General features: G+C 42.6%; 374 protein-coding genes, 3 tRNA genes, 3 rRNA genes, 7 pseudogenes and 1 other annotated feature (2 of these 388 cut by a window edge). Of the genes and pseudogenes, 262 read left to right on the top strand and 125 right to left on the bottom strand.

The window, feature by feature from the left end; genetic code table 11:
• Positions 1-404 carry the 5' end (the start) of a lysine-sensitive aspartokinase 3 gene (gene lysC, locus M0M83_RS02015; RefSeq protein ID WP_125894935.1) on the bottom strand. The gene continues 973 nt to the left of window position 1, outside the view, so 404 of the gene's 1377 nt are visible here — the first part of the coding sequence; it begins with the start codon at positions 402-404; its stop codon lies beyond the left edge, outside the window.
• A 384-nt stretch (positions 405-788) separates the two neighbouring features.
• Here lysC and pgi point away from each other — a divergent pair, with 384 nt between their 5' ends.
• The 3 genes from pgi to ubiA all read left to right on the top strand — a co-directional run bounded on the left by pgi (position 789) and on the right by ubiA (position 4272).
• Positions 789-2435: a glucose-6-phosphate isomerase gene (gene pgi / locus M0M83_RS02020; protein WP_125894937.1), complete on the top strand. Its 1647-nt coding sequence runs from the start codon at positions 789-791 to the stop codon at positions 2433-2435.
• A 318-nt stretch (positions 2436-2753) separates the two neighbouring features.
• Positions 2754-3266, top strand: coding sequence for a chorismate lyase (ubiC, locus tag M0M83_RS02025; RefSeq protein ID WP_213914509.1), 513 nt, complete (start codon positions 2754-2756; stop codon positions 3264-3266).
• Positions 3267-3417: 151 nt separating this feature from the next.
• Positions 3418-4272 carry a 4-hydroxybenzoate octaprenyltransferase gene (gene ubiA, locus M0M83_RS02030; protein ID WP_213914508.1) on the top strand — a complete coding sequence of 285 codons (855 nt, stop codon included), beginning with the start codon at positions 3418-3420 and terminating at the stop codon, positions 4270-4272.
• A gap of 81 nt (positions 4273-4353) precedes the next feature.
• Here the strand turns inward: ubiA and plsB are convergent, their stop codons facing one another.
• Positions 4354-6843 (bottom strand): glycerol-3-phosphate 1-O-acyltransferase PlsB, encoded by a 2490-nt coding sequence (gene plsB, locus M0M83_RS02035; RefSeq protein WP_248467486.1) that lies wholly within the window; start codon positions 6841-6843, stop codon positions 4354-4356.
• 126 nt (positions 6844-6969) lie between these two features.
• On the opposite strand from plsB, the gene M0M83_RS02040 reads away from it, so the two are divergent.
• Both M0M83_RS02040 and lexA read left to right on the top strand, forming a co-directional pair.
• Positions 6970-7344, top strand: a complete 375-nt coding sequence (locus tag M0M83_RS02040) for a diacylglycerol kinase (protein WP_125894943.1) — start codon at positions 6970-6972, stop codon at positions 7342-7344.
• A 135-nt stretch (positions 7345-7479) separates the two neighbouring features.
• Positions 7480-8097 (top strand): transcriptional repressor LexA, encoded by a 618-nt coding sequence (lexA, locus tag M0M83_RS02045; protein ID WP_004915217.1) that lies wholly within the window; start codon positions 7480-7482, stop codon positions 8095-8097.
• A gap of 157 nt (positions 8098-8254) precedes the next feature.
• On the opposite strand, the gene zur is transcribed toward lexA, so the two are convergent.
• Positions 8255-8770, bottom strand: coding sequence for a zinc uptake transcriptional repressor Zur (gene zur / locus M0M83_RS02050; protein WP_125894945.1), 516 nt, complete (start codon positions 8768-8770; stop codon positions 8255-8257).
• A 950-nt stretch (positions 8771-9720) separates the two neighbouring features.
• Here zur and M0M83_RS02055 point away from each other — a divergent pair.
• The 7 genes from M0M83_RS02055 (at position 9721) to M0M83_RS02085 (ending at position 16165) form a co-directional block, all read left to right on the top strand.
• Entirely contained in the window at positions 9721-10314 is a 594-nt protein-coding gene (locus M0M83_RS02055; protein ID WP_125894947.1) for a fimbrial protein, read from the top strand.
• A gap of 97 nt (positions 10315-10411) precedes the next feature.
• Positions 10412-12901, top strand: coding sequence for a fimbria/pilus outer membrane usher protein (locus M0M83_RS02060; protein ID WP_213914507.1), 2490 nt, complete (start codon positions 10412-10414; stop codon positions 12899-12901).
• 33 nt (positions 12902-12934) lie between these two features.
• Complete coding sequence (locus M0M83_RS02065; RefSeq protein WP_213914506.1) at positions 12935-13672, top strand: fimbria/pilus periplasmic chaperone; 738 nt, start codon at positions 12935-12937, stop codon at positions 13670-13672.
• Between the two features lie 11 nt (positions 13673-13683).
• Positions 13684-14175: a fimbrial protein gene (locus tag M0M83_RS02070; protein WP_213914505.1), complete on the top strand. Its 492-nt coding sequence runs from the start codon at positions 13684-13686 to the stop codon at positions 14173-14175.
• Positions 14176-14186: 11 nt separating this feature from the next.
• On the top strand, positions 14187-14681 hold the full coding sequence (locus M0M83_RS02075) for a fimbrial protein (protein WP_125894954.1): 495 nt from the start codon (positions 14187-14189) through the stop codon (positions 14679-14681).
• Positions 14681-15235 carry a fimbrial protein gene (locus tag M0M83_RS02080; RefSeq protein WP_213914504.1) on the top strand — a complete coding sequence of 185 codons (555 nt, stop codon included), beginning with the start codon at positions 14681-14683 and terminating at the stop codon, positions 15233-15235. The genes M0M83_RS02075 and M0M83_RS02080 overlap by 1 nt, the downstream gene beginning before the upstream one ends.
• A 66-nt stretch (positions 15236-15301) precedes the next feature.
• Complete coding sequence (locus tag M0M83_RS02085; protein ID WP_125894956.1) at positions 15302-16165, top strand: hypothetical protein; 864 nt, start codon at positions 15302-15304, stop codon at positions 16163-16165.
• An 80-nt stretch (positions 16166-16245) separates the two neighbouring features.
• Here the strand turns inward: M0M83_RS02085 and M0M83_RS02090 are convergent, their stop codons facing one another.
• From M0M83_RS02090 to M0M83_RS02125, 8 genes are all read right to left on the bottom strand, one after another.
• The gene (locus tag M0M83_RS02090; RefSeq protein WP_213914503.1) at positions 16246-16722 is read right to left on the bottom strand and encodes a FidL-like protein; all 477 of its coding nucleotides are present in this window, start codon (positions 16720-16722) and stop codon (positions 16246-16248) included.
• The gene (locus tag M0M83_RS02095; protein WP_213914502.1) at positions 16723-17691 is read right to left on the bottom strand and encodes a winged helix-turn-helix domain-containing protein; all 969 of its coding nucleotides are present in this window, start codon (positions 17689-17691) and stop codon (positions 16723-16725) included.
• 423 nt (positions 17692-18114) lie between these two features.
• Positions 18115-20109, bottom strand: coding sequence for a TonB-dependent receptor plug domain-containing protein (locus M0M83_RS02100; protein ID WP_213914501.1), 1995 nt, complete (start codon positions 20107-20109; stop codon positions 18115-18117).
• A 132-nt stretch (positions 20110-20241) separates the two neighbouring features.
• Positions 20242-21087: a ModD protein gene (gene modD / locus M0M83_RS02105; protein WP_248467487.1), complete on the bottom strand. Its 846-nt coding sequence runs from the start codon at positions 21085-21087 to the stop codon at positions 20242-20244.
• On the bottom strand, positions 21084-21902 hold the full coding sequence (locus M0M83_RS02110; protein ID WP_248467488.1) for a class I SAM-dependent methyltransferase: 819 nt from the start codon (positions 21900-21902) through the stop codon (positions 21084-21086). The genes modD and M0M83_RS02110 overlap by 4 nt, the downstream gene beginning before the upstream one ends.
• Positions 21903-21913: 11 nt before the next feature.
• On the bottom strand, positions 21914-22681 hold the full coding sequence (locus M0M83_RS02115) for an ABC transporter ATP-binding protein (protein ID WP_125894968.1): 768 nt from the start codon (positions 22679-22681) through the stop codon (positions 21914-21916).
• Positions 22678-23646 (bottom strand): FecCD family ABC transporter permease, encoded by a 969-nt coding sequence (locus M0M83_RS02120; RefSeq protein ID WP_420793961.1) that lies wholly within the window; start codon positions 23644-23646, stop codon positions 22678-22680. The genes M0M83_RS02115 and M0M83_RS02120 overlap by 4 nt, the downstream gene beginning before the upstream one ends.
• 44 nt (positions 23647-23690) lie before the next feature.
• Positions 23691-24728 (bottom strand): ABC transporter substrate-binding protein, encoded by a 1038-nt coding sequence (locus tag M0M83_RS02125; protein ID WP_213914424.1) that lies wholly within the window; start codon positions 24726-24728, stop codon positions 23691-23693.
• 200 nt (positions 24729-24928) lie between these two features.
• Between M0M83_RS02125 and gntR the strand changes: the two genes are divergently transcribed.
• From gntR to gntU, 3 genes are all read left to right on the top strand, one after another.
• Positions 24929-25924, top strand: coding sequence for a gluconate operon transcriptional repressor GntR (gntR, locus tag M0M83_RS02130; RefSeq protein ID WP_125894972.1), 996 nt, complete (start codon positions 24929-24931; stop codon positions 25922-25924).
• 423 nt (positions 25925-26347) lie between these two features.
• Positions 26348-26887, top strand: a complete 540-nt coding sequence (gene gntK / locus M0M83_RS02135) for a gluconokinase (RefSeq protein ID WP_125894974.1) — start codon at positions 26348-26350, stop codon at positions 26885-26887.
• The gene (gene gntU / locus M0M83_RS02140; protein ID WP_125894976.1) at positions 26887-28242 is read left to right on the top strand and encodes a gluconate transporter; all 1356 of its coding nucleotides are present in this window, start codon (positions 26887-26889) and stop codon (positions 28240-28242) included. Before gntK ends, gntU begins: the two co-directional genes overlap by 1 nt.
• Before the next feature lie 56 nt (positions 28243-28298).
• Here the strand turns inward: gntU and M0M83_RS02145 are convergent, their stop codons facing one another.
• Genes M0M83_RS02145 through M0M83_RS02170 form a run of 6 tightly spaced genes read right to left on the bottom strand, consistent with a single transcriptional unit; the run spans position 28299 to position 34509 of the window.
• On the bottom strand, positions 28299-30284 hold the full coding sequence (locus tag M0M83_RS02145; protein ID WP_213914422.1) for an ATP-binding cassette domain-containing protein: 1986 nt from the start codon (positions 30282-30284) through the stop codon (positions 28299-28301).
• Complete coding sequence (locus M0M83_RS21635; RefSeq protein WP_248467492.1) at positions 30271-30717, bottom strand: hypothetical protein; 447 nt, start codon at positions 30715-30717, stop codon at positions 30271-30273. Before M0M83_RS21635 ends, M0M83_RS02145 begins: the two co-directional genes overlap by 14 nt.
• A 3-nt stretch (positions 30718-30720) precedes the next feature.
• Positions 30721-31971: an HlyD family efflux transporter periplasmic adaptor subunit gene (locus M0M83_RS21640; RefSeq protein WP_213914420.1), complete on the bottom strand. Its 1251-nt coding sequence runs from the start codon at positions 31969-31971 to the stop codon at positions 30721-30723.
• A complete protein-coding gene (locus tag M0M83_RS02160) occupies positions 31952-33178 on the bottom strand; it encodes a TolC family protein (RefSeq protein WP_248467494.1) in 1227 nt (408 codons plus the stop codon). The genes M0M83_RS21640 and M0M83_RS02160 overlap by 20 nt, the downstream gene beginning before the upstream one ends.
• A gap of 4 nt (positions 33179-33182) precedes the next feature.
• Positions 33183-34103, bottom strand: coding sequence for a hypothetical protein (locus M0M83_RS02165; RefSeq protein ID WP_248467496.1), 921 nt, complete (start codon positions 34101-34103; stop codon positions 33183-33185).
• Positions 34054-34509 (bottom strand): hypothetical protein, encoded by a 456-nt coding sequence (locus M0M83_RS02170; RefSeq protein ID WP_125894988.1) that lies wholly within the window; start codon positions 34507-34509, stop codon positions 34054-34056. The genes M0M83_RS02165 and M0M83_RS02170 overlap by 50 nt, the downstream gene beginning before the upstream one ends.
• A 223-nt stretch (positions 34510-34732) precedes the next feature.
• On the opposite strand from M0M83_RS02170, the gene M0M83_RS02175 reads away from it, so the two are divergent.
• A complete protein-coding gene (locus M0M83_RS02175; protein ID WP_248467497.1) occupies positions 34733-42235 on the top strand; it encodes an Ig-like domain-containing protein in 7503 nt (2500 codons plus the stop codon).
• 72 nt (positions 42236-42307) lie between these two features.
• Here M0M83_RS02175 and M0M83_RS02180 read toward each other — a convergent pair whose 3' ends face one another.
• The 9 genes from M0M83_RS02180 to M0M83_RS02220 all read right to left on the bottom strand — a co-directional run bounded on the left by M0M83_RS02180 (position 42308) and on the right by M0M83_RS02220 (position 52750).
• Positions 42308-43126 (bottom strand): helix-turn-helix domain-containing protein, encoded by an 819-nt coding sequence (locus tag M0M83_RS02180; RefSeq protein WP_248467498.1) that lies wholly within the window; start codon positions 43124-43126, stop codon positions 42308-42310.
• Between the two features lie 497 nt (positions 43127-43623).
• A complete protein-coding gene (locus M0M83_RS02185) occupies positions 43624-44850 on the bottom strand; it encodes an SGNH/GDSL hydrolase family protein (RefSeq protein WP_125895237.1) in 1227 nt (408 codons plus the stop codon).
• The gene (locus M0M83_RS02190) at positions 44822-45991 is read right to left on the bottom strand and encodes a DUF459 domain-containing protein (protein WP_213914415.1); all 1170 of its coding nucleotides are present in this window, start codon (positions 45989-45991) and stop codon (positions 44822-44824) included. The genes M0M83_RS02185 and M0M83_RS02190 overlap by 29 nt, the downstream gene beginning before the upstream one ends.
• A complete protein-coding gene (locus M0M83_RS02195) occupies positions 45978-47396 on the bottom strand; it encodes an MBOAT family O-acyltransferase (RefSeq protein ID WP_213914414.1) in 1419 nt (472 codons plus the stop codon). The genes M0M83_RS02190 and M0M83_RS02195 overlap by 14 nt, the downstream gene beginning before the upstream one ends.
• Before the next feature lie 341 nt (positions 47397-47737).
• A complete protein-coding gene (locus M0M83_RS02200; RefSeq protein ID WP_248467499.1) occupies positions 47738-48547 on the bottom strand; it encodes a protein bax in 810 nt (269 codons plus the stop codon).
• Positions 48548-49039: 492 nt separating this feature from the next.
• The gene (locus tag M0M83_RS02205) at positions 49040-50185 is read right to left on the bottom strand and encodes a DUF4056 domain-containing protein (RefSeq protein ID WP_213914413.1); all 1146 of its coding nucleotides are present in this window, start codon (positions 50183-50185) and stop codon (positions 49040-49042) included.
• Positions 50185-51330, bottom strand: a complete 1146-nt coding sequence (locus M0M83_RS02210) for a BamA/TamA family outer membrane protein (RefSeq protein ID WP_248467500.1) — start codon at positions 51328-51330, stop codon at positions 50185-50187. Before M0M83_RS02210 ends, M0M83_RS02205 begins: the two co-directional genes overlap by 1 nt.
• Positions 51330-52331 (bottom strand): hypothetical protein, encoded by a 1002-nt coding sequence (locus tag M0M83_RS02215; protein WP_248467501.1) that lies wholly within the window; start codon positions 52329-52331, stop codon positions 51330-51332. The genes M0M83_RS02210 and M0M83_RS02215 overlap by 1 nt, the downstream gene beginning before the upstream one ends.
• Positions 52332-52567: 236 nt before the next feature.
• On the bottom strand, positions 52568-52750 hold the full coding sequence (locus M0M83_RS02220) for a hypothetical protein (protein ID WP_102139173.1): 183 nt from the start codon (positions 52748-52750) through the stop codon (positions 52568-52570).
• A 253-nt stretch (positions 52751-53003) separates the two neighbouring features.
• Here M0M83_RS02220 and M0M83_RS02225 point away from each other — a divergent pair, with 253 nt between their 5' ends.
• From M0M83_RS02225 to arnT, 6 genes are all read left to right on the top strand, one after another.
• On the top strand, positions 53004-54461 hold the full coding sequence (locus M0M83_RS02225; protein WP_248467502.1) for a DUF4026 domain-containing protein: 1458 nt from the start codon (positions 53004-53006) through the stop codon (positions 54459-54461).
• Between the two features lie 395 nt (positions 54462-54856).
• Positions 54857-55312, top strand: a complete 456-nt coding sequence (locus M0M83_RS02230) for a regulatory protein RecX (protein WP_125895254.1) — start codon at positions 54857-54859, stop codon at positions 55310-55312.
• Positions 55313-55563: 251 nt separating this feature from the next.
• A complete protein-coding gene (gene dcuC / locus M0M83_RS02235; protein WP_102139170.1) occupies positions 55564-56922 on the top strand; it encodes an anaerobic C4-dicarboxylate transporter DcuC in 1359 nt (452 codons plus the stop codon).
• Positions 56923-57198: 276 nt separating this feature from the next.
• On the top strand, positions 57199-58458 hold the full coding sequence (locus M0M83_RS02240) for an aromatic amino acid transport family protein (RefSeq protein ID WP_125892970.1): 1260 nt from the start codon (positions 57199-57201) through the stop codon (positions 58456-58458).
• Between the two features lie 286 nt (positions 58459-58744).
• Positions 58745-60019: a bifunctional O-acetylhomoserine aminocarboxypropyltransferase/cysteine synthase gene (locus M0M83_RS02245; protein WP_140172597.1), complete on the top strand. Its 1275-nt coding sequence runs from the start codon at positions 58745-58747 to the stop codon at positions 60017-60019.
• A gap of 362 nt (positions 60020-60381) precedes the next feature.
• Complete coding sequence (gene arnT / locus M0M83_RS02250) at positions 60382-62028, top strand: lipid IV(A) 4-amino-4-deoxy-L-arabinosyltransferase (protein WP_213914407.1); 1647 nt, start codon at positions 60382-60384, stop codon at positions 62026-62028.
• A gap of 66 nt (positions 62029-62094) precedes the next feature.
• Here arnT and M0M83_RS02255 read toward each other — a convergent pair whose 3' ends face one another.
• The 4 genes from M0M83_RS02255 to M0M83_RS02270 are packed head-to-tail and all read right to left on the bottom strand — an operon-like array spanning position 62095 to position 66933.
• Positions 62095-62271, bottom strand: a complete 177-nt coding sequence (locus M0M83_RS02255) for a hypothetical protein (RefSeq protein ID WP_213914406.1) — start codon at positions 62269-62271, stop codon at positions 62095-62097.
• Positions 62268-65372: a MexW/MexI family multidrug efflux RND transporter permease subunit gene (locus M0M83_RS02260; RefSeq protein ID WP_248467506.1), complete on the bottom strand. Its 3105-nt coding sequence runs from the start codon at positions 65370-65372 to the stop codon at positions 62268-62270. Before M0M83_RS02260 ends, M0M83_RS02255 begins: the two co-directional genes overlap by 4 nt.
• Before the next feature lie 10 nt (positions 65373-65382).
• Positions 65383-66492 (bottom strand): efflux RND transporter periplasmic adaptor subunit, encoded by a 1110-nt coding sequence (locus M0M83_RS02265; protein WP_125892964.1) that lies wholly within the window; start codon positions 66490-66492, stop codon positions 65383-65385.
• A 12-nt stretch (positions 66493-66504) separates the two neighbouring features.
• A complete protein-coding gene (locus tag M0M83_RS02270; protein ID WP_213914404.1) occupies positions 66505-66933 on the bottom strand; it encodes a DoxX family protein in 429 nt (142 codons plus the stop codon).
• A 99-nt stretch (positions 66934-67032) separates the two neighbouring features.
• Between M0M83_RS02270 and soxR the strand changes: the two genes are divergently transcribed.
• The 11 genes from soxR to M0M83_RS02325 all read left to right on the top strand — a co-directional run bounded on the left by soxR (position 67033) and on the right by M0M83_RS02325 (position 79174).
• The gene (soxR, locus tag M0M83_RS02275) at positions 67033-67530 is read left to right on the top strand and encodes a redox-sensitive transcriptional activator SoxR (protein WP_125892960.1); all 498 of its coding nucleotides are present in this window, start codon (positions 67033-67035) and stop codon (positions 67528-67530) included.
• 232 nt (positions 67531-67762) lie between these two features.
• Complete coding sequence (locus M0M83_RS02280) at positions 67763-68548, top strand: SDR family oxidoreductase (RefSeq protein WP_125892958.1); 786 nt, start codon at positions 67763-67765, stop codon at positions 68546-68548.
• 35 nt (positions 68549-68583) lie between these two features.
• Entirely contained in the window at positions 68584-69828 is a 1245-nt protein-coding gene (locus M0M83_RS02285; RefSeq protein ID WP_248467508.1) for a styrene monooxygenase/indole monooxygenase family protein, read from the top strand.
• A gap of 14 nt (positions 69829-69842) precedes the next feature.
• Complete coding sequence (locus M0M83_RS02290; protein WP_227528888.1) at positions 69843-70379, top strand: flavin reductase family protein; 537 nt, start codon at positions 69843-69845, stop codon at positions 70377-70379.
• A gap of 14 nt (positions 70380-70393) precedes the next feature.
• A complete protein-coding gene (locus M0M83_RS02295) occupies positions 70394-71176 on the top strand; it encodes a cyclase family protein (protein ID WP_248467510.1) in 783 nt (260 codons plus the stop codon).
• Between the two features lie 3 nt (positions 71177-71179).
• Complete coding sequence (locus M0M83_RS02300; RefSeq protein ID WP_248467512.1) at positions 71180-72793, top strand: phytoene desaturase family protein; 1614 nt, start codon at positions 71180-71182, stop codon at positions 72791-72793.
• A 74-nt stretch (positions 72794-72867) separates the two neighbouring features.
• Entirely contained in the window at positions 72868-73761 is an 894-nt protein-coding gene (locus M0M83_RS02305; RefSeq protein WP_248467514.1) for a SphA family protein, read from the top strand.
• 534 nt (positions 73762-74295) lie between these two features.
• Positions 74296-74922: a fimbrial protein gene (locus tag M0M83_RS02310; protein ID WP_248467515.1), complete on the top strand. Its 627-nt coding sequence runs from the start codon at positions 74296-74298 to the stop codon at positions 74920-74922.
• A gap of 59 nt (positions 74923-74981) precedes the next feature.
• On the top strand, positions 74982-75686 hold the full coding sequence (locus M0M83_RS02315; RefSeq protein ID WP_125892945.1) for a fimbrial biogenesis chaperone: 705 nt from the start codon (positions 74982-74984) through the stop codon (positions 75684-75686).
• 18 nt (positions 75687-75704) lie between these two features.
• Positions 75705-78188 (top strand): fimbria/pilus outer membrane usher protein, encoded by a 2484-nt coding sequence (locus tag M0M83_RS02320; RefSeq protein ID WP_248467516.1) that lies wholly within the window; start codon positions 75705-75707, stop codon positions 78186-78188.
• On the top strand, positions 78179-79174 hold the full coding sequence (locus M0M83_RS02325) for a fimbrial protein (RefSeq protein WP_282561411.1): 996 nt from the start codon (positions 78179-78181) through the stop codon (positions 79172-79174). Before M0M83_RS02320 ends, M0M83_RS02325 begins: the two co-directional genes overlap by 10 nt.
• A gap of 903 nt (positions 79175-80077) precedes the next feature.
• Here the strand turns inward: M0M83_RS02325 and M0M83_RS02330 are convergent.
• Positions 80078-81085 carry an AraC family transcriptional regulator gene (locus tag M0M83_RS02330; RefSeq protein WP_125892939.1) on the bottom strand — a complete coding sequence of 336 codons (1008 nt, stop codon included), beginning with the start codon at positions 81083-81085 and terminating at the stop codon, positions 80078-80080.
• Positions 81086-81833: 748 nt separating this feature from the next.
• Here M0M83_RS02330 and M0M83_RS02335 point away from each other — a divergent pair.
• The 11 genes from M0M83_RS02335 to M0M83_RS02385 all read left to right on the top strand — a co-directional run bounded on the left by M0M83_RS02335 (position 81834) and on the right by M0M83_RS02385 (position 95586).
• Complete coding sequence (locus tag M0M83_RS02335; RefSeq protein WP_248467518.1) at positions 81834-84032, top strand: indolepyruvate ferredoxin oxidoreductase subunit alpha; 2199 nt, start codon at positions 81834-81836, stop codon at positions 84030-84032.
• Between the two features lie 9 nt (positions 84033-84041).
• Entirely contained in the window at positions 84042-85571 is a 1530-nt protein-coding gene (locus M0M83_RS02340) for an indolepyruvate oxidoreductase subunit beta family protein (RefSeq protein WP_248467519.1), read from the top strand.
• A 10-nt stretch (positions 85572-85581) separates the two neighbouring features.
• Positions 85582-86004 carry an acyl-CoA thioesterase gene (locus M0M83_RS02345; RefSeq protein WP_102139150.1) on the top strand — a complete coding sequence of 141 codons (423 nt, stop codon included), beginning with the start codon at positions 85582-85584 and terminating at the stop codon, positions 86002-86004.
• A 16-nt stretch (positions 86005-86020) separates the two neighbouring features.
• Positions 86021-88318, top strand: coding sequence for a bifunctional salicylyl-CoA 5-hydroxylase/oxidoreductase (locus M0M83_RS02350; RefSeq protein ID WP_248467521.1), 2298 nt, complete (start codon positions 86021-86023; stop codon positions 88316-88318).
• A 29-nt stretch (positions 88319-88347) separates the two neighbouring features.
• A complete protein-coding gene (locus M0M83_RS02355; protein ID WP_248467523.1) occupies positions 88348-89475 on the top strand; it encodes a cupin domain-containing protein in 1128 nt (375 codons plus the stop codon).
• 99 nt (positions 89476-89574) lie between these two features.
• Entirely contained in the window at positions 89575-90486 is a 912-nt protein-coding gene (locus M0M83_RS02360) for a fumarylacetoacetate hydrolase family protein (RefSeq protein WP_125892927.1), read from the top strand.
• A 9-nt stretch (positions 90487-90495) separates the two neighbouring features.
• Positions 90496-91527, top strand: a complete 1032-nt coding sequence (locus M0M83_RS02365) for a carbon-nitrogen hydrolase family protein (protein WP_248467525.1) — start codon at positions 90496-90498, stop codon at positions 91525-91527.
• Positions 91524-92279: a maleate cis-trans isomerase family protein gene (locus tag M0M83_RS02370; RefSeq protein WP_282561412.1), complete on the top strand. Its 756-nt coding sequence runs from the start codon at positions 91524-91526 to the stop codon at positions 92277-92279. Before M0M83_RS02365 ends, M0M83_RS02370 begins: the two co-directional genes overlap by 4 nt.
• Before the next feature lie 79 nt (positions 92280-92358).
• Positions 92359-92907, top strand: coding sequence for a MarR family winged helix-turn-helix transcriptional regulator (locus tag M0M83_RS02375; protein ID WP_248467527.1), 549 nt, complete (start codon positions 92359-92361; stop codon positions 92905-92907).
• A gap of 267 nt (positions 92908-93174) precedes the next feature.
• Positions 93175-94821: a Na+/H+ antiporter gene (locus M0M83_RS02380; protein ID WP_248467528.1), complete on the top strand. Its 1647-nt coding sequence runs from the start codon at positions 93175-93177 to the stop codon at positions 94819-94821.
• A 252-nt stretch (positions 94822-95073) separates the two neighbouring features.
• The gene (locus M0M83_RS02385; protein WP_125892917.1) at positions 95074-95586 is read left to right on the top strand and encodes an AAA family ATPase; all 513 of its coding nucleotides are present in this window, start codon (positions 95074-95076) and stop codon (positions 95584-95586) included.
• Positions 95587-95642: 56 nt separating this feature from the next.
• Here the strand turns inward: M0M83_RS02385 and M0M83_RS02390 are convergent, their stop codons facing one another.
• Positions 95643-96263: a flavin reductase family protein gene (locus M0M83_RS02390; protein WP_125892915.1), complete on the bottom strand. Its 621-nt coding sequence runs from the start codon at positions 96261-96263 to the stop codon at positions 95643-95645.
• A 625-nt stretch (positions 96264-96888) separates the two neighbouring features.
• Between M0M83_RS02390 and M0M83_RS02395 the strand changes: the two genes are divergently transcribed.
• The 9 genes from M0M83_RS02395 to M0M83_RS02435 all read left to right on the top strand — a co-directional run bounded on the left by M0M83_RS02395 (position 96889) and on the right by M0M83_RS02435 (position 104667).
• Entirely contained in the window at positions 96889-97218 is a 330-nt protein-coding gene (locus tag M0M83_RS02395; protein WP_248467529.1) for a helix-turn-helix domain-containing protein, read from the top strand.
• 230 nt (positions 97219-97448) lie between these two features.
• Positions 97449-97964 (top strand): fimbrial protein, encoded by a 516-nt coding sequence (locus tag M0M83_RS02400; RefSeq protein WP_125892978.1) that lies wholly within the window; start codon positions 97449-97451, stop codon positions 97962-97964.
• Between the two features lie 37 nt (positions 97965-98001).
• Positions 98002-98604: a fimbrial protein gene (locus M0M83_RS02405; RefSeq protein ID WP_248467530.1), complete on the top strand. Its 603-nt coding sequence runs from the start codon at positions 98002-98004 to the stop codon at positions 98602-98604.
• Between the two features lie 88 nt (positions 98605-98692).
• Positions 98693-101245: a fimbria/pilus outer membrane usher protein gene (locus M0M83_RS02410; protein WP_248467531.1), complete on the top strand. Its 2553-nt coding sequence runs from the start codon at positions 98693-98695 to the stop codon at positions 101243-101245.
• Between the two features lie 47 nt (positions 101246-101292).
• Positions 101293-101997: a fimbrial biogenesis chaperone gene (locus tag M0M83_RS02415; RefSeq protein WP_248468410.1), complete on the top strand. Its 705-nt coding sequence runs from the start codon at positions 101293-101295 to the stop codon at positions 101995-101997.
• 47 nt (positions 101998-102044) lie between these two features.
• Positions 102045-102455, top strand: a complete 411-nt coding sequence (locus tag M0M83_RS02420; protein WP_248467532.1) for a hypothetical protein — start codon at positions 102045-102047, stop codon at positions 102453-102455.
• The gene (locus tag M0M83_RS02425; protein ID WP_125892906.1) at positions 102448-102963 is read left to right on the top strand and encodes a fimbrial protein; all 516 of its coding nucleotides are present in this window, start codon (positions 102448-102450) and stop codon (positions 102961-102963) included. The genes M0M83_RS02420 and M0M83_RS02425 overlap by 8 nt, the downstream gene beginning before the upstream one ends.
• Complete coding sequence (locus M0M83_RS02430; RefSeq protein WP_213914053.1) at positions 102963-103496, top strand: fimbrial protein; 534 nt, start codon at positions 102963-102965, stop codon at positions 103494-103496. The genes M0M83_RS02425 and M0M83_RS02430 overlap by 1 nt, the downstream gene beginning before the upstream one ends.
• A gap of 160 nt (positions 103497-103656) precedes the next feature.
• On the top strand, positions 103657-104667 hold the full coding sequence (locus M0M83_RS02435; RefSeq protein WP_248467533.1) for an adhesin: 1011 nt from the start codon (positions 103657-103659) through the stop codon (positions 104665-104667).
• Between the two features lie 24 nt (positions 104668-104691).
• Here M0M83_RS02435 and M0M83_RS02440 read toward each other — a convergent pair whose 3' ends face one another.
• On the bottom strand, positions 104692-105465 hold the full coding sequence (locus tag M0M83_RS02440) for an AraC family transcriptional regulator (RefSeq protein ID WP_213914050.1): 774 nt from the start codon (positions 105463-105465) through the stop codon (positions 104692-104694).
• Positions 105466-105656: 191 nt separating this feature from the next.
• On the opposite strand from M0M83_RS02440, the gene M0M83_RS02445 reads away from it, so the two are divergent.
• From M0M83_RS02445 to M0M83_RS02475, 7 genes are all read left to right on the top strand, one after another.
• The gene (locus M0M83_RS02445; protein ID WP_248467534.1) at positions 105657-108074 is read left to right on the top strand and encodes a DMSO/selenate family reductase complex A subunit; all 2418 of its coding nucleotides are present in this window, start codon (positions 105657-105659) and stop codon (positions 108072-108074) included.
• Positions 108071-108709: a DMSO/selenate family reductase complex B subunit gene (locus tag M0M83_RS02450; RefSeq protein WP_248467536.1), complete on the top strand. Its 639-nt coding sequence runs from the start codon at positions 108071-108073 to the stop codon at positions 108707-108709. Before M0M83_RS02445 ends, M0M83_RS02450 begins: the two co-directional genes overlap by 4 nt.
• On the top strand, positions 108706-109602 hold the full coding sequence (locus M0M83_RS02455; RefSeq protein WP_213914045.1) for a dimethyl sulfoxide reductase anchor subunit family protein: 897 nt from the start codon (positions 108706-108708) through the stop codon (positions 109600-109602). The genes M0M83_RS02450 and M0M83_RS02455 overlap by 4 nt, the downstream gene beginning before the upstream one ends.
• Before the next feature lie 37 nt (positions 109603-109639).
• On the top strand, positions 109640-110212 hold the full coding sequence (locus tag M0M83_RS02460; RefSeq protein ID WP_248467538.1) for a molecular chaperone TorD family protein: 573 nt from the start codon (positions 109640-109642) through the stop codon (positions 110210-110212).
• A 203-nt stretch (positions 110213-110415) separates the two neighbouring features.
• Complete coding sequence (locus M0M83_RS02465) at positions 110416-110838, top strand: DoxX family protein (RefSeq protein WP_248467540.1); 423 nt, start codon at positions 110416-110418, stop codon at positions 110836-110838.
• Between the two features lie 180 nt (positions 110839-111018).
• Positions 111019-111288, top strand: coding sequence for a type II toxin-antitoxin system Phd/YefM family antitoxin (locus M0M83_RS02470; protein ID WP_125892888.1), 270 nt, complete (start codon positions 111019-111021; stop codon positions 111286-111288).
• Positions 111289-111290: 2 nt separating this feature from the next.
• A complete protein-coding gene (locus tag M0M83_RS02475) occupies positions 111291-111584 on the top strand; it encodes a type II toxin-antitoxin system RelE/ParE family toxin (RefSeq protein WP_213914038.1) in 294 nt (97 codons plus the stop codon).
• A 101-nt stretch (positions 111585-111685) separates the two neighbouring features.
• On the opposite strand, the gene M0M83_RS02480 is transcribed toward M0M83_RS02475, so the two are convergent.
• The 3 genes from M0M83_RS02480 to M0M83_RS02490 are packed head-to-tail and all read right to left on the bottom strand — an operon-like array spanning position 111686 to position 114853.
• Positions 111686-112480, bottom strand: a complete 795-nt coding sequence (locus M0M83_RS02480) for a nucleotidyltransferase domain-containing protein (RefSeq protein ID WP_248467542.1) — start codon at positions 112478-112480, stop codon at positions 111686-111688.
• A gap of 24 nt (positions 112481-112504) precedes the next feature.
• Positions 112505-113731, bottom strand: a complete 1227-nt coding sequence (locus M0M83_RS02485; protein WP_213914037.1) for an RtcB family protein — start codon at positions 113729-113731, stop codon at positions 112505-112507.
• A 3-nt stretch (positions 113732-113734) separates the two neighbouring features.
• Positions 113735-114853, bottom strand: coding sequence for a slipin family protein (locus M0M83_RS02490; protein WP_248467544.1), 1119 nt, complete (start codon positions 114851-114853; stop codon positions 113735-113737).
• A gap of 496 nt (positions 114854-115349) precedes the next feature.
• On the opposite strand from M0M83_RS02490, the gene rtcR reads away from it, so the two are divergent.
• Positions 115350-116939, top strand: a complete 1590-nt coding sequence (gene rtcR, locus M0M83_RS02495) for an RNA repair transcriptional activator RtcR (protein WP_248467545.1) — start codon at positions 115350-115352, stop codon at positions 116937-116939.
• 66 nt (positions 116940-117005) lie between these two features.
• Here rtcR and M0M83_RS02500 read toward each other — a convergent pair whose 3' ends face one another.
• Entirely contained in the window at positions 117006-130961 is a 13956-nt protein-coding gene (locus M0M83_RS02500; RefSeq protein WP_248467546.1) for an invasin domain 3-containing protein, read from the bottom strand.
• 281 nt (positions 130962-131242) lie between these two features.
• Positions 131243-133423: an inverse autotransporter beta domain-containing protein gene (locus M0M83_RS02505; RefSeq protein ID WP_248467547.1), complete on the bottom strand. Its 2181-nt coding sequence runs from the start codon at positions 133421-133423 to the stop codon at positions 131243-131245.
• Positions 133424-133657: 234 nt separating this feature from the next.
• Here M0M83_RS02505 and rnz point away from each other — a divergent pair, with 234 nt between their 5' ends.
• Complete coding sequence (gene rnz / locus M0M83_RS02510) at positions 133658-134572, top strand: ribonuclease Z (RefSeq protein ID WP_248467548.1); 915 nt, start codon at positions 133658-133660, stop codon at positions 134570-134572.
• A 42-nt stretch (positions 134573-134614) separates the two neighbouring features.
• Here the strand turns inward: rnz and deoR are convergent, their stop codons facing one another.
• Together deoR and deoC (M0M83_RS02520) are read right to left on the bottom strand one after the other, a co-directional pair.
• On the bottom strand, positions 134615-135394 hold the full coding sequence (deoR, locus tag M0M83_RS02515) for a DNA-binding transcriptional repressor DeoR (protein ID WP_248467549.1): 780 nt from the start codon (positions 135392-135394) through the stop codon (positions 134615-134617).
• A gap of 55 nt (positions 135395-135449) precedes the next feature.
• On the bottom strand, positions 135450-136118 hold the full coding sequence (gene deoC, locus M0M83_RS02520; RefSeq protein WP_140172627.1) for a deoxyribose-phosphate aldolase: 669 nt from the start codon (positions 136116-136118) through the stop codon (positions 135450-135452).
• A gap of 168 nt (positions 136119-136286) precedes the next feature.
• On the opposite strand from deoC (M0M83_RS02520), the gene rbsK reads away from it, so the two are divergent.
• The 3 genes from rbsK (at position 136287) to M0M83_RS02535 (ending at position 139712) form a co-directional block, all read left to right on the top strand.
• Positions 136287-137216: a ribokinase gene (rbsK, locus tag M0M83_RS02525; RefSeq protein ID WP_102139120.1), complete on the top strand. Its 930-nt coding sequence runs from the start codon at positions 136287-136289 to the stop codon at positions 137214-137216.
• A gap of 108 nt (positions 137217-137324) precedes the next feature.
• Positions 137325-138632 (top strand): L-fucose:H+ symporter permease, encoded by a 1308-nt coding sequence (gene fucP, locus M0M83_RS02530; protein WP_213914026.1) that lies wholly within the window; start codon positions 137325-137327, stop codon positions 138630-138632.
• 63 nt (positions 138633-138695) lie between these two features.
• Positions 138696-139712: an aldose 1-epimerase family protein gene (locus tag M0M83_RS02535; protein WP_248467550.1), complete on the top strand. Its 1017-nt coding sequence runs from the start codon at positions 138696-138698 to the stop codon at positions 139710-139712.
• A gap of 32 nt (positions 139713-139744) precedes the next feature.
• Here the strand turns inward: M0M83_RS02535 and M0M83_RS02540 are convergent, their stop codons facing one another.
• The gene (locus M0M83_RS02540) at positions 139745-140152 is read right to left on the bottom strand and encodes a DUF2750 domain-containing protein (protein ID WP_125892861.1); all 408 of its coding nucleotides are present in this window, start codon (positions 140150-140152) and stop codon (positions 139745-139747) included.
• A 143-nt stretch (positions 140153-140295) separates the two neighbouring features.
• Here M0M83_RS02540 and M0M83_RS02545 point away from each other — a divergent pair, with 143 nt between their 5' ends.
• From M0M83_RS02545 to M0M83_RS02565, 5 genes are all read left to right on the top strand, one after another.
• Entirely contained in the window at positions 140296-141315 is a 1020-nt protein-coding gene (locus tag M0M83_RS02545; protein ID WP_248467551.1) for a mechanosensitive ion channel family protein, read from the top strand.
• A 272-nt stretch (positions 141316-141587) separates the two neighbouring features.
• Entirely contained in the window at positions 141588-143747 is a 2160-nt protein-coding gene (locus M0M83_RS02550) for an ornithine decarboxylase (RefSeq protein ID WP_213914022.1), read from the top strand.
• A gap of 97 nt (positions 143748-143844) precedes the next feature.
• Positions 143845-144780 (top strand): nucleoside hydrolase, encoded by a 936-nt coding sequence (locus tag M0M83_RS02555; protein ID WP_213914021.1) that lies wholly within the window; start codon positions 143845-143847, stop codon positions 144778-144780.
• A 3-nt stretch (positions 144781-144783) separates the two neighbouring features.
• On the top strand, positions 144784-145257 hold the full coding sequence (locus tag M0M83_RS02560; RefSeq protein WP_213914019.1) for a DUF6882 domain-containing protein: 474 nt from the start codon (positions 144784-144786) through the stop codon (positions 145255-145257).
• 97 nt (positions 145258-145354) lie between these two features.
• Positions 145355-146149 carry an inositol monophosphatase family protein gene (locus M0M83_RS02565; RefSeq protein WP_125892851.1) on the top strand — a complete coding sequence of 265 codons (795 nt, stop codon included), beginning with the start codon at positions 145355-145357 and terminating at the stop codon, positions 146147-146149.
• A 49-nt stretch (positions 146150-146198) separates the two neighbouring features.
• Here M0M83_RS02565 and cbrC read toward each other — a convergent pair whose 3' ends face one another.
• Entirely contained in the window at positions 146199-146786 is a 588-nt protein-coding gene (cbrC, locus tag M0M83_RS02570) for a PF03691 family colicin E2 tolerance protein CbrC (protein ID WP_248467553.1), read from the bottom strand.
• Between the two features lie 243 nt (positions 146787-147029).
• Between cbrC and M0M83_RS02575 the strand changes: the two genes are divergently transcribed.
• From M0M83_RS02575 to M0M83_RS02595, 5 genes are all read left to right on the top strand, one after another.
• Entirely contained in the window at positions 147030-147239 is a 210-nt protein-coding gene (locus M0M83_RS02575; RefSeq protein ID WP_125892847.1) for a YdgH/BhsA/McbA-like domain containing protein, read from the top strand.
• Positions 147240-147503: 264 nt separating this feature from the next.
• Positions 147504-148505, top strand: coding sequence for a tRNA dihydrouridine(20/20a) synthase DusA (gene dusA / locus M0M83_RS02580; RefSeq protein ID WP_248467555.1), 1002 nt, complete (start codon positions 147504-147506; stop codon positions 148503-148505).
• 629 nt (positions 148506-149134) lie between these two features.
• Positions 149135-149398 carry a hypothetical protein gene (locus tag M0M83_RS02585; RefSeq protein ID WP_004260915.1) on the top strand — a complete coding sequence of 88 codons (264 nt, stop codon included), beginning with the start codon at positions 149135-149137 and terminating at the stop codon, positions 149396-149398.
• 50 nt (positions 149399-149448) lie between these two features.
• Positions 149449-150741, top strand: a complete 1293-nt coding sequence (locus tag M0M83_RS02590) for a dTDP-4-dehydrorhamnose 3,5-epimerase family protein (protein WP_248467557.1) — start codon at positions 149449-149451, stop codon at positions 150739-150741.
• A gap of 11 nt (positions 150742-150752) precedes the next feature.
• Positions 150753-151934 carry an MFS transporter gene (locus M0M83_RS02595; protein ID WP_213914009.1) on the top strand — a complete coding sequence of 394 codons (1182 nt, stop codon included), beginning with the start codon at positions 150753-150755 and terminating at the stop codon, positions 151932-151934.
• Positions 151935-152011: 77 nt separating this feature from the next.
• Here M0M83_RS02595 and M0M83_RS02600 read toward each other — a convergent pair whose 3' ends face one another.
• Positions 152012-152995, bottom strand: coding sequence for a quinone oxidoreductase (locus M0M83_RS02600; protein ID WP_213914007.1), 984 nt, complete (start codon positions 152993-152995; stop codon positions 152012-152014).
• A gap of 212 nt (positions 152996-153207) precedes the next feature.
• Between M0M83_RS02600 and dnaB the strand changes: the two genes are divergently transcribed.
• From dnaB to M0M83_RS02650, 10 genes are all read left to right on the top strand, one after another.
• A complete protein-coding gene (dnaB, locus tag M0M83_RS02605; protein ID WP_004260904.1) occupies positions 153208-154620 on the top strand; it encodes a replicative DNA helicase in 1413 nt (470 codons plus the stop codon).
• Positions 154621-155031: 411 nt separating this feature from the next.
• Entirely contained in the window at positions 155032-156114 is a 1083-nt protein-coding gene (gene alr, locus M0M83_RS02610) for an alanine racemase (protein ID WP_125892835.1), read from the top strand.
• Between the two features lie 102 nt (positions 156115-156216).
• Complete coding sequence (locus M0M83_RS02615) at positions 156217-157413, top strand: aromatic amino acid transaminase (protein WP_248467559.1); 1197 nt, start codon at positions 156217-156219, stop codon at positions 157411-157413.
• Between the two features lie 426 nt (positions 157414-157839).
• Positions 157840-158400, top strand: a complete 561-nt coding sequence (locus M0M83_RS02620; RefSeq protein ID WP_213914002.1) for a fimbrial protein — start codon at positions 157840-157842, stop codon at positions 158398-158400.
• A 94-nt stretch (positions 158401-158494) separates the two neighbouring features.
• Positions 158495-159205: a fimbrial biogenesis chaperone gene (locus M0M83_RS02625; RefSeq protein ID WP_213914000.1), complete on the top strand. Its 711-nt coding sequence runs from the start codon at positions 158495-158497 to the stop codon at positions 159203-159205.
• Positions 159180-159758 (top strand): fimbrial protein, encoded by a 579-nt coding sequence (locus M0M83_RS02630; RefSeq protein WP_213913999.1) that lies wholly within the window; start codon positions 159180-159182, stop codon positions 159756-159758. The genes M0M83_RS02625 and M0M83_RS02630 overlap by 26 nt, the downstream gene beginning before the upstream one ends.
• A gap of 5 nt (positions 159759-159763) precedes the next feature.
• Positions 159764-160300 (top strand): fimbrial protein, encoded by a 537-nt coding sequence (locus M0M83_RS02635; protein ID WP_248467561.1) that lies wholly within the window; start codon positions 159764-159766, stop codon positions 160298-160300.
• 10 nt (positions 160301-160310) lie between these two features.
• The gene (locus M0M83_RS02640) at positions 160311-161021 is read left to right on the top strand and encodes a fimbrial biogenesis chaperone (RefSeq protein ID WP_248467562.1); all 711 of its coding nucleotides are present in this window, start codon (positions 160311-160313) and stop codon (positions 161019-161021) included.
• A gap of 1 nt (position 161022) precedes the next feature.
• Entirely contained in the window at positions 161023-161787 is a 765-nt protein-coding gene (locus M0M83_RS02645; protein ID WP_282561414.1) for a fimbrial biogenesis chaperone, read from the top strand.
• A 57-nt stretch (positions 161788-161844) separates the two neighbouring features.
• The gene (locus tag M0M83_RS02650; protein ID WP_248467563.1) at positions 161845-164406 is read left to right on the top strand and encodes a fimbria/pilus outer membrane usher protein; all 2562 of its coding nucleotides are present in this window, start codon (positions 161845-161847) and stop codon (positions 164404-164406) included.
• Between the two features lie 88 nt (positions 164407-164494).
• Here the strand turns inward: M0M83_RS02650 and M0M83_RS02655 are convergent, their stop codons facing one another.
• Together M0M83_RS02655 and uvrA are read right to left on the bottom strand one after the other, a co-directional pair.
• A complete protein-coding gene (locus tag M0M83_RS02655; RefSeq protein ID WP_213913990.1) occupies positions 164495-165676 on the bottom strand; it encodes a hypothetical protein in 1182 nt (393 codons plus the stop codon).
• 333 nt (positions 165677-166009) lie between these two features.
• A complete protein-coding gene (gene uvrA / locus M0M83_RS02660; protein ID WP_213913988.1) occupies positions 166010-168844 on the bottom strand; it encodes an excinuclease ABC subunit UvrA in 2835 nt (944 codons plus the stop codon).
• A gap of 448 nt (positions 168845-169292) precedes the next feature.
• Between uvrA and M0M83_RS02665 the strand changes: the two genes are divergently transcribed.
• Positions 169293-169814 (top strand): single-stranded DNA-binding protein, encoded by a 522-nt coding sequence (locus M0M83_RS02665; protein WP_125892829.1) that lies wholly within the window; start codon positions 169293-169295, stop codon positions 169812-169814.
• 285 nt (positions 169815-170099) lie between these two features.
• On the opposite strand, the gene M0M83_RS02670 is transcribed toward M0M83_RS02665, so the two are convergent.
• A complete protein-coding gene (locus M0M83_RS02670; RefSeq protein WP_102139104.1) occupies positions 170100-170507 on the bottom strand; it encodes a helix-turn-helix domain-containing protein in 408 nt (135 codons plus the stop codon).
• 851 nt (positions 170508-171358) lie between these two features.
• Between M0M83_RS02670 and ivbL the strand changes: the two genes are divergently transcribed.
• The 4 genes from ivbL (at position 171359) to M0M83_RS02690 (ending at position 174393) form a co-directional block, all read left to right on the top strand.
• The gene (ivbL, locus tag M0M83_RS02675) at positions 171359-171448 is read left to right on the top strand and encodes an ilvB operon leader peptide IvbL (RefSeq protein WP_413776238.1); all 90 of its coding nucleotides are present in this window, start codon (positions 171359-171361) and stop codon (positions 171446-171448) included.
• A 103-nt stretch (positions 171449-171551) separates the two neighbouring features.
• Complete coding sequence (ilvB, locus tag M0M83_RS02680; protein ID WP_248468411.1) at positions 171552-173249, top strand: acetolactate synthase large subunit; 1698 nt, start codon at positions 171552-171554, stop codon at positions 173247-173249.
• Between the two features lie 2 nt (positions 173250-173251).
• On the top strand, positions 173252-173536 hold the full coding sequence (gene ilvN, locus M0M83_RS02685; RefSeq protein WP_125892816.1) for an acetolactate synthase small subunit: 285 nt from the start codon (positions 173252-173254) through the stop codon (positions 173534-173536).
• A 194-nt stretch (positions 173537-173730) separates the two neighbouring features.
• Positions 173731-174393 carry a hypothetical protein gene (locus tag M0M83_RS02690; RefSeq protein ID WP_213913986.1) on the top strand — a complete coding sequence of 221 codons (663 nt, stop codon included), beginning with the start codon at positions 173731-173733 and terminating at the stop codon, positions 174391-174393.
• Here the strand turns inward: M0M83_RS02690 and M0M83_RS02695 are convergent.
• On the bottom strand, positions 174390-174947 hold the full coding sequence (locus tag M0M83_RS02695; RefSeq protein WP_213913984.1) for a helix-turn-helix domain-containing protein: 558 nt from the start codon (positions 174945-174947) through the stop codon (positions 174390-174392). The genes M0M83_RS02690 and M0M83_RS02695 overlap by 4 nt on opposite strands.
• Positions 174948-175158: 211 nt before the next feature.
• On the opposite strand from M0M83_RS02695, the gene M0M83_RS02700 reads away from it, so the two are divergent.
• Together M0M83_RS02700 and M0M83_RS02705 are read left to right on the top strand one after the other, a co-directional pair.
• Entirely contained in the window at positions 175159-175911 is a 753-nt protein-coding gene (locus M0M83_RS02700; protein WP_102139097.1) for a sulfite exporter TauE/SafE family protein, read from the top strand.
• A gap of 94 nt (positions 175912-176005) precedes the next feature.
• The gene (locus M0M83_RS02705; protein ID WP_336432054.1) at positions 176006-177289 is read left to right on the top strand and encodes an MFS transporter; all 1284 of its coding nucleotides are present in this window, start codon (positions 176006-176008) and stop codon (positions 177287-177289) included.
• Between the two features lie 45 nt (positions 177290-177334).
• Here M0M83_RS02705 and M0M83_RS02710 read toward each other — a convergent pair whose 3' ends face one another.
• On the bottom strand, positions 177335-179023 hold the full coding sequence (locus M0M83_RS02710) for a hypothetical protein (protein ID WP_248467564.1): 1689 nt from the start codon (positions 179021-179023) through the stop codon (positions 177335-177337).
• Between the two features lie 606 nt (positions 179024-179629).
• On the opposite strand from M0M83_RS02710, the gene M0M83_RS02715 reads away from it, so the two are divergent.
• From M0M83_RS02715 to M0M83_RS02725, 3 genes are all read left to right on the top strand, one after another.
• Positions 179630-180976, top strand: a complete 1347-nt coding sequence (locus M0M83_RS02715) for an NCS2 family permease (protein ID WP_004260863.1) — start codon at positions 179630-179632, stop codon at positions 180974-180976.
• A 263-nt stretch (positions 180977-181239) separates the two neighbouring features.
• On the top strand, positions 181240-182889 hold the full coding sequence (locus M0M83_RS02720) for a Na+/H+ antiporter (protein ID WP_125892807.1): 1650 nt from the start codon (positions 181240-181242) through the stop codon (positions 182887-182889).
• Positions 182890-182945: 56 nt separating this feature from the next.
• Positions 182946-183845, top strand: coding sequence for a carboxylate/amino acid/amine transporter (locus tag M0M83_RS02725; RefSeq protein WP_213913980.1), 900 nt, complete (start codon positions 182946-182948; stop codon positions 183843-183845).
• Here M0M83_RS02725 and metR read toward each other — a convergent pair.
• The gene (gene metR / locus M0M83_RS02730; protein ID WP_248467565.1) at positions 183730-184686 is read right to left on the bottom strand and encodes an HTH-type transcriptional regulator MetR; all 957 of its coding nucleotides are present in this window, start codon (positions 184684-184686) and stop codon (positions 183730-183732) included. The genes M0M83_RS02725 and metR overlap by 116 nt on opposite strands.
• Before the next feature lie 108 nt (positions 184687-184794).
• Between metR and metE the strand changes: the two genes are divergently transcribed.
• Together metE and M0M83_RS02740 are read left to right on the top strand one after the other, a co-directional pair.
• Positions 184795-187068 (top strand): 5-methyltetrahydropteroyltriglutamate--homocysteine S-methyltransferase, encoded by a 2274-nt coding sequence (gene metE, locus M0M83_RS02735; RefSeq protein ID WP_248467566.1) that lies wholly within the window; start codon positions 184795-184797, stop codon positions 187066-187068.
• 320 nt (positions 187069-187388) lie between these two features.
• Positions 187389-188927, top strand: coding sequence for a carboxylesterase family protein (locus M0M83_RS02740; protein WP_248467567.1), 1539 nt, complete (start codon positions 187389-187391; stop codon positions 188925-188927).
• Positions 188928-188987: 60 nt separating this feature from the next.
• Here M0M83_RS02740 and M0M83_RS02745 read toward each other — a convergent pair whose 3' ends face one another.
• Positions 188988-189377, bottom strand: a complete 390-nt coding sequence (locus M0M83_RS02745) for a YidB family protein (RefSeq protein WP_004260854.1) — start codon at positions 189375-189377, stop codon at positions 188988-188990.
• A 381-nt stretch (positions 189378-189758) separates the two neighbouring features.
• Between M0M83_RS02745 and ltnD the strand changes: the two genes are divergently transcribed.
• From ltnD to tatC, 17 genes are all read left to right on the top strand, one after another.
• On the top strand, positions 189759-190667 hold the full coding sequence (ltnD, locus tag M0M83_RS02750) for an L-threonate dehydrogenase (RefSeq protein WP_248467569.1): 909 nt from the start codon (positions 189759-189761) through the stop codon (positions 190665-190667).
• Positions 190664-191941: a 3-oxo-tetronate kinase gene (gene otnK, locus M0M83_RS02755; protein WP_125892795.1), complete on the top strand. Its 1278-nt coding sequence runs from the start codon at positions 190664-190666 to the stop codon at positions 191939-191941. Before ltnD ends, otnK begins: the two co-directional genes overlap by 4 nt.
• Positions 191934-192575, top strand: coding sequence for an aldolase (locus M0M83_RS02760; protein ID WP_004260842.1), 642 nt, complete (start codon positions 191934-191936; stop codon positions 192573-192575). The genes otnK and M0M83_RS02760 overlap by 8 nt, the downstream gene beginning before the upstream one ends.
• Before the next feature lie 10 nt (positions 192576-192585).
• The gene (gene otnI, locus M0M83_RS02765) at positions 192586-193365 is read left to right on the top strand and encodes a 2-oxo-tetronate isomerase (RefSeq protein WP_125892791.1); all 780 of its coding nucleotides are present in this window, start codon (positions 192586-192588) and stop codon (positions 193363-193365) included.
• A 12-nt stretch (positions 193366-193377) separates the two neighbouring features.
• Positions 193378-194145 (top strand): DeoR/GlpR family DNA-binding transcription regulator, encoded by a 768-nt coding sequence (locus M0M83_RS02770; protein ID WP_004914906.1) that lies wholly within the window; start codon positions 193378-193380, stop codon positions 194143-194145.
• Positions 194146-194208: 63 nt separating this feature from the next.
• Positions 194209-195168: a D-erythronate dehydrogenase gene (gene denD, locus M0M83_RS02775; protein ID WP_248467570.1), complete on the top strand. Its 960-nt coding sequence runs from the start codon at positions 194209-194211 to the stop codon at positions 195166-195168.
• 10 nt (positions 195169-195178) lie between these two features.
• The gene (locus M0M83_RS02780; protein ID WP_125892787.1) at positions 195179-196555 is read left to right on the top strand and encodes a GntP family permease; all 1377 of its coding nucleotides are present in this window, start codon (positions 195179-195181) and stop codon (positions 196553-196555) included.
• Positions 196556-196843: 288 nt separating this feature from the next.
• On the top strand, positions 196844-197602 hold the full coding sequence (gene udp / locus M0M83_RS02785; RefSeq protein WP_042848832.1) for a uridine phosphorylase: 759 nt from the start codon (positions 196844-196846) through the stop codon (positions 197600-197602).
• A gap of 275 nt (positions 197603-197877) precedes the next feature.
• A complete protein-coding gene (locus M0M83_RS02790) occupies positions 197878-198660 on the top strand; it encodes a tyrosine-protein phosphatase (RefSeq protein WP_125892786.1) in 783 nt (260 codons plus the stop codon).
• A gap of 149 nt (positions 198661-198809) precedes the next feature.
• Entirely contained in the window at positions 198810-199340 is a 531-nt protein-coding gene (locus M0M83_RS02795; RefSeq protein ID WP_140172653.1) for a DedA family protein, read from the top strand.
• Between the two features lie 107 nt (positions 199341-199447).
• Complete coding sequence (rmuC, locus tag M0M83_RS02800; protein WP_140172654.1) at positions 199448-200803, top strand: DNA recombination protein RmuC; 1356 nt, start codon at positions 199448-199450, stop codon at positions 200801-200803.
• A 75-nt stretch (positions 200804-200878) separates the two neighbouring features.
• Positions 200879-201634, top strand: coding sequence for a bifunctional demethylmenaquinone methyltransferase/2-methoxy-6-polyprenyl-1,4-benzoquinol methylase UbiE (gene ubiE / locus M0M83_RS02805; protein WP_102139083.1), 756 nt, complete (start codon positions 200879-200881; stop codon positions 201632-201634).
• Position 201635: 1 nt separating this feature from the next.
• On the top strand, positions 201636-202289 hold the full coding sequence (locus M0M83_RS02810; RefSeq protein ID WP_213913968.1) for a ubiquinone biosynthesis accessory factor UbiJ: 654 nt from the start codon (positions 201636-201638) through the stop codon (positions 202287-202289).
• The gene (gene ubiB, locus M0M83_RS02815; protein ID WP_213913966.1) at positions 202276-203910 is read left to right on the top strand and encodes a ubiquinone biosynthesis regulatory protein kinase UbiB; all 1635 of its coding nucleotides are present in this window, start codon (positions 202276-202278) and stop codon (positions 203908-203910) included. Before M0M83_RS02810 ends, ubiB begins: the two co-directional genes overlap by 14 nt.
• 114 nt (positions 203911-204024) lie before the next feature.
• The gene (gene tatA, locus M0M83_RS02820) at positions 204025-204306 is read left to right on the top strand and encodes a twin-arginine translocase TatA/TatE family subunit (RefSeq protein ID WP_125892776.1); all 282 of its coding nucleotides are present in this window, start codon (positions 204025-204027) and stop codon (positions 204304-204306) included.
• A 3-nt stretch (positions 204307-204309) separates the two neighbouring features.
• Positions 204310-204852 carry a Sec-independent protein translocase protein TatB gene (tatB, locus tag M0M83_RS02825; RefSeq protein ID WP_125892774.1) on the top strand — a complete coding sequence of 181 codons (543 nt, stop codon included), beginning with the start codon at positions 204310-204312 and terminating at the stop codon, positions 204850-204852.
• A 3-nt stretch (positions 204853-204855) separates the two neighbouring features.
• Positions 204856-205623 (top strand): Sec-independent protein translocase subunit TatC, encoded by a 768-nt coding sequence (gene tatC, locus M0M83_RS02830; RefSeq protein ID WP_213913964.1) that lies wholly within the window; start codon positions 204856-204858, stop codon positions 205621-205623.
• Positions 205624-205710: 87 nt separating this feature from the next.
• Here tatC and rfaH read toward each other — a convergent pair whose 3' ends face one another.
• Positions 205711-206205, bottom strand: a complete 495-nt coding sequence (gene rfaH / locus M0M83_RS02835; RefSeq protein WP_125892772.1) for a transcription/translation regulatory transformer protein RfaH — start codon at positions 206203-206205, stop codon at positions 205711-205713.
• Positions 206206-206369: 164 nt separating this feature from the next.
• Between rfaH and pepE the strand changes: the two genes are divergently transcribed.
• The 3 genes from pepE to fre all read left to right on the top strand — a co-directional run bounded on the left by pepE (position 206370) and on the right by fre (position 209395).
• Complete coding sequence (pepE, locus tag M0M83_RS02840) at positions 206370-207095, top strand: dipeptidase PepE (RefSeq protein WP_248467571.1); 726 nt, start codon at positions 206370-206372, stop codon at positions 207093-207095.
• A gap of 112 nt (positions 207096-207207) precedes the next feature.
• On the top strand, positions 207208-208683 hold the full coding sequence (gene ubiD / locus M0M83_RS02845) for a 4-hydroxy-3-polyprenylbenzoate decarboxylase (protein WP_248467572.1): 1476 nt from the start codon (positions 207208-207210) through the stop codon (positions 208681-208683).
• A gap of 10 nt (positions 208684-208693) precedes the next feature.
• A complete protein-coding gene (fre, locus tag M0M83_RS02850; RefSeq protein WP_140172658.1) occupies positions 208694-209395 on the top strand; it encodes an NAD(P)H-flavin reductase in 702 nt (233 codons plus the stop codon).
• Positions 209396-210193: 798 nt separating this feature from the next.
• Here fre and fadA read toward each other — a convergent pair.
• Both fadA and fadB read right to left on the bottom strand, forming a co-directional pair.
• Entirely contained in the window at positions 210194-211360 is a 1167-nt protein-coding gene (gene fadA / locus M0M83_RS02855; RefSeq protein WP_213913960.1) for an acetyl-CoA C-acyltransferase FadA, read from the bottom strand.
• Positions 211361-211364: 4 nt separating this feature from the next.
• Positions 211365-213557, bottom strand: coding sequence for a fatty acid oxidation complex subunit alpha FadB (gene fadB / locus M0M83_RS02860; RefSeq protein WP_248467573.1), 2193 nt, complete (start codon positions 213555-213557; stop codon positions 211365-211367).
• A gap of 257 nt (positions 213558-213814) precedes the next feature.
• Here fadB and pepQ point away from each other — a divergent pair, with 257 nt between their 5' ends.
• The 8 genes from pepQ (at position 213815) to rrf (ending at position 223540) form a co-directional block, all read left to right on the top strand.
• Positions 213815-215149: a Xaa-Pro dipeptidase gene (gene pepQ, locus M0M83_RS02865; protein ID WP_125892761.1), complete on the top strand. Its 1335-nt coding sequence runs from the start codon at positions 213815-213817 to the stop codon at positions 215147-215149.
• The gene (locus M0M83_RS02870; protein ID WP_125892759.1) at positions 215149-215763 is read left to right on the top strand and encodes an IMPACT family protein; all 615 of its coding nucleotides are present in this window, start codon (positions 215149-215151) and stop codon (positions 215761-215763) included. Before pepQ ends, M0M83_RS02870 begins: the two co-directional genes overlap by 1 nt.
• Before the next feature lie 28 nt (positions 215764-215791).
• Positions 215792-217243 carry a Trk system potassium transporter TrkH gene (gene trkH / locus M0M83_RS02875; protein WP_125892757.1) on the top strand — a complete coding sequence of 484 codons (1452 nt, stop codon included), beginning with the start codon at positions 215792-215794 and terminating at the stop codon, positions 217241-217243.
• A gap of 60 nt (positions 217244-217303) precedes the next feature.
• Entirely contained in the window at positions 217304-217828 is a 525-nt protein-coding gene (hemG, locus tag M0M83_RS02880; RefSeq protein ID WP_213913953.1) for a menaquinone-dependent protoporphyrinogen IX dehydrogenase, read from the top strand.
• Between the two features lie 462 nt (positions 217829-218290).
• Positions 218291-219830 (top strand): 16S ribosomal RNA (locus tag M0M83_RS02885).
• A 132-nt stretch (positions 219831-219962) separates the two neighbouring features.
• Positions 219963-220038: transfer RNA gene (locus tag M0M83_RS02890), tRNA-Glu, on the top strand.
• A gap of 337 nt (positions 220039-220375) precedes the next feature.
• Positions 220376-223284, top strand: a 23S ribosomal RNA gene (locus tag M0M83_RS02895).
• A 140-nt stretch (positions 223285-223424) separates the two neighbouring features.
• A 5S ribosomal RNA gene (gene rrf / locus M0M83_RS02900) occupies positions 223425-223540 on the top strand.
• The 16S, 23S and 5S rRNA genes sit together here with 1 tRNA gene alongside, the layout of an rRNA operon.
• A gap of 1298 nt (positions 223541-224838) precedes the next feature.
• On the opposite strand, the gene idi is transcribed toward rrf, so the two are convergent.
• The 4 genes from idi to M0M83_RS02920 form a co-directional block, all read right to left on the bottom strand.
• A complete protein-coding gene (gene idi, locus M0M83_RS02905; RefSeq protein ID WP_248467574.1) occupies positions 224839-225354 on the bottom strand; it encodes an isopentenyl-diphosphate Delta-isomerase in 516 nt (171 codons plus the stop codon).
• Positions 225355-225497: 143 nt separating this feature from the next.
• A complete protein-coding gene (gene narL, locus M0M83_RS02910; protein ID WP_125891849.1) occupies positions 225498-226154 on the bottom strand; it encodes a two-component system response regulator NarL in 657 nt (218 codons plus the stop codon).
• An 18-nt stretch (positions 226155-226172) separates the two neighbouring features.
• Positions 226173-227930 (bottom strand): nitrate/nitrite two-component system sensor histidine kinase NarX, encoded by a 1758-nt coding sequence (gene narX / locus M0M83_RS02915; RefSeq protein ID WP_125891850.1) that lies wholly within the window; start codon positions 227928-227930, stop codon positions 226173-226175.
• A gap of 372 nt (positions 227931-228302) precedes the next feature.
• On the bottom strand, positions 228303-229217 hold the full coding sequence (locus tag M0M83_RS02920; RefSeq protein ID WP_125891851.1) for a DUF808 domain-containing protein: 915 nt from the start codon (positions 229215-229217) through the stop codon (positions 228303-228305).
• A gap of 318 nt (positions 229218-229535) precedes the next feature.
• On the opposite strand from M0M83_RS02920, the gene M0M83_RS02925 reads away from it, so the two are divergent.
• The gene (locus tag M0M83_RS02925; RefSeq protein WP_248467576.1) at positions 229536-230522 is read left to right on the top strand and encodes a glycosyltransferase; all 987 of its coding nucleotides are present in this window, start codon (positions 229536-229538) and stop codon (positions 230520-230522) included.
• A 44-nt stretch (positions 230523-230566) separates the two neighbouring features.
• Here M0M83_RS02925 and M0M83_RS02930 read toward each other — a convergent pair whose 3' ends face one another.
• Positions 230567-231511, bottom strand: coding sequence for a nucleoside hydrolase (locus M0M83_RS02930; RefSeq protein WP_213913007.1), 945 nt, complete (start codon positions 231509-231511; stop codon positions 230567-230569).
• Positions 231512-231776: 265 nt separating this feature from the next.
• Here M0M83_RS02930 and M0M83_RS02935 point away from each other — a divergent pair, with 265 nt between their 5' ends.
• From M0M83_RS02935 to M0M83_RS02950, 4 genes are all read left to right on the top strand, one after another.
• Complete coding sequence (locus M0M83_RS02935; protein WP_125891854.1) at positions 231777-232520, top strand: helix-turn-helix transcriptional regulator; 744 nt, start codon at positions 231777-231779, stop codon at positions 232518-232520.
• Between the two features lie 323 nt (positions 232521-232843).
• Positions 232844-234148 (top strand): NAD(P)/FAD-dependent oxidoreductase, encoded by a 1305-nt coding sequence (locus tag M0M83_RS02940; protein ID WP_213913006.1) that lies wholly within the window; start codon positions 232844-232846, stop codon positions 234146-234148.
• 49 nt (positions 234149-234197) lie between these two features.
• Positions 234198-234566 carry a cupin domain-containing protein gene (locus M0M83_RS02945; RefSeq protein WP_094962713.1) on the top strand — a complete coding sequence of 123 codons (369 nt, stop codon included), beginning with the start codon at positions 234198-234200 and terminating at the stop codon, positions 234564-234566.
• Positions 234567-234594: 28 nt separating this feature from the next.
• A complete protein-coding gene (locus tag M0M83_RS02950) occupies positions 234595-236088 on the top strand; it encodes an aldehyde dehydrogenase family protein (RefSeq protein WP_213913005.1) in 1494 nt (497 codons plus the stop codon).
• Between the two features lie 76 nt (positions 236089-236164).
• Here M0M83_RS02950 and M0M83_RS02955 read toward each other — a convergent pair whose 3' ends face one another.
• A complete protein-coding gene (locus tag M0M83_RS02955) occupies positions 236165-236824 on the bottom strand; it encodes a helix-turn-helix transcriptional regulator (RefSeq protein ID WP_213913004.1) in 660 nt (219 codons plus the stop codon).
• Between the two features lie 398 nt (positions 236825-237222).
• Here M0M83_RS02955 and M0M83_RS02960 point away from each other — a divergent pair, with 398 nt between their 5' ends.
• The 6 genes from M0M83_RS02960 to M0M83_RS02985 all read left to right on the top strand — a co-directional run bounded on the left by M0M83_RS02960 (position 237223) and on the right by M0M83_RS02985 (position 243656).
• Positions 237223-238713, top strand: coding sequence for an APC family permease (locus M0M83_RS02960; RefSeq protein ID WP_125891857.1), 1491 nt, complete (start codon positions 237223-237225; stop codon positions 238711-238713).
• Positions 238688-239302, top strand: coding sequence for a DUF3156 family protein (locus M0M83_RS02965; protein ID WP_248467578.1), 615 nt, complete (start codon positions 238688-238690; stop codon positions 239300-239302). Before M0M83_RS02960 ends, M0M83_RS02965 begins: the two co-directional genes overlap by 26 nt.
• 58 nt (positions 239303-239360) lie before the next feature.
• Positions 239361-240929, top strand: a complete 1569-nt coding sequence (locus M0M83_RS02970; RefSeq protein ID WP_248467580.1) for an alpha/beta hydrolase-fold protein — start codon at positions 239361-239363, stop codon at positions 240927-240929.
• 181 nt (positions 240930-241110) lie between these two features.
• On the top strand, positions 241111-242550 hold the full coding sequence (gene phoA, locus M0M83_RS02975; protein WP_213913003.1) for an alkaline phosphatase: 1440 nt from the start codon (positions 241111-241113) through the stop codon (positions 242548-242550).
• Positions 242551-242755: 205 nt separating this feature from the next.
• On the top strand, positions 242756-243283 hold the full coding sequence (locus tag M0M83_RS02980) for a GNAT family N-acetyltransferase (RefSeq protein ID WP_213913002.1): 528 nt from the start codon (positions 242756-242758) through the stop codon (positions 243281-243283).
• A 118-nt stretch (positions 243284-243401) separates the two neighbouring features.
• Positions 243402-243656, top strand: a complete 255-nt coding sequence (locus tag M0M83_RS02985) for a DUF1435 family protein (protein ID WP_125891861.1) — start codon at positions 243402-243404, stop codon at positions 243654-243656.
• 186 nt (positions 243657-243842) lie between these two features.
• On the opposite strand, the gene M0M83_RS02990 is transcribed toward M0M83_RS02985, so the two are convergent.
• The 3 genes from M0M83_RS02990 to rsmC form a co-directional block, all read right to left on the bottom strand.
• A tRNA-Leu gene (locus M0M83_RS02990) sits at positions 243843-243928 on the bottom strand.
• 49 nt (positions 243929-243977) lie between these two features.
• Positions 243978-244063: transfer RNA gene (locus M0M83_RS02995), tRNA-Leu, on the bottom strand.
• A 193-nt stretch (positions 244064-244256) separates the two neighbouring features.
• The gene (rsmC, locus tag M0M83_RS03000) at positions 244257-245270 is read right to left on the bottom strand and encodes a 16S rRNA (guanine(1207)-N(2))-methyltransferase RsmC (protein WP_248467581.1); all 1014 of its coding nucleotides are present in this window, start codon (positions 245268-245270) and stop codon (positions 244257-244259) included.
• A 134-nt stretch (positions 245271-245404) separates the two neighbouring features.
• Here rsmC and M0M83_RS03005 point away from each other — a divergent pair, with 134 nt between their 5' ends.
• Positions 245405-245815, top strand: coding sequence for a DNA polymerase III subunit psi (locus M0M83_RS03005; protein ID WP_125891863.1), 411 nt, complete (start codon positions 245405-245407; stop codon positions 245813-245815).
• Entirely contained in the window at positions 245784-246236 is a 453-nt protein-coding gene (gene rimI / locus M0M83_RS03010; RefSeq protein ID WP_125891864.1) for a ribosomal protein S18-alanine N-acetyltransferase, read from the top strand. Before M0M83_RS03005 ends, rimI begins: the two co-directional genes overlap by 32 nt.
• 87 nt (positions 246237-246323) lie before the next feature.
• Here rimI and M0M83_RS03015 read toward each other — a convergent pair whose 3' ends face one another.
• Positions 246324-247883, bottom strand: a complete 1560-nt coding sequence (locus M0M83_RS03015; protein ID WP_248467583.1) for a BCCT family transporter — start codon at positions 247881-247883, stop codon at positions 246324-246326.
• 321 nt (positions 247884-248204) lie between these two features.
• Here M0M83_RS03015 and M0M83_RS03020 point away from each other — a divergent pair, with 321 nt between their 5' ends.
• Genes M0M83_RS03020 through M0M83_RS03030 form a run of 3 tightly spaced genes read left to right on the top strand, consistent with a single transcriptional unit; the run spans position 248205 to position 251787 of the window.
• The gene (locus M0M83_RS03020) at positions 248205-249332 is read left to right on the top strand and encodes an aromatic ring-hydroxylating oxygenase subunit alpha (RefSeq protein ID WP_248467584.1); all 1128 of its coding nucleotides are present in this window, start codon (positions 248205-248207) and stop codon (positions 249330-249332) included.
• Between the two features lie 36 nt (positions 249333-249368).
• Complete coding sequence (locus tag M0M83_RS03025) at positions 249369-250817, top strand: NAD-dependent succinate-semialdehyde dehydrogenase (RefSeq protein ID WP_248467585.1); 1449 nt, start codon at positions 249369-249371, stop codon at positions 250815-250817.
• Positions 250818-250833: 16 nt separating this feature from the next.
• Positions 250834-251787 carry a PDR/VanB family oxidoreductase gene (locus M0M83_RS03030; protein WP_213912997.1) on the top strand — a complete coding sequence of 318 codons (954 nt, stop codon included), beginning with the start codon at positions 250834-250836 and terminating at the stop codon, positions 251785-251787.
• Positions 251788-251832: 45 nt separating this feature from the next.
• Here the strand turns inward: M0M83_RS03030 and M0M83_RS03035 are convergent, their stop codons facing one another.
• Positions 251833-252744 carry a helix-turn-helix domain-containing protein gene (locus M0M83_RS03035; protein ID WP_125891868.1) on the bottom strand — a complete coding sequence of 304 codons (912 nt, stop codon included), beginning with the start codon at positions 252742-252744 and terminating at the stop codon, positions 251833-251835.
• Between the two features lie 34 nt (positions 252745-252778).
• A complete protein-coding gene (locus tag M0M83_RS03040) occupies positions 252779-253693 on the bottom strand; it encodes a LysR substrate-binding domain-containing protein (protein WP_125891869.1) in 915 nt (304 codons plus the stop codon).
• A gap of 102 nt (positions 253694-253795) precedes the next feature.
• On the opposite strand from M0M83_RS03040, the gene M0M83_RS03045 reads away from it, so the two are divergent.
• The 6 genes and pseudogenes from M0M83_RS03045 (at position 253796) to M0M83_RS03065 (ending at position 260444) form a co-directional block, all read left to right on the top strand.
• A complete protein-coding gene (locus tag M0M83_RS03045) occupies positions 253796-254860 on the top strand; it encodes a tartrate dehydrogenase (RefSeq protein ID WP_248467586.1) in 1065 nt (354 codons plus the stop codon).
• Between the two features lie 502 nt (positions 254861-255362).
• Positions 255363-256199, top strand: coding sequence for a type IV toxin-antitoxin system AbiEi family antitoxin (locus tag M0M83_RS03050; protein WP_125891871.1), 837 nt, complete (start codon positions 255363-255365; stop codon positions 256197-256199).
• An 8-nt stretch (positions 256200-256207) separates the two neighbouring features.
• Positions 256208-257122, top strand: a complete 915-nt coding sequence (locus M0M83_RS03055; protein WP_213912995.1) for a nucleotidyl transferase AbiEii/AbiGii toxin family protein — start codon at positions 256208-256210, stop codon at positions 257120-257122.
• Positions 257123-257237: 115 nt separating this feature from the next.
• Positions 257238-257306: pseudogene (locus M0M83_RS03060) on the top strand (LexA family transcriptional regulator); the annotation flags it as partial.
• 785 nt (positions 257307-258091) lie between these two features.
• Positions 258092-258280, top strand: a complete 189-nt coding sequence (locus M0M83_RS21440; RefSeq protein ID WP_000127615.1) for a helix-turn-helix transcriptional regulator — start codon at positions 258092-258094, stop codon at positions 258278-258280.
• 145 nt (positions 258281-258425) lie between these two features.
• Entirely contained in the window at positions 258426-260444 is a 2019-nt protein-coding gene (locus tag M0M83_RS03065; RefSeq protein WP_000211147.1) for an ATP-binding protein, read from the top strand.
• 129 nt (positions 260445-260573) lie between these two features.
• Here M0M83_RS03065 and M0M83_RS03070 read toward each other — a convergent pair whose 3' ends face one another.
• From M0M83_RS03070 to M0M83_RS03080, 3 genes are read right to left on the bottom strand one after another with little or no spacing between them, the layout of a single operon-like run.
• Positions 260574-261815 carry a tyrosine-type recombinase/integrase gene (locus tag M0M83_RS03070; protein WP_001218618.1) on the bottom strand — a complete coding sequence of 414 codons (1242 nt, stop codon included), beginning with the start codon at positions 261813-261815 and terminating at the stop codon, positions 260574-260576.
• A gap of 1 nt (position 261816) precedes the next feature.
• Positions 261817-262086, bottom strand: a complete 270-nt coding sequence (locus M0M83_RS21645; protein ID WP_001995600.1) for a hypothetical protein — start codon at positions 262084-262086, stop codon at positions 261817-261819.
• Between the two features lie 2 nt (positions 262087-262088).
• Positions 262089-263063: a ParM/StbA family protein gene (locus M0M83_RS03080; RefSeq protein ID WP_000497807.1), complete on the bottom strand. Its 975-nt coding sequence runs from the start codon at positions 263061-263063 to the stop codon at positions 262089-262091.
• Positions 263064-263527: 464 nt separating this feature from the next.
• Between M0M83_RS03080 and mobI the strand changes: the two genes are divergently transcribed.
• Positions 263528-263971 (top strand): conjugative transfer protein MobI(A/C), encoded by a 444-nt coding sequence (gene mobI / locus M0M83_RS03085; RefSeq protein ID WP_000348524.1) that lies wholly within the window; start codon positions 263528-263530, stop codon positions 263969-263971.
• Between the two features lie 10 nt (positions 263972-263981).
• Here mobI and umuC read toward each other — a convergent pair.
• The 4 genes and pseudogenes from umuC to tmexC all read right to left on the bottom strand — a co-directional run.
• Positions 263982-264947: pseudogene (gene umuC, locus M0M83_RS03090) on the bottom strand (translesion error-prone DNA polymerase V subunit UmuC); the annotation flags it as partial.
• Between the two features lie 429 nt (positions 264948-265376).
• Positions 265377-266810 carry a multidrug efflux transporter outer membrane subunit TOprJ1 gene (locus M0M83_RS03095; protein WP_003152694.1) on the bottom strand — a complete coding sequence of 478 codons (1434 nt, stop codon included), beginning with the start codon at positions 266808-266810 and terminating at the stop codon, positions 265377-265379.
• 4 nt (positions 266811-266814) lie between these two features.
• The gene (locus M0M83_RS03100) at positions 266815-269949 is read right to left on the bottom strand and encodes a multidrug efflux RND transporter permease subunit TMexD3 (protein WP_034065037.1); all 3135 of its coding nucleotides are present in this window, start codon (positions 269947-269949) and stop codon (positions 266815-266817) included.
• Between the two features lie 15 nt (positions 269950-269964).
• On the bottom strand, positions 269965-271128 hold the full coding sequence (gene tmexC, locus M0M83_RS03105) for a multidrug efflux RND transporter periplasmic adaptor subunit TMexC (RefSeq protein ID WP_065285147.1): 1164 nt from the start codon (positions 271126-271128) through the stop codon (positions 269965-269967).
• 179 nt (positions 271129-271307) lie between these two features.
• Here tmexC and M0M83_RS03110 point away from each other — a divergent pair, with 179 nt between their 5' ends.
• The 3 genes from M0M83_RS03110 (at position 271308) to M0M83_RS03115 (ending at position 274995) form a co-directional block, all read left to right on the top strand.
• Positions 271308-271865, top strand: coding sequence for a TetR/AcrR family transcriptional regulator (locus M0M83_RS03110; RefSeq protein WP_003152690.1), 558 nt, complete (start codon positions 271308-271310; stop codon positions 271863-271865).
• Positions 271866-271903: 38 nt separating this feature from the next.
• Positions 271904-272029 (top strand): hypothetical protein, encoded by a 126-nt coding sequence (locus M0M83_RS21650; RefSeq protein WP_261229367.1) that lies wholly within the window; start codon positions 271904-271906, stop codon positions 272027-272029.
• A gap of 275 nt (positions 272030-272304) precedes the next feature.
• Positions 272305-274995: an AAA family ATPase gene (locus tag M0M83_RS03115; RefSeq protein ID WP_058131653.1), complete on the top strand. Its 2691-nt coding sequence runs from the start codon at positions 272305-272307 to the stop codon at positions 274993-274995.
• A 355-nt stretch (positions 274996-275350) separates the two neighbouring features.
• Here M0M83_RS03115 and M0M83_RS03120 read toward each other — a convergent pair whose 3' ends face one another.
• From M0M83_RS03120 to M0M83_RS21950, 5 genes and pseudogenes are all read right to left on the bottom strand, one after another.
• Positions 275351-275527: a hypothetical protein gene (locus M0M83_RS03120; RefSeq protein WP_248467587.1), complete on the bottom strand. Its 177-nt coding sequence runs from the start codon at positions 275525-275527 to the stop codon at positions 275351-275353.
• Complete coding sequence (locus M0M83_RS03125) at positions 275508-277547, bottom strand: hypothetical protein (protein ID WP_034039551.1); 2040 nt, start codon at positions 277545-277547, stop codon at positions 275508-275510. The genes M0M83_RS03120 and M0M83_RS03125 overlap by 20 nt, the downstream gene beginning before the upstream one ends.
• A complete protein-coding gene (locus tag M0M83_RS03130) occupies positions 277544-279274 on the bottom strand; it encodes a site-specific integrase (RefSeq protein ID WP_034039553.1) in 1731 nt (576 codons plus the stop codon). Before M0M83_RS03130 ends, M0M83_RS03125 begins: the two co-directional genes overlap by 4 nt.
• Positions 279267-280556 carry a site-specific integrase gene (locus tag M0M83_RS03135; RefSeq protein ID WP_034039555.1) on the bottom strand — a complete coding sequence of 430 codons (1290 nt, stop codon included), beginning with the start codon at positions 280554-280556 and terminating at the stop codon, positions 279267-279269. Before M0M83_RS03135 ends, M0M83_RS03130 begins: the two co-directional genes overlap by 8 nt.
• A gap of 67 nt (positions 280557-280623) precedes the next feature.
• Positions 280624-280734 (bottom strand): annotated as a pseudogene (locus tag M0M83_RS21950) (ImpB/MucB/SamB family protein); the annotation flags it as partial.
• Positions 280735-281122: 388 nt separating this feature from the next.
• Here M0M83_RS21950 and M0M83_RS03145 point away from each other — a divergent pair.
• From M0M83_RS03145 to M0M83_RS03160, 4 genes and pseudogenes are all read left to right on the top strand, one after another.
• Positions 281123-281701, top strand: a pseudogene (locus M0M83_RS03145) (Tn3 family transposase); the annotation flags it as partial.
• A 137-nt stretch (positions 281702-281838) separates the two neighbouring features.
• Positions 281839-284817, top strand: a complete 2979-nt coding sequence (locus tag M0M83_RS03150) for a Tn3 family transposase (protein ID WP_248467588.1) — start codon at positions 281839-281841, stop codon at positions 284815-284817.
• Between the two features lie 218 nt (positions 284818-285035).
• Positions 285036-285896 (top strand): aminoglycoside N-acetyltransferase AAC(3)-IId, encoded by an 861-nt coding sequence (aac(3)-IId, locus tag M0M83_RS03155; protein WP_000557454.1) that lies wholly within the window; start codon positions 285036-285038, stop codon positions 285894-285896.
• Positions 285897-285908: 12 nt separating this feature from the next.
• Entirely contained in the window at positions 285909-286451 is a 543-nt protein-coding gene (locus tag M0M83_RS03160; protein WP_000587837.1) for an AAA family ATPase, read from the top strand.
• A gap of 521 nt (positions 286452-286972) precedes the next feature.
• Here M0M83_RS03160 and M0M83_RS03165 read toward each other — a convergent pair.
• Positions 286973-288328 (bottom strand): annotated as a pseudogene (locus M0M83_RS03165) (Tn3-like element ISKox2 family transposase); the annotation flags it as partial.
• 64 nt (positions 288329-288392) lie between these two features.
• Here M0M83_RS03165 and M0M83_RS03170 point away from each other — a divergent pair.
• Positions 288393-289546 (top strand): IS3 family transposase gene (locus tag M0M83_RS03170; protein WP_102140835.1). Its coding sequence is split into 2 segments (ribosomal slippage): positions 288393-288639 and positions 288639-289546, totalling 1155 coding nucleotides; the frame shifts between segments, so codons are not numbered across the junction.
• A gap of 538 nt (positions 289547-290084) precedes the next feature.
• Here M0M83_RS03170 and M0M83_RS21655 read toward each other — a convergent pair.
• From M0M83_RS21655 to M0M83_RS03195, 5 genes and pseudogenes are all read right to left on the bottom strand, one after another.
• Positions 290085-290663, bottom strand: a complete 579-nt coding sequence (locus M0M83_RS21655) for a hypothetical protein (protein ID WP_025441396.1) — start codon at positions 290661-290663, stop codon at positions 290085-290087.
• On the bottom strand, positions 290660-292783 hold the full coding sequence (locus M0M83_RS03180; protein WP_025441397.1) for a site-specific integrase: 2124 nt from the start codon (positions 292781-292783) through the stop codon (positions 290660-290662). The genes M0M83_RS21655 and M0M83_RS03180 overlap by 4 nt, the downstream gene beginning before the upstream one ends.
• Entirely contained in the window at positions 292776-295136 is a 2361-nt protein-coding gene (locus M0M83_RS03185) for a hypothetical protein (RefSeq protein ID WP_025441398.1), read from the bottom strand. The genes M0M83_RS03180 and M0M83_RS03185 overlap by 8 nt, the downstream gene beginning before the upstream one ends.
• Before the next feature lie 385 nt (positions 295137-295521).
• Entirely contained in the window at positions 295522-296385 is an 864-nt protein-coding gene (gene bla, locus M0M83_RS03190) for a class A beta-lactamase (RefSeq protein WP_102139633.1), read from the bottom strand.
• Positions 296386-296851: 466 nt separating this feature from the next.
• Positions 296852-296962, bottom strand: a pseudogene (locus M0M83_RS03195) (UV protection and mutation protein); the annotation flags it as partial.
• A gap of 641 nt (positions 296963-297603) precedes the next feature.
• Here M0M83_RS03195 and M0M83_RS03200 point away from each other — a divergent pair.
• The 16 genes from M0M83_RS03200 (at position 297604) to M0M83_RS03275 (ending at position 317309) form a co-directional block, all read left to right on the top strand.
• A complete protein-coding gene (locus M0M83_RS03200; protein ID WP_048609065.1) occupies positions 297604-298509 on the top strand; it encodes a 3'-5' exonuclease in 906 nt (301 codons plus the stop codon).
• An 87-nt stretch (positions 298510-298596) separates the two neighbouring features.
• A complete protein-coding gene (locus tag M0M83_RS03205) occupies positions 298597-298896 on the top strand; it encodes a hypothetical protein (protein WP_048609064.1) in 300 nt (99 codons plus the stop codon).
• Between the two features lie 317 nt (positions 298897-299213).
• Positions 299214-300194 carry a WYL domain-containing protein gene (locus tag M0M83_RS03210; RefSeq protein ID WP_048609063.1) on the top strand — a complete coding sequence of 327 codons (981 nt, stop codon included), beginning with the start codon at positions 299214-299216 and terminating at the stop codon, positions 300192-300194.
• A gap of 8 nt (positions 300195-300202) precedes the next feature.
• Positions 300203-301918, top strand: a complete 1716-nt coding sequence (locus tag M0M83_RS03215) for a type I restriction-modification system subunit M (protein WP_001065598.1) — start codon at positions 300203-300205, stop codon at positions 301916-301918.
• On the top strand, positions 301911-302615 hold the full coding sequence (locus tag M0M83_RS03220) for a restriction endonuclease subunit S (protein ID WP_000829999.1): 705 nt from the start codon (positions 301911-301913) through the stop codon (positions 302613-302615). The genes M0M83_RS03215 and M0M83_RS03220 overlap by 8 nt, the downstream gene beginning before the upstream one ends.
• On the top strand, positions 302612-303766 hold the full coding sequence (locus M0M83_RS03225; RefSeq protein WP_002040530.1) for a BstXI family restriction endonuclease: 1155 nt from the start codon (positions 302612-302614) through the stop codon (positions 303764-303766). Before M0M83_RS03220 ends, M0M83_RS03225 begins: the two co-directional genes overlap by 4 nt.
• Positions 303767-303770: 4 nt before the next feature.
• Complete coding sequence (locus tag M0M83_RS03230) at positions 303771-306935, top strand: type I restriction endonuclease subunit R (protein WP_048609060.1); 3165 nt, start codon at positions 303771-303773, stop codon at positions 306933-306935.
• A 15-nt stretch (positions 306936-306950) separates the two neighbouring features.
• Positions 306951-309149 (top strand): McrB family protein, encoded by a 2199-nt coding sequence (locus M0M83_RS03235; protein WP_048609058.1) that lies wholly within the window; start codon positions 306951-306953, stop codon positions 309147-309149.
• Positions 309149-310276, top strand: a complete 1128-nt coding sequence (gene mcrC / locus M0M83_RS03240) for a 5-methylcytosine-specific restriction endonuclease system specificity protein McrC (RefSeq protein ID WP_001277095.1) — start codon at positions 309149-309151, stop codon at positions 310274-310276. Before M0M83_RS03235 ends, mcrC begins: the two co-directional genes overlap by 1 nt.
• Before the next feature lie 20 nt (positions 310277-310296).
• Positions 310297-311130, top strand: coding sequence for a restriction endonuclease (locus M0M83_RS03245; protein WP_248467591.1), 834 nt, complete (start codon positions 310297-310299; stop codon positions 311128-311130).
• 93 nt (positions 311131-311223) lie between these two features.
• Positions 311224-311505, top strand: a complete 282-nt coding sequence (locus M0M83_RS03250) for an ECs_2282 family putative zinc-binding protein (protein WP_001067695.1) — start codon at positions 311224-311226, stop codon at positions 311503-311505.
• Positions 311505-311978, top strand: a complete 474-nt coding sequence (locus M0M83_RS03255; protein WP_001145412.1) for a hypothetical protein — start codon at positions 311505-311507, stop codon at positions 311976-311978. The genes M0M83_RS03250 and M0M83_RS03255 overlap by 1 nt, the downstream gene beginning before the upstream one ends.
• A gap of 119 nt (positions 311979-312097) precedes the next feature.
• Positions 312098-314248 (top strand): MobH family relaxase, encoded by a 2151-nt coding sequence (gene mobH / locus M0M83_RS03260; RefSeq protein WP_248467593.1) that lies wholly within the window; start codon positions 312098-312100, stop codon positions 314246-314248.
• 48 nt (positions 314249-314296) lie between these two features.
• Complete coding sequence (gene traD, locus M0M83_RS03265) at positions 314297-316117, top strand: conjugative transfer system coupling protein TraD (protein ID WP_248467595.1); 1821 nt, start codon at positions 314297-314299, stop codon at positions 316115-316117.
• 9 nt (positions 316118-316126) lie between these two features.
• Entirely contained in the window at positions 316127-316687 is a 561-nt protein-coding gene (locus M0M83_RS03270) for a conjugative transfer protein (RefSeq protein ID WP_248467596.1), read from the top strand.
• Positions 316674-317309, top strand: coding sequence for a DUF4400 domain-containing protein (locus M0M83_RS03275; protein ID WP_210234518.1), 636 nt, complete (start codon positions 316674-316676; stop codon positions 317307-317309). Before M0M83_RS03270 ends, M0M83_RS03275 begins: the two co-directional genes overlap by 14 nt.
• A gap of 25 nt (positions 317310-317334) precedes the next feature.
• On the opposite strand, the gene M0M83_RS21660 is transcribed toward M0M83_RS03275, so the two are convergent.
• The gene (locus M0M83_RS21660) at positions 317335-317613 is read right to left on the bottom strand and encodes a helix-turn-helix domain-containing protein (protein ID WP_000058216.1); all 279 of its coding nucleotides are present in this window, start codon (positions 317611-317613) and stop codon (positions 317335-317337) included.
• On the bottom strand, positions 317610-317933 hold the full coding sequence (locus M0M83_RS03285; RefSeq protein ID WP_210234517.1) for a type II toxin-antitoxin system RelE/ParE family toxin: 324 nt from the start codon (positions 317931-317933) through the stop codon (positions 317610-317612). Before M0M83_RS03285 ends, M0M83_RS21660 begins: the two co-directional genes overlap by 4 nt.
• A gap of 180 nt (positions 317934-318113) precedes the next feature.
• Between M0M83_RS03285 and traL the strand changes: the two genes are divergently transcribed.
• From traL to M0M83_RS21955, 9 genes and pseudogenes are all read left to right on the top strand, one after another.
• Entirely contained in the window at positions 318114-318395 is a 282-nt protein-coding gene (gene traL, locus M0M83_RS03290) for a type IV conjugative transfer system protein TraL (protein ID WP_000433891.1), read from the top strand.
• Complete coding sequence (locus M0M83_RS03295; RefSeq protein ID WP_028870242.1) at positions 318392-319018, top strand: TraE/TraK family type IV conjugative transfer system protein; 627 nt, start codon at positions 318392-318394, stop codon at positions 319016-319018. Before traL ends, M0M83_RS03295 begins: the two co-directional genes overlap by 4 nt.
• Positions 318999-319898, top strand: coding sequence for a hypothetical protein (locus tag M0M83_RS03300; RefSeq protein ID WP_423811128.1), 900 nt, complete (start codon positions 318999-319001; stop codon positions 319896-319898). The genes M0M83_RS03295 and M0M83_RS03300 overlap by 20 nt, the downstream gene beginning before the upstream one ends.
• 2 nt (positions 319899-319900) lie before the next feature.
• A complete protein-coding gene (locus M0M83_RS03305) occupies positions 319901-321190 on the top strand; it encodes a TraB/VirB10 family protein (RefSeq protein ID WP_008844783.1) in 1290 nt (429 codons plus the stop codon).
• Positions 321191-321264: 74 nt separating this feature from the next.
• Complete coding sequence (locus M0M83_RS03310; protein ID WP_248467599.1) at positions 321265-321837, top strand: TraV family lipoprotein; 573 nt, start codon at positions 321265-321267, stop codon at positions 321835-321837.
• Positions 321834-322220 carry a TraA family conjugative transfer protein gene (gene traA / locus M0M83_RS03315; protein WP_248467601.1) on the top strand — a complete coding sequence of 129 codons (387 nt, stop codon included), beginning with the start codon at positions 321834-321836 and terminating at the stop codon, positions 322218-322220. Before M0M83_RS03310 ends, traA begins: the two co-directional genes overlap by 4 nt.
• Before the next feature lie 220 nt (positions 322221-322440).
• Positions 322441-323232 (top strand): type IV toxin-antitoxin system AbiEi family antitoxin, encoded by a 792-nt coding sequence (locus M0M83_RS03320; RefSeq protein WP_001896349.1) that lies wholly within the window; start codon positions 322441-322443, stop codon positions 323230-323232.
• A complete protein-coding gene (locus M0M83_RS03325) occupies positions 323225-324163 on the top strand; it encodes a nucleotidyl transferase AbiEii/AbiGii toxin family protein (RefSeq protein ID WP_248467602.1) in 939 nt (312 codons plus the stop codon). The genes M0M83_RS03320 and M0M83_RS03325 overlap by 8 nt, the downstream gene beginning before the upstream one ends.
• Positions 324164-324316: 153 nt before the next feature.
• Positions 324317-324415, top strand: a pseudogene (locus M0M83_RS21955) (TraA family conjugative transfer protein); the annotation flags it as partial.
• Positions 324416-324686: 271 nt separating this feature from the next.
• Here M0M83_RS21955 and M0M83_RS03330 read toward each other — a convergent pair.
• Positions 324687-325343, bottom strand: coding sequence for a hypothetical protein (locus M0M83_RS03330; protein ID WP_025611037.1), 657 nt, complete (start codon positions 325341-325343; stop codon positions 324687-324689).
• Positions 325344-325386: 43 nt separating this feature from the next.
• Entirely contained in the window at positions 325387-325533 is a 147-nt protein-coding gene (locus M0M83_RS03335; protein WP_248467604.1) for a hypothetical protein, read from the bottom strand.
• 241 nt (positions 325534-325774) lie between these two features.
• Here M0M83_RS03335 and M0M83_RS03340 point away from each other — a divergent pair, with 241 nt between their 5' ends.
• From M0M83_RS03340 to traN, 7 genes are read left to right on the top strand one after another with little or no spacing between them, the layout of a single operon-like run.
• A complete protein-coding gene (locus M0M83_RS03340) occupies positions 325775-326467 on the top strand; it encodes a DsbC family protein (RefSeq protein WP_248467606.1) in 693 nt (230 codons plus the stop codon).
• Entirely contained in the window at positions 326467-328866 is a 2400-nt protein-coding gene (gene traC, locus M0M83_RS03345) for a type IV secretion system protein TraC (RefSeq protein ID WP_248467608.1), read from the top strand. Before M0M83_RS03340 ends, traC begins: the two co-directional genes overlap by 1 nt.
• Positions 328859-329206, top strand: a complete 348-nt coding sequence (locus M0M83_RS03350) for a plasmid-related protein (protein WP_197386150.1) — start codon at positions 328859-328861, stop codon at positions 329204-329206. The genes traC and M0M83_RS03350 overlap by 8 nt, the downstream gene beginning before the upstream one ends.
• Entirely contained in the window at positions 329190-329702 is a 513-nt protein-coding gene (locus M0M83_RS03355) for a S26 family signal peptidase (protein WP_197386151.1), read from the top strand. The genes M0M83_RS03350 and M0M83_RS03355 overlap by 17 nt, the downstream gene beginning before the upstream one ends.
• 7 nt (positions 329703-329709) lie before the next feature.
• Entirely contained in the window at positions 329710-330837 is a 1128-nt protein-coding gene (locus M0M83_RS03360; protein WP_237902857.1) for a TrbC family F-type conjugative pilus assembly protein, read from the top strand.
• Entirely contained in the window at positions 330821-331849 is a 1029-nt protein-coding gene (locus tag M0M83_RS03365; protein WP_004249369.1) for a TraU family protein, read from the top strand. The genes M0M83_RS03360 and M0M83_RS03365 overlap by 17 nt, the downstream gene beginning before the upstream one ends.
• 2 nt (positions 331850-331851) lie before the next feature.
• The gene (gene traN / locus M0M83_RS03370; protein WP_248467610.1) at positions 331852-335550 is read left to right on the top strand and encodes a conjugal transfer protein TraN; all 3699 of its coding nucleotides are present in this window, start codon (positions 331852-331854) and stop codon (positions 335548-335550) included.
• Positions 335551-335642: 92 nt separating this feature from the next.
• Here the strand turns inward: traN and M0M83_RS03375 are convergent, their stop codons facing one another.
• The 5 genes from M0M83_RS03375 to M0M83_RS03395 form a co-directional block, all read right to left on the bottom strand.
• Positions 335643-336323, bottom strand: coding sequence for a hypothetical protein (locus M0M83_RS03375; RefSeq protein WP_110076287.1), 681 nt, complete (start codon positions 336321-336323; stop codon positions 335643-335645).
• A gap of 5 nt (positions 336324-336328) precedes the next feature.
• A complete protein-coding gene (locus M0M83_RS03380; protein WP_197386153.1) occupies positions 336329-337408 on the bottom strand; it encodes a hypothetical protein in 1080 nt (359 codons plus the stop codon).
• Positions 337408-338472: a hypothetical protein gene (locus M0M83_RS03385; RefSeq protein ID WP_000852158.1), complete on the bottom strand. Its 1065-nt coding sequence runs from the start codon at positions 338470-338472 to the stop codon at positions 337408-337410. The genes M0M83_RS03380 and M0M83_RS03385 overlap by 1 nt, the downstream gene beginning before the upstream one ends.
• 112 nt (positions 338473-338584) lie before the next feature.
• Entirely contained in the window at positions 338585-339268 is a 684-nt protein-coding gene (locus tag M0M83_RS03390) for an endonuclease (RefSeq protein ID WP_110076551.1), read from the bottom strand.
• 108 nt (positions 339269-339376) lie between these two features.
• Positions 339377-339979, bottom strand: a complete 603-nt coding sequence (locus M0M83_RS03395) for a hypothetical protein (protein WP_110076552.1) — start codon at positions 339977-339979, stop codon at positions 339377-339379.
• A 365-nt stretch (positions 339980-340344) separates the two neighbouring features.
• On the opposite strand from M0M83_RS03395, the gene M0M83_RS03400 reads away from it, so the two are divergent.
• The 14 genes from M0M83_RS03400 (at position 340345) to M0M83_RS03465 (ending at position 351399) form a co-directional block, all read left to right on the top strand.
• Positions 340345-340671, top strand: coding sequence for a plasmid-related protein (locus tag M0M83_RS03400; RefSeq protein WP_110076553.1), 327 nt, complete (start codon positions 340345-340347; stop codon positions 340669-340671).
• Positions 340672-340686: 15 nt separating this feature from the next.
• Positions 340687-341106, top strand: a complete 420-nt coding sequence (locus M0M83_RS03405) for a single-stranded DNA-binding protein (RefSeq protein ID WP_012368368.1) — start codon at positions 340687-340689, stop codon at positions 341104-341106.
• A 79-nt stretch (positions 341107-341185) separates the two neighbouring features.
• A complete protein-coding gene (bet, locus tag M0M83_RS03410) occupies positions 341186-342004 on the top strand; it encodes a phage recombination protein Bet (RefSeq protein WP_014703121.1) in 819 nt (272 codons plus the stop codon).
• 82 nt (positions 342005-342086) lie between these two features.
• On the top strand, positions 342087-342230 hold the full coding sequence (locus M0M83_RS03415; protein WP_000167275.1) for a hypothetical protein: 144 nt from the start codon (positions 342087-342089) through the stop codon (positions 342228-342230).
• Positions 342231-342290: 60 nt separating this feature from the next.
• Complete coding sequence (locus tag M0M83_RS03420; RefSeq protein ID WP_067206279.1) at positions 342291-343307, top strand: YqaJ viral recombinase family protein; 1017 nt, start codon at positions 342291-342293, stop codon at positions 343305-343307.
• A 209-nt stretch (positions 343308-343516) separates the two neighbouring features.
• Entirely contained in the window at positions 343517-344476 is a 960-nt protein-coding gene (locus M0M83_RS03425; RefSeq protein ID WP_007104990.1) for an AAA family ATPase, read from the top strand.
• The gene (locus tag M0M83_RS03430) at positions 344476-345243 is read left to right on the top strand and encodes a hypothetical protein (RefSeq protein ID WP_110076555.1); all 768 of its coding nucleotides are present in this window, start codon (positions 344476-344478) and stop codon (positions 345241-345243) included. Before M0M83_RS03425 ends, M0M83_RS03430 begins: the two co-directional genes overlap by 1 nt.
• 98 nt (positions 345244-345341) lie before the next feature.
• Positions 345342-346295: a DUF3150 domain-containing protein gene (locus M0M83_RS03435; protein WP_110076556.1), complete on the top strand. Its 954-nt coding sequence runs from the start codon at positions 345342-345344 to the stop codon at positions 346293-346295.
• Between the two features lie 61 nt (positions 346296-346356).
• Positions 346357-346797 (top strand): hypothetical protein, encoded by a 441-nt coding sequence (locus M0M83_RS03440; protein WP_022614431.1) that lies wholly within the window; start codon positions 346357-346359, stop codon positions 346795-346797.
• A gap of 69 nt (positions 346798-346866) precedes the next feature.
• Positions 346867-348522 (top strand): VWA domain-containing protein, encoded by a 1656-nt coding sequence (locus M0M83_RS03445; protein WP_248467612.1) that lies wholly within the window; start codon positions 346867-346869, stop codon positions 348520-348522.
• 82 nt (positions 348523-348604) lie between these two features.
• On the top strand, positions 348605-349102 hold the full coding sequence (radC, locus tag M0M83_RS03450) for a RadC family protein (protein WP_000791199.1): 498 nt from the start codon (positions 348605-348607) through the stop codon (positions 349100-349102).
• Positions 349102-349443: a hypothetical protein gene (locus tag M0M83_RS03455; protein WP_001959197.1), complete on the top strand. Its 342-nt coding sequence runs from the start codon at positions 349102-349104 to the stop codon at positions 349441-349443. The genes radC and M0M83_RS03455 overlap by 1 nt, the downstream gene beginning before the upstream one ends.
• A gap of 91 nt (positions 349444-349534) precedes the next feature.
• A complete protein-coding gene (locus tag M0M83_RS03460) occupies positions 349535-350602 on the top strand; it encodes a DUF7146 domain-containing protein (protein WP_077671787.1) in 1068 nt (355 codons plus the stop codon).
• Positions 350603-350691: 89 nt separating this feature from the next.
• Positions 350692-351399 (top strand): hypothetical protein, encoded by a 708-nt coding sequence (locus M0M83_RS03465; protein ID WP_248467614.1) that lies wholly within the window; start codon positions 350692-350694, stop codon positions 351397-351399.
• 152 nt (positions 351400-351551) lie between these two features.
• Here M0M83_RS03465 and M0M83_RS03470 read toward each other — a convergent pair whose 3' ends face one another.
• The 3 genes from M0M83_RS03470 to M0M83_RS03480 form a co-directional block, all read right to left on the bottom strand.
• A complete protein-coding gene (locus M0M83_RS03470; protein ID WP_248467616.1) occupies positions 351552-353210 on the bottom strand; it encodes a phosphoethanolamine transferase in 1659 nt (552 codons plus the stop codon).
• Positions 353203-353928, bottom strand: coding sequence for a phosphatase PAP2 family protein (locus M0M83_RS03475; RefSeq protein WP_248467618.1), 726 nt, complete (start codon positions 353926-353928; stop codon positions 353203-353205). The genes M0M83_RS03470 and M0M83_RS03475 overlap by 8 nt, the downstream gene beginning before the upstream one ends.
• A gap of 123 nt (positions 353929-354051) precedes the next feature.
• A complete protein-coding gene (locus tag M0M83_RS03480; protein ID WP_248467620.1) occupies positions 354052-355947 on the bottom strand; it encodes an LTA synthase family protein in 1896 nt (631 codons plus the stop codon).
• A 193-nt stretch (positions 355948-356140) separates the two neighbouring features.
• On the opposite strand from M0M83_RS03480, the gene M0M83_RS21665 reads away from it, so the two are divergent.
• The 11 genes from M0M83_RS21665 (at position 356141) to merA (ending at position 368236) form a co-directional block, all read left to right on the top strand.
• Positions 356141-356497 (top strand): diacylglycerol kinase, encoded by a 357-nt coding sequence (locus M0M83_RS21665; RefSeq protein ID WP_248467621.1) that lies wholly within the window; start codon positions 356141-356143, stop codon positions 356495-356497.
• Between the two features lie 18 nt (positions 356498-356515).
• Positions 356516-357184, top strand: coding sequence for a response regulator (locus M0M83_RS03490; protein WP_248467623.1), 669 nt, complete (start codon positions 356516-356518; stop codon positions 357182-357184).
• Positions 357174-358568, top strand: coding sequence for an ATP-binding protein (locus M0M83_RS21670; RefSeq protein WP_248467625.1), 1395 nt, complete (start codon positions 357174-357176; stop codon positions 358566-358568). The genes M0M83_RS03490 and M0M83_RS21670 overlap by 11 nt, the downstream gene beginning before the upstream one ends.
• Positions 358569-358939: 371 nt before the next feature.
• Positions 358940-359884 (top strand): thioredoxin family protein, encoded by a 945-nt coding sequence (locus M0M83_RS03500; RefSeq protein ID WP_242887807.1) that lies wholly within the window; start codon positions 358940-358942, stop codon positions 359882-359884.
• Positions 359885-359886: 2 nt separating this feature from the next.
• Complete coding sequence (locus tag M0M83_RS03505; protein ID WP_029628494.1) at positions 359887-361275, top strand: conjugal transfer protein TraH; 1389 nt, start codon at positions 359887-359889, stop codon at positions 361273-361275.
• 3 nt (positions 361276-361278) lie between these two features.
• Complete coding sequence (locus M0M83_RS03510) at positions 361279-364848, top strand: conjugal transfer protein TraG N-terminal domain-containing protein (protein ID WP_148518200.1); 3570 nt, start codon at positions 361279-361281, stop codon at positions 364846-364848.
• A gap of 97 nt (positions 364849-364945) precedes the next feature.
• Positions 364946-365335, top strand: a complete 390-nt coding sequence (gene merR / locus M0M83_RS03515; protein WP_032482372.1) for an Hg(II)-responsive transcriptional regulator — start codon at positions 364946-364948, stop codon at positions 365333-365335.
• 84 nt (positions 365336-365419) lie between these two features.
• Complete coding sequence (locus tag M0M83_RS03520) at positions 365420-365767, top strand: mercuric transporter MerT family protein (RefSeq protein WP_028867974.1); 348 nt, start codon at positions 365420-365422, stop codon at positions 365765-365767.
• 59 nt (positions 365768-365826) lie between these two features.
• Entirely contained in the window at positions 365827-366102 is a 276-nt protein-coding gene (merP, locus tag M0M83_RS03525; RefSeq protein ID WP_111804984.1) for a mercury resistance system periplasmic binding protein MerP, read from the top strand.
• A 15-nt stretch (positions 366103-366117) separates the two neighbouring features.
• Entirely contained in the window at positions 366118-366525 is a 408-nt protein-coding gene (gene merC / locus M0M83_RS03530; protein ID WP_200873575.1) for an organomercurial transporter MerC, read from the top strand.
• Positions 366526-366562: 37 nt separating this feature from the next.
• The gene (merA, locus tag M0M83_RS03535) at positions 366563-368236 is read left to right on the top strand and encodes a mercury(II) reductase (RefSeq protein ID WP_028867977.1); all 1674 of its coding nucleotides are present in this window, start codon (positions 366563-366565) and stop codon (positions 368234-368236) included.
• 105 nt (positions 368237-368341) lie between these two features.
• Here the strand turns inward: merA and eexR are convergent, their stop codons facing one another.
• From eexR to M0M83_RS03570, 7 genes are read right to left on the bottom strand one after another with little or no spacing between them, the layout of a single operon-like run.
• Positions 368342-368773, bottom strand: coding sequence for an entry exclusion protein EexR (eexR, locus tag M0M83_RS03540; RefSeq protein WP_028867978.1), 432 nt, complete (start codon positions 368771-368773; stop codon positions 368342-368344).
• 54 nt (positions 368774-368827) lie between these two features.
• Positions 368828-369361, bottom strand: coding sequence for a FlhC family transcriptional regulator (locus tag M0M83_RS03545; protein ID WP_000566755.1), 534 nt, complete (start codon positions 369359-369361; stop codon positions 368828-368830).
• Positions 369358-369657, bottom strand: a complete 300-nt coding sequence (locus tag M0M83_RS03550; RefSeq protein WP_000210563.1) for a flagellar transcriptional regulator FlhD — start codon at positions 369655-369657, stop codon at positions 369358-369360. Before M0M83_RS03550 ends, M0M83_RS03545 begins: the two co-directional genes overlap by 4 nt.
• Positions 369654-370202, bottom strand: coding sequence for a lytic transglycosylase domain-containing protein (locus M0M83_RS03555; RefSeq protein WP_025610846.1), 549 nt, complete (start codon positions 370200-370202; stop codon positions 369654-369656). The genes M0M83_RS03550 and M0M83_RS03555 overlap by 4 nt, the downstream gene beginning before the upstream one ends.
• Positions 370189-370851, bottom strand: a complete 663-nt coding sequence (locus tag M0M83_RS03560) for a DUF6475 domain-containing protein (protein ID WP_007105460.1) — start codon at positions 370849-370851, stop codon at positions 370189-370191. The genes M0M83_RS03555 and M0M83_RS03560 overlap by 14 nt, the downstream gene beginning before the upstream one ends.
• Positions 370838-371707: a hypothetical protein gene (locus tag M0M83_RS03565; RefSeq protein WP_248467627.1), complete on the bottom strand. Its 870-nt coding sequence runs from the start codon at positions 371705-371707 to the stop codon at positions 370838-370840. The genes M0M83_RS03560 and M0M83_RS03565 overlap by 14 nt, the downstream gene beginning before the upstream one ends.
• A 55-nt stretch (positions 371708-371762) precedes the next feature.
• Positions 371763-372014 (bottom strand): helix-turn-helix domain-containing protein, encoded by a 252-nt coding sequence (locus M0M83_RS03570; protein WP_000451746.1) that lies wholly within the window; start codon positions 372012-372014, stop codon positions 371763-371765.
• Between the two features lie 117 nt (positions 372015-372131).
• Here M0M83_RS03570 and M0M83_RS03575 point away from each other — a divergent pair, with 117 nt between their 5' ends.
• The 10 genes from M0M83_RS03575 to deoD all read left to right on the top strand — a co-directional run bounded on the left by M0M83_RS03575 (position 372132) and on the right by deoD (position 383718).
• The gene (locus M0M83_RS03575) at positions 372132-372779 is read left to right on the top strand and encodes a LexA family protein (RefSeq protein WP_000854920.1); all 648 of its coding nucleotides are present in this window, start codon (positions 372132-372134) and stop codon (positions 372777-372779) included.
• A gap of 256 nt (positions 372780-373035) precedes the next feature.
• Complete coding sequence (gene prfC / locus M0M83_RS03580; protein WP_248467629.1) at positions 373036-374625, top strand: peptide chain release factor 3; 1590 nt, start codon at positions 373036-373038, stop codon at positions 374623-374625.
• A 194-nt stretch (positions 374626-374819) separates the two neighbouring features.
• A complete protein-coding gene (locus tag M0M83_RS03585) occupies positions 374820-375230 on the top strand; it encodes a BON domain-containing protein (RefSeq protein WP_125891874.1) in 411 nt (136 codons plus the stop codon).
• 141 nt (positions 375231-375371) lie between these two features.
• Entirely contained in the window at positions 375372-376469 is a 1098-nt protein-coding gene (locus M0M83_RS03590; RefSeq protein WP_248467630.1) for a patatin-like phospholipase family protein, read from the top strand.
• On the top strand, positions 376462-377247 hold the full coding sequence (locus M0M83_RS03595) for a TatD family hydrolase (protein WP_248467632.1): 786 nt from the start codon (positions 376462-376464) through the stop codon (positions 377245-377247). The genes M0M83_RS03590 and M0M83_RS03595 overlap by 8 nt, the downstream gene beginning before the upstream one ends.
• A gap of 305 nt (positions 377248-377552) precedes the next feature.
• Entirely contained in the window at positions 377553-378836 is a 1284-nt protein-coding gene (locus M0M83_RS03600) for a NupC/NupG family nucleoside CNT transporter (protein WP_185746900.1), read from the top strand.
• 493 nt (positions 378837-379329) lie between these two features.
• Entirely contained in the window at positions 379330-380109 is a 780-nt protein-coding gene (gene deoC / locus M0M83_RS03605) for a deoxyribose-phosphate aldolase (protein ID WP_213912991.1), read from the top strand.
• A 48-nt stretch (positions 380110-380157) separates the two neighbouring features.
• Positions 380158-381480, top strand: a complete 1323-nt coding sequence (gene deoA / locus M0M83_RS03610; RefSeq protein ID WP_125891879.1) for a thymidine phosphorylase — start codon at positions 380158-380160, stop codon at positions 381478-381480.
• Between the two features lie 53 nt (positions 381481-381533).
• Positions 381534-382757 carry a phosphopentomutase gene (gene deoB / locus M0M83_RS03615; RefSeq protein ID WP_004905728.1) on the top strand — a complete coding sequence of 408 codons (1224 nt, stop codon included), beginning with the start codon at positions 381534-381536 and terminating at the stop codon, positions 382755-382757.
• A gap of 244 nt (positions 382758-383001) precedes the next feature.
• Entirely contained in the window at positions 383002-383718 is a 717-nt protein-coding gene (gene deoD, locus M0M83_RS03620; protein ID WP_004914779.1) for a purine-nucleoside phosphorylase, read from the top strand.
• Between the two features lie 58 nt (positions 383719-383776).
• On the opposite strand, the gene M0M83_RS03625 is transcribed toward deoD, so the two are convergent.
• A complete protein-coding gene (locus M0M83_RS03625; protein WP_185746901.1) occupies positions 383777-384271 on the bottom strand; it encodes a GNAT family N-acetyltransferase in 495 nt (164 codons plus the stop codon).
• Positions 384272-384637: 366 nt separating this feature from the next.
• On the opposite strand from M0M83_RS03625, the gene M0M83_RS03630 reads away from it, so the two are divergent.
• The gene (locus M0M83_RS03630) at positions 384638-386317 is read left to right on the top strand and encodes a hypothetical protein (RefSeq protein ID WP_248467634.1); all 1680 of its coding nucleotides are present in this window, start codon (positions 384638-384640) and stop codon (positions 386315-386317) included.
• A 69-nt stretch (positions 386318-386386) separates the two neighbouring features.
• Here M0M83_RS03630 and M0M83_RS03635 read toward each other — a convergent pair whose 3' ends face one another.
• The 5 genes from M0M83_RS03635 to M0M83_RS03655 form a co-directional block, all read right to left on the bottom strand.
• Positions 386387-389176 (bottom strand): M16 family metallopeptidase, encoded by a 2790-nt coding sequence (locus tag M0M83_RS03635; RefSeq protein ID WP_248467635.1) that lies wholly within the window; start codon positions 389174-389176, stop codon positions 386387-386389.
• A complete protein-coding gene (locus tag M0M83_RS03640; RefSeq protein WP_248467636.1) occupies positions 389166-390872 on the bottom strand; it encodes an ABC transporter ATP-binding protein/permease in 1707 nt (568 codons plus the stop codon). Before M0M83_RS03640 ends, M0M83_RS03635 begins: the two co-directional genes overlap by 11 nt.
• Before the next feature lie 64 nt (positions 390873-390936).
• Complete coding sequence (locus M0M83_RS03645; protein WP_248467637.1) at positions 390937-393702, bottom strand: secretin and TonB N-terminal domain-containing protein; 2766 nt, start codon at positions 393700-393702, stop codon at positions 390937-390939.
• Positions 393703-393819: 117 nt separating this feature from the next.
• Complete coding sequence (locus M0M83_RS03650) at positions 393820-394806, bottom strand: FecR family protein (RefSeq protein ID WP_248467638.1); 987 nt, start codon at positions 394804-394806, stop codon at positions 393820-393822.
• Positions 394806-395342: an RNA polymerase sigma factor gene (locus tag M0M83_RS03655; RefSeq protein WP_102139067.1), complete on the bottom strand. Its 537-nt coding sequence runs from the start codon at positions 395340-395342 to the stop codon at positions 394806-394808. Before M0M83_RS03655 ends, M0M83_RS03650 begins: the two co-directional genes overlap by 1 nt.
• A 179-nt stretch (positions 395343-395521) precedes the next feature.
• On the opposite strand from M0M83_RS03655, the gene M0M83_RS03660 reads away from it, so the two are divergent.
• Positions 395522-396304, top strand: coding sequence for an energy transducer TonB family protein (locus M0M83_RS03660; RefSeq protein WP_248467639.1), 783 nt, complete (start codon positions 395522-395524; stop codon positions 396302-396304).
• Positions 396305-396330: 26 nt separating this feature from the next.
• On the opposite strand, the gene M0M83_RS03665 is transcribed toward M0M83_RS03660, so the two are convergent.
• Positions 396331-397101, bottom strand: a complete 771-nt coding sequence (locus M0M83_RS03665) for an AhpA/YtjB family protein (RefSeq protein WP_248467640.1) — start codon at positions 397099-397101, stop codon at positions 396331-396333.
• A 192-nt stretch (positions 397102-397293) separates the two neighbouring features.
• On the opposite strand from M0M83_RS03665, the gene serB reads away from it, so the two are divergent.
• The 3 genes from serB (at position 397294) to nadR (ending at position 401268) form a co-directional block, all read left to right on the top strand.
• Positions 397294-398271, top strand: coding sequence for a phosphoserine phosphatase (gene serB / locus M0M83_RS03670; protein ID WP_213912983.1), 978 nt, complete (start codon positions 397294-397296; stop codon positions 398269-398271).
• A gap of 347 nt (positions 398272-398618) precedes the next feature.
• The gene (radA, locus tag M0M83_RS03675; RefSeq protein WP_102138951.1) at positions 398619-400004 is read left to right on the top strand and encodes a DNA repair protein RadA; all 1386 of its coding nucleotides are present in this window, start codon (positions 398619-398621) and stop codon (positions 400002-400004) included.
• Between the two features lie 28 nt (positions 400005-400032).
• Positions 400033-401268: a multifunctional transcriptional regulator/nicotinamide-nucleotide adenylyltransferase/ribosylnicotinamide kinase NadR gene (gene nadR, locus M0M83_RS03680; protein WP_125891891.1), complete on the top strand. Its 1236-nt coding sequence runs from the start codon at positions 400033-400035 to the stop codon at positions 401266-401268.
• Positions 401269-401370: 102 nt separating this feature from the next.
• Here the strand turns inward: nadR and ettA are convergent, their stop codons facing one another.
• Positions 401371-403038 carry an energy-dependent translational throttle protein EttA gene (ettA, locus tag M0M83_RS03685; protein WP_004914750.1) on the bottom strand — a complete coding sequence of 556 codons (1668 nt, stop codon included), beginning with the start codon at positions 403036-403038 and terminating at the stop codon, positions 401371-401373.
• Between the two features lie 457 nt (positions 403039-403495).
• Here ettA and sltY point away from each other — a divergent pair, with 457 nt between their 5' ends.
• Positions 403496-405409 (top strand): murein transglycosylase, encoded by a 1914-nt coding sequence (sltY, locus tag M0M83_RS03690; protein ID WP_185746895.1) that lies wholly within the window; start codon positions 403496-403498, stop codon positions 405407-405409.
• A gap of 480 nt (positions 405410-405889) precedes the next feature.
• A complete protein-coding gene (gene trpR, locus M0M83_RS03695) occupies positions 405890-406207 on the top strand; it encodes a trp operon repressor (protein WP_125891892.1) in 318 nt (105 codons plus the stop codon).
• A gap of 329 nt (positions 406208-406536) precedes the next feature.
• Here trpR and yjjX read toward each other — a convergent pair whose 3' ends face one another.
• Entirely contained in the window at positions 406537-407073 is a 537-nt protein-coding gene (yjjX, locus tag M0M83_RS03700) for an inosine/xanthosine triphosphatase (protein ID WP_248467641.1), read from the bottom strand.
• A gap of 52 nt (positions 407074-407125) precedes the next feature.
• Between yjjX and gpmB the strand changes: the two genes are divergently transcribed.
• Complete coding sequence (gpmB, locus tag M0M83_RS03705) at positions 407126-407773, top strand: 2,3-diphosphoglycerate-dependent phosphoglycerate mutase GpmB (protein WP_125891893.1); 648 nt, start codon at positions 407126-407128, stop codon at positions 407771-407773.
• Between the two features lie 43 nt (positions 407774-407816).
• Here the strand turns inward: gpmB and robA are convergent, their stop codons facing one another.
• Positions 407817-408731, bottom strand: coding sequence for an MDR efflux pump AcrAB transcriptional activator RobA (robA, locus tag M0M83_RS03710; RefSeq protein WP_248467643.1), 915 nt, complete (start codon positions 408729-408731; stop codon positions 407817-407819).
• Positions 408732-408916: 185 nt separating this feature from the next.
• On the opposite strand from robA, the gene creA reads away from it, so the two are divergent.
• Positions 408917-409393, top strand: coding sequence for a protein CreA (gene creA, locus M0M83_RS03715; protein WP_213912980.1), 477 nt, complete (start codon positions 408917-408919; stop codon positions 409391-409393).
• A 62-nt stretch (positions 409394-409455) separates the two neighbouring features.
• Here the strand turns inward: creA and arcA are convergent, their stop codons facing one another.
• Entirely contained in the window at positions 409456-410172 is a 717-nt protein-coding gene (arcA, locus tag M0M83_RS03720) for a two-component system response regulator ArcA (protein ID WP_004905684.1), read from the bottom strand.
• Between the two features lie 1079 nt (positions 410173-411251).
• On the opposite strand from arcA, the gene thrL reads away from it, so the two are divergent.
• The 4 genes from thrL to thrC all read left to right on the top strand — a co-directional run bounded on the left by thrL (position 411252) and on the right by thrC (position 416096).
• Positions 411252-411320, top strand: a complete 69-nt coding sequence (gene thrL, locus M0M83_RS21960) for a thr operon leader peptide (RefSeq protein ID WP_071548816.1) — start codon at positions 411252-411254, stop codon at positions 411318-411320.
• Positions 411259-411380 (top strand) — a sequence feature (Thr leader region). Its footprint overlaps the gene before it by 62 nt.
• A gap of 24 nt (positions 411381-411404) precedes the next feature.
• Entirely contained in the window at positions 411405-413864 is a 2460-nt protein-coding gene (gene thrA / locus M0M83_RS03725; protein ID WP_213912979.1) for a bifunctional aspartate kinase/homoserine dehydrogenase I, read from the top strand.
• 3 nt (positions 413865-413867) lie between these two features.
• On the top strand, positions 413868-414797 hold the full coding sequence (gene thrB, locus M0M83_RS03730; RefSeq protein WP_213912978.1) for a homoserine kinase: 930 nt from the start codon (positions 413868-413870) through the stop codon (positions 414795-414797).
• Between the two features lie 3 nt (positions 414798-414800).
• Complete coding sequence (thrC, locus tag M0M83_RS03735) at positions 414801-416096, top strand: threonine synthase (RefSeq protein ID WP_248467644.1); 1296 nt, start codon at positions 414801-414803, stop codon at positions 416094-416096.
• 126 nt (positions 416097-416222) lie between these two features.
• Here thrC and M0M83_RS03740 read toward each other — a convergent pair whose 3' ends face one another.
• The 6 genes from M0M83_RS03740 to M0M83_RS03765 form a co-directional block, all read right to left on the bottom strand.
• Positions 416223-416876: a hypothetical protein gene (locus M0M83_RS03740; RefSeq protein ID WP_248467646.1), complete on the bottom strand. Its 654-nt coding sequence runs from the start codon at positions 416874-416876 to the stop codon at positions 416223-416225.
• 61 nt (positions 416877-416937) lie between these two features.
• The gene (locus tag M0M83_RS03745; RefSeq protein ID WP_125891900.1) at positions 416938-417168 is read right to left on the bottom strand and encodes a hypothetical protein; all 231 of its coding nucleotides are present in this window, start codon (positions 417166-417168) and stop codon (positions 416938-416940) included.
• 444 nt (positions 417169-417612) lie between these two features.
• Complete coding sequence (locus M0M83_RS21675; protein ID WP_248467648.1) at positions 417613-417807, bottom strand: hypothetical protein; 195 nt, start codon at positions 417805-417807, stop codon at positions 417613-417615.
• 199 nt (positions 417808-418006) lie between these two features.
• A complete protein-coding gene (locus tag M0M83_RS03755; RefSeq protein ID WP_248467650.1) occupies positions 418007-418471 on the bottom strand; it encodes a hypothetical protein in 465 nt (154 codons plus the stop codon).
• 107 nt (positions 418472-418578) lie between these two features.
• Positions 418579-419970, bottom strand: a complete 1392-nt coding sequence (locus M0M83_RS03760) for a Cu(+)/Ag(+) sensor histidine kinase (protein WP_213912975.1) — start codon at positions 419968-419970, stop codon at positions 418579-418581.
• Entirely contained in the window at positions 419963-420646 is a 684-nt protein-coding gene (locus M0M83_RS03765; protein WP_213912974.1) for a heavy metal response regulator transcription factor, read from the bottom strand. The genes M0M83_RS03760 and M0M83_RS03765 overlap by 8 nt, the downstream gene beginning before the upstream one ends.
• A 154-nt stretch (positions 420647-420800) precedes the next feature.
• Between M0M83_RS03765 and M0M83_RS03770 the strand changes: the two genes are divergently transcribed.
• Genes M0M83_RS03770 through M0M83_RS03790 form a run of 5 tightly spaced genes read left to right on the top strand, consistent with a single transcriptional unit; the run spans position 420801 to position 427440 of the window.
• Positions 420801-422195: an efflux transporter outer membrane subunit gene (locus M0M83_RS03770; protein ID WP_248467652.1), complete on the top strand. Its 1395-nt coding sequence runs from the start codon at positions 420801-420803 to the stop codon at positions 422193-422195.
• A gap of 8 nt (positions 422196-422203) precedes the next feature.
• Positions 422204-422545, top strand: coding sequence for a copper-binding protein (locus tag M0M83_RS03775; RefSeq protein WP_248467654.1), 342 nt, complete (start codon positions 422204-422206; stop codon positions 422543-422545).
• A 17-nt stretch (positions 422546-422562) separates the two neighbouring features.
• Positions 422563-423831, top strand: a complete 1269-nt coding sequence (locus M0M83_RS03780) for an efflux RND transporter periplasmic adaptor subunit (protein WP_248467656.1) — start codon at positions 422563-422565, stop codon at positions 423829-423831.
• Positions 423832-423834: 3 nt separating this feature from the next.
• Positions 423835-426972, top strand: a complete 3138-nt coding sequence (locus tag M0M83_RS03785; RefSeq protein WP_248467658.1) for an efflux RND transporter permease subunit — start codon at positions 423835-423837, stop codon at positions 426970-426972.
• A 45-nt stretch (positions 426973-427017) separates the two neighbouring features.
• Positions 427018-427440: a DUF411 domain-containing protein gene (locus tag M0M83_RS03790; protein ID WP_125891909.1), complete on the top strand. Its 423-nt coding sequence runs from the start codon at positions 427018-427020 to the stop codon at positions 427438-427440.
• 48 nt (positions 427441-427488) lie between these two features.
• On the opposite strand, the gene M0M83_RS03795 is transcribed toward M0M83_RS03790, so the two are convergent.
• Positions 427489-428481, bottom strand: coding sequence for an aldo/keto reductase (locus tag M0M83_RS03795; protein WP_125891910.1), 993 nt, complete (start codon positions 428479-428481; stop codon positions 427489-427491).
• Between the two features lie 233 nt (positions 428482-428714).
• Positions 428715-429491, bottom strand: a complete 777-nt coding sequence (yaaA, locus tag M0M83_RS03800) for a peroxide stress protein YaaA (RefSeq protein WP_248467660.1) — start codon at positions 429489-429491, stop codon at positions 428715-428717.
• 349 nt (positions 429492-429840) lie between these two features.
• Between yaaA and tal the strand changes: the two genes are divergently transcribed.
• Together tal and mog are read left to right on the top strand one after the other, a co-directional pair.
• The gene (gene tal / locus M0M83_RS03805) at positions 429841-430794 is read left to right on the top strand and encodes a transaldolase (protein ID WP_125891912.1); all 954 of its coding nucleotides are present in this window, start codon (positions 429841-429843) and stop codon (positions 430792-430794) included.
• Positions 430795-430984: 190 nt separating this feature from the next.
• Positions 430985-431566, top strand: a complete 582-nt coding sequence (gene mog, locus M0M83_RS03810) for a molybdopterin adenylyltransferase (RefSeq protein ID WP_125891913.1) — start codon at positions 430985-430987, stop codon at positions 431564-431566.
• A gap of 79 nt (positions 431567-431645) precedes the next feature.
• On the opposite strand, the gene satP is transcribed toward mog, so the two are convergent.
• Positions 431646-432212, bottom strand: a complete 567-nt coding sequence (satP, locus tag M0M83_RS03815) for an acetate uptake transporter (protein ID WP_125891914.1) — start codon at positions 432210-432212, stop codon at positions 431646-431648.
• Positions 432213-432547: 335 nt separating this feature from the next.
• On the opposite strand from satP, the gene dnaK reads away from it, so the two are divergent.
• A complete protein-coding gene (gene dnaK / locus M0M83_RS03820; protein WP_125891915.1) occupies positions 432548-434464 on the top strand; it encodes a molecular chaperone DnaK in 1917 nt (638 codons plus the stop codon).
• A 111-nt stretch (positions 434465-434575) separates the two neighbouring features.
• Positions 434576-435712 carry a molecular chaperone DnaJ gene (gene dnaJ, locus M0M83_RS03825; protein ID WP_112307826.1) on the top strand — a complete coding sequence of 379 codons (1137 nt, stop codon included), beginning with the start codon at positions 434576-434578 and terminating at the stop codon, positions 435710-435712.
• Positions 435713-435779: 67 nt separating this feature from the next.
• Here dnaJ and M0M83_RS03830 read toward each other — a convergent pair whose 3' ends face one another.
• Both M0M83_RS03830 and M0M83_RS03835 read right to left on the bottom strand, forming a co-directional pair.
• Entirely contained in the window at positions 435780-437180 is a 1401-nt protein-coding gene (locus M0M83_RS03830; protein ID WP_213912967.1) for an amidohydrolase, read from the bottom strand.
• A gap of 115 nt (positions 437181-437295) precedes the next feature.
• Entirely contained in the window at positions 437296-438144 is an 849-nt protein-coding gene (locus M0M83_RS03835) for an EamA family transporter (RefSeq protein ID WP_213912966.1), read from the bottom strand.
• A gap of 388 nt (positions 438145-438532) precedes the next feature.
• Here M0M83_RS03835 and nhaA point away from each other — a divergent pair, with 388 nt between their 5' ends.
• Together nhaA and nhaR are read left to right on the top strand one after the other, a co-directional pair.
• A complete protein-coding gene (gene nhaA / locus M0M83_RS03840) occupies positions 438533-439708 on the top strand; it encodes a Na+/H+ antiporter NhaA (protein ID WP_213912965.1) in 1176 nt (391 codons plus the stop codon).
• 189 nt (positions 439709-439897) lie between these two features.
• A complete protein-coding gene (nhaR, locus tag M0M83_RS03845; protein ID WP_125891919.1) occupies positions 439898-440818 on the top strand; it encodes a transcriptional activator NhaR in 921 nt (306 codons plus the stop codon).
• 55 nt (positions 440819-440873) lie between these two features.
• Here nhaR and rpsT read toward each other — a convergent pair whose 3' ends face one another.
• On the bottom strand, positions 440874-441134 hold the full coding sequence (gene rpsT / locus M0M83_RS03850) for a 30S ribosomal protein S20 (RefSeq protein ID WP_004914688.1): 261 nt from the start codon (positions 441132-441134) through the stop codon (positions 440874-440876).
• Positions 441135-441722: 588 nt separating this feature from the next.
• Between rpsT and ribF the strand changes: the two genes are divergently transcribed.
• From ribF to carB, 15 genes are all read left to right on the top strand, one after another.
• Entirely contained in the window at positions 441723-442661 is a 939-nt protein-coding gene (gene ribF, locus M0M83_RS03855; protein ID WP_102138982.1) for a bifunctional riboflavin kinase/FAD synthetase, read from the top strand.
• Positions 442662-442689: 28 nt separating this feature from the next.
• Positions 442690-445500, top strand: a complete 2811-nt coding sequence (gene ileS / locus M0M83_RS03860) for an isoleucine--tRNA ligase (protein ID WP_248467662.1) — start codon at positions 442690-442692, stop codon at positions 445498-445500.
• A complete protein-coding gene (gene lspA / locus M0M83_RS03865; protein ID WP_125891921.1) occupies positions 445500-446003 on the top strand; it encodes a signal peptidase II in 504 nt (167 codons plus the stop codon). Before ileS ends, lspA begins: the two co-directional genes overlap by 1 nt.
• A gap of 82 nt (positions 446004-446085) precedes the next feature.
• A complete protein-coding gene (fkpB, locus tag M0M83_RS03870; protein WP_004905629.1) occupies positions 446086-446556 on the top strand; it encodes an FKBP-type peptidyl-prolyl cis-trans isomerase in 471 nt (156 codons plus the stop codon).
• Positions 446537-447490, top strand: a complete 954-nt coding sequence (gene ispH, locus M0M83_RS03875) for a 4-hydroxy-3-methylbut-2-enyl diphosphate reductase (RefSeq protein WP_213912963.1) — start codon at positions 446537-446539, stop codon at positions 447488-447490. Before fkpB ends, ispH begins: the two co-directional genes overlap by 20 nt.
• A 1311-nt stretch (positions 447491-448801) precedes the next feature.
• Positions 448802-449347, top strand: a complete 546-nt coding sequence (fimA, locus tag M0M83_RS03880; RefSeq protein ID WP_125891923.1) for a type 1 fimbrial major subunit FimA — start codon at positions 448802-448804, stop codon at positions 449345-449347.
• Between the two features lie 77 nt (positions 449348-449424).
• Positions 449425-449961, top strand: coding sequence for a fimbrial protein (locus M0M83_RS03885; RefSeq protein ID WP_213912962.1), 537 nt, complete (start codon positions 449425-449427; stop codon positions 449959-449961).
• A gap of 64 nt (positions 449962-450025) precedes the next feature.
• Entirely contained in the window at positions 450026-450724 is a 699-nt protein-coding gene (locus M0M83_RS03890) for a fimbria/pilus periplasmic chaperone (protein ID WP_248467663.1), read from the top strand.
• Between the two features lie 92 nt (positions 450725-450816).
• Positions 450817-453459, top strand: a complete 2643-nt coding sequence (locus M0M83_RS03895) for a fimbrial biogenesis usher protein (RefSeq protein WP_423811136.1) — start codon at positions 450817-450819, stop codon at positions 453457-453459.
• Between the two features lie 12 nt (positions 453460-453471).
• Complete coding sequence (locus tag M0M83_RS03900; protein WP_413776241.1) at positions 453472-454011, top strand: fimbrial protein; 540 nt, start codon at positions 453472-453474, stop codon at positions 454009-454011.
• 12 nt (positions 454012-454023) lie between these two features.
• Positions 454024-454536: a fimbrial protein gene (locus tag M0M83_RS03905; RefSeq protein ID WP_125891927.1), complete on the top strand. Its 513-nt coding sequence runs from the start codon at positions 454024-454026 to the stop codon at positions 454534-454536.
• Between the two features lie 8 nt (positions 454537-454544).
• Positions 454545-455474 carry a fimbrial protein gene (locus M0M83_RS03910; RefSeq protein WP_125891928.1) on the top strand — a complete coding sequence of 310 codons (930 nt, stop codon included), beginning with the start codon at positions 454545-454547 and terminating at the stop codon, positions 455472-455474.
• 355 nt (positions 455475-455829) lie between these two features.
• Positions 455830-456651, top strand: a complete 822-nt coding sequence (gene dapB / locus M0M83_RS03915) for a 4-hydroxy-tetrahydrodipicolinate reductase (RefSeq protein WP_213912958.1) — start codon at positions 455830-455832, stop codon at positions 456649-456651.
• Between the two features lie 445 nt (positions 456652-457096).
• Complete coding sequence (gene carA / locus M0M83_RS03920) at positions 457097-458260, top strand: glutamine-hydrolyzing carbamoyl-phosphate synthase small subunit (protein ID WP_185746896.1); 1164 nt, start codon at positions 457097-457099, stop codon at positions 458258-458260.
• A 15-nt stretch (positions 458261-458275) separates the two neighbouring features.
• On the top strand, positions 458276-461373 hold the 5' portion of the coding sequence (gene carB / locus M0M83_RS03925; protein ID WP_213912957.1) for a carbamoyl-phosphate synthase large subunit. 124 nt of this gene lie beyond the right edge of the window; 3098 of the gene's 3222 nt are visible here — the first part of the coding sequence; its start codon is at positions 458276-458278; its stop codon lies beyond the right edge, outside the window.

Genomic DNA, 461373 nt, shown 5'->3' on the forward strand with positions numbered 1-461373 from the left:
AATAGTAAGGTTGACATTAATTCGCCATGGCTCACCATTTCATCTGTTAATGCATCAGAGGTAGCTAAAGCTGCCGAATCAGCTAAATGTGCAATATTATCGAGTAAGCGATTGATTTCTTCACGAATAACATCAGCAGTTTGTAGGTTATCAATAATTGCGTATTGAATATCCTTCACTTTTTTCAGCAGTTCATTGCGTTTATCTGCATCGCATCCTTCGGCCAGCTCGATTAATAAATTGGTAATGCCAGCAGAAGCTGAAAGTACCACAACGCGTACATTTGGGTTGGAAAGTACAATATTGGCGCTGTTGTTCATCGCGTCAAAGTTAGCGACGCTGGTGCCGCCAAATTTGGCGATAACATACTGGTGGTTGTCTGCTGAAGATGCTGTGATATTCATGGTGTCAATCCCTGTGGTTAAATCTTATCTTTATATAGATTTATCGGGTAAATAGGATTGCGTCAATCAAGAATCGAAGGAAATCAGTAATTCTAATGATGGGGTATTTATTATCGGTTTTCTCAATATACCCGCCATACTCGTCATACTTCAAGCTGCATGGGTGTTGACTGCGTTCAGCTAGCCGAATCACATACTTTTGTATGCTCATCGTTTTCAAGCTGCATGACATTGAAAGTGCGTATTTCAATAAAAGGGGCAATTAAGTCTGGAAAAGTTGGGTAGAATTGGGGAATATCAATATAACGCAGAAAACCGATAAGTCTCGTTTTTGTGACGGGGTACAATCTATTTCTATTTAAAATTATTTGGAGAGTGTTATCCATGAGAAGTATTAATCCAAGCCAAACGGCGGCATGGCGGGCGCTAGAGCAACATTTTGCGCAAATGAAAAATGTTCATATGCGCGATTTGTTTGCACAGGATCAAGACCGCTTTACTCATTTTTCGGCGACGTTCGATGGTCAAATCTTAGTGGATTTCTCCAAAAATAGAATTACCCAAGAAACATTGGAACATTTATTGGCCCTAGCAAAAGAAACAGAGTTAGAAAATGCCATTAATAGCATGTTCCAAGGTGAGAAAATTAACCGTACTGAAGACCGTGCAGTGCTACATACTGCTTTGCGTAACCGCGATAATACTCCGGTTTATGTTGATGGCAAAGATGTCATGCCTGAAGTAAATGCGGTATTGGATAAAATGCAGCAATTTAGTCAGCGTATTATCAGCGGTGATTGGAAGGGTTACACCGGTAAAGCGATTACTGATGTGGTGAATATCGGTATTGGTGGTTCAGACCTTGGCCCATTTATGGTCACAGAAGCATTGCGTCCATATAAAAACCACCTAAACATGCATTTTGTATCGAATGTGGATGGTACGCAAATTGCAGAAACGTTGAAAAAATTAAATCCAGAAACGACACTGTTTTTAATTGCATCAAAAACGTTTACAACGCAAGAAACCATGACGAATGCGCATTCTGCTCGTGATTGGTTCTTGGCAGCAGCAAAAGATGAAAGCCAAGTGGCTAAGCATTTTGTGGCACTTTCAACGAATGGCGAAGAAGTCGCGAAGTTTGGTATTGATACCAACAATATGTTTGAATTTTGGGATTGGGTTGGTGGCCGATATTCATTATGGTCAGCGATTGGTTTATCGATTATTTTATCAGTTGGCTTTGATAATTTCGTTCAATTATTGGACGGTGCTCATGCCATGGATAAACATTTCACTCAAACACCATTCGAAAAGAACATCCCTGTATTGTTAGGTTTGATTGGCATTTGGTATAACAATTTTTTTGAAGCAGAAACTGAAGCGATTCTGCCATACGACCAATACATGCATCGTTTTGCCGCTTACTTCCAACAAGGCAATATGGAATCGAACGGTAAATATATTGACCGTGATGGAAAACCTGTTACTTATCAAACAGGCCCGATTATTTGGGGTGAGCCGGGTACCAATGGCCAACATGCGTTTTATCAGTTGATCCACCAAGGAACGAAGATGATCCCGTGTGATTTTATCGCGCCAGCGGTAACACATAATCCATTAGGGGATCACCATGAAAAATTATTATCGAATTTCTTTGCACAAACCGAAGCATTAGCGTTTGGTAAAACGCGTGAGGTGGTCGATGCCGAGTTTGCTGCACAAGGTAAAAATGTCGCGGATATGGAATATGTTGCGCCTTATAAGGTGTTTGAAGGTAACCGTCCAACTAACTCCATCTTATTGAAATCAATTACACCTTATTCGTTAGGTGCATTGATTGCGATGTATGAGCACAAAATTTTCACTCAAGGGGCGATTTTAAACATTTTCACTTTCGACCAATGGGGTGTGGAATTAGGTAAACAGCTCGCAAGCCGTATCCTGCCTGAATTAGAAAATAGTGATACGGTGAGTAGCCATGATAGCTCGACCAATGGTCTGATTAACAGCTATAAAGCTTGGCGATAAGTTAACAACGTATTATTTAAATACGTCAATATAAGGCAGGGAGTTCCTGCCTTATATTGTTCAACTGACCATTGTTAAATAGGTCGTTTTTCAATCAATAAAATGTAATTTGTTATGATATTAATAAATTTTATTATTATCGGTAACTTGCGAGTAGTTAAAATATTTTTCACTATATTTTTACATTTTGTGTTGAAAATGTGACTTTTTATATAAATTGTTAGCTAACTTTAACCTTGTCGTAAAACAACGTGATATCCTATTGCGTAAGAAATACAGTAAATCATAACCATGTTATTCATGGTGGAATTTTAAGTAATGGATGAAACGCTTTTTACTTCTCAGCCGATTCATTGGCTGGCGGAGAACGATAAAAACGATAAAATAGTGCCTGCTAATATATTAGATTGGCTATTAGAACATGGCTCAATGACAAAGCGTTTTGAGCTGCATAGCCAGCAAGTGGCTGTGATACCTTATTTAGAGTGCTATGTATCGCAAGATAAGCTAAGTGAGAATGAAGTACAGTCTTTACCTAAAAGCCAGCGCTATTGGGTCAGAGAAGTTGTCATGTATGGGGATGGCATCCCTTGGTTACTGGGCCGAACTATCATCCCTGAAGAAACCCTGACCGATGATGACCAGCAATTGGTGGATATTGGAAGGGTGCCATTAGGGCGCTATTTATTTAGCAGCGATCGTTTAACTCGAGATTATATCCATATTGGTTCTTGCGCGAATCGTTGGGTGCGTTGTTCTCGGTTAAGGCTATCGGATAAACCTTTATTATTAACAGAAATATTTTTACCTGAATCACCTGCATATCGTTAACTATCCTAAGTATTTTGAATTTTCAGGTCTCTGCAATGACACTATGCCAACAAATATAAATCAGTAAGTTGCAGAGGTTAGTGGTATTAAAATATACCCAATTTGAAGTATGATGGAATTCGAAAAGGAGCACGACAAAGTGGAGGGAAGTATGACGCTAAGTAAATGGCATGCATACAGCCGTTTAATGCGTATTGATAGACCCATTGGTTCACTGTTGCTATTGTGGCCGACGTATTGGGCATTATGGATTGCGGCTCAAGGTACGCCAAGTTTACATCTTTTAATCGTCTTTACTGCTGGTGTATTTTTTATGCGTGCCGCTGGCTGCGTCATTAATGACTTTGCTGATCGCCATTTTGATGGCCACGTAGAGCGGACTAAACATCGCCCTCTCCCGAGTGGTGATGTGACTGAAAAAGAAGCAAAAATATTGTTTGCAAGCCTTGTTGGTCTTTCTTTCCTGCTGGTTTTAACACTCAATTCAATGACTATTTGGTTGTCAGTTGCCGGTTTGGCCCTGGCATGGGTTTATCCTTTCGTTAAGAGAGTCAGTAACTTACCTCAAGTGGTATTAGGGGCGGCTTTTGGTTGGTCAATCCCAATGTCTTTCTCTGCTGTTGGTGAAACGTTGCCTGCTGTTTGTTGGTTACTGTTTTTAGTGAATATTATCTGGTCTGTGATCTACGATACTCAGTACGCGATGGTAGACCGTGATGATGATTTAAAAATTGGTGTGAAATCAACCGCGATTTTATTCGGGCAATATGACAAACTAATTATTGGCGCACTACAATTCCTGATGGTTGCCTTATTATTGGTAATAGGCTCACTGGCAGGCTTAGGAACCCTTTATTATATTTCATTAGTGTTAGTTGCGGGGTTATTTATCTATCAGCAGCAATTAATGGCTAATCGTGAACGTGCGCCTTGCTTTAAAGCTTTTATGAATAATAACTTTGTTGGTTTAATTTTGTTTATTGGTATTTTTATCAGTTATTTTTGAATTACATCCATTGAGCCAAAACAAAAAGGTCATGTTATTTCTAACATGACCTTTTTGTTTTATTAACCTGAGAAAACGTGATTAGCTTTTCTTTTGCTCCAGAGATTGCGTGCTTTCACTTGGCTTTTTTTCCGCAAACTCATCGTCCTGGCTAACACTTTCAATTGTCAAGCGGATCTCCGGTGACATTAAACGGGCCAGAACGGCATACAGTTTCTGTGCATTGGTAACAAAAATATCATTTTCATTATTGTCAATGTAGCCTTCTTCTCTGAGGGTATCGACTAACGTCGAGAATACCGCTTTATCAAAGAACTCAGGTGCATTAATACCATGCAAAACAGAAAGACGCTGCGCAAGGATACGACTTTGTTTTTCCAGTGTACTACGGCTGATTTCTGGGCTCGCATTGAGTAATGACAATGTGATTGCATAACGTTGCAAAGTTTCACGTACACCAGCAGCTAAAAGCTGTAATGGACGAATACGGCGAGGGTTTAACACCACAATATCGTCTTCTTTTAAGCAAATTAACTTTTGGTTATTCAGTTCATCGATCAGCGTATCTACCGCTTCATGTAGCTCATCACTGTTATAACGCATAAACAGTTCTGCTTTTAAGAATGGGTAAATTTGACCGACTTGATAGTGAATATCTTGGCGACTAATGCGCTCATGGTGTAGCACAATGCTAGTTATGAGTGATGGTAATACCAATAAATGATGGATATTGTTACGATAATAGGTCATTAAGACGGCATTTTCGCGAGGAAGAATAATAATATCCCCCATACTGTCTTTTTCGACTTCGAATTTATCCATTTGCAAAGCATGTTCTAACAATTGCTCGGCTGTTTTATTTGGGGTTGTTGCATCTGCGGTGTATGGCACGTTGCGTAATAATTGCAGGTAACATTCGACTTGTTCAACCAGTTGCTCACGAGTGAGCGAGCGTTGACGAGATGCCAGCAATGCGGTTGCACAGAGGTTAATCGCATTGGCTGCGGCTGCATTATTAATATTAACCATAATGTTATCGGCTAACGAACTGACCGTTGGGTTTAACCAGGTTGGCCTTTGTGGTTCGATAGGGTCGATAGAGTCGCGCCAATCAGGTACGCGCTGATTGAGGTAATGAGGTAAAGAAATAGGTTGACCGAAGTTAACATATCCTTGACCTAAGTTGCGTAATTTACGTAACCCGCGAACCATGGAGAAAAATCCTTCTTTCTCTTTTTCTGCACCACGAAGTTCTTTGGCGTAAGTTCCCACTTCCATGACATGTTCATACCCAATATAGATAGGAACAATGGTAATAGGGCGTGAGTCACCGCGCAACATCGCTTGTAACGTCATTGAAAGGGTGCCCGTCTTCGGTTGTAATAAACGTCCGGTACGTGAGCGCCCACCTTCCACAAAGTATTCGATGGAGTAACCACGTGCAAACAGTTCACTTAAATATTCGCGGAAAACAGTCGAATACAGTTTGTTTCCTTTAAACGTTCTGCGAATAAAAAAGGCCCCTAAGCGACGGAAAATTGGCCCTGCTGGCCAGAAATTAAGATTGATCCCCGCTGCGATATGAGGCGGTACTAGCCCTTGATGGTATAGCACATATGAGAGCAGTAAGTAGTCCATATGGCTGCGGTGAGAGGGAACATAAACGATTTCATGGCCGTCTTGTGCGAGTTGGCGAACCCGTTCAGCGTGCTGAACATTGATACCTTGATAAAGGCGGTTCCAAGTCCAACTAAGAACTCTATCGGTTAAACGAACTGCCTCATAAGAGAAATTGGCCGCAATTTCTTCCATCATCCCAACGGCATTTTGCTGAGCTTTTTTAAGTGGGATTTTTTTACTGCGCGCTTCGTCTTCAACGGCTTTTTCAATCGCTTTTGACGTTAATAGCTTATTAAACAGCTCATAACGGGCGGGTAGTTTTGGCCCAACTGCAGCTAAGCGTTGGCGCGAATAGTGAATACGCGCGACACGAGCGAGTTTGTTGGCAATGATGGTATCTGTACCGTGGTCTTGCGCCATTTTCCCAATTGAGACAATCGGAGATAAACGCACGAAGCTGTCACGCCCTAACCATAAAACGGCAAAGAATTTTTGGATACCGTTTAACAGCTTCAGTGGCGGTGCTGGAGTATGGCCTTCACGCCCAGGTGAACGCCCAAACATCACGGATGCAGGTAGCATTTGAATATCTAGATTTGGATTGTTTTTGTGCAAATCTAAATAAGCATGGAATGTTTTTACTGAATCTTTACGTGGATTCGGTGAATAATAGCGAAAAACACGTGGACCATCATCGATAAAAACGTAAGCCGGAAGCTTCGTTCCATTGATATCATTGTCGACTAGCGGGTCTGGCAGACCGATAGCTAAGCATTGATGCCGTAGCGTGAGGAGGTCAGACTTCGAATGATAAGGTAATACGTACAGAGTTGGCCTGTTGACATCAAGCTGCAACTCAGTGACGGGATCCGAAGGAATTAGTTTACTTTTTACCAATAATTTAAGTGGCAAATTCAACGTGTTGTAATATATTTTACGCCATAGTGACATAAATGATTATAGCCTCTTGTTAACAATGCTGCGCAATCATACCAGAAATACCTGGTTAGATCTGTTACTGACAATTCACTTTGACCGTAAAAATCGATTATTGTTTGTATTTTTTAAGGAATAAATATGGCGAGTCAAGTTAAGGGCTTCACGCGAGTGATTAAAGCTGCGGGGTATTCCCTTAAAGGTTTGAAGGCAGCTTGGGTTAATGAGGCCGCATTTAGGCAGGAATCCGTTGCGGCAATTATCGCAATTTTTATCGCATTTTATTTAGATATCAGTTACATAGATAGAATCCTGTTAGTAAGCTCAGTTGTGCTGGTGGCAATAGTCGAATTATTGAATAGCGCGGTAGAGGCTGTGGTTGATCGTATTGGTAGTGAATATCATGAGCTTTCAGGGAGAGCTAAAGATATTGGTTCTGCTGCGGTATTTGTGAGTATCGGTTTAGCTTTGTTCATTTGGGCGCTGGTATTATGGCAACGCTATTTCACTGGTTAAGGTGTTTGGTTACTCCATCGGGAAAAAGAGAGTAAATCGATAACAAATGCTTAAATTGAGCTATTTAACTGTTCCAAATCTTCATTTACCTGTATATACTCACAGCTTGACTGTATAAACAAACAGGGGAACGGAATGAAAGCACTGACGGCTCGACAACAGCAGGTTTACGATCTGGTGCGAGATCACATTTCGCAGACAGGTATGCCACCTACACGTGCTGAGATAGCAGCAAGCCTTGGTTTTCGTTCGCCTAATGCGGCAGAAGAACATTTAAAGGCCTTAGCACGCAAAGGGGTTATTGAAATTGTTTCAGGCGCATCCCGAGGTATTCGTCTGCTTCTTGAAGAAGAAACCGAAGATCAGGGGTTACCTCTGATTGGGCGTGTTGCCGCTGGCGAACCATTATTAGCGCAGGAACATATTGAGAGCCACTATCAAGTTGACCCTGAGCTGTTTAAACCACATGCAGATTTTTTATTGCGTGTGAACGGGATGTCCATGAAAGATATTGGTATTATGGATGGCGATTTATTAGCTGTGCATAAAACGCAAAATGTACACAACGGGCAAGTGGTTGTCGCTCGTATCGAAGATGAAGTTACGGTTAAACGTTTTAAGCAACAGGGTAACCGCGTTGAGTTAATAGCAGAAAACCCAGAATTCGAACCTATTGTTGTTGATTTACGCCAGCAAAACTTCACTATTGAAGGTTTAGCTGTTGGGGTTATCCGTAACAGTGATTGGTATTAATTTCCGTGAGTAGCCAGGCGTCATGGTAGGTTACACTCAGGAATGACTACGGCAGGCAGATTTCATTACTTTATTTTGAGGTCTGCCTGTTTTATTTCCTGTCTTATATTTTTTCTCTTCTCTCTGTATTCATCAAACTCTTTAGCAATACAGCAATTTATTTCTTTTTTGCTGTTATAGGTTGTTCGTGGTTATGATGACAATGTTCGTGATCTTGGCAGCTATTCACTTCGTCACAACTCTTACACAAGCCATGGTTTTCCACCACGGTATGTCTTAAGCGGAATTGGTGTTCGTCGGCTAAATTAATAATGGCAGCTTCTATTGTTGTACAGTCACTTTCCGTTACGCTTCCACAATGGTCGCAAATCAACATAACAGAAATATGGCTTGGGTTATCAAAATGATGGCAGACGACATAGCTGTTTGTTGATTCAATTTTATGGATAAAACCTTGCTCCATTAAAAACTCAAGGCCACGATAAACCGTAGGGGGTTTAGCTTGAGGTTCAATTTCACGTAGCAGGTCGAGTAAATCATAAGCGCTGATTGCACCATGTTGCTGTGCTATCAGGCGCAATACCGTTTCTCTTTGTGGTGTCAATCTGACGCCTCTTGACTGGCAAATATGTTCAGCCATCGCAAGAACTTTTTTTTCACTCATCTTTTCCATTTTACTGACCCACCCGTTGAAAAATGCAAATGTTTACTGTTCACAAGTTTATCACAGTTTCTTGAACTATAGAGAATCAAGAAATGAAAGCATTGCCATCAAAAAATTTTAACCTTGCTAAGTATTTTTTTGATTAATAAAGAAAGCAAATGAGGGTAATGAAAAATATAAAAAAGGATATTTAAAATTAAATAGGGAAATAGAAACAAATATTAAACAAATACATGATAAAAGCGTAACGCATTGCGAACAATTAATTGAAATATTATGTTTCAATTTGATGTAATTTCAATTAAGACTTATCTTAACCTTAATTTTTAATATTCTTTTTGTTGCTGTTTTTCCTGTCTTTTTAGATGTTTGCTGTGATTTTTCGTAACATTTAGTTTTAAATTCCGTTTTTGTATTTATTTATAGATTTAAGTTTCGATATAAAACTATCTGTAATTTGACGTATTTTGAGATATTTGTAAGTGAGGAATGAGGTTTTTATATAAGTTTTTCTAAGTAATATATTTGAAATGTATATTTTGATGCTATTTTAATTTTATATTTTTCGCCTTATAGCTTTGATGTTATTTTATTCTGCATTAACTCTAATTATGTGTTCGTTTTGACAATAAATATCGAATATGTAGAATTGATATCAGAAAGTATCGGAAGGCATGTGTAAAAAGTCATTTTCTATTTCTATATCAATTTTGGCAAATTACCCCTTATGGGAATAATTAATATTGAATAGAAAATAAAGAATTAAAAATTTTAGGTATTTTAAAAATTATAGATGAAAAGGATCTTATTTATATATTCACCTCTAATCTGAATGAAATTAATGATGTTGGATGACGGAAAAATTTCACTGTTAAGTAATCAAAAAAATAAAATTGATTCCTTATCAATAAAAATCAGAAAAGAGGTAGCTACTTCCTACTCATTTAAAGGAAATGTTTATGAAACTGAATAAATTAGCGTTAACTCTGGCTTTAGGTTTAGGTGTTGGTATTTCTGGTGTTGCAGTGGCTGAAGATCCAGTAACTCCACCAACAGTTGAAAGTTCACAAGGTGAAGTTCGCTTCACTGGTTTTATTAATGATGTTCCATGTTCAATTGATGCAAACAACTTAAAACAATTAGTTGAGTTTGGTGAAATTGCATTACATGAACTGACATCTAACCAATACCGTTCAGATAACAGAGATTTCGATATCGTATTGAAGAACTGTTCAACTGAAACGTATAAAAACGCCAAAATCACCTTTACTGGCCCAACTATTTCCGGTTTCCAAGGTTTTACCGGTGATCTACTTGGCTTAGGTGGAAAAGTTAAAAATGCCGGTATTGTAATCACTAATGGTGCTGACAAAGTTGTTGAATTTGGTAAAGCATTCCCAGGTACTGGTGATGGATATGCATTAAATGCGGGTGATGGTAAAGAAACGACACTGCACTTCTCTGCGTATGTTAAAGGTAATGAAGCAGCGGACGCGAAAGCAACAACAGGTAGTTTTAACACTGTTGCTAACTTCAAAATTATTTACCAATAAGTTCAAGCTTAGTTAAGTAAAAACATGTGGCGTATTAATGACGCCATATGTTTCTACCTTCTTTTTTCATTTTTAGTCTGATAGGCGGCATAGTTGAATGAAAAGCATGAAACTCAATTTAATTACAAAATTAATGCTTTTAATATTAACGCCGATGGTTGCATTTTCTGAAGAGGCAGTTGATTTTAATACTGATTTTTTAGAAGCAGACAGCACTGAAAATGTCGATTTTAGTAAGTTTTCTCATGCCAATTATATTCCACCTGGAAATTATTCTTTAGCTATTTCGGTAAATAAAGTCAAAATCTCCATGGAGCAATCCATTATATTCTTTACACCTAATTATGATGAGAAAATATCATTAGCTTGTATTACACCTGAATTATATGAGCAACTCGGATTAAAACCTGAATGGAGTAATAAAGTAACTTGGTTACTTGATGGAAAATGTTTAGATATTCGGTCTGTACCAGAAATGCGGACTCAAGGTGATCTTGCAAAAAATATTGTCGAAATTAGCATCCCTCAAGCTTATATGGAATATGAAGACCCGAATTGGGATCCTCCGTCACGTTGGGATGATGGCATTCTAGGTGCATTTATCGACTACAATGCGACAGGTCGGGTGGTTAAAAAAGAAACGGGTGACAAAGGAACAGATTCAGGTATCACAGCGACAGGAACAATGGGAACAAATATTGGCGCTTGGCGTTTTAGAGGTGATTGGCAAACGCAAAAAGGCCAATTAAATAAAGGCGGCCAATCATGGTCATGGAACCAATTATATGCGTATCGAGCCATACGTTCCTTAAATTCAAGGTTAACATTTGGTGAACAATACCTGTCTTCAACGCTGTTTGACAGTATTCGTTATATTGGTGCTAGTTTAGAAACCAATGAATCTATGTTACCACCGCGTTTGCAAGGCTATGCACCTGAAATTGCGGGGGTTGCCAAAACTAATGCGACCGTCATTGTGAAGCAGGATGATCGTATTATTTATCAAAAAGATGTAAGTCCTGGGCCATTTCGTATTCAGGATGTGAACTCTTTTGGTGGTGGTACGTTAGATGTTTCTATTCAAGAACAAGATGGTAGTGTGACTCACTATAAGGTAGAAACATCTCGTTTAGGGACTTTGACTCGGCCCGGTCAGCTTATTTACCAGTTTGTCGTTGGTAAACCGACTAAAAATGAACATGATACTCAAGGTCCTGCATTTAGTTTGGGGTCCTTATCATGGGGTGTAACTAACAATACAACTATTTACGGTGGTGTTCTTGGTTCATCAGAATATCAAAATATTGCGATTGGTTTAGGGCGTGATTTAGCACCATTTGGCGTATTGTCAGGGAACTTAAGTATCTCTCGTGCTGAAATGGGTAGAACCGAAAATAACCAAACCTTGACGGGTAATTCATATAACGTCACTTATTCTAAACAATTTGATGATATTAACAGCCAAATTACATTCGCAGGCTATCGTTTTTCTGAAAAAAATTATATGAGCATGAGCCAATTTATTGACCGTCGCTATAATGAAAGTACGGTTGATAGTGGTAAAGAGCTTTATACTATTATATTTGGTACTGCATTCCCTGAATATAATACTAATATGTATTTAAATTACTCACATCAAACTTATTGGAATAGGTCATCATCGGATCAATATAATCTAACAGTTTCTAATTATTTTGATTTGGGGAAAATAAAAAATTTAAGTCTTAGCTTAACAGCTTACAAAACAAAATCAGATCAAAATGATGATGACGGAGTTTATCTGAATTTAAATGTACCGTTGGATAATAATCAAGCGAGTATTAGTTACTCGGGGTCTTATTCAAGAAATACAAGCAGCCATAACGTTAACTATTATGACCGTATAAATGAACGTAGTACTTATTCTATTTCAGCGGGTACATGGGATAAAGACAAGGTCACAACATCTGGTATGTATAACTACGATGGTGATACCGCACAACTTAATTTGAGTGGAACTTATATTCAAGATAATCAATCTACTCTTTCGATGCAGTTGAAAGGGGGACTGACCATGACCCAAGAAGGTGGTGCTTTACACCGTAATACTTCAATCAATGGTGGGTCAAGGATACTGTTGGATACGAATGGCGTAGCTGATATTCCTGTGCAAACAGGGGTAACACCAATACGCACGAATCGATACGGTAAAGCCGTTATTACCAGTGTTATGGATTATAACCGCAATAATATTCGAATAGATTTAAATAGTGTGCCAGATAATGCAGAAGCAGTTCAATCGACACAGCACGCGACATTAACGGAAGGGGCTATTGGATACCGGAAGTTTAATGTCATTCAAGGTGAAAAAATATTGGGAACAATTCATCTTGCAAATAATAGTTATCCACCATTTGGTGCATCCGTTAAAAATGAAAAGAGTGTTGAAGTTGGTATCGTTTCAGATAATGGATTTATTTACTTAGCGGGTATTAACCCATCAGATGTTCTTGAAGTGACTTGGGGAAATAATTCATCTTGTCAAATTCAATTACCTGAAAAAATAGAAAGTGGCATGGAAAATACAATGTTATTACCATGCAAATAATTATAAATATGTTTTAACGTCAACGGTGAAAATATGAAACTTATAAATAAAGTTCAAATTGTAACAGCGATAAGTCTTTCTTTATTAGCACAATCGGCTTATTCAGCGATTGCACTAGATAGAACGCGAATTATTTATAATGAACAAGACAAAACAGTCGGTATGGGACTGACTAACGAACATTTAACTAGCCCGTATTTAGCTCAGGCATGGATAGAAAATGACAAAGATGAAAAAGTAAATTCACCTTTTATTGTGACACCTCCTGTGCATCGTATTGAAGCTAATTCTAAAAGCCAAATTAAAATACAGGCAATCCCTGCAGTAGCGCAGTTACCTAAAGATAGGGAAAGTGTTTACTACTTAAATGTGAGAGAGATCCCACCACGTAGTGAGAAAGTGAATGTATTGCAAATTGCGTTACAGACAAAAATTAAGCTTTTTTACCGCCCAGCAGCAATTGCAATTAAAGATAGAATGGAAGTGATCCCTCAAGAAAATGAGATAAAAATTCTTAAGCAGGGCGCGAGTTATATTGTGAAAAATCCATCACCTTACTTTTTATCTATTACGAAACTGAAAAAAGGTAATACTGAAGTTCAAAATTTTGAACCTGTAATGGTTGCGCCTTTTAGTGAGGCGGGTTTAGGCAAAGTTGCTGGGGATTTAGGTTCATCTCCAACTTTGGTTTATCTCAATGACTTCGGCGGAACAATGGATTTGAAATTTAGCTGTCAGTCAGCTGAATGCTCAGTGCTGCCAAGAAAATAAGGTTTGACGCCATGATGTCTATTAAAACATTAACAAAGGTATTTGTGTTCTTGCTCACTTTACAGATATCGAGTGTATTTGGTTTTTCTGGATTCCTATACATTGATATTAAAGGAGAAGTACTATCAAAGCCTTGTTCAATTAATAATGGGCAAACAATAGAAATTGATTTTGGCGATGTATTAACAACACGTGTTCAAGATGAGGTTTATAAAGCACCTATTGATTACACTGTGATGTGTAAAGATGGTGTTCAACCTAAATTGAACATTTTTATTGAGGGAATATCAGCAAGTTTTGATCAGCGCCTATTAAAAACGGATATTGATAACCTTGCGGTATTATTTAAAGCAGACACCAGCGATTTCCCACTGAAAAAGAAAAGGGCTTTTAACTTTGCAAATCCATTGAAATTGTATGCTGTATTAGTGAAAAAAAACGGTACAGATTTACCCGCAAAAAGTTTTACGGCAAATGCAACGTTGAAAGTCGAGTATCAATAAGGGGCTGAGATATGAAGATTGCTAATAATATAATTGGGTTAGTGTTACTCAGTGCCATCTTATCTTTTACATCAGCCGCGAAGGACTATGAAACAAAAATTAGTATTAAAGGTAATTTGATTACACCGCCACCTTGTCATATTGATGATGGTAAAGATATTGAAGTTGATTTTGGTAATGTATCAATAAAATCAATCCAAGGTAATGACCAAAAAAGGCAAGTTAATTACCAGATCCAATGTGGTGAAAATAAAAATAACTGGTCTATGTATCTGATGTTAGATGGAATAAAAAGTGATTTTGATATAAATGGGTTAAATACTGGCATTAATAATCTTGCAGTAAAATTCCAGCTTTCGGATACCGAATTGGAATTAGGTAAGAAATACCTCATTAATCCTAGTTCTCCTGGTGTACTTTGGGCCGTATTAGTCAGAAATGGTAATAACGAACTAAAGACTGGTGATTTTATTGCTAATGGCACTATGGTTGTGGAGTATCAATAATGAAAAAAACGACCTCACTATTAATCGGGATATTGTTTGCTTCGATAAGTACGGCATTTTTAAGTAGCAATGTTGTCTTTGCAGCTAAAAATAATGTCAAAGTGAAAGGGACACTGGTGAATTCACCTTGTGTTGTTTTGCCGGAAAATAAAATGATGGAAGTCGATTTTGGCGATATTCGGTTATTAGATATTTACGACCCGACTTATCAATTGCCTCGCAGAGAGTTAACGTTGGTATTATCTAATTGCGACTTAACTATTGCGAAAAAAATGAAAGTGAAGTTTACCGGAGCGGAACATAGGCAAATGTCAGGATATTTGGCATTAACAGATACGGAACACAACCCTGGATTAGGGATTGGCATTGAGCTAGCTAGCGGTGAAGAAATTAAAGTGAATAAGTTTTCTTCGCTAGTACCAATTATTCAGGCTGGGAAAAATGAACTGAAATTTAATACTTTTCTCAAGGCAACCCCTGAAGCAATCAATAATAAACAAATTAAAACAGGGCGGATTGCCGCAATAGCCACTTTCTTATTTGAGTACGAGTAATTTCATTCTCAGAACCTTATCTGGTGCTGATATCAAAACGTTAAAATGAATATAAAGAGATCTGAAATGGGAAAACGAATTCAACAATTATTATTAGCCATACCATTTTTGTTCTTTGGTTTGGGAAGTTACGGTTCGACATATTTTTCTTATGTGGAAGAAGTTGAATCATTATCTAAGTATGAAAATATTTACCATTTTGTAATGGAATACTGGAAGGAAAGTTCCCCTTATGAAGGTAACCCATGTCAATCGGTACTTGGTTCTACTGGTGCTAAAAGGTGTTATTTTACGATTAACCACTTACATTCAGGGAAAGAGGCCGGTGGTATCGCTTCTCGTGCAGATTGGTCGTGTGATGTGAATTTTGCAACTTATACGACAATGGCGGCAATTATCAGAGATGCTAATGCGATTTGTGGTCTTTCTTTTCCGAGAACAGGGAAGAGCCAACATAGTGGGGCAATTACGACGGATGAATGTGTAGGGATATTTTTAGCTACATCAAAAGGGAGTCAAGGTAAAATATTACCAGGAGGGATTTGCGGAATAGCACCTCCTCCAGCAGGAAAATGCTATTTTACTTCTCCGACGGGTAATGCGAATACTCTTGAATTAGATCACGGCCCTTTAAATGCGGATGAGTTAAACGGCGATGTTGAAACTGGGCTATTTTATATCCAATGTAACCAGGATATGAGTGTGAAAGTTTCATCCAATTTGCAGCAAGATAATGTTTATTTACGTTCGAATGGTGAGTTGCAATCTCATGTTACCTTAAATAACCAGTCAGCAGCAAAAGGGTTGGTTCAGTCAGTCAGAGCGAATCAAGTTTGGCCAGTACGTGTAGAGTCAACATTAAAAACAAATGGTACTGTTGCGCCAGGAAAATTTAGTGGTCGTATTACTCTTGTTTTAACTATTCCATGATTTAGACAGATATTTAGATTCGTCATTTCCCATGTTGACGGTTTTGCCTACTTAAACGTAATTGTTGGTAGGCTTTTTTTTTATTGAACTTGGCAAGTAAAAGCGGAATAGGATTCATCTTTGATGATATAAATATTGTCTTCCATTTTAGTAATGTTGACATAATATTTTATTTTATCTTTTTCTAATTGAATGAAGTTAGAAAATAATTTCTCTGGGATATTATCTGAGTTGGTTACTGATGATGACGTAAACGTGACAGCATAGTTACCTTTATGGTCAACATTTTGATAATCAAAGTAAAGAGCTCTATCTAAACGGTAAATTTGGCTATTATCTTTTAAATAACCATACATATTCATTCGTCCTTGCTGACCAGGGGAAAGTTGGACATTAACTTTTGATTTTAAACTTAAGCCATCTTGGGTATTATTATCTTTAATCCATAATATTTCGGAGTGGCAAATTTGGATATCATGACTGCTTTTCTTGATCATGAGTGATGCAGTTGATGCTGTTGCAATTAAAAATAACGAAGCAAAAATATATTTTTTCATTTAAATCCTCTGATCATTGATTGAGATACAATCAAATTTTTTATTGATTTCTTTGCAAATACTAATAGATATGTTTTTGTCGATAGAGTAGGACTTATTTAAGTCTGATAAAAGAATAATTCTCTTTGGTTCATTACATGGTATGTTGTATTTATTCAGTTTTTTATTTACGATAGCAATATTATCGCTGGAAATATTACCGACCATATCAATCGGCATTTGTATGACACAGTTTTCATTTGTGCTTACAGTAAGATAATTATTGGCTGGATCTGTTTTATCCATTGGGTGTTGAGTAAATAAATAGATTAAATAACATATTGCAAGCGTTGAAATAACTAGGAGTAATATTTTTAAAGGTTTTTTAGCACTTTTTTTTATTATTTCATCCTTACCGTATTGAAGAGGTAAGGTTTCATTAATATCCATTGTTTGTGTATGGTTATTTTCTATGTTATCAATAGCGGTTAATGGTTTATCAATAGTAGTGATGAGCGAAGTTTGAGTCGCTAATGGGTTATCAATTGGTTGAGGGGAATATTCTGGGTTTTCAATATAATCATATTTATCATTGAGATAAATAGTATTTTCCGTGACATTTTTATTATCAGTCTCTACATTTTCATGTATGAATATATGATTATCGAGACGAAAGCCTTTTTTAGGTACAGTAACGATCGACTTAGGGTCGATACCAACTTGTTCAAGTTTTTTTCTTATCTCACTAATATAAGTATTTAAATTATTATTAGAGCCAACCAGCCCATATTCTTCCCATACACTTGTTAAGAGCTCATCACGCGTTGCAATTCCTTTTTTTAAATTTAATAGAATGATTTGATTTAATAATCTTGCCGCAGGCTTAGATAATTCAATATTTTGATTTCGATCATCTTTTAGGTATATTAAACTTGTTTTCTGTTCGAAAATATATTTTTCATCAATAGTATAATCATGTGTTTCGATCATAAATACTGTTTGCTCTCTCTAATTAAAATGATTAATAGAAAATTTAAATTAAGGGAGTTAATTTTAGATAAAGTATATGGTTTTAACTTTTATTATTATACTTATAGTCTAAATACGGAATCAATTAACCGCAAGTATTGTGAGGTGAGCTTTTTTGTAATGAATTAGCAAATTTATTGAATTGACAGTCTATTTGTTACTTAAAACTGTATAATGTTATATTTTAAGATATAAAATTTAGGTGTTAATCATATTTGTAGTTAAAAAGATAGAATAATCCATATAAATCAACCGATATAGGAATGTATTTTTTATGGGAAATATCCTAGGTATTTTTACTTAATCATTTCAATGTTAACTAATTTAAGACTCTATAATAAATATTAGGCAAAGAACTTAATTCTCTGCCTAATATATTAATGATTAATATTTGTATTCAATACCTAACCAATAGTTACGGCCTTCTTCAATATAGCCATTAGTATATTCATATGATTTATCGAATAAGTTGTTCACTGAGGTGTTAACAGAAATACCTTGGCCAAAATCATAATCTAAGCGCAGGTCAGTTTTAGCATAGCCGCGAACTTTGCTTTCGGCATCAACATAGTTAAACGCCCAGCTTCTGGCTTCTTCGGTAATGGTGATGCTAAATGGGGCGTATGGCGTGAATTTCACCCAAGCAAAGGCTTTGTGGGTAGGTAACTCGGCAACGTGTTTTACACTGTAGTGTTTAGGATCAGCGTGAATATAGCCGTAGCTTAAACCGGCTTCCATCCAATCCGTAATTTGACCTGTAGTACCGAAATCAATACCAAAGTAATCGACTTTCCCGCTATTACGATTTTCGAGTATATAGCCACCATTCTGATTCGTACCAACACGATGCGCCATTATGGCATCAGAGACATGGTTATAATAGAGACTTGAAGTATATGACCAAGTGGGTGAGATATGTCCCTTGTAAGTCAAATCATAGGTAAGTGCACGTTCTGTATCGATATGTGGATTAATGACGAAAGTATCGTCACTTTTCATTTTTTCTTTGGTATAACGCTCTTTTTGTGTTGGGAAACGACTTCTCTCTGATATCGAGAATTGTACTGTATCTTCATTTTCTAAGTGGTAGCGAGCCATTACTTCCCAGTTGAAGGCATGCTGGCTGTTACCATCGTATTTCTCAAAATCTCCTGATTTATAGTCATAGCGTTTGCCGTCCGCACTCTTGCGCCAGTCATAGCCAATGCCTCCGATAATATCGAGATTGTTCATAGCAACCCACTGGTACTCGGTAGCGATTGAATAGGTATTGTCTTTATAGCGGTCGAATGGAATATCTCTTTTTGACCGAGCTCTGTGTACATCTTCTTTCCAGTGGGCAGCAAATGACAGCATATCTAATTCACGCACGGTGAAGTCAACACGCATATCAGCCCCGTTGCTGTAGTCGTCATAACGGCTGTAGTTATAGATACCGTCTTTATAGTCTTTAACAGACCTATATTGATGGAGTGTATTCTTAAATGTGTCGTGGTACAGGCGGCTCTGTAAGGCGATATCATTGGTTATTTGGGTTGTGCCATTGAAGTAAAAACTTTCTTTGTCATAAGCAGGCCATTGCCATATTTGAGGCTTGGTATTTGTCACACTCGGGGGGCTATTTTTATCTCCATCTTGTTTGAGATAGGTAATGACATATTCGTCGGCTTCACGAGGTGTCCATCCCACTTTCACCATCATGCGCTTGTCGTCAGTAGCTGAATTTGGGCGACGGCCATTATTTCCTGCTAATGGATTGTTATTTTCAGACCCCGGTATTCCCATAAAACGTTGTTTATATTGGCTGCCACTCACTTGGATAAAGCCTAGATCATTGCGTCCACCTAGGCGGGCACTGATATTGTGCGCATTATCAGCACCTCGGGTAAAGCCTTGGTTCAAGTTGATATTAGCTTCAAAGGGTTTTTTAGGGGTCGCGGTGGTTAGGTTTATTGCTCCGCCCATTAGGTTCGGGCCTTGTAATAGAGAGGTATAGCCGGTGGATAGCTCAACACTGGCCAGCTCGCTAGTCATAAAGCGACCTAGGTCAAGGGTGCCATCATAAGGGACATAAGTAGGTATACCATCAAAGAAAATAGGCACTTGGCGGCTGTCAAAGCCACGTACATTGACTTGGGTTTCATTGCGGTTACCTGACTTTTGAATGGAAACACCTGGCATTGTGCTCAGCGCCTGTGCGACGTTAGTTTTATTCAACTGTTTCATTTGATTTTCTGTGATGATGTTTGCATCAGCCGCAAGCGGGGTACTCCAAACGGACATCACATCGGTATTTTTTTCGGTGTTAGGTGAGGCGGCGTATCCTTGTGCTGTGAATAAAGCCATCCCGACTAAATAGGTAATTTGTTTTATTTTCATTATCTCTTTCCAGTTTCATAAATAGCGATATATTATTTTTTATATAACGATTTGCGTCATTAACCATAAGTGGATGCAGCCTACGGGGTAGGCTGTTTTTGCAAACGGTCTCTTTGACGCTAACTTCTTTGGTTACTGCTTAAAAATCTTCACTTTGATATCTCGTGGTGCAGCGTAGTAAGGGGCTGATGTAACTAATAATGGCACCCCGGTTTGTGCGAATGTTTCTATTGTTTTTAAATTAATTCCACCTGCAATGGATAGTCGACAAGGGCGACTTTGTTGCTTGGCGAGTTCTTGTAGTCGCTGAATTTGTTCGATGGGCAATTTATCCAGCTGGATAATATCGGCTTGCGCATTGATTGCGAGAATGGCTTGCTCGTAGTCATCAGCCTCAACAATAATCATTTTTTCAGGGGCGGCTTGGCGTAGTGTTTTAATATGACCTGCCCAATCATCTGGTCTTTCAAGACATTGGCGATGATTGGTGAACAGTAAGACACTTTCAGCACTACCTGCACGATGAATAATAGCGCCCCCAGCCAAAATCGCAGTTAAGGCAAGGGGCTTTGTCTGTGGAATGGTTTTTCGGGTGCAAGCAAGCTGCCCATCTGGTTGATATTGACGCAAAATACTGACCATTTGCTGGGTGTAGTGACTTACACCTCCACACCATTCAAGCACGTTTTGCACTGCTTTCCAGCCTTGATGTAAGGCTTCAATAGGCCCAGTCGCACGAATTAAAACACTTTGCGGTTCAACCTGTTGGCCATCTTGAAAGTGACAGTCACAAATGAGACCGAGTTTTTCTAACATACGCTTGGCGATAATCATCCCACTGATGCAGCCGCCAAATTTGGAGGTAAAGGTCATCACACCCAGTTGGGATTGAAGGCCGAGTGCCCGTGTGGTGAGGTCACCATATTGGATGTCATCTAGCAACAGTTGGTCGATCAATGCATCGGGTACGTAAATCATAATGTCAGTTCCGATTCATCGACTACATCCCAAGATACCATCGCCCAATCTCTAGATGGATAAGGGATTGTTTTGCCTAGAGCGGTTTGTTCATCATAATATTGACGTAGGATCGCGGTTTCTTCTGGCGTGATATTTTTAAGGGACCAATTGACACTTTCAGCGAAAGCTTCAAAGTTATCAAATCCACCTTTATTGGGGGTTTTAATGAAATCTACGCGCGCATTAATCCCCAGTTGATGCAAGATATTCACTGCATAAATGTAGGTGGGTAAACGAATAACTTCACGACCAATGGTACGAATAATATTCTCATCGATAAACGTTGGATTAATGGTATGGGTGGTATAAACCCGCAGCTTGGTTTGGCGATTGAGCTTGAGCAATGCGGCTTTTAAATCATCAACCAGCGTTGAACGCGATGCCACTGAAATATCCACTAAAGGCAGGGCATCCCAACTATCTTCCCATGCGAGTTGTGCAAAGCGTGCATGTGGGATAGCGAGCTCTTTAGCTCGTAGTTCAGCCATTTCGAGCATGCCACGGCTATAATCAATTCCAATCACATCTTTAAATTCATTTGCGAGGCAAAGGCTTATGGAACCGGGGCCGCAACCGACATCAAGTAAGGTTTCAGCACCAGTTAAATCCATGAGTTCACGAAACCGTACTAAGTATGGGTCATGGGGATTAGCACAGTTTTGTGCCATTTGTTGTGCTTTTTTATCCCAATGCTCTGGCTCTTTGCGGCTACGTTGTGTCTGTTGCATGTGTTGTTGGTACATTTTTGAAAAATCGATTTGATTAATTAACATGATCCCTGACCTTAATAAGAAAACGTTGATGGAAGCTGGAAGTGAGCTTGAATGCTGCGCTCATCCACATTGTAAAGTGCTGCCAAGTTAGTAAGTGTTAACATACTATTTGATAACCCTTGCCTCGCTTTGTTGCGCTTATCAAGCAAAATGACGTTGTCAGCGATAGCTGCGGCATGCTGTGGATGATGGGTTGACATCAATATTGTCATGCCATGGGATTTAAGCTTTTCGATTTGTTCAAGTAAGCGAATTTGGTTACCAAAATCAAGGCTAGCGGCAGGCTCATCCATAATTAGAAGTAATGGTTTTTGTATTAAGGCTCTTGCTATCAATACTAATTGTTTTTCTCCGCCACTGAGTGTGCTGTATAGACGGGTTGCTAAGTGTGCAATGCCCAGATGCTTTAGTTGTTGATATGCTAAGTTTTTTTCGGCCTCTTTAGGAACTGAAAATATTGAAATATGGGGTGTTAAACCCATCATCACCATATCAAGTACAGTGAAAGTAAAGGGGGTATCATGGGCTTGGGGAACATAAGCGACAGTTTTGGCTATTTCGCGGGGTCTAAGGGCTTGAATGCTTTGCCCATTGAGTCGGATTTCACCTTTAATGGCGGGTAATAGCCCCAGTAACGTTTTCATTAAGGTGGTTTTACCGCAGCCATTTGCGCCTAACAAGCAGCTAATCTCCCCCTTCGGTAATGAAAGGTTAATACCATCAATGATAGCAGTGCCATGATAACCAATTGCGACCTTTTTCAAAGACAGAATGTTCATTTCACCCGCCTTGCCTGTAATAAAATAGCCAAAAAGAAGGGGGCGCCAATTGCGGAGGTTAAAATGCCTATGGGTAATTCAATCGCAGCAATAGTCCGTGCTAAGGTGTCAGTAATTAGCAATAAGATGGCACCAATGGCCAGTGATGCCGGGAGTTGATAGCGAAAGTTAGCACCCACTATCATTCTAGTGATGTGTGGAACAATTAATCCAATCCAACCAATAATTCCTGCGATCGACACCGCGCTTGCTGTCAGTAATGTGGCACAAATAATGAAAATAGCGCGGGTTAAACTGACATTGATCCCAAGGCTTTTGGCTTCTTCATCCGATAAACTGAGTAAATTCATACGCCAGCGCAATAATAATAGTGGAATGATACCGATAATCATCAGCGGTAATACTGACACTAAATCTGCTTGGGTAATCGATGACAAGCCACCTAATAACCAAAAAGTGATGGAAGGCAACTGGGTGTAGGGGTCTGCGAGGATTTTCATTAAGGAGATGGCGGAACCACACAACGCACTGATAGCAACACCGACCAGAACCAAAGATAAAATAGGGTCATGTTGCCGCGCTAGGCGGGCAATAAAGCACACTAAAGTCACAGTGATTAGCCCACCAATAAATGCACTTAATTGAATGTAAAACAAAGATTGGCCGAAGAAAATACCAATGACGGCTCCCACGCCAGCACCCGCGGAAACACCTAGAATATCAGGAGAAACCAGTGGGTTACGAAACATTCCTTGGTAAGCCGCCCCTGCAATCGCTAGCCCTCCACCAATAATAATAGCGGCTAATGTGCGTGGAAAACGTATTTGCCAAAAAACGGTTTCATGGCGTGGGTTACTCAATTCACTGTGAGATGATAATTGGCTGGCAAATAGGCGATAAAGCTCACTGAGTGTAAGTGAGTACTTACCACTTGTTAACGCGATAACAAAGCTAATTAGTAACATGATGACCAATAAAAGGAATTTCCCCTTTTTGTTCAAAACATTATTCATGATTTTTCCATGAGCAAATCAACTTGCTGTGCCGTTAATGATGAATGGTAGAAGCGAGTAAAAAACTCAGCAATATCCTGTTTAATATTCTTGGCAATGTTTTTATCAAAATGGCTTTGTAGCCGCCTCATCCCCAATAAGCGGTTAACGCCTGGAGGCCCATCTAACCAACCAAATGGCATACCACTAAATACAAGTAATTTGCGATTGGCAATAGCATCAAGCCCTTGCCATAATGCAGAACTTGTCATCAGTTCAATGGCTTCGTCATATTGCGTTATAATGATGTCAGGGTTCCATTGGTAGAGCTGCTCCATAGAAACCGTAGTAAGGCCATGAAAATTAGGGATATCCACCACATTGCGTAAGCCTAGCATTTCAATCGCTTCAGTATGAATTGAGCCTTTAGCGCCGGTTTCTAAACCTTTTGACCCTCTCGCAAGGTAAAAACTCAGTGATTTCTGTTGGTTTTGATGAGCAAATAAGGCAGCATCATCAATATAGCGTTGAGCAAGTTGGCTCAATGGTTGTGCTTGTGGTAAAACGCCTAAAATTTCACCCAATTGCATTAGTTGCTGTGGTGAGTCTTTTAGGCCACCTGCGATTAACAAATAAGGCACATGGGTTTGTTTGGCGACCTTTTCCGCTTGAGAGCGATAAGTTTCGTCAATGTTTCCAGTGTCAATAATTAAGTCGGGGTTATAGGACAGCAGCTGTTCAAGGGAAAGGGTACTTCCACGTCCCGCTAAACGGCCATAAACTGGTAATTCAAGCCATTGTGGTGCAAAAAGGCCCGTTTGCCCTTTTTTCAATGAAATAGAGGCGAAACCCACCATTTTTTCTGGCGCTAAGGCAAACATCAGTAAATCAGAAGGGGGCCCCGAGCTGATGACGCGATGAATATCCTTGGGGGTTGGGAGTTTACCGAATATCGCTGCTTCAACTTCTGGGCGAGTTTGTGTGAAGCTTGGTAAGCAGTAAAAAGCCGTGAGGATAGCACTGGATTTAAGAAAATGTCTACGATTGATCGCCATAGTCTAATTTCATCTACTCGTTATAATAATAATTATATAGCGCGAAAATTAGCGGAGTCATGATAGAGAGTCAACTATAAAAATCGCATTGTTCGGAAAATTCGACATTTATGTGATGTAAATCAGTAACAAAGATTGCTATCGATTAATAGATAGCAGAACATGTTTATCGTTAACGAATTGGATATCGCTTTGAACTTATGAAGAAAAAAAGACCTTCTCTACAGGATGTTGCCGACCAAGTTGGCGTCACGAAAATGACGGTGAGCCGTTTTTTACGAAACCCAGAGCAGGTTTCAGAGGCTTTGCGTGATAAAATTGCTCAGGCGGTGGAGGCTTCCGGGTATATCCCGAATAAAGCCCCTGATATTTTATCGAACGCAACCAGCCACGCCATCGGGGTGTTGCTTCCTTCATTAACCAACCAAGTCTTTGCCGAAGTGATCCGTGGAATTGAAGCGGTAACAGACCGTCATGGCTACCAGACAATGTTGGCTCACTATGGCTATCTACCCGAAAAAGAAGAAGAGCGGCTGACTTCGTTACTTTCTTATAATATTGATGGCGTGATTTTAGCTGAACGAACCCATACAGAACGCACACTACGCATGCTTAAAACTGCGGGGATCCCCGTGGTTGAGATTATGGATAGCATTTCTCCTTGCCTAGATATTGCGGTGGGTATCGATAACTTTGAAGCGTCTCGCCAAATGACTCAGGCGATGATTGAGCGCGGCTGCCGTAAGGTTGTGTATTTAGGCGCAAGGCATGATGAACGTACTTTTATCCGCTTGAAAGGTTATGAGCAGGCCATGCTCGATGCCAATCTTGAACCACGAAATGTGATGACACAGGCTAGCTCATCGTATTCGTTAGGCGCTCAATTACTACACGATTGCCGTGCTAAGTACCCAGATACCGATGGTTTATTTTGTACCAATGATGACTTGGCAATAGGGGCTATTTTTGAATGTCAGCGTTTGGGGATTCAGATCCCACAAGATCTCGCGATTTCGGGCTTCCACGGCCATGATGTTGGCCAAGTAATGACGCCAAAACTGGCGAGTATTTTGACGCCAAGGGACCAAATGGGACGTAAGGCGGCAGAAGTCTTGTTGGCGAGAATGTCTGGCAAGAAGCTAACGGGGACGCATTTTGATGTGGGGTTTTCTGTCCTTACTGGCGAAAGTATCTAATTATTCCTCGTCATCCTTCGCGCTGTCGCGTTGTTGCCTGTACTCGCCAACCCTAGTCACATACTTATGTATGCTCCTAGGGCTTGACTCGCTTGGCGCCTAGCGACAACACGAATTATTTAGAGGAATGTTTTAAGACGAGCAATAAAGTTTAAATATACTTTTTTGTTTTTTGTTTTTTGTTTTTTGTTTTTTGTTTTTTGCTATTGCTGTTTGTTTTTTATTTGCGAGTTTTGCTTTGTTCTTCACCTGCCTCTTCTGAAGTCAGATTGAGAGTATCATCACAGATCTGTTCTCTTCTTCACCAATTTGATTGCCAAATAAATCCGCACTGATGATAATGTTACCCGTAACTTGTTACCGGTAACAAATGCCGGTTTTTAACTAAAGCCAGGACAATAGTGAATATCTGAGGAGTTTCCTATGAATGATACCCAAAAACAAAACTATACATTTGTACTAATGGGGGTATCGGGTAGTGGTAAATCTGCTGTTGCTGCCGGTGTTGCACAGCAATTACAGGCTGCCTTCCTTGATGGTGACTTCCTTCACCCTAAATCAAATATTTTAAAAATGGCATCGGGTCACGCATTAAATGATGAGGACCGTAAACCTTGGTTAGTCGCATTAAATAATGCCATTTTTGCAATGCAAAGAACCAATAAGGTATCGCTGGTGGTTAGCTCCGCACTGAAAAAAAGCTATCGCGATATCTTAAGAGAGGGGAATCATAACCTCTATTTTATTTACCTAAAAGGTGATGCGGTTGTTATTGAAGAGAGATTGAAAGCACGTAAAGGGCATTTTTTTAAGCCTGAAATGCTGAAATCGCAATTTGATGCTTTACAAGAACCTGGTGCGGATGAACCTGATGTGCAGGCTGTTGATATTCGCCCATCCTTAGAGAACGTGATTGAAAATACGTGTTCTACTATTCGTAAGATTGTCGCTGGAGATAACTAATGAATACCCCAGAAACATTAAGCACACTAACGCTCGTGCTAACGGCTGTTGGCTCTGTCGTTTTACTGCTCTTTTTAGTGATGTATGCTCGTTTACACGCTTTTGTCGCGCTCATGATCGTTTCTATTGGGGCGGGTTTATTCTCCGGCATGCCAGTACAGCAGATCACTGAAACCATGCAAAAAGGCATGGCGGGGACCTTAGGTTTCCTTGCTATCGTAGTCGCTCTCGGGGCAATGTTCGGTAAAATTTTACATGAAACAGGGGCATTAGATCAGATTGCGAATAAGCTACTTAACCTGTTCGGTGAAAAGAATGCGCATTATGCCGTGGGTGTCGCAGGGCTGGTTTGTGCGCTACCGCTCTTCTTTGATGTAGCTATTGTGTTGTTAATCGGTGTGGTGTTTGCAGTAGCGAACCGTACAGGTCATAACGTTGTTCGCCTGGCTATCCCTCTATTTGCGGGTGTTGCAGCCGCCGCAGCGTTTTTATTACCGGGGCCTACACCCATGTTAGTTGCATCACAAATGGGGGCAGATTATGGCTGGATGATCTTAATTGGTCTGTGTGCCGCTATCCCTGGCATGATTTTAGCAGGGCCGTTATATGGTAAATTTATCAGTAATTATGTTCATATTGATATCCCTGCTGATTATCAAGCACCAAATACAGAACATGGCAAAATGCCAAGCTTTGGTTTCAGTCTGTGCTTAGTGCTTTTCCCATTGGTATTAGTGGGCTTAAAAACCATCGGTACGCATGTCGTTGAAAAAGGTTCTACATTAGAGCACTGGTTAGAATTTATTGGTCACCCTTTCACTGCCTTACTGTTAGCGTGTTTACTGGCAATTTATGGCCTAGGTTTCCGCTATGGTATGGATAAAGAAAAAGTCATGGCGATTTGTTCTGCCGCTATCCAACCTGCTGGGATCATTCTACTTGTGACTGGTGCGGGTGGCGTATTCAAACAAATTTTAGTGGACTCCGGTGTGGGACCTGCATTAGGTGACTCTTTAATTGGTGCTGGCTTGCCGATAGCGGTTGCTTGTTTCGTATTAGCAGGTGCTGTACGTGTTATTCAAGGTTCTGCAACCGTTGCATGTTTAACTGCGGTAGGTTTAGTGTTACCTGTTATCAGTGAGTTAGGCTACTCAGGTGCACAATTGGCAGCGTTAGCCGTTTGTATCTCAGGGGGGTCTTTGATCCTAAGCCATGTTAATGACTCTGGTTTCTGGCTGTATGGGAAATTTACTGGCGCGACAGAAGCTCAAACCCTCAAAACTTGGACTGTCATGGAAACTATCCTTGGTACGACAGGGGCAATTGTCGGTATGGTGTTCTTTATGTTCTTGTAATATGTGACATAAAAATATAATCAAGGCGCCCACTATCAAGTGGGCGTTTTTGTTTATTAGCTTAAACTAATTTTAGGAATGATAATTTCATTGTGGGGTTGTGGGGCATTAATATGTTTAACATGGCTCGGTGATAACGCAATGTGCTTCGTAAAAAATGAGGTCAGCCCTAAGTCATGAGTAGAAAAGAAAATAATTGATTTATCTAATTCAAACTCTTGTTTCACTAATTGTAGAAATGCGAGGGCATCAGAGGTCGCCATAAAGGATGTCGATTCGTCTAGAAATATCATTTCAGGTTGTTTTATCAATGCAAGAACGAGCTGTAACTTTTGTTTTTCCCCTGTAGAGGCAGCAATGTCAGTGACGAGTGTATCATCTAACGTTTCTTTGCTAATCAGTAAAGTTGGGCAACATAATTTGGTAAGGCGGACAATGATGTTGTTATCGAATACACCGTAGAAGTTAAAATTGTCACGAATACTGCCATGAATGAATGTTGAAATACCATTATGGTAGGCAATTTTTTCTGTTAAAAAGGATTGGGAAATCTCATCGATACCAATGCCATTGATTGCTATATCCCCTGATGAGTATTCTGAAGTCCCACATAATGCTTTCATTAGTGATGTCTTTCCTACTCCTGAAATACCTGTAATACCGATAACATCCCCAGATTTGGCTTCAATATTGAGCTGGTTAATGATGGTTTTACCGTGAATATTAACGCTAAGATTTTTTGCACTAAAATGCGTTATCGAATTCATTGTTATGCCATCAGTTTTGAAATGGATGAGTGGATTGTTTTTTAGCTGCTCAATACTGGATTTGATATGAAATAGATGTGTTTTCACCATGAATAAGCGATTAATTGCACTTGTAATTGCACCTGAAAGTCGACCATTAATGATCATGACCGCGATAACGGAAGCCAAACTTAAACTCCCTTCACCAATAGCTAAATAGCTAGCCACGTACATTACAATCATGGATAAAAACGTATTTACTTTGATGATTTCCATCCAATGGTGGTTGGCCTCATTCAGTTTTAATTTTATTTTTTCATCTTCATTGGTTTTTATACTGATGTACTGCTTAAAGTGGTTATCTCTGGCGAAATACAGCTCATGTTTTTTCTGTTCTAAGGAGTAGTACATGGCTGATTTTTCATAGTTTAAGGTATTTGCTCGAAGCATATTTTTGTAGGAAAGAAAGCGGACATGTAGGCATAGAAAGATAAGTCCAGCGTAATAGCTTAATAGCAATAATGAATAAAAACCTAGCATGCCAAAAATGCAGAATGAAAATAAAATGGCTAATCCGATATCATAAATGATTTGTGGTTTGATTTCCCATACCTGCAAGATCGACGCTTCGGCGGTCCTCACCTTAATGGAGGCACTTTTACAACTCGATTGTTTTAATAAATTAACGAAATAACGGTTAAAAGTGCTGATGTTAAGCTTTATTTTTTTTGTGTTCTGTTCATGAATAATATGTTTAATAAAAAACTCTAAGCCAATAACAACAATGAAAATAAAACTAATATACAAAAGTGAGCTTATTGACTCACTGTAAACTAATCGTGAGTTAAAAAGATTTGAGTATAAAGGTAATAACAGCGCAAATACGATTAAAGGTAATGAAAATAAATTTGATTTTGGCGTTAATTTAATCAGTGATGTGTATATGCTCTCTTCATTTAATGTGTTTTCACTCGCTTGGAATGAAAATAAGTGTTTACTTTCAATTAGTTGTTTTGTTATTGCGGTGTCGGTTGTTAGATTGGTTAGCTGGCCCCTATGATTCTTAATAATAATGTATTTTCCATTTTCTATCTCCATAATAAAAAGGGCTGGTAGGTTCTTGTCACTAAAATCAGAAAGAGAAACATATTGATAAGTGAAAAAATCATTATTAATAAACTCATTAATATTATTTAATATATATTTATTATCATACGATAGAGCTGGAGAAGTAAATGGCTCTCCTAATATCTTAAAGTATTGGTTAATGGCATCATGGAAACTACTTTCTTTCATTTTCTTCACTCTTCAGGAAGCAAGCGTTAACACCTTGATTATCTTCAATAGGTTTCAAGGCTTTAATGTGTACATTAGGCGTGCTTTTTTTAATTAATACTGTGTTATAAATGGTGTAGGTCATTGCTATATCAAAAGAGATGTTATTTCCATAACTGCAATAAATATCGATAGATTTAACTTTTTTACTATCAACGAATTTGATGGTGTCATGGCTAAATATTAACGACTTCATGATGTCATTACCTTTGTGACTTCCATTATTTATAGACGAAGACGTCTCTGTATTATTATCATCAATTCCGACAAATGCCGCTTTGCCTTTGTTTTTTTCAGCAGCCATCGTACTTGACAACACATTTGCTAAAAGTACGGCCATCAATAATGTCATAGTTGCTACGGCAGCGGATAATGCAGAAATAAAACCTAACATAAGTCACCAAACGTTAAATGTAATATTATCGCTAATTAATGCGGTTAAATAATGAAGCACTGAAATCTCTTTACTCGAGATATAGAGCATCACTGGTAGGCCATCATGTTCTGGAAGGAGCACAGTATTTTGTTCCGGTGTAATTTGTACGGAATAATAGCGTTCTTGGTTAGCTCGTTCCCTGTCACTAAAGGAGTCAGCACTGATTTTTGTGACTTTACCGTTAATGATTTTTTTAAATCCAGGGGAGTTCACCACAATTTTTGCAGGCAACTGTTGTGTTATAAAAGGACGATATTTCGCTAATACTTTTCCTTCAATGACCCGTGTATCTTGTTGTTTTTTTATTACCATGACTAAATTTGAGGCTTCAACGTAAGAGCCTTTTTCTAAATCTTTTTCGATACTTAATACAACGCCATCCGCTGGCGATAACACACTGTTCGCTCTTATTTTATTGCGAAGTAGTTCCATCTGTCCGCTGTTTTCCAATCTCTCTTTTTTTAGCCGATTAAGTAGCGTTTCATTTTCTTGTATTTCACCGATAAGCCGCGCGGTATATTTCTTTTCTAACAGTGAAATTTCTCGTAATAGCCCTTGAGCATTTAATTCACCAGATGTTATCAGCGCAGTGGTGCGGCTGATTTCAGCATTATTATTGAGTTTTTCAATTTCAGGTGCTCTTGCATTTTTCAACAGTGAGGCCTTCTTTTTTAAAATATTAATCTGATTATCTAATTCACTGGATTCTTTTATTTGTGAGATATATTTGTCCTTTAAATTGCTTATCTCCATGTGTAAGAGAATGTGGCCATAGAGCTCTCTATAAGCACTTAACGTTTTGCTTTGCAGGCCCTTTGCAAAGAAAAAATATTCGGATTCTGTATTTATACTTCCATCGAGGATCTTATTTAATAGTTTTTTATTTTCTTCTAGTTCATTAATGCGTTCATTAGCAAAAGTAACAAGATTGGTTAAGGTTTTTTCTTGATGAAATGCATCTAAATTCGTATAGGAAAATAAAATTTGGTCTTTTTCTACCTTATCACCGGTTTTAATAGCAAATTGATTAATAAACCCAGATGCAGGACTCACTATTTCTAGCCGGTTGGAGACTCCTGAAATAATCCCCTCACCTGGAGAGGATATTTCTATCTTGGCTAATATAATGTACCCGACAAATAGGGATGTGATACCTAGGAATATTTTTAGTTTTTTAGGGATTTTGTTCAGTTTATTTAGATAACGTTTCAATTTCAGTGAGTTTCCCTGTTAATTGGATGTATTCCATCTTGTTTTTCATATCAGCAATCATTAATTCAGCTATGCGTCTTTCCATTGTTAACATATCAAATAGCGTGTTCACCATTTCATAGAAAGAGGACTGTGATATTTCATATTCCCTTTGTTGGCTCTTAATTATCGAACGCATTGTCTTACGTTGTTCATGTAGCCCTATAAGTTCAGTCATATTTGAGTTGGCAATTAATTTTAAATTTTTAATTTTTGCTGTTGATTCTTTGTATTTATAATCAGCCTTTCCTTTTGTTGCTTCATACAGTTTTAATTGCGATTTTTCATTCAGTATTTTATCGAGGTCAAAGACATTTAGTTTTACCTCCATTCCCATGTAAGATTCGTTACGACTTCTCACGTGGTCAACAAATCTTTCTTCAGCGATAACATTGACATTCAAGAAAGGATTTTGTTGATAAGCATTTTCCTTCATTGCGTCAGCTTGCATGCGTAGCAAGTTATATTCGCTATTTTGTTGCGCATCCTCACTATCAATAATGGTTGTTTGTAATCTTTTCAGTAAATTTTCTGGTACCTGTACGCCTTTAGACGGAAAGGTAATCCCTGATAAAAGCTCAATATTTGACTTGTATTGTTCAATCTCTTTTTCTATATTTTGCAGTTCTGTTTCAATTCGTTGCATCAATAAAGAGGCTTGTTCAACATCACTGTATTTCGCTATGCCACTTTTATATCGGTGAGTAATGAGTTTAAAGATGTTTTTCGCATTATTATTTAAATCAGTGGTTGTTTTTGTTAGCTCATTGAGATAATAAATACCAATTAAGTTATTAGTTGTTGAAGTGTAGAGTTCTTCTTTTTCTTTATTCAGTGAAAGTGCTGATATTTTTAACTTTAAATTTTTTTCATTAAATCTATGGGTTAACGTTGTATCATAGATTAATGAGCTGGCGGTAATATTACTGCTGGTACTGCCATCATGGCTTTTTATTTTTCCTGAGGCTGAGACCTTAGGAAGGTAATAGTAATTGGTTTGCTTTGCTCTGAGGTTTTCAGCATCTAACTCTAATGACTTTATTTGAATTGGATTAGAGTTTTTTAATACTCGGCTAATAAAACTTTGAAAATTTTCTACATCTTGATTTGCTAAACCATAAGATGGTGATAATAAAGTTAATAAAAAACCTAAGGTGATAAGGCGCATTTTTTTACTCCATTGATAATACGGTTAATAGTTTTTTTCTGCTCTCAATGGTATTTTCTTTTAGCCATTGTGTTGTTTGATCTATCTTTAATATTTCTTCTGATATTTTTTCATTGTCATTTCTTTTGTTTATTTTTTCTTCTAGTAAGTAGATGGCTAATTTTCTTTTCCAATCGTCGTCAGCTTCTTTTATTGACTGTAGAACGGCTAAGTGATCTTGTGTTGTGATGGATAAAGCCGAGAGGTGTGAAGAAATATCTGCCGCAAGTTCATTATTATCGGTCACAGAAATCATTTTTTGCGCCATACCGATGTTCACACTCTGTAATGTGTTCAGTGTTTCTTGAATGCGATTAAGCTCTTCAGAGTAGTTTGCAGAGGCGTGCTGCTTCGTTTTTTTAGTTTCTTTTTGGTAAAAGAAATGAAAAAAATTCAAACTAACTAACAGTAGAACAGAAATAGAAACCCCAAGAATGGACGTTAAGAATGCAAAAGACATTGAATTAAGTGCCAATGAGATAGATGAAATCATGGCATTCATTTTTTCTGAGATATCCCCATCTCCTCCAAGGGAGGCCGAAATCGCAGTGATCATCCCTGTTAACCCAATGAATGTTCCAATTAATCCTAATGATACAGTGACGGATGCGGATAATTTAGTTTGGTTCGAAAGTAATATATAGTGACTTTGTTTATTCCTATTGAATAACCGATGAAATAAAAAAATAATTAAAGGATAAATATAAATCCCAATCATGGTGTAACTGATTTCAGGAGCAAGCAATAGGCATTGCTGAACCATTTCACGTACCGATTGCAGTAAAAAGCAAGCGACAAATGTTGCTGCATAAAAAAATAATCCAAGATAATACATGTTATTTGTAATCCCAATAAATGCATGAGTTCCAACCGGGGCAATATTCACTTGTTCCTTTTTTTAGAACAATTTCTTTATCAATACCCAGATTTTTAATTATTGATGCCATATAAAGAAGGTTATAGGTGTTTTTTTCTTTGCTGTGACTGACTTTATCGTTGATGTAGCCACTGATAATTATTTTATTGCTTTTGTTTTTGGATATTTCGTTTTTTATTAAAGAAATATCATTGTTTGATAAATGAATTCCACCTTTAAAATAAAGGCGTTTATTCGGTATGTCTATTTGTATTTTTTCAAAGTTTAACTCTCCATAATTAATATAGGTTTCTGCAGTTTTCATTCCGCTAAAAATAAAAACCATAGAAACTAAAATGATTATGCACAATGTCCCACTTAACCCGTCAACCATCGGGGCTAGTTCTTCATCAGAGTTCTCATTATCATCTTCCATTGTTTGACTCTTTCAATTTAAAAACGACTTTGCTAATTCATGCTTTTATTATAATCGCAATTTAAATGAACTCACTGGAATTTGAGCTCAAAAAAAAAGAATGTCAGACCACTTTATATTAAATGACATTTTATTTTTAATTAAATGGATATAATTGGTTTCATTAACGGCAGCGTGTGATTGTTAGCTGATAACTCCATTTATGAATATAATGATATAGAACATGACAGATAAAACTATTACCGATAAATTAAAAAACATAGAAATCCAAAAGTTTAAAGTCCAAGGGCTTGATTTAATTGTAACTAAGCCTGATGGTTCTATTGAGAACATTAAAAATGGGTTGTCTGAAGTTATTTTAGGAAATATGACACTATTGACTGAGCAAGGAGCGATTCTTTCACAAGATGAGATTCTATCATCAATAACCTTAAACGTGGGGGCCGATGCTGTTTATATCAAAGAGCAATTAACGAGTGATGTTGTCGAATATACGGACAATCAAGACTCAAAAAATATGAGTGAACAAGTAGACAGTGAGGAGCAGCCAGATAATGACCGACAAGACGAGGAGCAAAGATTTAGTCAAAAACTGGCAGAGTTAAATCAAAAAAATCAACAATTAGAAAAGACACTTCAGGCCCTGTCTTCGGAGAATGACGAAAAAGAGATATTACTTAGTTCATCTTTAACAAAGCTGACAGAAGCGAAAAAACAGCTAAATAAAAAAAACAAAGCAGAAAAAGCACAGGGAGAAGACAACGACTTAAGCTTTTCTCCGCCACCCGCCCCCGTGGCTACGCCAATAAGTACTTCGTCATCATCCTCTCAGTCTGCAAATAAGCCTGCAACAGCCCCTTTAATATCTAAACCGATTACACCGGTTTTTATTCAGGGGAAACTCAGTGAAGAGTCTGACTCAGGGAGAAAGGGCGATAATATTACCCATATTAATACTCCGACATTGACAGGGGTTGTCTCTCCCGATAGTCAGGCTTATCTCACAATTAATAATAAGAAACATCCGGTCACTGCAGATAAAGACGGGAAGTGGTCATTAAAAATTACAGAACCGTTAGAAGATAAGATATATGAATATTCATTAGTGGCTTCCTCCGGTGGCGGTAAGCCTGTGACGGTGAACGGCCAATTTGAAGTGGACACGCAGCTTGATAACCTCTCTGTTAGTCTTGATGGGCATCCGAATATCGAAATGTTAGGGGGGAGACAAACGAATAATCAGGTTCCTACTTTTGCCGGGAAAACCGAAGCTGGCAGTTCAGTAACACTAGCGATTGCAGGACAAACATTATCGACAGTCGCTGATGATAAGGGCGGGTGGCGAATTACGGTCGAGAAACCATTGGCTGATGGGGTATCAACCTATCAGGTTACCGCAGTGGATGTAGCGGGTAACCAAAAAACTATCACCGAGACTGTGACCATCAAAACCTCCCTGCCCGATGCAAGTGCACTACTTGATAACTCAGCGGTTTTCTTGACCAATAAAGTGACTCCAATGTTGTCGGGAAAAACAGATCCTAACGCCAATATCATCGTTCAGGTCGCTGGAAAAGAGTATTTCGCCAAAGCCAATGAGCAAGGTGATTGGTCACTCACCATCAATAATAATCTAGCGGATGGTTCACATGTATTGAAGGTTAAGGTAACAGACAGCGTAGGAAATCAGGGCATATCTATTCAGAGCCTATTAGTCGACACCACTCCCCCCGCTGCACAAGCTAAACTGAGTGAGAGCAGCGATTCGGGTAGCAAAGGTGATTATATCACCCAACAAAAAGCCGTCATATTGGAAGGGGAAACCAAACCGCAATCGACGGTCATGATCCACTTTGCGGGGCAGGAGTACAGCGCCACTTCGGATAAAGACGGGCACTGGGAAGTGCCATTACCGGCAGTGAAGCAAGACGGTGTGTATGATTATCAGGTTAAAGTGACAGACACCCTTGGAAATACCGGAGCCTCTAAGGGGCAATTTACCGTAGATTCTCAGGTTGATAGCTTATCTGCTGACCTTGATGTGCAGTCTGATAGTGGCGATATTGGCGATAAAGTCACCAAAGAGACGCGCCCGCACTTTACGGGAAAAGCCGAAGCGGGTAGCCGTATTGAGTTGACGATTGATGGGCAACAGCTAAAAACATTTGCTGACAGCCATGGAGATTGGGCGGTGGCGGCTCAAGAAGTGTTAACAGACGGTACATATGATTATGTGGTGAAAGCCACGGATGTGGCAGGTAATGAGGTTGTGATCACGGAGTCTATACAGATAAAAACCACATTGCAGCCCACAATTTTACAACTCAATAATCAGTCTGATTTTATCACTAATCAATTGACCCCCATGCTGTCAGGGCAATCCGAGCCTTACGCCAAAATACAGGTTTCATTGAGTGGAAAAAGTTACTCAATGGTGGCAGATGCGCAGGGCACTTGGTCGTTTATAGCGACGTCGTTAGTTACGTCGGGAGGTCACCCACTCAAAGTGCAAATCACCGATATTGCTGGAAATAGCGAAAAAATCAGCGAGACGGTATGGGTAGACACCACTCCCCCCGCTGCACAAGCTAAACTGAGTGAGAGCAGTGATTCGGGTAGCAAAGGTGACAATATCACCCAACAAAAAGCCGTCATATTGGAAGGGGAAACCAAACCGCAATCGACGGTCATGATCCACTTTGCGGGGCAGGAGTACAGCGCCACTTCGGATAAAGACGGGCACTGGGAAGTGCCATTACCGGCAGTGAAGCAAGACGGTGTGTATGATTATCAGGTTAAAGTGACAGACACCCTTGGAAATACCGGAGCCTCTAAGGGGCAATTCACCGTAGATTCTCAGGTTGATAGCTTATCTGCTGACCTTGATGTGCAGTCTGATAGTGGCGATATTGGCGATAAAGTCACCAAAGAGACGCGCCCGCACTTTACGGGAAAAGCCGAAGCGGGTAGCCGTATTGAGTTGACGATTGATGGGCAACAGCTAAAAACATTTGCTGACAGCCATGGAGATTGGGCGGTGGCGGCTCAAGAAGTGTTAACAGACGGTACATATGATTATGTGGTGAAAGCCACGGATGTCGCAGGTAATGAGGTTGTGATCACGGAGTCTGTACAGATAAAAACCACATTGCAGCCCACAATTTTACAACTCAATAATCAGTCTGATTTTATCACTAATCAATTGACCCCTATGCTGTCAGGGCAATCCGAGCCTTACGCCAAAATACAGGTTTCATTGAGTGGAAAAAGTTACTCAATGGTGGCAGATGCGCAGGGTGCTTGGTCGTTTATAGCGACGTCGTTAGTTACGTCGGGAGGTCACCCACTCAAAGTGCAAATCACCGATATTGCTGGAAATAGCGAAAAAATCAGCGAGACGGTATGGGTAGACACCACTCCCCCCGCTGCACAAGCTAAACTGAGTGAGAGCAGTGATTCGGGTAGCAAAGGTGATTATATCACCCAACAAAAAGCCGTCATATTGGAAGGGGAAACCAAACCGCAATCGACGGTCATGATCCACTTTGCGGGGCAGGAGTACAGCGCCACTTCGGATAAAGACGGGCACTGGGAAGTGCCATTACCAGCAGTGAAGCAAGACGGTGTGTATGATTATCAGGTTAAAGTGACAGACACCCTTGGAAATACCGGAGCCTCTAAGGGGCAATTTACCGTAGATAGCCACGTCGCCCTGAACGCAGGCTTAGATCTGGCAAGCCAAGAGAATTCGAATGCTTTGATAACTAACCTAAAACGTCCTCAAATTAGTGGTACCTCCGACCCTGAAAGTAAAATTACTGCTGAGTTTAAAGGGAAAATTAAAACGGTTTATGCAGATAACCAAGGAAAATGGTCTCTGACTTTTGATGTCGATGCGGATGTCGGTAAGGATAACCACTACAAGGTTGTCGCAGAAGATGCCGCAGGTAACCAAAATACAATTAATCAGAGCTTTACGTACCTACCTCCCTCATTAGAGGGGGGGAATGCGGAGCTTCCGACGCTTATCGCTACATTAGGTGCGGCGTATGATAGTGGAAAGAAAGGTGACTATATCACCAATATCAAAGCGCCTAAGTTTACCGGAGTTGCTACTGCAGGGGCTAATATTACACTGGTGATCGGGAATGAAAGTTTTCCGGCTGTGGCTGATAAAGTGACTGGTAACTGGGAAATTCAAGTCAAAGAGCTAGCGGAAGGAAATAGCCAGTACCTTGTAACGGCTGAACACCCAGTAAATGGACAAACAACAGATATCTCTGGAAATATATTTATTGATACCACTGCTCCGGTGTCCACGATTGAATTAAGTGCAGAAACGGATACTGGAACGAAAGGAAACTTTATTACTGCACATCGCAACCCTGTATTTACGGGAAAAGGAGAGCCGGGGTGTAAAGTCATATTGGAATTAAATAATGAGTCGATTCCAACGACTATCGATAATAATGGCAAATGGAGCTTAAAGCTTTCCAATGAATTACCAAAAAACTTTACGGGTGATTATAAAATTACCGTTACGGATGCGGCAGATAACCAATTTGAAAGAATAGGTACACTGATAATTAATGCAAATCCACCAGAGATAACGGATGCAGCTCTGGCTTCACCTTGGACGAAAGGTAAATTTCATGGTGATAAATCGACGAATGACTTAGAAGCAACATTCACAGGAAAGGTAACCCCGGGTGCAAGTTTAAAATTTAAATTTAGATTAAGTAAGAAAGATGAGCATATTTTTTCCATCACTGATATTGATAAAGATGGAAATTGGTCTTTTAGTTTGCCGCCTGGTTTTCTTGTCGCGGATCGTCGTTATGATCTTGACCAAATGGTATTGGTTGCAACTTCGTCATCAGGAGTTGTTACAGAAAAATCGATTGAAGAAAAAGGTATTCAAATCAAAGACAGTGTTTTGAGTGTAACATTTCAAGTGGCCGCAGAGTCGAGTAGTACTGGAGAAGTAAATAGCTCATTAAGTTCAAGCCGCTTGCCAAAGCTACAGGGAAAGATTTCTGGGGCATCGGATCGTGATGAGCTCAGAGGCTCGATACTCATAGGCGGTAAAACGTATTCAATTAATTTGACCAATGGCCGAAAAAATTGGGATTTTAAAGTCCCCGATGATGTTCAACTTCCACTAGGAGAAGTTCCCTATACGCTTAAATTTAAAGATGTTTATGGTTCGGTAAGGGAGTTTTCTTCTTCTGTATTTATCAGTGACTTTAAATTTTACCTTGACCCAGATACGGATTCTGGCCAAATCGGTAACCACTACACCAATCATAAGAAACCTGTTTATAAGGGTAAAATAACAGCCGGTGGCACGATCTCAGCGAAAGTAAATGGTCATAATTATCCTATTCAAGCAAATGAGAAAGGAGAGTGGCGTTTCGAAGTGCCTATTAAAGGGGATGGCGCATACCATATTACTTTTGTTCAAGATGATGGCACTGTTTCAGTAGGACAAACAACTCTCAATATACTCACGACAGAACCCGTATTTAATGGCTTCGAGATTGTTGATAAGCAGCTTCATGCAGGCACAAAAGTTGCGAATGTCGCGGATCCTAAATTGGTTTTCACTTATCATGGAAACATGGATTATTACCTGATCAGCGTGAATGGAAAAACAACGCGGCATAATAAGCTACAAAATAAATACAATGGTTCTAAAACGGTGTTTGCTAATGAATTAGCCTTACCTGACGGTGAGCATGTGGCAAAAATAACGGCTTTTGATATCGCCGGTAATAAAACTGAACATGAGGTGATAATTAAAGTGCTCAGTGATGAGTCTGGTAATGTCTCTCCAAGTATTGAATTTGGCGTGAATGGTAAGCAACTCGTTTCTGAAAAAGACGGCAAACTACTTTTCAACCAAAATGACTTAACACTGATGGGGACAACAAGTGTTGCCAGTCTGGTTACCATCAAAGATACAAATGGAAAAATACTGGGTACGGCAAAAGCCAATAATCAGGGGATTTGGCAAATACAATTACCCAATGATATTGTCCCTGTCGGTATTCAGGATGGTGAAAATATTAAACTATCAGTTACGGCAAAGGATTTAGTTAATCGTGAAACGCAGTTTGAGTTTGATTTGGTGTATGACATTACGCCTCCAGAATTAACTGGGGAAGTGAATGAGATGCTGAATGGGACTAATGTCTTGAATAGTAGCCAACCCACGTTTAGCGGAGAAACTAAAGCCAATGCAGACGTCAGTTTGACGATCAATGGAAATATTTACCATACGACTGCTGATCATGAAGGGAACTGGCAGTTTACATTACCTGCAGAAAAGTCACTTGCTGATGGCACATACTTTTATGAAATAGAAGCTAAAGATGTGCTTGGACAAATAAACCAGCACAAAGTATCCGATAACTTTGTTGTAAAAACAGTTGCCTCAGTGACAGGGGAGCTCGATCCTGATTTAGACTCCGGTGCTAAGGGCGATAACTGTACCAATATCAATAAGCCCATATTTAGTGGAATTACTGAACCAAATGCAGAAATTCGATTGGTTTTCGATAACAAAGTTTCTTTAACGTTTGTCGCTACTGCCAATGAGAAAGGCGAATGGACGCTCCCTGTTGATATTGAATTGAGTGATGGTCTTCATGAGTATGTTATTTTTGCAAATGATAAGATTCAGGGGATTAAAGGCCAAGTTTCAGGGCAATTGGTGATTGATACATTAGCACCAGACTACCTGATGGGTGGTGTTGTAGACCCTGTAAGCTTGACGACTCAACAGGATATTTTAACCGATGTTTCTAAGCTAATTTTTGCAGGAGTTGCAGAGCCTGAAACTCATGTACGGTTAACGATTGGTCAACGGGTTTATACCGATATTAAGATGAACGAACGCGGTGAGTGGGCGTTTACTTTACCTGATGCACTAAAAGATGATGATTATCATTATCTAATTGAGGTAACGGATATTGCGGGTAACATTGGTACACAACGTTTAACCGGAACAGTGACCGTTGACACGACGCCCCCTGAGATAACGGAATACGGCCTAGATCCAATGACTGACTCAGGTTTATTAAATGATGGCGTAACTAACCATAATCACCCAAAATTCAGTGGAATAACAGAACCTAATGCATTGGTTGAGATCACTATCAACCAAAAAACATACCAAGAGAGCGCCAATGAAAAAGGGGTATGGACAATTCCTGTAACAGAGGCTCTGAGTGATGGCGCTTATGATTACCTTATTAAGGTGAAGGATAAAGTCGGTCATAGCGCGGTAAAAACAGGGCAAGTCATCATAGATACTAAATCACCTGAATTGAGTGGGAATTTAGATGACTCAACGAATACAGCGGATAAACAGGATGAAATTACCAGTATCAATACGCCAAAGTTCAGTGGTGTAACAGAGGCAGATACCATGGTATTTCTGACGATTGATAATCAAACCTATCAGCAAAAATCAAATGAAGTGGGCCGATGGGAAATCTCGATGGATAGCCCATTAAAGGATGGCATTTATGACTATGAAGTCAATGTATATGATCAGGCTGGAAATCAGGCACAGGTTAAAGGGAGTATTACGATTTATTCTGATTTACCAGATGCAACCGTAACTCCAGGGCCAACCGATAATAGTGATGTTACTCATGTTGATATTCCTCCGATAGATACCACATTGGTACCACTAGATATTGATAATCACTATTTTTAGTCAAACGGAGCCTTACCCTGAAATGGTGAGGCTCAAGTTTCGATAGGAGATGATGTGAAGAGATATCGGGTATTAAAGCAGAGGGTAATTAAGGTTTGGTTGGGAATGAAAACTTTTAAATGCCAGTAAGAAATAAGGGACATCATCATAGCCGACTTCTCGGGCGATACGTGTCATCGGCATATTTTCCGTTCTCGATAATATCATCGCTTTATTCATTCGGGACATTAAGCTAATCTTGGAAAAATTCGTATATTCACTGGCGAGCCTTCGTTTAAGGGTTGAAGAGCTCATATGGAGTTTTTTCGCGATAGTATCTAGGGTATGACACTGTTTTCCAGCGCTATGAAAAATTAAGTCATACACTTTGTCTTTTATCGAAATATTTATTGATGCATACAATGTAGAGGTAAATTCATTCACTAATAAAAAAAATGACAGAATAAAATTTAAATGAATATGAATCACATTATGGTTGCTAGGGGCGCTAATTTCTTTAATCGCAGAGTGAAATACATCTTCAATAATCGGGTTTTCATGCAAGCCAGTGCAACAAATTTGGTTTGTTGAGACGTTTTTTTTCTTATTAATAAACAATTCGGCATGCTGTTGATAAAAGGATTTCAACATATCTGTGGTCATTGGAAGGACATCGATAGCCAGTCGATTGTGATTATCACGATTGATTATTTCAATTGAAGATCCTTTGGGGAGAAAACAGATATCTGAGACTGTCAGCGTTTGCCATGGGCCTTCTTCTATCCGCATTTCAATTTCACCTGAACTCACTTTAAATAGTAGTGAGTGCGTTAGATAAAAGCTATTTTTTATTTTATTGGATAGGGTTTCAATATAAGAATGAAACGATTTCACACAGAAATTAGTCGACATTTTTGAACCTAAATAAATATTGTCTACGATTGCTACCGTAAAGTTATTCTGGTTGTGTCAAAGAATTGTTCACGGCTTCCATATTGTTAATAACAAACCATTAGCTTGTATAAGCTAAAATACGATTTGCTATTACCTCCTGATTTAATAAGCATCAACGTTAGCGGTGGTTTATTAAAAGGAACGTAGGGATACTAATTTTATGTGGGGGATATTGATTTAATTAATGGTCACGATTTTTTATGTTTTTTAGAGGGAACAATGAATTCGCAATTAGTCAGTAGTATTCCGAGAACTGTGTTTTTAACATATTGTTTTTATTTAAAATAGTCATTCCAAATTTAATGTCGGAATTGAATTTTTAGGATAATAAGAAGATAAGTAAGAAAAAAGCCAAAGGGAAATGACAACGATCAGGCGATAAATATAAAAAAAGTGCAAATAAAAAGGCAGGGGCATTGAAGATACCGCTGCCTTATTGTGTGTTAAACCAATAATTAATTTAATAGTTGGCTTAACTGGCTATATAGCCCTTGCGCACTCTTCTTATAACCTTCGGCAGAGAGATGCACATTGTCTGGTCGGGCTAAATCTTGTGCTGCCCATGTGCGAATTGAGCAAGGGCCACCCATAAAGGCTTGCCAGTCCCAAAATAACGTATTTTCTTGAGCGGCCACCGCCTTTTGAATTTGAATCACACTCGTTAAATTCACTGGCATTTGAGCTTGGCAACTCGCTGCATCATTAAATTTAAGTGAATCATTCGGGCCGACAAGTAAAATAACGCTATTTGGCATTTGTTGGCGAATTAAGCGAATTTTAGCGCGCAAATTTTGCTCGTAAGCGGCTAAATCTAACGTATCGTTAAAAGCCTCATTGGTTCCATAGGCTAAAATCACCATGTCAGGGGACATTTGTGCTAAGGTTTCGCTCCACTGTGGCTGCCATTTATCTGCCATACTCAATGTTGCACCATTGAGCCCCAGCGCGGAAAGCATAACTCCTGGCTTTTGTGAACGCACTAACCATCCACCGATTTTTAGCCCATTTCCTTTATTAACGGTAACTTGAGCTGGAAGCTGGGTATTGACAGGCGACGAAAATACCCATTGATTTCCTGTAGCGGGCAATGCCACGTTAGGGGAAACCGCAGGAGCAACACGCATTTGTGAATCACCTGTGCTTTGGTATAGAGTTTGTAGCTGATAAGCCCCTAACGCAGGCTGTAAAGGCTTGAGCACCACTTTGCTATTAGCGGCTTGTGGCTCGGCGATTAGCCCACCGAGTGGGTAATCAAAGCGTTCATCTTTACGGCTTGAAGCCAGTGACCACTCTTTCTTTTCGCTCATACGGTTAATGGTTGCTGTTCGTTGTCCTGGTACTGAAATTGGCGGAATAAAACCTGGGCCTGCATCACCATAACGTTGCTGAAGCAATGTTCTTAAATTGCCACTGAAAAAGTCAGCAGCAGTGTGTGAATCACCAATTTGGACGATGTGTACTTGCTGGTTACCTTGGCGCAACTTATTCGCCAACTGTGGCAAATTAGGCTCTGCGTTATTGACCAACTGTCCTTGTGTAACCGCTGGCTGACTTTTAGGCAAGCTAGTTTTACGAGTTTTGTCTGATGTGTTCTGGCAAGACAATAAGCCCAGCGACAAAAGCGCAATCACGCCACCCGCCAATATTTTGGACTTAGCTTGACACAGTTTGTTCAGTTTCATGAGGTTCCTTTTCTTCCTCTTCTTCGAAATGAATGAGTGAGAATACTTTTTCAGCGATCAATTTTTGACCTTTTCCGCTGAAATGGATCCCGTCACCACTTCGCAATTTAATTGTACTGCTTGCATCACCGATATAGTCAGAATAGGTGTCGCCTTGGTATTTAAAAACATCATTGACTGAAAAGTAAATTTCACCGTTATTCTCAACTTCAGATTGGTAGAGGCTACTTAAGAATTTCATACCATCGGAGAGCGCATTTTTACGCATATTAGGTGGACCAACCCAAATAACATCAACATTGTGCTGGCGAGCGGTTGATACTATATCATTAATCCGCTCACGGTACACTTTTTCCCAATTTTCACTTTTAAATTTGACGTATTTAGAACCCGTTTGTGGGGGCATATCCCAAGGGTCGTTAGGCCCTAAAAAAACCACTAAAACCTTAATGTTGGGGTTATCATTCAATGCCTTGGCAATGGTTTGAGGCCAATTAAAAAAGCGTGGATATGCCAGCCCTGTACTTTGTTTGCTTAGATTAATGCTATCGATATTATATTTTTTCAAGAGCATGTTTTTAACATGTGGAGCGACGCCTTGCATCATGGAGTCCCCCGTAAACAGAACTTGTTGGCCTTTTTCGATATTGGCAATATGTTTTGCCACTATTGGCTGTTCTTTCTTGATTGTAAAACCACCAAAGCTAATTTTCTGGTTTTTCTCCCAAGCTTGTGGTCGTTTCAGCCGTTCAGGGAAGGTAACCGATAAGCTTTCAGCCGGATAAATATAGCCATTTACGAAGTGAAGACCAATTTGAAACTCTTTGGGGAAATTGAGTTTTTTATCTTTATTGGCGAGTGCGAGCGCCGCGGCTTGTTTGTCTTCCTGCGCTTTTTGTCCTGATGCGTAGTAAGTGAATAGGCTTCCTGCCTCAAGCGCGCCATCATGTAAGTAAGCGCCATAATCCCAGATAGGATTACCTGCCATTTTCGCCCATGGGGTATCTTGGTGATATTTTTGTTGCCAAAATCGCTCTAGCGAGCTTTGATTCAACCAAACTAATAATAGGCCAGCAATTAGGACAATAAATAAAATCTGGCCAACCTTGATTAGGGTATTTTTAAACTCAGAAGTTAGCATAAATAAACCCCGGCATACCTGAAGGAGAAAGCATAAACATAATGGTTAGAATGATCGCGAGTGGAATAGGGTAATAATACCAAGGAACGGTTTGGTATTTTTTTGCCACATAATGGTAGCCTTGTACAAAATAAGGGTAGGCAATCAGCAGTAGCCAAAATGCGACTAATAACCCTAAGCTTGCATTAATAGAAGCGATAAAACCAGGGGCAATGATTTGATTGACCATTAACAGTGCATCATCAAATGAGGCGCTACGGAAAAAAATCCACGCAAAACAAACGAAATGGAAAGTTATAATTCGTGATACCCAAACTGATAATGTCTTATTCGGGATCACTTGGGTCCATCCTAGTTTTTCCATGCATAAATTCTTAAGATTAAGTAACACAATCCCTAATCCATGAATGGCTCCCCAAACTACAAATGTCATTGCTGCGCCGTGCCATAATCCTGAAATGACCATCGCAAGGAATACATTGGTGTTCATACGGCTAAAACCTTTACGGTTACCGCCAAGAGGAATATAAACATAGTCGCGAATAAAGGTCGATAAGCTGATATGCCAACGGGCCCAAAACTCTTTTAAATTTGCAGCTAAATAAGGGGCGTTAAAGTTAACAGGGACCCTGAACCCTAATAATAACGCGATACCTGTCACCAGATTGGTATAACCGGAAAAGTTAAAGTAAATATTCCAAGCATACGCATAGGTTGCTACTAGGATCTCCCCCGCACTGTAACCCACGGGAGCGTCAAAGACTGGGTTGACAAAGTTTTCAGACAAGTACGAGCTAAATAAAAACAATTTCACTAGCGCTAATGAGATAAGCAATATGGCTTTTCGAGGATCTAAAACCTCACGGCTTTCCGCTTGTATTTGGGGAAGAAAGTTCTTCGCGCGGTTGATTGGCCCAGCGACAATACTCGGAAAAAATGCAAGATACAATGTCACGTCAAAGAAATCGGCTTTAGGAATTTCTTTTCGACAAACCGATACGGTATAGCTGACTGAGTGGAATACATAAAAGGACAGCCCAAGTGGTGCAAGTATTTCCAATATAGGAAGACCAACACTAAAACCAAATTTGTCGAGAGTCTGCTGAATAGTCTCTTGGAAGAATGAGTAATATTTAAAGGTGGTAAAGAAGCCAACAATGACCGCGGTAAGAATACCGTATATCCATCTACTCGAAAGCCAATTAGTTGCCACATTGGTAAGCAAATAAATAATCAGTGTGTAGCTAAATAAAATATAAGCAAAGTCAGGGCTAAATGAATAAACAAAAAAATAGCTAGCAGTGATTAATAAGCCATTCTGTAGTTTTGCACTGGGCTGACAACCCCAATAAATAAGAAAAAAAATCAAGAAAGAGCCAAGAAACTCAAAAGAGAAGAAATTCATATTAGACTCAAAGATGTTAATTATTTTGTTAGAAGGTTAGGGTATATGATATTTGATCTCTTTTTCTATGCAATCAGAATATTGCTTGTCATATTGCTCGTCATATTTCGAGCAGTGACTTTGTTGGCTACGTTCAGCTACCCTAGTCACATACTTATGTATGCTCCTAGGGATATCCTCTCTTGCCACCTCGCCATCACTCGAACTATTTAGAGCAATAGAGTAAATCTAAAAATTAAATTGGTTGAATGAGTAAAGTAAGTTCAATGCGGTTTGTGAGGGATAAAAAAAATCCACTTAACGAAGTGGATTTTTTATGTCTTGTACCTGGTGATACAACATTAAATGCGAGTGGCTGCTCTTTGTTGAGCTTGTGTAATCAATTCTTCATTACTCGCGTACATCTCTTGTAAATAGCGGTTATAGGTTGAACCTAACTCTGAGTACCCTTTCATATCATTAATTAGCTTTTTCGTATCCAGCTCATCTTTTGATAAACGCTGTTTTGCTCGTGAAGTTCGTAGAGATTCATAAGCGTTATGGGTATTCATGTTTTTCATATAAGCAGTCACGGTATCTTCTACAGAAGAATATGTAGAATAGCCTTTAATCTTTCCTTTTTTGGTCTGGCAGCCACTACCGCAGCGCATACCAAATAAGTTACCGTTTTGCAGAGCGAGTTGTGATGTCCCCCAACCAGACTCTGTTGCTGCTTGTGTTGCAACTAAGTGTGTTGGCATGATGTCGACACGACTCAATAGTTTGTTCCAATTTAAACGTTTTGGATTACTACATTTCATACCATAGCTATTACAGATTTGTTCAAGACGGCGCAACTTTTGGGCGCTCCACTTCTTGTTAGCTCGTACTGATAATAACCAAGTACGTTCAGCCATAATCTGTTTATTCACTTTTTCAATAACAGGGACAACCGTTTTCAAAAATGCTTTCTTTCGAGGCGTACCAGAAGGGTATTTGCGTAAATCAGGGAGTGAGGTTTTAGCCTGACTTACATTCTGTTGCACAGTTTTATTAGTATACTCTTTATTGAGCATTGTGCTGGTACTGGTGGAGCCCATACTCAGGCTCGAAAATAAAAGTAAAAATAAGAAAGCGAAGACGGCGTTTGTCCTCATCGTTCGAGAGGGCATTTGCTTCTCCTAAGTATCTCTGAACAAAATTCGAGCGAATATTAGCAGATTAATTTTTCACGAGCTACATTTATCCGGGTGACATTAGGGAAACTTCTGTATTATTTTGTAGACTTTTTTGTATTATTATGAATCAATTGATTTTAAATGGTGTAAAGTTTCTATTGGTATATTTTCATATGAAGAATAATAAATTAAATTGTTTATTCCCGTAGCGCTGGAGCTTTACTTAAGCTAAATTTGATTAAAAAGAGTACAATTCATGTAGTTGTTGTAGGGTTATTTCGTCTGAAAAATAAGCAATCAGAAGGCTGTTTTTTAATCAAAATGAGGTCTTCATCGTTTTATTAAAGTCTATCGAGGCGGTAAAAGTGAAATAACATTATTATCTGCAAATGAGTAAAAAGTGACATTTAACTTAAAATTCTAAGTGCAGTAATGTTAGGACAAAGTCCGATAAAGCGATTTACATAGATATCACAAATCTGCTGATTAAGGTTTTAAAACTTGTTGCAGTAAATCTTGTTGCTTCGCATCTTCCGCCAACTGTGGAAAATCTGCCACCGTCCAATAAGAGATAGGCTTGGGAAGTTGCTTCATATTGTCAGTAGGGAGCAAGCGCAGTTGCGCGAGTAATGACAAATCATATTTGAGGTAGCGATCGGGCAAGGTTAAACGTAAACCTTCAGATGGCATAATTTGTGGGGGCATCAAAGGATAACGTTGGTCACTTGTATGGTAATCTCTTGTTAAAACAAGAAATTTCTCCGGTACCCTACGGTAACTGTTCCACCACAAACCATCAACGCTATCAAATGTTTTCCGCGTGGTTTTTCTATCTTTGCTACCGAGCTGGTGAAGTGCTAGCGGAAGAATATTTTCCATAGACTGAGAGTAAGTGGCTAAAGAGCTTGCTCGGCCTTGTAGGATCAAGGTTAAGGCCAGACGAGAACCGAGTAAATTTGAGTACAGGTCTTCAGGAGAAAATGCGGAGATCCCTTCAGAAAAGCCGGGTACAGATTGATAACCATACCACTGCGCAATTTCATGCCATACAGCAAGCTGGAAAGCTAGTTTTGCAGCTAAATAGGCACTTAGGGTATAACGCTGCTCAGCAGATTGTGGTGGTTCAAATGCACTGAAATGTATTTGCCTATCCGCTAGCTCTTCATTAAGAGACAGCGACCATTGTTGACCAAGGCGTGGATAAATTTGGCTAAATAAGTAAAAAGTATAATCTGCAGTATCTCTGACATGGGAAATATCAATAAACCCGCTTTTATCTGTATAGAGTAAGCCTATTTTTTCATTACTGAGCCCCATTAATGCAGCAGAGGCACCTAAAAAACTGTCATTATAATGGTGTTCACCAAGGCTATCCGCTTCAACGATATTATCGATAGTGTAAAACGGCACTGGGAGTCCCCATAGTTCAGCTTGCAAGTTGTAGCCAAAAGCGCAGCAAGCCCGCAAACCTTGTGGAGGGGCTAAGGAAGTAATAACAGGCCATGCTTGTGAGGCCTCCTCAACGGTATAAGGGGTAACGACTGGCTCAATAGTGGGCAATTCTAGTTTGTCGTGGCTTTGGCAGGCGGCTAATAAAAGTGCAATCCCTATTGGGGTAACCCATTTGAACATTAGAATGCCTCCCCAACCTGAAAGTAGATCCCAGTACTGTTACGACCGATACCTAAGTCTAAACGGACATTCATTCTTGGTTTAAATTCAAAACGATAGCCTACACCAACGGTGGGTAACCAATGCCCTTGGCCTAATTCGGACGCCGTATCACTCATGGTTCCAGTTCCTAACCAACCCACAACACCATGGCGCCAATCGAGTTTATGGCGAAGTTCAATTTGGCTGGTGAATATATTGTTATCACGATAGCGGCCTTCGTAATACCCGCGCATACGGTTACCATTACCGAGTAATGATAGCTGGTTCCACGGTACATTTCCGCTTGAAAACCTTGCATAATTGTCGAACGCAATAACAGTCTCTTCGGCTAACTGATGATAGTACGCATATTGCAATTGGGTGGTTTGAAAACGAGTGTCACTCCCTAGATTTGGGGCAAAATAGGTATAAACCACTTCGAAAGCTTGTCCTTGGTAGGCATTAGGCAAAAAATCACGAGTATCATAACTGTAATATGCACTGATGCCTGAATTTAATACCGAGCGACCCCCAATTGAATTGGAGAAATAGTGTTTGGCGCCATCATCAGGATCGCTGGCGTTGATTGACGAAAAGTTCCAACCGAGCCCAACATAAGTAGAATCAGCCAGTTGGTATAAGGCTCTTGGGGTTATTTGGAACTCTTGGGAATGGTACTTTTCTTTATTGTGATCGTTTTTCCCTGCAGAATATCCCTTACCCCAATAATAAGTGGGAATATTGTTAATGGTACCGGAAACAAATAACCGCCACTGGTCGTTATCAATAAAATTGTAATTGGTAAAATTTAAGCCAAATGCACCTGTAGACGATGCAAAACCGCTTAATCCAATAGAAGATGGCTGGGTTTGTTTATCTTCTTTATCTATTCGATATAAACCAACCAGAGCGGTGCCAATACCAATGCCCATTTCGGGGGTATAAAATGGCCCCGGTAATATGCCCCAATCAAAAGTTTTACTTTCATCAAAACTATTTTCCCCACCGAGATCGTTTAGCCAGCCGTCGATTTGCTGGCGGTCAGGAAGAAAATCAGCTTTAGCAGGAAAAATAATAAAAAGGCTGAGCAAGGCCAGCCTTTGAATAATTGCCGAATGCCACATTAAAAACGGAATTCTCCAGACACAAAGAAGGTATTACGATTATTAAAACCGAATTCAGTGAGCACATTAAAATTACGCGTAAATTCGACACGAGCACCGACAGTATTATTCCATTTATGAGCAAGATGTTGTTTTACATCGAATTTCATGCCTGGCTCATCAATTGAATTAACTATGTCTTGGAATTTTCCAGGTAAATTGAGCTTATTGATATCACCTTTAAAACGTTGAGTAATATCTTGGTACATTGCCCCAGTCCAAACTTGAACTTTGGTATTACCTTGCCCATCAATTAGTGGATCAAAAGTGAATTGATAACCAATACGAGGTGAAATGATTAAGGCTTTAATATCACCATCAAGAATATCAAGGTCGGTTTTAGTATAGTTCAGGTCTAAGGTTGTAAAAAAGTCGTTATAGCCGCCAGCTAAAGTAAATCCAGCGCCATAAGTTTTGCCTTTGAAGTCTAAGTCAAAAGGCTGACCTTTCAAAAAAGGGTCTAACGGAATGACGAATCCCGGAGCTAAGGCGAAGCTTCCACCTTTTAATGTAGTATGGGATTTACCTTTGGTATGTCCATACAGGCCATAAACATTTAAGAATGGAAATACCCATGAATCCAATTTCAGTGTATGGGTTTCACTTTTTTGTCTTGTATGCCCTGCTTCGATATGTATCGCGTTTGAAAAATCAGGGTTTTCTGGAGCGATAAACCCGATTCTATCCACCACAATATCTTGGCGCATATTCATATAACCATAACTTGCCCCAAATGGTTCCGGTAAATCATACCCTCGGGCACGGGCTTCATCGCCCCAAATCGGCAGTACTCGTGACTCTGAGGTAGAAGAACGAGTAATGCCGCCTTCGCTGTTATTTTGGGGGACTCCAGATTCACTTACAGAGACTGAAAATAATGGGCGATCGCCATCAGCAAAACTCACAGACATGCTCATGATAGAAGAAAGGATCAGTGCAGTACTGAATTGAATGCGTTTCATAAAATTGGCTCAATATTTGGACAAAAGAGAAGTGTAATAGATAAATTGTTATTAGTCGTACAGTGATGAATAGAATTCTATCATTAGAGGTCCATTTTTAGATGGCGCTTAATGCTTTTTTGTTGATATTTAAACCTAAATAAATGTGTGTTTATTGTTTATTTAAGAATTACCGCCCGAAAGGGGCAAAACAGGTGCCGATATCATAAACAGCATCGGCACTGAGCTGGTAAAGGCTATTTTTTAGTTTGCTGATGAAATTTAACTCGCTCATGAAAATAGGCTTTCAAATGGTCTTCCATTTGGTGAATTTTTTGTTCTAAGGCGTTGACCAACACTTCATCGCTGTTCATATCGAAAACGCGTTGCATTGCGAGGTCATCGACATATTCTTTTTGTGCTTTGGTTAAATCAGCCATATTTGAATTACCTTTATTGAAATAGAACTTTTTGCTTTATCAATTTAAAGCAAACTAAAGAAAGAGCATTATTGTGCCTCAGTCAATACAGTATGAAAAGTAGAATAACTGATTGTCGAATAATGATTATTTATTAACTTAGTTACAATATGGAGGATCAAATCACAATCTCTATTTGTTAAGAATAATCACAATATTCTTAATGAATATAAGCTGATATCCTCGCCAGAGTCACTTATTAATAGGTCTGAAAATGAATAACAAACAATATTACCTTGATACAGCAGTGGGTGAGGGCGAGAAAGAAGCATCTATGATGGTTGCTATCCCAGGTTCTGAGTTGACGTCTTTATTGCTTGAGCAACGCTTAGAAGAGCAAACGTATTTTACTGATGGTGAAATAGATTATATTCCAGAGGACGGCGGCTTTTTCTTTAGCTGTAAAAAAGATGAGGAAGAATTACGTTTTTATATCGCTTTAGTGGATAGCGATCCTGAATATACTATCAACCCTTATTTTGCCACTGACCCAATCAGCCCTGAACTGTACGCAGAGGCAAGCGCAGCCCCTCAAGCGGTGATTGTTGAGTGCTTATTTCAAGGACAACCATTAGTCAATTATCTGCAGCAGTTAAAGGTCATTCAAATCTTGGTACCCGATTTATTACTGGGCCTGGATATTTCTGCCGCAGGGAAAGTGTTTACTCGTGAGTGGCTTAATTTCCAACTCATTGATGATTTAATGCCAAGTATTGATTCTTTGTATGTTGTTCATGCCATTTATGACCAAGAAGACAACGAAGACAAGCCAGAAGAAGAGCGCGCGCCGACCATGTATTGGTTCCACACGCATGGTTTGGCTCGCTGTGGTTTATCTGAAGCGGAAATTATTATACCTCACCCGATCGCTTCTTATTATGGTATTCCCGAACTGTTTTGGAGCTTCGTAAATAACAGTATTACTCACGGAAAAATCGTGTTTAATGAACCCATTTTTATTGGGCAAACCCAAGCAGGCTATGAGTATTTAGTTGCCGTTCCGTTTGAAGAAGGTTTGTTGCACGTGGGTAAATCAACGCCAATTGATGACTTGAAGCCACTTGAAGAGATGAATTTCGAGTTTGGAGATGCGTCATCAGAGCGCTTTATGGGAGATTGGCATGATAGAGATGAATCTCATCAGCACCCATCCGCGATGTTGTTCCGTGTGACACAAGAAAACCCTGTATTAGAAAGTTTCTTTGAAGGCTTTGAAGACCAAAACGCGATGATGTTTATGCGTACCGATGAAGAAACTGCTGATATGTCCCGTAAAGCCAAATTACGGTGGGAATATTTCACGCATATGTTAGATAACTACGGGCCAAAACCAGTGGCTCAGAAGAAAGGTTTCTTTGCCAAATTCCTCGGTAAAAACGAGGAAGCTGAAGATTCAGAATGGCGCTTTTTAGTGAAATGCGGTATTGGCTATCATGACGCAGAAGAAGACTTCGATGGTCATGAACATATGTGGTTTGAACCTGTTTCTTGGAATGGTGACCTGTTTGAAGGGCGTTTAATTAATCATCCTTTTTATGTGAAAAATATGCAAGAAGGGGAAGTTTACCCATTAACGCGCGACGATATTACGGACTGGACAATTTATTTCCAAGACGGCAGTTATACCCCGGATACGATATATAAATTGTTGAGTGGTGCTCAAGTTCACTAACTTGTCATACTCGTCATACTTCAAGCTGCATGGGTGTTGACTGCACTCAGCCAGCCGAATCACATACTTATGTATGCTCATCGGCCTGTCTTCGTTTGTCGCCTACATGCAACTTGAATTATTTAGAGTACATACGCGTCACGATTCAAGCTGCATGGGTGTTGACTGCACTCAGCCAGCCGAATCACATACTTATGTATGCTCATCGGTCTGTCTTCGTTTGTCGCCTACATGCAACTTGAATTATTTAGAGTACATACGCGTCACGATTCAAGCTGCATAGGGTTTGACTGCGTTCAGCCAGTCGAGTCACATGCTTATTCAAGCTAGAGTACAAAGGTTTATGTTAGACTGGGCGCGCAATGCGCCCAATTTAATGATGAAAGTTTAACGCCATGAATGAAACCGAGCTTTACCAATACGCCTTGTTTATGCTTTCCCGCCGTGATTATGGGAAAGCTGAGCTATTTGCACGTATGAAACGGCGTATGTATGAGAAAAATGACGGCATTATCGATGAGTCTTTAATTGAATTGGTGCTTGAAAGGCTAAGTGAGCAACATTTTCTTGATGATGACCGTGTTGCTGGGCTATTAATGCAAGGTTATCTGCGCAAGGGATATGGGCCATTGCGGATAAAACAAGAAATGCGACAGAAAGGTTTCACTGAAACGGTTGTGGAAAAACATTTTGCCACTATAGATGTAGATTGGTTTGAAAAGGCCGCACTGGTACGTAGTAAGAAATTTGGGGATAATATTCCTAAAGATTTTAAAGAAAAAAGTAAGCAAATTCGTTATTTACAATATCGCGGTTTTTTTGGTGATATGATTTATGAGTTATTTAGTTAATCAATTTCCCTCCTTAATGTGAAAAACATGGCATAGCTAAACTAAGCTGATCTTCCTATTCTTTATTAATATATGGAGATATCGGCTGTAAACTGCTGCCTAAAAGAGATTTTTTATTTATTCCTCTTGTGTTTTAACGTATTTCTATATTAAAAATCATCTGTTGATATGATCATAGTCAGTGAATTTTGCTTAATGATTAGGCAGAGTGATTTTTTATAATTACAAAATAAGACAGGCAGGAGAAATACATGATTGAGCTCTTAATCGGCGTTATTGTCGCCATTGGAGTTGGGCGTTATATCATAAAAGGGTATTCCGCAACGGGTGTGCTAATGACAGGGGGTATTTTACTTCTGATCATTACTGCGATTATGGGTAAAAGTATTTTACCAGGTTCTGTTCCGACGACGGGGTGGCGCGTAACAGATATTCTGGAATACATAAAATTCCTATTAATGAGCCGAGGTGGCGACCTTGGCATGATGATCATGGTGTTATGTGGGTTTGCATCTTATATGACTCACATTGGGGCAAATGATGTTGTGGTGAAAATCGCTTCTAAGCCATTAAAAATGATCAACTCCCCTTATTTGTTGATGGTTGCCGCTTATATTGTGGCATGCTTGATGTCGTTAGCGGTTTCCTCTGCGACAGGCCTTGGTGTATTACTGATGGCGACGTTATTCCCTGTCATGGTGAATGTTGGGATCAGTCGTGGTGCAGCAGCGGCAATTTGTGCATCGCCAGCGGCAATTATTTTAGCGCCAACATCCGGTGACGTTATTTTGGCGGCAAAAGCGGCTGAAATGCCATTAATTGATTTTGCGTTTAAAACGACCTTACCGATTTCTATCGCGGCAATTGTGGCAATGTCAATCGCACACTTCTTCTGGCAACGTTATTTAGACAGAAAAGAGAACGTCAAAACAGAAATGTTAGACGTCAATGAAATCAAAACACACGCACCTGCTTTCTACGCTATCTTACCTTTTACGCCAATTATCGGTGTTTTAGTGTTTGATGGTAAATGGGCGCCTGAATTGCATATCGTTACGATTATTGTTGGCTGCATTATTTTAGCTGCAGTCATTGAGTTTTTACGCAGTTTTAGCGCGAAACACGTCTATGGTGGCTTAGAAGTTTGTTATAGAGGAATGGCTGATGCATTTGCAACGGTTGTGATGTTGTTAGTCGCCGCTGGGGTCTTTGCGCAGGGTTTAAGCACCATTGGTTTCATCAAAGGGCTAATTGACCTCGCACAATCATTTGGTTCAGGTGCAATTGTGATGATGATTGCGCTGGTCGTGATTACGATGTTAGCCGCGATGACAACGGGCTCGGGAAATGCACCGTTCTATGCGTTTGTTGAGCTAATCCCTCATTTAGCAAAACAAATGGGCGTCAATCCTGCTTATTTAGTGATCCCAATGTTGCAAGCCTCTAATTTAGGGCGGACTTTATCGCCTGTATCAGGGGTTGTCGTAGCTGTATCTGGTATGGCAAAAATCTCTCCTTTTGAAGTGGTGAAAAGAACGTCAATTCCAGTATTAGTTGGATTGGTTGTGGTGGTGATTGCGACAGAAATATTAGTTCCAGTCTACCTATAAAACTTCAGTTTTTCAGGTAAAAAAATGGCTGAGCAAATGGCTCAGCCATTTTTCAAATTAAAAATTAAATACTTTATATCTAAAATTTACTTTTTTAATTAATTGCAAAATTATTTATTCACAGAATAATTACGTGGTATTTATTTTTTTTACGTTATTAACGAGATCTACACCAAAAAGTTGAAAAAAATAGCGTGATTAAATTAGGCACTGTTGATTATTTAATGCAAAATCTGCACATCTTATTTTAATAACGTTAATGATGAAGAACACAAGATGAGCACAATTGAAAAAACAGTAGATACAGCAGATAAACCTGTTAGTAAGTGGACCTATAAGGATTTTACTTGGGTACTTTCTTTATTCGGTACCGCCGTAGGGGCAGGAGTTCTATTCCTGCCAATTAAAGCGGGTGCAGGGGGGTTTTGGCCATTAGTAATATTAGCAATAATTGCAACACCAATGATTTGGTTAGCCCATAAAGGGTTAGCACGCTTTGTTTTATCTTCAAAAAATCCAAATGCGGATATTACAGATACGGTAGAAGAGCACTTTGGTAAAGTAGGCGCAAATATTATAACGTTTGCTTATTTCTTTGCTATTTACCCTATCGTATTGATTTATGGTGTAGGTATCACAAATACCGTTGATTCATTCTTGGTAAATCAACTCGAAATAGAGCCGCTGCCACGATGGTTACTGTCTGGGGTGCTGATTGCAGCAATGACTGCAGGGGTGGTATTTGGTCGTGAGCTTATGCTAAGGCTTACCTCTCTAATGGTTTACCCTCTGGTATTCATTTTATTAGCTTTATCATTGTATTTAATTCCTGAATGGAATACGTCAATGCTAGAGGTGGCTCCTGATTGGAGTGCAATGCCTGTGATTGTTTGGATGGCGATCCCACTAATCGTATTCTCATTTAACCATAGCCCAATTATCAGCCAATTTACTAAAGACCAACGTCAGCAGTTTGGTAATAATGCGATTGTGAAAACAGATATGATTACGGGTGGTGCAGCATTAATGCTGACAGGCTTTGTGATGTTTTTCGTTTTCTCTGTGGTCTTATCACTAAGCCCTGCAGAGCTTGCCGTTGCGAAAGAACAGAATATTAGTGTGCTATCACATATCGCGAATATTAACCCATCGCCAATCTTGTCTTATTTAGGGCCGATAGTTGCTTTTGCTGCGATTGTATCGAGTTATTTTGGTCACTTCTTAGGGGCTCACGAAGGCTTAGTTGGGTTAATTAAGTCCCGTTCTTCTTTCTCTGTGAAGAAAATTCAAACGGCTTCCATGTTATTTATTGTGATTACAACGTGGATTGTGACTATTCGTAACCCGAGTATTTTAGGCATGATTGAAACGATGGGGGCACCAATGATTGCCGCTATTCTGTTTATTCTACCTGTCGTGTCGATGAATATTGTTCCTGCGATGAAGAAGTTCAGCACGTCAAAGCCTGCTCAAATCTTCACCTTTATTTGTGGGCTGGCCTCTATTACTTCAGTTATTTATGGTGCATTTTCATAAAAACAAATAAAACTTTATAAGCAGAAAAGCCATGGCCTGTAAGGGTTGTGGCTTTTTTTATATCAATATGAAATAGGTTATAAGGATAGATATTAATGTAACTAATTTTTAATCTGAATAGCGTGATAATCACCCTCACCACATCTATCAATGTGAAATAATTTCAAGTGCAAGTAGTTGCTCGATGTAGCGGCTTAGGTAATATCTAAGGTTATCACAGCATCATAATAACGTAATCACTACCTCTGGCTGTATTTATTCCAGTGTGTCGTAACAAGGATAACGAATGAAATTAGAAACATTATCGATTCACGCCGGTTACTCTCCTGACCCTACCACTAAGTCCGTTGCCGTGCCAATCTACCAAACCACCTCTTATGCTTTTGATGACACTCAGCACGGTGCCGACCTCTTCGATTTAAAAGTTGCGGGTAATATTTACACGCGAATTATGAACCCAACGAATGATGTTCTAGAGCAACGAGTAGCTGCGCTTGAAGGTGGTGTCGCTGGCTTGGCCGTTGCTTCTGGTATGGCAGCAATTACTTATGCGATCCAAACCATCGCACAAGCAGGGGACAACATTGTTTCTGTTGCTAAATTGTATGGTGGAACTTATAACTTATTAGCTCATGCTCTACCGCGCTTAGGCATTGAAACGCGTTTTGCGGAGCATGATGACTTAGCTGCACTTGAAGCGCTGATTGATAACAAGACTCGAGCCATATTCTGCGAGTCAATTTCAAACCCGGCTGGCTTTATTGTTGATATTGCTGCACTGGCTGAAGTTGCGCACCGCCATGGCGTGCCTTTGATTGTCGATAATACCGTGGCAACCCCTTATTTATGCCGTCCATTTGAACATGGGGCGGATATTGTGGTTCATTCATTGACCAAATATATCGGTGGGCATGGAACATCACTTGGCGGAATGGTTATTGATTCAGGTAAGTTCCCATGGACAGATTACCCAGATCGTTTTTCATTATTGATAGAACCAGATGTGGCTTATCATGGCGTAAGTTATACCGAACATTTTGGCGCAGCGGCCTTTATTGCGCGTTGCCGAGTTGCACCATTGCGCGGAACGGGGGCTGCATTATCACCGTTTAACGCATTCTTGATTTTACAAGGTTTAGAAACCCTCGCGCTAAGAATGGATAGACATACCGAAAATGCGCTAAAAGTGGCGAACTACCTCGAAAATCATCCACAAGTAGAGTGGGTGAAATATGCAGGTCTACCGAGTAACCCTGAACATGGTCTGGCGCAAAAGTATATGAATGGCAAGCCAGCAAGTATTATGTCGTTTGGTATTAAAGGTGGCCAAGAAGCTGGGGCGCGCTTTATTGATGCTTTGAAACTGATTGTGCGGTTGGTGAATATTGGTGATGCTAAATCTCTTGCCTGCCACCCTGCGTCAACGACACATCGTCAGCTTAATGATGCAGAGTTAGCGCAGGCAGGAGTTTCTCGGGATATGATCCGCTTATCAATTGGCATAGAACATATTGATGATATTCTAGCAGACCTTGAACAGGCGTTAGCTGCTGCCAAATAGTTTTACGTTGTATGAATAATAACCGGTTATGGTGAATGCCCTGACCGGTTTTTGTTTATAAACTGCCGTACACTTTTTTGTATTAATGATTAATATTAAGAACGAATTAAATTTTCACCTTATTTTTAAAGACTGAACTATTCTTTAAACACTCAGTCTTATCATTTGATTCTTATCTCTTTTTGTATATGAATTGTAGTATTCATTTATTGATTGTTTATAAACAGCGACCTTTCTATCAATTAACGTTCGATTTGTTTAAATGAGGTTTAATTGCCATAACGATAATAGCTAAATAAAAGAGTGTGTTTGTTCAAACGAAAAAATTATTAAATATCAATAACAAGAATGGTTGAGATGAAATGATTATGGCAAACAATAAAGTTGCCTACCTAAAATGGTGTCTGTTATTTGGTTTTGTTCTAGTAACCTATTTTTTACCGTTAAACGGTAGGTTATTGTGGCAACCGGATGAACTACGGTATGCAGAAATTAGTCGGGAATTGATTATTAGTTATAATTGGAGCGTTCCTGAGCTTTTAGATATCCGTTATTTTGAGAAACCTATTTTTGGTTATTGGGTCGGGGCTATTTTCCAAATGTTATTTGGTGAAAATAACATTTCGGTTCGCCTTGGCGTAGTATTTAGCACATTAATCAGTGGGCTATTTGTTTATCTCAGTGCCAAAATGGCTTGGAAAAACTCACGGCTCGCTTTCAATGCCGTGTTTATTTACCTTTCCATGTTGATGGTTTTTACTATCGGCACCTACAATATTCTTGACCCCATCGTGACAGCCTTTATCACTATGGTGATTTTCTTTTTCCAGTGGGGGTTAACGACAAAATACTTCTCTCATAAATTACTCGCTTTCATCATGATGGGAGTCGCCTGTGGGCTAGGGGTATTAACAAAAGGTTTTCTCGTTTTAGTGCTGCCAGTACTTGTTTGTTCCGTTGCCGCTATTTACTTTAAGCAATTCAAAGAAGTATTTGTTTTCTCGTTTGTTTCACTGTTCACTGCTTTTGTTGTGTGCTTACCTTGGGCTTTCGTTATTGCCAGTCGTGAACCTGATTTCTGGAATTATTTCTTCTGGGTTGAGCATATTCAACGTTTTATGGCAAATAATGCGCAAAATAAATCCCCATTTTGGTTTTATATTCCTATTTTGCTCGCCGCGGTATTACCTTGGCTAGGTTACCTTTTTGGTGCGCTGCGCCATGCATGGCAACAAAAAGGGTTACATATTTATTTTCTATTGTGGTTTATTGTGCCATTTGTTTTCTTCAGTATTACCAAAGGTAAATTACTGACCTATATTTTGCCTTGTATTGCACCTATTGCAGTTCTTATGGCCGCCTACATTGAAAAAATACTTGCTGAGAAAAAAACACGGCCTATCCGTTTGAATGCATTGATTAACACACTGATAGGTGGCGTTATTGCTGGGGGAATTATTGCTTCTGCTTATTACCCTAAACTGAGCGTGTTTCAGGCCGATGAAAGTGGAAAGTTATGGTTAGCCGCAGGCGCGTTTATTTTTTGGTTATTGGTTGCTTTAGTCTCTTTAAAACAACGGTTTTGGTATTTAGCTGCAATGTGTACGGTGGGTATTAGCTTAACTGTAGGTCATATTATCCCATCGCGTATTGCCAGTAATAATACGCCACAAGAGGTGATTGCGAAATATCATCACCAATTAGCGGATAAAACCGTATTGTTAACCAATAATGTCGGGTTAGGCACTACATTGGCATGGGTACTTAAACGCAGTGATATCACGATGCTTCACCAAACTGGGGAGCTAGGTTACGGGCTAAAATACCCAGATGCCGCTAATCGGTTTTATAGCTTAAAGCAGCTACCTGATTTATTAAAAAATTATCATTATAAAGATGTGGCGGTGGTCGTAGAAAATTCTCAGCGTGAATTGTTGGATGCATTACCGGGCAACCCAATTATTATTCGGGAAGGTAATCTTGTTTTAGCCTTTTATGAAGGCCAATAGGGACAGTACGTTAGGATATTCTTGATAATAGCCGCCAAACCTAAAATGGTTTGGCGGCTATTCACATTAGCGCGTAGGCTTATTTAAAGTGCTCGAGTTCGGCGCTGAATAGGATTTTCCCAGAGTTGCGGGGAGACCATGATAAATTAATAGCATGGCCATGCTATTGCTCATCGTATTCACTTCCACTTCGTTGACTGTACGGTTGTTACGTTGATGACGGCTAGTTAACGTACTTCTCATTGGGACGTCTCCTCAGTTTCTTTGATTAGGCGATTCGCTTCGGCAAGCTCATAGCGCCTTGGTGTTAGTGCGGTTGCACTATGATTACGGGCGAGTAAGGTATAAATGGTCGGCAAAACAAACAGAGTAAATAATGTGCCAACTAACATACCGGTAACTATCACTAAGCCTAAGCCAAAGCGGCTATTTGCTCCTGCTCCAGTGGCGAATAGCAGTGGAACTAAGCCAATCACCATTGCTGCGGTTGTCATTAATATTGGGCGTAAACGAATTTGTGCTGCTTTGAGAATAGCATGCCGCCTATCTAACCCTTCATTGGCTTGTAATTCATTGGCAAACTCAACCATCAATATTCCATGTTTACTGATTAAGCCAATCAATGTGACTAAGCCGATTTGGGTGTAAATATTCAATGTCGCATAGCCAAGCGCCAATGGAATTAATGCACCACAAATTGAAAGTGGAACAGTAATCAAGATAATCAATGGGTCGACTAAACTTTCATATTGCGCCGCTAAGACTAAGTAAATAATGATGAGCGCCGCCATAAAGGCAAAGGCGAGGGTGTTTCCTTCTTGTTTATATTGGCGCGAATCGGATTGCCAGTCATGGCTAAAGCCCGCGGGTAGCTCATTGGCTATTTCGTCTAAGTAGGCAACAGCTTGGCCTAACGTGACACCAGGAGCGGGTATTGCTTGGAAAATTGCCGCATTTTGTTGATTAAATTGCGTGAGTTTATTTGGCTCCACTTGGGTGTTGATATCTACCACGGTTGAGAGGGGGATCATTGTTCCCGCTTCCGATTTTACATAATGTCGTGAAAGGGCTTCTGGTGTCAGGCGTTGGCTACGAATACTTTGTGGGATCACGTCGTAAGAACGGCCATCCATCCCAAAGCGGTTAATATAGTTTTCACCCACTAATAAGGTCAGCGATTCACCGATATCTTGCATACGAATGCCTAAGCTATTTGCTTTTGAACGGTTAATGCGGATTTCTACCACTGGGTTGTTGTAGTCGAGGTCACTATCGACCACCATAAACAGACCGCTTTCACGTGCTTGTTGCTTGATCTCCTCCATGGTTTTGTAGAGTACCGAATAATCCTGCGGGCTTCTGAGCACCATTTGGATTGGTAAGCCGCCAGTTGAACCGGGTAATGCAGGCAATTGGAAAACGAAAATGCTGTTCCCTTCGACATCACCAACGCGCCCTTGTAAGTCGCCTTGGATCTCAGACGCGACACGGTCGCGTTGCTCCCATGATGTCAAGTTGGTTCCCCCAAAGCTAGCGGAGGGGCCATCGGTTCCGTTAATAATCCAAGTACTCTCCGTTTCCGGTAATTCCATGAAAACATCATGTAATTTACGTGAAAAACGTTCTACGTACTCGAGGTTAGCGTGCTGCGGTGATTTGATAGCGGTTAATACGCTAGATTGGTCTTCTACCGGAGCTAATTCACGAGGAGCAGATTGATAAAGCAGCGGTAAACTAATGAATACGCCAACGGCAATAACCCCTGTTAACCAACGGTTTTTCAAGGAGAAATTCAATACAATGGTATAGTAGTGGGCTAAGGTAGAAAAGAAAGTTTCTGCCATACGCGCCATACGCCCTTCATTCTGTTTTGAGTTCAACATGAAGGAACTCATAACAGGAGAGAGGGTTAAGGCTACGACACCGGAAACAATCACCGCACCGGCCAACGTGAGCGCAAATTCTTTAAATAAAGCCCCTGTTAACCCCGACATTAGTCCTATAGGGGCATATACTGCTGCCAAGGTGATTGTCATTGCGATAACTGGGCCCGCCACTTCACGAGCACCGATTAAAGCCGCTAAAACCGGTGATTTCCCTTCTTCAATATGGCGATGGACGTTTTCGACGACCACGATAGCATCATCGACGACGAGACCAATCGCTAATACCATTGCCAGTAACGTGAGTAAGTTAATACTAAATCCAAATGCCATCATCAATGCAGCTGCACCTAACATTGATAGTGGAATAGCTAAAATTGGGATGATCACGCTACGAATCGACCCTAAACATAGGTAAATAACAGCGATAACAATCAGTAACGCTTCAACTAAGGTGTTAATAACTTGGTCAATAGACGCTTTAATAAAGCGCGAAGTTTCAAATGCCATTTCGACTTTAACACCGGGAGGTAATGTTTTGGTGATGTCTGGCATTAATTGATTCATACCATCAACGATTACCAATGGGTTACCGGTTGGTGTAGCAAATAAACCAAGGTAAATCGCAGGCTCACCATTCATTAAACCACTGGTTTCTGTGGAAGCGGCCCCTAATTCAATGGTTCCTACATCTTTTAAACGTACTAACCCATTGCCATCGTTGCGGATCACTAAATCACGAAACTCATCGACATTAGTGAGGTCGGTATTGACATAGACATTAGAAATTACGAACTCGCCTTTGACTTTACCGGGTGCCGCTTGGTAGTTATTTTGACGAACTGCTTGCGCAACATCCGCAGCGGTTAGCCCTCGGCCAGCTAATTTATCGGCATCCAGCCATAAACGCATTGCCAACTGTTGCCCACCAAAGACTTGAACTTTAGCAACACCATCAATTGAGGAATACATTGGCTCAATAACGCGAGAAATGTAGTCTGTCAGGGCGGGAATGGATAAATTGGTACTGGAAAAACCGATATAAGCAACCGCAGTGGATTCCCCAGAGGAAAGCTCAATCACTGGGTCATAAGCTTCTTTCGGTAATTTATAACGAACTTGGTTCACCTTCGCCATGACTTGTGCAAGGGCTTGAGTCGAGTCTCGGTTAAGTTCCATTCGAACGGTGACAAGGCTGCTTCCTTGCACAGATGAAGAGGACAGATAGTCGACACCTTCCACTGAGGAAACCGCTTGTGCGATAGGTTGCGTCACAAACCCTTGCATTAATTTAGCCGACGCGCCAGGGTATTGTGTCGTAATGGTGATCGTCGAGCTTTCAAGTTGTGGATATTGGCGAATAGGCAACTTACTCAACGCAAATAAACCTATTAACACAATTAGCGCACTGACCACGAGAGCCAGAACAGGTCGGCGAACAAAAACATCAGTAAATTTCATTGCGCCTTCCTTATGAACCTTGAGCCGTGTTAGCGATTGGTTCAGACAATGTATCTTGAGCGACAGGGGTGACAGCAGAGCCGTCGTTTAAGCGTAATTGCCCAGAGGTGACGACTTTATCGTTAGCACTTAAGCCGTGTTCTATTTCTATTTTGCCATCCCAACGTTGCCCTGTTTTCACGGACACGCGCTTGACGGTCATCGCATCCCCTTCACCTTGTGTAATAAACACGGTATCGCCATAGGCGGTATATGTAACGGCGGTTTCTGGGATCGTAATGACTTCATTACTGGCTTGGCGAACCACATTCACATTGGCGTACATCCCGGCTTTTAATGTGCCATCACTATTTTCTAGTGTAGCTTGCAGGGCGATAGTGCGTGATTTGCCGATGAGTGGGTCAATGGCCGTAATACGGGCTGGAAATGTTTTATTGGGATAAGCATCCACCGTAATATCAACAATTTGTCCTTGATGCAGTTCCGGTGAGGCCTGTTCATCTAAAGAGAAATTGAGCTTTAAGGTTTGGGTATCCACCAAACTGGCAATGGCTTCACCAGGGTTTAAATATTGCCCTTCATGGACTTGGCGAATACCGATTGTCCCGTCGAATGGCGCTCGGATTGTTTTTTGCGCAATTAATGCTTGGGTTTGGCGGATCAGGCCTTGAGCAATATCACGTTCAGCACGGGTGCTATCTACTTGAGCCTCCGCCACTAAATGTTGCGCAGATAATGAACGGGTTCTTTCGTATAAGCGAGCCGCATTACGCAACTGTGCTTGGTAGCGTGATAAGTCCGCTTGTTCAACAGCATCGTTGAGTTGTACTAATAATTGACCTTTTTTGACTTGCTGGCCAGATTCAAATGCAATTTTCGTAATACGGCCATTGGTTTCTGCCGCGACTAGGACTTGGCTGCCAGCTTCTAATTCACCCACACCGTAAAAAGTGCGAGGCGCGGTATCTAAGCTAACAGGAGCCAATGCCACTTTTACGGGGGGATATTGGTAGGCTGCTTGTTCGTCTTCTTCATTTTGGGCGTAGGTTGAATAAATCGCGCTACCCGCCCCAACAGCAATTAAAACGGAACAAAGTGTCATTATTGTTTTTTTATTCATTAAATTTTCCTTCTATTTCTGCGTTTTTAACGCGAAATAAAGACCTCTAAAATGCCCTGCAATGGCGATAGCGATTAAGCCCCCAATAACAGCAATATGTTCAATTGCCCAAAACATCGCGATTTGAGCTTGTTCTCCCGTGTAGTTCCAAAAGGTGTGGACAACCACAATCGTGAGGAACAAAAACACGGCTAATGCTCCAGTACCAAGCCATAAAAGACGGTTAAATAGCACAAGCGCGGAGCCAACTAACATGACAGCAGCAGAAGCAATATTGAAAAACCAATCTGGGTGAAGACCTGCAGCACGCATTTCAGCCAGACTATTTTCATAATCAAAAACTTTGGCTAAACCAGATGAAATAAATAAAACCAAGACTAGTAAGCGAGCAATAATCCATAAGCTATTGCTTTCTAACATTTTGGTAATCACCGATGGCATAAACCTATCCCCTTTAAAAAAATAACCTCAATTGACAAACTAGCAGGGTGGCACTATAAAACCTTAAGTTAAGTTGAGGTCAAGCACAGGTGAGCTAAAATGGTAGACAAAGACACAAAAACGATAAAACCGCAGAGAAATGAGGGGAAAAAAATTGATTTTACGCGGGCATTAACGGTTGGCGAAGTGGCAAAACGCTCGGGAGTGCCTGTTTCTACAGTCCATTTTTATGAATCAAAGGGGCTAATTCAAAGTACGCGCACTCAAGGGAATCAGCGGCGATTTCATTCCGTTGTCCTTCGCTATATTGCCATTATTAAAGTTGCACAAAGTACGGGGATCCCATTACATGAAATTCAAGAGGCATTAGGGCGTTTTCCTGCAAATAGTGCACTCACTTCTGAGCAATGGAAGGAGATGTCGACACAATGGCGTAAATCTTTAGATAAGCGCATTCGGCAACTGACTCGTTTACGTAATGAGTTGGATAACTGCATTGGTTGCGGTTGTTTATCATTAAGTGATTGCCCGCTGCGTAACCCTGATGATGTACTGGGCAAGAGAGGCCCTGGCGCCCGTATTTTAGAACGTCCATAATCTATTTTATTTATTTTTGCGATTAATCATACTTTTCATTATTTGGATAGCCACTGCCGAGAGTGGCTATTTGTCTAGTTATATCATCATCTTATTATTTAAATTGCGGCACAAAATGGATATTTTTTGCGTCCATCGGCTACCCCTTTCCCGCATATTTGCGTAACTATCCGTTATGTTAATTTTTTGTGAATTCATTGTAACCAGATGAAGGTGAAAGAGGGTGACAACGATGAAAGGTTTGAATAATAAGATTGCCATTGTGACTGGCGGAGCGACCAAAATTGGTGCAACCGTCGCGAAAGTATTGAGTGATTACGGTGTAAAAGTCACGATTTTTGATATTGATGCCGTGAATGGTGAAAAAGTCGCTCAAAGTGAGCCCAATATTGACTTTATTCCTGTTGATATCACAGATGACCAACAGCTTAAACAAGGTATTGACCGTGTTGCGCAGAAATATGGCCAACTCGATTTTTTAGTTAATCTGGCAGCCACTTATCTTGATGAAGGCCAGTTATCGACAAGGCAGGATTGGCTCACTGCGTTGAATATTAATGTAGTGAGTGCGGTGATGGCAGCGCAGTTTGCCAAAGCGCATTTCGTCAAGTCGGGCAAAGGTGCCATCGTCAACTTCACCAGTATTTCTTCTTCTGTCGCCCAAACAGGTCGTTGGCTCTACCCTGCATCTAAAGCCACTATGTTAGAGGTAACTCGCAGCCAAGCAATGGATTATGCGGCTGAAGGAATTCGTGTAAATTCCGTTTCCCCAGGATGGACCTGGTCCCGAGTTATGGATGAAATCACGGGGGGGGACCGTCAAAAAACAGACCGTGTTGCCGCTGATTACCACTTATTAAAACGCGTTGGTGACCCAGAAGAAGTCGCTCAAGTTGTCGCGTTCTTACTGTCTGATTTGGCCAGTTTTGTTACTGGTGCAGATTACGCTGTCGATGGCGGTTACTCCGCTATGGGGCCTGAACAGGCTAAACCCGCAATTCCCCGTCTTGCTGAATAAGACACCACTTTAACTATTTTGTAGAGGAAAATACTATGCGTCGAATTGCTATTGTAGGTGGTGGTCAAGCGGGTATGCCATTAGCTTTGGGTCTACTCAATAAAGGTTATGAAGTCACGGTTGCAACAAACCGGACTCCAGAAGATGTTAAAAATGGCCGAGTGATGTCGAGCCAGTGCATGTTCGATATTTCACTGCAATTTGAACGTGATTTAGGGATTAATTTTTGGGAAGAGCAATGTCCGCCAGTTGAAGGCATTGGTTTTACCGTGCCTAATCCCGAAAAAGCAGGCGAAAAAGTGATTTCTTGGCGTTCGCGCCTCGATAATTATGCCCAAGCCGTCGACCAACGTATCAAAATGCCTTACTGGATGGAATTATTTGCTGCTCGTGGCGGTAATTTACGGATTGAAGATGTTGGCGTCGCAGAGCTGGAGCACTTAGCGCAAACGCACGATTTAGTTGTGTTAGCGGGTGGGAAAGGGGAAATTGTTAAATTGCTTGAGCGCGATGCCACCCGTTCACCTTATGACAAACCACAGCGCGCCTTGGCACTGACTTATGTGCATGGCATGTTACCAACACCGGAATTCTCTCAAGTTTCTTTCAATTTGATCCCCGGTGTTGGCGAGTATTTTGTATTCCCATCACTGACGAATAGCGGTGATTGCCACATCATGGTGTTTGAAGGGATCCCCGGTGGGCCGATGGATCAGTGGAATGAAGCGCGTACTCCACAGGAACATTTGGCTTACAGTAAAAAAATTCTTAATACCTATTTACCTTGGGAAGCAGAGCGTTGCCATCACGTTGAGTTAACTGATGATAATGGCATTCTAGCCGGAAGATTTGCACCAACAGTGAGAAAACCGGTGTTAACTCTACCATCAGGCAACATTGTATTTGGTCTTGGCGATGCGTTAGTCACCAATGACCCACTAACGGGGCAAGGTTCAAATAATGCCACCAAGGCTTGTAAAGTCTATTATGACGCTATTTTAGCCCATGGTGACAAGCCTTACACTGCCGAGTGGATGAATGACACATTTGAGCAGTTCTGGAAGTATGGCCGCCATGTTGTGGAATGGACCAATTCCTTACTCGCCCCTCCTGAGCCCCATATTTTACACTTATTGGATGCAGCCCAGCAGTTGCCATCCTTAGCACATACCATCGCAAATGCCTTTAATTACCCGCCTGTATTATTCCCTTGGTGGAAAGATGGGGCTGCCTGTGAGGCCTATATTCAATCGCAAATGATGGAAGAAGCGCGAGCTTAATGGGGGATATCAGTATGTCTATGATTGCAGAGGATACACTCATGTGTGATAGGGAATGGGGCGATACCGAGTTTGAATCAAAAATATTGCGTAATCTGCTGGGCTGCTATCCAACAGGGGTTGCGATTGTTACCACTCGAACTGCAGATGGCCGTGATGTTGGGTTGACTATCAACTCGTTTGCATCGCTATCACTTGACCCACCACTTGTGCTATGGAGCTTAGTGAACCATTCACCAAACTTATCCGTATTTCGTGATTGTGCTCATTTCACTATCAATATATTAGGTCACGGGCACCAAGAACTTGCAATGCGTTTTGCGAACCCGCGTATCGAAAATAAATTTGAAGATGTAGCAATTCACCTTACACCAGAAGGGATCCCTGCATTGCATGGAGCGATAGCGACATTGGTATGTGAAAACCATAAACAAGACACGATTGGCGACCACTTATTGATGGTGGGGCATGTTCGCCGTATCGGCAGTGAAGCGGGGAAACCGTTAGTGTTTCATGGCGGTAGTTTTACTGCATTACATGAAGCACCTTAAGTGAGGAAGAGACGATGAACCAGCAAACATTAATAGCATTTGCAGCACAGTTGCAGCAAGGAAATATTCAAGTTATCGACCTGACACAAACTTTATCGCCTTCATTTCCAGCCCTGCAATTGCCTGAGCAATTCGGGCAAGTCTGGTCATTTAGCATGGAACAGATTTCTCGTTATGATGATAACGGCCCTGCATGGTATTGGAATAATTTTAGTTGCGGAGAACATACCGGAACGCATTTTGATGCACCAATTCATTGGATTAGCGGTAAAGACCAAATCAATAATACGGTGGATACCATTCCAGTGGAAAACTTTGTAGCGCCAGCCGTTGTAGTAGATGCCAGTGCGGAAGTGGCTCAAAACCCTGACTGGGTGTTAACTGTCGAGTTTCTACAAAAGTGGGAAGAAAAGCACGGCACAATTCCTAAAGCTGCTTGGGTGCTTTTTAGAACTGATTGGTCGAAAAAGGCGAATGACCCGGTTGCCTATGTCAGTATGCGTGAAGATGGTGCACACACACCGGGGCCATCCCAAGAAGCGGTAGAGTGGCTCATTCACCAACGTGATGTTAAAGGGTTTGGTGTTGAAACTATCAATACGGATGCAGGGCAGTCATATAGTTGGCCGGTACCTTACCCTTGCCATACTTTAATGCATGGTCACAATAAATATGGCCTGCAATGTTTGACGAACCTCGACAAACTGCCTGCGACAGGTGTCGTGATTGTTGCTGCGCCACTTAAAATTGAAGGTGGTTCAGGCAGCCCATTACGTGTACTTGCACTTGTGGGGTGAGGTATGACAACAAACTCAACCCCTCAGGTAATTGTGGTGGGCAGTGGGATGAACTCCTTAATGTGTGCCGCCTTGTTGGCGGTACGTGGGAAATCAGTCCTTGTTCTTGAGCGAAATGACCGCTTAGGGGGCTGCATTCGCACTGAAAATTTATTTGAGGGCTATACCCACGATCTCCTTTCTTGTTGGTACTCCTTATTTGTTGGTAGCCCTGGCTACCAAGAGCTCGAACCCTATTTAAAGCCGTATGGATTAGAGTTTGCTCAATGTGATTATTCAACGGGGTTAGTGCAACCGGATGGTCAATCGATTGCATTAAAACGGGATATTTCTGAAGCGGCTAAGCAGCTCGACCAGTTGGCTCCGGGTGATGGTCTTGCATTTCGTAAGATGGCAGACCAGCTATTTACACAAGATGCAGCGCTCACCTTTGGCCTATTAGGGCAAAACCCATACAGCGCTAATATGTTGAAATTATTGTTCTCTGAATGGCGCAAACGCGGGGTCGATGGCTTGCTTGATTTTGCAAAAGCCGGAATAGAAAGCTTTCGCCGTTGGTCAGAACGTGAATTACAACATGATTTTAGTCGAGCTTTGATGGCGCCGTGGGTATTACATACCGGACTTGGGCCGGATGAAGCCAGTTCTGCATTAATTGGCAAATTGACTTTTGCAGCGGTGGTGGCTGGTGGTATGCCTGTGGTGAAAGGTGGCAGTTCTCGTATCGTGGAAGCGTTTGCAAAGGTTATTGAAGCGCACGGCGGCAAACTAAAAACGGGTATGCATGTTGAAAAAATCATCACCCAAGGTGAGGGGAAAAATCAACGGGCAACCGGTGTGAAGGTGAATGGGCAAATCATTGCAGCCGCTGAAAGCGTGGTTTGTAACGTTACCCCAACACAGTTGTATGGTTCATTACTCGAAAATATTTCGCCACAAGTGAGGGAAAAAGCGAGAGGTTACCGCTATGGGCGTGCAGGTATGCAAATTCATTTTGCTTTAAGCGCCCCTCCTCCTTGGTGCAATCCTGAGTTGTTAAATGTACCACTGGTGCATTTCACTGAAAGCATGGAGCAGGTGTGTTTGTCGGTGACACAGGCAAATAATGGTTATTTACCCGATAAACCGACATTTGGTATTGGCCAACCGACTGCACTTGATCCCAGTCGAGCCCCCGATGGTGGGTGGATCTTATGGATCCAGATGCAAGAGTTACCTCGAGTTTTAAAAGGGGATTCTGCTGGTGAAATTTTAATACCCGATGATGGACGTTGGAATGAACAAGTCAGAGAAGCAGTTGCCGACCGAATTCAGCAGCGTTTAGAGCTCGTAATGCCTGGCTTCTCTCATTTGATCGTGGGACGCAAGGCAATCTCTCCTGCAGACCTAGAAAGCTACAACTGTAACCTTGTTGGTGGCGATCCTTATTCAGGGACCTGCTCCCCCGATCAGTTCTTCTGGTTGCGCCCTTTCGCAGCGAATGGCCAGACAAAAACGCATCAAACCGCAGTCAAAAACCTCTTTCATATCGGCGCTTCAACACACCCAGGTCCCGGTTTGGGGGGCGGTTCAGGTTATCTTGTCGCTCAAAAATTAGCAGTCAAACGCAGGACATAATAAATCCGCAAAGGATTTGCGACATAACAGGTAAAGCACACACAGTAAGACAACCCACTATGGCAGGAAACATGATGAAAAAAATAACAATCAGTAAGCTTGTAGCAGGTTCGTGTCTCAGCGTACTTTCGTTTGGTGCGATTGCCACTGAAGGTGGCGGTTTAGGGGTATATCCCGATGGGTTAGAAAACTTTATGTCAGGGGCGCTGCCACCGCAAGGGGTACATGTACTGATGTATGGGGGAAATGCCCATTATGACAGCGTTCGTGATAATAAAGGGGATAAAATACCGGTTCCAGGCTTTAGTGTGAATGTTAACGTATTGGCACCGCGTTTTATTTGGGTGACTGATCAAAAAGTTTTTGGTGGTGATCTGGCTTTCCATACCATTTTGCCGTTGCTAGATGTGACCGCAAAAGCGGCAGGCCAAAAAGAGACCAGTCGGGGTCTCGGTGATGTGACTTTTGGTCCTGCTTTAGGTTTTCATCCTTCAGCTGATTTGCATTATGTTGTGGGATTAGATGCCTATGCACCGACAGGTAAATACAGCAAAACGGATCCATCTAGCCTTGGAAGAAATTATTGGGCATTACAACCAGTTTGGGCAATTAGTTATATACCGCCTGTTGGTGTAAATGCAGATTTGAAAATGATGTATGACTTTAACTTTCGTAATAACGACACAAAAACCCGGTCAGGGCAAGCATTTCACGCTGATTATGCACTAGGGTGGGGATTTGGTAATGGTTGGGTGGCAGGGGTAGGCGGCTATGCATTTTTGCAAATGACTGATGATAGCGGCCCAAATTCAGCAGAAGGCAAAGCTCGCGCATACTCAGTAGGGCCTTCGATTCGTTATGCAAACCCTCAGGGGTGGTTATTTACTGCAAAATGGGAAAAAGACTTTGAAGTTAGAAACCGGCCTGAAGGTTCACAAATTTATTTGAAAGCATCAATTCCATTTTAACTCATTATAGACACGTCTTTTCTCTATAACGCCATATAGTTTTAATACTATATGGCGTTACGCTTATTAATACTTAAATTTATAGTAATTGTACGCATTTTGAATTTTCTTTATTATTTTTAATTTAAAGTATATACACGTATTTTCTATGTATAAAAACTTAAGTAATATATTAAAGCTATATCCATTTTAGTGTATTTTCTTATCCCGAATGTTCTCCTGCATTTAATTCTTTTAAATAATCAAGTTTCTATCTTTATGTTTAATTTGATTATTTCCATAACACCCTTAAATAAACATTAAATGTCAAATAAAACATTTAATTTAGTTTAATTTTATGTATTATGATTAATGTCATCCAGAGTACGGTTGTTTTAAATCTGGTTTTTTATCATGAAGTAATATCTAGTATTAGTTTTCAAAATATTAATAAAGAAACATCTGCTAACATTCATTAATAATTAAGCGCTCTACTTTGGGTTTGTTTAATTAAAATCTAATGTAAATACTGCTCTTTAATTAGAGGGACATATCATGAAAAAACTATTATTAACTGTGATGATTACAACAAGCTGTTTTTCATTAAATTCATTTGCCGCAACCGATACTGTTGGTGGTGGTCAGGTGAATTTTTTTGGTAAAGTTACTGATATTTCTTGTACTATTTCAGTTGATGGTCAAGGAAGTAACGCTAGCGTATATTTAGCGCCAGTTTCAATTAAAGAAGTGAAAGCCGCCGCTGCTTTTACATATTTAAAACCGAAATCATTTGTTATTGATGTAACAAACTGTACTCAAACAGCAACATCAACACGTGCAGACGTTGATGTTAAATTAGATATGAAACGAATTGGTGTATATTGGAATGGCGGTAATATACTACAGAATCCACCTACAGGAGCAGAGGGATATTTAGCAAATACAGAGTCAACAGGAGCTAAAAATATCCAGCTTGTGTTAGCAACAAAAGGTGATTCTTCTTTATCCGGCACTAAAATTATCCCTGGTGATCCAAATCAAGCAAAAGTTGTTACAGACTTAACATCGATTAAAGATGGTGCTCGATTTACTTATTTTATTGGCTATTCAGCACCAAGCCCTTCTATTGTGACAACGGGTTTAGTTAATAGCTATGCAACCTATGAAATAACGTATAAGTAATTTTTGCATTATTGTTATAACAGGCGGTAGTTTTACTACCGCCTATAAAAGAGGTGAAAATGAAAATACTGAGTTTATTAAATATTTCTTTGTTGTTTATTTGTCATTTTTCTTTTGCCAATAATATCATTGTTAATGGTACTCGGTTTATTTACTCTGAAAATGACAAAGAAATTACGGTCCAACTAAATAATACAGCAAATAGACCTGCGGTTGCTCAAGTTTGGCTTGACGAAGGTGACCCGAAGGCCCTTCCAGAAACAATTAAAACGCCTTTTCAAATAACACCACCAATATCCAAAATTTCTGCGAATGGCGGGCAAACAATTCGAATAAAATTGGTTGATAGAACATTATTGTCCACAGATAAAGAAACGTTATATTGGTTAAATTTATTGGATATTCCACCAATTACAAAATCAGAAAGAAACGCTGAGCAAAATATGCTACAACTCGCAATTCGCTCTCGCTTTAAATTTATGTATCGTCCGAAAAAATTGGGTAGTAGAGAGTTAGCCCCTGAACAGTTACAGATTTTTGCTGGTAAACAAAATATCCAAGTTAAGAACCCCACTCCCTTTTTTATTACAATCACTGCGATTAATGACGAGAAGAAAACACTTAATACCGAAGCATTTATGTTAGCGCCGGGGGAATCTCAAACGATCAAAATTAATGGAGTCGTAAATTCAGGAGATAATATAACAATCAATAATATTAATGATTATGGTGCAGAGGTTCCAGCAAAAATAAAAGTAAAATGATCGGATGCAAGGATGAATATGCGATTTAAAAAAAATAAAGCTATTTTTTTCACATTATCGATTGTTCCCATATTGGTTGTAACCAGTGAAGTTCACGCTGAAGAACAAAGCTCAGATGAAATATATGAGTTTAATAGTGGTTTTATTGTCGGCAGCCAGGAAAGTATCGATCTTACCCATTTTAATGAAAATGAATTAAGGGAAGGGCTTTACTCAATTGATTTTTATGTTAATGGCTATTGGAAAGGTCGACATGAAATTCAATTAAGCAAAAGAGATAAGCAAAATATAGCAGCCTGTTATTCAAATACTCTATTAATGAGTTTATCAATTAACACTACCGCATTGAATCCAACTCTCAGTCGTAGTGAACAACCGTGTGGTTTTCTGAAGGAATGGAACAACGATAGTAATATTAAGGAAACTTTCGACCCGACTAGCCTCAGGTTAGATTTAACGCTACCTCAACTCTATATCATACAGTCACAAGCTGGCTATGTGCCACCTGAATTCTGGGACAAAGGAATTCCTGCATTAAATACAGCGTATCAAGCTAACTTTTATAGTAATAACCTTTCAGACTCATCCATTGAACGCTATTCCACGATGTATCTTGGCATTAATTCGGGTTTTTCATATAACGGTTGGCAATTAAAACACATCGGTAATGCAGCATGGCAGGAAGGTGACAGTTTTCGATGGGATAGCAATCAAACTTATCTTCAAGCGCCATTAGTGTCTATGAAATCAACCATGACGATGGGGCAATTTTATACCGAAGGTAACTTATTTGATAGTGTGAGTTTACGGGGTGTGAAAATAGCAACGGATGACAGTATGTACCTTGATGGTGTTACAAATTATACACCGGAAATCCGTGGGATAGCCCAAAGTAATGCATTAGTTACTGTTCGACAAAATAACACCGTTATCTATCAAACGACTGTTCCTCCGGGGCCATTTAATTTACAAGATGGAACGCCGTCAGGTTATGGTAATGACCTTGAAGTGATTATCAAAGAAGCGGATGGAAGTGAAAGCTCTTTTTTTGTTCCGTATTCTTCATTACCCCAGCTCTTAAGACCTAAGTTTACCCGCTACCAAATAGCAACAGGTAAGTTAGATCAAAATAGTTATCATCACCGCCCTTATATTATTCAAGGGACATTACAGCATGGCTACAATAATTATTTCACATTCTATACGGGTATTAATGCGTATGATGATTATCAAGCGTACATGCTGGGTACTGCTATTAATACGCAAGTCGGGGCGTTGGCTTACGACATTACGAGTGCAAGAATGAAAACACAAAACCATCGAGAAAATGGTTTTAAGCATCAGTTAACACTAAATAAATTATTTTCAGATACAAAAACGAACTTTATTGTTAGCGGTAATGTTCGTTCAAATGAGTCTTACTATAATTTGAATGAATCACTTTATCTTATTGATAATGAAAAGCGCCAAACAACTAGCCAACTACGGCATGAAAAGAAAAGTCTCAATTACACCATTAACCAAGAACTCCCCGAAAGCTATGGTGGTTTTTATTTTACTGGGCGGATAGTTGATTATTGGGATGATAGGGACACTGAAAAACAATACCAATTTAACTATTATAATCATTTTGATAAGTTATCTTACTCCATTTCTTTTATACGGCTTTATTCCGACAATTATAATAATAGTAAAGACGACAGGATAAGTATTAACCTTAGCTATCCATTATATTTTGGTGACAACCAACATATCTCATTGACATCAAATACTATTTTCAATAACTCATCATTTGATGCAACCCAACTAGGGATTAATGGTTCTCTCGATGAAGATAACAATTGGGTTTATGGCATAAACTCTTCTTTCTCAAATAATAGTAATAATAACATCGCATTAAATACTGCTTATCGAACGCCTTATTCTGCTTTAAATGCAAGTTATAGCCATGGAAAACGTTATCGTCAGTATGCTCTAGGCGCTAATGGTTCAATGGTGTTTCATGCCGATGGCGTCACTTTTTCGCCAAATATATCCCAAACGATGGCTTTGATAGAAGCGAAAGATGCTCAGGGAGCTTCAATTGTAGGATCTCCGGGGACTCATATTGATAGTCAAGGCTATGCACTTGCATCTTATATGCGCCCATATCGCGTCAATACTATTGAACTCGACCCTAAAGGAAGCTCAGAAGATATTGTTTTTCAAAATACACTTAAAAACGTAGTCCCTTATGAAGGGAGTATCGTTAAAGTCAGCTTTGGTACGAAAGTTGAAAAGAGTAAAGTATTTGAAGTTAAACGCATTAACAATCAACCACTTCCATTTGGCGCTGAAATTAAAGGGGACTCAGGAGCATCGATAGGCAGTGTCGGGCAGGGGAGTAATATATTTGTTAATGATGAATATGAAGGTAAGGCAACGGTTGTTTGGCATGAGGGGGAGTGCTCATTCTTGCTTAACAAACAAATTGAATTGAATAGGAACATAATATGCGAATAGTTTATTTATATTATTTTTCTGCTATTTTTTACGTTAGCACTCCTGTGATGGCTGACTGTGTTCGCTCCTCAGTGCCCCCCGTCGACATTAACATGGAATTAGGTCGCGTGGTCGTGAGCCCTGAATTACCCGTTGGTACTATAATTCGGGAACGAACATGGAATATGGATATGGCAACATCTGTATGGGCTGAATGTAGCGGCGGTACGGTATTAGATGCAAAAGTTGTCGCTAGTAAGCCTATGTCTGGGGATAATATTATCGAAACGAATGTGCCTGGAATTGGCTTGCGGTTTATTCGTGATGCTGATGGCGGGAAGATAAAAATCACTTATCCCGGCCATTATACCGTGCCTGGGGAAGGTACAAAAAATGTTGTACTCGCGGGATCTACGTTTACCATTCAAGTGATTAAAATTGCAGATGTCACTGGTTCGGGGTCAATCCACCAAGGAGAGTACACCCGTTATGGTTATTTACCTGACTCGATATCTCCTGCATTGATTACACGTTTGAATGCTGATGCTATTACGATTGTTTCTCCTTCCTGCAAAATAACCTCTGGCGTAAACCAAAATGTAATAATGAAATCAGTGAAAAAAAGTGAGTTTACAGGTTTAGGATCAACTGCAGGTTTAACACCCTTTGCGATTACTATGTTATGTAGCGGCGGTGTTAATGCGTCCAATACATCTAATATTTATATGTCGTTTAATGGTGAACTTGCACCAGATACAAATAAAACTCAAGGTGTACTTGAAAATAGTTTAACAGAGCTTCAAGCGGCGGATGGGGTAGGGGTACAGGTTCTGACCAAAGAAGATAAACCATTGGAATGGGATAAAAATTATTTGGTAGGAAGTGTGGGAATACTTCAAGAAAAATCAATAAATCTTAATTACATAGCTAAATATTATCAATATAAAAAAGAAATAACACCAGGAAAAATACAAGCTAAGATGATTTTTAATATTTCTTACGATTAGTAAAAACATCTATAGTAAATATATCTATATTAATTAAATTGAAATGGTTCCCTAGTATTTTATTAGGGGATCATTTTTTTTGTTATTTTTATAGCGGGTTTTTTTATCTAGTAATTTGAATGTAAATGTATTTTTTACTTCTAAGATATAAATCAAATCGACAAAGTGTAATTATTTATTAGAAAGTGTGTTGACATAAAAATTTAACTTAGTATCATTCCGCTCGACTTAACTAAGGTCAAATATAATCTATTTTAAAACGTATTATTACTTATTTTTTAAATACGTTTATGGTTGTTAATTAATTTAATTTCACAGCAATGTTTTTTTCAACTCATTGAATTTTATTTTTAATTTGATATGTGATTGTATTCGGCCTCTACAAACCAATCTTTAAAATTAATTCAATGAATAGAGTGAGTTACAATGAAATTTATCGTTATATTATTCTCTTTTTTGTTTTCTTTTTTTACATACAGCATGGAAAATAGTGGAGGGAAGGTTTATTTTGGTGGGTATGTCTTTGAAGAACCTTGTAATTATAAAACAACAGTTAACCATATAGTATTAACTTGTGATGAGAGGGATAATAATAAAAACCATTATTATCAAATTTCCTCATTAAATGAAAGTGAAACTAAGATTGATTCGATTAAAATTTCGGATATTAATTTGTCTAAGATATCAATCAATTCTGCGATTACGACTATTTCATATAGGTAGTAATACCAGTAAATAAAGAATATACGTTGTCCTTTTCTACTTTCAGTTCTCATTTAGATCACCCCCCTCAATCTATAATTTAGAAAGGGGGGCTATTTTTAAAAGTAATACTATAAATAGAAAATAATATATAACATTATTGATATTAATTTTATATTGTTAAATGACTGTTATAGATAATTAGGCTTTTTTCATACTCTGACTTGGCGTTTCACCATAACGTTTTTTATACTCTGCGCTAAAGCGGCCCATATGGGCAAATCCCCAACGTAAAGCTACCCCAGTGACATTAGTTGCTTCTCCTGAAAGAAGTTCAGCTCGAACACGTTCCATCCGTAAGTCACGTAAATATTGCATCGGGCTGATATCTAAGAACTCTTTAAAACCCGCATATAAACTGCGTAAGCTGACGCCTGCAATATGAGCAAGCTGCTCAACAGTGATAGGTTCATGTGCGTGAGCTTCTAAATACTCTTGCACTCTGCGTACGTGACGAGGACGGATTGTTGACCTGCGCATTCCTGAGTCTTCGATATAATTATGGCCTTGAGTAGAAAGTAAAGTGACAGAAACCAATTGTTCAACCTGAGTCGTGATCAATTTATGTTGTAAGAGATCGGGGGTGCGTGTCGCACATTCAATCAGGTAATTCATCAGAGTGCGCCATGCAAAACAGGATTGCCAAGCAAAGCCTAACTCAAAAACTAAGGGTTTATCTAAAGTATGACCAAGTTGGCCCACTAACGATCTTTCAAGTAAAGAACGGGAAATACGCAACATAAACTGATCGTTATCGCTATTCCAGCGCATTATTGTTGATTCTTCAGGACTAAGAAGTGAGGCCATTTGAGGGGTTGATTCAAGACACTTTCCACCACTTTCGATGACCGCTGTACCTGATAGAGGCATTTGAACTAAAAAAAAGTCCTGTAGTTGCCCTGGAATAATGGATACATCGGCACCGTAGCGTAAGCGGCTTAAAGAAATATCCCCCATTGGAATATAGTGCATACGAGCATCAAGGCGCTGATGCGGGTTAAGCAAGTTAAATTGATGGGGTTTCATGACTCGACCAACCATCGATTTAATCTCTTCAGGATCTGCTGAGGTAAATAATAAACGCTCTGAAGAACAGAGCTGATTTTCAATCTGAGGTGCAGATGAATGGGACCACGAGTTGCTCAACATCGAAGGTACCTCCAAAATAGTTTATCAACCCTGCTCGATAGAATAATCAAAAGTGGGTCTGACTAATATTACTTATTATGTATTTTTCTCAATGAATTCAATTAATTATTATATTTTATGGTGATTTTTTATATTTGGAAGGAGTGACTTTAACTTAAGCTAAATAGAATCTTCCTTCCTTAAATTATTAACATTTTATTAATTATTTTTTAACCAAGTGTAGGTTGAACATAGCATAAACATATTTCCTTACCTAGATAAAAGAATGCAGATGCTATCCGAAAACTGCAAAAAAATAGGAACTATGTGGTTATTGTGATAATGATAACAATATAAAAAATAAAGTTATTTCTATTTTAAAATAGCAAGTTATGCATGATTTTTCATATTATATTTTATGTTTGACTGGTTATTTTTTGTTTGGTTGAATTAATGCTCTAATTAATCGTTTTGTATTGATTTATTTCTCTGCTTGATGTGTTTTTGTGTGTGGTTTCTCTATTAAGCCAAGTTTTTCAATCTTTTTTGTTTATTTTATTGGTTTGTTTTTTCTACGTTATTTTATTGGAAAACTAATTTCCTAGCTGTTTTAACTCACTATTTGTCCCTTATCTGCAAGCCTTATCCACTCTCTGCATAAATCTAATTTACATGATTAATCATGGATTGACCTGTTGTTAACAAAAGATATACAAGTAAGAAACACAATAAAGATAAAAACGTTCTGATGTTGATTGGTGAGGTTAAAATGGCTGAGCGATCGTTTGTACAAGAAGTTCAAAAATTACGGCAAGGGCAAGGTGAAACTTTCAGCGGTGAAGGGATCCTTGCTGTCACAAAAGCGCTGTTAGAGTCGGGTGTATCTTACGTTGCGGGATATCAAGGTGCTCCTATCTCCCATTTGATGGATGTCCTTGCTGATGCACAAGATATTTTATCCGAATATGGTATTCGTTTTGAAAATAGCGCAAGTGAAGCAACTGCAGCGGCAACTTTGGCAGCCTCAGTTAATTATCCACTACGTGGCGCTGTGACGTTTAAAGCAACCGTGGGAACGAATGTCGCGTCTGATGCCTTAGCTAACTTAGCTTCTGGTGGCGTATTAGGGGGGGCTTTAATTATTGTTGGTGAAGATTATGGCGAAGGTTCTTCTATTATGCAGGAGCGCAGCCATGCTTTCGCAATGAAATCGCAGATGTGGTTACTCGACCCTAGACCCAACTTGCCGTCCATTGTTCAAGCTGTGAAAGACGGCTTTGAGCTCTCTGAAGCCAGCAATACACCTGTTATGTTACAAATGCGGATTCGTTCTTGTCATGTTCACGGGCAATTTGTTTGCGCAGATAATCAACCCCCTAAATTTACAGTGAAAGATGCACTCGAGAACCCAACTCGAGATGTTAGTCGCATAGTATTACCCCCCGCTAGTTTCTTACATGAAAAAGAAAAAATTGAAGCTCGCTGGCCCGCTGCAATTAAATTTATTCAACAGCATAAGTTAAATGAATTTTTTGCAGAAGACTCGGATGATGTTGGAATTGCGCTACAAGGGGGTTGTTATAACACGTTGATCCGCGCATTAAATCAGCTAGGGCTAGCGGATGTTTTTGGTAATAGCCAAATTCCTTTATATGTGATGAATGTGGCTTATCCATTGATTGATGATGAATTTGAACGTTTTTGTCGTGATAAAAAAGCCATTCTAGTCTTGGAAGAAGGCCAGCCAAATTTTGTTGAGCAAAATGTGGCGAATATTTTACGTCAACGCAAGATTGATATCGCCCTACATGGCAAGGATATGCTGCCAATGGCGGGGGAATATAATACGGCAACAGTACTTGCGGGGCTACGTTCGTTTTTTGAATGCTATGGAAAGATAGCTCCACAAGTCAAAGCGGCTGCAAAACAGATCCGTATCCCAACGATCAATATTGCCACTCAAAAATCTGAAGACTCTTTACCTGAATATGTTAATGCGGCGGAGCCAACATTAGATGAGTCTGTCCATGCGCGCCCACCAGGGTTTTGCACAGGTTGCCCCGAAAGGCCTATTTTCACTGCGATGAAATTGGTGGAACGTGAACTAGGCGAACACCATGTCAGTGCAGATATCGGCTGTCATTTATTTTCTATTCTACCGCCCTTTAATTTGGGGAATACCACCATGGGTTATGGGCTAGGAGGCGCAGGGGCTGCAGCTTTGAATGCAAAGGCTGGGAAACGTGCGATTTCAGTGATGGGAGATGGTGGTTTCTGGCATAACGGTTTAACCAGTGGCATTGCCAATAGTGTTTTTAATCGCAGTGATAACTTAACTATTGTGGTTGATAACAGCTATACCTCTGCGACAGGTGGGCAAGATATTCTCTCGTCGACAGCGTTGAATCCAACCCGTAGTACTGGTCATGAAATTGAAAAAGCGGTGAAAGGCGTGGGTGTTAATTGGGTGAAAACCATTAAACACACTTATGACTTAAAAACCATGACAAATACGTTACGTGAAGCTTTAACAACCGATGAGCAAGGGCCCAAGGTTCTGATTGCACAAAGCGAATGCATGTTGAACAAACAACGCCGCGAAAAGAAAAAGGTGCGTAGTGATGTTGCCGCAGGCAAACGAGTGGTACGTGAGCGTTTTGGTGTTGACCCTGACACCTGTACGGGCGATCACTCTTGTATTCGCTTATCTGGTTGCCCGTCTTTATCAATTAAACCTAGCCAAGACCCACTAAGAACAGACCCGGTTGCAACAGTGATGGATAGCTGCGTGGGGTGTGGGCTATGCGGTGAAGTTTCTCATGCTGCTGTTTTGTGCCCTTCTTTTTTTAAGGCCCAAATTATTACGAACCCTAATGGTTGGGACAAATTGCGCCATCGTGTACGCGGTTGGTTTATTGGCTATTTACAGCGTCGTGACGCACGTCGTCGTGAACAATTTAGTTTCTAAGGGGGATGCATGAATTCTTTATCAACTGCATTACCATCAACAAAAGTCGCATTACAGCCGATTAAAATTGCCATTTTAGCCATGGGCGGCGAAGGTGGTGGAGTACTTGCCGACTGGGTTGTCAACCTAGGTGAAGAAAACGGTTATTTTGCTCAAACAACTTCAGTGCCTGGCGTGGCACAGCGCACAGGGGCCACAATTTATTATGTGGAATTATTCCCAGGTGCTGATAACCCACAAACGCCTTCTCCTGTATTAGCGCTGATGCCGATGCCTGGTGATGTTGATGTCGTTTTGGCTTCTGAGTTAATGGAAGCGGGTAGAGCCGTGCAGCGCGGCTTTGTTACCCCAGAGCGCACAACATTAATTAGTTCAACACACCGCGTTTACTCTATCGCGGAAAAATCCGCCATGGGCGATGGGCGAGTCGATAGCCAAGCATTAATTCGCCATACTGCGGCATCTGCGCGTCAGTTTATTCACTTTGATATGGCACAAGCAGCACAAGAAAGTGGCAGTGTGATTAGTGCTGTTTTATTTGGTGCGTTGTTTGGTTCCGGTGTTTTACCCTTTAGCCGAGCACAGTTTGAAGAAACGATTGTACGTGGAGGCGTTGGCGTAAAACCAAGTTTGCGGGCTTTCACATTAGGCGCAGAAAAAGCGGCTAAACCCGAAGACGCATATCAGCCGGAATCCACAAAGAACACCGTATATTCACCAAAAAATAAACAGGTATCGCAACTATTAGCTCGTATCCAACATGAATTCTCTCCTCATGTGCAGTATCTCGTGACGGAAGGGGCTCGCAGACTTATCGATTACCAAGACCTTGCTTATGCCACTTTGTATTTGGAGCGCCTCAATAACCTCTTTGCCCAAAAAGGTGGACAAGATGAGCGTTTGCAACGTGCGCTCGCGCGCCACTTAGCTCTTTGGATGTCCTATGAAGACACCATCCGAGTGGCTGACCTTAAAATTCGTGATAGCCGCTTTTCTCGCGTTCGTAATGAAGTACAGGCAAAAGATAACCAATTATTGGAGATCAATGAATTCATGCATCCAAGAATTGAAGAAATTTGCGAAACGCTTCCCAAAAATTTAGGTCGTTGGTTAATGCGTCCACATTGGTTACACAAAGCGCTTCGCAAAATGACTGAAAAAGGACGGACGATCACTACCAGTTCTTTATTTGGTTTTTTACAGTTGTATCTATTAGCCACATGGCGAAAAGGTCGGCGTTCGACATTACGTTATCAACTAGAAACGCAGCGTATCGAAAAGTGGCTAGCGGTTGTAATTGAAGCAGCGAAAGCTAATCCTGCACTTGCAACCGAAATTACCGAATGCCAACGCGTGGTTAAAGGGTATAGCGATACTCATGCGAGAGGGTTGCGTAATTTTAAAATCCTAATGGACATCGTTGCGCAGCAAGGGAACAAATTAACCCCCATCAATTTGCGCGAACTGCGTGAAGCTGCATTGGCCGATGAGCATGGGAAAGAATTGGAAAAATGCCGTCAACGTTTAGCGATGAATTAAGGATAACATCATGAGTTTACTGACATTTACTAAGCCACACAAAATTCACTTCTCGGAGTGTGACCCTGCAGGGATTGTGTTTTACCCCCAGTATTTCGTGATGTTTAACAATTTACTTGAACGCTGGGTTGATGAATTAGTCCCTCAAGGTTTTGCAGGTTACATCATGGAACAACGCTTTGGTTTGCCGACGGTACACCTAGAGGCGGAGTTCAAGGCTATTAGCAAAATGGGGGATAACGTGATGCTAGAGCTGCATGTACAGCGTATTGGTCGCAAGTCTCTGACGTTACATCAACGCTGTGTCGGTGTTGATGGAGTACTGCGCATGCAAGTGACGCAAACTTATGTCACGACGTCATTAGAAACGCATCAAGCCATCCCCATTCCAGACGCCTTGTATCAGGCATTAACCGCTCAGCAACCCGTGTAAGTAAAGGAGAAATTCCATGAATATTGTGTGTATTGGCGGTGGTCCCGCAGGGCTTTATTTTGGGTTGCTGATGAAACTACAGAACCCAAAGAACCGTGTAGTGGTGGTGGAACGTAATCGTCCTTATGACACTTTCGGCTGGGGGGTGGTATTTTCTGATGCCACGCTCAGTAATTTGCGCCGAGCGGACCCGGTTTCTGCCAAAACGATTTCCGCGGAATTTAGCCACTGGGATGATATCGATGTGCACTTTAAAGGTGTATGTAACCGCAGTGGTGGCCATGGGTTTATCGGCATTGGGCGTAAAAAATTACTCAATATATTACAAGACCGTTGTGTGGAGTTGGGGGTGGAGCTGGTATTCGAAACTCAAGTAACGGATGACCAAGCGATTGCTCAAGAGTACCAAGCGGATTTGCTTATTGCCTCTGATGGCATAAATAGTGCGGTACGTACACGTTATGAAAATGTATTTAAACCGGATATTGACCCCCGTCGTTGCCGTTTTGTTTGGCTAGGTACAAAGAAGATTTTTGACGCCTTTACCTTCTTATTCGCTGAAAATGAGCATGGCTGGTTTCAAGTTCATGCCTATCAATTTCAAGAAGGGTTATCGACCTTTATTGTTGAGACGACGGAAGAAACTTGGCTTAAAGCCGGTATTGACCAAATGTCTCAAGAGGATGGTATCGCTTATTGTGAAAAATTGTTTGCGCCGTGGCTTGATGGCGAAAAGCTGATTGCTAACGCAGCGCATCTACGTGGTGCCGCAATTTGGATCCGCTTCCCTCGAGTCATCTGTGAAAATTGGGTGCATTGGACGCAGCCCGCACAAGGCAAAGACGTTCCTGTGGTTCTAATGGGAGATGCCGCTCATACCGCCCATTTTTCTATTGGTTCGGGAACCAAGCTTGCATTAGAAGATGCGATTGAGTTGTGTGAAAGTTTAAAAACAGCAGAAGGTGATTTACGTAAAGGGTTGGCGCATTACCAGAAGGTACGCAGTGTCGAAGTACTGAAAATTCAGAATGCGGCACGCAATTCGACAGAATGGTTCGAAAATGTTTGTCGTTATGAAAACTTGGCACCAGAGCAATTCGCTTATTCCCTCTTAACACGCTCACAGCGTATATCCCATGAAAACTTGCGAGTGCGGGATGCAGCTTGGTTAGATAACTACGAGCAGTGGTTTGCGGCACAAACTGGTGTCACTTCAACGGCAAAAATGCCGCCTATGCTGACGCCTTATCACGTTCGAGGTATCACTCTTCACAATCGTGTGGTTGCATCACCGACACTATTGTATTGCGCTAATCAGGGCGTACCCGATGATTTTCATTTGGTACATTTGGGTAGCCGTGCATTAGGCGGTGTGGGCCTAGTGATGACTGAAATGACGGCTATAGCCCCTGATGCTCGTGTGACAAAAGGCTGTGTCGGTATTTGGAATGATGAGCAAGTCATTGCTTGGCAACGTGTGACTGATTTTGTTCATCAAAAAACGGATGCCAAAATTGGTATCCAACTAGGCCATGCGGGGCGTCGTGGTTCAACTCAGCGAGGGTGGGAAAACGAAAATCACCCAATGGATGCAGATAACTGGCCGTTAGTTTCTGCTTCAGCGTTGCCTTATTTACCGAATATTTCACAAACTCCAGTAGCGCTATCCGAAGCGCAAATGACGACAGTGATTGGCCAATTTGTTGCTGCAGCAAAACGAGCGGAAATGGCGGGTTTTGACTGGCTTGAACTGCAAGCAGGGCATGGTTATTTATTGTCGAGCTTTATTTCACCATTAACTAATCAGCGTACAGATAACTACGGTGGAACGTTGGAAAACCGCTTACGTTTTCCGTTAGCCGTCATTAGTGCAGTGCGTCAAGTGTGGTCAAAACCTTTGACTGTTCGTATTTCATCGACGGACTGGGTGGATGGTGGGACGACAGTTGATGAAGCGGTGGAAATTGGCCGAGCAATGAAGCAAGCGGGAGCCGATATGATTGATTGCTCTTCAGGTGAAGTGTCACCGCAACAGCAACCAGTCTACGGTCGGATGTACCAAACCCCCATGGCAGACCGTATTCGTAATGAAGCAGGAATACCCGTTATTGCGGTAGGGGCTATTACTGATGCAGACCAAGTCAACAGCATTATTGCCGCTGGACGGGCAGATTTATGCGCTTTATCTCGACCATTACTTTCAGACCCTGCATGGGTCTTACATGAATGTACGCGTTATGGGTGGGAAACTCGTTGGCCGGCATCGTATGAATATGGGCGTCAGCAACTCGTTCAAACCTTGAAATCGCGTTAAAGGCTTTGGCAAACAAAGAGGAAAACAGCATGAGTACACACTCCCATGACCAATATCGAGAAAATGTGGCAGGGCGTGCCGATGTGGCAGACACCCCTGAGCTAGTGGCCTATTACCAAGAACTAGATGCGTTGAAGACAGGTGCATTATGGACGGTTGCAAACAAGATTGAACCGTGGCAACCGAAATCAAGCTCAGTGCCTGTGTTATGGCGCTACCGTGACTTACGCGAACATGTGTTGCGCTCAGTTGAACTAGTGACACCCGAAAAAGCGGGGCGTCGCGTGATTTATCTAAATAACCCAGGCCGCCAAGATGTCGCTGCTGCAGTCGGTTGGTTATATTCAGGTCTACAAGTCATGCACCCGGGAGAGGCCGCTTCGGCTCATGCCCATTCGTCCTCTGCATTGCGGTTTATTATGGAAGGGCGTGGGGCATACACTATTGTCGAAGGGCAAAAAATGATGCTAGAAGCCAACGACTTTGTACTGACGCCGAATGGGACATGGCATGAACACGGTGTTGCGGAGGATGGCTTACCTTGTATCTGGCAAGACGGGTTAGATATCCCCTTAGTCAACGCCATGGAAGCTGGGTTTTACAAAGTGCATCCTGACTTACATCAAGTGCAAACACGACCTATCGATTACCCCGTGGGTATGTGGGGGGGAACTGCATTACGCCCTCACGATATTGGGTGGAATAAACCTTACTCACCATTATTTAAATACCAATGGGGGCCAACCTACGAGGCATTATGCCGTGCGGCGAAAGTAGCGGATGGCTCAGTATTTGATGATATTTTGATGCACTACACTAACCCTCTTACGGGTGGTCCGGTAATGCCAACTATTGGGGCAAGCATGCAATTGCTACGTCCAGGATTTGTGGGTAAAGCTCATCGCCATACGGGGAGTTTTATTTATCAAGTGGCGAAAGGACAAGGGTACTCCGTGATTAATGGACAACGTTTTGATTGGCAAGAGCGTGACATTTTCTGCGTGCCATCGTGGATGTTCCATGAACATGTGAATACTTCACAAACCGAAGATGCATGTCTGTTTTGCTTTAATGACTTACCCGTAATGCACTCTTTGGGACTCTATTATGAAGAGGCTCTAATAGAAAATGATGGTCACCAGAAAGTCATTATCTAGGTGAATACTATGTTTCTTATTGATTAGTTTAATTATTTTACTATTCCAATTTACGTGAAGAAGTGAGTGAGGCAGCCACCTCATTCAAGGAGAAAGAAAATGCGCTTAATAACTTATCGTTCTGATGTGACCGCGGCAGCTCGTTTAGGAGCAGTTGTTAATCAACAAGTAGTGGATTTAGCCCTTTTGGCACAAGAGCAAGGGTTGTACTTGCCTGACAACATGTTGGATTTTATCGATTTAGGTCCACAAGGTGTGCGTGTTGGTACAGAACTCCTGAATACATATCAAGGGCAATTCCCCGCAGGGACTGCGTGGCCGGTACAAAATGTGAAAATTTTGGCGCCGATCCCTCGCCCGCGTAAAAATATTTTTGGTATTGGCTTGAACTATGTTGAACATGTGGCGGAATCCAGCCGCACATTAGACACTTCAAAAGAGCTACCAAAACAACCTGTTATTTTTTCTAAGCCGCCAACCACAGTGATTGGACCGGGAGATGCCATTGAACATAACGCTAAAATTACCCAACAATTAGACTGGGAAGTTGAGTTGGCAGTGATTATCGGTACGCGTGCGAAAAGTGTTGCGGCAAAAGATGCACTTAACTATGTGTTTGGTTACAGCTTGATGATTGATATGAGTGCGCGTGATTGTCGTCGTGCAGGGCAATGGATTTACTCAAAAGGGCAAGATACCTATGCGCCATTTGGACCTTGCATTGTGACGGCTGATGAGATCCCAGATCCTCATACTTTAGATTTAAGCTTGAAGGTGAATGGTGTAACCAAACAATCCTCAAATACACGTCATATGCTATTTAATGTGAATACATTGATTGAAGATATTAGCCAAGGGATCACATTAGAACCCGGTGACATTATTGCCACAGGTACTCCTGAAGGGGTAGGAGCGGGGAGAACACCACAAGAATGGGTATGGCCGGGAGATGTGATTGAAGCATATGTTGAGAATATTGGTGAACTGCGCCATCCAGTTGTCGCCGTTTAAGGGGGAAACATGCTTAATTTGCAGACATTTAAAGCCGCTGCGGTACAAGCCGCTCCGGTGTTTCTCGATACCAATGCGACGGTAGATAAAGTTTGTCATTTAATTGAGGAAGCGGCTGATAACGGGGCGAAATTGGTCGCATTTCCAGAGGTTTTTATTTCTGGTTACCCTTATTGGAGTTGGGTGATGAACCCGATAGATGGCAGCCCATGGTTTGAAAAACTGTGCAAATCTGCCATTGAAATTCCAGGACCTGAAATACAAAAAATTGCTCAAGCTGCCGCACGCCATCACATCAATGTTGTGATTGGTGTGAATGAGCGAAATCCTAATGGCGTTGCTACGTTATATAATACGTTAGTGACAATTTCTGATGAAGGAAGGATTCTGGGGCGTCATCGTAAATTAGTCCCAACATGGGCAGAAAAATTAACGTGGGCAAATGGAGATGCCTCTTCATTAAAAGTGCACCAGACCAGTATTGGGCCACTTGGGGCGTTAGCGTGTGGGGAAAATACCAATACATTGGCCCGTTTTGCTTTATTGGCGCAAGGCGAACTAGTCCATATTGCGAGCTATATCGCCTTACCCGTTGCACCAAAAGATTACGACATGGCTGAGGCGATCCGTTTACGCGCTTCAGCCCACTGTTTCGAAGGTAAAGTTTTTACGGTTGTTTCGTGTTCGACCGTGTCAGAAGAAATTATTGATGCAATGTCTGTAACCCATCCAGAAGCCCGTGAGTTACTGGCTCGACCAAATAGTGCTTTCTCAGGGATCATCGGGCCTGATGGGCGGGTTGTAGGCCAACCTTTGATTGACAAAGAAGGCATTGTTTATGGTGAAATTGATTTGAATCGCTGTATTCAGCCACGACAAATGCATGATATTACAGGCCATTATAACCGTTTTGATATCTTCGATTTACAAGTAAACCGCCGGCCATTAACGGCAGCACGTTTTCACGGTAATGGACAAGACAGTGAAGCCTTAAACGCATTTCCAGAATCAAGTGAGTCATTTGGGGAGAATGAGGTATGAATTTAGCACGTACATATCGTATTGGGCAGATTGTCCCATCATCAAATACCACGATGGAAACAGAAATTCCGGCCATATTACGAGTTAGAGAAGCGCTGTTTGCGGAGCGCTTTACCTTTCATTCAAGCCGTATGCGCATGCAAAAAGTGACCAAAGAGGAGTTGGCAAAAATGGACTCCGATAGTGACCGCTGTGCTATTGAGCTGTCAGATGCTGCGGTTGATGTACTGGGGTATGCCTGTTTAGTTGCGATTATGAGCATGGGGAAAGGTTACCATCGCATTTCGGAAAAACGTTTATTTCAACGTACGGTAGATAATGGCCATCCAGCACCTGTCGTGACGAGTGCTGGAGCATTAGTTGATGGCCTACATGCAATGGGTGCTAAAAAAGTGTCTATTCTAACGCCGTATATGAAGCCGTTGACGCAGTTAGTGATTGATTATATTGAAAGTGAAGGCATTGAAGTGGTAGATAGTATTTCATTGGAAATCCCCGATAATTTAGACGTGGGTCGGCAAAACCCATTAGCCCCAGTGGAAATTACGAAAAAACTAAACACCCAAGTAGATGCAATTGTGGCTTCTGCATGTGTACAAATGCCTTCACTACCTTCAATACAATTAATTGAAGACAGAATAGGTTTACCGGTACTGTCTTCTTCGGTGGCAACGACTTATATGATGCTAAAAAAGCTGGGTTTAGAAACGCGTGTTGATGGGTTTGGTTCCCTGTTGAGTGGAAAGTTTTAGCTGAATTATCGCCGACTTCTGCTACTCTTGAGCGGTTGTAACCAAATGCAATAATTCAAGAGTTTATCAAGGGGAGCGAATGAGAAACTCAAAGGTTTTTGTTGATAATTACTTGCCTGCCCTGTTGGGGCAGGCTTGGATGTTAGTATCATCGGAATTTCATGCTATTGTTGAAAAAAAAGGGTTGTCAGTCTTAGAGTGGCGAGTGTTATCCACCCTAGCAGGCAATGGCTCGATGGGGATCACTGAGCTCTCACAAAAAACGGTCAGTAAACAACCGACAATTACTCGCGTACTACAACGGTTAGAGCAGCAGGGGCACGTGGTTCGCCACAGTAACCATAATGGAAGTGATAAGCGCATAACACTTGTTAGTGTGACATCAAGTGGAATGTCACTGGTCGATGGTTTACTTGTTGCAGCTCAGCAACACGAAGAAGCCGTTTTAGCCCCTTTGGGGTTGCGTAAAAGTAAGCTACTTAAGCAAGTACTACAAGAACTTGTTGAGCGGTACAGTATTGAAAACACCAATACAGCTGATAAAAGCACGTCGGATAAAAATAATGCAAAAACGGTAAAAAGGAAAAAATTAGGCAGTCAAAATTTATCCAAAGAAACAACAAAGTAGTCGATTAATGATGGTTTAGTCCTATTTTTGATGGCAATACACAGCTTATTATTGATATTGCGTTTAACTATTTATTTATCAAATAGATAAATAAGTTTTTTATGGGTATTTAAGTCAGTGATGATTTTTCGCAACCTGATGATAGATAAGCTATTTCTTAATTTTATTATTTTTGTATCGATTGATTAATTGCCACTTTACATTGATTCAATTTATCTATTTACTGCATAACTGATAATTAATGATTAGCTAAACATGGAGCAATCAATGTCAGTAGTGACACTTGTACTCGTTTTTTTATTAGCCGTTATTGTGAGCGTTTTTATATCACGATTGCTCAAAGATATTATTCCATTACCCTTGATACAGATAGCATTGGGGGCAGGATTATCTTTATACGGTTTTACGGTTGAGTTTGAACCTCACCTATTTTTGTTTTTATTTATTCCTCCTTTATTGTTTCTTGATGGCTGGCGTATTCCTAAAGAAGCCTTATTTCAAGAAATTAAGCCGATCATGTCGTTAGCTATCGGTCTCGTGGTGGTCACGGTTATTGGTATGGGCTTCTTTATACATTGGCTCATTCCAGCCATTTCTTTGGCCGTCGCTTTTGCGCTGGCGGCTATTTTGTCGCCTACAGATCCTGTTTCCGTATCTGCCATGACCGTCAATTCCCCATTGCCATCGCGGATGGCGCATATTCTAGAGGGGGAATCATTGCTGAATGATGCAACGGGTTTGGTGTGTTTCAGTTTTGCGGTGGTCGCTGCGTTAACAGGCACATTTTCCCTTGTCTCAGCGGCTGGGCAATTTGTATTTGTGGCATTTGGCGGAATTTTAATTGGTCTGCTGGTCGCTTGGGCAATTGGTTGGTTAAATCAATTATTGGTTAAGCGTACAGGGGAAGAACCTGCTATTCAGATTATGATCAGCTTATTGATGCCATTTACGGCTTATTTGTTAGCTGAACATCTACATGTCTCCGGTATTTTAGCGGCGGTGGTTGCTGGTATTGCCATGCACTATGAAAAAATTGCAGGGCGCATGCAAGCCGCTACACGTATGCAAAGTAAAGCGGTGTGGGATACGGTACAAACTGCGTTGAACGGGATGATTTTTATCCTGTTAGGCGAGCAGTTACCGGGTATGTGGACAAATATGCCTGAAGTTGCCGAATCCGCAGGTGCTAGCCACCCTTGGATGTTATTTGTTTATGTGGTGGTGATTACGGTCGCATTGGCTATTTTGCGCTTTAGTTGGGTGTGGATCTCAATGACGCTAACGGTATTCCATAATCGCCGTCGTGGTAAAGAAGCGGATGTCATGCATATTCGTATGATGGCGGTAATGGCGACAGCGGGTGTGCGCGGAGCGATTACATTAGCGGGTATTCTCACGTTACCTTTATTGATGCCTGATGGCTCATTATTTCCGAATCGAGATTTAGCCATTTTCTTGGCGATGGGCGTGATTTTGTGTTCATTGCTGATTGCCAGTATTGCACTGCCTATTTTAACGAAAGGGCTGGTACAAGACTTACCTTATGATAATGACGAAATCCGAGCGCGATTGGCTTTAAATGAAGCGGCGATGGCGCATTTACGTGACCTGATGAACCACCCATCGGATGATATGGATGAAATTGCCATGCGTACTGAGGTTGGGGCTCAATTGTTAGAAATTTATGGTAGACGACTCGATAATTCAGATGAAACTGAATCAGATGTCTATGATTTACACAAAATGATTGATATGGAACGTGAGATGTCCAAATCAGCGTTAAAAGCGAAACGGGACGCGTTATATCAAATGCGTAAAAGCAAAAATATCAATGAAAGGGTATATCACCGTTTACGTGATGAACTTGATTTAAAAGAAGAAACGCTTAATCACCATAAAAATGGCAAACATTAGTTAGAGAAAAATGACCTGAATTTATTTAGGTCATTTTTTTATGAATGTCATTCAAGTAGGTTTGACGGTTTGTATAGATTGCAGGTAAGTTAGTAATAATTCTATTTAGGAAATTTATATGTTACAAGGCACTGTTAGCTTAAGCATTATTATTACCATCACTTAGTGGTGGGGATAAGCTACATCCTAAACCCGCCAGATAAGGCGGGTTTTTTGCCCTTATCTGGTTAATTCTTCAGTAAGGAGCTATTTATGAATTTAACAGAAGCCTCACCATTATTAAAAAACCCGCCTCGTTTGCATTTTCTTTGTGGCAAAATTGCTTCAGGGAAATCGACATTAGCAAAACAACTGGCTAACTCCCTCCGTACTATTTTGCTCTGTGAAGATGAGTGGCTTGCTGCCCTTTACCCTAATGAAATTACTGAACTGGCTCACTATGTTGAAAAAAGTACTTTAGTGAAGCAAGTATTAGAAGGCCATATTAAGCAATTAATACAGGCTGGGAATAACATTGTGATGGATTTTCCTGCGAATACACCAATGCAGCGGCAATGGTTAGCGTCACTAGCACAGTCATCTGATGTCCCTTATGTATTTCATGTATTGCAGGTAAGTAATGACGAATGTAAAGCAAGACTTTCAGCGCGTAATTTAGCAAGGGAAAACCCCTTTCAAACCTCTGAAACGCAGTTTGATTTAATTACGGCACATTTTTCTTATCCAAAAAGTAGCGAGCAGTTAATCTGCAAATTTTACCCATAAAAATAACAGGTCTGAGTAATAAACCTCTGGAGGATAATTATTACTCAGATTTATAGTCATTTAGGGCGATACATTTTTAAATTTTGCTGCTGTTCTATCCAATAATAATCGGCGGGTCCTCCAGCACGTAATAATGGCTTCTGGCCAGCACAATCATATAACCCATCATTCAATGCGGACTCATCAATATGCACCATAACAACTTCTCCCATCACCATCCAAGTATCCAATAACTGGCCATCAGCACGTTTCAGTTGTTGGTATTGTGTGACAACACATTCCATTGAAACGGGGGTTTGAGCAACGCGAGGGGGAGAAACTAATGTAGAAGGTAGAGTCGACAGCCCTGTTAATGCAAATTCGCTTTCACCATGTGCCAGTGTGGCACTACTCATATTTACGTGCTCGCCAAGTGCAAGGGTTGCGAGGTTATACACAAATTCCCCTGTTTCAATGGCATTAGTTACTGAATCTTTTTTTCCAACGCTAGAAAAGGCCAATATAGGTGGTGAGTAATTGAAGATATTGAAAAAACTATAGGGAGCTAGATTGGTTCTGCCTTTGCTATCTTGGGTTGATATCCAACCAATCGGCCTAGGGCCAATAAGTGATGGGATAGGATCATGGGGTAGCCCGTGACCTTGTTGTGGCCGGTAACTGTAAAATTTCGTTATCATTTTTGGAGTCCTTTTTAACGTTACTCTAGCGGATATTTTAACTAGATGTTAGGTGTTTAGATAAAAAATGCGATTAATGTATAAAGAATGCAGTAAGTGGATACGTTATTTTTATTTAGCACTAAGATAGATAACTTAAGGTAATAATAATAATTTAAATAGTAATTGGTGATTACTTTATTTTAATTGTGGTTATTTATGTTGAATTTATCATTTAACCCTATTTTTGTGTAAAAGTAGTGGATTTATTTGTTTTAATTGTTTGCGTTGTTTTATTCTTTTGAATTTATTTTATCCAGCACGTTAATATTTTGAGTTTAATTTATTCATCTTGCTACTATCTCAGTTGTTATGTTATTTAATATTTTGATTTATTTGGTTTTTTTATTTATTTTATAAATTATATAATAGACGCTATATAATTTAATAGAAAATAACTATCAAATTATATATGTTCGATCGATATAAACGTGTTTACAGAATTAATTAATAAACCTATATTTAAATTCAATTGCTTCTATCTGTGATTGGATATATCCACTTTTTTACATTAAAACAATTATGGTTTAAATTCAGATTTTGTTTTTTAATTTATTATATGAAGGTGTTGTTTGTTGGAATTAATATGATAAAAACAAATGCATTATTACGTCGAGATGTTGGGTTATTTTTAAGGCAAGCTAGAATTGATAAGTCACTAACAGGATACCAATTAGCGAAAATATTAAAAATAAGTCAACAGCAAGTTTCTCGTTATGAAAGAGGAGAAACAGGTATTAATATTGAAATATTAAATGTCTTTTTGAATGTATTAGAAAAAAATTGGTTAGAGTTTTTTTTCAAAGTATTAGTTAACCATTCAAGTGAAATTGCAGATATAAGAACGCAAGATGAAATTTTTTATCTCATCGAAAGATCATTTTTCTACTATTATGGAAAAATGAAAATTAGATGATTTTCAATGGTTTTTATTGAAATAGTAATTTACATATATTACAGCTCTTAGTTTTGTGTCTTCTTTAATTGGATTAAATATGGAAATTAGACTTACGCTATTAATTTTTTAATGGTGTATTTTTTGTAATTTAATTTTTTAATTGAAAGGAAAAATATATGCGATTACCCAAATTAAATATTTCCCCCCAGTTATCAAAATCATCTCGGTTATTTATTTTCACTGCATTGATGACAACTTTTTTATCAACAAATTCTGCGGCAGACAATACAGGCACAGTTGATTTCGAAGGTGTCGTTGTGAGTACACCTTGTAATATAGCGCAATCTTCCCTCAAGCAACTTATTGATTTTGGACAGTTATCTCGTAGAGCGTTGGAAAATGGTCGTGTAGCTGAAGTGAAATTTAATATTGAATTTACGGGATGTGATTTCGCTGATTTTGATACCGATGCAGCAGGAAAACCCATTGCTGTTAAATCAATGGAGTTAGTGTTTACAGGCCAAAGCTATGCGGATGCAACGAATACTTTGCTTTCTACTTCTGCAGGCAATACCAACAATGTGGGAATTGGTATTGATGGATTTGAATTTGGAAAAGCGAAAGATGTGTTCTCACGCATTATTAATAAGAAGGGAGATAACGTGCTGTCTTTCAAAGCGTTAGCAAAGGCTGTTGATACGACGAAAAGTGTATCGGAAGGTAAGTTCAGTGCGGTAACAAACTTTCGTATTACTTATCAATAACTAAACAGTTTAACCGCCAGTATTGGCTGGTGGTTAAATGAGAGCCAGTAGAGGGGGTGTCGTGGTCAGTTATCAAAGGGCTATGGATATAACAGTACTGTTGGCCATGCTTATTTTTAGTATTCATTCATATGCAGACAGCAAAAGTATTAAATCCTACAACGTCAGTGCAATAACGTTACTTAAAGGTAGCGTCATTGATGCGCCGTGTTCAATATCATTGCAAAACCGCTATCAAACTATTGATTTTTCTTCTTTGGCTCTCGCTTCTGTGTCGAATAACGTGCAACGAGAAATGCATGATCAACCTTTTATTATTGAGCTACAAGACTGTGGTAGTGTTTATTCAACCATTGATCTAAAAACATGGAAGATACGCTTTGTTGGCCAAAGTGCGCAATACATTGATGCTTTTATATTGCAAGGTGCTTCTGAAGGGGTGGGTATTTCGGTATTAGATAATTCAAAAAGACGATTACAGCCTAATAAGGATTATTTATTATCTGACAATGTATTGCATCAAGATAAATCTGGCTACAGCCTTTTCCTTCGTTATTTCCTACGTCTGGAATTAACTGGACAACCTATCCAAGCAGGTCGTTATTACGGACTGATCCGCTTTTTCATCGATTACCAATAACACGCACGAAGAATACGTTTTTATGCGCTTCATTTTGAAGATGCACTCTTATTGCATTTAATCTGGTATAGCGAGGATGGTATAGAGCATGGTGTTCAAAATTAACGCGAAATTGAAGCAGGCTTGGCGTATTGTTTTTCTGTTATCGAGTCTTATGGGATGCAAAGTATTTGCCTCTGAATTTAATACAGATGTTTTAGATGCGGATGATATTCAGAATATTGATATGAGCCAGTTTTCAGTAGCTGGGTATACGCTACCAGGAAATTATGTCTTTACTCTCTTTGTTAATGGGCAACGTTTAGGGGCACCCCGTGATATCTCCGTTTATGAAAATAAGCCAATCGCAGGTGAATCAACTCAAGTCACACAAACCATCTGTATTCCACCAGATGTCCTTGAATTAATAGGTTTAAAGCGTTCGTCGATGGAAAAAGTGACACTTTCCCATAATGGAAAATGTCTTGATTTTTCTGCGTTAGCAGGGGTTCAAACAACCATCGAGCTCAGTACATTGTCGCTGAAAATGACGGTTCCACAAATATGGATGGAATATCGCGACCCTTACTGGGTACCCGCTAATTTATGGGAGGAAGGAATAGGTGGTGTATTTATTGATTACAATGCGAACATTTCTGCAACCAAAGAAACGGATAGTCATCGGCAAATCTATTTATCAAGTAATGGGGTCACTGGGGTAAATTGGGGGGCTTGGCGCCTACGGGGTGATTACAGTACATCTTATCAGAAGCAGCGGGGCGATTACCCTCAAGAGAAACATAACTTTGATTTTACTCGCCTTTATGCGTTTACCTCCTTGAAAGAGAGTGCCTCAATCTTTACGTTGGGGGAAAATTATTTTTATTCGGATATTTTTGAATCTTGGCAATATACCGGTTTTTCTTTAGAAAGCGATGACCGCATGCTGCCGCCTAAATTAGTTGGGTATGCACCGGAAATTATTGGTGTTGCAAATACGAATGCAATTGTGATTGTTCGCAGCCAAGAACGCATTATTTCTGAAACGGCAGTTCCTCCCGGCCCATTTCGTATTCAAACTCTTGATAGCGGCATTCGTGGTGTCTTAGATGTGACCGTCCGCGAAGAAAATGGGGAAGAGAGTAAGTTTAGTATCAGTACGGCCTCGTTGCCTTATTTAACACGTCCCGGACGCGTTATCTATAAGGCTGCTATGGGAAAGACGCGTTATGACAATCGGCATTTAACAGGGGAGCCTGTTGTAAGTGGTGAATTATCATATGGTGTTTCAAATGCATGGTCATTATATGGAGGCACCCAGCTTAATGGTTATTACCAAAGTGCAGCGCTAGGAATAGGGCGAGATCTTTTTTCAATCGGTGCGGTTTCTTTTGATATCACACAATCTTTTGCCGATTTTTCAGATAAAAGACGCCAAGGACGTTCTTATCGCGTTAATTATGCAAAATCTTTCGATGATTTACGTACTGACATTACCTTTGCAGGTTACCGATTTGCTGACAAAGAATACCGAACATTGACGCAGTTTATGGATGAAGACAGAGTTGGTTATAGTGTTCAGGCGGCAAAAGAAAATTATCAATTATATTTAAATAAATATTTCGATGATTTCAATATTTCTCTTAATTATCAATATAGTACATATTGGCAACATGACTCACAAACACAATACGGTTTATACGTTAATGCGCCTTTAAACTTCCCTCTTTTGTCCCAAAATGCGGCAAATTTATCATTATCAGCGAGCCGTACAGAGCGAGACAATGGTAATGAAGATGATGCCATTAATCTGTATCTCACTGTACCGTTATTTCGTGGACATAGTGTCACATTCTCTGAACTCTACTCACGCTCAGCAGGGAATAACCAATTTAATCATCAGGTTGGATATAGCGGTTATGGGGAGCAGGATAATTTTAATATCAACGTTGGTTATAACCATGGGCAAAATATAGATAACCAAGTCAGTTTGAGTGGTTTCTATTCACGAGATATCTCTCAAGCAAGTACATCTCTAAATGCGAGCTATGTACCTGATCAGTACCACAGTATTGGTGGATCAATAAATGGTGGGCTCACATTAACCTCTAAAGGGGCGGCCTTACACCGCTCCGCGCACGGTGATACACGACTTATGATTGAAACACCGGGGGTGAGCGGGGTTCCTCTCGAAAATGGTGTAACTAAAACCAATGCATTTGGATTGGCCGTTATTCCCAATGTGAATAGTTATCGAAAATCTACCGCTTCAATCAATACCAGCCAGTTACCCGATGATATAGAAAGCCTCGATCCCTCAACGGATATTACGTTAACCAAAGGTGCCATCGGTTATCGCAGTTTATCGGTGATGAAAGGCGAAAAGTTATTCGCTGTCTTTGTTCAGTCGGATGGGAAGCACCCGCCTTTTGGCGCCAGTGTACGTAATAAAAATAATCAAGAATTGGGGCTTGTGGGTGAAGGTGGTGTGACGTGGTTAGTGGGGGTTTCACCTCAAGAAAAGTTGGCGTTGTATTGGAATAACCAGCCACAGTGTGAGTTATCTCTACCTGAAAAATTAAATGGGCTTACGGATTTGTTATTGCTGCCATGCTCTTCAGTCAAAGCGCTCCGTTCAGTTAATTCATCATCAAGTAAATGATTATGAGGCTAATTATGTGGAAGTTAGATATCTATTATCAATGGATTATGAGAGTTCTGTTTGTCATACCAATATTGTCTTTTAATACTGATGCCGCAGTGACCTTGGATCGCACTCGGATCATTTTCCCTGGGGATGCGAAATCGATCAATATCAAGATAACCAATGATAATCCAGAAGAAGCATATCTCGCGCAAAGTTGGATTGAAGACCCGCAAGGTAACAAGTTAATAAAAGGAGCGTTATTAGCCACGCCACCTCTACAGCGTGTCGAGCCGAGGAGTCAAAGCTTAGTTCGTTTGAGTTTGACGCCTTTGCTTAGTCAGTTACCGCAAGATAGGGAATCCGTATTTTATTTTAATTTACGAGAAGTCCCGCCTAAATCTCATGATGCGAATACCTTACAAATTGCTTTGCAATCGCGGGTGAAGCTTTTTTATCGGCCCCCGTCCATTTTAGCCGAGTCAGAAACAAACTGGGCACATAAGGTCACACTAATGAAAACCAATAAAGGGTATCAACTCAATAATTCAACACCTTTCAATTTGACGGTTATTGGTTTGGGTAATAACCAAAAGCAGTCTGAACAAAGTCAATTTGAGGTGGTGATGGTGCCGCCGAAATCCACCCAAGAATTTGTTTCTCAGCCGCTGACAAAGCCACATTTAACCTATATCAACGACTATGGCGGAAAACCGACTTTGGCTTTTCGTTGTCAGCAAAAGGTTTGCACTGTGGTTGATGAACGTTAGTTAAGTCGGGAAATATGCCTAGCATTAATAATAGAAGGAGTAATGCATTGATAAAACATATGCTTATCGGTCTATTTTTCATCAGCGGCATGGTCATCAGTGGCGCGATAGGCGGGATGGCTTCGGCGAGCGAGTTTTTAAATCATACTGCAGTGAATGAATCGCATTATGAAGATTCAAATAGTGGATGGTTAGAAGTCAGCGCTCAATTATTCAATTCACCTTGTCACTTAAAAATATCAACCTCAGCGGTGATGCTGACTCAATGTGGCGCAGGCGATGCCTTTTCTGCCAACAAAATGCAAACAACGCCCGCACAAATACGTTTTTATGATGTGCAAAATGGGAATGTTACGGCTATAGAGAAAATGAATCTATTAAATGGCAATAATCTCATTTACCCCCCTGTTTCAATGCACAAATCGAATTTATTACGGTTGGAGGTGGTTTATGAGTAAGGCAATTTTACTTTTAAGCCTTGTATTTCCTATCTTTGGTTGGTGTAAGGATAGCCTAGATGTGGAATTTAGCGGAATTTTAGTCAACAAAACCTGTCAGTTAGCGGCTGATTCCATCAATAAGCAGGTGAAAATTGAAAATATACGGTTGAAGTCGATTAATAATAACATTACCAGTGATATCACCCCCTTTTTTATCACGATTGAAAAATGTAGTCAGTCTGACCTCAATAAGATGATAAAGATTACTTGGAAGAGCCCAAAACGCGTTAGTGTCGAGGGGCAAAGTTACCTTGGAACAGATGGAGATAGTGGTGTACTGCTGGGGGTGGTTGATAAGCAAAGAACACTTGTGGTTTGGGAACAATCAATTGAGGTCGAGCCTGTTACGGTTGCCGATGGGACTCAACAATTGGAATTTGGGGTGTTTGCCCGTAAAAACCCGTTGAATGAGGCAAAACAAGGCTTTTTTTCAAGCTCAGCGACTTTTTCATTGGAGTATGAGTGATGAATACAATCAATTGGTTATCTAAATTTATTTTGTGTTTTTTATGCTTCTCTTTTATAGCTAAATCAGATGTTTTAATTGATGTTAGTGCGACGCTAGTCGACCCTGCCTGTCATCTTCGTAGTGAAGACAACAGCACGCCGTTAAAAATCCATTTTGGGGTGATTAATATACCGCATAATTCTGATGATATTTTCCAATCCCATACATTTCCTTTGTATTTAACTGGCTGTAATTGGAATAAAGCGCTCGGTATTATGATTAACCCCAAAAACAGTAACACGATGGTCTATCAAGGAAAAAACATTTTATCAACGGATACTGATGGCCTTGGTATTAATATCAACAATATAACTGGTGGTGTGGCTCATCCACTTGAAGTTAATCAAATTCAGCAAATATTCCCAGAGCAAATAGATGCCACTTTGCAGCGAATTATTTTACAAGCTGACCTCGTTAGTACCCTACCAGCGAGCCAACTCCGTGCTGGAAAATTTAGTGCTATTGCCATGATTTCGGTCACTTACTATTAAGGCGGTAATATCGGTTATGTCTAATTTTCAAATCCTATTTCAGGTGGTTTCTTGCTCTATGGTGAAAATACCATTTCCCTTATTTTTGAGGAGAGAGTTCTTTAAACAACCATCTAGCTTATTAATGTATTTTTTGGTAGTCATTCTTAGTTTGTATGGAATGAAAGCTCATGCAGACTATGCACCCCGAATACAAAATTCCAATTCAGGTTATTCAATTCGGATCGATAGCAATAGTGTTATTGAACCCATTGCACGAGTTGGCTCTGATGGCAAAAATTATTATCGTGTAGGAAACCCTATTGTTATTGACGGTACTAGTGCTCAAGTGAGCGTGTCTGGCTTAGTTGACTGTGTTGGGAGACGATGGGGAAGCAGTAATACAAGAATTCATTCGTCACAGGCATTTCATCGTTTGTTTATGTATGTGGCTTCTGCGGGAGTCACGATTGACGGAAAAACGACCTACCGGATCAATAACAATTTAGTGATGACGGTGGAAACTCCGATAATAAATTGGATAAATATTGATGCAGGAATGTGCTCATATGCTTATGTGGGGCTTGTTAGGTCTGCTCAAGAGTTTACCAGTCAATTTCCGGTTACTATTACATTTTTTATTAATGAGCAAATTATTGATGGAAAACTGGTTATTCCTGCAATGGATTTAGCAGGCTATGTTCGCGCTTTTACTGAACCTAAAACAGCGCCTTCCTTTGAGAGCTGGCCTTTATCTGAATCAACAGTGCCAATGCGTCTTGCCGCTTCCCAGTTAAATGTGAAAGCAATGTGCTCCACGCAAACGAGCTCAGGGCAGGCTAGCACAGTCAATTTGCGACACGGACAATTAAGTAGTATTTATTACGATAGCTTGGTGACGGAAAGTATCAGATACACGTGCAAATTTGCTGCCTTAACGAAGGTAAGGTTACGGTTAGACTATGCCACAGATGGTGATCCACAAAAACGTTTGCCGATGAAAGATGCTTCAAATAGAACAATTTACAGTCAATTAGACATTGTGGATGAGCAAACTGGGGCGACAGGCACAGACATTCGTGTGGGGATTCAGTCAGATCGTACTATTCAGATACGTAGTCGTATTCAAGGCAGCAATGCAGACGCAGGAAGCTATCAAGGGTCTGCATGGTTAATCGCCACATTTGATTAAATGGAGTTTTTGAATGGTTAGATATTATCCACCAATTCTCTGAATAAAGCTGGATGGACTTTGCCCTAACCATTTTTTAAACATGGTCGAAAAAGACCCAACGCTATTGTAGCCTAAATCGAATGCGACCTCGGTAATGGATTTACCCGCAGAAATGTGGGTAATCGCACTTAATAAACAAGCTTGCTGGCGCCAGTCAGAGAAAGATAACCCTGTTTGAGCACCAAAAAAACGGCTAAATGAACGCTCACTTTTGTGCAGTTTTGCCGCCCATTCCTGTGGTAATGAGGTGATTTGTGGGGCTTTTAGGAATTCCCGGCACAATTGGGCTAAATGTTCATCCCGTGGGATTGGGGCGTAGAAAGGCAGGGGTTCTGCTTGTGCAATTTCATGCAAAATCAACTGGTACATCACACCATCACGGCCATTTAAATCATATTCAATTGGGGTATCAACCGCTTCAAGCAATAGCTGACGAAGTAAGGGTGAAACCCTGAGCACTTCACATTTGCTTCCCCTACGTGGAGCGGCTTTGGGCTCAATGTATAAGCTACGCGTACTGACATTCAACATGCGTGTTTCATGAGGCGTATTACAGGGGATCCAAACACCACTATCAGGTGGTATGACCCATTCGCCATCTGCTGTACTCACTTCAATCAAGCCTGTCGCACCATATAGAAACTGGGCGCGGCGGTGAACGTGAGAATCAAGCAGCACGTTTGGTAGGTAATCAGTGCCGATAGCTAAAACATCACGCGGAATTGTATCGACCGTTTTTAGAGGAATATTTCGCATAGTAATTTTCTTGGCTGATATTCAAAAGTTATTGTCTATTTTCTGAATATAGGCAATTTTTATTGATATAACCACATGTTTTTCATGGTTGGCTGAAATTCCAATGTGTTTGGCGGTTTTTCGAAAGTTGGCAAGCAGGGAAATGATTACTCTAGCGCGGCAACCTAATGTATGCCAGAGGTAGAGTTATCATGGAAAATTATCACGATCAGGCGGATAGCAAGAGTTTGATTGACCCCCTAACCCGTCGTCGGTTTATTCAAGGCAGCTCTGCACTCATGGCTGTCCCATTTATTGCCACAAACACGGTCGCATCGACACCAGAAAACCCGAATATTATCCCAACCACAACGCTGCAAAATAACGGTGAGCGTGTGGTCTCGACCTGCAGTAGTTTTGACTGTGGTGGAAAATGTGATATTCGAGCGCATGTTAAAGAAGGCGTGGTAACACGAATTAGTACCCGTCCAGATGCCGATTTAGACGAAGAGATGCCAATCATGCGCGCTTGCGTGCGTGGCCGCAGTTATCGCAAATTCGTTTATCACCCGAATCGATTGAAATACCCAATGAAACGCGTGGGTAAGCGTGGTGAAGGGCGCTTTGAACGCATTAGCTGGGAAGAGGCGACAACACTGATTGCCGACAACATGCAGCGAATTAACGAACAATATGGCCCTGCATCACGCTTTGTTAGCCTTAGTACTGGGGTAACGGGGGGAATTTTTTCCGGTGCCAATATGCTACGCCGGCTATTTAATATCACAGGTGGCTTTCTGGAAAATTACCATTCAGTGAGCAACGGCAATACCATGGCGGTCACGCCTTATACTTATGGCACGTCGGCCAGCGGTAGCACGCTAGACACACTCGAAGATACGCCATTGGTGATCTTGTGGGGACATAACCCGAACGAAACCATTTTTGGCCATACTAATCATTATTTTCAAAAAATGAAAAAAAATGGCACCAAGTTTATTGTGGTTGACCCGCGCTATTCGGATACCGCATCGTCATTAGCCGACCAGTGGATCCCTATTTTACCGACCACAGATAACGCGATGATGGATGCCATGATGTATGTGATCATCAGCGAAGGGCTTCATGATCAGGCCTTTATCGATAAATACACCTTGGGGTTTGATGAGCACCAGATGCCTGAAGGCATCCCTGAAAATGAGTCATTAGTGGCTTATTTAATGGGAAAAAAAGATGGGGTCGTGAAAACCCCTGAATGGGCGGAACCCATCACGAAAGTGCCCGCGGATACCATTCGTCAACTGGCTCGTGAGTACGCCAATACAAAACCTGCAGCGTTAATGCAAGGTTGGGGCCCTCAGCGCCATATTTGTGGTGAACGCTCTGCAAGAGGTGCCACGCTGTTAGCTACCATCACCGGAAATGTAGGCGTGAAAGGGGGTTGGGCTGCGGGCTATGGGGTGGCTGTCACCCCTGATTTACGTAAAACGTTAGCGGGGCCTAGCTTATTTGAAAACCCAGTCAAAGCAAAAATCAATATCACCAATTGGGTACAAGCTTGTGAAAACAAAGACCTTGTGACGCCAAATAATGGTTTAAAAAACGCAGAAAAACTCGATACCGAAATCAAAATGATTTTTTCGTTAGCGGGTAACTATATGACTAACCAGAACCCCGATATTTTGCATGCGGCTAATGTTCTGGAAGATGAAAGTAAAGTCGAGTTTATCGTTTATAGCGACTTATACATGACTCCCAGCGCCAAGTATGCCGATATTTTACTGCCTGAAACCAGTTTCTTAGAGCGTTGGAATGTGGGGGGCACATGGGGAACCGGTGATTATATTATTTTATCTGAAAAAGTCGTTGAGCCTGAATTTGAGCGCCGTAGTGACTATGAGTGGTTGCGAGAGGTTGCAGATAAACTTGGGGTTGGTGAGAAATTCAGTGAAGGTCGAACAGAGAAAGAGTGGATTGAGCATTTAGTTAACGATGCCCACCAAAAGCGCCCAGAAGATGGCATTCCTACCTTTGATGAGTTATTGGTTAAACGTCGCCATTTGTTAAAACATAAACCCCATGTTGGTCATGTCGCTTTTGAGAAAAATATCAACGACATCGATAATAACCCGTTTGAAACGCCATCTGGAAAAATTGAGATTTTCTCTCAGCGCCTCTATGAGCGTAATGATGTGGAGATCCCTGCGCTATCTCATTATGTACCCGCCATTGAAGGGCCAGAAGGCGAGCTAGTTTCACGTTATCCATTGCAATTAATTACTTGGAAAGGCCGTAATCGTGCCAATTCAACACAATTTGCGAACCCGTGGCTACAAGAAGTGCAGCGCCAAGAGTTGTGGATCAACCCCATCGATGCCAAACGACGAAATATTACGGATGGAGAGCGAGTCAAAGTGAATAACGACCGCGGTATCACCATGGTACCCGTCAAAATTACTCAGCGGATTATGCCTGGCGTGGTGGCTTTACAGGCAGGAGCATGGTGGCAACCTGACGAAAATGGCGTTGACCAAGGCGGTTGCGCTAACGTTTTAACATCAGCCCGTAGCACAGCAATGGCACACGGAAATGCCCATCAAACCTTATTGGTGGAGGTAAGCAAAGCATGAGTCAATTTCACGTTTATCCCGCGGTAAGCAGCAAACAGCTTGGTTTTTATATCGACTCTGCACGCTGCTCAGGTTGTAAAGCCTGCCAAGTGGCGTGCAAAGATAAAAATAACCTCGATGTGGGTCGCAAGTATCGTCGTGTATATGAAGTCGCAGGCGGTGAGTTTATCGAAAACGGCACTGGAGGGCTGGTGAATAACGTCTTTGCCTATACGTTATCCATTTCATGCAACCACTGTGCCGACCCAATGTGTGTGAAAAACTGTCCAACGACAGCCATGCACAAACGTGAAGGGGACGGTATCGTGATGGTCAACACAGATAAATGTGTGGGGTGTGGAACTTGCGCGTGGTCTTGTCCCTATGGTGCACCGCAAATGAACCCTGAAACCAAACAAATGTCGAAATGTGATTTTTGTATCGACCTACAACTCAAAGGTGAGCAACCCGTCTGCGTCGCCACGTGTCCATTAGGGGCCATTCAGTTTGGCCCGATAGATGAATTAAGAGAACGTTATGGCGAGCTGGCGGATGTTCGTGGGTTACCGGACTCATCGATTACGCATCCAAATTTAGTGATCCACCCGCACCAAGGGGCCGGCCGCACTCAAAACTCTCAAGGAGAAGTCAAATGAATGAATGGCCACTATTGTTATTCACATTTTTAATGCAAACATCCATTGGGTTGAGTGTGATGTTAGCGCTTTTCGCAAAAAAATTATCAGCGGCGTTGGGCAGTAAAGTTAATGCACAATTTTTGTTGCGGTATGTGTTTGTCGCCTGTGTTTTCGCGGGTATTGGTTTGTTGTCTTCAATTACCCACTTAGGGGTTCCTTTGAATGCGCCTAATTCCTTGTTGAATATTTTTTCATCATGGTTAAGTCGTGAAGTGGTTTTCACTGCGACCTATTTTGCTTTTCTTGGGCTGACCTTTCTATGGCTCTGGTTCAAAAAGGAGCTGTCATATTTGTTACTTGGTTTAGCGATTATCGCTGGGCTGTGTGATGTATATGCCATGGCTTCAATTTATCGTTATACATCAATGTTAACGTGGATGAATGATAATACCTATTTGATGTTCTACGGCACGATGTTAACTGCGGGAGCCGCTGGGTATTATTTATTAATCAATTTGTTATTACGTTTTCATGCAGGTTCGCCAGCGGCGCAAGTTTCAACTCGCGGGTTATGGATACTGTGGGCCGTGATTGGTATTAGCTTGTTAGTCCGTTTAGCTTATCAACCAGCCTATGAAAGCTACTTAGTTAGCACGAGCTATAATAATGAATCGATTACATTTCCTATCGACTCTATCGGTGCTTACCAAGGGATTTGGTCGCTGCGTATTACAAGCTGGGTTGTTGGAATATTGTCGGTGATTGTATTGGGGTATGGATTATTTCGCCATATGCGACAGAGTGCGAGTGGGGTTATGTCTTCGAGCAGCAAAGGATATTTAGTGGTGGGGTGTGCGGCTGCCATGATTGCTGAATTTATGCTGCGCTACTGTTTTTATACGATCCATTGATAAATAACCGCATATTGCTTAGGAAATTATCTTTTTCATGATCCATTTTTCACACTACGCAGCGGCGTTTAATATCTTAGGCACGTGCTATTTATTTTCACCAAATGATGATGCAAGCCGTTATGCGATAAGCTTTTTCAAGTTAAATGACTTTGCATCGCAATGGCCTTGTAAGATCAGTGCGCAGCTTAGTGAGCGTATCTCGGCGTCGCTAAACATCGATGCTGCGGTACTCCACACTCAATGGACAGATTTGTTTATTGGTCCCGAAGCATTACCGGCCCCGCCATGGGGCTCGGTATATCTCGACCCTGAAGGGGTATTGCAGGGCTCCTCCACGGTGGCCTTGAGTGAGTTTTTAAAACGAGAGCGTTTAAAAATTCAGACGCGTTATCCAGAACCCTCTGACCATGTTGGTTTAATGTTATTCCAAGCAGCAGTTTTGGCTTCACAAGTCAGGGAGGCTGCATTAAAAGAGCTGTTGAATGATCACTTGGGGAATTGGTTACCGCAATTTTACCAGCAATTAAATCGAACAACATGTAGCCCATTTTATAACGCATTAACGGAATTAACACTGGTTACTGTGAGGTCATGTTTATCATATTAATTCAGTATTTTTGATGGTTAAATGGTTAATTAAACGTAATATTTGAATGGGTGAAAAGTTAACAAATTTTAATTAAATGAAAATTGATTTAGTTATAATAAATGCAAATTAAAATGATTCTTACTTTACCTTTATGAGCCATAATGCATTTTTAAGCCATACTACTTGATGATGCTTTTGGATATCCATAGAGGGGGTATAAAGTGGTCAATTTATTAAATCGTTTGTTGTCCCATGAAGATGCTGGCAGGTTGTTATTACGGCTTGCAGTGGGTGGGCTCATGCTGTTTCATGGCATGAGCAAATTAATGACAGGGGCGAGTGGCATTAAAGCGCTATTAGCTTCTTATGGGTTACCTGAGTTTATCGCTTATGGAACCATTTTAGGCGAAGTGGTTGCCCCTATTTTTATTATTTTAGGGATTTTAACTCGGCCATCTGCATTATTAGTTGCCTTCACTATGGTGGTTGCATGGCTGATGATTGGGCTAGATAAAACATTCTTGCTCGATAAAACTGGCGCATGGGCGATTGAAAGTATTGTGTATTTCTTCTTAGGTGGCATTGCATTAGCATTTTTAGGTGCGGGTAAATATTCCATTATCAAAAACCCGAACTGGCGATAAATTAGTTTTTCTTTCGTGTTTGACATTGCCTTTGAAAAAAGACCATCAAAAATATTCTGATGGTCTATTTTTTTGCCCAAACTACGGGAAGTTCAAGACACGTGATTTTTTGGATTGCTGGTTATTTAAGCTATTTTAGCTATAATAGCTAATCAAGCCATTTTATATTGTAGGTGATGTATGGAAACGATCCCCGCACAAGTTGCTAAAAATCAATTTGGTGATTTGTTGATGAAAGTTCAGCGTGCACCTGTTGAAATAAGTAAGCATGGGAAGCGCGTTGCTGTTGTTATCTCTCCAGATGAATATGATCAGCTAATGCAGTTAAAATTACAGGCTTTAAAAGCGGTTTTGGCTGAATCTATTGCGCAAGCAGAACGCGGTGAACTTCATAGCATTGATGATGTATTTGCCCCGTTAGCTATGGACGAACTTGAAAATAAGGCTTAAGGATGAGCGTTAAGTTTACTCATAAAGCGAAAGGACATATCCGCTCAATTCAGCTGTATTCTCTGCGCAGGTGGGGAGCTAATGTTGCTGAGGCTTATGCGAATACATTACGTGTGACAATGACGGATATACTCGCGAACCAGCCATCTCTTGGCCGTGACCGTAGTGAAGATTTATATTTGGGCGTTTTTAGCTTCCCTGTTGAAAGTCACATCATTTATTATCGAAAAGCGCTTGAAGGCATTGAAGTGCTAGCGGTATTGCATCATACACAGGATCCAAACTCTCATTTATAAAAAGCCGGGTGGCAATAAGTTTTATTGTTAATTATTTAATATTATTAAAGAAATAGACCGTCAAAATTTTTCTGATGGTCTATTTTTTTGAAAAATATTAGTTAATTATTTTCTAACACCGTTTTACGGAAAAAGTCATCCAATAATCGGCTGTCACGGCAAGCTGGCTCCGGAAATTGCATTCGCTCTGCATTGGCGATAGCTTCCAGAACGAGCCTATCAATAGCGGCTCGCCTCGCGCCATAATCGGTTTCAACCGCATGATGCTTAATAACCAGCAATTCATCTATCTCTGCAAGAACTTTGCTATCAGTGACTGTGGCCGCGACTAATTCAGAAAATGCCATTGGTGGCATACTCTTGCTTGCTTCTATCCAACGTAAAGCTAATACCGCCCGTAATAAATAAAGATATTTTTTTAATTTAACGCGCTCACCTTTAAAATCAGTATGTAAATTGCGCTTACTTATTGATAAATAGTGATAACATGACTTTAATGGCGAATAAAATTGTGCTGCCAGTTGCTCCAGTTGAGCAAAAAATGCCTCATCTTTATAATACACAATTGGCGAGTGCAACCACTCGATTAATGCAGGGTTTGAGTTTCGCATTAATTTCAGTGCCTTAGATAGCTCCCAACCTGATACATCTAACTCATCATCAATTGGCTTTTCTATCACATCGCGTTTTTTATCCAGTGTTAGGTACCAATCAAGTTTGTGAACATAGATAAATCGAACATCATAGTCGCTGTCGCGGGAGGCAAAGCCCCAACCGCGACTTCCGGACTCACACGCAAACAGTATTTTAACGTGATGAGTTTCTTCTATTTCTTTGAGTGTTTTTCCTATCCGTTCTCTCATTAGCACGGATACACTTTCATGGTCAGTTTCCATGCTTTCTCCTGTTATTTTTTATATTTACCCCTTCACGCACACCACTTGGCGCAGGGTATGAACAATTTCTACCAGTGATGATTGCGCAGCCATAACCGCGTCGATGTCTTTGTACGCCATCGGTATTTCGTCAATCACATCACTGTCTTTTCGGCATTCCACATGAGCGGTAGCCATCTTTTGGTCGCTGACTGAGAAACGCTTTTTGGCTTCAGTTCGGCTCATTACACGTCCTGCGCCGTGGCTACAGGAGCAAAAACTCTCTTCGTCACCTAAACCGCGCACGATAAAACTTTTGGCACCCATAGATCCCGGTATGATCCCCATTTGGCCTTTTCGAGCGGATACTGCGCCTTTTCGGGTTACCAGTACTTCTTCACCAAAGTGCTGCTCTTTTTGCACATAGTTATGGTGACAATTTACGGCCTCTTGTTGGGTCGTAAATGGTTTTGGAATTTCCCGTGACAGCGCCTCTAATACGCGGTGCATCATCACTTCACGGTTATGGCGGGCAAAGTCCTGCGCCCAACCGACCGCTTCCATATAGTCATTAAAATGCACGCTACCTTCTTCAAAGTAAGCCAGATCTCTATCGGGCAAATTAGCGATATGCTGTTGCATGTCTTTTTGCGCTAACGTGATAAACAAGTTACCAATTGCATTCCCCACTCCGCGTGAGCCGCTATGTAACATTACCCACACACGGTCTTGCTCATCCAAACATAATTCAATGAAATGATTTCCGGTTCCCAATGTCCCTAAGTGGTTGTAATGGTTCGTCTGACGCAGTTTTGGGTATTTATCACAAATACGTTTAAATTCTTCATCCAAGTGCGCCCAGTGGGTATCGACAATATCCGGTGTACGATGCCAAGCCCCTTTATCACGTCCATGTCGATGTGTGGTTCGACCGTGCGGGACAGCCGCTTCAATAGCAAAACGGATGTTTTGCAAGCTATCTGGCAAATCCGATGCTGTTAAGGACGTTCGCACGGCAATCATTCCACAACCAATATCCACGCCTACGGCCGCAGGGATAATCGCCCCTTTGGTTGGGATCACGCTCCCAATGGTTGAACCTTTCCCGACATGTACGTCAGGCATCACAGCAAGGTGTTTAAAAATGAATGGCATTTTGGCCGTATTTTGCAACTGGGTTACTGCTTTAGGGTCAACGGGTACACCGTTAGTCCACATTTTTACTGATACGCCATTTTCTTGAATTAATTCGTTGAATTTATTATTTATCATTTTTTATTCCTTAATTTTTACTAATCCGTTTAATACTTGGTCTAGACCGCCGTAAACAGAAATTTGGTCGATTCGATGTGCGATGCTTTCTAAGGTCTCAAGTTCTTTTAAACGCAGCGCGACAGGGTTGTTTTCCATCACTTTTGCGGTATTTAGCAGTGAGCGAGTCGCGGCGGTTTCTTCGCGACGGCGGATCACGTTCGCTTGTGCCGATTTTTCGGCTTCGACAACTTGGGATAAAATGGTACGCATATCCCCCGGTAAAATGATGTCTTTTACACCGATACTATCGATTTCTAAGCCAAATTCAGCCACACATTGCGCGACTTGAGCTAACATCATCTCATCAACTAATTGTTTGTTTTCTAATAGTTCATCTAAGGTTCGAGTCCCTACGATTTCTCGTATGGAAAACTGTAATTCACGGTATAAATGTTCTATAGGCTGACTCAATTTTGAGAACGCCAGCAAAACATCGTGATAGCGCCAGTTAGCGCACAGATTGATCCGCAGTGTAACTTTGTCTTTGGTTAAAATCTCTTGTCCGCTGATTTCTAATGACTGTAAACGCGTGTCTATTATCTCAACTTCCGGTTTGTGGTTGATTTTCCAATAACCGTAAGTGCCCGGTTGTAATAAATCTTGGATCTCACCATCAATTTTTAGCATTCCGACATGCCATGCAGGCACTTGGCTAATCAGTACCCATTCACTACCTTTGATACGTTTTTTACCCATCAAACGTGGCATGAATGCAGAGTCAATCACACTATTTTCTAGCGATTGCAGTTCTACCTTTAAGTTATTGCCATTTTTCCAAGACAACCGACGGGTTGCTGGTGGTAATATTTCGGTCAAACTATTATGTAAATAAACAAATCCAATCTCATCATCAGCTAAAGCAATGTCAATACAGTGCTCATCAACCCAAACAGGGTGAAATTGGCGTAAATGCTCAGCCAGTTTTTCATCAATGGGCTCATTATCGAGCGTGAACAATGTCACAGTTAATTGATTAAACCAATCGTTTAAACGGTGCTCACCCGCAGTCAGTAATTGTTTAAAATCCCCATTTTTAGAGGTCAATGCGATTTGTCCTTGAGCGATATTTATTTTTTTCATTATTTTATCCTTGTTATTTTCGTTATCCGCCAGCGAAGAACATGATGAAGTGGCGAGGGGAAAAGTAGAGCGCTTTATCGAGCTGTCTAAATTTCTGCTCGCTACCCAATTAAGTTCTCGGGTGGCGGTGTGCCGCTTAACTGCTACGGCTTTTTATTTATGTTTGGAGACATAAGGTTGAGTGATGGCAGGAATCGAACCTGCATGAACCAGTTATCACGGAACATCTTCCTGACGGCGGCATACAGACCATGCAGTGGCTAAGCCACCATGTCTGTACCGGTTGAACGCAAAGTTCAGACAATCTCCGGCAGTGGATGAGTATAGTATTGCGAGAAGCGTGCCAACTTTTTTAATAATGAAATAAATATTTTTATCTATTTGATAAATAACTAAAAAATAAATTTAAGAGAAAAGTGGGTAACATTAGCGTGGTAAATGAACTATGCTATTTATTATCTTTTTATATCGTAGTTTATAAATATATATAAATAATATGAGCGAAAAAAATAAGGTTGTGATTGGCGTATTAGGTACTGTACTTGATAGGCGAGGTAAAAAAGCGAATCGCTGGACAAAATGGCGGCCAACGGTTGGGCTTTGCCAACAGCCTGGTTTGGATATTGGTCGTTTTGAACTGCTGCATCAGGTGAATGACTATGCCATGGCGCACCGGGTGAAAGAGGATATTGAACAAGCTTCTCCCAATACCGAAGTGGTGCTTCATGAAGTGGATATTGCAGACCCGTGGGATTTCGAAGAGGTGTATACCGCATTGTTGGATTTTTCTTCGCATTATCAATTTGATACTGATAACGAAGAGTATCTGGTACACATCACTACGGGTACCCATGTGGTACAAATTTGTTGGTTTTTATTAACGGAAGCCCATTATTTACCTGCCAAATTAATTCAAACGTCACCGAGCCAGAAAGGGCGAGAAAAAGACCCTATTGGCATTCATACTGTGATTGACCTTGATTTAAGCCGTTATACTCACATCACCAGCCGTTTTCAAAAAGAGCAGCAACAGCAGGTTTCGTTTTTAAAGTCAGGCATTGCTACACGAAACACTGCTTTTAACACTATGATCGAGCAAATTGAGCGAGTCGCATTACGTTCAAAAGCCCCGATTTTACTCAATGGCCCGACAGGGGCAGGGAAATCGTTCTTGGCACGACGTATTTATCAATTGCGCGAAAGCCGCCATCAAGTCAAAGGGCGATTTGTTGAGGTCAACTGTGCCACCTTGCGCGGTGATAATGCGATGTCGACGCTATTTGGCCATGTAAAAGGGGCCTTTACTGGGGCGTTAAATGCACGAGGTGGTTTATTAAAAGAAGCGGATGGCGGTATTTTATTTCTCGATGAAATTGCGGAGCTAGGCCTTGATGAGCAAGCGATGCTACTGAAAGCTATCGAAGAAAAACGCTTTTTTCCTTTTGGTGCAGATAATGAAATCCACAGTGATTTTCAACTGATCGCAGGGACGCATCGTAACCTCGCAGAGCAAGTCGAGGAAGGCAAGTTTCGCGAAGATTTATACGCCCGTATCAATATGTGGACATTTACCTTACCGGGGTTAAAAGAACGGCGTGAAGATATCGAACCGAATATCGATTATGAATTAGCTAAGTTTTGCCAAGATCAGCAAAGCCAAATCCGCTTTGATAGCGAAGCCCGCAGTGTGTATGTGAAGTTTGCTTGTTCCCCGCGGGCCCTGTGGCGTGGTAATTTCCGCGAACTGGGCGCCTCGATTAGCCGAATGGCGACCTTCGCCGAACGAGGGCGTATCACCAAAGCGGTGGCCGAAGAGGAAATTAGCCGCTTGCAAGCCCAATGGCAAACAAAATCAACCAATACATTACCACAGCAAATTGGTGAAATTGATTTATTCGATAAGCAACAGTTGGCAACGGTACTTGAAGTGTGTCGCCGTTCAGCTTCCCTTTCCGAAGCGGGGCGCGAGCTATTTGCCGTTTCGCGGCAACATAAAAAACAGCCCAATGATGCGGATAGGCTGCGAAAATATCTCGCCAAGTTTGGGTTGGATTGGGATGGCGTGAAGGGGAGGAAAGGGAATTGATAATAAAAAGCCCCCATGAGGGGGCTGATAGGATAAAAAATAACAATAATCTAAACCTAATTACAATTAATACTCCTTAACACACACCATACCACGCTCACCGGCATTAAAAGGACTGTCTAGGTAGGTATGCGATTGTAAATTGTATAAGGTTATGTGCTTGGTCATTACCCAAATCCAGTTTTGTGTTGCTATTTGGTTTAGTTTTATGTTGTCGTTAATGGTTTTCTCTGGCCACTGGGTGAATAACGAGATCTTGCTATGTTTTAGATCTTCTGCTGTGGCCATTCTTTGAGAATTAGTACAATATCCTCTCGCAGCATTAAAGGCCAATTTTGGTCCAGCGCTGTACCACTTATTCATGTTAAAGGTATATACCATATTCTTGCTATTCGTTGTTTTAGGTCTTCCTGTGATGGTGACTTTTGCAGTGTTGCTGCCTTCCGGGTGTTTATTCAGTGTTACAACACCTTTGCTATCAATAGATAACCAATTTTGGTCAACCTCCCAGTTATAGTTAGAAGCACTGCCTAGTGAAGGGGGGATGGCAAATTGTGCTCCAGTAAATCCGGTAGAAGGGAATTGCTTATCAACCGCATAGGTTTCCTTAGTACCTAACGGTGTAATTGATATTTTGCTGTAATTGACAATCTGAATAATTTGACTATTGCCCTTATAATCAATTGAGTCACTGAATAATTTGATGTCAATAATCTCTGAATGAGGCGTGTTTTTGTACTCAACAGTATATGTTCCTGCCGATGTTTCTAGCATATCTGCCGGTATCCACCCAGACCTTACGTTTGATGTGATTACTATTTTTGGTTTTTTCCCTGTAATCAAATGACCATTATCATCTTTAAGCGTTAGCTGTATCGTAGTAGTTTTGATATCAGTTGTGCTTGTTTCATAGGTACTCGCAGTGAGTGAGCTTTTCCCTGGAGCAAATACAGGTGCGCCAGCTTCAATAGTGATCACTTCAGGGCGACTATTGGCACTGCCTGCACCTGCTGAAATTATATACTCTCCAGGTTTTGTAAAACTGAGCGTTCCTTTATATTGGCGAGTGAAAGTATCGCTTGTTATATCCCACTTTTCTTTAATAGATGATGATTTTTGATTTTTATTATGTATTGCAATATCGCTGTCATTAACAAATACGTCATTACCATACTTATCCTTGGCTTTTAACTCAAATCTAACATTTTCACCGATGTTGATATTTGTTTGAGCAAGTTTCAATTCAACGGATGCAACGTAATCAGGGTGACTGAATGGGGTAACTGATATCTGTGTGGTATCAGAAACGGCATTCACTTTTGCTGTCAGAGCATGTTGTGCTGTTTGAGTTAGTGATACAGTGGCACTATATTCCCCTTTCTTCTGTGTATTTTCTTGCCATGCCGTTATTAGCACTGAACTTGTTTTTTGAGTATTAGTTAAGTTGATATCTGTTTCTTTTAATCCAGTGACGCCATTGTAATATTGGTCAGTTAATGTGAATGTTAACTTGAACTCTTGCCCTGGCTGAGTAGTTAATTTCCCTGAACTATCAGCGGTTATTGAAGATGTCATACTGATCTTAGCCACATGTTTAACACCTTTCGGGCTGTCAACCGTGATAGTGGTATCTGAAGAGTGTCCATTAACCTTGGCGGTTAGTGGATGTGCTTTGGCCTTAGTTAGCGCTAAGCTGGATGTGTACTTACCCTCATTGCCTTCAACCCAAGCTATTGGTATTAATGTATTTAAATGTTCCAGTGTGATATCAGAAATATTAACCGCAACAACGCCATTACCGAATTTATCTTTTAAGCTGAGTTGAAGCTCGGCGTCAGCATTAATTGCCACTGTTTTTGGTGCATTTAACTCTACTTTCGCGACATTTTTGGCACCTTCTTGCGGTTTTACATCAATTTCGATATTTTTTACCTGTTTATTTACCTCAACCGATAATGTGTGCTTTTTAACTTTCTCTAACGTGACCTGAGCCGTATAGAAACTACCGTGTGAAGATGCTTTCACCCATGGTGCTTTAGTGTAAATCGTGCTGTCGGTATTTTTGAATATAATATCTTTTGTCGTGATATCTGCCACTTCATTACCGTAACTATCGAGCATGATTAGGGTTAATGTGGTGTTTTCGCCTGCACTCATTGAAGCTGCGGCAGTGGTTAATTTAATTTCGCTAACATTGCTAGCCCCTTTCAATGCTTTCACCATGATTTCCTTGGTATCGGCATCTTGCTTATTCACCGTCGCCGTTAAGGTATGTTTACCGACTTTGGTTAATGGCAAGGTGGCTTTATACACGCCAGCTGATCCCATATTCCAAGCAATATTGTTGCTATCGATAGTTTCTGCGGTATGGCTATCTTTTAATGCAATATCAGCCCCATTGATGCCAGTAACCAAATTGCCATATTGGTCTTTCAGTTCTAACGTTAATTCAACTTTTTTACCTGCATCAAATGTATTGAGGTTTGTGGTCATTTTTGCGGATTTCACCACATCTTTTCCACTTGGATAGGTTGCTTCCACGGTTTGTATACGGCTTGGGCGGTTATTTATGGTGGCTTTAAACTGATAATCACCAACAGTGCTTAATTGCTGCTTGGTAGTATATACGCCATCTTGTGGATTATCCCATGTAACGTTGGCTAGTTTTCCATTATTGGTGAGCTGAATAGCCCCTGTATCGATATTAATAACACCGTTATCAACGATATCCGTTAAGGCTAACGTTAATTGCACTTCTTTACCCGCCTCAATAGTACCTTCATGGGTTTCAAGGGTGGTTTTATGGACATGCTTTACGCCTTTAGCTGGAGCAACGGTTAGCTCAAGTTTATCGCTGAGTAGTTTATCTACTACGACTTGAATAGACTGCTTATGTAGCTTATTCATGGTGAGTTCTTGAGTATATAGTCCACCATTTAGCTCTTTCCATGCAGAGCCTGAATGTAAATCAGTTAATAATTTCAATGAACTCGCAGCACCAGTCAGCTTGTTATCAAACTTATCTTTTAGTCCTACAGTGAGAGTGACTTTATCTCCAGAATTGACTGTGGACGTTTTCGCGCTGTGGGTAATCGAAATAGCCTCTAATGAGCCTCGTAAACGGTCTTTATCATAAGATGTGATTGGGATTTCTATTGGTGGATTGACGACCCATTCAGCTGTTTCTGACTGTCCGTTAATGTCTACTTTGATTTTGTAACGGCCTGCTTTGGTTGCAGGGAGTTGAGCGGTATATTTATTTAATACATTTTTTTCCATAAATATAATGTTTTGCTTTTGTCCATTAATTGTCACTGTAATATCGCTACTGTTGATATTCTTAACAGGATTTTTATATTGGTCAGTTAAGCCAATAGATAGTGATGATGGTTGCCCTGCATCACTTTTGATTATTGGTGAAATAGTGATTGTTTTCACGGCATCTTTGCCTGATGGCGAATTGACCGTGATATTTGTTGTATCTGTGAACTGACCAATACCCGCTATCAGACGATATGTTTTCACGTCACTAAGTATGATGCTGGTGGTATAGATACCTAAGTCATGGTTATCTTCATCCCAAATAGCGGGTATTTTATTATTATTGGCGGTCAGTGTGATCGTGTTATTATTGAGGTGAATAACTGGATTGTTATTCATATCAGTTACTTTTAGCGATAATGTGGCTTTGTTGCCCGCAGTAATATCACTTAAGTTTGTTGTCAGTTGAACTTTATTTATCTGGTTTTGGTTGGTTGATGGTAATGCGTTAATCAGTACATTATTACTTTGTGTTAGGTTAACAGTTGCTTTTAGGGAGTGAACTCCTGCAATTGCGACCGTTATTGATGCAGTATAGGTACCATTCCCTTTTGATTGCCAATTTAAACCTGTAATGTTTTTCTTAATATGCGCATCATTTATGGTGATATCTTTCGCCATGACCCCTTCAACACCATTATTCCATTGGTCTGCTAATGTTAGTGTTAGCTCTGTGTTACTTCCCACCGCTAATTGGTTCGTACTGACTTTTAGCCCAACCGTTTTTACTTGTGCAGAGCCAGTTAGCGCGCTGACATGAATCGCCAGTGGGGTATTGGTATGTTGATTAACTCGGCTAACAAAAGTGTTTTTTCCTTGTTGATGTAATGGGAGTGTAGTGGTGTAAATACCTGCCCCTTTCTCTAACCAGGTCAGTTTAGGGACTAGTGTATGGTTATGCTCTAATTGAATGTCGTTGGTTTGTACCTTTTCAACACCATTGCCATGGCTATCAGTTAATGTTAATTGCAATTCGGCAGTTTCACCTACCCTAAGCGTCCGGTTGGGCGCCTTTAATGCCACATGGTTTACGACAGATTTACCTAGTGGTGCTTCAACATCGATAATCTGTGATTGGCTAATGCCATTGGCTGTGGCTTTTAAAGTATCGGTGCCTAACTTACTCAATAATAAGTCAGCGGTATAAGTACCATCCGCATTGTCTTTCCATATGACAGAGCCTGACTGTTGATGAGCGATAGCGATACTGTTGCTGGAGACTTCTTTTAACCCATTACCAAAGGCATCTTTCAACGTGATGGTGAGTGTGACTTTATTGCCAGCTTTGAGGTTAGCGGTTGGGGCAACGATAAACTGCACCTCATTGACGACTTTGTGTTGGCCTTTTTTTCCACCACCATTGCTAGCCGCAGCCGCAATTGGTGCAGGGTTGCTAACATCAAATGGCTTTTTGTTTGATACGACATTCGTTGTAGGAATAGACACCACAATATTGTGTTGACCGCTTTGTTGGCCGGGTAATGTTCCAACATAATTACCACTAGGGGCTTGACCCACTGACATGGAAAACGGTTTTTGCTGATCGATAATAACGGACAAGTTGGTGATATTGGATACTGGGTGCCCATTTTTGTCAGTCAAAGAGACGATGACTGTATTATCAGCTCCTGCTCCTACCGGTAAAATGTGGATGACGTCTACGTTTTTGACCTCATTGGCCCCTTTACTGTTTATCACCTCAATATCGATAGTTTGGCTGCTAATATTGTTTACGGTGGCTATTAACGCATCTTTCCCGAGTGTTTTTAAAGCTAAATTAGCGGTATAGGTGCCATTATGGTGATCAACCCAAGTCACTTTACCGATTTGGTTATGTGCTAATGTGATGTTTTTAACATCAATACCGCTAAGCGCATTATCAAACGCATCTTTTAAGGTTAGTGTGAGTTTTACGGTATCACCGGATTTAAAGTTTGGTGCGTTTGTCGCAGCGAGCGCAACGGTATTCACCACACCGGCCTGGCCTTGAATACCTGAGCCATCAGTTTTTGTTGTTTGAAGCGTTTTGGCGGCAGTAACCGGCCAAGTTTGTTGAGCTTTCTGCTTATTGGCCGTCACTTTAACCAGATAGTTTCCTGTTTTTTGCGCAGGTAAAGTGGCGATATAAGTGCCTTTATCCGTTTGAGATTCAACAAATGTTAAGTTGAGTGGCTTATCATTGAGAGTGATTTTGATGTCATCCGCAATGTGTGTCACACCATGACGATTGCTATCAACGGCTTGTACGCTAATGGTTTGCTCTGAGCCAGCTGCCGATGGGGAGATAGCGGCAATAACCAGTTGATTAACTTGCTTGATATCAGTGGAATTTGTCACAATGATGTTTTCTGACAAACTATTGATACCGTTAACAGTGGCGATTAATGTATCGTTCCCCAATACCGTTAATGGCAAGGTCGCGGTGTATTGCCCATTGTTATGGTCAGCCCAAACGACATGACCTGCCTGCTTGTGCTTCAGTGCAATGTGGTTGCTGGAGACGCCTTTCAGTGGGTTATTAAAATGGTCTTTTAAGGTAACCATGAGTAGTAAGTTGTCGCCGGATACGAAACGGGTTGCTGCCGTGGTCAGTTCAACTTGGCTAACGACACCGCACTGGTCTTTTTTCCCACTCCCACTTAGGCTTACAGTGACCGTATCGGGTTTTGTCACGGTAAGCGTTTTGGTGGAGGATGTTTTTTTATTCGCGGTGATAGCAACCGAATAAGATCCACTTTGTTGACCCGGTAATTTCCCTGTGTAGCGGCCATCTGTTTGTTGAGTGACGGCAATATTTAGCGGCTGTTGTTTCTCAATATTCACCGTGACTTCAGTGATCCCCATGACTACGTTACTGTTGATATCGTTCAAAGATACTGTAAAGGTGCCTTCTGCACCGGCTTGCGGGCTGGCGATATTAACAATATCAATCTGATGGATATGGCTATTTCCAACTGTTTTTTCAACATTAATACCAACTGGCGCACTTTTTATCGGGTTAACCGTTGCCACTAAGCTATCTTTGCCCAATGTCGTTAACAGTAAATCAGCGGTGTAGGTACCATTATGGTGATCAACCCAAGTCACTTTACCGGTTTGGTTATGCACTAAAGTGATGTTTTTAACATCAATATTGCTAAGCGCATTATCAAACGCATCTTTTAAGGTTAGCGTGAGTTTTACTGTGTCAGCGGATTTAAAGTTTGGTGCGTTTGTCGCAGCGAGCGCAACGGTATTCACCACACCGGCTTGGCCTTGAACACCTGAGCCATCAGTTTTTGTTGCTTGGATCGTTTTGGCGGCAGTAACCTGCCAAGTTTGTTGAGTTTCCTGCTTATTGGCACTGATCTTGACGGTATAGTTACCGGTTTTTTGGGCTGGTAAGGTTGCAGTGTAAGTGCCCTTAATGGTTTTAGATTCAACAAATTTTAAATTAAGTGGTTTGTCATTGAGGGTAACGTTGATGTTATTCTCAATTTGAGTCACACCATGGTTATTAGCATCAACGGCTTGTACGGTAATTTGCTGTTCTGTTCCTGCTGCGGATGGTGTAATCGTTGTAACGATGAGTTTACTCACCTGTTTAATATCAGCAGTATTTTCCACGGTAATATTTGCTACCGAACTATTGATGCCGTTAACGGTGGCGGTTAATACATCGCTCCCCAGTACCTTTAATGGCAAGGTCGCGGTGTATTGGCCATTGTTATGGTCAGTCCAAACCACATGACCTGCCTGCTTGTGCGCTAGTGCAATGTGGTTGCTGGAGACGCCTTTCAGTGGGTTATTAAAGCTATCTTTTAGCTCGACAGCTAACTGTAAATGATGACCCGATACCGAACTTACTGATGCAGTTTTCAGTTCAACATGGCTAACGACGCCGCGCTGCTCTTTTTTGCCACTTCCATTTGAGGTCGCAGTGACTGTATCAGGTTTTGTCACGACGAATGTTTTTTTAGCCGAATTTTGTTGATTGGCGCTAATAACCACGTCATAAGACCCACTTTGTTGCCCAGATAATTTCCCTATGTAGCGGCCATCTGCTTGTTGAGTGACATTAATGTTTTCTGGTTTTTGCTTACCGATGGTGGCTTCAACACTTTGGATACCGTCGATTACGTTACCTTGAGCATCGGCCAATACCACCGTGAAGGTGCTTTCTGCACCAGCGGCTGCGCTGGTGATATCGTTAATATCGATTTTATGGATCGCGTTATTACCTAACTGTGGTTTGACATCAATAACAAGGGTTGGGCTTTGTACATTATTTACAGTGATAAATAAGTGATCTTGCCCTAATTGCGTTAGAACTAAGTTAGCCGTATAGCTTCCATCTTTTTGGGCTATCCAAGTGGCTTTACCCGCTTGTTTATGGGTGAGAGATTGCGCTAAATCAACGCCAGTTAATGGGTTACCAAAGGCATCTTCCAATGTCGCGCTTAGCTTTAACGCACCGCCAGATTTTAGGTTGTTATTTGGGGAAATGGCGAATATTGCACGATTAACGACGCCGCGATAATGTGGTTTACCACCATGATTGATAGCAATGGGGGAAGGAGCGCTAACGGTTAAGGTTGATTCTGTGGATTTAACACCACCAACAGTGGCAATAATTTTATGAACGCCTGATTGTTGGCCAGAAAGCATGCCAATATAGGTTCCTTTGTTATTGGTTACTTCAGTGATCTTAAACAGTTCTTCAGCGCCATCGATAGAGATGACTGCGTTACTCTCTATCCCTGTAATGGGTTGGTCATTGGTATCAGTGATTGATAGTGTGATGGAACTCGCCTCACCCGCAGCGGGTTTAGCGATATCTTTGATTTTAACTTGCTTGATTTGCGAGGTTCCAATAGCACTTCCCACGTTAATATTCAGTGGGGAAGTGGTTATTTTGTTCACTTTCACGGTTAAAGTATCTTGGCCAATTTTGGTGAGAGGCAAAAGAGCCGTGTAGTCGCCGTTGCGGAGGTCTATCCAAGTCACAGAGCGACTGCTAGGTTGTCGATGATTTAACTGAATACCCGCGCCACTGAGCCCTTCAAGGGGGTTACCAAATACATCTTTAAGTGTCACCGTTAATTGTAATGACTGCCCTGATTTTAGGTCGTTAACCGCTGATGAAGCCAATGTAACAGTTTTAATGACGCCACGCTGATTTCTTATACCACTTCCATTTTTGTCTTTCACGGCGATGGTTGCAGGGGTTTTAACTGTCCAAAGTTTTGATGCAGTTTTATTATTCGCCGTCACTTTAACGGTATATTTACCTGTATTTTGTGCAGATAACGTTCCTGTATAAATACCTTCTTGAGTGAGTGACTCTGTTAAAACAATCGGTGTTGACTGGCCGTCGATATTTGCCGTTATCATGCTACTAATCATGGTGACGGGGTGCTGATATTTATCAGTGACTTTCACTGTGGTAGTTTGGTTTTCACCTGCTTCACTCGGGGAAATAGGCTCCAGCTCGATATTTGCAATTTTATTGATATCAGTCGTATTACTTACTGTAATGGAAATCGATTGTGACTTATAGCCGTTAATAGAGGCGAATAAGTCATTAGAGCCAGTTTGTGTTAACAGCAACGAAGTCGTGTAAGCACCATCACCTTTATCTAACCATTTCAGCGAGCTTGCCTTATATCCATCCAAAATGATATTACTGGTGTCGAGAGCCGTTAACGGGTTATTAAATGCATCAAAGATGGCGACAGTGATATCCAGTTTGTCACCTGATTGCAGACGTGAGATATCACCTGTTGTCATGGTAATGTTATTGATAACGCCTCGTTCACCTCGATTACCCGTTCCACTTGAGTTGTTCGAGCGAATTGGGGTCGGTTTTTTCACCTCCAAAGTATCTTTAGCGGAGCTTTGGCCGTTCACCGTGGCAGTAATTTTATGAACACCCGCTTGCAGCGCTGGTAGTGTGATTTCATAAATACCCGGTTTCCCTTCTTTTGCGGGCAGGGTGTGCTGGAAGCCATCAATCTCAATAACCATTTCCTGTTCACCGGCCACCGGGTTGCCGTTGCTATCGGTTAATTGAACGGTCAATATGCTGGTTGAACCTGCGGCAGGTTTTTCTGTTTGAATGATGCCAACGTTACTGACTTTGTCTTTCCCTTTGGCAGGGTTAACTTGGACCGATTTGACGGGGGTTTTATGGCCGTTAATTGATGCGGCGAAGTCTTTCGAACCCATTTCAGTTAATGTGAGAGTGGCGGTATAAGAACCATCGCCATTGTCTGTCCAGACTGGATTGTCGCTATATCCATCAAGGGTAATGTTGTTGGTATTGAGCTCAATTAAACCGTTATTAAAGGCATCGGTGATGGTCACGGTGATTTCAAGTTGATCGCCAGACTGTAAGTTACTGGTATTGCCTGTTGTCATCGCAATACTATTGACTACACCTTTTTCCCCTTTGGTACCTGTTCCGTCTGGTTTTTTTGACTTAATTGGAATTGGTTTTTTTACCACTAAGATAGCGTCAGTTGAACTTTGACTATTCACATTTGCGCTAATGTTGTGATTACCCGCTTGCAGTGCTGGTAAGGTGACCTCATAAATACCCGGTTTTCCTTCTTTTGCCGGAAGCTTATGGGCTTGTCCATCAATATTGACGGTAATTTCAGTTTCACCGACAACTGGGTTGCTATGTTTATCACTTAATTCGATTGTCACAATGCTATTTGTGCCTGCCGCTGGTATCTCTGTTTTGGTGATTTTTACCTTATCAACATGGGACGTCCCTACGGCATTATTGACCTGTACTTCTGTATGTGGGCTGTGGATACCATTGATGGAGGCCGTTAAATCATTGCTACCAACGTCGGTTAAGGTCAAGGTCGTGGTATAAGAGCCATCGCCATTATCTACCCAATTTAAGGTATTTCCTTTGTGTTTACCGATATCGATGTTATTGGTATTTAAGCCAGCTAAGCCGTTACCAAAGGCATCAGTTACCGCTACCGTGATTTCAAGAGGATTACCGGATTCAAAACGGTGAGTGTGATCAAGTGTGATTGCGACTTTGTCGATAACGCCTTTTTCACCTTGTTGACCTGTACCATTCGAATTATTCGGGCTAATTGGGGTCGGTTTTTGCACTTCTAAAGTATCTTTAGGGGAGCTTTGGCCATTTATCACGGCAGTAATTTGATGATTACCTGCTTGCTGTGCTGGCAGTGTGACCTCATAAATACCGGGCTTCCCTTCTTTTGCTGGCAAGGTGTGTGGGGTGCCATCAATCTCAATAACCATTTCCTGTTCACCGACTACTGGATTGCCATTTTTATCGGCTAATTGAACGGTCAGGGTGCTGGTTGAACCTGCGGCGGGTTTTTCTGTTTGAATAATTTCAACTTTACTGACTTTGTCTTTTCCTTTGGCATTGCTAACTTGGACTTGTTTTTGCGGGCTCTTAGTACCATTGATGGAAACGGTGAGGTCATTATTGCCGACGCTGGTTAGTGGCAAGGTGGTGGTATAAGAGCCATCACCGTTATCAGCCCATACCAATGTATCGCCTTTGTGTTTACCAATATTGATATTATTGGTGTCTAAGCCTGACAAGCCGTTGTTAAAGGCATCGGTAACGGACACGACGACCTCAAGTTTATCGCCAGATTGCAGATGGCTAGTATCGCCTGTCGTGATAAAAATATTATCGACAACACCTAGTTCGCCTTTTTGCCCTGTACCGCTTGGGTTTTTAGGTTTAACAGGCCGTGGTTTATCAACAATAAGTGGTTCTTTTGGTGATCCTTTCCCGTTAACGATTACAGAAACAATATGGTTGCCTGCGAGTTGACCCTGAATAATGACGTCATAAATACCTGGAGATGTTTCTGTCACAGGTAAAGTATGTGGTTGGCCATCAATATTGACAATCACGTCTGTTTCACCAACAACGGGGTTGCTATGTTTATCTGTTAACTCGAAGGTTATAGTGCTATCTATACCTGCCGCAGGCTTTTCTACTTTAATGATTTTGACTTTATCAACATGGATAGTTCCAGTGGCATTACCGACCTGAATATCAGTTTTCAAGCTAGTGGTGCCATTAATAGAAGCGGTTAAATCATTGGTACCAATCTCCGTTAATGGCAACGTGGTGGTGTAAGACCCGTCGCCATTATCTGTCCATATCAGCGTATCGCCTTTATGTTGACCAATATCGATGTCATTGGTATTTAAACCGGTAAGTCCATTATTAAATGCATCAGTAATGGTGACAGTGACGTCAAGAGTATCTCCCGATTGTAAACCGTGGGTTCGGTTTGGCGTGACGACGATATTTTCAATAACGCCTTTCTCCCCTTTTTGGCCTGTGCCGTTTGAGTTGTTTGGGGAAATTGGTTTTGGCGGCTCAACAATTAACGTTTCTGGAGAGGAGGTTTGCCCATCAATGGTGACGGTGATACTTGGCGTACCAGTATGTTGTCCCGGTAATTTTCCGGTGTAGATACCACTACCAGGATGGCTTTCAGTGATCGTAATTGGTGTTGGTTTGCCATCGATGTTCACGATGACAGAACCATCAGCGCCAGAAATAGGGTTGTTGTTTGTATCAGTCAGTGAAATGGTGATAGTGCTGTCTGTGCCAGCAGCGGCTTGCGCAAGGTCGACAATCGTGACATGGGCTAATTGGCCAAATACAAAATGGGTTTCTACCGTGACACTTTGCTCATTCAGTGTTGCTGTTATTTTGGCAGGCCCTGCGACTTGGCTTTTTACCTCGACTTCAGTGTTACCCTGTTCATCGGTTGGGCTTAGCTGCTTGGCTGTTGCATTTCTTGCCTCAAGTTGCAGTACAGCGTCTTTAATGGGGTGTGCATTATTATCAGTAACATGGAATTGAATCTTGTTATTGGATGTCCCATCGGCGATCGCATTATTATTGAGGATATTAAAATGCTTAATATGCGCTTGATGCGTATCGGCAATAAAGAAAAAGGCGGTTTCAATGGGGACGCCACCATTTGGCACTACCTGAATTCGGTGTTCACCCGTAGCTAAAGTGGTGAATTGAATCGAAGCTTCCCCTTTTATATTGGTGACAATTTTATATTTTTGTTTGTCAGTTGATTTTGCCGCCTGCATTTTTTTGAATAAATTGCTAAATGCCATTCTTGAAGAGGTGGCTTTTTGTGTGACGAATTTAAGTCCCGCAGGGAGAATAAATGTCACTGTTGAGTCTGGCGCGATATTATTAAAACTATCTCTGGCCGTAATCGTTAATGTATTAATATCTTGGCCGTTAGCAATCGCATTTCCTTGCTTGATAACCTCACTTGGGTTAATTGATAATATGCCTGAGTTTGTAACTTCAACCAAAGTTGTGGCTTGTGGTGAAACATTTCCTTTACTGTCAAAGGCTGTTACCGTGAATCGGTAAAGGTTGATTTTCTTCCTTTCTTGTTCGGTCATTGCCACTTTATAAGATGGCAATTTGACTCTTGTAGACGTACCGTCGAGGATTATTTCGCCCCCAGCAGCTAAAAATTCAGGCGCTTGTACAGCCAATTGATCTAACGGATATTTGGTATTGAGGGTATTAATTAAAGGTAATAATTCCCCTGTTTTTCCTTGGATTATTGAGGGTAAGGATAGGGTTATCAGGGTTTTCTTTTGGTATTCCAGTACGATATTGTTATTACGATTCACAAAATCATAGCGACTGCCCATTAAACGACGAGCATCGCCCACTTTACTTGGGTCAAGCTGTTCTGCGAGGCTCTTACCCAGTGCCCAAGTAAACTGGACTTTGGCATTAGTTTCACTTAATCCACCACTGATTTTTTGTTCTGCGCTTAAAGTTACCAGTGAGAATGGAGTCCAGTTTATGCCAACCGTTGTGGCAAGAGGGTCTTTCTGGCGCTTATCTTTGCCAAATAGGGCTACATCGTCGCCAAAATACTGCTCAAATTTAAGGTTTCCGCCAATATTTGGGTAAGAGGGCAACCAGCCCTCAGCGTGTAAATCCCATCCATTAGCCGGGCGGGCATTGTAGTCATTCTTTAATTCAGGCGCACTACGCCATGCTGATGTACGCAAATAAGTATTGGCACTCAGTTTTAAGAAGTCTTGTGCGTACTCGGCCCCAAACCCTAGGCGAGAGTGGTAGCGAGATAAATCATGGTCAAAAAAGGCATTGATGCCCATCATGCTCTCTGGGGTAAAGCGACGAACCCCAATACCATTATTGGTCTGTAAGCGGCCATCAGTACGATGAAGATTATGTTGGGTAAACAATAATAAATCTGTACTGTCATACCAAGGAATTAACCAATCTAATTGGGTATTTTTAATGGTTAATTTTTTATCTACGTCAACACTGAATTTGGCATTACCGGTTTTGGATAACCAACGATTTATCTCATCTGTTGCCGCATTTGTGGCTTTACTGCGAGCGAAGTCTTGTGCCATATCAGCAAGATCTGCCGCCTTTTTCTTACCAGAGACAAAACGCGCAGCGCTTTGGCTATATTCAGCAATCAGCTTCTCTGTTTTATCATCATCGGTTAGTACGGAGGCACTTCCCAGAGTAGGTAGGTCATCAGGCGTGAGCATTTTTGCATAGCTTGGCATAACTGGCACGATGGCCGAAGACCATATTGCAGTAAAGAGCACAAAACCATTTGAGATTTTATGTCTCATTGTTGGCTTTGTGGTTGACGTAGCGGGGTTCATTCAATTTATTCCTAGTTTAAATATTAACTGGGTTATTGTTGAATGCTTATAGTGGTAAGAGCTTGTGAATTAGTTTGACTTAAACAGAAGCGGAATTTGCAAGGTGGAAAAACGCGGAATGGACGGCTTTTATTGGTAATGCTAAAAAATAGTCTCCTCGCCTACATTAAAGTATTTTTATCGATTGGGAATAAACCTTAGTTGAATTTAAAAAGCCCCATAAGGGGCAATTTTGATACTGGAAAAACAACTAAATTAAGTCTATTTTACCGTGAACAGTATTATCCCATTTTTTGAAATAGCTGCCTTAGCAAACCTAGTGGGGTGCGTGGATGGCTGTTTTGTTCATTTACTGGCGATTTGAAAAGAGTCCCTGTGCTTGGCTGAATATTTATCGCAGATGCATTCCTTAGAAAATTAACTTGTATTGTTCGACTATCGCCATTTAAGGTAGCAATAATATCCATGGAACCTTCGGCTAAGCTGCTGATTTCTAATTCTGTATTTCCATATTCATCAGTCAATTTAGTTGGTGAGATAACGCCATTTGGTGCTTCAAAATGAACCCGTGCCCCAGCGATGCTTTGTCGGCTATTATTCACAATATGCAGTTTAATTTTGTTTTTACTGATCCCATCTGCGACTGCATTATCTTGGATGATATCAATGCTACCAATAAATGACTGGCTAATATCGGGTTTAAAGTTATATATTTCATTAATTTCTACACCATGGTCCGTATTTGCCTTTATGGCATAGCTTCCTGATACTAAACTAGTAAATTGAATAGTGGCTTCACCTTTACTATTGGCAACGATGCTATAGGGTTGTTCAGAAACAGATTTTGTCGCTTGGGCTTTCCACATAAAGTGATTAAGTAATGAATAATACCCCATATTTTTTTGATCAATAGAATTAAGACTTGCAGGCAATGTGAAATTGACTTTTGCATTGGGTACTAGGTTGCCAAGAGTATCTTTAATTACTACGGTGAATGTATTTGCGTCTTTACCGTTAGCGACGGCATTATTTCTTTTTACGGTATTTTTATGGGTGATGGTGAGAGCACCTGTATTGGTAACTTCAATTAACGTTTCCGCTTGTGGAGAAACATTTCCATGGGTGTCATAAGCTGTTACGGTTAAACGATAGAAGTTGAGCCGTTGGTTTTTTAATGTGTTGTTAGCAATTTTGTAAGATGGTAATTTTACCGAGCTTTCTGTGCCATTAAGGTGAATTTCTCCCCCAGCGGCGATCAATTCAGGGGCTTCTATCACTATTTTTTCTAGCGGGTATTTCGTGGTTAAATTGCGGATAATAGAAAGTTCTTCTCCTGTCATACCCTGAATAACTTTCGGTAATGAGAGTGAAATTAACGTTTTTTTTCGGTACTCCAACACAATATTGTTATTACGGTTAACAAAATCATAGCGGTTACTGGAAATATGGCGAGTAGCTTCTATCGCGGAAGCATCAAGATGTTGGGCTAAGCTTCTTCCTAGTAACCAATTAAACGCCACTTTTGCACTTGTTTCATTTGTCCCACTATTACCTATTTTATGCTCCGCATTTATCGCGAGCAGGGGAAATGGAGACCAATTGACACCGACGGTAGCCGCCATTGGGTCTTTTTGGCGCGCATTTTTGCCAAATAAAGCGACGTCATCACCGTAATATTGTTCTAGTTTTAGGTTCGCACCTAAATTGGCATACGTGGGTAGCCAGCCTTCAAGTTGAATATCCCAACCGTTAGCTGGTCGCGCGTTATAATCATAGGCTAATTCGGATGCACTACGCCAAGTCGATAGCCCCAAATAGCTATTCGCACTCATTCGAACATAATCTTGAGCATATTCCACACCAAACCCTAAGCGAGAATGATAATGGGACAAATCATGATCAAAGAAAGCATTTGCCCCCATCATGCTACTTTTTTGGAAATAACGTAAACCGATACCGTTGTTGGTTTGTAGCCGGCCATCAGTACGGTGAATACTGTGCTGAGAAAATAACAACAAATTTTGCTGTTCATACCAAGGGACTAACCAATCTAATTGAGAGGTCTTAATTGACAATTTTTTATCTAGGTTAATATTGAGTCTGGCATTACCGGCTTTGGATAACCAATGTGTTATTTCATCCGTCGCCATATTTGCGGCTTTATGGCGAGCGTAATCTTGTGCCATATCCGCCAGATTTTGGGTGTTTTTTTCTTCAGAAGCAAAGTTTGCGGCATTTTGTCCATATTCCGCTAAAAAACGTTCAGTACTATCTTCAGGTTGGGCTTTGGGTTGGGTTCCTTCAAATTGAATGGCCTGACTACCGAGTGTAGGTAAATCGTCTAAATGGACGATTTGGGCGTAGCTTGGCATCATTGGCACTATTGCCGTAGACCAAATTGCCATTGAGAGTAGCAAACAGTTCGGTTGTTTAGGTTTCAATTTTGACGAAGGGGGATTCATCGAACATATTCCTGATATCAATATTAACATGGCTATTTTCAGGGCAGGCAGTGGTCAGTGCTTGTGAATTGATTGGATGAATACGGAAGTGAGATTTATATATTGGAAATATTTGGAATAACGGGCTTTGGTTGATAATCAAAAAATACAGAATACTATACAGATTAAAATAAATGATTTTTTTATTGGAAAAAATCTTATCATAATAAAAACAACAAATTAGATGAGGAAGTTATGGAGTTAACATTTTTAGGAACCAGTGCTGGTGTGCCGACAAAAGAGCGCAATGTCACCAGTATGATATTAAATTTAGTCGGTATTCGTAAAAGCTATTGGTTATTTGATTGTGGAGAAGGAACACAGCATCGCATTTTAAATAGCCCATTTAAAACGCCAAAAATTGAGAAAATATTTATTACCCATTTACACGGCGACCATATTTTTGGCCTGCCCGGTTTGTTATGTAGCCGTTCAATGGGCGGTGCGACAGACCCATTGACGGTTTATGGTCCAAAAGGGTTAAAGCAATATATTGAAACGGTATTAGCGGTGAGTATGTCTTATATGACCTACCCGTTGGAAATAGTGGAAATTGAAGCTGGGCAGTTATTTGATGATGGGGAGTTAATTGTGACGGCTTATGCCCTTGACCACCGTGTTGAGTGCTATGGCTATCGTATTGAGGAGTACCCGAAGAGCGGTGCATTAGATGCAGTTAAATTAGCTAATGACAATATTCCTCGAGGCCCTTGGATGCAAGCGCTTAAAGCGGGGAAAGCCATCGTTCTTGATGATGGGCGAACAATCAATGGCGCTGATTACTTAGGTGAGCCGGTTCCCGGCAAGGTTATTGCGATTTTTGGCGATACGCAACCGACAGAGCAAGCGCTGGCGCTCGCGAGAAATGCCGATGTAATGATCCATGAAACGACACTAGAGGCTGAATTCGCCGAAAAAGCCAATGAGCGTGGGCACTCGACTACGGTACAAGCCGCGGAGTTAGCACGTGAAGCGGGAGTAAAACGATTTATTGCCGCTCATTTGAGTGGTCGCTACGTGAGCGAGGATATACCAAGATTGCTTGCAGAGTGCCAATCGGTGTTCCCTGCAACAGAAATCGCAGAAGACTATTTAACCGTGAAGATTTAATGTTAGCGGGCAAGATATTGTCCGCTAAATCTATCGGCGATTTTAATAAATCACTTTCACAAAGCTATTACGGCAATATGTTTCATATTCATCAGAAAGCTGCCGATTTGTGACAATCACATCAAATTGTGATAATTCCCCCATATTGGCGGTAGCGACTTCATCAAACAGGTTATAGGGCGCTAATAAAATCTTACGGATAGATTTCTCCATAGCTTTTTTCTTCATGGGTAAATCATCGAGATTATAGCAAGTTACGCCAAAATTCCCATGTACACCGGCCGCTGAAATAAAGGCTTTTTTCGGGTTGATTGAATCCAGTAATGAAGGGAGTGAAGGGTTGTAAAAAGAGTCACTTTTAGGGCGATACTCCCCGCCACACAGTAGCGCGGTCGCATTTTTTTTCTGGCTAAGGGCGAGAAAAACGTTATGAGAGTAACAAATACCAGTGAAATTAATCTCTTCGGGGATGAGTGAAATCAAGGTGGCCATTTCAATACCATTATCAAAGAAGATGACATCATCTTCAGTTACCATGCTTGCTGCAAGATTAGGAATATATAATTCTTCAGTTTGATCTGGCGTAAAAACATCCGCATGCGGCTCTTGGGTAACTAAATTGGCAGGTTGGGTAACAGAAACAATATAGCCGCCAAGGAGCGACATTGGGATGGGGCCTTCGGTGTCAGCGCTTAGGTCTCGTCGAATAGTCATTTCTGAGACTTCGAGTATTCTAGCGGCTTCTTTTAAATGAATGCGTCCTGAGCGTTTTAAACATTCACTTAAACGGCGAAGGCGTTCTTTTTGTTTAGTTTCTATCACCCTACAATCCTTTTATGAGATACAAAATTGGCGCGGTTAGACCGCGCCCATTGACTTAATAGTCACTTGGTTTGGTGTTATTGCCTGTGACAATGGCAACACTCGCACTTGCACCTACACGGTTTGCACCCGCTTCAATCATTTTAATTGCTGTTTCGCGGTCACGTACACCACCGGAGGCTTTTACACCGACTTCATCGCCAACGACTTTACGCATCAGGGCGACATGGTGTTCAGTTGCCCCCATTGTACTGAAACCTGTTGAAGTTTTCACAAAACCGACTTTAATTGTGCGGCAAATTTCACAAACTTGGGTAATTTCTTCATCAGTTAACAGGCAATTTTCTAAAATAACTTTTAATGTTGCTTTACCGCAGGCGGCAAATACAGCTTCGATATCACGACGGACAAAGTCTAAGTCGCCACTTTTGAGCATGCCAATGTTGATCACCATATCGACTTCATCAGCACCACGGCGTACAGCTTCTGCGGCTTCAAATGCTTTGGCTTCTGTTAAGCATGCCCCTAGTGGAAAGCCTACCACACAGCAAACTTTAACGTCGCTGTTTTTTAAAAGTTCGCTGGCTAAAGGAACATAACCTGTGTTCACACAGACAGATGCAAAATGGTGCTCTGCAGCTTCTGTACACAGTTTAGTAATATCGCTGACAGTCGCATTCGCAGCAAGTAAAGTGTGATCAATATATTTTGCTAAGTCTTGCATTTTCAACTTTCCTATATAAATGTGGGATAGACAACAAAGAATGAGGAAATGTGGTAGATATAACACTTGATCATTCGTTATTCGAGATCCTAATCACAAATGATATTTTTGCAACATGATAATGTTACTATCATATCATTATGTGATTTATTTAACACGAGGGACATTATGGATATAGCAGTTATTGGTTCAAACATGGTTGATTTGATCACTTACATCGATCAAATGCCAAAAGAAGGCGAAACGTTAGAAGCGCCAGCTTTCAAAATTGGTTGCGGTGGTAAAGGTGCGAACCAAGCGGTTGCTGCTGCTAAGTTAAATTCAAAAGTGATCATGCTAACCAAAGTCGGTGATGATATTTTTGCAGATAATACGATCCGCAATCTAGAGTCTTATGGCATTAACACCCGTTATGTGGAAAAAGTACCTTGTACCTCCAGTGGTGTTGCGCCAATTTTTGTTAATCAAAATTCATCAAATAGTATTTTGATCGTCAAAGGGGCGAATAAGTTTTTATCCCCTGAAGATATCGATCGCGCAGCGGAAGATCTGAAAAAATGTAAATTGATCGTTCTGCAATTAGAAGTCCAACTTGAAACAGTTTATCACGCGATTTCATTCGGTAATAAACATGGGATCCCTGTGTTGCTTAATCCAGCGCCTGCACAGCGCACGCTCGATCTCGATTTTGCCTGCCGATGTGATTTCTTTGTCCCTAATGAAACTGAACTCGAAATTTTAACCAATATGCCAGTCGACACGATGGATAACATTCGTCGTGCTGCGCAGTCTTTACTGGATAAAGGGTTAAAAAACGTCATCGTGACATTAGGGGAAAAAGGGGCGTTATGGATGACCCGCGACAGCGAGTTACATATACCCGCAATTAAAGTGAATGCGATTGACACCAGTGGTGCAGGGGATGCCTTTATCGGTTGTTTCTCTCATTACTATGTCCATACGGGGAATATTGAAGAAGCACTGAAAAAAGCAGTGATGTTTTCGGCTTTCAGTGTAACAGGGAAAGGCACTCAATCTTCTTATCCAAGTGTTGAGCAATTTAATGAATTTGTACAAATCAACACAGCTAATGAATAGCTAAATAATAATAGTCCAACGTAGCTATATACCCTTTGAAAAATTAAGTGGTCATCAGAGCCACATAGCCACTCATCGGGTATAAATTATAAAAATATAAGGGTTACTATGAACATTAAGAACATCACTCAGTTACCGGATGGCTACCTGAGTAAGACACCTCTATTCCAATTTATCCTATTATCGTGCCTGTTCCCATTGTGGGGATGCGCAGCAGCATTAAATGATATTTTAATCACACAGTTTAAAAGTGTCTTTGAACTCAGCAACTTCGCCTCTGCTTTGGTACAAAGCGCATTCTATGGAGGTTATTTCTTAATCGCTATTCCAGCGTCGTTAGTGATTAAAAAAACCAGTTATAAATATGCCATTATGGTCGGGCTGATCCTATACATCGCGGGTTGCAGTATGTTCTTCCCGGCATCTCATATGGCGACTTACACCATGTTCTTGGCTGCTATTTTCGCCATTGCGATTGGTTTAAGCTTCCTTGAAACCGCAGCGAATACTTACAGCTCAATGATAGGCCCTAAACAGTACGCCACATTGCGTTTAAATATTAGCCAAACTTTCTACCCAATTGGCGCAGCTGGTGGGATCTTACTGGGTAAATATCTGGTATTTTCCGAAGGAGAGAGTTTACAAAACCAAATGGCGGGAATGAATGCGGAACAAATCCATGAATTCCGTTTAGCCATGTTGGAAAATACCCTCGAACCTTACCGTTACATGATTATGGTATTGGTGGTGGTAATGATTTTATTCCTTATTACCAAGTTTCCTAAATGTAAAGTGGCAGAAACGCAAGATCATAAGCGTCCGACGGCGTTAGAAACCTTAAAATATTTAGCGAAAAATAGCCGCTTTAGAAAAGGAATTATCGCCCAGTTCTTATATGTCGGAATGCAAGTGGCTGTGTGGTCATTTACCATTCGCCTCGCGCTAGAGATGGGGGATATTAACGAGCGTGATGCCTCGAATTTCATGGTGTACAGCTTTGCCTGTTTCTTTATTGGTAAGTTTATCGCCAATATTCTAATGACCCGATTTAATGCAGAGAAAGTCCTAATTATCTATTCGGTGATTGGTGCACTGTTCCTGATGTATGTTGCATTTATTCCGAATTTCACCGCGGTGTATGCAGCGGTCATGGTGAGTATTTTGTTTGGACCTTGCTGGGCAACCATTTATGCAGGTACTTTGGATACTGTTGATAATGAGCACACTGAAATGGCTGGAGCGGTCATTGTCATGGCGATTGTTGGTGCTGCGGTTGTTCCTGCGGTTCAAGGCTATGTTGCAGATATGCTTCACTCATTACAACTTTCATTCCTTGTTTCCATGTTGTGCTTCGTGTATGTCGGTATTTACTTTATTGGTGAACGCCGTTTTAAAGCGAAACAAGCCGCGAAATAGTGCCTAAATTGGGTAGTGTGAGCTACCCAATTCCATTTACCTCATTAAACCGTGAGTATGAAAATGAATACATTGATACCTCTTCACAAAAGCTTATTTACGGAAACCCCGACGCTTATTTTAAAAAATAACCAATTTACGGCCACTGCATTTCGTTACCAAACTGGCGTGGAAGGGCTACGAATTGAAAATCAACAAGGGTATTTAACGATTTTACCTTTTTTAGGGCAAATGATTTGGGATGCAGAATTTTGTGGCCAAAATCTGAAAATGGAAAACATGTTTTCAGCGCCAAAACGTGTTCCAACGGTCGTTGAAACCTATGGTTGTTTTGCTTTTCACTCAGGCTTAATCAGCAATGGCTGTCCTTCCCCAGAAGATTCTCACCCATTACATGGAGAAATGCCTTGTGCAGCAATGGATAGCGCTTGGATTGAACTGACAGGCGAAAGTTTAAAAGTTGTCGGTGAATATGAGTATGTGATGGGTTTTGGTCATCATTATCGTGCGACACCGTCAGTGCAATTAAACTCAGATAGCGCATTATTTGATATTCATATGTCAGTCACCAATTTAGCCTCGGTGCCTATGCCTCTCCAATATATGTGCCATATGAATTATGCTTACGTGGAGAATGCAACACTGACGCAAAATATCCCTGAAAATGCGATTAAATTGCGTGAATCAATACCAGGGCATGTTCAGCCAACTGAAAAATGGCTCGAATTTAATGAAGCGCTGAAATCCGGTAAAGTCACATTAAATCAGCTTAATCAGCCACAAATGTGTGACCCTGAAATTGTCTTTTTTATGGATGATCTTAGCCAATATACCGCAACGCCTGAGTTTAGAATGGTTTCACCCACAGGGGATACGTTTGTCACTCGTTTTAAATCTAATGAGCTAAATTATGCGACCCGTTGGATTTTGTATAATGGTGACCAAAAAGTTGGCGCATTTGTCCTCCCTGCAACGTGTCGTCCAGAAGGTTTCTTAGCGGCAAAAAATAGCCAAACACTGATTTGGTTGGAGGCGGGGCAAACCCGTGAATTTACTGTTACTACCGGTGTTGAAAAGTAGTTTTTATCTCAAAAAGGCAGCATTGCTGCCTTTTACTCATATTGCTGACATTCTTCTTCCAAATCAGCGAGAAGCGCCGCAGCATCATAAATCAGTGTTTTTTTCCCATCAGATTGCATCATCAAAGCAACCTTAATATTTGCGTCATGCATATCAGGTAGCATTTCTGTCATCAGGTGTTCAAGTGTAAATGGCATTGGCGTAAAATTCGCCCATTCACCCGTTAAACATAACTCAACATACGCTCTGGCCGGCCATAGGGGCAGAAAGAGGCAGTTTTCATCATTCCATGCGGTAACGAGGTTTTGCCCATCGCCGAGGCTCCATACCTGCTCCCAGTCAGCGATTTTACTGACAAAATAGCCATACTGCTGGTGCGGCCTAAGCGCATAAACATTGTGTATTTCTTTGTCGTTTGGGGAAAATAGCTTTTTATTCATTATTGGATAATCTAAAAAGTAACTGATAATTATTGGGAAAATTATCTTTATAATTGTTATCTTAATAATAAGATAACGAGAAATAATACACAGTAAAACAAATAAAAATAAAGCCTATCAGGTAAATTTTAGGGCGGTTAGAAATGATAGAAGCACTACTTGAAAAATATGCGATTGGCATGACACTGATTGCCGCTTTTCTCGCAATCTATTTAGCTTTTGAGATTGTACATAAACGACGTAAACATAAACATAAGCGCAAAAGTATTTTGATCCATGTGGTTCAAACCCTAGTGCTGTGTGGCGTAGTTATTGTTATTGCTCAATATGTCGATATGGCAGCAACGGATTTTGATTTAACGTTTATTTCAACCTCTTTGGTTAATTTTTTCACTATCTCATTGATTGCATTGATTTTAATGAGGAAACTGTTCCAGTTGGCGAACCGACTAGAAAAAACACAGATTAAAAAAGGCAGCGACCCCACTTCGGCTCGTATTGTCGCCCGCGTATTTAAAACCGCAATATTTGTCATTATGGTGCTGCTGTTTGGTGAGCATTTTGGGATGAGCTTGTCTGGTTTGATGGCATTTGGTGGGATTGGCGGTATTGCTATCGGTATGGCCGGCAAAGATATCTTAAGTAACTTTTTCTCAGGGTTAATGCTCTATTTTGACCGGCCCTTTAATATTGGTGATTGGGTCAGTTCACCGGATAGAAATATTGAAGGCACGGTGGTTGAAATTGGCTGGCGGATCACCAAGATTATTACGTTTGATCACCGCCCGTTATACATTCCTAACTCGGTTTTTTCTTCTATTAGTGTGGAAAACCCGGGGCGCATGACTAACCGACGCATCAAAACTGAAATTGGTTTACGTTATGAAGATTCAGACAAAATTGGTGCGATTGTCGACGATATCCGCACGATGTTGCAACAAGATGCCAATATCGATACCAGCCAAACTTTATTAGTTTATTTCGATACGTTTGCCGATTCTTCGTTAAATATTATGGTGTATTGCTTTACCAAAACAACAGTTTGGGCTGAATGGTTAGCCGCTCAGCAAGCGGTGTATTTGAAGATCATTGAGATAGTTAAACGCCACGATGCGGACTTTGCATTCCCATCACAGACTTTGTATGTAGAAAAAAACAACTAACGTCCCATTACGGATAAATTGGCCGATTAATTGGTGGTGATCACCAGGTTAATTGGTTAATTTATCTTTTTATTATCTTTATGATGGCCTGAAATATGGAGGGGTGGGTTGTGATGAGATAGAATTTTTATGCTATTAACCAGTGGCTTATAAAATATATTCAACTTTCCAAATCTGGCTATCTTTTCTGCCCATGCTAATCATTTCAATTCCCTGATCTATCAAGTATATTGTCCGCCTCTTTTCCTCAGCTAACTAAGAGCCAGACTGCTATGAACAAAATCAATGTGGCATGTAGCCAGGGGGTCGCAATCTATTTCACTAATCAATTTCAGTGGGTAGATATTCGCGATGCACAGTTAAACAATATTGCTGCTGTTGTGCTATCTGAACAAGATGCCAACCAAGGCCTGTGGGAAAGAGTCGTTGAGAGCCAGCTGAGTATTCCGCTGTTTATCATCAGTGATAAACAGCTGCCAACCGATGAAAACTTACCACCTTATTTAACAGCGTTATTACCACCAGCGCCCGCTGCTCGTGAAGAAAATAGCCGTCAATTACTCGATGCTGCGGATCAGTATCTTAAACAGTTATTACCGCCATTTTTTGCTCGAATGATGGATTATGCTGCGGGTCATAATGTGACTTTTGCCTGTCCGGGGCATCAAGGCGGCCAATTTTTCCGTCGCCACCCGACAGGGGAACAATTTTATCAATTTTATGGCGAAAACCTGTTCCGTACCGATTTATGCAATGCCGATGTGGCAATGGGCGATTTATTGATCCATGAAGGTGCCGCGAAAGAGGCACAAAAATTCGCCGCGAAAGTGTTCAATGCGGACAAAACGTATTTTGTGTTAAATGGCACCTCATCATCCAACAAAGTGGTGCTAAATGCGCTATTAACACCGGGTGATTTGGTTTTGTTCGATCGTAATAATCATAAATCAAACCACCATGGGGCGTTGATACAGGCGGGAGCCACACCAGTTTACCTTGAAACGGCACGTAATCCTTTTGGCTTTATCGGAGGAATTGATGCGCACTGTTTTGATGATAATTATTTACGTGGGCTTATCCAAGAAGTGATGCCGGAAAAAGCTCAGGCCAAGCGGCCATTCCGCTTAGCGGTGATCCAGCTAGGGACTTATGACGGTACAGTGTATAACGCAAGGCAAGTCGTTGATAAAATAGGTCATTTATGTGATTACATTTTATTTGATTCTGCGTGGGTGGGATATGAACAATTTATTCCAATGATGCGCCAGTGCTCGCCATTGCTACTTGAATTAAATGAAAACGACCCTGGGATTATGGTGACTCAGTCGGTTCATAAGCAATTGGCTGGTTTTTCTCAAGCCTCACAAATCCATAAAAAAGATAACCACATCAAAGGACAAGAGCGTTTTGTTTCACACAAAAAACTCAACAATGCTTTTATGATGCACGCCTCTACAAGCCCATTTTATCCCTTATTTGCCTCTTTAGATGTGAATGCACGTATTCACCAAGGTGATGCAGGTAAAATGATGTGGATGGACTGCGTGAAAGTGGGGATTGAGGTAAGAAAATCGATATTTCAGCACTGCCGTTATTTTAAGCCTTTTGTCCCTGAAATGGTGGATGGCAAGGCATGGCATGAATACCCAACGGAACAAATCGCTGCGCAGCAGCGCTTCTTTAATTTCATACCGCAAGAGCGTTGGCATGCGTTTGAGGGGTATTCACAGGACCAATACTTCGTTGACCCTTGCAAATTGATGCTAACAACCCCGGGTATTGATGTCGAAAGTGGCGAATATGACGCTTTTGGCGTTCCTGCGACGATTTTGGCGCATTTTTTACGTGAACACGGTGTGATCCCTGAGAAGTGCGACTTAAATTCAATTTTGTTTTTGTTAACTCCCGCAGAAACCCGTGAAAAACTGGAGCTACTAGTCTCTCATTTAGTCCGTTTCGAACAGTTACTGGATGAAGACGCACTATTGGAAGAGGTTTTGCCATCGGTTTATCAACGTTATCAGGCACATTACCAAGGCTACACATTACGTCGCCTGTGCCAAGAAATGCATCAGCTCAGCGTTAATGACAACATTAAACAGCTGCAAAAAGAGATGTTCCGTAAAAATCACTTCCCTGAAGTGAAAATGGCGCCTCAGCAAGCGCATTTAGAATTTATTCGTGGTAACTGTGAATTATTGCCATTGGATGAATTAGAAGGACGTATTGCTGTTGAAGGTGCGCTACCGTACCCACCGGGTGTATTGTGTGTGGTGCCAGGGGAAGTGTGGTCAGGCCCAGTACTGCGCTATTTCAAGGCACTAGAAACGGGGATTAATGCATTACCGGGCTTTGCGCCTGAGCTACAAGGTGTGTATATTTCGAAAAATGAAGGTGAGAAAAAACGTGTCTATGCGCATGTTTTGAAATAAATTTCCAAGTATTCAGATATTAAGCATAGATTTTGCCTTGCTAGCTCGCTAAATTGGGGTCAGTGCCATTTCTGACTCCAATTTAAGAAGGTAAGGTATGAGCAAAAAAATAATCCTCGATTGTGATCCCGGCCATGACGATGCTATCGCGTTATTACTGGCCTATGGTAACCCTGACATTGAATTATTGGCGGTAACAACGGTTGCCGGCAACCAAACCCTCAAAAAAGTCACTCATAATGCATTGGCTATCGCTGAAATGGCGAAGATCACCGGTGTTCCATTTGCCGCGGGTTCGGTTCGCCCCTTAGTTCGGGAAATTGAAGTCGCACCTGATATTCATGGGGAATCAGGGCTTGATGGGCCTGTATTACCAACACCCACATTGACGCTTGATGAACGGCATGCGGTTTCGCTGATTATCGAAACGATTATGTCTCATCCTCCTAAAACAGTGACTTTAGTGCCTACCGGTGCATTAACCAATATTGCGCTTGCTGCTCGTCTTGAACCGCGCATTGTCGAACGAGTTAAAGAAGTGGTGCTGATGGGCGGGGGCTACCATGTTGGAAATTGGAGTGCAGTGGCTGAATTTAACATCAAAATTGACCCAGAAGCGGCTCATATTGTTTTCAATGAAAAGTGGCCACTAACCATGGTGGGGTTAGATCTCACCCATCAAGCGCTGGCTACCCCTGATGTTGTGAAAGAAATTGCTGAGATTGGCAGTGATTGTTCGCAATTTGTCGTCGAATTACTGGATTTCTTTGGGAAAATGTACAAACAAGCTCAAGGCTTTGATGCTCCGCCAGTACACGACCCTTGTGCGGTTGCCTATGTCATTGATCCGACAGTAATGACTACGCAAAAAGTGCCTGTGAATATTGAGCTGACAGGAACGCACACGCTAGGCATGACAGTGGCTGATTTCCGTCATCCGGCGCCTGAAAATTGCCATACTCAAGTCGCGGTTAAGTTAGACCATCATAAATTTTGGCAGTTAATTATCAATGCATTAAAAAATATTGGGTAATAAATGGATAATGAAATAGAACAGATGCCTTATGAGGCATTAATTGAACGCAGTATGAATGCGTTACAGGCCAAAAACCAATTTCATTGTGATACATGGAAATTAGATGAAGCAGATTGGTCCGTGAACCAAGACGAAGGAACCATTATTTTTCATGCGCCTGACAATATAATGGCAACAGCGCCAGTGCAAATTGTTGGTACTTATGACCAAAACCAAGGCAGTTGGATGTGGAGTTGGGCAAACAGTTCTATCGACAGCGCTTTAACCCAAGATGCAATCGCAGTGAAAGCTTATGGTGAGCGGAGAGATAACGCATTATTGACCGCTCGAATTAGTCACATCGAAGAATATGATGCATGGCAATTAACGGCATTGGCTTGCGAACTCAATAGTCAGCAAGGGGTATACCGTGGAATTGCGGGGCATACTTTGATATTTATGACATTTGGTGAAGTGTCTCTTCAACAAATTTAGGTCATATGGGGGCTCTATGGTCGATAAGGCATTTTAGCGCCTTTATTCTATAACTAGTCCGTTATACTCAATTTCTTTTTCAATGAGGAGCTTGCTCATGTTAGATATTGCACTTGAAGCCGCTGAATTAGTCAAAACCATGACGGTAGACGCTTTTGAAGGGGCTGGAAAGTTTGATTATAAACCTGATCGTTCCGTAGTTACGGAAACGGATACCCGAGTTGAAGAAGAAATTAGGTCATTCTTTGCACAAAAAACACCGAATATCGCTGTTTTAGGTGAGGAGTTTGGCTTTATTGGTGAGCAGCAATTCAGTTCTGGCTGGGTAATTGACCCGATTGATGGTACGCGTGCATTTATTTATGGAGTGCCATTATTTAGTACGCTAATTGCTTATGTGGAAAATGGGGAACCATTACTTAGTGTGATTAGTTTTCCTGCGATATCCACACTCTACTTTGCCTCACAAGGGGAAGGGTGCTGGGTGCAAACAGCTCGTCAGGCTCCAAGACAACTTAAACTCGAAAGCCAATCGCCTAAATCATTATCAGAAGCCGTGGTAAGCGCATCAGGTATTCATAGTAGTAATTATAATTCCCGAGAAGGGGCGCAAATTTATCATTTGGATGCAGTTGTGGGCCAAGCAAGGGATTTTATTTTTGCCAATGATGCATATCAGCATGCCATGGTTGCTAGTGGTCGTATTCATGGTGCGATTGATACCATAATGAAACCTTGGGATAGTGCAGCACTTATTCCGTGCATCCGAGAGGCGGGCGGGGAAGTTTGTGCATTAAATGGACAGCGTCAGCAAGCCATGTTTGCAGGAAGCTTACTATCAGCCGCGACGCCAGAATTAGCTGAGCAAATTATTGAACTGATGAATAGTTGAAGATGAAAGCCTGAAGATAGGCTTCTTCACGCGATTTAGTTGGTATAAATTAGCTAAAATCAAAATGCAAACGTAGTTTTTTGCAATGTAAACAACGAAATAAATAACCTTGAGCAGCGCTATCTTGATGGAGAATATTCGCGAGCTCTGAAATTGAAAAACCGTAATCAGCGATATCATTTTCAAGGGAAACAAATTCACCCAGTCTATCTTTGATGTCATCCCAATAAACATAGCCTATAAATTCACAAGGCTCTTGGCAGTGTGCGAGCCAAATTTCTTGTTGCCACCCTTGATAGCCCGGTGTTCGTTTAATTAGTTCATCAAAAATTTCAGCAGGATAGGGGGTTATGGTATGTGAAAACTCACCGTCTTCGTCATATTCGCAATCAATACCTTCAACACTGGCAGGGTCTTGAAACTCACCATCAAATTTTGCACTGGCAGAACCATCGGCAATACACCAAGGACACAAAGTATCAATGTCCTCAATAGAATAAAACGGGCTTTCATAATAAATATCAGTAGGTTGCTTACAGCAATCACAGGTTACTGTTTTATCCGTCAGAAAAGCTTCAGTTTCAATAGGATTCGGATGGTACCTAAATGTAGGGAGTGTTCGGTTATTGAGTGGCATATACAGTTCCTATTAAAGGTTGCGCGAGAAGTAAACCAACTTTGGGAAAGCATAGCACAAGGCTGCTTGATTATATCTTTCGGTTTTATTCCATGGTGAGTTTCAGATAAAGTAAATCATTCAATTAATTTGAATAAGTTGAGCGATATTATTAGCTTTAACCTAAATAACGTTGTCGATAAGATACCTTCATCGCAGACAACAAGGGTTGTCTCATCGAATAATAAGTGAAGGAATTAGATTATGAACATGTTAAAAACATTGATGGCAGCTTCTGTATTATCTATGGTCGCATTTGGTGCATCAGCAGCAACAATCACTGCAACAGGTGATACACTGGCTTCAACAGAAGCAAAAATTGCAGCTAAAGCTAAAGCCGCGGGTGCAGATAGCTATACCATTACCAGTGCTCGTATGGGAAATTTTGTCACAATGAGCGCAGAAACTAACTAATTAATGAGTCTGAATTGTTGTTGAAGTTTTTTATCTGAAAATGGCGTTTTAAGTTGGATTTAAACGCTGTTTTTAGGTTGATATATTGCGATATAGTAAAACAAGTATTTGTAATTTTAAAACCCTCGGTGTGGATTTGCATATCGGGGGCTGTCTGTTGTAATCAATCGCGCTCAGCGCTCGATATGCTATAATCCCTTTCTTTCATTGCCGCAGCTCGCTATTTTCGGGGCTAGATAACCGATACCAATACACAAGACCAACATGCATCAAAATACCTCAAAACAAGGCTACACCAACTTAAACCGATTTTCCGTTGCGCCGATGCTCGATTGGACAGATCGCCATTGCCGTTATTTTCATCGTTTATTAAGCAAAAATACCTTGCTGTATACCGAAATGGTCACAACAGGGGCGATTATTTACGGAAAAGGAGACTATCTTGCCTTTAGTGAGGAAGAGCATCCTGTTGCATTACAGCTAGGTGGTAGTGACCCAGCCGCATTGGCGCAATGTGCTAAGTTGGCACAAGAACGTGGTTATGATGAAATCAACCTAAATGTCGGGTGCCCATCAGATCGCGTACAAAATGGGCGTTTTGGTGCTTGTTTAATGGGGGACGCCCAATTGGTGGCCGATTGCGTGAAAGCCATGCAAGACATGGTTTCTATCCCAGTAACCGTAAAAACCCGTATTGGAATTGATGAGCAAGACAGTTACGCGTTTTTATGTGATTTCATTGAAACCGTTTCAGATAAAGGCGGTTGCGAAATGTTTATTATCCATGCGCGTAAAGCATGGCTATCTGGCCTTAGCCCAAAAGAAAATCGCGAAATCCCACCATTAGACTATCCACGAGTTTATCAATTAAAACGTGATTTTCCTCATTTGACCATGGCGATTAATGGTGGAGTCAAAACGCTGGAAGAAGCAAAAGAGCATCTTCAACACCTAGATGGCGTCATGGTGGGGCGCGAAGCCTATCAAAACCCGTCTATTTTAACGGCGGTTGATAACCAATTGTTTGGGGAGCACTTTCCTGTCACCAATGGTGTTGATGCAGTTAGAGCGATGTATCCCTATATCGAAAAAGAGTTATCGAAAGGCGCTTATTTAGGCCATATGACCCGCCATATGTTAGGGATTTTCCAAGGTATCCCCGGTGCGCGCCAATGGCGTCGTCATTTAAGTGAAAATGCGCATAAAAAAGGGGCTGACTTAGCCGTTGTTGAGCAAGCTCTCGAATTTGTGACGCGTGGTGAGTGAGTATAAATTACTCGTAAAGGCAAAACTCTAGCTCAATTACAGTTACTTTATGTAACTTTATGGATTGTATAATATTTGTTCAGTTTGAGTGCGATCTTAATTGAACAAGTATAGGAATGTTTAAATGCATACGGTTATGTAATTCATTGAAATACTAATATCTTATTGATTTCGCACGTTGCCAACACCTAAGCCAGCTTTCGCTGGCTTAGGTCTTTGAAAAGGGGTGACATATGCAGCGATCCTCTCTATTTTCTTTACTCATTTCATTCTTTATTTGATGGGCTTCCTTGGCGAAAATTCCATCGAGAGAATCGATTATGTAAAAGCCAATTATCGTCAATCGCAGACTGCAATGACATTTCTTGAATATAAAAGATCTAGTGAATGGTAAGTTCTATTTCTTGAATGGATATTTGTTACTATTTTTATTATATAACTTTATATTAAATATATGTGAATATTAATATCGAAATTTTGGTGTTTTTTGGATTAAAAAACTAATTGGTTATTGACAGAATAAAAATGTCGATGCTATAAGTGTTAATGAAATGTTTTTTTAATGTTTCATTTCACCTTCATGACATAAACATACCCATATACTTTTTAATCTAAAGTAAGGAGCTCATATGAGCGAAATTCAAAATATAGCCCGCCTATACAAATCTCCAAAAAGTGTTGAAGTAATAAATGCAGAAGGAAATAGTTTTACTGACATGATCCTACAGACAAAATCTGTGGCAACTGTTGCTTTAGATAAGCTTGCTTATCTGGCTGGAATCAAAAATGCACCAGCAGATGATAAATATTATCAACTTAATACAAGTAGCCTAAGCGAACTAATAAAAAGTGCAGAAAGTGCAGGTTATGACATAGAAGTGGTCAATATTTAATTATCTTGGCGGCCTGTAGGTTAGGGCTGCCACCTTAAATGAGGTTTTATATGGATGAAATTAATGATCTCAACCAAAAAATAACTATTACAGGGTTACATTGGATCTCACGATGGAGAGTTAATAATGGAAAGTCAGACTCATATGTTATTCCTTTCGTTACTACCTACCCTATAAATATTATCTATCATGGTGAGCATGAATTTAAATACGGTCAGTATGGGATTCATTTAGGCCAGCAAGATATGCTGACTTTCATCGGAAATACAGAGCAAATCATAACTGCAAAATTCATCGATTGCCGTGCAAATTCCCCCACATTCAGAGTATCATTGGAATTTAATATTACTCCATCTTCGGCAAAAACACTTGTAATTCCACCTGGCATTGCTCATACATTTCATAATCTGGAAAATATATTCACAATTAATTCCTATGCACTTTTTCTTCCTGATATTGAAACATTATCGCGACCTGACCTTACTTGGTTTCCTGACAATGATGTTATAAATATACCAGAAAATGTTCATCCTTTAGAGGTATCTGGCTACTTTCCAATGACAGAAGAAGCAGCTGATATTGTTTATCATCGTATTGCTGAATATCAGCATAAAAATTTAATGAAACACAAATTTCAACATTCTGAAACTCGAGAGCTTAACTTAGATGATGGAAGCAAAATAAATGTACGTATCAGAGAGAAAATTAATGATGATGAGGTTTTGGTTCTACCTAATTCAATAATTATTGGTGTTGAATTTAAAGAAATTCCATCAGTCAAAACAGGGAAATACAGTGGAATTGTCCCACTGACAAGAATGTCACCGATGTATATTGTAGAACATGGTTATGAACATTACGATTTTGATTCTTATGGATTACATTTGGGCCAAGAAGACCATTTAACTTTTCTGGGCAAAGCCGAACATCAAATTACACTAAAGCTAGTTGATATGAGGGAAGGTTCGGATACTATTTTCGTTGAAGATGAAATAACATTTACTCCTTTGCCTAATGTGGAATTAGTTATTCCATGTGGTGTAGCGCATGCCCTGATGAATATGGCTGGCGTGGTTACTGTTAATAGACCGATTATTTATATCAGTGAGGATAAAGAATATATTCCTGGTCATGATGTAATAGACTGGCCAATAAAAAATCTAAATTATATGAGTTATAAGACAAATAATATCAAAGCAGATAAAAAATACTATGAGTTTCTGATTGAGAAGCAGAAGGAAATAGTCAGAGAGGCACCCACGCACAACACACCTAAATCAGTAGTGGTATTTGATGATAAGTTAGGTCGATATGTTAAAGTGTTATTGAAGGAGAAGGTATAAAAATATAAGTTATGAGCAACCTATTCTTTTTAATGCTTTTTTTCGTACTTACTGCGGATGGCCTTATGGTCTTTCTCACGCCAGTTCTAGTTTACCAGTTAACAGGTAGTATTGAATATTCAGGTTTATCCTATGCTCTATGGTGGTTACCAAGAATATTAATTATTCCACTTATTGGTAAATACATTGATAGACTTGGAGTACGCCCACTTTCTATTTTATCTGATGTTATCAAATCAATAGGATGTCTATTTTTAGCTTTCAATGATTTTTCTTCAGACCTAATAATTGCAGTCGCATTTGGTATTGTGGGTAGCCTAATATCAATAGGAAATTCTCAAACTATTATTTCTTATGAGAAAATTATCTCATTAATAAGTTACAAAAAGGAATATCATGTTAATTTAATATCAAGAATGGACTTTTCTGGAATGATAGTAGGTCCATTGATTGGCATGATAATTATCGACTATGGGATTCGTACAGTACTTATCATTCCACTTTTACTTTATATTATTAATGCTCTTTTTTTTATTTTAAAGAAAAAAGAATTGAGCAATATGAAGCATGAAGATAATCAGAATGTTTCAGGTCAGGAAAATGGGCTGTTCAAACACCATTTTATCTATATTTTTTCTATACCAATATTGTTTTTAACCGTATTACTCGCCATTGGTAATAATATGTTTGATAGCATTATTGAATCGAGTGGTACGGCATTGATTGACAAAGAAATGGGGCTTCCTGCGAAGTATTTCGGTTTTATTGATGTTGCGGCTGGCCTTTGTGGTGTCACTGGAACCTATCTCTATAGTTCATTAACTCACTTTATTCAGCGGAAAAAACTTCTACTTAGCGCGGTTCTGATTATTACGGGGAGTTCGATTTTTTTAATATCATATCCTTCATCATTTATAATATTCGTTTGTTTCTACGCAATTTCTATTATTGGTAAAGTCTTTACAGGAAATATTTGTCGAATGGTACGTATAGAATGTATTCCGTCAAATTATTTTGCTGGAGTCTCATCTATTATTGTATTGCTTAATCAGTCTGTGCTCCCTTTTATTGGAATGGTTATATACTTTTTTGGCGATTCAACAACTGTTATTTATTATTTTATGTCAGTAGCAGTAATGATTTCTTTTATATCTGGCGTCTATGTTTATCGGCACATAGCTTCCTCTGTTTAAGCTCTAGAATTAAATCTTAAAAATAGATAAAGCCCCTTAACTAGCAAAAATGACTGGCTAATTAAGGGGGCTATTTATCACGGAATAAGCAAACTCGAACCTTGGGTTTTTCTTGATTCGATAGTGAGGTGGGCTTTTTGTGCATCTTTTAAAGCAAAAATTTGTGATTGCGGCACATCTACATTCACTTTGCCGCTTAAAATCATATCAAATAAGGCATTACTCGCTTGGTCTAGCTCAGCACGGTTAGTCACATAAACGCCTAATGATGGGCGAGTAACGTATAACCCGCCTTTTTGGTTTAAGATCCCCAAATTCACGCCAGTGACAGGGCCTGAGGCGTTACCAAAGCTAACCATCAAGCCACGACGTTTAAGTGAATCTAACGAGGCAAGCCATGTGGATTGACCTACAGAGTCATACGCTACATTCACTTTTTCGCCATGAGTGATTTCTTTCACGCGAGCTGCAATGTCTTCTGTTTGGTAATTGATCACTTCCCATGCTCCTGCATCTTTGGCTCTTAACGCTTTATCTGCAGAACCCACCGTGCCTATCATTTTAGCGCCTAGTGCGTTTGCCCACTGGCACGCTATCAGCCCAACACCGCCTGCAGCGGCATGGAATAGAAAAATTTCGTCACGGCTCAGTTGATAGGTTTGATGGAATAAGTAATAAACTGTCATGCCTTTTAATGAGCTGGCAGCAGCTTGCTCAAACGTAATGCCATCAGGGAGATGAGCGACCGCATTTTCAGGAACATTGTGGACTTCGCTATACGCACCTAGTGGGCCTTGCGCATAAACGACACGATCACCGGGCTTGAAACCTGTGACATGAGCACCGGTTTTTACAACAACACCCGCTGCTTCTGTACCAAGACCACTTGGCAGCTTAGCAACAGGGTATAAACCACTGCGCACATAGGTGTCGATAAAGTTAATCCCAATAGCACGGTTTTCAATTTGAATTTCGTTATCTGCTGGATTTACTGGGGAATAATCTACTAAGTTAAGTACATCAGCGCCGCCATGTTGCGCGAATTCAATACGTTTTGCCATGACAATCTCCAATAAGGACTATTCATTTTAATTACAATAACAATCGTTTTATCATAACGCCATGTTTCAATCAGAAGAATTATAGGTTTGTGCTTTCACTGATGTATTTTATCTTGTGATTACTTTGCGCAAAGACGCAAAGAAAACCACAAAAAAATAAGATTGGCGTATACTAAGCGCAGATCGTTAATTATAGACTTGGATATTAATGTATGGCTAAAAAACCCTCATCAAATTTTAAAACGGATGCCCCACGAGACCACCAAATGGAAGGGTTAAAACTTCCACCACATTCTCTCGAAGCGGAGCAGTCTGTTTTAGGGGGGTTAATGTTAGATAACGAGCGTTGGGATACCGTTTCTGAACGTGTGACTCATGCTGATTTCTTTAGCCGACCCCACCGCACCATTTTCTCGCAAATGCAATTTTTGCTTGAGCAAGGCAAGCCCATTGACCTTATCACCTTATCGGAATCACTAGAACAACAGGGTGAGTTGGATAGCGTCGGTGGTTTTGCTTATTTGGCTGAGCTATCTAAAAATACGCCAAGTGCAGCGAATATTAATGCTTATGCAGACATTGTCCGCGAACGTGCGATTGTTCGCGATATGATTTCTGTTGCTAATGAAATTGCGGATGCAGGTTATGATCCACAAGGGCGAAGCAGTGAAGACCTCCTCGATTTAGCCGAAACCAAAGTTTTCCAAATTGCCGAATCAAGAGCGAATAAAGACGAAGGGCCGAAAGGCATCGAAGCCATTTTGTCAGAAACCGTTGAAAAAATTGAGCAACTTTACCAGCAGCCTCACGACGGTGTTACTGGGGTTTCAACAGGTTACCAAGACCTCGATAAAAAAACGGCCGGCTTGCAAGGGTCGGATTTAATTATTGTTGCCGCGCGTCCATCCATGGGGAAAACCACCTTTGCGATGAACTTGTGTGAAAATGCGGCAATGACAGAAGAAAAACCGGTACTTATCTTCAGTTTGGAGATGCCAGGTAACCAAATTATGATGCGTATGTTGGCGTCACTATCTCGTGTCGACCAAACTCGCATTCGTACTGGGCAACTTGATGATGAAGATTGGGCGCGAATTTCAAGCACGATGGGTATTTTGATGGAAAAGCGCAATATGTACATCGATGACTCTTCGGGCCTGACTCCTACAGAGGTACGTTCACGTGCGCGCCGTATTTATCGTGAGCATGGTGGTTTAAGTTTGATTATGATTGACTACCTCCAATTGATGCGAGTTCCTGCTCTTTCTGATAATAGAACATTAGAAATTGCTGAAATTTCACGCTCACTCAAAGCGTTAGCAAAAGAGCTTAATGTTCCAGTAGTGGCGTTGTCACAGTTAAACCGTAGTCTTGAGCAACGTGCCGATAAACGCCCAGTTAACTCGGATTTACGTGAATCAGGGTCTATCGAGCAAGATGCGGACTTGATTATGTTTATCTACCGCGATGAAGTTTATCACGATAACAGTGAGCTCAAAGGCGTTGCTGAGATTATATTAGGTAAGCAGCGTAACGGACCAATTGGTACCGTGCGCTTGACGTTTAATGGGCAGTGGTCGCGTTTCGATAACTATGCGGGGCCGGCTTATAACGACGAAGACTAAATCCTCGTCATAAATACTCGTCATATTTCGCGCTGTCGCGGTGTTGGCTTCATTCCCTAATCCTAGTCACATACTTTTGTATGCTCCTAGGATTAGCTCAATCGCCGCCTAGCGACAACGCAAACTATTTAGAGTATTGGAATCGTCATATTTCGCGCTGTCGCGGTGTTGGCTTCATTCCCTAATCCTAGTCACATACTTTTGTATGCTCCTAGGATTAGCTCAATTGCCGCCTAGCGACAACGCAAACTATTTAGAGTATTGGAACTAGCGTATTAAAATTAAATGATCCATAAAAATAATATCGAATGGAAATTGATATTTTTTAGCGTATAACAAATAGAGAACATATTGGGCTGCCAAAGGGCAGCTTAATTTTTAGCGGGTTTAGAGAAAAAGAACGAGGAAACAATGAAAGCGGCAACCGCATTGATAAACCGCCGCGCTCTGCGACACAACTTGCAACGGGTGAAAGAGATTGCGCCAAATAGCCGAATGATTGCAGTTGTCAAAGCAAACGCTTATGGTCATGGGTTAGTAGGGGTTGGTCAGGCAGTAGAAGAGCTAGTGGATGGCTTTGGGGTGGCAAGGCTCAATGAAGCCCTACTATTACGGCAGCACGGTGTGGTAAAACCGATCGTGTTATTGGAAGGTTTTTTTGAACATTCTGACTTGCTGTTGATGGCAGAGCATCAGATTGACACGGTGATCCATTGTATTGAACAGCTTGAAATGCTTGAAGCTACCAAATTGCCTTATCCTCTGAAAGTTTGGATGAAATTGGATACCGGTATGCACCGCCTTGGTGTTCTTCCTAAAGATGCCGAAGACTTTTATCAACGCTTACAACGCTGCCAACAAGTTCAACTTCCTATCAATATTGTTAGCCATTTTTGCCAAGCTGACGCGCCTCATTTGCCGACAACTGAAAAACAAATTGCCTGTTTTAAACAGTTTATTGCTGGTAAAGAGGGGGAGAAATCCATTGCGGCCTCCGCGGGGATCTTGCTCTGGCCAGAAGCACATTATGATTGGGTACGCCCAGGGATCATGATGTACGGAGCATCTCCACAAGAAGGTAAAAGCGCAAAAGACTTCGGTTTACTTCCTGCGATGACACTAAAATCAACATTAATTGCGGTTAGGAAACATGCAGCAGGGCAATGCGTAGGTTACGGTGAAACATGGTGCAGTGATAAAGATACGCTGCTTGGGGTTGTTGCAATCGGCTATGGTGATGGTTATCCACGTAACGTACCTTCAGGTACACCCGTGTTAATTAATGGACGAAAAGTGCCTATTGTTGGGCGAATTTCCATGGATATGACAGTGGTGGATTTAGGGCTAAATGCCAATGATAAAGTGGGTGATGACGTTATTTTGTGGGGAAATCAACTGCCAGTTGAAGAAATTGCCACACAAACGGGCATTATCAACTATGAGTTGCTGACAAAGTTAACCTCTCGAGTTGCAATGGAATATGTAGACGAATAGCCAGCAAAGGGTTATTTTCAGGTAACAACGTAAAAATGACGTTAAATATGGTAAATCATCGCTTGGTTTATTTAGCGTAAAATAATGATTAGGAGATGTCCTGTGTTTGAACATGTAGATGCTTATCCGGGCGACCCAATTCTGTCGTTAATGGATGAATTTAATAAAGACACTCGTGAAAATAAAATTAATTTGAGTATTGGTCTTTACTACGATGGTGAAGGTAAAACCCCTGAGCTGGGTACTGTTGGAACGGCAAAAGCGACGTTAAGCCAATTGCCTGCGAGTGCATCCTTGTACTTACCTATGGAAGGTTTAAAAGATTATCGTACTGAATTACAAAAACTGGTATTCGGGGAAGATTGCCCGCTAATAGCACAGGAACGTATTGCGACTGTCCAAACGATTGGTGGCTCTGGTGCATTGAAAATTGGTGCAGATTTTTTACATCAGTATTATCCAGACTCAGAAGTGTGGTGCAGTGACCCAACTTGGGAAAACCATGCCTCTATTTTTTCAGGTGCGGGTACAAAAGTGCATTATTACCCCTACTTTGATGAAAAAACCAAAGGCGTTAAATTTGATGAAATGTTGGCAACATTCAAAAAATTGCCAGCAAATAGCATCATTTTAATGCACCCATGCTGTCATAACCCAACAGGCTCCGACCTGACTCCTGCACAATGGGATGAAGTCACTAAAGTGGCATTAGAGTACAAACTGATCCCATTCTTAGATATTGCTTATCAAGGTTTTGCAGAAGGCATCAATGAAGATGCCTATGCGATTAGAACAATGGTTAAAGCTGGCTTACCTGTGTTTGTCAGTAATTCATTCTCTAAAATCTTTGGTATCTACGGTGAGCGTGCCGGTGGACTATCCGTTATTTGCGAAAACCCAGATGAGCGCGACCGGGTATTAGGCCAGTTAAAAGCAGGTGTTCGCCGCTTATACTCAAGCCCGCCATCAAATGGCGCAAAAATTGTTGCAGCGGTATTAACCAATAGTGCAGAAAAAGCCAAATGGTTAGCAGAAGTGGAAGAGATGCGTTTGCGCATTTTAGACATGCGTACGGTACTGGTTGATGAGCTGAAAAAAGCATTACCAAACCACAATTTCGACCACTTATTAAAGCAACGCGGTATGTTCAGCTACACCGGTTTTTCTAAAGAGCAAGTTGCTCGTCTGAAAGATGAGTTTGCCGTTTACTTGGTTGGAACTGGCCGTGTTTGTATGGCAGGCGTCAATCGCCATAATGTTAAACGCATTGTGGAAGCATTTGCGGCCGTTAGCGAATAATCATTTACTCTCCATCCGAGTTAACAAAAAGCGTAGGTCTGACCTACGTTTTTTTTGTCTCTTATATTTAGCGAGGAAGGCTATTTTTCATATAAAAATAAAAAATAGCCTTGTCATCGATAAATTGAATTTAAGTATCCCCCCTCCAAATGTGAATAAATGTTTCGGATCGTTTTTTTTAACTTACTGATAAATAGTCTTTATTTAACTTTCGTTATTTGTTTTTTTTAAAGTTTATTCACACTTAATCCGAGTTTTCTTACACCTTTCACGTTTATTTCAGAAAATAACATTCGTATCATAATCGCATCAAACAAAGAGGTATTAACTAGATTATTAGATATTACTGACATTTACCGTTGGGTAGGTGGAAAGAATAAACATTTAAAACTTTTAAAATTAAACTTTACTCTGAGAGACACACACATGACTTTATTAAATAAAATTGCACCTGCACTTATCATTGCATCAACATTCGTTACTCCTGCGGTATTTGCTGAAAACCAAGCAGCGACAATTACTTTTGAAGCTTTAGTTCGCGCTGCAAGCTGTAATGTGTCATCAACAACAGAAGGTTCAATGGTGAACTGGGGCGTATTTACAACTCAAGATTTAGCAAGTGCGACAAAAGGAAATGCGATTGGTGAAACGAAAAATTTCCATTTAACATTAACAGAGTGTTCAGCAGCAAAAGAAGGTGATTCAACGGTCTTTGTTCATGCATCAGGCTCAGCATCACCCTTTAATCCATCGTTATTTGCGAACTCTTCGGCAAAATCGCTCGCGGTTGAATTAAAAGCACTTGATGCAGATAATCTCGCTCAAGATATTTTACCTAATAAAGAAACGCAAATGACGGTTACCGATACTATTGTTAAAGATGGTTTTGCGAATATTCCAATGCAAGCACGACTCATTATGGTGAATCAAGCGACCGTCGGCGATAGCTTGAAAGTTCCGGTGACTTTTACGGTATCGTATAACTAAAAGTACCGCTTAAAAATGCGTAATATTGTGTTACATTACCAATAGTGTTATTCACAGAGTCCCTTTTAGGGACTTTGCTTATTAAGGTAACAACATGGTACTAAAAATACGCTATTTCTCGCTCTTATCTCACTTTAGTTTATTATTGTTAGCTTCATCATTTTCTTGGGCTGATGGCGTCAGCTTAGATGCAACACGTATTGTTTATCCTCAAGGGGATAAAAGCGTCTCTATCGCGATAAAAAATAGTCATTCACACGTTTCATATTTGACACGGACTTTCATGACGTCAGAAAGTCAGGATAGTAACGTGCCATTTGAAACAACCCCGCCTGTATTTAAAATCGCGCCCAATTCTCGACAAGAAGTTAGAGTATTAGAAAAAAGTAATAATTTACCGAAAGATAGAGAGTCACTGTTCTTTTTTCATGCCACTATGGTGGCGGGCCAAAGTCAAAAAGTGGACGGTGACGGTTTAAATATTGCTTATGATCACGTGATTAAAGTCTTTTACAGACCTAAAAATTTACCCTTAACTTCAGATGAAGCCCAAAAGAAATTGGTATTTCAAAGCCAAGGTAACCAATTAAAGGTGACCAATAATTCGCCTTATTATATTAATCTTGCACAAATCAGTATTAATAAACAAAAAATTAATATGAGTATGGAAAAAGGAAACACGACCATCGCACCGTATTCATCATTACAGTACCCCATCACTTCCAATATGCACAAAGGGACCGTTATTTGGCGTGCGATTACTGACTTAGGCGGGACCAATGAGTTTAAAGCACAGCTTCCTTAAGCGAGTAGTTTGCAGTATTTGTACTTTTTCTTTGGGGGGCGTTTATCCCCTGGCTTACTCAATAACAGAACAAGATATGAATATTGACCTTATCGTGAAAGGTTATGTTTCAAAAGGGACATGTGCATTTGCTTTTAGCCATAAAACGGTTAATTTTTCGCGTATCTTAACCGCAAAAGAGATTAATCATGTCGCCCCATCGGCGCCTACCGAGCCTTTTTCAGTCGAGTATCAATGCCAAGATTATAATACGGAAATACTCCCTGACTTGCAGGTAACCCTGACGGCAGATAACCAGTCTCAGATTATTGATGGTAAGCTCTCACCGAAAGATAATAAGACAAACGCGGCATTTACCTTTTTGCAATGTGATAGTTTAAAAAGAAACTGTACAGCCATTAATTTTATTAATCATGAAAGTGTGATTGATTTCCCTATTCAAAATGGAGATAACGAAAAACATTTTGAAGCTCAGGTTGTTAAATTAAATGATTCGGCGATACAGCCAGGAAAACTCAGCGCGGCGATTGTTTTTACATTTTTGCAGCCATAAGGGGAATGATGAGAATATTATCTAGCTTTATTCTATTTATTCTATCGTTTATTTCATTTTCTGCGTTATCAAATAATAATGCGGAATTTGATTTTAATGTGAAAATAATTTCTCAGATGTGTAAAATATCAGTGATTGGCACATCAACGAATGAAGTTGACTTCGGTAACTTAACATTTTCAGATATTCAAACAAATAAAGTGCAACCCATCCCAATTAAAATATCGTTGTCTGATTGCATAAGTAAAAATTTTACGCAATCTTATGTAAAAATATCGCCAAAAAACTATTTGGATACAGTGACCTTTATTGATGATCCAACAAAAGGATTTGGGATTAGTTTTTCTGAAAGTGACAATGTTGCAAGCTCAATGAATGTGAGTGATTTTTTAGAAAAAGACGCCAATGTCTGGACGCAAATTGATGCAAATAAACTCGATAAAACACTCTATACCTACGTGAGATGTGCATCAGGGAGTTCTTGCGAACCGCAAGTGGGTAATTTCCAATCCACTGTGACCTTTTCTTTTATTGTGGATTAATTGAGGTGATATGAAGCGATTAATAACATGGTTATCTCTGACTTTCTCATTATGTTTCAGTTTGCATGCTCTGGGAGCCGGTATTCGCTTGGATCAAACAAGGGTTATTATCAACAGTGATAATATTAGCCAAGTTTTTAGTATCACTAACGATGATAACTCGCCATATTTAATTCAAACGGCAGTTACCGATAAACTCGAAGGAAAAAAATCGTCTTTTTTCATCGTCACTCCCCCTTTGTTCCGGTTAGATGCCAACAGCAAGTTTACGGCTAAAATATTGGTGAACAATAAAAAAGCACTCCCCACAGAGAAAGAGTCATTATTTTATCTTTATACCCGAGCGATCCCTTCGACACAGCAGGTCAGTGGCCAAGAAAATAATGCCAAACTGACTTTTGTGACGAATATCGTCATCAAAGTATTATATCGGCCGAACCATTTAACCGTACCAAATACGGAAATATTCCAGCAAGTAACACTGTCTCAAAAAGGTAATCAATGGCAATTTAATAACCCAACGCCTTATTACCTGACCGTTGTGAATATACAATTAAACCAAAAAAAATATCCTCAGAATATGGTATTACCCCCGTTTGAGCAGGTTGTTATTAGCGATGTTGACGGTAAAATCACTCAAGCCAGTTGGCAAATGATTAATGATTTTGGTGGGCTATCGAATATTTTTTCTTACCCTTTAGTCTCCGCATCGGTAAAATAATATGAATTTACAGAATAAATATAATTTGAGTCCATTAAGATTTTTATGTGGTTTGGTATTATTTATCGGGGCTATAACTCATTTTTCGGTCAATGCGGATCCTGATAATCTCAAATTTTCATTACAAAGACTCACTTATATGGTGGGAGAGAAAAGCGTTTCAGTGAGTTTACGTAATACCAGTACTTCTGCTTATTTAATCCAAGCAAATATGCAGTGGCTTGATGAAAATACGGGGATTAATATTCTCAATAAAAAAGAGAAAATTCCATTTACGGTGACACCGCCTTTATATAAATTAAAGGGCGATGAATACTACAGTTGGCGAATTTTATTTACAGGGCAAACTCAGAATTTACCTTCCGATAGGGAAAGTGTTTTTTTAGTCCAATTAAAAGCAATTCCCTCAACCGAGCGTCAAAGTCAATCATCTCTGCAGTTTACCGTGACCCGCTCTTTGTTATTTAAAGTGTATTATCGGCCCGCAGATTTAAAAGATATAACATTAGAACAGGTCGCGGAAAAGCTCTCATTTCGACGTGAAAATAATGCGTTAATTGTTATGAATAACAGCCCTATTTATGCCACTTTTGATAATCTTTCTATCAATGGACATGCTTTTAGTGACGAGGCGCTTTTTTTATCTGTTCCGCCTTTTTCGGAACAACGGTTCCATTTTGAAAGTTTACCGTCGGGCTCAGTGTCCTGGGCGATTTTAGATGAGTACCTATTACCAACAAAACAAAAAACACGCTTAATACAATAATCATTAGCATTTATTTTTGCCTTTGGCTTGATGGCAATATACAGCGGTGGATTTATCATGACGTTATCTGATTTTAAAAAAGGTTTGCTACCCTCGTTAATCTTATTGCCTTTTATCAGTCAAGGTGACGAGTATTTCGATCCAAATTTACTCAATGAGCAGCTTGGCATCGATGCTAGCGACATTAATCTTAGCCAATTTTCAAAAGATAACAGCACCCCGACAGGGGAATATACGTTGCAGGTTTTTGTTAACCAACAGCCTAAAGGTGAGTTTCCCCTTAACTTTGTTTTAAATCAGCATGATGAGGTTGTGCCGGAATTAACCCTCAGAACATTAGCCTCCTTCGGTGTGAAAATTGATGCGATCCCTAAATTAAGGGGATTGCCTCAAGATTATGTTATTACTGCACTTTCTGATTATATTGAGGGTGCCAGTGTCAGCACGCAATTATCCACACTGAGTGTGAATATTAGCGTTCCACAAGTCGCGATGGACACTGCCGTAGAGGGTTATATCCCCCAAGAATTATTGGATGATGGGATCACCGCGTTAAAAACGAACTATGTGATCACGGGGAATCATTCGACAAATAACCAATCGTCATCAGGAAAACAAAAAAGCGATAATGTCTTCATTAACCTTAATAGTGGCTTTAACGTAGGGGCCTGGCGTCTTCGTTCAAGTTTATCTCATACGGATAATCATCAATATCATAACGGGACGAGTAGAAATGAAACGAAAACGCATTTCTCAAATACGGCTGTCTCCCGCAGCGTGTATAGCATGCGTTCCGAATTATTAGTCGGTGAAAGCAGTACTCGCAGTGAACTGTTTAATTCGATCCCATTTAGAGGAATTCAATTAAGTTCTAATGACCAAATGTTGCCCAGTAGCTTGCGTGGATTTGCTCCTGATATCAAAGGAATAGCCCAGTCGAATGCACAAATTACGATCCGTCAAAATGGGTATGTGGTTTATCAAACCTATGTACCTCCTGGGCCGTTTAATATTCAAGACCTCGCAACGGGAAGTAATTCTGGCGCATTAGATGTGACAATAAAAGAAGAGGATGGCTCTGAGCGGACATTTACTGTGGCTTTTTCTTCCTTGCCCATTATGCAACGGCCAGGAGGTTGGCAATATGAACTCACAACCGGTCGCTATGATGGCGGTGTGACGGTGGGGTCAAAAGAGTCTGATTTTCTTCTCGCCAGTGGTATTTATGGTTTGCCAAATGACATCACTATTTATGGGGGGGTTATTGCCGCGCAAGATTATTGGTCAGGCGTTTCTGGGGTTGGTTTTTCAATGGGGGACATCGGGGCGATTTCGGCCGATGTGACTCATGCACGGGCAACATTAGATACGCAAACACATCAAGCGCAGGCTTACCGTTTGCGTTATGCCAAAAATATTGTGGCCACAAACACGTCGATTGATTTGTCAGGGACGCATTACACCTCGAAGGATTATTACACTTTTAATAATTTCAATAACCATAATTATCGTTATATCGATGAGGTTGCTCCGTGGACGGGAATACAAGAACGGCGACAATATTCAGCGTCAATTTCGCAACCATTAGGAAACTATGGCAACCTTTATTTTTCGGGGAGTCGCAATGAATATTGGGATGACGCTCAAAATGTGACTCAGGTTTCAGCTGGCTATAATACGAGTATTAAAGGTGTTTCATACGGCATTAATTACAGTATTGATAGAACCAAAGACAGCGGACAATGGCCAGAAAACCGCCAGATAAGCTTTAATCTTAGCGTTCCGTTTAGTTTATTTTCGAATTCACCGACTGCACGTAACATCAGCAGTACTTATTCTATTAGCCATGATAATAACGGTAAAACAATCCAGCAAGCAGGGCTCAGCGGAAGTTTGTTAGATTCCAAACTGACTTATGGGGTTTCGCAAAGCTGGGGAAATCAAAACCAAAGAAGTTCAGGCAGCATTTATACTAACTACACTTGGTCGAAAGGGACACTCTCCGGGGGGTACAGCTACTCAAGCAACTATCATTCTGTGAATGCCGGTATTAATGGCGGTGTGGCCATTTATTCAGGTGGTTTATTATTTGGGCGTAGCATGAGCGATAGCTTTGCGATTGTGGAAGCGGAAGGGGCGGAAGGAACGCGATTAACGGTCGGTAATACTCAAATTAATGGCCGAGGCCAAGCGATTTACCCCTATCTCTCCGAATACTCGAAAAACAGTGTGGGGTTAGATGTAAATTCATTACCCGATGACGTGACATTAGCACAGACATCAAAAACGATTTATCCCACCGCTGGTGCGATTGTGAAGGTAAAATTTGATACTCGTATAGGGTACCAAGTTATCATTCAATTAAATGATGATAACGGGGTTATCCCGTTTGGCGCTGTTGCCACGTTAGTTGAAGCCTCGGCAATAGAGGAAAACACCGGGCTGGTGGGCGATGATGGGCAGCTGTATATGAGTGGATTACCCGACTCTGGATTGTTACGCATTCAGTGGGGAGCCCAGAATAAGCAATCGTGTGATGTGCCGTTTAGTGACCTGCAGAATATGACACCCACCGCAGATAACCCGATTAGGGTACTTTCACTCGATTGCGTACATTAATGCGTGGAACAAAATAAACAGTATAGAGAAAAGATGTGCGGTAGTTACCACGTCTTTCTCTTTGAGACTTTGGCTGACCTTATGGTGATTAGCTTTTAATAAAAAACTCTAAATCTGCTTTTCCTTGATATTCACCACTTTCGACCTCAGGTGTTCGACACAATGCCCAAGATATATCAAATAACATTGATTTTTGGGTGTTTTTTACACCAAGATCGACTTCCTCTCCGTTGAAACTCATTAGCTGTGAGTGAGTAGAGTCATTGCAGCTTAACGTTACGGATTTACCTGCCTCATAAATACGACCAATAACCCAAGGTAAAGCATCTGATTTGGCGGTTGTATCAACAGGCTTCAACAGTAATTTTTTGGGGTTTGAGGCGTCATAATCTGTGTCTTTAGCTTTTGCTATCATTCTTATGCTGTCTTGCTTGCTCCCATTACACGTTACTGTTAATGACGATTTATGTAATGATTGCATTTCATCTAAAAAAGAGTGTTTAATCTGGCTGTTGGTGACATTACTCACTTCACAATAACGTAAAATCGTAATATCTGCATCGATATTTAAGCGAATGGCACTTCTTGCCGCGGTACTGTGTCCGCTGGTTATAAAATACAATGGCGTTTGGTTACTGTATTGCATCTTGCCAGAAGGCAAATCACTATCAACATACAATAATTGAGGGCGAGAAACAGATAAAGTCAGGCTCTTATGGCCCCCTTTAGGGACTTGCTTGAAACTATCTCTCGGGTAAAGACAGGCGTCGCTCACGCCAGGTAGTGGAATATTAGAAAGTTTATCACTATTATCTGCTGTGAAAAACGTACCATGATAAGCGGGTTCTAAACGGTTACCAAATTGACTAATAACCAAATCATAGTCTAGCTGTGGAATAACATAGGCGTTAATACCGCCTTCTTGATTAACTAATGGAGCTGCATGGGTATTTGCAACGACATAAGGAACCCGAGAAAAGCCAGATAGCTTACATTGTGACTGGCTATTACTGATACCTAATAATGGCAATGTTTCCAACCAGTAATCTCGTTTTACCGTCGCATAAACGGGTTCGACATTCATGACGGTATCTCCACTCAAGGTGCCTTGAATTTCCCTGACAATACGCTCTGACGATGTGAGGTCGACAACACCATGTAATTTTAATGTAGCGGTCCCGACGACAGCAGATTCACCGATAAAAGAGGCCCCCAGTAGACTAAGCAATAAAAGAGAAGTGAGGCTCGATTTATGTGTTTTTGTGTTCATCGTCTTATTCCGCCACAGAGAAGAAAAGCTACTCAGTATAATATACGTTGTTTTAATTCATTCGTCATATAAATGGCAGAAATCAATAGGGTATTTGCATCTCAGGTAAAATTTCTAAAAATAAAGAGGATAATGTTTTAATCACCAGAGATAAGTGAATAGATATATCTATATTCTATAAAATGAGGGGGTTATTGATTGAAACTAAAGGGATTATTCTAATCTTCACCTAAAGGGAATTGGATAAATCTAACGGCTAAGAATTATTTGGTTTAGTTTAGTAGATAGAAAAAAGGGAAAACGGATAACGTTTTCCCTATGAGTGTTTTATGCTTAATACCCGCGTTCTAAAATCGTTTTTAAGAACCTAGCGGTATGGGACTTTTTACATTCAGCCACTTCTTCTGGCGTGCCGGCAATTAAAATTTCACCGCCACCGCTACCGCCTTCAGGGCCTAAATCAACAATCCAGTCTGCCGTTTTAATCACATCAAGGTTATGTTCAATGACCACGATAGTATTGCCTTGGTCACGTAGCTGATGCAGAACCACTAACAGCTGTTGAATATCCGCAAAGTGTAGGCCAGTTGTTGGTTCATCCAAAATATAGATAGTTTGTCCTGTTCCGCGTTTAGATAATTCTTTAGCTAATTTCACACGCTGTGCTTCACCACCAGAGAGCGTCGTCGCTGATTGGCCGAGGCGGATATAGGATAAACCAACGTCCATCAGCGTTTGTAACTTACGGGCAAGGGCGGGGACGGCATCAAAAAATTCACGAGACTCTTCAATGGTCATATCCAGCACTTCATGGATATTTTTACCTTTATATTTAATTTCTAGTGTTTCGCGGTTATAGCGTTTGCCTTTACATTGGTCACAAGGGACATACACATCAGGTAAGAAGTGCATTTCAACTTTGATAACGCCATCACCTTGGCAAGCTTCACATCGGCCGCCTTTAACGTTAAAGCTAAAGCGCCCTGGGTTATAACCACGAGTTCGAGACTCAGGCACACCGGCAAATAATTCACGAACAGGTGTAAACACACCGGTATAGGTAGCAGGGTTGGAACGTGGTGTACGGCCTATTGGGCTCTGGTCAATATCAATGACTTTGTCAAAGTGCTCTAAGCCTTCTACATCCAAATAAGGGGCAGGGGTGATGGTGGTCGCCCCATTTAATTGGCGTTGAGCAATAGGGAATAGAGTGTCATTGATGAGCGTTGATTTACCGGAACCTGATACACCAGTAATACAAGTAAATAAACCCACAGGAACTTTTAGCGTCACATTTTTTAGATTGTTGCCTTTGGCTCCAAATACCGTCAGCATTTTATCTTTATTAATTGGAACGCGTTTTTGCGGGATATCAATTCTGCGCTCACCGCTTAAAAATTTACCGGTGAGTGAATCTGGGTTTGCGACAATATCTTCCAGTGTTCCTTGGGCAACAATCTGCCCGCCATGCACCCCAGCACCGGGTCCGATATCAATCACATGGTCTGCGGCGCGGATCGCGTCTTCGTCATGTTCAACGACGATCACGGTATTTCCTAGATCACGAAGATGGATTAATGTTTCAAGTAAGCGGTCATTATCCCGTTGGTGTAAGCCAATTGAAGGTTCGTCAAGAACATACATCACTCCCACTAAACCCGCCCCAATTTGGCTGGCTAAACGAATGCGTTGTGCTTCACCACCAGACAAGGTGTCAGCAGAACGTGAAAGTGTCAGATAATTAAGCCCAACATTGACGAGAAATTTCAGGCGATCGCCAATTTCTTTTAAAACTTTTTCTGCGATTTGAGCGCGCTGACCTGTGAGTTTTAGGTTCTGGAAAAATTCCATTGCGTGGCCAATGCTGTAATCTGCGATTTCAGGCAATGTCGTATTTTCAACAAATACAAAGCGCGCTTCTTTACGTAAGCGAGTCCCATGGCAAGAAACACATGGGCGGTTGCTGATATATTTCGCTAATTCTTCACGGACAGCCGTTGATTCTGTTTCTTTATAACGGCGTTCCATATTATTGAGCACGCCTTCAAAAGGGTGTCGGCGCACAGTGATGTCACCACGATCATTACGGTATTTAAACTCAATCGCTTCTTTGCCTGAGCCGTATAAAATAATTTTTTGAATAGCAGGGCTTAAGGTGTCGTAAGGCGCTTCCACATCAAATTTATAATGCTCAGCTAATGACATCAGCATCTGAAAATAGTAAAAATTACGGCGATCCCAACCCCGAATTGCACCACCCGCGAGTGAGATTTCAGTATTTTGAATGACTCTTTCGGGGTCAAAAAACTGCTGAACACCTAAGCCATCACAGCTCGGACAGGCGCCTGCAGGGTTGTTAAAAGAAAATAGGCGAGGTTCAAGTTCCACCATACTGTAGCCGCAAACGGAACAGGCAAAATTAGCAGAAAAAACCAGTTCTTCTGAATTGGCGTCATCCATATCTGCAACAATTGCGGTACCGCCAGACAGTTCTAATGCAGTTTCAAAGGATTCAGCTAAACGCTGAGCGATATCCTCACGAATTTTAAAACGATCGACAATCACTTCAATGGTATGTTTTTTCTGTAATTCGAGCTTTGGCGGGTCGGATAGATCGCAAACTTCCCCATCAATTCGGGCACGGATATAGCCTTGGCTGGCTAAGTTATCGAGTAACTTAACGTGCTCCCCTTTACGTTCTTTAACGACAGGCGCAAGTAGCATCATTCGGCGATCGGTGGGCTGAGCCAGAACATTATCGACCATCTGGCTAACAGTTTGAGCCGCAAGAGGTATGTCGTGATCAGGGCAGCGAGGTTCACCAACACGTGCAAATAATAACCGCAGATAGTCATGAATTTCTGTGATGGTTCCGACTGTCGAACGTGGGTTATGTGAAGTGGATTTTTGTTCAATCGAAATCGCAGGGGATAACCCTTCAATATGATCGACATCCGGTTTCTCCATTAAAGAAAGAAACTGGCGAGCATAAGCAGATAAAGATTCAACATAACGGCGCTGACCCTCTGCATACAGGGTATCAAAAGCTAAAGATGACTTCCCTGAACCAGATAACCCAGTAATAACAATGAGTTTGTCGCGAGGGATGATGAGATTGATGTTTTTCAGATTATGCGTGCGTGCGCCGCGGACTTCGATATTATCCATTTACCACTTCCCGGATGATTTGATATTGAACAATCGCAAGGGACTATTATCACATATTTATGGCTGAATGGATATACAGTATTTCCTATTCGTCATATTTCAAACCGTGGCGGTGTTGGCTGCTCTCAGTTACGCAAGTCACATACTTTTGTATGCTCCCTACGATATCTTCGCTTGCCGTCTAGCCGCTGTTTGAACTATTTAGAGTAAGATTTTAATGGTGAAACAAAAAAACAGAAAAACAGCGATCTGAATTTATCGAAAAGATAGATGCGGTGTGCATTATTTTGTGTCTATACTGATAAAAGCACTATGAAATTTCACTAAAAGCTGGAAAGCGTTTCGCAAATTAACAAGCTCAATTTCAATTATTGGTGCAAATCAGCTCTGTCGTGGTAAACTTCACGGCTAATCCAGAGATTAAAATTCAATGCATCAGGAGTAATAAATGGCCAGCAGAGGCGTAAATAAAGTAATTCTTATCGGTAACCTAGGACAAGATCCAGAAATCCGTTATATGCCTAACGGCGGAGCTGTGGCAAACCTGACTCTGGCAACTTCTGAAAGTTGGCGTGACAAGCAAACCGGTGAGATGCGTGAAAAAACCGAATGGCACCGCGTGGTTATTTTTGGCAAACTTGCTGAAGTCGCTGGTGAATACCTGAAGAAAGGTTCACAAGTCTATATCGAAGGTTCTCTGCAAACACGTAAATGGCAAGACCAAAGTGGTCAAGACCGTTATACGACAGAAGTTGTTGTGAATATCGGTGGCTCAATGCAAATGTTAGGTGGCCGTGGTGGTGATGCATCTTCACAAGGTCAGGGTGGCCAAGGTGGTTGGGGTCAACCTCAGCAGCCACAAGCAGCACAGCAATTTAGTGGCGGCGGAGCCCCTGCAGCACGTTCATCAGCGCCTGCTCCACAAACCAATGAACCACCAATGGACTTCGATGACGATATTCCGTTCTAATTGATTTACTAATTAGAATACATAAATAAAATAAAGGCTTCTTTGTGGAGCCTTTATTGTTTAATAAACAATAAAATTAAAATTATATATCCAGAAAATTATTTTTTTTTATTAATATGGTAAACTAAATATAAAACTAAAACCTTAAGGGTTTATTAATTTTAAATTAAGAGTTTCTTAAATGAATGGAAAATAAAAAAAGCCCCAGTAATTAACTTACATAGGGCTTTGTACTGGTCGCGTTATTAAAAAAGGAAATATAAATTTTATTTTCATATTAGCGTATCAAGCTACTTTAGGTTCCAGTAGTAATGGGTCATTTTGACTTTCACCGGACAGTCGGTAGATTGATGGTGATGTACCTAAATAAGCTCTAAATCGCTTCGCAAAAGATTGCTGGGAGTCAAATTGGTATTTTAATGCAATATCAATAACCTGGAGTTCAGTGGAGCATAGGTCTTTTGCGGCTTCACAGATCCTCCTTCGGCGAATATATTCACCTAAAGGCATACCAACGACTTTTCTAAATACTCTTTGTAAATGCCATTTTGTATATCCTGATTTTAGTGCGATATCATCAAGTAATAGACGACTGGTTAAGTTCATTTCAATCCAAACTAATATTTCATTAACAACTGTAGATTGAAATTCTGTGTATTTCCCATTGCAGGGAACAGGGATTTCTTTATACATAATATCTTCCTATTAGTTACTTTTTAATCTTATCCCTCATTCAGTCAATAGCCAATAAATAAATAGTAAACAAAGTTGAATACAGTTTGTTAATTGGCAAAATAGACAAAATACCGATTTTTAATTAGTTTATAGCCAGTGGAGTTTATCTTAAGAAAATATATTTATAGGGTTAATGGCTGACAATATAGGTAACGATTATACTCTCGAGTATAAAATAACGGTATAATGGCAAAAGTTATCATTGATGGCTTGGGATAAATTTCCGTAACATGAAAAAAACTCATCAAAATCGTAGTGGATCACTCATTGCTTGCACTTTAGCCCTTTTATGAGCTTCATAGGTATGTAGTAATAAGTTAGTAGTGCTGATTATATTAATCATATGATACCGCAGAAAATAATGTATTTTTCTCCATTAACCGCAGTCCCAATAACCACCAACCACAGAAAGAATAATCGCATTTTTGGAGATAAATAATGCAAGTGTTATGGTTAACCACCAAACGGATTTTGACATATATCCCTCTGTTTATTAATTAAAAATAAATTAGCTAATGTTTCCATCAAGGGCGAAATCCCTTGAGTTGGAGCAAAGGATACAACTTAAAGTTAACTTTAAGTCAAGGTTTTGTTGGGATTTTGAATGGTGATTAGTTCTATATTTTTTTATTTTGCTAGATAATATCTCTGAGTGAGTGGAGTGTGATGAATGTCGCAATTACCATTCCTTTGGAATAAAACAAGAAAAAATGATTGTCATGCTGGGAAATTTATGTTTTCTTAAGAAAAGAAATTGAAAAACAATAATCAAATAAATTAGACAGACTAAACAGGAAGAACCCGTGAACATGACTATTAATCACTCAAACCTACTACTAACCGCGCCACGTGCCGCGGTGGTCGTGCGTGTGGTGGTGGTCGTGGGCTTAGCGCCGTAACGGGTACAAATCAACGCAGATTTAGAAACCCCGCCGGCGCAAACCGAGCGGGGTTTTTTATCACTTCTCGCTCAAGTCCGCAGGCTAGCAAAGGATAATTATGATGAGCGAATCGGGCACCACAACACCACATAAAACCCGCTTTACGGGCGCAGAATTAATCGTACATTTACTGGAAAAACACGGTATTACCATCGTTTCTGGCATTCCTGGGGGAGCGGCTTTGCCTTTTTATGATGCATTAGGCCAAAGCCAGAAAATCCGTCATATACTGGCTCGCCATGAGCAAGGTGCAGGCTTTATTGCTCAGGGAATTGCGCGTACCACAGGGAAAGCTGCAGTTTGTATCTCTTCAAGTGGACCTGGGGCAACAAACTTAGTGACGGCTATTGCCGATGCAAAACTGGATTCTATCCCGTTGGTTTGCATTACGGCTCAAGTTTCTTCGTCAATGATTGGCACAGATGCTTTCCAAGAGGTTGATACCTATGGCATTTCGATTCCAGTAACGAAACATAATTATTTGGTTCGTAATATCAATGAATTGCCACAAGTGATTTGTGATGCTTTTCGTATTGCAGAGTCAGGCCGCCCTGGACCTGTTTGGATTGATATTCCAAAAGATGTTCAAACTGCCACAATTGAACTAACTGAAATACCAGAAGTATTACCGAAAGATAAAGCGCCTGCTTTTGACATGGAAAAAGTTCTGCAAGCGGCTGAAATGATTAATAACGCGAAACGTCCAATCTTGTATTTTGGTGGTGGGGTGATTAGTTCCGATTCCACAGAAACCGCAATCGCCTTTGCGGAAAAAGCCTCATTGCCAACCACCATGACCTTAATGGCACTTGGTACTATCCCGATGAGGCATCCGTTATATTTAGGTATGTTAGGTATGCACGCTGCGGCGAGTACTAACATGATAATGGAAGAATCGGATCTATTGATTGTTATAGGTGCACGCTTTGATGATAGGGCGATAGGCAAGGCAGAAAAATTTTGTCCTAACGCGAAAATCATCCATGTGGATATCGATAAAGCAGAAATCAGCAAAATTAAGCGTCCAGATATCGCTATTCATGCAGATGCAGGACAAATATTGGAATTGTTATTGCCTTTGGTTGAACGTAATGAGCGCGCTGATTGGGTGGCGCAAGTCAATCAATTAAAAGAGAAATATCCACTGAATTTCAGTGATGCGGATAACCCGCTGAATCACTATGGCTTAGTTCTGTCTACAGCACGTGCAGCAGGTGAAGATGCCATTGTGACAACGGATGTTGGTCAGCACCAAATGTGGGCAGCTCAAGCTTATCCTCTGTCTCGTCCACGTCAATGGCTGACATCAGGCGGGTTAGGTACCATGGGGTTTGGTCTGCCTGCTGCGATAGGCGCGGCGTTAGCAAAACCTGAAAAAACGATAGTGTGCTTCTCTGGTGATGGCAGTTTGATGATGAATATTCAAGAACTGGCAACCGCAGCGGAACATCAGTTAAATATCAAAATCATTTTAATGAATAACCAAGCATTAGGAATGGTTCATCAACAACAAGATTTATTTTTTGAAAACCGCATATTTGCTGCAGCTTATCCGTACCAAACTGACTTTATCAAAATTGCGGCAGGGTTCGGTTTGCAAACTTGCGATTTAAATAATGAAGCAGACCCTGAAATGGCGTTAGAAGCGATAATGAATACCAAAGGTCCATGTTTGATCCATGCCTTGATTGATGTTAATCAGAAGGTATATCCAATGGTTCCACCGGGTGCAGCTAACATTGATATGATTGGAGCGTAATTATGGTATTTGAACATCATCCGATTGCTTTAGAGCTAATTGTTCGTAACCACCCAGGTGTAATGTCACATATTTGTGGTTTATTTGCCCGTAGAGCATTTAACGTTGATGGCATTCTCTGTATGCCGATTAAAGATAAAGATGAAAGCCGTATATGGCTATTAGTACAAAAAGATGAGCGCTTGTCGCAAATGATTAACCAAGTTGAAAAACTAGAAGATGTTCGAGAAGTACGCTTTAGTGATGATTTGAGTCTTTTCGAAACAATGCAAAATTATTTACAGTAATTCTGAGATTAAGTTTTATGACCGAATAGCCCATTCAACTGTGTGGGCTATTTTTGTTTGATATTTAATCATAGTGATAAATGGGGTTTCCTAAAGCGAACGATGATGGTATAAATTCAGTTGCTGAACAATAATTTTTCGAATGTATTGTGGGTTTCTATTTGGTAAATTGAATAACAAACAGGTATGAATCTATGCAAAATAACATCTATTTATCGAACACTTATCAGTATGAAATCGAAACTTCCTTACTGGCGCAAGGAGGAGATGATGAGGGTTATTGGGTTGCTTTAAAAGATAATATTTTCCACCCACAGGGTGGTGGACAACCCATGGATACTGCTTGGGTGAATGATATCGCTGTTCGCATTAAGAAACACTCAAGTGGTTTAATTGTGGCATACTTACCAGAAAATGTCATTTTGAGCCAAGATAGCAATGTGGTTGCAAGGGTCGATAAGGAAAAACGTCAGCGTTATGCGGCGCTACATACTGCTGGTCACTTGTTGAATTGGGAATTACGTCGCTTTGGTTGGCTTGCACAAAAAGGCCATCACTTTCCTGATGAATCACGGGTGGAATTTAGCATGATGGAAGGGGATGTCACACCTTTTGAAGAGCTAGATAGCCAATACATTGAAGATATTGTTAACCAAAGCCTTCATAGTGGGCGAGCCGTTGCAATAAAGCAAAAGGGGGATTTGCGGATCAGCTATATCGACCAAACTGAAGAAATGCCTTGTGGTGGAACACATGTTTCTTCGCTAGATAACATTCAGCATTTTTCAATTAAGTCGATGAAATTTAAAAAGGGGACGTTGCGCATTAGTTATGATGCACAACATGCCGCAATTTAAACGCTATCACTAAGGTGAGAGTAAGTCATGACGACGGTTGCTTGCAGTTCTCCTTCCATACAGAGATAACTGTGTGGGAAATCACCACTGAAAGCATAAAAATCCCCCGCCTCTAAGACGACATTTTGGTCGTTATGCAGCCGTAACATGAGTGAGCCAGAATTCACCATAATGTGTTCGTGGGTTCCACTCATATGGGCGGGGCTATTAATGATAGCGCCTCTTTTCATGGTTAATTGCCAAATTTCAGAGATATTTCCCATGCTAATGCGAAACTTAAACTGTTGTGAATACTCTTTTTCATTGGGAGTGGCTTTGAGAAAATAGGGATAGGCCTCATGTTGCCGTGTAAACAGATCGCTTAGTGGAAAGCGCAGGGCAATGGCAATTGACTCTAATGTATCAATGCGTGGGTTTGAATCGCCAGATTCCAACTTGGATAAAGCCGCTTTCGAGATCCCCGATAGACGAGATAGCTCGTTTAGTGAAAGATCTCTTGCTTGCCTAAGTAAACGAATTTTCTGACCGATTTTTAAATTAATTTTTTTATCCACAATGTGTCTTTACCTGAATTTTAATTTATTGTGCTAGTTCTGTATCACTCAGTGAAGCAAATTATACACTCTTAGTTGTATATTGTATTTAAAGTGGCTATTTTGTTTTTTGATATAGATTTGAAATTTAAAATCCGACAAAAATAAAACTATTTTCTGTATTTGAAAGAACCTATAGTGAGGACGTTAAAAAACGTCTGGAGTTAAGGTCATGCCGTTTGAATTATTATCATTAGAAATGGCGATTTGTTTCTCAACGCTACTTTTTGCTTATTTGGTTTTTGGTATGGCGGGGTTTGGTTCGGCCCTCATAGCAACCCCTGTGTTAGCCATGTATTTGCCATTAAATATGATTGTTCCAATTCTTGCGCTAATTGATCTAACCGCCGCAGTTTTGAACTTATTTAAAGATGGTAAAAATGCAGATTATCAGGAAATTAAATGGATAATTCCATTAATGATAGTAGGGAGTTTAGTTGGCGCTGCGATTTTATTAAAAACACGCCCCGATATACTCGTATTATTACTTGGGTTATTTGTTGTAGGTTATGTATTACACGCATTCTTTTCTAAAAAATCAAAATTACCCTTTTCAAAGGCATTGGTTGTCCCATTTAGTTTAGTGGGCGGTGTTTTTAGTGCTTTATTTGGTAGTGGTGGTTTTATCTATGCCATGTATTTATCGAGCCGAATTGAAGATAAACAACGTTTTCGACTCACTCAAATGACGTTAATTGGGTTTAGCACGCTAACTCGAGTGGTGATATTTTTGGTGATGGGAGTGTATCTCAATTTGGATATTTTATTGATTGCTTTAGCTTTTTCTCCTGCTATGTTAATCGGTACGTGGGTTGGGCGGCATATAACATTAAAAATTTCACGTGAAAGTTTTTTAAAATTTATTAATGTTATTATTTTATTATCAGGTATTGCTCTGCTTTATCGATACTTTTTCGTCCTTTAAGTATTTAGAATATTAAAAATAGTTTTATAAAGATAAATAGCAGAATATATAGGTCGTGTTACAATCATCGCGAACATTATTGGTTTTACTAATAATGATGTGGTTTTTTATTTCTAATAACAATCTATTTTATGGAGTTAAAGTCTGTTGTTTTGTTAAAAAGAAACAGATTAATTTCAACATGAGCTCTGATAATCAGCGTTTACAACATTTTCGTCGTTCCCCATCCTTTGCTATTTTTACCATTACAATGAGTATTGCTGTCATTGGTATCGTTATTGGGCTAAGTATTCCAATGGTAGCGCTTAGGCTAAATAATTATGGTATCAATGAGTTGTATATTGGCATTATTTCAGCGGCACCTGCATTAGGCATGTTTTTAATTGCACCTGTCGTTCAACGTATTGTGCGTTGGTCAGGTAAGCGAAAAGCAATGCTATTAGCAACACTTGTTTCTGCTTTAAGTTTATTACCATTATTGAGTTCGTTGCCTCTTTGGTTATTATTTCCGTTACGGTTAGTAACAGGCTTAGCGAGTGGCGTGCTGATTTGTTTGGGAGAAACGTGGATTAATGAATTATCCCCTGAAAATAAACGGGGCCGTATTTTGGCAATTTACACCACTGTATTCACAGTAAGCCAGCTACTCGGGCCTTCCTTTATTGCTTATTATGGTGTGGAAGATAAATCCCCTTTATTGATTTGTACGTTGATCCATTTAATCTCTGTGGCGCTATTTATTTTAATGGACCAAAAAGTCGGTGATCGTTTAGCCGAAAATGCCGAAAAATCTAATTTTTCAATTGTTCAATTTGTGAAAATTGCACCGGGTATTTGTGGTGGAATTTTATTTTTTGCCTTTTTTGATGGAACCATTTTATCGATATTCCCAATTTATGGCATGGGAATGGGGCATACAGAGGCGGTTGCCGCGTTAATGATTAGCGCCATTCTTGCTGGGGATGCCATTATGCAACTTCCTTTTGGCTGGCTAGCAGACCATATGAATAGAGAAAAATTGTACCGAATCTGTGGCATTATCACACTTGCAGCCAGTCTATTATTGCCTTTCCTTATAACTCAACCTTATTTGATTTGGATATTACTGTTTGTCTTAGGGGCGACAGCAGGGGCAATTTATACTATTGCGTTGGTGCAAATCGGCCAATATTTCAAAGGGAACGAGTTGATCATTGCTAATGCTGCGGCTGCCATGCTGTGGGGAATTGGTAATTTATCAGGGCCACTACTTGCGGGAATTGCGACTTCAATCTCACCTGTAGGCTTACCGGTGTTATTGGTTCTGTCTGTGACTGTATTTTTATGGTTCACTCGAGAAAAATACAGTGCCCAAAAAGTTGAGCAAGTTACCCAATAAGCTCATTTGCGGTGCTCTACTCAGTCAGCGAGCACCGCAAATAAATTACTCAATAACTTTATACACAACGAGGTTTTCTCGGAATTCATCCGGCCGATGATTGTGCCAGAATAATTCCATGCCTTGCGGTGCAGGTTTAATCGTTTTTGAGAGTACAATTAGCCAGCGGCATTGTTCCGGTTTTTCAAACCGGTCTTGGCGTTGATGTAATACCCCAGTGTAGTAGTAGAGCATCGGTGCTTCAGATTCACCAATATTATCAGATGCCATACAATCATTTTCTGCAAATTGGCCAGTTAAATGCTGGTCTAAATCGACAAAAACCCCTTCGAAACCTTTTGCATAGTCTATCCACCCCAAAAATAAGGTTAAAATTATCCCCCAAACGGCACATAAGCCTAATAACCAGTTTTTCATCATCTGAAAAGCAGGTGGCATAAGGTTTGGAATAATTTTATTGCGTAAAAACCATACCAATGTAATCAACAGAGCACAGATAAATACAACGGGAGAAAATGACATTTGGTAGCTCATGGGGAGCCAGCGACCAAATGGAGCTAGCCATTCTTGCTGATAGCCAGCCAAAGAGATGAAATAGCAGGCCCATAAAAAAAGAATGAGTGCAGACCATAAAACAGCTGCAAAGCGGGCAATATTATTGAGGAGCTTTTCTGGGAAACAAAATAGTGTCTGGGTTCCTAATATGGCCATGGGGGCAATAAAAGGCAGTAAATATAACGCCCGACCAGAAGCTGAAATCTGTAAAAAAACAATACCTAATAAAGGAAATAGCGCTAATAGAAACTCGTTAGAATTAAATAAGCGCTTAACTGGGTGCCTTAGAAAATAAGCAACCGCCAGTAAACCAGACGGAAAGGCAAATAAGGAAACCGCTGCTGGGATACGGGTTAAATTGGCTTTTGCCCCTAATTTCTCAACCGAAAAACCAAAGAAGCGACCGATATTATTTTCCCAAAACCATACGATAAACAAATCAGGGTGTTGAAGGTACAGTTGGATAGGCCAAGGTAAAATAGCGATAAAGGCAATTAACCCTGCAGTTAAGCTGTATAACCAAAACTGCTTAGTTCGGCACTGGACGAGAAAAATTGGCGATAAAAATAGGCAAATCCAGAGAACACCTGGGATGAAAACGCCCTTTGACAGCATGGTGACGATGGTTCCAAGAGATAACCAAAGTGCAGACATGTGCATTTTTTGTTGTTGTATCAGCCCCAATAACCCGTACAAGCCAATAGTCGCCCCTGCCATTAGCGCAACATCGGTAAACATATCATGGCTATGCCTGATAATGCCGGGAGCGCAGGCATACAGTGCAAAAGCAACCCAAATACGGGTATCGGTGAAGTCTTTGGCATGGAAAAAACGGCGCGCTAAAAGAATAAAAAATGAAAAATTGATAACCGAAAAAATTAAGCTTGCACTACGAGCTGCATCATAAAGTGGCATCAGATTTGAAAGTAAATGAGAGGTAATAGTTGCAACCCAATAATAAAGCGGAGGTTTTTCCATAAATGGCTCACCCGCATTTGTGGGAACTAACCATTTACCTGTTTCATACATAGTGTGAATAATACCAAAACTATAATTTTCATCTTGCTTCCAAGGGCTATGACTATATATTCCTGGTAACAAATACATAGCAAGAAAACTAATGAAAAGTAATAAAATACTCCGCTGTAATATGATTAATGGTGCATTATTATTTGGCATTTTAATGTGTTTTTACTAAATTAAATTGAAACTATAACTGCAGTTGATAATAATTGAGATTATATACTTAAATATATATTTACTCAGTGGTTGATGGCTGTTTTTTTATAAAAAACAATAGGAAACGTATTTTTAGGTACATTTAAAATGACGCATATTACCACCAATAAATAAAATTTCAGCTATTCGTTTTGTAAGAGGATGTTCTAGAATTATATCAAAAAAATAACCGTACTCTTTAAACAGAGACTATATGAAAGGTATTTAGCTATTCTTACGTAACGTAAATGTAACGAAAAATAATCATTATTTAAAAATAATGTTCATTGCATAATAATCTGTATGTTTGGGTATTAAAAAAGATCAAGCAGGCAAGAAATGCTAAAAATGCTTGATCATTTCCCCTATTTAGAATGATAATTGCACCCCTCACAATATGTTTTATTCTAATTTTAAAGCCAAACGATTGCGTAGCTGTTTTCATTGGGGGTTTTTCCCCAGTTAGTTTGTTTTTTTCTGAAAAACGTAATCGTTTACGTCAATGTATAGGTTAGTTGTTAGCAGTATTTGAGAGCTTTCGTTTTCCATTAACAGCAGAGGTATACCATGTCAGGCCAACAGGCTTCATCCAGTTGCAAATTGGATTCATTTTTTAAGATAACAGCGCGCGGTTCTTCTGTTCGCCGTGAAATCATTGCAGGGTTAACCACATTCTTAGCGATGGTTTATTCTGTCATCGTTGTACCTGGCATGTTAGGGCAAGCAGGGTTTCCTCCAACCGCGGTCTTTATTGCAACTTGCTTAGTGGCGGGTTTTGGTTCTTTATTGATGGGGTTATGGGCCAACTTACCGATGGCAATTGGTTGTGCAATTTCACTCACTGCATTTACGGCATTCAGTCTGGTGCTAGGCCAGCAAATTAGCATTCCTGTGGCACTGGGCGCTGTATTCTTAATGGGGTGTTTATTCACCATTATTTCGGTTACAGGTATTCGTAGTTGGATTTTACGCAATATGCCAATGGGGATTGCACATGGTACAGGTATTGGTATCGGTTTATTTTTACTGTTGATCGCAGCGAATGGGGTAGGTTTAGTGATCAAAAACCCAAATGCCGGCCTACCTGTTGCTCTAGGGGAATTTACGTCTTTCCCTGTCTTGATGTCACTCATTGGGTTAGCGGTCATTTTTGGTTTAGAAAAACGTCGTGTTCCGGGTGGCGTACTCCTTGTTATTATTGCGATTTCAATTATTGGTTTAATTTTTGATCCTGCGGTGAAATATCAGGGCTTCTTCAAGTTGCCTTCATTGGGTGATGATGGGCTCTCATTGGTTTTTAATATGGATATCATGGGTGCATTACAGCCAATGGTATTGCCAAGCTTGCTTGCATTAGTGATGACAGCCGTTTTTGATGCCACAGGCACTATCCGCGCAGTGGCGGGGCAAGCGAATTTATTGGATAAAGACGGCCAAATTATTGATGGTGGTAAAGCATTAACAGCGGACTCCGTGAGCAGTATTTTTGCGGGGGCGATTGGCGCATCTCCTGCGGCGGTATATATTGAATCTGCGGCAGGTACCGCTGCGGGTGGCCGTACCGGTTTAACCGCAGTGGTGGTTGGCGTACTATTCTTATTGATTCTCTTTTTATCGCCACTCTCTTATTTAGTGCCTGCTTATGCAACGGCTCCTGCATTGATGTATGTTGGGCTTTTAATGCTCAGTAATGTCTCTAAGCTAGATTTCGACGATTTTGTGGATTCAATGTCTGGCTTATTATGCGCGGTGTTCATTGTTCTGACTTGTAATATTGTCACGGGTATCATGTTGGGCTTTGCTGCTTTGGTTATCGGCCGTATTTGTGCAGGTGAATGGCGTAAATTGAATATTGGTACTGTCATTATTGCGGTACTTTTAGTGGTATTTTATGCTTCAGGGTTGGCAATCTAAAGTGAATTGCTTCAGGAAGGTGGCTGGCATTGCCACCTTTTTAACTTATTGTATTAATTAATCGTAAAGTCTCAATTTTTTCCCCGAAAATGGATAGCTAGGGATAAAATAGAAAGAAGGCAGTTAATCAAGTGGCTGTGTATGATTTCCACTGGTGGCTGGCTTGGTCTCAATTATCATGGTCTGGACGGTGCTATCTCTTACTATGCGGCGGCAGGCAAAATTTTAGGTTCTAGTCGCTAGGTTAATTCAGTAAGGGCAACATGGAAATTTTCTTTACTATTCTTATTTTGATTTTAGCTGTCTCTGTTTCAGGGGTTGCCGCTAAAATTCTTCCTATTCGTATTCCTCTTCCTCTCATTCAAATCGCGATTGGTGCACTATTGGCTTGGCCACAATTTGGCCTACATGTCACCTTTGACCCAGAACTTTTTATGGTTCTATTGATCCCACCTCTGTTGTTTGTTGATGGGTGGAAAACACCAACACGTGAGTTCTTTCAAAACGGCCGAGAAATTTTTATTTTAGTGTTGGTTCTCGTATTGGTTACGGTTATTGGGATCGGCTATTTAATTTATTGGTTGATGCCAGGTATTCCATTGATTGCTGCGTTTGCTCTCGCGGCTGTGTTATCGCCTACTGACGCCGTTGCATTATCTTCCATTGTTGGAAAAGGGCGTATCCCTAAGCGGATGATGAGCGTTCTGGAAGGGGAGGCATTGATGAATGATGCCTCTGGCCTAGTTGCATTGAAATTTGCAGTTGCAATTGCCATGGGAACCATGGTGTTTAGTGCCTCTGGCGTGACCATTGAATTTTTCAAAGTTGCGATCGGTGGGCTACTCGCAGGTATTATCGTGACTTGGCTGTACAGTAAATCGTTACGTTTAATGAGCCGTTGGAGCGGTGATGACCCCGCGACCCAAATTGTGTTTATGTTATTGCTACCATTTGCCTCATACATGATTGCAGAACATATTGGTTTTTCAGGCATTTTAGCCGCGGTAGCAGCGGGTATGACCATCACAAAATCTGGGGTTATCCGTAATGCGCCATTAGCAATGAGGCTACGTGCTGATAGCGTTTGGTCGATGCTTGAGTTTGTCTTTAACGGATTAGTCTTCATTATGTTAGGGCTTCAATTGCCCGGTATTTGGGAAACGTCTGTTATCCAAGCGGATCTCGATCCAAGCGTAGAAACGTGGATGCTATTTGCCGCGGTGGCAATTATCTATTTTGCTCTACTGCTATTGCGTTTCTGTTGGCTATGGTTGATGAAAAGGTTTAGCCGTTTATTCTTAAAGAAAAAACCGCTGCAGTTCGCTAACTACACTGTACGTGAGCTTTGGCTCGCCTCTTTTGCAGGGGTACGCGGAGCAATCACCTTAGCAGGTGTGCTCTCTATTCCGTTATTTTTAACGGATGGTTCGCCATTCCCTGCCCGTTACCAGTTAGTATTTATTGCCGCAGGGGTTATCTTATTTTCCATTTTTGCAGGTGTGGTCGCTTTACCGCTTCTGCTGCGTAATTTTAAAGTGGGCGACAAAGAAGCGGATGCCAATGAAATTCGAATGGCAAAAGCTGCCATGGCTGAAGTGGCGATTGTCAGCTTAAATAAAATGCAGGAACGTTTATCTGCTGACGTTGATGAAAAACTCGATTCAGAAGATATCAGTGAAGTCGCTTCCCGTGTGACGGGGTATTTAAGACGGCGTACGGCAGGGCAAGATGAAATTGACCATAATTTGCTGATAGAAGACCTTGAACGACGTTTTCGTTTAACGGCACTACGTGCAGAGCGTGGTGAGCTTTATCACTTGCGTGCTACCAAGAAAATCAGTAATGAGACGCTACAAACGTTATTGGTCGATCTGGATTTATTGGAAGCCGTCTTGATCGAAAAAGAGCATTAAAACCAAAAAGCGAGTATTCTAGCCAACATTCTTAAGTTTGGGGCGAAATACAGCATATGTGGTTACTTGTTATTACGACGCTGCTTTGGGCAGCGTCGTTTAGTCTTATCGGCGAATACCTTGCGGGCCAAGTCGATAGTTGGTTCTCAGTATTAGCGCGGGTCGCACTGGCTTCGCTAGTTTTTTTACCTTTCCTACGTTGGCGGCAGTTTAGCGCTAAAGTGATTTCGCTCTATATGCTAGTGGGCGCTTGCCAACTTGGCATCATGTACCTGTTTGTATTCCATGCTTATCAATACCTTACTGTTGCTGAATTTTTGCTTTTTACAGTGTTAACACCGCTATATGTCACGTTAATTTATGACTTATTAGAGCGGCAGAAGCTGCGTAAAGGTTACCTGTTTAGCTCACTATTAGCGGTGATTGGCGCAGCAATTATTCGTTATGACCATTTGAGTGAATCTTTTTGGTTAGGTTTACTTTTTGTGCAGTTGGCAAATATCTTTTTTGCGATTGGACAGGTGGGGTATAAACGACTGATGGAGATACATCCGATCCCTCAACATCAGGCTTTCTCATGGTTTTACCTTGGTGCAACGCTAGTTGCATTGCTTGGATGGCTGCTATTTGGTAATAAATCAATGATGCCCACAACAACGCTCCAGTGGGGGGTCTTATTGTGGTTGGGCATTGCGGCTTCAGGCATTGGTTACTTTATGTGGAACTATGGTGCAACCAAAGTGGATGCTGGAACCCTTGCTATTATGAATAACATGATGGTCCCAGCGGGGTTATTAGTTAATTTTGTTATCTGGCAACAGCATCCAGATTGGCTGAGTTTTACCATAGGGTCGAGCCTGATAGTTGCTTCTCTTTGGGTGCATAAGCGTTGGATCCTTTCGCGGCCTTCACATAAGACAAGTACTCCACAGCGTGATCCGTCGTCGCCTCAGTAAATGCTTCAATAGCTGGCTGGCGTTGCTCTCCTTCACGGCAGGCCGCATACAGCCGGCTCCATAAACCGCTACCCAAAGTTTTGGTTTTTACTAATCCTTGTTTTTCAAATGAATCAACCGCCCAGTGAGGAAGTGCTGCGATCCCCATTTTTGCTGCAACCATTTGAATCAAAATCAATGTATTATCGACATTTTTCACGTTGGGTGACACACCCGCAGGTTGCAGAAAATGGCGCCACACATCGAAGCGATCCCGTTGTACTGGGTAGATAAGCAACGTTTCATCTGCCAAATCATGGGGTTCAATATGTGGTTTCTTGGCTAGAGGGTGGTCATTTGCCACAATCAGCTTCACTTCATAATCAAACATTGGCGTATAGTGGATGCCTTGATCTGGCAAAATGTCAGAGGTCATCACAATATCCAATTCCCTTGAGAGCAATTCAGGTTGTGGGTCGAACGCTACCCCAGATTTAAAATCCACACTAACTTGTGGCCAAGTTTGCCTGAATTGTTGTAGTGCAGGGGTCAGCCACTGAATGCAGCTATGGCATTCAATGGCGATGCGTAACGCACAAACTCCAGGCTCATTACATACTCGAATGGCGTTTTTCACTAATGGCAGAACTTGTTGTGCCAATTGTAATAAAACTTCCCCTTGTGGCGTAAAGCGTAAAGGTTGGCTTTTACGAATAAATAACCGGAAACCTAGCCGATGCTCTAAATCACTAAATTGGTGTGATAAAGCTGACTGTGTCTGGTGCAAGTGTGTTGCTGTTGCCGCTAATGAACCGTATTGGCTGAGCGCTTGCAATGTTTTTAGATGTTTTAATTCGATCATGAGAAACCTTCACGGTGACAATGAAAAATTTGCGCTTGTGCTTTATACAGTACCTGTTGATTATGGATGTGTAAACATCTAGACGGCTAAATATTTTAAGGGGGCAATATGTCTGTTATAAATCATACACTTGGTTTTCCTCGTGTCGGTCTAAAAAGAGAGCTAAAACGTGCACAAGAAGATTATTGGGCAGGTAAGATTGACCAAGCCGCGCTATTAGAAACCGGTTATCAGTTACGTGCGCGCCATTGGCAACAACAAAAAAGTGCAGGTGTTGAGTTATTACCCGTTGGTGATTTCGCTTGGTATGACCAAGTGCTGACAACCAGTTTGCTATTGGGCAATGTGCCGCCACGCCATCAAAATGAAGATGGTTCGATTGATTTAGATACCTTATTTCGAGTTGCTCGCGGTCGCGCACCAACGGGCAAACCTGCTCCAGCAGGTGAGATGACGAAGTGGTTTAATACGAACTACCACTACATCGTGCCTGAATTTCAAAAGGGGCAACAATTTTCCCTGTCTTGGACACAGTTGTTTGACGAAGTTGATGAGGCGTTAGCATTAGGCCACAAGGTAAAACCCGTTATCATTGGCCCTATAACCTACCTCTGGTTAGGTAAAGTGAAAGGGGAACCATTTGACCGCTTATCATTACTGAATGAATTACTACCTGTTTATCAGGAGATCTTGTCGCGCTTAGCAGAAAAAGGCCTTGAGTGGGTGCAAATCGATGAGCCCGTATTAGTGTTAGATTTACCAGAGCAATGGCAGCAAGCTTATCAGCAGGCTTATCAAGCGCTGTCAGGTTACATAAAGCTGTTGTTAACCACCTATTTTGATGGTGTGAGCCACCATTTAGACTTGATTAAGCAATTGCCAGTGCAAGGTTTACATGTTGATGTGGTCGCAGGCGCTGATGATATTGAAAAACTACACCAAGTGCTACCAGCAGACTGGGTGTTATCACTGGGAATTATTAATGGTCGTAATGTATGGAAGGCTGACTTAGGGGAAAAATTTTTACGGGTGAAGCCACTCTTAGGTCATCGTGATATATGGGTCGGGACGTCATGTTCATTGCTGCATAGCCCAATCGACTTAAATGATGAGACACGTTTAGATGCGGAAGTAAAAAGCTGGTTTGCTTTTGCTGTCCAAAAATGCGAAGAACTTGCCCTGTTAACAAAAGCGTTAAATCAGCCAACAGACAGCCACATTGCTGAATTAGAGACATACAGCGCACCTATTCGAGCACGTAAAACATCAACTCGTGTGAATAATGCATCAGTGGCTCAGCGTTTGGCGGCTATTAGTGAAGGGGATACCGAGCGTTATAGCCCGTATCCACAGCGGGCAGTGCGCCAACGTCAACGCTTTAACTTACCATTATGGCCGACCACCACGATTGGTTCTTTCCCACAAACCAGTGAAATTAGAACGCTACGTTTAGACTTCAAAAAAGGGAATGTGGATAAAACCTACTATCGCACCAATATTAGTGAGCACATTAAGCAAGCCATTAAAGAACAAGAAATTTTAGGTATCGATGTCCTTGTGCATGGTGAAGCTGAACGTAATGACATGGTGGAATATTTCGGGGAGCACTTTGATGGTTATGTATTTACCCAAAATGGTTGGGTACAAAGTTATGGCTCCCGCTGTGTAAAACCCCCTGTAATTATTGGTGATATTAGTCGGCCAGAGGCGATAACCGTGGAGTGGGCAAAATACGCTCAGTCTTTAACGGAGAAACCGGTCAAAGGGATGTTAACAGGCCCAGTAACGATTCTGTGCTGGTCATTCCCACGTGAAGACGTTAGCCGTGAAACCATCGCCAAGCAAATCGCATTAGCGCTACGCGATGAAGTGGATGACTTACAAAAAGCGGGGATCGGCATTATTCAAATCGATGAGCCTGCACTGCGTGAAGGGTTGCCATTGCGTCGAGACGAGTGGGGGGCTTACCTCAAATGGGCGGTTGATGCCTTCAAACTCAGTGCGGCGGTTGCCGATGATGACACGCAAATTCACACCCATATGTGCTATTGCGAGTTCAATGACATCATGGATTCTATTGCGGCGCTGGATGCTGACGTGATCACTATCGAAACATCACGCTCGGATATGGATTTGTTGGACGCATTTGAACATTTTGATTATCCAAATGAAATTGGGCCCGGCGTCTATGATATTCACTCACCAAATGTACCGAATGTGGAATGGATTGTTGCATTATTAAGAAAGGCGGCGAAGCGTGTTCCGGTTGAGCGTTTATGGGTTAACCCAGATTGCGGCTTGAAAACGCGAGGCTGGCCAGAAACTCGCCAGGCATTAGCCAACATGGTAGAGGCAGCGAAACAACTTAGAAACGAACACTAAAATTTAAGTTGGCGAGTTATAGAGGGCGGAGAAACCTGCCCTTTTTGTTTTCCGCATTATTAGTTAAAGATGAAGTTTAATAACTAAACAATTACTGATATATATTTTATTTAGTTGGTTTATGTGCAGGGATAACATTGAAAGTTGTTAAATTATCAGGGAGTTAATATGTTAAAAAAATATATAAAAAAACATTAATACCAGCGAGTACAGTTGCACTTTTCTTCGCTGCCTCATTTGGTGTACAGGCTCAAGGGGACAATCACATTATCGAAACAACGGCGGGTAAAGTTCAAGGTAGCACGCAACAGACACTAGTCGTGTGGACAGGAATACCCTATGCACAGGCTCCAGTTGGGGAATTACGTTGGAAAAAACCGATACCAGCAAGTCAATGGCAAGGCATTTTTGATGCAACAAAACCTGCCACAGATTGCATTCAAATCAGTAAAACTGGGCCTACAGGGGCCGAAGATTGTTTGAATCTTAATGTTTATCGTCCTGATAATAACCAGCAAAATCTTCCGGTACTATTTTATTTGCATGGTGGAAATAACCAAACGGGAGCTTCCAGCGAATTTAACCCTCAGGTCGTTGCAACCGAATTGAATGCCGTGATTGTCACGGTTAATTATCGCCTCGGTGCATTGGGTTTTAACCCGATCCAAGCGCTTAATACCGGTGATAAAGTCGAAGATTCAGGAAACTATGCCTTACTTGATATTAAGCTCTCATTAGACTGGGTAAAAGAAAATGTTGCGGCATTCGGTGGTAATCCAAATAACATCACCATTTCCGGTTTTTCTGCGGGGGGGCGTAATGTTATGGCAATGCTGATCTCTCCAATATTTGATAGATCATTCAATAAAGCGATTGTATTTAGCGGGGGTATGACCACTTCAGATAAGGAGCAAGCAGAACAGATCTTTGCAGATAGGCTGGCTAAACTTGTTGTTAGGGATAATAAAAAGCCTACGCTAGATTCAGCGAAAGAATGGGTTCTAAGTCGTTCGCCTGAACTGAAGGCTTATCTCTATCAATTATCTGCAGCAGATCTTGCGAGTTTATTTGGTGATGCAGGCATTCGTATGTCACATTTCCCACACCTTTATCGTGATGGGGTCGTCCTGCCTAAAAATGGCTTTGAAACAGATAAATACCATTCAGTGCCAATTATCATGGTCACAGGACAAGGTGAGTTTTCGTTATTTGCTTTGGGTGATAAGCGCTTTGCGAGTGCAAGTAAAAATCATACTCTGTTCTCCAACACAACGCTTTTAAATCAATATAACTTTGCGAATAAATACGGAAGTCTGTTGTATAGTCTATTTAATGTGAATCAATCGGCACAAAAGATGTACCCACATTATAATGCGCCAATTTATGGCATTGAGTTTGGTATAGGGAACAATGAATTAGTTACGGGTAGTGAACTTGTTCCGTTAGGGACTTTCCACGGTATTTTTTTAGTACTATGGGATAAAACTAAGTTTAGTCCATTTACTCAGCAATTAGTGACGTTAAACGGTACTAAAGATGTAAGGCAAAAATTCAATGGTTATCTCGCTAATTTTTTGATTAATGGAGAACCATCCCTTGAAGGACAAGTGGTATGGAAACGTTGGACACCGGAAAATGAGCAAGCAGGTGAGTCATTATTGGTTATCGATGAGAATAAAGAAAAATCAATAATTTATATGAGTAATAAGCCATATAAATATCAGGATGTTATTGATTCAATTGAGCAGGATAATACCGTAACAGCAAAAGACAAGCAGGAAATTGTCTCTCAAGTACTGAATGGACGCTGGTTTAGTGAACCTTTAGATGCGTATTTTAATCAACAAACGGCGCAATAAATAATTATTGGTAAATTGTGTGATTGATAAGCCCAAAGCTTGGGCTTATCAAGTGAAGTATTAACCAAATAATTTAGATTTCAGTAAGTTCATACCGATAGAAGCCAAATCGAGGTTTTCTGGGACTTCGCCATTGGGTGTGGCGCTATCAACTAACTGAGGAAGATATTTAGCAATCATTTCTGAGGTTGCTTGAGGCTCTAAGCCAACCTGTTGAGCTAATTCCTGGATATTCGCATTTCCAAAAACTTGCATTAATTGGCTAGCATCGATAGGTAAATTATTCCCTTCACTGATCCACGATGCAATAACACCACCTAAGCCTTGTTCGTTAAATTTTTCGATAACACCTTGAAGGCCACCTTGCTCCTCAACCCAGTTTATTACTGATTGAAATTGCTGCATTTTATCGCCTGCAACCATACCCATCATTTGCTCAAATAACCCCATGTTATCTCCTAGGCAATCAGCCAATTCATGCTCTCATCCATAGTATGGAGCATTATTCATAAAATTGTAGTCGGCTATTTTCAGCAATTTGAGTTTTAGGTCAATAGAAATGATGCATTGAATATAGCTCAGTAGAGAAAAAAGGTTTTTCATTTGTGAATTAAACGTGAATAAACATAACGTGCATCACATTTTTTATCACATTATTCTGTGAAAGCTTGTTTCAGGTGTCTTTGCTTTTATTTTGTTTTAATTCAATTGGTTATATTTTAATTGTTTGTTTTTTATATTATCTCAAATGTGATGTTAGTCATGTGTTTGTGAATTTTATTATGTGAGAATTCACAACAGTCACGAAGATTAACAACATCAGGGGTCATTATGGGAAATTTCGTTAATAAAGTTGGCGTGATTGGCCTAGGTTCTATGGGGATGGGGATCGCACAATCTCTTATAAAAAAGACGATCCCTACCTATGGATTTGATTTAAACCAAGACGCTTGCGAAAGCCTACTGCGTGGTGGAGCCGTCGCGGTGGGGCAAAATGCAGCGGAATTCGCCCATGAGATTGATGCTTTATTGCTAGTGGTCGTCAATGGTCGTCAAGTTGAAGCGATTTTATTTTCGGGTGAACAGCCTCTGGTTGAGCAATTAAGCCCCGGTACCATTATTGTACTGCATAGCACACTTTCCGCTGAACAAACCAAAAATATCGCTCAACGCCTTGCTTCATACCAATTACCGCTTGTAGATGCGCCTATTTCAGGTGGTTCAATTAAAGCGGCTGAAGGTAAATTGACCATAATGGCATCAGGTGCTCCCGCTTTATTTGAGCGACTTTCAGTCGTATTTGATGCTATTTCAGAGCGCTTATATCGCGTAGGGGATGAGGTTGGATTAGGTTCAACCGTCAAAACAATCCACCAGTTATTAGCTGGGGTGCATATTGCGGTAGCGGCAGAAAGCATGGCTTTAGCCGCCAAGGCGGGGATTAACCTTGACGTAATGTATGACATTGTTACCCATGCAGCTGGAAATTCATGGATGTTTGAAAACCGCATGCAACATGTTCTAGACGGAGATTACACCCCAAAATCGTCAGTCGATATTTTTGTCAAAGATTTAGGGCTAGTGATGGAAACAGGGAAAGCATTAAATTTCCCGCTCCCACTAGCTTCAACCGCCCATCAAATGTTTATTTCAGCGAGCAATGAAGGTTTTGGTTTGCAGGATGACAGCGCGGTGATCAAAACATTTAAAGGTATTACTTTACCGGAGAAAAAAGCATGACAGTGAAGTTAGGCGTAATAGCGGATGATTTTACCGGTGCGACTGATATCGCAGGCTTTATGGTGCAAAACGGTTGGAAGGTCGTCCAGTTATTGAATGAACCCGATGAAAACACACCGGTACCACAAGATGTTGATGCCATAGTCATTAGTTTAAAAAGCCGCTCTTGTCCTGTGGATGAAGCTGTCAGTGCATCGACAAATGCGTGCAATTGGCTGAAACAAAAAGCGAATTGTCAGCAAATTTTCTTTAAATATTGCTCGACGTTTGACTCCACCGAAAAAGGCAATATTGGTCCCGTTACAGATGCATTAATGGCGCAACTAGGAACAGATTTAGCATTAGTTTGTCCTGCGTTACCGATTAACGGCAGAACCGTTATTCATGGGCATTTATTTGTGAATGGCCAGCTACTTAATGAAAGTGGCATGCAGCACCATCCTGTCACGCCAATGACAGATGCAAACTTATTGCGTGTGATGGAAAAGCAATCAAAAGGCAAAGCAGGTTTAGTCAGACTTGATGATATTCAAAAAGGCAGTGACGTTGTTAGCCAAAAACTTGCCGAATTAGCTCAACAAGGTGTGAGTTACGCGGTCGTTGATGGCTTGACGATGGATGACTTGCTTCCTATCGCACAAGCGGTTAAAGCGATGCCATTGTTAACTGGGGGTTCCGGCCTCGGTGCTGCACTGGCCAATGTGGATAGCCAATGTCCATGGGGGGGCACAACGCAACGAGGTGAAAAACCAACAGGTAAAAACAGGAAGACAGTTGTTTTATCAGGCAGTTGTTCGGTAATGACGAACAAACAAGTGCAGGCTTATCAACAAGTTGCCCCTGCAAAAATGTTGGATGTGGGTGAGTGTTTAAATAACCCTGAGTATGCCAAAACATTGGCAGATTGGGTGCAAGCACAGCAACTAACTGGTTTAGCACCAATGCTTTATGCCACTCAATCACCTGAGTTATTGAAACAGACACAAGAAAAATATGGCGCAGCGGAATCAAGTTCCGCGGTCGAGAAGGTATTTGGTGAAGTTGTCGTGCTGTTGAAAGCGCAAGGGTATGACACCTTTATTATTGCTGGCGGCGAAACCTCTGGAAAAGTGGTTCAAAGCCTTGGAACAGAACAATTAAGTATTGGTTCACCAATCGCCCCTGGTGTGCCATGGGTACAGGACTTAGCAAGCGGTAACTGGTTAGCGCTGAAATCAGGTAATTTCGGCCAAGAAAATTTCTTCCAGTTTGCACAGGAGATGTTTAATGAGTGATGAAAAGGCGCTGCGCCAAGAGTTAGTCGATTGGGCTAAATCAATGTTTAACCGCGGCTACAGTAGCGGTGGTGCAGGGAATATTAGTGCTCGGTTACCTGATGGTTCGATTATCGTGACACCGACCAACTCCAGTTTTGGTGATTTAGACCCTAACAAACTGAGTAAGCTCGATGCACAAGGCAATTGGATTGGGGGAGATAAACCGACAAAAGAAGTTTCTATGCATATGGCGATGTATTTACAACGTCCTGATTGCCAAGCGGTTGTTCATCTTCATTCACCTTGGCTAACTGCGTTGTCTTGCTTGCCAGGGTTAGATACAAAAAATTGTTTACCGCCAATCACGCCATATTATGTGATGCGAGTGGGGAAACTGCCATTGATTGAATACTTGCCACCGGGGGATGACCGAATTGGTGAGGAAATTGCAAAATTAGCACCGACACATAATGCGGTATTGCTATCGAATCATGGCCCGGTCGTGGGTGGTAAAACATTAAGACAAGCTTTCTTCAATGCAGAAGAGTTAGAAGATACAGCTCGCTTATATATCACATTACGCCCACATGGCTTTACAACATTAACGCAAGAGCAGGTTGAACAGCTCGAAAGTCGTTATCCACAAAAGTAGCGAGGCAAAAATGGCTAAATTTGCTGCAAATCTAAGCATGATGTTTACCGAAGTGCCTTTTATACAGCGCTTTGAACGGGCTGCAAATGCAGGGTTCAAAGGTGTTGAGTATCTTTTTCCTTATGAAGAAGATGCCGATGTCATTGCCGGTGAGCTGAGTAAATACCATTTAACTCAGGCCCTGTTTAATATGCCAGCGGGTAACTGGGCACAAGGGGAGCGCGGTATGGCTTCGATCCCCGGTCGTGAGAACGAATTTGCCGAAGGCGTACAAACCGCATTGAAATATGCGAAAGCGTTAGGCTGCAAACAAGTTCATGCGATGGCAGGAAAAGTGAATGAAAATTATACGCTCGAACAACAAACTGCGTGCTATATCAAAAACATTCAATATGCGGCCGATGTGATGGCTGAGCACGGTATTCGTGTACTCATTGAGCCAATCAATACCCGTGATATGCCTGGATATTTTTTAACAACACAAAAACAAGCGGAAGCATTGCTGCCTGAAATTGACCGTGAAAATGTATTTATCCAGTTGGATTTATATCACTGCCAAATTATGGAAGGTGATTTATTGAAAACAATTGAACGTTTATGGGGTAAATTTAGTCACATTCAGATAGCGTCAGTCCCATATCGGCATGAACCGGATAGCGGAGAAGTCAACTACCCATGGATTTTTAAGCAATTAGATGAAATGGGTTATGAAGGCTGGTTAGGATGTGAATATCATCCAGCAGGCCGCACCGAAGATGGATTAGGCTGGCTTAAACAAGCAAATTCATAATTAGGAGAACCTATGCTCCCTTCTGAGCGTCGTGATTTTATTTACCGTTACGTGCATGAACATCAAACCGTATCGATCAGTGATTTGGTTGAGTTAATGAATGTCTCTCATATGACAGTGCGACGTGATATTCGGATGTTGGAAGAAGAAGGGAAGGTACTCAGTATTAGTGGTGGTGTTAAGTTAAATGATGTGTTGCGCCAAGAGCTACCTTGGAGTGAAAAGGCGCGGTTGCATCATCGCCATAAGCGTGAAATTGGCCAGTTTGCTAGCTCGTTAGTCGAAGATGGGCAGGTGGTGTATCTCGATGCGGGAACCACCACTTTTGAGATTGCACGTGTACTTGGTGAGCGTTTTAACTTAACGATTGTCACTAATGACTTTTCGATTATGCAGTATTTAATGAATAAATCGCAGCTGAATCTATACCACACCGGGGGATTAGTGGATAAACGTAACCACTCTAGTGTCGGAAATACGGCTGCGATGATGCTGAAAACGCTCAATGTTGATATTGCTTTTATCAGCACCAGCTCATGGGATTTACAGCATGGGGTTTCGACTCCACATGAGGAAAAAGTTCAGATAAAACAGACGCTATTGGATGTTGCTCGCCGTTGTGTGCTGGTTTCAGACAGTAGTAAGTTTGGCAAATATGGCATGTTTCGTGTTTGCCCATTGAATCAATTGCACGACATCATTTGCGATGACCAATTGCCAGCTGATGTGGTGCAGCGGATAACAGAACAAAACATAAAACTTCATTTAATCAAGACATAAAACATAAATAATCTTACCTAATACTGCATAGCCAGTTAAAGGGCTATAGCAAGGAGAATTACAATGAAAGTTATTATTACTGGTGGCGCAGGCTTTCTGGGCCAGCAGCTAGCCGCTGCTTTGCTTAAAAATACTCAGGGTTTAAAATTTGACCACCTTGTTTTAGCCGATATTCAATGCCCTACATCACCGATTGAAGATGCCAGAGTCAGTTGTGTCGCTTTAGATTTAACGCAAGCCGGCGCGGCAGATAAACTGATTGACGCGCAAACCGACGTGGTTTTCCACCTTGCGGCTATCGTAAGTAGTCACGCTGAAAGTGATTTTGACTTGGGTATGAAGGTTAACTTCGAAGCCACTCGCCAATTACTGGAAGTCGCTCGAGCCAAGAACCCAGCAATCAAATTTATGTTCACCAGCTCCCTCGCTGTGTTTGGTGGTGAGCTACCTGATGTCATCACAGACTTGTGTGTCGTTAACCCACAATCGTCCTATGGTGCTCAAAAGGCTATGTGTGAATTGATGGTTAATGACTATTCACGTAAAGGCTTTGTTGATGGCCGTGTGATGCGTTTGCCAACTATTAGTATTCGTCCGGGCGTGCCAAATAAAGCGGCTTCTTCATTCGCAAGTAGCATTATTCGTGAGCCATTAAATGGGGTTGAAAGTGTTTGTCCTGTCTCCCCAGATCTCGCGTTATGGTTATCTAGCCCTGAAACCGTGATTAACAATTTTATTCATGCAGTCAGTATCCCTGCTGAGAAATTCGGTAAATCACGCACTGTAAACCTGCCAGGTATTACCGTTACTGTTCAAGGCATGATTGATGCTTTACGTGATGTTGCAGGTCAAGAAGCGGTGGATCTTATTCGCTTTGAACCTGATGAAGCCATTAACCGTATTGTGGCGAGCTGGCCGGGCAAATTTGATATCAGCCGTGCATTGGATCTTGGTTTCCGTGCAGATGGCTCTTTTGGTGATGCGATCCGTTCGTTTATCACCCACCACGGTTCTTCTAAGTAGGAGATAGCCTATGTCCTATATTCCTGTTATTGGCCTCGCAGTGGCCATATTTGTCTTGATCTTTTTAGTATTACGAACGCGTGTTCATGCGTTATTAGCAATGCTAATTGCTGCGGCCATCGCGGGTGTATCCGGTGGTTTGACTGCAGCAGAGACGGTGACAGTCATCACAAAAGGCTTTGGGTCAACACTCGGTAGCATCGGTATTGTTATTGGACTCGGGGTAATGATGGGAAGGGTGCTGGAAGTTTCAGGTGCTGCTGAACAGATAGCTTATAGCTTTATCAAATGGCTAGGTAAAAAACGCGAAGAATGGGCGTTAGCAATTACCGGCTATATTGTCAGTATTCCTATCTTCGTTGATTCTGCTTTTGTGATTTTATACCCATTGGCAAAAGCATTAGCCAAAAATGGTAAACGTAGCATACTGACTCTAGGCGTTGCACTCGCGGGTGGGTTAGTGGTGACACACCACACCGTTCCACCAACACCTGGGCCTTTAGGCGTGGCAGGGATCTTTGGTGTCGATGTTGGCGCAATGATCCTGGCAGGAATGAGCCTCGCTATTCCTTGTGTTATCGGTATTGTTCTTTACGCAAAATGGTTAGGGACTAAATACCCTGAATTTATGCCAGATGAAACGGGTAGTGAAGACCTGAAAGAAGTTCACGCTCGTTATATGGAAGAAAAAGCGAATAAACCATTACCAAGCCTGTTCTTATCGCTTTTACCGATTATTACGCCTATTTTGTTAATTTTCATAAATGCAATCAATGGGTTAATGCTAAAAACGGAATCTTTCCAAGGCATGGAAAGCAATTGGTACTTCCAAACGTTTCAATTTTTAGGTGCACCGATTATCGCATTATCAATTAGTGTGTTGATCTCTGTTTACACATTAATGCCAAAAGCAACAAAAGAAGAAGTCATCGACCGTATGGAAGAGGGCTTGCAAGCTGCCGGTATCATCCTACTTGTAACGGGGGCTGGTGGTGCATTAGGTGCAGTACTGCGTGATAGTGGCACAGGAAATATTCTTGCAGAACACGTGGCAAATCTGCCGATTACACCTGTATTGATTCCGTTTATCATCGCAACGTTGGTTCGTTTGATTCAAGGTTCGGGTACAGTAGCAATGATTACTGCAGCATCTATTTCTGCACCAATTATTAGCCAAATACCTGATATTAACTTATTGGTCGCGGCGCAAGCGGCAACCATGGGGTCTCTGTTCTTCGGTTACTTCAACGATAGCCTGTATTGGGTGGTGAACAGAATGATGGGAATTAAGGACGTTAAACAACAAATCATTGTTTGGTCTATTCCGACCACCATTGCGTGGGCGATAGGTCTAGTTGGTGTCCTCATTCTTGATGTAATTCTCTAACATAGCGTTATCAGTTTTAGTTCTGCCAAATAATCAAAGCGCCCAGTCATTTGGGCGCTTTTTTCGTTATGTCAAACTTTCATCTATACTGATGACAATGGATGTTAAAGAGAAATAAAGACAATGAATATATGTGATTCAAATCACTAAATGATGAAATCAAACTTTTATTGTTTTCATTAAAGGTGACAGCCATCACTAAAAATTTATCGTTTTCTCGTTATATTACAAATAACGATTAATCAGTATCGACTGATTTAATGATGCCATTGTGTAAAGGAGTTTGAAATGTCCGACGTTTTCCACTTAGGTTTAAAGAAAAGTGACTTACAGGGTGCGACCGTAGCGATTGTTCCTGGGGATCCTAACCGTGTTGAAAAAATTGCACGTCTGATGGATAACCCTGTACACCTTGCGTCATTACGTGAATATACCTCTTGGCGTGGTGAACTTGACGGCAAAGCCGTCATTGTTTGTTCAACGGGTATTGGTGGTCCATCAACCTCGATTGCCGTAGAAGAATTGGCACAACTTGGTATCCGCACGTTCTTACGTATCGGTACAACGGGTGCAATTCAAGAAGATATCAATGTCGGTGATGTGTTAGTCACTACGGGAGCTGTACGTTTAGATGGCGCTAGCCAACACTTTGCACCATTAGAATACCCTGCAGTTGCTGATTTTAACTGCACCAATGCGCTTTATGCTGCTGCGAAAGACGCGGGCGCAACCGTTCATGTCGGTGTCACTGCATCATCAGATACCTTCTACCCAGGTCAAGAACGCTATGATACCTATACCGGCCGTGTAATGCGTCACTTCAGAGGGTCGATGAAAGAGTGGCAAGACATGGGCGTGATGAACTATGAAATGGAGTCAGCGACATTACTGACCATGTGTTCAAGTAGTAAAGGCTTGCGTGCAGGTATGGTGGCTGGTGTTATTGTAAATCGTACCCAGCAAGAAATTCCAAATGAAGCGTTACTGAAGAAAACGGAAGGTAACGTGTTAAGCATTGTGGTTGAAGCCGCTCGCCGCTTACTGTAGTTCGTGATTTACTGGCTCGCTTACTTGAATTTCACTCGGTTGTGGACGAAAAGTAGGCGGGCTTAGTCCTTTTATCTATTTTTTCATCTCTCTTTATTTCCTCTATAGTTTTAGCCATTATTCATTAGTTTTCAGGAAATATTCTGATCCTCTTATTTGCTAGATCTGTTATTGTCATAAAAACAATTATCAATATTATGTGCCCTTAAATTATTCAGGTTACATTTGTTTTATTGTTAACTGGAATGAAAGCTATAGGGCGAAAAGGAATTATTATGTCAACAACACCTTATCTTCATCCTTCTGTTTTGCCTTTAAAAGGCGGTATTAACTTCCGCGATCTCGGTGGTAAAAAACTCGCTAATGGTGGAAAAATTAAGCCTGGAGTCCTGTTCCGTTCTGGTGCGTTAGACCGATTAACACAGGAAGACGAAGCGGTTTTGCGTTCACAAAATCTTTTCCAAATCATTGATTATCGTGATGAAGCTGAAATCTTAGATAAGCCTGATGTCATTTGGCAAGGCGCGCATTATATTCATGCTCCAGCGAATCCCTTAGCTAAAGAAGTCACCGCAAATTTAGATAAATTAACGCCAGAAATATTGGAACAGTTCGATCCACAAGCCTTTATGTTTCGTTTATACGAACTATTACCCTTGAACAATCCTGCTTATCACCAATTGGTCAATTTACTCAAGCAGCCAGAAAAAGGCGGGATCGTGCAACATTGTGCAGTAGGAAAAGACCGCACAGGGGTCGGTTCTGCACTCGTATTATTTGCGTTAGGTGCAGATTTAGACACAGTAATGGAAGATTATTTACTGACTAATGAAACACTTGCACCATACCGTAAACACTTACTCGAAGAGCACGCAAAAACGATGGACGAAAATATCGTGAAAAAATTTGAGTATGTCTATTCAGTACGTGAAGACTTCTTGAGAACAGCTCTAAACAGTATTGAAAGAGAGTATGGCAATGTAGATCAATGGTTAGAAAAAGATTTTGGCCTAGGGAAACAGCAACGAGAAGCACTACAAAGTCAATTTTTGGACTAAGTCATACTAACTGAAACATGAGTTGTGGATGAGCCATTTTTCTATATCCACAACTCGGTTTTTCCAAAGGTGTTTTTGCCTTGTTTAACTTTGATTTACTACTTTTTCGCTACAGTATTCTGATTATCCCCTAATGAAAGGAACTGACCGTGACACTCAATGAAATTGTCACCATAGTGACGGACTTTACACGCGAACATGAAGTATGGGCGCTTCCTATTATTTTCTTTTTGGCGTTTGGGGAGTCTCTGGCATTTCTGTCACTTTTGTTACCTGCAACGGTTATTTTACTCGGGCTTGGCGCTTTGATTGGTGAAAGTAATATTACTTTCTGGCCAATATGGTTAGCGGCTGCACTCGGTGCTTTCTTTGGGGATTGGCTCTCTTATTGGATTGGTTATCATTACAAAGAAAATGTACGTCATATGTGGCCAATTTCTCGAAACCCGCAAATGATTGATAAAGGGCAGCGTTTCTTTGACCGCTGGGGTATCTGGGGAATTTTCTTTGGGCGCTTCTTCGGGCCTTTACGAGCCATTGTTCCCTTGGTTGCTGGGATTTGCGCAATGCCACAACGGCATTTCCAGCTCGCCAATATCGCCTCTGCGATGATTTGGGCATTTGGTATTTTAGCGCCAGGAGCGCTGGGCCTAAAGTGGTTCGCAAGTTGGATAGGCTAAGCTTGCGAAGCGCTTCGCAAAATTTTCTTCAATGGCTAAATTACCTCTGGACACTTATACAGTATCCCATTACCTTACACTAGACTTTGTAAAGTAAGGATTTAACCGTGGATACCTCTCTTTTATATGCTGTCATTGGTGTGCTGAGCGGCGTTTTAGTTGGTGGTTTAGCAACTTGGTTCTCTATTGCCCAAAAAATTGCGCAAAAAGATCAGGAACTGCAGCAACTCAATCGTCAACTTGCAGCGAGTGACGAAAAAAATATTCATCTTGCGCAATGGAAAGAGGAATATGACAGGCTAGATCAAGAACTGCGTACTCAAAGGGATATCAATCGAGAGCAAGAAGCGGAACTTCGCGAGGTCATCACCCGTTTTGAGCAAAACCAGTTAGCAAATGAAGAGAAACAACGCATTTTACAAAATAGTGAACAACGGCTGACAGCGCAATTCGAAAACCTAGCAAATCGTATTTTTGAGCAAAATGAGCGGCGCGCATCTGAGCAACAACAGAAAAGCCTATTGGCGATGTTGTCACCTTTTCGTGAGCAATTAGATGGTTTTCGTCAGCAAGTTCAGCAAAGTTTTGGTGAAGAGGCCAAAGAACGCCACACTTTAACCTATGAGATTAGGCAATTACAGCAACTCAACAATCAAATGACCAAAGAAGCTGTTAACCTGACACGCGCTCTGAAAGGAGATAACAAAATTCAAGGGAACTGGGGAGAAACCATTCTGACTCGGATCCTAGAAGTCTCAGGTTTACGTGAAGGAAGTGAATTTGAAACCCAAGTTAGTATCAACACAAGTTATAATAGCCGCTATCAACCAGATGTGATTATTCATCTTCCTGAAGGTAAAGATGTGGTCGTTGATGCCAAAATGTCGCTGGTTTCTTATGAACATTACTTCAATAGCGAAGATCCACATGAACAGCAACAAGCACTAAAAAACCATGTGGCATCTATTCGCAACCATATGCGTATGTTGAGCCGTAAGGATTACCATCAGTTACCGGGAATTCGTTCATTGGACTACGTTTTAATGTTTATCCCTATTGAACCTGCTTATTTACTGGCTTTGAAAGAGGCTCCCGAGTTACTTGATGAAGGAATTAAACAAAATATTATGTTAGTTTGTCCTTCAACATTGTTAGTCGCAGTGAGAACGATTAATAATATGTGGCGATATGAACGCCAAGGGCAAAATGCTCAGGAAATAGCAAATAGAGCAGCGAAAATGTATGACAAGCTGCGCTTGTTTGTGGATGATATGCAAGTTTTAGGCACCAGTCTTGATAAAGCGAATAATACTTACCTATCGGCAATGAAACGCCTTGCCGAAGGACGTGGAAATTTAATTAGCCAAGCGGAAAGTTTTAAAGAGCTCGGAGTCGAAATTAAGCAGCCTATCGAGCCTCAATTAGTTGAGCGGTCTGATACGTCTAATTGTGCGGAATCTTAGACTTCTGATAGGGTTTTGGCTCAAAGACTGTTACACTTCCTACAAAAGTTTGAATGATAAGCAGGCATAAGAGAAATGACTGAACCAACTAAAGAAACCATTGATTTCGGTTTCCGTACTGTCGGCAAAGAAGATAAAGCTGGCCTAGTAGCGAATGTTTTTCACTCAGTAGCATCAAAATATGACTTAATGAATGATTTAATGTCATTTGGTATCCATCGTATTTGGAAGCGTTTTACCATTGAAGCGAGCGGAGTACGTCGTAATCAGCGAGTACTTGACCTTGCAGGTGGAACAGGTGACTTAACCGCTAAATTTTCACGTTTAGTGGGTGAAAAAGGCGAAGTCATACTCGCAGACATTAATGACTCAATGCTAAAAATGGGGCGTGAGAAATTACGTGACCTAGGTATTGTCGGTAATGTTAATTATGTACAAGCCAATGCGGAAGAACTGCCATTCCCTGATAACTATTTTGATTGTATTACAATCTCTTTTGGTCTGCGTAATGTCACCGACAAAGACAAAGCGCTACGCTCTATGTTCCGAGTGCTAAAACCAGGTGGGCGTTTATTGGTACTAGAGTTCTCAAAACCAATTATTGAGCCTTTGAATAAAGCTTATGATGCTTATTCATTCCATATACTCCCTCGTATTGGTCAGGCGATCGTTAATGATCCAGATAGCTATCGTTATTTAGCTGAGTCAATCCGCATGCATCCAAACCAAGAAACACTAAAAGGTATGATGGAAAATGCAGGTTTTGAACAGGTGTCGTACACCAATATGACAGGTGGAATTGTCGCATTGCACAAAGGGTTTAAATTCTAAGATGGAAGCACCATCAACACATACCGAAAATCAAAATACAGTTTTGTATTCTTTGATAACAGCATTGATGGAAACCTCTCTTAACCACGTGTTGTTTAAAGAAAAAGTTCTACAGCCTGCTAGAATGCGTTTGGCTGGTAAAGTTATGGCAATTGAACTTAAAGAACTGAATAAAACGTTAACACTTGTTTTTGCTGAAAATCATGTTGATGTGTTAAGCCAGTGGGTTGAGCCTGCGGACTGTACCATTAAAACATCCATCTTTACGCTTGTTAAATTGAAAGACAAACAGCAATTATCTCAACTTATCAATCGTGGTGATATCGTGATTGAAGGGGATATGCAAATTGTGCAGCACTGGTCTTCTTTACTCGATTTAGCAATTTGGAATCCTGCTCACTATTTATCACCGTATATCGGTGATGTTGCAGCTGAAGGGCTTAGTAAATTACTGAATAAAGGTGCGTGCCTTGCATCTCATTTAGTAAAACGGCAAAAAACGTATATCAAAGACGCAATAATTGAAGAATGGAAAATGGCTCCTAGCCAACTTGAACTTGCTCATTTTAGTGATGGAGTCGAGCAAGTAGAAAATTCATTGAGTGCCCTTGAACAACGGTTAAGCCAGTTGGAGGAGAAGAATGACACCCGGTGAAATAAAACGACTTTACTTCATTATTCGGGTTTTTCTCTCTTACGGATTAGACGAGTTAATCCCCAAAATTAAACTAACGTTACCATTACGAATCGGGCGCTTAGGTTTCTTTTGGATTAAAAATAAGCATAAAGATAAAGCATTGGGCGAAAGGCTTCGTCTTGCTTTGCAAGAACTTGGGCCTGTTTGGATCAAATTTGGCCAAATGTTATCGACTCGCCGAGATCTTTTCCCTCCTGCGATCGCAGATCAACTTTCGCTATTGCAAGACAAAGTGGCGAGTTTCGATGGCAAACTGGCGCGAAGCTATATTGAAGAGTCTCTCGAAGGGCCACTAGAACAGTGGTTTGATGACTTTGATGAGCAAGCTTTAGCGTCTGCGTCCATTGCTCAGGTTCATACCGCAACATTAAAAGAAAATGGCAAAGATGTTGTCATCAAGGTGATTCGTCCTGATATTTTGCCAATTATTAAAGCTGACATTAAATTAATGTACCGCATTGCAAATTGGGTTCCTTTGTTGCCAGATGGGCGACGATTAAGACCAAAAGAAGTCGTGCGTGAATATGAAAAAACATTGATTGACGAGCTGAATTTGCTCCGTGAATCAGCAAATGCCATTCAGCTTCGTCGTAACTTTGAAAATAGTGCAATGCTGTATGTACCAGAGGTCTATCCAGATTATTGCCGTGAAAACGTGATGGTCATGGAGCGTATCTACGGGATCCCAGTTTCCGATATTGCTGCGCTTAAAGCGCAGGGGACCAATATGAAACTGCTGGCAGAGCGCGGTGTTAAAGTCTTCTTTACACAGGTTTTCCGTGACAGTTTTTTTCATGCAGATATGCATCCAGGCAATATCTTTGTGAGTTACGATCATCCAGAAGATCCTCAGTACATAGGGATAGACTGTGGAATAGTCGGTTCATTAAACAAAGAAGACAAACGCTATTTGGCGGAAAACTTCATTGCTTTTTTTAATCGTGATTACCGTAAAGTTGCAGAATTGCACGTTGACTCGGGCTGGGTTCCTTCAGACACAAATGTGGAAGACTTTGAGTTTGCTATCCGTACCGTATGTGAGCCTATTTTTGAGAAACCATTGGCTGAAATTTCATTTGGGCAAGTATTATTAAATTTATTTAATACAGCACGCCGTTTCAATATGGAAGTTCAGCCACAGTTAGTCTTATTGCAAAAAACACTGCTGTATGTAGAAGGGCTAGGACGGCAGCTTTATCCCCAACTTGATCTCTGGAAAACAGCAAAGCCCTTCCTTGAAGACTGGGTTCATAGCCAAGTAGGGATACCTGCAATTACCCAAGCATTAAAAGAAAAGGCACCTTATTGGGCAGAAAAAATGCCTGAAATTCCTGATTTGATTTATGGTGCTTTGAGACAGCATAAATATTTACAATCGAATATTGACCAACTAACGCAGCAACTGAAAAGTCAGCGTAATAAACAACGAAAATCTCAGTACCTTTTAGGTATCGGTGCCACATTTATACTCTGTGGAAGTTTATTCCTTATTTCTAATCTCACACCGTTTGGAGTTGTGTTTATGGTTGCAGGAGCGCTGTCTTGGTTGTTTGGTTGGAGTAAAACCGGCGGTAATTAAGTAAACTTTGTTTTGCGACAAGTTTATAAGGCTGTGAACATTTCCGTATTTTGTGTTGGTTGTATATAATAGATCTCATAACATTGATCCCAAAACTATATAGAGGTATTAACAATGGAATCAACTTTCGCAATGGCTGCTTTCGGTAGTCCTTGGCAGCTCATTATCATTGCTTTACTTATTATTTTAATTTTCGGCACCAAAAAATTGCGTTCTTTAGGCTCAGACTTGGGTGAATCACTCAAAGGCTTTAAAAAAGCAATGAACGATGACGAAAAAGCAAAAGCAGAACAAGAAAAGCAAGATGCTGACTTCGCACCTAAAAATATTACTGAACAACAGGCTGCTGAGAAGAAAGAAAGCCCAGTTGAGAGCAAAAATAAAGAGCAGGGTTAAACCGTGTTTGACATAGGTTTTAGTGAACTGTTGCTTATTGCAGTTATTGGTCTCGTTGTATTAGGCCCTGAGCGGTTACCAGTGGCAGTGAGGACTGTCGCTGGGTGGATCCGTGCGATGCGTTCTATGGCTGCAAATGTACAAAATGAGTTAACGCAAGAGTTAAAATTGCAGGAGCTACAGGACACGCTGAAAAAGGTTGAAGAAAAGGCTAATTTAGAAGCACTTTCTCCTGAACTTAAGCAGTCCATGGAAGAATTGCGTACAGCTGCACAATCGCTTAAAAGCGGCTACCAAGAGACAACCAATGATATTGAAACAGAGTTAAATAAAGCAAAAGAGATCACTGACAGTTACGATAGTGCTGTAAAGGAAGCGAAAGATAATACTCAGCAACCTGAAGAGTCTGATCCAAACCCTGAACATGCAGCTAAAATGGCTGCCGTTGTTGAGGATGAAAAAACGGAAGATTCAACAGCTGTAAAAACAGTAGGATCACTCGAAGCTAATGTAAAAAACTCTAATCAAACTGAAAGTGAAAAATAACACATGGCTGTAAATGATACACAACCACTTATTAGCCACCTCATTGAACTTCGTAAACGGCTGCTAAACTGTTTAATTACCGTATTAATTGTTTTTGCTGCCCTTGCTTATTTTTCAAATGATATCTATCGGCTGGTAGCAGCCCCTTTGATTGATAAGCTGCCAGTAGGTTCGCAAATGAGTGCGACGGATGTGGCGTCAACATTTTTTACCCCAATTAAATTGACAATGATGGTATCGGTTTTTGTATCGATTCCCGTTATTCTCTATCAAATTTGGGCTTTCATTGCGCCTGCCTTATACAAGCATGAACGCAAACTCATGTTGCCTTTGCTTGTCTCAAGTAGCTTCTTGTTTTATTTGGGAATGGCATTTGCCTACTTCGTTGTTTTTCCGCTCGCATTTGGTTTCTTTGTTAAAACAACCCCTGATAGCGTCAACTTTATTCCAGATATCAGTAAATACCTTAGTTTTGTCATGACATTATTCATGGCTTTCGGTGCCGCATTTGAAGTACCTATTGCAATTATTTTACTGTGTTGGACTGGCGTGACTACACCAGAATCACTGAAACGTAAACGTCCTTATATTTTAGTCGGGGCATTTATCGTTGGGATGTTTTTAACACCGCCGGATGTACTCTCTCAAACTTTACTTGCTGTTCCAATGTATTTGCTTTTTGAACTCGGTGTCCTGTTATCTAATTTCTATGTTGGTAAAGGCAGAAATCGGAAAGAAGGGGCAGAGGAAGAAGAAAAAGAAGAGTCCTGATTTGCACTAAATAGCGGTTATTTGAAATGTAAAATGATGAAAAGCCCTCTAGATAGGGCTTTTTTATTGCTTGAACGCTTGAAATATTTAATCTGTATTTTTTTTAAATTGTGTATTATCAAGCACTTTAGGTACACTTTTATTTAAAATATTCAGTAAAAGAATAGAGCGATACTCACCATTAGGCTCATCAAAAATAGCTTGTACACCCGCAAAAATACCCTCCGTAATGGTAACCTGATCACCATGCTTTGGCATATCTGGTGCAACGGTATGACTAATGGGAGCTTGTTGTAACAGCTCAATAATTTTTTCGGGGACTTCTACTGGCAATTGGCCAAAACGAATAAAATGGCTTACCCCTCTTGTTGATTGGATTGTTGTTGTATGAATTTCATTGTGATCAAATTTCACAAATAAGTAATTTGGGAACAGCGCTTCTTGCACAGTCATTCTTTTCCCTCTAACCACTTTTTCCATTTCGGTCATGGGGGTCATACAAATAACATTCTGTCGGTTTAAATGCTCCAGAGCACGCTCAATTTGGCCTCGTTTGCAATAAAGCAAATACCATTTTTCCATTTTTTGAATTCCATCTGACAAAACTATGTTTATGATAACAAATTACGACATAACAATGTGACTAATGAATAATGGCACCATATTATTGATACACTTAGGTCTATATTAATCCAATATATTCTTATGATAACTGTAGTGCAAAAACTAAATCAGTAGGAGACATAATGGATATCTTTTTGTTGAGTAACGGTAAGCTACCAGGCAACCCTGTATGGCTTAGCTACGCCTTACCTCGAATCAAAGAAATGATTGTTCGTAAAAACATAAAGTCAGCAGTTTTGGTTCCTTATGCGGTTCTTCGAGGTTCACATGATGAGAGAGCTGAACAACTTTCGGAATCGTTGGGAATAAAAGTCACGACTATTGAGCACTTTTCTAGCCCTGTAGAAGCGATTGAGCAAGCTGAATGTATCCTTGTCAGTGGCGGTAATACTTGGTGGCTGAATAAATGCCTACATGAAAATGGGCTGATCGTTGCTATTCAACGTGCGGTTCGTGAGCGTGGTGTACCTTATATCGGCTGGAGCGCGGGATGTAATGTAGCGACGCCAAGTATTCGTACTACGAATGATATGCCTGTTAGCAATGCTGCTATTATGCCTTCTCTAGGGTTATTTCCATTACAAATTAACCCCCATTATATTGATGCCCATATTTCTGGCCATATGGGCGAAACTCGTGATGAGCGATTACAAGAGTTTTGTGTGATTAATCCTCATGAAGTTGTTGTTGCACTCAGGGAGGGAAGTGGGTTACAAATTAAAGGTAATGAGCTTCACTATTTCAGCGGAAAAGATGAAGGTTTTAAACTATTTCAGCATAATAAAACATTCTCAGAACAATTTAATACAGTACTATTAGAAAAATTAGTGCCTTTTGATTGCCAGTAAAATGGTATACTAAGCCAGAAAAAGATTGATTTTAAAGTGTTTTAGGCAGTAACTTGTAACCTTGGCCGGACGTCTTATAATGAGACTCCCTCTGTAACAGTAAAAGAAGATAATGAAATACCGTGACCTTAGAGATTTCATCTCGCAACTTGAAAAACAAGGCGAGTTAAAACGTATTACAATGGAAGTCGACCCCTATTTGGAAATGACTGAAATTGCAGATCGCACACTAAGAGCAGGGGGACCGGCCCTATTATTTGAAAATCCCAAAGGTTATAACATGCCTGTCTTATGTAACCTGTTTGGCACAACTAAACGTGTTGCAATGGGAATGGGGCAAGAGGACATAAAAGCCTTACATGATGTAGGCAAATTACTTGCCTTCCTAAAAGAACCTGATCCTCCAAAAGGTTTCCGTGACCTCTTTGATAAGCTTCCAAAATTTAAACAAGTTCTGAATATGCCAGCTAAACGGTTAAGTTCGGCTGCCTGTCAGGAACAAATTTGGGCCGGTGAAGACGTCGATCTGACAAAGATCCCTGTTATGCATTGTTGGCCAGAAGATGCAGCGCCTTTAATTACATGGGGGCTGACAGTCACTAAAGGTCCTCATAAAGAAAGGCAAAATTTAGGTATTTATCGTCAGCAAGTTCTTGGAAAAAATAAAGTCATTATGCGTTGGCTATCCCATCGCGGTGGTGCTTTGGATTTTCAAGAATGGTGCCAAGCTCATCCAGGCGAAAAATTTCCTGTTGCTGTCGCACTTGGCGCAGACCCCGCAACCATTTTAGGCGCGGTCACACCAGTCCCGGACACATTATCAGAATATGCTTTTGCGGGGTTACTGCGCGGTAATAAGACTGAGGTTGTTAAATGCATATCGAATGACCTCGAAGTTCCCGCAGGCGCCGAAATTATTTTAGAAGGGTATATTGAGCCGGGCGAAATGGCCCCTGAAGGCCCTTATGGTGACCATACTGGTTACTATAATGAAATCGATACTTTCCCTGTATTTACCGTGACTCATGTGACTCAACGCCGCGATGCAATTTATCACTCAACTTATACAGGAAGACCACCCGATGAGCCTGCAGTATTAGGCGAAGCGTTAAACGAGGTCCTTGTCCCTATTCTTCAAAAGCAATTCCCTGAAATTGTTGATTTTTATCTTCCACCAGAAGGATGTTCATACCGTCTTGCTGTAGTGACAATGAAAAAACAATATGCAGGACATGCCAAAAGGGTCATGATGGGGGTCTGGTCATACCTGCGCCAATTCATGTACACTAAATTTGTTATTGTTTGTGATGATGATATTAATGCACGAGACTGGAAAGATGTTATCTGGGCAATTACCACACGAATGGACCCAGCTCGTGACACGGTGATGATGGAAAACACACCCATAGATTATCTCGACTTCGCTTCTCCTGTCTCAGGGTTAGGTTCAAAAATGGGGCTTGATGCTACCAATAAATGGCCAGGTGAGACAGATCGTGAGTGGGGGCGTCCTATCGTAATGACAGAGAGCGTTAAATATCGCATTGATGATATTTGGGAACAATTAAATATTTTTGATAAAAAATAAGAGGGAAACCATGGCAACTTTAAGCTGTAAAGTAACATCTGTTGAATCTATCACGGATACGGTTTATCGGGTGATTTTGTTGCCAGATGGTCCTTTTCATTTTAAAGCAGGCCAATATTTGATGGTCGTGATGGATGAGCGTGACAAACGACCATTCTCAATGGCTTCTACCCCAAATAATAAAGAAACGATTGAATTACATATTGGTGCTTCTGAGATTAATTTATACGCAATGGCTGTAATGGATCGAATTTTGGATCAAAAACGTATAAATATTGACATTCCTCACGGTAAAGCTTGGTTTCGGGAAAATAGCAGTAACGCAATGATTTTAATTGCGGGTGGAACAGGTTTTTCCTATACCCACTCTGTATTGCTAGCGGCATTAGCTGAAAACCCAAATCGTGACATAACGTTCTATTGGGGCGGTCGTCAATTGGAGCACTTATATGATCTTGGTGAACTACAGGCGCTTAGTGAAAGTTATCCTAATTTAAAGATCACCCCTGTTGTAGAACAGCCAGATGAACTATGGCGAGGAAGGACAGGAACGGTTCTTAGTGCAGTGCTTGAGGATTTTGGTGACTTATCAAGCCATGATATCTATATTGCAGGTCGTTTTGAAATGGCCAAAATAGCCAGAGAACGGTTTTGTAATGAACGCGGAGCTAAATCGGAGCAGTTATTTGGTGATGCTTACGAATTCATTTAACCCGTCCTAGTTCAAATTGTAGGGGTGTTGGCTTCGCTCATTCGCCCTAGTCACATACTTGTGTATGCTCCTAGGGTCTCATTCACTTGCCGCCTACCTACAATCCGAACTATGAGGGTTAAACTTGTTGTAGGTTTTGCATGAAAACCACATGAGTCCAAATTATAGGGGTGATGGCTTCGCTCATTAGCCCTAATCACAGACTTTTGTATGCTTCTAGGGTCTCGTTCACTTGCCGCCTACCAACAATCCGAACTATGAGGGTTAAACTTGTTGTAGGTTTTGCATTAAAACCACATAAGTTCAAATTGTAGGGGTGTTGGCTTCGCTCATTAGCCCTTATCACAGACTTTTGTATGCTTCTAGGGTCTCGTTCACTTGCCGCCTACCAACAATCCGAACTATGAGGATTAAACTTGTTGTAGGTTTTGCATTAAAACCACATAAGTTCAAATTGTAGGGGTGTTGGCTTCGCTCATTAGCCCTTATCACAGACTTTTGTATGCTTCTAGGGTCTCGTTCACTTGCCGCCTACCAACAATCCGAACTATGAGGGTTAAACTTGTTGTAGGTTTTGCATTAAAACCACATGAGTCCAAATTATAGGGGTGATGGCTTCGCTTATTAGCCCTAATCACAGACTTTTGTAGGCACCTATAAGGGGTATTTACTGGCAGCTTATCGATAGTCTCAATATACTTGTTGTCGCTATTTAGGCAAAAAGGGTAAAAAAAACCCGCCCCTGACTAGGCGGGAACATCGACAAATACAATGTTTGCGAAAACTAAAAATAAACTGTTAAACACGCTCAATAATTGTAGCAATACCTTGGCCGAACCCGATGCACATCGTAGCTAAACCAAATTGTTTATCGTTTTGTTCTAATTGATTAAGCAATGCGGTTGAAATCCTTGCCCCTGAACACCCCAAAGGATGCCCCAGCGCAATCGCTCCCCCGCAGAGGTTTACTTTATCATCTAATTGATTTTCTGATAGATTCAAGCCTTTTAGGCATGCGATAGATTGCGCGGCGAAAGCTTCATTTAATTCAATAATATCAATATCATTTAAAGTTAGCCCTGCACGTTTCAAAGCCAGTTCACTTGCTGGCACTGGCCCAAACCCCATGATTGATGGGTCGCAGCCAACAACAGCCATCGCACGTATTTTAGCTCGAGGCTTAATGCCTTGCTGAGTGGCATAACTTTCGCTGGTCAGTAACATCGCAGATGCACCGTCAGAAAGAGCCGATGAATTACCTGCAGTTACCGTTCCACTAACAGGGTCGAAAGCGGGGCGAAGAGCGGCTAAACCTTGGAGATTTGCATCAAAACGAATCACTTCATCATAATTGACTGAAATGAGGTTACCTGTAGCATCATGGCCACTAATTGGGACGATTTCGTTATTGAATTTCCCTTTTTCCGTCGCTAAGGCAGCAAGTTGGTGAGACCTTAACGCAAATGCATCTTGCTCTTCTCGACTAATCTTATACATTTTTGCAAGCATTTCAGCGGTTAGACCCATAGCACCTGCGGCTTTAGCAACGTGTAAAGTCAGCTTAGGGTTGAAATCTATACCATGAGTCATTGGTACGTGACCCATATGCTCCACTCCACCAATGAGTACTGATTTAGCATCACCAGTCATAATTAACCGGCTTGCATCGTGTATTGCTTGCATTGATGAACCACAAAGGCGGTTTACTGTAACTGCAGGAACGGTATGAGGAATATCCGTGAGCAATGCTGCATTTTTAGCAATATTAAACCCTTGCTCCAGTGTTTGCTGAACACAACCCCAGATAATGTCATCCAATTCTTTTTTACTTGCGTTTGGATTACGTTCAAAAATTGCATTCATGAGGTGTGCAGAAAGGTCTTCAGCTCTAACATGGCGAAACACCCCACCTTTTGAACGGCCCATTGGTGTACGTATTCCATCAATAATGACGACATTTTCCATAAAATTAACCTCTCGCAACTTTTTTGACATCAATCGCCACGACAGGTGGCTGTGGGTAATATCTTGCATTGGTAGCCGCTTTTTCTTTTAAGCCACTAGGTGCGTGATATAGCGGGCTTAAGTGCTGCAAAGATTCCGTCGTTTTCAAGTAAGACTGGCTACCTAAGGTATCTAAATAGCAGAACACTCCGCCTCTAAATGGCGGGAAACCTAAACCATAGACCAAAGCAATATCTGCATCTGAAGGGCTTTGAATAATACCTTCCTCTAAGCAACGAACCACTTCGTTAATCATGGGAGCCATTATTCGAGCAATAATTTCTTCTTTGGTGAATGAGCGCTTTGTTGGGCAAATAGTAGCAAGTAATTCATCAGCCCGAGGGTCATCAACTTTTTTCGGTTTCCCTTTTTTATCTTTTTCATATTGATAAAACCCTTGGCCATTTTTTTGGCCAAACCGCTGTTGTTCATACATCACATCAATAGCATTCTTTCCTTTTTTCCCCATTCGTTCAGGAAAACCTTGGGCCATAACTTGTTCTGCATGAAAAGCAGTATCAATACCAACCACATCAAGAAGATAAGCAGGCCCCATTGGCCAGCCAAACTCTTTTTCCATGACTTTATCTATTTCTCTAAAGTCGGCTCCATCCTGTAACAGCAAGTTAAAGCCAGCAAAGTAAGGGAAAAGGACTCGGTTAACAAAGAAGCCAGGGCAGTCATTGACAACAATAGGGGTTTTACCCATTTTATTGGCGTAGGCAACAACCTTAGCAACCGTGTTATCAGAAGTTTGTTCTCCCCGGATAATTTCGACTAATGGCATCCGATGCACTGGGTTAAAAAAGTGCATACCGCAGAAGTTTTCTGGGCGCTTTAGTGATTTTGCGAGAGTTGAAATTGGAATCGTTGACGTATTTGAGGCCAGTATAGTTTCTGCTGTTACTAGAGATTCAACTTCAGACAATACAGCTGCTTTAACTTTCGGATTCTCAACAACAGCCTCAACGACGATTTGGCTATTTTCCACCCCGCTATAAGATAATGAGGGATGAATAGATGATAAGGTTGCCGCCATTTTAGCCGCTGTAATTTTTCCGCGTTCGAATTGATTATTTAATAGCTTTTGAGCCTCTTCAATTCCTAAGTCTAATGACTTAACATTAATATCTTTCATTAAGACCGGTACGCCTTTGCTGGCTGATTGATAAGCAATACCGCCACCCATAATCCCAGCACCCAATACGGTAGCATGTTTTGGAATATCAACGTGTTGTGCGATTTTTTTACTGTTTGACTTAACTTGCTGGTCATTTAGAAAAATACTGACTAACGCACGTGCAACATCACTATGTGCCAGAGGGACAAATGCAGCTGTTTCATGCTTCAATGCCTCATCACGAGTACAATTTGCCGCCTTTTCAATCGTGTTCACAGCAGCCATAGGGGCTGGATAGTGTTTTCCAGCAACCTTATACACCATGCCTTTAGCAACATTGAAACTCATTGTTTGCTCAATAGGTTTCAATTGCAGAGGACTAAGTTTGGGTTGGCGTTTTTGTTGCCAATTAAAATCCCCTGCAACCGCAGATTCAATGACTTGAAGAGCTGATTGTGGGAGTGCTTCTGTGTTAACAATTGCGTCGATAAGACCGAGTTTTAAAGCTTGGGAGGCATCAACATCTTTACCCGCAGTAATAATTTCTAATGCGCTATCCAAACCAATTAATCGAGGTAGCCGAACTGAGCCACCAAAGCCAGGCATGATCCCAAGTTTCGTTTCAGGGAGTCCAACTCGAGCATCTGGAGAGGCAATACGGAAATCAGTGGATAAAATACATTCACAGCCACCACCTAATGCATAGCCATTAATGGCGCAAATTGTTGGAACAGGCAGATCTTCGATGCGATTAAAAATACTATTAGCGTAGTGTAACCAATCACTTAGAGTTTCTTTTGACGCTTCGAAAAGCGAAAGAAACTCTTTGATATCAGCACCGACAATAAAAGCGGGTTTATCAGAGCGGAAAATTACACCTTGCAGTTCGGTTTGTTGTTCAAGAACAGACACGGCTTCATCAAGTGAAGCAACGGTGTGGGTATCCAATTTATTAATTGGCCCTGGTGAATTAAAAACCAGTTCTGCAATCCCTTGTTTCAACCATTGAATATAAATAGTGTCACTTTGATAAAGCATTCTGCTCTCCTCTACGTGGTAATGTTATCTGGTACGACCAGATGAGTTGAGTGTGACTAGAATGTTAATTAATTGCAAACTTTTAATAACAAAAATGGAAGGTTGGTCACAGCAATTAAGTGAAATAATTAATGTTTTAGATGATAAATTCATTATATATCAATTGATTATTATGAGTTTGCAACAGAGTGCATATCCGTTAATAACAGAACGTGGTAAGCTTAATTTTTCTAATTAATGCTGAAAGGTTGAAAGAAATGGAAAAACTGACTGCACTCTACGCTGAACACATTAAAACGTTACAAAACAGAACTCAGCAAGTTTTACAGCGCAGCGAATTAGATGCCATATTGATTCATTCAGGTGAACCGCTACGCATCTTTCTTGATGATAGCGACTATCCGTTTAAAGTTAACCCTCATTTTAAAGCGTGGGTACCTGTCACCGATGTTCCACATTCATGGTTATTAGTTGATGGCGTAAATAAACCTAAGTTATGGTTTTATTCCCCTGTTGACTATTGGCATAGTGTTGAGCCATTACCGAATAGTTTTTGGACTAAAGATATTGAATTAATCCATTTAAAAAATGCGGATGACATCAAAACGTTTCTTGCTAATATTTCAAAAGAAAATGTTGCTTACATAGGCTCATCAGCAGAAAGAGCTGAGTCTTTAGGGATTTCTCTGCATAATATTAATCCCAAATTGGTTTTAGATTACTATCATTATCATCGCTCTTATAAGACAGATTATGAACTTTACTGCATGCGTGAAGCTCAAAAAATGGCCGTAAATGGGCACATTGCGGCTCTTGAGGCGTTCCGTGCGGGCATGAGTGAATTTGACATTAATGCCAGTTACTTGCAGTCGACTGGGCATCGAGACACCAATGTGCCTTATGGAAACATTGTTGCGCTGAATGAAAACGCAGCAGTGTTACATTACACTAAGCTGCAACAAACTGTGCCAAATGAACTGTACAGTTTTCTTATTGATGCAGGTACAGAATATAATGGTTATGCTGCTGATATTACGAGAACTTATGCAGCGAAGGGTAAAGATGAATTTGCTGAATTGGTTGCGGATGTCAATACGGAACAACTTGCTCTAATTGATACGATCAAGGCGGGTGTACGTTATACAGACTATCATGTGGATATGCATCACAGGGTTGCTAAAATACTGATTAAGCATGATATTGTTAAAGGTATTACCGAAGAGTCTATGGTGGAGAGTGGCTTAACAACGCCATTTTTGCCTCATGGTTTAGGGCACCCTCTTGGTTTGCAAGTTCATGATGCTGCAGGCTTTATGCAAGATGACAGGGGTACACATCTCGCGGCTCCTAAGATGTATCCATTCTTACGTTGTACTCGTGTTTTAGAGCCTAAAATGGTGTTAACTATTGAGCCTGGACTCTATTTCATTGAATCCTTATTATCTGAATGGCGAAATGGGGAGTTCAGCCAGCATTTTAATTGGGATAAAATCGAGTTCTTCAAACCTTACGGTGGGATCCGTATTGAAGACAATATCGTGATCCACGCAAATCGTATTGAAAATATGACTCGAGACTTACATTTACGTTAATGAAACCTTATTTAATACCGGCTGAAACCATTTCGTTTACAGAAGAGATCAAAAAAAGCCAATTTATTACGTATTTAGCTCATACAGATGGTATTGACGCTGCAAAAGATTATATTCAATCAATTAAAGCTCAATACCCAGATGCTCGGCACCATTGCTGGGCATTTGTTGCTGGTCGTCCTGATGATTCACAAAAGCTGGGGTTTTCTGATGATGGTGAACCAACAGGAACGGCGGGAAAACCTATCATGGCGCAACTATTAGGGAGCAACCTAGGGGAGGTTACCTGTGTTGTTGTGCGTTATTTTGGTGGGATAAAACTGGGAACGGGTGGGCTAGTTAAAGCCTATGGAAATGGTGCCCAGCAAGCATTAAAAATATTACCGACAAAGACAAAAGTACCACAAAAAATCTTTAATTTAGTGTGTGACTATTCATTGATTAATGCGATTGAACAACTGCTTGCTCAGGTGAATGGCACGGTTTTGCACAGTGATTATAATGAAACTGTCTCTTTACAAATTGCAATTCCTGCTACTCTTGAGCAGGAGGTCAATGATAAATTACGCGATATAAGTCGTGGGGCCTTAGCGCTCACGCCAGAATCGGAATAGTAAACAGTTTTATCAAGGAACCTGCCGAATGCATTTTCGTGCAATAACCCGCATAGTCGGGCTGCTTGTCATTATCTTTTCTTTTACCATGGTTATTCCAGGTATTGTTGCGCTAATTTATCGTGATGGCGCAGGGCGAGCTTTTAGCCAGACTTTTGTTACTGCTTTGCTAATTGGCCTTTTTTTGTGGCTACCAACACGTAATAGCCGACACGAACTTAAAGCAAAAGAAGGTTTTCTTATTGTCGTTTTATTTTGGACGGTACTGGGAAGCGTAGGGGCATTGCCTTTCATCTTTTCTGAAAGACCCAACCTGTCGGTCACTGATGCTTTTTTTGAATCGTTTTCAGGTTTGACGACTACCGGAGCGACAACGCTAACAGGGCTTGATTCCTTGCCCAAAGCCATTTTATTTTATCGGCAGATGCTTCAATGGCTAGGGGGGATGGGGATCATCGTACTTGCTGTTGCTATCTTACCGCTACTGGGCGTTGGGGGTATGCAGCTATATCGCGCAGAAATGCCGGGCCCGTTGAAAGACAATAAAATGCGGCCTCGTATTGCAGAAACGGCAAAAACATTATGGCTAATCTATGTACTGCTAACCATTGCCTGTGCAGTCGCTTTATGGATAGCCGGAATGGATGTTTTTGATGCCATTTCTCACAGTTTTTCGACTATCGCTATCGGCGGGTTTTCAACCCATGATGCCAGTATTGGTTATTTCAACAGTCCAGCAATTAACACTATCATTGGTGTTTTCCTGATTATCTCTGGTTGTAACTTCGGTTTACACTTTGCAGTACTAACTGGACGTAGTTTGGGGATTTATTGGCGCGACCCCGAGTTTAGAATGTTCATCAGCTTCCAATTTGTCTTAGTGGTGATTTGTACTTTAATACTTATGTACCATTCAGTTTATGGTAGCTTCGGGCAAACACTTGATCAGGCGTTCTTCCAAGTGGTATCGATGGCAACAACCGCAGGGTTTACGACAGACAGTTTTTCCGGTTGGCCTCTTTTCTTACCAATGCTTCTATTATGTGCTGCATTTGTGGGTGGATGTGCAGGTTCAACAGGGGGCGGACTAAAAGTTATTCGTATCTTGTTGCTTTTCTTGCAAGGTTCGCGTGAATTAAAGCGTTTAGTTCATCCAAATGCGGTCTATACAATCAAACTGGGGCAGCGTGCATTGCCAGAAAGGATCATCGAAGCGGTCTGGGGCTTCTTCTCTGCCTATGCACTTGTTTTTGTTGTCAGCTTATTATTGCTAATCGCAACAGGTGTTGATGAATTTTCCGCATTCTCAGCAATAGCAACCACACTTAATAATTTGGGACCAGGCCTTGGGACTGTTGCAGATAATTTTACGTCAATGAATCCAACGGGTAAATGGATTCTAGTGGTGACTATGTTATTTGGGCGTTTAGAAGTGTTTACTTTATTAGTGTTACTGACTCCAACTTTCTGGCGTGAATAATTGAGTGCAATCTATATATAAGACTATCTATAAAGAAATGATAATAATCTAGGAACGATAATGAGCTATTTACTTTTACATTCCAGTACAGACGGGCAAACTAAAAAAATCATTTTAAAAATGGCGGAACAACTGAGAAGCTCGGGTCGTGAATGTGATATTCGTGATTTAAATACTGACCAACAGTTTAATTTATCAGGCTACGAGAAAGTATTAGTAGGGGCATCCATTCGTTATGGGCATTTCAATAAAAAACTGCAACGTTTTGTGGGAGCTCATCAAAATCAATTGAACTCAATGAAGACTGGTTTTTTTGCTGTAAATTTAACGGCAAGAAAAGAAGGTAAGAATACGGCTGAAACTAACGCGTATACGCGGAAGTTTTTAGAAGCGTGTCCTTGGAAGCCAACATTGAAATCTGTTTTTGCTGGAGCGCTGTTTTATCCGCGTTATACATGGTTTGATAGAATGATGATCCGCTTAATTATGAAAATGACAGACGGCCCAACTGACCCGAAAACAGAGATTGAGTATACTAACTGGGAAAAGGTTGCCGAATTCGCTGCGGAATTTGATCAGTTGTAGGTCGTAATTTCAACAAAATGTAGTTATTTTGCATTATTTGTTTAATAAATCATCGCTTGGTGAAATAAATCAAAAAAACACTTGCGAGAATTTTTCGACTCCCTATAATGCGCATCCGTTGTCACGACAAACCGGTTAGAAGAAAACTTCAAAACCCAGTGATAACAGAGGTGAGAAAGGAAAAGTTTGAAAATAAACACTTGACTTTCTAAATAAAAAACGTAATATACGACACCTCGCGACAACGACCTCGAAGTCGAAAATCGAAAGATTCAGTCGCAACGCTCTTTAACAATTTATCAGACAATCTGTGTGGGCACTCACAGGACACTATCAAAAAAATATTTGATTTTAAGTCTTGAAGAGTGACTAACACGTTAATTCATATATATGAACTAATAGGTAATTTGGTTTCTTCGGAAATCAAACGACAGTAACATTCTTTGAGCATCAGACTACTTTTAATTGAAGAGTTTGATCATGGCTCAGATTGAACGCTGGCGGCAGGCCTAACACATGCAAGTCGAGCGGTAACAGGGGAAGCTTGCTTCTCGCTGACGAGCGGCGGACGGGTGAGTAATGTATGGGGATCTGCCCGATAGAGGGGGATAACCACTGGAAACGGTGGCTAATACCGCATAATCTCTTAGGAGCAAAGCAGGGGAACTTCGGTCCTTGCGCTATCGGATGAACCCATATGGGATTAGCTAGTAGGTGGGGTAATGGCTCACCTAGGCGACGATCCCTAGCTGGTCTGAGAGGATGATCAGCCACACTGGGACTGAGACACGGCCCAGACTCCTACGGGAGGCAGCAGTGGGGAATATTGCACAATGGGCGCAAGCCTGATGCAGCCATGCCGCGTGTATGAAGAAGGCCCTAGGGTTGTAAAGTACTTTCAGTCGGGAGGAAGGCGTTGTTGCTAATATCAACAACGATTGACGTTACCGACAGAAGAAGCACCGGCTAACTCCGTGCCAGCAGCCGCGGTAATACGGAGGGTGCAAGCGTTAATCGGAATTACTGGGCGTAAAGCGCACGCAGGCGGTTGATTAAGTTAGATGTGAAATCCCCGGGCTTAACCTGGGAATGGCATCTAAGACTGGTCAGCTAGAGTCTTGTAGAGGGGGGTAGAATTCCATGTGTAGCGGTGAAATGCGTAGAGATGTGGAGGAATACCGGTGGCGAAGGCGGCCCCCTGGACAAAGACTGACGCTCAGGTGCGAAAGCGTGGGGAGCAAACAGGATTAGATACCCTGGTAGTCCACGCTGTAAACGATGTCGATTTGAAGGTTGTTCCCTTGAGGAGTGGCTTTCGGAGCTAACGCGTTAAATCGACCGCCTGGGGAGTACGGCCGCAAGGTTAAAACTCAAATGAATTGACGGGGGCCCGCACAAGCGGTGGAGCATGTGGTTTAATTCGATGCAACGCGAAGAACCTTACCTACTCTTGACATCCAGAGAACTTAGCAGAGATGCTTTGGTGCCTTCGGGAACTCTGAGACAGGTGCTGCATGGCTGTCGTCAGCTCGTGTTGTGAAATGTTGGGTTAAGTCCCGCAACGAGCGCAACCCTTATCCTTTGTTGCCAGCGATTCGGTCGGGAACTCAAAGGAGACTGCCGGTGATAAACCGGAGGAAGGTGGGGATGACGTCAAGTCATCATGGCCCTTACGAGTAGGGCTACACACGTGCTACAATGGCGTATACAAAGAGAAGCGACCTCGCGAGAGCAAGCGGAACTCATAAAGTACGTCGTAGTCCGGATTGGAGTCTGCAACTCGACTCCATGAAGTCGGAATCGCTAGTAATCGTAGATCAGAATGCTACGGTGAATACGTTCCCGGGCCTTGTACACACCGCCCGTCACACCATGGGAGTGGGTTGCAAAAGAAGTAGGTAGCTTAACCTTCGGGAGGGCGCTTACCACTTTGTGATTCATGACTGGGGTGAAGTCGTAACAAGGTAACCGTAGGGGAACCTGCGGTTGGATCACCTCCTTACCATTGAAGTGTTTTTGTGAAGTGCTCACACAGATTGTCTGATAGAAAGTAGAGCAATAGGCTATACGTGGGAGACTTATTCGAAAGAATAGGGCTTACATGAGATACCGCGCAGTAAGTGCAATATCTTGTGTCCCCTTCGTCTAGAGGCCTAGGACACCGCCCTTTCACGGCGGTAACAGGGGTTCGAATCCCCTAGGGGACGCCAATTGCGCCGATATCGAGTGAAAGACGATGTCCCCAATAATGATTAAGCCAATTATTTTAATAGTTGGTTTAACAATTATGCTCTTTAACAATCTGGAACAAGCTGAAAATTGAAAACAACGCACATTGTTTATCGCTTAAACAATGTGAGAGTCTCTCAAAAATCTCAACTTGAATAGTGTACTTTGAACTATCGAGTCGACGAGCGAAATGAGTTCAAGGCAGCCCGCGCACAGCAAGCGCAGCGTACTTTAAGTACGTGAGCATTGCGCGCACGGACTAACGCCGAAATCATGAAGCACAGTCACTCGTTGTAAGAAGACGCCTTCGGGTTGTGAGGTTAAGCGACTAAGCGTACACGGTGGATGCCTAGGCAATCAGAGGCGATGAAGGACGTGCTAATCTGCGATAAGCGTCGGTAAGGTGATATGAACCGTTACAACCGACGATTTCCGAATGGGGAAACCCAGTGCAATTCGTTGCACTATCGTTTGATGAATACATAGTCAAACGAAGCGAACCGGGGGAACTGAAACATCTCAGTACCCCGAGGAAAAGAAATCAACCGAGATTCCCCTAGTAGCGGCGAGCGAACGGGGAGCAGCCCAGAGTCTTAATCAGCATTAGCATCAGGAGAACGGTCTGGAAAGTCCGGCAGTAAAGGGTGATAGCCCCGTATCCGAAGGTGTTAGTGTTGTGAACTCGACGAGTAGGGCGGGACACGTGTTATCCTGTCTGAATATGGGGGGACCATCCTCCAAGGCTAAATACTCCTGATTGACCGATAGTGAACCAGTACCGTGAGGGAAAGGCGAAAAGAACCCCGGCGAGGGGAGTGAAATAGAACCTGAAACCGTGTACGTACAAGCAGTGGGAGCCTTGATTTATCAGGGTGACTGCGTACCTTTTGTATAATGGGTCAGCGACTTATATTCTGTAGCAAGGTTAACCGTATAGGGGAGCCGTAGGGAAACCGAGTCTTAACTGGGCGAATGAGTTGCAGGGTATAGACCCGAAACCCGGTGATCTAGCCATGGGCAGGTTGAAGGTTGGGTAACACTAACTGGAGGACCGAACCGACTAATGTTGAAAAATTAGCGGATGACTTGTGGCTGGGGGTGAAAGGCCAATCAAACCGGGAGATAGCTGGTTCTCCCCGAAAGCTATTTAGGTAGCGCCTCGTGAACTCATCTTCGGGGGTAGAGCACTGTTTCGACTAGGGGGTCATCCCGACTTACCAACTCGATGCAAACTACGAATACCGAAGAATGTTATCACGGGAGACACACGGCGGGTGCTAACGTTCGTCGTGAAGAGGGAAACAACCCAGACCGCCAGCTAAGGTCCCAAAGTCATAGTTAAGTGGGAAACGAAGTGGGAAGGCTCAGACAGCCAGGATGTTGGCTTAGAAGCAGCCATCATTTAAAGAAAGCGTAATAGCTCACTGGTCGAGTCGGCCTGCGCGGAAGATGTAACGGGGCTAAACTATGCACCGAAGCTGCGGCAGCGATATGTAAATATTGTTGGGTAGGGGAGCGTTCTGTAAGCCTGTGAAGGTGTACTGTGAGGTATGCTGGAGGTATCAGAAGTGCGAATGCTGACATAAGTAACGATAATGCGGGTGAAAAACCCGCACGCCGGAAGACCAAGGGTTCCTGTCCAACGTTAATCGGGGCAGGGTGAGTCGACCCCTAAGGCGAGGCAGAAATGCGTAGTCGATGGGAAACGGGTTAATATTCCCGTACTGGTGATAATTGCGATGGGGGGACGGAGAAGGCTAGGCTATCCGGGCGACGGTTGTCCCGGTTTAAGAATGTAGGCAGGTGAATTAGGCAAATCCGGTTCACTACATGCTGAGGTTCGATGACGAGTCACTACGGTGATGAAGTAGCTCATGCCCCGCTTCCAGGAAAAGCCTCTAAGCTCTAGATTATCATTAATCGTACCCCAAACCGACACAGGTGGTCAGGTAGAGAATACTCAGGCGCTTGAGAGAACTCGGGTGAAGGAACTAGGCAAAATGGTGCCGTAACTTCGGGAGAAGGCACGCTGGCGCTAGGTGAAGTCCCTCGCGGATGGAGCTGAAGCCAGTCGCAGATACCAGCTGGCTGCAACTGTTTATTAAAAACACAGCACTGTGCAAACACGAAAGTGGACGTATACGGTGTGACGCCTGCCCGGTGCTGGAAGGTTAATTGATGGGGTTATCCGTAAGGAGAAGCTCTTGATCGAAGCCCCAGTAAACGGCGGCCGTAACTATAACGGTCCTAAGGTAGCGAAATTCCTTGTCGGGTAAGTTCCGACCTGCACGAATGGCGTAATGATGGCCAGGCTGTCTCCACCCGAGACTCAGTGAAATTGAACTCGCTGTGAAGATGCAGTGTACCCGCGGCAAGACGGAAAGACCCCGTGAACCTTTACTATAGCTTGACACTGAACATTGAGCCTTGATGTGTAGGATAGGTGGGAGGCTTCGAAGCGTGGACGCCAGTCTGCGTGGAGCCAACCTTGAAATACCACCCTTTAATGTTTGATGTTCTAACGTTGCCCCGTTATCCGGGGTGCGGACAGTGTCTGGTGGGTAGTTTGACTGGGGCGGTCTCCTCCCAAAGAGTAACGGAGGAGCACGAAGGTTGGCTAAGCATGGTCGGACATCATGCGGTTAGTGCAAAGGCATAAGCCAGCTTGACTGCGAGAGTGACGGCTCGAGCAGGTACGAAAGTAGGTCTTAGTGATCCGGTGGTTCTGAATGGAAGGGCCATCGCTCAACGGATAAAAGGTACTCCGGGGATAACAGGCTGATACCGCCCAAGAGTTCATATCGACGGCGGTGTTTGGCACCTCGATGTCGGCTCATCACATCCTGGGGCTGAAGTAGGTCCCAAGGGTACGGCTGTTCGCCGTTTAAAGTGGTACGCGAGCTGGGTTTAGAACGTCGTGAGACAGTTCGGTCCCTATCTGCCGTGGGCGTTGGAAGATTGAAAGGGGCTGCTCCTAGTACGAGAGGACCGGAGTGGACGCACCACTGGTGTTCGGGTTGTCATGCCAATGGCATTGCCCGGTAGCTAAGTGCGGAAGAGATAACCGCTGAAAGCATCTAAGCGGGAAACTTGCCTTGAGATGAGTCTTCCCTGACCCTTTAAGGGTCCTAAAGGAACGTTTAAGACTAAGACGTTGATAGGTTGGGTGTGTAAGCATAGCGATATGTTGAGCTAACCAATACTAATGAACCGTGAGGCTTAACCTGACAACACCGAAGGTGTTTTAGAGAGATTGGGTTGTTTTTGATAGCGAGTGAGAAGCCGAGAGGTGAAGGACACACAGCTTGTTTGAGATTGATGTTTTGGTTTAGTGAATAAAAAACTAAACGGAAACAAACAGAATTTGTCTGGCGGCAATAGCGCGGTGGTCCCACCTGACCCCATGCCGAACTCAGTAGTGAAACGCCGTAGCGCCGATGGTAGTGTGGGGTCTCCCCATGTGAGAGTAGGGAACTGCCAGACATTAAATTAGTGAAGAAGCCACCCATTGGGTGGCTTTTTTACGTTTGGGGGTAATGAACTAATTGTTGATGCTAGAAGTGAAGTTCCTTAATATTCCAACTCCCAACTCCCAACTCCCAACTCCCAACTCCCAACTCCCAACTCCCAACTCCCAACTCCCAACTCCCAACTCCCACTTCTTTCTTTTAACGGCTCACTTAATTTAATCCTTCTACGCAGGGCGATTAGTCATGAATATAACTATCGCAAATGGAAGTTCATGATACAAAGTAGTGAGTAACAGCTCACATGTTGAAGAGTGCGCGGAGACAAGTGCTGAGTGTGGGGTTAGGCAGCATGAGTTAAGAGAATTAAGTCAAGCAATCGGCAGATGACACTCGGTGGTATTGTGATCATGAATGGAAGCTCTGGAACCAAAGTAGTGAGTAACAGCTCACGTGTTTTTTAATTAAGTGAATATAACTCAATAAAATGAAATGGATATAGTTTGTTGGTAATTATCTATTACTCCAGAGAATGTAATCACTTGGGCCAAAGTAGTAAGTAACAACTCACGTGTTGAAGAGCGCGCGGAGATAAGTGATGGCTTTGGGGTAAAAAGAGTTAAGAGAGCTAGGTTAGGCAATCGATAGGTGACTCTTAGTGGTATTGGTTCTGTGAATGAAAATTCTGGATATAAAGTAGTGAGTAACAACTCGCTTGTTGAGGTGGGGCGGTGGCTGCTGGCGATGGTGGTGGGGTGATAGGAACTAAAGAGTAATGGAAGAAAAGCGTTTGTATTGGTGTGACGGATGGATATTTTAGACGCAAAGTAGTGAGTAACAGCTCACTTGTTCCTTAACTAAGTATAGTTAATTTCAATAAAATCAAATAAGTATATTGAGTCGACAATTATCTATTGTTGGAGTGAATGTACTTGCTTGTGGTAAAGCAGTAAGTAACAGCTCACTTGTTATGGAAATATAAAAATATAGCTGGAAGGAAAGTAATAAAATGTAGAAAATAAGGTGGTAGTAATTTTCTAACTGATTAATTGTTATATAAAAACATGAGTCAGATTTATTGATAAAGAGAGTGGATTAGATAAAAGTTATCAATAATATTTATTATTGAAGATAGGCCGGGAGAGAATATTAATCTAACTTAAACTTAAATCAATACTATTGCTAAATGGAGTTTAATAATATTACGTTTATTATTTGAGTATTTATAATTTTACAAATAGATATAAATTTTTTTCATAATTAAAAATGAAGATTAGAAAGTTAAATTATCAATATAAATGTTATAAAACATATTTATTTAAAATCCAATAAAGTAAATTCTTCTAATATTTTTTTGAACCACGGTGTGAAAATATCAGGATTAAGAACGATCTCTTGTTTTAATTGAGGAAGACTTACCCACCTTATAGATGAGACTTCATCTCTATTCGGTTGAATATATTGGTTATAATAACCAATAAAAATATGGTCATACTCATGTTCAATTAAGCCTCCTTGAACGTCAGCCTTATAAATTAAGGAACCTATATGAGTCAATGGAGTGACAAAACCTAATTCCTCTTGAAGGCGACGTTCAGCAGCTTTCTGAGTCTCTTCATTTGGTCTAGGGTGACTACAGCAAGAATTTGCCCATTGTCCTGCTGAATGATATTTATGAAAAGCACGTTGTTGAATTAGTAGCTCATTTTGTTCATTAAAGATAAATACTGAGAATGCTCGATGTAAGTGACCGAGCTGATGTGCCAATAGCTTTGGCATAACTCCAATAGGTTGGTCATGCTCATCGACTAAAATTAATTCATCTTCCATTTATATTATTTTCCGTCATTAAATGATTGCTTTAGTTTAGTATAATTAAAAATATAAGTTTGCATATTAGAGCTGTTTAATTATAAATATAATTATTTTTAACTCACAGCTATCATAAGGTGATATAGCTGTGAGAATAAAAATTATTTTTGTTGTAAAACCCAAACCGCAGCTTCAACTCTTGATTTTAAATTGAGTTTTTTTAGTAAATGTTTAACATGTACTTTTACTGTGCTTTCTGCAATATCGAGTTTACGAGCTATCATTTTATTTGATAAACCCTGAGAGATCAGTTCTAAAATATCGGCCTCTCTTGGTGTCAATGAGGCAATATTATTATCATCCTGTGTGGTGTTATCTCTTAGTGATTCAGCAAGCACAGAGGCTAATGTTGGGCTGACAACTAACTTACCGCTTGCAGCTTCTTTAAGGGCTACGATAAGCTCTTCAGGCTCCATATCTTTTAGTAAATAACCATCGGCACCTCTTTTTAGTGCATTGACTAAATCATCACTATAATTAGAAACGGTAAAAAGAATAATTCTACCTGATAGCTCTCGCTTCCTAAGTTCATCGAGAGTTTCAAAACCATTCATGCCTGGCATGTTGAGATCAAGTAAGATAAGGTCAGGATCTTGCTCTTCAGCGATCTGTATGCCAGTTTTACCGTCTCCAGCCTCACCGATAACTTGCAATGAAGACTCCAAACTAATCAATTGTTTGACTCCATTTCTTAGCATCGGATGATCATCAATAAGTAGAATGGTTGATTTTTCGTTCATTATATTTGTGTTTTCCATAGATGATTTTCCGGTATGTTAAGCGTCAGATAAAGGGAAGGTAACTTTTACCTCTGTTCCACCTTGAGGCCTAGGTGTAATACAACAATTTCCATTAAGGCTTAATGCTCTTTCTCTCATAATAATAAGCCCATAATGGTTAAGTTTATCAGTATTTGACGTGATCCCTGAACCATCGTCAGTCACTGTAATTGTAACAATACCATTATACTGGTTTAATGAAACCTCAGCCCATTTTGCATTAGCGTGTTTTAAAATATTAGTTAATGCCTCTCGGACTATTTGTATTATATGAATAGATTGATGCGGTGAAATACTTTTCGCGGGTAGATCGTAATTTAAGTCTATTGTATATCCTACACGTTCACTAAATTCACTAATGGTACTTTCTAATGAGGGAAGTAAGCCAGGCTCCATTAATTTAAGCCTAAATGTGGTTAATAATTCTCTTAACTGGCTATATGCGGTATTAATCTCGCTACGCATTTCTGTTAACAGCTGTTGAGGTTTTTCTGGTAATGGTTCTGGCTGTAATTGCAGATAGCTAATTTGCATTTTCAGACAGGATAAAGATTGAGCAATAGAGTCATGAAGTTCGCGTGCAATTGCAGAACGTTCATCCATGATAAGTAACTGTTGCTGTTGTTCTATCTGGTGCTCCATGGCTAGCATACCAGAGATTTGTTTAGCTAAAACAGAAACGAGACTGTTTTGCTCATCTGAAAGTATTTGGTTATCTTCAATCTCTCCAATAATAATGCCATAACGATGCATATTGTCTGATAAATCCCACTGTAAACTGAGCGGTTTTTCGATTGAAGCTTGTTGTTCTAGTTGCGTTGTATTCACTTCAGATAACCCGGTTGAATGGCAGCATATTTCGTGAAAATATGTTTCGTTGCTTTCTTCATACAACCGTAAACTGAGATTTTTGAGTATGGTAATATTTTCTAGTTCAATAAGGACTTTTTGTAATCGCAAGTAGAGAGGATCTGATGAATGAAGGATTTGGCTTGATTGATATAAATATGATAACACTTTATTTTTTGTGATTAAGTCTGCAGTTTTCTCAGCAACCCTTTCTTCAAGCTGATGATAACTTAATGCTAATTCATCCGACATTTGGTTAAGTGTTTCTCCGAGCGCATTTAATTCATCTTGCCTATTATTTTTAGGGTAGCGTTGGCTAAAATCTTTTCGTCCAATTGCATTGACCATTGATAATAATTTAACCCATGGATAATAAATTTTTCTGCGCAGGTGCCAGATGGTTCCAGCGAGTAATAAGAATACTAAACTGATAAAAATCAGTTGTGTCATAGCAACATAAGCAATCTTACTTTCCGTTTTTTCATCAATATTATGAACTAATTCATCAAGTTTACTGACAAATGATATAACTTCGTATCTTGCATCATTAGGGGTATTTGCTTTTATTAATGAAGGCTTTAAGACATGTAACCAATAATTGTAAAGCTCATCAAATTGCGGCGTTAAATTTTCGATTTTTACAACTTGAGTCAGTTCAGGGCTGATGAGGTCAGATTCTAATGCATCGAGATAACGCTGATTTTGAGTATTTAAAGGAACGAGAGAAAGTAACCTGTAGCTCTGCATTCGCAGTGAACCTGATTTATTTATTGCATGGGCATTACCTTGCACACTTATAATCATTCGATTGGAAATCGTCATCCCAATAATTCCTAAGATCGCAATAAGTAGCATTAGACCGATCACTTGGTTAATGATTGAAAATCGACGATACAACGTGGGCATGTGTCACTTCCTTAAAGAGTCGTACTAGTGAACTTAAAATGCATATTTCTCGTATTGTTCATAAAGGGTTGAATATTAAATATACTACTTTGGTAGTATATTTGGGGATTTATAACAAAATAGTAAATAGAAAATAAAATTCTTCGTTGAGTTTTATCGTGTTATATATTGATATATAAGATTAAATTTTATTTTACCGTGAATGAATTTACGTATTATAGCGTAAATTAAAGATGAGTTTCTTTTGATTTAGATCAGTTTAAATATCGAAGTAAGTCAGTGTATAGAATAATACATATCGAAAGTATTTTTGATAATCATATCAATGATAGAAAGAAGGGCAGCCCTAATGGATAGAACTACCTTTTTGTTTTAAACTTTTTTTAATTTTTTGAATAGTGAGATTATCGCAACAAGGATTAGACCTGTTACTAGCCCAAAAAATAAATTAATTATAGTTGGTAGGATAAACTGCATAGTACTACCAATGATCGGTGTTAAGGTCGCAGTAAACGATATTTCTGTAATCCACTCTGAAATATAGCTAATACCATGCGTTAGAATACCACCACCGACCATAAACATCGCGGCTGTTCCAACAACAGATAATGTTTTCATCAGATAAGGTGTTGAATAAATTAAGGTATTACCGAGTTTCTTTAATAAAGAAGACGTTTTCTTTTGTAAATAAAAGCCTAAGTCATCTAATTTTACAATACCTGCAACTAAGCCATATACACCGATAGTCATCACAAGAGCAATGATTGAGAGTACAGCGACTTGGTTAATAAAAGTGGTAGTGGAAACTATGCCTAATGTGATGGCAATAATTTCAGCTGATAAAACAAAATCAGTACGAATCGCCCCTTTGATTTTTTTACTTTCAAACTCTTTCAGCTGTTCTGCTGATAATTCAAGTTGGTTTTGGGGGATAGAGCCTTCTACGTTAGTAAAGAATAGCTTATGAGTAATTTTTTCTGCGCCTTCAAAGCAAAGGTAGGCCCCACCAATCATGAGCAGTGGTGTGATAGCCCAAGGAATAAATGCACTAATTAGCAATGCTAAGGGCACGAGTATTAATTTATTGATAAATGACCCTTTAGCAACAGCCCAAACAACGGGAATTTCTCTATCCGCGCGAACACCAGTAACTTGCTGGGCGTTTAGTGCGAGGTCATCACCTAAAACTCCAGAGGTTTTTTTGGCGGCCATTTTTGTCATGACGGAAACATCGTCTAGTACAGCGGCAATATCATCAAGTAATGTGAGTAAGCTACTTCCAGCCACAAGAATATCCTCAATATTTTTAAGGTGTCATTAATGTTTATTAGGCCAATTAATGGATAATTAGTTCATTACAATATAAACCATACTTACAAATAAGATGATTCCAATAAGATAATGTCATTGCTGTTGATAAACCTGAATTTTGAATTATTAAATTTTTATGACAATGGAACCAATATGTTTTTTTAGTTTCTAAATTATTAATTTTAGTAAAGTAACATACAGTTATCTACTATTTTATTTTATATTTTTTTTATTTATTTGGTTTAATTATTTGTTTTATGAATAATTTTTAATGGATTGGTATAGGGTTAATACATGTCTTCTCAGCCAGTTTTGAGTATTGTCGTTGCTGTATATAATGGTGAAAAATTTTTACCTCAGTTTTTTGATAGCTTAATCGCTCAAAAGTTAGAAAATTGGGAATTGATTGTTGTTAATGATGGCTCTAAAGATAAAAGTGAAGACATCATTAAGTCTTATGCGGATAAATTTGCACATTTGAAAGTGCTTTACCAAGAGAATCAAGGGGTTTCAGTCGCTCGTAATACGGGGATGGTTGAGGCTACTGGAAAATACATTACATTCCCTGATATTGATGATGAAATTAGTCCGCAAATGTACGGGCGTTTATTAGAAATCGCACTATCAAATGACCTCGATGTTGCAACCTGTAATGGGACTTATGTTTACACTAATGGTGATGCACCAAAAGCAATTTTTCCGCCGAATAAAGTTCCATCAACTGGGGTGATTTCAGGCCCTGAGTGGCTTGAAACTGGCTTAAGTTCACGCAAGTTTTTGCATGTAACTTGGTTGAATTTATATCGTTTAGACATGTTGCGCCAACACAATTTTTTCTTTGAGCCCAAATTACATCACCAAGACATTCCTTGGACGACTGAAGTGTTACTCGTGGCGAACCGCGTACAATTTATTAATGAACAATACTACCGATATTTAATCCATAACCAATCTGTTTCACACTCATTGAGTGGTGATGAACGCGCAGTCCGCAAGATAAAAACCTATCTGAAGATTATTGATATGCTGTTAAATATTTACCAGCGGTATCCTGAGCAAGTAAAACAAGCACCGGCTTGTCTATGGCAGGTAGGAAAAGAAGGCTTAGGGGTGATTCAAGCGCTATTAGCTATCAAATCACCAGATGTACAGAAGGAAATGGTACAACTATTTTTTGATAAGGGTTATTGGCAAATAGTGTGGGCACATGCAACAACAGTAAAATTAAAATGGCGATTAATTAGGCGCTATACGAAGCTAAAAGAAATTATCAAATCATAATTTACTGAAAAGGTAGCTATTTTTATAGGCTACCTTTTTTGTTTCTATTTTTCTAATTGCTTTAGAGAAGCAATGAACATGTCCCATAACAAAGGGTTATTTAACTTTGTAGCGACTTGTGTATGGCATTCTGGTTTAGCGGGGTGGCGGAAGTCAGTCACCGTCATACCCGTTGTTAAAGCGCCTTGCAGTTCGATATCAATCGGAGCTTTAATCGTTTCCATTATGGATGGGTCGATAACATAAGCAACGGCACATAGATCGTGAACAGGAGCATGGTCGGTATAGCCATTACGTCTGCGGTAACCTGCAGTGTAGTAATTTAGGGATTCAACAACAAAATCACTTACAGGTGTGCTTAACGCGGCAATTGTTTCCATTATTTGGTCGTCTGGCCTTGCTTGATGTGTAAGATCTAGTCCAATCATAGTGATAGGCCAAGTTTCATTAAACACAATATGAGCCGCCTCAGGGTCTATAAGGATATTAAATTCAGCGACTGCAGTGCGATTACCGGTATGGTAGCCTCCTCCCATTAATACCACTTCTTTGACTAACTCTACAATTTCAGGTGCTTTTCTTACTGCCAAAGCAATATTTGTAAGCCCTCCAATCGGTACGAGAGTCACCGTTTTAGGGGGGTGTGACTTGAGCGTATCAATAATTAAGTCAACAGCATGGCGTGGATCAATAGGTAGTTTGGGTTCGGGGAGGTGAGTGCCGTCAAGGCCTGTTGTCCCATGAACTTCTGGAGCAGTTTGAATTGTTCTCACAAGTGGTCGAGCGCAACCCGCAGCGATAGGGATATTATTTATACTCGCGAATTCTATAATTGCGCGTGCATTATGGGTGACTTTATCTAAAGTTTGGTTTCCGACGACAGTCGTTACTGCAAGTAATTCTATATTTGAATTGCCTAATGCTAAGAAAATTGCCATTGCATCATCATGGCCAGGGTCACAATCGATAATAATTTTATTTTTAGACATTATTTATCCTTTTCTTAAATTATTCTCCTTTAATTAACATAATATAGGGATAAATTTATTTTTATGTGATGTAAGTTCTATTTTTATGAATGTTAATGTAATGAAATTATTCATCAGGGTAACTAACGAGGAGTGATGTGATTAACATATTAATAACAATCGTGTTGAGTTTATAAAGATAATGTGTTCTTTATGTAATTTTAAGCAATATAAATGAAACCGCCTAGATGGTTTTTATTAACAAGTTAATGATTGAGGAGGCAGAATGGAGAACTATCTAGAAAGATTACCTGATGTTATTGATTCTGTTGCAACTAATCAGTTTTACCCTAATTTATTATCATGGTTGTCTTCACTTATTGCATTTGATAATGCGATTGTTTACTCCTTTGAAAAAGGATCTCCTCCCCGATTTCTTTCCAAAGTAGAGCGCCGTAATAGCGATAGTATTAACAGAATCTATCAACGAGGTGCTTATTTAATGGACCCATTCTACCAAGAAATCCAAAGAGGGGGGGCTTCCAAAGTGTTAACACTAAAAGAACTCGCGCCTAAAGGATTTTATCATACAGATTATTATCTCAATTTTTATCGTAAAACAGGGTGGTGTGATGAGGCTGGGTTGCTATTAGATATTTCAGATGATAGCCAATTAGGTATTTTTTTTGGTAATGAAAATAGACCTTTTTTCTCGGAAAAATATATGCAGGCACCACTTAAAGATGCTTTCGATATCATTCGTAGTATGGTCAAACTTCATAAAGATGTTTCTCCTTCTTCGGTGTCGAATTACCACCAAAATACAGACATGCAAACACGATTTGGGCTAACACCGAGAGAGTGTGAAGTTGTCGAGTTAATCCTAGCGGGTAAAGGTTCACCACAAATAGCACAGGCACTTTTCATTAGTTTAGGGACAGTGAAAAATCACCGTAAGAATATCTATCAAAAATTGAGTATTAACTCACAGGTTGAATTGTTTAACTTATTAATGAATAGGCTAAGTTAAATGCAATTAATCAATAATATATTGATTTAATAAGGTTTTGTGGGCGTTTTCTTTTTTGTTACTATGTTATTTCTTTTGATTTTGTCTAAATAGTTTTAGTGAACTAAAATTAATAAATACGATTGTTAATATAAGAATGATTTTTCAATCTATTGATTTTTAATGTTTTTTATATTTTATTGTAAATTTTGTTATTATTTAAATATTCTACTTGGCTAACAGTTGTTAACTTTATGTTTCGAATGTCCCTAAAGGGATATGTAATTGTTAATGCAAGGTTAAGATAATCGAGTTATCCAAAGATACTAAATAGGGTATCCATAATGAATAACCAAGTAGAATCATTAACTTACTATGCTGCAACTAAGAAGTATGACTTACGTTTTCCGACGCTAAAGGAAGATCTTGATGTTGATGTGGTGATTATTGGTGGTGGGTTTTCTGGGATCCATACCGCACTAGAGTTGTGTGAGAAAGGGATCACTAATATCGCTATTTTGGAAGGGCGGTATCTTGGTTACGGTGGTTCAGGGCGTAATGGCGGGCAAGTCATGGCAGGCATTGGCCATGACATCGATGCAATTAAAAAATATGTCGGGCCAGAGGGTTTAGAAACGATTTTTAAACTCAGCAATATGGGCGCGGGGATCATGCGTGACCGTATCGCTAAATATGATATTGATGCAGACTTTTGCCGTGGCTACGCATACTTAGGAAGTAATAAGCGCCAAGAAAAGACCTTACGTAGCTGGTTAAAAGACTTCAAATCAGTTGATCCTGATGAGGAAATTGAATTTTACAGTGGTTCAGAACTAAAACAGATTATTGGTTCTGATGCTTATACCTGTGGGATCAAACACATGGGTGGCGGGCATGTTCATTCATTGAACTTATTATTAGGTGAAGCGAAAGCGATTAGTGAAATATATGGCGCTAAAATATTTGAAAATAGCCAAGTATTAAATGTGGAGTATGGTAATACCATCAAAGTTAGAACTGCGATGGGAACTGTTAAAGCACAGAAAATGCTGTGGGCTTGCGATTCATTTTTAAATGGCCTTGAGCCGACGATTTACCCTAAAACGATTAATACTTACGCATATCAATTAATGACGGAAGAGCTGCCTGATGAATTAATCAAGCAAATTAGCCCAATCCGTGGTGCTTATAGTGATATTCGTCCTGTAATAGATTACTACCGGGTGACGAATGAGAATCGCCTATTATTTGGCAGTTCCACTCATTTTCTTGAATACATTCCATCTGACCTTAAAGCATGGAATCGTAACTTAATGCTAAAAGTCTTTCCTTACCTCAAAGATGTCAAAATTGAATTAGCTTGGGGTGGACCAATGGCATGTAGCGCAAATTTATTTCCACAAATTGGCTCATTACCACAACATAAAAATGTGTTTTATGCACAGGGCTATTCAGGTTTCGGTGTTACGCCTAGCCAAATTGTGTGCAAAGTCCTTGCAGAGGGGATGGTAGAAGGTTCTCATCGTTATGATTTAATGAGTTCCATTCCTCACGCCAATATTATCGGTAAAGATAGCATGCGTAATATAATTGTTTCACTGGCAAAAATAATGCATCAGACATCCGGTTATTGGCAAGGTCGTCGCTAATTCGTTATCCACCTAACTAGTTTATTTAAATCGATTAAAGGTAAAAATTATGATCAGTCCATTATTGTTAAACAAACCACTGCCAGAACTATTAAATATTGGTAGCGTGACAAATTTAGGCTCTGTGGTTGTTGAAGGCGATCCTCAAGCGAGTGTTGCGATGATCCACGGTGAACCAACGGATAATCTAACCTGTGGTATTTTTGCTTGCACTAAAGGTAAGTTCAAAATGGTGTATCCATTTGATGAAATGGCGACAGTCCATGAAGGTTCGGTGAAGTTAACGGATGTGAAAACCGGTGTGACGGTTGAATACCATAAAGGTGATACATGGTTTGCTGCGAAAGGTACCGAAGTTTTATGGGAAATTGATGCACCACGCTTCGTAAAACATTACCTAGCTTGTGTAAATGCCTAATTAGTTTCTATTGAGTGGAGTGATAACAATGAGTGAGTTAACCCTATTACCAGAAGTCAGTGAGTTTTTGAAGCGCCAGCACGGCCATTTTATCAATGGGTTACCGGTTTCTGGCAAGGGCGATACTTTTTTTGATGTTGTTAACCCTGCCACTGAACAGGTTATCGCAAAAGTAAAAGAAGGGACTTTAGCGGAAGTGGATGCCGCAATGGATGCGGCTCATACCGCATTTAAAGGGGTTTGGGCAAATACCACACCAATGGAAAGAGGGAATTGCTTAAACCGCCTTGCTGACCTACTCGAAAAACACCTTGAAGAATTAGCTCAGCTAGAGACGCTATGTTCGGGGAAAACTATTCAGTTATCTCGTTTTCTTGAAGTGGGGTCATCTGCGCAATTTTTACGTTATTTTGCTGGCTGGGCGACAAAAATCAGCGGAGAAACGTTGAATGTTTCATTGCCTTCTTTTAATGGTGAGAAATATTCTGCATTTACCCAGCGTGAACCTGTTGGTGTTGTCGCTGGTATCATTCCTTGGAACTTTTCTATCATGATTTCCATTTGGAAATTAGCCGCGGCTTTAACATGCGGTTGTACGATTGTGTTGAAACCAAGTGAATTTACGCCACTAACCATGCTCAGAGTGGTGGAATTAGCAAAAGAGGCAGGGATCCCTGACGGTGTCATTAATATCGTGAATGGTGGTGGTCGTGAGGTTGGGCCTGCACTGATCCATCATCCACTTTGTTCTAAAGTGACATTTACGGGGTCTGTACCGACTGGGCTGGCGGTAGGGCGCTCAGCGATGGAAGGTAAATTAACCCGAGTCACACTTGAACTTGGTGGGAAAAACGGCGCTGCATTCTTAGCTGACCTCCCGGTTGAAAAAATTGTTAATGGGATTATTGAAGCGGGATATCTAAATCAAGGGCAAATTTGCGCAGCTGCTGAACGGTTCTATATTCCCTCTAAATTAATGGATGAAGTATTAGCGCAACTCAAAACACGTTTGTCTGCGATGAAAGTGGGTTCTCCATTAGATGAAACAACCGAGATGGGGCCGTTGGCCAATAAAGCGCATTATGAAAAAATCTTAGATTTGTTTGAAAAAGCTCGCCTAGATGGCAGTGAAATTATTTATGGTGGCCAGCCAGTTGCAGGCGCTGGGTACTTTGTGCCTCCGACCATCATTCGTGCTAATAGCCCAGATGATGTATTGATGAAAGAAGAAACTTTTGGGCCAATAGGGACTTTCTTGGGCTACGATGATGAAGAAGAACTTATTGAGATGATGAATAGTACTCCGTTTGGTTTAGCGGCGAGTCTATGGACAAATGATCTCAGTAAAGCAATGCGTATGATTTCGCGCATTGAAGCGGGAACGGTATGGGTGAATATGCATACTTTCCTTGACCCCGCCGTGCCATTTGGTGGCGTTAAGTCATCCGGTATTGGTCGTGAATTTGGTAGTGCCTTTATTGAGTATTACACAGAGTTAAAATCTGTCATGGTGCGTTATTAGTGTTCGATTTATATTTAATTAATCCACATTTCCCGGCCATCGTGCCGGGTTTTTTGTATTTTATAGCTACCGTTGCTTATTCGTGGTGAATGATAAACCCTGATGAAACAAGTTCGGTTCGGTTAGTTACATTCGCTTTAGTGAAAATATTACGTAAGTGAGTTTTTACTGTTGATAGCGAAACCCCCAGTAATAATGCAATTCGCTTGTTGCTCGCGCCTTCTCGTACTAAGTGGATAATCTCTTGTTCTTTAGGGGTATAAGCCACTAACGAATCGGGGAGTACATCGAATGTCATTAGTTCAGCGACAGGCAAGATAGCATTTAATCGCATGATTTCTTGCTGGCTAAATGGGCTGTCTCGCAGCACCGAAATCCCCGCAATAATTTTATTTTTACGACGAATAAATATTTCTGCCATATCAGTTATGTCATTCGGCTGCATAAAATCATGGAAAAAAGCCTGATTTTGCTGGCGTATTTCAGGATCCATTCTCACTAAGCGTAAGTCATCACTGCGAAAATGCTCAGGGTGCAAGGGATCAAATTGATGAAAGTAAGCCAGATACTCTTCATGCATTTTGGCCGGGATCCCATGAAGAACATAGTTACCTGGCTGGCAATGATCATTCACGAGGTAATACACCAAAGCAGAAACTGGAATAATATGTGCAATAGTATTTAGGCAGCAATCAATTAATGTTTGTTGATGAGGCTCGAATAATGGTGAAGTCATCATATTCCCTTGTGTACTAATTGAAATATTATCATGCTCCTTAATGCGTTTAACATAAAATAAACATATTAATAACGTGAGGTTGATAACAGTATTTAAAATGGATAAAGACGACGCAAATATTGATTAGTGGCTTTTTGGTATCTTTAGAGTGTTATTTGTTAATATATTAATGAGCTGGTTATTCGCTACATGTTGATATTACATTAATTATTTTTCTTTTCTCTCAGTGTGTGGGTACTTTTCGCGAGTTGTATTTTATTTCCCCCTCCCTCTGGGTATCGTTCTTTAGAACGATAGCAGCCTTCTTAGGGTTATTTCTATAGTGACTATGCAGTTACTTGGTATTTACAAAACATTCACATTCATGGCTGGGTAGAGAGTGAGAGGGATGTAAAATGAATTTATCCTCAAAATTGTCGACACATTTAGAAAAAGGGAAAGTTGGCTTTCCGACCACACTGGCAAGTTCTGCCGGCTTGATTATGGCCAGCCCTGTTATTTTAACTGTTACGAGTGGATTCGGTATTGGTGGCGATACATTCGCCCTAGCGGTGTTATTCAGCTTTATTATGATGCAAGCTCAGCTCACCACGTTTTCGGAGGCTGCGGCTATTCTACCAACCTCAGGATCGGTATATGACTATATATCGTGTGGAATGGGGCGTTTTTGGGCGATAACTGGCGCGCTTTCGGCTTATTTGATTGTGCATGTGTTTGCAGGAACTGCCGAGACCATTCTTTCAGGGATCATGGCGCTCGTTAACTTTGAGCATCTCAATACAGTTCTAGAGACCAGTAATTCATCTTGGATGGTCGGTGTTGGGCTGGTTGTCACGTTTGGTATCTTAAATGCATTTGGTATTGAAGCCTTTGGTAAGGTTGAGGTGGTACTGACATTTGCCATGTGGTCAACATTAGTGATTTTTAGTGTGAGCGGTTTGATGTTGCCGTTTCATGTCGATATGGAAGGCTGGTTTGGGCAGCCACTCAATACCGACCCAACATTGATTCTCAGCTTTGTGGGTATGGCGATGTTCATGTTTGTTGGGTGCGAGTTAGTCACGCCAATGGCGCCTGAAATTAAAAATTCCGCTAAGGTGATCCCTCGCGCAATGACAACGGGCCTATTCTGTGTCGCGCTCTGTATGGTGTTATTCGGTGCAGCGCTAGCGAACCAAGTGGAAAATGTGGTGGTTGACCCGCAGACAGGCACACGTTTATTGGAAACCCCGATGGCAATCCCTGCATTTGCCGAAATTGTTATGGGCGAGTTTGGTAAATACTGGATAGGTATTGCGCTATTACTCGCGGGTGGGGCGACCATCAATACACTCATGGCAGCGGTTCCCCGTATTCTCTATGGAATGGCGCTTGATGGGGCATTACCACGCATCTTTGCTTATTTACATCCACGCTTCAAAACCCCTGTATTCGGCATTTTAGTGGCCGTGATGATCCCGTGTTTGCATGCTTATGCTATTCAAGGCGACCTTGACCGTATCATTCCTTTGGTATTGGCGGCGGTGTGTTCTTGGGGGACGGCTTACTTGCTGGTGACCATTTCAGTGGTTTTATTACGTATCCGCCGTCCTGACTTACATCGTGCCTATCGTTCGCCTTTTTTTCCTATACCGCAAATTATTTCGAGTGTCGGGATTATTTTAGCGATTGTGTACATTACACCACCGGGTATGAATAAGTCGGATGTCTATATTCCCTTTGCCATTATGTTAGGTTTAACAGCAGGATATGCATTAATTTGGACTGTGTTCGTACAGAAAGTTAACCCATTTAAACCTGTAGATGTTGAATCCGTTTTATCAAATTCCTTTGCTGATGAAGAAATGGAAGGAGGCCAACTTGAGCCATTACGTCACCTCGCCTAAACCGTCTTTGCGGACAAGGCTCGGTAAGCTGACTCAGCAACGTTTGCCTGCCGGATATCAAGTAGGATTAACACTTAACTGCGTTGAAAAGGACATGGCACCTTATCCATGTGAGTGGGGAGCACCTGGAGTGCTCCTTGTACAACCTCAACCTGAATTAACCATTGAGGTGACAGAGCGGCCAAGAAAGTTGTTTCTCGCTTTTATTGTGTATAGCCGTTTTGCGGTGTCAGGCCAATGTGCAGATAATATCAATGCAAAAATTGAAGTAAAAACCCGTGGAAGTATAAAGAAAAAACATATCCATTTCGCCTCAAAACAAATGGATGGGCAGAAGGTTATTGAATGGCTGAATGAATACCCCATTATTAGACAAACATTAGAAGAGCTGGAATTTAATCATTGCGAGATAGCGTTTAGCCACGGTCGTTGGCGCTGTGAAATTGAGCCTTACACCGCATCAGAAATGGTAAGTCGTATTCCTGCGACTCGCCGTTATTTGAGATTAGTACAAAAACAACGCTATTATTTATTGAGTGCGCTGCAGTTAATTAACCAACTGATGGAAAAACGTGCTGTGAGCCATTGAGTTTAAAAGAGTTTTTTGATAGTAATAATTATTATCAATTGACTCATTGGAATTCGATGTGAAATCTTTGCCTCTTTTAGGTTGTATGTTGTTTTCTTCTACGGTAATGGCAACACACACTGACTGCACGCGTTTATCTGAGCTTTCCTTTGCTGAAGGGGTGCATGATAGTGAGGGTCATAGTTGCTTATCTTTTGAAGTATCACAGCAAGATTTTATAAAACAACGTGGTGAAGGCCTTTCCAAGGTCCTGTTATTGAATTCCAATAAACAGCCAGTGCGTGCATTGCAAGAGTATGGCTCAGTACAAGAACCCCATAGTGCGGATTATGTCGTATCAAAAAATGGGGTTTATTATCTTGCATTGAATGGTGAGCCGGGTAAACCTTGGCAATTAAAGTTTGATGTTAGCCCATACCAGCCTTTAGTCATTAAAAAGGAGAATGAACCCGTTAGCCCCAAGCTACAAAGTTTACTTGATGAACATTACCAAAAAGGGGATACAAGCGCATTTTGGCAAGCTGTCACCGCGCAAGGCACGCCATTGGTTGAAGATTTTTCAAATAGACAAAAACGGGTGACATTCCTTTGGCGTGGCGCGAAAGCAAATGCTTATATTCTAGGGGCACCATCTGGTAATCACGAAAGAATGGCTCACTTGGCGGGAACGGATATTTGGTATCGCTCTTTTATCATTCCTAATGATACGTTATCGCAATATAAAATTGCACCGGATATTCCTTCAGTGCCTGAAGGCGGTTTTGCTCAACGTAAGGCGATTTTAGTCACTGCGCAGTCTGATCCCTATAATTCACACGTTATTCCTTCTCTGAGCATAGATAAATATAACCGTTTTTCATTGTTATCATTGGTACCGAATATACGCCAATGTCATTTCTCTGATGTAGCAAACTGGCAGGTTAAAGGCCGTTTAGAAACATTTGTGTTAACGAGTGAAGTGCTAAAAAATGAAAGAAAAATAACGGTTTATCGGCCTAATATACCAATGGAAATCCCTGGGTTATTGGTGCTATTGGATGGGCAAATTTACTTGCAAAACTATCAAATGGATAAATTCTTTGATAAGTGGATGGCGCAGGGGAGTTTCCCAGCGATGAATATTGTGTTTGTCGATAGCATCAATTCAGCGCGCCGTGGCGATGAACTTCCTCCTAATGATGCGTTTCCTCAGTTGCTGGCGGATGAACTCATGCCTGAATTAGCGAAAATGGGAATTCAAGCACCAGCAAGCCATACGATTATTGCAGGTTCCAGTTATGGAGGGCTTGGGGCGACATGGAATGCGTTACAGCATCCTGAAATTTTTGGTAATGTTATTAGTATGTCAGGATCTTATTGGTGGGCTCCAAAAGATAAAGACCCTGAGTGGTTGATCCGTGAAATCGAAATCATGCCAACGCAACCGATCCGTTTTTTCCTTGAGGCTGGCTTATTCGAACAACGCGGTAGTTGGGGGGGAATTATTCAAAACCACTATCGGTTATTCGATGTTTTAAAACATAAAAATTATCAAGTTGATGCCATTGAGCTCCCTAGTGGGCACGACTACGTTTCTTGGTGTGAAACACTTTATGAGGGAACAAATCAACTTGTATCACAATGGTAAATCGCCATAACGCTAATTCACAAAAAGCAGCTGATATTTAGCTGCTTTTTCACATTTATGACAAACGTCTTCATTTCGCCATAAAAGCGTCATTCAACTGTCATCTGGCTCCTTTAGCATGCCTGTCATTATTTGAAATACACATTTTCTCTTTTCATTATTGATTGGCAAGGAAACAGTTATGACTGGTAATTTTATGAAATCCCTTTTAGCTGTCACGGTAAGTACTTTAATTTTAGGGAGTACAGTCCCTGCCTATGCAGCTGATAAAAATGATGCAGTGTCAGAAAATCGTGCCGCGCAAGGCGACATCACCAAATTTGGTGGTGCGCGTCGTTTAGCGACAGAACAAACTGATATCATGAAAGCAGCACTTCACAATGGCCAAGCCAAAAATGTGATCCTATTTATTGGTGATGGTATGGGTGACTCTGAGATAACCGTTGCTCGTAACTATGCAGAAGGCGCTTCAGGGTTCTTTAAAGGTATTGATGCCCTGCCAATCACTGGCCAATATACCCATTATGCGTTAGATAAAAAAACACAAAAACCTGACTATGTGACTGACTCTGCCGCATCTGCCACGGCGTGGTCTTCCGGTGTGAAAACCTACAATGGCGCATTGGGGATTGATGTATTTGGTAACGACCATGAAACATTAATTGAGATAGCTAAACGTAATGGTAAAGCGACGGGGAACGTCACGACTTCCGAGATCCAAGATGCAACACCTGCTGCACAGTTTTCGCATGTCAGTGCGCGTAAATGTTATGGCCCTGAGGAAACAACAGAAAAATGTGCGGCTAACGCGCTAGAAAATGGCGGTCGTGGTTCAATTTCAGAGCAACTGTTGGTAACTCGCCCTGATGTCACCCTTGGTGGTGGTGCTAAGAGCTTCAAGCAAGAAGCAAAGGCGGGTGACTACAAAGGTAAAACGTTGGAACAACAGGCAATTGAGCGTGGGTACAATATTGTACGTGATGCGAAGTCATTAGATAGCATTACAGTTGCAAATCAAGATAAACCTGTCCTGGGCTTATTCCATGATGGCAACATGACTGTTGCATGGGAAGGCCCGAAAGCGGTTCATTACGGTAATATCAACAATGCGCCGTTAGAATGTAAACCGAATGCTAAGTTAGACCCGAATGCACCAACATTAGCTCAAATGACGAAAAAAGCGATTGAGCTGTTAGAAGTCAATCCAAATGGTTTCTTCTTACAGGTGGAAAGCGCTTCTATCGATAAGCAAGATCATAAAGCAAACCCATGTGGCCAAATTGGTGAAACAGTTGCTCTCGACCAAGCGGTACAAGTCGGCTTAGATTTCGCTAAAAAGCATGGTGATACATTAGTTATCGTGACTGCTGACCATTCACATTCAAGCCAAATTATACCAGAAGGCACAAAATCAACGGGCTTAACGCAAGCGTTGATTACGAAAGACGGCTCCGTGATGGTCGTGAATTACGGTAACTCTGAAGAAGATGATTCTCAAGAGCACACTGGTGCTCAGTTACGTGTGGCGGCTTATGGCCCACATGCGGCAAACGTAATGGGTCTAACTGACCAAACTGATTTGTTCTTTACCATGCGCGATGCAATGGGATTGAAGCAATAAACCAACCCTGTAGTAAAAATTCTCCGCGATAGGATGTTGCGGGGGATTTTTTTATTTATGGCTATTTTTCTCCTTATCTTTCAACCATTCCTCAATCAAATTATTAAATATTTGCACTTCTTTTTTTATTCGTTATCTTGAAAAATGATTTATTAGATAACAATAAATGTGCTTATTCATAGGCACAAATAATGAGAGTGACATAATGAGAGAAGTTCGCGAACTGCAACGAGAGGAAATTCCATCTGTTTGGTCTATCGACCGCACTGAATTAATTGAAAACCTTTATCTATATCAAAATGGCGAGTTGGTGCTATCCAAACAACGGTTTGATATGAAAGGTTGGCCAGAAGGTGAGCCTGAAGCCTATACCCCCCATTTGTTGGAAAGTTATGACCAAGGTGCGGTATTTCTTGGGGTTTTTGAGCTGGGCAAGTTAATTGCTGCTGCAAGTTTAGATAATGTGTGGCGGGGAGAGCAAAAAGATTTATTGCAATTATCTTTTTTGCATGTGAGCCACGCGTACCGTGGAGAAGGTTTGGCAGGAATGTTATTCCAACACTGTGTTGAAATGGCGATACAAAAAGGGGCAAAAGGCTTATATATTTCTGCGACGCCTTCAGAAAATACCGTGCATTTTTATCAACATCTAGGCTGTACTTTAATTGCACAACCTGACCCTGAATTATTTGCATTAGAGCCTGAAGATATTCACTTTATTTATCTATTTTAGTGAGTTTTTATTTTGTAAAATAAGTGTTAATTTATAGGAGGGTGGAATAAAAAAGCATTGAAATTTACTAAAAACTAGATATGATTGATAATCATTATCATTTAAGGGTGAGATCACTATGCCAACTAGCATATCAAAAACCACAGGTTTAAAGCGTATAGGCGCTGGCCTTTGGGGTGTCTTTGCTGTGATATTGTTGAGCATTGCTTACGTACTCAATAATATGGGCTTGGATAATATAAAAATCATTATGATTGTCATGATGGTCGCAACCGCAGGGATGTTGTTCAACCGTGGTTCTCGCCGCTTATTGATTATCCCCGCTGTGATTTCGCTCGCATGTTTTCTGATGGCCTTTGTACTACAAAGGTAGCTTTATAATTTAATAATTAAATAGAACAGAAGAAAGTGGTATCGAAAGATATTGATAATTAAAGGTATTCAATATAGCGGTTTATTTAAATGATTTACTATTGTTTTATAGTAAATAGGCAAATAAGACAGCATTAGTAGTACAGGAAAGGCCGAATGGGCAGGATATTATAAAATGACTGACCAGTGGTGCGAAAGGGGGGACTTGAACCCCCACGTCCGAAGGACACTAACACCTGAAGCTAGCGCGTCTACCAATTCCGCCACCCTCGCAATACTGTCTCGTCAATACTACATTATTGTGGTTTGTACAAAGTTTTAGTGGTGCGAAAGGGGGGACTTGAACCCCCACGTCCATAGGACACTAACACCTGAAGCTAGCGCGTCTACCAATTCCGCCACCCTCGCAATACCTAACTAAACTTTGGCCATCAATGCCTTTCACCAGCAATAATGTGGTGCGGATTTTAGGCTAATTTCGACGAACGTCAATAATTTTTTTATGAAGTATTTTTTGATTGATGAAAAAATGGCCGGTGATGGGTCACTGGCCATTGAGCAGGACGAAAAATTGTATTTTAGTCTAATTTGGATAAGTGAATTAGCGTTTAACTGCTTGGTAAACCTTAAATTTCCCCGTTTTGGCGAGTACTTCATGGCTACCAAATGCTTTATCGAGTAAATCAGGATACGGTAAGAAAGCATTCGCGACGATCCGCAAGCGGCCCCCTTTTTTCAGGTATTTAGGGGCTTGATAAATCATATTTTCAACCGCTCGATAACTGGTGTTTAGGCCATCATGGAATGGTGGGTTAGAAATAATCCAATCAAACTTATCGTTAATATCTGAGTAGGCGTCACTAGCGATGACTTTACCAGTCAGTTTATTGGCTTCAAGAGTGGATGCTGCGGAATCTAGTGCAGACGCACTGACATCACTTAAGGTAAGTTTGATCTCTGGATTTTGTGAGCCGATCACCGCGGCAATCACCCCGTTACCGCAAGCGAGATCAAGCAGATCACCACTCATTGGATCGGTTAATGTTGATAATAGTAGGTCACTACCGATATCAAGCTCATTATGGCTAAATACCCCTGGCAGTGCGTTAATTCTAACATTATCAATCTGATAATGACGCCACCAGCGAGCAATATCAAAGGTTGTCGGTTGTTCTAATTCACCATAGTACAAGGCACAGCGGCGTGCTGAGTCAATTTTTTGTAAGCTAGCGATCCCTTCCATAATGGATTCGGCGCTTTTAACACCACTGCGATTCTCACCGACGATAAAAATTTGGCTACCCGCAGCAAGATGAGTACAAAGGTCATCGAGCTGGAAACAGGCTTCTTGCTTGTTTTTTTGCCAAAAATAAATGAGGGTATCGCAAGGCTGGATAAATTCCGCGGGCGTAGTGGCAGAGAATAACGCCATATCACCCATTAACGGCTGTAAACGCTGCCAGTGGTGATACTGGTTGGTGATGACACGAACACTAGCCGCTTCTAAGGTTGCAGCGAGCTCATCCTGAATGTCACCGGCCAAAATGACATGACGATCTGTAAAATGTTCGAGATGGCGTTGAATAACTTCGCTGGCAGGTGTCAGTAATGACATATTCTGTCAATCTCCTAAAATAATAAAAAAAACCGATGACATCTTACCAAAGATAAGAGAAATAGCATTGCTCTGTTGGCGCTATTGATCCCCTTTGATAAGATGTGGTTGTAAAATTGCGACTGGAAAATCAAATGACACGACGTGACAGGCTTTTAGAACAACTGGGGATCACTCAATGGATGGTGAGAAATCCTGCCGTGTTACGTGGTGAGCGTGGTGTGAGGATCCCAGCGTCGACTAAGCTTATTATTATTACTGATGAGAACCTTGATTTAAATAGCCAATTGCTAAAAGATATTTTTCTTTCCATGAATATTGCACAGGATGATGTGGTTTGTGTAAATTCAGAGCAATTAGGTTTAATCCCAACACCAATAATAACACCATGTTGGGTATTAGGTGATGAAATTCAGCCTGAAGGTTCAAAAATCATATTTACTTCACCTGTTTTGTCTGAGCTAAGTACAAGCTGTAGCGCTAAACAGGCACTATGGAAACAAATTTATCAATATGATGAAAATTTCAACACTAAAGCAATCTGATCTCGCGACTGCGTACTTAATTGAGAAATTGAGCCATGATTTTCCATGGACTGAGCGTGTTTTTTATGGGAACCAAGGGGAAAAGTACCATAACATAAAAATATCTGTTAATAATCAAATTGTTGGTTATGCAATAACACAGTATGTTCTTGATGAAGCGACCTTATTTAATATTGCCATACACCCTGATTACCAAGGGAAAGGCTATGGCCGCTTGTTGTTAGAACAGCTCATTGAAGAACTCGTAAAGAAAGGCATTCTCACGTTATGGCTAGAGGTTAGGGAATCAAATGCATCTGCTTTGCATCTATATGATAAGCTGGGTTTTCACCAAGTGACGGTACGTAAAGATTACTATCCAGCTAAAAAAGGTAGAGAAGATGCTTTAGTTCTTGCTTTGACGCTATTTTCTGATGAATAAATTTAAGTAACAAATAATTTATTACTAATATAGTTAAAACCCCAATATGCGTCATAACATATTGGGGTTTTGTGTTTTTATGGACGACTATTTTTCAATTTCAGGAAGAATAGGTTTATTCATTATTTTGATATTATCTTTTAACGCTTTTTTTTCCGCAGCTTCTGCGTTAACTTCTTCATTGAGCCCTTTATATGTGGAATAACACATAATGAGCATCATGATGGATAGTGGTACTGCCATGGCGACCAGTGCGGATTGCAAACCGGATAATCCACCAGTCATAATTAGCACAATCGCGATTGCCGCAATAATAACTCCCCAAATGGTTTTCGTGACATGAGAAGGATTTGGGTTGCCATTTTCGCTGACCATTCCCAGCACAAATACCGCTGAGTTAGCTGATGTGATAAAGAAAATCAGCACCAAAACAATCGCCAAGACACTAATAAATGTTGATGCAGGGAAATAGTCTAAGAACTTAAATAATGCGGATGTTACATCCGTTTTTACAGCATCGGCTAGTGCTGTTTGGCCGAGATTTTGAATAATATGGATTGCTGATCCACCCATTACCGCAAACCAAGTAAAAGCACTTAATACAGGGATAAACACTGCGCCAATCATAAATTCTTTAATTGTTCTTCCTTTTGATATACGCGCTACAAAGCTACCCACTAATGGTGCCCATGCAATCCACCAGCCAAAGTAAAACAGTGTCCAGTTAGCAATCCAAGTACCGTCATTATAGGGCTCAGTGCGAAATGACATACTGACAAAATTTTGGACGTAATCACCAATACCTTGGAATAACACTTTTAAGATAGTTTGGGTTGGGCCAGATAAAAATATAAATGCCATCAATCCTAGGGCAAGTATGATATTTAAGTTTGATAGGTACTTTATCGCCCCTTGTAATCCAGAGATCGTCGAAGCAACATAAACAACGGTAATTATTGCGATCAATCCAACTTGTACATAAATACTAATAGGCAGTCCCCATAAGTAATTCATACCACTGTTAACTTGTAGTGTACCGAAGCCTAATGATGTGGCGATACCAATGACGACAGATAACATCACCAATATATTGATCCACTTCCCGACAGAGCCGTAAATCCGATCCCCGATTAAGGGATAAAAAACCGAGCTGAGTGAGGATGGTAGCTTTTTTCTAAATTGGAAATAGCCTAAAGCCACACCGACGAGTGCATAACATGCCCATGCGGAAACCCCCCAGTGCAGATAGACATATTGCATCGCTGCTTTGGCAGACTGTTCTGTTAAGCCTTGACCAACAGGTGGGCTGATATAATAGGAAACTGGCTCTGCCACCCCCCAAAACATCAAGCTGATCCCAATCGAGGCACTGAATAACATCGCAATCCAGGTGACCGTGCTGTATTCCGGTTTGTCATCGTCATCACCAAGGCGAATATGACCAAATTTGGAAAAACCGAGAAACATACAGAAGCTGAAAAAGATAAAAACGGAACCTAGGATAAACCAACCTAGATTGTTATAGATAAAACTTAAGGCGGAATGTGAAAATGCTTCCAGTTTATCAGGAATAAATGCACCAAAACTGATTAACGCCAGACTAAAGGCTAGCGACACGTAAAATACGGATTTTTTGTGATTCATCATACCTCTTCTCCAGTTGCTCACTTATTTTTTGTTTTATGAGAGTTGGCTTGCAGGGAATACTCGTTTTGTTTTCAAGGGTACTTTTTTATTAATTGCTACTTTCGGTTTACAGAGAATAGCCATGCAAATATTGTGTAGTCAACAAGTAATTAACTAATTATTAACAGTTGAGATAATTGTAATGTATTTAACTTGTTGTTATATATGTATTAAATGTTTTTGATTGAATTTTTATCAATATTTAGTTTGATCATTAATGGGATCTGCATTAACATTCTTAAAAAAGATGTTAACTATAAGTTTACATAAGTGAGGGCAATTATGAGCAATGCAGCTAAAGTCATTTCGATTAATGATCACCTTGATATTGATAACGCATGGACAATCCCTGCACGTTATTACACGTCTAATGATATTTTTGAGTATGAAAAAGAAAAAATATTCGCTAACTCATGGGTTTGTGTCGGACATGTTAGTGAGGTAAAAGAAAAAAATTCGTATATCACCCGTGAACTTATTGGCGAAAGCCTTGTGATTGTTCGCGGTCGCGATGAGGTGTTGCGCGGTTTCTATAATGTGTGTCCACACCGAGGACATCAACTGATCAGTGGCGAAAGTGGTAAAGTCAAAAATGTGATTACTTGCCCTTACCATGCATGGGCATTCAAGTTAGATGGCCAATTAGCACATGCGACTAATTGTGAAAATGTGAACAATTTTGAAGCTGATGCAATGACATTAAGTAGCTTCCATGTTACTGAACATGCAGGGTTTATTTATATAAATATGACCGTAGGCGAACCGCAACCTATTGAAGAGCAACTTCCAGGTCTAGCGGAAAAAATGCAAGAAGCTTGTGCAGTAATTAGCGACTTAAAATTGGCCGCTCGGTTTGTTAGCCATACACCAGCCAATTGGAAAACTATCGTTGATAACTATATTGAATGCTATCACTGCCCAACCAACCATGTGAGCTTCGCAAGCTCTGTGGATGTCAACGTATACGAACACCAATTATTGGATAATTGGACTGTTCAAATTGGTAAGGCAAAACCTTCCGAGTCCTCCTATCAATTTGATGAATCTGTTTTAGATCCGCGTTTCTTTGGTTTTTGGATTTGGCCTAGCACCATGTTCAATATGCCTCCAGGCGGCGATTTCATGACGGTCATTTATGAGTTTCCTGTGAGCGCAGGGGAAACCTTGCAGCACTATGATATTTATTTTCTCAATGAAGAGTTGACTGAATATCAGAAAAACTTAGTGGAATGGTATCGCACGGTATTCCGTCCAGAAGATTTACGGTTAGTAGAAAGTGTACAAAAAGGGTTGAGATCGCGTGGTTACCGAGGCCAAGGCCGTATCATGGCTGACAGGCAGCGCAGTGGGATTAGTGAACATGGCGTTGCGCATTTCCATAAAATCATCGCTGGCGCGCACACTGAGTAATTACGTTAACCATAAAAATAAAAGGAGAAGTCACAAATGCATCATTTAACTCACCCTGCACTATTTCGTCAGTCATGTTATATCAATGGGCAATGGGTTGATTCAGACAATAAAATCCCTGTGACTAATCCTTTTGATCAATCTGTGCTGGGAACGATCCCCAGTCTGTCGGCCACACAAGTAGATGGGGCGATTGAATCTGCACATTCTGCGATGGAAGGTTGGAGTAAGCAGACGGCGAAAGCACGTTCTATTATTTTACGCCGCTGGTTTGAGTTGATTGAAGCCCATGTTGACGATCTCGGGCGTTTAATGACTCTTGAACAAGGTAAGCCACTGCATGAGGCAAAAGGTGAAATTCGTTATGCCGCGTCATTTATTGAATGGTTTGCGGAAGAGGGAAAACGTGTTTATGGGGAAACCATTCCTCAAACAGTGGGTAGTAACCGCCTTTCGACAATCAAGCAACCCATTGGTGTTTGTAGTGCGATTACCCCGTGGAATTTTCCCGCAGCGATGATCACCCGTAAAGCGGCTCCAGCACTGGCTGCGGGTTGTAGTATTGTTATCAAGCCCGCGACAGAAACGCCTTTTACGGCGCTTGCATTAGCGCAGCTGGCGGATGAAGCCGGTATTCCTGCTGGGATATTCAACGTCATTACTGGGGACTCTCGTGTTCTTGGAGAACGTCTAACTAAACATGCGCTTATCAGTAAATTTTCGTTTACTGGTTCAACACAAGTTGGCCGAATATTGTCCGAGCAGTGCGCATCAACAATTAAGAAAACCTCACTCGAACTGGGGGGGAACGCGCCTTTTATTGTCTTTGATGATGCGGATATTGATAAAGCGGTAAAGAGTGCGGTTCAAGCGAAATTCCGTAATGGTGGGCAAACTTGTGTTTGTGTGAACCGTTTTTATGTTCAAGATGCGGTTTTCGATGAATTTCAGACCAAGTTCGTTGCTGAAGTCGCCAAGTTGCAAGTCGGTAATGGTCTTGATGCCAGTACCGACATTGGGCCGATGATCACAACACGTGCTATCGATGGGATGAATGAGTTATTGCAAGATGCATTAGCGAAAGGCGCTCGCCAATTAACCTTAGGGAATGAAGTGGCGGAGTATGGCAATTTCTTTAATCCCAAAGTCCTTGTTGATGTTGATGACTCAATGAAGATTGTTCATGAGGAAATTTTTGGTCCTATTGCAACATTGATTCGTTTTAGTGATGAAAATGAAGTGATTACTCGCGCCAACAATACGATTTATGGCTTAGCGGCTTATTTCTTTTCTCGTGATGTAGGTCGTGTATATCGTGTAGCTGAAAAGCTACAAAGTGGCATGGTCGGTATCAATACAGGCTTAATTTCTAATGAAGTTGCTCCCTTTGGTGGCGTGAAACAATCAGGTTTAGGAAAAGAAGGCTCTCGATATGGTATTGAGGATTATTTAAGTACTAAGTATCTGTGTTTAGATATTGAATAATAAGAGAGGCACTGTGATGAACCAACAAAAAATTGCAGTCAATATTAGTCGAATTGAGCAAATTAGCCCAAATATTAAAATGTTTGAATTCGTCGCGCAAGATGGTGCTTTTGTGCCTTTTAGTGCAGGTAGCCACGTTACCGTTCACATGGATGGGCAGACTGGTTTACAACGCGCTTATTCGTTAATCAGTGATCCACAGCAGTGTGGCAGTTATTGCATCTCTGTATTGCGTGATGAAAATTCGAAAGGCGGCTCTGCATTTATGCATGAGCAGCTATCGCCAGGGGATAGTTTGTACCTGTCCCCAGCGCAGAATTTTTTCTCGTTGGCACCGGATAACCAATGTAAGCATATTTTGATCGCTGGCGGGATTGGGATCACGCCTTTTCTCTCTTATCTCTATGAATTAGAAGAAAATGGAATGGATTTTGAGCTCCATTACTGTTTTCGTGATAGTGCAACAGCGGCATTTCTTGAACATTTGCAACAGCGTATTGGTTCTCGTTTATTTCTCTATGACGGCAGCCAAGGGCAACGAATGTCTGTTGAACAGCTGGTTCAAGCACAAGCGAGGAATAGCCATCTGTATGTATGTGGTCCCCAATCATTAATTAATGAGGTGATTGAAAAGGGTCATCAGCACCTTGGTGAATCACAGGTTCATTTTGAAAATTTTGGGGAAGTTGCCAGCGAAGGGGATTCATTTGAGGTCTATTTTCAACGTTCAGGCTTTAGTTTGGAAATCGGTAAAGATGAGTCTATTTTGCAGGTAATCGAAGCAGATAAGCGCATTAACGTGGAATGTTTATGCCGTAATGGGGTTTGTGGAACCTGCGAAACGGCAATACTTGAGGGAGAGGCTGATCATCGTGACCACTACCTCGATGATGATGAAAAAGCTGAGCAAAAAACCATGATGTTGTGTGTTTCGCGAGCTAAATCTAAACGGTTAGTCCTTGATTTATAATTAAATTTGCCCCGCTTAGACCACAAGTGGGGCAGAATACCTGTTTTAAATATCGTTTAATTCAAACATTAAAAAAGGCTGTTTTTCATCATTCAAGTGTTGATAAGCAGTAATTTGCTTGTCTTGAAATACGATTTGCCCCCGCCCAGTCCGAAAGACTTCATCTAACCATGGCTTATGGTTGATCACTAATTGATATAATAAACGTTGTAGTTCAAGGTAATCTATTTCTGTCGATTGATTGTGTAAGTTGCTGGCTAATATTTCGCCTGCTTTATCTGTGAATACAACTAAGTGATTGAAATGAGATAATAAAACATCAAAATAGCATTTTATTTTACGCAGGCGCAGTTCAGTATTTTTACGTTCTGTGTTGTCTAAGCTGATCCCAACCAGTTTTGTCACTTTGCCATTAGGGCCTTTGACTCCTGTGGCCCGGGATGTGATCCAACGGTAATCGCCTTCCCAGTTAATTTTAAAATCCATTTCATGGGCACCCCCTTCACGGATAATTTTGGAATATCCATTAACCAACTTTTCCTTGGAGTCATGGCTCATTAAGGCCCAGAAATCTTCATTACTGGTGATTTTGATGCCATATACGGCCTCAACGTTATCGGAGTAGTTCAATTCCCCCGTTAATAAGTCCCACTCCCAGGTCACGATGTCTGCGGATTCTTGAAGATGGACTTCATTGATATTGCGCATGACGCCTGAATGGCTCACAGTGATTTGGTTATTGGTATATTCACCGTATTTCAACCATATCTTGTCGACATCCAATAACGTGGCGAGCTTTTCAAGATTATCTTCATCAATCATGCCGCCTTTCGTCCACTTGTTGACTGCCGTTCGGGAAACACCAAGGGCTTCAGCTGCCTTTAATTGACTCATTTTTTTCTGTTTTAGCAATTTCAACAAACGTTCTTTGAATGTTTCTGTCTCTGTTTCTGCCATCAATTCATGTTTACCTTATAACTTATGGAGTTAACTAAAAGCCATGTGATAAGTGAGTCGCAAGGTATTGCTCTAGATTTTCGATAAAGACTCTAAGATTAGCACTCGTTCGGAGACTTCTCGAATATACAGCATAAACATCCGCGGTTTGATGCCATTGCGGTAATACTCGCACTAATTGGCCAGACTGCAACTCAGGCAGCACACTCCATTGGGAGCGCAATAAGATACCTTCGCCACTTAAGCACCACTGCTTGGCGACTTCACCATTATTGACGGTTAATTTGCTATTGGGGGTGACCGTCATACTTTCTTGCTGGTGTTCAAGCTTCCATACCGCGGGGGCTTGATTACGTTCTTTAATCGCAATACAAAAGTGCTTTTGTTCCAGTTCTTGTGGATATTTTGGGTAGCCGTGTGTTGCTAAGTAGCTCGGTGAAGCGCACAGGATACGTTGGTTTTGTGCTATCCGCCTAGCAATAAATTGCTCAGCTATCGTACCGCCAATACAGATATCAACATCAATGTTTTCACTAATAATATCGACAGACTTATCGGTTAAAGTGAGGTCAATGCCTAATAAAGGGTAACTTCCCCGCAATGTCAGTATAAACGGGTTAATATAAGCACTGCCAAACCCAGTGCTGCAGCTGATACGCAGAGAGCCACGGATCTCTTCGCGACAGGCGTTGAGTTGCTGTTGCATCTGTTCCAACTCAGTTAGCATCACTTCACTGCTACGTAAAATAATTTGCCCTTCATGAGTGAGCTTAATTGCGCGAGCGGTTCTAAAAAATAAAGTTTGTCCTAAATTTTCTTCTAGCAACTTAATGCGTTTAGAAACATAAGCTGGGGATACCAACAGCTGTGAAGCGGCTTGAGAGAAACTCATCAAACGGGCAACCGTGACAAAAACGCGGATATCCTCTAACGAAGGAAGTTTGTTCATAGTTTGTAAACCTAAGGATTACACTTCATATCTATACTTTATCACAGCAACCCCTAAACTGGAGAACAAACAGATATAATTCATTTATCAGAGGTTTTCACAATGTCACAATTTAACATAGCAGTTATTCCTGGTGATGGTATTGGTACCGAAGTGATCCCTGAAGGGTTAAAAGTATTAGAAGCAGCGGCAAATAAGCACGGGATAAAATTGCAGTTTACCCATTTTGATTGGTCGTGCGAAACCTATCACCGCACGGGGCGTATGATGCCTGAAGATGGCTTAGAACAATTGAAAAAATTTGATGCGATTTTCTTAGGCGCAGTAGGGTTCCCGGGTGTTCCTGATCATATTTCATTATGGGGGCTGCTATTACCTATCCGCCGCGCTTTTAACCAATATGTTAACCTGCGTCCTGTCCGTTTGTTTGATGGCATTAAGTGTCCGTTAGCAGATAAAAAACCGGGAGATATTGATTTTTATGTGGTGCGTGAAAACGTAGAAGGGGAATATTCGGCGATTGGCGGTATTCAGTACGAAGGCACTGATGAAGAAATGGTGCTGCAACAAAGTATTTTTACCCGTAAGGGAACCGACCGTATTTTAAAATATGCTTTTGATTTGGCGCAGTCGCGTGAGAAAAAACATTTAAGTTCAGCGACGAAATCAAATGGACTATTTCATTCAATGCCTTATTGGGATAGCCGCGTAGCCGAAATGGCGAAGCAATACCCAGATATCAAAGTTGACCAATTCCATATTGATATCTTTGCAGCCAATTTAGTGAGAATGCCAGAGTTCTACGATGTGATTGTCGGGTCAAACCTATTTGGCGATATTTTGTCTGATTTAGGGCCTGCTTGTACAGGAACGATTGCGATTGCGCCATCAGCCAATATTAACCCAGAAAAGCAATTTCCATCGATGTTTGAGCCGGTTCACGGGTCAGCACCGGATATTGCAGGGCAAAATATTGCCAACCCAATTGGCACGATTTGGGCGGCAGCGATGATGATGCAACATTTGGGGTGCCCTGAGATGCATGATTCGATTATGTCTGCGGTAGAAACGGCCATTAAGGAGCGCCAACATCTAACCCGTGATATGGGAGGAAATGCGAGTACTCAGGCGTTGGGGGATGAAATAGCCCGTTTGGTCAGTGCTTAGTTGATGCATAAAGACGCTGTTTATTGAGCCAATTTCGTGAGCCATCGAGGGACTGTTTTGCCTGTTCCTCGATGCTTTGCTTTTCAATGATTTTCAAGCGTGATTTCGGAAAGTGTGTACAAACTTGAGTACAAATTCCGTTTTAGGGGGCTCTGGCGAAAATCCCATGACATAAACCGTCTTATATCCCTTGTTATTCATAGGCTTGAGCTAAAAACTTCCATCTTCGGATGGGACTTGTTCTTTTATTACTTGATCTAGTAACTGTACAAAACAAACACACCAAAACATTGCAGATATTACTCGCGGACTGGGCAAAGTAAGTTTTCTAAGGTTCGGTAGATTGGGTTTAAAAGTTCGAAATAATACGGCGATATTCGCCGTGAATAGAAAGAATAGTAAACCACGCCTTGTTGTGATAGTTTATTAAGGCTAGGTTTTACGGCGATATTCGCCGCGAAATAGCAAAGAGGTAAACTAGAAAAAGGTTTGGTGTTTAAAAATGGTTAGTCATTCCCAGCGCGAAACGGTGAAAGAGTCTTATAAGCAGTCTCTTAAAACTCTTTTACCTTATGGTATGTTAGCGACAAAAAAATGGCTTGCAGAGCAGGGCTTGAGTGCTCATGCGTTGGATAACGCTGTCAAAACCGATACGTTATTGCCGCTAGCTATAGGTGTTTACAGCCAGTATTCTCGAACAGTCACTTGGGAAGGCGTAGTCGCTTCTATGCAGCGTATGATGAACAAAAGTGCAGATGAACAACTTCCGCCTGTCGTAGTCGGTGGGTTGTCAGCGCTTTCCATATCTGGTTTGTCGCAATATTTGTCATTAGGAAGTACCCCTCATATTCATTTATATGCAACGGGAAAGCTGCCTTCCTGGCTTGAGAGGCTGTCATTGCCAATTAAGTTCGAAGGACATAGTACAAGTAAACTTTGGCCTGAGAGCTTATTCAAAGATAGAGCATTTGTTAAAGAGCATGAATGGGGAGAGCAATTACCACCTGTATATTTTTCATGTCCTGAAAAAGCCATATTGGAAGTGTTGGTGGATTTGCCTGAAAGTGTGTCATTTGAACATGCCGATGAGCTAATGCAGGGGTTGGTGAATTTATCTCCAAGAAAACTAGATTCGCTCTTAAAAGCGTGTAAAAGCGTAAAGGCCAAACGATTGTTCTTTTGGCTCGCAAAACGCCAAGCTTATCCTTGGTTTGATAAGTTAAATGTAGAAAATTACGATTTAGGCTCAGGTAAGCGTGTTGTTGCTAAAGGTGGAAAATTGGATACAGAGTATCTAATAACAGTACCCCAGCATATGGTGCTGGCAAGTAAAGGATAAGTTCAGCGATGGATAGAAACAGTATTTATTACAAGCAAGTACAGCTTTTGATACAGGTATTGCCTTTCGTTGCCAAACAGGAATGCTTTGCGCTCAAAGGTGGTACAGCAATCAATTTATTTGTCAGAGACTTTCCTCGTTTATCGGTCGATATTGATTTGGTGTATCTGCCAATGAAGAGCCGTGATGATGCCTTGCAGGAAATCTGTGATGCACTTGATGCTATTAGCGTGGATTTAAAAATAACATTTAAAGATGTCGAGCTAACGGAAGCTTATCGGTCAAAACGCGATGCTCTAAGGTTGATCATTGCTCGCAACGGTGTGCAAATCAAAGTCGAGTTATCACCTGTATTGCGCGGTACTGTTTATGAACCAAAGCTGATGGAAGTTTGCGCAGTCGTAGAAGACGAATTTGGTTATGTTGAAATGCCTGTTATTGATTTAGCTGATCTTTATGCTGGAAAGATATGTGCAGCATTGGATAGACAGCATCCAAGAGACTTATTTGATGTGAAGTTGCTTTTGGAGAATGAAGGGCTAACGGATGAAATTCGTAAAGCATTACTCGTTTATTTATCAAGCCATAATCGGCCAATGGCAGAATTGCTCAGTCCGCAATTTAAGGATATTACTGCCACCTATGAAGGTGAGTTTACTAACATGGCCGAGACGGATGTCCCGTTGGTGGAACTGGAAGCCGTAAGGGGACGCCTAGTAGACCTCATTCACCAAGGACTGACCGATGTTGAAAAGGCTTTTTTGCTATCCTTTAAAAATCGAGAGCCTGACTGGTCTTTACTCGGCCTGAATGGAGTCTGTGAGCTTCCTGCCATCAAATGGAAACAAATCAATTTAGCAAAAATGCCGAATGACAAACATACACAAGCCTTAGAAAAGCTGAAAGATGTTCTCAGTATGTGATTTCTAAAAAATAGATGTTTTGCTGCTTTGAGTTGTTGGTTCGTCACATTGGTATCATACAGCAGCTAATCAGCCAGATTTGCTCTGGTAAATCGACTAGGTCTCGTTACACCATGCAATACCGAACAACGGCAATTGCAGCATTATTGGCGTAGTACGACAAGCTATCATCGATTTTTGGTAGCGAAGGAATTTGTGGTTTAGAGACAGTTGTTTATGGGCTGAAGAAGCAATGATTACAAACAGCTACAACTGAGTATTGGCGCACACTGAGAGTAAATGGTAACAGATTAGATAGCCTTTGATTGTTAATACCCCCAAGATCTGCGAAAATAACCGCTAATTTTGATTAACAAGACGGATTTGCGACGCCAAGAGCCACATTGAGCCTCTTCGAATGCTTATACAAATCTGTATATAAACGAAAAGAACGGTTAAATGACAGATCAGAACTTTCTCCATGAAGTTAGCACACGCAGAACGTTTGCTATCATATCTCACCCTGATGCCGCCCAGCCTTTCAACGCTTAAAACCACCTTTCATTGCACACCACAATCACATCTCTACGTACTGAATTTAAAGGCTTTTTGTCTTTTTCTCGTTTCTTTGCTTTTCAATGATGTTCAAGCGTAACCTCGGAAAATGTGTACAAACTTGAGTACAAATCGCCATATTTACCGTTTTTAGCCAAATTCCATGACACAAACCTAGCTGTAGGCCTTGTTCCTACTGGGTTTTAGCCAAAACTTGCCTATATTTTTTATGCCAAAAATCGAGAAATGATGGTAAGACGTTCGCGATTATCTCTAATTGTTTGCCGGTTGAGTTGGTTACCGGTTGCTTTCTTGCTGTCCTAAAAGTTCATTTGTATGGGCCTGATCTTCTGAACAAATCATGCATCTTTCTGACCATCAACAAGTGATGAATCAGGCGATGATAGCTTTACATTGATTTTCAGGAGAATGCAGATGACAGCAGTAGCGCACCAAGTAACCCCTTTTCTAACGTCTTACGAAGTTATGGCTCGTTACCACATTAGCTATACGACGCTCTGGCGAAGAATAAAAGATGGCAGCTTGCCGCAACCTCGTATCAACCGAAATACACGAAACAAGCTGTGGCACATTGAAGACTTGGAGGAGTATGAGAAGAATTAGGAATAGATAGCGTAGCTTAGTTTTTCTGTTGGAGCTTGGACTAACGCTTTGAAACGCCGGCTTGTGCCAACAATATAGTTAATATGTACACCAACTTAGGCTAAGATAGCAGCATGGATTTTTTATTGATTGGATGGATAGGTAAGTGACGACTCCTCAAGAACGGACAACAGGTATTACAAATGCGTCGATAAAAAAACGTTTCGGCTCAATTCCCGCTTGGAAGATGTTGAGTGAATATATCTGGAACGGTTTGGATGCTGGTGCATCAGATATTGATGTCATTATTAACACCTGTGATCTCGGCGGGGTGGAGTCAATAGAGATCCATGATAATGGTGAAGGAATTGACTTTCATAACCTAGACCGAAATTTTGATAATTGGGATGACTCATCCAAAAAACAGGTTACCCAAAAAGGCAGTCAAGGCAGAGGGCGGTATTCATTTCATAAATATGCTGCAACAGCAACCTGGCTTACGAGAAGACAATCTGAGAATGCACGTATTACCATAGACTCGTCTCGTATTAAAACGTACAAAGTTGAGTTGATCGACGATAAAGAACAGCATAGTAGTATTCTTTCAAATGGAAGTGGGACATCAGTATTTCTTACGGGCATTACGAGTGAAAAATCTCAAAAAATCCCTAATATTGAAAATATCATGGAGGAGCTTTCAAATGAATTTGGTTGGAAGCTAATAGTTTTTTCTAACCTTAAAATATCAGTTAATAGAGTCCGAGTGACGCCTCCCCAACATAGGTTGTTTCAAGAGCTTATAGATGTTGATGGAAATATATTTAGTTCAAGTATCATTCAGTGGATAAAAAAACCATCTGGTGAAAAGTCATACAATTATTTTAGAGATTCAAAAGAACATCAGAAGTATAGAAATCTGACTGGTTTTAACTACAAAAACAATTTTTTCATAAGTGGATATATACAATCTGAGTGGTTCGATAATTTTCAAGATACCTCATCTCCAAATGCTGATCTCTTCATTAGTGAAAAGAGTGATGGGAATAAAGTTTTAGCTATGCTGCTAAAAGAACTGCGCAACAAAACAGCCGAGATTTATCAGGGGTTCCTTAGAGAAAGAGCTGTTCAGCTTGTCGATTCTTTCGAAGAAAAAGGATATTTTCCTGTTTACAATTGGGAGTCTGACGAAGATCGTTCCTTTAGAATTGCACATACGAAGAAATTAGTAACTAGTATCTGCGTTGCTGATCCAGCAGCTTTTAATGGGCTAAAGGCTAAGCAAACAAAAATTATAATCGGTTTGCTTGATAGGCTATCTACATCAAGTGAAAATGATAGTTTGATAGATATATTGGAAGGCGTTTTAGACTTAAATAAGGAGCAAATGGATGAATTTGCATCTCAAATAAGTAAATCTAAACTTGATTATATAATTAGCACGATTGGACACATTCATAAGCGAGATCTAGTCGTACAGAAAATGAAGTACCTTTTTAAAGAGCACGCTAAAGAAGTTCTAGAAACACCAGACTTACAAGGTATTATTGAGGCTAATACATGGTTGTTTGGCCCTCAGTACACAACTATAGGTGCCGAAGAGGATGACTTTTCTAATACAGCTAGAAATCTTCGGAATTCAGATATTGAAATATTGGATGGGGACGATATCAGTACCAGTGATCTTATTGAAGGCGCTACCATAGAGGGGGCAAAAGGCCAAGTAGATTTGTTTCTTGCACGCAAAATGGTCACAATTGATCATTCTACACAAGAAGAATTTATTAAATGTACGATCATTGAAATAAAAAGACCAAGTGTAGCATTGAATAAGAAACATTTAGCTCAAGCTGAACGTTATGCTGAGGTACTTGATAAGCATCCTGCCTTTAATGATGAGAGAATGAGATTTGATGTTGTTCTTGTTGGAACTAAAATCTCCCAGAATGATACTCAAATTACAAGGCGGTTGAAAGACCTTGCTGGTAAGGGCGGCGCGGGCCTTGTTTCCGGGGCGGATGAAAGAATTCGAGTATACGTTAAAAGTTGGTCTACAATTTTTAATGATTTCGAGGTGACTCATAGTGCTTTATTACAAAAGCTAAAAATAAAGAGAAGCGAGCTAGAGTATAAATCTAAGCAAACCCTTGTGGATGAATTGCAAATACCTCTCTCTGAGGCGTCGTGAGACTTATAATAATTATTCGATAAGTTGTTTTTTTGTAACTGGAAAAACAACTAATCTAAACCGAGCCAAATGCACTACTTGACTCGGTCATTTGTACTAGCTCAGTCTCTTCCTTAATTCAGCTACCCCTTATTGTCCGAAACGCCAGTTGAATGGAAAGCCTGTCGGCTCGATGATGGTTTCTAGTTGTTGATACCAAACGTCGTAAGCATGACGCATTTCGTCCAGGTACTGATATTGGTTGTAGATAGCATCCAGCCCTTTTTTGCTGTGGCCAATCATCAACTCGGCAACTTCTTGCGTCGTGATGGCAGACATTCGCGTTCGCATCGTTCTGCGAAGATCATGCATAGACCAGTGTTCCATCTCAATACCAAGCGATCTGCGAGCCCAGATTTTCACATTGTTAGGAATAGTGGTATCAAAGCCATTTGTGGCAAGCTCTTCTTGTCCGTTCGCGGGAAACAAGTAAGTTGATTTGCTCATCTGCATCGCCAGTTCAATCAGCTCAATAGCTGGCTTAATCAATGGCCGCATGATCGGCGCTCCAATTTTCTCACCTTGTTTGCGGATCTCTATGGGCACTGTCCACATTGCAGATTGCAAGTCAAAGTGATGCTTTTCAGCTTGAATGAGTTCGCCCTTGCGCCCTCCCAATAAGAGAAGCAGTTTTATGTAGATGCGATTCTTCTCAGTGATTTTTGACTCATGCAAATAGCGCCAAAGTATCCTGATCTCGTTGTCATTTAGCACCCGAGTTCGTTTTCCTTTTTTACCGCCAACCTTTTTTGCTGTGATCCCAGCGGCAGCGTTAATTTCCAAAATTTGTTCATCAATCAGCCAGTCATAGAACTTATGCAGTACAGACACTAGGCGCTCTGTGTTTGACGGAGACGATTCCGAAACCTCACGAAGACAGTTTCGCAAGGACAATTCAGTGATGTCAGTTAATGGATACTTGCCAAGTCGGGGCAGCAAATATATTTCACTGCTGCGTTTTTGGTAGTGCCACGTTTTCTCCTTTAGCCCTTGCTTACCGGCAGAGTCTATCCAGTCTCGAAAAATCGATTCGAAGCTTTGATTAGCAGAATACTTAGCCCGTTCCTGCTGTAGGTAAAGCTTGGGGTTTCGGCCTTGATCAAGTACTGCCCTTAACCTATCCAGCTCATTCCTGGCTTCAGCCAGCTTCATAAGGGGGTAAGTACCTATGTCTACCCGCTGTTGCTTGCCATCGAACCGATAACGAAACTGAAAAACAATTTTGCCCTTGGGCGATACCCGAGCACTTAGCCCATCTCGGTCGGCTTTTACTACGGTTTCTTTTGCTTCTTTATTTAACCTGGCATCGAGCCAGCTAACTGATAACGCCATGTTATAAGCCCAGCCCTAGTTTTGATTTTAATGATTGTTTACGTGTTTCTGCTTTGGGTTCTGGCGCTGTACTCATAGAAGTAACTTCACCATCTGGTGCAAGGCCATCCACCGGTACAGATGTCGTGGATAGATTGGGTTGGCTCATTTGAATTAACCCAAAGGTTGCCAGCATCCGCAGACGCTCAGCGCGTTCCCGTGGTGGCGTCTTTTCCAATTCTTTGAGTAGTTCTGGGTGGCTCCCTGGGGGAATGTTGACGACAACTCTCATGATCATGCCCCATAAAACCAGAAGCCTCGGACGTTCGCCAAAACAGACTGCTCAGGCACGATGATCTTGCTTCGTGAAAAAATCTCCTTGGCCGCTTCCTTATAAGCCAAGGCTCCACCTCCGGCGATCAATACCAAGTCCGCATTAATGCTTTCGTCACGCATGGATTGACGCATGGCTGTAAGAGCAACAGGCGCTACCTTTTTCATGGCAGCATTCAGATAAGGTGAAATATCGACTTTTTCTCCAAATAGCAGGACCTGTAAGTCGCCGGTTCTCATGGCTTTTTCAAGTCGATCCATTCCGACTTTGGCACCATGATCTTCCGAAATCAGCTTATCGATGGTTTCCAGTAGCACGGACATTGCCTGAAGACTGGTTCCTGATGAGCTGTAGCGAATTTCTCCGGCCTCAAGGGCAACCCAATCAACAGAAAAGAAGCCGGGATCAATGACGACGACACGACCTTCTTCAATCAAGCCCAGATCACCACCCGTTTGAACCAGATCCATATAGGCACCGGCAGGCTGTGGTAGTACTTTGACGTCATGAACGGTGATGCTGCGCTTAGGCGTCACTTGATGGACACCTTTTAAACGCTGCACAAGGTCAGACTTACGTTGTGGTTCATGAAACTGGGAAACCGGTAATCCAGTGACAACCAAATCGATGGATTCTGTTTCAGCCATTAACAAGGCGGCATGAAAAAGTGCCTTATAGGTTTTTGTGGTGGGATATTCCGGGTGAAGCTCTCGTTCCCAGCCTTGAAGGCGTCCAGCAGGAACACCAGCGGCCCAGCGCTCATTATCGACAGAGACATACAAACAAGTTTCATCATCGCCTCCACCGATACGCTCCGGCATACGATCCGCTGGACCGGCACCCGCAGGTAGAATAATGGTTTTCGGTTCACTACCTGATTGGCCAATTGCCAGCTTCAGGTTTGAGTAACCGATATCTACGCCTAGTACAAACATACTTATCTCCTGTGCACTCAAAGTGCTCTAACGGTTTTCAATCAACCGCGCTGTTCACGCTTGGGCATTTCCAAGTGCTCTGGCGGTTTACTCAAATGTCATTATCAGGATTCGGTGCACTGGCGGTGGGCAGAAAGGTGACAAATCCTTTCATCTATCTGCCTATTGCATTTTTGCAAAAGTATGAGAATAGGCTCTGTTTGGCGGCTGGTGACCTAGCCAAAAAAATTGAGACGCCAAACGTCGTTTGCATTCTGGCCTGAACTTGCCAAACGGTTTGTATCTTCATGGCGATACGTCTTTTTAGGTGTTTTTAAGTGAAATCAGCCTGTATCCCTTGTCGGGTATGGGATTGAGCGAGTCGATTTATATCGAGACGCCAAACAGTGATTGTGACGGCAGTTTTACGTTTGGCGTTTCGATCCAAAAGCCAAACGGATAGTGGTTTTGGCTTTAGGGGTTAATTGGATGGGGAAATTGGTTTGGTAGAAATCGTCAATGAACAATGGAAAGCAGATGTATCAGATTTACTTCAGCAAGAAACGGACAGGCTAAAAGCGCTGGCACGAGCTGAAGTTGATGACTTTTGGGTTACCCATTACAAGGTTCGAGAGAATGAGCCCTTTAAAGACTGGGGTCTGCTTGGTGTCCGTATCAGAGACTTTAAGTATGGCTTTGGCATAGAGTGGTATATCAACAGTTTTCACGGTCAACGAGGCAAACGCGTGGTCTTTAGCAAGGGGCTGCGTATCTCAAAGACGAAGCTGAGATACGCATTTTTAGACTGCCAAGGTTTGGCCAAAGAATGGGAGCTAGCGCTGGCCATGGAGAAAGAGGAATTCTTCAGTGATATTCGACGCCAGGTTGATAAGCTCAACATGCTGCGTCGCAGAGTGAATGCGTATTGAGTCAACTGCGCTACTTCACTCGCGGTAACTGGTCCCAGCGTGTTGTATAAGCGGGAGACAAATGCTCTCGCTTCATCGACCAATCTTTCTTGAGTCCTTGTCCAGCAAAGAAAACCTTTCCGGCACCGCTTTGGTTAATGGTGTCCAATACAGACATTAGCTGCTGGCTATTAGAGCGGGTCGATACGTCATCGAATAGTCCTGGTTGAAACATGCCAGGATCGTAAAAGTCAGACAGCATGACGCCCGCTTTGGCATAACGAAAACCATCCTTCCATATCCGCTTGAGTAAGTGATTGGCCAGCTCGATAAAATCCCGCGTGTCGCAACTGGGGATTAGCAATTCACCCGATGCAGAGTTGCTGTACTGCGGCTCGTTGTCCTTAAAGGGGCTGGTACGTATGAACACGGTCAGCACTTTGGCTTGCTGCTGTTCTTTGCGAAGTTTCTCAGTGGCGCGGGTTGCGTATTCGCATACGGCTTCACTTAAAAATTCAAAGTGCGTCACTTTTACGCCAAATGAACGGCTACAGACGATTTGCTTCTTAGTTGGCGGGATCTCTTCAAGTTCAATGCACGACTCACCATTGAGCTCTCTGACGGTTCTTTCTAAAACCTCTGAAAACTGGTCTCTGATGGCTCTAGGAGAGGCATTGGCGAGATCTAAGGCTGTGGTGATACCCAACGCATTTAAACGCTTAGAAAGCCGTCTACCAACGCCCCAAACATCATCAACCGGGACTAATGCGAGCAATCGACGTTGCCGATCTGGATTGGTCAGGTCTACAACCCCCTGAGTAGCTGGATATTTTTTGGCGGCATGGTTAGCCAGTTTGGCGAGTGTTTTAGTCGGTGCAATGCCTACACAGACGGTGATCCCAATCCAGTGGCCTATGCGCTCTCGCACTTGTTGTCCGAACTCGACAAGAGATATGGCAGACTCAATACCGGTTAAATCCAAAAACGCTTCGTCGATGTAAAGGAAAGAAGAACAGCCATGGACATGACTTCAGCTCAGACATTCCGCTACTCAATCTCTGATGTCGGATGTCCATAGAAAGAACCTCTTTTCCAGGAAATTGGGGCTTGAAGTCCATACCTGCGCAATTGCACCCATTTGACCAGTCAATTGCATTGGTACTGACCACCGCGTGCATCCGACTTGGCCAGTGGGCAGCAGAGACGCAACAGGCAGAAACCGGCCAGAAGCAGTCAGTCAATCATGCGTTACAGTGATTTTTTGCAGCTCTTTATAGAGCCGTTAGCTGCTGCCACCAATAATCCATAGGCCTGCCAGTCGTCAGACAGTCTTATTCTCGATCAGACGATTGCCCCGTCGATGACCAGTAGCTCACCGGTGATGGAGCCAGAGTCCGGTCTTCGGATGCAGGACTCCTGGCTTTGCTCACTCAGCGCCGATCCCGGCCATCGGTTCAGTTTGGCCCCAGCCACCGCCCAGAGACCTGAACAGGTCAACCAGCGCAATCTGCCGTTCCGTGCTGATTTGAATTAGTGTGGTCTGGTTGCTAAAGGTGCTGCGCTGGGCGTCAAGATAACGCAGGTAGTCGTCCACGCCGCCCTCGTAACGCGCCTTAGCCAGGGCCATCGCAGCCTCGCTGGAACCGGCCAGAGCCTGGCGGGCAGCCTCCTCGCGGCGCAGGGTGTCGGTGGCGGCCAGGGCATCGGCCACTTCGCGGAAGGCGGTCTGGATGGTGCCTTCGTAGTCGGCCACCGCCGCGTCCTGGCGCACTTCGGCGAGGTCCAGGTTGGCGCGGTTGCGGCCACCGGCGAAGATCGGCAGCGACAGCGTCGGGGCAAAGCTCCAGGCCCGCGAGCCGCCATCGAACAATCCGGACAACTCGGCACTGGAGCTGCCCACCGAACCGGTCAGGCTGATCCGGGGAAAGAACGCGGCGCGAGCTGCACCGATATCGGCATTGCGCGCCTTGAGGCGGTGCTCGCTGGCGAGAATGTCCGGGCGCCGTTCGATCAGTTCCGAGCTGGTGCCGGGGGCGATGTCCTGCAGCACCATCAGGTCGTCGCGGGGCGTCGCGGGCAGCAGGCGAGCGGCATCTGGCGTGCCGAGCAACAGGACCAGGGCGTTGTCCGCCTGGCGTAACTGGCGTTCGGTGCTCTCGCGCTCGGCCCTAGCCTGTTCGGCAAGGCCGACCGCTTCCTGGTAATCCAGGGCGGTGGCGGCCCCCGCTGCACGGCGCTGGCTGACCAGCTCCAGCGAGGCCATGCGGCTGTCCAGGGTTTGTTCGACCAGGGCCATGCGGCGTAGCGCACCATCGCGGGTCAGGTAGGCCTGGATGACCTCGGCAACCAGGCTGATCTGCGTGGCACGGGTCGCCTCCTCGGTCGCCAGGTAGGTCTCCAGCGCGGCCTCGGAGAGGTTGCGCACGCGGCCGAACAGGTCGACTTCGTACTCCGCGAGGCCGAGGCCGACCTGATAGTTGCTGGTCACTTCCGAGCGCCCGGTCTGCGACAGATCGGCAGGCAGGCGCTGGCGGTTGCCGCTGGCATTGGCGTTGATCGAAGGCAGGCGATCAGCACGCTGGATGCGGTACTGGGCACGCGCAGCTTCGATATCCAGCAGCGCCTGGCGCAGGCTGCGGTTGTTGCTCAGCGCCGTATCCACCGCGCGGCGCAAGTCGGCATCGACGATGAAGGTCTGCCAGTCCAGCGCCTGGGCACGGGCGCCCTCCGCGTCGGCGGCTTGCCAGTGCGACGCGACCGGTGCCTGCGGGCGCTCGTAGGTCGGGGCCAGCGAACACCCCGCCAGGGCGGCGATGGCCAGGGGCAGCAGAGCGCGACGGAGCATGAAGTGAGAGGTCATCGCATTACTCCGCTTTATGCAGGGGATGGTTGTCGGTTTGCTGAGGTTTGGTGCGCAGCAGCGACAGCACCCAGACGAAGAAGATCGGCACGAAGATCACCCCGAGCATGGTCGCGCTGAGCATCCCGCCCAGCACCCCGGTGCCCAGTGCGCGCTGGCTCGCAGCGCCGGCGCCAGTGGCGATGGCCAGCGGCACCACGCCGAGCATGAACGCCATGGAGGTCATGATGATCGGGCGGAAACGCAGGCGCGCGGCTTCGACAGCGGCATCGCGCAGCGAGTAGCCGTCTTCCCACAGGTCCTTGGCGAACTCGACGATGAGAATGGCGTTCTTCGCCGCCAGGCCGATCACGGTGATCAGGCCGACCTTGAAGTACACGTCGTTGGGCAGGCCGATGGCAGTCACCGCCAGTACCGCGCCGAGTGCGCCGACCGGCACGATCAGCATCACCGTCAGCGGGATCGCCCAGCTCTCGTAGAGCGCCACCAGCAGCAGGAACACCACGGTGATGGCCAGCGCGAACAGCATCGTCGCCTGGCCGCTGGCGACCCGCTCCTGATACGAAAGCCCGGTCCACTCGTAGCCGATACCTTCGGGCAGCTCGGCAGCGATGCGCTCCAGTTCGAGCATCGCCTCGCCAGTGCTCACGCCGGGCGCGGCGTCACCGGCAATGCGGATCGACGGGTAACCGTTGTAACGCGCGACCTGCACCGGGCCTTCCTCCCAGCTCGTGGTGACGAAAGCACTCAGCGGTACCAGGCTGCCGCTGTCGTTGGGCACATGCAGGCGCAGGACGCTTTCCGGCGTCATGCGCTCGGCCTGTTCGGCCTGTACCACCACGCGCTGCTGGCGGCCGGCGTTGGCGAAGTCGTTGATCACCGACGAGCCGAACGCAGTGGACAGCGCGCTGCTGATCGCTTCGAAGCTGACACCCAGCGTGCGGGCCTGCTCACGGTCGATCACCAGGCGCAGCTGCGGCGCCTCGGCCAGACCTTCCATCATGGCGTAGAGGAACTTCGGATTGCCGTTGACCTTGCCCAGCACTTCATCGCGCGCTGCCAACAGGGCATCGCGGCCGAGACCGGCGCGGTCCTGCAGGCGCAGGGCGAAGCCACCGGAGTTACCAAGGCCTTCAATCGGCGGTGGTGGTACCGACATGATTGCGCCGTCATCGAGGTTGGCGAAGTGCTCGTTGACCGCAACCGACTCGGCTTCCGGCGACTGCGAAGAATCACGCTCAGACCAGTCCTTGAGCAGCGGGAAGGCAATGGCCGCGTTCTCGCCCATGCCGGAGAAGCTGAAGCCAAGCACCAGGAAGGTCGTCTGCACGGCCTCGCGGGCCATCAGAAATGACTCCAGCTCTCCACCAGCGGCCGAGGTACGCTCACGGGTGGCGCCGGGCGGCAGCTGGATGTCGACGATCATGTAACCCTGGTCTTCCACCGGCACGAAGGATTCCGGCAGGCGCATGTAGAGAAAGCCCATCAGCACCACCACGCCCAGGTAGATGAACATCACCCTCCCGGCTCGCGGCACCAGCTTGTCGTTGAGCTTCGTGTAGCGGCTGGTCAGGCTGGTGAACTTGCGGTTGAACCAGCCGAAGAAGCCAGTCTTCTCGTGATGGCCTACAGGAATCGGCTTGAGCAGCGTGGCGCACAGCGCCGGGGTGAAGGTCAGCGCGAGAAAGCCCGAGAACAGAATCGACACCGCCAGCGACAGCGAGAACTGCTGGTAGATCACCCCCACCGAACCCGCCATGAAGGCCAGCGGCAGGAACACCGCCGACAGAACCAGGGTGATACCGATGATCGCCCCGGACACCTGCCCCATCGCCTTGATGGTCGCCGGCACCGGCGCCAGGCCTTCCTCGGCCATGATCCGCTCGACGTTCTCCACCACCACGATGGCGTCGTCCACCAAGATGCCGATGGCCAGCACCATGCCGAACATGGTCATCATGTTCACCGAGAAGCCCAGCAGGTACATGAAGGTCAGGGTACCAAGCAGACACACCGGCACGACGATGGACGGGATCAGGGTGTAGCGCACGTTCTGCAGGAACAGGAACATCACCAGGAACACCAGCACCATGGCCTCGATGAGGGTCATGATGACCTTGTCGATGGCCACGTCGACGAAGCGCGAGGTGTCGTACGGCACGGAGAACTCGACGTTGTCCGGGAAGTTGGCCGACAGCTCGGTCAGACGCTGCTTGACCGCCTCGGCGGTCTGGATCGCGTTGGCACCGGGCGACAGCTGCACGGCGGCGGCAACGGCGGGCTTGCCGTCCTGGCGCGAGCCGAAGTTGTAGTCCTGGCTGCCGACCTCGATGCGTGCCACGTCGCCCAGGGTCAGGCGCGAGCCGTCCTGGTTGGCACGCAGCACGATGGCGGCGAATTCCTGCGGGTTGTCCAGGGTGCCCTTGACCGCCAGGGTCGCCGTCAGCTCCTGCTCGCTGGAACCCGGCGTGCTGCCGAAGGCACCGGCCGGCACCTGCACGTTCTGCGCGCGGATGGCGTTGTTCACGTCATCAATGGACAGGCCGTAGCCAACCAGCTTCTGCGGATCGATCCACACGCGCATGGCCGCCTCGGAGGCGAAGAACTGCAGTTTGCCGACACCGGGTACCCGGCGGATTTCGTTGTTGATACTGCGCGCCGCGTAGTCGGCCAGCGCCGTGACATCGGAGTCCTTGTCGCCATCGGTGTAGCTCAGCGCATAGATCAGCAGGAAGCCGGCGGTGGCCTGCTCGGTCTGGATGCCGAGGGTCAGCACGGCCTGCGGCATGCGCGCCTCGGCCTTCTTCAGACGGTTCTGCACGTCGACCTGGGCCAGTTCGGGGTCGGTCCCCGGCTGGAAGGTGACGGTGATCTCGGCTATGCCGTTGGCGTTGCTGGTGGACTCGAAGTACAGCAGGTTCTTGGCGCCGTTGAGTTCTTCCTCGATGACGCTGGTCACCGAGTCGGTCAGCACCTGCGCCGAGGCGCCGGGATAGGTGGCGGTCACGGTAATCTGCGGCGGCGCCACGTTGGGGTACTGTGCCACCGGCAGGAACGGAATGACCAGCAGGCCACCTAGCGAGATGAACAGGGCGACTACCCAGGCAAAATTGGGGCGTCGGATGAAAAACAGGGGCATGAATGGTTCTCCGGCTTACTGGGCCTGGGACTGTGGAGCTTTTTCGGCGGCGCCTTGCTCGCGTGGGATGACCTTGGCGCCCGGACGGATAGCCGCCAGCGAGCTGGTGATCACCTTGTCGCCGGCCTGCAGGCCCTCGCTGATCTGCCAGCGCGAGCCTTGCATGGCGCCAGTAGTGACCTGGCGCACCTCGACGGTATCGCCCTCGCCCAGCAGCATCACGCTGGCCTGGCCGTCAGCCGAACGCTGCACGGCACGTTGCGGCACCAGGATGGCGTTCTGGTTGAGCCCCTGCGGCGTGCGCACACGCACGTACATACCCGGCAGCAACACGCCCTCGGGGTTGTCGAACTGCCCTCGCAGGGCGATTTGCCCGGTGCTGCGATCCACCGAGATATCAGTGAACAGCAGCGTGCCCTTGCTCTCGATATCGGTACCATCGACGCGCAGCGACAACGGCTGGTCGCTAGCGCCGGTAACCTTGCCCTCGGCGATGGCCGCGCGCAGGCGCAGGGCGTCGGCAGCCGGCTGGGTGAAGTCGGCGTACACCGGATCAAGTTGCTGGATACGCGCTAGCAGAGTCGCCTCACCCTGGCCTACCAGCGCCCCTTCGGTGACCTGGGCTCGGCCGATGCGTCCGGCAATGGGTGCGCGAACCTCGGCATAGCCCAGGTCCAGGCGGGCGGTTTCGACATTGGCCTGGGCCGATCGCTTGTCGGCCTGGGCACTCTGCAGAGCGGCCTTGGCGTTGTCGAAATCCTGCTGGCTGACGGCGTTGATCTTCACCAGCGGCTCGTATCGGCGAACCATCGCCTGGGCCTGGAACAACTGCGCCTCGGCGCGGGCCAGTTCACCCTGCGCCCGCGACAGGGCCGCTTTGAACGGCGCAGGGTCGATCTGGAACAGCACGTCGCCGGCCTTCACGTCGGCCCCTTCCTCAAAGGTGCGCTTGAGCACGATCCCCGCCACCCGCGCGCGCACCTCGGCGACACGCACCGGCTCGATGCGTCCTGGTAGCTCGGCAACCACGGTGAAGGGCTCGGTCTGCACGCTGAGCACATCGACTTCACGCGCCGGCGCCTCCTCCCCTTGCTCTTCGGGCTTGTCGCAGCCAACCAGGGTCACGGCGACCAAACAGGAGATCACGGAAAAAGTGATCCACTCGCGAAATTTGTTCATATCTCACCCAAGCACGAAGCCAGTACGTAGTCGAAGCCGCGCATGATGCACACCAAAATTAAATGAGTCAATATTGACTCATTTGATTTTGATGTGAACAAAGCTAGTATCCTCTTTGAGAAAAATGAGTGTTCTAGGCAAAATACCCGCATCTGCCTGCGATAGATAAAGAGTGACCGATGGATTTAACTGCTGCCGATGAGAAATTGCTGAAGGCCCTGGCGATCGCCATCGTTGACCACCCGCGAGCCACGTTCAAAGAAATAGCCCAGGCAGCGGGAGTCAGCAAGGCGACGCTAAACAGGTTTTGCGGCACCCGCGACAACCTGATCGAGATGCTTCTGGATCATGGTTCGGTGGTTATTTATCGGGTCATTGCCGATGCCGATCTTGAGTCGGCGCCCTTGGACGCATTGCATCGCCTGATCGAAGGCCATTTGACTCACAGGGAGTTGTTGGTTTTCCTCTCATTTCAGTGGCGCCCGGACACGTTTGATTTAGATGCAGGCGGCTGCCGATGGCTGCCTTACTCAGAAACGCTGGACGAGTTCTTTCTACGCGGGCAAAAACTGGGCGTATTCCGTATCGATATCGGTGCCCCGGCGCTTACCGAAATCTTCTCCTCCTTGATCTTCGGCCTGGTAGACGCCGAGCGCCGCGGCCGTATCGCACGCGCAGGTATGGCGGCGTTGATCGAGCAATTCTTCCTGAACGGGGCTTGCAACTACCAAACTTAACGGAAAGCTACGCTCAGTTTTTTTCCAACGGGTTGGCGGTGTCCGTTTTTGGCCGTTCTCTGACGGTCGTGACAGTGACACGCCCTGGTCAAGTTGAACGCAATCCGTGGTCAACGCCAACCCAAATTGGTGGTCAAGAGGAGTGCAATTTCGCACATACCTGAGGACTGCTCACCACATCGCTTGCGTCGGTAGTAGCTTCCGCACTTTCCCCGTCTCTCACCGCTAAACAGCGCTTTCCGGTAGCGGACTTTAGAGCGGCTTGATACTGGCCAGCATGCAGAAATTCTGCCCGTGTAGCGTCACGACCGGACAAGCCACTAGGGTGGCGGTCAGGAAGGCAGGCAAACGGAACACGGCGAAGCACCTCGAAGGCGCTGGCCACTTGCCATCCAACTGGGCGCGGCCTTTAATCGGCGGATCTGGAAAGGAGACGGATATGCCATTGTTGGACGAGATTATTGGGTGGGCCGGCGGACTCAGACCCTGGCAGCAGGAAGCACTGCGCCGGATATTTGCCCGGGCCGAACTAACCCAAGATGACATCGAGACCATTCTGCGAATGGTTCGCGAGCAAGAACGGGAAGACGCAACCACGGGGGGAGCACGGCCATTCACGCTGGACGACGTACCAGGCGCCGGAAGTGGCGCAACCGTGCGGTTGGTGGGTGTCTCGGGGCTAGACCAGGTAAACGGCTTCCCGTCCGGTCGTGCCTTTGACCTCGCACCGGAGGGCATGACCATTTTCTTTGGTCATAACGGCGCCGGCAAATCCGGCTACGCCCGCGTCTTCAAGAATGCCTGCAACGCTCGGCATCGGGTGGAGGTCCTGCCCGACGCTTTTGGGGCGGCAACCCCAGCTAGACTGCCATCAGCAGATTTCGCCATTTTGGTGGATGGCACTCCGGAAACCGCACGTTGGGTCCAGAACGGGCCGGCCCATTTGCATTTGAGTTCGGTCTCGGTCTACGACGCGGCCTGTGCCAATGACTACATCGACGCGGAAGGGACCCCTGCATTTCAGCCCTACGGACTCACTCATCTGACGCGCCTGGTCCTACTTCAGCGTGATTTACAGGCACGGATTGGGACCGAACGCAATGCCTTGGCTCTGGATACCCGGCAATTCGAACCGCTGAAGGGTGACACCGAAGTCGGCCGCTACATCGCCAAATTAGGTGGGGACTCGGACCGCGCCGTGCTTGCTCGATTAGGGACGGTCGGTGACGATGAACTCCGGCGACTGGAGTTTCTGAAGCGGACATTACTGGAAAGCGATCCTGTGCCGCAGGCGCTGGCCTTGGAACGTTTGGCGACACGCTTGGACCAGGCGCAGCGTCGAGCCGAGGAAGTCCAGCGCTGGGTGAATGATCGTGCCATAGCACGGGCAAAGGAACTGATTACAACGGAAAAAACCGCGCATCTCGCCATGCAACTGGCGCAAGCGCGTCTTCAGGATCGAGACACACTGAACGCCATGGAGTTGCCGGTAACGTCCTCACCCACCGCCACGCTGCTGGAAGGCACAGGAGCTGAACTCTGGCAAACGATGTACCGAGCCGCTGAGGCTTTCTCTCAGCAGACGGCATACCCTGAACATCCCTTCCCGCACCTGGAACCGGACGCTTACTGCGTACTCTGCCAGCAACCTTATTCAACGGATGCCTCGGAGCGCATGCGGCGTTTCGCGGCATTTGTCGCCGACAGCGCCACGGCGGATGCGCAAGCCGCCACGCTTGCGCGCATGAACGCTCTAGGGAAGGTGCAGGCTGTCGATCTAAACGTTCTGGATGTGCCAACACGGGCTGACGTGGAGGAGCGACTGCCCGACCTACACGCTGCCATCACCGCAGCGGCATCGGTCTGGACCGCCCGGCATACTTGGGTTAGCCAAGCCCTGCAAACTGGAAACTGGTCCCCCGAGTCAGAACCGCTTCCTATCGAAGCAAACCTCGATAGTCTCTTCGCCGCCAAAGCTGCTTCGCTCCGAGTCGACGCCAATACCCTGCGGACCTCTGCCGATCCCGCTCTACGCTTGGCGCTGACCCAAGAACTGGCAGAGCTAGAAGCCCGACAACGCCTCGCCAACCAGCTTGGCGCGGTGGAGCGCTTTGTTCAGGACAGTCAGGTCCATGCCACATTGAGCCGCTGCCATGCCGCCCTCAACCCAGCGGCAGTGTCACGCAAACTGACGTCCCTGGCGGCGACGCATGTGACCGAGGCTCTGGCCGCTTCTATGAATGCTGAGTTGAAAGCCCTGGGCTATAAGCGACGGGTGCAACCCGACCTGAGCGGGCGCACAGAGCTGGGGGTGACCAAGGTCACGCTGCGCCTGCAGGAAATCACGGCGAAAGCCTCCAAGGTGCTGTCAGAGGGCGAGCAGCGCGCGTTGGGGATGGCTATGTTCCTCGCCGAGCTCGAATCCCTGCCACATACTTCGACCGTTATTTTCGACGATCCGTCTACGTCGCTGGATCACGTATATCGTCGGGCCATAGCTCGGCGTTTGGTAGCGCTGGCTGAGACCCGCCAAGTGCTGGTGTTCACCCATGATGCGGTGTTCCTGACCGAGCTCGCGATGGCGCTTCAGCGCGCTGATCGCTCGGCCAGCTACAAGACCATCGGTTGGGACGAGTCGCCGGGACTAGTGAGCGAGGGGCTGACGTGGACGACGATGGACACCAAGGCCCGCCTGGCCGATCTCGAAAGTCGTGCGAAAGCACTGAACGTTCCGGTCGGCAGCGACCCGGATGATGAGCTTGAGCGGCAAATCGCATCGGGATACTCAAGCCTCCGAGGCACTGTCGAGCGCGCCATACGCGAGGTTTTTTTGAACAATACCGTCCAGCCGTTCAGCGATGTGGTGAGCGTAGAAGCATTTGGTGCTGTCATTGGCCACCCCGCAGAGGAGTGGGAGCAGTTGCTGGCAGTGTATGCGCGGGCCTGCGAAGCTACCGAGGCCCACGACACCCCAGGCGAGCGCCAACTACCGCTTCCCGCGCGTGAGGAGTTGCTCGGCGATATCGCCCAGGTCCTGGAATTAATCAAAAACGCGACTAAACGCCGAACTGCCTACGAGAATCTACGCCGGGAGCGGACCGCGCAACGCAAGAAGCTCTTCGGCGGCTAGCCCGACGTTTCATGCCGGGCTGGTCGGGCATGGCTGTGTTTCTTTCGAATATTGCGAGCTCTCCGTTTCAAAGTTTTTTGTGGCCTCGCGGATCAAGAGGAAGCACATTGGAGGCCGGCAGTTGGCGCTCCAAGTCCGCAATACGGTCGTACAGCTCAAGAATGGTGGCGTCGGCCTCACTGAGTAGGCTGGCTAGGTGGTCACGCTGCTGCGTGATTTCCTCGATCCGTTCTCGAAGTCCACGATTTTTTCTGCGGGCTAATAAGCTGACTTGGCGCACTGATGGCGGACGTTGCTCAGCGTGTCCTTCCACGTACTTTTGGATCTCAGCGATCAGTAGGGGGAAACGAGCTTTTTACAGTGCAGAGGGGTCGCTGCCGGCCTCCTTGGCAACGTTGTTCTGACTTACGGGCGTCCCCTTCGGCAGTCGTTCGGGCTTGTTGCTCTTCAGCCGCTCGAACGCTGCGCGATACTGCTCGCCGGCACTCATTCGCTTAGCCGGGTCAGCGGATTCATGTTTGCCGGATGACATGGCGATAATTCTCCACACTACGTTTCTGGGCTTCCAACGAAGTCCTTAGCGGACTGTCTACCTCGGCAGCGGCCAGGCGCTCATCCAATACCGCCTCCAACACTTCGACTTCGTCGAGTTGCTCGGGGTCATAGAGAACGTCCGCACATGGTTTGGTTTCTCCGGGGGAGTCGCCCCCTCCGCAGCGAGCGATATTGTCGATGCCCCCATAGGGACAGGGGGTACGGCTCGTGCAGATGCCCAGCAAAATCGGTCGATGAGTGACCGTCCCCTTCTTAGCCAGATTGATCGCTTTCTTAGCATCAGAGGCTGAGATTAGGCGGACAATCTCAGATTTTCGCTTCTCGCCGTGGGGGCTGACGAATCGGTTGCTCGTCAGCTGTTGCAGCTGCCTACCCAAAGTTTCGTACATGGTGCGGACGTAGTAGGTATGGGCCTTCTCTTCCAGCCGTACCCTGGAATGGTTTTGCCCGTAGTAGAGACTCATCGCTCTGGCGACGTGCTTTAGCTGAAACTGCAATGAAGCGTCGCTGACCAGCCCGGATGCCTGCATATTCACTGCGCCGGTTCGTCGGAGTTGATGCCAGGCCAACGGCCAGATTTTGCCGACCGCAAACTCGTCGGTCAGCGTCGGCGTCACCAACCGAGCCAATTCGAAATCTTCCGGCGTAATGCGCAATTGCTCACGGTCGAACAGCTTGTCGAACCACTGAAGCACATGGGCATAGCTCGGAATCGATGGCCGAATCGTGCGGTTGATCTTGGTGAACTTCGTTCCCCACGGTTCAAGGCAATAATCAAGCAGATAGCGCTTGGCCGGATCATCCGGCACCGAGGCCTCGCCGGGGGGAGAGTCGCATTCTGCGCGGAGGTCTGCGACCACACGCATGGCTTCAACTGCCACCTGAGCTGACGGGGACGTCACCCAAAGTGCCTCAGAATCCGACATCGTCTTGGTCGTTCGTCCGCACAATACATGGATGTCGCCAAACTGCGGATCACGTTCTATGTGCAAGCAATCGGCGCGCAGGTTCCAAGCCTCTTCGACTCGCATGAGGCTGAAGTTCAGCAGATAGCACAGTCCAGATCGACTCACGAGGTTGAGGTAGCGACTCAGAGTTTGAATGCGAATTTCGTCGTCGCTCACTCCCAGCCAGCGACGAAATAGTTCCACCATGCCAAACCGATGCGCGGTGTCGATGAATGGGCCGTAGTACTGCCGCCCAGTCCACTTTCCGTTTGATCCATCCGACGGCCACTGAAACGGATAGAACGATTGTGGCCTGCGTTGTCCTTGGAGACTGGCAGAGTTGTGCCGATAGGCAGCCAGACAGAAGCGGAAGCACTCCTCGACTTGGCCTCGATGCGCCAAAAAGTCATCCAGGCATTCGCGCAAGCGTGTGATTTGATAGTGCCAAATGCGGGGCGGGATATAGGGGGTCTGGAGCTTCTGGTGGTCGGGCATGGCCGCTGCGAGGCGTGCCAACCCTGCGCGATCCAACAAGGTGAACCCCAGCGCATCCCGCCGCTCGTACAGTTCGTGCAGCAATGCCAAGAACTCACCGGACCGGGAAGCCTGGAGCACCTCCGGGAGACGGTCGGCAACGCGCGGAAAATGACTCAGTTCGGATGCGAGAATGCCTTCTTGAGTGCACAAGACGAACAGCCGACGCATCTGGTCGAAGCGCGTTTTCAGGCCTCGGTATCCACGGGCTCCATTGGGGCCGTATAGCCACCAGCCGATTACGGTCCGCAATAAATCGGCGTTCGCAGGATCGATCGCGGCGACATATTTCTTAGCTGGGCCATCGCCGAAATTGAGAGTGAGCCGTTTTCCCGCCCATGGGTCGAGCCGCCAAATGGCATCGCCCCAACGGCTCACCACCTGGCCAGCGGCATCTATGATGACCGGCCAATCACGCTGCGGTGGCCAGCACGGCGGACGGTAGTTCGGCGCATCAGGAATCGCTAGGGGCGAGTCGATGCCGAGGCCAAGTTCGGAAAGAATATTTTTCGTCATGCTGATCTTTGTCGCAGTTCTGCCAATCGGATGAAGCCATCCCAGGCCGGGTGGTAGTCACCTTCACTTATGCGCGCTCTGGCTTCTTCGACCCAAAGCCTGCGGACCTCGCTACTTTCTTCGAAGAAGCGCAGTTTGGCCGTCAGCCGATCGATCACCAGCAGGGCCGGATGCTCTGTCGTCAGGTGCTTACCCGAACTGGATGGGCGGTAGCGTGCCAGTTCAAGCGATTTGAGGTGGCGCAAGCTACCGAGAGACCACACATGATCCTCACTTTCGATATCCCGGTGCTGGGTACAGAACAGGCAACCGGCAGCATTGATGCAGTCGGGTCGCGGACCATTCTTCGGCATCGTGCCCACTGGTTCAGGTGTGGCCGATACACATCTACCAGGAGCAGGAGGTGAAAGGGACGGATCGGTTTGCTGATGGAAGCGCGTAATTTCCACCATAGCGATCTGCGGATGGGGGTCGGCATATACGCGTATCAGCGTTTGCACCGTATGCTGGGCCAACTCCGCAACCTGTTGGGGATTCTGGGACTCCCGAAGCAACCAGTTGATGCGCGTCCCGCGCAGTTTTCGCGGTCTCACTATCGGTATGCCAAGCTCGCGGCAGATGCGCGTAACGTTCGTGAACTGCGTCGCCTCTTCTAGGATTCGTCCCCCGCTACGTATAAGCGGAAAGAGCAAACCATCCGGCTCATTGGGAAACCATTCGGAACGCCATTCGAGATAGCGCTCGAACCACTCTCGATAACTGGCAAAGATCTCGAATAGCACTTCTCCTTCCCGTCGATTTTTGTAGGTACGTACCTGGTAGCCGTCTATGTGGCTGGTGTAATGAAACTGCTCAACCCGCAGGGTATGTGCTTGCTGGAGGTTCAGACCGGTCTGGGCGATGAACATCAGCAATTCACTCTCGATCCGTAAATTGACGATGGGGAAACGGGTCCGCAGTGTCCGATCTGCATCGTGGGCGGCACGCGCCGCCAGGGATGCTTCGATTTGCGCTTGGTTTTGCGGCCTGGTACGGCGGGCCGCTACTTTCTCGGGGCTCTGCAATCCCGACCATAGTTCCAGCACTTGGCCGGTGCGTAACGAAATACAAACTGGGAGGGGGGCCATTGTCCCCCTCCAGGTCAATGCCTCGCATACGTCAGCTAGAAGGTGTCCGAATGCGAAGGTGTTTTGCAGATTCTGCTTGTCCGCTTTGCTCGTATGTACCTTGCCTTTGCCGCGCGGCTTGCGAATACGTGTGCTCTTGCTCAGGCTTGCTTGGCGGTCCAATGCTCGGTCCAGCATCGTCGCCGTGAGCCTGGTGAGATCGTACAGGGACCCATCGCTGAAATTGCGTTCGACTCGATGACGCTGGAGCAAGTGATCGGTCCAACGAATGAACGTGTCGGCCGCCGTCTCGAGACTGAGATTCACGTTTTCTGAATCGATCCAGGCAAAGAATCGGCGCAATGCACTGATCTTGTTCTGCACCGAGAAGCGACTTCCGCCACCAGCAAGGTCGTCAGTCATGTGCTCATGCAGCTGCGTCACCAGCTCGAAACGTTCCGGCAAGGGACTGCCGAGTTCGCCCTGCGCGATCTGGCGGCCCACATGCTTCACCTTTGCTGCTGCACCTCCGCGAAACAGCAGCGGCCGGAGGTCCCAGGGCGTTTCAGTGGCCCCATACTCAAGCATCGGGAAAGTGAGGTCGAATTCGGAACTATCCATCGTGCCGCGCCCCAGCGCCGATCCCGCTAAATGCCGCCATGAAGCTATTTGAGAGGGCTTGTTTGATCGGCAGTGCCTGTACGAATCGGATGTATTTGAAGGTGGTGGCTTCAGAGTTAGGCCCATGGAGCAACGCGTCGCTGACCGTCGCAATTACAATAGCGACATCGGCACAAGCCGATAGCGCCAGACGTGCCAATTCGGTACCGAAGGTGCAGCGCGACTGATGGAAGCGGAATTTACGGAGCACCTGTAGTTCTGCTTTGACGCCCCGTTTTCGAAACTCGGACATCTCAACATTCACAGCAGATGACTGATCGGTGCCGCGCCTGCCATAGGCGTTACCAAAGCGGGTCAAGAACAGCAAATCACGATTCTCGGGCGAGGCTTTCGCCTCTCGTTCCATCCTCCGCCAGCCTTTGGCATATTCCAGCAATTCATCACGCAACGCTTCGGGTATCCAGACCTGGCCAGTCACACCGAATTTCGTGTGCACTGGCGGAGCTGCGCCTGGACCAACTGCAAGGCGTAGAAGCCCTTCAGCGGAAGGGTCGGGGGCGGCGCGCTCCAGAGACTGAATCTTGAGATCACAGATGCTGCCGAGCCGCATCCCGGTAAAAAATCCAAGGGCCAACATGAGGTAGAGCTCGGGCGTGGCGTTCTCTGCGGCGAAATCCAGAATTGCATCGCGATCGGTCTCCGAGACTGGCAACAGCCCATCTTCAAGCGTTTGGCCTGGGCGCTTACGGTTCGGGATGCTGAGGTCGGTGGTGGTTCCGCTGATCGTTCGCTCGAACCCCACCCGGTCGAAGTATTTAACGACGTAGGGTTTTTCCCGCCACAGCTGGACGTGTGGAGAAAGAAGCTCCCTATGCCTTACCCACCGATAGAACATGATGCAATTGCGCATGTACTCAGACGCCGTGGATGGGCCGATCTGGCCGGCATCGCGCATCTTGATCAACGCCCCTCGGTATAGCACCAGGCAGCGGTCAGCTTTGCGAGCGGGAAACTCGAACCACTGCAAATCACGAGATTCAAGAAATTTAGCGTAATTGAGAAGGCCATTCATGTTACTGGCAACGGTCTTAAGAGAAGCGTCACCAGTCGTTGCTCGCTCCACTGCCCACAGGTTTGCCTCCCTCCAAGGTGCATAGTCTGCCCAAAAGATTTGGGGCAAGCCCTCAATGGATGGCCGGCTGCTACTGGGGGAGTATGCGACGGCGTTCTCTCTGCGCACGAGGTAATGGGGCACGAAATGAATGCGCTCTAGCGTCGCCATTCAACGCCCCTGGGACGCTTAACAATGTCCATAGATAGAACTCAATAGCTTAGGCGTCCGCACTATACAACTTACTCTTATCAATAGAGTAAACCTCTACTCGTGGTGCCATCTCCTCCAAAGTGCGCATCACTCGACTGCTTAAATCTGCATACAGCGCGTACAGTTGGCTAAGAATTCCCGCTAAAAATAGACGAGTAAGTGAGCAACCATTCTGCCGCATGGGTTGCTGGCGTCTAACACCAGAAAAATCACCCAGCCCAACCCGCTGTCTATTTTTTAAGGTGGGCATTCATCTACATGTCTAATTTTTTACCAATTTGATCGCTAAGATGTACTAATTTGATTACCGAGGGAGACTGACTGACTAATTACTTAGGGGCTTAATCGTACAATCTCCACTCGACACCACACAACTCACTTCTGGACATTTCTGAGTTGCATTTTAGCTAATTTAGAAAAACATGAATTAGATAAAGTATGGAAATTTCAAATCAATATGAGGCGGACATGAAGAAATTGAAAAAAGTAGCTTAACTGGGTTGGTCAATTTTGGTTGACCACGTCATGTTCCGGTGAGTACGCAAGTCATTGGCGCTAACGAATATGAAGGTCACTTTGCTTTTGACTTACTCTATAACAACTCTTCAGATATACAGCCTAATACCTTATCGACCGATACGCATGGTACCAATAATGTTAACTTCGCTATATTAGATTTCTTTGGTTACACATTCGCCCCTCGATACGCGAAAATGAAAAAGGTGTTTTTTGAGCTATTTGAAGTGACTGAAGAGAACGGAGGCCGTATTCAATTAAAGAAAGATATTAATCATAAGCTAATTGCTGAAGAATGGGACAATATTCAGCATATTGTTTGTTCATTGAGTCGTAAAACCACCACTCAAAGCACAATCATTAGAAAGTTGAGTAACGGCAAGAGCCGAAGATTGTCAGCATTGCATGAGTACGACCGTTTAATTAAATCTATTTATGTTTTGGAGTATGTTGATAATTCAACGTTGCGTCATTACGTCCAGCAAGCCTTGAACAGAGGTGAAGCATACCATCAGTTAAAACGTGCTATTACTTCAGTTAATGGCAATAAATTTCGTGGGGGGAATGATTACCAAGTATCACAATGGGGTTCTAGGGATTTTCCCCTCTAAAAAGACTTAATCCTCTGTAGACCACACCAATAAATGGCTGCGGAGGTGGGTTACTACTTATAAGTGTGGCAAATTAGGTAAATATCGTACATTTAATACGGAACAGCCCTGATATGGCCATCAAAAACGAAATTACTATTCTCACGAGAGCAGAACAGGCAGATCTTTATTCCCCACCCATTTTTTCAATCGAAGAACAACGTCTGTACTTTTCTCTGAACGATGCGGAATTGGCAGTTTTTCGGTCAATTCGTCTCAGAGCTCATAGATGTTACTTTGTCGCGATTTTGGGATACTTCAAATCAAAGCCCGTCATCCTAGATATCGCTTACTCGCAGGTTTCTAAGGATTTAATGTTCATCAGTAAAGAGCTGCTTGGCGGCAAGGGGCTCAGACCATTCACTCCCTCACAAAAACAAAAAGATCGACTCTACGCAAAAGTATTAGACCTTGCTGGTTATCACAAATGGGACGAAAGTCAGCACTTCAATTCTCTTTTCGACCACCTTGTTCAGGTGGGCAATGCCTGGCTGGAGCCGCGTTACCTCTTTGATACTGCTATTGAATTCCTAACCAGTCACAGCATTGCTATCCCTAGGTACACCGTACTCCAGAGACTGATAAGCAGAGCGATGCAGCAGGTCAGAAAAGACCTGGCGCACCAACTTAATCAACTCACCAGTCCTGAACTTCACGTCTTTCTGGACAGCATAACAGCCATTGATGACGGACTAAACCTGAACCAGCTCAGAGGCGGTGCAAAAAGTCTGACCGTACCTGAACTTAAAAAAGAGCTTGCCCTTTATCATCAGTTAGCGCCATGGCGCACGCAAATCAATGGCGTTATCGATGGGCTTAATCTGTCTCTTAAAAATCGACAACACTTCGGTGAGCTCATCAACTATTACGGTAGTAAACTCAAACGATTCAAACGCGCACAGCAGCATCTATGGTTGCTATGTCACCTGACAGAGCGGATACAACTGGCACTGGAACGGTTAACTGATGGGTTCATTTACCATATCCGCAAGCAACAAGAAGCTGCCAACACCTTTGCACAACAAGCAGTGTTCCTGTCCTGGCAGTCAGCCGCGGACAATGTCACGAAAGCGGCAGAGTTACTGCATCTGTTTGTGGATGAGAACATTGATGATAATCAACCCTTCTCAGTAGTCAGACAACAGGCATTGAAGGTCATGAATGACAGGGATATCCAGACCCTCTGCCTTTACCTGAAAAAACAGAAACGGACCGTGGAAGAGTACCAGTGGCAACATTACGATGAACAATGCAATCTCCTGGAGCAACTGTTAAGGCAGGTGTTCTTGTGCCTTGAATGTGAGGCCGGTAAAGGCTCAGAAGCCGTCGTCGCCCAACTTCAACAGATGCAGACGGAAATCGCATTCGGTGGACCACTGAAGACGATGGATACGTCGCTCATCCCGAAAAAGCACCTCCCATGGTTGGTTAAACAGGATAACGTTAACCCGCAACGTTACGAATGGCTGCTCTACCGGCAGTTAACCTCACGACTGAATGGACGCATTTATTTGCCAAATGTTACCAAATACCGCGCACTGGAAGACGACCTGATCCCCCAGACATCGCAGGATACCTTGCTGGCCTCATCAACACTGGACAGACTAAAACAGCCCGCAGAGTTATTGTTACAGGAGAAACAACACCGGCTGGAAAGTGCACTCAAAGACGTTGCTCTCCATATTGATGAGGGAGACAATCGAAATGTGATCATGAAAAATCGTACCGGTACCCGCTGGCGTCTGCCGACCAAAAGCGCTACATCTCTGGTCAACAATCCCTTTTTTAAGCGAATGCAACCGGTCGGTATCGCGGATGTACTGCGGTATGTAGAGCGCGAAACCGGGTTCATGAAATGTCTGACTCATGTACTTCCGATACAAAAACAAGGGTTCACTCATCAGGATGATTTACTGGCCATTCTGATTGCCAACGCCACTCACCGTGGTGTGTATGGCATGGCGCAGATCTCCGATCGAAGCTATGAACACCTGAGTACGGTGCAGGCCAACTATATCCGGCCTGAAACGCTGCATGACGCCAGCGACGTGATCAATAATGCGGTTGCAGCGCTACCCATCTTCCGCCACTACCATATTCAGGAGGACCAGCTGCATGCCAGTGCGGATGGTCAGAAATTCGAAACCCATCTGGAAACCTTTAAAACCCGGTACTCCTCTAAGTATTTCGGCACCAACAAAGGGATCACGGCCATGACACTGGTGGCCAACCACAGCGCCCTCAATGCTCGGATCATCGGTTCCAACGAGCACGAATCACACTATATTTATGACCTGTTACAATCCAACAGCAGTGAAATCAAACCTGACGTACTCTCGACAGATACACACGGTGTCAATCATGTTAACTTCGCCTTACTGGATCTATGCGGTTACAGTTTTGCACCGCGATACGCGCAGTTCAGTAGTGTCATCAATGATCTGTTTGATGTGACTGAAAGTGAACAAGGCAGCACCATACTGGCGCTAAAGAAGCCTATCAGAACGAATGTTATTACAACGGGATGGCAAGATATCAGGCGTATTGTTCTGTCACTTCAGACAAAGCGGACGACACAAGCAATGCTGGTAAGAAAGTTGTCTGGTTACCCTTCTGGACACCCAATATTACAGGCTCTGACGGAGTATAATCGACTGGTTAAAGCGCAATATTTACTTGACTACATCGACGATGCCAGTTTGCGGCAGTATGTGCAACGTGCCCTGAACCGGGGAGAAGCATGGCACTTCCTTAGACGAGCCATTGCGTCGGTGAATGGTGATCAGTTCCGTGGCAAAAACGAGTCTGAAATCGCTATCTGGAATGAATGCGCAAGATTGCTTGCCAACGCGATCATCTACTTCAACTCCGCGATACTGAGTCATCTTCTGGGACACTTTGAAGCGAGAGGAGATGAAGAGAAAGCGGGTATCACTCGTGCTGTTTCGCCCGTTGCGTGGCAAAATATCAACTTAAGCGGAACGTATAACTTCACTAATACTGGGAAATTGCCCAATATTGGCGAAATAACAAGGCCGATAGTGGATGATTAGGCTCCAAGCTGAAAGTAAACCACCTCCGCAGCCATTTATTGGTGTGGTCTACAGAGGATTATGTCTTTTTAGAGGGGAAAATCCCTAGAACCCCAGAATGGTTAAACCCGAGCTGCAACTGCTTTCCGGGCATCTGATGCAACATATCGCACAAGAAAGTGGAGTTCCCATTAACGCTATTGTAGTATAGTGTTTTGCAGTTTAGAGGAGATATCGCGATGCATACGCGGAAGGCAATAACGGAGGCGCTTCAAAAACTCGGAGTCCAAACCGGTGACCTCTTGATGGTGCATGCCTCACTTAAAGCGATTGGTCCGGTCGAAGGAGGAGCGGAGACGGTCGTTGCCGCGTTACGCTCCGCGGTTGGGCCGACTGGCACTGTGATGGGATACGCGTCGTGGGACCGATCACCCTACGAGGAGACTCTGAATGGCGCTCGGCTGGATGACGAAGCCCGCCGTACCTGGCTGCCGTTCGATCCCGCAACAGCCGGGACTTACCGTGGGTTCGGCCTGCTGAATCAATTTCTGGTTCAAGCCCCCGGCGCGCGGCGCAGCGCGCACCCCGATGCATCGATGGTCGCGGTTGGTCCGCTGGCTGAAACGCTGACGGAGCCTCACGAACTCGGTCACGCCTTGGGGGAAGGATCGCCCGTCGAGCGGTTCGTTCGCCTTGGCGGGAAGGCCCTGCTGTTGGGTGCGCCGCTAAACTCCGTTACCGCATTGCACTACGCCGAGGCGGTTGCCGATATCCCCAACAAACGGTGGGTGACGTATGAGATGCCGATGCTTGGAAGAGACGGTGAAGTCGCCTGGAAAACGGCATCGGATTACGATTCAAACGGCATTCTCGATTGCTTTGCTATCGAAGGAAAGCCGGATGCGGTTGAAACTATAGCAAATGCTTACGTGAAGCTCGGTCGCCATCGAGAAGGTGTCGTGGGCTTTGCTCAGTGCTACCTGTTCGACGCGCAGGACATCGTGACGTTCGGCGTCACCTATCTTGAGAAGCATTTCGGAACCACTCCGATCGTGCCTCCGCACGAGGCCGTCGAGCGCTCTTGCGAGCCTTCAGGTTAGAGGCCGTCGACAATGATAATCTGGATCAACGGACCTTTCGGCGCCGGAAAGACGACGCTCGCTAAGCGGCTGCGCGATCGGCGTTCCAAATCGCTGATCTTTGACCCCGAGGAAATCGGGTTCGTGGTGAAAGAAACGGTCCCCATGCCAGCGAGCGGAGACTATCAGGATCTCCCCTTGTGGAGGGGACTTACGATCGCGGCGGTCAGGGAGATTCGAAGGAATTACTCGCAGGACATCATCATCCCAATGACGCTCGTGCACCCGGACTATCTGACTGAGATACTCGACGGGGTAAGGCGGATCGACGATCAGCTGCTGCACATCTTTCTGACGCTCAACGAGGACCTATTGCGTCACCGGATCGCGAACCAGACCATGCATCCTGACCCGAATCGAAATGCGGAGATTCGAGAGTGGCGATTAGCGAATGTCGCCCGATGCTTGGCCGCAAGGGAACGGCTTCCATGCACAACCCGTGTTCTCGATAGTGGTGCACACACCAGCGATGAACTCGCAGCGATGGTGCTCGACGGAATCGATGGGCGCACCTGATCGCCTTCGACGCCTGCGCAAAGCGTAGCGCGAGGGTGGCGGGCTCACGACCAAACGCCCAGAGGTCGATCATCGCAGGGATGTTTGGCTTTGTGGTGCGGACGACGGGACTCGAACCCGTACTCTCACAGAGAAGCAGATTTTCGTACCACCTCGACTTTCGCCGCCGTCTGATGACGTTCGTGGTCTGGACTGTCCCTTCGCCATTGCCCGAAGGCTTTAGGCGCCGCCCGTCCAGTCTCTACACCTTCCCCCGAAGGGGCTTGGCTCGGGATTGGCTTAGGGTATTGCCCGTTAGCGTTCCCCGACTTTGAGCGGTTCTACTCCGCGGATTTCCCCGCGGGCACTCCAATTTTAAAGTCTGCTGCGTCTACCGATTTCGCCACGTCCGCCTTTTTTCGCCGTTCCTAGCGCTCGTGCGATGCACCTATGTGGGGTTCTAGGGATTTTCCCCTCTAAAGTAACATAAATCGCCACAACCCTCGCAGTTAATGGCTTGTGGAGCTGGGTTACCTTTCATTTTAGACTTCATTTTCAACAATAGGCCTAGTTATTTCCTGTAAATCAGGTAGTTTGCGGTTACTAGCGAACTGATAAGTGCCGCTCAGATTAATGTTCTGCCATGCAACGGGTGATACTTGTCGAGTTATTGCTGCTTTTTCCTCGTCACCAACTTCTTCAAAGTGCAGTAATAGATGACTTAGGATCATCGAGTTAAAGTAGATAATAGCATTTGCCGTCAAACGGGCACACTCGTTCCAGACGACTATTTCTGATTCGTTTTTTCCACGGAACTGGTCACGATTGACCGATGCAATAGCTCGCCTGAGGAAATGCCAGGCTTCGCCTCGGTTCAGTGCTCGTTGAACATATTGGCGCAGACTTGCATCATCAATATAATCAAGTAAATATTGGGCTTTGATGAGCCTATTATATTCCGTTAATGCTTGTAATATAGGGTGTCTAGATGGATAACCAGATAATTTGCGTACTAGCAATGCCTGTGTTGTGCGTTTTTCTTGAAGGGATAACACAATACGCTGAATATCCTGCCAGCCTTCTTCAATCACATTCATTTTTATCGGCTTTTTCAGCGCCAGATGCGTGTTTCCGTCGTCGCTTTCAGTTACGTTAAATAGGTCATTGATCACACTGGTGAACTGAGCATACCTAGGCGCAAAACTATAACCGCATAAATCCAATAAGGCATAATTAACATGATTAACACCATGGGTGTCGGTTGAGAGGACATCTGGCTTAAGATCACTAGTATTAGATTGTAGTAAGTCGTAAATATAATGGGACTCATGCTCATTAGATCCTATGATACGGGCATTTAACGCACTATGATTGGCAACTAACGTCATGGCCGTAATACCTTTGTTGGTGCCGAAGTATTTCGAGGAGTAGCGAGTTTTAAAAGTCTCAAGGTGAGTTTCAAATTTTTGCCCATCGGTACTGGCGTGCAGGACGTCTTCTTGGATGTGATAGTGGCGGAAAATAGGGAGTGCCGCTACTGCGTTATTGATGATATCACTAGCCTCTTGCAAGGTTTCAGGCCTAATATAATTAGCTTGTATAGTGCTTAGATGCTCATAACTGCGATCAGATATTTGTGCCATCCCATATACGCCGCGATGTGTCGCATTCGCAATTAGAATAGCCAATAAATCATCCTGATTGGCGCCTACTTGTTTTTGTATTGGCAGCACGTGTGCGAAGCATTGCATAAAGTTGGTTTCTTGTTCAACATAACGCAACACATCAGCAATACTGACGGGGATCATTTGTTTAAAGAAAGGGTTGTTGACAAGTGATTGGGAGCCTTTAACTGGCAGTCGCCATCGTGTGCCACTTCGGCTCTTCATGATCACATGATCTGATTTAATGGCACCGCACACTTTTGTGAAGGATAATTAGTCCAACAACAAAGGTGTGAAAATGACCCAACGAAGAAAACCTAGAAAATATACTGATGAGTTCAGAGAAGAAGCTGTAAAGCTAGTCACTGAACAAGGTTACAGTGTTACTGAAGCAGCCAAATCATTAGGCATAACAACTAAGCTGCTTTACAACTGGAAAGACAAACTAGCCAAGCAAACTTCAGGCGAAGCATTAAGCAAAGATGAGAGAGCTGAACTGGTTAAGCTCAGAAAAGAGAATAAACGCTTACAGATGGAGCGTGAGATCTTAAAAAAGGCGAGTGCCTTCTTTGCGAAAGAAATGAAATAAAGTTCGAATATATTAAAGAGCAGCAATGGCGCTTTCCAATTAGCGTTTTGTGCGAGGTTCTAGAAGTGAGTCGGTCAGCCTATTACGCATGGCTGAGGCGACCAGCCAAGATTATTAGTGTTGAAGAGTTAATGCTTTATCGTCGCATGAAGAGGTTATTTGATGATAGCCGCAGTAGTGCTGGTGCCAGAACCTTAATGAAGTTGCTACGCAAAGAAGGCTTTAAAATTGGTATTTGTCGGGTTAAGAGCTTGATGAAAAAGCTCGGTTTAGTCGTTAAACAGCGAGTGGCTTATAAAGTGACGACTATGCGCAAACATAGCCATGCGGTTGCTGATAACTTATTGAAGCGCCAATTCAATCCAGCCAGAGCAAATCAGGCGTGGGCGGGTGATATCACCTATCTAAGAACGCATCAAGGCTGGATGTACCTAGCTGTTGTGATGGATTTGCATTCTCGCCGTATTATTGGCTGGGCGTTGAGTAAACGCATGACGGTTGATTTAACCATGAGAGCGATGCAAATGGCTATCAACCTGCGTCAACCCAAAGCAGGCTTGATCTTCCATAGCGACAGAGGCTCACAATACACCAGTAAGCGTTTTCAATCATTGCTATGGAGCAATCGAATTACGCCATCAATGAGTGGTTGTGGAGCATGTTTAGATAATGCTGTGGTTGAAAGGTTTTTCGGCAGCTTGAAAAATGAATGGCTATTAAATGTTTACCATTTAACCAGAGAAAGCATGAAAACTGATGTAGAGAAATACATCAAATACTACAACTCAGTTCGGCTTCATACTTCATTAAATGATATGTCGCCAATTGAGTTTGAAAGTGTAAGGAAAAAGTGTGCGGCCTAGCTTGACCAGATCAGAATGGTGATGCCAATAGGTATGGACTATCTGCTTTCTCTGACCAGCCAGCTTGAACTCCTTCGTCTCAGCCCTGATCGTTCCTGCGGCGCCGACGAACGACGGTTCTAGATAGAGTTCTCCAACGAATCCTAAAAAGCCGAGGCAGGTTCTCCCTATGTTTGCCACATGGGCTGCTCTCCGTTTTCTCTGCTCTGGTTTTCGTGGATCCATTTCTCCTTGGAGCGTTCTGATGAATAGTGAAAAGCGAGAATCAGTCAACCCTATGAATGAGTAGTTGTTGTTAAAGCAAAAGCGAATAAGGTGTGAAAGAAGCTTGGCATATTGAGTAAGTGTCCCACCGCCTTCCTTACGGGAAAGTCCACGCTCAAAACAGTGCAGCATATATAGGTTCGCCTCGGTGCACGGCCTGCCATCGGGCCAACAGAGAAGCGGAATGTTATCAGCTCTGACGCTGAGGACGTGGCTATTTCGATCAACCCCGTAAGGTAATCGGAAAACATCGCTCGTTAGATTATAGAGTTTCTCATCCTTCGGCATTGGACGGGCTCTCATGTAAAGGCGTCTGAGGCCGCTTGCTTAATGAGAACATTAAAAGCAGCTCTCTACGGCGCTTTTTGAAAAGGATCAGATCTGCCGGGTCTGGGCATTTCTCGGCAAACTGTTGGGCGAGTGTTACTGATTCTCTAAAAACATTCGTAACCAGTGCGATTTCATCCCACAACTGAGAGATGGTCCTTTCCTGAGCCTTAATCTTATCTTTGAGGTCCTGCTTGGTTATAGAGGACGATGAAGGCTTGACTACGGTTGAATCGTGAATAGCTTTTGCGGCCTGGCGTCTCAGGTGATCAATAGTCGTAAACCCACCAGGGAGTATGTCATTCGCTCTGTTCTTAAGCGTATTGAGAGACATAGGAGAAATAAAAGCTTCGCTAACCGCCAGCTTTGCAAGTCCACTTTGGCTCTTCAAAGCGATCAAAAGTGTTATGTTTTCTTGATGCTCGGCGGGTGAGTGAATAATCGATTCGAGATACTCAACGCGAGAAAGAACAGATCTGTTGCTAATCTCAAGCTGAGCAGACACCTGCCGTGATGCTTTCTTCATGAATTTTCTCCGGTGATTTTAAAGAGGATCTCATGGCGCTTTCCTGTCGGTGTGTCGAAGAAGACTGGCTCTATCTTTAGCAACCCTTCCATCATTAGGTCTTCGATATAGTCTGCGACTTCATCCGACTGCATGATGGAAAATGATGACAATCCGTAACGCTCACGTAGGAGATTACCCAGATCTTCTGTGTTGCTCTGCCCTATGAGAAGTGCATCAGATGCGTATTCGGCACCGATTCTTCGCAACACCTCTCCTGGAACGGTCTCTGTGATGTAGTGATAAACATGCTCGACATTCGTATGACCCAAAAACCACCGAAGTGTGTCTAGGCCGCCAAATCCGCCGGCCCAGAAGAATGTCATAGCGAAGAAGCGTCTAAGTTGATGGGTACGAATGTAATAACGATGCCCAGTAGCGTCCTGTTGGACTTCGAAATAGTCAGAAAAGCGGTTTAGCACCTTGGCCGCGTCTACTGAACCCATCGCAGACAGGCCAACTTCGCGATAATGAGGCTTGCTGAACAGCCTATCTGAAATCGTAACTGAACTAAGCAAGGAGAGCTTCTGACGAAGATCACCCAAGCTCAGAATGCACCGGGCCGCGACATTGGGAATGGGACGAAGGACCTGTTCACGAGTCTTGCCGAAGTTCCGTTTCCGCAAGTCAAACTGTAAATAATAGCCATGGGACTTCTTAACAAGGCAGGTATCTGCCTTAAGATCCCTAAGCTCTCCAGAACGTCTGGCACTAAGCGCAGCGAGTATTATCCAGATGGCACCATAAAGTACCTCAATTAGCTGGAGCAGTCCCTCATTCTCTCTGAACCGCTTAAAAAACAGAGCGCTACCGCCTCCACGGTTCTGCCCGCGAAAATCTGCCGAGAGATCCCAGATACTTACTCCGATGTCTCGCAACCTCTTTGGGATCAGCTCTATCGTTTCAGATTGGGTCAAATCCCCGATGGCACATCCACGTGCATCAGCCTCTCGCGCCAAGGCCAGATAACCATCGATAAGGACCTGACCCAAATCTAAGTAGAACTCCACTGCGTTCCGAAACGATGAAAATACGACGTCCCGAGGCAGCGACCGGTAACGCCCGGTGCCCTTCATCTTAAGTTGCCCGAGGAAAGCTCTATTATCCAAGGCTGTTAGCGAAAGATGGTTGATATGGTCCAGCCCACAGAGCTTAAGGAGTTCCATCCGTTTAAGCGATTGTCGGTAGAAATCAACCCCAGCCTCAGAGGGAAGTGGATCATCATACAGAACCATGGACGAAACCATGGGATACTCTCTAAAGGTCTTCTCGGATGGGCTAAAGTGGAGCTCGTCCAGCACCAGCCCCCGGAATTTAGGCGTCACTAAAGTTCGCTCATGATAAATTTCAGAGTAGATACTGTTTGGAGAAACTTGATGACTAAAAAATGAATGCCCATGACTACCCGCCTTAATCGGTATGCGTTTGTAGTTTCCGTTGATCCACAGAAAAATCCTAGCCGCAACAATCTCCGACTCTGATAAGCCAAGGTTGCTCTCATCTACATCATCAACAATAGCGATTCCAGGAACCTTTGATAGAACGTACTGTGTCTCCAGCTTCGTAACCTGATGGCTGTTGAGGCGAAGGAAACGCTGTAGCTCTTCACGCGCAGCGTAGAGATTGTTCTTAGCGTACTGATCAGTAGCCAACACAGCCATGAACTCAGTTATGTCATGCGGCGTAATTAGCTTGAACTGATGGGATGCCAGTTGGAAATGCTCGGCTCTCAGGAGAAAGTAGTCGATGATACCTAAGGTCGTACGAACCCTTTGCTGTACCGTCTTCGGGGCAAGCTGGCTGCCTCCGGTGGCCAACGGATGGGACGACAGACATAAATATGCCTTTATGCTTTCCAAAAGGTTGTGATGTCTTGGGTGGGTGAGCAGTAGCCCATCATCGAGCCTAACCCTGAAATCAATAACAGTGTCTCTCTTGCCATTTTCGGCAAAACGAGCGCTCCATACTGGGTCATCGAACTTCGAATTGAGCCATTCAGCGCTTCGGAATAGTCCTAGATCCGCATCGACTGATCGCGTTATGAAGTCCAATTCGCGAGGTAGCGCGCTGCTATCATCCATAGACTAGACCCTCAAACTGTTGAGGATTCGCTATCCCCTTAGCCTTAACTAGACAACCGCGGATATATGGATCTAGATAACCATCAGATTCAATGTGAGCCTCTATCTTCGCTGCGAACTGGCTCCAGTACACAGCCGTTCCCGCCGCACGTGGGCCAGCTTGCTCAACGGCCATTTTTAGCGAGAGGAGCACACCAAGAACGCCTTCATCGATAGAAATAACGATCTCTGGATCTGACGAACCAGATATTTGCTCAGAGGAACTACTCAGCTGTTCGGGTTCTTCAGGCGGCGTTCGAAGGGCATGCGCCTCTAGAAACATATCCAACTCACTCATGCTGCTAAAGTCCGTTGCATCAAGCAGATAAGGAGAGTCCTTCATAGCGTGGACAATCACCGCGTTTTGGAAAATCCTGACCCACCGCTCTTGGAAAAACTGCATGATGGTAGGCGGCAGATAATGGTTCATGGCGACTCGTTTCGAGTTGCCTAGTGACTCTGCCATTTTCTCTATGCTTAACGACTTGAGGTAGACGAGAACACCTGCGGTAGCCCTTATCCGGGCCAGCGACAATACGGAGACCATGTCTCCTAACTCGGCGCTATGAGCTTGTATAAAGGCTTTCTGCCGGAGGATCTTGGCGAAGCTGGTCTGGTTTGTGAAAGTGTAAGGTTCCTGAAAGCCCTGACCACCCGCGACGATGAACAATCGTCGCCAGGCATCATCCCTTTTCTCCTTGAGATAGCGCCTAACCGGGGCCGTGATCTGGATAAGCAGCTCGACCACCGAAGCTGCGTCGTCGCTCAGTACAACCTCCTGTTGCTTCCCTTTCCGGTTTTTCTTCACAACAAGCACAGATCCAGAGTCGGTCTTAACAAAGCCGGTTCGCTTACCGTTTCGGTCGAATAACTCGCATTTCAATAGAGATGCCTCGGTCAGAACGGGATGCTGCGCTACTAGCCAGAGAGCGATGGGAGCAATCGCATACTTCGTCGGCATAGCCAGATTCGCCGCTAACTCCGATGTTGAAAAAGAACTCCCTGTTGCGCTTACCAAGTGGCCGCGCATAGCGTGGTCGATGATTGCAAATCCGTTGTGGGTTTCTTTTACAGTTCTGATAAGGCTGTTCATCCCCATCACAGGCTGGCCATAAGCCCGAGCAGATATTCGAGAACCTAGCGTTATCAGATCCCCTTGATCGCAGGCCTGATCAATAACGTTCAAACGATGAGCTATGTGATCAATCTCCCGTCGAGCCCACCGAACGACTTTATTGAAGTCGTCTTCGATCTGTCTGAATAGAAGCTCCGTTGCCTCCTTATCTGTGACAGACAGTGGGATCTGGGTCAAAAGCTTTTGTGATACAAGGGATTCACCATCAGCGTATCGATGGTGGCCTACTTCATGGAGGAATCGAGTGAGCTTTTTGCTCCCTTCGGGCCACACATCGCCAAGCGGGGAACACATAAGCCCTCCGCTAACCAGAACAGACTTTGCCCAACAGATGATTCTGATCCATTGGCGCTGAAGGTTTGCCAACACCCGTTCCGTCGGTTGGGTTTGGCTCCGCTCGGAGTACCCTTCGAAATGCCAGCGCTGAAAGCTCCAGAAAAGCTGATATACAAAGACTGGATCTTGGAGCACGTGAGCGTTTAAGGAAGGTCTGTCTATCGGATCATCGTCATACCAGCGCAGAAAATCATCAAATCGAGAGACCACATTAGCGTAGTTACTATAATGACTATGAGCCAAGGCGTGCTTCTTACTCTCCTGGTGTAATTCCATCGTAAAATCAGGCCCAAAAACATCGAAGATGGCTCCCATCTTTAATCGAAATGAGTTCGCGCTTCTGTCTGCGACTTGCCACCCCATGAGCTTGGCTGCTCGTACAGGGTCAATCCCAATAGCTTCAAACTGAGCGATGCATTCTCGGACCTGGCTATCTGTAAGGTCTGAATATACAAAAATATTGATAGGAGACGATTTAGACAGCTCAGCGAGGAGTTTAAAGAAATACCGGACAAGTCTCTGTCTGCCTGAGTATTTTACTTCAGCAGCCAGAAAACAGTTTGAGTAAAGCGCGCCATAGAAAAGGCGCTGAATGCTCAGAAAAGCATTTGTTCGAAGGTCTAGAGTGCTTGTGATAGGTGGATGGTTGATTAGCCACAGGAAACATTCGAAGTAGAACACAGCCCTATTAGCGCTCCGCCGCTGGGACGGCGGTAAATTAGCAAGGTGAGATTGAATTAGAAGCAAAACATTACCGGACAGAACCAGAAACTGGAAATTCTTATCTGTGTGGCCTTTCGTAATGATACCTTGGGGAAAACTTTTTGGGGAAACCCGACTCATAAAGAGATCTCACTCACCTTGCTCTACAAGATAAGCCTACTATAAAAAACTGTATATACATACAGTTTTTTATAGCGCGAGATACTGCTAAATGACCACACTGCTCAACTACGGCCGCAGATAACTACCGTATAGCCGTCTCTGAGGAGCAGCGTTAAAGGGGGAGAGGGCATACGCTCACTGTTGCTTTAACAGAGCCAACTGAAATTTCCGGAACCGGACGTTAGATGATTTTCCTGCGCATATACCGGAGTCGGCACAATGCGGACATACGGAGCGGCCTGATCGATGTCTTTAGCTGCGATTTAGCTGCCGCTATAAAGGAAGATTGAAAGAACACCTCTCATCTTATGATGCTGAGGTGCTTAGTACCCGCCAAGTTGCCTTAGTTATAAGAAGCGAAAATTTCTCTACCTATTTTGGCAATAGCTTTATTTCTCTCGTCAAACGAAGCTTCAGTCTGGGTGAGATATATCGCAACAATTAATGGCTGCTGTTCATTTGACCAAATCGCAGCGGTGATTCCCCTAGACCCAAAACCACCAGCACCCGACCTATCAGCAATTGACCACCCCTCTGGTAGCACTGAACGCAACAAGCTATCGGACACCTTGTTGCCAGCCATCCATTCAATTAATTGTTCTTTAGAGCCACTTGAGAGTTTCTCGCCATAAAGCAGTTTCCCGAGGCTTTTTACAATCGCGTTAGGTGTTGTTGTATCACGCTCATCCCCGCTTCGCGCTTCATTTAAATGAGGCTCTATACGATCCAGTCGCGTTACTTCATCACCGAGTTCTTTCATGAACAAGGTCAATTCAGATGGGCCACTAATACCGTCCAGTACTATATTAGCCGCTGTGTTGTCACTCATAACCAATGCAGCCGTGCAAGCCTGCTTGAGGGAAAAGCTCTCTCCAACAAGCTTTTCTGTTATCGGCGACCAAGTAATAAGGTCTTGTTCCTCAATCTTCACAGATCGATCAATCGACAGCTTCGCCGTTTCAACATCGTGGAGCAATTTCGCACATGCAAGAGGTTTAAAGGTGCTCATCAACGGAAAACGTGAATCGCCGTTGTAATGCCAAAGGTAACCATCAGAAACGCTGTAGATTGAGACTCCTACTTTAGCACCCAGGTTTTGCTCTACCTCTTTGATGCTGTTGACTATCAGGTCTGGAGAAGAGTTGGCAGGAATGCTGAGGGTTAAGCTGCTTAACAGCGATACAAAAACAACAAATTTGGAGTACATACGATAGTTTTTTCCTAGATATAAAGAAAGGTGTTTCCTGCTCGCGATGATACATCAAAACGAATATCGATTAAAGAATTATCGTCTGTTATGGGTCGCGACCTGCGGTTTAAAGCAGCTTCGAGTGAAAGAGAATTGCGTCTGCTTTACCAGTTTGTTTAAAAACTCTCACGGTTCGGAGTGGGCCAGCGCTTATCGAGGCCACCGAAGTTGTTCCGTCTCGCCTGAGTCGGACAAGGCCATTTATATTATTTAGTTAACTAGCCTAACTCAACTTTGCTCGGATGAGCGCTAAGGCAACCAATTAGGGGATCCCAGCGGGGATCAGTGAAAAAACTCGACCGAGTGATAGTTGTCAACGCCGTAAAAGTAGGTATGAACGAGATTTATCTTACTATCTTATTATTTTTTCGTTATTTATTAATAGATTTCAGAACATTGACAAAAAAGAGCAATATGGGAAAAGCGCTGGTGAAGGAAAACCAGCAGAAACACGTTCCATGAACAATGGAATACGAAGGCGCTTGGCTTTGATGAAGGCAAGTGCGCCGCTACGGCCTATCAGCGAGACACTCATGACGAACCTCGAAAAATCATAATTAATACTGTTTGTTTATACAGTATCTAATGCTATGCTGATTTCTACAAGTAAAATTGTAGGTAAAACTGTAGTTGTTCGAGTAAGACGCTGTGTTGTCGGTGATTTCTTTTTTGTGTTGAAAAACTAGATGTGGGGGGATCGCTCGCCCTCGTCAAAGCCTGCAAGGCTTGGACAATACTGCTTCTGCCTACTGCTCTTGTTTCTGTTACTGATCCTGTTACTGCTACTGGTTAACGCATGGGTCAAGTAACCGTCAAACAAGGCTTGTTGAACCCTTTGCAAAGGGTTTAAAAACAGTTAGTAAAATTCTGCTTCGTATTGAATTTACTGGCTTAAAGCGAAGTCAGGAGCATCATTAAAATGCTCAGTCGAACTCAGTTCAAGCCTTTTTCAACCGTTTGAAAAGGGGTTGGCTAAGCCATACCTAAAGGGTATCGGTAAGGGTTACCTAAAGGGTTTAGCTAAGGCTTTCTGAAAGGCTTAGCCAAAGCCTTCATACATGGGTTCACCCAGTAGAAAGATTAAAAAAACGCTGAGGTATCCAAGGTGCATTTAGAAAAACCTGTGGCACAGTGAAATCACCTAAAGCGAACAATAGAATTGAAGAGGAACCATCAATGACAAGAGCCCCTGCGCCATTTCCGCTAGAGCGCCTCGCGGATATCCCAGACAGACCAGAAGATTTTAGATTGCTGGAGCGTATTCCATTAACGCGTGAGCCGCAGTCCTGGCCACTTGAACTATCTCCTGTGGTCGGTGATGAACAGCCAATGGTGCTGCTCGATACAGAGACAACTGGACTGTCTGCCGATGACGAGTCCATTATTGAGCTTGGTATGGTTAAGGTGCTTTACAGTCCCTCGGCTAAGCGGATTGTGTCGATTGTTGATGTGATCAGTTTGTATGAAGATCCCGGCAAGCCAATCCCCGAGCTGATTACAGAGTTAACCGGTATTACCGATGACATGGTGCGAGGCCAGCGCATTGATGATTCACTGGTAGCGAGTTGGTTATCCGATGATCCGCTGGTGGTTGCACACAATGCACAGTTTGATCGTCCTTTCTTTGAAAAGCGGTTTGCTGCATTAGGCCATCTATCTTGGGCCTGTTCAGCCAGTGGCATAGATTGGAAGGCGCTGGGTTTTGAAAGTCGAAAGCTTGAGTACCTGCTGCTTCGCTTAGGTTGGTTTTATGAAGGACACCGAGCCGCAACCGATTGTTTGGCGATGGCCTGGTTGTTCCATTTGTTGCCCGAGTCCGTTGCAAACTTGTTGTCTGAAGCAGACAGGCGAACTGTGTTAGTTCGTGCGTTTGGTGCGCCGTTTGACGTAAAGGACTATTTAAAAGAACGTGGTTACCGTTGGCATGACGGCGTTAAAGGTGCCAACAAGCATTGGTGGCGCGAAATCAGCGAAGACGAGTTGCCGCAGGAACAAACTTACCTGGATGATTTGTATCATCGTGGCTCAGAACATGCCCACTATGACTACAAAGATGCCCGTAATCGATTTAAAGCTTTGTAGCTCTCTACAAGGTAAGCCTTGCATATTTGAAAACCTCTGGAAAATGGAAAGTGAACTCATGGTTTAACCAACAAGAGGAATCTTTCCATGTACCAAGACACCTACATTGAATACTGGGGCGAAATCTTCGTCTCTGCCCGCATCATTGAATTTGGCATCACGTTCGAGCGCTTTCTTAAAGATCCATGGAAGCACTTGATGTCCTGTGGCCAAGACTCAGCCCCAGACGCGATTGCTGAAGGGATGTTGCCATTGCTACCAGCCCAGGCAGAGGTTGCTAGGCGCATTCGGGAGAGTGAACAACGAGCCCTGATGTCTACAGAGTCGGACAAAGGGGTATCGCATCGCGGTAACATCGTGGTGCCATTGGTTCGGGTAGCGCATTGATAGCGGCTACCAGCAATGGCATGAAACAGTGTCTTCACGCCCATACCTGAGCGGCAATTGCAATCCAGATCAAAAAGTTGCCGCTTAGTCTTCCCTACAAAATAATTTGTGATAGGATGATACTTAATAAAATTAATTAGGTTGAAGCCTATTCAGTGTGTTATGGCCATCTGTCCAGCTTCAACCGGTAGAGATTGATTAGTCATTGCGGATGAAGAGCAGCATTGAGTGGTGCTTTTCAATGTGATTACGCGATGTCGGTCCGTACTTTATAAACAGAGTTTTAAGAAACTGGTTGAATTGGATAAACAAGACGCATGACAAATGATGGTCTGAAACAAACGGTACCAGCGAGTTCACTCGCTAAAGAAGGCGCGAAAGGAAAGCCAGATAGGCTTTTGCAGATAGCGCAGTTGCCACAAGCAACCAGGGATCGCATTGCCCACATCGATTTCACTTTATTGTTTAAGGGAGAAGCGGTGCGGGCGGATTTAGTCGATCGCTTCAGCATAGCTGCTGCACAAGCAACGAAAGACTTCACAATGTACCGAGAGCTTGCACCAAGCAACATTGAGTATGACCAAAAGCTCAAGTTGCATAAACGTGGTGAAGCATTTGAACCCTTGTTCGACTATGACGTTGTTCGAACACTGGCAACCATCAGCCAAGGGTACGGCGATGGCTTCAGTGGAAAGGTAAAACCGCCTCTGGCTTGTGAAGCGCCTTATCACCTTAACAAGCCGAGTTTATCGATAGTGGCGAAGGTCACCGAGGCCATTCACAAAGGCAAAGCCTTGAGCATCACTTATGTGTCGTTATCGAGCGGTGAAACAACGCGTGAAATTGTACCGCATACGCTGGTGGACAATGGCCTGCGTTGGCATGTTCGTGGTTTTGACCGCAAGCATGGCCAAAGCGGAGCGCCAAATGGGTTCCGTGACTTTGTGCTTACCCGAATTAAAGCAGCGGTCGTGCTTGAGGATTCCATTCTGTCAGAGGCTGAACTTGAAACCCAAGACCGGCAATGGAATCGCTTTGTAGAGCTTGAGTTAGTACCGCACCCACGCATAGAGCACAGCGAAGCGATTGAGCTTGACTATGGCATGAAAGGTGGTGTTTTAAAGATTGAGATTAGAGCGGCAACGGCAGGTTATTTACTCAGACAATGGAATGTCGATTGCTCCAAAGCAGCTCAGCTAAAAACACCCGAATTTCATTTATGGTTAAAAAATTATCAAACTTTATACGGTGTCGGTAACCTTGCGATTGCGCCTGGTTTCGATAGCGTCACAGCATAGGGAAGAACATGAATAATTCAGAACAGCAGTTTTTAAAAGAACTCGATGTAAAGTTGTGGTCGGCAGCCGATCGGTTACGTAACAACCTCGATGCCGCTAACTATAAGCATGTCGTGCTAGGGATCATCTTTCTAAAGTATGTGTCAGACGCTTTTGAAGAGCGCCAACAAGAGTTACGTCAGTTGTTTACTCAGGACGATAGCGATGACAATATTTATTACATGCCTCGTGAAGATTATGACTCTGACGAAGAATACAACGATGCGGTCAATGCAGAGTTAGAACTGCACGAATACTATCAAGAGAAAAACGTTTTCTGGATACCAAAAAGGGCAAGATGGAAATTTATAAAAAGTACTGCTTCTCTTCCGATCGGTAGTGTAATTGACAAAGATAGTCATGGAAATGAAATTAAATTGAGATCAATTTCATGGTTGATTGACAATGCACTGGATGAAATAGAGTCGCATCGGATAAATGATAAGCCAGCAAATCCAAAGTTAAAGGGAGTTTTACCTCGAATAAGTCGTTACGAAGTTGAAAATACGAATCTAACAGAGTTAATAAATAGATTCTCTGATACGAGTTTTAGTAATCCTGAGTTTAATGGAAAGAAGTTAAGCTTAAAAAGCAAAGATATTCTTGGTCATGTATATGAATATTTTTTGGGGCAATTCGCGTTGGCTGAGGGAAAACAAGGTGGGCAGTATTACACACCTAAAAGTATTGTTACTCTAATTGTTGAATTGCTAGAGCCATATCAGGGGCGGGTTTATGATCCTGCAATGGGGTCGGGTGGATTTTTCGTTTCAAGTGAAAAATTTATTGAAGAACACGCAAAAGAAAAAAAATACAACGCATCAGAACAAAAAAAACACATATCTGTTTATGGTCAAGAAAGCAATCCTACCACATGGAAGCTTGCGGCTATGAATATGGCTATAAGAGGCATTGATTTTAATTTTGGGAATAAAAACGCTGATACTTTTCTAGATGATCAGCATCCAGATCTTAAAGCTGATTTCGTAATGGCAAATCCTCCGTTTAACATGAAAGAATGGTGGAGTGAAAAGTTACAAGGAGATATAAGATGGATGTATGGAACACCTCCAAAAGGGAATGCTAATTATGGATGGCTTCAACATATTATCCATCACCTAAATTCTAATGGTAAGGCAGCAATCTTACTTTCAAATGGGTCTTTGACCGTAAATGCTAAAGACGAATATGAAATAAGGAAGTCCATCGTTGATAGTAATTTATTAGATTGTGTGATTGCTCTCCCGACACATTTATTCACTAACACGCAAATTGGTGCATGTATTTGGTGCTTTAGTAAAGCAAAAGACAAAAGACAAAACAGAGCGAAAAATGTGCTATTTATCAATGCTAAAAATTTAGGAACTCTTGAGACTAAAGTAATCAGATCTCTATCAAAGTCTGAAATAGAACAAATAGCGGATTGTTATAAAGACTGGGTTAGATCTGAAGGATACAAAGATCAGCCTGGGTTTTGTAGAAGTGTTGATATAAGTGAGATAGAAAGGCATAAATATGCCCTTGTACCAGGTCGATATGTGGGTTTTGACAGGAAAAATCTTGTATCGAAGGAAGCACAGATTGAAATGTTTAAGAATATTCAAAAAGTAAGTAATAGGCTTAATGAAGTAGTTCTGGCGGCTGAAAAAACAAAACAAATAATGGAGAAAGTTTCAAATGGCTGAACCATTTCTATTAAGTCATAAAGATTGGTTTCATGGAACTTTAGAGGCTTGTAAAAAAACTGGATTAATTCTTCAGGTTGAATCAGGTGGCACACCCAAAACAAATGAAGATGATTATTGGGAAGGAGATATTCCATGGCTAACTCCCAAAGAAATTACTGACATGGATGGTGTTTACGTCAGTAAAACAGAGAGAAATATCACTACTTTAGGTCTTAAAAGTTCGGCAGCAAAACTATTGCCTGCAGGAACAGTAATGCTCAGTAAAAGAGCCCCTGTTGGTGCAGTTGCTGTCAACACTGTTCCTATGGCTACAAATCAAGGTTTTTTGAATTTTACATGTGGGCCACTTTTGAGGCCGCTTTATTTAGCATATTGGTTTCGCTTGAATAAGCCTTATCTTGACGCAGTTGCTAATGGTTCAACATATCCTGAACTCTATAAAAGTGATCTCTTTGAGTTTCACATATCAGTGCCTTCAGTAGATGTACAAGACAAAATATTGAAAGTAATTAGCGCACTTCAGTTTTGTAAACTATCAGGGCATGCACTAGAACAATCCGCATTAGATATGCAGCAACTTAGCAATATAAAAGCAGAAAGTAACGAGTTAGAAAAGACAATAAATCAGGTGATGTTCCTACTATTTTCAGGGGAGCTTTCAATAGATGATCTTAGTAAAAGGCTCTCATTATGATTGGTTTGTGTCAAAAAGGTAGTTGCCGAAAGTTGATTGGTCATACTGGGAAGTGCGATCCTTGGCCGACTAACTGCTGGTCATTTCTGGAAGAAAAAGATAAGAAAAAACTTTCAAAAGCAGGCTACGCAACACCGCGAGGAGGAAAGAAGGGGGCTTATCAAAATCATGTTTATAGAAACAATAAAGTTATCATTCCTTTTGAAAAGATTAATGTTATTGATACTTCAAACTATGAAGATGGGTACATCGTAAGGCTGTACCCTGATCAAGCTTTTATTTCTTCAGGTATTTTGAGTGAAATAAATTTGCCAGATGGTGAGCCACTCGTAATCGGTGAAAATGCTTTTGTATTGTATCGCTCTCATCAATCTTTTGATGAGTTTCCACCGCTTGACGAATGGTCCGTTCGTCACTTGGAGGATAAGAATGGAAATATCGTTGAAAAAAGAAGTTCAGAAGTATTAGACAAAGGGCATTATATTCTTCGCCTTCCAAAAGTTGGTGGAGGCAAGAAAATTATAAAAAATGAAGTTATCGAAGGGCCACCGCAGGGGATTTTTGCTCCTGAATATGCTAACAAGGAAACTAATTTTCTATCACAAGCATCTTTAGCATGGCAAATTATACATACATCGTCTAGCCCATATACAGCATCACAAGCATTACATCTGAAATTAATTCTAGATGAGTGCTCACTTAGTGATGGGGTTCACTATAACTATCTTGGGATGATGAAAGGAAATATTACAACTTGCCCACTATGCCTCAAAAGAATTTCATATGATGAGCTTCATAGTCATATAAACCTTGAGAATGAAGAATCTCTTTTAAACTCTGGCCTAATAGTAGATGGAACCAATCGTTCTACTACAGTAAATCTATTTCATATGATTCCACTTGAATATGAACGGTTGCATCATAATCACTTCTACGTTTCTTGGGGGCATGCAACTTGTAATACCAAGCTTGGGCAGCGAAGATGTTATTCGCTTGCTGAAGTAAAGGAAATGGATATAAAAGTAGCTAAGTTAATTGGTGATAGCATTGAAACTTTTGGGTGGATTAGTGATGACGACAAGATGATTAGATCCCCGAATGGAGCTGTTTGGATCAGAATCTCTGAAGAGCTGTATATAGAGAGGGATTAAAGTTATGAATGAAGAAAATCTAGAGAGCCTTTGTTTAGGTTGGTTTAGGGAAAATCATTGGGATATTCTTCATGGGCCTGATATTGGTCCAGATGGCAACAATCCTCTGAGAAAAAATTACTCTGACGTTATCTTAGAAACTTACTTAAAATTAGCATTTGAAAAAATCAATAACCATATTCCTGTTGTTCAAATAGATATCTGCTATGAACAGTTTAAAGCCATTATATTAAAACCTGATTTTTTTGATTTAGTTACAAGTAACCGTTCTTTTCATCGTTTCTTGTTGCAAGGAGTTCCTGTTGTATATAAGGGAGCCGATGGTGAATCGATACAGGATCATGTTTTTATTATCGACTTCGATAACTTGAACAATAATCTATTTACTGTCGTCAATCAGTTCACGATTACTGGCACCAAACAGCCACGTCGGCCTGATGTCATTTGTTTTATCAACGGCTTACCGATTGCTGTTCTTGAGTTGAAAAGCCCAAGCGATGAAAATGCCGATATTTGGGATGCCTTTAATCAACTGCAAACCTATAAAGATGAAGTCTCAGACCTTTTTATCTTCAATGAGGCGCTAGTAGTCAGTGATGGTTACACCGCTCGGGTCGGCTCTCTAACTGCTAACCAAGAGCGTTTTATGCCTTGGCGCACTATTAATAATGAAAACGATAAACCTTTACTGGAGTGGCAGCTAGAAACCATGGTTCGCGGTTTTTTTGATCGTGAGTTGCTGCTGGATTACATACGATTTTTTGTATTGTTTGAAACAGACGGTGAGACGATCATTAAAAAGATTGCTGGTTATCACCAGTTTCATGCTGTGCGAGAAGCGGTAAAGACGACAGTCATTGCGGCTCAGCAAATTGATGGCGTAACAGAGAAGCGGGCAACCTATGCCGATGAGGTAGTACCTGGTAGTAAAAAAGCAGGTGTGGTTTGGCACACTCAAGGCAGCGGCAAAAGTATTTCAATGTGTTGTTATGCCGGTATGTTGCTTCAACAAAAGGCTATGAATAACCCAACGCTGATTGTTGTTACCGACCGCAATGATCTAGATGGTCAGCTCTATGCCACGTTCTGCAACGCAGTTGAGCTCTTGAAGCAAACGCCTGTTCAAGCATCTGACCGAGATGCGCTAAGACAGTTGTTAGCTGAAAGAGAGTCTGGCGGCATCATTTTTACCACAGTGCAAAAGTTTGCCCTGCTTGACGACGAGAAGCATCATCCAATACTCAATGAGCGTCACAATATAGTTGTTATCTCAGACGAAGCACACCGCAGCCAATATGGCCTGAAAGCCACCTTAAGTGCAGATGGTCAATATAAGTTTGGTTACGCCAAGCATATGCGCGATGCGCTACCGTCTGCTTCCTTTATTGGTTTTACTGGTACACCCATTTCACAAGAAGACAAAGACACTCGCGCTGTATTTGGTGGCTATGTGTCCATCTACGACATTCAAGATGCAGTAGATGATGGCGCAACCGTTCCTATTTATTATGAGTCACGCTTGGCAAAGCTTGATTTGAACCATGCTGAAATCGCTGAGTTGTCCGATCAAGTTGATGAAGTGGTAGAGGACGAAGAGGACGTCAGCAACCGTGAAAAAACTAAGGGGGAATGGAGCCGTCTTGAAAAGCTTGTTGGTGCGACTCCTAGATTAAGCCAAGTTGCAGCTGACTTGATCGAGCACTTTGAGACACGCAATGCCACTATGGATGGTAAAGCCATGATAGTGGCTATGAGCCGTGATATCTGTGCGCATCTCTACAATGAGATTATTGCACTGCGCCCAGAATGGCATTCGGATGATCCTGAAAAAGGGGCGATTAAGATTGTGATGACAGGGTCAGCTTCGGACAAGCCACTTTTGCAACCCCATATTTATAACAAAAAAACCAAAAAACGCTTAGAAAAGCGCTTTAAAGATATGAATGATCCTCTGAAGTTGGTCATTGTCAGGGACATGTGGTTAACGGGGTTTGATGCGCCTTGTTGTAACACTATGTACGTGGATAAACCGATGAAAGGCCATAACCTGATGCAGGCCATTGCGCGGGTTAACCGCGTATTTAAAAACAAGCCAGGCGGTTTAGTTGTTGACTACATTGGTATTGCTAACGAGCTTAAGCAAGCATTGAAAACCTATACAGACTCTAAAGGTAAAGGCGAGCCAACACTCAATGCAGAAGAAGCGTTTTCCATTCTTTTAGAAAAAATTGATGCTATCCGTGGCATGTTTGGTAAAACACCAAAATCCGATGGTTTGGACATATCGGGGTATGAAACTCAAGCGCACAAACTATTGGTGCCTGCCGCTAACTATGTACTTGGCTTAGAGGATGGCAAAAAGCGTTTCTTAGACTTAGTGTTGGCGGCAACAAAATCATACTCACTATGCAGTACCTTGGATGAGGCTAAAGAGTTAAGGAAAGAAATCGCCTTTTACTCAGCCATTAAGGCCGCCATCAGCAAATTTACCAGCGTAGATAGAAAGCGCACTCAGGAAGAAAAGAACTCGGCACTGAAACAGATCCTAGATAACGCAGTGATCGCCGAAGGCGTTGCTGACGTGTTCGCACTTTGTGGCTTGGACAAGCCCAATATTGGTTTGCTATCGGATGAGTTTTTAGAAGACGTGCGACAGATGCCGGAGCGCAACTTGGCCGTTGAATTACTTGAAAAACTACTCAAGGATGACATTAAAGCGAAAACACGTAATAACGTTGTGCAAGAGAAGAAATACGCAGACCGCTTGCAAGAAACGCTTAGAAAGTACAATAACCGCGCCATTGAAACAGCTCAGGTCATTGAAGAACTTATTCAAATGGCCAAAGAGTTTCAGGAAGAAATGATGCGCGAGGCTGAACTGGGGTTAAATCCAGATGAAATCGCGTTTTATGATGCTCTAGCCAACAACGAAAGTGCAGTACGTGAACTTGGTGATGAGATCCTTAAAAAGATTGCCGTCGAAATCACAGACAAACTCAGAAAATCGACCACGGTTGATTGGCAAGTTCGTGACAGTGTTCGAGCTAAATTAAAAATACTCGTGCGCCGCACTTTACAGCGTTACAAATATCCACCTGACAAAGCCGCTGAAGCTGTAGAGCTTATTTTGAAGCAGGCTGAGACATTGTCGAATTCATGGACGAAATAAAGGGTGCTTTTATAGATGACAACAAATAAATCTAATTCATTCTGGTTTGTGGGTGCATCCTACGGCAAAGGTAGTGAAGACCAAACGGAGCGTTTTCTCAACGATGGCGTTTGGCAAAATGGCTATGAAGATAAATATCTCGATGTAGTCCGCAGTATGCAGCCGGGCGACAAGATTGCCATTAAATCGTCATATACAAGAAAGCGAGAGCTCCCTTTTGATACTAAAGGCCAGACTGTTTCAGTAATGGGGATCAAAGCTATTGGTGTGATTACCCGTAATCATGGCGATGGCCGGTTTGTCGATGTTGAATGGCAACCACGCTTTGAGCCTGTTAATGAATGGTATTTCTATACCAATCGCAGCACTATTTGGCGCGTTTCTCCCGATGATTGGATGACAGAGGGGCTTATTGACTTCACTTTCAATAATAAACCCCAGGATATAGATCGTTTTCGCAATGCTCCCTATTGGAAGGAGCGCTTTGGTGATACCCCTGTCGATAAACAGCGTTTTAAATGGACCCAATTTTACGAAGAGTTTGCCGACAAGCTATTAACTTACAAGGATGATCGTGCTTCTTTAATGGCAGCCATCCACGATTTACCGAACAAAATTGAAAGCATTTCTGTCCTTCAAGATCAGCCTAAGGAAGGCACAAAAGATTTGCTAAGTGATATTTGCCCGTTTACCGTCTTCGGCCTGTTTAACCGGGGCATTACCGATGCTAACCGAATAGCCATCGCAAGCGAGCTTGCTGCTTTTTTGAAAGTTGAAACGCCTGTTCCTAATTCCTTTGAAGGTATCCCTGTTGTTAATAATCAGCGCTCTTGGTTTTTTGGATACAAATACCGACGGGGTGAACATGACATTGATACACTATGGAACCTTTTTGAGGCCGCCATAGAACACGCTAATAACTCAGAAACTGATACCGCAGAGGCACTTTACGATGCTTATGAAACTGCGACTAAATGCTGGGGAACCGGCTGGAACCTCTCAATGGGGCTGTATTGGATTAGACCATGGAAGTATCTGACACTTGATGGCCAATCACAGGCATACATCACTAAAAAGCTGGGTTTAGAAATAGGCAAGAATGGCGAAAAAGGTCGCTGTAGCTCAAGAGATTACTTCGGTCTGATTGATGATCTAGAAACACGATTTCAAGAGGACGCCTACCCCGTACACTCTTTTCCAGAACTGTCGCTTTCGGCCTGGCTATTTAAGGATACCGACACATCCGCTCATCCGAATGCTACTGACCTTGATGACGAGGAGCTATCGGCAGAAGAAGACGAAGTTGCTGTTCAGACTGCGCCTATTGAACCTTATACAATTGACGACATCATTGCCGATGGTTGTTTTCTTGAAAGAGAAAGCATCGCAAAAATAATTACTCAGCTTAGACATAAGAAAAACCTTATTCTCCAAGGCCCTCCGGGAACTGGTAAGACATGGCTCGCAAAGAAACTTGCATATGCGTTAATGGGCCAAAAGGACGAAAACTCTCTACGCGCTGTTCAGTTCCACCCCAATCTATCATATGAAGATTTTGTGCGTGGTTGGAGGCCATCAGGCGAAGGAAAATTAACTCTCGTTGATGGTCCATTTCTGGAAATGATTAATGAAGCCAAAAAAGATGCGAGCAGCAAACACGTAGTCGTTATCGAAGAAATTAACCGAGGAAACCCTGCTCAGATTTTTGGCGAAATGCTCACATTGTTAGAGGCTGACAAGCGCACGCCAAGTGAAGCTTTGGAGCTTAGTTATCGTCGAGCTGAAGGCGAAAGAATTCATATTCCCGCTAACCTTTATGTTATTGGCACTATGAATATTGCCGACCGCTCATTAGCACTTGTTGACCTTGCTCTACGTCGCCGATTCGCATTTTTTGATCTTAAGCCAACGCTCGGTGAGGCATGGCGCAATTGGGTTCATAGTAAGGCTGGTATTGATAACGATTTTTTGCAGTTAATTGAACAGCGCATAGTCTCACTAAATAACGAGATTTCAAAAGAACGCAACTTGGGCCCTCAGTTTAAAATCGGCCACAGTTATGTAACACCACCGTTAAATACAAAGATTGAAGATGCTGCAGCATGGTTTCAAGGTGTCGTAGAAACTGAAATTGGACCGCTTCTTGAAGAATACTGGTTTGACGATATAGAACGCGCTATCAAATCCAAAGACGCTTTGGTTGAAGGCATCTAATGTCTGCCGTTATTGAAGCGAAAAGCCAAACTACTTCGTCGAGACGATTAGGAAAGATTCCTGTTCGTAACCTGTGGTTGTTGATGCTCTATGCTTCGGACCTTTATCGCCACCTTGGCACCAATAAAGTCGACGTAGAAGACAACCCAGAAGACATAGCAGATTTGGTTGCCGAGATTCTCTGCCATCAAGTTGAAGAACGCATGATGCGAAATTTAAGCTATGGGTATGAATCGAAAGTTGCTGTAATCAATCGAGTTCGTGGACGCATAGATACCCTAACCACCGAGCGGCAAAGGCTACTTGAAAAAGGTAAGGTATGCTGTCGCTTTGATGAGTTAACGGTAGATACTCCCCGTAATCGTTATGTTAGATCTGCATTAGAACGATTATCAAAGCTGAATATTAAACCAACTCTTGCCCATAAATGCCGAGCCTTAATGCTGAGTTTAGAACGTCTAGGCGTGAGCAAGGCAAAGCCAATAAATTACAGCGGAAAGTCGGAAAGATTTGGACGCCATGATATTAGCGATCAGAAGATGGTTGCTGCAGCCGATTTGGCTTTTTCACTCGCTATACCCACAGAGTTTGACGGTCAATTTCATCTAACAGCTCCTGACACTCGAAAAGAGTGGCTTAGAAAATTGTTTGAAAAAGCTGTAGCGGGTTTCTATGCCGTAGCACTAGATAAAAGAGAGTGGCGAGTATTGGCTGGCAAACAGTTTGATTGGCAGATATCAGATAAAAGCTCAGGGATAGACGAAATTCTTCCCAGCATGAAAACAGACATCATTATCGATAATCGTTCACCAGACAAGCGTTTGGTAATCGACACAAAATTCAATTCAGTGACCACTAAAGGTTGGCATAGGGAACAGACTCTTCGCAGTGGTTATATCTACCAAATGTATACTTACCTTAGAAGCCAGGAAGACACTTCAGACCCCAAATCACTTGAAAGTATTGGCATGTTACTTCACCCGACAGTAGATAAAGAAGTCGCTGAGATGGTAACAATTCAAGGCCACCCAATATGGTTTTGCACTGTTAATTTAGGTGAGTCAGCTATTTCAATCAGAGAGCGCCTACTTGCTCTTTTACAAAAGAGTTTCCAGGAGAAAAAATAATGGTCACATTCGATCAACTTATGCTACCGCTAATAAAGGCATTAGTGAACCTTGGGGGCTCAGGCAGTATCGACGAGATATACGAAGAAGTTGTCGAGCTTGAGAAGTTTGATGAGGGTACTTTGGCTGTTCTGCACAACCCTGAAAAAAGTAGCCAAACTGAAGTTGGATATCGATTAGCATGGGCTAGAACCTACCTGAAGAAAGCTGGATACCTTGAAAACTCATCTCGTGGCGTTTGGGCACTTACAGATAAAGCTAGACAGGAACCGGAAATCGATAGCAGAGAAATTGTCAACTTTGTTAGAGCACTGGACCGCAAGCCTGAACAGACTAATGCTACGACATCTACTCCAGAACTGTCGTCCGATGACTCCCCTGAAGAGGCTATGCTTTGGCGTGAAAAACTGCATCATGTGCTAATTGAAGAAATGAGCCCGGATGCGTTTGAGCGACTAACACAGAGGTTATTGAGAGAATCAGGCTTTATCCATGTTGAAGTGACTGGTCGCACGGGTGATGGTGGTATCGATGGCAAAGGAATTGCCCGAATCAACGGTTTGATGAGCTTTCATATCGCTTTTCAGTGTAAAAAGTACAAAGGTTCCGTTGGGGCTCCCGAGATCCGTGATTTTAGGGGCGCAACCGTTGGTAGAGCTGATCGTGGGATGTTTATCACTACAGGTAACTTTACAAAAGCTGCGATTGAAGAAGCCAACCGTGATGGCGTTGCTCCGATTGACTTGGTCGATGGTGATCAGTTAGCCGATAAGCTTAAGGAACTTAGTTTAGGCGTTAAAACAGAGTTAGTTGAAAAAGTAACAGTTGATCCTGGCTGGTTTTTAGGTCTTTAACTGTTAATAAGCACCAAAGGAACTCCAACGTGCATTGTCTAGTTCTTGAATATATGCGGTTAAATACGGCCACTCACATAACGGAAAGTTAGAATGAATCCTGAAAAATACAATAGAAGTATAAGCTTGCTTTGCCCGACTTGTGGCTGTTCAGACTTTTCATACGAAGACGGTTGCGATGAAACAATACAAGTAATGACTTGTGCATCTTGTGACCGAGAGTTTAATAAAGATGAGCTTATTCAAGAGAATAGCGAAAATATTGACGAGCACCTTTCTGAAATCAAGGAAGAAGTTTTAAAAGACGTTCAAGACGAACTACGTAAATCTTTAAAAAAGGCTTTTTCTGGTAGCAAGAATATAAGGATTAAGTAATGCCAGTAACTATTGATGCAGGTGATGTGATAGCTGGATTAGCTTTCCTTTTATCTGGCTACGCAACATGGCAAACGGTCAGCTTTAATAAGAGGCAGAAGTCACTTGTCGAAAGCCAGGAAAAGCTAAACACCATTCTCTTGGAAAAAGAAAATGAAGATGCTCTGAAAGGAAAACAAGCTGACCTTGGTGCATCAATTATAAAACTTGGCAGCAGTAAGTATCGGCTTAAGGTTTGGAATAAAGGTGCTGCTACTGCAAGAAACGTCAGAATTGAGTTCCCCGAAGGTAACGATTTAGTTATTGAATCAGAAGTGACTGACAAATTTCCAATGGAAAGCCTCGAAAAGTATCAAGCCGTTGAGCTAATAGCCGCTGTTCATATGCAAACGAAACGAAAGCATGTTGTTCGGCTAGTTTGGGAGGATGATGCCCAGTCTTACAATGAAAAGCTGTCTTACCCCACACTGTAATGTAACTGTCGGTTTTCTCACTAGAACGAAGACAACTACAGATAAATGCATATTTCTTTCGGCTATCTAACATCTTCAGTTGCTACAGAACCTTCACACTATCGTGTCGGAGGTTCACTATGTTCAAAAACCTATTTTTTCAAACCAAAGCACTACCAGAACTGTCATCGCAACTGGATACAGAAATTCCACGCTACCCGCCATTCCTGAAAGGGTTGCCAGCTGCGTCCCCCGAGGATTTGCAGTCTACACAAGACGAGCTAATTGCCAAACTGCGCCAGGTACTTGGCTTTAACCTGCGTGATTTTCAAAGGCTAATTCAGCCCTGCATTGATCATCTGGCTGCTTATGTTCATTTGTTGCCAGCTTCTGAGCATCATCATCACAGTGGCGCTGGTGGTTTATTACGTCATTCGTTGGAAGTTGCTTTCTGGGCTGCACAAGCTGCTGAAGGGATCATCTTTGTTGCCAGTGGCACACCGGTTGAAAAAAAAGAGCTGGAACCAAGGTGGCGTGTTGCGGCGGCATTAGGCGGTTTGTTCCATGATATTGGTAAGCCTGTTTCAGACTTGTCCATTACAGACGAAGATGGACGCTATCAGTGGAACCCTTTTTTAGAAACCTTATCTCAGTGGACCACTAATAACAGCATTGAACGCTATTTCATTCGCTGGCGCGACGGACGGTGTAAGCGGCACGAGCAATTTTCAATTCTGGTGTTAAACCGGGTGATGACACCTGAATTGCTCGCCTGGTTAACCCAACCGGGCCCTGAAATTTTGCAAGCCATGCTGGAAGCAATTGGCAATACCGATCCAGAGCATGTCCTGTCCAAATTGGTTATTGAAGCTGACCAAACCAGTGTCCAGCGAGACCTGAAAGCTCAACGCATTTCCGTTGACGACAATGCCCTTGGTGTCCCAGTCGAACGCTATCTACTTGATGCCATGAGGCGATTACTTGCCAGTTCGCAATGGCTGGTTAATCAGCGAGATGCCAGAGTCTGGGTACGAAAATCCAATCAATCAACCCATCTTTACCTGGTTTGGAAAAGCGCGGCTAAGGACATCATTGAGCTGTTGGCCAAAGACAAGATACCTGGCATTCCACGAGATCCCGATACCCTTGCGGACATCCTCATTGAGCGAGGATTGGCCACTAAATCCACCTCAAATGAGCGATATGAAAGCCTTGCCCCTGAAGTGCTGATCAAAGACGACAAGCCAATCTGGTTAGCCATGCTGCATATAGTTGAGGCCGATTTATTGTTCAGCTCGAATGTACCAAGTGGTGTGACACTGTTTAGTAAACCTGATTGGGAAGCAACACAACAAACACAAGCAGAGCCTCAGAGTCGCTCCAGTGAGCATTTAGACTTGCCTGAAGCGTCATCATCAATTGAACTCAGCAATTCGGCTGAGTCGCCATCGACAAAATCATCCGAACAAGATGATGAACTTCGTCATGCCAGTGATGTTAATCACCTTCAGGCAACTGAAAATGTTCCGGGTGATGGATGCGAAAAGCCTAACGATTCAAACGATGCCACTATCTCAAATAACGTAAACCAGCACGATGCAGACGCATTTAATCTCCCTGAATCTTTGGCGTGGCTCCCAGAGGCCAGCAGTGCGTTGATTATGGCTGGTGAACAGATACTGATCCGCTATCCCGATGCCGTAAGACCTTGGTGTGCACCCCGAAAACTGCTTGCTGAACTAAGTCGATTAGATTGGCTTGAACTAGATCCCGCAAACCCGACACGTAAGGCCAGAACTGTGACTACGAATGATGGCGTTCAGGAGCAAGGGTTGCTGCTGAAAGTATCGATTTCTAAAGGGCTTACTTCACTGATTGACCTTCCTAAACAAGACGCAGAATCAGCGGTAGCAATTCAGAACGAAGAGGCTTCACAGCGTCCGAGTCGAACTGAGACAACCAATGCCCAAGCAAGAGAGCCCGCCAAAAGAGCGGAGCGTAAGCAAAAGCCGATTGCGCCCAATGCGAACTCAAGTACAGACCCCAAAAACGCGCAGCGGCAACAGATGGTTAATTTTGTGAAAGATTTGCCCATCTTACTGACCGATGGCGATTACCCAGACGTGGATCATAGTGCCGATGGTATTCGCGTCACGATTCAAACCTTACGCCAAGTCGCCAATGCACATGGCATTCCAGCCGGGCAATTGCTTCGGGGGATCTCGGCCAGTGACCAATGCCAGTTTGATGAGGGGGAAACGGTTCTGTTTACCGCTCACGCTAAGCGTTAATCCATTTGAAATTAAGCGGATTGCAAACGGTTATTTTGCGGAGCATGAATGAAAGAAAACGCATACGAGATGCCTTGGCGCACGAACTATGAAGCCATGGCAGCAGCAGGTTGGCTGGTTGGGGCCACTGGGGCGATTGCGGCAGAAATACTGACTGAGCTACCACCTGAGCCATTTTGGTGGATGACAGGGATTTCCTCGGGCATGGCGTTGTACCGCCTGCCTGAGGCTTACCGACTTTATAAGTTGCAGAAGGGATTAAAAGGTAAGCCATTGGCTTTTATGGAGCTTTCGCATTTACAAAAGGTGATGGCAAAACATCCTGATGAATTGTGGTTAGGGTATGGCTTTGAGTGGGATCAACGTCATGCCCAACGCGCTTATGAAATCCTAAAGCGGGATAAGCAAACCTTGCTTAACCAAGGTCACGGCAAGCAAATGGGTTCGACCTGGATTCATGGTGTCGAGCCCAAAGAAGAAGATGTGTACCAGCCAGTTGGTCACACAGAGGGGCATACCTTAATTGTCGGCACGACCGGTGCCGGAAAAACTCGATGCTTTGATGCGATGATCACTCAGGCCATTTTACGCAATGAAGCCGTGATTATTATTGACCCCAAGGGAGACAAAGAACTTAAGGATAATGCACAGCGAGCCTGTATTGCCGCCGGTAGTCCTGAGCGCTTTGTGTATTTTCATCCGGGTTTTCCTGAGCATTCAGTACGTCTTAATCCCTTGAGGAACTTTAACCGGGGTACTGAAATTGCCAGCCGGATTGCGGCACTAATCCCCTCTGAAACCGGTGCTGATCCATTTAAAGCCTTTGGCCAAATGGCACTGAATAACATAGTGCAAGGTTTGTTGCTTACTTCACAGCGTCCTGATCTGAAAACGTTGAGGCGATTTTTGGAAGGCGGTCCAGAAGGCTTGGTAGTAAAAGCAGTCACGGCTTGGGGTGAGCAGGTATATCCGAACTTTAGTGTGGAGATTAAGCGCTTTACCGAAAAGGCCAATACCTTGGCTAAACAAGCCATGGCGATGCTGCTTTTCTACTACGAACGCATTCAGTCAGTTGCCGCCAATACCGATTTAGAGGGGCTATTGAGCATGTTTGAGCATGATAGAACCCACTATTCTAAGATGGTGGCTTCACTGATGCCGGTGCTCAATATGCTCACCTCAAGTGAATTAGGCCCACTGTTATCACCGATTGCAAACGATGTGGATGACAGCCGGTTAATTACGGATTCTGGTCGAATTATCAACAATGCCCAAGTGGCGTATATCGGCTTGGATTCATTAACCGACGCCATGGTTGGCAGCGCCATTGGTTCGTTGCTTTTATCGGATCTCACCGCCGTGGCCGGTGACCGCTATAACTATGGTGTTGAAAATCGTCCCGTAAATATCTTCATCGATGAGGCGGCTGAAGTCGTCAACGATCCCTTCATTCAACTTCTCAACAAAGGCCGTGGCGCAAAAATGCGTTGTGTGATTGCTACTCAGACATTTGCTGACTTTGCTGCTCGTACAGGCAGTGAGGCTAAGGCCCGTCAGGTGTTGGGCAACATCAACAACCTGATAGCTCTTCGGGTGATGGATGCCGAAACGCAGCAGTACATTACCGACAATCTGCCTAAGACTCGGTTGCAGTACATCATGCAAACTCAAGGTATGTCGTCCAACTCGGACAGCCCCGCCTTGTTTACCGGCAATCATGGCGAACGCTTGATGGAGGAAGAAGGCGATATGTTTCCACCGCAGTTATTAGGCCAGCTCCCCAACCTGGAGTACATCGCCAAGCTTTCAGGTGGCCGCGTGATCAAAGGTCGCATTCCTATTTTAACCAGCTCTACACAGGCAGCATAAGGAGTCTGTATGCATCATTCTGTCTGTCTGAAAATGACAACACTTACCAGTAAAGAAATGCTCGCTCAGTGGCAGCAACATAACCCCCAGTTCAAGGAAGCTTTAAGACTGCTTGAAACCGACTGGCCTCATGCTTTGGCCTCGGTGTATTGCTTGGCGGACTACTTAACGGACGCGTTCACGTTAGATGGCCATTCCATCTTTGATTTGTGTCTGTGTAATGGTTTGGGCAGTTATGAAGAAGTCAGTTGTGATGATGATAGTGTACGCCTTTGGCATTTCATTGAGGCACTGACCTGGACTGCCGCCAGTGCTTTAACGGGGATTCGCCTGTGTGATCCTGACCATTTCGAGTGGGCCGCCGTAGATGGTGTGTATTTCCACACCTGGATTCGTAATCGTCCAAATCGGATGGCGTATCTGGCTGAAGGACGCATCGAAGTGCGTTATGTCAGCGGTCATACGACGACAAAGCGGCTTCAACAAGTGATTAAAGCCCGGATTATGACGTCAACCGTTGCAGCCATGCTGGCGCGAGTCGAAGAGGATGTTTGGCATGAGCAAGCATAAGTCGGTTTGGCTACTTTGTCTGGCGCTGATGCTGGAGATTATTGCCATTGGCGTATTAGTGCCCGGTGATTGGACTGGCCGGGTCATTAGTAAAGAAAAGCAGATGATCCAAAATCAATTGGGCGCTCAAACAAGCAATTGGATTGGTCAAACTAGCCATCGCTGGTATCAGTCATGGATTGTGGATACGCAGATGGAGCAATCTGTGCGAGATTTTCTAATCCCCACTGAAGAACAGCGACTTCGTTCTAAAGGGATGGAGAACATGGGAGGCTTTTGGTTTGTCTGGGTGGAAGACCGTATTCAGGCATTTTTTGATGTGCTGTATCAAGTGTTCACTCGATTTGCTTTGCTGATGGTCTGGTTGCCCTTTGCGCTTATTCTCATGTTACCGGCGCTTTGGGACGGCTTGATGACCTGGAAGATTAAGAAGACAACCTTTGATTTTTCGAGCCCAATCATTCATCGCTACAGCATGATTATCCTGGGCTCAGGTGTCATTTTGCTGTTTATGGGATTGTTCGCCCCGCTGGCTATTCCACCGGTGGTACTACCGTCGATGATCATCGGCTTGGCGTTGATGGCGGGGTTGGCGTTAAGCCACTTGCAGAAGAAGATATGAGGCCCATCAGGCCTCATGAATGACGTTAACTCATTTTTTGTGGCTTGAGTGTTAGTTCAAAGCCACATGCGTGAGCATACTTTAGAAGAGTTGACCAACTTGGATTGGCATTACCTTTTTCTAAACGACTGACATTACTTTTTTGGGTATGCATTCTTTCAGCAACCTGCTCTTGAGTAAGTCCTGCCTTTGTTCTCATGGTAAGCAATTGGTCAATAAAGCTGAACTCACTCTCAAGCTTATCGTACTCATTTTTAACTTCAGCATTGGCTAAAGCACGTTGTTTCAGTTTTTGCAGACTCATGATTTTTGAACCTCTTTTTGTCTATCTCTGGCAAGATTGAGCTCAATTTTGGGCGTCTTTTGAGATTTTTTTACAAAAGCGTGTAACACATAAATGTGCTTCCCTTTTAAGTAGCAAAATAAGCCTCTACCAATACCTTCTTGAGCTTTGGCGCGGATTTCAAATAACCCATCGCCCATAGACTCAGTATGAGGAGGCCCCAAGTTTGCACCATGCTTTTCCATCAGCTCTAAAAGCTTAATCATGCGAGCTTGTATTTTGGGTGGCATATCGAGGATCTGCTCCTCAACGCCATCGTAAAAGTCGATCTTCCAGCTCATGGGTATCCTTAACTTAGGTTATCATAAATGATAACTCTGGTTGCGCGGTTTGTCTAGAACTTAACCGTCTTGTCTGAGTAGAACCCTCAAAACCTTCAAGAATTCGGCATCTAGCTGACCACTGAACCTGCCAATCCCGAGGCATTCTTCACTTCTCAATTCAAACAACGAGGAGTGACTATGGAACCTGTGAGTATTCCGTCCTATATCGATGACCCGCCGCACTTCCTGCTTTGGAGTGCCGATGAGATGGCTCCCATTTTGTTGGGGCTAGTGATCGGCATTTTTACCGGTAATGCCTTGGTTTTATGCCTGTTGGGGTTGGTGACAACCAAGCTCTATCGGCGTTTTCGTGATGGTCGCCCAGATGGTTTTATTCTTCATGCCATCTACTGGGCCGGACTGTTGCCAACCAAAGCCAAGACGATCCCTAACCCATTTATCAGGAGCTATCTGCCGTGAAGTTCGACGTGTTTTTAAAATCATGGCAAGGCACCCAATTAGAGAACCGATGGCAGCGGTTCCTGATTGCAGTGCTGGTGCTATCTAATTTGCTGCTTGCGGTAGCGGCATTTTCTCGCAATACCGTGGTAGCTATTCAACCACCAACCTTGTCTGAAACGGCTGAAGTGTCACGAAACCAAGCCACTCAACCTTACCTTGAATCCTGGGGACTCTACCTGGCTGAGCTTATGGGTAACGTGACACCAGGTAATGTGTCTTTCATCCGGGTTGCCATTGAGCCGCTACTTTCTCCAGCGGTGTACCAGCAAGTGGTCGATGCACTGGAGATTCAGGCAAGACAAATCCGCGAAGACCGGGTCACGCTCAAATTCCAACCCAGACAAGTGGAGTATGAGTATGAAACCGGCCATGTCTTTGTGACCGGTTATTCCTTGGTCTCTGGACCATCTGGAGATGAACAGCGCCAAACTCGCACCTATGAGTTTGACATCGATATTGAGCAATACCGTCCAAAACTCAATTGGATGGATACGTATGAGGGGCAAGCTAGAACGAAGCGAGTTCGTGAAAAGTTGACCCAAGAGCAAAACCGGAGGGTGAATGATGCGAACCAAAATTAGTCGATGGATGACACCAAGCTTAATCGCAATTAGCTTGAGTGGCGTTCTGTTATCACAAGCGTCGTATGCAGACGTGGAATTGCCGATTGTGCCAGCCAGTGTGATGAAGCAGTCTGCTACTGCAAATCCACCGGTTCAAAGCAATTCGGTTGCAGCGGATACGCCAACAACGCTACTGATGACACCGGGGGTTAATGAACTGATCCCTGTAGCACTTGGCCATCTGAACCGGATTGTGACGCCGTTTGAATCGCCTCAGGTAAGAACAACCAGTGATGCTCAGACGCAAATCAAGGGGAATGTTGTATATGTGGCCACGGACAAAGAATCACCGGTTTCACTTTACATCACTCCGCCTGGTCAGGAAGCGCCCGCATTATCAGTCACCTTAGTACCTCGTCGTATTCCACCGCGTGAAATCACCTTAGCTATTGATGGTCAGCAGTGGCCTATTAAGGGCGTCGTGAACCGAAAAGCCGCCACTTGGGAAACGGCTCAGCCATACGTCGATAACCTACGTGACTTACTCAGACGCCTTGCACTAAATGAGTTACCACAAGGCTATGACATCCGTTTAGCTGGCCAAACTGACACAAGCCCAAAATGTTTTCAGCCGGGCTTAAAGTTTGGTTTTAAGCAGGGGCAAATTGTGACGGGACATTACTTCACCGTCTATGTAGGACTGGTTGAAAGCTTTGCCGATGAGCCGATAGAAGCCAGTGAAATAGCCTGTCATGCACCAGATATAGTGGCAAGCGCCTACTGGCCTCGCAATATCTTGTTGCCGGGTGAAAAGACTGAGTTGTATGTGGTTGTTCGCAATCATCGTGAAGAACCAGTGGAAAGTCAGCGACCTTCGCTTCTTGTAGGAGGTGAATAACGATGAAAGCACAATGGGAACAAATGAGCCCGAACATGAAGCGGGGTCTATCGGTTGGTGGTATTGCTGGCGGTCTCATTCTTATGGTTATGGTGTTTTCACCTAATCCTGACGATGGCGCAAGCAGTCGGAACCGGAAGGAAACGATCCGGCACATTCTTACGGATACCAATACTCGTGATGTTGGGGTCGATAGTTTGGCTGCGAACGTAAAACTACTCAGTGAGCGCAATGAACAGTTACGTCGTGAAGTTGAGCGCTTGCGTCGCGACGTCGATTCAGGACGGCTAAGCCCAGGTTCGCCTTCTATACCAAGTGAGGTCAATGCGGAGCTGGCCCGCCTTAGAGCGGAACTTGATGATGTTCGCGCAGGAGGTGATGCAGCAGTTGAAGGCAAAAATAGCCGTTTTGAAGTGCCTTTATCTGCCATGGAATTACCCAAAGACGAAAAGCCTCTGCCGTCTAACCCAGACGACTATTTTGCCAATGCGCCGCTGCCTGATCCGCTCTATCAGCAGCCAGCCAATGGCCAAGGTACACGAGCACGAGATGTTCCATTGCCGCCAATCACGATTCGTATGATTGAGCCTGAAGTGGTTGCTGAACCAGAGGTTGTTGTGCAAGAAGCGCCGCCTTTGTATCTACCGGCGGGCAGCATCATCTCAGGTACTTTGATCACAGGTTTGGATGCCCCCACTCACGAGTCCGCAAGACGCGAGCCTTTTCCAGCATTGCTGAGGATTCAAAAGGAAGCCATTTTACCCAACCGATTTAGAGCGGATATCAAAGAGTGTTTCTTGATCGCCGCAGGTTACGGTGATTTGAGCTCTGAGCGTGCCTATTTGCGAGGCGAGACCATTTCATGTGTGAGAGAAGATGGCGGCGTCATTGAAACACGACTGGATTCTTATGCCGTAGGTGAAGACGGCAAAGCCGGTATTCGTGGCCGATTAGTGTCGAAACAAGGCCAACTGGTGGCTAAATCGATGATGGCCGGATTCCTACAGGGCTTGGCAGGCGCATTTGATGTGAATCCTGTACCAACGATTCAGACGGGTAATGCCGGTGATACTCAGCTGTACCAGCAAGTCATGAGCCAAGAAGCATTACAAGGCGCTGCGATTAAAGGCACAGGTAAAGCATTGGATCGAGTGGCCAAGTTCTATTTGGACATGGCTGAAAATATGTTCCCAGTCATAGAGGTAGACGCTGCAAGGAAAATTGAAGTCATAGTCACTCGTGGGGCCTCGTTGTCGTTGGCCACTTCGCAAGGGGGAGGTGCAAGAAGATGAAAAAATCCTGCATGTTGCTAACCGATCGAAGTCCGTTTCAGACAATAAGATGTGTATCCAGAGGAGAGTTAACCATGACGACAGCAATGCAGAACAACCCAAAGCACCAGTCAAAACAGTGGTCTAAAGCTGGATTACTTTTATTGGCAGTCGGCTCAACCTTATTGTCTGGCTGTAGTTCATTGGGTCTTGGGAGTAGTGAATATGGATGCCCAGGTATGCCTGACGGTGTGCGCTGTTTATCCGCTCGTGAAGTCTATGAGCTTACAAGTATTGGGGCTGCACCCAAGACGATTGATGCTGTGGCGACTCGAATTGGTTCTCCCTCTGGGTATTCACAATCTGATTTAGAGACAGGACTGCTGAGCCATCCAGCATTACCTGAGACGCAGCAATCTGCACCTATTCGCATTCCTTCAAGGGTGATGCGAATTTGGATTGCGCCTTGGGAGGATGACCGTGGAGATCTGAATTTATCCAGCTACGTGTTTACCGAAATTGAACCGCGCCGGTGGGATATTGGGGTGTCAGCACCTCGAACGGTTTCGCCAGTGCTACGTCCACTTCAGACTCAAAGCGATTCAGCCTCAGCGGGAGCTGATGGTAAGCGCGATAACTTGAGTATCTACGGAGAAACTAACGAATGACAAATGCAGTTCGCACCATTCAAGCTCAGCGCCTAATGACCATTGGTGCGCTTGGTTTAATGGCGTTAATGATTTCGGAGCCCTCATTTGCGGGCACCGGTGGTGATGCTTTCACCGATGTGTGGGATACCCTAAAAGACTGGACCCAAGGTACTTTGGGACGGATCGTAGCGGGAGCCATGGTACTGGTGGGTATTGTGGGCGGTATCGCTCGCCAAAGCTTGATGGCCTTTGCCTTGGGCATTGGTGGCGGTATGGGTCTCTACAACACACCAACAGTTGTTGAAAGTGTTATGTCTGCAACCTTACCTGTTGTTGCCAGCACTCAAGAAGTCATTGGCACAACAGTTCCAGCAATCAGCGTCGTCTTACTGGGCACCTGAATGTGAGCCATATTAGGCAGTTCACTTAAGGCAATCAAACTTAGGTCTACACAACATCGGGTTATTGGTAATGTTGTGTAGACCTTTTCATTTCAGCGACGCCACATTAACGAACTTGGTTTACAGTATTTGGCATATTAATACCTAAAGTGTTAAAATTCCTATCGTAATAAACTGTATGGTTTATACTGTTCGTGATATTCATACTTTGGGTGTTAAAATGTCATCTAAAATAAACTGGCTTGTTGCTCATACTTCTCCTGGTGCACTAGTACTTCAGCAATGGCTGACTGAAAACGGCGTGAGCTACTCCCTGGCTCAAAAGTATGCTCAGAATGGCTGGCTGAAGAAGCTTAGTTCTGGTGTGTACTATCGTCCAAATGCGCAGGGCGATATAAAGCCAACTTGGGTTGATGCCATTCAAGCATTGGATGTGCAATTGGGCGTTTCAGTTCATTTGGCTGGATTGAGCAGCTTAACTCACCAAGGACTGAGTCACTATTTACAGCTGAACAAAGAGCAAGTTTGGATTTGCGTTAAAAACAAGTCGTCCTTACCGAAATGGTTTCGTGAATTCCCTTATCAGAATTGGTTTTACTGTGGAAACCATAAGCTTGAAGTGAATCCCGAGAAAGATTTGAAAAGGATCACGGTTAAAGAGAAAGAACTCACTGTCAGCTGTGCAGAACTTGCTGCCTATGAAGTGGTAGACGCGATTGGAAAGCTGATTTCATTTGAGCATGTCGCAGAATTATTTCAGGGTTTAGTCAATCTTAGCCCTAGAAAAGTACAAGATATTCTTGAGCGAAGCAGCTCTGTTCAGGCAAACCGAATATTTCTATTTCTGGGTCGATACTACGATCACCAGTGGGTCAATCGCATAGATGAAACAAGAATTAAATTGGGGGCAGGAAAGCGGCAGGTTGTCGAAAAAGGACGTTTTGATGAGCGATATCAAATCACAGTGCCAGAGATATTAAGCGTCAAAAAAGGTGAACAACATAATGGATAAAGATAGCCCATATTACAAACAGGTTTCCTTGCTCATAAGAATGCTTCCTGTGGTAGCAACAGAGACGGTTTTTGCACTTAAAGGTGGCACCGCCATTAATTTATTTGTGAGAGATTTTCCTCGGTTATCTGTAGATATTGATCTTGCTTATCTTCCACTTGAACCAAGAGATGAGGCTTTGATTAATGTCAGGGCTGCATTGCAGCGCATTACAGACAAAATCAATACTCAACCAGATATCAGAGCGGCATTTCAGGATAATAAAGCTGATGAACTGAGAATAGTTGTATCAAGTCCATTTGCGACAATCAAAATTGAAGTGTCGCCCGTCGCCAGAGGTACATTGCATAGTGCAGAAATAATGCCAGTTCAAGCGTCTGTTGAAGACGAGTTTGGTTATGCTGAGATTCAGGTAGTCAGTCTTCCCGATCTGTATGGTGGGAAATTGTGTGCTGCAATGGATCGCCAACATCCTCGCGACTTATTTGATGTGCGTATGTTACTGGGCAGTGAAGGGATTTCGAGAGAGATTTTGGTGGGTTTTTTAACCTATACATTAAGTCACCCTCGGCCTATTAATGAAGTCATGTCGCCAAACTGGCAGCCTCTGAATGAGAAATTTCAGGCAGAATTTGACGGAATGACTTTTGAAAAAGTTGAATGCGAAGACTTAGCCTCTGTTAGGCCCATGATGTTAATTGAACTGCAAAAACATTTCACAGAAAGGGATCATGCTTTCCTTATGTCATTCAAAAGAGGGCAACCTGACTGGGCATTGTTTGATTATCCTAATGCAGCAGACTTGCCAGCGATTCGTTGGAAATTGCAGAACATTAACAAATTGGCAAAGAATCAAGCAAAACACCAAGAGCAATTAGATAAATTGAAGCAAGTGCTTGATGATTGGCTTGCTAACGCAAACGCCGAGTAATTCGTTTATAACAAACCTCAACGAGCTATAAGCCCCCCTAGTTAGATTGCGATTTCTTCAATCTATCTAACCGAGTCCACATAGGTGTAAAAAAACGGGCTCAGCTAAACCGGTTGGCTAGCAACGGCGCTTCTGTCATCGCTTGTAGGCGATAAAAGTGTTATGTCTGCAACTTTACCTGTCGTTGCCAGCACTCAAGAAGTCATTGGCACAACAGTTCCAGCAATCAGCGCCGTCTTACTGGGCACCTGATAACAATAAAAAACGCCCAAGCGGCCAGATATCTGACGGCTTGGGCGTCATCCCTCCCCGTACCCGTTTATCATGACGGCGTTTCAGTTAATAGGTTTCCCATTCACTTAGCTTGATTTCAAGCAGCGGCCATGAATACCGAAAAGAATGCTAGCGCCGCCACTGCAAAAGGCAGTTAGCGGGGCTTTCCTTGAGGGAGCACATTCAAACAGGCTACTAGCCTGATATTTTGCGCTTTAGGCGCTCGTTCCTTTTGGGTTGGATTTACACACTACCAAACGGCAGGATATTCAACAATACCCGACACTGGGAATCCATGGTTTAAAAGAGATTGTCTGATTAAGAACGGCAACGTATTAGCATCACTTGGGTATCTGCTTAACTTTTCATTGGAATAGTGATCAATGAAATCGATTAGCTGCGTCGTAGTTAAAGGTTCGAGCACATGCGAATTCCAAACAGCATCCTCTACGCTATGATCAAGTTCTTCATTCGTATGCCTGAAAGTCAATCGACTTTGACTGACGACGCGAAACTGATCGGCCCCTTGATGGTGTACCACGAGTTTTAGCTCTGGAACTTTTTTGACCAGTTTGCCTCGTTGGTCTCTTCGCGGATCATAAAATGCTTGGCTAAGAATTACCTTCCCTTCAACACGGTAAAAGGTTTTCTCCATAGTTTCAGTGTTTAATGACCAATAAACTTTAAAACTGTTTCGACGAATTTTGTTGCCATAGATATTGAGCAAAGGCAGCAGTTGTTGTTCCGTGCCTTGTTTCGAACCTTTGTTCCAAGCACTTACGATGGATTGCTGTGTTCTGCATTTTTCGGCAATCTCTTGTTGCGTCCACCCGTCGTTCAGTGCAAGCCGAATAAGTTCTCTTGTCCATTTGAACGGTTTTTTCTTACTGTTTTTGCTCTTGTCCATGTAGTCCCTTAAAGGAAAGGGAGCATTAAGCCCCCTTCACAACTTATTTTTTCTTACCGCCATTCTGCGGATTTTTAGGGTTCATCTGCCACCCTCGATTTCCTTGGTTTTGTGAGTAAGTCTTGTTAGTACCAGACGTACCCTTATTGGCGTTTGTCATATCTGAGTTGTGATTGTTTTGCTTAGACATTTTTGTCTCCTTGTTTATGTAAAAGTACAAGGCACATGCTATCAAGGGCAAAAAATCACGCGACTGATGATTTGATGATAATTGGTGATATTTACTGATATTTTCTGATTTTTCAATTTTTCTAGGTCAACGGGAGAATAGGATGCCTAGCAAGGCACCCAATTCTTCAATCTATCTAACCGAGTCCACATAGGACAACTGCATAGACTGGAGCCTCGATTTACATTAACGAGGACTCCTCATGCGAAAACTATCTCCAATTATTCTGGCGCTTGCGCTGTCTCCATTGGTTCAAGCTGAACCTGTGTCTGAAGTGTCGCCCGTTGGCAAAATTGACGGCATGGTTTCTTTGCCGGTCACGGGTATGAAAGCGGTCGAAAGCAATGGCCGTATTGTTTTCATGTCAGACAGTGGCCGGTTCGTCATTGATGGCACGCTCTATGATGCCTGGTCGAAAAAGCCGCTTACCAGCCTTGAAGAGATTCGTGAAGCTGGTAACACGCTGGACTTAAGTCGTCTTGGCTTAAAAATGGATGATTTGAACCCACTGACGCTGGGCGAAGGCAAAAAGAAAGTGGTGGTCTTTATTGATCCACGATGCCCGCACTGCCATGAGCTTTTGAAGCAAGCCTTACCGTTAACCAAAGAATACACCTTCCAAATTCTCCCTGTGCCAGTGCTTGGTCCTGATTCAGAGCGTCAGGTTCGCCAGCTTGGCTGTGCGCGTGACAAGAAAGCGGCCACCGATGCATTGCTCAATGGCCGGATTGGTAACCTAGAACAGGATGATGCCTGCAACTTAGAGCCAATGCAGCGTACCCTGGTGACGGCTCAAATCCTGGGCATTCAAGGTGTGCCTTTCATTGTCGCCAATGATGGTCGCATCAGCCGAGGCCGTCCTTATGATCTTTCTGCTTGGTTGGAGGGGCGTTAATGAAAGCCTCTCTGTATTCAGGGCAACGCGCTTCAGAGCTATTGCCTGTATTGGCCTATTCCGACGATGAGCAACTGTTTTTCATGGAAGACCAAAGTGTTGGCTTTGGTTTTCTATGTGACCCCTTGCCCGGTGGTGATGAGTCTGTTGCAGACAGGGTTAATGTTCTACTCAACAACGACTGGCCAAAAGACACTTTGCTGCAATTTGGCCTGTACGCCTCGCCTGATATTCAAACCGACCTTCAGCGCATGATGAGCTTACGGCATCGTCAATCCGATCCATTGCTCAGGGCGTCGATACGCAAACGTGCGGACTTCCTCGATGGGGGCACGGTTCAACCGATAGAAGAATCAACCCAGACTCAGGTACGCAACTTTCAACTGATCGTCACTTGCAAATTGCCTTTGGAAAGTCCTATACCGACGGAGCGTGAGTTGAGTCGAGCATCCGCGCTTAGGGCTTCTTTCTCGCAAGCGCTGGCAACGGTTGGTTTTCGCGTCACTGAAATGACTGACCGAAACTGGCTCGCAGCATTAAGTGCGCAGCTTAACTGGGGAAAAGGTGCTTCCTGGCGTAATCCATCACCAATCCGCAGTGAGGCTGATAAACCACTTCGAGAGCAAGTGTTGGATTATGACCGAGCTATCAAGGTGGATAGCCAAGGTCTGATGCTGGGCGATTACCGAGTTAAAACCTTATCATTTAAGCGCTTGCCTGAGCGGATCTGGTTTGGTCATGCCGCAAGTTTTGCGGGCGATATGATGACGGGTAGTCGCGGTTTACGCGGAAGCTTTTTGCTGAATGTCACCATTCACTTTCCCTCAGCCGAGGCGATGAGATCTCGTCTAGAGACGAAGCGTCAATGGGCGGTCAATCAGGCCTATGGCCCGATGCTCAAGTTTGTGCCGGTGCTTGCAGCCAAGAAAAAGGGATTTGATGTTCTTTTTGAAGCTTTGCAAGAAGGTGATCGTCCTATTCGGGCCAATATGACTTTGACGCTGTTTTCACCAACGGAAGAAGCGTCCATCAGCTCTGTTTCAAATGCTCGAACTTATTTCAAAGAACTCGGATTTGAGCTGATGGAAGACAAGTACTTCTGTTTGCCCATTTTCCTGAATGCCTTGCCATTTGGTGCTGACCGCCAGGCTATGAACGACTTGTTTCGATTCAAGACCATGGCGACACGGCATGTGATCCCTCTGTTGCCTTTGTTTGCGGATTGGAAAGGTACAGGCACGCCAGTGATTAACTTTGTTTCCCGTAATGGCCAGATCATGAGTGTGTCCCTTTATGACTCGGGCAGTAATTACAACTGTTGCATAGCGGCGCAATCGGGGTCGGGCAAGTCTTTCCTGGTGAACGAAATCATCTCTTCCTACTTATCAGAAGGCGGGCAATGCTGGGTGATTGATGTTGGCCGCTCTTATGAAAAGCTGTGTGAAGTCTATGACGGTGAGTTCTTACAGTTCGGGCGAGACAGTGGCATTTGCTTAAATCCGTTTGAAATCGTTGAGGACTATGACGAAGAAGCTGATGTGTTGGTTGGGTTATTGGCCGCAATGGCTGCACCTACGCAGTCATTAACCGATTTTCAGATGGCCAATCTAAAGCGTCAGACTCGTGAACTGTGGGAGAAAAAAGGTCGTGCCATGTTGGTTGATGATGTGGCAGAGGCCTTGAAAAATCACGAAGACCGACGTGTGCAAGACGTGGGTGAGCAGCTCTATCCGTTTACGACACAGGGCGAATATGGCCGCTTCTTTAATGGCCACAACAATATTCGCTTCAAAAACCGTTTCACCGTTCTGGAGTTAGAAGAACTCAAGGGGCGTAAGCACCTGCAACAAGTGGTGTTGCTTCAGCTTATCTACCAAATCCAACAAGAGATGTACTTAGGTGAGCGGGATCGTCGCAAGATTGTGTTTATCGACGAAGCGTGGGATCTGCTGACTCAAGGTGATGTCGGTAAGTTCATCGAAACGGGTTACCGTCGATTTCGAAAATATGGCGGCAGTGCTGTAACGGTAACGCAGTCGGTCAACGATTTGTATGACAGCCCTACAGGTAAAGCCATCGCTGAAAACTCGGCCAATATGTACCTGCTTGGCCAAAAAGCTGAAACCATCAACGCGCTCAAAAAAGAAGGCCGCTTGCCACTAGGTGAAGGCGGTTATGAGTACCTGAAAACGGTTCATACCGTCACTGGTGTCTATTCCGAAATTTTCTTTATTACCGAAATGGGCACCGGGATTGGCCGCCTCATCGTCGATCCGTTTCACAAGCTGTTGTACTCGTCCCGTGCAGAAGATGTAAACGCGATTAAACAGTTAACGCGCAAAGGCCTTTCTGTTGCTGATGCCATCTCTCAGTTGTTGAAGGAGCGAGGCTATGAATAAGACCACGCTTTGGCCATTTATGGCCTCTATTACTTTGTCTATTGCTGGTAGCGGTTTAATGACCAGTTGGCTCTTAATGAAAACACTCGAACCCATCCACAGCCAGTTGGCGTTAAGTACGCCTATTGCAGTCGTGGATTTTGGTGAGGCGGTGTTGTCATTGGGCCCCAATGCCAGCGAACAAGACATCGAATCCAGTTTGCTTCAGACCAATCAGCAAATTGAAAAGCTAAAAGCAGCCGGTTTTATCGTGCTGGATGCCCAGGCGGTGGTGGGTGCTGATGACTCCGTATTTGTGCCAGTAGGCTCAAAGGAGGTGTCTCATGCAGATACTCCGTAAAAGAATGCCTTGGCGGCCATATCTCATCCGGTTGACCGCTCTCGCGTTAATCATGGCCGTGGTAGGCACCTACGCCATGATGCGCTACCGAATAGGTATCGATACCCAGCAAGAGCGATGCCTGCCTGATACCACGGTGTATCTGATTGACCTATGGAATAAAGAGCCCGTTAAGGATGGTTTGTATGCCTTCCACTCAAAAGGACTCGCTCCGTTATATAACGACGGTACTCGGATGCTTAAACGCCTAACAGGGATGCCTGGGGATGAAGTCAAGGTGACGCCTGAGCATGTGCTGGTGAACGGTGCTGAAGTCTCTACCGGCATGGCATTAGCCCAGCGTCTTGGTGTGGCGGAATCACAATTTAGACGCTCATTGACGCTACAAGAAAACGAATATTGGTTTTCCGGTGAGGCCGCAACGAGTTTCGACTCCCGTTATTGGAATGCCGTTAAGCGCGAGCAGATTGTCGGTCGTGCTTGGCCGCTTTGGTAGGAGGTAGATGATGCAAAGACTATGTCTCTTATTTTTGTTGGTTGCTCCATTGTCTTGGGTTCAAGTGTCCTGGGCACAAGAGCCTTTTCTGTTGTCTGACGAAGACAAAAAGATCGTCGAAATGAGCCGCAGCATTTTACAAAGTGCTGTGGATGGTTCATCTGAATTTATCGAGCCTTTTTCACCGATTGAACAACCTAAGTCGCGCAAACACAACGATGAATGGTTGATATTTGCGTCGTCTTCACTGGGGGATTCCTCACTGAAGCAGCTATTTAAAGAGGCCAGTGCTACCGGCGCTATTGTGTTGTTTCGGGGAATTCCTGAAGGAAAGACCTTGGGGGCGGCTATCCGTGATTGGCATACCCTGATGACGGGGCTTGATCCTGTTCCTCAGGTTCGAATCGATCCGAAAGCCTTTGTGCACTGGCGGGTGACTAGCGTGCCTGCCATTTTCCGCATAAAAGATGACAAGGTGACTGCAAGTGCACTAGGGGTTTACAGCAAGGACTGGTTGCAGCGTCAAATTGAAACAGGCAATACCGGTTCATTGGGTCAACGCGGTCCTATTCATTCGATTTTAGAACCGGATTTGATGCAAGTAGCGATGCAGCGTTTACAGTCGATTGACTTGGGCGCGTTAAAGAAAAAAGCCATTGAGCGTTTCTGGTCTCGCCAAACATTTACTGAGTTACCCAAAGCCACGCAGTATCGGATAAGAATGGTTGATCCAACCATCGTCATGCAGCGGCCACTATTGGATGCCAATGGCCGAACATTGATCCCAGCAGGAACGCGTATTAACCCGCTAAATGCCTTGCCGTTCACTCAGCAGCTTGTGGTGTTTAATGCGTCGAACGCTGAAGAAGTGGACGCAGTAGCGCATTGGCTTGAGACGCAAGATAGGACACTGCGCCGCATTACGCTTATCACCACGCAGCTCGACCGTGCCCAAGGCTGGAATCGCCTCAATGCGCTCGAAAAGACATTGGATAGTCCGGTTTACCTTCTCAATGCCTCGCTAAAGCAGCGCTTTGATCTGCAAGTCACCCCATCGTTTGTTCAAGCAAAGGGGCTCGCGTTTGAAATAGAAGAAATTCCAGCAAAGGAGCTTGTTCATGAAAAAGCTCAATAATACGTATCGTCTGTTGCGGACTCTCGTTGTCATGTTTGTCCTTGGCGCATCTATTCCTGCAAAAGCCGAACTGACCTGCCCAGACGCGGGTTTATTGTCGGGTAAGTTGCTGACGGATGTTTGCTGGTCATGCATTTTTCCTATCCGAGTTGCGGGTCTTCCTCTTGGCTCTGGTAGTGTCCCAAGCGGCGCATCAAACAAGTCATTTTGCTTATGTGAAGATAACTTAGGCGTGCCAAGGCCAGGTATTGTTACCAGCATGTGGGAGCCAGCGCGTCTGATTGAATTGGTCAGAACGCCGGGCTGTTCGCCGTCCCTGGGAGGGATTCGTTTACCGTTAGGTGATAGGCGACTGCAAGGTGGTCATGGCGAGGGTGAATACGATACCGGTGATCTCGCTTTCTACCATTACCATTATTACGCCTTTCCGCTTTTGGTCATGCTCGATTTGTTCATGGATGGCAATTGCAATGCCGATGGTTACATGGACTTTGACTTGATGTATTTGTCCGAATTGGACCCAACATGGCTGAACGATGAACTGGCCTTTTTTACTCAGCCTGAAGCGGCTGCCGTTGCCAATCCATTGGCTATATCTGCTTGTACCGCTGACGCTGCTTCATCAACGCTTGGTAAACCCATCGACCAGTTGTTTTGGTGTGCTGGCAGTTGGGGCCATCTCTACCCGTTATCTGGCCACACCTTAGCCTTTGGCTCATTAGCAGAAAACACCAGCCATTTAGCGGCGCGTGCAATCGCGGCTCAACACAGGCGTGGTCTTGCTAGGCGAACAATGGGGAACAGTGCGCTATGCCGACCTGTTATCGAACCCATGCTGCCGAAATCCCAATACAAGATGAGTATGTTCTTCCCTGTGCCGGAAACTGAAAGTGCGCATGTCATCGGTGAAAGCACCATGAAATGGGGAGAGTGGCGAACAATCCCAGGTGCCGGTGAAGATGCACTCTACATTTTGTGGCGCTGGCAAGACTGCTGTAACTCGGGAGGTTAACTATGAAACCAACATTTTTTACCCGAGTGTTAGCGGGTATTTTATCTATCACTATGGCGTGCTTGCCCTTACATGGTGTGGCCGCTGATGTGCAGCGCCAATCCGGTCTAAGCGGACAACAGGAAGGTAAGCAATTGCTGCAAAACTGGACGATGCCCGCACTCAATGGCAATACATTGTCGGTGCCGAATGGCAGTGGTAATGAGTCCATTAACTTGCAAGAGCTTTTCCCTGGTATGGATCAGGGCTCATTGGATGTCTTAACGGGCGTTTATGGCTCTGATGCCAGTATGAATCAATTGGGGACGCAGCGCCAAGAGAGCATGGCATCCGAAAGTGGCGCTACGAGTGAGGCGTTTCGCTCGCTCCAGCAAATCAAAGACAGGTCTCGGCCAGATATGGTCAATGATCTGCTTTGGGCATTAACTGATGCGGTTCAAACTGACCCAAATCTATTAACCCAAAGCTTCCCCGGCTGTGAGTCTCAAGGTGAGGGTAGCCCAAATTACCAGCAATGTGACAGGCTCAATACAGCGGTTAACAGCTGCACTATTACTCACGATTACACGGCAGGCATCATTGAGCATGTTTCAGGGCCGATGAACCTTCGCTCTTGTGGTGAGGGGTGTCTTGAAGTTTGGATAGGACGAATTGGCGACAACTACTGGAGTGGCAGTTGTAAAGTATTTGAACAGGCCATCACACTCAAAGTCGTGAATCCCGATGCGATTACCTCAGCCGTTCTTGAGTACGCAAAATGGGATGACTACATGCAAGTGTGGCTTGGCGATCAGAAAATCTGGTCTGGGCCGAACAATAACTTTCCACCAGAAACGGCTGGCCGCTGCGAGCTCAGTACCAGTTGGGAGCGCAATCCAAATACCGATCTCACTGCTAAGCTAAAAACGGTAGAACCAGGTTTAGAAGTGCCGGTAAAAATTCGCGTATCGGTCACTGGTAGTGGTGAGGGGTATGCACGCATCAAGGTACGCTTTGATCCAACCAAGGTGGTGATGAATGATAGTTGGTCGCCGCAATCCTGTATCGAACAAGCAGCGGATATTCCGACAAAGTTTTCAGACTACAGCATTCAATGCACGGATCAGCCTTCTTCAACCAACGGATGTACGGTGGTCAATGGTGTTTCAGTTTGTGAATCCTACTTTGCCCCAAGCCCTGTGACTGGCATATCGCCTTTGTGTCGGCGTGTACAAGTCAGTGTGGATGACGAAAGCTATAAGGGGATTGAAAATCAGGCCTGCCAAGTGCTTGAAGCGAATCCTTCCTGTGGCTTCATGTCGTCAGAATGTGCCGAGACCAATGATAAAGGTGAATGCATTCGTTTTACCGATACCTATGACTGTGGATTGCAAACCAGCGATCCAAAGTGTGTGGTATCCAATCTTATGCCGAGTAGTTTTGAGGCCTGTGAGCCTACTCAGACGATTACGCCATTTACTGAAACCAAGCATGTACCGGATTACCAGGTGTGCGAGAAGATCAGCACGCTTACTCAGTGTCAGTTAGAGCGACGTGTATCGGCTGAAACCCATCAACAAAGCTGGTCCATTGAGCGTGGTTGCTTTAGCTCCGAAACGCTCAGTTTTGTTCCTCAGCACAGTAACACCATGCAAACTGGAAACGCGACGCTGAGTATTTTTGATAATCAAAATACTGAGATAAAAATCACCGAGTCGCCATCCAAGGCAAATGGTTGGAAAACGACACTCTCATTGACGGGCAATAAGGAGACGGTGACTGAGACGAAACCGTCCATTAAATACCCTGAAATGACCTGTCCAAAAGGAACCTTGGTTGGCTCATTGTGCAAGGTCGTTAATGGGTCGATTATTTCGTGGCATGAACCCCAGGAAATCACTCGTTCCAGATGCGAGTCCGGCTGGAACAAAGTCGATTTCGATACTTGCAGCCGAGAAGTTCAGAAGTGTTTGGCTCCTGCGAAACTGAGCGCTTCATTGACCTTCTCTGGCAAGTACTTAGAGCAGGAGGTAGTTCATCAATCAAGTGATCCAGGCATAGACCAATGCTTGATGCAAACGGATCAGTTTACTGCGGTGCAGTGGCAGTGTTTGGATACGGGCACAAAACGAATCGACGAGTTAACGGTTGGTAGTGGCGAGTTGGCCAATCTTGGAAGCCTTTATCCGGCGGTAGTTTCGTCTCCTGCTCATTTAACCAGTCGCGGCAGTTCTGATGGACTGGGGCTCTCATGCTGGAGGGCAAGAGCGACCTACAATGCTTCGACTGCTCATCCAGAGTTCAACATGGGCAGCTCAGATAGCTGGGTAGATGCCAATGGTAATACACAAACCATCGTCAATAACGGACAAAACACGACCACCAATACGTGTGCCACGCTAGAGCAAAACCCTGCCTGCCAGTATGTCAGAACCGAATGCACTGAAGGCGGGGCTGGTCATGAAGGCTTCTGTTATATCCAAAGTTTGGTGTATGACTGCGGACAAAGCGTTGAAGTGCAAAATGCTCGAATGGAAACTCAATACAACTGTGAGGGGCCAGTTCGCTGTATGGGCACAGATTGTTTAGAGCCAGAGTCAATCAAGCAGGCTAACTTTGCAGAAGCAGCTGCGATGCTTAATGCGGCGCAGTTTATGACCAATGATATGTCATGCACGGGAGCTGATGGCCAAGATAACGTCGAGTGTACGGTCTTTAAAGGTAATGCTGGCCAGTGCAAAAAAGCCGTTGGAGGTATAGTGGATTGCTGTGAAAAGCCAAGTGGCGTGTCGTTATCGGATTACATCACGATGATAGTAGCGGTTAACAAGCTTGATACGGCAGTCATGGCCATGAATCCGTCTTCGGCAATCTATGGATCGTGGAATACGCTTAGGGAACCGATCACGAGTACCTGGAGTGCGGTTAAAGAGCCTTTTGTGTCTGCATGGGACTCTCTCATGGGGGCTGGGCCATCAACGGCTGCTGGCGCGGGAGCGGAGCAAGCTGCGACTGGCTTTATGCAGGTGTTGACCAACAAAACGGCTGAGTGGGTAGGCTCTACCTTTGGTTCGGGGGCGCAATCGGCACTGTTTAGTAACGTTGGTGGCGCGGTTGGAGCCGATGGTGTTGTATCGGGTGGTAACTTTGCGCTGGGTGGCGCTGCGGGCGCGGTTCTGAGTACGGTTATGACGGCCTACATGATTTATTCAGTCACCATGATCCTCATTCAGCTTATCTGGGAATGTGAGCAGAGCGAGTTTGAAATGAACGCCAAGCGGGTATTGAAGAGTTGCCATTACATTGGCTCTTACTGCAAGTCTAAATTCTTAGGTGCCTGTGTTGAAAAACGGCAGTCATATTGCTGCTTTACTTCGCCGCTTTCACGGATCATTCAAGAACAAGTACGTCCTCAATTGGGCCTTGGTTGGGGCAGTGCGAAGTCACCAAACTGTGAAGGTTTAACCGCGAGTCAGTTAAACCAGGTAGATTGGAGCCAAGTCAATCTGGATGAATGGATAGGTATCTTATCGATAACAGGCAACCTACCCGAAGTACCGTCACTGGATCTGGAACGACTCACAGGCGCAGGAAGTACGCTAAACGTTGATGGAAACCGTCAAAGTGCCGCAGATAGAGCCATTGAAAGGCTAAACGGAATGGATACCCAGAAACTGCGTCTGGAGGCGACAGAAGAAATTTCGGGGTATAAACAATATTAAGTATGTTCGACGTTTAATTACATTTTTGAGTTATATAATCATATAAGTGGCTAGAGCTAGCCACTTATAATAATGTCTACTTGAGGGGGGCATCACTGAGTTTCCTGTCTTTTTAGAAAATCAATAATTAGACCATGGTTAGGGCTGGATGACTCAATTCCGCCATTGCTCGAAACTTTCATTTTAAATTTTTCATCGAAATAAAAAAAAGACGCATGTATGCTTTTGAAGTTATACGACTGTTCATCAAAGACTTTGTTTAGTGATTCTAAAATGGATTTTCTAGATCTAATTTGGATGTCTGCAATATTGTTAGCGTCAATCTTAATGTTTGATGCTGCAAGATAAGAGATGTCTACATTTTTTATTTCTCTTGATTCTTCAAGGTGGGTTATAAATTTATTTATGTTAATTTGTACGTTGCTGATATAGGTTTCTTTGTCTAGCGTTAGTTCAAGCTTGTCAATAAAAGTCTTAATGCTTCTAGGTGGTGATGATATTTCGATGATGTATCTATGATTCTGGAATTTAATTAATCTGAAATCGAAATTTATGATTTTTATTTGCTTGTTTTCAATTTTTCTACCATCAGGGAGTGTAAATATATCAAGAATTGTTATTTGTTCGAAGTACGAAGCTTCTATTTCGTCATTATCAATAGAAATAACTTCAAAGCCATAACTTTTGTCTTCTGAAAAGTGGCATTTTAAAAGCGAATTGATAATTTCATCGGGATCTTTTTCAACTGTTAAGTATATCCACTTTGACTTCATTTTAGCTACTCCATTACCTTTTTAAGTGAATTATGTGCAGCAGTTTCCACTTTTTTTGTGAGTTCACGCTCTTGAATAGACGTTAATGATTTCCTACCTTTTACGTATTCGCCTGAACCTTTATAGGAGTAGAACCCTTTAACTAAATAAGAAAAATAATCTTTGTTTTCAGCATCGGAAAATTGAGCTTCAAACTCGTACAATTCATCATCTAGTTTTTCTGACTTTGATCGCCAAACAATTTTAGATATATAAAATCCTTTTTTGTATAGTTGTAGTAATTCCTCGGAACGTAAAACATTTTGACCTTTTAGAGAAGCCTTTGAAATGTGCGTTCCTAACTCGAGGTTTTCAAAATCGTTTTCATCTTCATCTTCATCTTCATCTTCATCAAGATGTTTTTCTTCGGGGTGGTAAACATAAACATCGGTGACATCATATAACTTGTATCCGTCAATGCCATTTATTAGCTCGTTGAAGAATCTTGTAACCACCTCATGATCGGTTGTATTCGACAAGTTTATATTTGTTGTTTCAACTTCCTCTTCAAGCTCGGATTCTAGTTTTGATATGTAAAGAGACTTCCATTCTTCAACAGTCTTATTTTGTGGGTGACGTATAATCAAATTTTCTTCATTTATTTCTATTGAGATTACTGCTTCTTTATTTGATATTTGTTTGAATTCTGAATTGCTGTAGTTAAATTCTCTATACTCTACCTTAATACTTATTGAATTCATTTCTGACTCTTCAATAGTGCAGGTTGCGCCGAAATGTTCAAGGTCACTTACAAGTCCAGCCGCAACAGTTTCTATGATGTCTTTGTCTACAATTCTATTTACTGTAGTACTGGTGTTTTTTTCTCTTCGTGTATTTGCGCCCAGTATGTCAGCAAGTCTTTTGTAATCTTGGTAAGAATGCGGAAATAAAGAAAAGTACCTAGCTAGTTTTTCCCTTTTCGTCTCATGAGATACAATAATTCCTCTACTCAGGAATATATCCTTTAGCTCACTATTTGTTACTTTTGACTGATTAATTGCATCAAACATGGCCTTATCACTAACGCTGTATAAACTTCCTTTCATTACTCTCTCCAACCTACATTTATGTCAGTCAATAATTCCTTCGTTTGAGTTATTGTCTCGAACTGTGATTCAATTTCCTTTAGTCGTTGTTTTTTGTATGTGTCATATCCCCATGCAGCTGCATAAGTAGAAATTGCGTTTTTGAAATTACTTACTATATCCTTATGTTTTTCACTTGCTGCGCATCTTATTTTTATAGGTTGAGAACTATCAAGCATCTGATTTTTAGATATAGTATCGAGTAAGTAGATGAATTCTTCTTGTGTTTCACCTTTTCCGTTGTAATAAATTATATGGCCTTGCTGTTCGACTATGCTTCCATCTTTAGGATTTGACACACTTTCATACCCGATTATTAGAAAAGGTGAGGATAAAAGCTCTATTGTTGCAGGGCGAAGATATTTGTCGAAGTGAGTTTTGTGCAAAAATAGTTCTGGATAATGGAACCAATGCTTTTGTTCGTATAAGTGAGGGAATTTCTGCTTTGAAGCGAGGTAATTTAAATCGGCAACTATTGTATTCAGATAATTAATTTGCGAAGGTTCGATTATATGAATCATTTGATCTCGTTTTAGACCAATATTGCTTGTGTTTATGACTCTCTTGGTTGTAGGATCGTTTTTAGTCTTGATGAAAAATCGTTCGTAAAACTCTCTATCGAATTTTCCATCGTGATTATAAGTGAATAGTAGTGCTCTAATCTCAGTTGGCTCCTCAAAATTAGCATAGCGACCTCTCCATTCCTTGCTTAGCCTTGCACATTCGATTGTTTTTGCTAATGACTGAAGAGCTGTTCGAACATTTTTCTCACTTATTGATCCTTCTTTGTAACTTTTTAAATCGGTGTTAAAAAGAACTCTTTTATTCGTATATGGATCAAGATAATGGAAAACCACATCTACTGGATGAGTATGGTTATCCGCACTCTTAGAGCTAGAATGTTCGTTAGGTTTACTACAGTCGAAATTTGTATTGTATAACTTTACAGTTTCCCACTTGAATACTGATAGTAACTGTTCAGATACTAATTCCGCCATCTTGCCAATATTTTCGGTTTCAGCCATCAACAACTCCGTTGCATAAAATGTTTCATTATGATAACCATACTACAGTCATTGCCGTTCCCAAGTACACCATTAGTCAACTATATGTCTATTTTTTACATCCACAGGCTGATTAACAACTTTGTGTAACATGGCAATTACTGTTTCCTTGTACACTTCTAATCTTCAAATCACGTATTTTTTCCCATTCGTCAACAGGGTCCATTCTTGACCAAGCTTCAAATAGCTGAGTTTGTTGCCTGCTTAGTCTTAGGCCGTATTGATCTCGCATGTAGAAATAGATTCTAGCAATATCACCCTGACGGTTAGCTGGTGGTTCTGCTCGACGGTCTTTGAAATTAACTTCGAAATCACATTGACCATAGGATCTTGGTTCGTTCGGAATCATGCCAAATCGAAAATTTGACCTATCCCCATTGAGCTCTCCTACAGATGGTACGAGGTTATGGAGATCTGAAACCATTTTAGAAAACTCAGGATCATTCTTTTCACAGTTCCGACGACCACCATTTTGCCAGCATTGGCGTTGATGGCCAATTTCCCAAGCTGAGACAACGTGCTCCCACTCTAAGCGTTCTCCTCGTTTCGGTTGCTTCCTTGGTTCATATCCGCAAGATGCAGCATCAATCGCACCATCATTGTTATAGCTACATCCACAGTAAAACGTACTCTGGTTGTCTTGGTAAATTTCTCGGGCAAATCGTTTTGCCTGGCTGAACGATGTTGGGTGTTCTGCAAATGCAGGGATAGCGAACAACGCTATTAAGAAGGTAACGAGAAAATTAGTTCTATTCATGTAAATTGGCCAAAAATGACAGTTAAATTCATTTTAATGATTTTGATAGAAAATACTGCAAGATGAAGAGCCCCTTCGAGAGGGGCTGGTTGATGGGAGCCTAGTTGGCTAGTTGGCGGGGTTATCTGTTTCCTCTTCAGTGATATCGTCATCGGTTGAAGGCACCGCTTGCTCAACTTCTGCTTCTTTACCCTTAACTTGGGCTGATTTTCGTGCTCGAATTTCGATATCAATTATGCGTCGAGCCAGTTTGATGATGCGCTGTTGCCATGCGTAGTTGCCATCAACACGTTGCTTGTTGCTAAGCACGCTGGACAACCAGAGTGTGTCCATTGAGATCATCAACGCATCGAGTTTGCGAACTAAGCCGACAAACTGACCAACCTGAGGCGAGCTGATTTTGGCGTTGAAGGTAATCGGGTCGGTGTAGTCAGGTACTTCATCGATGCCGTTGGACTCCATCAGTTTGTCCAAACGAGCTTGTTCTTTGTCTACCGCCTTAGCGCAATCCTCGATCAACTGGCTAATGATCTGTTCCACTTCATCAATTTCGTTCTCATCGCCAATGATGCGTAGGATGACATCGATTCCGTAAAGCGCACTGACCGTGCGCCTAAAAACACGGTCAACGACACGTTGCGCCTGTAAGCTGTTAATTGTGAATGATTGTTCAAAGATGGGTTTTGAGTAATTGGGTTTTGCTTGGGCCATAGGTTTGCTCCTGATATGACAATAATCAGTCCCTAGACTAATCCTCTGTGAGGTAATGGCCTTTCAGCTAAGTGGAAGAATTGAGCATCTTTCTAACTACCCTGTCTGGATAAGACGGTTACACTGACTATCAAATATTGCTGATCTGTTTCAGTGATATCTGCGCCTGAGAGCATGAGCTCAAAGGAAGCCCGCCGCTGAGTATTCTCAGTGGTACTAAGAGGTAGCTAGCCTCCTTAAACAAATAGCCTGCATGTTTACATGCTCAACCATGCGTTCCTTACGGTTCGCCTTTTCACCACCCAACTGGGGGAGTTTTCCCCAGTTGGGGGTGACTCCTTCAAAACCAACATAAGGAGTCACCAATGGAATATATCTTCGGATTTATTATCCAAATCGCAGGCATTATGTTGCTTGCAAAACTGAGCTGGTCGCTTTTGCGATTGCTTGCTCGTCAAAGCGTGCGTCCGTTTCGATTTGTACTTACTCAAATTAAGCGATTGCTCACACCAACACTAAAACGTCGTCCAATGGCAGTGCCTAAAGCTCCTGGTATGCCCCGTTTGACATCTGCGTTTTACAAAGAGCCACATCCGTACGACATGGCTTTACTCGAAATACCAACCTATCTGCGTCGTCAGTCTTCTTTGCCCAGCCGGGCAGAAGCGACTGTGTGCACAGAGTTCAACTAAGACAAGGAGAACATCATGAAAAACCAAGTAACACTCATAGGCTACGTTGGCTCTGAGCCAGAGACGCGAGCCTATCCATCAGGTGATTTGGTGACCAGCATTTCGCTGGCCACTTCTGAGAAATGGCGCGACCGGCAATCCAATGAGCTCAAAGAGCATACGGAATGGCATCGGGTCGTTTTTCGAGATCGTGGTGGATTTAAGTTAGGGCTAAGGGCAAAAGATTTAATCCAAAAAGGAGCGAAGCTTTTTGTTCAAGGGCCTCAGCGCACGCGCTCATGGGAGAAAGATGGCATTAAGCATCGATTGACCGAAGTGGACGCGGACGAGTTTCTGCTTCTTGATAGTGTGAATAAAGCATCTGAGCCATCACCGGCGGATGATGCGAGCTCCCAAGCTAATTGGGCACAAACTTATCCTGAACCAGATTTTTAACCGAGCAAAAATGCTTTAACCCAGCCGGGAGTACTTTCCCGTCAGGGGCAGACTCCCACTTTGATTGTCGGAGTCCACAATGGAAAAACCAAAGCTAATCCAACGCTTTGCTGAGCGCTTTAGTGTCGATCCAAACAAACTGTTCGATACCCTAAAAGCAACAGCATTCAAGCAACGTGACGGTAGTGCACCGACCAATGAGCAGATGATGGCGCTCTTGGTGGTTGCAGATCAGTACGGCTTGAACCCTTTCACCAAAGAGATTTTTGCGTTCCCTGATAAACAAGCTGGAATCATTCCAGTGGTAGGTGTCGATGGATGGTCTCGCATCATAAATCAACACGACCAGTTTGATGGCATGGAGTTCAAGACTTCAGAAACCAAAGTCTCACTGGATGGCGCGAAAGAATGCCCGGAATGGATGGAATGCATTATCTATCGGCGCGACCGTTCACACCCAGTCAAAATCACTGAGTACCTGGATGAAGTCTATCGACCGCCTTTTGAAGGTAACGGCAAAAATGGCCCTTACCGTGTGGATGGTCCATGGCAGACGCACACTAAGCGAATGCTAAGGCATAAATCCATGATCCAGTGTTCCCGCATTGCGTTTGGCTTTGTGGGAATTTTCGATCAAGACGAAGCGGAGCGAATCATCGAAGGCCAAGCAACACACGTTGTTGAGCCATCTGTGATTCCACCCGAGCAAGTTGATGATCGAACCCGAGGGCTTGTTTACAAGCTTATCGAGCGGGCGGAAGCTTCAAACGCTTGGAATAGTGCATTGGAATATGCCAATGAACATTTTCAAGGTGTTGAACTGACGTTTGCGAAACAAGAAATATTTAATGCACAGCAACAAGCAGCCAAAGCGCTCACACAGCCTTTAGCTTCTTAGCGCCACGCATTCATTTTACGAACCCTGGCGGGATTATTCTCCCGTCAGGGGGAAGGTCTCGTCTTTTTTTTGGAGATCTTCCATGACTAAATCAGCCTCACTTTTTCGCTTGGTATTGGTTGTTGCCCTTGTCGTAGGTTCGATTCAAGCCGGTAAAGCGGCAATTGATTCGGTTCAAGCAAGTGTTGTTCAGCACCAAACAGCGTTAGCACAAGCTGCAAAGTAACCACTTAACCCTGAAGGGGAGTTCTCTCCTTCGGGGGAGTCTCCCCTCAAAGGAGGCAATATGAAGGTTATCGACCTATCACAGCGTACTCCTGCATGGCACCAGTGGCGCATTGCAGGGGTTACGGCATCTGAAGCCCCAATTATTATGGGGCGTTCACCCTACAAAACACCTTGGCGATTATGGGCAGAAAAAACCGGATTCGTATTACCGGAAGACCTGTCGAATAATCCAAATGTGCTTCGCGGTATAAGGTTGGAGCCTCAAGCAAGGCGAGCATTTGAGAATGCGCATAATGACTTTCTTCTGCCGTTATGTGCAGAAGCCGATCATAACGCAATCTTTCGAGCCAGCTTTGATGGCATCAACGATGCGGGCGAACCTGTTGAACTGAAATGTCCTTGCCAGTCAGTTTTTGAGGATGTGCAAGCTCACCGAGAACAAAGCGAGGCGTACCAGTTGTATTGGGTGCAAGTACAGCATCAAATACTGGTCGCCAATAGCACGCGAGGTTGGTTGGTTTTCTATTTTGAGGATCAACTGATTGAGTTTGAAATACAACGAGACGCGGCGTTCTTAACTGAGTTGCAAGAAACAGCGCTTCAGTTTTGGGAGTTAGTACAGACCAAAAAAGAACCGTCAAAATGCCCTGAGCAAGATTGTTTTGTTCCCAAGGGTGAAGCCCAATACCGTTGGACATCGCTGTCTCGACAGTATTGCTCAGCACATGCCGAAGTGGTCCGACTGGAAAATCACATTAAATCTTTGAAAGAGGAAATGCGAGACGCCCAGTCAAAATTGGTCGCCATGATGGGTAACTACGCTCATGCCGACTATGCTGGGGTCAAACTCAGCCGCTACATGATGGCGGGCACGGTGGACTATAAGCAATTGGCCACCGATAAGTTAGGCGAGCTGGATGAACAGGTTTTAGCCGCTTACCGAAAAGCGCCACAAGAGCGGTTGCGCATTAGCACCAATAAGCCAGAGCAGCCCGTTGAAACACCAATCAAAATCAGTCTTGAGCAAGATAACTTGGTTCTGCCAGGTGACTCGCCGAGCTCATTTTACTTTTAACGTTCACTTGGAGCCGATTTCGGCTCCTTTCTCATGCGCTTACATCGAGTGCATCAGAAAGCAGTTTCACTCGTAGCCAATGCTGGGTACGAATGATAGAGCGAGCTGAACTCTTACATACACAGCCATACCACAATCAACACACCACCCGGCGGGGCCTTCATTCCCTGTTGGGGCATGGGGCCTCGTCAAAACTGATGAGGTTTACCATGACTGAACAATCCCCATTTTTGGTTCAAGTGAATCAAGCGTTTAATGTCCCGGCTCCTGATGCTTTCGTTCTGGAAGGATTTAGTGCCGACACTACCCATCCAAACATTCCCGTTCGCAAGGACGAGTATGTCTTTAGAAAAGAAGACTTACGTGACGTATTGGCGTTCTTGTCTAACCCAGACGGTGACGGTTTGTATATTACAGGCCCAACTGGATGCGGGAAGACCTCGCTAATTTGCCAAGTTGCTTCTCGATTGAATTGGCCTGTTCAGCAAATTACTGCGCACGGTCGATTGGAGTTGTCCGATCTTATCGGTCACCACACGCTGGTTAATGGCAACATGACCTTTGTGTATGGACCGCTGGCACTGGCTGTAAAGCATGGCCATTTGCTGATCATTAATGAAATGGATCTTGCTGAGCCTGCTGAACTGGCTGGGCTCAATGACATTTTGGAAGGTGCCCCGTTGGTCATCGCACAAAATGGCGGTGAGATCATCATGCCACATAACAAGTTTCGTTTTATCGCAACCGGCAACAGTGCGGGCAGCGGTGATCAAACGGGCTTGTATCAAGGCGTGCTTCAACAGAATTTGGCTTTCCTTGATCGCTTTAGAATCATTGAAGCGACCTATGCAGAGCCATCTGTAGAGGAAGCCATTCTGGAGAATGTTGCGCCGGGCTTGCCAGAAGTCTTTCGCCAAAAAATGGTGAAGGTGGCTGGTGACATTCGTCGTCTTTTTATTGGGGGCGCGGATGGCGGTGCGGAGCTTAGTATCACCATGTCCACTAGGACCTTGGTGCGCTGGGCAAAGTTAACACTTGCTTTTAAAGGCGCTCCTAACGCAGTGGAGTATGCACTGGTTCGGTCTTTGACGGCTCGTGCTGAGTTGGAGCAACGAGAAGCCATTCACCGTATTGCCGCTGATGTCTTCGGTGACCATTGGGAGGATTGATGATGGAAAAGTGCTTTGCTCTTTACCGTTACAGTCATTCTGATGGGACAGCCAAAGAATGGGCCATTTACGTTGGATCAGATACCAAGGAGATTGAAGTTCGGTTTGGAAAAGCCGGTCAATTATCGCAGCAGCGATTGATTGATTCGACTGATCCTAACGCTGAAGCAGACCGACGAATCAATGAGAAAATCAACAAGGGTTATCGATTTGTTGGACACGTCGGTATTGATCATCAAGGGCGGCCATTTGAACTCTCAAATGCGCTAGATAGTGTCGCGTGCGCCAATAACGTCAGTTGGGAGTTTCGTACTCGCAAGGACGTCAATGGCCAAATATCGCTGGCGCAAAAAGCGTTGTTCGATATGGCAAAGCTGCTTGAAGCCTATGGCTTGGCTGTTATTGATGATAACCAGGTCAGGATTGGAGAATGGTCATTAGGGTTTTGCAAAAGCGGATTACCTAGAACCAATCAAATCAGCATGGTGTCAGGTGAAGGCGCTGGCATTGTTAACACTGATGATGGCCCGTGGCCATTGTTGCTGTTACTGGCCTTTAAGCGTCAATTACCACCACTGTGTTCGCTCACAGTAGCGAGTCCTGAAGGGATAGAAGTATCCGACCAACTGAAGTTGGAAAAAGATGTATTGCGGTCGCTAGGCAGTGATTTAGAGCGGGTTCGCCCGATAGCTGAAGCACTGGACTTAATGCCTGTGAAAATCGATCTCAACCAATCGTCGCCAGATTCGCAAAATTACTATTTCTGATAGTGATGTTGCCATTAGCGCGTCAACTACTACCACCCAAATGGGGGCCATTGCTCCTGTTGGGAGTGGTGCGTCCCCATCTCGCATGAGGAAGCACTATGAGTATTCAAACCCTCGACAAACTTTTGATTTGTCACATCGACTGTTCCATCTGGAGCGGTAGAAAAAAACTAAGGCCTGAAGATTTCAGACTAGCCAATGGCAGCCAACTTCCACCGAAGGATGTTGCCAGCTTAGGGAGTAAAAAAATTTGCGACCCTGAGGCATTGGCGAACTTTGAAAGGCTTAAGAAAGAAGCGCAGCGCTTGTGTGAGCAAGTCGGTGTGCGGTTTTTAGGTGGCTATGCCGTCCCTGAAGACCGAATTGATCAGATTGTTCCAGAGCTTGACCGGATCGGTCAGGAGTTTGCGCAGTGTAAGCAGTTGTTCTTGGACAACTATGATCAGGTGACGTTTGACTGGGTTGCGAAACACCCGGAATTTGCAGATGCAATCCGAAGTGCATTATCGCCCATCGAAGACGTTGAACAACGGCTTCAGTTCGATTATGCCATCTATCGAATGCAACCGGCTGAACAAGCTGGAGGCTTAGATGACAAGGTCAATGGTATGGGACACACCCTCTTTAGGGAGGTGGCTCGTGATGCCAATGAACTGTTTGAGCGTTCCGTTGTAGGCAAGAATCAAATCAGTCAGCGAGCCCTTAATCCGCTCAAGCGATTAAGAGACAAGTTGGATGGTTTGTCCTTCCTGGATCATCGAGTTCAGCCGATGGTTGAAGCGATGGACAATTTATTTGTTCGTCTGCCGAAGACCGGCCCTGTGACAGACAATCTCTATCACGAACTGATGGCGACCATTTTAATTTTGTCTGATCCAGACAAGATGAGAATGCACGGTGAAGGTCAATTGGATATCAGACAACTGATGCCCAAACCTGAACCTAAACCCGCACAGCCAGTATCTGCTCAGGCAGATAACTTACGTGCAATACCACAACCAACCGTCAGACCAAACCTTGGTTCGACTGTACCAAACTCATTTTATTTCTAACGTCCTTGAGGGCATGTTGCCCTTAAGGGCGCATGTCCTCTGAACTATGTAAGAGGAAATTATGCAATCAACCATCCATAACCCCAGCCAACTGAACCAGTTTGAAGCACATTTTCGTGGTGTGACTGATGCGGTTGAAAGTGAATCGATACCAGAAGTGGCGTGTTGTCGAACGTTAGTACAACGGTCGTACTCAACACATAGTGTCTTGATCCCCAAGAACCCTGTTTTGATCGCAGATGCGGACGCACAAGGAGTTTGGGTAACGGCCATGGTATTTGTTCCAAACATGGCATTGCAGCAAACCGCTTATGAGCGGGCCTGGCTGCAATATCAACACGAGGTGTCTACTCAGTTACAAGACCAGTACGGTCTGACATTGGATGACATCCTGAGTTTAGACCAGCTTAAAACGTCATTTGAGCAGCACGAGAGTCCAGCTCAATTGGTGGCTTGGTTAGGTCAAAAATACGACCTGGATAAGCTAAAAGCACAGGTTTAAACACTTACATTCCCAGCGGGGAAACGCTCCCGCTGAGGGAGTATTCCCCCTAATGATTAGGAGACTCCCATGAATCATCCATTAAAAAACGCACTGCCAATCGTTGCCGCCGCTTATGGCGAAAAGTTTGGTGTGAAGGTGCTTATTCAAGGACAAGATGCGTTTACCGATGGTGAGCGGATTGTGATCCCAACAGCAAACCCAGACGACCCACACTATCAACAGATAGCTTGGGGTTATCTGGCTCATGAAGCGGCGCATATTCGGCATACCAATTTTGACATGGTGAAGAAGGCGTCGTCTAAGCCGATCCGTAAGGCACTTCTCAATATTATTGAGGATGTGCGCATTGAAAACGAATTGGCAAAGGATTACCCCGGAACCCGGCGCAGTATTTCGCAAGTGATTGAGTACATGGTGGACACACAGCAAATGTGTGTACCTGAACAGCTTGAGCCTGCATCTAACTTGCAAGCCTGGTTGTTGTTCCGCTTGAGATGCCATTTTCTGGGTCAGAAAGCGCTGACACCTCTGTATCAAGCGGTTGATGAAAGAGTGAGACAACTCTTTCCTGCCGCAGCGATGAGCCGGTTAAGCGCCATGCTTACAGCAGTGCCTAGCTTAGGGTCTACAGGTGAAGTGCTAAAACTTGTCGATTCCATCGTTGCCATGTTGGAAGAAGAATCTCGTCCACCACAGGATGAGTCGGATGCTGATAGCGGTAATGACATTGGACAAGATACGAGTAATGACAGCAATAACAGTAGTGACAGTCAAACCCCAGAAGCAGACTCGTCTGCAATGGGGGATGCCGCTGAAACGGGTGATTCAGATAACTCTGATCAAGCTGACAATTTGCGACAAGCCTTAGAGGCCAGTGCCGCTCAGTTTGAACCCGATACCTTTGCCCAAGTGGCAGAAGTGTTGTCGGAACAAGCTGAAGGACATCAGGGCGTCACACCACTCACTTTGCCTCAAGCAGAGCAGGCTATGTTGGGTGATGAGGCTATCTTGACCTTATCGGCGTCTGAGTCGGCTCAAATTCGAGCCCGACTTAGGGGCATGGTTCAGTCCAGTCAGGACAATCGGAATCATGCCAAACGGCAAGGTCTTCGAGTTGCAACCCATCGTCTTGCCGCTTCACAAGCAGGTGAGTCGAGATTGTTTATTCAAAGGCAACCTCGCATTGCGCCCAATGCTGCTGTGCACTTGCTTGTTGATATATCGGGTTCAATGGGTAAGCCCATAGGCGAGGGGAATCGCAAGTACTTTCATGTTGCCAATGAAGCCGCTTTGGCTTTGGCCATGGCACTGGAAGGCATACCGGGTGTTGTACCTGCGGTCAGTTATTTTCCTGGTATTCATCAGGAAGTTTCTATCGCGTTGTTGCCCAAGCAATCGGTTCGACATCGGGCCGCCTGTTTTGACCAAAAACCACGAGGTTGTACGCCTATGGCACAAGCGATGTGGTTTGCGGCAAACAGTTTGTTAGCGCAAAAACAGAAGCGAAAGCTAATGATAGTGCTAACCGATGGTGACCCAGATGATTGGGCTGCCACGCATGACATTGTTGACCGGTGCAGACGCAGTGGCTTTGAGCTACTGGGGATCGGGATTCAAACACGCAGTGTTGAGAGATTCTTTCCACAAAGCATCGTGATTAACGACGTCAAAGATCTAAAGCGTGAGTTATTCGAAGTAACACAACAACTGTTAATTCAGTAACCACATCCATTTTACCACCCTGCGGGGACGATTCCGTCCCCGTCTGGGCATGGGTTCGTCTCCGTTTTTTTTGGAGACTCCTATGAAAAACAAAAAATTCTTAGCTGGCGAAGAAGCCGGTACTTACATCGTTCCTGAGCAGGTGACCGAAGCGGATATATTAGATATGGCGCTCAAGCTTGCTCGTGGTCGATTGAGTAAAGGTCGAAAAATTGAACAGCCATCGTCGGCGTTCTCATACCTGCAAACACTGATGCACGAGTATGAGCACGAAGTCTTTGGCGTGCTGTTTCTTGATACAAAGCATCGTGTCATTCGATTTGAAGAGCTGTTCAAAGGGACTTTAGATGCGGCGAGCGTGTATCCAAGGGAAGTAACAAAACGAGCGCTTGAGCTTAATGCGGCAGCAGTGATACTGGTTCATAACCATCCATCGGGTGATCCTGAACCCAGTGAAGCTGATAAACGCATCACTCATCGACTCCGTGACGCCTTGTCACTTGTTGATATTCGAACGCTTGACCATGTCGTGGTCGCATCCGAGGGCTGCGTTTCGCTTGCCGAACGCGGTTATCTTTAATGAATGGGCGCATTGCCCATTCTCCTTCATCACAAAAGCAGTCCTATCAACACACGTCATCACAGCTCGAATTTCTATTTGAGTTTGATGATGCCCCAGTTACTTGGTCTGACACGGAAATCTGGCAGTTACGCGAAGGCATTCTATTGGATGCGATCCGTGTATTGCTGGACGGTCGTGTCAGTACTCGGTTGCGCAAGGATGTGTTGTCGTGGATTCAAAATGACGAATTAACGCCATTTTGCTTTCGTGTTTGCGCAATGGCTGCGGTTGTCGATCCTGATGTGCTTCGTGATTCCATCATGTGGCTATTAAGACGACATGGTATCCAGCTTGACTAACGTTCCTGCATTAACCAAACGGCTCAATGCAGGCCCAGAGCTGACTTTTATCACTTGTGGTAGGAGTCGGCTTTTTACTTAAGGAGGTTATATGGCGTTACCTTTACAAATTGAAACTGTAAGGCCATATCTTAATGGCCAGTGGCTTCAAATACTGGCGGCGTTGGTGCCAGAACTTGATGCCGCTATTGCTCGAAAAGGCCGTCATGTGGCTTGTCCTGTTCATGGCGGTCGTGATGGCTTTAGGCTGTTCAAAGATGCTGAATATACCGGAGGTGGCGTTTGTAACACCTGCGGGATCTTTCATGATGGCTTTGAACTGTTGTCTTGGATTAATGGATGGAACTTTGCTCAGTCTATTGAAGCAATCGGTCAAGCTCTAGGTATTCAACCCGGACAAGTACCAACTCGGGTAATACCGAGTAACGCTGTTGACTGGAAGGCTAGAAAGCAGGAAGAGGACAAAGCGATTATCCATCGCTTGAATCAAACCTGGGGAGAAACGTTTTCTCTTGCAGATACTCGTGCGCAACCAGTTTGGAACTACATGCATCGTCGTGGCATTGTTACCCGGCTTCGTCCTGAATGGGATTCGGTGCTGAGGTATCATCCAAACTTGCCTTACCATGATGAAGATGGCTTGTTTATCGATAGCTACCCAGCGCTGCTAGGTAAAATCGTTACTCAGCAAGGGCGTTCGGCCACGTTTCATCGGATCTACCTAAGTGAAGATGGATTCAAAGCGCCGGTTGAAAAGCCTAAAAAGATGATGCCGATACCAAGTGACAGAACAATCACTGGTGGTGCCATTCCGATAGGTGAGCCTGGTGAGGTATTAGGTGTTTCTGAAGGCATCGAAACAGCTTTAGCGGTTACCAGAGCTACGGGACAGACATGTTGGTCGGTTGTGAATGCAACGCTACTGGCTAGGTTTGAACCACCAAGTAATGTGAAAATGCTGTACATCTGGGCAGATCACGATCTCTCTGAGACCGGCCTGAATGCAGCGAATGAACTCAAGAAAAAAGCCTGGCAAAAAGGCATTCTGACACAAGTTCTGATCCCTCCGATACCAACGTCACTTGGCGTGAAAAGTTGGGATTGGAATGATGTGCTGAATGTTTACGGAGCCATGGGCTTTCCTAAAGTTCATATCTGATCGAAGGGGCTTCGGCCCCTTTTTTTGCGCCTTGCATATTTGAAAAAACATGGAGAATGAAAAATAGATAACCAATAGGAGAAACAAACATGATGGTATTAACCCTGTTAACAAAGCAGATTGATGGTGAGTTTACGGTTTACTGGAAGACCGGCATTCGAAGAGGTGGCGAGCTAAAGGTCAATTTAGGTGAGCAATACGACAAGCTACCTGAGCAGCAAAAGCCAATTGCAGCTGAGCTCTATGCTATTCATCACCTCTTGTCAGTGAAAGAGGTGATGGGCAGTAACCGAAGCGGCAATGGGCTTCAAATCCGAGTCAGTAAAGGAGCCATCAAAAAGTTACAGAAACAACGCTCAACTCAGCATTCACTGTACATCCTGACTAGGTTTTTGCTCACCCGTTACCAGGAAGCACAGATCTCGGTAGAGAAACGGGAAGATTGGCTCTCATATTCCTTTGAAGAATACAGCGTCGATAATGCTACTGTGAGAGAAATCGATGAGGTAATAAATGTTCCGAACATTGGACCTGTCGTGGTGACTCGTCATGCACTAGAAAGATTCGTGGAAAGGCTTTCAGACGGAGTACCTAAGCATCCTTGGAAGGCTTTGTGCACAAAGCTGTTATGTTCTGCGCTAACTAAAGCCGAGTTACCAGAAAGCGTCGCTACTAAAAAAGCAAAAAAATATGCACAAGAGGCCGAATTCTGGCAGCACGTGGAGAGCAAGATGTACTTTGTTATGATTACGGGTGACTCAATGAAGACATTGGTTACGGTTTTTGCAGTAAAGTAAGCTAATGTAGTATTCGCACTTTATGAATATTACTTATGTGCCAATAGCGGACGTTGAATGCCAGTTAGGGCTATTCGCTAGTATGGATAACTGTGAATAGCCTAAAAGTTATGCTGTGAACTTGTCCATATTCCTTGTCTATTGGACTTAACTTATCGCACTCTTTTCTTGCAGCTTTTGAAGATATCAAGTTTTGATTCGTAGAGAGCTGTATTCACAGAAAATACTCCTAACAGAGAATGGAACAAATTATCATGGCTAAGTGGCGAACTGCGCTCTTTTTCAATACACTTGGTGTCCAACTCGGATGAGCCTTCATATTCTTTGCTTATCCACCAGAGCATCGGGATATGTGTTTGAGCATCTGGTGCAATAAAGTAAGGTAGGCCATGTAAATAGACACCATTTTCACCAAGTGACTCACCATGGTCTGACATATAAAGCATTGATGCATCATAATATTTTTGCTGTTGAAGGCTGTTGATTATATTTGCCAGTAATCGGTCTGTTGCAACAATGCTGTTATCATATGCGTTGACAATAGTATCGCGAGAACACAACTGTAGTTGTTTATCTATGCATTCTGGTTTAAATACTTTGTCTGATGAACTACTACGCTTGAAATACTCAGGTCCGTGGCTGCCTAACTGGTGCAAAACAATAATTCTATCGGTATCTGCAATGTTTTGCAGTTCCCTATCCAAGGCATCCAATAACAGATCGTCTAAACACTGGCCTTCATTGCAACGAGGGTCTTCTTGCTTATACAGATATTCATGACGAAGTCTATCGCATACCCCTTTGCAGCCTGAGTTATTTTCATGCCAACTCACATCTACCCCTGTGGCTTGAAGGATATCTAATATATTACTGCTGCTTTTAGCTTGAGTTTCATCATAGTTTTCTCGAGTAAAAGCAGAAAACATACAAGGTAGAGAATGGGCTGTTGCTGTTCCACATGATGTAACTTGGCTGAAGCTTACGACAGGTAGTTTACTCAGCAAGGGGTTGGTAGGACGCGGATATCCATTAAGTTGAAAATGATCGGCCCGGGCGGTTTCTCCGACGACAAGTACGAGCAACTTTGGGCGTCCGACCGTTGCATCTCTCTTTGCATCAGTGGCGAGGATATGGAATTCGGTCGGAACCTGCGCTTTTAAAGACTTGACAGTCAACGAGACACTGGCGATAACTGGACTTACCGGTAAAGCTAGATGTTTAACACTTTTGAAATTACGGAAAAAAGAAGCAAGTTCTGCATACTGCGTTACGCCAACGGACAAAAGCGCTATGCAGACAATAGCCAAAGCAGCAATAGAGTGCTGAAAATAAGCCCGTCGAGACAGACGTTGAATTCTGACAATCGAGATTAGCATTAGTGGAAATAGATTCCATTGCATCAAATGGATGACGAAACCAATGCTTATTAACCCTTTTGCTTCTGCCTGATCAGTTTCCACGGCATTCTGTAACATTTCCTGATTAATCAGAACTCCAAAAGTCTGATTAAAATATAGACTCAGGCTACCGGCTATAAATAATAATAAGACTACTGGCTTTAGCAATCGAGAATGGCTAAACATCAGGATAAGCATCAAGTTCAGCAGAAAAACGACTAGTATTAGCACTAAGTGAAGATTAATTTGTCCAGGTATATTGGTTTGCAGTGCTGCAAAAAATGGTCCGTTGAACATTAGCGTCATACTTGCTGCCGCAACTAATGCAAATAATACTGGGTGCCAGCTAGTCGCAGGTTTGTTGAGGTCAGGTGTGATGATAGGTAATGTGTATCGACGAATATAATCAAGCATAGTTGTGTCCCTGAAACTTATCAGTTGGGAGTTTGGTTCGATTGGGGTAGAGCCAAAATACGGCGCAGCTGATTGACCAGCACAACCAGAGAGTCGTCAGGTCATGCGAGAAAAAATGGGCTCCTCGTATTTGTTGTACGATGCCAAGTAAGAGTCCTAGAAAAAGCCCAATCATCAATCCTGTGCGAGATTTCTTTGGAGATACCGGCAGATAATAGAAATAGAGTGCTACCCAGGCGTAACCGACACTAGCGTGTCCTGCTGGGAAGCATTGAGTTGTAGGAATGTCCGCAGGGCGCTTCTCAAACAGCCCGATAAACGGTTGTTCACCACCGAACAATTGTAAATCCCACGGACATTCCATAGGTAAGACGCGTTTGAGAATTGCCACTATGGCGAAACTTAATATCAGGCTCAAAACTAACTTAGTCAGTGCCACTTTTCGCTCATAAGTGTATTCACTACTAAACTTTTGATAGAGCCAAAAACCAAGCACGTTTGCTATAACAACGTTGTTCAGAAAGCGCGCCCCACTGTGCATAACATCACTAAAGAACCAATGATTTGTTAAGCTCCAACTATCCCCTTCCAAATGAAAAAGGGTTGAAGCCAATAAGAAATCGAGTTGATAGCCATACAGAGCGCTAAATACGGCGACGAATATAATGGTGGGTATTACCAGCAGGTTTATGACTTCGTTACTTTTGAACTGCCGCATGCACTGACGCTTCGTGATATAAACATGCCGTTAGAGTAACTATTAAGAATTAAGATTAACTTAAGTACTATGTAAGTTTTGGCTGTTATTGTGAGATAACAGCCAATAGAACCGTTTAGCTTGCTATTGATTTGGTCCTTCACATTTTGCAATGTCAGGGTACTTTCGCTCTCGATATAAATAGGAAGGTAGCTGTACGTGTGCCAATGCGTTTATACGAGAAAGCTCTGATACTGGTTTGTTGCTCAAACTAAGGTGTTGGGATTCTCTGTTATATGTCGCACTGATTGCTTTGTCGTTGGGTCGCAATATGATGAGCTCATCTTCTCGCATTAGTGCAAACAAGTTATCAAATTGAAGAAGTGCTCTACCTGGGCTAGTAGGATCTGCAATAAAATCCCGGCCATCCATAGGATGACACGCAGAAATACCGGCAATACTTAACAAAGTAGGCGCTAAATCAATTTGGCTAGCTACTGACTCAATCGTGCCTGGTTTAACGACTCCACCGAGGATTAATCCAGGAATATGAAATTTCTCAACAGGGATTAGGTTACTACCGTAGACTCTGTTGTCATGGTCAGCCACAATCAAAAACAGCGTGTCGTTCCAGTATTCGCTGGTTTTTGCTTTCTCAAAAAATTTCCCCATGGCCCAGTCGGCATACTTCACCGCATTATAAGCTGTCTGTTTAGGCTGTTCATACAGATCTATTCTCCCATCAGGAAACTCAAATGGTTCATGATTCGTTGATGTAAAGATAAGGCTGAAGAATGGTTTGCCAGATTGATGTAATTGACTTAGTTGTTGATGTGCAGTGTTAAATAAATCCTCATCACTTGCTCCCCAACTGCCAATAAAATCAGGTTCGTTGATTTTTGAAATGTCGACAACATCACTAATGCCGTTGCCGGTAAAGAAGCTGCGCATATTATCAAAGTGTGCTTCTCCCCCATAGATGAACTGGGTGTAGTATCCTTGCTGCTGCAGAATAGAACCCAGAGTAGCGAACCCTTGCTGGCTGTTTGAAAGCTTTACTACACTTTGTGCTGGTGTAGGCATGAAACCAGCTACAACTGCTTCAATACCTCGTACCGAACGCGTACCCGTCGAATACAGATTATTAAACCAGATCCCCTCTGATTTAAGTCTTTCCAAATTAGGTGTAACTGGGGCGCCGCCAAGGGACTGCACAAAAGTTGCACCAAGACTTTCTTGCAGCACAATTACTATGTTTAGAGGTTTAGAACGCTCTATCTGTGCAGACTGCCAGTGTAGAGTAGGAAAATTAGGATCAGGGTAGGAATACTGTTTCAGCCACGGCCAATTACGAGTTTGTTCGAGCATTTCTGGTTCTGATAGCTTGCCATATACTTCAGTACTTCTGGACTCGTGCTTTAGACTATAAATAGCATACAGTACTGAGTAACCTGAGTTAATAACCAGCGAATTAACCATAGCATCAGCGGTAATTGCAAAAAAGGCTGGATTCGCTGGTCGATGCTGAGTGGTAGAGCGTATTCCGGCAAAAATCACAAATACAACTAGTGGCCAGGCTAAAATATGGTACTTAAAAGTCCATAAACGGTACTCATCATTAGGGTTTTTCAGTAGACGTTTAAAGAGCAAACTGCTCAAAATAGTAAGCGATATTCCAAGCAATAACGGAGCTCGAAAACCATGCCATAGAGTAAGAAAAACCTCTTTAGGGTATTTTAAATATTCAATATATAGACGGTTTGGCCGAATATCATACTGCATCAAAAAAGATGGTGTCGACAACTCTAAGAAAGTCAATGAAATTAGAGCAATCAAGCTCCATAGGTAAGTAAATCTGAACCAGCCGCGTTTTAATGGTGGGTAAGCAAGAAAGAAAGATGCCAGCACTGGGACTGCAGCCAGCAAACACATTAGGATAAAATCGGCTCTAATGCCTTGCACCAGTATTTCGCCAAGTAACTGTGTGGGCTCCACCCTGTCATACATCCAGATAAGTAGCGCAAGTCTACTTAAACTCAATGTTAGCAATCCTATAAAGATCATCCTTACCAAATGTACATATGGACCCCAAACAGAGGCTGCTACTAAATTCTTGAAAACTCCGAATCGCATTAACGTTAATCCTGCAGTTGAATCAGGACTCAGAGTAATTTTTAAAACTTAAGATCCCCTTAAGACTGGGGAATTATGATGGAACTCTTGGAGGTACTACATGAAGAATCATCATACGGGTTGGCGTCGCTTGTTGAGCGCTGCACACTATTCAAAACAAGGCTTTATAAGCAGCTGGCGTTCGGAGGCAGCCATTAGGCAAGAAATTGTCGCACTATGCTTTCTAGTTCCAATTGCTTTCATTGTTGAAGTAAGCTCCGTAGAAAGGGCTTTGCTAATATTGAGCTTGATGTTGGTCCTAGTTGTCGAGTTGCTAAATACAGGTATAGAAGCAGTAGTTGACAGAATTGGCGCTGAGTATCATGTTCTCAGTGGCAAAGCGAAAGATGTCGGCTCAGCTGCAGTTCTTACCATGCTAGTGCTGGCGACAATGGTCTGGTTCATTATTCTTTTTTGAATAAAGAGGTCGAGAGCCATGCGGATTTTGCTAGTAGAAGATGATAAGTTGTTGGCACAAGGGCTAGTGACTGCGTTAGAACGATTGCACTATAGAGTTGAACATTGTGTTTCCGGTAAACAGGCCTTACAAGCTGCTGAAAATAGTCTATTTGATGTCATGATCCTTGATCTGGGGTTACCTGATGGACTTTCTCTTCCAGTTATAAGGAAAATAAGGTCAACCAATCAGTCTCTGCCTATATTAGTCTTAACTGCTTGGGATCATCTGGATACAAAAGTTGATGTTTTGAATGCTGGGGCGGATGACTACGTGTTAAAACCCTGTGATGTTAGAGAGATAGAAGCTCGTTTAAGGGTTATATTAAGACGTCATCAACAACGCAAACAGGATTTGCTCATAAGTAACGAGCTAATCCTGGATTTACAAAGACATGAATGTAGTTTTCAAAGTCAGTCGGTTCATCTTACAACCCGTGAATTTTTGTTACTTAAAGAGCTCATGCTTCATCCCGGCAAGATCCTTTCAAAGCAACACATGGAAGAGGTTAATAGTGGTTGGAATGGAGATAATGAGGGGAATTCATTGGAAGTGCATATTCACAACATTAGAAAGAAAACAGCAGGATATGTCATTAAAACAGTTAGAGGGTTTGGCTATATGTTAAAAAGTCACGATGAAAATTAAAAGTATCAGGAGGATGCTGCTTCTCAGTATCAACGGAGTCATTTTACTATTGATGCTTGTAACGGGAGGCAGTACTTTTTACAGTACCCATCATGAGTTGGACGAGCTGTTTGATGCACAACTCGCACAGTATGCGCGGCTGGTTCGGCATTTGTTACTCGAAGGCCCTAAAGAAGCAATTAACCAAGAACCGGTTATCGAAGTCCCCAGAATTATTGAAGATGGAATAGAACGTACCTCTGCGCAGGAACGACACCCGGAAGGTCATAAGTACGAAAACAAAATAGCTGTACAAGTTTGGAATGCAAGTGGTCAGCTTTTACTGCGCTCTGCCAATGCAGGGACGCATCCGTTACAGCCAATGGAATCAGGTTATCATGTAGTGGAGTTTGGGGGGTTTGAATGGGTTGGTTTTAGCCTGTTTGCAGAAGACCTTAATGTCTGGATTTTTACGGCTCAACGCGAAGATGTGCGTGGAGAGCTCAGTTTTTATGTGGCACTTGACCAGTTAGTACCTTTGAGTTTTGCCTTAATTCCAATATTTGTATTAGTTTGGCTTGCAGTGTATTGGGGAACTAATCCCATTCGGGCTCTATCCGCAAAACTGGCTGACAGCGATCCTGCGAATTTTACTCCGCTAGATATGGCGCTGCCACGAGAGTTGCAGCCCTTTCAAAACGCTGTAAATACCTTACTAGCTGAACTTAAGGAATATGTAATTAAGGAAAAAAGATTTATTGCAGATGCCTCTCATGAACTGAGAACTCCACTCAGTATTTTACAGCTTCATACCGAAAATCTGTCGCAAGCGACATCAACTGCTGAGATTTTAGAGGCTAGAGAAGCAATTCAAAGGAGTACAAAGCGGCTGTCTCACCTTGTTTTCCAATTAATGGAGATGCAAAAGCTAGAGCATCTTAACCAGTTACACAAAAAATCAATATCACTGCTGGATGTTATTTCCGATGCGATGGCCCAGATAGAAAGTAGAAATCTTGACAACGTTAACTGGGATATCAAGATTAATAAAAATACGCTAATTTTGGCAGAGCCAGCATTATTTCAGTGTGTTATGCGGAATTTACTAGATAATTCAGCGAAGTATGCTCCACAAGGCTCTGTAGTTAGAGTAGAGCTTGAAGAGTTAACGGACGTCTATAGGCTGATAGTAGCAAATCAAATTCCAGCGGATACTGTCCCTGACTTAGTTAGATTAGGGGAACGTTTTTTCCGGCATACTGCTCATCAAGATATTGAGGGGTCTGGTCTTGGTCTATCCATCGTAGCTAAGATAGTCGAGCTCCATCGAATGAATTTGAGCTATCAACTTTTGGATGGCAAGCTGTTCATTGCTAAATTATTAATTCTTAAAAGTGGGCTTTGAATAACACCTTACTCAGTTCAAACTATCGAAAACGCCCAGATTGAGCTACGAATCAGAGGTGCTACTGGTCTCGCCAAAAGATACTGCGAGCTACAAAAGAAATTAATGTTAATGAAAAAACTATGCTTTTAGTCTTCAAGGTGCAGCAGATTTAAATATTCCTCACTAAATAAGGACGATTCTTGTGCTGATGCTTTATGTCCGCTTTTCGCTCAAAGCGGTCCAATCATAAATTTGGCTCGTTAAAATTAGCTGTTGTTACTGGTCACAACAGCTAGTCAGAAAAACACACGATTCATTTATCTATCTGGCCAATCGCTCTTACCGGGATCATTAGCATGTTAGCTCTATGAAATTTTCTGGAGCTGACAATGAGAACCCCCTTGTTCCCTTGGTTCATCCTATGGGTGACCATCCCAATCATTATTTTCTTTCTATTCATCCTGCCCGCCCATGCTAGTGATGGGCAATTCTATCAGCGTGGTCAGGAAGGCTGGTTTTGGTATCAGGTCATTCCTGAGCCAGCGGAGGATGAAGAGCCTATAAAGCCGGAATCAGGTGCGGCAGAGTCGAGTCAGAGCGGGCTAAAGCCTTTCAGTGCTGCTTGGTTTCGTGAGCACATGCAGTCGTTCATGGATAAGGCAATTGATGAGCCGACCACTGAGAACGTCCGAGCCTATCTGTATCTTCAGCGCGTTATGATGGATAAGGGCTCACTATTTGCTGATGTTAGTCAGCAGGTTGTCATGGGTGATCCTGTTTTGGATGAAATCAGTCGCAGACCCTTGGCTACCTATGCTGCCAATCGGATGGATCGAGAAGCTGGCGCTCAACGAGATATTGCTTTAGGTGAAGTAGCAAAACGGGCTGGCTTGTTCTTCTTCTATCGTTCGGATTGCCCTTACTGCCATGCTCAAGCGCCTATCATCGAATCCATGGCTTTGAACTATGGTTTCGAGGTGTTTGCTATTGCAGTCGATGGCTTGCCTTTACCTAGTGGAGAGTTTCCTAATTACAAAGTCGATTCAGGACAAGCTCAATCCTTGTCCGTTACGACTGTCCCTGCCGTGTTCTTAGTTGATCCGCCTAATGTCATCACTCCGATTGGCCAAGGCGCAATGAGCCTTGATGAGCTCAATAATCGAATCATTCTTGCAGCCCATCAAGCCGGTTGGATTGACGATCAAACTTACTATGCCACCAGACCTGTTCAACCCGGCGTGTCACTCGCGATGTCAGCCCAAGAGCTTAACGAAAAGATATTACAGGACCCTGAGTTCCTTGTTCGCTATCTGCGTGCACAAGGAGGGTTATAACAATGAAAAAAGTATTCCAAGTATCGCTAATCGCCTGTGCGATTGGTTTTTCGTCTATGAGCCAAGCAAGCTTGCAACAGGAGATGAATCAGTTGTTTGGTTCAATGACCAACACCACTGCGCCTGGTGTATTCGAGAGTCAACGGCGTGGTGTGATATCTGGTGGAAGCGTTGTTGTCCGTAACAGGATCATGAACGAGAACCTCGTCTCAATGGTGCCTCCGTCATTCCAAGCAGGTTGTGGCGGCATTGATATGTTCGCTGGAAGTTTGTCATTTGTTAACGCGGATCAGTTTGTTCAATTACTTCGCTCTGTAGCGGCAAATGCCAAGGGGTACGCATTCCAATTGGCGCTCAGTGCTATGTGTGAGAAATGCTCCCAGCACATGGAGACACTGCAAAAGAAAATCCAGCAGTTGAACGAATATTTTGGCAATTCCTGTCAAATGGCTCAGGGAGTCGTGAACGATACTCTGGCTGCTTTTGGTAAGAAGGGGCAAACAGAAGCCAGCATGTTGAGCTCTCTCAAAGGGGCTGGAGACGTTTTTACCAGTTGGAGTGAGTCCAACGGTAAGAACCCTTATGAGAATGCTTCAAGTGTCGCGGCATCTGATGTGAACAAAACGATTAAAGGTAATTTGGTTTGGCGAGCATTGAAACGTCACTCGGCATCAAGCTGGTTTGCATCGGGGGATGATCGTTTTCTTGAAGCGGTTATGTCGGTGACTGGCTCGATCATCGTTGGTGATTTAGCGAATGCGGCTGATGGTCAAGGTAAAGCCCCAAAACTGACCAGACTGAATGGCAATAAAGTGACTATTGAGCATCTAATTCATGGCGGTAACGTTGCTATGTACCGATGTGACACAGTGACACAAGACGGCTGTCTAAATCCGACAATCGCTAACGTGACCCTAACCGGGTTATCAACTCAGGTCGAAAATTTACTTCTTGGTACAGGTTCTAGTAACGGCATTATATTTAAGTTTGCTCGGAATACTGGGGCAGCTAGCACCACCGAAAAGGCTTTTATGACCTCGGCTCCTGCAAGCATTGGCGGCATGATTCGAACACTTTCAGCATTAAATGAAGGGGCTGCTAGGTCGTTTGCTTCAAGAGCTGCGCCATTTATTGCTGTTGAGATGGCCCGGGCATTGGTTGAAGACATGCTCAACGCAGCTAGAAGCACATCTGGTGTGGAAGATCATGCCTATGCGAAGTTGTTAACCGAAGACCTTGAACGTGCACGTCGCCAAATCAATGAGGAGTACGCTGCGTTGCAGCGAAGATACGGCTCAGAGCAAGAATTGCTGGCGCATTTTAACCAGGTGATTCAGACCATTCGCAAACAGCGTTATTACACCGTTAAATCTACGGCGCTGGGGGAATAGGTCATGTGGGAAATCTATTCCATCGGGGATTCGGCTTTTTTAGAGCAGGTCCTGAACGCTGTCGCGATGATCACTGGTACAGGCGATTTTACTTCAATGGTTCGCATTGGCTTGCTCATTGGGGTATTGATGGTCTCTGTTCAGGCCTTAATGCAAGGTGGTCGTGGGATTAACTTTCAACACGTCTTAGTCTCATGGCTAGTCTTTGCAACCATGTTTGGACCCAGTACCCGAGTGAGCATTGAGGATGCGTACACGGGACAAGTTCGAGTGGTTGATAATGTGCCCATCGGTGTTGCTGCCGCAGGCAGTACGATTTCGACTGTTGGCTTTCAAATCACGCGATTGTTTGAAACGGCGTTCTCAACTCCCGCCATGACGGAATACGGCTTTGCATCCAGTTTACAGTCACTGATTAAAGTGAGAAAACAGGTGATGGATCGCTCTGGGTTGGGTGATGCAAATCGTGTCGGTGGCTCAGATATCGAACAATCGTGGTTTAACTACATCAAAGAATGCACCTTGATTGGCATCGACATAGGCCAAAAGAACCTAGATCAGGTGCTAAGTGATCCTAACCCGATGACTGCGATTAGGTTTGATTCGCGCATTTATGGCACGCGCATCATGCTAAGTGGTAGCAGTAGCGATTTGGACTGCACCGATGCCTATAGCCAGCTGAAACTCATGACAGAATCAACCTTCATTCCAAGGCTTAAACAGGTTTTGTCAGCCTCATTGGGGACTTCGTCAGCAACGGATACTGATGACGTGATCCGAAATGCACTGAATAACCTTGGTTTGGCTTCGGTTAACACCCAAGAGTACATGACCGCGTCAGTGCTTTTGCCTATTTATGAACAAAGCGTGACGGGCAAGTATATGGATGATCAAGCTTTCACCGCAGCCGTTATGGTTAACCAAGCAATTGAGCAGCGCAATACGCAATGGGCGGCGGAGCAGACCCTGTTCCAAAGCATTGTTCGTCCGATGATGACGTTTTTTGAGGGTTTCATTTACGCCATCACCCCATTGATGGCCTTTGTGATAGCCCTTGGCCAAATCGGGATGCGAATGGCCGGGAAGTACTTGTTAATCCTGCTTTGGATTCAACTTTGGATGCCTGTCATGGCCATCATTAACCTGTATATTCATTTAACCGTTGCAGGGAAAATGTCGGCTCTTGATGCCTTTGCAGGTACAGAAGTGCCATCTTTTGCTGGGATGATGCAGATGGATTCAGTGCTGCAAACCTGGATAGCTACTGGCGGCATGTTGGCGTCGAGTGTTCCGGCAATTTCGCTCATGCTCGTGTATGGCTCAGCAATAACCGCAACCCACTTGGCTGGACGTCTTCAAAACGGCGATGCCATTGATGAAAAGCTGGCTAGTCCAGATGTCTCAAAAAATGCCCCGGTGATGCAATCACAGTCAATGTTCCAAAATTCAGCCCTCACTGGTTCTGCAATGACCGGTGCGTCAAACTTACTAAGCAGTTTCTCTGTCGGAAACGCAGTGGGTTCAATGGTCGGCTCTGCAAAAGAATCCATGACTCAGGCAACTCAAGCCTTTAGTCGTCAGGTTGGCAATACCATGAGTCGAACTTTTGGTGAAAAGCTAAGTTACGACAACCTTTCTTCGGTTGGACGTCAGATCGGTTCTTCTAATTCCGCATCTAGCGCCGTTGTTAATCAGGTTACTGATGACCTGCAAACACGGTATGGTTTCGGAGACGATAAAAAAGACGCTGTACGTGGCTTGGTATCTGGCGTGTTATCGGGAGGCCTAAGGGTCGGTGGCGATGGAACTATTACAAATACCGGTGATAAAGAAGTAGCAGACAAAGGGTTCTTGGGAAGATTACTTGGTACAGGGGGGAATGACTCCCCACAAGGTAGCTTGCCTGGAGTCGATAAGCCTGAATCCTCAAGAGTGCCAAAAATATCACGGTTACGAGCTGGGTTGGATCTAGGTGGTAACTTTAGTGGCCAAGTTGAGTCATCAGAAGGCAGTTCTCGATCTACGACCGCAAATACGCTCACTGGGGAGATGCAAAGCTTGGCATCAAGTGATTCACGACGTGCTGAGTATCGCGATGCAATGGTTAAGGACCTTTCAGATTCAAGACGTTCTGGCGTTGAGATGTCCTTGTCTAACCAAGACTATCAGTCTCTTCAGAGTTCAGCACAAGACGTTGTCACGGCATCAAACCGCTTTAGTGAGCTTGATCAGGCCAGCTACAGTCTATCAGGACAAAGAAATACTGATGGTGCGACGTTAACCCGATTAGCGGCGGATAATCCTGAAGTCATGGATTATTTAGGTCGCTATATGAACCAGCATGTTGAAGCCGGTAACCGATTACGTGAAAACCTTCCAATGTATCAGCGCTTGTTACCTGATGATAATCAGGCGTATGTGGCCGCAGCTATGGAGTCTTTAACCTATAGCAATTCTTCAACGCCCGCTGAACGGGACAATGATTATCAAGCAGCAATGACTGTTATGGCCATGGCTACCGGAGCCGATTTACGATCAATTCAGCCGCGCTCAAATGAAGGCTTGTCATCAACTGCACCTACTTTTGGTGGTACTCAAAGCCAAGTTGAATCGGGTGTATTGGGCGGCTACGAGGATGCAGCAACAGTTCAAACTCAGTTCAACGCAGCTCAATCGGCTTACCAAACCAATCTGTCTGGTATAGATGGACAGTTGAATGCGCATCAGCAGCAAGCTCAGCAGGCCGTAGCTACTGACACAAGTACCTATCAATCTGGACTAAACAGTGAAGCTGGATCTCAGTGGCGATCACGCATTATGGCTGATGATAGCGGAGTTTCTGGTGCTGAAATGTTCTTCAACAGCGCCAGTGCTATTGGTGATTTCAGTGGCAAGCATACTGATGCAGCACTGCATACCTTGAATCACTTTGGCGAAGACTATGAGAGTTACAAAGAACAAGCGCTTGAAGATCCTGGCTCACGAGGTTTCTTGCACAACGCTACGGTGGCCAGCAAATCAACCTGGGATGGCTTAAAAGCCGCCGTTGATGCAGGAACCTCTTTGGAAAACCCATTGACGGCGTTTAATGATGCATACAGTGGATCGAGTTCGCAGTATGCTTCCGAAGTAAACTGGGGCACTAAGTCTGAAGCCATGTTGGCGGGGGCATTCGGTGCGGCAGTTAACAATCGATATGGTGAGTTCCTAGAGCAGTATGCTGATGATTTTAAAAAGGAAGCATACAGCGAAGGGCAGAGAATGGGATTGACCCCGATTCAAAGTCAAGTGTTCGCTCAAGCTTTCAATGAAGGTTTGGCGGGGCGCGTATTCAACTCTGAAGACTCATCGAGTTGGTCGCCTGAAATGCTTGGCCTAAGGGAGCAAATGCTAAATGAGTATCGTCAAAAGGATGAGAGTGGCGCTTACATCCCTGACAGTGTGTCTGAAGAAGATAAAGCATTTGTGGATAAGCAGATAGCGGTGATCTCAAATGCATCCCTTGCGGGAGATTATGCTCAGAACAACTTGATCGATATTAGGGCATATAACCAGGCATCAGGAAATAAATAAAACAAGGAGTAGAAGCTCAAGGCTAACGAAGTTTTATGGCTTAATTACGTAGATAGGGATATATTTCTCCGTACTTAGATACGGAGAAATATATCACATGTACACAATTGGAAAATTAGCCGAACAAGCTAGTATCAATGTTGAGACTGTTCGTTATTACGAACGACGTGGTCTTATAGAAAAACCTGAAAAACCGCATCTAGGCTACCGACTTTATCCTTTGGCAACATTAAACCGAATAAAATTCATTAAACGTTCCCAAGATCTTGGGTTCACTTTGGAAGAAATCTCCAATTTACTCAGCCTTAATGACACTCCCTGTATAGAAGTGCAAGAAATGACTTTACACAAGCTTGCAAGTGTGAAAGTCAAAATAGCAGGTCTTCGCCGCTTAGAAACCGTTCTCACAGAATTATTGAATGAGTGTAATTCTAATACTAACCAATCCCACTGTCCCATTATTGATTCCCTACTTCCTGAAGATTAATAATGATTCAAATTTTATCTTGACTCCGTAGTTGGGTACGGGGTTTAAACTTGTTTTACTAAAGTACGATAAGTAGAGTGAGTTATGTCAAAAAGTAATCCCAACTTTCCAATCATCGGCGGTGTTATTGCCGCTATTGGCGCTGGTCTTTGCTGCGCTGGTCCTTTCGTCTTGTTGCTGCTAGGCGTGAGTGGCTCCTGGATTGGTAATTTAACCTTGTTAGAACCTTATCGTCCCATTTTTATCCTGCTGGTTTTAGCCTTATTTGGCTTCGCAGGCTGGAAGGTCTATCGCCCCGTCGAGGACTGTGAGCCAGGCACCGCCTGTGCAGTTCCTCAAGTGCGAAAACGTCGGCAGGTGATCTTTTGGTTAACGGCACTGACTGCGTTGGTTTTAGTCACCAGTAATTATTGGATTGTCTGGTTCGCCTGATGACGATTTCTAACCTTTTATTTTGATTAAATCTTTATGGCTTGCTCTTGGAGAAAATTATGAAAACACTCGCCCTAATGTCCCTGTTCGTACTGACCAGCCTGAACGCTTTAGCTGCCCCGAAAACAGTTACTTTGGAAGTCCCAACCATGAACTGTGTGACCTGTCCCTTTACCGTGGAAAAAGCCTTACAAAAAGTCGATGGCGTCAGTAAAGCCGAAGTGACCTTTAAGACCAAACTGGCGGTGGTCACCTTCGACGACGAAAAAACCACGGTAAAAGCACTGACCGAAGCCACCGCTAACGCGGGTTATCCGTCAACGCTCAAGGAGTAAAGCATAGAAATGCTAATACGGTTACTGACCCGGTTCGGCGATAAGATTAGCTCATTGGGCGCGCTGGTTTCTGCTATGGGATGCGCCATGTGTTTCCCGGCCATTGCCAGTCTGGGCGCTGCGGTAGGACTGGGTTTTCTCAGCCAATGGGAAGGTCTGCTTGTTAGCACGCTATTACCCCTGTTTGCCTGGATTGCCTTGGTACTCAACGGACTTGGCTGGTTCAGCCACCGGCAATGGCACCGTAGTGCGCTGGGTGTGGCCGGCCCCATTTTATTGCTGTTATCGCTCTATCCGTTTTTCCAGTACGGCTGGAGCAGCTATGTCACCTATTCAGCATTAGGCCTGATGGTTGCCGTATCGCTTTGGGATATTTTTTCACCGGCGAATAAACGCTGTGATGATGACAGCTGTGCTGTTTAACACGACGCAATGCCTGACTACTATTTGAGGAAAACGAATGATCTTACTATCGATAGAAGGGATGACCTGTCCAAGTTGCGTCGCCCACGTTAAAGAAGCACTCGATGCGATCGAAGGCGTTAATAAGGTTGAAATATCTTATGAAAACGCCAGAGCAACGATCACCACGAACGGTGGGGTCAGCGTAACCGTTCTCATTGGAGCAATAGAAGCTCTCGGTTATATCGCAAAAGAATCCACTGGCACTGCAAAAGAAATTACTTCACCGAACGACTGCTGTGACAACGAAAATGCAAGCAACACTGAAAGCAACCAAACTCAACACGTGGCGATTATCGGTACGGGTTCCGGCGCTTTTGCCTGCGCTATTAAAGCCGCTGAAGGTGGTGCCAAGGTCACTCTTATTGAGGGAGCCGATGTGATTGGCGGCTGTTGCGTGAATGTCGGCTGCGTACCCTCAAAAATTCTAATCCGCGCCGCTCAATTGGCTCAGCAGCAACGCAATAATCCCTTTACCGGACTGGAAAATCATGCGCCCCAATTGAGTCGAGCCTTGTTGACTCAGCAGCAGACCGCTCGGGTCGAAGAGCTGCGCGCGGCAAAGTACCAGAATATTCTGGAGACAAATCCTGCGCTTAGTTTACTTAAAGGTTGGGCGCAATTTAAAAATGCCAACACCCTGATAGTCAGAAAAAATGATGGAACCGAGCAGGCAGTTCACGCCGATAAAATCCTGATCGCTACCGGCTCCACGCCAACCATTCCTCCTATTGATGGTTTAACTGAAACACCTTATTGGACCTCTACCGAAGCGCTGTTTGCTCAGGAATTGCCGCAGCACCTGGTCGTGATTGGTTCGTCGGTTGTAGCGCTGGAAATTGCCCAGGCTTATCGCCGTTTAGGCAGTGAAGTCACCATATTAGCAAGACATACATTGCTTTATCGGGAAGATCCCTTGCTCGGTGAAAAACTCACCGGATGTTTTGAAAAAGAAGGCATTCGAGTATTAAACAGTACGCAAGCTACCAAGGTGACCCACGATGGAAGCCAATTTACATTGGAAACTAACGCGGGCGATCTACGCTGCGATCGTTTGCTGGTAAGCACCGGGCGACACGCCAATACTTGCCAACTCAATCTGGGCGCGGTGGGTGTTACGACCAACAAAAAGGGCGAAATCGTTGTTAACGAACGCATGGAAACCAATGTTCCCGGTATTTACGCCGCCGGAGACTGCTGCAACATGCCGCAATTCGTCTATGTCGCCGCGGCCGCCGGTAGCCGTTCCGGCATCAACATGACGGGCGGATACGCCAAACTGGATCTATCCACCATGCCAGCAGTGATTTTTACCGATCCCCAGGTGGCAACTGTTGGGCTCACGGAAGAGCAAGCCAACGCACAAGACATTGAAACCGACAGTCGTGTATTGGAGATGGAGAACGTGCCGCGCGCACTGGCGAATTTCGAGACCGATGGTTTTATCAAATTGGTGACGGAAAAAGCCACTGGCCGCCTGATCGGGGCGCAGATTCTGGCGCATGAAGGTGGAGAACTGATCCAGAGTGCGGCGCTGGCGATCCGCAACCGTATGACGGTGACGGAATTAGCCGACCAGCTTTTCCCTTACCTGACTATGGTGGAGGGTTTGAAGCTCTGCGCCCAAACCTTTAACAAGGATGTCAAAGAACTGTCCTGTTGTGCTGGGTAACGAACTTGAGTTGATCCGTATTCATTGATGGAAATGGCATTTTTCATTCGTAGTACGAAAGTGCCAATCAATTTTTTGAGTATAAGTAAAAAAGCAGTCAATTTACTATGACCTTGTTTTTTTAGGGAGGATAGATGAGCGACCATCTGCAAATTCGTTTACCCAGTACCAATATTTTTTTTCGCTCAGGCTTAGTTCTCGACCGGTATCTTTCAGTTGTCTTTGAAATAAATGGATTAGTCCGCTTAAGCCTAAGAAGGCTAAACCGACACATAAAATTGTCCAACTCGCTTGCCAATATGCGATTGCTAAAAACATAGTGGTGATGGTTATAAGGCCGATAGGACTAGCAATTGCTTTGAATCCCAAGTAGCTGAAAAAAACGATGGTGCAAATCAGAAATGGCAAAGCCGCTAACTTGGCAGATGCCGTTAATATTTCTGAGGGAAAAAAATGAGCCGCAGCCAAAGTCGCCAGAAAAAGCCCCAGTGATATAAACCAGCAGCGTGCTGGTAAAGATTTAAGTAATTTTATCATCTTAGTACTCTCAAAGTGCACGGGCGGTGCACAATCAAATCATGCATCAGCATTTTAGTTCTCAAAAAGTGCTCTAGTGGTTTGCTCGGCCATAATCTCGCACACAGGACATTTAAGCTGAATGCGCTGTTGAGATACCGTCAAATACAGACTGCCGCATCGACACCGGTGTAAGGATGCTAGCTGTGATCTTAAATCACGAGCTAGAACCCAACCTTCATTGATGGTCAGTTTTTTCCAGGGGATCTCAGCTGGAAGATCTGCTTCTTTTCTTGCAACCAAATACGCATCGTAAGCCTTCATCAAAGCATCGATATTTAATTGCTTGTAGACATTATCACCACCAATATTGACATAAAGCGCCATAAGCAGGGAGCCTTCAACTAATGCTCTTCTGCTTTTGACGATGGCATCAGATTCTGGCAATTGACCAGGACAAGGTGACTTGCCAGTCACTTCTTTGTGCAGCCTTCTGATAATGTGGATTGGCAAACCTGTATCGAGCGCGATAATGGTTGTTCGAAATCCGTATTTAATAAGCAGCGAGGCTCGGGTAAACAGCTCACTTTTGGACAGGTTATCAATCATGCATCCCCCTTGTTGTTTAGGGTTGATAATAAATAAGCGATTCTTGGGATACCTGTGCCTTTGCTCTTCACCATCTCAATCAGTTGGCTTTGGTTACCCCTTGGTTGAAACAGCATGAATGATGAGGTCGCCACTCGTTGCAGGTCGTCAACACCAGCATTAATCAGAGCATCAACCACATCGCGTGTAAGTCCAAAGCGCAAGACAGCCTCTTGCGGATCAATGCGCGCCAATTCCCGTGCTGCGTGCAGGTACGCCAAGTTTAATTGATAGAAGTCTTGTTGATTGGTTGTCATTGACGGACCTCCAGTTCATGTAAAATATTGCGATAAATAGAAAGCACTCTTTGCCCATACCAGCGTGCACGCTCTTCGTTCCAACTGTGATAGCGGCCTATGCCAAGCTCTAAATCGTTAGGTGAAGACTTGATTGCTTCGGCCAAAATACTGGAGCCGACGGTAAGGTTGGTGATGGGGTCTAGCAGTTCCGCCGCTGAGCTCACCCGATGCCCATGCCAATGCAAATTGATTTGCATTAGGCCAATATCGAGCTGGTATTTTTCACTCTCTTGCAGTGCTTGGTTTAACAGTTGCTCCGCTTCTGTCTTAGATTTGGCGTAGGTTGCATTTGAACCATTGCGAATTGCGTATGGCCATGGACTGGTCATGTTAAGACCTCGATGTGAGGCCGACTCAGCCAAGGCAACGGCGTAGAGCATGACTGGATCAATACCAACACTTTGTGCTGCTTTTTCCCACTGATAGCCCGGAAACGCATAGACTGAAGTGCTTGCGGACATGGCTATCACTAGGGCAATGGTTTTTGCTTTAATCGTTTTCATTTTTGTCCTCTAATTGATTTCCGAGAAGCGCCTGAATGGCTTTCGGGCTTATTCTTTTTAATGGCACTGCGCTAAAGTCGGCGATGCCTCTCGTATAAACTTGTGCCGCTTTTGACCAGTCGCCTACGGCAACAGGCGCTTGCATATCAAATCCTTTTTGCTGGTTCTGATGGTCTGCAATACCCTGTAATAGCCTTGGGTATTCACCCACTTCGTCCCGTAGCAAGTAAGCCTGGTAGCGTGTTAAAAACTCTTTTTGCTTAAAGGGGTATTCCCTGTCATCAACCTTGCAGAGTTCAACCCATCCACCCATATCTGAAATCACGCGGTGGATAAGCGCATCGTCAAACATCACTGATGTCCAAGCGCCAACCTGACGAACAGCCTTGTCAACTTTGTTCCAAGCAACCATGGCTCTTGAGCCCGAGTTGCCGTCGATATGCTTGATGACGTCAGCGGGCTTTGGAAAAAATTGCCCAGTATCCGGTGATTGAATATGCCGAGTCAGACCGATTCGCACTTCTTCAATGCTATAAGCACGAAGGGCTTCAAATGCGATGGATAGCAATTGTGGTGATACGCTTTTGCCATACATGGCCCAAGCAGCTCCCCAAACTTCAGCAAACTCGCGTTTATCAACCTCCTGCACTTGAACGAACCTCCCGAATACCCGGTCCGGCCCAGCTTTCAGCAATGCGGCGATTGCTTTCTTCAATATTCAATTGGTGATTGCTGCCCTTTAGGCTCGTCGATGATTGCTGTACTTCATCAATGCGAACGTACTCGTCTTCCCATTGCCGGTTTAAAAGCCAGTTATGTGGCATAGGGGTCTTAGTCCGATCTTGATACTGCAATCGGTTTTCTCGTTGCTCTTTCCAGCGTGTTAGCACTTCCAAGGCGAGTTCATGGTCTTCATTGAGGCCCATGCGTAGCCATTCTTCTTTGGCTTTCGCTTTTTTTTCTTTGCGTATTTGTACATCCCAGAAGTCTTCAAACTGTATGTGGTCAACAGTTTTAACTGTTGGTTTATTGCTTCCCTCAGAGTCATCCGACCGTTGAGAGTCCCTTACCGGGTTGCCATCAGGCATAAACAATGATGAAAATTCTTCTGGTAGCCGAGCTTGAAAAGCGGCAAGAGATTTCAAAAGCGATGCCATACCAATGAAGTCGGCAGGTACATCTTTAAGCAACCGAAAGGCTGCTTTACCTTGGTTCGGGTTTTCGATTGGGTTGTGCTTCAGAAAGCTCCGAATCAAAGTCCAACCGGATTCCTCGCAACGAATGAGGAACTGATCTTGTTCTAACTCCTTTAGAGCCTTGGCAACCTGTTGCTCATCCCAGTTCAAGTCAGAAGCAACGTAACCAATCGGCAGTCGAAAGCAGCCAAGCAAATTACAATGTGGGCATGTAAGCAAATACAGTCCTAGCAACTTCGCTGAGTCACTCCAGGACAAAACGTTTTGCTTTAGCCAAAAGCGGGTATAGACCTTGCCATAGTCACGCATGGAGGAACTCGCTTTTGTGTTTACGTAAAATGCTGACCATTATTTGCCCTTAATCCTACTGGTTACTGGCTTTCAGCTCGCTTGGGCATTCGGGATAGATGTCCGGTCTTAACTGAGATCGGGTTACCTGTCCTTGCGTAGCTTGTTCGATGGGTAAAACGAATTCAGCGGGAACTCGCCCTGATTTATTCAACCAAAACCAGACGTTTTGCTGTTTTGAGTTGATGGCTCGTGCTAATGCTGATTGCCCGCCGACCAAGTCAATGGCACGGCGGAGATGTTTTTGTGTCGTGTTGAACACTTCCATACCGTCTCCTGTTACAATAATAACTGTTACAAGATTGAATGTTACAGTTTAAACTGTAGATTAGTCAACAGTTAAAATTGTTGAAAGGCTACAGTTTTATTTGTAGAATACGGGCTTATGAAAACTTTATCCGAACGACTAAACCATGCCTTGCAGCTTACTGGGGTGACTCAGTCTGAGTTGGCTCGTCGCATTGGTATCAAACAGCAGTCGATCAGCCAGATTTGCTCTGGTAAATCGGCTAGGTCTCGTTACACCATGCAGATCGCGGAGGCGCTTCGCGTGAATGCTCATTGGCTCGCCACAGGTGATGGCGAGATTGGCTTGGGGGTCGGTAATGTAGAAGTCGGGCCTGACATTAAGGGAAGAATTCCTCTCATTAACTGGGTTCAGGCCGGTGATTGGACTGAAATAGCGGAGGGATTTGCCCATGAAGATGCTGAGGAGTGGCGTGAAGTCACTGGGAAAGCACATGAGGGTTGTTTCGCACTTCGCGTAAAAGGCGACAGTATGGAAAATCCAAGCGGAAAAAAATCCATACCTGAGGGGGCAGTGATCGTTGTTGATCCTGAGTTACCTTATTCTTCAGGTTCATTGGTTGTTGCGCGTTTGGATGATTCGAAAGAAGCAACCTTTAAGCAGTTAGTTATTGATGGTGAACAGAAGTACCTAAAACCTTTGAACCCGCAATACCCTGCAATACCGATCAACGGCAACTGCACCATCATCGGTGTAGTACGACAAGCTATCATCGATTTTTGGTAGCGAAGGAATTTGTGGTTTAGCCACAGTTGTTCATGAGCTGAAGAAGCAACGATTGCAAACAGCTACAACTGAGCATTGGCGCACGCTGAGAGTAAATGGTAACCGATTAGATAACCATTGATTGTTTATAAAGTCAAGATCAGCGAAAATAGCGGCCAATTACGATTAACACGACGGATTTGACAAGCGAAGAACTGAAAATAGAGTACTTCCAAAAGTGTGTACAAATCCGTGTACAAACTAAAAGAATTTATACATGGCAAACCAAGATTTTCTTAATGAAATCAATAAGCGAAGGACCTTTGCTATCATCTCTCACCCCGATGCGGGTAAAACCACAATAACCGAAAAAGTGTTATTGTTTGGGCACGCTATTCAACGTGCAGGTACGGTAAAAGGCCGTGGCTCTAATCAACACGCTAAATCCGACTGGATGGAAATGGAAAAGCAGCGTGGTATTTCGATTACCACCTCTGTCATGCAGTTTCCTTATAATGATTGTCTTGTTAACTTACTGGATACCCCAGGTCACGAAGATTTCTCTGAAGATACTTACCGTACATTAACGGCAGTTGACTGCTGCTTGATGGTGATTGACTCGGGTAAAGGGGTTGAGGACCGGACACGTAAACTGATGGAAGTTACCCGCCTACGTGACACTCCAATCTTAACCTTCATGAATAAGTTGGACCGTGATATTCGTGATCCAATGGAGTTAATGGATGAAGTGGAAAATGAGCTAAAAATTGCTTGTTGTCCAATCACATGGCCTATCGGTTGTGGTAAGTTATTCAAAGGTGTTTATCATTTATTACGTGATGAAACGATCCTATACCAAACAGGTCAAGGGCATACAATTCAAGAAATCCGTATTATTAAAGGGCTAAATAACCCAGATCTCGATGCAGCGGTAGGCGATGAACTCGCTGCGCAGTTACGTGATGAGCTGGAATTGGTTAAAGGGGCATCCCATGAATTTGACCATGAGGCCTTCTTGCAGGGGGAATTAACCCCAGTCTTTTTCGGAACCGCGTTAGGTAACTTTGGTGTTGACCATATGCTAGATGGTTTAGTGGAGTGGGCTCCGCAGCCGCAACCACGCCAAACAGATTTGCGCCAAGTTAATGCGACAGAAGAAAAATTCACTGGCTTCGTGTTTAAAATTCAAGCCAATATGGACCCGAAACACCGTGACCGTGTTGCGTTTATGCGTATTGTTTCAGGTACTTATGAGAAAGGTATGAAACTGCGTCAAGTCCGTATCAAAAAAGACGTAGTAATTTCCGATGCGTTAACCTTTATGGCGGGCGATCGTTCTCAGGTCGAAAACGCCTATGCAGGGGATATCATTGGGTTGCACAACCATGGCACTATCCAAATCGGTGATACCTTCACACAAGGTGAAGAACTCAAATTTACGGGTATTCCAAACTTTGCCCCTGAATTGTTCCGTCGTATTCGCTTACGTGACCCGCTAAAACAAAAACAACTGCTAAAAGGCCTCGTTCAGTTATCTGAAGAGGGGGCGGTACAGGTTTTCCGTCCGTTAACTAACAATGATTTAATCGTTGGTGCGGTAGGGGTGTTGCAGTTTGACGTGGTCGTTTCGCGTTTGAAAAGCGAATATAACGTTGAAGCTATCTATGAAGCTGTTAACGTTTCTACTGCACGTTGGGTTGAGTGTGATGATGCGAAGAAACTTGAAGAGTTTAAGCGCAAAAATGAGCAAAACTTAGCCCTCGATGGTGGCGATAACTTATCTTATATCGCACCGACTATGGTGAACCTTAACCTCACCAGTGAACGCTACCCAGACGTTAAATTCCGTAAAACACGCGAACACTAATTGTGTTTATGACCCACGACTAACAGGGTTAGTGGTGGGTCGTCTTATTTCGAACTTCATTTAAAGTTACTTTCCCTATTTTTTGGTGCTTCTCATCAAGAATATTCTGTGTTTATTACCTTTCTCTTTATTTTTTATGTTTTTTTACTTAGGCTATATTATTCGTTGTCCATTGCAGTGAAAGGAAGGTTTTTATGAAAAATGCAAAACTATTGAGTTTGTTAGGAGTTATTGGGTTGAGCTGGGCGCTTGCGGCTTGTAGCTCATCATCAGATAGCGCTTTGAAAAAACAAGCCTCAGAAACCTGGGACAGTGCATCTAAGACCGTTGAAATGGCTGGTAAAGATACTGGAAATGCTATTTCGAGTGGCGCTAAAAACACCGGTGATTATATTGATGACTCAGCGATTACTGCCGATGTAAAAGGGAAATTACTGGGTACGAAAGGTATTTCGAGTAACAGTGTATCAGTAAAAACCGTCAATGGTGTTGTTTACTTATCAGGCTTTGTTAAATCAGCCGATCAAATGGATAAAATTACCCAAGTGGCATCGCAAGTTAATGGGGTCAAATCGGTACAAAATGGTTTAGTGATTTCTAACTAAGCAGTAAATAAATGTCTCAATAGCTCGTATTGCTGAGTATTTATTGTACAATGTCGATAGAATGGGCTTTCTAGGGGAGGCTCATTCTGCTTTTGAGCTATTTAAAGTGAATTAAGAGAACTTCTGTTATTCAGAGGCATTATGGGAAAACACGTTTCAGTTACACTCGGCACGATTGAGCCGCTTGCATTCTTTGATAATATCAACTCGGGAAAAACGGCTCTGATATGTGAAGGAGGCGGTCAACGAGGGATTTTTACTGCCGGGGTACTGGATGAGTTTCTTATTTCTGATTTTAACCCTTTTGATCTGATGATTGGTACTTCTGCTGGCGCCCAGAACCTTTCTGCGTATATTTGTGGGCAAGCGGGCTATGCTCGTCGCGTGATCACTCGCTATACAACTAATTCAGCATTTTTTAATCCCTTACGCTTTATTCGAGGTGGCCATCTGATTGATTTAGATTGGCTAGTCGAAACCACTGCAAAAGAATTTCCATTACGTATACAAGCAGGGCTCGATTTATTAGATTCAGGCCGTGAATTCTATATGGGAGCAAGCCGCAGTGATGATTTTTCTGCGGCCTTCTTACAGCCTGATGCCGACACTTGGTTGGATATCATTCGTGCGTCCAGCGCTATTCCCGGTTTTTATCGGGAAGGCGTTGATCTCGATGGCACTTTATATCAGGATGGCGGTATTAGTGCTGCGATCCCAGTTGAAGAGGCATACCGCCGCGGTGCTGAGACTATTGTGGTGATCCGTACCGTTCCTTCCCAAATGTATTTTACCCCTGAATGGGTGAAAAGAATGACTCGGTGGCTGGAAGGGGAAAAGAATGGCTTACAACGTATGGCTGCCATGCTTAAAGTTCATCTGAAAAGTTACCGTAGAACACAAGAATTTATTGAAAACCCACCAGAAGATGTACAGGTCTTTGAGATTTATCCACCTGTTCCACTGAAAAGTAGTGCGCTGGGTAGTAAAGTATCTTCGCTTAATCAAGATTACCATACGGGCCGTCGGTGTGGCCGCTATTTTATTGCAGCACTGGGTGGTGCATTTGACCACAATACAAATCGCTTTAGACATACCTTGGCTCAGAAAATTGAGTCGAACCCATTAGACATTCAGCTTGAGCCTCAAGTACCGAGCGAACTCATTCCTGAATTGGTGACTGAGCCTGTCACTTCAGTGCCTTTGGCAGCGATACCAGCAAATGAGACTCGTGATGGCTAAATGTCAATTTATTGATACTCATTGCCATTTTGATTTCCCACCTTTTAGTGACTCTTTGACTGAAAGTTTGCAGCTTGCCCAGCAAAGTGGCGTGAGCGATATTGTCATTCCGACAGTGAGTGTGGATAATTTTGAGCGGGTTTGGCAATTGGCACAGCAGTACCCGCAGCTCCATGCTGCTATGGGGTTTCACCCATTATATTTAAGTCAGTTTCAAGAGCAACATATTGATATATTGACTGATTATCTAACTAAAAAAAATAAAAAATGTGTGGCGATAGGCGAAATTGGGCTTGATCTCTATATGCAAAACCCGCAATTTGAACGCCAGCAAGAGGTGTTGTCTGCACAATTAAAGTTAGCGAAACAGTTTGATTTACCGGTTATTTTACATTCACGAAAAAGCCATGACCCATTAGCTGCAATGCTACGTCGTTTTGAGGTCCCTGCTCGTGGCGTCGTACATGGCTTTGCTGGCAGCCTATCTCAAGCACAAGCCTTTGTTAAACTTGGTTATTATATTGGTGTGGGGGGAACCATTACTTATGAAAGAGCGAATAAAACTCGCCATGTGATATCCCAACTTCCTTTGGCTTCATTATTATTCGAAACGGATGCCCCCGATATGCCTGTTTCAGGTTTCCAAGGCGAGCCAAATCGGCCTGAACGTATTGAGTGGGTTTTTCGTTCATTATGTGAGCTTCGCCACGAATCCCCTGAAGAAATAGCCCAACAACTTTACAACAATAGCTTGTCGTTATTTAATCTCACCAAATAAAACCGCATGCCAATTCATAAATTATATTTATATAATTTCGCAAATTAGCTATTTAAATCTATTTAGTTTTTATTGTGATGAATTGGGTCTTTAGTCCCTTTCCAGATTAAACCGAGTTAATTTTGTGACTTTTATCACATTGTGTGAATTTTTGTTGTTTATTGCACTCAGTATTTGTGATGAGTATTGCGGGTTATTGGTGATGACTAGGTATAATCATAAGATCAAAAATCAAGGTGACTTACACGTTTCCTTATATATCAACCTAAAATAAAGTGAACAGGGATCCTTCCATGCAGCTCATTATGAGTATTATCGGAATGGCGGTACTTATCGGGATAGCTATTCTATTTTCCAGCAATCGCCGAGCTATTAAACTACGCACAGTGGGTGGTGCATTTTTAATACAACTAGCCATTGGCGCGTTTGTTCTTTATGTTCCTGCGGGGCGTAGTGTGCTCCAAGGGATGTCTGATGCGGTTTCTAAAGTTATTGGATATGGCCAAGATGGGATGAATTTCATCTTCGGTGGCCTTGTTTCCGATAAAATGTTTGAACTGTTTGGCGGCGGTGGTTTTATTTTCGCTTTCCGTGTTCTGCCTATTATCGTTTTCTTCTCTTCATTAATTGCGGTGCTTTATTATTTAGGCATTATGCAGTTAGTGATTAAAATTCTTGGTGGTGGCCTGCAAAAAGTATTGGGAACCTCAAGAACCGAATCCTTATCTGCGACAGCGAATATTTTCGTAGGGCAAACAGAGGCCCCTTTGGTTGTTCGCCCTTATATTGCAACAATGACCACATCAGAGCTGTTTGCCATCATGTGTGGTGGTTTAGCCTCTGTTGCGGGATCAGTTTTGGCGGGCTATGCGCAAATGGGCGTGCCAATGGAATACCTGATTGCCGCCTCCTTTATGGCCGCTCCAGGTGGTTTATTATTCGCTAAACTGATGGTTCCAGAAACGGAAGATGTGAACGATCGGGTTGATGCAACCGATTTAGTTGCTGAAGATGAGCGCCCTGCCAACATCATTGATGCAGCAGCCTCTGGCGCATCATCAGGGATGCAACTGGCGCTGAATGTGGGTGCAATGTTATTGGCATTTATCGCATTGATTGCATTGATCAATGGTATCTTAGGTGGTATTGGTGGTTGGTTTGACTATCCACAATTATCACTTGAATTATTATTAGGTTGGTTGTTTGCACCGATTGCCTTCTTAATTGGTGTGCCGTGGAGTGAAGCGACAGTCGCGGGTTCTTTTATCGGCCAAAAAATTGTTGTGAATGAGTTTGTTGCATTCATGAATTTTGGTGAATACATGAAAGCGGATGCTGAAGTACTGGCGGCAGGCAAACAAGTGCTTTCTGACCATACTAAAGCGATTATTTCGTTCGCATTATGTGGGTTTGCTAACTTATCATCCGTCGCTATTTTACTCGGTGGTTTAGGGGGAATGGCCCCAAGTCGTCGTAGTGAGGTTGCTCGTTTAGGTATGAAAGCGGTTATGGCGGGTACACTGTCTAACTTAATGAGTGCAACCATTGCCGGCTTTTTCTTGACGTTAGGCGCAGCCGCAGTCATTTAGTTTATGTGTCTGATGGTTAAATTTATACCATCTCAAATAAGTCAATCGGAAGGGCAATAGTCCTTCCGTTTTCATTTTAATTCGTTATATTCTTTTATGATTTTTTATATTAATCGTAAATTTTCAACTATTCTTAACTTAGTCGATTAATGATGAAGAATATATTGAATTGAAAAGCCATTTGAGAGAAGAATTGATGGTAATTGATGTTATAGTTTGAATTGGATCACATTTTTTATTTTAATAATGTAACATTCAGTCGATTAATGTGATTTGTAGCACATAAAAAGGCATCATTCCATGGTCAAATAGGCATTAGTAAGCTGCTATGGAACTGCTAGTTCTCAGAGTCTAGGACTCTAGGGCATGATGCGGTGAGAAGGATCTCAGCTGCTCAGTTCGGAAAGCATCCGACTAGCATCTTTAAGGAACCAAGCCCGCTCGCCAACAAAGAACGTGTCGTTCTGAAGAAATAACAACGTTGGAGAGTTATATGACTGATTTAAAAGCGGCCGCACAACGCGCGCTGTCCCTTATGGATTTAACCACTTTAAATGATGACGATACCGATGCGAAAGTCATTGCATTATGTCATCAGGCGAAAAGCCCAGCAGGCAATACGGCTGCAATCTGTATTTATCCTCGTTTTATTCCAATTGCACGTAAAACATTACGTGAACAAGGCACTCCAGATGTGCGTATTGCGACGGTCACAAATTTCCCACACGGTAACGATGATATTGATATCGCATTAGCTGAAACTAAAGCGGCGATTGCTTACGGTGCCGATGAAGTTGACGTCGTTTTCCCTTATCGCGCACTGATTGCGGGTAATGAGAAAATTGGTTTTGACTTAGTGAAAGCCTGTAAAGACGCCTGTGCAGCTGCCAATGTGTTGTTGAAAGTGATCATTGAAACAGGTGAATTAAAAGATGCAGCGTTAATCCGTAAAGCGTCTGAAATTTCGATTAAAGCAGGCGCTGATTTTATTAAAACCTCTACGGGTAAAGTGCCTGTTAATGCAACTTTAGAAAGTGCAGAAATCATGATGCAAGTCATCCGTGATATGGGCGTTGAAAAAACAGTCGGTTTTAAACCGGCTGGTGGCGTCCGTACCGCAGAAGAAGCCGCAGAATACTTAGCATTAGCGGGACGAATTTTAGGTGACAATTGGGCTGATAGCCGCCACTTCCGTTTTGGGGCTTCTAGCTTATTAGCCAATTTATTAAATACGCTGGGTTTTGACGTTAAAAAATCAAGCAGCAGCTATTAATTTTCGCAATATTATTAGCCGATAAATTCGACTTTAAAGGAGCATATTGTGTTTCTGGCACAAGAAATTATCCGTAAAAAACGCGATGGTAAGCCATTAAGTGAAGAAGAAATTCGTTTCTTTATCAATGGAGTTCGTGATAACTCAGTTTCAGAAGGTCAAATTGCTGCATTGGCAATGACTATCTATTTTAATGATATGACCATGCCTGAGCGTGTTGCATTAACATTAGCAATGCGTGATTCAGGAACGGTTCTGAACTGGAAATCACTTAACCTCAACGGCCCATTAGTTGATAAACATTCAACGGGCGGCGTGGGTGATGTGACTTCACTGATGCTTGGTCCAATGGTTGCAGCGTGTGGCGGTTATGTACCGATGATCTCAGGCCGTGGTCTAGGCCACACCGGTGGGACATTAGATAAGCTTGAAGCGATCCCTAATTTCGATATCTTCCCAGATGATGCCCGTTTTCGTGACATTATCAAAGATGTCGGGGTGGCAATTATTGGGCAAACTAATTCATTGGCACCTGCTGATAAACGTTTTTATGCAACTCGTGATATTACTGCGACAGTGGACTCAATTCCGCTAATTACGGCTTCAATTTTAGGTAAAAAACTGGCTGAAGGCCTTGATGCTCTAGTGATGGACGTTAAAGTCGGCTCTGGTGCATTTATGCCAACGTATGAGAAGTCAGAACAGCTAGCAGAGTCTATTGTTAAAGTGGCCAATGGGGCTGGCTGTAAAACGACCGCATTATTGACTGACATGAATGAAGTGTTGGCATCCAGTGCAGGTAACGCGGTTGAAGTTCGTGAAGCCGTTCAATTCTTAACGGGTGAATACCGTAATCCACGTCTTTATGAAGTTACCATGGCATTGTGCGTAGAAATGTTAGTGTCTGCTTCATTAGCTGCAAACCGTGAAGAAGCACGCCAAAAACTACAGGCGGTGTTGGATAATGGTAAAGCGGCAGAAGTGTTTGGTCGCATGGTTGCCGCTCAAAAAGGGCCTGTTGATTTTGTTGAAAACTACAACAAATATCTGCCAACAGCGGTGCTGAGCAAAGCTGTTTATGCGCCACAAGACGGTATTATCACGCAAATGGATACACGTGCGCTGGGAATGTCTGTCGTCACTTTAGGTGGTGGTCGCCGTAAAGCAACAGATCCAATTGATTATAGCGTTGGTTTAAGTGATATCGCTGCATTAGGTGCCAAAGTGGATACTCAGACGCCACTGGCCATTATCCATGCAAATAGTGAAAAAGCGTGGGAAGAAGCGGCGAAAGAAGTGCGTGAAGCGATGGTGATTGGCGACAAGGCACCTGAAGCGACACCTATGGTTTATCGCCAAATCAGCGAATAATATAAATAGATTTTAGTGGTATATCGTATTTAAAAATACCGCAGGAGAAAAATATGAAACGCACATTTATTATGGTTTTGGATTCCTTTGGGATCGGAGCTGCACACGATGCACATAAATTCGGTGATGAGGGCTCAAATACGTTGGGTCACATCGCAGATGCTTGCGCACGCGGCGAAGCGGATATTGGCCGTAAAGGGCCTCTGCATTTACCGAATTTAACAAAATTAGGTTTAGGTAAAGCAGGAGAGGAATCAAGCGGTTCATTCCCTGCGGGTCTTGATCCTAATGCAGAAATTATTGGCGCATATGGTTATGCGAGCGAAATTTCTTCGGGCAAAGATACGCCATCAGGCCATTGGGAAATTGCGGGTGTGCCTGTGCTATTCGATTGGGGTTATTTCTCTGATGAAGAAAATAGCTTCCCACAAGAACTGTTGGACACTTTAGTTGAGAAAGCTAACTTACCGGGCTATTTAGGTAACTGCCATTCATCAGGTACAGTTATCCTTGACCAACTGGGTGAAGAGCACATGAAAACAGGGAAACCGATTTTCTATACCTCAGCAGACTCCGTTTTCCAAATTGCGTGTCACGAAGAAACTTACGGCTTAGATAAACTGTATGAGTTGTGTGAAATTGCGCGTGAAGAGTTAACTAAAGGCGGCTATAACATTGGTCGTGTTATCGCACGCCCATTCGTCGGTGATAAAGCGGGTAACTTCACACGTACAGGTAACCGCCATGACTTAGCGGTAGAGCCACCAGCACCAACGGTATTGAAAAAATTAGTTGATGAAAAACAAGGTGAAGTCGTTTCTATCGGTAAAATTGCGGATATTTATGCTCACGTTGGTATCACTAAGAAAATCAAAGCGACTGGTATTGATGCCCTATTCGACGCCACAGTTGAAGAAATGAAACTGGCGGGTGATAACACTATCGTTTTCACTAACTTTGTCGATTTTGACTCTGCATACGGCCACCGCCGTGATGTAGCGGGCTATGCCGCGGCGTTAGAATTATTCGACCGCCGTTTACCCGAGTTGATGAAATTAGTTAAAGAAGACGACATTCTAATTTTAACGGCTGACCACGGTTGTGACCCAACTTGGCCAGGTACTGACCATACCCGTGAGCACATCCCAGTATTGATCTATGGTCCAAAAGTGAAACCCGGTTCATTAGGTCATCGTGAAACCTTCGCAGACATTGGGCAAACAGTCGCTAAGTATTTTGATTTGTCGCCGATGGATTATGGTAAACCAATGCTCTAACACCCATTACCCGTCATACTTTGAGCTGTAGCGGTGTTGGCTGCACAAAATCACCCTAATCACATACTTATGTATGCTCATAGGGATGATTTTCTTTGCCGCCTAGCGACAACTCAAATTATTTAGGGTAATGGCGGGGAATTAAAAGTAATGGGCAAGGCTTTGCCGTCATACTTTTTTAATAATAAGGTGGGAAACCACCTTATTAACTTAAAAATATTTAATCGTTTAAAGGGAAATAATCATGGCAACTCCACATATTAATGCAGAAATGGGTGATTTCGCTGATGTCGTTCTGATGCCAGGCGACCCATTACGTGCAAAATACATCGCTGAAACTTTCCTTCAGGATGTTCGCCAAGTGAATAATGTGCGTGGCATGTTAGGTTTTACAGGGACTTATAAAGGTCGTAAGATTTCTGTTATGGGTCACGGTATGGGTATCCCTTCATGCTCAATTTACGCGAAAGAGCTGATCACTGACTTCGGTGTGAAAGTGATTATTCGTGTTGGTTCATGTGGCGCAGTGATGGATGACGTAAAATTGCGTGATGTTGTGATTGGTATGGGCGCTTGTACTGATTCACGTGTTAACCGTCAACGTTTTAAAGAAAATGATTTTGCAGCGATTGCAGACTATGACTTAGTCCATAATGCGGTTGAAGCGGCAAAAGCAAGAAACGTGAATGTCCGTGTGGGTAACCTGTTCTCAGCAGACCTATTTTACTCACCAGATCCTGATATGTTCAAAGTGATGGAAAAATACGGCATTCTAGGTGTTGAAATGGAAGCAGCGGGTATTTATGGTGTTGCGGCTGAGTTTGGTGCGCGTGCATTAACGATTTGTACCGTTTCTGACCATATCAAAACTGGCGAACAAACGACGTCAGAAGAGCGTCAAACGACGTTCAATGAGATGATTGAAATTGCATTGGATTCCGTACTGTTAGGCGACAAATAGTCGTTAGATGTTTTCATGATGCGCTAAAATGCCACCTATTGTGTGGCATTTTTTATCGCTATTTTTTGATCCTACTCATCACCACCGCATCAACGTATTCCCCATCACGAAATGCATAATCTCTCATACGGCCTTCTAGTTCAAAGCCAAACTTTTCATATAGGCCAACGCCACTGCCATTTGCTGCAAACACTTCTAGCTCGATACGGCGTACATTCAACCAGTTATCGCAGTAATCCACCATCACTTGCATCAGTTTGGAACCAATACCTTTACCTTGATGAGCTTCACTGACGGTAATACCGAAGGTAGCCACATGGCGGCGGCGTATTTGGCTTGGTTGGTTAATTACAAGTAAGCCCACAACGTCCTTATTGATGGTAGCAACAAATTGAGTGACGAGTGGATCATTTTCCCCAAGGCGAGCTTCCCATGTTTTTTCTGTTGGGTAAGGCAATTGTAAGGTGTTGGCATACGCAGAATAGTCAGCGTGCATTTGGGTGATTGCAGGCACATCGTCCAGCGTTGCTCTACGGATAGTTACGTTGTTCATTACTTTACTCATCATTGTCGTTTCTAGAATATATTAATCACATTAAAAATATATTATGTCAATGAGAAATAAGAGTTATCACATAAAAAACGATGGAATAAATTGAGTGTTTTGCAATCGCTATTTGATATAAAAAATAAATAGAAGCTTATACTATTATGAGTAATTTAGTTTAAATTAATTTAGGGGTATGTCTGAATGCGTATTCTAGAATTTAACTTTCAATGTTTATAATTAGCATTTTTTATTAGTTAAATATTAATAAAAATACAAATTATTTAAGTGGTAATTATTATATCACAGATGAGATTCATAACTTATTGAGATAAAATGGTTTTATTAACAATTGTAAATTAAGGGGAAGTCATGAGTCTTGAAAAATACGGTTCTGGAAAAATTGATTATTCCCGAAGTGGAATTGATTTAACTAATAAAATAATTGGTTATTGTTCTAGTCATCAATTGATAGGAAGTGCTGATGTGTTGTTGGGGAATTACTTTCATAATAATATCTCAAAAATTATTGTGCAGGTTGATGCTAAAAAATATTATAAATTAATAGGTAATATAAATAAATCGCTTCATAGTGAGAGTATTAAGTCTCAAGATTTTTGCGATGACATCCGAAGTATTATTATTGAACATGCAAAAAAATTAAGGCCGAATGATAATAAGGATTACTCGAGTTTAATTAAAAAATCAAAAGATATTAATACCAAAAAACATTCATTATGCGAAGCTATTTCACTCAAAGTGAAAAATAAATCTATTGATGAGAAATCAATTAAAAAGATTGATGAAATCGTGAGGAATGTAAAAAAAGTAATGTTGAATGAAGAATTTAAATCAACATTGCTTGAAGCTCAAGTTTTAGCATTAAGCTGTAGAAGTAAAACCGTTTATGAAATGATAAACAAAGTTTTAGCTCCGCATATCGAAACTAAAGAACAATATCAACATCCTGTGGGTTCAAATACTCAGTTAGTTCAGCAGAATGCTGAAACTTCTCGAGCTGATAAAGACAAGCTCCTAGAGAGTAAAGGAAATATACCAGTAACACCAGAAGAAACAATGATACATAACGAGGTAAGTGACGAAACCAAAAAAGGAGGTACTTTGGAACAAGGGCTTACTTCCTATGTGTACGATAGTGATTTATCTAATCAGGAACTAAAAGAAATTGTGCCAATAGAAATTAATTCTATAAATAATGAATCTATAGAAAAGATGGAACACAGAAAAGGGCGGGTTGATAAACTGAATATTGCGGTAGTTAGGGATAAAATAAATAGTATTACCAAGGGGGCAATAAGAAAAAATAAATTAAGTCAGCTTGAACCAAGTGAAGAAGAACCTAAATTTCAAAAAATCCTTTCTAGTCATTCGATAGAGGAATCGATTAAAATTAAATTGCCTTTTAATAGGATCTCGATAAGGTCATTAAGCTTAATTGAGTCTAAAATTAAGTCGAGATTTAATAAATTAAAGTCAAGTGAAACCCCTGAGCTATTTGAAAAAGAAATGTTCGATGCACAGGAAATACTAAAAAAATACGATAATAAATTGGTTTGTGAAAAAATTAATAATATTATTGATAAATATTTGGATAAACATGAGTTATATATTAGAAAGAATAATAGTCCGAATAGTCGAATTTGCTATGCCATAAACTCCGTGTTTGAGTTACAGGATATTACACAACGTAAATTAGATGAATTTAAAATGGCAATTATAGATTGCTTGAAAAAAGAACCAATTGAAGATATTTTAAATTCTTCATCCGATTTAATGCGAAAAGTATCACGTTATACTCATAAAAACATTGCGGATAAGGTTAATGTTTTCATAAACGATTATTCAATGGATAGAGTGAAAGAATTGAATAGAAATGAAAAATTCAGTGTTGCAAGTAAGATAGAGTTATTGGAACCTGAAAAAAATAGAGATATGGAAGAGTTAATGAAGGATATGAGTTTAAAAAAAATAATTTCACATGTATTCAGTCGAATGATTAATAATATACGAAAGCTATTTTCCAAAAATTAATGGTTAATTTTATTTATGTAAAAATAGACAAATTAGCCCGTTGTATTTACGGGCTAATTTTTACTCATATCAAGGCGTCATCATAAATACTTTTGAATTTTGCCCTAAGTATTGACGAGCCAAGCGGTTAATATCTTCAACCGTTAACTGGCGAATAATATCTTGTTCTTGGTTTAAACGCTGATATTGCCCATCATCGCTGGCAATCTGTGCTAGAGCCTCAGTCCAATAGCTTGAACTATCAGTGACTTGCGCATTTTCTGTTAGCCAAATATTTTTTGCTTCGGTTAACTCTTTTCCACTCACACCTGTTTGACGAATTTTGCCAATCGTTTTTTGGGCGATTTGCGTCATTTCTTCAGCACGCTCAGGTGAGGTGGTGAAATTTAAGCGAGCGAGGTAATAAGGTTGAGGTTTCTTGGCTAACATTTGAGAGAAACCTAATGCGTAAATGCCGCTGGCTTTTTCACGTAGTTCACCGCGCAAACGCTGACTCACAATGGTATCAATAAGTTGGATCCCTAAGCTGTCTTGCTGGTTCCACACCGCAGGTGAAGCGAATTGAATGCTCACCATACTTTTATCACTGCTACTGATGGGATAAGTTTTATTAAAGCTGGCCATTTTTGGCATGATCCCTTGATTGCGGGATACCAGTTTTTGGTTACTTTGTGGCAGTGATGCAACCCATTGCTCTAACAGCGGCTTTAGCTCACGGCTATTCATTGCACCAGTAATGACCAGTGTCATATCTGCTGTTGAGGTGAGTAATTGACGGTTGGCTTGTTGCAGCTGTTGAGCAGTAAATTGTTGCCAGCTGCCTTGTGGGTTAATCACTAGGAATTCACCGTGGGTATAACTTTCCTGATTAATATTATCGAGAAAAGTGCGTTCTACGGGGGTTTTGGATAAGTTTAAAGCAAAGGATTGTTTTTGTTGCTCTAACTTTGCGCCGCTAAACTGAGGCGCTGTTAGCTTCAAGTTGAGTAGCTGTAGCGCTGTTTCGAGGTTATCGACAGGGGCTTTTCCACGAAAACCATGTGTGAGCAATTCACTGTATGGGCGAACGCTAATTTGGTTTTGTTTTGCTAGCAAAGCTAGATCGCGTGCGCTGTAGTTTCCATAACCGCTACTTTCCGGGAGTTTTAACGCCCAGTCGGTTAAACCTGCTGTTTGCAGCGTTTCTAACGAGCGGCCGCCTGGCAATTGCAAATTAAATTGAATATCATCTTTCAGGTTTTTATCTGTTTTAACAATCACCTGAATGCCATTGCTTAATGTCCAATGTTCCGTTTTTTCAACGGGCAGCTTAGATCGCTCAACAATATTGCCTTTAGGAACTTGAGGTAGCTGTAATTGAATCGCTTTGGAGCGCAGTGTAAATGGCCCCGGTGTGCTTTGGCGTATTTTTAGCCATTGTTGATTAAATGCCGATTTATCAATTGCCGCGGCATCAGTATCAGGTCCAATTAATGCTAAGCGTGGGGACGCGATTTGTAGGAATTTAGCGACATGTTGTTGTAAGTCTTGCGGTTTTACGGATTTCATCAGCTGGTAGCTGTTATCTAATTGTTGGCGTTTATTCCACATTGGCATGTCATATTCAAGCGCCGTCGTTAGTTGCCCTGCTAAATATTCATTACTATAGCGTTGCTCTGAAGCGGCTTGCAGGCTGAATTTTTTCAACATGGCTTGTTTTGCCGTATCAAGTTCTTCTTGGGTAACTGGCTCAGTGGCAAGGCGCTGTAGCTCTGTGAATAAAATCTCGGTGGCACCTTGGTAGTCATTGCCTTTCGGGTGGATGATCATCAACTGCTGCAAGCGTTGGTTATCTAACATTGCCCCTTGTTCGTTGATGCTAATCGACGGTAAAACGCCGTTATCTACCATGACGGAAAAACGTTGGTTCAAAATGGCTAGCCAGAGGTTATCCAGTAAATCGTCGGACTGCCCTAAGCGCGTATTTAGTGGCGCACTAACATCTTTTTGTAAGGCAAATTGCACATAACGCGCCCCTTGCTCTTTATCAAACACACCTTGCACTAACATATTGGTTGAATGGGCAAATTGTTTCCATTGCGGGTTATCTTCTGCCACTTTTTCGGGCTTAGGGAGTGCAAATAAATTATCAACCTGATTGCGTACTGATGAACTATTGAAGTCACCAATAATCAATAGTGACATCCGCTGAGGTTGGTACCAGGTTTGATAATAATCTTTGGCCTGCTCAATCGGGGCATTACGTACCACATCTAATGAACCAATGGGGTTGCGATCGACATAACGGCTACCGTGGTAGCGTAGCTTTTCTAAACTATCATTGATGCGATAGCCCATTCCTTGGCGTAAGCGCCACTCTTCGACAATGACAGGGCGTTCTTTTTCAAAGGCTTCTTGGTCAAATGTCATATTTGAAGCCCAATCAGCCATCACTTGTAAGCCAGTGGCGACTTGTGCTGCTGTCGCTTCAGGGAGTGATAACTTATACAGCGTGGAATTTAAACTCGTAATGGCATTCACATGGCTACCGAGTTTTAGCCCTTGGTGTTCAAGCTGTTTAAACCCAGTCGTTCCCGGAAAATGTTTGGTGCCTTTAAACGCCATATGTTCCGTAAAGTGTGCGAGACCAAGCTGTTGTTCATTTTCTTGTAATGAACCGCTACTGACCAGTAAACGCAGTTCAACCCCGGGTTGATTACGTTGTAGAAGGTAAACTTGCAGTCCATTTTCGAGTTGATAGTGTTGAAGGTCACCACGCACGGGTAACAATGAGGTTGATTTTTGGCTCACAGATGTGCTGCCTGCGCAGCCACCGAGCAGAATACCAATCAGTGTGGCGAAGGTAATTTTACGAAGCATATTCAGGCGTTCCTGTATTTAAGGATTTTTCACTCGCAGGCTCTACGAGCAATATGTGTTGTTCCGCAAATTGAGTCACGAAGCTCTGATGACTCACCAAAACAATGGCGCTGTCATGTAATTCAGCTTTCAATAGCGCGAGCAACTCGAGTGAGCTAGTTTCATCGAGGGCTGAGGTCGTTTCGTCTAATAAAAGCAGTTTTGGTCGGTTGAGCAATAAACGCGCAAACATAATGCGCTGCTGTTCCCCGCCAGATAAACGGTTATTCCAATCGGTTTCTAGTGTTAATTGATGATGCAGTTTTTCTAAACCGACTAACGTCAAGGCATATTGAAAATCTTGCTGACTGAATTTTGAGGCCGCTTTAGGGTAAGCCAATAGGCTATCTAAACGGCTAATGGGCAGGTATAGGCGCTGTGGGATCCACATGACGTTTTCTGTTCGGCGGATAGTCCCGTTGAAAAATGGCCAATGCCCACTTAGCGTGCGTAATAAGGTGGATTTACCAACACCAGAACGGCCACTAATCAAGGTTAATTCGCCTTGTTTGGCGGTTATATTCACGGAATTAATTAAGCAGCGGTTGTCTGCGGTAGAAACGGATAATTTAGCGATCAGAGGTGGCGATTTTTCGTCGATAGTAACCACCGCTTTGTTATCGTTTTCCAATAAAACCACAAAGTTGTATAAACGGGAGACTGTGGCTTGCCATGCGGCGATTTCTTTATAGGCAAAAATAAACCAGCCGAGTGAAGTGGCAACACTGGTAAAGGCTTGGCGCAATTGCATTAAGCCACCCAACATGATTTCACCCGCAAGGAATTTAGGTAATGCGAGTAATACAGGCGCTAAGGCGGTAACTTGTTGGTAACCCACTGTGTAGAAAGATAAGTTTCGTTCACAGCGGATCAAGCGGTTCCAGTTGGCGATGATTTCCCCAAATCGTCCCATTAACTCTTTTCTATCTTGAGTTTCACCACGTTGCCCCGCAATGGCATCACCGTGTTGGCGACAATTAATTAGCGAGCTACGGTAATCCGCTTCGCGGCGCTGCTTATCCATATGCAAGCGACGTAGTGGAAAACCTATCCATTGGGTGAGGGCGATACCAATCAAGGTGTAAATGATACAGGCCCAGAACATATAGCCGGGTATGGTCCACTCGCTATCGGCAAAATTAAACGACAGGCTACCGGAAAGTGTCCAAAGGATGGCCGCAAATGAAATCAGAGTTAACATTGAGTGAAGGAATGTCACCACTAAATTTAATGTTGATTCAATCAGTAAACGAATATCTTCGGCAATACGTTGGTCTGGGTTATCTGGCTCTTGTGATGTCAGCCTTAATAGGTAATGTTTGCTATTTGGCGATAACCAACGGCTGAGTACTTGCTCAGTCATGCCTTTGCGCCAGCGGATAATGAGCATTTGTTTTAGGTAATTACCCATAACGACGACAAATATCAGCCCACTAACTAAGACAACAAAGTATTGCAATAAGCCATACAGCGCTTGGCCGTCGAGTTTTTGTAGGGCGTTATAGAAATCCCCATTCCACATGTTCATTTTGACGTTGAACCAGACGGATGACAACGTGAGCCCCAGTGAGGCAAACAGCAGTATCCAGCACAAAAGGGCAGCACGCTGCCCCCAAAAAGGTTTTACTAAATAGAAAAATTGTTTCAGTGTCTTCATGACGTTTTATTCATTTGTTGTTTTAATTGCTTAACGAGTTTCATTGCTCACATTGCGTTATGGATTACAGGTCGTAATTGACTTGTAACCAGAACTGACGGCCCGGGTCGTAGGATTTCAATACACGGTCTTCAAAGACAAAGCGGTCAGCAACGTTTTTATTATTGAGGATGTTATTTACTTCAACGGAGAAACCAAACCCGTAAGCAAAATCAGGCTTCCAGCCAAGACGGGTGTCCCACGTATATTTACTGGAGAAATGTTGCTTGGTGTATTTGCGAACTTGTCCATATTCAGGGTCGACTGCGTAGGCATTGTCGTAGCGAACCGCTTGGTCACGAGCCCCCCACCATTGTAGGCGGTTGTACCACGTTAGATCATAATCATCCCAAACACTGGTCAGTTCTAAGTTAAATTTGAACGGAGAGTTAAAGCTAGTTGATGGCAATTTCGATGCGTCAATAATTTTGCCGTCATACCAAACCTTGTTGAGGTTAACCTTATTGGCGGGGTCGAATGAGTTATAGCCAGAATCTTTTGGCGTATTACTTTCACTTTGTTGCCATGTGAGTGATGCTGTCATGACATGGGAAGCTTCCGCCCACTCCCAAGGTTGGCTGTTATTAACGGAAAGGGTCACCGTATCATGTGAGCTACGACCGCCATTGTCATACATGCGAATACTGCGTTTATCGGCATCACGGGTGTCATATTTTGTACGAGTTCTGACTTCGTCATACCCTTCACGGTGTACATATTGTAAACGCCATGTGGTTGAAAGGATTTCTTGTTGCAAAGCAAGGGTAAGTTCATCGTTATACGGTGTTTTTAGTGAATCGATACCTTCGTAATCTTTTTTATTATCCCAATCATTTAAACTTGGATCTAATGAACAGCCCCAATTACAGTTTTGCATACCTGCATTCTGTGCACCATATAAGGCATAGGTTAGCATTGAACGGCTATAATAACGGTTAGCACCAGCAATCAATAACGTTGAGTTGTCGCCAAAAATGTCATATGAACCGGAAAGTCGAGGGGCAATATTTGTGCGGCTCACAAAGTCATCACGATCTAAACGAATGCCAGGGCGCAGTGTCAATTTGCCATATTGCAAGTTGTCATCGAGAAATAATGCGTAGTTAGTATAATCTGCGGAGTGCTTACCAGCTTGGAACCGAGTGATATTAGTAAGTTGACCATTCCAATAATCATTTTTGTCAATGACACCTGAATAGTTATAACGATAAAAATCACTATCTCGTTTATATGTCCCTTTAGTATAGCTGAGCTCACTACCAATAGTTGGGTTATGCGTAATACCTAAGCCATCTTCCATTGAGGTGAATCTCATAACTGCTTTTGCTGTTTGGCTATTTTGTTCAGAGATTAAATCACCTTGTCCGCCACTACGTAGGTATTTCCGGTTATCCCAGTTATAGTCAGAGTCCATTGCGAGAACTTCGACATAATAGTTTTGGTCATTGGCTCGCTCATCTTTTAGCTGCTGAGTACTTGCTGTTAGCTCTAACTGACCAACTTCAAATTGGTGTTTGAAAACGCCTGTAAAACCTAAACCTTTATGTGTGCTGTCATAACCTGAATTCATGATAGTAGAAGTAAATAAGCGGCTATCATAGTCAGCATAGTTTGCCGAAAGATCCAAGGAGCTTTTATCAGAGAGATCAATGGTATATTTCAAAAAGTAGTTATCAGAAGTCCTTTTTTGATCTTTTTTTCCAGTTAGACCGTCTGTCATTTCCAATTCGCCATCGCCATTTATCATTGCGGCACCATCATTGGCGAGCGTCATTGGAATAGTCGAACTACGGCGTGAGGCAGAGAACACAACTCCTGAGTTTTCACTCACCCCTAATTCAAACCAGCCGCCAAAGTCATTTTTATCATAGCGGTTTTGGAAGCGAGCGGGGTTGGCGGTATCATTTTTAGTGGTATCAATCCCTTGCGATGAATCGTGGAACAAATTATTCCAACCGGAACGGGTTAAGCGGTAATAGGCGTGAGCGCTATTTTCCCCTTGCCAGCGACGGCTATTGACTTCTACCGTTCCCCCCGTAAATCCGCCAAATTCGACTGGAATATTATTGTCATACACCGTCATGCTGTCGATCAGGCGGCTATCGATGTAAATCCCTTGGTCGCTACTGCTCAAACGGGTTGTGGTTTCACCAAGACCGTTGTCTGCAGGGTCAAAATCGTTGTTAAAGCTCACGCCATCAAGGCGATAGGCGTTTTGATAGCTGCTTGAGCCGTGAATAGAAATACGGGAAGGCTTGATTTCCCCTTGGTTCATCGAGTTGCTGTCATTATTGGCAAATTGGACAGCAGGGTTAGTTTTCATCAAATCCGTAATATTGCCATCACCCGTATTTCTTTGGCTAATTTCTTCAGACGTCACGTATTGCGGTGCTGATATCACATCTGTCGCGGGGTGGTTCTGAACAACGCCAGAGACTTGGGTTTCTGGTAATACCAATGTGCCTTGGCTTAAATTTTGCTGACGAATAACGAAAACACCATTTTCATTGATTAACTCTAATCCGCTACCGATGAGTATTTTTTGTAATGCGGTTTGTGCGGAGTAGTTGCCAGACAATGCAGGTGCGCGTAAGCCACTTAATTGGCCTTTATCATAGAGCAATTGGATTTGCCCTTGGCGGCTAATTTCAGCGACAGAGGTAGCAAGTGATTGTTCTGGTAATGAAAAATTCATTTCTTGCGCGAAGGCAACTTGACAAGTAATAGCACTACTGACCGCCACAGCAAGGGCGAGCGGCCTTAATCGGCGTTGAGTAAACTGAATAGACATGGATATCCCTTATTCTTAAGCTGCACAAAAAGTGTGCGAAAATAGGTCAGTAAAATGATGACTAATTAAGAAGAGGGTGAAATGAGAATTATCCTCACCTGCAAATGAAAATATTTTTCATTTATTTTTTTTGTTTTGGATAATCAATACGTTATTTTTGTCTCGATAGACGACTTGTACGGGAAGTAAAGAGGGAAGGGCCTGAAAAAGCTGTTCTGGCTGGTGGGTATTGATGCGACCTGAGATTTTACTCTTCGCCAATTGAGTGGGGGAAAGCTCGATATTTATCGACGAATAGTTTTTAAGTTCGTCGAGTACCTCTGAAAGCGGTTTATCAACAAAAATTAACTCACCAAAGCGCCAACGAGCCACATCTAGCGGGTTAATTTGTTGGCGAGTGATTGGGCTATTTGGTGATTGACTGACTGCGCTGTCTCCGGCAAGTAAGAACACGGGCTGTTTGCTTGCTATATCTTCAAAGCTAACAATGCCTTGGCTGACATTCACGGCAACTTGCTGAGCCACTTTGTTAATTTCAAATTCTGTCCCTACCACTTGGATACGCCGGTTATCAGCTTGAACAACAAAAGGCCGATAAGGGTTGGATTTGACTTTGAAGTAAACATTTCCCTGTTCTAGATACAGGTTACGTACTGGGGTTTCATAGGCAACATGAATGCGTGTATTGCGGTTGAGAAATAGCTGGGAGCCATCAGGCAATGTGACTTCTTTAGGCGTATTCGTTGCCACTAAAGTCATATTATTGAGCAACATTGCAGGCAAGTGGCTGTATGGCAAAAACAAAATAGCCGCAATAAAAAATGCCGCTAAGGTATTGCCCAACGGGCGCCATAAGCGAAAAAAAGGGCGTTTTTCCTTGGGGAGTGTTGTGCTAGCAGGGCGTGGCATGCGATCAAAATCGCGCCATAGCCCAGCGATGGCATCATAAGCTCTTGCATGTTCAGGTGACGCTGCAATCCATTGTTTGAATTGCTCAGTTTCAAGGGCACTGATCCGTTGGCTGTGCATGCGGGTAAACCACAGCGCAGCCTCTTCATCAATGCGACTTTCATCATCTGCTGTTTGCAAAGAGTCGTGTGTCATTACAAATTATTGCCCTGATTATCAAGGTGTTTTTTACAGTGAACAAGTGCTGCTGCAATATGTTTTTCCACCATACTGATTGAAATTTCCATTCGCTCAGCAATCTCACTTTGTGATAAACCATCAAAACGATAAAGCAAAAAAGCTTCTCGTCGACGGGGTGGTAACGTTTCAAGTGCTTCGCTTAGCCGTTGGATCCGTTGCTGATGTTCCAATATTTCACTGGGATCAGCTTGGCTCTGTTCAAAATGAGACTCATGAGTAACATCATCAATGGATGTTTCTGATCTAGTTTGGCGTTGGTTACGTCGCCAATGGTCAATCAAAACATGATTCGCAATTTTAAACAGGTAAGCGCGGCTCTCTTTAACAGGCGTTTGTTCTTTACGGTTTAGCCATAGTGTAAACACATCCTGTGATAAATCATCAGCATCATTGCTGTTATCTAGCCGATTGCGGAAAAAGCGCACAAGTTGGCTATATGTTGACTGATACGCACCGCTAATTTTACGGGCAAGAGATTTATCAATAGTCATTTTACTGGTGTTAATGTCATAAAAGAGCACAATCGTGCTGATTAATAATCTGCTCAGATTACTTTATTATTTAAATCAATAAGTTGTTTTAATAATTGTGTTTTTACTAATAATAATGAATATCATTTTTGTTTGTATTATGCCTATAATCTGCAAAAAATAAAGTCGTGAGGCAGAATATGAGCAGTATGACGGGTCAGTTAGAGCGCCCGATTTTCCGTCCACTAGGCGGTTTGGTTTTAAGTTGTCTTTTCCATGGAACACTGGCAATCATTTTTATCGGGTGGTTCACCTCTTCAATTCCGAAGACTGGGGTATTACCTCCGGCAATCTCGTTGCAGCTGGGGGTTTATCAGCTTGAACAACAGGCAGAGCCTGAGATTAATCATGCACCGAAACAACAGATGACAACGCGAGAGGAGTCATTGCCTGAAGTTGTTGAAAAGGTAGATAAATTACCTGAGACTGCGATCGTCGATAATGGCACGTTAACAAAAGTTAGCGAGAAAAAACGCCCACCGAAAAAGAAAATTCCGCAAGAGAAAAGAATCATCGAAGAAGCCCCTGTTACCACGCAGGAGTCGACCGTTACTTCAGCCCCTGCATCTGGAAGTGAATCTAGCAGTAGTGCGAATTTTTCCAGTAATGCGTCTGCGGCAGTAAGTGGGCACCAAGGTTGGCAAAGTGAGGTGCATCAGCGGATAGCCAAAACTAAGCGCTACCCGCGTGCAGCACTGCGTTACCGTTCAACAGGGGTCTCTCATATCAAAGTGATTTTGGATAGCCGGGGTGAAGTGATTGCCGCCAGTTTATTGAATTCATCCGGTACAAAAATATTGGATAAAGAAGCATTGGCAACCATCTCACGAGCTGCGCCTTTCCCGATCCCTCCAGAGACATTATTGGTCGATGGCCAAGTTGAGTTTGTCGCGCCAATTGTGTTTGATACAACTTCTATTTAAATTCAATCAAATAGCCCTTTTTAGGGCTATTTATCAGACGAATTTGGTTTGTTTTTTTGTGTCGGCCGCTTAGGGCGATAAGGCCGCTGTTCTTTTTTTCGTTTTAAACGTGCTGGTTTCGTTTTTGGGGACGTTTTGCTTTCTTGATCGTCTTCATTGCTTTCATCGTCTCCATTATCATCTTGATTTTCATCAGTATTAACGACTAGCGGTGGGGCTTGCCTGTGGCCTTTCTTTTTCTTTAAACGCAGTAATGTATTAGCTAAAACGAAGCCAATACATAAGGCGAGCAGAATAAAAATTCGCAATACATTGGTGCTGTTATCGGCTTGTTGAATTTCAGCGGAAAGAAGCTCTGTATCAATAGTTAAACGCAAATAGCCTTTGGGTTCTTTTGTGCCTTGGATGGGAACGACAAGTTGGTATTGAAAATTTTGCAGTGATGCGTTGTCATCTATCGCGAGCCGTTCTTTTACCGTTGCAGGCTCACCGACTTGAGTGATCAGTGTGCCACTGGCCGTATAGATGCTAGCATCTAAAATATACCTGTCTTTTACCACGTTATTTAAATTGGCATTAATTCGTTCTAAATTAAAATCTTTACTGCCGGGAACAATATAATCAGATAAGCTGAAAGCAACTTGCTTAGCAAGAACATAAGTCAGTTGTTTAAATTGCTCAATTCTGCCTTGGTTTTGGCTATTTCCTAAATAAGAAATACCATGCATAAGTAAGGTTACCAGCGCAACGCAGATAACGATAATGACTGTTTTGTGGAGCTTAAAGGTAAGTTTCATTGCTTTATTGGTGCTCTCGACTTATTTTGAGTATAAAGGTGTCGTTATACTTCAGCGAATATAGGGTTATCTTCCGTTTTAACAGTAAATACATAAGGTCATAAAGCCTTAAAATTTAGTATAGTGGCTTCGTTCGGCTGCTCGCAACTTATCATTATAAAAAAGTTACATCGATTACAGGAGCTAATTTTCATGTCAACGAGCTTGACCTATTGTTACCTACCCGACGAAATCCAAAAATGGCCAGGGTTGCCATTGTCATTAAGTGGTGAAGAAGTGATGCCATTGGATTATCGTGCTGGGGACAGTGGGTGGTTACTATATGGCCGCGGCTTAGATAAAGCGCGGATCAGTAATTTCCAACAGCGATTAGGGATCGCGATTGTCATTGTCTCCTCGTGGCGTATTGATGACTACCAAGTGGTCAGAATTGCTGGGAGTATTACCCCTCGAATTAAAAAACTCGCTGACGAATGTTTATTAGATGTCGTGCCATTAGGGCAAATTCCCCGTTTGCGTTCACCCGGTTTATTATTGATGGATATGGACTCGACAGCCATTCAGATTGAATGTATCGATGAAATTGCTCGCTTAGCAGGGGTAGGGGAGCAGGTTGCTGAAGTGACCGAGCGAGCCATGCTAGGGGAACTCGATTTTACGGAAAGTTTACGAGCACGGGTTAGCTTACTTGAAGGCGCAGATGCCGCTATTCTTGACCAAGTGATGGAAACACTGCCTTTGATGCCAGGTTTAACGAACCTTGTGCGCAAGTTACAAGCGATGAATTGGCACATAGCGATAGCATCCGGTGGTTTTACTTTTTTTGCGGATAATTTACGTCAACGGCTCAAACTCGTGGCCGCTGTTGCTAACCAATTAGAAGTTAAGAACGGTAAGTTAACAGGCAAAGTGAAAGGCCCAATTGTGGATGCAAAATATAAAGCACAAACCTTGGTGAAGCTGGCGGAAAAACTGGAAATTCCTATTGAGCAAACTGTTGCCATCGGTGATGGGGCAAATGACCTGAAAATGATCCGTAAAGCAGGGCTGGGTATTGCGTATCATGCGAAGCCAAAGGTGTATGCAAGGGCGAAGGTTGCGATCCGTCATGCAGATCTGATGGGGGTGATGTGTGTGTTGAGCGGGGGCCTCAAACACGAAGAACGCTAAATATTCTTCATATTTCGTGCTGTGGCGGTGTTGGCTGCACTCGGCTGCTTGGGTCACATACTTGTGTATGCTCCCCAAGACATCCTCTTTTGCCGCCTAGCCACAACCCGAACTATTTTGAATATTGATATCGATATTTTATGGTTTGTGCTGTGGCAGTGTTGGCTGCACTTAATCACCCTAGTCACATACTGATGTATGCTCCTAGGGCTTAGCTTTACTTGCCGCCTTGCTACAACACCATCCATTTTGAAGATTAAGCCAAATTAGTATTCAAAATTTTAAGATCATTTTGAGTGCTGTGGTTCGTCGGTTGTAATATAGAATAATTTTAAGAGGAGTTTGCTGTGGCAAAAGGGGTTAAAAGGGCATTTGTCTGTAATGATTGCGGGGCGGACTATCCGCGTTGGCAAGGGCAGTGTAGTGCTTGTCATGCATGGAATACCATTACAGAAGTGCGTCTGGCCTCCACAAGCTCTTCATCGCGTAATGACCGCTTAACGGGGTATGCAGGGAATGCGGCAGGGGTGAGCAAAGTCCAGAAATTATCTGACATTAGCCTCGAAGAATTGCCTCGTTTTACTACAGGGTTTAAAGAGTTTGACCGCGTGCTCGGTGGGGGAGTCGTACCGGGCAGTGCCATCCTCATTGGGGGGAACCCGGGAGCCGGTAAAAGTACCTTATTGCTGCAAACCATGTGCTTATTGTCACGTGAAATGAAAACCCTGTACGTCACAGGGGAAGAATCACTTCAACAAGTGGCGATGCGAGCACACCGTTTAGGGCTACCGACTGACTCACTCAATATGCTGTCAGAAACCAGTATTGAGCAAATTTGCTTAACCGCAGAGCAAGAACAACCCAAACTGATGGTGATTGACTCCATCCAAGTGATGCATATGGCTGACATTCAATCATCACCGGGGAGTGTGGCACAAGTGAGGGAAACCGCGGCTTATCTCACTCGCTTCGCAAAAACGCGCGGTGTGGCCATCATAATGGTTGGTCACGTCACCAAAGATGGCTCACTGGCTGGGCCAAAAGTCCTCGAACACTGTATTGACTGCTCTATTATGTTAGATGGCGATGCGGATAACCGCTTCCGTACTTTGCGCAGCCATAAAAACCGTTTCGGTGCAGTGAATGAATTAGGCGTGTTTGCCATGACAGAACAAGGGCTTAAAGAAGTGAGTAACCCTTCTGCAATCTTTTTAAGTCGTGGTGATGAAATTACCTCTGGAAGCTCCGTGATGGTAGTTTGGGAAGGAACCCGGCCGTTGCTGGTGGAAATCCAAGCGCTTGTGGATCATTCGATGATGTCGAACCCACGACGTGTTGCGGTTGGGCTTGAACAAAACCGTTTAGCCATTTTATTGGCAGTGCTACATCGCCATGGTGGGCTGCAAATGTCAGACCAAGACGTTTTTGTCAACGTCGTGGGTGGGGTAAAAGTGACTGAAACCAGTGCGGATTTAGCCTTATTGCTTTCTTTGGTTTCCAGTTTTCGTGATCGTCCATTGCCTAGAGATCTGGTCGTATTTGGTGAAGTTGGGCTGGCAGGGGAAATTCGCCCTGTACCGAGTGGGCAGGAACGTATCTCTGAAGCAGCAAAACATGGCTTTAAACGTGCCATTGTACCCCATGCGAATATGCCCAAAAAATCACCGCCAGATATGAAAGTGTATGGCGTAAAAAAATTAGCGGATGCACTAAGTATTTTGGATGAACTATAAGCTTTTAATTTAGGTAAAAGGAAAATACATGGCTGAATTTGACTATCTCAAAAACGCAATCAAACGAGCAGGGTACACGCTACAGCAAGTTGCGGATGCGACAGATATGACCAAAGGCTATCTCAGCCAGTTAATCAATAACAAAATTAAAAGCCCCAGCGCGCAAAAAATCGCGGCATTACACCGTTTTTTAGGCCTTGAATACCCTAATCAGCAAAAAACCATTGGAGTGGTATTTGGCAAATTTTATCCATTGCATACTGGGCATATTTATTTGATTCAACGCGCATGCAGCCAAGTGGATGAACTCCACGTCATTCTCTGCCATGATGAACCTCGCGATAAAGAGTTGTTTGTTAACAGTTCTATGTCTCAGCAACCCACCGTGAGCGACCGCTTACGATGGTTATTACAAACCTTTAAATATCAAAAAAATATTCATATTCACTCGTTTGATGAAAACGGCATTGAGCCTTATCCACACGGTTGGGAAGTGTGGAGTGACGGAATGAAAGGCTTTTTGAAAAAGCATAATATTAATCCGAGTTTTATCTATTCAGGGGAAGCGAATGACGCTCCGCGCTATAAAAAATACTTAGGTATCGAAACCATTTTGATCGACCCTGAACGCACGTTTATGAATATCAGCGGTAACCAAATTCGCCAAGCGCCATTTCGTTATTGGGAATATATCCCCACAGAAGTGAAGCCCTTCTTTGTGCGTAAAGTGGCTATTTTAGGCGGTGAATCGAGTGGTAAATCGACGTTAGTCAATAAGTTAGCCAATATTTTTAACACATCCAGTGCGTGGGAGTATGGCCGTGACTATGTGTTTAGCCACCTTGGTGGTGATGAGATGGCATTGCAATATTCTGACTACGACAAAATTGCCTTAGGGCATGCACAGTACATTGATTTCGCAGTAAAATATGCCAATAAAGTGGCATTTATTGATACCGATTTTGTCACGACCCAAGCCTTCTGTTTGCGCTATGAAGGTAAAGAACACCCATTTGTTCAGGCTCTGATTGATGAGTATCGATTCGATTTGGTGATAGTTTTGGAAAACAACACCCCTTGGGTGGCTGATGGGTTACGCAGTTTAGGAAGTGATAAAGACAGGAAAGCGTTCCAAAACTTACTGATTGAAATGCTTAAGAAAAATAATATTGAGTTTGTACGCGTCGAATCTTCCGATTACGACACGCGTTTCTTAGAGTGTGTCACCCTCGTTCAACAGCTATTGATGTTAGATGACTTATAAAATTACTCAATAAAAAGCGGCATCTAATGATGCCGCCATGGTGATTCTATCTATATGATATCGTTATGATATCGGTCCCTGCAATCCGAAGAATGAAGCATATTACTTCGTCATTCTTTTGTATTTCATCCGATGCGGTTGCAACGCTTCTGCACCTAAAGTCCGTTTCTTGTAATCTTCATATTCAGAGAAGTTACCTTCGAAGAACGTAATATTACCTTCGTCTTGGTAATCAATAATATGCGTTGCAATACGGTCAAGGAACCAACGGTCATGGGAAATAACCATAGCACAGCCCGGGAACTCTAACAGGGCGTTTTCCAACGCACGTAAAGTTTCAACGTCGAGGTCGTTAGTTGGTTCATCGAGTAACAGGACGTTGCCGCCCACTTGCAGTAATTTGGCTAAGTGTAAACGGCCGCGTTCACCACCAGATAACTCACCAACACGTTTACCTTGGTCTACGCCTTTAAAGTTAAAGCGACCGACGTAAGCGCGGCTTGGAATTTCAAAGTTACCAATACGCATGATATCTTGGCCGTTGGAAATCTCTTCCCAGACAGTTTTGCTGTCATCCATTGCATCACGGAACTGGTCAACAGAGGCAATTTTCACGGTATCGCCTAATGTGATCGAACCAGAGTCCGGTTGCTCTTGGCCTGAAATCATACGGAACAGGGTAGATTTACCCGCACCGTTAGGACCGATAATCCCAACTATCGCCCCTTTAGGGATCGAGAAATTCAGGTTGTCAATCAGAACGCGGTCACCATAGGATTTACTTAGGTTTTCAACCTCGATAACTTTATCCCCTAAACGCGGTCCAGGTGGAATAAAGAGTTCGCTGGTTTCATTACGTTTTTGATATTCCACGCTATTAAGCTCTTCAAAACGAGCAAGACGCGCTTTACCTTTAGCCTGACGGCCTTTGGGATTTTGGCGGATCCACTCAAGCTCTTTCTCGATAGATTTACGACGAGCGGCTTCTGTAGAGGCTTCTTGCGCCAGACGTTCATCTTTTTGCTCAAGCCAAGAAGAGTAGTTACCTTCCCAAGGAATACCTTCACCACGGTCAAGTTCGAGGATCCAGCCCGCCACGTTATCTAAGAAGTAACGGTCATGCGTGATAGCCACAACAGTCCCTTCGTAATCATGTAAGAAACGCTCTAACCATGCAACAGACTCGGCATCCAAGTGGTTAGTTGGTTCATCGAGCAGTAACATGTCTGGTTTTTCTAATAGCAGACGGCAAATTGCCACACGGCGGCGTTCACCCCCGGAGAGGTTTTCAATTTTAGCATCCCAAGCTGGCAGGCGCAGTGCATCCGCAGCACGCTCCAATTGGTTATCTAAATTATGGCCGTCTTGCGCGGAAATAATTGCTTCTAACTCGCCTTGCTCTTTTGCGAGTTTATCAAAATCTGCACCTTCTTCTGCGTAAGCTGCATAAACTTCGTCTAAGCGCGTTAATGCATTTTTTACTTCGCTAACCGCTTCTTCAACGGCTTCACGCACGGTGTGCTCAAGGTTTAGCTTCGGTTCTTGCGGAAGGTAGCCGATTTTCAAACCCGGTTGTGGACGCGCTTCACCTTCGATATCGGTATCAATACCCGCCATAATACGCAGTAATGTCGATTTACCTGCACCATTAAGACCTAAAACACCGATCTTAGCCCCCGGAAAGAAGCTCAGAGAGATATTTTTTAAAATATGACGTTTCGGTGGAACAATTTTTCCAACCCGATACATACTATAAACGTATTGAGCCAATTTATTTACCTTTTGATTTATAAAGGGAATTTTAGTTTTCTGTTTCTATGCAGTAGGAATACATGATCTACTGCGATTGGATAAACAACAATAAATATTTTGGTATGAACTATACCTGATTGCGTATGTGATGGTCTAGGCTATCTGCGTTAACTCGATAGTAAAAACCTAATAAATATAAAGTAAAAGACTGTAAAGTCGAAAAATTCAAGAACTCTCCGCTGTTACTAAATAAAAACTTTCGGTAGCATTCATAGTATTGATATATGTTTAATATACCCGTAATCCTTCACGTTGCAGCGTTTTTTGTTGAGGTGGCTAGTCGAGTTACATAGTTTATCTATGCTCCTCGTCTATCTTAGCTTGTCGTTTACCTGCAACTCGAATTATTTGGGATATATATAGGTTAAGGGCTTTCTTGTATTTTGACTTTAGTTTAGTGATGGAGCGAGTGAATATGAAAGGTTGGTTAGCGGCAGTACCTGTGACAATGTTGCTGGTTTCCAGCACCGTATGGGCGGATCCCTTACAGGCACAAAGGGAACGTTATCAGGCGATTAAGGTTGCATGGGATGCCAATAAAATGGATGAAGTCGAGCGCTTGCTGCCGACCTTGCATGATTATCCACTTTACCCTTATCTTGCTTATCGTGAGCTGACTCAAGACTTAGATATTATTTCACCTCGTCAAGTTCAGGAGTTTATTAATACCTATCCAACCTTGCCTGTCGCTAAAAACCTGAAAACACGCTTTGTCAACGAACTAGCTCGCCGCCAAGAGTGGAAATCGCTGCTGGAATTTAGCCCTGAAGCGCCAAAACCTGCCGAAGCACAATGTAATTTTTATTTTGCAAATTGGGCGGTGGGAAATAAACAAATTGCTTGGCAAGGGGCAGAAAAAGCCTGGTTAAATGGCCGTTCAATGCCGAGTGCTTGTGATAAATTATTTAATGAATGGGAAAAAGCAGGTTATTTAACCCCTGAGATGACCCTTGAGCGTATTAACTTAGCCATAAAAGAGGGCAATACCTCGATTGCGAGTTATTTAGCTAAACGCTTACCGCCAAGTTATAAAACGATTGGCGATGCGTTAGTGAAATTACAAAATGACCCTGCCTCAGTTGTGACATTCGCCAAAACGATGACACCAACAGATTTTACTCGTCAAGCCACCATCGCGGCTTTTAGCCGTTATGCACGCCAAGCCCCTGATGCGGCTCGTACAGTACTGAATAGCATCAGTTCTGCCCAAAAAATGAATATGGCGGAAAAGCAGTTACTTAAAGACAGTGTTGCTTGGCAATATATGGGAGATGTGACCCCGGAGCAGGCTCAATGGCGCGATGAAACTATTCAAGAAAGCAATTCATCGTCATTGAAAGAGCGTCGTGTTCGTTTAGCATTAGGCGCTGGTGATAAAACGGGTGTCGCGTCATGGCTAAAACGCTTGCCAGCAGATGTCAAAAATAAAGAAGAGTGGCAGTATTGGCAGGCTATCACGTTAATTGATGCAGGCAAAAAAGCAGAAGGAGAGGTATTACTTCGCCAATTAACGGAGAAGCGCGGCTTCTACCCAATGGTGGCCGCACAGGTACTAGAAATTGACTACCCGGTGTATGTAAAAAGCGCGGTTAAGCCTGATTCAAGTATTGATCAATTGCCTGAAGTACAACGTGTTCGTGAGTTAATGTACTGGGAAATGGATAACCTTGCCCGTTCTGAGTGGGTGAGTTTAGTGGCATCGTTGCCAGCAAACCAGCAAGAGCAATTGGCGCGTTATGCGTTTGATCATAAATGGGCCGATCTCAGTGTTCAAGCGACTATCACAGCCAAACTTTGGGATCACCTAGAAGAACGTTTCCCATTAGCGTGGGACAAAGAATTCAATTTATATACTAAGTCGAAAGATATTCAAAAGAGCTATGCAATGGCGATCGCTCGCCAAGAGAGTGCGTGGAATCCGCAGGCTCGTTCACCGGTTGGAGCGACAGGTTTGATGCAGTTGATGCCAGCAACAGCAAAACATACCGCGCAGAAGCAGGGCATTAATTATGTGAACACGAGCCAGTTGACTAACCCGACAACCAATATTGAGCTAGGAACAGCTTATTTGGAGGATGTTTATCAGCAATTTGGTAATAACCGTATTTTAGCCAGTGCGGCTTATAATGCAGGCCCTTCACGTGTGACTCGCTGGTTAGGTAACAGCGGGGGGCGCATTGATGCGGTCGCATTTGTCGAAAGTATCCCGTTCTCAGAAACTCGCGGTTATGTGAAAAATGTGTTGTCGTATGATTTATTCTATCGGCACTTTATGGGGCAGAAAAATAGTAAAATATTGCTTCCTAATGAGTGGAATATGAAATACTAACAAATACTCTTCATATTTCGAATTGTAGGGGTGTTGGCTACGTTTGCTAACCCTAGTCACATACTTGTGCATGCTCCTAGGGCTTAGCATCACTTGCCGCCTACCTACAATCCGAACTATTTTGAGTATTCATCTTTATTATATTTCGAATTGTAGGGGTGTTGGCTACGTTTGCTAACCCTAGTCACATACTTGTGTATGCTCCTAGGGCTTAGCATCACTTGCCGCCTACCTACAATCCGAACTATTTTGAGTATTCATCTTTATTATATTTCGAATTGTAGGGGTGTTGGCTACGTTTGCTAACCCTAGTCACATACTTGTGTATGCTCCTAGGGCTATCCTCGCTAGTCGCCTAGCCACAACCCAAACTATTTAGCGTATTAACGCAGTAACTAAATGAAAATGGCGTTTGATTGATGATTTCCAATAAGAGTGTGTTATTATTTGTACTAGTTAAATAGTATGGGTGGATAAACGATGACAGCAAATCAACAACATGACCCGGCACTGACTGCCGATGAAAACGCTGACTGGCTGCGCTTTGTGAATTTATTACAATTGGCATTTGAACAAGATATTCATTTGCCAGTTCTTCAGTTATTACTCACGCCAGATGAACGTACAGCATTAGCGACTCGCGTTAAAATTGTGCAAGAGTTGATGCGCGGTGAAATGAGCCAAAGAGAACTGAAAAATGAGCTCGGCGTGGGGATAGCAACTATTACCCGGGGTTCGAATAGCTTAAAGTCAGCGCCTATTCCTGTGAAGGAGTGGTTGGAGTCTCAACTTCTCTAAAATACGCGTCATATTTTGCACTGTCGCGGTGTTGGCTTCATGGGTTAGCCTTAGTCACATACTTGTGTATGCTCCTAAGATCTAACCCATTTGCCGCCTTGCGACAGCACAAACTATTTAGCGTATTGGGGAAACATTTATTTCTTTTAATTTTCAGTCCATAAAGACTAGCTTCTTTGATAACAGCTTGTCACAGTACGAATTATTTAGAATATTAATACCCTTCATATTTTGAATTAATAGTCATAAAAAAAGTATGGTTTCCCATACTTTAGTGTGAAAAGCGTGGTGTTTAATCGCACATGCAATTTTAATTATTTTAAGTATAATTAATCTTCTACTTGGTTTAGCTCTTTATAAATTTCATGATTAATGGGAACCAAGGCCAATATCAAGGCTTGTTGGTAAACACTGGTGCGAGTTAATACCCCGTCAGTGAAAAAGCCAATAGCACCACCTTGTTGTTTGATATTATCGATGCCTGTTAAAAAGGCCATTTCATCGCCGAGTTCACGGCCTTCACGAATACCCGCCAGAATTTTTTCTGGGATCATAATACTGGCAGAGCGAGATTCACCACGTATTTGCTTATGTTCAATCACTATCCAAGCAAATGTCATATCGTCTTCGATACCCGCTTCAATACCAACCCAAAAATCCGCTTCAGGGCGAACTTGTCTAGAGGCCATAACACGTTGTCTAGCCCCAGTACGGGTTTCATTATTACCGATAGGTTGCTGTGGAACGCTGCTATCGACATTAATATCTTCAATTTGATAACTGCCAGCCCCAAAAACAGCATCGAAAGCAAGATGGATCGCTTTAATTTTGGCAGGATTAGTCGTTGCAGCTATAACTTGGTACATTAATTATTTTCCTTTGAACACATACTTCGAAAAGTAATAACGGAACACATCTATGTTACAGGTTTATCTTGTTCGCCATGGCGAAACTGAATGGAATTTAGCTCGTCGCATCCAGGGACAATCCGATAGCCCTCTGACCGCCACTGGACGACTGCAAGCAAGGCAGGTGGCTGAGAGGATAAAGTCAGAAGGTATTACCCATATTATCACTAGTGATATGGGACGCACACTGGAAACTGCACAAATAATTGCAAGTGTGTGCGAGTGTGAAATTACCACAGAACCGCGTCTACGTGAACTAAATATGGGTGTTCTTGAACAAAGAGCAATAGAGTCGTTAACGCCAGAGGAAGAACTGTGGCGTAAAAGCTTAATTGATGGAACCCGAGGAGGACGAATTCCAGAGGGTGAATCAATGGAGGAGCTGTATACACGTATGTTTGCAGCACTTAATAGTTGTTTAGATTTGCCTGAAGGTAGCCGCCCACTAATTGTTAGCCATGGGATTGCGTTGAGTACGTTAATTAGCCGTATTATGGGGGTTCCTGCTTACTCAGAACGTCGCCTACGTTTACGTAACTGTTCGTTATCTCGTGTTGATTATCAAAACAGCCCATGGTTAGCGAATGGTTGGATCGTGGAAACAGCAGGCGAAGTAACACACTTATCGCAGCCTGCTCTTGACGAACAGCAAGGCTAACTATTTAGAAAAAGGAGTTTCAATAAACTGAAACTCCTCTTCTTTAAGGGGTTGTGGCCGAACCTGTTTTGATGGGGACATAATAATCAAAGGTATCGATGTGTGTTTTAGGGTCATCATTTTCTGGGGTGATGTGACGTAAATCGATGTTTTTTAATCGGTAATGTTCGATGTCATAACCTGGTCGGCGTGTTAAATTCAGCTTAGGCAGATATACACCATAAATTTGGTATAAAAACTCTTGTAATGCATCTCGAGTTGGCGTGCCATTGAACGAAAATTTAACATAATGGCCACTTGGTAGCGTTAAGCTCGTGTATTGGTCAGTATTAAAACTCGCATCTTCAGGTTTTACCGCCGTGGTATAGAATACCGTTTGTTCATCTTCTTTTTCTGGATTATGAATGGCATGGTGCAAGCCAAAAACTTCAGACGCAATCGTCGTCGTATTATCCAAATAGTAGTGCCAAAAAGTTTGGCGCATTTGCGAACAAGCGGTCGACCACTCTTCTAACGCATAAGAACAACTTTGTTCCAAGCCAACTAATTCTTGTGCAGGCATTTGTAGGAACTCATGTTCAATATTCGTGTGATTATCTAAAATAATCGGTGGGCAAATACCTGCCGCACACCACTCTTCACTCCGACGGTAAAAAGCAGGGGTTAGGTTAAACTGCTTTTTAAAGGTTCGAGTAAAAGTTTGTTGCGAATCAAAGCGATACTGCAATGCAATATCAAGAATTGGTCGGCTTGTTAGCCGCAATGCCACAGCCGCACGAGAAAGCCTTCTGGCACGAATATAAGCACCAATCGCTTGGTCAGTCACCTCTTTGAACATTCGTTGTAAATGCCACTTTGAGTAACCCGCTTTTGCGGCAACATTATCCAGCGAGAGTGGTTTATCTAGGTTGTCATCTATCCAGCGAAGCAAGTCGCGAATAATATTAGTTTTATCCATGTATATCCCCAGCCAATGCGACTTATAGAACAGATATAATCTATCAATGAATGGCTATTCTATATCAAGTTATCTTTTTCGGTTATAGTAAATGAGTTGTATTTGATAATTAGTTAAGAAAGTGAATAATAAGTCTTGCTTTACTACGAGGTTTTACCGATTTTTAGTTGAATAGGAAATTCAGTATGCGTCGTTCCAGATTAAAAAATATCATACTTGCGGCATTATTATCAGTGTTGCCGAGCATCACATTTGCTGAGGAAATTGGTTCAGTCGATACTGTTTTTAAAATTTTCGGCCCTGATCATAAAATTGTTGTAGAAGCATTTGATGATCCGGATGTTGAGAATGTCACTTGCTATTTAAGTCGTTCGAAAACAGGGGGGATCAAAGGGGGGTTAGGGTTAGCGGAAGACACCTCTGATGCTGCCATTTCATGTCAGCAAGTTGGACCGATTGAGTTAAGCGACCGCGTCAAACGTAAACCAACAAAAGGGCAGGTTGTTTTTCAAAAACGAACGTCTTTAGTCTTCAAAAAATTACAAGTTGTACGTTTTTACGATCCAAAACGTAATGCATTAATCTATTTGACTTATTCAGATAAGATGATCGACGGCTCACCAAAAAATGCGTTAAGTGCAGTACCAATTATGCCTTGGTGATTAATTTAGATGATAAAAAACCGGCTAAATAGCCGGTTTTTTGAATATCAATTCAAAATTGATTATTCGTCTAAATCACCACAGAAACGATAGCCTTCACCGTGGATGGTCGCAATGATTTCTGGTGTGTCAGGCGTTGATTCAAAATGTTTACGAATACGACGGATCGTGACATCAACCGTTCTATCGTGTGGCTTTAATTCACGGCCAGTCATTTTCTTCAGCAGGTCCGCACGAGTCTGAATTTTTCCTGGGTTTTCACAGAAATGCAGCATCGCACGGAATTCACTACGAGGTAATTTGTAGTGTTCACCTGCCGGGCTGACTAATGAACGGCTATTGATGTCTAATTCCCAACCATTAAACTTATAGCTTTCAACTAAACGACGCTCTTCGGTACCGCCCGCTAAATTCATTGTACGGGACAGTAAGTTGCGAGCACGAATAGTCAGTTCGCGTGGGTTAAATGGTTTAGTGATATAGTCATCAGCACCAATTTCAAGGCCAAGGATTTTATCCACTTCGTTATCACGTCCGGTTAGGAACATTAACGCAATGCTTTCTTGCTCACGAAGTTCACGAGCAAGTAATAAACCGTTTTTACCTGGTAAGTTAATATCCATGATGACTAAATTGATGTCATGTTCAGAGAGAACATTATTCATCTCTTCGCCATCAGTTGCCTCATGAACCACATAGCCTTCCGCTTCAAAGATACTTTTCAGCGTATTGCGTGTGACAATTTCATCTTCAACAATCAAAATGTGTGGGGTCTGCATAGTTGCTACCTAAAGTATTAAAATAAGAATACTGAACTCACAATCCGTTTCCAGTTAGGTGGTTATTGATATTGTTCTTCTGGAAAAACACGCTTATGAGTATAAATTTGTTTTGAAATTCAACAGTGCCATCATGTTGCCATTTTAGGCAAAAGACTTTAACAACAAGTCTAAATATAAGCACTTTCCCAATATTGTACTGTTAACAGCAATATAACAGCTAATACTGCATTTACCACCTAAAAAACTAACTTTTGTTGATACATATCAAAATCAATTGTAGCACGTTAACAAAAATTGTTAGGTAGATAATTATATAAATTAATGCAGTATTTAGGAATCAGATAGCGTCTAAAAAAAGGGGAGCCGTTGATGCACTGGGGAGCTTTAGCTTGGTATTAATGAATATAATCTTCAATGGGTTAAATATACCATCATAAATAATGTTTAATTTGTGAGTTACCTCCAATTTTGAAAGGTTATTTTGATACACAGAAAGGTAAGTAATCACTCTGGTTAGAGATAACAGGATGCAAATATTCAATTTGTAAGTTTTTGTGTTATTTAATTAGGAAATATACTTATTTTATTTTGATAGTGTCAGTTTTTAACAATCACCTAGCATTTGTTTGTAATTTAAACAGACAAAAAATGTGGATTCAAGTCCTCATACTTACCTTGTCATTTATTGTCATTACCGATTGTAGATTGATGACCATGAATGGTAAATGGCATGAAATATATGCGTTGAATGCATCGGTTGGGTTGCTCACTTTTTCATCTTGATTCTCTTCACAAGAAATGGCTAAAGGTCATCTTTTTTGTCTATTTTATAGGCGATTTTGTTTTTTGTCGGTTAAAAAATTATTCATCTTTAAATTTTAATTATTTTGGTTTTAAAAACCAACATTGGTGTGATGGGGGTCTTTTTGGAAAGGTGTTTTTCGTACTGGTAGATAATTTATCAAGTAAAAAAAGGGTTTTAAAAGGGATGTTTTACAAATAAATTTGACAAAATATAGCAATTGCTTTAACCGTATAGGGAGAAACTTAAAGAATCTAAGAGACAGACAGAATCTATGCGTAATATCAGCCTGACTATTATTATTACCACCACCACCGTAACCACAGGAAACGGGGCGGGCTGACGCATCCAAAAAATAAAAATGAAAAAGCCCGCATACTTAAACGATGCGGGCTTTTTTTTGGTGTTAATTCAGGAGAGAAATACCATGCGTGTGCTTAAATTTGGCGGTACTTCGGTTGCAAATGACGAACGAGTACTGAATGTTGCTGACATCGCTGAAGGCAAATTAGCAGATGGACAAGTGGCTTTGGTGTTATCCGCGCCAGCAAAAATCACTAACCATTTGGTTGCTATGATTGAAAAAACGGTTGCAGGACAAGATGTCATCACGCATGTTAATGATGCTGAAATGATTTTTGCTAACCTTTTAAAAGGATTAAAAGAAAAACAACCCGGTTTTGAATATGACCGGTTAAAAAAACTGACAGAACAAGAATTCGCGCAAATCAAACAAGTACTGCATGGTATTACTCTTCTCGGACAGTGTCCAGACAGCATTAACGCATCAATTATCTGCCGTGGTGAGAAACTCTCTATCGCTATTATGGAGTCAGTGCTAAAAGCTCGCGGCCATAATGTGACCGTCATTAACCCTGTTGAGAGCTTACTTGCGAAAGGCCACTACCTTGAATCTACGGTTGATATAAATGAGTCAACAAAACGCATTTCTGATTTAAATATACCGAAAGATCATTTTGTCTTAATGGCAGGCTTCACTGCAGGTAATGAGAAGGGTGAACTAGTGGTATTAGGCCGTAATGGCTCCGACTATTCAGCAGCAGTGTTAGCGGCTTGCTTACGCGCTGATTGTTGTGAAATTTGGACTGATGTTGATGGGGTCTATACATGTGACCCGCGTTTAGTGCCTGACGCTCGCTTGTTAAAAGGGATGTCATATCAGGAGGCTATGGAGTTATCCTATTTTGGCGCCAAAGTTCTCCATCCTCGTACCATTGCCCCAATTGCTCAATTCCAAATCCCTTGCCTGATAAAAAATACCACCAATTTAAGCGCACCAGGCACTTTAATTGGCGATGGCCAAACTGACGACAGCACACCAGTGAAAGGGATCACCAATCTGAATAATATGGCGATGATCAACGTATCTGGTCCCGGTATGAAGGGAATGGTGGGGATGGCTGCACGCATTTTTTCCGTCATGTCTCGTAAAGGGATCTCGGTTGTTCTGATCACGCAATCCTCATCAGAATACAGTATTAGTTTTTGTGTCCCGCAAAATGAGTTAGTCAGAGCACGCGCTGCACTGGAAGAAGAGTTTTACTTAGAACTAAAAGATGGCGTACTTGAGCCGCTGGATGTGATGGAGCAGTTAGCGATCATTTCTGTGGTAGGTGATGGTATGCGTACTTTGAAAGGCATTTCGGCGCGTTTCTTCTCTGCGTTAACTCGCGGCAACATCAATATTGTGGCTATCGCTCAAGGTTCTTCTGAACGTTCAATTTCTGCGGTAATTGCCAATGAGTCTGCAACAACGGCAGTGCGTTTATGTCACCAAATGCTATTTAATGCAGAACAAGTTATTGAAGCCTTTGTTATCGGTGTGGGTGGTGTTGGTAATGCGTTAATTGAACAAATTCATCGCCAGCAACAATGGCTAAAACAAAAACATATCGACTTACGTGTCTGTGGTATTGCGAATTCACGTGCAATGCTAACGGATATGCAAGGGATCGATTTAGATAATTGGAAAGCGGAACTGGCGGAAGCGAAAGAGCCATTTAGCTTAAGCCGCTTAATTCGTTTAGAGCGTGAATACCATTTCTTGAACCCTGTCATTATCGATTGTACATCAAATCAGGAAATCGCAGAGCAGTACGTCAACTTCTTGAAAGATGGCTTTAATGTGGTCACACCGAATAAAAAAGCCAACACTTTATCGATGGATTATTACCACCAATTACGTGCTGCAAGTGAAACATCGAAACGTAAATTCCTCTATGACACCAACGTAGGGGCGGGTTTACCCGTTATTGAAAACCTACAAAACTTACTGAACGCAGGGGATGAACTGGTTCACTTTAGCGGAATTTTATCGGGTTCTTTATCATTTATCTTTGGGAAATTAGATGAGGGCATGTCTTTATCGGAAGCCACAACACTGGCTAAAGAAAAAGGTTTTACAGAACCAGACCCTCGAGATGATTTATCCGGTATGGATGTGGCGCGTAAATTATTAATTTTAGCGCGTGAAGCAGGTTATAATTTAGAACTGCAAGATATTGAAATTGAAGCCGTTTTACCTGCTGATTTTGATAGCAGTGGTTCTGTTCCTGAGTTTATGGCTCGTTTACCCCAACTGGATGCACAATTTGCACAGCGTATAAAAGCCGCAGAAGCGGAAGAAAAAGTGTTACGCTATGTTGGGTTGATTGAAGAAGGGCGCTGTCAGGTTAAAATTGTTGCTGTTGATGGTAATGACCCTCTCTTCAAGGTTAAAAATGGCGAAAATGCACTGGCCTTCTATACGCGTTATTACCAGCCAATTCCTTTAGTATTAAGAGGTTATGGTGCGGGTAATGATGTCACTGCCGCAGGTGTGTTTGCAGATATGCTGCGTACCCTTTCATGGAAACTGGGAGTTTAATAAGTGATTAAAGTTTATGCACCGGCTTCAATTGGTAATGTGAGCGTCGGGTTTGATGTTCTTGGAGCGGCAGTTTCTCCAGCAGATGGCTCATTGTTAGGTGATTGTGTAACAGTTGAAGCGGCGGACACTTTTTCGTTGACGAATAAAGGCAAATTCGTAGCTAAACTTCCGAAAAAAAATGAACACAATATTGTTTACCAGTGCTGGCAATTGTTTTGTGAGCGCCTTGGTCGACCATTAAATGTCGCTATGACACTCGAAAAAAATATGCCAATTGGTTCAGGGCTCGGTTCTAGTGCGTGCTCTGTTGTCGCAGCGCTGATGGCGCTAAATGAATTTGCAGAGAAACCCTTCGATGATACTCAACTGCTTGGCATGATGGGGGAGCTCGAGGGGCGTATTTCAGGAAGTGTGCACTATGATAACGTCGCACCGTGCTTTTTAGGTGGTTTACAGCTGATTATCGAACAGAATGGCATTATTTCTCAGCCAGTACCTGCATTTGAAAACTGGTATTGGGTGATGGCTTATCCAGGAATTAAAGTGTCGACTGCGGAAGCGCGTGCAATCCTTCCTGATAGCTATCCTCGCCATGACATTGTAAACCATGGTCGATACCTATCAGGGTTCATTCATGCTTGTCATACAAACCAATCGTTACTTGCAGCAACGATGATCCAAGATGTTGTGGCTGAACCTTATCGTACACAGCTATTACCGGGTTTTGCGGCAGCACGTCAGAATGCAAAAGAAATTGGTGCGTTAGCGTGTGGTATTTCAGGCTCAGGGCCAACACTGTTCGCTATTTGCGATGACAAACAAATCGCTGAAAAAATGGCGAGCTACTTGAAACAACATTATATTCAGAATGATGAAGGCTTTGTGCATATCTGCCGTTTGGATCTGGCCGGGGCAAGGACAATAGGGTAAATAATGAAACTGTATAATTTAAAAGATAACAACGAACAAGTAAGTTTTGCGCAAGCAGTTAAGCAAGGTTTAGGCAAGCAACAAGGTCTATTTTTTCCTCAAGACTTACCTGAATTCACTGCGGCTGAAATCGACGAATTATTAAAATTAGACTTTGTCACTCGTAGCAGTCGTATTTTAAGTGCTTTTATTGGTGATGAAATCCCTCATGAAGAGCTCGCTGCAAGAGTCAAAGCCGCGTTCGCTTTTCCTGCGCCAGTTTCTCAGGTTGAAGATGATGTTGCGACGTTGGAGCTATATCATGGGCCAACACTCGCATTTAAAGATTTCGGTGGCCGCTTTATGGCTCAGGCGCTGGGGCAAGTCGCTGGTGAGCAGCCGGTGACCATTTTGACTGCCACTTCTGGGGATACAGGAGCAGCTGTTGCACACGCATTCTACCGTCTTAAGAACGTGCAGGTTGTTATTCTCTACCCAGAAGGAAAAATTAGCCCGCTGCAAGAAAAACTCTTCTGCACGCTGGGTGAAAATATTCATACGGTTGCAATTAAAGATGACTTCGATGCATGCCAGGCATTGGTTAAACAATCGTTTGATGATGAAGAACTGAAAAAGGCGTTGTATTTAAACTCTGCGAACTCGATCAATATCAGCCGTTTATTAGCGCAAATTTGTTATTACTTTGAAGCTGTCGCACAGATCCCAGCAGAAAAACGGGATCAATTAGTGATCTCAGTTCCGAGTGGTAACTTTGGGGATCTTACGGCTGGTTTATTAGCCAAATCAATGGGCTTACCTGTTAAACGCTTTATTGCAGCTACTAACGTCAATGATACTGTGCCGCGTTACCTTGTTGATGGGCAATGGAAACCAAAGCAAACTGTGGCAACATTATCGAACGCCATGGATGTTAGCCAGCCAAACAACTGGCCTCGTATTGAAGAGTTATTCCGTCGTAAAGGTTGGTCTCTTGATGAATTAGGCCACGGGGCGGTGAGTGACGAAGTGACTAAAGAGACAGTACGTGAATTAGATAAAAAAGGGTATTTATCTGAGCCACATGCTGCGGTGGCTTATCGTGTGCTTCGTGACCAGTTGGAAGAAGGTGAATACGGGCTGTTTTTAGGTACGGCACACCCAGCTAAATTTAAAGAAAGTGTTGAAGAAATTCTTAATAAAGCAATACCTTTGCCTAAAGAGTTAGCAGAGCGTGCGGAACTCCCACTACTCTCACACTTTTTACCCTCTGATTTTGCACAATTACGCACATTTTTAATGAAGTTAGCACCTAAACAATAAAGAATACATGGATACGAAAAACGGAAGCGGTAGCTTCCGTTTTTATTGATAAGACCATTTTTTATAAAGATAATTATAGGGTTTCATATTGCCACATCACTTATTCACTTCTAACGGATTTGTTTATCACATGGAGCTAAGGCCATCGTGCCCGTCTCTACCGCCATCAGGTCCACCGCGTCCTCCTTTTCCTCCTTGGCTACCATTACCCCCATTGCCGCCATTACCACTACCAGAGCCGTTGCCTCCATTACCCCCGTTACCGCCATTAGTTCCACCATGCCCTCCATTACCCCCATTGCCATTTACTGTTCCATTGCCGCCATTCCCACCGCTACCAGCACCATCTCCATCGCCGCCATTTCCCCCATCACCTCCAGTTACACTGCCATTACCCCCATTACCTCCATTGCCATTACTGCCTTTTTCTGCGTTTCCACCATTGCTACCATTACCGTTATTTGATCCCGTTCCCCCATTCCCTCCATTTTGGCCATCACCACCGTGACCACCGTGACCACCGTTGCCACCATGGCCACCTAGACTATCATTTCCAGCTTGACCCGAATTTCCATTTTGTCCATAGCCTACAAAGCTAAAAAATTTAGAAGAGTAATATTGACCATGAAGTCTTGAACATACTTTATTATTTATTTCATTAATATTGAGCTCATTTTTAAATAAACAGTTAGATGGAGTATTTAATAAGGAGTGAGAGTATGCTGAAAATGAGATAGAACTTATTAATAAAACACCAAGTGAAATGTAATTTTTATACATGATAAATTCCTCCGTTCCCTCCTCATTGAATGAGGAGGGAGATATTTAGTGACGAGATATATTATCTACCGTTGCCGCCATTACCGCCGTTACCACCATGGCCGCCATTTCCACCATTTCCTCCATTCCCTCCATTACCACCATGACCGCCATTCCCACCATTTCCTCCATAGTTTTGTTCGTAAGTAATAGAATAAGTAGAAGTATTGTCAGAATGTTCTTTTTGGAAAGAAGTTGCAGATGCTAGAATTGGAAATAATAAAGATACTATGATAATAGATGCTTTATACATATAAAATCCTCTTTTAAAAGTTTAAATTAAAATGAACTGCAATGAAATTGTAAATCATGGTTTTGAATAAGCAATTAATTATTTATCTATGAGTGTAATTAAATTTATTTTACGGTAAATACAAAGTAATATAGCTTGTTTTTATTTTTTGGTTTTATATTAATAACAAATAGTTAATTGTTTATATAACTAATTTGAAAGTTAGTGATTAAATAATTAATTATCAGTTGATAATGAAACCTTTTATTTTAAAGTTAATTTTATAGTTGTGAGGAATAACTCATTGGAAAAAGGGTAAAATGGGATTTTTTTAAATTAGATCCCATTTTACTTGTTATTTAACCGCATATAGCCTATTTTTCCTAGGGCAGTATATTAAATGGAGATAGGACTATACACTATGAGGGAAATATTCTTTAAATTTCATTCGGTATCTTATTACTCTTACTTGATATTCAGCCAGACATCATCATCATCACCATTTTTTACTTGAAACCAAACATCATCATCATCTCCGTTATAGGCTATGCTTAAGTCTATACTTAGGATAGGTGGCTCTGGCGGAAAGGGAAGAATAGGGGTAGCGAAAGAGAGTATTGGGAATAATAAAGATATAAATATGATTGATTTTTTAAACATATAGTTGCCTTTTAAAGTTAATGTTAAAGTGAGAACTGCTTAGAAATAATAATCTATTTCTCTTGATGTTCAATGAATAGTTTAATTTAAACTTTAATAAAAAATGAAAGGGGTTAAATAAAATCATGATTGATAGGGTTAAATTTTTTCAATTAATTTAAAACCATATTATTTTAATAATATGGTTTTAAGGTTTAAATTAATTATCTTTTAAGTTGTCTAGTATTTTTCGTTGAATAGATTCCGAAGAACTGTTTTTATGGAAACTTAACATCGTGACTGCTTTTTCATTTTCATTCATATCGGAAAATGATTTCGCAATTTTTACTGTCGGTTTTTTATTGTTAGGCGATTGGTTTTGGTGGTAACTGATCATGTTCTGCATCATTGGTGATGTATTGTTTTGTGTAAAACTTAATGCCGCGGCAGCTTGGGCGTGTTCGTCTAACTGAAGGAATGACTGAGTTGAATTGACACTATTATTGGTCGAAATGCCCGCTTTGCTTAAATGGTTATTAATCGATTTTAGGTTGGAATAAGAAGTATTATTTTCAGTGAAACTTAATGCATTTGCAGCATTATAATGTATTTCTTTTTCAGTTTGAGCGGCAGATACATGTGTTGCTATAGCTGCAAGTGTTAAAGCAAAAATAAATTTTTTCATTGTGAATCCTTATTAAGTTAAATCGTTTATCTTGTAACTATAATAAGGGTTTATTTCTGTCTGAATACTGACAACAAAATGACAAAATTGCCATTTGTGGCAGATGTTTAATTTGGTTTTATAGGTAAAAATACAGTAAAGCGTGTTGAAAAATCATCTGATTTTACAGTGATCCTGCCTTTATGCGCCAATATAATTGACTTGACGATAGCTAACCCAATTCCACTTCCTTCATTTTTTCTTTGCCTTGATTTATCCACTCGATAAAATCTATCAAAGAGTTTTTCTAAGTGTTCTTCGGGTATTTTTATACCGGGATTACTAATGGTTAATTCAACACCTTCTTTTACATTTGAAATGTTAATGCTGACAGCATCACCTTTTGGGGTATAGCGGATAGCATTTGATATTAAATTAGTAATCGCTCTTCTCAACATGTCTTTATCGGCACTAATAGGGCTAGCGTCCCCAATTATCTTAAGTTTTATTTCATTCTCTTCAGCGAGATATTCAAAGTAATCAAATATAAGCTCTATTTCATTTTTAATATTAATGATTTTTTTCTCTGGGATAAGGCGGTTATCATCCGCTTGAGCAAGAAAAAGCATATCAGAGATCATTCGTGATAGACGGTTATATTCTTCCAAATTAGAGTATAACACTTCAACTAGCTCTTCTTTACTGCGGTTTTTACTCAGAGATATTTGAGTTTCAGTCATTAAATTAGTGATTGGTGTACGCATTTCATGAGCAATATCTGCTGAAAAATTTGTTTGCCTTACGAAAACATCTTCAATTTTGACTAGCATCTGATTAAATGACTTTGTTAATTGCTTCAATTCTTTAGGTACAGAATCAGGATCTAAACGAACGCTTAAATTTTCGGATGTGACATTTTTTATGTCATCGCTCACATCTTTAAGGGGCTTTAATCCCTTAATCACAAGGAAATAAACGACAAGGATAGTAAATAAGCACAGTATAATCGCACTGATAATTAAATTATTTATTAATGAGCTCAGATAATCATGATGAAAATTCAATGATAGCGCAGTAACCAATCGATATTGTTTAGGTTCTGAAGGAGGCCCGACCTGAATAAGGCTTTCTGATAGACGATAATCTCTAAGCTCTACGTTTTGGTTATTTTTATCAGGGTCATAATTTTTTAAGTGGGTAATAAGTTTATCTGTTGCATTGGGAGATACTAATGTATTTCCTTCATCGTCAATGAGATAAATAGTGATGTCTTGATGTTCATTAATAATGGTTTTAATACGTGCATATTGCTCACTTTGTGGCTCCGTATTATCATTTAATAAGCTTCGGATCGTTAAATTCAACTGGTTAAGTGTATATTCATCTTGCTGCTTAAAATGCAACATAACCGAGTTGATCATGATCGAGCTAAATAACAGTAAGGCGAGGGAGAGAGTAATACTGATCAAAACAATAAGACGAATTGAAATAGAGACAGGAGATCGAAATAACTTAATCATTTTCAGGGATCTCAAGTAAATAGCCCATTCCTCTAATGGTATGGATTAATTTAGGTTCATAGTGTTGGTCTATTTTAGCTCTTAACCTTTTAACTGCCACATCAATCACATTGGTATCACTATCAAAATTCATATCCCAAACTTTTGAGGCGATAAGAGAACGTGAGAGCACTTCGCCTTGGTGAAGAATAAAAAATTCCAATAATGAAAATTCTTTACTGGTTAGTATGATTTTATCGTTTTCACGCGTCACACGTCGTTTGATTAGATCAACATGTAAATTAGCAATGGTAAATTGTGTTTTCTGGATGCTGTTGTTGCCTCTACGTAATAAAGTTCTTACCCGGGCAAGTAGCTCAGAAAAATCAAATGGTTTAACAAGATAATCGTCAGCACCTAACTCTAGCCCTTTGACTCGATGCTCAACATTACCTAAGGCTGTAAGCATGAGGATGGGTGTATTTTTTCCTGTATTACGTAAATTTTTAGCAATTTCCCAGCCGTTAATATCTGGCAACATTACATCAAGAATAATTAAATCATAGTCTTCAGTTGTCGCCATATGCAGGCCTGTAATGCCATTTTCGATCGCATCAACAATAAACCCGGACTCACTTAAGCCTTTAGATAAGTATTCTCTCGTTTTATGTTCATCTTCAACAATAAGTAGTTTCATCTCAGGCCCGGCTGTCAGGAAAACAATGTAGTTATTCTAAGCATTACGGCAATGAAATGTAAAATGACAAATTTGTCATTTTCATGTCATGAATCTAACAGGAGGTCTTTTTTATTATAGTGACAATTTTAATCACTAGAGGCATGGCTATACCATGTATTCCCCTAAAATATTAATAATAGCTTATGCCCTAATTTTAACTGGTTGTGTTTCGCTCGCCCCTGAATATCAACGCCCTAATCTGAATTTGCCTCATCAAATCAGTGGCAATGTTCCTGATATAGTAACGGGGGATAAAACAGAATTAGTCATTCCGAGTTGGTCTCAATTTATTCAAGACCCACAAATGAAAAGCGTGATAGAAATTGCGCTTGAGAAAAACAGCGATTTATATCTTGCGGCCTTAGATGTAGAAGAAGCTCGTGTACGCTTCGGGCTAGCGGGAGCAGAAAAATACCCTCAAGTTAGTTCATCGATGAGTGGCGATTATGGTCAATCATTAGAGTCTGGGTCATCCTTCAATAAGAAATACAGTGCAGGCATTGATATCAGCTATGAACTGGATTTTTTTGGGCGTATTAAAAATTTATCTGATGCCGATAAAGCAAAGTTTATCGCTTCTCAAGAGATGAAGCGTGCGACACAAATTATTACAATCAAAACGGTAGCAGAAGCGTATTTAGATGTGGTGTATAACCAGAAATTATTATTAATTGCACAAGAGACGAAGCAAAGCTACCTCAATAGTCAATCGATTGTAATGCAAAAAGTCGCAGCAGGAAAAGCGGGGATATCAGATCTAGAACAAGCTAAAGGGCAAGTACAGTCTATTTCTATTAATATCGAAAAAATTGAAAGTGAAATTGCAAAAAATGAAAATTTACTGAATTTTTTGACAAATGACTATGTAACAAAAATAAGCTCAGAATTAGGCCATTACGAGCCAAACAGCCCTTTAATTACAACACCTTCAGATATTCCCTCTGAGATATTACTAAAACGCCCAGATATTATGGCAGCAGAGCAAAACATTATTTCTGAGAATGCCAATATAGGTGTTGCAAGGGCCGCTTTCTTTCCTTCTATTTCCTTTAATACAGGAATAGAAAACAGTAATGATTCTTTAACAGGGTTATTTGATTCCTCAAATGGTATTTGGAATTTTATTCCTAAAATTACGCTACCTATTTTTACTGGTGGTACAAATAGCCGAAATTTAGAATTAGCAAATATTAGAAAAAACAAAGCTATAGCTAGTTATGAAAAAAGTATTCAGGTCGCATTTCGTGAAGTAAAAGATACCCTAGTACTCAAATCGAGCTTAGAAAAACAGCTTATATCTCAAGAGCAATATGTCAAAACGCTGCAAAACGTCTTAATACAGAAACAAGCAAGTTATCGATATGGCGGTTTAAGCTATCTCGATGTGCTTGAAGCACAGCGTAGCTTATTTACCGAACAACAAAATTTATTGATGTTGAAAATAGAACAGCAGAAGAATGAAATAAATTTATTCTCTGCATTAGGTGGCGGATTAATAAAATCATGAGGGTAATAATGAAAAAATTAAATACGGTATTTTTTGCAATTTCAATGGCGATGTTAACAGCAACTAGTTATGCAAATGCTGCGGAACATAGCCACTCTATTTATCCAGAAAAAGTCGCAGAGCCGACAATCAATACTGAAGGAACGCTAATCTCGATTGATAAAGATAATAAAAAGTTAACAATAAATCATAAAGAAATTCAAAGTATTGGCTGGCCGCCAATGACGATGCGTTTTACCTATGAAGATGAAAATATTATCAACGGTTTACAAGAAAATGATGAATTAAAATTTTCATTTGTACAACAAGGCAATCTTTCAATGTTGAAATCCATCGAAAAGATAAACTAAATAGGTAGAGAGATGTTATGTCATTAGTTAACCTGACCAAATTGCTATTGGTAATTATTTTATCGAGCGTTATTTCAATTTTATTTTATCGATATTTTTTCGTTGTAGAAAATAATAGCCAATCAGTTGAAAAACAAGAACGCACCGTATTGTATTGGTATGACCCAATGTATCCCAATACCAAATTTGATCAGCCAGGGAAATCTCCTTTTATGGATATGGATCTTGTTCCTAAATATGCGGATGAAAACTTGGTTTCAGCGAATAGCAAAGGGATAACAATTAACCCAACACAGACACAAAATTTAGGACTTAAAACGGTGGATGTAAAGTGGGGGAAGCTAAGCTATGACTTAACATTTCCAGGCGAAATTGCATTTAATGATCATCAATTCGCTATCGTGCAAGCGCGAGAAAATGGTTTCGTTGAAAAAGTTTACCCATTCACCGTTGGTGAAAGGATCCAAAAAGGCGTTCCTATTGCTGAACTAACGATCCCTGCATGGGTTGAAGCACAAAGTGAATATCTTGCACTCAAACAAATGAATGCGAGCCGACAAGATCTTAACAGCGTCATTGAACGTTTACGTTTAAATGGCATGCCAGAGGGAGCACTTTCTCAGTTTATAAAAACAGGAAAAGTCCAATCACGTTTTACGATCCAAGCACCTATTTCAGGGGTAATTACTGCACTTAATCTACGTTTAGGGATGAACGTGTCTAAAGAGGTTGTTATTGCACAAATACAAGGAACAAACCCATTATGGATTAATGCCTCTGTTCCTCAGTCAGTTGCTGAATTACTGAATAAACAAACAGAATTTACAATTTCTATCCCCGCTTATCCTTCACAGTTATTTACTGTAAAAAACTGGCTGATATTACCTAGCGCAGATCAAGCAAGCCGTACAATTAATATTCGTACAGAAATAGCAGACCCTAGCCATTTATTAAAACCGGGTATGACTGCATATTTAAATTTAGTTGCAGAAGGCAATGAAAGTTTATTGATCCCCTCACAAGCCATTGTGGATTCAGGGAAAGAACAACATGTTATTGCTGTTGGTGAGAATGGTGAATTTATTCCGAAAAGAGTACGAGTACTCAATGAATCTCAACAAATGACGGCAATATCTGAAGGATTACAAGTGGGTGAGCATATTGTGACTCAGGGGATTTTCCTGATTGATTCCGAAGCGAATATTGCGGGAGCATTAGCCAAGATGGAAGCGCTTCCTGAGCCTTCAGCGTCATCTAATCATTCATCACATAAATCTCAGGAGTAGAGTATGTTGGAATGGATTATAAGACGCTCGGTCGCTAACCGCTTTCTAGTGCTCATGGGTGTCATGTTTTTAGTTATTGCGGGTATTTGGAGTATCCGCAGTACACCTGTTGATGCATTGCCTGACTTATCTGATGTACAAGTGATTATCAAAACCACTTATCCAGGTCAAGCGCCCCAACTGGTTGAAAACCAAGTTACCTACCCAATAACGACGACGATGCTATCTGTGCCGGGAGCAAAAACAGTGCGGGGGTTTTCTGCATTTGGTGACTCATATGTTTATGTTATTTTTGAAGATAATACAGATTTATACTGGGCTCGTTCACGCGTTTTAGAATATTTAAATCAAGTGCAAAACCAATTGCCAAAAGGTGCAGTAGCCTCCATTGGCCCTGATGCGACAGGGGTTGGTTGGGTTTTTGAATATGCTTTAGTGGATAAAACCGGAAAGCATAATCTAGCAGAACTGCGTTCATTACAAGATTGGTTTTTGAAATATGAATTGAAGGCTTTGCCTAATGTCTCCGAAGTGGCAACCGTTGGCGGTGTGGTTAAATCTTACCAAATCTTAGTTGATCCGCTCAAGCTCAGCCAATTTTCCGTGACATTACCTGAAATAAAACAGGCAGTCGAAATGGCTAACCAAGAAGCGGGTGGCTCATCGATTGAAATTGCTGAAGCTGAATATATGGTTAGAGCAAGTGGCTATCTTCAATCTATTGATGATTTCAATAAAATCTACCTGAAAACCCCCGAAAATGGCGTGCCAATTTACCTGCAAGATGTTGCTCGAATACAGGAAGGCCCTGAAATGCGTCGTGGAGTTGCTGAGCTCAATGGGGAAGGCGAGGTGGTTGGTGGTATTATCTTGCTTCGTTCAGGTGAGAATGCACGTAATGTGATCCATGATGTAAAACAGAAACTTGAAGATTTAAGTGCCAGTTTGCCGGAAGGCATCGAAATAATCACGACTTATGATCGAAGTATTCTTATTGATAATGCGATTGATAATCTAAGTTATAAGTTACTAGAAGAATTTATTGTTGTCGCATTAGTGTGTGCCGTTTTTTTATGGCATTTCCGTTCTGCTCTCGTGGCAATTATTTCTTTGCCCCTTGGATTATTTATTGCCTTTATCGTCATGCGCTACCAAGGAATAAATGCAAATATTATGTCGTTAGGGGGGATTGCAATTGCTATCGGGGCAATGGTAGATGCCGCCATTGTAATGATCGAAAATGCGCATAAAAAATTAGAAAAATGGCAACATGAAAATGAAGGCAAAGTCATTGATAATGCCCAGCGTTGGAAAGTTATTACGGACTCTGCTGTTGAAGTTGGGCCTGCATTATTTATCAGTTTATTAATTATCACATTGTCTTTTATTCCTATTTTTACGTTGGAAGGACAAGAAGGCCGTTTATTTGGTCCGCTCGCATTCACAAAAACTTATGCCATGGCGGGGGCAGCGGCGTTAGCGTTAATTGTTATTCCAATCCTAATGGGGTATTGGATCCGCGGTAATATTCCAAATGAAAATAAAAATCCACTGAATCGTTGGTTGATTGCTCTCTACAGCCCTATTTTAGTTAAGGTATTAGCGTGGCCGAAGACCACCTTATTTATTGGTTTCTTATCTTTATTTACCGTGATATGGCCATTAAAGCATTTAGGGGGTGAATTCCTTCCTGCGATTAATGAAGGTGACTTACTTTATATGCCTTCAACATTACCGGGAGTTTCGCCTGCTCAAGCGGCATTTTTACTGCAAAATACAGATAAGTTAATCAAAACTATTCCTGAGGTAGATACGGTATTCGGTAAAGTCGGTAAAGCTGAAACGGCAACGGACTCTGCTCCTATGGAGATGATCGAAACAACGATACGTTTGAAACCGCAAGCAGAGTGGCGAGAAGGAATGACACTCGAAAAAATTATTGATGAGCTTGATGAAACCGTGCGCTTGCCTGGGGTTGCAAACTTATGGGTTCCACCTATACGTAATCGTATTGATATGTTATCAACAGGAGTCAAAAGCCCTATCGGTATCAAAGTATCAGGCAGAGATCTTGATGAGATCGACGCATTAGCCCAAGAAATTGAAAAGGTGACAAAATCGGTTCCTGGGGTTGTTTCTGTTTTGGCCGAACGATTGGTTGGTGGGCGTTATATTGATGTCAAAATTGATAGAGAAAAAGCGGCTCGTTTTGGCATGAGTATCAGTGATGTACAAGTTTATATTTCAATGGCGACTGGTGGGGAAATGATCGGGGAAACGGTTGAAGGAATCGAGCGCTACCCAATTAGCATAAGATATCCTCAAGATTACCGAAATAGCGTATCTGCGATGAAATTATTACCAATTTTAACGCCGAGCAAACAGCAAATTGTGCTTAGTGATGTTGCTGATGTATCTGTGAATATGGGCGCTCCAATGTTGAAAACAGAGAACGCAAGACCAACAAGCTGGATTTATATTGATGCACGCGATCGCGATATGGTCTCTGTTATTAAAGATATTGATGCCGCAATAAAAGATAACATCCAAATGAAGCCGGGTTTGAGCTATTCCTTTACGGGACAATTTGAATTGCTCGAAAGAGCTAACCAAAAATTAATGTTAATGGTTCCTGCTACCATACTGATTATTTTTGTCCTGCTTTATTTAGCATTCAGACGATTTAGTGAAGCATTACTGATTTTATTAAGCTTACCATTTGCTTTAGTGGGCGCTATTTGGTTCCTTTATTGGATGAACTTTAATTTATCGGTTGCGACAGGGACTGGGTTTATTGCATTGGCAGGTGTCGCCGCTGAATTTGGCGTGGTTATGTTGATTTATTTACGCCATGCAATCGAAGATAAAGAAAAACAGCAAGGAATAAGCAAGTTATCAAACCAAGATTTAGACCATGCATTATATGAAGGTGCTGTTTTACGTGTCCGTCCTAAAGCCATGACAGTTGCCGTAATTTTAGCGGGTTTATTGCCAATATTACTTGGGACGGGAGTCGGTTCGGAAGTCATGAGCCGTATAGCTGCACCGATGATTGGCGGTATGATCACCGCGCCACTATTATCCCTATTTATTATTCCCGCAGCTTATAAATTAATCTGCCAGTTACGTCATAAAAAATAGACACTTTTTAAGTACTCGTCATTATTATTGATAAGGTAAATAGCAATGAAAAAGATAATTTTAGGTGGAATGTTTTTACTGTCATTTTCTGCATTTTCTCAAAACCAGAGTGTGCAATTGTATAAAGATGCAAATTGTGGCTGCTGCCAATTATGGGGAGAAGGGGTTAAAAAAGCAGGGTATGACGTTGTGATCAATGAAATCAGTTATGATGACTTGAACAAACTAAATGATGAGCTGAATGTGCCATACAACTTACGCAGTTGCCACATTGCAAAATATAAAGGCAAAGTGATTGTTGGTCATGTTCCTGTCAGCAGTCTTGATGCGATTGATACCTTACCGGCGGATGTGGTAGGAATTTCTGTTCCTGGTATGCCAATTGGTAGCCTAGGGATGGAACAACCAGATGGTCGTACTCAGCCTTATTCTGTGGTGCAGTTTAAAGCCAATGGGGAATATCGTTAATTGAGATAAAATTCATTAAGTTGCAGGATATCCTGCAACTTATGGGGGTTATTCGTTTTCTAATATTAATTCGATGGCTTTGAGTTCATCTTGCGTAAAGTTACGATTTTTTAGGATCCCCATTGCATCATCAATTTGGCTAATACGGCTTGCACCGATGAGGACGGAAGTGATCCTATCATGTCTAAGCAACCAGGCTAATGCCATTTGGTTTAGCTTTTGTCCTCTTTTTATCGCCAATTCATTCAGTTGTTTAACTTTTGATAAAATGGTCGAAGTGAGCCTTTCAGGAGGTAAAGAAGGATTGCCTGCCGCGCGTGAATCAGCAGGAATACCATTAAGGTAGCGATCAGTTAAAAGACCACCGGCTAGCGGGGAATATGCGATAGAGCCCACCCCTTCTTCTTCCAGTAAATCGAGTAAACCCTCTTCAGGAGTACGTTCTAGCATAGAATATTTCGGCTGGTGGATCAGGCAAGGGGTTCCCAATTCATTGAGGATACCAATAGCTTCTTTGGCTAAATTCGTTGGGTAATTAGAAATCCCGACATACAGGGCTTTTCCTTGGCGAACAATGAGATCCAACGCTCCCATGGTTTCTTCTAATGGGGTGTTGGGGTCAGGTCGATGATGATAAAAGATATCTACATAATCCAAACCCATTCGTTTCAAGCTCTGGTCTAGGCTTGCCACCAAGTACTTTTTACTTCCCCAGTCACCATAAGGGCCATCCCACATAGTGAAACCCGCTTTTGATGAAATGATCATTTCATCACGATAAGGCAGGAAATCCTGTTGCATGATTTGGCCAAATGTACTTTCGGCAGATCCAGGAGGTGGTCCATAATTATTAGCCAGATCGAAATGGGTGATCCCAAGGTCAAAAGCATGACGAAGCATGGCTTGGCAGTTATCAAAGGGTTTGTTATTGCCAAAGTTATGCCATAATCCTAATGAAATCAGTGGTAACCGTAACCCGCTACGGCCACATAAACGATATTCCATTTCACTATAGCGCTTTGATGATGCAACATAAGGCATACTTCAAGCGCTTTGATGATGCAACATAAGGCATACTTCACCTCCAAAGTAGTGGGCAAAACCTCAACTTATACTGTCATAAAGCTAAAAAGTAGTCTGAGGAATCAATGCTAATTTGTTATTGGTTAGAAAGTTTATAAATAAACTGTGATAGAGTTGGAAAAAAGAGTGAAGTATTTTGAAATACGTGGGTATCGGCTGTGCGCCAGTCCCCACGTTTTAGGGATTAAGAATTAAGCTTGTTCTGAACGAGTAAATACTAGCTCGTTACCTTTAGATTGGCTTTCATCAAATTGATAGCCTTCTAAATTAAAATCAGCCAGTTGGTCTGTTGTCGTCAATTTATTTTGGATAATAAAGCGACTCATTAAACCCCGCGCTTTTTTTGCATAAAAACTGATAACTTTATATTTACCATTCTTTTCATCAAGGAAAACAGGTTTGATGATTTGACCATCCAGTTTCTTCGTATTCACGGATTTGAAGTACTCATCAGAAGCTAGGTTGATTAATACTTGGTTTTTTTGTTCTGCTAAGGCGTGATTGAGCTGTTTGGTGATAATGTCTCCCCAAAACTCATATAAATCTTTTCCACGGGTGTTTTTTAAACGAATTCCCATTTCTAAGCGATAAGGTTGCATTAAATCTAGTGGCCTTAAAATACCGTAAAGACCTGATAATATGCGTAAATGGGATTGAGCAAACGCAAAATCGTCTTGTGAAAAAGTCTCTGCTTGCATACCAGTATATACGTCTCCCTTGAATGCGAGGATCGCTTGGCGTGCATTTTCTGGGGTAAAGTCCGCATGCCATTCTTCAAAACGGGCAGCGTTGAGCCCTGCAAGTTTGTCACTAATTTTCATTAAACTGGCAATATCTGAAGGGGTTAACTTACGACAGACATTAATTAATTTTTGAGACTCAGTGAGTAATTCAGGCTGAGTAAATTGCTGCGTCGCAAGTGGGCTTTCGTAGTCTAATGTTTTTGCAGGTGAAATTGTAATAAGCATGACTTGACCCTTTATAAAGAATGATACTGCTTACTTTAGCAAAAATTCTTCCTAATTGGCTAATTGATACGATAAGCCAAACCAATATTATTCTTTATTATAATAAGAGCACAGTATCACTGCTAAAAGGATTCAGTTTCTAATTGGCTAGCGAAACCGATTGCCAATCAAATAGTTGCTTTTGACTAGATTTACTTGCTTGCAGCAATATGGATGCATGATATTATCTGTAGACGGTGCGGCGATAGCCACAATTCCTTTATAATACGCAAAGTAATTCAAGTTGCAGTTTTTTAGCCTATACCGCTACAACTTGAAATATGACGGGTATAACAACGAGATTAAAGAAATGACCGATAAACTAACCTCACTACGTAGTTTGACAACCGTTGTTGCTGATACTGGCGACATCGAAGCGATGAAGCTTTACAAACCACAAGACGCGACCACAAATCCATCGCTGATCTTAAATGCTGCACAAATTCCTGAGTACCGTAAATTAATTGATGAAGCGGTAGAATGGGCACGTAAGCAAAGCAGTAATCGTGAGCAACAAATTGTTGATGCTTGTGACAAACTGGCTGTTAATATCGGTCTGGAAATTCTGAAATTAGTTCCGGGTCGTATTTCTACTGAAGTTGATGCGCGCCTTTCTTATGATGAAGAAGCTTGTATTACTAAAGCGCGTCACTTAATTAAAATGTATAACGATGCAGGCATCAGTAATGACCGTATTCTGATTAAACTAGCTTCGACTTGGCAGGGTATCCGTGCTGCAGAGAAACTGGAAAAAGAAGGCATTAACTGTAACCTGACCTTATTATTCTCTTTTGCTCAAGCGCGTGCTTGCGCAGAAGCAGGTGTATACCTGATTTCTCCATTTGTGGGTCGTATTCTTGACTGGTACAAAGCGAATACAGATAAAAAAGAATTCGCGCCACATGAAGATCCAGGTGTGATTTCTGTTACCGAAATCTACAATTACTACAAAGCTCACGGTTATAAAACTGTGGTTATGGGCGCAAGCTTCCGTAACGTGGGTGAAATCATTGAGTTAGCAGGTTGTGACCGCTTAACTATCTCCCCTGGCTTACTGAAAGAACTGTCTGAGTCACAAGGCGAATTAGACCGTAAATTGATAGATACAGGTAAAACTCAAGAGCCAGGCGCTAAGTTGACTGAAGCTGAGTTCTACTGGCAGCACAACCAAGATCCAATGGCGGTTGATAAACTGTCTGACGGTATCCGTAAGTTTGCAGTAGACCAAGAAAAACTGGAAAAAATGATTGCAGATTTACTGTAATTTATTTCGTTTTTTCTTAAAACCCAGCCAGTTGGTTGGGTTTTTTTATACCTATTTTTCATTGAGTTAGTTCTCAATTTCAAGATATAAAATTGAGGTCGCTGTATGCAAAAGCGCATCATGCTATGATAATGCTCCTGTTTATCCATTAGTAGACAGTTTCTGAATTGATCAATTTTTTGAGGTTTGTATGAATGAATTGCGCATAGGTCTGGTTTCTGTTTCTGATCGTGCTTCGAGTGGTATTTATGAAGACAAAGGCATTCCTGCATTAGAAGAGTGGTTAGCAAAAACGCTGATAACCCCTTTTCGTATCGAAACTCGCCTGATCCCTGATGAGCAAATCATGATAGAGCAAACATTATGTGAGCTGGTGGATGAATTTGCTTGCCATTTAGTCCTCACTACTGGTGGGACAGGGCCCGCTCGTCGCGATGTCACGCCTGATGCAACCCTTGCGATTGCTGACCGTGAGATGCCGGGTTTTGGTGAGCAAATGCGCCAAATTAGTCTAAAATTCGTCCCTACTGCGATACTGTCACGTCAAGTGGGGGTAATACGCAATCAAGCTCTGATTTTAAATTTACCAGGGCAGCCTAAAGCGATTGCGGAAACTCTGGAAGGTTTAAAAGACAAAGAAGGGAATGTGGTAGTTTCTGGTATTTTTGCCAGTGTTCCTTATTGTATTCAATTACTTGATGGCCCCTATGTAGAAACAGACCCTACAATTGTGAAAGCGTTCAGGCCTAAATCGGCTATTCGCCCTGAGTAGTCTTTTAATGTAATCAGGTGAGGCTTAACTCACCTGATTAATGATATTTAATGCATAAAATCACATACGTGAGTTAAATTTAACCACGTTGGCCAATCGGTAATACCGTTTTACCATATTGCTCATTTAATATTTCTGCGACTGCTAAATAAAATGCGCTAGCACCACAGATAATTCCTTCAAAACCAGCAAATTTTAGTAATGCTGCATTTCCCGTCATATTACCAATAGCTAATAAAGCGAATAATACCGTTAAGCTACCAAAGACAAATTGCAAAACAAAATTAGCTTTGAAGGTTCCTAAAAACATGAAAAAGGTAAAAATTCCCCAAATAGCGAGGAAAACACCTAAAAACTCAGGTGAAGTTGCTTCGGCTAATCCCATTGAAGGCAAAAATAATAACCCCACTAATGCAATCCAAAACATACCGTAAGAGGTAAATGCAGTTGCACCGAATGTATTGCCTTTTTTGTATTCGATCAGACCCGCAATAAATTGAGCAATACCACCATAAAAAATGCCCATACTTAAAATAACGGATGAAAGAGGGAAAAAACCTGCGTTATGAATATTCAGCAGGATGGTTGTCATACCAAAGCCTAATAAACCAAGTGGGCCTGGATTTGCAAGAGAGCTAGACTGCATATAACCTCTGGTAAAATATAAATAATTCAAATAGATAAAAAACAAAATTTTTTGCCAAAGTGACAGCGGCGGCGCATCATACGCAGTTTTAATTGTTTAAACAATGATCACAAGACAGGTTTTTTTGCAATAAATGCAAATTTTTTTGATTCTCCCCCTTGATGAATGAATTTGTGACCCCATCTTAAAAGCATCAACTGATATCAATCCAAATTATTGCGTATTGAAAAATAATTTAGGCTCTGAGTGAAAACTCCCTTGAAAATGAAATATTGAGCCTCATATAGATTGATATCGAAATCATAGTGAAAAGAATTCCTTTGGAGGCGTTTTAGATGGGTAAAATCATTGGTATCGACTTGGGTACAACTAACTCATGCGTTGCAATTATGGATGGTACTACAGCTCGTGTTCTGGAGAACAGCGAAGGTGATAGAACGACTCCTTCCATCATTGCGTACACTCAAGATGGTGAAATTTTAGTTGGTCAGCCAGCGAAACGTCAGGCTGTGACTAACCCAGAAAATACTTTATTCGCAATCAAACGTTTGATTGGTCGTCGTTTCCAAGACGAAGAAGTTCAGCGCGACGTTTCTATCATGCCATATAAAATCATTGCGGCTGATAACGGCGATGCTTGGTTAGATGTGAAAGGCCAAAAAATGGCGCCACCACAAGTTTCAGCTGAAGTTCTGAAAAAAATGAAGAAAACAGCAGAAGACTATTTAGGTGAGCCAGTAACAGAAGCGGTTATTACTGTTCCTGCTTACTTTAACGATGCTCAGCGTCAAGCAACTAAAGATGCTGGTCGTATCGCTGGTCTAGAAGTAAAACGTATCATTAACGAACCAACAGCTGCTGCGTTAGCATATGGTTTGGACCGAGAAGTGGGTAACCGTACTATCGCGGTATATGACTTAGGTGGTGGTACCTTTGACTTATCAATCATCGAAATCGATGAAGTTGATGGCGAAAAAACCTATGAAGTTCTGGCTACCAATGGTGACACTCACTTAGGTGGTGAAGACTTTGATACACGTTTAATCAACTACTTAGTTGAAGAATTTAAGAAAGAACAAGGTGTTGACCTGCGTAACGACCCGTTAGCAATGCAACGTCTGAAAGAAGCTGCAGAAAAAGCGAAAATTGAGCTGTCTTCTGCACAACAAACAGATGTTAACCTGCCGTATATTACAGCAGATGCAACAGGTCCTAAACACATGAATATCAAAGTGACTCGTGCGAAATTAGAGTCACTGGTAGAAGATTTAGTTAAGCGTTCTATGGAGCCAGTTAAAGTTGCTCTGCAAGACGCAGGCTTAAGCGTGAGCGAAATCAACGACGTTATCTTAGTTGGTGGTCAAACACGTATGCCAATGGTTCAAAAAGTTGTTGCTGATTTCTTTGGTAAAGAGCCACGTAAAGACGTGAACCCAGACGAAGCAGTTGCAATGGGTGCGGCAGTTCAAGGTGGTGTTTTAGCCGGTGATGTTAAAGACGTTCTGTTACTTGACGTAACTCCTCTGTCTTTAGGTATCGAAACCATGGGTGGCGTGATGACTTCGTTAATCTCGAAGAATACCACTATCCCAACGAAACATAGCCAAGTGTTCTCAACAGCGGAAGATAACCAAGCAGCGGTAACTATCCATGTTCTGCAAGGTGAGCGTAAACGCGCAAGTGACAACAAATCACTGGGGCAGTTTAACTTAGATGGTATTCAACCTGCACCACGTGGTATGCCACAAATTGAAGTAACTTTTGATATCGATGCTGATGGTATCTTGCATGTTTCTGCTAAAGATAAGAACAGCGGACGTGAGCAAAACATCACCATTAAAGCTTCTTCAGGTCTGAATGACGAGGAAATCGAAAAAATGGTACGTGATGCAGAAGCAAACGCTGAAGCAGACCGTAAATTTGAAGAATTAGTTCAGGTTCGTAACCAAGCTGACCAATTAGTTCACGGTACTCGTAAACAAATCGAAGAAGCCGGTGAGAAATTACCAACTGAAGATAAAGCGAATATCGAAAAAGCAACTTCTGAGTTAGAAGCAGCAGCAAAAGGTGAAGACAAAGCAGATATTGAAGCGAAAATCCAAGCTTTAGTCACGGCATCTGCGAAACTTCTGGAAATCGCACAGCAAGAAGCTCAAACGGGCGGTGCAGCTGGCGCTGGTGCAGAAGCGAAAAAAGATGATGATGTTGTTGATGCTGAATTCGAAGAAGTAAATGACAAAGACAAAAAATAATGCCCTTAGCGGGCACAGTAGCTATAGCAAATGACAGTTAATGGTTACTGATACCGGATACGGGCGTCGAGGAAACTCTACGCCCGTTCCGCATGTTAAGGGTAAAATTAAATGGCAAAAAGAGATTTTTATGAGGTATTAGGCCTCGAAAGAAATGCATCGGATAAAGATATTAAGCGTGCTTATAAGCGCTTAGCGATGAAGCATCACCCTGACCGTAATCAGGGTGATAAAGGTTCAGAAGATAAATTTAAAGAGATCAAAGAAGCTTACGAGGTTCTTTCTGACGAGCAAAAACGTGCGGCTTATGACCAGTATGGTCATGCTGCGTTTGAGCAAGGTGGAATGGGCGGAGGCGGTGGCTTCGGTGGTGGTGCAGACTTTAGTGATATTTTTGGTGACGTCTTCGGTGATATTTTTGGAGGTGGCCGCAGACAGCAGCGCCCTAGCCGTGGTTCTGACCTACAGTACAACATGGAACTGACTCTTGAAGAGGCTGTCCGTGGAGTGACCAAAGAAATCCGTATTCCAACCTTGGAAACCTGTGATGTTTGTCATGGTAATGGTGCGAAACCAGGAACCAGTGCGGATACATGCTCAACATGTCACGGTATGGGCCAAGTCCATATGCGACAAGGCTTTTTCTCTGTACAACAGCCTTGTCCAACGTGTCACGGTCGCGGTAAAGTAATCAAAGACCCATGCAACAAATGTCATGGTCATGGCCGAGTTGAAAGATATAAAACACTGTCAGTTAAAATTCCAGCAGGCGTAGATACGGGGGACCGTGTGCGTTTGTCAGGAGAAGGTGAAGCCGGAGAAAACGGGGCACCAGCAGGAGATTTATTCGTTCAGGTTCATGTATTACCTCATAACATTTTTGAGCGTGATGGTAATAACCTGCACTGCGAGGTTCCAATTAACTTTGCTGATGCAGCATTGGGTGGTGAAATTGAAGTGCCAACCCTTGATGGCCGTGTGAAACTGAAAATTCCAGCAGAAACTCAGACCGGTAAAATTTTCCGCATGAAAGGAAAAGGTGTGAAATCGGTACGTGGTGGTTTGCAAGGTGATTTAATGTGCCACATTGTTGTTGAAACGCCTGTAAAACTGAATGAAAAACAAAAAGAGTTACTTAAAGAATTTGGTGAATCACTAGGTGGAAAGAGCGGTGAGAAGAATAGCCCGCGCTCTAAAAGCTTTTTAGATGGCGTGAAAAAATTCTTTGATGATTTAACTAATAAATAATTAGTTAATAATTGGTAATGTTAGAATGGCTGACTGAGCATATTGCCAAGTCAGCCATTTTTTTATCTTATTTTACGACTTCACCACTCGCAACTACGGTTTCGCGGACTTTGTTAGCAAAGTTTTGAGCTTCTTTAATAATGGTGCCTTCATCTGCGGTCAGCAGCTGGCGGTCTTGCATCAACACCTTGCCATCAACAATAGTATGGCGAACATTCGCGCCATTTGCACCATAGACTAATGCGGCATAGGGGCTATACATAGGAACCATGTTTGGTGATTTAGTATCAATAACAATGATGTCAGCTAATTTCCCCGCTTCGAGAGAGCCTAATTTGTCTTCCATATGTAACACTCGCGCAGAGCCCATGGTCGCCATCTCAACAACCGTAATGGGGGGCATCGCCGCTCTATCTTTATTGGCTAGTTTGTGAATTTTCCCCACTAAGTTCAGCTCATTTAATGTTGTTAACGTATTACTCGACATCGGACCATCGGTTCCTAAACCAACTCGAATACCTTTTTGAAGCATGGTCGTGACCGGCGCTACTCCCTTAGCAGATTTCGTGTTTGCACTGATATTATGTGCGACACCCACATCATACTGCTTGAGGAGATCCATATCTTTTTCATCAACCATGATTGCGTGAGCTGCAATAACTTTATTATTCAGCGCTCCAATATCAGCCATATATTGTACAGGGCTTTTCCCTCCCGTACGTTTGGCGATTTCTTCTTGCTCACGATCTGTTTCAGCAAGGTGGATCATCACTGGCACATTAAGTTCTTGAGACAATTTTGCGATTTTCTGTAAGTGCTCTGTGGTATTGGTATACGGTGCATGAGGTGCAAAGGCGGGGGTGATACGAGGGTGATCTTTGTATTGGTTGATAAAATTCACTGCATAATTGATACCTTCATCTGCATTTTTTGCATCAGCGACAGGAAATTGAATAACAGATTCACCAAGGACAGCTCTTAAGCCAATTTTATCAACGGTTTTAGCCACTTCATCTTCAAAATAATACATATCAACGTAAGTTGTGACACCACCTTTAATCATTTCAATATTAGCAAGGTTTGCGCCAACACGTACCATTTCACGAGAGACCATTTTGTTTTCTAATGGGAAGATATAACGGTGTAAACGGTCTGGCACATCATCGGCTAAAGAACGAAAAACGGTCATAGATGCATGTGTATGAGTATTAATTAACCCAGGCATGACAATGTCGCCATCAACATTCAGGATACTAGGTGCTTGATAACTTTGAGCCAGCTCAGGGCCACCAACAGCAATAATTTTATTGCCTTTGATGACAACAGTACCATGGTCAATAACTTGTTTCTGGGCATCCATTGTTAAGATGGTTCCATCTACAATAATGATGTCAGCAGATGTAGCTGCAAAGCTAGAAAAAGAAGCACTAATAATGGAAATAGCCAGTAAAGATTTTAAAAACGACATTTTGGCCTCATATCTGGTGAGAAAATATAAAAATTATGAGTGAAAAAACATTAATACTATTTTTGAGAAAACTAAGTGTATTGCTTACTGATTGAATATTTAAAATAATAATTTTTTAATGGCTTAATTTTGCTAATAAAACACCAAAAACAATAACGACACAGGCAATGACTCGCATCACGTTGAATTTTTCTTTGAGAAAAGCAATAGATAGGAACATGGCGAAGAGTACACTCGTTTCTCTAATCGCTGCGACCATGACAATTGGGGCTTGGCTCATCGCCCATATAGCAATGCCATAACTAATGAGCTGCATTAACCCCCCCAGTAACCCTGAACGCCAATATTGTTGAATTCCAACAAGTAAGGTGCCTCGGTATTTGATAAAACCGGGTACAGCTAACACCATGCCATTTAATAAAAATAGCCAGAGAGTATACGTCACGGGATCTTCACTTGCTCTGGCACCATAACCATCAGATAAGGTATAACAGGCGGTGAAGAAGGCTGTTGATATGGCAAAAACTAGAGCTTTCCCCTTGATATTTAATGTGAATTTTTTTCCTGCAAACGCAATCAATACGACGCCACTAATAATGAATAAAACACCAATAAGGCCCATCAATGGAATTAACTCATTAAACAGCAAAGCACCTAATAGTGCCGTTATTAATGGTGCGGACCCGCGTGATATTGGATAAATCTGGCTTAAGTCACCGTGTGTATAAGCCTGACTTAAAAAATAGGTATAGCCAATATGAAAAAGTACGGATAAGGCTAACCAGTAAATCGCTTCTGGAGATGGTAGACCTAACCAAAATATTGCGGGTATTGATAAGACGCCAGAAAAAACAGAAATCATGACTAGGCCGAAAAAACGGTCATTGCCAAATTTAACTATGGCGTTCCAGCTTGCATGGCAGAAAGCTGCAAACAGCACAGAAAGTAATACGTAAGTTGTCATTGTTAAATTGTAATCATTAGTATTTTATTAGCAATCCAAACACATTTTTTTGCGAGGCGCTTGGCAGATATCTTGTAGATAGTCTTCCATATTTAAAATTTTTACGAAAGGTATCGAAGAAATAAATATAGGTTTTTTGCTTGTGAACATAAAAAATGCAGATTTTTGATACCCAAAAAATTAAATTTATAAAGTCCGTTTATCACAAAATTTATTATTTGTTTTTATAAAAATTGTCTATAGTAAAATTAACGTTTTTTTCTCATTTGCCGTGATCTCTAACCTAAACAAATCGGTAATTTCGAGCATTAAGCGATAAATAAACGATTTTTTACGAATTAATAATTAGCATAGTATTAACATTCAAAAAAACATTGAGGTTAAATATATGACAGCAATTATTCGTAAATTTTTAAGGTTAGAAGCAGCAGGGGGCTTACTTCTGATTATTGCTGCCATAGTCGCTTTAGTGATGGCAAATTCGCCATTACAGGGGGCTTATCAGCAATTTTTAGATATTCCTATATCAATTAAAATATCAGAATTTGGTTTGGATAAGCCTTTGATATTATGGGTCAATGACTTTCTAATGGCGATTTTCTTTTTGGTGGTTGGCCTTGAAGTAAAACGTGAATTATTAGAAGGATCCCTCGCAGGACGAGACAAAGCAATATTTCCAGCAATTGCAGCATTAGGTGGAATGATTGCTCCCGCATTAATTTATTTATTATTTAATGGAGCAGACACTGTTACCCAACAAGGATGGGCAATACCAGCAGCAACAGATATCGCATTTGCTTTAGGTGTGATGGCGTTACTAGGTAAGCGAGTACCCACAGAGCTAAAAGTGTTCTTATTGGCATTGGCTATCATTGATGATTTAGGCGTTATCGTAATTATTGCATTTTTCTATACCAGCTCAGTTTCCTTGATTGCATTGGGGCTATCAGCATTGTGTATTGCGATCCTCTGTATGATGAATTGGCGTAGAGTAGAGAATACAGCCGCTTACTTAGTTATTGGGTTAATATTGTGGGTGTGTATTTTGAAATCTGGTGTTCATGCCACATTAGCTGGGGTAATTGTCGGCTTCTTGATCCCTTTACGTGGTACTAACCAGACTAAACCTTCAGAAGAATTAGAGCACGTCCTACATCCATGGGTTGTTTACTTAATTCTACCTGTTTTTGCATTTGCTAATTCAGGAGTACAACTTCAAGGTGTGACTTTAGACGGTTTATTGAGCCCATTGCCTTTAGGGGTAGCCGCTGGTTTGATCTTAGGTAAGCCTATTGGGATTTTTCTGTTCAGTTGGGTTTCGGTAAAACTTGGGGTTGCAAAATTACCGGAGTCGATTAACTTAAAACAAGTATTTGCAGTTTCTGTACTGTGTGGGATCGGTTTTACTATGTCTATTTTTATCACTGGTCTCGCATTTGATGGGCTTGATGAAGTGTATAGTACCTATTCACGACTAGGAATTTTGATTGGTTCGACGTTAGCAGCGTTTTTAGGGTATTTTATGTTAAGAGTAGTGTTACCGAAACAAAAAGAATCAATCTAATACAAGATTATTGTGTAATTTTGCAAATTATTAGTAAGAATTTCCGAACTAATAATCTATGATATACCGTAGTGTGTTCATTAATACACTACGGTATTCATTTTAAAGGCCCTGAAAATATAGGGTACAGGTAAATGTGTATGGTCAATAGTAGTTACCATAACTAGCGACGGTACAAAAGGAATCGATATGCGGGTTTCACATCTTAATTTTAACCATCTTTACTATTTCTGGCATGTATGTAAAGAGGGCTCTGTTGTCGGAGCAGCAGAAGCGCTTTACCTGACACCTCAGACAATTACAGGGCAAATAAAAGCGCTAGAAGAGCGCTTAGGTGGCAAGTTGTTTAAAAGGCAGGGGCGAGGTTTAGTGCCATCTGAGCTTGGACAATTAATTTTTCGCTACGCAGATAAAATGTTTATGCTTAGCCAAGAAATGCTCGATATCGTCAATTACAGCCGCGAATCTAACTTACTGTTTGATGTCGGGGTTGCGGATACGCTATCAAAACAGTTAGTAAGTAAAATATTAGAAACTACGGTTGTTGAGCATGAACAAATTCATTTACGTTGTTTTGAATCAACCCATGAATTGTTATTAGAACAGCTCAGTCAACATAAATTGGATATGATTTTATCTGACTGCCCAGTTGACTCATCTCAGCAAGAAGGCTTGTTTTCGGTGAAATTGGGCGAGTGTAATATGAGTTTCTTTTGCCGTCAGCCTATCCCTAAAAAGCCATTTCCTGAATGTTTAGAGGAACGTCGGTTATTGATCCCTGGGCGGCGATATTTATTAGGTAGACATATACTCGCTTGGATCCGCAATAAAAATTTGCAGGTTGAAGTATTAGGTGAATTCGATGATGCCGCACTTATGAAAGCATTCGGTATGCATTATAACGCAATTTTTGTTGCTCCGTCGCAATATACACCTGACCTTTTAGGTGGAGACGATATTGTAGAATTGGGGCGCTTAGAAAGTGTAAAAGAAGAATACTACGTTATTTTTGCAGAGAGAATGATCCAGCACCCAGCAGTACAACGAGTGTGTAATAAAGATTTCTCAGATTTATTTTCAGTTCCGCTTGATAGCCTAGATAAAAAATAATAATAAATAAAAAAACCGGCATAAGCCGGTTTTTTTAGCTAATCAAGAAGCAAGATTACATCGCTTTGATTTGAGCAACTAAGTTAGCTTTATGACGTGCTGCTTTATTTTTGTGGATCAGGCCTTTAGTAGCATGGCGATCAACAATAGGTTGCATGTCATTGAATGCTTTCTGAGCAGCTTCTTTATCGCCAGCAGCGATAGCAAGGTAAACTTTCTTGATAAAAGTACGTACCATAGAGCGACGGCTAGCGTTATGCTGACGACGTTTCTCTGACTGAACGGCACGTTTCTTAGCTGATTTGATATTAGCCAAGGTCCAACTCCCAAATGTATTCTATTGAGGACAATTCAAAGGTCGAGGAATATGCCCTTTCGCCCTTCATTTGTCAATGGATTTGTGCAAATAAACATCGTGTACTTCGATGTCCATGCGCTGTGAATGGTGCAAGATTCTATCAGCAAATATGAGAAGAATACAGATCTTCGCGTGAAAAAATGCGTAATTGATGGCAGAAATTTAAAAAGAGCGAAGACGAAAAAAAATTTTTGGCCTATCAATCAATGGTGAGTATGAAAATAGAACATAAAATGGTTATTTTTTGTTCTTTTTAATCGTTTGGTTATAACCATTGAAGTGTAAAACATAAAAATATAATATTTTTAGAGACCTTGGAACAAATTTGTTGTATTGATAATCCATTGGTTACCCCAAAGTTTTTGATGTTCGAATGCAATAGCTCTGTTTGGGGAGCGTAATAACCCACTAATGGCATAAAATAGTGGGGAATAAATCGTGTAGAGATCAAAAAAATAGGGTTTAATGAAACCTTTTGCGAACTAAGGTTAACCTTATGCGTCGTACAAGGTATAATCCTGCAATTTCCTCGGTATTGAGCCTGTTATGGAGCTAATTCGCGGTATACAGAATATCCGGGCGTGCCATCATGGTTGCGTGCTGACTATCGGTAATTTTGATGGTGTCCATCGTGGGCATCAGGTTTTACTTCAAAATTTGAAACTTAAGGGAGCGCAGTTAGGGTTACCAACTGTTGTGATGATATTTGAGCCACAGCCCCTTGAATTTTTTATTGGTGACAAGGCGCCTGCGCGTTTGACACGCCTGCGAGACAAAGTTAAATATCTCGCAGATAGTGGTATCGATTACCTCTTATGTGTTGAATTTAACCAGCACTTTGCATCATTAACACCCGCTGAGTTTGTTTCTGACTTACTCGTCAATAAGCTTGGTGTAAAGTATCTCGCTATAGGTGATGATTTCCGCTTTGGGAAAAATCGCATGGGGGATTTTGCTTTTTTACAACAAGCGGGTGATGAATTTGGTTTTGAAGTTGCAGATACAGAAAGCTTCTGTGATTCAGGGCTACGTATCAGCAGTACAGCGATACGTAAGGCAATTCAAGAAAATAACCTTGAATTAGCTGAAAGCCTGTTAGGGCATTCTTATCGTATTAGCGGGCGAGTGGTTCATGGTAACCAACTTGGCAGAACAATAGGTTTTCCGACAGCAAACCTACCGTTAAAACGTTTAGTCACACCGGTTACTGGTGTGTATGCTGTGGAAGTTTACGGTTTAGGTGATAAGCCTTTACCGGGTGTGGCAAATATTGGCACACGTCCGACTGTATCTGGAAAAGGAACACAGTTAGAAGTTCATCTGATTGATGCAAATATGGATTTATATGGGCGTCATATCGATGTAGTGTTACGTAAGAAATTACGTGATGAGCAGCGGTTTGCTTCGTTGGAAGCGCTTAAGGAGCAAATTGCTAATGATGTAATTGCAGCGAGAGAGTATCTTACTGCAATAGGAATCAGATAATTTAGCGGAAAATTGGAACTGAGAATCGATGAGTGACTATAAAAATACCCTGAATCTACCAGAAACAGGGTTCCCAATGCGTGGCGACCTCGCTAAACGCGAACCACAGATGTTAGAGCGCTGGTACAAAGAAGGTTTGTATCAGGCAATCCGTAAAGCAAAATCGGGCAAGAAAACGTTTATTCTGCACGATGGCCCTCCGTATGCTAACGGCAGTATTCATATTGGTCACTCAGTTAACAAAATTCTCAAAGACATTATTATTAAGTCCAAAGGGTTGGCGGGTTATGATTCCCCATACATCCCTGGTTGGGACTGCCATGGATTACCGATTGAACATAAAGTTGAACAAATCGTCGGTAAGCCAGGTGAAAAAGTTTCCGCTGCTGAATTTCGTGCACAATGCCGTCAATACGCTAAAGAGCAAATTGAAGGCCAAAAAGCTGATTTCATGCGTCTAGGTGTATTAGGTGAGTGGGATAAACCTTATCTAACAATGGATTTTAAAACCGAAGCTCACATTATTCGAGCATTGGCAAAAACTATTGCAAACGGTCATTTAGTGAAAGGGGCAAAACCTGTTCACTGGTGTACAGCCTGCGGTTCTTCATTAGCGGAAGCTGAAGTTGAATATTATGATAAAACTTCACCATCTATCTATGTTCGCTTCCCTTCTGTAGATGGCAAAGCTGTGTGCGAAAAATTTGGTATTGTTAGCGAAAAAACACCTTCGTTAGTCATCTGGACAACAACGCCTTGGACTTTACCTGCTAACCGTGCGATTTCTTTAAACCCAGAGTTTAAATATAATTTAATCGAAGCAAATGGTGAATTAGTCATTTTAGCTGCCGATCTCGTCGAAGAGGTCATGAAAACGGTAGGTGTTGAAGCATGGGCGGTTTTAGGTGAGTGTGAAGGTTCTGCACTTGAACTTTTACGTTTCAATCATCCATTTATGGGCTTTGATGTGCCTGCAATTTTGGGTGACCACGTGACATTAGACGCGGGTACTGGTGCTGTTCATACTGCACCGGGCCATGGTCCTGAAGACTATGTTGTTGGCCAAAAATATGGTTTAGAAACAGCGAACCCTGTGGGGCCAGATGGTTGCTTCTTACCAAATACTTACCCAACATTAGATGGCGTATTTATTTTCAAAGCGAATGACCTTATCGTTGAATTATTGAGCGAAAAAGGCGCATTACTATACAAACAAGCGATTCAACACAGCTACCCATGCTGCTGGCGCCATAAGACTCCGGTTATCTTCCGTGCTACGCCACAGTGGTTTATCGGTATGGATAAAAACGGCTTACGTGAACAATCTCTGAAAGAAATTGATATTGTTCAATGGATCCCGGGTTGGGGGCGCGCACGTATAGAGTCAATGGTTGAAAACCGTCCAGACTGGTGTATTTCTCGTCAACGTACTTGGGGTACCCCAATGTCGTTATTTGTTCATAAAGACACTGAAGAACTGCACCCTCGTACATTAGAATTAATGGAAGAAGTGGCTAAGCGTGTTGAAGTGGATGGCATTCAAGCATGGTGGGATCTTGACCCTGCTGAGCTGTTGGGTGATGAAGCCGAAACATATCGTAAAGTACCTGACACCTTAGACGTATGGTTTGACTCAGGTTCAACGCACTTTGCGGTAGTGGACGCACGCCCTGAATTTCATGGCAATTCAGCGGATATGTACCTTGAAGGTTCAGATCAACACCGCGGCTGGTTTATGTCATCATTGATGTTATCAACGGCAATGAAAGGTAAAGCACCTTATCGCCAAGTATTGACTCATGGCTTCACTGTTGATGGTCAAGGCCGCAAAATGTCTAAATCTTTAGGCAACACAGTGAGTCCACAAGATGTGATGAACAAACTGGGTGCGGATATCTTACGTTTATGGGTTGCATCAACGGATTATACGGGTGAAATTGCGGTTTCAGATGAAATTTTAAAACGTGCGGCAGATTCTTACCGCCGTATCCGTAATACAGCGCGTTTCTTATTGGCTAACCTTAACGGCTTCAATCCAGAAACTGATATGGTGAAGCCAGAAGATATGGTGGTCTTAGATCGATGGGCGGTGAGCCGTGCTTTAGAAGCTCAGCAAGAAATTGCTAAAGCCTATGATGAGTATGACTTCCTATCCGTTATTCAGCGCTTAATGCATTTTTGTTCTATCGAGATGGGTTCATTCTATCTGGATATCATCAAAGACCGTCAGTATACCGCGAAAAGTGATAGCTTAGCGCGTCGTAGCTGCCAAACTGCATTATTCCATATTGTTGAAGCGTTAGTGCGTTGGATGGCTCCAGTTCTGTCATTCACTTCTGATGAAATTTGGAATGAATTACCAGGAAAACGAGCTCAATTCGTTCTTACAGAAGAGTGGTATAACGGTTTATTTGGTTTAGATGAATCAAATGAAATGAACAACAGTTTCTGGACTGAGCTACTGGCTGTTCGTGGTGAAGTGAATAAGGTCTTAGAACAAGCGCGTACTGATAAACTCATCGGGGGCTCATTAGAAGCTGCTGTGACTCTGTATGCGGATAAAGCGCTGGCCGAAAAACTGCAAAGCCTTGGTGATGAATTACGCTTTGTTTTACTGACATCACAAGCCCATGTCGCTGATATCGCAACAGCTCCTGCAGATGCGCAAGAAAGCGAATTAAAAGGCCTGAAAATTGCGTTCAGTAAAGCTGCGGGTGAAAAATGCCCTCGCTGCTGGCACTACGCAAGTGATATTGGCTCTTCGAGCGAGCAACCAGAAATTTGTGGTCGCTGTGTTACTAACGTAGCCGGTAACGGCGAAACGCGTAAGTTTGCTTAATGAAGACGCCAGTTTGTTCTACCGGTTTGCGTTGGTTATGGTTGACCATTGTGATCATCGTTGCGGATTTAGGCATTAAGCAGTTAGTGCTTAGTGACCTAAATCTGTACGAGCCACATCCGATAATGCCATTTTTCAACATAATGTACGCACAAAATTTTGGAGCGGCATTTAGTTTCTTGGCTGATGAAGGTGGCTGGCAACGTTGGTTCTTTGCAGGTATTGCAATTGGGATATCCATTATCTTAATGGTCATGATGTATCGCCAAAGTGCACAAAAGCGCCTCTCAAACATTGCTTATGCGTTGATTATTGGTGGTGCTATCGGTAATTTAAGCGATCGTTTAGTTCATGGCTTTGTTATTGATTACCTTGATTTTTACGTTGGTAATTGGCATTGGCCGACATTTAACCTAGCGGATATGGCGATATGTATTGGTGCGGCACTTGTCATTTTTGAAGGTTTCTTACCCGATAAATCAAAGCAAGAAAAAGCCAATTAAGATGGCAGTGTACTAGGTTAGAATGTAATAACTCACAGCCCAGATTTTCTGGGCTGAATTTTATGATAAATAGGTTTGGTTTATGTCTACTCAAATACAGGCGCAGAGCTCTGTTTTACTGCATTTCACATTGAAATTGGAAGATGGCTCTACGGCTGACTCCTCGCATGCACAAGGGAAGCCTGCGTTATTTGTTTTAGGGAATGACTCCTTATCGCCAGAACTTGAAGCCCAATTGATTGGCCTTAATGAAGGTGAAAAGAAAAGTTTTTCACTGCCCGGAGATACTGTTTTTGGGAAACATAACCCTGACTTAGTTCAATATTTTTCATTACGTGATTTTATAGAAACGGGCATCCCTGAAATTGGTACGATAATGCTATTCACAGCGATGAATGGCAGTGAAATGCCAGGTGTAGTAAAATCAATTGAAGGCGAGTCGATTACGATTGATTTTAATCACCCGCTCGCTGAGCAGCAAATTAGTTTTGATATCGAAGTGCTTGAAGTAGATCCGCAATTGGAGAATCACAATGCAAATATTAATGGCTAACCCTCGTGGGTTTTGTGCAGGCGTAGACCGCGCAATTAGCATCGTAGAAAGGGCATTAGAAATCTATGGCGCTCCAATTTACGTTCGTCACGAAGTGGTTCATAACCGTTATGTTGTTGATGATTTACGTCAACGCGGTGCTATCTTTATTGAGGAAATCTCCGAAGTCCCTGATGGGTCAATCTTGATTTTTTCTGCACACGGTGTTTCCCAAGCTATTCGTCAAGAAGCGCGCTCTCGCGATCTAACAATGTTATTTGATGCGACTTGTCCTTTAGTGACGAAAGTTCATATGGAAGTTGCACGAGCGAGCCGCAAAGGCAAAGAAGCCATTTTAATTGGCCACGCTGGGCACCCAGAAGTCGAAGGTACGATGGGGCAATATAGCAACCCTGAGGGGGGGATGTATCTTGTTGAAAGCCCAGAAGATGTTTGGAAGCTACAAGTGAAAGATGAAAATAATCTCTCTTTCATGACGCAAACAACACTTTCTGTAGATGATACTTCCGATGTTATTGATGCGCTGACATCTCGCTTTCCAAGTATCGTTGGGCCTCGTAAAGACGATATTTGTTATGCAACGACTAACCGCCAAGAAGCGGCGAGAGAGCTTGCAGAACGTGCTGACATTGTTTTAGTCGTCGGTTCTAAAAACTCATCGAACTCAAACCGTCTTGCGGAGTTAGCTTCGCGTATGCAAAAACCTGCCTATTTAATTGATGGTGCGGAAGATATTAAAACGGAATGGTTAGCAGATAAAAATATTATCGGCTTGACAGCAGGGGCATCTGCGCCAGACATTTTAGTTCGACAAGTTATTGATAGACTTAAAGAATTGGGGGCTGATTCTGTTGTTGAATTGCAAGGCCGTGAAGAAAATATCGTCTTCGAAGTTCCTAAAGAATTAAGGGTTGAAGTCAAAGAGATTAATTGATCATTTGATTTTAATTATGGAAGCAGCCTTGTTAGCTTTATTTCAAGGCTGTTTTTCATTTTACTACTTGTGAAAAGTATCTCTTCTTTATGTATTGGGCGTAATCATTTACGTTTATAATGCCTTTAATCTCCCCAAATACTGCCATTCATACAAGCTTATCATCATTTAATTAATACTGAGTTTAATGTGCATTTCTAGTCTACGTAATATTGAACTTCATCAGTGCTATGAGTATTGATAATGCTTCCCCCTCTAATTACTTACTAAGAGCTTCGATAGAGCTAAAATCCGCTCACTTAAAGCCTTGATAGAGATGATAGAAGAGTGAATTAGAATCTATCACGTATCGGTAAGTTTTTTCTTTGATTTTTAAAAATTAGGAGTATTGACACTTGTTTTTGGCAAATTCATATTTTTTTCTATTTACTAATTAAAATACTAATGCAGTAAATTTAATTTTATTAATCAAAAGAACAAAATTAATTCAGTGATGTAATGAAATTAAATTACTTTTATACTAACTTAAAATACATGAGTTATAATTTCAACACGAAAACACACGGTTAATAATTAATTGTTACATTTGTTTTTGTTTTTTGGATATTACATATATCACTTAATTGTAACAATGTGAAAATAATACATATATAAATGATAATATAAAAACGATGTCAAGTAATTCTAATTAAAGAATGTGTTTTTTTTGTTTTTTTAATTGATTGATTTAATTGGGTTTTAATTTTAATTTAAATGTGAAGAAAATATTTTGCTTTATTTGATAGGTTTCATCTATCGTATGACTGTTTATTTAGTGGTAAAAGCAAGTTTGAGTTGTACGCATGTGTCGAGTATCTTTATTGCGGTTGATTAGGTATTCTAAAAACATTATCAATAAAAGTTACTATTTTTATTCGTTAAGTATTTAACAATAAAAATACCAATAACTTTTGGTGTTAAATCTCCTAGGTGCAGAAATGTAAAACTCAATACAGAATGATGATATCGAAAGATGTAACGGGAAATAAAAATTAGATCTTATCTATACCATTGTTCTGATTCACTGATATATGGATGGCTCGGTATTCTAATAGTTTCTGAGACTGCAGATGGATTCATTTTTATTCTCCATGTGAGTTTTATTTAACTGTTGATATGTGATCAACGAAAAATAGTGGTTATTTTTATCTGAAAATATACCTGGTATTGCCATGTGGTTGATACTTTTTTTATTTAACCTATTCGATGAATTTTTTAATTTTCAATAGGGTCTAGTTTAATTTTTCTAATTAATAATATCAAGGAATAGTCATGAAAGTTAAATCGTTAGCATTAGTTGTTATTTCAGCTTTATCTCTGAGTTCTGTAGCTGCAGTTGCTGCAACAACAGTTAATGGCGGTACTGTTCATTTTAAAGGTGAGCTTGTTAACGCAGCTTGTGCAGTAGACGGTGGTTCATCTGACCAAACCGTTACTTTAGGGCAAGTACGCACAGCTAGATTAGCTCAAGCAGGTGATACTAGCGGATCTGTTGGTTTCAACATTAATTTAAATGACTGTGATACTCAAGTTTCTAAAACAGCTAAAGTTGCATTTATCGGAGCTGCTACTGATGCTGCTAACCCAACTGTTTTAGCTATCACTTCAGGTGTTGCAGGTTCAGCTACAAATGTTGGTATCCAAATTTTAGATTCTAAAGGAACTGCTCTAGGCTTAGATGGTAGCACTTTCAGCAGCCCGATTACTCTGAAAGATGGTTCTAACGTTCTGCCATTCCAGGCTCGTTACTTTGCAACTGGCGCAACCACTGCTGGTTCAGCAAATGCAGATGCTACTTTCTCTGTACAGTACGAGTAATTTGTAAACTATGATTAGGGATTAATCATTAAAACCATGGATGGTTTTCAAGAATAGAAAGGGAAAGGCAAAGTGCAATGAAAAAACTAACGATTAGTTTATTAACTCTGTTTTCTTCCTTTGCTTTAGCAGGTAATCAGTGGAAAGTTCAGTTACCTGGTGGAGGGATGAGATTTCAAGGCGAGTTGATCGCAGAAGCGTGTAGCGTTGAAACATCTGAGCGATTTTTAACAGTTAATATGGGACAAGTACGAACGAATATGTTTAAAGAAGCTGGTGATGATTCAGAGCCAACAAGCTTTAATATTTATCTTCGTGATTGTAGTAAAAATGTTAGTGAACATGTGTATATAAATTTTTCAGGGATTGCTGACAAAAATAATCCCCATATTTATTCTGTAAGCAATGGAGTTAATGCTGCAAATGGAGTTGGAATTGCTATATTTGATGCTGGAAATGAATTAATACCTATCAATGATGCACCAAAAAAAATAGCAAAAATAGAATCTAAAGATGTGGTTTTACACTTTACTGCCAAATATCGGGCTACCAGCAATAATATTACGGGTGGTACTGCAAATGCCCAAGCACTGTTCTCTTTAACTTATGAATAAAATAAATTTAGGGTTAGTTTCAGTACACAAATAATATTTTTAAATGTATAAGGATTGATTCAAAATGAAATCAATAAAAAAATATAAGTTGTTAACGTCAATATTGGTGCTTTTAAGTTCAGTGTTCTTCAACCAAGCGAATGCTGCGGTAGCTTTAGGAGCAACTCGAGTTATTTATGATGAAGGCCAAAAACAAGTACAATTGTCTGTTACAAATAATGATGAGAAAGGTGTTTTTCTTATACAGTCATGGGTTGAAAATACAAATGGACAGAAAGATAAGCAATTTGTAATAACTCCACCATTATTTACAATGAATGGAAAAAAAGAAAATACACTGCGCATAATTGATGCAACAAATAACCAACTTCCTAAAGATAGAGAAAGTCTTTTTTGGTTGAACGTTAAGGCTATTCCTGCGATGGATAAAAGTAAAGAAAATGAAAATACTTTACAATTAGCCATCATTAGCAGAATAAAACTTTATTATCGCCCAAGTAATTTGGATCTTGATCCTTCTAAAGTTCCAGATGAATTACGTTTTAAAATTACGGGTAATAAATTAACTATTATTAACCCAACTCCATATTTTGCAACAGTTACTGACATCACTGTTGGTGCTACAAAACTGGAGAATGTTTTAGTTCCTCCTTTAGGTGAAATAGTCACAAATATGCCTTCTAATGCAAAAGGTAATATTACCTTTAGAACAATAAATGATTATGGCGCATTAACACCTGTCGCATCTGGTATTGCTAAATAAATGGATGTAATGCAATTCAGTTAAGTGTAATAGATTTAAATGGCGATTAGACTGGAGGGAACATGCCATACCAAGTATCTGAAAATAAACAAATGAATTATAAAGGAAAAAAAACTTTCGGATACAAGTATCATTCTGATAAATTTTTTCGAGTACTTCCGATCTCTTTTTTTGTGGGGATGTTGTTATATCCATCGTTAGCAAAATCAGAAGTATATTTTAATCCTCGCTTTTTATCTGATGATGTTGAAAATATTGCTGATTTATCTGTATTCGAAAGTGGTCAAGAAGTTCCTGAAGGTTCATATCGTGTTGATGTATATTTGAATGACGGCTATTTATTTATTAAAGATATCAACTTTAAGCTAGATGAAAAGCAGTCTAAATTAATCCCTTGTTTCACAAAAAGCGACTTAACTAGAATGGGGGTAAATGTCATATCATTACCCGGCCAAGAGGTAGGGAAAGAAAAAACAAAAGAAGGAGAGGAAGGGTCTCTGGATAGCTGTAAATTACTTTCAGAGATAATTACTGATTCAACATCAACATTTGATGTTGGTTTACAGCGTCTTAGCCTGACTATTCCACAAATATATTTAGCAGATACTGCTCGAGGTTATATTTCACCTGACCTATGGGATCAAGGTATTCCCGCGGGCATTATTAATTACAGTTTGACTGGAAATCAGTCACGCATGCAATCTGGTGAAAACCGGAGCTATACCTATCTTAACTTACAAAGTGGAATTAACTTAGGGGCTTGGCGCTTACGTGATAACTCCACGTGGACTCACACAACAGGCTCTAATAGAAATGAAACCAAATGGGAGCATATCAATACTTTTTTAGAAAGAGGTATTAACCAAATACGCTCGCGTTTAGTCATTGGTGATAGCTATACAGAAGGTTCGATATTCGACAGCTTTAACTTCAGGGGGATCCAACTTTCCTCTGATAGTAATATGTTACCTGATAGTCAAAGAGGATTTGCGCCTGTCATTCGTGGGACGGCTCGGGGAACTGCAGACGTGACTATCAAGCAAAATGGGTATGAAGTTTACCGTAATACATTCCCACCAGGTCCTTTTATCATAGATGACCTCTACGCAAACGGGAATAGTGGTGACTTACACGTCACTATTACAGAAGCTGACGGTAGTACACAAAGCTTTGTTGTACCATTCTCAACAGTCCCTTTATTACAGCGTGAAGGACATTCTGAATACAGTATAACGGCTGGTGAATATCGCTCAGGAAGTAGTTTTCAAAAGAAACAAAATTTCTTCCAAGGTACATTAATGCGTGGATTGTCATACGGTTGGACTATGTATGGTGGTGGACAATTAGCTGATCGTTATCGTTCAGTCAATCTAGGTTTGGGGAAGAATATTGGTGTATTAGGTGCATTGTCACTCGATATTACACAAGCTAACGCTAAGTTACCTGACGATAGTAACCATCAGGGACAATCAGTGCGCTTTCTATATAGTAAGTCCATGAACTCAACAGGAACGACTTTCCAACTTGCTGGGTACCGTTATTCGACGAAAGGTTTCTATACATTTGCAGATACCACGTACAAAAGAATGCAAGGTTACTCTATAGAAACACAGGATGGTACGGTTGAAGTCACTCCGACTTATACCGATTACTTTAATCTTGCTTATAACAAACGTGAAAAGCTGCAATTAAGTATGAGCCAGCAGCTAGGTGATGTCACAACTCTGTACATAACGGGCACCCATGAAAAGTATTGGAACACAAGTCGCGCTGATAAGCAGTTACAGGTAGGTTTGAATACGCTTTTCAAAGGGATCACTTGGGGAATTAACTACAGCTTGTCAAAAAACTCATGGCAAGACGGTAATGATCAGGTAATTGCTTTGAATGCGAATATACCATTGAACCAATGGATGCGCACGGACAGTGATTCTATATGGAAGAATTCAACGGTTAGTTATAACGCTTCACACGACTTCAAAGGAGAGGCTTCTAATACGGCAGGTTTATATGGAACGCTATTAGAAGACAACAATTTAAGTTATAGCGTCCAAGCTGGCTATAAAGGCGGCGGTCAACAGCAGTCTTCTGGGACAGGGTCTACCTCGTTAAACTACCGTGGAACTTACGGAAATAGTAATGTTGGTTACAGTTATAATAAAAATTCGCGGCAATTTTACTATGGGGTAAGTGGCGGTATTTTAGCCCATGAGAATGGTATTACTCTTAGCCAGCCGATGAATGACACTGTTGTATTGATTAAAGCTCCGGGAGCGGACAACGTAAGAATTGAAAATCAAACGGGCGTTAAAACTGACTGGCGTGGTTATGCCGTCTTACCTTATGCAACGGAATACCGTGAAAATCGTATTGCTTTAGATACTAACACACTAGCAAATAACGTGGATCTTGATGAACCGGTAGTGAGTGTTATTCCTACTAAAGGTGCAATTGTACGTGCCAGTTTTAATCCAAAAGTTGGTGTGAAAGTAATTATGACATTGATGCATAAGGGAAAAGCTGTTCCTTTTGGCGCGATTGTTTCATTAAAAGATAACAATAGCAGTAGTATCGTTGCAGATGAAGGACAAGTTTATTTGACTGGATTACCACTATCAGGTCAGTTGACAGTTCGATGGGGAAATGGCGCTGACTCGCAGTGTGAGGTTAATTACGCCTTACCTGAAAACAGTCAGTCAGAGCTACTTAATTCATATCAAACCGTTTGTCTTTAAAGGAGCTGATTAATGATGAAAAATATAATATATCGTTGTTACCTCATGATATTGATATTCATTTTTTTTGCTTCGAAAAGTTTCGCTGCAGATAGTTCAATTAATATAACGGGGAGCGTTGCAGATAATACATGCGCGGTTTCACCTAGCTCAGATGGCCAAATTGTTGATTTTTTAAATGAAAGCATTAAGTCTTTGAATGCGGTTAATAAAACATCTCTGGCGATCCCTTTTTATATTGAGCTTTTTCCATGTGGTACAGCAGTAACAGGTGTAAAAGTTGGATTTACCGGAATTGCTGATTCGAGTAATACCTCTTTATTAGCATTAGAAAATATTGGAGGTGCTGCATCTGGAGTTGGCATACAAATATTAGATAAAGCGAGAAACCCGCTATCACTCAATGATGATAATCAAAATATACCTTGGACATCATTAACGGCTGGCTCTCGTAATACATTGAACTTTTATGCTCGATTAATGGTAACTGAACTTCCTGTAAATGCAGGTAAAATTCGCGCAACGGCAACATTTACTCTTGAATATCAATAGGATGAGAATGTTATGGTAATAAATAAAAGGATAGTAGCTACCGCATTAACCGTTGCGGGGTTATGTTTATCAACGACATTGAGTTATGCAGCGGACGTAACAATCAATATTTACGGTCAGGTAAAAACAGTGCCTTGTACTGTCGTAACTGCGAATAAGAATGTGGATTTAAATGATCTCAGCACTTTTGACTTCATTAACGCGGGATCAACATCTAAATGGCACCCTATTGAGTTAGAGTTGATTAATTGTCCTACAGGTTCTTCTAACGTAACAGCTAGATTTACAGGGGTATCCGATATTACGGGATACTATAGAAACCAAGGAACAGCACAAAACATCCAGTTGCAACTGCAGGATGATTCAGGCAGAGACCTCAATAATGGTACCCAAGCTGTCATGCAAATTAATAGCAGTACTGCTTCAGCAAATTTTCCTCTGAAAGTTAGAGCGATATCGGTTAACGGAGGAACGACACAGGGAAGTATACAAGCAGCTATTGATGTTACTTATACATACCAGTGAGCTATATTATGAATATAAATAAAATTTTAAAATTATTTTTTTTTAATACTGTTATCTATTTTTTAGGTATTACAACAGCATATTCATTTACATGCATGGATAAACGTAATGTTTTAAGTTATAAAAATTCACCTGCCACAGCGAATGTGTATGTTGATCTGCAACCTAGACTCGAAGCGGGTCAAAACTTAGTTGTTGACCTTTCTCAATCGATTACGTGTTGGAACGATAACCCAAACTATAGGCGTGACATGGTGAGCGTAATGCAAGGTTCAGCATACGGGAATGTTCTCGCTAATTTTAGGGGGACTTTGAATTACTATGGTCTATCCTATCCATTTCCATTAAATTCAGCGACGCATTCTGTTGCATTCAGGCAACCAGCAGTTTGGAATGCTAAGCTCTATTTATCACCATTAAATTCAGCCGAAGGTATCGTTCTTAGTCAAGGCACGCATTTTGCGACTTTAGTTATGTACCAAGTTGGGTCTGATATTTCTGGTGGGGGGAATATACAAACTGCGACATTTATATGGAAACTTTATGCGAATAACACCGTGGTTGTTCCTGTCGGTGGATGTGATGTATCTTCGCGTAATCTTAATGTCTATTTGCCAGATTACCCAGGTTCATCAAATATACCGTTATCGGTTTATTGTGGTAAAAATCAAAATGTTTCTTTCTATCTCTCAGGTTCGACTACGTCAAGTAGTTCAATATTTGCTAATACCTATTCAGGTTCAAATGCTGCGAGGGGATTAGGTGTTCAGATTACCCGTTATGGAACGGCACTTTCGGCAAATCAGCGAGTTCGAATGGGGCAAGTTGGACCATCACCTGTTTCTCTTAATTTACAAGCAAAGTATGAAAGAACAACAGGACAAGTCACAGCAGGGCCTGTACAGTCAGTCGTTGGTGTTTCATTTGTTTATGACTAACAATGCCATTTAAATTACCAAGAAAGTATTATTTATATCGATTTGCAATACTTTCTTGGGTAATTTTATATACGACCGCTTAACCTTTTCATCAATATCAATTCTATTTTATCGTTAAAAATAACTTCATTGCTATATCCATATTTCTTGGTTCATATTTCTTGATTAAAACTTTTACTGATAATCCCTTTCCTCTCTACGCTTTTGTTAATAACGATACATTTTTGCTAGCGCAATACGATCAGGATAGTTAATCTGTACCACAATGACTTCTAAACTGTGGGTAAAAATAGCCTTTTTATCTAAACTAACAGTTCAAATTTATCTATTTGTATTAATTAAAAAAGGGTAAACCATGGCAAATTCAGTGGTACGTGTTGCAATCGTTGGCGCAGGTGGACGTATGGGACGCCAGCTAATTCAAGCCGCGCAACAACAGGATGGAATTCAATTAGGTGCTGCGATTGAGCGTGAAGGCTCATCGCTTATCGGGACAGATGCAGGTGAACTCGCTGGTATCGGTAAGTTAGGTATTTCCATTGTTGATTCGCTAAATCAGGTTGTTAATGATTTTGATGTTGTCATTGATTTCACTCGCCCTGAAGGGACTTTACGCTACCTTGCATTTTGTAAAGCAAACCAAAAAGCGATGGTAATTGGAACGACAGGGTTTGATGAGCAAGGTAAGCAAGCTATTGCCGAAGCGGCAAAATCTATTCCTATTGTCTTTGCGGCAAATTTCAGTGTTGGTGTCAATGTGGTGCTGAAATTACTGGAAAAAGCAGCAAAAGTGATGGGGAATTACACTGATATTGAAATTGTTGAGGCTCATCACCGCCATAAAGTGGACGCACCATCAGGTACGGCCCTAGCTATGGGGGAGTCTATTGCTAGCGCTCTGGGGAAAGATTTAAAAGAGTGTGCGGTATATACCCGTGAAGGTTACACCGGGGAGAGAGAACCTGGAACCATTGGTTTTGCAACTATTCGTGCTGGGGATATTGTCGGTGAACATACCGCAATGTTTGCAGATATTGGAGAGCGAGTAGAAATCACCCATAAAGCCTCTAGCCGTATGACCTTTGCAAATGGCGCCATAAAGGCATCTGGTTGGGTTTGCGCTAGAAATAGTGGGTTATATGATATGAAAGATGTGCTTGGGTTGGATGATTTGTAGTTTTTTGTTTTTTATTTTATCTTTTAAATTATTTGGTTGTAGTTTATATTTATTGTTATGATGTCGATTTGAATTATTTTCATTCAAATCGATATTAATTCATGTTTTAATGGTTTTTATCTTCAGTTTTGCTCGTTAATTATCCTTTCCTCCTTCTTTTAGCTAGGTTATTATCAATAAACTAGTTATCTTGCTTTGCAACCGTTTACTTATTCGTTTTTACTATGGTTTATACTGCTCACCCAGTTAAAAGCGAGGTAGTTAAGTAAAAAAGTAAGATAAAAGTGAAAAAAATGCATTTTTTTCTAGACAAGACTCCATCTCATCATTAGAATGCGCGCAATTTGCCAAAAATTTGCTTAAAAACTCATTTTGGCATTGATTTAGATCGTGAAATCTGAATTAATATGCAAAAAACGTGATTTATTATTCTCCGGAGGATGTTTTGATTAAGTCAGCTATATTGGTTCTGGAAGACGGAACCCAATTCCACGGGCGTGCTATCGGTGCAGAAGGCGCTGCAGTTGGAGAAGTCGTTTTCAACACGTCGATGACCGGATATCAAGAAATAATTACAGACCCTTCCTATTCCCGCCAAATTGTTACTCTCACTTATCCCCATATTGGTAATGTCGGCACTAATGCTGATGACGAAGAATCCCCAAATGTTCATGCACAAGGCCTAATCATTCGTGACTTACCATTGATTTACAGTAACTTCCGCGGGCAAGAAGGATTATCCGAATATCTAAAACGCCATAACGTCGTGGCGATTGCGGATATCGATACACGTAAATTAACACGTTTACTGAGAGAAAAAGGCGCTCAAAACGGTTGTATCATTGCGGGTGATAACCCTGATGCTGCACTCGCATTGGAAAAAGCGCGTAGTTTTTCAGGTTTGAATGGGTTGGACTTGGCAAAAGAAGTCTGCACTAAAGAGATTTATAATTGGTCCCAAGGTTCATGGACGCTGGAAAATGGCCAGCAGGGCGCGAAAACTGCCGAAGAACTCCCTTTACATGTTGTTGCTTATGACTTCGGTGCGAAGCGTAATATCTTACGTATGTTAGTTGACCGCGGTTGCCGTTTAACGGTGGTGCCAGCAACTACCCCAGCAGAAACCGTATTGGCGATGAACCCCGATGGTATTTTCTTATCGAATGGCCCTGGTGACCCAGCGCCTTGTGATTATGCAATCAAGGCAATTGAAACATTCTTAACCACAGAAATCCCAGTATTCGGGATTTGTTTAGGCCACCAATTACTTGCTCTGGCTAGCGGTGCCAATACCATGAAAATGAAGTTTGGCCATCATGGTGCTAACCATCCAGTTAAAGATTTAGACAAAGATGTGGTGATGATCACGGCGCAAAACCATGGTTTTGCGGTTGATGAATCGACACTTCCCGACACCCTGCGCGTGACGCATAAGTCACTCTTTGATGGAACATTGCAAGGTATTCACCGTACGGATAAACCCGCATTTAGTTTTCAAGGCCACCCAGAAGCAAGCTCAGGGCCACATGATGCGGCAAATTTATTCGACCATTTCATTGAATTAATTAATGAATACCGTCAAAACACCCCTCGTCAAAACGCACAATAATCGGGAGCAAGAAAAATGGCAAAACGTACTGATATAAAAAGCATTCTGATTTTAGGTGCCGGCCCGATTGTGATTGGTCAAGCATGTGAATTTGACTACTCAGGTGCTCAAGCGTGTAAAGCACTGCGTGAAGAAGGTTACCGCGTAATCTTAGTTAACTCGAACCCCGCGACCATTATGACTGACCCAGAAATGGCGGATGCAACTTACATCGAGCCGATTCACTGGGAAGTTGTGCGTAAAATTATTGAAAAAGAGCGCCCAGATGCAGTGCTACCGACCATGGGTGGCCAAACAGCATTAAACTGTGCGCTTGAATTAGAACGTAAAGGTGTTTTAGCTGAGTTTGGCGTGACCATGATTGGGGCGACTGCTGATGCAATCGATAAAGCAGAAGATCGCCAACGTTTTGATAAAGCAATGAAAAAAATCGGCTTGGGCACTGCACGCTCAGGTATCGCACATAATATGGAAGAAGCATTTGCTGTTGCCGATGCGGTAGGTTTTCCCTGTATTATTCGCCCATCATTTACGATGGGAGGTACGGGTGGCGGTATTGCCTATAACCGTGAAGAGTTTGAAGAAATCTGTACTCGCGGTTTAGATTTATCTCCCACTAATGAATTATTGATTGATGAGTCGCTGATTGGTTGGAAAGAATACGAAATGGAAGTTGTCCGCGATAAAAAAGACAACTGTATTATCGTTTGTTCCATTGAAAACTTCGATGCCATGGGGATCCATACGGGTGACTCTATCACCGTCGCGCCAGCTCAAACATTGACCGATAAAGAATACCAAATCATGCGTGATGCATCGATGGCCGTATTACGTGAAATCGGCGTTGAAACAGGTGGCTCTAACGTTCAATTCGCGGTAAACCCTAAAGATGGGCGCTTAATTGTTATTGAAATGAACCCGCGAGTTTCACGTTCATCGGCATTAGCATCGAAAGCCACGGGTTTCCCAATTGCTAAAATTGCAGCGAAACTGGCTGTCGGTTATACCCTTGATGAGCTGATGAATGACATCACTGGTGGCCGTACCCCTGCCTCATTCGAACCTTCCATTGACTACGTTGTGACAAAAATTCCGCGCTTTAACTTTGAAAAATTTGCGGGCACGAATGACCGACTCACAACGCAAATGAAATCGGTTGGCGAAGTGATGGCGATTGGCCGCACATTTCAAGAATCGATGCAAAAAGCATTACGCGGTTTAGAAGTTGGCGCGACAGGGTTCGACCCGAAAGTGGCTCAAGAGGATCCTGAGGCACTGACTCGTATTCGTCGTGAATTAAAAGATGCAGGCGCAGAGCGAATTTGGTTTATTGCAGATGCTTTCCGTGCAGGCTTATCTGTCGATGGTGTTTTCAATCTAACCAATATTGACCGCTGGTTCTTAGTGCAGATTGAGGAGCTAGTCCGCTTAGAAGAAAAAGTGGCTGAGCTCGGTATTAATGGGCTGACAAAAGATTTCCTACGTACTTTAAAACGTAAAGGTTTTGCCGACGCGCGTTTAGCGACTTTAGTCGGTGTTTCTGACGCTGAGTTACGTAAACTACGCCAAGGTTATGGTCTGCACCCAGTCTATAAACGTGTTGATACCTGCGCGGCCGAGTTCGCTACTGACACCGCTTATATGTATTCCACATATGAAGAAGAGTGTGAATCAAACCCAAATAATGCCAAACCAAAAGTGATGGTGTTAGGTGGTGGGCCAAACCGAATCGGGCAAGGGATTGAATTCGACTATTGCTGCGTGCACGCATCTTTAGCGTTACGTGAAGATGGCTATGAAACCATTATGGTGAACTGTAATCCAGAAACGGTTTCAACGGACTACGATACTTCAGACCGCCTCTATTTCGAACCTGTCACCCTTGAAGATGTGTTAGAAATTGTGCGTATCGAGCAGCCAAAAGGTGTGATTGTGCAATATGGTGGCCAAACACCATTAAAATTAGCGAGAGCATTGGAAGCCGCAGGGGTTCCAATCATTGGAACGAGCCCAGATGCCATCGACCGTGCAGAAGATCGTGAACGTTTCCAGCAAGCCGTCAACCGTTTGAACTTGAAACAACCACAGAACGCAACTGTCACAGCGATTGAGCAAGCCATTGAAAAAGCAGCTATTATTGGCTATCCACTGGTGGTTCGCCCATCTTATGTACTAGGTGGCCGAGCAATGGAAATTGTATATGACGAAATCGATTTACGTCGCTATTTCCAAACTGCGGTAAGTGTCTCTAACGATGCGCCAGTGCTCCTTGACCGCTTTTTAGACGATGCCATTGAAGTTGACGTGGATGCGATTTGTGACGGTGAGATGGTGCTGATTGGTGGTATCATGGAGCACATTGAGCAAGCTGGCGTACACTCTGGTGACTCCGCATGTTCACTCCCTGCTTATACACTTAGCCAAGAAATTCAAGATGTAATGCGTGAACAAGTTCGTAACCTTGCCTTCGAGTTACGTGTACGTGGTTTAATGAACGTGCAGTTTGCCGTTAAAAATAATGAAGTTTATTTAATTGAAGTCAATCCACGTGCCGCAAGGACAGTGCCTTTCGTGTCTAAAGCAACCGGTGTGCCATTAGCGAAAGTTGCAGCGCGTGTGATGGTAGGGCAAACCTTGACACAGCAAGGGGTGACGGAAGAAGTTATTCCACCATACTACTCGGTGAAAGAGGTGGTATTGCCATTCAATAAATTCCCTGGCGTTGACCCAATTCTTGGGCCTGAAATGCGTTCAACAGGCGAAGTCATGGGTGTCGGCCGGACATTTGCAGAAGCATTCGCTAAAGCGATGTTAGGTAGCAGCTCGACCATGAAAAAGTCTGGTCGCGCGCTGTTGTCTGTTCGTGAAGGTGATAAAACAAAAGTTGTCGATTTAGCCGCTAAGCTGTTAAAACATGGCTTTGAGCTAGATGCCACTCACGGCACTGCGATTGTTCTAGGAGAGGCTGGTATTAATCCGCGCCTAGTCAATAAGGTTCATGAAGGTCGTCCACATATTCAAGATAGAATTAAGAATGGCGAATACGATTATATCGTGAATACTACAGCAGGGCGCCAAGCCATTGAGGACTCAAAATTAATTCGTCGCAGTGC

Origin of the sequence: Providencia rettgeri, assembly GCF_023205015.1 — a bacterium.
Lineage (GTDB): Bacteria > Pseudomonadota > Gammaproteobacteria > Enterobacterales > Enterobacteriaceae > Providencia > Providencia rettgeri_E.

Coding starts and splice junctions, on each gene's coding strand:
- pgi (WP_125894937.1), top strand. CDS start 789: ATGAGAAGTATTAATCCAAGCCAAACGGCGGCATGGCGGGCGCTAGAG.
- ubiC (WP_213914509.1), top strand. CDS start 2,754: ATGGATGAAACGCTTTTTACTTCTCAGCCGATTCATTGGCTGGCGGAG.
- ubiA (WP_213914508.1), top strand. CDS start 3,418: ATGACGCTAAGTAAATGGCATGCATACAGCCGTTTAATGCGTATTGAT.
- plsB (WP_248467486.1), bottom strand. CDS start 6,843: ATGTCACTATGGCGTAAAATATATTACAACACGTTGAATTTGCCACTT.
- M0M83_RS02040 (WP_125894943.1), top strand. CDS start 6,970: ATGGCGAGTCAAGTTAAGGGCTTCACGCGAGTGATTAAAGCTGCGGGG.
- lexA (WP_004915217.1), top strand. CDS start 7,480: ATGAAAGCACTGACGGCTCGACAACAGCAGGTTTACGATCTGGTGCGA.
- zur (WP_125894945.1), bottom strand. CDS start 8,770: ATGGAAAAGATGAGTGAAAAAAAAGTTCTTGCGATGGCTGAACATATT.
- M0M83_RS02055 (WP_125894947.1), top strand. CDS start 9,721: ATGAAACTGAATAAATTAGCGTTAACTCTGGCTTTAGGTTTAGGTGTT.
- M0M83_RS02060 (WP_213914507.1), top strand. CDS start 10,412: ATGAAAAGCATGAAACTCAATTTAATTACAAAATTAATGCTTTTAATA.
- M0M83_RS02065 (WP_213914506.1), top strand. CDS start 12,935: ATGAAACTTATAAATAAAGTTCAAATTGTAACAGCGATAAGTCTTTCT.
- M0M83_RS02070 (WP_213914505.1), top strand. CDS start 13,684: ATGATGTCTATTAAAACATTAACAAAGGTATTTGTGTTCTTGCTCACT.
- M0M83_RS02075 (WP_125894954.1), top strand. CDS start 14,187: ATGAAGATTGCTAATAATATAATTGGGTTAGTGTTACTCAGTGCCATC.
- M0M83_RS02080 (WP_213914504.1), top strand. CDS start 14,681: ATGAAAAAAACGACCTCACTATTAATCGGGATATTGTTTGCTTCGATA.
- M0M83_RS02085 (WP_125894956.1), top strand. CDS start 15,302: ATGGGAAAACGAATTCAACAATTATTATTAGCCATACCATTTTTGTTC.
- M0M83_RS02090 (WP_213914503.1), bottom strand. CDS start 16,722: ATGAAAAAATATATTTTTGCTTCGTTATTTTTAATTGCAACAGCATCA.
- M0M83_RS02095 (WP_213914502.1), bottom strand. CDS start 17,691: ATGATCGAAACACATGATTATACTATTGATGAAAAATATATTTTCGAA.
- M0M83_RS02100 (WP_213914501.1), bottom strand. CDS start 20,109: ATGAAAATAAAACAAATTACCTATTTAGTCGGGATGGCTTTATTCACA.
- modD (WP_248467487.1), bottom strand. CDS start 21,087: ATGATTTACGTACCCGATGCATTGATCGACCAACTGTTGCTAGATGAC.
- M0M83_RS02110 (WP_248467488.1), bottom strand. CDS start 21,902: ATGTTAATTAATCAAATCGATTTTTCAAAAATGTACCAACAACACATG.
- M0M83_RS02115 (WP_125894968.1), bottom strand. CDS start 22,681: ATGAACATTCTGTCTTTGAAAAAGGTCGCAATTGGTTATCATGGCACT.
- M0M83_RS02120 (WP_420793961.1), bottom strand. CDS start 23,646: ATGTTACTAATTAGCTTTGTTATCGCGTTAACAAGTGGTAAGTACTCA.
- M0M83_RS02125 (WP_213914424.1), bottom strand. CDS start 24,728: ATGGCGATCAATCGTAGACATTTTCTTAAATCCAGTGCTATCCTCACG.
- gntR (WP_125894972.1), top strand. CDS start 24,929: ATGAAGAAAAAAAGACCTTCTCTACAGGATGTTGCCGACCAAGTTGGC.
- gntK (WP_125894974.1), top strand. CDS start 26,348: ATGAATGATACCCAAAAACAAAACTATACATTTGTACTAATGGGGGTA.
- gntU (WP_125894976.1), top strand. CDS start 26,887: ATGAATACCCCAGAAACATTAAGCACACTAACGCTCGTGCTAACGGCT.
- M0M83_RS02145 (WP_213914422.1), bottom strand. CDS start 30,284: ATGAAAGAAAGTAGTTTCCATGATGCCATTAACCAATACTTTAAGATA.
- M0M83_RS21635 (WP_248467492.1), bottom strand. CDS start 30,717: ATGTTAGGTTTTATTTCTGCATTATCCGCTGCCGTAGCAACTATGACA.
- M0M83_RS02160 (WP_248467494.1), bottom strand. CDS start 33,178: ATGCGCCTTATCACCTTAGGTTTTTTATTAACTTTATTATCACCATCT.
- M0M83_RS02170 (WP_125894988.1), bottom strand. CDS start 34,509: ATGGAAGATGATAATGAGAACTCTGATGAAGAACTAGCCCCGATGGTT.
- M0M83_RS02175 (WP_248467497.1), top strand. CDS start 34,733: ATGACAGATAAAACTATTACCGATAAATTAAAAAACATAGAAATCCAA.
- M0M83_RS02180 (WP_248467498.1), bottom strand. CDS start 43,126: ATGTCGACTAATTTCTGTGTGAAATCGTTTCATTCTTATATTGAAACC.
- M0M83_RS02185 (WP_125895237.1), bottom strand. CDS start 44,850: ATGAAACTGAACAAACTGTGTCAAGCTAAGTCCAAAATATTGGCGGGT.
- M0M83_RS02190 (WP_213914415.1), bottom strand. CDS start 45,991: ATGCTAACTTCTGAGTTTAAAAATACCCTAATCAAGGTTGGCCAGATT.
- M0M83_RS02195 (WP_213914414.1), bottom strand. CDS start 47,396: ATGAATTTCTTCTCTTTTGAGTTTCTTGGCTCTTTCTTGATTTTTTTT.
- M0M83_RS02200 (WP_248467499.1), bottom strand. CDS start 48,547: ATGCCCTCTCGAACGATGAGGACAAACGCCGTCTTCGCTTTCTTATTT.
- M0M83_RS02205 (WP_213914413.1), bottom strand. CDS start 50,185: ATGTTCAAATGGGTTACCCCAATAGGGATTGCACTTTTATTAGCCGCC.
- M0M83_RS02210 (WP_248467500.1), bottom strand. CDS start 51,330: ATGTGGCATTCGGCAATTATTCAAAGGCTGGCCTTGCTCAGCCTTTTT.
- M0M83_RS02215 (WP_248467501.1), bottom strand. CDS start 52,331: ATGAAACGCATTCAATTCAGTACTGCACTGATCCTTTCTTCTATCATG.
- M0M83_RS02220 (WP_102139173.1), bottom strand. CDS start 52,750: ATGGCTGATTTAACCAAAGCACAAAAAGAATATGTCGATGACCTCGCA.
- M0M83_RS02225 (WP_248467502.1), top strand. CDS start 53,004: ATGAATAACAAACAATATTACCTTGATACAGCAGTGGGTGAGGGCGAG.
- M0M83_RS02230 (WP_125895254.1), top strand. CDS start 54,857: ATGAATGAAACCGAGCTTTACCAATACGCCTTGTTTATGCTTTCCCGC.
- dcuC (WP_102139170.1), top strand. CDS start 55,564: ATGATTGAGCTCTTAATCGGCGTTATTGTCGCCATTGGAGTTGGGCGT.
- M0M83_RS02240 (WP_125892970.1), top strand. CDS start 57,199: ATGAGCACAATTGAAAAAACAGTAGATACAGCAGATAAACCTGTTAGT.
- M0M83_RS02245 (WP_140172597.1), top strand. CDS start 58,745: ATGAAATTAGAAACATTATCGATTCACGCCGGTTACTCTCCTGACCCT.
- arnT (WP_213914407.1), top strand. CDS start 60,382: ATGATTATGGCAAACAATAAAGTTGCCTACCTAAAATGGTGTCTGTTA.
- M0M83_RS02255 (WP_213914406.1), bottom strand. CDS start 62,271: ATGAGAAGTACGTTAACTAGCCGTCATCAACGTAACAACCGTACAGTC.
- M0M83_RS02260 (WP_248467506.1), bottom strand. CDS start 65,372: ATGAAATTTACTGATGTTTTTGTTCGCCGACCTGTTCTGGCTCTCGTG.
- M0M83_RS02265 (WP_125892964.1), bottom strand. CDS start 66,492: ATGAATAAAAAAACAATAATGACACTTTGTTCCGTTTTAATTGCTGTT.
- M0M83_RS02270 (WP_213914404.1), bottom strand. CDS start 66,933: ATGCCATCGGTGATTACCAAAATGTTAGAAAGCAATAGCTTATGGATT.
- soxR (WP_125892960.1), top strand. CDS start 67,033: ATGGTAGACAAAGACACAAAAACGATAAAACCGCAGAGAAATGAGGGG.
- M0M83_RS02280 (WP_125892958.1), top strand. CDS start 67,763: ATGAAAGGTTTGAATAATAAGATTGCCATTGTGACTGGCGGAGCGACC.
- M0M83_RS02285 (WP_248467508.1), top strand. CDS start 68,584: ATGCGTCGAATTGCTATTGTAGGTGGTGGTCAAGCGGGTATGCCATTA.
- M0M83_RS02290 (WP_227528888.1), top strand. CDS start 69,843: ATGTCTATGATTGCAGAGGATACACTCATGTGTGATAGGGAATGGGGC.
- M0M83_RS02295 (WP_248467510.1), top strand. CDS start 70,394: ATGAACCAGCAAACATTAATAGCATTTGCAGCACAGTTGCAGCAAGGA.
- M0M83_RS02300 (WP_248467512.1), top strand. CDS start 71,180: ATGACAACAAACTCAACCCCTCAGGTAATTGTGGTGGGCAGTGGGATG.
- M0M83_RS02305 (WP_248467514.1), top strand. CDS start 72,868: ATGAAAAAAATAACAATCAGTAAGCTTGTAGCAGGTTCGTGTCTCAGC.
- M0M83_RS02310 (WP_248467515.1), top strand. CDS start 74,296: ATGAAAAAACTATTATTAACTGTGATGATTACAACAAGCTGTTTTTCA.
- M0M83_RS02315 (WP_125892945.1), top strand. CDS start 74,982: ATGAAAATACTGAGTTTATTAAATATTTCTTTGTTGTTTATTTGTCAT.
- M0M83_RS02320 (WP_248467516.1), top strand. CDS start 75,705: ATGCGATTTAAAAAAAATAAAGCTATTTTTTTCACATTATCGATTGTT.
- M0M83_RS02325 (WP_282561411.1), top strand. CDS start 78,179: ATGCGAATAGTTTATTTATATTATTTTTCTGCTATTTTTTACGTTAGC.
- M0M83_RS02330 (WP_125892939.1), bottom strand. CDS start 81,085: ATGTTGAGCAACTCGTGGTCCCATTCATCTGCACCTCAGATTGAAAAT.
- M0M83_RS02335 (WP_248467518.1), top strand. CDS start 81,834: ATGGCTGAGCGATCGTTTGTACAAGAAGTTCAAAAATTACGGCAAGGG.
- M0M83_RS02340 (WP_248467519.1), top strand. CDS start 84,042: ATGAATTCTTTATCAACTGCATTACCATCAACAAAAGTCGCATTACAG.
- M0M83_RS02345 (WP_102139150.1), top strand. CDS start 85,582: ATGAGTTTACTGACATTTACTAAGCCACACAAAATTCACTTCTCGGAG.
- M0M83_RS02350 (WP_248467521.1), top strand. CDS start 86,021: ATGAATATTGTGTGTATTGGCGGTGGTCCCGCAGGGCTTTATTTTGGG.
- M0M83_RS02355 (WP_248467523.1), top strand. CDS start 88,348: ATGAGTACACACTCCCATGACCAATATCGAGAAAATGTGGCAGGGCGT.
- M0M83_RS02360 (WP_125892927.1), top strand. CDS start 89,575: ATGCGCTTAATAACTTATCGTTCTGATGTGACCGCGGCAGCTCGTTTA.
- M0M83_RS02365 (WP_248467525.1), top strand. CDS start 90,496: ATGCTTAATTTGCAGACATTTAAAGCCGCTGCGGTACAAGCCGCTCCG.
- M0M83_RS02370 (WP_282561412.1), top strand. CDS start 91,524: ATGAATTTAGCACGTACATATCGTATTGGGCAGATTGTCCCATCATCA.
- M0M83_RS02375 (WP_248467527.1), top strand. CDS start 92,359: ATGAGAAACTCAAAGGTTTTTGTTGATAATTACTTGCCTGCCCTGTTG.
- M0M83_RS02380 (WP_248467528.1), top strand. CDS start 93,175: ATGTCAGTAGTGACACTTGTACTCGTTTTTTTATTAGCCGTTATTGTG.
- M0M83_RS02385 (WP_125892917.1), top strand. CDS start 95,074: ATGAATTTAACAGAAGCCTCACCATTATTAAAAAACCCGCCTCGTTTG.
- M0M83_RS02390 (WP_125892915.1), bottom strand. CDS start 96,263: ATGATAACGAAATTTTACAGTTACCGGCCACAACAAGGTCACGGGCTA.
- M0M83_RS02395 (WP_248467529.1), top strand. CDS start 96,889: ATGATAAAAACAAATGCATTATTACGTCGAGATGTTGGGTTATTTTTA.
- M0M83_RS02400 (WP_125892978.1), top strand. CDS start 97,449: ATGACAACTTTTTTATCAACAAATTCTGCGGCAGACAATACAGGCACA.
- M0M83_RS02405 (WP_248467530.1), top strand. CDS start 98,002: ATGAGAGCCAGTAGAGGGGGTGTCGTGGTCAGTTATCAAAGGGCTATG.
- M0M83_RS02410 (WP_248467531.1), top strand. CDS start 98,693: ATGGTGTTCAAAATTAACGCGAAATTGAAGCAGGCTTGGCGTATTGTT.
- M0M83_RS02415 (WP_248468410.1), top strand. CDS start 101,293: ATGAGAGTTCTGTTTGTCATACCAATATTGTCTTTTAATACTGATGCC.
- M0M83_RS02425 (WP_125892906.1), top strand. CDS start 102,448: ATGAGTAAGGCAATTTTACTTTTAAGCCTTGTATTTCCTATCTTTGGT.
- M0M83_RS02430 (WP_213914053.1), top strand. CDS start 102,963: ATGAATACAATCAATTGGTTATCTAAATTTATTTTGTGTTTTTTATGC.
- M0M83_RS02435 (WP_248467533.1), top strand. CDS start 103,657: ATGAAAGCTCATGCAGACTATGCACCCCGAATACAAAATTCCAATTCA.
- M0M83_RS02440 (WP_213914050.1), bottom strand. CDS start 105,465: ATGCGAAATATTCCTCTAAAAACGGTCGATACAATTCCGCGTGATGTT.
- M0M83_RS02445 (WP_248467534.1), top strand. CDS start 105,657: ATGGAAAATTATCACGATCAGGCGGATAGCAAGAGTTTGATTGACCCC.
- M0M83_RS02450 (WP_248467536.1), top strand. CDS start 108,071: ATGAGTCAATTTCACGTTTATCCCGCGGTAAGCAGCAAACAGCTTGGT.
- M0M83_RS02455 (WP_213914045.1), top strand. CDS start 108,706: ATGAATGAATGGCCACTATTGTTATTCACATTTTTAATGCAAACATCC.
- M0M83_RS02460 (WP_248467538.1), top strand. CDS start 109,640: ATGATCCATTTTTCACACTACGCAGCGGCGTTTAATATCTTAGGCACG.
- M0M83_RS02470 (WP_125892888.1), top strand. CDS start 111,019: ATGGAAACGATCCCCGCACAAGTTGCTAAAAATCAATTTGGTGATTTG.
- M0M83_RS02475 (WP_213914038.1), top strand. CDS start 111,291: ATGAGCGTTAAGTTTACTCATAAAGCGAAAGGACATATCCGCTCAATT.
- M0M83_RS02480 (WP_248467542.1), bottom strand. CDS start 112,480: ATGGAAACTGACCATGAAAGTGTATCCGTGCTAATGAGAGAACGGATA.
- M0M83_RS02485 (WP_213914037.1), bottom strand. CDS start 113,731: ATGATAAATAATAAATTCAACGAATTAATTCAAGAAAATGGCGTATCA.
- M0M83_RS02490 (WP_248467544.1), bottom strand. CDS start 114,853: ATGAAAAAAATAAATATCGCTCAAGGACAAATCGCATTGACCTCTAAA.
- rtcR (WP_248467545.1), top strand. CDS start 115,350: ATGAGCGAAAAAAATAAGGTTGTGATTGGCGTATTAGGTACTGTACTT.
- M0M83_RS02500 (WP_248467546.1), bottom strand. CDS start 130,961: ATGAACCCCGCTACGTCAACCACAAAGCCAACAATGAGACATAAAATC.
- M0M83_RS02505 (WP_248467547.1), bottom strand. CDS start 133,423: ATGAATCCCCCTTCGTCAAAATTGAAACCTAAACAACCGAACTGTTTG.
- rnz (WP_248467548.1), top strand. CDS start 133,658: ATGGAGTTAACATTTTTAGGAACCAGTGCTGGTGTGCCGACAAAAGAG.
- deoC (WP_140172627.1), bottom strand. CDS start 136,118: ATGCAAGACTTAGCAAAATATATTGATCACACTTTACTTGCTGCGAAT.
- rbsK (WP_102139120.1), top strand. CDS start 136,287: ATGGATATAGCAGTTATTGGTTCAAACATGGTTGATTTGATCACTTAC.
- fucP (WP_213914026.1), top strand. CDS start 137,325: ATGAACATTAAGAACATCACTCAGTTACCGGATGGCTACCTGAGTAAG.
- M0M83_RS02535 (WP_248467550.1), top strand. CDS start 138,696: ATGAATACATTGATACCTCTTCACAAAAGCTTATTTACGGAAACCCCG.
- M0M83_RS02540 (WP_125892861.1), bottom strand. CDS start 140,152: ATGAATAAAAAGCTATTTTCCCCAAACGACAAAGAAATACACAATGTT.
- M0M83_RS02545 (WP_248467551.1), top strand. CDS start 140,296: ATGATAGAAGCACTACTTGAAAAATATGCGATTGGCATGACACTGATT.
- M0M83_RS02550 (WP_213914022.1), top strand. CDS start 141,588: ATGAACAAAATCAATGTGGCATGTAGCCAGGGGGTCGCAATCTATTTC.
- M0M83_RS02555 (WP_213914021.1), top strand. CDS start 143,845: ATGAGCAAAAAAATAATCCTCGATTGTGATCCCGGCCATGACGATGCT.
- M0M83_RS02560 (WP_213914019.1), top strand. CDS start 144,784: ATGGATAATGAAATAGAACAGATGCCTTATGAGGCATTAATTGAACGC.
- M0M83_RS02565 (WP_125892851.1), top strand. CDS start 145,355: ATGTTAGATATTGCACTTGAAGCCGCTGAATTAGTCAAAACCATGACG.
- cbrC (WP_248467553.1), bottom strand. CDS start 146,786: ATGCCACTCAATAACCGAACACTCCCTACATTTAGGTACCATCCGAAT.
- M0M83_RS02575 (WP_125892847.1), top strand. CDS start 147,030: ATGAACATGTTAAAAACATTGATGGCAGCTTCTGTATTATCTATGGTC.
- dusA (WP_248467555.1), top strand. CDS start 147,504: ATGCATCAAAATACCTCAAAACAAGGCTACACCAACTTAAACCGATTT.
- M0M83_RS02585 (WP_004260915.1), top strand. CDS start 149,135: ATGAGCGAAATTCAAAATATAGCCCGCCTATACAAATCTCCAAAAAGT.
- M0M83_RS02590 (WP_248467557.1), top strand. CDS start 149,449: ATGGATGAAATTAATGATCTCAACCAAAAAATAACTATTACAGGGTTA.
- M0M83_RS02595 (WP_213914009.1), top strand. CDS start 150,753: ATGAGCAACCTATTCTTTTTAATGCTTTTTTTCGTACTTACTGCGGAT.
- M0M83_RS02600 (WP_213914007.1), bottom strand. CDS start 152,995: ATGGCAAAACGTATTGAATTCGCGCAACATGGCGGCGCTGATGTACTT.
- dnaB (WP_004260904.1), top strand. CDS start 153,208: ATGGCTAAAAAACCCTCATCAAATTTTAAAACGGATGCCCCACGAGAC.
- alr (WP_125892835.1), top strand. CDS start 155,032: ATGAAAGCGGCAACCGCATTGATAAACCGCCGCGCTCTGCGACACAAC.
- M0M83_RS02620 (WP_213914002.1), top strand. CDS start 157,840: ATGACTTTATTAAATAAAATTGCACCTGCACTTATCATTGCATCAACA.
- M0M83_RS02625 (WP_213914000.1), top strand. CDS start 158,495: ATGGTACTAAAAATACGCTATTTCTCGCTCTTATCTCACTTTAGTTTA.
- M0M83_RS02630 (WP_213913999.1), top strand. CDS start 159,180: ATGAGTTTAAAGCACAGCTTCCTTAAGCGAGTAGTTTGCAGTATTTGT.
- M0M83_RS02635 (WP_248467561.1), top strand. CDS start 159,764: ATGATGAGAATATTATCTAGCTTTATTCTATTTATTCTATCGTTTATT.
- M0M83_RS02640 (WP_248467562.1), top strand. CDS start 160,311: ATGAAGCGATTAATAACATGGTTATCTCTGACTTTCTCATTATGTTTC.
- M0M83_RS02645 (WP_282561414.1), top strand. CDS start 161,023: ATGAATTTACAGAATAAATATAATTTGAGTCCATTAAGATTTTTATGT.
- M0M83_RS02650 (WP_248467563.1), top strand. CDS start 161,845: ATGACGTTATCTGATTTTAAAAAAGGTTTGCTACCCTCGTTAATCTTA.
- M0M83_RS02655 (WP_213913990.1), bottom strand. CDS start 165,676: ATGAACACAAAAACACATAAATCGAGCCTCACTTCTCTTTTATTGCTT.
- uvrA (WP_213913988.1), bottom strand. CDS start 168,844: ATGGATAATATCGAAGTCCGCGGCGCACGCACGCATAATCTGAAAAAC.
- M0M83_RS02665 (WP_125892829.1), top strand. CDS start 169,293: ATGGCCAGCAGAGGCGTAAATAAAGTAATTCTTATCGGTAACCTAGGA.
- M0M83_RS02670 (WP_102139104.1), bottom strand. CDS start 170,507: ATGTATAAAGAAATCCCTGTTCCCTGCAATGGGAAATACACAGAATTT.
- ivbL (WP_413776238.1), top strand. CDS start 171,359: ATGACTATTAATCACTCAAACCTACTACTAACCGCGCCACGTGCCGCG.
- ilvB (WP_248468411.1), top strand. CDS start 171,552: ATGAGCGAATCGGGCACCACAACACCACATAAAACCCGCTTTACGGGC.
- ilvN (WP_125892816.1), top strand. CDS start 173,252: ATGGTATTTGAACATCATCCGATTGCTTTAGAGCTAATTGTTCGTAAC.
- M0M83_RS02690 (WP_213913986.1), top strand. CDS start 173,731: ATGCAAAATAACATCTATTTATCGAACACTTATCAGTATGAAATCGAA.
- M0M83_RS02700 (WP_102139097.1), top strand. CDS start 175,159: ATGCCGTTTGAATTATTATCATTAGAAATGGCGATTTGTTTCTCAACG.
- M0M83_RS02705 (WP_336432054.1), top strand. CDS start 176,006: ATGATGTGGTTTTTTATTTCTAATAACAATCTATTTTATGGAGTTAAA.
- M0M83_RS02710 (WP_248467564.1), bottom strand. CDS start 179,023: ATGCCAAATAATAATGCACCATTAATCATATTACAGCGGAGTATTTTA.
- M0M83_RS02715 (WP_004260863.1), top strand. CDS start 179,630: ATGTCAGGCCAACAGGCTTCATCCAGTTGCAAATTGGATTCATTTTTT.
- M0M83_RS02720 (WP_125892807.1), top strand. CDS start 181,240: ATGGAAATTTTCTTTACTATTCTTATTTTGATTTTAGCTGTCTCTGTT.
- M0M83_RS02725 (WP_213913980.1), top strand. CDS start 182,946: ATGTGGTTACTTGTTATTACGACGCTGCTTTGGGCAGCGTCGTTTAGT.
- metR (WP_248467565.1), bottom strand. CDS start 184,686: ATGATCGAATTAAAACATCTAAAAACATTGCAAGCGCTCAGCCAATAC.
- metE (WP_248467566.1), top strand. CDS start 184,795: ATGTCTGTTATAAATCATACACTTGGTTTTCCTCGTGTCGGTCTAAAA.
- M0M83_RS02745 (WP_004260854.1), bottom strand. CDS start 189,377: ATGGGGTTATTTGAGCAAATGATGGGTATGGTTGCAGGCGATAAAATG.
- ltnD (WP_248467569.1), top strand. CDS start 189,759: ATGGGAAATTTCGTTAATAAAGTTGGCGTGATTGGCCTAGGTTCTATG.
- otnK (WP_125892795.1), top strand. CDS start 190,664: ATGACAGTGAAGTTAGGCGTAATAGCGGATGATTTTACCGGTGCGACT.
- M0M83_RS02760 (WP_004260842.1), top strand. CDS start 191,934: ATGAGTGATGAAAAGGCGCTGCGCCAAGAGTTAGTCGATTGGGCTAAA.
- otnI (WP_125892791.1), top strand. CDS start 192,586: ATGGCTAAATTTGCTGCAAATCTAAGCATGATGTTTACCGAAGTGCCT.
- M0M83_RS02770 (WP_004914906.1), top strand. CDS start 193,378: ATGCTCCCTTCTGAGCGTCGTGATTTTATTTACCGTTACGTGCATGAA.
- denD (WP_248467570.1), top strand. CDS start 194,209: ATGAAAGTTATTATTACTGGTGGCGCAGGCTTTCTGGGCCAGCAGCTA.
- M0M83_RS02780 (WP_125892787.1), top strand. CDS start 195,179: ATGTCCTATATTCCTGTTATTGGCCTCGCAGTGGCCATATTTGTCTTG.
- udp (WP_042848832.1), top strand. CDS start 196,844: ATGTCCGACGTTTTCCACTTAGGTTTAAAGAAAAGTGACTTACAGGGT.
- M0M83_RS02790 (WP_125892786.1), top strand. CDS start 197,878: ATGTCAACAACACCTTATCTTCATCCTTCTGTTTTGCCTTTAAAAGGC.
- ubiE (WP_102139083.1), top strand. CDS start 200,879: ATGACTGAACCAACTAAAGAAACCATTGATTTCGGTTTCCGTACTGTC.
- M0M83_RS02810 (WP_213913968.1), top strand. CDS start 201,636: ATGGAAGCACCATCAACACATACCGAAAATCAAAATACAGTTTTGTAT.
- ubiB (WP_213913966.1), top strand. CDS start 202,276: ATGACACCCGGTGAAATAAAACGACTTTACTTCATTATTCGGGTTTTT.
- tatA (WP_125892776.1), top strand. CDS start 204,025: ATGGAATCAACTTTCGCAATGGCTGCTTTCGGTAGTCCTTGGCAGCTC.
- tatC (WP_213913964.1), top strand. CDS start 204,856: ATGGCTGTAAATGATACACAACCACTTATTAGCCACCTCATTGAACTT.
- rfaH (WP_125892772.1), bottom strand. CDS start 206,205: ATGGAAAAATGGTATTTGCTTTATTGCAAACGAGGCCAAATTGAGCGT.
- pepE (WP_248467571.1), top strand. CDS start 206,370: ATGGATATCTTTTTGTTGAGTAACGGTAAGCTACCAGGCAACCCTGTA.
- ubiD (WP_248467572.1), top strand. CDS start 207,208: ATGAAATACCGTGACCTTAGAGATTTCATCTCGCAACTTGAAAAACAA.
- fre (WP_140172658.1), top strand. CDS start 208,694: ATGGCAACTTTAAGCTGTAAAGTAACATCTGTTGAATCTATCACGGAT.
- fadA (WP_213913960.1), bottom strand. CDS start 211,360: ATGGAAAATGTCGTCATTATTGATGGAATACGTACACCAATGGGCCGT.
- fadB (WP_248467573.1), bottom strand. CDS start 213,557: ATGCTTTATCAAAGTGACACTATTTATATTCAATGGTTGAAACAAGGG.
- pepQ (WP_125892761.1), top strand. CDS start 213,815: ATGGAAAAACTGACTGCACTCTACGCTGAACACATTAAAACGTTACAA.
- M0M83_RS02870 (WP_125892759.1), top strand. CDS start 215,149: ATGAAACCTTATTTAATACCGGCTGAAACCATTTCGTTTACAGAAGAG.
- trkH (WP_125892757.1), top strand. CDS start 215,792: ATGCATTTTCGTGCAATAACCCGCATAGTCGGGCTGCTTGTCATTATC.
- hemG (WP_213913953.1), top strand. CDS start 217,304: ATGAGCTATTTACTTTTACATTCCAGTACAGACGGGCAAACTAAAAAA.
- idi (WP_248467574.1), bottom strand. CDS start 225,354: ATGGAAGATGAATTAATTTTAGTCGATGAGCATGACCAACCTATTGGA.
- narL (WP_125891849.1), bottom strand. CDS start 226,154: ATGGAAAACACAAATATAATGAACGAAAAATCAACCATTCTACTTATT.
- narX (WP_125891850.1), bottom strand. CDS start 227,930: ATGCCCACGTTGTATCGTCGATTTTCAATCATTAACCAAGTGATCGGT.
- M0M83_RS02925 (WP_248467576.1), top strand. CDS start 229,536: ATGTCTTCTCAGCCAGTTTTGAGTATTGTCGTTGCTGTATATAATGGT.
- M0M83_RS02930 (WP_213913007.1), bottom strand. CDS start 231,511: ATGTCTAAAAATAAAATTATTATCGATTGTGACCCTGGCCATGATGAT.
- M0M83_RS02935 (WP_125891854.1), top strand. CDS start 231,777: ATGGAGAACTATCTAGAAAGATTACCTGATGTTATTGATTCTGTTGCA.
- M0M83_RS02940 (WP_213913006.1), top strand. CDS start 232,844: ATGAATAACCAAGTAGAATCATTAACTTACTATGCTGCAACTAAGAAG.
- M0M83_RS02945 (WP_094962713.1), top strand. CDS start 234,198: ATGATCAGTCCATTATTGTTAAACAAACCACTGCCAGAACTATTAAAT.
- M0M83_RS02950 (WP_213913005.1), top strand. CDS start 234,595: ATGAGTGAGTTAACCCTATTACCAGAAGTCAGTGAGTTTTTGAAGCGC.
- M0M83_RS02955 (WP_213913004.1), bottom strand. CDS start 236,824: ATGACTTCACCATTATTCGAGCCTCATCAACAAACATTAATTGATTGC.
- M0M83_RS02960 (WP_125891857.1), top strand. CDS start 237,223: ATGAATTTATCCTCAAAATTGTCGACACATTTAGAAAAAGGGAAAGTT.
- phoA (WP_213913003.1), top strand. CDS start 241,111: ATGACTGGTAATTTTATGAAATCCCTTTTAGCTGTCACGGTAAGTACT.
- M0M83_RS02980 (WP_213913002.1), top strand. CDS start 242,756: ATGAGAGAAGTTCGCGAACTGCAACGAGAGGAAATTCCATCTGTTTGG.
- M0M83_RS02985 (WP_125891861.1), top strand. CDS start 243,402: ATGCCAACTAGCATATCAAAAACCACAGGTTTAAAGCGTATAGGCGCT.
- rsmC (WP_248467581.1), bottom strand. CDS start 245,270: ATGTCATTACTGACACCTGCCAGCGAAGTTATTCAACGCCATCTCGAA.
- M0M83_RS03005 (WP_125891863.1), top strand. CDS start 245,405: ATGACACGACGTGACAGGCTTTTAGAACAACTGGGGATCACTCAATGG.
- rimI (WP_125891864.1), top strand. CDS start 245,784: ATGATGAAAATTTCAACACTAAAGCAATCTGATCTCGCGACTGCGTAC.
- M0M83_RS03015 (WP_248467583.1), bottom strand. CDS start 247,883: ATGATGAATCACAAAAAATCCGTATTTTACGTGTCGCTAGCCTTTAGT.
- M0M83_RS03020 (WP_248467584.1), top strand. CDS start 248,205: ATGAGCAATGCAGCTAAAGTCATTTCGATTAATGATCACCTTGATATT.
- M0M83_RS03025 (WP_248467585.1), top strand. CDS start 249,369: ATGCATCATTTAACTCACCCTGCACTATTTCGTCAGTCATGTTATATC.
- M0M83_RS03030 (WP_213912997.1), top strand. CDS start 250,834: ATGAACCAACAAAAAATTGCAGTCAATATTAGTCGAATTGAGCAAATT.
- M0M83_RS03035 (WP_125891868.1), bottom strand. CDS start 252,744: ATGGCAGAAACAGAGACAGAAACATTCAAAGAACGTTTGTTGAAATTG.
- M0M83_RS03040 (WP_125891869.1), bottom strand. CDS start 253,693: ATGAACAAACTTCCTTCGTTAGAGGATATCCGCGTTTTTGTCACGGTT.
- M0M83_RS03045 (WP_248467586.1), top strand. CDS start 253,796: ATGTCACAATTTAACATAGCAGTTATTCCTGGTGATGGTATTGGTACC.
- M0M83_RS03050 (WP_125891871.1), top strand. CDS start 255,363: ATGGTTAGTCATTCCCAGCGCGAAACGGTGAAAGAGTCTTATAAGCAG.
- M0M83_RS03055 (WP_213912995.1), top strand. CDS start 256,208: ATGGATAGAAACAGTATTTATTACAAGCAAGTACAGCTTTTGATACAG.
- M0M83_RS21440 (WP_000127615.1), top strand. CDS start 258,092: ATGACAGCAGTAGCGCACCAAGTAACCCCTTTTCTAACGTCTTACGAA.
- M0M83_RS03070 (WP_001218618.1), bottom strand. CDS start 261,815: ATGGCGTTATCAGTTAGCTGGCTCGATGCCAGGTTAAATAAAGAAGCA.
- M0M83_RS21645 (WP_001995600.1), bottom strand. CDS start 262,086: ATGAGAGTTGTCGTCAACATTCCCCCAGGGAGCCACCCAGAACTACTC.
- M0M83_RS03080 (WP_000497807.1), bottom strand. CDS start 263,063: ATGTTTGTACTAGGCGTAGATATCGGTTACTCAAACCTGAAGCTGGCA.
- M0M83_RS03095 (WP_003152694.1), bottom strand. CDS start 266,810: ATGACCTCTCACTTCATGCTCCGTCGCGCTCTGCTGCCCCTGGCCATC.
- M0M83_RS03100 (WP_034065037.1), bottom strand. CDS start 269,949: ATGCCCCTGTTTTTCATCCGACGCCCCAATTTTGCCTGGGTAGTCGCC.
- tmexC (WP_065285147.1), bottom strand. CDS start 271,128: ATGAACAAATTTCGCGAGTGGATCACTTTTTCCGTGATCTCCTGTTTG.
- M0M83_RS03110 (WP_003152690.1), top strand. CDS start 271,308: ATGGATTTAACTGCTGCCGATGAGAAATTGCTGAAGGCCCTGGCGATC.
- M0M83_RS03115 (WP_058131653.1), top strand. CDS start 272,305: ATGCCATTGTTGGACGAGATTATTGGGTGGGCCGGCGGACTCAGACCC.
- M0M83_RS03120 (WP_248467587.1), bottom strand. CDS start 275,527: ATGTCATCCGGCAAACATGAATCCGCTGACCCGGCTAAGCGAATGAGT.
- M0M83_RS03125 (WP_034039551.1), bottom strand. CDS start 277,547: ATGACGAAAAATATTCTTTCCGAACTTGGCCTCGGCATCGACTCGCCC.
- M0M83_RS03130 (WP_034039553.1), bottom strand. CDS start 279,274: ATGGATAGTTCCGAATTCGACCTCACTTTCCCGATGCTTGAGTATGGG.
- M0M83_RS03135 (WP_034039555.1), bottom strand. CDS start 280,556: ATGGCGACGCTAGAGCGCATTCATTTCGTGCCCCATTACCTCGTGCGC.
- M0M83_RS03150 (WP_248467588.1), top strand. CDS start 281,839: ATGGCCATCAAAAACGAAATTACTATTCTCACGAGAGCAGAACAGGCA.
- M0M83_RS03160 (WP_000587837.1), top strand. CDS start 285,909: ATGATAATCTGGATCAACGGACCTTTCGGCGCCGGAAAGACGACGCTC.
- M0M83_RS21655 (WP_025441396.1), bottom strand. CDS start 290,663: ATGAAGAAAGCATCACGGCAGGTGTCTGCTCAGCTTGAGATTAGCAAC.
- M0M83_RS03180 (WP_025441397.1), bottom strand. CDS start 292,783: ATGGATGATAGCAGCGCGCTACCTCGCGAATTGGACTTCATAACGCGA.
- M0M83_RS03185 (WP_025441398.1), bottom strand. CDS start 295,136: ATGAGTCGGGTTTCCCCAAAAAGTTTTCCCCAAGGTATCATTACGAAA.
- bla (WP_102139633.1), bottom strand. CDS start 296,385: ATGTACTCCAAATTTGTTGTTTTTGTATCGCTGTTAAGCAGCTTAACC.
- M0M83_RS03200 (WP_048609065.1), top strand. CDS start 297,604: ATGACAAGAGCCCCTGCGCCATTTCCGCTAGAGCGCCTCGCGGATATC.
- M0M83_RS03205 (WP_048609064.1), top strand. CDS start 298,597: ATGTACCAAGACACCTACATTGAATACTGGGGCGAAATCTTCGTCTCT.
- M0M83_RS03210 (WP_048609063.1), top strand. CDS start 299,214: ATGACAAATGATGGTCTGAAACAAACGGTACCAGCGAGTTCACTCGCT.
- M0M83_RS03215 (WP_001065598.1), top strand. CDS start 300,203: ATGAATAATTCAGAACAGCAGTTTTTAAAAGAACTCGATGTAAAGTTG.
- M0M83_RS03220 (WP_000829999.1), top strand. CDS start 301,911: ATGGCTGAACCATTTCTATTAAGTCATAAAGATTGGTTTCATGGAACT.
- M0M83_RS03225 (WP_002040530.1), top strand. CDS start 302,612: ATGATTGGTTTGTGTCAAAAAGGTAGTTGCCGAAAGTTGATTGGTCAT.
- M0M83_RS03230 (WP_048609060.1), top strand. CDS start 303,771: ATGAATGAAGAAAATCTAGAGAGCCTTTGTTTAGGTTGGTTTAGGGAA.
- M0M83_RS03235 (WP_048609058.1), top strand. CDS start 306,951: ATGACAACAAATAAATCTAATTCATTCTGGTTTGTGGGTGCATCCTAC.
- mcrC (WP_001277095.1), top strand. CDS start 309,149: ATGTCTGCCGTTATTGAAGCGAAAAGCCAAACTACTTCGTCGAGACGA.
- M0M83_RS03245 (WP_248467591.1), top strand. CDS start 310,297: ATGCTACCGCTAATAAAGGCATTAGTGAACCTTGGGGGCTCAGGCAGT.
- M0M83_RS03250 (WP_001067695.1), top strand. CDS start 311,224: ATGAATCCTGAAAAATACAATAGAAGTATAAGCTTGCTTTGCCCGACT.
- M0M83_RS03255 (WP_001145412.1), top strand. CDS start 311,505: ATGCCAGTAACTATTGATGCAGGTGATGTGATAGCTGGATTAGCTTTC.
- mobH (WP_248467593.1), top strand. CDS start 312,098: ATGTTCAAAAACCTATTTTTTCAAACCAAAGCACTACCAGAACTGTCA.
- traD (WP_248467595.1), top strand. CDS start 314,297: ATGAAAGAAAACGCATACGAGATGCCTTGGCGCACGAACTATGAAGCC.
- M0M83_RS03270 (WP_248467596.1), top strand. CDS start 316,127: ATGCATCATTCTGTCTGTCTGAAAATGACAACACTTACCAGTAAAGAA.
- M0M83_RS03275 (WP_210234518.1), top strand. CDS start 316,674: ATGAGCAAGCATAAGTCGGTTTGGCTACTTTGTCTGGCGCTGATGCTG.
- M0M83_RS21660 (WP_000058216.1), bottom strand. CDS start 317,613: ATGAGTCTGCAAAAACTGAAACAACGTGCTTTAGCCAATGCTGAAGTT.
- M0M83_RS03285 (WP_210234517.1), bottom strand. CDS start 317,933: ATGAGCTGGAAGATCGACTTTTACGATGGCGTTGAGGAGCAGATCCTC.
- traL (WP_000433891.1), top strand. CDS start 318,114: ATGGAACCTGTGAGTATTCCGTCCTATATCGATGACCCGCCGCACTTC.
- M0M83_RS03300 (WP_423811128.1), top strand. CDS start 318,999: ATGATGCGAACCAAAATTAGTCGATGGATGACACCAAGCTTAATCGCA.
- M0M83_RS03305 (WP_008844783.1), top strand. CDS start 319,901: ATGAAAGCACAATGGGAACAAATGAGCCCGAACATGAAGCGGGGTCTA.
- M0M83_RS03310 (WP_248467599.1), top strand. CDS start 321,265: ATGACGACAGCAATGCAGAACAACCCAAAGCACCAGTCAAAACAGTGG.
- traA (WP_248467601.1), top strand. CDS start 321,834: ATGACAAATGCAGTTCGCACCATTCAAGCTCAGCGCCTAATGACCATT.
- M0M83_RS03320 (WP_001896349.1), top strand. CDS start 322,441: ATGTCATCTAAAATAAACTGGCTTGTTGCTCATACTTCTCCTGGTGCA.
- M0M83_RS03325 (WP_248467602.1), top strand. CDS start 323,225: ATGGATAAAGATAGCCCATATTACAAACAGGTTTCCTTGCTCATAAGA.
- M0M83_RS03330 (WP_025611037.1), bottom strand. CDS start 325,343: ATGGACAAGAGCAAAAACAGTAAGAAAAAACCGTTCAAATGGACAAGA.
- M0M83_RS03335 (WP_248467604.1), bottom strand. CDS start 325,533: ATGTCTAAGCAAAACAATCACAACTCAGATATGACAAACGCCAATAAG.
- M0M83_RS03340 (WP_248467606.1), top strand. CDS start 325,775: ATGCGAAAACTATCTCCAATTATTCTGGCGCTTGCGCTGTCTCCATTG.
- traC (WP_248467608.1), top strand. CDS start 326,467: ATGAAAGCCTCTCTGTATTCAGGGCAACGCGCTTCAGAGCTATTGCCT.
- M0M83_RS03350 (WP_197386150.1), top strand. CDS start 328,859: ATGAATAAGACCACGCTTTGGCCATTTATGGCCTCTATTACTTTGTCT.
- M0M83_RS03355 (WP_197386151.1), top strand. CDS start 329,190: ATGCAGATACTCCGTAAAAGAATGCCTTGGCGGCCATATCTCATCCGG.
- M0M83_RS03360 (WP_237902857.1), top strand. CDS start 329,710: ATGATGCAAAGACTATGTCTCTTATTTTTGTTGGTTGCTCCATTGTCT.
- M0M83_RS03365 (WP_004249369.1), top strand. CDS start 330,821: ATGAAAAAGCTCAATAATACGTATCGTCTGTTGCGGACTCTCGTTGTC.
- traN (WP_248467610.1), top strand. CDS start 331,852: ATGAAACCAACATTTTTTACCCGAGTGTTAGCGGGTATTTTATCTATC.
- M0M83_RS03375 (WP_110076287.1), bottom strand. CDS start 336,323: ATGAAGTCAAAGTGGATATACTTAACAGTTGAAAAAGATCCCGATGAA.
- M0M83_RS03380 (WP_197386153.1), bottom strand. CDS start 337,408: ATGAAAGGAAGTTTATACAGCGTTAGTGATAAGGCCATGTTTGATGCA.
- M0M83_RS03385 (WP_000852158.1), bottom strand. CDS start 338,472: ATGGCTGAAACCGAAAATATTGGCAAGATGGCGGAATTAGTATCTGAA.
- M0M83_RS03390 (WP_110076551.1), bottom strand. CDS start 339,268: ATGAATAGAACTAATTTTCTCGTTACCTTCTTAATAGCGTTGTTCGCT.
- M0M83_RS03395 (WP_110076552.1), bottom strand. CDS start 339,979: ATGGCCCAAGCAAAACCCAATTACTCAAAACCCATCTTTGAACAATCA.
- M0M83_RS03400 (WP_110076553.1), top strand. CDS start 340,345: ATGGAATATATCTTCGGATTTATTATCCAAATCGCAGGCATTATGTTG.
- M0M83_RS03405 (WP_012368368.1), top strand. CDS start 340,687: ATGAAAAACCAAGTAACACTCATAGGCTACGTTGGCTCTGAGCCAGAG.
- bet (WP_014703121.1), top strand. CDS start 341,186: ATGGAAAAACCAAAGCTAATCCAACGCTTTGCTGAGCGCTTTAGTGTC.
- M0M83_RS03415 (WP_000167275.1), top strand. CDS start 342,087: ATGACTAAATCAGCCTCACTTTTTCGCTTGGTATTGGTTGTTGCCCTT.
- M0M83_RS03420 (WP_067206279.1), top strand. CDS start 342,291: ATGAAGGTTATCGACCTATCACAGCGTACTCCTGCATGGCACCAGTGG.
- M0M83_RS03425 (WP_007104990.1), top strand. CDS start 343,517: ATGACTGAACAATCCCCATTTTTGGTTCAAGTGAATCAAGCGTTTAAT.
- M0M83_RS03430 (WP_110076555.1), top strand. CDS start 344,476: ATGATGGAAAAGTGCTTTGCTCTTTACCGTTACAGTCATTCTGATGGG.
- M0M83_RS03435 (WP_110076556.1), top strand. CDS start 345,342: ATGAGTATTCAAACCCTCGACAAACTTTTGATTTGTCACATCGACTGT.
- M0M83_RS03440 (WP_022614431.1), top strand. CDS start 346,357: ATGCAATCAACCATCCATAACCCCAGCCAACTGAACCAGTTTGAAGCA.
- M0M83_RS03445 (WP_248467612.1), top strand. CDS start 346,867: ATGAATCATCCATTAAAAAACGCACTGCCAATCGTTGCCGCCGCTTAT.
- radC (WP_000791199.1), top strand. CDS start 348,605: ATGAAAAACAAAAAATTCTTAGCTGGCGAAGAAGCCGGTACTTACATC.
- M0M83_RS03455 (WP_001959197.1), top strand. CDS start 349,102: ATGAATGGGCGCATTGCCCATTCTCCTTCATCACAAAAGCAGTCCTAT.
- M0M83_RS03460 (WP_077671787.1), top strand. CDS start 349,535: ATGGCGTTACCTTTACAAATTGAAACTGTAAGGCCATATCTTAATGGC.
- M0M83_RS03465 (WP_248467614.1), top strand. CDS start 350,692: ATGATGGTATTAACCCTGTTAACAAAGCAGATTGATGGTGAGTTTACG.
- M0M83_RS03470 (WP_248467616.1), bottom strand. CDS start 353,210: ATGCTTGATTATATTCGTCGATACACATTACCTATCATCACACCTGAC.
- M0M83_RS03475 (WP_248467618.1), bottom strand. CDS start 353,928: ATGCGGCAGTTCAAAAGTAACGAAGTCATAAACCTGCTGGTAATACCC.
- M0M83_RS21665 (WP_248467621.1), top strand. CDS start 356,141: ATGAAGAATCATCATACGGGTTGGCGTCGCTTGTTGAGCGCTGCACAC.
- M0M83_RS03490 (WP_248467623.1), top strand. CDS start 356,516: ATGCGGATTTTGCTAGTAGAAGATGATAAGTTGTTGGCACAAGGGCTA.
- M0M83_RS21670 (WP_248467625.1), top strand. CDS start 357,174: ATGAAAATTAAAAGTATCAGGAGGATGCTGCTTCTCAGTATCAACGGA.
- M0M83_RS03500 (WP_242887807.1), top strand. CDS start 358,940: ATGAGAACCCCCTTGTTCCCTTGGTTCATCCTATGGGTGACCATCCCA.
- M0M83_RS03505 (WP_029628494.1), top strand. CDS start 359,887: ATGAAAAAAGTATTCCAAGTATCGCTAATCGCCTGTGCGATTGGTTTT.
- M0M83_RS03510 (WP_148518200.1), top strand. CDS start 361,279: ATGTGGGAAATCTATTCCATCGGGGATTCGGCTTTTTTAGAGCAGGTC.
- merR (WP_032482372.1), top strand. CDS start 364,946: ATGTACACAATTGGAAAATTAGCCGAACAAGCTAGTATCAATGTTGAG.
- M0M83_RS03520 (WP_028867974.1), top strand. CDS start 365,420: ATGTCAAAAAGTAATCCCAACTTTCCAATCATCGGCGGTGTTATTGCC.
- merP (WP_111804984.1), top strand. CDS start 365,827: ATGAAAACACTCGCCCTAATGTCCCTGTTCGTACTGACCAGCCTGAAC.
- merA (WP_028867977.1), top strand. CDS start 366,563: ATGATCTTACTATCGATAGAAGGGATGACCTGTCCAAGTTGCGTCGCC.
- eexR (WP_028867978.1), bottom strand. CDS start 368,773: ATGATAAAATTACTTAAATCTTTACCAGCACGCTGCTGGTTTATATCA.
- M0M83_RS03545 (WP_000566755.1), bottom strand. CDS start 369,361: ATGATTGATAACCTGTCCAAAAGTGAGCTGTTTACCCGAGCCTCGCTG.
- M0M83_RS03550 (WP_000210563.1), bottom strand. CDS start 369,657: ATGACAACCAATCAACAAGACTTCTATCAATTAAACTTGGCGTACCTG.
- M0M83_RS03555 (WP_025610846.1), bottom strand. CDS start 370,202: ATGAAAACGATTAAAGCAAAAACCATTGCCCTAGTGATAGCCATGTCC.
- M0M83_RS03565 (WP_248467627.1), bottom strand. CDS start 371,707: ATGCGTGACTATGGCAAGGTCTATACCCGCTTTTGGCTAAAGCAAAAC.
- M0M83_RS03570 (WP_000451746.1), bottom strand. CDS start 372,014: ATGGAAGTGTTCAACACGACACAAAAACATCTCCGCCGTGCCATTGAC.
- M0M83_RS03575 (WP_000854920.1), top strand. CDS start 372,132: ATGAAAACTTTATCCGAACGACTAAACCATGCCTTGCAGCTTACTGGG.
- prfC (WP_248467629.1), top strand. CDS start 373,036: ATGGCAAACCAAGATTTTCTTAATGAAATCAATAAGCGAAGGACCTTT.
- M0M83_RS03585 (WP_125891874.1), top strand. CDS start 374,820: ATGAAAAATGCAAAACTATTGAGTTTGTTAGGAGTTATTGGGTTGAGC.
- M0M83_RS03590 (WP_248467630.1), top strand. CDS start 375,372: ATGGGAAAACACGTTTCAGTTACACTCGGCACGATTGAGCCGCTTGCA.
- M0M83_RS03595 (WP_248467632.1), top strand. CDS start 376,462: ATGGCTAAATGTCAATTTATTGATACTCATTGCCATTTTGATTTCCCA.
- M0M83_RS03600 (WP_185746900.1), top strand. CDS start 377,553: ATGAGTATTATCGGAATGGCGGTACTTATCGGGATAGCTATTCTATTT.
- deoC (WP_213912991.1), top strand. CDS start 379,330: ATGACTGATTTAAAAGCGGCCGCACAACGCGCGCTGTCCCTTATGGAT.
- deoB (WP_004905728.1), top strand. CDS start 381,534: ATGAAACGCACATTTATTATGGTTTTGGATTCCTTTGGGATCGGAGCT.
- deoD (WP_004914779.1), top strand. CDS start 383,002: ATGGCAACTCCACATATTAATGCAGAAATGGGTGATTTCGCTGATGTC.
- M0M83_RS03625 (WP_185746901.1), bottom strand. CDS start 384,271: ATGAACAACGTAACTATCCGTAGAGCAACGCTGGACGATGTGCCTGCA.
- M0M83_RS03630 (WP_248467634.1), top strand. CDS start 384,638: ATGAGTCTTGAAAAATACGGTTCTGGAAAAATTGATTATTCCCGAAGT.
- M0M83_RS03635 (WP_248467635.1), bottom strand. CDS start 389,176: ATGCTTCGTAAAATTACCTTCGCCACACTGATTGGTATTCTGCTCGGT.
- M0M83_RS03640 (WP_248467636.1), bottom strand. CDS start 390,872: ATGAAGACACTGAAACAATTTTTCTATTTAGTAAAACCTTTTTGGGGG.
- M0M83_RS03645 (WP_248467637.1), bottom strand. CDS start 393,702: ATGTCTATTCAGTTTACTCAACGCCGATTAAGGCCGCTCGCCCTTGCT.
- M0M83_RS03650 (WP_248467638.1), bottom strand. CDS start 394,806: ATGACACACGACTCTTTGCAAACAGCAGATGATGAAAGTCGCATTGAT.
- M0M83_RS03655 (WP_102139067.1), bottom strand. CDS start 395,342: ATGACTATTGATAAATCTCTTGCCCGTAAAATTAGCGGTGCGTATCAG.
- M0M83_RS03660 (WP_248467639.1), top strand. CDS start 395,522: ATGAGCAGTATGACGGGTCAGTTAGAGCGCCCGATTTTCCGTCCACTA.
- M0M83_RS03665 (WP_248467640.1), bottom strand. CDS start 397,101: ATGAAACTTACCTTTAAGCTCCACAAAACAGTCATTATCGTTATCTGC.
- serB (WP_213912983.1), top strand. CDS start 397,294: ATGTCAACGAGCTTGACCTATTGTTACCTACCCGACGAAATCCAAAAA.
- nadR (WP_125891891.1), top strand. CDS start 400,033: ATGGCTGAATTTGACTATCTCAAAAACGCAATCAAACGAGCAGGGTAC.
- sltY (WP_185746895.1), top strand. CDS start 403,496: ATGAAAGGTTGGTTAGCGGCAGTACCTGTGACAATGTTGCTGGTTTCC.
- trpR (WP_125891892.1), top strand. CDS start 405,890: ATGACAGCAAATCAACAACATGACCCGGCACTGACTGCCGATGAAAAC.
- yjjX (WP_248467641.1), bottom strand. CDS start 407,073: ATGTACCAAGTTATAGCTGCAACGACTAATCCTGCCAAAATTAAAGCG.
- gpmB (WP_125891893.1), top strand. CDS start 407,126: ATGTTACAGGTTTATCTTGTTCGCCATGGCGAAACTGAATGGAATTTA.
- robA (WP_248467643.1), bottom strand. CDS start 408,731: ATGGATAAAACTAATATTATTCGCGACTTGCTTCGCTGGATAGATGAC.
- creA (WP_213912980.1), top strand. CDS start 408,917: ATGCGTCGTTCCAGATTAAAAAATATCATACTTGCGGCATTATTATCA.
- arcA (WP_004905684.1), bottom strand. CDS start 410,172: ATGCAGACCCCACACATTTTGATTGTTGAAGATGAAATTGTCACACGC.
- thrA (WP_213912979.1), top strand. CDS start 411,405: ATGCGTGTGCTTAAATTTGGCGGTACTTCGGTTGCAAATGACGAACGA.
- thrC (WP_248467644.1), top strand. CDS start 414,801: ATGAAACTGTATAATTTAAAAGATAACAACGAACAAGTAAGTTTTGCG.
- M0M83_RS03740 (WP_248467646.1), bottom strand. CDS start 416,876: ATGTATAAAAATTACATTTCACTTGGTGTTTTATTAATAAGTTCTATC.
- M0M83_RS03745 (WP_125891900.1), bottom strand. CDS start 417,168: ATGTATAAAGCATCTATTATCATAGTATCTTTATTATTTCCAATTCTA.
- M0M83_RS21675 (WP_248467648.1), bottom strand. CDS start 417,807: ATGTTTAAAAAATCAATCATATTTATATCTTTATTATTCCCAATACTC.
- M0M83_RS03755 (WP_248467650.1), bottom strand. CDS start 418,471: ATGAAAAAATTTATTTTTGCTTTAACACTTGCAGCTATAGCAACACAT.
- M0M83_RS03760 (WP_213912975.1), bottom strand. CDS start 419,970: ATGATTAAGTTATTTCGATCTCCTGTCTCTATTTCAATTCGTCTTATT.
- M0M83_RS03765 (WP_213912974.1), bottom strand. CDS start 420,646: ATGAAACTACTTATTGTTGAAGATGAACATAAAACGAGAGAATACTTA.
- M0M83_RS03770 (WP_248467652.1), top strand. CDS start 420,801: ATGTATTCCCCTAAAATATTAATAATAGCTTATGCCCTAATTTTAACT.
- M0M83_RS03775 (WP_248467654.1), top strand. CDS start 422,204: ATGAAAAAATTAAATACGGTATTTTTTGCAATTTCAATGGCGATGTTA.
- M0M83_RS03780 (WP_248467656.1), top strand. CDS start 422,563: ATGTCATTAGTTAACCTGACCAAATTGCTATTGGTAATTATTTTATCG.
- M0M83_RS03785 (WP_248467658.1), top strand. CDS start 423,835: ATGTTGGAATGGATTATAAGACGCTCGGTCGCTAACCGCTTTCTAGTG.
- M0M83_RS03790 (WP_125891909.1), top strand. CDS start 427,018: ATGAAAAAGATAATTTTAGGTGGAATGTTTTTACTGTCATTTTCTGCA.
- M0M83_RS03795 (WP_125891910.1), bottom strand. CDS start 428,481: ATGCCTTATGTTGCATCATCAAAGCGCTATAGTGAAATGGAATATCGT.
- yaaA (WP_248467660.1), bottom strand. CDS start 429,491: ATGCTTATTACAATTTCACCTGCAAAAACATTAGACTACGAAAGCCCA.
- tal (WP_125891912.1), top strand. CDS start 429,841: ATGACCGATAAACTAACCTCACTACGTAGTTTGACAACCGTTGTTGCT.
- mog (WP_125891913.1), top strand. CDS start 430,985: ATGAATGAATTGCGCATAGGTCTGGTTTCTGTTTCTGATCGTGCTTCG.
- satP (WP_125891914.1), bottom strand. CDS start 432,212: ATGCAGTCTAGCTCTCTTGCAAATCCAGGCCCACTTGGTTTATTAGGC.
- dnaK (WP_125891915.1), top strand. CDS start 432,548: ATGGGTAAAATCATTGGTATCGACTTGGGTACAACTAACTCATGCGTT.
- dnaJ (WP_112307826.1), top strand. CDS start 434,576: ATGGCAAAAAGAGATTTTTATGAGGTATTAGGCCTCGAAAGAAATGCA.
- M0M83_RS03830 (WP_213912967.1), bottom strand. CDS start 437,180: ATGTCGTTTTTAAAATCTTTACTGGCTATTTCCATTATTAGTGCTTCT.
- M0M83_RS03835 (WP_213912966.1), bottom strand. CDS start 438,144: ATGACAACTTACGTATTACTTTCTGTGCTGTTTGCAGCTTTCTGCCAT.
- nhaA (WP_213912965.1), top strand. CDS start 438,533: ATGACAGCAATTATTCGTAAATTTTTAAGGTTAGAAGCAGCAGGGGGC.
- nhaR (WP_125891919.1), top strand. CDS start 439,898: ATGCGGGTTTCACATCTTAATTTTAACCATCTTTACTATTTCTGGCAT.
- ribF (WP_102138982.1), top strand. CDS start 441,723: ATGGAGCTAATTCGCGGTATACAGAATATCCGGGCGTGCCATCATGGT.
- ileS (WP_248467662.1), top strand. CDS start 442,690: ATGAGTGACTATAAAAATACCCTGAATCTACCAGAAACAGGGTTCCCA.
- lspA (WP_125891921.1), top strand. CDS start 445,500: ATGAAGACGCCAGTTTGTTCTACCGGTTTGCGTTGGTTATGGTTGACC.
- fkpB (WP_004905629.1), top strand. CDS start 446,086: ATGTCTACTCAAATACAGGCGCAGAGCTCTGTTTTACTGCATTTCACA.
- ispH (WP_213912963.1), top strand. CDS start 446,537: ATGCAAATATTAATGGCTAACCCTCGTGGGTTTTGTGCAGGCGTAGAC.
- fimA (WP_125891923.1), top strand. CDS start 448,802: ATGAAAGTTAAATCGTTAGCATTAGTTGTTATTTCAGCTTTATCTCTG.
- M0M83_RS03885 (WP_213912962.1), top strand. CDS start 449,425: ATGAAAAAACTAACGATTAGTTTATTAACTCTGTTTTCTTCCTTTGCT.
- M0M83_RS03890 (WP_248467663.1), top strand. CDS start 450,026: ATGAAATCAATAAAAAAATATAAGTTGTTAACGTCAATATTGGTGCTT.
- M0M83_RS03895 (WP_423811136.1), top strand. CDS start 450,817: ATGAATTATAAAGGAAAAAAAACTTTCGGATACAAGTATCATTCTGAT.
- M0M83_RS03900 (WP_413776241.1), top strand. CDS start 453,472: ATGATGAAAAATATAATATATCGTTGTTACCTCATGATATTGATATTC.
- M0M83_RS03905 (WP_125891927.1), top strand. CDS start 454,024: ATGGTAATAAATAAAAGGATAGTAGCTACCGCATTAACCGTTGCGGGG.
- M0M83_RS03910 (WP_125891928.1), top strand. CDS start 454,545: ATGAATATAAATAAAATTTTAAAATTATTTTTTTTTAATACTGTTATC.
- dapB (WP_213912958.1), top strand. CDS start 455,830: ATGGCAAATTCAGTGGTACGTGTTGCAATCGTTGGCGCAGGTGGACGT.